This window comes from Streptosporangium becharense, from assembly GCF_014204985.1.
Classification (GTDB): Bacteria; Actinomycetota; Actinomycetes; order Streptosporangiales; family Streptosporangiaceae; genus Streptosporangium; species Streptosporangium becharense.
The window spans coordinates 855,351-1,316,723 of the sequence record NZ_JACHMP010000001.1 but is presented as its reverse complement, the minus strand read 5'-3'; the positions used below and the strand labels follow the sequence as shown (position 1 = coordinate 1,316,723).

The window sequence follows — 461,373 nt, the reverse complement described above, 5'->3', positions numbered from 1 at the left end:
CCTCGGCCCTCCAGGTCGCGCAGGATCGTGTCCACCGTGCCCGCGTCGCCGGCGATGACGGTCGAGGTGGGGGCGTTGCTCACCGCCACGACGACCTTCCCCCCGTACGGGGCGACGAGCGCCTCGGCCTCCCGGGCGGACAGTTCGACGGCGGCCATGGCCCCCCGACCGCCGGTGCCGCGGACGAGGCGGCTACGGCCGCAGATGATCCGGGCCGCGTCGTCGAGGTCGAGGACGCCGGCCACGTGGGCGGCGGCCACCTCACCCATCGAGTGCCCGACGACCGCGTCGGGCTCGAACCCCCACGAACGCCACAGCCGGGCGAGCGCCACCTGCACCGCGAAGATCGTCGGCTGGACGACGTCGATCTCACTGAGCCGCGCCGATCCGGCGTCCGTGCTCAGGACCTCCCGCAGTGACCAGTCCGCGTAGGGCCGCATGGCGCGGTCGCACTCGGCGATCGCCTCGGCGAAGACGGGTTCGGCGGCGAGCAGGTCACGGCCCATGCCCGCCCACTGGGCACCCTGGCCGGGGAACACCCACGCGGTCCGGTGCCGCCCGCCGGCCTCGGCGTCGGTCTCGCCGACGTGCACGCCGTCGCCGTCGCCGTCCGCCACGAACGAGTCGAGCCTGGCGACCGCGTCACGCCGCGTGTCCGCGACCACCGCGAGCCGCAGGTCGTGGTGGCTGCGCCGGACACCCGCCGCCGCTCCCACCCCCGCCAGGGACGTCCCCCCAGAGCCGAGCAGGTCGCGGTACCGCCCCGCCAGCGCCGTCAGCGCCTTCGGCGAGCGCGCCGACAGCGGCAGCAGCACCACCCCGCCCTCGTCATCCTCGTCGTCCCCGGACGGCGGCGGCGCCTCCTCCAGCACGACGTGGACGTTGGTCCCGGCGATGCCGAAGCTGCTCACCCCGGCCCGGCGCGGGCCCTCCTGCCGCGGCCACGCCTGCCCCCGGTCGCAGACCCGCACCCCGATCCGGTCCCAGGGGATGGCGGGGCTGGGGGTGGCGAAGTTGAGGCTCGCCGGGAGCCAGCCGTGCTTGAGGCACAGCACGGTCTTGATCAGGCCCGTCACCCCGGCCGCCCCCTCGGTGTGGCCGAGGTTGGTCTTCACCGACCCCACCAGCAGCGGCCGCCCCTCCGGCCGCCCCCTCCCGAGGATCGCGTCCAGTGCGGCGATCTCGACGGGATCGCCGGCACTCGTCCCGGTTCCGTGCGCCTCCACATAGGCGACGGTGGCCGGATCGACCCCGGCGTTGCGGTAGGCGGCCTCCAGCCCGCCCCGCTGGCCGGGGACCTGCGGGGCCATGAAACTCTCGCCGTGCCCGTCGTTGCTGGCGGCCACGCCGCGGATGAGCGCGTGCACGCGGTCGCCGTCGGCGAGCGCCCGCGTGAGGGTCTTCAGGACCACGACCCCTGCTCCTTCGCTGCGTACATAACCGTCGGCGCGGGCGTCGAACGCCTTGCACTGCCCGTCCGGCGCCATCATCGAACCCTGCGAGAACCCGACGGCGTGGTCGGGGGTGAGGATGGCGTTGACGCCGCCCGCGAAGGCGATGTCGCACGATCCGGCGCGCAGTGACTGCACCGCCAGATCGATGGCGACCAGGGAGGAGGAGCACGCCGCGTCGAGAGCCACGCTGAGACCGGTCAGGTTCAGCGCGTAGGAGATGCGGCCGGCGTTGCCGCCGCGGGTGCTCCCGCCGACGGTGTGAACGTCCAGTTCCCGTACGGCGCCGGACTGCAGGTCCCAGTAGTCACTGGTGATGACCCCCATGAACACCGCGCCGGTCATGCCGGGCATCTGCTCAAGCGTGAGACCGGCGTCCTCGAACGCCTCCCAGGCCACCTCCATCGACAGGCGGTGCTGCGGGTCCATGCGCGCGGCCTCACGCGGTGAGATGCCGAAGAACCCGGCGTCGAACTCGTCGATGCCGGACAGGAATCCCCCGTAACGGGACGACAACTTGCCAGGGGTGCCGGGAACGGGGTGGTAGAACTCGTCCACCGGGAACCGGTCGGCGGGGATCTCCGATATCACGTTGGCGCCGCGGCACAGCAGGTCCCACAGCTCCTCGGGGGAGTCCGCCCCGGGCAGGCGGCAGGCCATGCCGATGACGGCGATCGGTTCCCGCGTTGACGGTTTTTCATGGGGGGAGGTCATGACGGTGCGGCCCCTCTCGGGCGGTTTCCAGTGCGGGGGCTGACGGAGTGGTGTCTGTTGAACACCGCGGGCCGACAGGTGCGGAACCCTCCAGGGCAGCCCTCTTATCCGTCCGGCGCAGAACCGGTGGGGACTCCCCGGGTCGCCGCCGGACAACACGCACACTGCCATCGGCTACTTGTGGATCGCTGTATCGGTCTTGGGTCGCCCGGCCGCCGCACCGCTCCGCCCGGTTCCCGCTCCTCGCGTCGGCCGGTTCCGGCGCTCTTCCCGGAGGACCTCGACGATCTCCGCTTTGGGGGCCGCGGTGGCGACTCGACCTCCTCTCCTCAGGGGGCCAACCGGTAGACCTGGGTTTCGAGATTCATGCTGATCTCGCAGCCGCTGCCGAAACAGTGCTCCCGGGCCTCCTGGAAGAGCGGCTCGATGCCGGGCTGGGAGCGTACGAAGGACAGCAGACTCCACGCCTCCGCCACCCCGAGGCGGATCTCGTCCCGGCCGGGAAGCGGTTCGCGGTCCCCGGTGTTGCGAAGCCTCGTGCGGAAGCGGTCGAGGAGCCGGAAACCGAACTCCCCGGCGCGTCCGGGAAGGTCCTTCATGACGACGCGGTCGCCGATGTAGTCGCGGTCGTAACTCTCGATCATCCGCTGGGCGACTTCCGGGCCGGAGAAGCTCGAGTCGTCCACGTCCACGACGTACAGGAGCCCGCCCGGTTTGAGGACGCGACGCATTTCGAGCAGGGCCAGGTCCGGGCTCCGAAGATGGACGAACAGGAAGTTCGCCGTGATGACGTCGTGCGAGGAGTCCGGCTCACCCGTCAGGTACGCGCTGCCCTGGCGGAATTCGAACTGCGGGAAGTTCGAACGGGCGCGCGCGAGCAGGTGGGGGACGGGTTCGATGCCGTGAACCCGGTATCCGGCGAACCGGTTCTCCCGTGTCACCGCCGCCAGGTATTCGCCCGTCCCGGTCCCGATGTCGAGGAGCGACGCGGGTGCCGTCGGGAACGGTGCCGAAGCCAGGCGCGGCAGCTGCTCCGCGAGGATCATCCGCCCCTGGGCCGTCAGACGGGACGCCTCCGTGTCGAGGGACAGCGGCTGGAGGTAGTTGTTCTCCGCGCCGAGACGCTCCGCCGCCAGAAGATCACTGCGATCGTTGTCCGCCAGGAAACGGACGAGGGAGGGGACCGGTATCGCCCCTTCCCCGGCGGAGGCGTCCCTGGTCAGTTCCCGATGCTTGAGGTAGAACTCATCCAGGGCGTCCTCACCGTCCACCTTCATCACGGCGATGGCGTCGTCGCCCGATCCGATCTCCGTGTGATAGACGAACCGTCTTCTCGCGTACCGGTCGATGAGGTGCCGGAAACGCTTCACCCGGACGATGAGGAAGAACCGGGAGGGCCGCAACGACTCGCAGATCTGCCGCAGCATCGAGGTCCCGATCTGCGCGCTGATGAGGTGGCCGCGGTGTGAGGGGAGTTCGACGCGCTTGCCGATCTCGACCGTCGGTCCGTCGATCTCCGGCAGCTTCACGGAGGCGAGTTCGGGTGCCTCCGGCTCGTAGACGTAAGCCGAGATCGCGGCCACCATCCTCCCGTCGGCGAACGCGCACAGGTGAAGCCCCTCCGCGTCCCTGCCGTGACGGATCCATTCCTCCGGCCAGCCGAGCTCGTCCGTGAAGACGCGCCTGCGGAGATCGAGGATGTCTTCGCCGGCCTCACGCCAGCTCAACCACCGCGCCTGTATTTTGCTTTCGACGAGCATTCTTCAAGACCCTTTGCGAGAACCGGTCGGGCGGGTGACGGTTCATAGGCTGCCCGACCGGTCTTGGCGCGTTCTTGACCGCTCTTGGGTCCTCTGGAGCGGGGACCGCGAAGCGGGGCGGCCGTACCGGGGGCGGTGTCCGAGACCTGCACCCCGTAGCGGACCGTGATCGTGTGTCGACGGTTCGCGCACGCTCTGGTGCCGCTCTGGCCACTCGGCAGGCCCATCGGCCCCGGACGCCGTCAGCGATCTTGATAAGTGGGTCGAAGAACTTCGCAAGCGCGATCGGTGATCCTGCCCACCGGACCGAGGTCCAGCGGGCTTTGCCGGGAGTGTCGCCTCGGGACGGGGCGCCCGACGGCGACTCGTAGGCCCTCGTCCTCCCCTGCGGCACCTTCGACCTGGGAGGTCGTGCCTTGAACCCACTTCTGCGAAGCATCTCCGTCAAATGGGTGGCGATATCGCTGTCGGTCGCGGTGGCGAGCGTGCTTGCACCGCCCGGAGTCGCGCGCGCCGCACCCGAGCCGGAACCGTCACGGAAAGCGGAGACGGCCGCCCCGGTGGGTGAGGTCAAATTCACCGATCTGGGACCCGCGTCCAGAATGAGCATGGTCGGCATCAACGAGATGGGCCAGGTCGCCGGAACCAGACACCAGCGGCCCGTTCTTTTCTCCGAGGGATCCGTCATCGAAATCGGCGAGATGCTCCCCGCCGACACTGTTTGGAGCTGGGCTAGCGACATCAATGACAATGGCGACGTCGTCGGCCATTTCATGAGATTTGAGTTGGGGGATGAATGGTCCTTCTATCGACGGAAGAACGGTGTCTCGGACGTCTTCCCCCGGCCATTTGGCCGTGTCATCAACAACAAGGGGCAGACCGCGGGTGATAACTGGGTGCGTGATCCCGACGGTTCGGAGCTGAATATCTCGGCGTTCAAAAATCAGTCGTTGACCATCAAAGGGCTGAACGACTCCGGTTGGGCCGCGGGAACCGCCGACATGAACCCCGACCCGGACGTGGAAGACGTCCGCGCGTTTCGCGCGCGACCAGGCGAGCGCCTCGACGTCAACCGGGATCGCCTGAACTACCTCTACGGTAAGTCGACCGCCGCCTACGGCATCAACGACAAGGGGCAGGTGGCAGGGTACGGGCTGGACGCCAACGGCGGTTACACCCCGCTGATCTGGGAACCGGATGGCAGGGCCATACCGCTGGACACCCCTTACGGCGGCTGGGTGGAAGAGATCAACAACGCGGGCGTCGGCGTCGGGGACATGTACTGGCGTGATCCGCGCCGTGGCACGTACTGGCTCAAGCCGGCCGTTTTCCTGAATGGTGTCGGATACTACCTGAACGACTTGAAGCCTCCGGGCTACGAGAATCTGGATATCCAGACAGCCTGGGACATCAACGAGTCCGGTCAGATCGTCGGCCTCGCCAAGAAGACCGATGCGCCCTACCCCGAGTCGGTAGAGCACGCCTTCATTCTCGATCTGGGGTCGCCCAAGCCGGTGATCAAATCGATCACCGTCGAGACCCGGAGGTACCCTTCCGAAGACTGGGTCGACGCCGCGCCCGGAATCGGCATCACCGATGGAAGCCCGATGCGTATCACGGTCTCCGTCGAGAATCCGGCGTCCCATCCCATGTCCGTGCAGCTGAAGTTCTTCCAGGCGCCCACCATGGGGGAGAAGGTTCCGGGCACACCGCTGCCGATTGAACCGATCAACCTTGATCTCGATCCGCTCGAGACCGTCGAGGTCCGGGCCACCTGGAAGAACGCGGCGCTCGCCTGGGACGCCGGCGGCAAACCGGTTCAGCACCGTTTCGTGAAGGCTCGACTGTACGTCGGCGCCGCCCAGCAGAGCTACGCGGAGACGACCGGGATCCAGAGCAGGCCGAAGCCCGTGGTTCTGGTGCACGGTTACAAGAGTGACGCGGAAAGCTCATGGGGGAAGGCCTACCGACCACTGAAGGACATGCACCCCAACATGGGCGTGTTCGCGGTGGGCGACGGTCAGTTCGGTGACGACGGCGGCACTCTCAACACGGGAACCGAACTGCATCCGTTCGTGGAGACCAACTCTCTCGACGAGAACGTCGACGAGCTGGCGAAGTACATCGAGAACGTGCGCGAACGGACAGGCGCATGGCAGGTCGACGTCGTCGCCCACTCGATGGGCGGGCTGATCACCCGCCAGTACATCCAGAGCACGATGCCGAGGGTCACGGACGGCAGGCCCGCGGTGAACCGGATGCTGCAGATGGGCACTCCGAACCAGGGGACCCCGTGCGCGAACATGGTCATGGAAACGGCGATGCTGACATGGCCGTACGCCGTCCCCTACTTCCCGGCCACCCTGGAGAACACCACTTTCTTCGTGCGCGACGTCTTCAACGAGAAATACTTGAACCTCAAGGGGGCGAAGGCCTCCAATCTGGTCGGCGTGGGCCAGCTCGTGCCCTGCGTCAGCTTGCGGGGTGAACTGCCCCGCATGGGCGACCTGATCGTTCCGCGATGGAGCGCGCAGTTCATTTACACCGACGTCCCCACGACCGAGACGATGCACACGTCGATGCCCGAGTCGGTGCCGGACCTGCTGTCCTATGTCAAGCCACGGCTGGCAGGCATGACAGCCGGTGGTGCGTCCGCGCTGGCGAAGGCCTCGTCCGCACCGGTCTCGGCCCAGGCCGACGACGGCGCCGCGGGTGACACGGACGGGATGTCGACATTCGCCACGCCTTCGGTTCGTGCGGAGCCGGGCCAGACGGTGAGCGCGCCGTTGGAGGTTCCCCCGGGTGAGGTGCTCGGCGTGACGGGGGCGTTGCCGTCGACGGTGGGGTTGGTGTTGCGTGATCCGTCAGGTAAGGCGGTGGCGCAGTACGCGGCGGGCAGCGAGGCGGCCAAGCAGCCGATTCAGGGGTTGAGCGTGGCTGATCCGCAGGCGGGGGCGTGGAAGCTGGAGGTCACGAACACCGGGGGTGAGCCGGTTACCGCGAATGTGGGTGCCTGGGTCGCGGGTAACCCGGTGAAGGTGTCGGTGACCAGGGCTGAGCAGTCCTCCGATGAGGGCCGGGTGCGTGTGGTCGCTGCTGTGAGCGATGACGGCCGACCGGTCACCGGGGTGCCGGTGCGGGCGATCCTGCTGGCAGCGGACGGCACCCGCCATGAGGTGGCGCTGAAGGACGACGGCGGCAGCGACGACGGTGCCGCCGATGACGGTGTGTACGGCGCCGTGTCCGAGCCCTTGGCCGATGGCGTGCACATGGTCCTGGTGAAGGCGGACACCGCGAAGGGTATGCGGACGGCGCGGGATGTGGTGGAGGTGAAGAAGCCGGACCTGCGGGAGTTCGAGTTGTCGTTGTCGGCGCAGCCGGGAGGTTCGGTGTCGGCGTCGCCGGCGCGGGACACCTACCGTGCGGGGACGACGGTGACCTTGACGGCGACCGCGGATGCGGGGCGTATCCCCGTGGGGTGGACTGTGGACGGCGAGGAGCGGCCGGCCGGCGCGTTGAAGATTGTGATGGACGGTCCGCACACGGTGGTAGCACGGTTCGGCACGTATACGGTGACCGAGCTGGGCGGGGCTGCCGGTAGGGATCCGTCGGCCACCGAGGCGGTGGCGTTGAACGATCGTGGCCAGGTCGCCGCCACGGTGACGTGGCGTGACGGGGGGCAGAGGCTGCAGGAGCGTGCGCTGCGGTGGCAGGGGGGTGTGTTCACCGAGCTGGGTGGCGTGGAGTGCGCGGACACGGATGATCGTGCGTGTGGTTCACGTGCGATGGGAATCAACCAGGCCGGCGATGTGGCGGGGTATGCGGTCGCGTCGGTGGACGGTGGCAACCAGGAGCACGCTGTGGTGTTCCGCGGGGACGGTTCGGTCACCGATCTGCAGCCGGGTTCGCAGGGTTCGCCCGGCCGGGCGTTGGACGTGAACGACCGCGGTCAGGTGTTCGGCCGCAAGGACGGCAGGTGGGTGATGTGGGACCGGGGCATCCCGGGTGCGCTGCCGGACACCCCGCCGTTCCACGCGGGCGCGGGCGGGCTCGGTTCGTCCGGCAGCCTGGCGGCGGCGCGGATCAATACCGGCGGCGCTGTCGCTGGCGCGTATGTGAACGACACGAGCCTGGGCATTCCGGTCAGCTGGGCTCCGGCGGTCCATCGGGACGGGGCGACTGAGGAGCTCCCCGGGTTGGCGGTCGAGGGGCGTGACTGTGCCACGCCGCTGGGCGTCGGTTATGACATCAACACCGCGGGTGCCGTGGTCGGTTCGTGGGCGTGTCACCGGTTGAACTCCGAGCAGCACGCCGTCGTGTGGCGGGACGGCCGGCCGACCGATCTCGGTGTGGGTGTGGCGAGCGCGGTCAACGACGGCGGTCTGGTGGCGGGGCTCGCCCAGGGGGCCTCGAAGCACGATCCGTGGGTGCCGGCGCTGTGGCTGGACGGTGAGACCTACAAGCTGGCGGATCTGCTGCCCCGACCGATGTGTCCGAAGGACCTGACGCAGACGACGGCACCGTGCATGGGGCTACGGTGGGTGTTCGATGTGAATTCCTCCGGTCAGATCCTGGCGCAGGGTTTCGTCCGCGACCGTGACGCCTCCGGACCGACCCGCTTCACGGAGAAGGCGCGGTCGTTCCTGCTGACGCCCACGACGGCACGGGCCGATCTCGAGGTCACGCACAGCGGGCCCGCGGTCGAGCCGGCGCCTGGTGCGAAGGCGACCTGGACGGCCACGGTGACCAACAAGGGTGACGACCCCGCCACCGATGTCCGGCTGGACGTGCTCATCCCCCAGGGCGTCACCGGCGCGACCTGTGACACCTGGCGCGGCGCCTGCGCCGCGATCACCGGCGGGTTCCGCAACACCGTCAAGGTGCTGGAGCCGGGCTGGTCGGCCACGGTGGAGGTGACCGCTGCGGTCGCGTCCGGGACCGTTGTGGGCACGGACCTGAAGACCGAGGCCCACGGCTACAGCCTGGCGGTGCCCGATCCCGAGCGGGGCAACGACATCGCGACGGCGACGGTGACGGTGCGGCCTCTACTGGACAAGGCCGGCATCGCCTGGGCGGAGCCGGTGCGGGTGGGATCGAGCAGTGACCAGGTGCCGGTGAAGCTGACCAACCGGCTCGGCGCGCCGATGCCGCTGCGGGTGATCTCGGCCGATGCGCCGTTCGCGCAGACCAATGACTGCCCGGTGGAGTTGCCCGTGGGGGCCTCGTGCACGGTGCAGGTGACCTTCTCCCCGGCGCAGGCGGGGGCGGCGAACGGAAAGCTGGCCTTCTTCACCGGAGAAGACGCCGAGCCGACCTACTGGCTGCCCTTGACGGGCCAGGGAGCCCCGGCCAACGCCGTGCCGGTCGTCCAGGCACCGTCGGCTCCGCTGCGCGGGACGGCAGGCCGGCCCTTCACCCTGAGCGTGTCGTTCACCGACGCCGACACCGAGGACACCCACACCGCGGTCGTGCTGTGGGGCGGCATCGGGCCCGGCTCGGCGGAGGTCAAGCAGGAAGCCGGCGGCGGCACCGTCGAGGCCACCCACACCTTCACCGAGCCTGCCCAAGGGATCGCGGTGGTGCAGGTCACCGACAGCAAGGGTGACACCGGACGGCAGACGGTACCGTTCCTCATCGAGGAGGCCGCGCCGAACGCGGCTCCGACGGTGACGGCCGGGACCGACGTCGAGCTGAGCGTGGGTGAAAAGCTGCAGCGGACGGTGACCTTCACCGACCCCGACTCCACCTCCTGGACCGCGACGGTGGACTACGGTGACGGGGCGGGCCCGCACGCGGCGACGCTGAACGGACAGGAGTTCGCGCTGGAGCACCAGTGGGACGCGGCGGGTGTCTATCCGGTAACGGTCAAGGTGAAAGACGACGGCGGTCTGGAGGCCACAGCCACCTTCACCGCCACGGTCAAGCCCATCGAAACGCCCAACCAGCCTCCGGCGGTCACGCTGACCGGACCCGGCACGGCCGTCGAGGGGGCCGTCTGGACCACGCAGGCGTCGTTCACCGACGCCGACTCCGCTTCCTGGACGGCGACCGTGGACTACGGCGACGGTAAGGGGCCCGGCAAGCTGGAGGTGGACGGTGGCAAGCTGAGGCTGGACCACACCCCCGCCGACGACGGTGGCCGCACGATCACGGTGGCGGTGACCGACGACAAGGGTGCGACTGGCACCGCGACGCTGGCCGTGAACGTGTACAACGCGGTACCGGCGGTCACGTTGAAGGAACCGGTCGTGGCTGCGGTCGTTCCGGTGGGGACACCCATGTCGCTCAACGCGTCGTTCACCGACACGGGCAGCGCCGACAGTCACACCGCCGTCTGGACGATCGGCGGGCAGCAGGTCGCCGGGGCGGTGTCCGAAACCGGCGGCACCGGCACGGTGAGCGGGTCACACGTGTTCACCAAGGCCGGGCGGTATCCGGTCTCGGTGACGGTCACCGACGACGACGGCGGCGCGACCACCGCCGATTCCATCGACCGGGAGAAGACGTACGTGATCGTCTACGACCCGGCGAAGTCACTGGTCGGCGCCGGATGGACGACCTCGCCCGCCGGGGTGTGCACGTTGAACGCCAAATGCGCCCGGGAGGGCAGGGCGACCTTCCACGTCGCCGCCCGCTACCGCCGCAAGGACGACACCCCCACGGGTGAGCTGCACTACAACGTCCCCGGGTTCGACCTGCGCGACACCTCCTACACCGTGCTCGCGGCGGCCGACCGTACCGCGATCCTGCGCGGAACCGGAACGGTCAACAAGACCACCAAGGTCACCTACGAGGTCACCGCGATCGACACCGGCAAGCCGGTTGACCGCAGCGACCGGCTGATGATCAGAGTCTGGAACATCGATGGTGAGCTGATCTACGACAACAGTGGCAAAGCGGCGCCGGTGATCGGCATCATCCGCGTCAGCGACTGATCGTCCGCCTTCCGGAAGAACTCCGCGCCGGCCGGGCCGTCCCTCGGGACGGCCCGGCCGGCCGTCTTCCCGCGAGTCTCGACGAAGCCGTCTGGAAGCCAGCCCGCCGTGATGCCCCGTGCCGGATCATCGACCACCGCCGGTTCCATCCTGCCGTCCGGGCGTGATCCTCCCATCACACGAGGCCGGCGTCGGGACGCCCTCGATGGGTGCGGGGACAGCCGCGCCGGCCCGCCCCGCCGCGAAGCACGCTAGTACGACACCTGGGTCTGCGCGTTCAGCTCGGTGGTCTTCACCTGCTTGGCCGGGTCGGTCAGCGGGTCGTCGATGCGGAGCACGTCCAGGCCCTTGCTGATGTCGCTGGAGTAGATGTGGCCGTTGTAGTAGTAGGCCGACCAGGAGCCGCCGACCCCCTGGACCGGGCCGCGCTCGAAGAAGCCGATCTCCCTGGGGGCGGTCGCGTCGGTGAAGTCCCAGATCGACACCCCGCCCTGGTACCACGACTGGACCATGATGTCCTTGCCGGGGATCGGCAGCAGCGACCCGTTGTGCGCGACGCAGTTCTCCTCGGGCGTCTGCTCGCGCGGGATCTTGAAGTAACCGAGGCGCCTGAGCCTGCGGTCCGCGCCGAGCTCGTACACGGCGTTGGCACCCTTGGTCTTCGCGATGGTGGAGTCGCAGGTCGCGCTCACCCCGCCGCCCAGCTCGTCACCGAATACGATCTTGGTGGCGTCGTTGTTGAACGTCGCCGAGTGCCAGATCGCGAAGTTCTCCTCGTCCTTGACGTGCTGGAGGACCTTGGGGTTGGCCCGGTCGGTGATGTCCATCAGGATCCCGTCGCCGAAGCAGGCGGCGGCGGCCAGGTTCTTCTCCGGGTAGACCGTGATGTCGTGGCAGCCGCTGAGGAGCTCGGCCTCCTCGCCCACCTGGGCGAGCACCGGCTGGGAGACCACCTTGGCGGTGGCCGGCGCCTTCAGCGGCACCTCCACCACGGAGATCTTGTTGTGCGGCGCCGGGCAGCCCGGTGTCTGCGGCTCCGGGCCGGGGGAGGAGACGTACAGGTAGACCCGCTCCGCGTCGCCGGGGACGAGGGTGTGGGTGTGGGAGCCGCAGTCGGTGCGGACCGCCGACAGGAACCTGGGGTGGGCCTTGTCCGAGATGTCGAAGATCCGGATGCCCTCCCAGCTGCTCGTCTCCACCCCGCCCCGCCCGGCGTCGCACCCCGGGCCGCTCCGCGCGGTGTCGACCGACAGGAACAGCAGGTTCCCGGTCACCGAGACGTCGTTCTGCTCGCCCGGGCAGAGCACCTGGCTCACCACGGACGGCTTGGCCGGGTCGGAGATGTCGAAGACGGTGAAGCCGTCGAAGTTGCCGACGAACGCGTGGTCGCCTTGGAAGGCCAGGTCCGTGCCCCAGGCCTGCGGCCCGTTGAGCGGCGCCCGGGGCGGGACGTTGGCCACGTGCTTGACGTTCGCGCTGACGCGGACGTCACCCGCCGAGACCGGGAAGGTGGTGGAACCGGCCGCGGCCCCGGCCGGGGAGGAGGTCGCGGGCCCGGCGGAGGAGGAGACGGCCCGCGGGGCGGGTGGCGCGGGATCGGCCGCGCACCCGGCAAGCAGAAGCAGACCGGCCAGGCCGAACGCCGCGGTAGATCGCACAGTGCCCCCATCGGATCGGTTGTCCTGCCGCATCATTAAAGCTATGTGGAGGATGCGGCTGCCGGGCCAGGGTATCGCGGTGATCTTTTCGCTATCGCTTCTCGCGGGCTGCACCGCCACCGAGCCCGAGGGGCCCGCCGCGCTCGTCGCCGGCTCCGGCGCCCCGGTGATCGTCCCGGGCGGTCCCGGCGACGCGGGCCGCACCGCCACGCCGGGCGAGCGGCTCGGTGAGTCGGAAGCGGGGGTCACGGCGGCCGACGTCAGGTTCGCCGAGGACATGATCCCGCACCACAGGCAGGCTCTGGAGATGGCGGGGCTGGTGGAGGCGCGGACCTCGTCGCAGCCCGTGCGGAGACTCGCCGAGCGGATCACCGCCGCGCAGCGGCCCGAGATCGGCGCGATGACGGCGTGGCTGCGGGCCCTCGGCCGCACGGCGGGCGGCCACGAGGACCACACGGTGAGCCCGGAGCAGATGAACGAGCTCAGGACGGCCAGGGGAGCGGCCTTCGACCGGCTCTTCCTGACCCTCATGATCGATCACCACGAGGCGGCGCTGACCATGGCCGGCCGGCAGCTGCGCGAGGGCAGCGACCGGGCCATGCTGGCCACGGCCAAGGACGTCCTGTCCGGGCAGAGCACCGAGATCACCCGGATGCGGCGCCTGCTCCGTTCCGGGACCTGAGGAGGCCCGGCGAGGCCGGGCCGGCGGTCACGGGAGAGGGGCGGACGGTCGCCGGGAGGGGTCAGGAACTCCAGAGCATGTTGCTGAGCTCGGCGTCGAGATCCATGAAGTCGGTCTCGCGACCCGCCGGGACCAGTTCGTACGTGCGGTGCAGGAACTCCGTCAGCGGAGCCAGCGGCACCTCGAACAGGGCCTGTCCGAACGGCGACGTGAGACTGATGTGCAGGGTGCGCTCGCCGTCGGCGCGCGCGGGCCAGACCTGCACGTCTCCGTCGCCGACCCGCCGCACGATGCCGACGGTCAGCAACTCGCGGGCGAAGATCCACTCGACCGGTTCGTCGTTCCCCACATGGAAGGCCATTCTGATCGCGTACGGATCACCGGCCGTGTAGCTGAGCCCGGCGAGCAGGGGGACGGTGGTACGGTCGGGGACCACAAGCCGAAGGCCTAGCTCGGCAGAGACGGTGGCGCTGTTCATCGTCAGCCAAACCTTTTTTCCTCGTCGGTCCCCTCTTCGGGGCTTTCACTGCTCAGACGGGCGTCGTCCCGCCGGAGCCACCCACGCGGAACGACGAAACCTGTAGGAAAGATTCCGCCTCCACGCCCTTCTGTAACACACATCACAGCGCGACATTTGGGCATCTACCTGGCTAAACATCACCAACAGGGCCGTATTTGCGAGGGTTTTGCATCTCGTTTTGGTCACCGTCGACTCCCGGGTAGGGCGTCTCGGGTGATTCGGGTCGAGCCCGGGTCGTACGGGCTCTTCTCCGGATCAGGACGATGCTATGTCACCGTAGCCCACCACCGGATGCATCCCCGAAGCTTTGCCTCGTCACCGTGTCGCCTATCAAGATCGTATTGGGTGGTGACATCGCTTCGCGAGCGCTCGCCGATTGCTGTATGGTTTCTCTCGTCGGCACCGAGAGGCGCCGCACAGGGCGGGCGATTAGCTCAGCGGGAGAGCGCTTCGTTCACACCGAAGAGGTCACTGGTTCGATCCCAGTATCGCCCACAGCGTGAAACAGCAGGTCAGAGCCCGGCGGACTGTACAGTCCGCCGGGCTCTTCTGTGTCCAACAGCCCCCGTGGGAGATCTTTGGGATAACAAGATCGTGACGGTGGCCCGTCGGCGTGTCGCCCGCGGCGCCGGCCCCGGTTGCACCGGCAGCCGGCTCACCAGGTGGGGCGCTCCTCCTCCGGCGGCTGATGCCGGTTCGGCAGCCCTCGTCCCCGTGTGGCGGCGCACTGCGTTGAGGGCGGGGAACGGGTGTCGGACGCCGATGATCAACGGTGCGACTCGCGATCGGCCGGTGGGTGACCTGGGCCTCCCGCCGGCGGTTTCGCAGGCGTGCCCCTTCACGGCGTTCACAGGGCCGAGCGCTTCTGGTGGCTTCAAGTGAACCCCAAGTGTGTGGATCTAGCCTTTCAAGTCGCACGGACCTGTATCGATCATGAAATCCCTGGAGTTTCCATATGCGCACCGGCATCCGAGCCCTGCTGGGCCTGACCACGGCGGCGGCCCTCGTCCTCGGCGGTTCCACCACCGCCTCGGCCGCGTCAGACCCTGGCACCTGGAAGTGGGGCTCGATCTACTCCGCCGACCACAAGGCCTACGCCAAGGGCAAGGTGGTCGCCCTCCAGTCGGGCTTCGAGGTCTCCGGAACGCTCAACGACAGCGCTGGCGCCGGCTGCGGGTGGGTGCAGCTGAGCTACCGGGACAGGTTCAGCACGGAATGGAGCGGGGCCAACCTCTTGAACTGCTTCAACAGGCCGACGACGTTCCGCACGAGCGTCGGGGGCATCGATCTCATCAGGGCACGGGTCTGCGAGGGCACGTACCAACGGCCGACGGCGTGCTCCAACTGGCGGGTTGTCTTCTCCAACTGACGGCTCCGCAGACACCGCGCGGGCGGGTGCGGTGCCCGCGGAGCCGCCGGCTTCGGGAAGCGGTGCCCGCAGCGGCGTCGAAAGCTTTCAGCAGGCCCCAGCCTGGATTCCACCGCCGGTTCCGCAGGTCTTTTCGGTGTCGGAGGGAGTTCTGCCGGTTCCGTGTTCATCGTGGGCTCTCGCTCGTGACCGCTCCGGGCGCGGGGGGCTCCGGGCTCCCGGTGTCACGGAGGGGAGAGCAGGTCACGCAAGGCGCGGCATTCGAGGACGGCCCGGTTCGAGCCCTTTCGCCCGGCCATCGCCGTGACCTCGGGGATCTCACCGGTCGCACCGATCCGCCGGGCCGTCTGGCGGGCGAAGGTGAGGAAGCCGACCAGTCTCCTGCCGGACCGCTCGCCCGCGGCGGGCATCAGATGGGGCAGGGCGGCGGTGATCATGGCCCACGCCTCTCGGTGGGCACCCTCGTGGACGAAGTCCTCCATGATCTTCCGGAATGCGGCGAGCGGGAGCCAGGAGTGGCGCATCCGCCGCCCGAACTCCGCGCCCATGGCCGCGGCGGGCAGGTCTCCGGTGGCCGAGAGGTATTGCACGGCCCGGCGCCGGTACACCGACATGCCGAGGGCCAGCCGTTCCACCAGCAGCAGGGCGGTCGCCTGCCCGGCCGGTCCCTGCGCGCAGGCGAGGTCGGTGAGCCGCGGCCCGTCGGTGAGGTCGCCGGTCCAGTCGCTGTGGAACCGGAGCGGGATCATGTGGGCGGCGATCACCTCGCGGTGGGACGGCATGACGCCCGGCCACCAGCCGATGAGCTTGCCGTGACGACCCTGTCCCTCCTGCAGGAACGGAGGCGGCGCGACCAGGAGGGCGGCGATCAGCGATCTGGCCGCGCGCACCACCGGCTCACCGGCCGGCGCTCCTGCCCCGGCCCAGTGTTCGTCCGGGATGATGGAGACCACCACGGCGGTCTGCCACCACTTGAGCCTTCCCTCCGGTTCACGCTCGTCGAGCCAGTGCCCAGCCGGATTCTCCGCCGTCCAGCGGGCGATCTCGCGTTCGACCGCGGAGACCGCAGGTAGTCACCGGCGCGCGAGGCCACCTCGGCCGGGGACGGTTCGAGCAGTTCGTGGAGGCGGGCGAAGAACCGCAGGTCGGTCACACTTCCCCCGCGCAGGAAGCGGCCCACGCAGCCCCGTAGCAGCAGCTCCCGGTCCACCCGCCCCTCGGCGGCCAGGGTGTGCAGCGCGCTCAGCCACGACGCGGCGGCGGGCGGGTCGGCCCGCTCCTCCCGCAGAACCGAGCCCACCCCCTGGGCCTGGAAGAGCCTGGGCAACAGCGTGTCGAGCAGCGGGTCGTCGCGCAGCCGCTCCGCGGTCGGCGGCGTGCTGGCCCAGACGACCACGAGCGGGTCGTGCTCGGGCGGCGTCACACCGGTGCGGCCCAGCAGCGCGAAGGTGAGCGGCAGGTTCCGGTCGCGCGGATCATCCTCCCACCGGTCGCGCCGGACGCGCACCCGCAGCGCGAGCCGCGTGGCGAGATCGGCCTGCCATTCGGCGGGGCGGGCGGCGACCGCCTGGAGCACCGGTTCGACGAGGTCGGCGAACCCCCGGCGGCGTTCCATGTCGCGCCGGTTGAGCCAGGCGACCACGGCCGCCGCTCCGGAGATCGTGCCCGCACCCGCGACCCGCATCGGGTCGATCCAGGCGTCGTACTCGGCCCGGGACGGATATTTCCTCTCCGCCTCCGGCAGGCTCAGCCGGGGATCCTCCCAGGTGCCCTCCATGTCGCCGCCCCAGCCGAGGGTCTCCGCCCACCGGTGGTGGATCTCGCGCAGCGGCACCCCGCGTTCGCGGGCGAACCGCTTGTAGGCCTCCCCCCGTTCCAGCCGGATCCGGCCGAGCCTTTCCGAGCGCTCACCCAGCCGCCTCTCCACCTCCCACCGGGCCACCTCGATGTGGCCCGGCAGTTCCCGGGCCACCTCCCTCCGCCCGGCGTCGTCGAGGCCGGCGACCCCGGCCGCGACCTTGAACGCGTCACCGGTGCCGATGAGGTCGCGGATCTCCTCCCACACGGTCATGACGGCATCTCCTGAAAGTCGGTCCGGATCACCCGGACGAAAGCGCGCGGCGCGCCGGTCAGGAGGGACGCTAGGGGAGGCCCCGGACAGGAACGGGCCCCCGGAGCCCCGGCGGAGAAAAGATCACCCTGTGGGCGGACCCCGCCTTCCCGGAGGGCGGACGTCCGCCCCGGGCGTTCCGGGGTGGCCGCGGTCGGCACGCCCTACCGGGGTGTCAGCCGGCCGCGGCCGGTCCCCCGCCGGCCGGGGCGCCGAGGAGTGCGGAGATCTCGGCGGCCGTCTCGCGGATCAGCGGGCCGTACCGCTCGGCGCTCTCGGGGGAGACCCGGGACTCCGGGCCGGCGATGCTGACGGCTCCGCAGACCTTGTTCTCGGCATCGAACACGGGGGCCGCGAAACCGCGGATGCCCTCGCGGTTCTCGGCGTCGTCGATCGAGTAGCCGCGCTGCCGGGTGCGCTCGAAGTCCGCGAGCAGGTCGGGGATCGTCACGATCGTGTTGGGGGTCCGGGCGGCCAGCGTCCCGGGCAGGTGCTCCCGGAGGTCGGCGGGCGGGAGGAAGGCGAGGATCGCCTTCCCCACGGCGGTGGCGTACGCGGGGACCGCGTCACCGACCCGGCTGAAGATCCGCACCGGTTGCGGGCTGTCGGCGACGTCGATGTAGACGACGTTCGAGCCGGACAGGATGCCGAGGTGAGCCGTTTCCCGGGTCTCGACGACCAGGCGGCGCATGGCCGCGAGCGCGGCCTGCCGGAGGGTGACCCGGTTCAGGTAGGTCGACCCCAGTCTGGCGTTCGCCACCCCGAGGGAGTAGACGCCGAGGTCCTCGTCGTAGTGGAGGAACTCGCGGCGGGTCAGGGTGCGCAACAGGCGCTGCGTCGTGGGCTTGCTGTAGCCGAGGATGCTGCTGCACTCGGCCAGGCTCAGGCCCGGGGGAGGACTGGCCGCGATCTGGAGCAGGACGGACAGAGCGCGGTCGAGCCCCTGGGTTCCCGACACGGAGTCGCCGCCGGAAGCGCCCGGAATGCTCTTCTTGCCGTCCTTGGCCGTGCTCACTGCCATCTGTGCCCTCTTCTCCAAAGGTCATCGGTGTCGGATGTCGCCGGACGGGCTGTGCCGCCGGTGTGCCGCCGGTGTGCCGCCGGTGTGCCGCCGGTGCGCCGGAGCGCCACCGGCAGTGTGCCGGTGATGCTCCGGCGGCACACCGGTCTTCCGCCGGGTCATAAATGATCATCCCGGCAGGATGGGATCCGCGCGGCGTCGGAGCCCTCGGCGGGTCCCGTCCTGCCGCGGATGGTCCCGGCCGGCCCCGGATGGTGCCGGATGGTCCTGGCCGGTGTCCGCGCCGTCGGCGGCGGACGGTCCCGTTCCGATGCCCGCGCGGTCGCCGGGCATCCGGCGACCGGCCGTGTGTTTCCCGCCCATGAGATTCCTTCCGCCACCGTGACCGGGAGGTGGCGATCCGTCAAACATCTGTTGACGTGCGGAGCGATTTTGAAATAGCGTACCAAAATCTGCAGCGGTTCCGTACAGCCGCAGGTCACAGCGCATGGAGGTGTCCCATGGGGACCGTCGACCACATCGTCTTCCCCGCCGAGGCGCGGGAGGAGGTGCCGGGCGTCCGGCTGCGGACCGTCCCGGCCCCCGACGGGACGGTCTGGAACGTCGTCGAGTACCAGGCCGGCGCCGTAAGGGACGACGTGTGGTGCACCAAAGGCCACCGCGGATATGTCCTGACCGGCACGATGAGCTACGAGTTCCGGGACGGCGGCTCGTTCAGCGTCGGGCACGGCGCCGGGTTCATCCTCGGCCCGGGACGCGCTCACCGGGGCCGCAACCTCTCGGACGCGGCCACCCAGTTCCTGATCATCGACGATGCGTCCTGACCGGGAACCCGGCGTGCTGCGGGGCCGTACGGCGCTGGTCACCGGCGCCAGCCGCGGGATCGGCGCGGCGATCGCCGTCGCGCTGGCCGGGGCCGGAGCCGACGTCGTCGGGGTCAGCTCGGCTCTCGCCACCCAGGAGGCGGTGGCGGAGTCGGTCCGCTCGGCCGGCGGGCGGTACGCGGCGCGGGAGTGCGACCTGGCGGACCGGGGTTCGCTCTACCGCCTCCTGGACCGGCTCGAGGAGGCGGGCGAGGCGGCACCGGACATCCTGGTGCACGCCGCGGGGATCAACCGGCGGGCGCCCGCGGTCGCCCACGGCGACGAGCTGTGGGACGAGGTGCTCGCCGTCAACCTCACCGCCCCCTTCATCCTGACCCGCCGGATCGGGGCGGAGATGGTCGCGCGCGGTTCGGGAAAGGTGATCTTCCTGGCGTCGGTCATGACGTTCCAGGGTGGGATCACCATTCCCGGGTACGCGGCGAGCAAGGGAGGCGTCGGCCAGCTCGTCAAATCCCTCGCCAACGAGTGGGCGTCATGCGGAGTTAACGTGAACGCAATAGCGCCGGGATATGTGAATACCAATATGAACGAGGCATTGCTGCTCGACGCGGACCGACACGCGAAGATCAGCGAGCGGATCCCGGCGGGACGGTGGGCCGAGCCCTCTGACATCGGCGGCGCGGCGGTGTTCCTGGCCTCGTCCGCCGCCGACTACATCCACGGGGTGACACTGCCCGTCGACGGCGGCTGGCTGGGCCGCTGACCTCGCAGGCGCCAGCCGCCCGTCCTGTGGCATCCGGTTCCCGGCCGGCCCGCCGGGCGGGTGCCGCTCCGGGGGCCGCCGCGGCTCCGGCGGCGCCGGAGCGTTCCACCATCCTTCTCCGAGGCGGCCGGAATGTCGTTCCTCTGATACCTGGAATCGTTTCAACAAATTCACCGGAAAGGCGGACGGGATGAAATTCAGGGTCCAGCCGGGCACGGCGGCGGACGGCCGCGCGATAACGTCATGAGCGGGCTCGTCGTGCTCGACACCTCCTACGGGGACATCCTCGTCGAGCAACGGGCCGCGGCGCCGCTGTCGGTCGGCGTCACGGACGCGCGCCGGGGCGGTGACCTCGGCACCGCCGAGGGCGTCCTCGTCCAGTACGCCACCATCGGCGCCGAGCAGATGGACGCGCACCCCACCTGGCGGGTGATCGGACGCTACGGGGTCGGGGTCGACACCATCGACCTCGCGGCGGCCGGCGAGCGGGGGATCGCGGTGGTCAACGTCCCGGACTACTGTCAGGAGGAGGTCGCCACCCACGCGGTCGCCCTCATCCTGGCCGCCAACCGCCGTCTGACGGGCGGCGACCGGCTCGTCCGCGACGGGCACTGGCCGCAGTGGTCCCGGCTGCGGCCCGTGGTCCCGCTCTCGGAGCAGACACTGGGGCTGATCGGGATCGGCCGCATCGGCGCCGAGGTGATCCGCCTGGCCGGGCCCTTCTTCCGTGAGGTCGTCGCCCACGACCCGGCGGTCACCGCCGCGGCCGGGGCACGCATGGTGGATCTGCCCGAGCTCCTCGCGCGGGCGGACGTGGTCAGCCTGCACTGCCCGCTGCGGGCCGAGACCCGGCACATCCTCGACGAGCGGGCCTTCCGGTTGATGAAGGACGGTGTCACGGTCGTCAACGTCTCCCGCGGCGGGCTGATCGACTCCGCGGCCCTGGCGGCCGCCCTCGGCAGCGGGAAGGTGACGGCGGCCGGCCTGGACGTCCTGGAGGACGAGCCGCCCGGTCCGGACGACCCCCTGCTCCGCGCACCGAACACCGTTGTCACCCCCCACTTCGCCTGGTACTCGGAGACGGCGGAGGTGCGGCTGCGCGGACTCCTCGCCGAGCGGTGCGCCGCCTACCTGCGGGGCCGCGAGGTGCCCTCGATCGTGAACGCGACCACGCTGAAGGCCACGACATGACCGCCCCCATCGAGAACGCCGTCCCCGCACCGGTCGGTATCGACGACCACGACGCGCGCGACCTCCCCCTCACCCCCACCGGCAGCCCCCAGGTCGTCGTCTCGGGCGATCCGCGGACGGCCGAGCACGTGCTCCACGAGTCGCCGGAGGTCGAGGTCGGCGTCTGGGAGGTCACCCCCGGCGTGTTCGACTCCCGCAAGGCCGGCTGCTCGGAGATCATGCACTTCCTCTCCGGGGAGGGACGCCTCGACCACGCCGACGGCACGCACTCCGACATCCGCCCGGGCGTGACGGTCATCCTGCCGGAGGGGTGGACGGGCCGGTGGACCGTGACCTCGACCGTCCGCAAGATCTACACGATCTGCCGCGTGACGGCGGCCACCCCGGAGGACGCATGAGCGTCGACGCCCCGCCGCGTGCCCCCGGGACGCCGGCGGCCCCCGCCGGCGGACCCGGGACCCGGCCGGGGTACCGGCGCGTGCGGGACGGGGTGTCCTACGGCCTCATCGCGGTGCCCTTCGCGATCCTGTTCACCCTCCTGTACGCCTGGCCGCTGGCGAACGTCGTGCTGCGCAGCCTCAGCGAGACCGGCTCCCTGGACTACGGGAACCTCGGGTTCTCACTGGCCAACTACGCCAGCCTGTTCCAGGACGACTTCCTGCTCCTCATCGAGTGGCGCACGGTCCTGCTCGCCGTCGGCTCGACCCTGCTGACCGTGCTGGTGGCCCTGCCGGTGGCGTACTTCCTGTCCCGGCTGCCCCGCCGGGTGGCCGGAGTGCTGCTGCTGCTCGTGCTGATCCCGTTCTGGGTGTCGATCGTCGTCCGCCTGTTCGCCCTGACCGCGTTGCTCAGCCCCAACGGGGTGGTGAACGAGACGAGCCAGGCGCTGGGGCTGGGGGAGCTCTCCCTGCTGCACAGCTTCGGCGGGACGCTGGTCGGCACGACCTGCTACCTGCTGCCGTACATGATCCTGATCCTGTACTCCGGGATGTCGGCGGTCGACGGCAACCTCATGCTGGCGGCCAAGACGATGGGCGCCTCACACGGCCACGCGCTGCGGCGCGTCTACCTCCCGCAGATCCGGCCCTCGCTGGTCAGCGGCACGCTGCTGGTCTTCATCCTGGGCCTGAGCTTCTTCATCGTGCCCGCCATCTTGGGCGGGCCGCGCCAGTCGACGATCTCGACGTACATCCAGCAGCAGATCGACATCTTCCAGTGGGGCGTCGCCAGCGCCATGGGCGTGCTGCTGCTCGCGGTGACCCTGGTGCTCTACGCCGGGATCGTGCGGATCACCGGGCGGATGGATCCGGGTGCCGCCATGGCGACCCAGGCCAAGGGGGTCAGCGCCGCGGAGCCGTTCCGGTGGAGCGCGGGCATGATCGCGGCCGCCGCGGTGACCGCGGTGACGCTGCTGGTGCTGATGGCCCCGGTCCTCCTCGTCTTCCCGATGTCCGTCGGCGAGACCTCGACCGTCGTGTTCCCGCCCCGCGGGTTCACCCTCGACTGGTACGGCAAGGCGTTCGAGGGCAGGACCTGGACCGTTCCACTGCTGCGGAGCCTGGTCGTCGGGATCGGCACGGCGCTCCTGTCGCTGGTCATCGCGCTGTCGCTGTCACGGCTGACGCAGCGCACCCGGTCGGCGGCCGGCCGGGCCCTGATCCAGGCGCTGGCGTTCGCCCCGATCATCACCCCCGCGATCCTGCTGGCGATCGGGATCTACGACGTCGAGCTCCGGCTCGGACTGGCCGGGACCACGGTGGGGCTCGTCCTCGCCCACACGGTCATCGCCTTCCCCCTCTCCTTCGCCGTCGTCAACACCGCGCTGTCGGCGGCGGACCGGTCACTGGAGCAGGCGGCCTGGACCCTCGGCGCCTCCCGCACCAGGACCTACTGGACGATCGTGGTGCGCCGGGCGCTGCCCGCGGTCGTCGGGGCGGCCGCCGTCGCCTTCGTGACCTCCTGGGACGAGGTCGTCCTCGCCCTGTTCCTGCAGACGGGGCCGGACAAGACCCTCCCGGTCACCATCTACCAGTACCTGGAGAGCGGGATCGTCCCCACCGTCCCGGCGGTCGCCTCGATGCTGATCGTGGCCGTCGTCGTGGTGGTCCTGATTACTCGTGTCCGTCGTCGCCGTCAGGCCCAGGGTGGAGGTACCTCATGAGATCCGCAGTGCGAACGCGTCCGGGCGACGTGACCACGCCGGTACGGCGGGGGGAGGTCCGGGCGGAGGCGATCAGGCTCGCCTACGGCGGGGTCACCGCCCTGGACGAAGTCGACCTGCACGTCGAGGCGGGGGAGTTCTTCACCCTGCTGGGACCGAGCGGATCGGGAAAGACCACGCTGCTGCGCCTGATCGGCGGCCTGCTCGAACCCGGCTCCGGGCGGATCCACCTCGACGGCCAGGACGTGACCGGCCTGCCGCCGCAGAAACGCGACATCGGCTTCGTGTTCCAGAACTACGCGCTCTTCCCGCACCTCACCGTGGCGGAGAACATCGAGTTCGGGCTCCGGGTGCGGAAGATCGACCCGGCCGCCCGGCGGCGGCGGGTCACCGAGATCCTCGAACTCGTGGCGCTCGGGGGCTTCGGCGACCGGCACCCCGGCGAGCTGAGCGGCGGCCAGCAACAGCGGGTCGCCCTCGGCCGGGCGCTCGCCCAGCGTCCCCGGGTGCTGCTGCTGGACGAACCGCTGGGTGCCCTCGACCGGCGCCTGCGGCAGGAGCTCGGCGCGGAGGTGCGGAGAATCCAGCAGGAGGCCGAGACCACCGCGATCTACGTGACCCACGACCAGGACGAGGCGTTCCTGCTCTCGGACCGGATGGCGGTCATGGACGCGGGGGCGATCCGGCAGACCGGGACGCCGGAGGCCCTGTACCGGCGGCCGGCCGACCGGTTCGTCGCCCGGTTCCTCGGCGAGACGAACCTCTTCGACGGCCACCTCGTCGACGGGGGCCCGGACACCGTCGTCGCCGTCGGGGGCGGGACGGTGGTCTGCCTGCCTCCCGACAGCGCGATCACCTCCGGCGCCGTGCACTGCGCGGTGCGGCCGGAGCAGATGGTCATCGTCGAAGCCGGAACCGTACCGCCGCCCGGGCTCGGCGTGCTCGGCCCGGCCGAGGTGACCGCCTCCCGGTTCCTCGGGCAGCGACACGCCATCACCCTCCGGGCGGGGGAGCGCGTCTACCACGCCGCCGTCGACCCCGCCGGGGAGCATCCGCTCGTCGGCGACCGGGTCCAGATGTGCGTCCGCGACGGCCAGGCCGCCGTGGTCCCGCACGGTGACCGGAGCACGGGCCGCACCGACCGGGACGCGAGCCACGCCGACTGACACGTGAGCCGCGCCGACCGGGACGCGAGCCGTCCCCTCTCCTCTTTCCCGCACCTCCTCTTCCAGTTCTCCCTCCGAGTTCTCCCTTCCCCCAGGTCCTCCTCTTCTCCAGAGCGACAGGAGACATCACCATGAGCACATCCCGCATGAGACTGACGCTGACCGCGGCCGTGGCGTCCGTGCTGGCCCTCACCGCGTGTTCGGGCGAGAGCGGCGGCGCGGACGGATCGACGTCCGCGGGCACCGGCGCGATCGGCGGCGACATCATGTTCTACGACACGAGCGGCGGCGAGGTGTGGACCGAGTTGTCGGCCACGCTGTTCGCCAACTTCACCAAGAAGACGGGCGTCACCGTCTCGGACGACTACAACGAGGCCTCGACCAAGTTCATCGCCGCCGCCGAGGCCAAGCAGGTGCCGTGGAGCCTGGTGTTCCTGCCGACCGTCGGCGACGCGGCCGCGGCGGCCGAGAAGGGATACCTCGCCGAGCTCGACACGTCCGTGGTGCCCGTCGACAAGCTGGAGTCCGGGTCGTACGACAAGTACGGGGTCCAGGTCGGCACGTTCGGCATGGTGCTGGCGTGGGACGAGAAGGCCTATCCGGCGGACGCGCAGCCGTCGTCGGTCGCCGACCTGTTCGACGTCGCCAAGTTCCCGGGCAAGCGCTGCTTCTTCAACAACCCCCAGTACGGCTGGACCCTGGAGGCGGCGCTGCTCGCCGACGGGGTCACCGCGGACAAGCTGTACCCGCTGGACGTCGAGCGGGCGCTGAAGAAGCTGGACGGGATCAAGAACGACATCACCTGGTGGTCGAGCGGTGCCGACTCCATCGCCAACTTCGAGAACGGTTCGTGCGACATCGGGATCCTCTGGGCCAACCGTGCGCTGGTCGCCAAGCGCGCCGGGTTCCCGATGGCGATCAGCTGGAAGGACGGCGGCTACTCGAACAGCGTGTGGGCCGTCCCGGCCGGCGCGCCGAACGCCGCCGCGGCCCAGCAGCTGATCGCCGACGTCATCAACGACGAGGCCGGCCAGATCGCCTTCGCCTCCAAGATCCCGACGCCGATCCCCGCCGCGGTCAAGGGAGCGGACCCGAGCGCCTACCCCCAGGACATCCAGCCCTACCTGCCGCTCGGGGACAACGTCAGGTCCGCGGTCAAGCAGGACGGCGTCTACTACCAGAAGAACCTGACCCAGATCGTCGACCGGTTCAACCGCTGGGTCGGAAAGTGATCCCGCACCACACGCCCACATCCCGCCCGACAGCCGAGGTCTCAGCATGAGGATTGTCTGCATCGACGGCGAAGCGCAGTACCGCGACATCGTGGACAGGGACGTGGCCCGTCCCCTCGCCGCCGCCGGCCACACGTTCGACTGGTTCGAGGAGAGGTTCGACGACGTCCCGGCCGCGATCTCCCGGGCCGCCGGGTACGACGCGCTGTACGTCGTCGGCGACCAGGGCCCGGTCCCGGACGGACTGCTCCGCGCGAACCCGGGCCTGCGGCTGGTGAGCTTCGTGGGGACTGGCGCACGCCGGTTCGTCAACATGGCCGAGGCCGCGGAGACGGGAGCCGCCGTCACCAACGTCCCGGACTTCGCCTCCGCCAGCGTCGCCGAGCACACGATCGCGCTGACCCTCGCCGTCGCCAGGCGCGTGGTGGAGGGCGACGGCATCGTGCGCTCGGGGCGGTGGGCCAAGCACCAGGGCCTGAAGCTCGCCGGCCGCCGGTTCGGGGTCGTCGGCGCCGGCGCCATCGGCTCGCGGGTCATCGGGCTCGCCCGCGGGCTGGGCATGACCCCGGTGTACTGGTCCAGGTCCCGTTCGCCCGAACGGGACCTGGAGCTCGGCGCCCGGTACGCCGACCTGGATGAGCTGTTCCGGTCCTGCTCCGTGGTGTCACTGCACCTGGCCCACACCCCCGACACCGACCGTCTCGTCGGCAGGGCCCTGCTCGACCTGCTGCCGTCCGACGCGATCCTCGTCAACACCGCACGCGCGGAGATCCTCGACACCGCGTACGCGGTCGAACTCGCCGGGAACGGGAGGATCTTCGGCCTCGGTCTCGACGTCTTCGACCGGGAACCGCCCGAGCCGGAGACGATCCCCGGGGCGGGGAACATCGTGCTGACCCCCCACGTCGGGTTCCACACCGACGAGGCCGACGACGTCTTCCGGCTGGCCGGCGAGAACATCGTCAACTTCGCCGCGGGCACCCCGACCAACGTCGTCTCCTGACGGCGTGGGCCGCCCCGCTCGGCGTTCCACGCCGCCGGGCTCCGGCTCAGACCGCCCGCACCTCCGAGAGTCGGTCCAGGTCGTCCCACTCCCCGAGCACCGGCTCGGGCCGTTCGCACCCCTGAGCTCCGGCTCAGGTCGCCCATATCCCTGAGCGTCGGCTCAGGTCGTCCACACCGCCGGGCGTCGGCCAGACCGCCCACGCCGCCGGGTACCGCTGAGAAAGGCAACCGCCGCCATGAAGGTCCGTCACGCCACCCACCCGTCAGAGCTGGAAGGGCTGGACAGCGACCGGCTCCGCGACCGTTTCGTGGTCGACGACCTGTTCGTCGAGGGTGAGGTATCCCTGCTCTACTCCCACGAGGACCGGATGGTCGTCGGCGGCGCCGTCCCCGTGGCCGGCCGGCCGCTGCGGCTGGAGTCCGCCGGCCCGCTCCGGGCCGAGCACTTCTGCGAACGGCGTGAACTCGCCGTGGTGTGCGTCGGCCGGGCGGGGCACGTCGAGGTCGACGGGCACCGGTACGACCTGGCCCACATGGACGTCCTCTACGTGGGCCGGGGTGCGCGCGACGTCGTGTTCGGCGCGGAGACGACCGGGGACGCGGTGTTCTACCTCGTGTCGGCGCTCTCGCACGCCGCCCACCCGACCACGCTCGTCCCCCTGGACCAGGCGCACCGCACCGAGGCCGGAGCGCAGGAGACCGCGAACCGGAGGGTCATCTACAAGCACGTCCACGCCGACGGCGTGCCGAGCTCCCAGCTGGTCCTGGGGATCACGGTGCTCGAACCGGGCAGCGTGTGGAACAGCATGCCGCCCCACGTCCACGACCGGCGCACCGAGGTCTACCTGTACTTCGACCTCCCCAGCGAGGACCGCATCGTCCACATGATGGGGCAGCCCGACAGCACGCGCAGCATGGTGCTGCGGGACCGGCAGGCGGTGATCTCGCCGAGCTGGTCGGTGCACTTCGGGGTGGGGACCCGCAACTACGCGTTCGTCTGGGCGATGGCCGGGGAGAACCAGTCGTTCGCCGACATGGACCAGGTCCCGGTCAGCGCGCTCTCCTGACCCCGTCCCGGCCGGGAACCGGCCCGGCGCGGCCCCATACCGGAGTGGGAACCGCGCCGGGGCGGTGGCAGACTGCCCATGTGACCCACGATGAGGCCCGCCCGCTGCTGCCCAACATGCGCCTGGACGAACTCCTCGCCGAGCTCCAGCTCCGCCTGGAAGCGGTGCTGGCGACCCGGGACCGCGTGCACGCCCTGCTCGACGCGGTGGTCTCGGTGGGCAGCGACCTGGACCTGGAGACCGTCCTGCGGCGGATCGTGCAGACCGCCACCACGCTCGTGGACGCCGGCTACGGAGCCCTGGGCGTGGTGGGGCAGGGGAACACCCTGGTGCAGTTCATCCCGGTCGGTCTCACGGAGGAGGAGATCGCCCGGATCGAGCACTGGCCGCACGGGCTGGGAGTGCTCGGCCTCCTCATCAAGGAGCCGGTGCCGCTGCGGCTGACGCGCATCTCCGACCATCCCGAGTCCTACGGCTTCCCGCCCGGCCACCCCCCGATGGGGTCGTTCCTGGGCGTCCCGCTGCGGGTGCGGGACGAGGTGTTCGGCAACCTCTACCTGACCGAGAAGCGGGGCGGCGGGGAGTTCGACGAGGACGACCAGGCGATCGTCATGGCGCTGGCCACCGCGGCCGGTGTCGCGATCGAGAACGCCCGGCTGTATGAGGAGACGCGGCGCAGGGAGACGTGGCTGCGGGCCTCCTCGGAGATCACCACGAGCCTGCTGTCCGGGGCGGAGCCCGGCGAGGTGCTCACGCTCATGGCGCGCCGGGCCCGCGAGATGGCCGACGCCGACGTGGCGGCCGTCCTGTTGCCCGACCGCACCCGCGAGCACCTGATCACGGTGAACGTGGACGGCGCGGACGGGGTGGACACCGGCCCGTTCGAGCGCGCGGAGACGGTCGTCGAGGACACCCTGGCCGGCCGTGCCCTCACCGGGGGCGAGCCCGTCATGGTCGCCGGCCCAGCGGGGGGTGGCGGCTCGCAGGCGGAGAACGGGGGCGTCCGGGGCGGACCTGCGGCGGCCGTGCCGCTGGGCGCGGCCGGGACCGTCCGCGGCGTGCTGACGCTGAACAAGCGTTCCGGCCGGCTCCCGTTCAGCGAGGCCGAGCTGCGCATGCTGCACGCCTTCGCGGGGCAGGCCGCCATCACCCTGGAGCTGGCCGAGAGGCGCAAGGACGCCGAGCGGCTCGGCCTGCTGGAAGACCGCGACCGCATCGCCAAGGACCTGCACGACGTGGTCATCCAGCGCCTGTTCGCGGTGGCCATGACGCTGATGAGCACCGTCCGGCTGGTGGACCGCCCGGAGGCGTCCTCCCGGCTGCAGACCGCGATCGACGAGCTGGACGAGACCATCCGGCAGATCCGCTCCACCATCTTCGCCCTGCAGGCGCCGCGCGACACCGAGACCCCCAGCTTGCGAGCGCAGATCGTCGAACTGGTCGAGGCGGGCCGCGGCCATCTCGGCTTCATGCCGGGCCTGAAGCTGGAGGGGCAGCTGGACAACCAGGTGCCGCCACGGCTGGCCGAGCACCTGCTCGCGGTGCTGCGCGAGGCGCTGTCCAACGCCGTCCGGCACGCCCGCGCCTCCCGGGTGGACGTGACCGTGCAGGCCCAGGGCGGTGAGCTGGTCCTCGTCGTGGAGGACAACGGGGTCGGCCCCCGCCCCGGCGGGCGCCGCAGCGGGTTGCGCAACCTCCAGGAGCGGGCCGAGAGCCTCGGTGGCGTCTTCGCGTTCGAACCCCGGCCCGAAGGAGGGTCGTCGCTGTGCTGGCGTGTGCCGCTCGGTGAGACGCCGTCCGGGTGAACCGGGCCGGCGCAGGATTCCGGGGCCCGAGGATTCCGGATGCCGGCCCCGAGGCACCGGTCCCGAGGCGTCGGTTCTTAAGGCACCGGTCTCGAGGCGTCGGCCCTTAAGGCACCGGGCCACCGGGGCCACCGGGGTCGTCGGGGGCCGCCGTACGCGGCCGGGGCGGCGCCGTGCTCAGACGCTGGTCACACCGTACGCCTGGAACTGGGCGTGGACCCGCGCGAGGAGCGCCCGGTCCGGGGGTTCGACGTCGGCCAGGGGGAAACGGAGGCCGAGCCGCCGGTACTTCCCGGTGGCCATGCGGTGGAAGGGCAGGACGTCGACCCGCTCGACGTTGCCCAGCTCCGCGGCGAACCGGGCCAGGCCGTCCACGTTGCCCGGATCGTCGGTGAGGCCGGGGACGAGGACGAAGCGCACCCAGGCCGGGCGGCCGAGTTCGGCGAGGCGGCGGGCGAAGCGCAGGGTCGGTTCCAGGCAGACGCCCGTCAGCCGCCGGTAGCCGTCCGGATCCGACGACTTGATGTCCAGCAGGACCAGGTCGGTGTCGGCGAGCATCGCGTCGGTGGCGCGGTCGCCGAGGAACCCCGAGGTGTCCAGGGCGGTGTGCAGGCCGCCGTCGTGGCAGCGGCGGAGCAACTCGGCGGTGAAACCGGGCTGCAGCAGTGGTTCGCCGCCGCTGACGGTGACCCCGCCGCCCGCCACGGAGATGAACCGCCGGTATCCCTCCAGTTCCGCCATCACCTCGTCGACGGTGACCCGCCGCCCGTCACGCATCCGCCAGGTCTCGGGGTTGTGGCAGTACAGGCACCTGAGCGGGCAGCCGCAGGTGAACACCACGAACCTGGTGCCGGGGCCGTCCACGCCGACGGAGACGTCCCAGGACTCGATGACGCCGGCGCCGGCCGCGGCCGGCGGCCGGCGCAGCTCGGCGGCGGCCTGCAGGAGCACCTCCTCACGGGGGTTCACAGCGATCCGTGGAAGGTGCGGTTGACGACGTCCTGCTGCTGCTCGCGGGTCAGCCGGACGAAGTTGACGGCGTACCCGGAGACCCGGACGGTCAGCTGCGGGTACCTGTCGGGGTGCTCCATGGCGTCCAGCAGCACGGCGCGGGTGAGCACGTTGACGTTCATGTGGAACCCGCCGGCGTCGAAGTAGCCGTCCAGCACCCCGACCAGGTTGCCCACGCGCTCGGCGTCGGTACGGCCCAGCCCCTCGGGCGTTACCGTGTTCGTCAGGGAGACGCCGTCGAGAGCCTGCCCGTAGGGGATCTTGGAGACCGACAGCGCCGAGGCGACCAGGCCGCGCCGGTCGCGGCCGTTCATCGGGTTGGCGCCGGGCGCGAACGGTTCGCCCGCGCGCCGGCCGTCGGGCGTGTTGCCGGTGTGCTTGCCGTACACGACGTTGGAGGTGATGGTGAGCACCGACTGGGTGTGCTCGGCGTCCCGGTAGGCCGGGTGCCGCCGGATCTTGTCCATGAAGGAGCGGACCAGGTCGACGGCGATGGCGTCGGCGCGGTCGTCGTTGTTGCCGTAGGCCGGGTAGTCGCCCTCGACGACGTAGTCCACCGCCAGGCCGGTCTCGTCGCGGACGACCCGGACCCGCGCGTGCCGGATGGCCGACAGGCTGTCGGCGGCCACCGACAGGCCGGCGATGCCGCAGGCGAGCGTGCGCTTGACGGGATGGTCGTGCAGCGCCATCTCGATGCGTTCGTAGGCGTACTTGTCGTGCATGTAGTGGATGATGTTCAGCGCGTTCACGTACGTGGCGGCCAGCCAGTCCAGCATCCGGTCGAACGCCGCACGGACCTCCTCCTCGTCGAGATACTCCCCGGTCAGCGGCGGGCAGACGGGGCCGACCTGCTCGCCGGTCATCTCGTCGCGGCCGCCGTTGATCGCGTACAGCAGCGTCTTGGCGAGGTTGACGCGGGCGCCGAAGAACTGCATCTGCCGGCCGACCGGGGCGGCCGAGACGCAGCAGGCGATGGCGGCGTCGTCGCCGAGACGCGGCCGCATCAGCTCGTCGCTCTCGTACTGGATGGAACTGGTCTCGATCGACAGCCGGGCACAGAACCGCTTGAAAGCCTCCGGCAGCCGGGGCGACCAGAAGACGGTCAGGTTCGGCTCGGGTGCGGGGCCGAGGTTGCGCAGCGTCTGCAGGTAGCGGTAGCTGGTGCGGGTCACCAGTGTCCTGCCGTCCGTTCCGATGCCGCCGATCGACTCGGTGACCCAGGTGGGGTCGCCGGAGAACAGCTGGTCGTACTCGGGGGTGCGCAGGAATCGGACGATGCGCAGCTTGATGACGAAGTCGTCGATCAGTTCCTGTGCCCGCTCCTCGGTGATCAGCCCTTCGGCGAGGTCCCGTTCCAGATAGACGTCCAGGAAGGTGGAGGTGCGGCCCAGCGACATGGCCGCGCCGTTCTGTTCCTTCACCGCGGCCAGATAGCCGAGGTACAGCCACTGGACGGCCTCGTGCGCGGTGGTGGCGGGCCGGGAGACGTCGTGGCCGTAGGAGGCGGCCATCTGCTTCAGCTCGTCCAGCGCGCGCAGCTGCTCGGCCAGTTCCTCCCGGTCGCGGATCACCGCGTCGGAGGCGGCGGCGCCGTCGAGGGAGCGCAGCTCACCCCGCTTGGCCTCGATCAGCCGGTCCACGCCGTACAGGGCGACCCGCCGGTAGTCGCCGATGATCCGGCCGCGGCCGTAGGAGTCGGGCAGCCCGGTGATGATCCCGGAGCGGCGGGCGTTGCGGATCTCCGGGGTGTAGGCGTCGAACACGGCGTCGTTGTGGGTCTTGCGGTACTTGGTGAAGATCTCCCGTACCCGCGGGTCGAGCGTGCGACCGTAGGCGGCCAGGCCGTTCTCCACCATCCGCAGCCCCCCGGCGGGCATGATGGCCCGCTTCAGCGGGGCGTCGGTCTGCAACCCGACGATCAGCTCACGCTCGGGGTCGATGTGGCCGGGCCGGTGGGCGGTGATCGACGACGGGGTGGTGACGTCCACGTCGTGGATCCCGCGCCGCCGCTCCTCGGGGAACAGCGCGGAGACCTTCGCCCACACCGCCAGGGTGCGCTCCGTGGGCCCGGCCAGGAATCCCTCGTCGCCTTCGTACGGCGTGTAGTTGGCCTGGACGAAGTCGCGCACGTCGATCGCCGCGCGCCACGTCGTCCCGCGGAACCCGCGCCACGCGGCCGGCCCCGCCGGTGCCGCCAGATCCGTCAGTTCCGCCGGTTCCCCGGTGACCGGTGTGGCCGTCATCGAATCCCCCTCGTGTCGAGCCCGTGTCGAAGTTCTGATCCCACTGTCGTCCCGCCCGGGCCGCCGATCACGGAGCGGAGGTCACCGATGGGCGGGACCTAGGTCCTCACGGGCGCCGCGGGGCCGCGGCGCCCGTACCCTCCTCGCGGCCGTCAGACGTAGCTGGTCTCCAGCTCCGCCGCCGGGCGGCGGGGAGCGCGGGGCACGGGCGGGCCGTACCCGAACCTCATGATCATCTGGGGGTGTCCGAGGGCATGGCGCGGATCGGTGTGGCGCAGGATGTCGCGCAGGTCCAGCGGCTGGTTGAGGAACGACGCGGACACGTCGTGCAGCGTCGCGGTGAGCAGCACCCGCTGCAGGGCCTGGCCGGCGCGCAGCCAGTCACGCGGGCCGTCACCCGCTGTGGTGAGCACCGCGATCTGCGGATGCGGCTCGAAGCGCGCGGTGTGCTCGTGGCGGCCGAAGTCACGGGTCGGGGACGGGTCCTTGGCGCCGCGCGGCCCCTGCACGTAGCCGGGAACGCCGTCGTGCCGGGCCTTCGGCATCGTCCACGCGGCCAGCTCGGCCCGGTAGTCGCGGTCGCGGGCCAGCCCCTCCTCGGCGATCGCCACGTGGTCGAGCAGGTCCGCGGGGTCGGTCATGAACAGCGAGGCCCCCTCGGCCGCCGCGGCGGCGCGCATGTCGTCGACGACCTCGGCCGGCACGCTCCGGTCCTCGTAGGGGTATCGGTTGGTGCGGCGCAGGGCGATGGACGCGTACAGGTCGCGCTCGGCGGGGGAGGGCGGGCTGACCCGGGGCACGCGCACCGTGGCGAGCAGATCCGGGTAGTCGTCGGGAGCGGGCAGCAGCCGGGTGATCGGCAGCCACCCGGCCACCCGCACGGCCAGACGGAGGTTGAACAGGGCCGCTCCGCAGCTCACGTGGAGGGAACGTCCGCGCGGGTCGCTCACCCGCAGCCACCGGTCCCGGTCGGCCAGCAGCTCGACCGCCTCCCTGCCGACCACCCTGAACCTCCACGGCTGGGTGTTGTGCACCGACGGAGCCTGTCCTGCGGCGGTCAGCAGCCGGCGGACTCCGAGATCGGTGGCGAGGGGTGAGGACACGGCACACCTCCATGGTCGGGGTTTTCGCCGTCCACGCTCGTCCGGGCGGAGGGCCCGCGGCAGGGCCGGAGGACCCGCCCGCGAGGGACTTTCGCCGGGTGCGGGACACGGGACCAACGTCCCGCCCGGACACGGCGAACGACCCTGGAACGACCGCTCCCGGCACGGTGATCCTTGGCCGAGGACCCAGGAGGTGGTTTCGATGCGAGGCGTGGCCTCGACGTGGGCACGGTACGTCCGCCTGCTCCGGTTCGACGGCAACCCGCTGCGCCGGCGCTCGGACCGGGTCGAGGCACTGGTCCTGTGGGGGGTGCTCGCGCTGCTCGTCACCGGCGTCGCGGCGGCGGCCGTGCTCGGGGTGAACACCTACCGGGACGGGGTGGCGGCCGAACGGTCGGGCCGGTGGGTGACCGTGACCCTGCTGGCCGACGCCCCCGAGATGACGTGGACCTCTCCCGGCGGCCGGGCCGCCGTGGTCCGGGTCCGGGTGCGGTGGACGGACGAGCGGGGGGCAACCGTCACCGCCCTGGCCCCCGTGCTCCAGGGGTCCAGGACGGGCGGCACGGCACGGGTGTGGCTGGATCCTTCCGGCAGGCCGGTTCTAGGACCGCCCGCCCGGCTCGACACCGTCGCGAAGGCGATCCTCGCCGCGGTGGGCCTGACCGCCGTGGCCGCCGGGACCGGCGGGCTGCTCTACTCCCTGGCGCGTGCCCGGCTCGACCGCCGCCGGTACGCCCGCTGGGAACGCGCGTGGCTGGCGGCCGACCAGCGCTGGCGCAGGCCCAAGGAGGCGTGAGCGCGGGCCCGCGGGGCCGGCGGAGGCGCTCATGCCGGTCCCGGCCGGGTTTGCGAGCGCGGGCCCGCGGGGCCGGGCCGGCCCTCAGGTGGCTCGCACCGCGGTGGCAGGCGCATCGGCACGCGGCCCGGCGTCTCCGGTCGCGGGGTGGCCGGTTCCCCCGTCTTCACCGCCCGTGAGGAGGGCATCCGGTTGCACGATGCCCCGATGGTCTGACGATTACCTTAGCGATGACCGGAAGAAGACGACGGACATCTGCCGTGTCCCGGGCATGCCTTTTCATCGGCTCGTCCACACGTCCGGAGCCGACGCCGGGAGCCGATGCGTGTCGCCGGGTTGTGCCGGACTGTGCCGGGCTGTGCCGGATCGCCGGACGGGCCGGTGGGACGGTTGGTGCGATCGCAGATCAGAGGAGCCTGTCTCCCCGACAAGCCGCACTTACCGGACCGTTGACGCGGTCGTAGCACCTATGTAACATCTGGTCATCTCGATGTAATATTTTTACAAAAAATCCATCGTCTTCTTTCTTCTCTCTGCAAAACACGCATGCATCTGCCATGTCTTGCGTTCCCGTTCACAGAGAGGCCCCAGATGATGCCGGTCCCGGTGTCACGCGGCAGGTCGCCGCCCGCCACCCCCGCCCTCGCCTCGGCCCCTGCCGCAGCACCCACGCAGCTTCCGTCTCGGCGCTCCGGTCGTGGCGCCTGCGCCGCGGTGCCCCCGCTTCCGCGCGTCGGCGCAGGCTCGCGCGTCGTCCTCCGGACCCGCCGTGGGCCCGACGTCCACGCACTCCGCAGCCCGCCGGTCATCCCTCCTCCGGGACCGGCGGCCCGGCCACCGACACCCCCCGGTCGTCCCGGACGACAGATAGAGGAACCAATGCGCAGCAAGCATCTGCTCTTACGGTTGGTCGCGGCGATGGCCGCGACCTGCCTTCTCGTCACCGCGGGGCCGCCCTCCCCGGCCTCGGCGGCGGACGGACCCAACCTGGCGGCGGGCAGGACGGCCTCGGCCGGCGGCTCCCACGACGTCTACGTGCCCCGCAACCTCAACGACGGCGACCAGGCCAGCTACTGGGAGAGCGCCAACAATGCCTTCCCGCAGTGGGCCCAGGTCGATCTCGGCGCCCCGACCGGTGTGAACAGGCTCGTACTGAAGCTGCCGGCGGGCTGGGAGAGCCGCACCCAGACCCTCACCGTGCAGGGCAGCGCCGACGGCTCCGGCTTCACCACCCTGGTGGCGTCGGCGGGCCACACCTTCAACCCCGCCACCGGCAACACGGTGACGATCGGTCTTACCACGGCCGTCACCCGCTACGTGCGGCTGCACATCACGGCCAACACCGGCTGGCCGGCCGGGCAGCTGTCCGAGCTGGAGATCTACGGACCCGCCACCGGTGACACGCAGCCGCCGACCGCTCCGGGCGGCCTGGCCTTCACCGAGCCCGCGGCCGGGCAGATCAAACTGACCTGGGCCGCGTCGGCCGACAACGTGGGCGTGACCGGGTACGACCTCTACGCCAACGGCACACTGCGCAAGAGCGTGCCGGGCGACGTGCTGACCCACACCGACGTCCAGCCGGTCGGCGCGACCGTGTCGTACCACGTCAAGGCCAGGGACGCCGCGGGCAACCGGTCCGCCGCCAGCAACACCGTCACCCGCCACGGCACCGGCGGCGACACGAACCTGGCCGTCGGCAAGCCGATCACCGCCTCGTCCACGATCCACACCTATGTCGCCGAGAACGCCAACGACGGAAGCGTGACGACCTACTGGGAGGGCGGCGCGGGCGGCTACCCCCACACGCTGACCGTCAAGCTGGGGGCGAACGCCGACGTCGGCTCGGTCGTGCTGAAGCTCAACCCCGCCGCCGAGTGGGCGACGCGCACCCAGACCGTCCAGGTGCTCGGCCGCGAGCAGAGCGCCTCGGCCTTCACCAGCCTGTCGGCGGCGGCGGTACACACCTTCGACCCCGCCACCGGCAACACCGTGACCATCCCGGTCACCGCCACGGTCGCCGACGTGCAGCTCCGCATCACCGCCAACTCCGGCGCCACGGGCGGGCAGGTCGCCGAGTTCCAGGTGATCGGCACCTCCGCGTCCAACCCCGACCTGACGATCACCGGCATGTCGTCGTCCCCGGCCGCTCCGACGGAGACCGACGCCGTCACACTGAAGGCGACCGTCAAGAACATCGGCACGGCGCGCTCCGGCGCCACGAACGTCACCTTCTACCTGGACGGCGCACTCGCCGGCACCGCTCCCGTCGGTGCCCTGGCCGCCGGGGCGAGCGCCACGGTCACGGCCGACGCCGGTCGCCGGGACGCCGGGACCTACCCGCTGAGCGCCAAGGTGGACGAGGCCGGCATCGTCATCGAGCAGAACGACGCCAACAACACCCACGTCCACCCCTCGCCGCTCGTCGTCAAGCCCGTCGACAGCTCCGACCTGGTCGCCTCCTCCGTCACCTGGACACCGGGCAACCCGCGCGGCGGCGACACGGTCGCCTTCTCCGTGGTGATCAAGAACCAGGGCGCCGTGGCCTCCGCCTCCGGCGCCCACGACGTGACCCTGACGGTCATCGACGGCGCGGGCGCCGTCGTCCGCACACTGACCGGCTCGCACACCGGCGTGATCGCCGCCGGAGCCGTCACGGCCCCGGTCGACCTGGGCACCTGGAAGGCCGCCGACGGCAAGTACACCGTCAAGGTCGTGCTCGCCGACGACGCCAACGAGCTTCCGGTCAAGCGCGCCAACAACACCGGCACCCACCGCCTGTTCACCGGTCGCGGCGCGGACATGCCCTACGACCACTACGAGGCGGAGGACGCCGTCACCGGCGGCGGCGCGGCCGTGGTCGGCCCGAACCGGACCATCGGCGACCCGGCGGGCGAGGCGTCCGGCCGCAGGGCGGTGACGCTCGACACGACGGGCAGCTACGTCGAGTTCACCACCAGGGCCAGCACCAATACGCTCGTCACCCGCTTCTCCATCCCGGACGCCCCCGGCGGCGGCGGCATCTCCTCGACGCTCAACGTCTACGTCGACGGCACCTTCCTCAAGGCCATCGACCTGACCTCGAAGTACGCCTGGCTGTACGGACCTGAGGCGAGCCCCGGAAACTCCCCGAGCGCCGGCGGGCCGCGCCACATCTACGACGAGGCCAACATCATGCTGGGCCGGACCGTCCAGGCCGGCAGCAAGATCAGGCTGCAGAAGGACCCGGCCAACACGACGACGTACGCGATCGACTTCATCGACACCGAGCAGGTCTCGCCCCTGCCGAACCCCGACCCCGCCAGATACGCGGTTCCCGCGGGCTTCACCCACCAGGACGTGCAGAACGCACTCGACCGGGTCCGCATGGACGACACGGGCACCCTGGTCGGCGTCTACCTGCCGCCGGGCACGTACCAGACGGCGGAGAAGTTCCAGGTGCACGGCAAGGCGGTGAAGGTGGCCGGCGCCGGACCGTGGTACACCCGGTTCCACGCGCCGGCGACGCAGGACAACACCGACGTGGGCTTCCGCGCGGACGCCACCGCCAAGGGCTCCTCGTTCACCGGCTTCGCCTACTTCGGCAACTACACCTCGCGCGTCGACGGCCCGGGCAAGGTGTTCGACTTCTCGAACATCACCGACATCGTGATCGACGACATTTGGAACGAGCACATGGTCTGCCTGTACTGGGGCGCCAACACCGACCGTGTGACGATCAAGAACTCCCGGATCCGCAACATGTTCGCCGACGGCGTCAACATGACGAACGGCAGCACCGACAACCTCGTCAGCAACAACGAGGCCCGCGCCACCGGCGACGACAGCTTCGCGCTGTTCTCCGCCATCGACGCCGGCGGGGCCGACATGAAGGGCAACGTCTACGAGAACCTGACGGCCATCCTGCCCTGGCGCGCCGCGGGCATCGCCGTCTACGGCGGCTACGACAACGTCTTCCGGAACATCCACATCGCGGACACGCTGGTCTACTCCGGGATCACGATCAGCTCGCTCGACTTCGGCTACCCGATGAACGGCTTCGGCGCCGATCCGCCGACGAGGTTCGAGAACATCTCGATCGTCCGCGCCGGCGGCCACTTCTGGGGTGCGCAGACCTTCCCCGGCATCTGGGTCTTCTCCGCCTCGAAGGTCTTCCAGGGCATCCGGGTCAGCGACGTGGACATCGTCGACCCGACCTACCACGGCATCATGTTCCAGACGAAGTACAGCGGAGGACGGCCGGAGAACCCCATCAAGGACACGGTCTTCACGAACATCACGATCACGGGCGCCCGCAGGAGCGGGGACGCCTACGACGCCAAGTCGGGCTTCGCCATCTGGGCCAACGAGCTGCCCGAGCCGGACCAGGGGCCGGCGGTCGGTTCGGTGACGTTCAACAACCTGCGGATGAGCGGCAACTTCCAGGACATCAGGAACACCACCTCGACCTTCACCATCAAGGTCAACCCGTAGGGCCCGGCGGACACCACCCGCCACGACGGGCGCCCGTCCCCCGCCCGGGGGACGGGCGGTGTCGCAGGCCGGCCTTCACGAGCGCATCGGCGCCCGTCCCCCGCACAGGGGGCGGGCGCTCCCCGCGTCCGCCCCCGGGCGGAACATGATCCTCGTAGAATGACCCGATGGTCACCCCCGAGAACGGTCCCGAGATGAGTGACGCGACGCGCGTGCTGCGCCGCGTCTTCGGCTACGACTCGTTCCGGGACGGTCAGCAGGAGATCATCGAACACGTGGTGGCCGGCGGCGACGCGCTGGTGCTCATGCCGACCGGCGGCGGAAAGTCGCTGTGCTACCAGATCCCGGCGCTGGTCCGCAAAGGCGTCGGGGTGGTCGTCTCACCGCTCATCGCGCTCATGCAGGACCAGGTCGACGCGCTGACCGCGCTGGGCGTGCGAGCCGGCTTCCTCAACTCCACGCAGGAGTTCGAGGAGCGCCGGCAGGTCGAGTCGGCCTTCCTCTCCGGCGAGCTCGACCTGCTCTATCTGGCGCCCGAGCGCCTGCGGCTCGACGCGACGCTCCGGCTGCTCGACAGCGGGGTCGTCTCGCTGTTCGCCATCGACGAGGCGCACTGCGTGGCCCAGTGGGGGCACGACTTCCGCCCCGACTACCTCGCGCTGTCCGCGCTGCACGAACGCTGGCCGGACGTCCCCCGGGTCGCGCTGACCGCGACGGCGACCCCGGCCACCCACGCCGAGATCGCCGCCCGGCTGAACCTCCAGGACGCCCGCCACTTCGTGGCCGGCTTCGACCGTCCCAACATCCAGTACCGCATCGCGCCGAAGAACGAGCCCAGGCGGCAGCTGCTGGAGCTCATCCGCACCGAACACCCCGGTGACGCGGGCATCGTCTACTGCCTGTCGCGCTCCTCGGTCGAGAAGATCGCCGAGTTCCTGACCGGGAACGGCGTCCGGGCCCTGCCCTACCACGCGGGGCTCGACGCGCGCACCCGGGCGGAGAACCAGGCGCGCTTCCTGCGTGAGGACGGCCTCGTCATGGTCGCCACCATCGCCTTCGGCATGGGCATCGACAAGCCCGATGTCCGTTTCGTCGCTCACCTGGACCTGCCGAAGTCCGTCGAGGGCTACTACCAGGAGACCGGCCGGGCCGGCCGTGACGGGCTGCCCTCCACCGCGTGGCTCGCCTACGGGCTGCAGGACGTCGTGCAGCAGCGCAAGATGATCGACACCTCCGAGGGAGACGAGACCCACCGGCGCCGCCTGGCCGGTCACCTCGACGCGATGCTGGAGCTGTGCGAGACGGTCGAGTGCCGCCGGGTGCGGCTGCTCGCCTACTTCGGCCAGCGGGGCGAGCCGTGCGGCAACTGTGACACCTGCCTGTCGCCCGCGCAGTCGTGGGACGCCACCGTGCCCGCGCAGAAGGTCCTGTCGACGGTGTTCCGTCTCATGCGGGAACGCCGTCAGAAGTTCGGCGCGGGCCAGATCGTCGACATCCTCCTCGGCAGGAAGACCGCCAAGGTCATCCAGTTCGACCACGACGCGCTGACGGTGTTCGGCGTCGGCACCGAGCTGGGCGAGGCCGAATGGCGCGGAGTGGTGCGCCAGCTGCTGGTCCAGGGGCTGCTCGCGGTGGAGGGCGACTACGGCACGCTGGTGCTGACCGACGCGAGCGCCGAGGTCCTGGGGCGGCGGCGCCAGGTGCTGATGCGGCGCGAGCCCGAGCGGCCGGCGCGGGCCGCCAAGGCCGCCAGGCAGGCCTCCTCCGGGTCCCGCCGGGCCGAGCCGGTCGAGATGCCGCAGGAGGCGGCGCCGGTCTTCGAGCGGCTCCGCGCCTGGCGTGCCGTCACCGCCAGGGAACAGGGCGTCCCGGCGTACGTGATCTTCCACGACGCCACCCTGCGTGAGATCGCCACCCGCTCCCCGTCGTCCCTGGAGGAGCTGGCCACGGTCGGTGGCGTCGGCGAGAACAAGCTGGCCAAGTACGGCCGGCAGATCCTCGACACCCTCGCCGAGAGCACCGGCGCAGCCGCGGACGACCCGGGCGTGGCCGGGGACGGTGACGGGGGCGACAGGGCCGCGGACGACCCGGGCGGGGCCGGGACCGGAGGTGAGTGAGGCCGCGGGCGGTCCGGGCTCTCTCGCCTGACCGCTGAGATAGGATCGGGCACTCCGGGCCAGGTGGCCCGAGACGGCGGGACGCGACAAGAGGCCGGAGTGCCCTCCGCTTCCGGGTTGCGCGCCTTCGCACATCCTCCCGCGGCTGCGGATCCCCGGAAAAGGACGATCGTTGGCTGACAGAAGAAACGACCCGGTGGTGGTCGTCGGTCTGGGCCGGTTCGGCAGCTCCCTCGCCCTGGAGCTCTTCCGCCGCGGGACCGAGGTGCTGGCCATCGACAGCCGCCCCAAGCTGGTGCAGAGCCTGGCCGGCAAGCTCACCCACGTCGTCGTCGCCGACTCCACCGACATCGAGGCGCTGCGCCAGATCGGCGTCCCCGACTTCTACCGGGCCGTGGTCGCCATCGGCACCGACCTGGAGTCCAGCATCCTCACCACGTCGCTGCTCGTCGAGCTGGGGATCGAGGACATCTGGGCCAAGGCCGTCAGCCGCGAGCACGGGCGAATCCTGGAGCGCGTCGGCGCCCACCACGTGATCCTGCCCGAGCACGACATGGGCGAGCGGCTGGCCCACATGCTCAACGGACGCATGCTCGACTACATGGAGATCGGCGAGAACTACGCGCTGGCCAAGACCCGCCCGCCGCGCGAGTACGTCGGCGTCCCTCTCGGGGAGTCCAACCTCCGGCGCAAGTACGGCGTGACCGTGGTCTGCGTCAAGGGCCCGTACGACGAGTTCACCTACGCCGACGCCGGCACCGTCCTGGGCTACGGCGACGTGATCGTCATCGCCGGCACGATCGAGCAGGTGGAGCGGTTCACCGAGCTGCCGTGAGCCGGCCGCGCGGGCCCGCGCCGGTTCCCGGCGTGAGAGGCTCGCGGCCGTGCGACGTTCGTCTCACCGGACTCCCGAGGGCCGTCAGACCCCGAAAGCCGCCAGGATCGGCCAGGCCGAACCGGCGCCGGCGACGACCCCGGCGGCGACCTGGGCGGCGGTGTGGTGACGGAGCCGCACCCGCGCCCAGCACACCGCCGCCACGAGCGCCGTGCCCACGACGAGCGTGGGCACGGCGGGCAGCACGTGGGCGAGCACCACCACGGTGCCGGCCGACACGGCGGCGTGGAAGGAGATCTTCCACCTGAGGGTGATCGGGACCGTCACCGCGAGCGCGGCCAGCATCGCGGTCACCGTGGCCACCAGCAGCAGGGGGGCCTTCAGAGCGACCATCAGTGTCAGCGCGGCGATCACCGCCGCGACCGCCACCAGCAGCGGGCCCGTCCGGCTCGCCCGGTCGACCAGGTGGTGGGAGTCGAGCCGTCCGGAACGGACCCCGGCCAGGATCACTCCGGCGGGGATCCCACCGCACAGCGCCGACGCGATCAGGCCCCACAACGCCCCCCGGGAACCGTCGGCCACCAGCCCGATGAGCGGGGGCAGCCCGATGACCAGCACCTGCGGCGCGAACAGGCCCGTCACCCACCGGGCGACCGCGGCACCCCCACCGCCAGCCGTCTCCCGACCGGTCATCCGGCGTCCCTCCGTGCGAAGTCCGTGGGACAACCCTGCCAGGTGAGCGGCCCGGGAACGAGTTTCCGCGGGCCGTGGCGCCCGGCGCGCCGGATCAGTCGTTGGCGTGCAGGACGCTGTTGAGTTCCACACCCGTGCCCCGGCGGGCGACGGCCTCCACCGCGCCGGAGGTGGAGTTGCGGCGGAACAGCAGCCCGGAGCTTCCGGAGAGCTCGGCGGCCTTGACCACCTCGCCGCCGGGCAGGGCCACCTTCGTCCCCGCGGTGACGTACAGGCCCGCCTCCACGACGCAGTCGTCGCCCAGGGAGATGCCGATGCCGCTGTTGGCGCCGAGCAGGCAGCGCCGCCCCACCGAGATGACCTGCTTGCCGCCACCGGACAGGGTTCCCATGATCGAGGCTCCGCCGCCGACGTCGGAGCCGTCGTCCACGACGACGCCCGCCGAGATCCGGCCCTCGACCATGGAGGCGCCGAGCGTGCCGGCGTTGAAGTTGACGAACCCCTCGTGCATCACCGTCGTGCCGCTCGCCAGGTGCGCGCCGAGACGCACCCGGTCGGCCTCGGCGATGCGGACGCCGGAGGGCACCACGTAGTCGACCATCCGCGGGAACTTGTCCACGCCGTACACGGTCACCGGGCCGCGGGCGCGCAGCCGCAGGCGCACCTGCTCGAAGCCCTCCACCGCGCACGGGCCGTGGTTGGTCCACACGACATTGCTGAGCAGGCCGAACAGTCCGTCCAGGTTCTGGCCGTGCGGCCGGACGAGCCGGGCCGACAGCAGGTGCAGGCGCAGGTAGGCGTCGTGCGCGTCGGCCGGGGCCTCGGACAGCTTGGCGATCCCGGTGCGCACCGCGACCACCTCCACCCCGCGGTCGTCATCCGGGCCCAGCAGCGCGGCGACCCCGGCGCCGAGCTCCTCGACGGCTTCCTGCGCGGTCAGCCGGGTGGTGCCCGGCGAGGAGGGATCGCCCAGCCGGGGCGAGGGGAACCAGGTGTCGAGCACGGTCCCGCCGGACGTGATGGTCGCGATGCCGGCGGCGTACGCGCCGGAGGTCTGGGCTGCTGCGTTCACGCCGACCAAGCCTAGCCAAAGTGGCTGCAACGACAGTACGCCGAGGGAGCGTCGGGCGTGTGCCGGGCGTGCCCGGCGGTTAGCGTGGCCGCCATGTTGCACGGCATCGACGTGTCGAACTGGCAGGGCGCCGTCGACTGGGACGCCCACGCCAGGGCGGGCGTGTCCTTCGCCTTCGCCAAGGCGAGCGAGGGGAGCACCTTCACCGACCGCTGGTTCGGCGCCAACTGGAACGGTATGCGGGAGAACTGGATCGTCTGCGGCGCCTACCACTTCGCCCGGCCCGCGGGCGACCCCGACGAGCAGGCGGCGCACTTCCTGCGGACCGTGCAGCAGGCGGGCGGGCTGCGCCGGGGCGACCTGCTCGCGCTCGACCTGGAGACCGGCGACCGCATGCCCGCCTTCCAGGTGGCCCGCTTCGCCCGCCGCTGGTGCCAGGTGGTCGCGGCCCGGACCGGACTGAGGCCCGTGGTCTACACGTACCTGTCGTTCGCGCAGAAGGGCAACTGCGCGGGCCTGGAGGACCATCCGCTGTGGATCGCCGCGCCGGACGCCCCCCGGGGCAGGCCCGAGGTTCCGGGGCCGTGGCGCGGATGGGTCATCCACCAGCACTGCGACGACCCGCTCGACCGCAACGTCTTTCGCGGCACCAGGGCCGAGCTGACCTTCCTCGGCTACCGCGGACGCCGCAGCGCCTGATAAAACGCGTCGCGGACACCGGTAGCATCGGTTCCCAGACCACCAGACGACACATCCCAGGGAGCAACCGTGTCCGCCGTGCCAGAACTTCGCATCACCCTCGCCGGAGCCGAGCGTGTGGTGGCGGGAGGCACGACGTACGGCGACGCGCTGGAGGCCGACGGCCGCTCCGTGGTCGCCGCCCGGGCCAACGGCGAGCTGAAGGACCTGGCGGCGGCGGTCGCCGACGGCGACGTGATCGAGCCCGTCGAGGCGGGCAGCGCCGACGGGCGGGCGATCATCCGCCACTCCACCGCGCACGTCATGGCCCAGGCGGTCCAGGAGATCTTCCCCGAGGCCAGGCTGGGCATCGGCCCGCCGGTCGAGAACGGCTTCTACTACGACTTCGACGTCAAGAACCCGTTCACCCCCGACGACCTCAAGCGCATCGAGAAGCGCATGCGCGAGATCGTCAAGCAGGGGCAGCTGTTCTCCCGCCGGCCCGTCTCCGACGAGCAGGCCACCGAGGAACTCGCCGCCGAGCCGTACAAGCTGGAGCTGATCGGCCTCAAGGGCGGGGCCGCCGACGAGGAGAACGTCGAGGTGGGCGGCGCGGAGCTGACCATCTACGACAACCTCGACGCCAAGACCGGCGAACTGTGCTGGAAGGACCTGTGCCGCGGCCCGCACGTGCCGACCACCCGGTCCATCCCGGCGTTCAAGCTGATGCGCTCCGGCGGCGCCTACTGGCGCGGCAGCGAGAAGAACCCCCAGCTGCAGCGGATCTACGGCACCGCGTGGGAGTCGCGCGAGCGGCAGGACGAATACCTGCACCTGCTGGAGGAGGCCGAGAAGCGCGACCACCGCAAGCTGGGCGCCGAGCTCGACCTGTTCAGCTTCCCGCCGGAGCTGGGCAGCGGCCTGCCGGTCTTCCATCCCAAGGGCGGGCTCATCCGCAAGGAGATGGAAGACTACATGCGCCGCCGGCAGGGCGAGGCGGGCTACGAGTTCGTCAACACCCCGCACCTGACCAAGTCGCAGCTGTTCGAGACCTCGGGCCACCTGCCGTGGTACGCCGAGGACATGTTCCCGCCCTTCGAGCTGGACGGCACCGAGTACCGCGTCAAGCCGATGAACTGCCCGATGCACAACCTCATCTTCCGGGCACGCGGGCGGTCCTACCGCGAGCTGCCGCTGCGGCTGTGCGAGTTCGGCAGCGTCTACCGCTACGAGAAGTCCGGCGTGGTGCACGGCCTGACCCGGGTGCGCGGCATGACGCAGGACGACTCGCACATCTACTGCACCAAGGAGCAGATGGGCGGCGAGATCAAGAGCCTGCTCGCCTTCGTGCTGAGCGTGCTGCGCGACTTCGGCCTGTCGGAGTTCTACCTGGAGCTGTCCACCCGTGACGACTCCGACAAGTTCATCGGCGACCAGGCCGACTGGGACGAGGCCACCGAGGCGCTGCGCCAGGCGGCCGAGGAGTCGGGGCTGCAGCTGGTCGACGACCCGGGTGGTGCCGCCTTCTACGGCCCCAAGATCTCGGTGCAGGCCAAGGACGCCATCGGACGCACCTGGCAGCTGTCGACCATCCAGCTCGACTTCAACCAGCCCAAGCGCTTCGCGCTGGAGTACCAGGCCGCCGACGGAAGCCGCCAGACGCCCGTCATGATCCACCGGGCGCTGTTCGGCTCCATCGAGCGCTTCCTCGGTGTGCTGGTCGAGCACTACGCCGGTGCGTTCCCCCCCTGGCTCGCCCCGGTTCAGGCCGTCGGCATCCCCATCGCCGAGGCCCACGTGCCCTACCTGCGGGATCTGGCCGAGAAGGCTCGTGCGCGCGGCGTCCGGATCGAGGTCGACGCCTCCGACGACCGGATGCAGAAGAAGATCCGCAACGCGCAGAAGGGCAAGGTGCCCTTCATGCTGCTGGCCGGCGACGAGGACATCGCGAACGGCGCGGTCTCCTTCCGCTTCCGCAACGGCGAGCAGAAGAACGGTGTCCCGGTCGATGAGGCGATCAACGAGATCGTCGACGTGATCGCGCGCCGCGTCCAGGTCTGACCCCGAGCGCCGCGTCCAGGGCCGTCCGTGGGCGGGCCGTTCGGGTGGAACCCCGGACCGCCCGTTCCCGCCGGCCCCGGGAGGCGGGCTCCGGCGGAACCACGAGAAGGCGGGAGGTCCGCACGGGCCTCCCGCCTTCTCGCGTGCCCGTTCCCGCCGGCCCCGCCTTCTCACGCGCCGCGGCTCAGGCGTCCGGCCCCGCCTTCTCCGGCTCCTCCGTCTGCCCGGGAAGGACCTCCCCGGGCAGACGGACGTCGTCGACGTTGACGTTGACCTCGACGACCCGCATCCCCAGCATCCGGCTGAGCGTCCGGGCCACGTTGGTCTTGACCTCGTTGGCGACGTCCATCACCACGTGCCCGTACTCGGCGACGATCGCGACGTCGACCGCGACCGTGCGGTCCTGTACGTGCGCGCCGACGCCCCGGCCACGGCGCCGGGCGCCACCGCGTCCACGGGACGGTGCGACCGGCCGGGACGACTCCTCACCGGGGCCGGTGACGCCCTCGCCCAGGGCGGCGACACCCGTGACCTCCAGCGTGGCGAGGGCCGCGACCTTCTCCACGACCTCGTCGGCCACTCTGATCCGGCCCTTCACCACGGCCGAGGACACCGCCTCGACCACGGCGGGGGACGCCTTGTCCGCCGGGGTCATCACCGGCCTGCCCGCCGGCTTCCCGCCCCGCTCGGCCACGGGGGAGGCGGCCTCCCCGGCGACGGCCGCGGGCGCCTGCCCGGCGGCCGGGAAATCCGGCTGGGCCGTCGTCTCGGACTCCGGGGACGCCGGATCCGCCGCCTCCTCGGGGGCCGGGGACACCGAGCCCGTCGTTCCCCCGCTCGCCGGCTCCGGAGCCTCCTCGGGGGACCGGAGCGCGGTCCCGGCCGTCTCGGCGGCGTCCGAACGCGCCGGGCCGGTCCCGGCACCGGTCTCGGGCTCGTCCGACGGGCCGTCCGGGACGGCGGGCTCCGCTCCGACCGCGTCCAGGACCGCGGTCTCGTCCGCGGCCGGAACCTCCGGCCTGCTCGCGAAGGCGCCCGACGGCCTGCTCGACGGCCCGCCCGCCGGCTCCGAGAAAGCGGACAGGCCCAGGGAGAACGGGCGGTGCGGCCTGGCGTCCTCGACGGGGGACGCGAGGGAACCGGTCCCCTCGGTGAGATCCTCGACGGAGACGTCGGTCATGGGGTGCTCCTCGGCAGTCGATGGTCACGCTGGGGGGATTCTGCCGGAAATCCGCCTTATTTGTCCGCCGATGTCGCGTAGTGCGGGTGGTCACCCTCGCACAAGGCGGTGCCCGACCTTGCGCGGCGCGGGTGATCGGCCACACGTGGGGCGGGTGATCGGCTACGCGCGGCGCGGATCATCGGCCCCACGTGACGCGGGTGGCCGGCCCCGCGTGACGCGGGTGCCGGGCCCCGGACGGTGCGCCGGGTGGGGAGGTGCCAGACCGGGCCGGGCGCCCGGGCAATATGCTGATCGCCATGACCAACGACCCGGAGGCGCAGCACGGGGCAGGCACACCGGACGCCTTCCAGAGACTCTGGACCCCGCACCGGATGGCCTACATCAAGGGAGCCAGCAAGCCGACCGGCTCCGGCCCGGAGGACGGCTGCCCGTTCTGCGAGATCCCCCGCATGAACGACGAGGACGGCCTGATCATCGCCCGGGGCGAGTCGGTCTTCGCGCTGCTCAACCTCTACCCGTACAACTCCGGTCACCTCATGGTCTGCCCCTATCGGCACGTGGCCGACTACGCGGACCTGGAGGAGGCGGAGACCGCCGAGCTCGCCGACTTCACCAAGCGGTCGCTGACGGCCCTGCGCAAGGCCAGCGGCGCGCAGGGCTTCAACGTGGGCATGAACCTCGGTTCGGTGGCGGGCGCGGGCATCGCCGCCCACCTGCACCAGCACGTGGTGCCCCGGTGGGGCGGCGACACCAACTTCATGCCCGTGGTCGGCCAGACCAAGGTGCTGCCTCAGCTGCTGCGTGACACCAGGGAACTGCTCGCCGGGTCCTGGCCCGCCGCCTCGTAGCGCGGGCCGAGCTGGAGTGCCCGGACGCCCGCCGACAGGGTCAGCGGCACGGCCAGGGCGAGCGCCATGGACAGCACGGCCGCACCGGAATCGTTGACCAGCATGCCCACCACCCCGCTGATCAGCGTGCCGATCAGACCCGCCCGGAGGGCGGGGGAGTGGGCGAACGCGGCGGGAAGCACCCCCGCGGTCGCCTGCTCCGGCCGCAGCAGCGTGTAGACCAGGAACGCCGCCGCGGCGATCACGATCGGCATCAGGTTGGGGCTGAGCAGCGTGCCGAGCATGGCGTCGAACTTGCGGCCGATCACCTCCAGCGCCTCGCCGCTGAACACCTGCCCGACGAAGCGGCCCAGATGTGACTGCGAGCTCAGCGGGCGCAGGTAGTCGAGGTAGGCGATGGTCATCACGGTGACGCCGCCCGCCACGCAGAACGCTCCCAGCTTGACGACGGACACCCGGCTGCCGGCGATCAGCAGCGCGGTCACCGCGATGCCCGGCACGAACGCGATGACGCCGCCGAAGTCGCTGCCCACGCCCGGCCAGCCGCCCAGGAGCATCGCCAGGACGCCCAGCGTCGCCACCACCGCCACGGCGGGACGGGTGCGTCCCTCGCGGAGCAGCCGGTGCGCGATCACGGCGGAGAGCAACAGCACCGAGGTGGCGAAGAGCGCGAACGGGATGTTGCCCAGGCCGTGGTAGCGGGCGCCGACCACCGCGGTGTATCCCATCACGCTGTTGAGCTGCAGGGGCGTTCCGCTCAGCAGGTCGCCGCCGAGTACCGCCGCCGTCACCGCCGTCACCACCGCCAGCGGCCCGAGCGGCCGCCGCCGCCAGGGGCCTCCCAGCGCCAGCGCGATGACCAGCAGCGCGCATCCGGCGATCCCGCCGGCCAGCACCGCCAGCGGGGCCTCCGCGCGGTGCCAGGGAGCGAGGTTCACCAGGTACGTGGAGACCGGTACCGAGGCCAGCGCCACCGCGGCCACCCGGATCCCGCTCAGTCCGCGTCCGCGGCGCAGCAGCAGGAAGGCGGCCAGGTAGAACACCACCTGAAGCACGGCGACCGTGGTGAAGAAGACCCCGCCGATCCGCCTGACCGTCTGCCCGGCCACGTCCGCGTCGGCCAGCGCGTCCCGGGCCGCCTCGACGCCGCCGGTGCGGGTCTCGCTCACCCGCCAGGGCGCCCCGACCACGTGCGGCGGCATGGGGATCCCGGTCAGGGAGAGCATCGTCGCGGTGATGTCCGGCAGGATCGTGACGTCCTCGCGGTGCGTGGTGTCCGCGCCGAGGAATCGGTCCGAGACGTTCCCGTGGCGCATCATGGCCACGCGCAGGTGCGGGGTGCCTCCGTGGTCGGACAGGCCGGCCAGCAACACGGAGGCGTCCGCCGGCAGCACGCTCAGCACCGCCCCCGCCTTGGCGTCCGCCAGGCGCAGCGCCGCGGCCCGCTGCTGCGGAGTCAGCGGCTCCTCCGCGGAGGGCAGTCGCCCGCCGGTCACGTAGGGCCTGATCAGGTCGTCGACGTCCACGGCGATCACCCTGCACCGGCTGAGCACGTCGGCGCGGATCTGCGCGGGGGAGGGTGCGTACACGTCGACCCTGCCCGAGCGGTCGGCCAGTGCCAGCGCCGCCCCCGGGCCGATCGCCAGCGTGCACTGCCCGGCGGCGTGCACGGCCTCGCCGAGCGCGCCGGCGTTCCGCTGTCCGGCGGTCCGGTGCAGGTAGTCGTAACCGGGGATGACCGCGCCGTCCCCGCCCGGCTCGGGCTGCGGAGGCAGGCCGCAGCCGTAGCCGACCGCGGATCTGACCCCGGCCGACACCGTCAGCCACCCGTCGTAGGGGCACGTCACCCGGCCGACCGCCCGCACCGAGAGCGAGCCCACGGCGCTGTCGCGGGCGAGCTGCCACAGGTTCGGAGTGCCGGTGGGGGTGATGTCGCTCCACTGCAGGCCCGGGACGCCGATGAGCACCACACGCCCGTCCGCCCGTCCGGTGGACGCCTGCGCGGTGGACACCTGGGTGGCGGCTTGCGTGGCCCCCGGCCACAGCACACCCAGGATCAGCGCAAACGCGACAAGCGTCCGCTTCACGAACGACCCCCCTAGAGCTTCGGCCAAGTGCTGGCACCGTAGGGGAAGATCGTGCCACGGGTCCAGCGCATCCGCGGATCCGCCCGGGGCGGGGCGGATCCCGTGCTCGCCTTCAGCCTACGGCGGCCCCCACGGGCGGCCGCGCATGACCGGTCGCGCACGGCCGACCGACCGCGCGGCCCCACGGGCGGGGAGCCGGTCCGCCGCCGGGGGAGCCGGCCCCGCCGCCCGGGGCGGGGTTCAGGCCCCGGTGACGGTGGTGGCGTCGCTCTCGTTGTGCAGGCGGTCCAGCGCGGTCACCAGGTAGGTGCCGCCGTCCTGCACGGTGAAGGACTGGCGCTCGCCGTCCGTGGCCGCAACGACCGCGACGAGGTTGCGGGCGTCGGCGGTGGCACACGGGCCGGACTTGCCGGAGGCGACCCGGTAGACCGCGTAGGAACGGGCGCCCTCGGAGGGCTTCCAGCTGAGCGAGGTGCCCTGCAGCCGCGCGTCGGCGGGCTTCGCCGGGGCCTGGCCGCCGCGTTCCTTCATCAGGGGCAGCAGCGCCGGCCGCGAGTAGTGGTCCTTGGCGATGCGGTCCATCACGCCCAGCGGGTTGGTGAGGATCTGCTTGGCACTGAAGTAGACGTCGCCGTCGACCTGCTTGTGCTTGCGGTTCGCGGTGAGGTGCGAGGGCAGCTCGCCCGGCTTGGTCCAGGCCGGGGTGTCGGTGGTGCCCACCCGGTAGAGGCCCTGGCCGATGTACAGATGGACGTCGGTGCCCTTGACGAGGTCGGCCCACCACGGCATCAGCACGTCGTAGTCGGCGGCCTTGAACCCGCGCGGCCAGTAGAGCTGCGGCATGACGTAGTCGACGGTGCCCTTGCGGATCCACTGGCGGGCGTCGGCGTAGATGGCGTCGTAGGCGGACATGCCGCCGGTGGCCGAGCCGGCGGGGTCGTTGCTCTTGTTGCGCCAGATGCCGAAGGGGCTGATGCCGAACTTCACGTGGCTCTTGGTCTCGTGCACGACCTCGTCGACCTGGGCGACCAGCTTGTTGACGTTGGCGCGGCGCCAGTCGGCCAGTGCGGCCCCCTTGCCGTACTTGGCGAAGGCGGCGTCGTCGGCGAACTTCGCGCCGCTGCTGCCCGGGTAGGGGTAGAAGTAGTCGTCGAAGTGGATCCCGTCCACGTCGTAACGGCTCACCACGTCCTTGATGACGCCGGTGACGTGCTCGCGCACGGCGGGCAGGCCCGGGTTGTAGTAGGCGCGGCCCTCGTACTTGACGATCCACTCGGGGTGTCTGCGCGCCGGGTGGTTCGCCGGGAGGCCGCCCACGTCGCCTTCGGAGGCGCGGTAGGGGTTGAACCAGGCGTGGAACTCCAGGCCGCGCCGGTGGGCCTCGGCGATGAGGAAGGGCAGCGGGTCCCAGCCGGGGTTCTTGCCCGCCGTGCCGGTCAGATACTGCGACCACGGCTCCAGCTCCGACTTGTACAGGGCGTCGGAGGCCGGGCGGACCTGCACGAACACCGCGTTGAGCCGGCGCTTGACCGCGTTGTCGAGGATCTTGACGTACTCGGCCTGCTGCTGGGCGGGCGTGAGGCCGGTGCGGGAGGGCCAGTCGATGTTCTTGACCGTGGCGATCCAGACGCCCCGCAGCTGCCGCTTGGGGAACTTCACGCTGGTCGCGCACTGCTGCGCCCCCGGGGCGGCGGGGCCGGCCGCGGGGTCGGCGGCGGTGGCCGGCCGGTCGGCCGCCTTGGGCCGCGCCGGCTTGGCGTCGGGGCCGAAGGCGTAGGCGGCACCGGTGGTCAGGACGGCGAGAGCGGCGGCGGCAAGCAGAGGGCGTGCGTTTCGCATGGTTCCACAGTCTGACATCGGCGCCGCTGTGCTTCGGCCCGAAGAAAGAAATCGTTTCGTGACTCTTCTGTTATCGGATGGCATTCCCGGGAGACGTGCGCCGGACGGGGTGTCTTCTGCGGGCCGCCGCCCGGCGTCCGCCGCACGTCTCCGGGCCCGTGTCAGCCGGTGACTTTGCCCACCAGGTGCGCCGGGAGCGGCTCATAGCGCAGGAAGGTCCGCTGGAAGGTCCCCGTTCCGTGTGACATCGATCTCAGATCGATGGAGTAGCGGGTCATCTCCAGCTCGGGCACCTCGGCCTTGACCAGCGTGCGTCCGTTGCCGACCGTCTCGGTGCCCAGCACCCGGCCCCGGCGGGAGGACAGGTCCGACATCACCGCACCCACGTGGTCGTCCGCCACCAGCACGGACACCTCGTCGACCGGTTCGAGCAGCAACGTGGGCACCTTGGCCGCGGCCTCCTTCAGCGCGAGCGCCCCGGCTATCTGGAAGGCCATGTCGGATGAGTCGACCGAGTGGGCCTTGCCGTCGTACAGCGTCACCCGCAGGTCCACCATGGGATACCCGGCGACGACGCCGCGCTGCATCTGGGTGCGCACGCCCTTCTCCACCGAGGGGATGAACTGGCGCGGCACCACCCCGCCGACGATCTTGTCGACGAACTCGAAACCGCCGCCCGAGGGCAGGGGTTCGACCTCCAGGTGGCAGATGGCGAACTGCCCGTGGCCGCCGGTCTGCTTGACGTTGCGTCCCATGGCCTGGCACTTGCCGCCGAGGGTCTCCCGGAGCGCCACCCGGAGCTCGGTCCGCTCCACCCCCACCCCGTGCCGTCTGCCCAGCCGGTCGAGCAGCACGTCGGCGTGGGCCTCGCCCATGCACCACAGCACGAGCTGGTGGGTCTCGGGGTTGTTCTCCAGGCGGAGCGTCGGGTCCTCGGCGACCAGCCGGGAGAGCGCCTGGCCGAGCTTGTCGTCGTCGGCCTTCGACCTGGCCTGGATCGCCACCGGCAGCAGCGGGTCGGGCATCGTCCAGGCGGTCATCAGCAGCGGGTTGTCCTTGTCGGAGAGCGTGTCGCCGGTCTCCGCCCGCGACAGCTTGGCCACCGCGGCGATGTCCCCGGCCACGCACTTGGCGGCCGTCCGCTGGTGTTTGCCGAGCGGCGAGGAGAGCGCGCCGATGCGCTCGTCCACGTCGTGGTCCTCGTGCCCGCGGTCGGCCAGGCCGTGCCCGGAGACGTGCACGGTCATGTCGGGCCGCAGGGTGCCGGAGAAGACCCGCACCAGGCTGATCCGGCCCACGTAGGGGTCGCTGGTGGTCTTGACGACCTCGGCCACCAACGGTCCGTCGGGGTCGCAGGTGATTCCGTCGACCGGCCTGCCGTCGATCGAGGTGATCTCCGGCATCGGGTGTTCGAGCGGCGACGGGAACCCCTGGGTGACGAGTTCCAGGACCTCCGGCGCACCCACCCCGGTCCCGGCGGCGAGCACCGGATAGAAGCCGCCGCGCGCGACCGCCTTCTCCAGGTCGTCGATGAGGACCTTGGTGTCGATCTCCTCTCCGGAGAGGTAACGGTCCATCAGGGACTCGTCCTCGCTCTCCTGGATGATCCCCTCGATCAGCTCGCCCCGGTAGGCCGCCATCTGCTCCTCGTAGGCGGGGCCGGGGGCGTGCTCGGTCCGGCTTCCCGTCGCGTAGTTGTAGAACTTCCGGGTCAGCAGCCCGATCAGGCCGTTGACCTGGCCGTTGGTCACCACCGGCAGGTAGAGGGGCGCCACGCCGTCGCCGAAGGCGTCCTGGCAGGCGGTGAGGGTCTCCACGAAGTCGGCCCGATGGTGGTCGATCTTGGTGATCACGACCGCCCTGGGCATGTCGACGGACGCGCACTCCTCCCACAGCATCCTGGTCAGGCCGTCGATGCCCTCGACGGCCGAGACGACGAACAGCGCGGCGTCGGCCGCGCGCAGCCCGGCCCGCAGGTCGCCGACGAAGTCGGCGTAGCCGGGCGTGTCCAGGAAATTGATCTTGATGTTGTTGTGGACCACCGGGGCCACGGTGAGGTTCACCGAGCGTTGCTGCCGCACCTCGACCTCGTCGAAGTCGCTGACGGTCGTGCCGTCCTCCACCCGTCCGGGCCGCTGGACGGTCCGCGTCGCGGCCAGCAGCGCCTCGACCAGCGTCGTCTTCCCCGCGCCGGAATGGCCGACCAGCACCACATTGCGAATCATGTCCGGCCGGTCGGCCTCGGGTGCCCTACCCGCGGCTCCCGTTGTCCCTCCGGTTGCTCTCTCCGCCACATCGCCTCCCGCGTCGTCGCCGAAGGAGCGCGGCCAGGTGGGGCCACGCCCCCGGATCTCCGCCGCCGTGCCCGCGCGGCGCACGGACACGGTGTGTTCACCAAATACCCATGTGGCGGACATCACAAGAGGGGCATGGCAATCCTCTTGCGAGAAGGAGGTGCAGTCGCTATCCGTCCGCGGCGTTCCGGCTGACCCGCCCGCGGCCCGTGACCCGCTCGCGGGCACGGGCGGATCCGCGGGAGGGCCCCGCGGCGCGGGCGCGCGCTCGCAGACCAAGTGGCCTACGATCGGACCGCGATGCTGAAACTTCTGCGCCCCGCCGTCACCCGAGTACTGACCCCGCTGGGCAGGGCACTCGCCCGCCACGGGATCAGTCCTAACGCGGTCACCGCGGCCGGCACGCTCGGAACCGTCGCCGCGGCGTTGTTCTTCTACCCGCGGGGCCAGCTGTTCGCGGGCACAGTGGTGATCACCTTCTTCGTGCTGGCCGACCTCCTCGACGGGGTCATGGCCAGGATGTCGGGGACGGGGAGCACCTGGGGCGCCTTCCTCGACTCCACCCTCGACCGCCTGGGCGACGCCGGGATCTTCTCCGGGCTGGCGATCTGGCTCGTCGTGAGCGGTCAGCGGACGCTGGCCGGGATCGCGCTGTTCTGCCTGGTCGCCGGGGCTCTGGTCTCCTACGTCAAGGCCAGGGCCGAGGGGCTGGGCATGACGTGCGACGTCGGTCTCGCCGAGCGTCCCGAGCGTCTGGTCGTGGGCCTGGTCTCCGCCGGGCTCGCCGGTCTCGGCGTCCCGTACATCCTGGCCGTGGGGCTCTGGCTGCTCGCCGCGGCCAGCGCGATCACGGTCGGCCAGCGCCTGCTGCACGTGTACCGGCAGGCCGTCTCCGCCCCGTCCCGGCCCCTCCGCTCATCGGGAGAGCGATGACCGACAAGCCGTCCCCCCAGGATCGCCTGGTCGCCGCCGCCTTCGGCGCCGGCTGGACGATCGTCCCCCTGCTGCCGGAACGCCTCACCGCGTGGGCCTTCCGGGCGGCGGCCGACCGGCTCTGGAAGCGCCGCGGTAAGTCGGTGCTCCGGCTGGAGGCCAATCTGGCCCGGGTCAAGGGCACCTCGCCGGCCGACCCCGCGGTCCGCCGGCTCAGCCGCGCGGGCATGCGCTCCTACTTCCGTTACTTCCACGAGGTGTTCCGGCTCCCGCACCTGTCCGTCGACGAGCTCGTCTCCCGGATGCACGTCACGGGGGGCGAGCCGGTCTACGAGCACCTCGCCCAGGGGCGCGGGGTGGTGCTCGCCCTGCCGCACATGGGCAACTGGGACCAGGCGGGCGCCTGGTTCGCCGGGACGGGCCACCGGTTCACCACGGTCGCCGAGCGGCTCCGGCCCGAGTCGCTGTTCCACCGCTACACGGCCTTCCGCGAGGGGCTGGGCATGGAGGTGCTGCCGCTCACCGGCGGCGAGGGCCACACCTTCGGCACGCTCGCGCAGCGCCTGCGCGCGGGCCGGCCGGTGGCGCTGCCCGCCGAACGGGACCTGACCGCCAAGGGCGTCGAGGTGCAGTTCTTCGGTGCGGCCACGCGGATGCCCGTCGGTCCCGCCCTGCTGGCCGTGCACACCGGGGCGCCGCTGATCCCGGCGATCCCCTACTTCGCGGGGCCCGACTGGGGTCTCGACTTCCACGAGGAGATCCCGGTCCCGGCCGAGGGCAGCCGGAGGGAGAAGGTGGCCGTCGTGGCCCAGGGCCTGGCCACCGTCTTCGAGAAGGGCATCGCGGCGCACCCGGAAGACTGGCACATGCTCCAGCGCCTGTGGCTCGAGGACCTGGAGTCCCGGCCGTGAGGCGCCGGGCGCGCACCCACGGGGCGCCGGGCCGGCCGGCCGCTCCGCGACACCCGCGGGCGACGGCGAGGCGGCGATGAGAGTCGGCATCGTCTGCCCCTACACCTGGGACGTCCCCGGCGGTGTCCAGGTCCACATCCGCGACCTCGCCGAGGCCCTCATCGAGGACGGCCACCACGTCTCGGTGATCGCCCCGGCCGCGGAAGGCGCCCCACTGCCCCCGTACGTGGTCTCGGCGGGCCGTGCGGTGCCGGTGCCCTTCAACGGGTCGGTGGCGAGGCTCTCGTTCGGCTTCCTGTCGGCGAACCGGGTGCGCCGCTGGGTGCGCGAGGGCCGCTTCGACGTGCTGCACGTGCACGAGCCGGCCATCCCGTCGCTGGGCCTGCTCGCGTGCTGGGTGGCCAGGGGGCCGATCGTGGCCACCTTCCACGCCTCCTACGCGGGCTCCCGCTCCTTCTCGGCCACCGCGTCGGTCATCATGAGCGCGCTGGAGAAGGTGACGGGCCGGATCGCCGTGTCCGACGCCGCGCGCAAGACCCTGGTCGAGTTCCTGGGCGGCGACGCGGTGCTCATCCCCAACGGGGTGACGGTCTCCCGCTACGCCGCGGGTGAGCCGCTGCCCGGCTGGGACGACGGCGAGGTGATCGGCTTCCTCGGGCGGATGGACGAACCGCGCAAGGGCCTGCCGGTGCTGCTGGAGGCGTTCGTCCTGCTCGCCGCGGAGCGGCCGTCGCTGCGCCTGCTCCTGGCCGGTCCCGGTGACGCCGAGGAGGTGCTGGGGCGGGTGCCGGCCGCCCTGCACGACCGGATCGGTCTGCTCGGCATGGTCAGCGAGGAGGACAAGGTGCGTGCGTACCACACGGTCGACGTGTTCTGCGCGCCGAACCTGGGCGGGGAGAGTTTCGGCATCGTGCTGACCGAGGCGATGTCGGCCGGCGCGGCGATCCTGGCCAGCGACATCCCGGCCTTCCGTAAGGTGCTGGACGACGGGCAGGCGGGTGCGCTGTTCGCGACCGGCGACCCGGCATCCCTCGCCCGTGAGGCGGCCGCGCTGCTCGACGATCCCCGGCGGCGGGCGAAGCTGTCGGAGGAGGCCCGCACCGCCGTGCGCAAGTACGACTGGTCCACGGTCGCCCGCGACGTGCTGCGGGTCTACGAGACGGTGGCCAGCACGGCCGGGGTCGAGGAGGACGACAGCCGGTGACGACCTCGCTTGTCCTGGTGGTGGGAGCGGTCGTCGTGCTCACCGCCGTCTACATCTCCTGGCGGGCCGGCCGGCTGGACCGGCTGCACATCCGGCTGGAGCTGGCCCGCGAGTCGCTGGACGCCGCCCTGGTGCGCCGGGCCGCCGTCTGCCTGGAGCTGGCCGGCTCGCGGCTGCTCGACCCGGCGACGAGCCTGGTGCTGGCCGCCGCGGCCCACGAGGCCCGCACGGCGGGCCCCGAGGAGCGCGAGCACGCCGAGAGCGACCTGTCACGCACCCTGCGGGCGGTGATCGACCAGGATCGCCTCCGCGACCGGCTGGCCGAGACCCCGGCGGGGCCGGATCTGCTGGAGGAGCTCGACGGCTCGGTGGCCAAGGTCGTCTACGCGCGCCGCTTCTACAACAACGCGGTGGAGGTCACCCGGACGGCGCAGCGCCGCTGGCTCGCGCGCACGTTGCGCCTGGCCGGGCACACCGAGTATCCCGACTTCTTCGAGATCGACGACGCCCCTCCGAAGGCACTGGCCACCGAATGAGACGTACATAAACCGGGGTATCCGGCAAGTCGGACACCTGTAAGCTCTTGGCGTTTCGTGGCCGACTTGAGGAGATGAGCCGTGCGGGTGCCCCGGATGATCGCCGTCGCGTTGGCCGGAGCCGCCGTACTCGCCCCCACCGCGGCGTGTTCCTCCGACGACCCGCCGCCCGCGGGCAAGCCGCAGGCGGGGGCCGCTGAGCCGAGCGCGGCCCCGACCCCGACGCCCGAGCCCACCCACCCGTTCACCGGGCTCCCCGGCGCCGCCCGCAGACCGGTACTGGCGGTGAAGATCGAGAACACCTCGGCGGGCAAGCCGCAGCTCGGTCTCCGAAGCGCCGACATCGTCTACGTCGAGCAGGTCGAGGCGGGCCTGACCCGGCTGATGGCGATCTTCTCCTCGAAGATCCCCGCCAAGATCGGCCCGGTCCGCAGCGCCCGCATCTCCGACCTGCACATCGTGCCGCAGTTCGGCAAGCCCGCCTTCGCCTACTCGGGTGCGCAGACCAAGATGCTGCCCATCATCGCGCAGGCGTCGCTCTTCGACGTCTCCGACAGCCGGGCGCCGGGTGCGTACTTCCGCCAGCCGGGCCGGGTCGCCCCGTACAACCTGTTCGCCAACACCCGGCAGCTGCTGGCCAAGGCGCCGAGCGCGAGCAAGGCCAAGGACGTCGGCTTCACCTTCGGCGACGCCCCCGAGGGCGGGGTGCCGAGGAAGGCGTACACCGTCAAGTACCCCGCCGCCCGCTTCACCTTCGCCTGGTCGCAGGCGGCCGGGAAGTGGCTCATCTGGCAGGACGGCGAGAAGGACATGGCCGCCGAGGGCGGCCAGCTCGGCGCCCCCACCATCGTGGTGCAGTACACCAAGACCGAGCGCTCGCAGTTCCACGACAAGAACCAGAGCTACACCCCGCTGGTGCACACCACGGGGGAGGGGAACGCGATCGTGCTCCGCGACGGGCAGGCTTTCAAGGCCAGGTGGTCGCGCGAGAAGGAGGAGGACGGCACCGTCTTCACCACCCCCGGCGGGGAGCCGATGAACTTCGCCCCCGGCCAGGTCTGGGTGGTCCTGGCCTCCCGCAAACCGGTCATCCCCTGACACGCGAGCCGTACATCATGTCCAACAAGAAGGTCCAAGAGCGACAAGGTGGCGTGTGAGGGCACGGGCCGCCCAGCACCTACCATGGGAGGCGTGGTGGCCGTCCCTCCGTGGCGGCCCGTGATCCGCAACCAGCCGTCGTGAGGTAGAGACCCGTGTCCAGCAGCACGCCCGAAGTCACCGAGACCGCCGTCACCGGAACCGCCCGGGTGAAGCGCGGCATGGCAGAGATGCTCAAGGGCGGCGTCATCATGGACGTCGTCACCCCCGAGCAGGCCAAGATCGCCGAAGACGCCGGCGCCGTCGCCGTCATGGCGCTGGAGCGCGTCCCGGCCGACATCCGCGCTCAGGGCGGGGTCTCCCGGATGAGCGACCCCGACATGATCGACGGCATCATCGAGGCCGTGTCCATCCCGGTGATGGCCAAGGCCCGCATCGGCCACTTCGTCGAGGCCCAGGTCCTGCAGGCGCTGGGCGTCGACTACATCGACGAGTCCGAGGTGCTCACCCCGGCCGACTACGCCAACCACATCGACAAGTGGCGCTTCACGGTGCCCTTCGTCTGCGGCGCGACCAACCTGGGCGAGGCGCTGCGCCGCATCACCGAGGGTGCGGCCATGATCCGTTCCAAGGGTGAGGCCGGCACCGGCGACGTCTCCAACGCCACCACGCACATGCGCAAGATCTGGGGTGAGATCAAGCGCCTGACCTCGCTGCCCGAGGACGAGCTGTACGTCGCGGCCAAGGAGCTCCAGGCCCCGTACGAGCTGGTCGCCGAGGTCGCCAAGACCGGCAAGCTGCCGGTCGTGCTGTTCACCGCCGGCGGCATCGCCACCCCGGCCGACGCCGCGATGATGATGCAGCTCGGCGCCGAGGGCGTCTTCGTCGGCTCGGGCATCTTCAAGTCCGGCAACCCGGCCCAGCGCGCCGCGGCGATCGTCAAGGCCACCACCTTCTACGACGACCCCGACGTGATCGCCAAGGTCTCCCGCGGCCTGGGCGAGGCCATGGTGGGCATCAACGTCGACGACATCCCGGTCCCGCACCGCCTGGCCGAGCGCGGCTGGTAGCGGGTCCCGCCGCCGGCCGGGGGTCTCGCGCACCCGGCCCGGCGGCCCCGCGGGCCCGGCGGAGGCGATCCGCCCGCCCGCTTCCCGGCCCGCCCGGTCCACCCGGCCGGCCCGCCTGGCCCGCCCGTCTGCGGTCGCCCGGCCGACCCGCGGTCGCCCGCCCGTCCGCCCGGAGCGGCCCGAAGCTCGACCGCTGCTTGAGCTGGTTTGGGGCGATCTGTGAAGTGGCCATACGCTGAAGGGGCATTCCGAGTTCGTCGAGAGGACCACCGGTGACCGTCGCCCCCACGATCGGCGTTTTCGCCCTGCAAGGAGACGTGCGGGAGCACGTGCGCTCTCTGGAGGCGGTGGGCGCCGTAGCGGTGCCCGTGCGGCGTCCCGCCGAGCTGGAGGCCGTCGACGGGCTGGTCATCCCGGGGGGCGAGTCGACCACGATGTGGAAGCTCGCCGAGACGTTCGAGCTGCTGGAGCCGCTCCGGATGCGGATCAAGGCCGGCATGCCCGCCTACGGCTCCTGCGCCGGCATGATCATGCTGGCCGACCGCATCGAGGGCGGCATCGAGGGCCAGCGGACGGTCGGCGGCATCGACATGGTCGTCCGCCGCAACGCGTTCGGCCGCCAGGTCGACTCGTTCGAGGCCGACATCGACTTCGCGGGCCGCGGGGACATGCGCGCGGTGTTCATCCGCGCCCCGTGGGTGGAATCGGTGGGTCCGGAGGTCGAAGTGCTGGCCCGGGCCGAACCTGGGGATAGGATCGTCGCGGTCCGTCAGGGACCGCTGCTCGCCACGTCCTTCCACCCGGAGCTTACCGGGGATGTCGGTGTGCATTCATATTTTGCTGAGATGGTGAGGGAGCTCTAGGCGATGTCCGGCCACTCCAAATGGGCGACGACGAAGCACAAGAAGGCGGCGCTCGACTCCAAGCGCGGCAAGCTGTTCGCCAAGCTCATCAAGAACATCGAGGTCGCGGCCAGGACGGGCGGCCCCGATCCGGACGGGAACCCGACGCTGTACGACGCCATCACCAAGGCGCGTAAGAGTTCCGTCCCGCTCGACAACATCGAGCGCGCCCGCAAGCGCGGCGGCGGCCTGGAGGCCGGCGGCGCCGACTGGCAGACCATCATGTACGAGGGGTACGCCCCCGGCGGCGTCGCGGTGCTGATCGAGTGTCTCACCGACAACCGCAACCGCGCGGCCTCCGAGGTCCGCGTCGCGCTGACCCGCAACGGCGGCTCGCTGGCAGACCCGGGCTCGGTCTCCTACATGTTCAACCGCAAGGGCGTGGTGATCGTCCCCAAGGGGACCCTGTCCGAGGACGACGTGCTGACCGCGGTCCTCGACGCGGGTGCCGAGGAGGTCAACGACCTGGGTGACCAGTTCGAGGTCGTCTCCGAGGCGTCCGACCTCGTCCCGGTCCGCAAGGCCCTGCAGGACGCCGGGATCGACTACGACTCGGCCGAGTCCAGCTTCCTGCCGACGCTGAACGTCCCCCTCGACGAGGACGGCGCCCGTAAGGTCTTCAAGCTGATCGACGCCCTGGAGGACAGCGACGACGTGCAGAACGTCTGGGCCAACTTCGACGTCTCCGACGACGTCATGGAGAAGCTCGACGCCTGATCGTCCGGGTGATGCCCGCCCCCTCGCCGGGGCGGGTGTCACGCGTTGGGGGACCGTTCACTGTTCTGTCGGGCTTCGGCATACTCTGCGAGGTTTGTCCATCGGGTCAGGGGCATATCACGCGGACGATGGGTAACCCTGATCTGATCTTCGTAGTCGCGGGCTGTGCCGCCCTGCTCGCCGCCGTGCTGCCCAGGCTGCTCAACCGGCGGCCCTTCTCACTGCCGCTCGCCTGCCTGCTCGGCGGGCTGCTGATCTACTTCCTGCCCCTGGACCTGCCCACCCCCGATCCGGTGGCCCACCGGGGCCTGGTCGAGCACGTCACCGAGATCTGCGTGCTGATCTCGCTCATGGGTGCGGGGCTCGCCATCAACCGGCCCTTCGGCCGGCGCGACTGGTCCTCCACCTGGCGCCTGCTGGGCCTGACGCTCCCGTTGACCGTCGCCGCCGTGGCCGCCGTGGCGTACGGGCTGCTCGGCTGGCCGCTGGCGGCCGCGCTCCTGCTGGGCGCTGTGCTCGCCCCCACCGACCCGGTGCTCGCCTCCGACGTGCAGGTCGGCGAGCCCGTCGACTCCGAGGAGGACGACGACGAGGTGCGCTTCACGCTCACCTCCGAGGCCGGCCTCAACGACGGCCTGGCCTTCCCGCTGGTGTACGGCGCCATCGCGCTGGCCCTGAGCGGGGGTGCCGGTTGGATCGGCGAGTGGGCGCTGGTCGACCTGCTCTACCGGTGCGCGGCCGGAGTGGTGTGCGGGCTGCTGATGGGCCGGCTGCTGGGCAGGATGTTCTTCCACGCCCGGCCCGCCAACCTGCGCCTGGCCGAGCACCGCGACGGCTTCGTGGCGCTGGCGGCGACGTTCCTGGCCTACGGCGTCACCGAGCTGGTGCACGGGTACGGGTTCATCGCGGTGTTCGTCACGGCGTGCAGCATCAGGGCCGCCGAGCGGACCCACGGTTACAACAACGTGCTCCACGGCTTCATCGAGCAGATCGAGCGGTTGTTCACCGCCTGGCTGATCGTCCTGCTCGGCGGGTTCATCGCGCTGGGCGGCCTGTCCGCCCTCACCTGGCGGGGGGTGGCGGCGGCCTTCCTGCTGCTCCTCGTCATCCGTCCGCTGACCGCGTGGTTGGCCGCACTGGGCGGCCCGGCCGGCCCCCGCGAGCGCATCGCCACGGCGTTCTTCGGCATCCGCGGCATCGGGTCGCTGTTCTACCTCGCCTACGCCCTCGGCCAGGCCGACTTCGGGGTGCCCGCCGAGGAGCTCTGGGCGGTGGTCGCCTTCACGGTCCTGGCCTCCCTCGTGGTGCACGGCATCTCGGCCTCGCCGGTGATGAACCGCCTGGACCGTCTGCGCGTCCGCGTCGGACGGGAACGGGACGAGGAGCCCGCGGCCCAGCATCTCTGACCGGGTGCGGCGGGCGGGCACCGGATAAGGATTCGCCCCGGCCGCGCGTCATCCCTATGTTGGGCGACTGTGCAGATACGTGAACTGACCGTGGACGACATCGACGCGGTGTACGACAATCGCCGGCGCGCCTTCGGGCCTCTGTCCGAGGGGGACGCCGAGACCTGGCGGGAACTGGTCCTCCCCGCCCTCGCCGCGGGGAGGTACCTCGGTGTCGTCGACGGTTCCCGGCTGGTCGCGACGAGCAGGATCAACGACCTCACCCAGTGGTGGCACGGCAGGCCGATCTCCATGGGCGGGGTCGCCTCGGTGACGGTCGCGCCCGAGGACCGCGGGCGCGGCGTCGGCCGGATGATCATGAGTGCCGTTCTCGACCGCTGCGCCGAGCTCGGCCACCCCGTCTCGGCGCTCTACCCGGCCACCACCCACCTCTACCGCTCCCTCGGCTGGGAGCACGCCGGCGCCATGCACCGGATCACCCTGCGGGCCGAGGCGCTGCGCACGATCAGGTCCACCGAGCGGGTCGAGGTCCGCAGGATGGGCCCCGGCGACGCGGCCGAGGTGATCGCCATCATCGGCCGGATCCACGGCGCCTCCCGGGCCTCCGGGCCCGTCTGCTGGGACGAGGAGGCCTGGCGCCTGTGGCTGGCCGACGAGAAGGACTTCCTCTACCTCGCCGACGACGGGTTCGTCGTCTACCGCTGGGACGACGGCGACATCGAGGTCGAAACGCTCATGGCCGGCTCCGAGGCCACCGCCCGGGCCCTGTGGTCGATGGTCGGATCCTCCTCCTCCATCGCCGAGTCGGTCCACGCCATCGTGGCCCCCGACGACCCGGTCCTCTGGCTGATCGGCGAACGCTCCAAGGAGCAGGTCAAGCAGACCCGCTGGATGCTCCGCGTCGTCGACCTGCCGGCCGCCGTCGCCGGGCGCGGCTTCCCCGCGGGCGTCGCCCTCGACGCCGTCGTCCGGGTCGACGACCCTCAGCGTCCCGGCAACTCCGGTCTCTGGCACCTGTCGGCCGCCGACGGCACCGGTGCCGCCAAGCCCGCCGAAGGGTACCCGGGGGACGTCCCCGTCCTCACCGCCGGCGGCCTGTCGGCCCTGTACGCCGGAGTCCCGGTGGCCACGCTGCGCCTGACCGGGCTCCTGTCCGGCCCGGCGGACGCCGACGAGGCCCTCGGCGCGGCCTTCCACGCCAGGCCGTACATGCTGGACTACTTCTGACCCGCCACGGGCGGGCCGATGCCGTGCGCCGCGTGCGCGCACGCGGTAGAGTCGGGCACCGAACAGATGTTCGGCGAGTGGAGGCGTGTCGGTGCGGGTGCCCGAGCTGCGGGTGATGGGGGTGGACCCCGGGCTGACCAGGTGCGGGCTCGGCGCCGTCGAAGGGCGGCCCGGGGCCCCCTTGCGGCTGGTCAAGGTCGGGGTGGTGCGCACTCCCGCCGACGACGCGATCGGGGCCAGGCTGGTGGCGATCGAGGCCGGCATCGAGCGCTGGCTCGACGAGGTCGAGCCCGACGCGGTGGCCGTGGAGCGGGTCTTCGCCCAGCACAACCTCCGGACGGTCATGGGCACCGCGCAGGCCTCGGCCGTGGCGATCCTGTGCGCCTCCCGCCGGGGCCTGCCGGTCGCGCTGCACACGCCGTCGGAGGTCAAGGCCGCGATCACCGGCAGTGGCACGGCCGACAAGCAGCAGGTCGGCACGATGGTGACCCGCCTGCTCCGGCTGGACGCCATGCCCAAGCCCGCCGACGCGGCCGACGCGCTCGCCCTGGCGATCTGCCACGTGTGGCGGGGCGGTGCCCAGAACCGGCTGGCCGAGGCCGCCGCCGAGGCCGCGGCCAGGGCGGGGGGCGGCACCGGCACGACCGCGGCGGCCTACTTCCGCGGGCGGGGCAGGGCCGCCGGATATTCGAGAGGAACCACGAATTGATCGCCTCGGTGCGAGGACAGGTGACCGCGGTCGCACCCGACGGCGCGGTCGTCGAGGTGGGCGGGGTGGGTGTGCTCGTGCACTGCACGCCGGGCACGCTGGCCACGCTCAGGGTGGGGGAGGAGGCCAGGCTGGCCACCTCCCTCGTGGTCCGCGAGGAGTCACTGACGCTGTACGGCTTCGCCACCGACGACGAGCGCGCGATCTTCGAGATGCTCCAGACGGCCAGCGGGGTCGGCCCCAAGGTCGCCCTGGCGATGCTCGCGGTGCACACGCCCAACGCCCTCCGGGTGGCCGTGGCCGCCGCCGACGTCAAGGCCCTGACCAGGGTGCCCGGGGTCGGGCCGAAGGGCGCCCAGCGCATCATCGTCGATCTCAAGGACAAGCTCGGCACACCCGAGGAGGCCGTCAGCGCCGCGCTCAACGGCCGTCCGGCCGTCCCCGCCTGGCGTGACCAGGTCCACTCCGGGCTGGTCGGCCTGGGCTACTCGGCGAAGGACGCCGACGAGGCGGTCGCCGCCGTCGCCCCGCAGGCCGACGCCGCGGTGGCCGAAGGCCGTGTCCCGCAGGTGGCCACGCTGCTCAAGGCGGCCCTGCGCGTGTTGAGCGTCCGTTGACCGGCTCCGTCGCGCGGGTGCGCGAAGACGCCGCGCCGCCCCGCCGTACGGTGTACCGGAAGGCGTGCGGGGAGACCCGCCGGGTGCGGTCCCTGCGCACGAGGGGAGGTGGACGGGTGTGAGCGAGCGCGATCTGGTGTCGCCGGACGCCGACGGCGACGAGAAGTCGATCGAGGCCGCGCTGCGGCCCCGGCGGCTGGAGGAGTTCATCGGCCAGGCCCGGGTGCGCGAGCAGCTCTCGCTGGTGCTGCAGAGCGCGCTGCGGCGTAACCGCCCGCCCGACCACGTGCTGATGAGCGGCGGCCCCGGGCTGGGCAAGACCACCCTCTCCATGATCATCGCAACCGAGCTGTCCGCGCCGATCCGGATCACCTCGGGTCCCGCGCTGGAGCGGGCGGGCGACCTGGCGGCGATCCTGTCGACGCTGTCGGAGGGCGAGGTCCTGTTCATCGACGAGATCCACCGGATGTCCAGACCCGCCGAGGAGATGCTCTACCTCGCGATGGAGGACTTCCGCGTCGACATCGTGGTGGGCAAGGGGCCGGGGGCGACCGCGATCCCGCTGGAGATCGCGCCGTTCACCCTCGTCGGGGCCACCACCCGGGCGGGCATGCTCCCCGCGCCGCTGCGTGACCGGTTCGGCTTCGTCGCGCACATGGACTTCTACACGGTCGGCGAGCTGGAGCAGGTGCTCCAGCGCTCCGCGCGCCTGCTGGGCGTCGCGCTCCCCGACGACGCCGCCCGCGAGATCGCCGGTCGCTCACGTGGCACGCCCCGCATCGCCAACCGGCTGCTGCGCCGGGTCCGCGACTTCGCCGAGGTGCGCGCGGACGGGATCGTCACCCGCGACATCGCCTCGGCCGCGCTCAACCTCTACGAGGTGGACGCCGAAGGGCTCGACCGGCTCGACCGCGCGGTCCTCGGGGCCCTGCTGCGCAAGTTCGGCGGCGGTCCCGTCGGGCTGTCGACGCTGGCGGTCGCCGTGGGCGAGGAACCGGAGACGGTCGAGGTGGTCGCCGAGCCGTTCCTGGTGCGGCAGGGCCTGCTGGCCCGCACCCCGCGCGGCCGGGTCGCCACCGCCGCGGCCTGGACGCACCTCGGCCTGACCCCGCCGCCGGACGCCTTCGGCGCCTCGTTCATGATCGATCTTGAGGATGACGGCGGGCAGGTCTAACGTTGGGATTCAGTGGGGAAGCCGTACAGAGTTGATCACAGATGAGTGACAACGGTATCGAAACGGGAACTTCCCCGTGCGCCGAATCGTGACCTCGTTGCCGCGCTTCTAACAGCTCGCCTAAACTCCGTGGCTTGGCTGGCTGTGTAGGCTGACGTGCTGAGCGGCGTGGCCCGTATACGACGTCCGGCGACGGCCGGTCATTCTCAAGAGAGGGAGCGGTCCAGTGGGCGGCAACTATTCGAGCCTCATCATGATCGCCCTTATGGTCGTGGTGTTCTATTTCCTGCTCATCCGGCCGCAGCGCAAGCGGCAGCAGGAGCAGATCCAGATGCAGAACAGCATCACGCCGGGCACCCGCGTCATGACCACGACGGGTCTCTTCGCGACGGTCGTGGCCATCGACGCCGACGACGTGATCCTGGAGGTCGCACCCGGCGTGGAGACCCGCTGGGTCAAGGCGGCCATCGGCCGCGTCGTGACCCCCGTCCCCGACGCGGAGGACGCTCCCGAGGCGTCCGACGACGTGGTGAAGACCGTCGAGCAGGGCGACGACCACGACTCGACGACCAGAAAGCCGTGATCAGGTTCACCACCGATCCCCTATAACCGAAAGAATCGACGACCAGTGGCCCGACCGACCAGCGGCCAGAGCAAACCGGGGCGCATGCTCCTGGTGCTTCTGGCGATCATTCTCGCCATGGGCGGGGCGATGTTCCTGAACAGGGCACTCACCCCCGAATATGGCCTCGACCTCGCCGGCGGCACGACCGTGACGCTGCAGCCCATCACGCCGAACGGGAGCGCTCCCTCGGAGGAGAGCCTCGACCTGGCGGTGAACATCATCCGCGACCGGGTGAACGGCAGCGGCATCTCCGACGCCGAGGTCGCCAAGGCCGGCGACAACATCGTCATCTCCGTCCCCGGGGTGGGCCAGGAGGAAGTCGTCAAGCTGGTCGGCACCACCGCGGAGCTGCGTTTCCGCCAGGTGCTGGCGATCGGGCCCGGGACCCCCACGCCCCCGGGCGAGCTGTCCACCCAGGCGCCGACCCCGACCCCCGCCGCGTCTCCCACCGCCTCCCCCACCTCGTCCGGCCGCCAGAAGGCCAAGGCGACCCCCACGCCGACCCGGCCCGCCCAGACCGCGGCGCCCGGCCCGAGCGGCTCGCCCGCCGGCCGGGCCCTGTCGTCGGCGCTCACCAACCCCAGCCCGGCCCCCTCGGCGACGCGGGGCGCCGACGCCTCTCCCTCTGCGAAGCCGCGCCGCAACACCCCCACGCCGACCGCGACGCCGAAGGCGACCGCCACCCCGGACGCCGGGGCCACCCCGGCGCCCGACCAGGCGGCCGAGAACGACCCGCTGGCCGGCGTCGACACCACCGGCATCGATCCGGCGGCCCTCGAGCGCTTCAAGACGCTCGACTGCGCCAAGGAGAACGGCCAGGGCGCCCAGGACGACCCGAACAAGCAGTACGTCGGGTGCGGTTTCGACGACCTGAACGACAACGACCCCAAGAACGACGTCTATGTCAAGTACATCCTGGACAAGGCGGCCCTGACCGGCACCACCATCGACAGTGCGAGCTCCGGCGTCGAGCCGAACACCGGCGCGTGGGTCGTGCAGCTCTCCTTCAAGGGCCAGGGCCCCGACCAGTGGTCGAAGCTCACCACCACCGCCTTCAACTCGCAGGCCCCGCGCAACCAGGTCGCCGTGGTCCTCGACGGCGTGGTCATCTCCGCGCCGGCCATCCAGGAGCCCATCACCGGCGGCCGTGCGCAGATCACCGGCGGCTTCACCCAGCCGGAGGCCGACGAGCTGGCCAACCAGCTGAAGTACGGCGCGCTGCCGCTGAAGTTCGAGAAGAGCTCCATCGACGAGGTCTCCTCCACCCTCGGCGCCGACCAGCTCCGCGGCGGCCTCATCGCCGGCGGGATCGGCCTGCTGCTGGTGCTCGTCTACTCGATGCTCTACTACCGGGGTCTGGGCGTGGTGTCGGTGCTGAGCCTCGTGGTGGCCACGGTCCTGACCTACCAGTCCGTGGTGCTGCTCGGCGAGTTCGCGAACTTCCGCCTGTCGCTGCCGCACATCATCGGTCTGATCGTCTCGATCGGCATCACCGCCGACTCGTTCATCGTCTACTTCGAACGCATCCGTGACGAGATGAAGGAGGGCCGCCGCTCGCTGCGCGCGGCCGTCGAGGTCGCCTGGGTCCGTGCCCGGCGCACCATCCTCATCGCCGACGCGGTCATGTTCATCGCCGCCGTGGTGCTGTACTTCCTGGCGGTCGGCGGCGTGGCCGGGTTCGCGTTCGCGATGGGCCTGACGACCCTCATCGACATCGTGGTGGTGTTCATGTTCACCAAGCCGTTCGTCGCGCTGCTGGCCAGGCTGAGGTTCTTCGCCAAGGGCCACAAGCTCTCCGGTCTCGACGCCGAGCGCATGAGCGAGACCACCGTCGCCCCCAAGACCGCTCCGCAGGAGGCCTGATGTCCGGCATCGCGAGCCGGCTGTACCGGGGCGAGGTCAACGTCGACTTCGTCGGCCGCAGGAAGCTCTGGTACGGCCTCTCCGCCTTCCTGTTGCTCATCTCCATCGCGGGTCTGGTCGTGAACGGCCTCAACCTGGGCGTGGAGTTCAAGGGCGGTTCGGTCTTCTCCTTCAAGCCCGCCCAGACCGTGAGCATCGAGAAGGTGCGCGGCACCTTCGTCGACGCCGGCGTGCACCAGGTGATCGTGCAGGAGACCAACAACGGCTGGCGGGTCACCACCGAGAGCCTTCCCGCCGAGAAGGTCACCGAGGTGCAGAACGCGGCCGCCAAGGGCTTCGGCCTGCGGCAGAACGACGTCACCCTCCAGGTGATCGGAGCCTCGTGGGGCGGCCAGGTCGCCGACAAGGCCATCCAGGGCCTGATCGTCTTCATGCTGGCGATCATCCTGTACCTGACGATGGCCTTCGAGTGGAAGATGGCGCTGGCCGCGGTCGTGGCCCTCGTCCACGACCTGGTCATCACCGCCGGCGTCTACGCCTGGTCCGGCTTCGAGGTCACCCCGGCCACGCTGCTGGGCTTCCTGACGATCCTCGGCTACTCGCTGTACGACGCCGTCGTCGTCTTCGACATGATCAAGGAGGTCACCGCCAAGCTCGGCACGACCTCCAAGGTGACCTACACCCAGGCCGCCAACGACGCCCTGAACCACACGCTGATCCGGTCGCTGAACACCACCCTGGTGGCGATCCTGCCGGTCGCGGCGATCCTGTTCATCGGCACCACGCTGTTCGGCGCCGGAACGCTGAAGGACCTGTCGCTGTCGCTGTTCGTCGGAATGATCGTCGGCACCTACTCCTCGCTGTGCGTCGCGACGCCGCTGCTGGTCACGCTGAAGGAGCGCGAGCCGCGCTACCAGGCGATCGCCCGCAGGCTCGCCGCCACCGGCGGAGCGGGCTCCGGGGTCAAGGCCGCGCGTCAACCGGTGGGAGCGACCGCCGGCGGCACCCCGGCCGGTGACGAGAAGCGCAAGAAGAAGTAGGCAAGTCTGACCCGCCTCCGCTCCCGCCGGGAGCGGAGGCTTTTTCGTAAAGGGGAGTGACCATGACCGACCTGACCAGCCTGATCCTCGACCGGATCCGCGACGTGCCCGACTACCCCCAGCCGGGAGTGCTCTTCAAGGACATCACCCCGCTGCTCGCCGACCCGGTGGCGTTCGCCGCGGTGGTCGACGCCCTCGCCGGGACGTACCGGGTCGACAAGATCGTCGGCATCGAGGCCCGGGGGTTCATCCTGGCCGCTCCGGTCGCCCACCGGGCGGGCGCGGGCTTCGTCCCGGTGCGGAAGAAAGGCAAACTGCCCTCCGAGACGCTTGAGGCGTCCTACGATCTGGAGTACGGCTCCGCCACCATCGAGGTTCACCGGGACGCCTTCCACCCCGGTGAGCGTGTCCTCATCGTCGACGACGTGCTCGCCACCGGAGGCACGGCGCAGGCGGCGGTGGAGCTGGTCCGCAGGGCGGGGGCCGATGTCGTCGCCATCGCCGTGCTCATGGAACTCGGCTTCCTCAAGGGCCGCGACCGCCTGGTCGACGTCGAGGTGCACTCCCTCGTCGTCGTCTGATCGGCCCTGCGGACGAATACACCCAAGCCGGTCTGGATACACTGAGGGATCTGGACTCGAACATGAGGAGTCTGCGTGCCCCGTGATGTGGTCGTCCCCGACGTGACCGCCGGCGGTGGCGGCCCCGAGACGGCCGCGCCGGCAGGCGATGCCGGTTCCGCCGTGTCCGGAGCCACCGAAGAGAAGCCGGCGGTCAGGCGCAGGCTCGCACGCTTTGGGGGGCAATGGAGTGGCACCATGAATCCCGTGCTGGAGCCGCTCTTCCGTACGGTCCGTGCGACCCACCCGAAGGCGGACCTGCGGCTCATCGAGCGCGCCTACGACGTGGCGGCCTACCACCACCGCGACCAGAAGCGCAAGAGCGGTGATCCGTACATCACCCACCCGCTGGCGGTGGCGACCATCCTGGCCGAGCTCGGCACCGACGACGAGACCCTCTGCGCCGCGCTGCTGCACGACACCGTCGAGGACACCGCGTACGGGCTGGACGAGCTGCGCGCCGACTTCGGCGACAACATCGCCCTGCTGGTCGACGGCGTCACCAAGCTCGACAAGGTCAAGTTCGGCGCCGCGGCCGAGGCCGAGACCGTGCGCAAGATGGTCGTGGCCATGTCCCGCGACATCCGGGTGCTGGTGATCAAGCTCGCCGACCGGCTGCACAACATGCGCACCATGCGCTACCTGCCCGAGCACAAGCGGCACCAGAAGTCCCGTGAGACGCTGGAGATCTTCGCGCCGCTCGCGCACCGGCTGGGCATGAACACCATCAAGTGGGAGCTGGAGGACCTCGCGTTCGCCATGCTCTACCCCAAGCGGTACGACGAGATCGCCCGGATGGTCTCCGAGCGGGCCCCGCGCCGGGACCTGTTCCTGCAGGAGGTCATCGAGAAGGTCTCCGGCGACCTGCGTGAGGCCAAGATCCGCGCGGCCGTCAAGGGCCGCCCCAAGCACTACTACTCCGTCTACCAGAAGATGATCGCCAGGGACGTCGCCTTCGACGACATCTACGACCTGGTCGGCATCCGGGTCCTGGTCGACACGGTCCGCGACTGCTACGCGGCCCTCGGAACGATACACGCGCGATGGAACCCGGTTCCCGGCCGGTTCAAGGACTACATCGCGATGCCCAAGTTCAACATGTACCAGTCGCTGCACACCACGGTCATCGGCCCCGAGGGCAAGCCCGTGGAACTGCAGATCCGCACCCACGCCATGCACCACCGGGCCGAGTACGGGGTGGCGGCGCACTGGAAGTACAAGGAGGAGATGGCCGGCGCGGGCTCACCGGGGTCGAAGCTGAAGCCCGCCGGTGACATGGCGTGGCTGCGGCAGCTCCTCGACTGGCAGAAGGAGACCGCCGACCCGGGCGAGTTCCTGGAGTCGCTCCGGTTCGACCTGTCGGTCTCGGAGGTCTACGTCTTCACGCCCAGGGGGCAGGTCATCGCGTTGCCGGAGGGTGCCACGCCCGTCGACTTCGCCTACGCCGTGCACACCGAGGTGGGCCACCGGTGCATCGGCGCCCGGGTCAACAGCCGCCTGGTGCCGCTGGAGTCGCGGCTGAGCAACGGCGACACCGTGGAGATCTTCACCTCCAAGTCGCCCGACGCGGGGCCGTCACGTGACTGGCTGAAGTTCGTCAAGTCCGGCCGGGCCCGCAACAAGATCCGCCAGTGGTTCTCCAAGGAACGCCGGGAGACCGCGATCGAGGCCGGCAAGGAGGCGATCGGCCGGGCCATGCGCAAGCAGGGCCTGCCGCTGCAACGCCTGATGTCCGGCGAGTCCCTCCTGGTCCTGGCCAGGGACCTGCGCTACGCCGACGTCTCGGCTCTCTACGCGGCCGTCGGCGAGGGCCATATCGCCGCGCAGGCGGTGGTGCAGAAGCTGCTCACCTCCATCGGAGGGGTGGAGGGCGCCGAGGAGGACATCGCCGAGACCTCCGTGCCGACCAAGCTGCGCGGGCGCCCGCGCGGCAGCGGCGGTGCCGGCGTGGTGGTCGCGGGAGACTCCGACGTCTGGGTGCGTCTGTCGCGCTGCTGCACGCCCGTCCCCGGTGACGAGATCATCGGCTTCGTGACCCGAGGACACGGGGTGTCGGTGCACCGCACCAACTGCCCCAACATCGAGCAGCTCAGGTCCGAGCCCGACCGCCTGGTCGAGGTCTCCTGGTCGGCCGCCGACGACTCGGTGTTCCTGGTCGCCCTGCAGGTCGAGGCCCTCGACCGGCCACGCCTGCTGTCCGACGTCACCCGGACCCTGTCGGACCAGCACGTGAACATCCTGTCGGCGTCGGTGACGACGTCCAGGGACCGGGTGGCCATCAGCAGGTTCACCTTCGAGATGGGCGACCCGAAGCACCTGGGCCACGTGCTGAAGGCCGTCCGCAACATCCAGGGCGTCTACGACGTCTACCGGGTCAGCGGCGCCGGTTCCTGAGGCCCGGCCCGCGCGTCGCCGCGTGGCGTCCCGTTCCTCCGGGATCACCCGGTCGCCGCGTCGTGACGCACGGGGCCGCGGGAGGCGCTCCGAGCGGAAGCGCCCCCCGCGGCCGCCGGGGTTCTCCGGGCGGGGCCGCCCGGTGGGTCAGGAGAACTCGGCGAGCGTGCGCTCCGCCTCCTCCAGCCAGGAACGCCGGGCGGTCAGGGCCTCCTCGGTGTCCTTGACCTCCTTGTCCTTGCCGGCCGCCTGCGCCTTGGCCAGGCGGTCCTCCAGCTGCCCGATCGACTTGCGGAGCTGGTCGACCGTGTTCTGGGCACGGGCGCGGGCCTCGGGGTTGGAGCGCTTCCACTCCGCCTCCTCGGCCTTGCGGACCGCGTCGTCGATCTTGCGCAGCCCGCCCTCCAGGCGGTCGCGCTGCTCCCGGGGAACCGGCCCGGCGGCCTCCCAGCGCTCCAGGATGCCCCGCAGGGTGTTCCTGGCGCTGCGGGCGTCGGAGACCGGCAGGATCTTCTCCGCCTCGGCCAGCAGCTCCTCCTTGACCTCGGCGTTGGCCGCCAGCGAGGCGTCACGCTCGGCGAAGACGGCCGAACGGGCCTGGAAGAACTGGTCCTGGGCGCCCTTGAACCGAGCCCAGAGCTCGTCCTCCACCTCACGGGAGGCCCGGCCGGCGGCCTTCCACTGCTGCATCAGCTCGCGGTAGGCCGAGGCGGTGGCGCCCCAGTCGGTGGACGAGGCGAGCGCCTCGGCCTCGGCGACGATCCGCTCCTTGGTGGCGCGGATGCTCTCGCGCTGCTCGTCCAGCCCGGCGAAGTAGGCCTTGCGCCGCTTGGCGAAGGCCGTACGGGCCGTCGACAGCCGCTTCCACAGGGCCGCCTCGGTCACCCGGTCGATGCGGTCGGCGGCCTTCCACTCCTCGATCAGCTCGCGCAGCCGCTCACCGGCGCTCTTCCAGTGGGTGGTCTCGTCGGCGATGCGCTCGGCCTCGGCGACGATCCGCTCCTTGACGGCCCTGGCCTGCGCGCGAGCCACGTCACGGGCCGCCTTGACCTCCTCGCGGCGCTGGGCGACCAGCTCCGTGAGGGCGTTCAGCCGGCCCAGCAGCGAGTCGAGGTCGCCGACGGCGTGCGCGCCGGTGATCGCGTCGCGCAGCTTGACGATGGTCGCCTCCGCCTGCGCGGGCGGCAGATCGGTGCCGCGGACGCGCTGCTCCAGCAGCGTCACCTGCCCGGCCAGCTCGTCGAACTTGCGACGGAAGTAGGCAAGGGCCTCCTCGGGTTCCCCGGCCTGCCAGGACCCGACGGCCCGCTCTCCCTCAGCCGTACGTACGTAGACGGTGCCGTCGTCGTCTACCCGGCCCCACGGGTCGGTGCTCACCGTGTCCTCCCGCACTTTCATCAGCCTTTCGGGACTGGTTTGTCCCTTGGATGTATTACGTCAGCTCTCGCTGGACATTGTCACGTCTTTGATTTCAACGGTTTCCTTCGGAGCCCCGGTGTCGTCCGGCCCCGGGGTGATGACACCGGCCTTGTTCACCTTGTCGATGATTTCCAGCCCTTTGGTGACCGTACCGAACGGGGTGTAGTCGGGGCTCAGCGGGGCGTCCCCGTACACGATGAAGAACTGGCTGCCGTTGGTGTCGGGTGCGCCGCTGTTGGCCATGGCGACCACGCCGCGGGTGTACTTGGCGCCTTCGAGGTTCTCGCTGAGGAAACGGTAGCCCGGTCCGCCCTGACCGTCGGTCGGGTTCTTGCCGTCGGCCTTGGCCAGCGGGTCGCCGCACTGCAGCACCGGGAACCGCTTGGATCCCATGCGGTGACACTTCGAACCGTCGAAGTAGTCCTTCTCCGCCAGGAAGGCGAAGGAGTTGACCGTGCACGGCGCCTTGTCGGGTGACAGCTTGATCACGATGTCGCCCCGGTTGGTCGCCAGGGTCATCGTCGTGGGCTTGCCGGTGACCTTCGCGGGGGGCATGCCCACGTTCTTGGCCGGGCTGCCGTCGGTGTCGGCGCCGTACCCGCAGGTGCCGCTGGCCGGATCGAACGCCCTGGGCGCCGCGGCCGCCTGCGGCGTGGTCCCGGTGTCGGCCCCCCCGGTCTTGGTGTCGGACCCTCCGAACAGGACGGTCGCGGCGATCACACCGCCCACGACCACCACGCCGGCCACGCTGGTGCCGATGAGCGCGTTGCGCCTGACACGGGCGTCGTGCGCGGCGCGTTCGGCGCGTCGCTGCATCTGCCGCTCGTAGTGCTCGCGCGCCAGCTGCTTCTGGCGCTCCTTGCCGCTCACCGCTTCGTCCTCCCGAGTGCTGGAGTATCACTTAATGAGGTGGGCGAATCGTATCGGCCAACGGGCAATGGTTCGCAGCCCGCCGACCCGCACCGGTACCCTTCGGTTACATTCCCATCCGCATTCTTGACGAGATCAGCTGAGGCAGATGCTCATCGCCGGCTTTCCCGCAGGGTCCTTCCAGACCAACTGTTACGTCGTGGCTCCCGCCGCGGGCGAGGAGTGCGTGGTCGTCGATCCAGGCCAGAACGCCGTCGGCGACCTCGACGACGTGCTGCGCGAGCACCGGCTCAAGCCGGTCGCGGTGCTGGTCACCCACGGTCACATCGACCACATGTGGTCGGTCGCGCCGGTCTGCGGCGCGCGTGACGTCCCCGCGTGGATCCATCCCGAAGACCGCGAGCTGCTGTCCGATCCCGGCAAGGGGCTGTCGCTGTCCACCCGGCAGCAACTGTTCGGCGGCCTGACCTTCGCCGAGCCGGACGACGTGCGCGAGCTCGCCGACGGCGAGGTGCTGCGGCTGGCGGGCATGGAGATCACCGTCGACCACACCCCGGGCCATACCAGGGGGTCGGTGACGTTCAGGCTGCCCGGCGCCGAGGAGATTCCCGACGTGCTGTTCTCGGGCGACCTGCTCTTCGCCGGCTCCATCGGCCGCACCGACCTTCCGGGCGGCGACTACCCGACCATCCTGCGCAGCCTGGCGACCAAGTGCCTGCCGCTGCCGGAGGAGACGGTGGTCCTGCCCGGTCACGGACCACAGACCACGATCGGCCACGAGCGTGCCACGAACCCGTATCTCGCCGAGGCGAGGGCGGTCGCGGGTGCCGGCTTCGCGGGCCCCGGGCACGACCGTGGTCCCGGCAGGGGACTTTAAAAATGAATTTGCAGGCGCCCAAGGGCACCTTTGACTGGCTTCCACCCAGATCCGAGCGGGCGCTCGCCGTGCGCGAGACGCTGACCGCCCCCGTCCGCAGGGCGGGCTACGGCTACATCGAGACCCCGGTCTTCGAGGACACCACGCTGTTCGTACGCGGGGTGGGGGAGTCGACCGACATCGTCTCCAAGGAGATGTACACCTTCGAGGACAAGGGTGGGCGTTCCATCACGCTCCGCCCCGAGGGCACCGCCCCGGTGGTGCGCGCGGTCCTCCAGCACAGCCTGCACACCGGGCGGCTGCCGGTGAAGCTGTGGTACTCGGGCAGCCAGTTCCGCTACGAGCGGGCACAGAAGGGCCGCTACCGCCACTTCTGGCAGGTCGGCGCCGAGGCGCTCGGCGCGGAGGACCCGGCGCTCGACGCCGAGCTGATCCTGCTGGCCGTCGACGGCTACACCGGGCTGGGGCTCACCGGGGTGCGCCTGCTGCTCAACACGCTGGGCGACCGGGAGTGCCGTCCGGTCTACCGGTCCGCCCTCCAGGAGTTCCTGCGCGGCCTCGACCTCGACGAGCCCACCCGGCAGCGCATCGAGATCAACCCGCTGCGGGTGCTCGACGACAAGCGGCCCGAGGTGCGGGCCCAGTTGACCGGGGCGCCGCTGATCGTCGACCACCTGTGCGAGGCGTGCAAGGCCTACCACGAGGAGGTCCGCTCGCTGCTGACCGCCTCGGGCGTGGCCTTCGTCGACGACCCGCGCCTGGTCCGCGGTCTCGACTACTACACGCGCACCACGTTCGAGTTCGTCCACGACGGCCTGGGCTCCCAGTCGGCGGTCGGCGGCGGAGGCCGATACGACGGGCTGAGCGAGATGCTGGGCGGTCCCGCGCTGCCCAGCGTCGGCTGGGCGCTGGGCGTCGACCGCATGATCCTCGCCATGGAGTCCGAGGGGCTGCTCGGGGACGACGTCGGGACGGGCGTGCAGGTGTACGGTGTGCCGCTGGGCGAGGAGGCACGCCGCCGGATGTTCCTCCTCGTCACCGAGCTGCGACGGGCCGGACTGACCGCCGACATGTCGTTCGGCGGCAAGGGCGTGAAAGGCGCGATGAAATCCGCCGATCGCTCGGGGGCGGGCTACGCCGTGATCCTCGGCGACCGCGACCTCGCCGCCGGGACCGCCCAGGTCAAGGACCTGGCCGGTGGCGACCAGACCGCCGTACCGCTCGCTGAGATCGTCATGACGCTGAAGGAGAGACTGGACAAATGATCCGCACGCACGAAGCGGGATCACTGCGCGGAGAGCACGCCGGGCAGCGCGTGACGCTGGCCGGGTGGGTGGCGCGCCGCCGGGACCACGGCGGCGTGGTCTTCATCGACCTGCGTGACGCCTCGGGCTCCGCCCAGGTGGTCTTCCGCGAGGAGGACGACGCGCACGGTCTGCGCGCCGAGTATTGCGTCAAGGTCGTCGGAGAGGTGCGGGTCCGTCCCGAGGGCAACGAGAACCCCGACCTGCCCACGGGCGCGATCGAGGTCGTCGCCTCCGAGGTGGAGATCCTCAGCGAGTCCGCGCCGCTGCCGTTCCCCGTCGAGGGCGGCGTGGGCGTCTCCGAGGAGGCCCGGCTGAAGTACCGCTACCTCGACATCCGCCGCCAGCAGGTCGCCCAGGCCATGCGCATCCGCTCCAGGGCCACCTACCTGGCCCACGAGGTGATGAACGAGCACGGGTTCACCTACGTCGAGACCCCGACGCTCACCCGTTCCACCCCCGAGGGCGCCCGCGACTTCCTGGTCCCCGTCCGGCTCCAGCCCGGCAGCTGGTATGCCCTGCCGCAGTCGCCCCAGCTGTTCAAGCAGCTCCTCCAGGTCGCCGGCCTGGAGCGCTACTACCAGCTGGCCAAGTGCTACCGCGACGAGGACCTGCGCGCCGACCGTCAGCCGGAGTTCACCCAGATCGACGTCGAGATGTCCTTCGTGGAGCAGGACGACGTCATCGCGCTGGGTGAGGCGCTGATCGGGCGGATCTGGAAGGAGATCCTCGGCTACGAGCTGCCGGCGCCGCTGCCCCGGATGACCTACGCCGAGGCCATGTCCCGGTACGGCTCCGACAAGCCCGACCTGCGTTTCGGCCAGGAGCTCGTCGAGATGACCGAGTTCTTCGCCGACACCTCCTTCCGCGTGTTCCAGGCGCCGTACGTGGGCGCCGTGGTCATGCCCGGCGGCGCCTCGCAGACCCGCAAGGAGCTCGACGGCTGGCAGGAGTGGGCCAAGTCGCGCGGCGCCAGGGGCCTGGCGTACGTGCTCGTCGGCGAGGACGGCTCGCTCGGCGGGCCGGTGGCGAAGAACCTCTCGGAGACCGAGACCGCTGGTCTCGCCGCGAAGGTGGGGGCCGCACCCGGCGACGCGATCTTCTTCGCGGCCGGTCCCGCCGCGTCCTCCCGCGACCTGCTCGGCGCGGCCCGGCTGGAGATCGGCCGCCGCTGCGGCCTGATCGACGAGTCGGCGTGGAGCTTCCTGTGGGTCGTCGACGCGCCGATGTTCGAGCCCGTGCACGACGAGGTCGGCCGGCAGACCGGGTGGACCGCGGTCCACCACCCGTTCACCGGCCCCAAGCCCGAGTGGGCGGACACCTTCCAGGACAACCCCGGCGAGGCCCTGGCGTACGCCTACGACATGGTCTGCAACGGCATGGAGATCGGCGGCGGCTCGATCCGTATCCACCGGGCCGAGATGCAGCAGCGGGTCTTCGACGTGCTCGGCATCTCCAAGGAGGAGGCGGAGTCCAAGTTCGGCTTCCTGCTGGAGGCGTTCAAGTACGGCCCCCCGCCGCACGGCGGCATCGCCTACGGCTGGGACCGGGTCTGCATGCTGCTGGCGGGCGGCGACTCGATCCGCGACGTCATCGCCTTCCCCAAGACGGCCTCCGGCTTCGACCCGCTGACCGCCGCGCCGACTCCGATCACGGCCGAACAGCGCAAGGAGGCGGGCGTGGACGCCAAGCCCAAGGCCGAGGCCTGATTCGTCCCGTTCCCGGGCCCTCGGCGGGGTCCGGGCTGAGGCGGACGGCCGGGTCATGACGAGGGGCCCCGGGGGAGTCATCCCCCGGGGCCCCTCGTCGTCTGCGGCCTCGCGTCCTCCCGTGGCGGCCCGGCGTCCTGCGGCGCGGCCTCGCGTCCTGCGGCCCGGTCTCCTCCCGCGCGGCCCGGCGCCCCTCAGAGCGGCCCTGTGCGGCCGGGAGGGGCGGCCGCCTCCGAGGAGGCGTGAGGCGGGCTGCGATCCACGCTCGGTCTTCCTGGGCCCGCTCGGGACCCGGCCCGCCCCGTGCTCCGGCCCTCGCGAGGCTCGACAGCGTTCCGTGCCCGGACGGGGCCCACAGCGCGTCCCCCTCGGCGCCCGAAGCCCCGACGCCCCGGCGGTCCGATGACCGCCGGGGCGTCGGGGGCGTCCGCAGCCGGGGCCGCTGGAGGAACTCGTCCTAGGAGATCCGCACGTCCTTGATGATCAACGGGATCTTGGGGGCGGTGGAGCCGCCGTCACCGGTGATGTCGTCGGGGTTGGTGATCCATCCACCGTTGTAGATCTTCTCCAGGACGTCCATGCCCTTGGAGACGACACCGAAGGGCGTGTACGCCTTGTCGATCTGGTTGGTCTCGTCCGCCATCGAGATCCAGAACTGGCTGCCGTTCTGGTTGCTCGCGTCGACGGGCTGAGCCAGGGCGACGACTCCCTTGGTGTACTGCGCGGTCTCGAGGCTCTCATCGTCGAAGACGTAGCCCGAGCTGCCCTGGCCGTCGGTCGGGTTCTTGCCGTCGGCCTTGGCCTGCGGGTCGCCGCACTGGATCAGGCCGACCCCGGAGTTCTCCGGGGTGGCCAGGCGGTGGCACCTGGTGTCGTCGTAGAAGTTCTTCTTGGCCAGGAAGGCCATGGAGTTGACCGAGCACGGCGCCAGCTCGGTCAGCAGGTCGATCACCACCACACCATGGTTGGTGGTGATCGTCATGGTCTTCGCCTTCAGGTCGGGCTTGGCCGGCGGCATGCCCACCTTCTTGGCCGGGCTGCCGCTGGTGTCCTTGCGATACTCGCAGGTCTTCTTGGCCAGCTCGGCGGGGGAGGGCGGAGTCAACGCCGGGACACTCGCGCTTGCCGTGGGGGTGGGGGAGCCGGAGGCCGCGGTCTTGCCGGTGTCACCGTCGTCACCCCTCGTGACCAGGGTCATCGCCACGACCAGCCCGGCGACGACGACGACCACCGCGGCGACCGCTCCAAGCGTGGCGTTGCGCTTCGACTTCGCCGCCTGTTCGGCACGCTTCGCCTGCCGCTCCTTGTGTTCCCGAGCCAGCTGGCTCTGGCGGTCCTCGGCGCTCACCGCTACGTCCTCCAGGATTGCTGTTACTTGACTACGGACAGGCCGAAAGCGTACCGGCCTCAGCGTGTGCTGTACGTAAGTGACGCAATTCGCCACATGTGCCGATAGGGAGTGACGGGATTTTCTTCACACTCTCCATAACCTGCCCATGGTGGGATCCATACCTGCTGACAACGGAACCCCCCACACCGGAGCCACTCATGTTCGACGAGATCCTCGGCCTCCCCGCCCACCCCCTGATCATCCACGCCGCCGTGGTTCTCACCCCGCTCCTGGCGATCCTCGCCTGCGTCTACGCGCTGGCGCCGCGCACGCGTCCCGTGCTCGCCTGGGCGGTGGTGGGACTGGCCCCGATCGTCCCGGTGAGCGTCTTCGCCGCCAGGGCGAGCGGCGCGGCGCTCGTCGAGAGCCGTTTCTCCTCCGCGAGCGGCGAGTTCGGTGCTCGCATCGCCGAGCACGCGAGCTTCAGCCTTCCGCTGTTGCTGGCCGCGGTCGGCCTGGGGGTGTCCTCGCTGGCGCTGGTCCACATCTCGCGCGCCGACCGGTTCGGCCGCCCGGTCGAGCTGGCCGTCTCCGGGCTGACCGTGGTCCTGGCCCTCGCCGCGCTCTACTACGTGGTGCAGGCCGGGCACACCGGCGCCACCGCGGTCTGGGGGAGCTGAGGTACGCCCCGTTCCGGGACCGGTACCGTCGTCGGCGGCGGTACTGTCTCAGACGTGGACAGCCTGTTCGATTCGGCGGCGGAGGAGGCCCATCGGGGCCAGGAGCCCCTGGCGGTGCGGATGCGCCCCCGGAGCCTGGACGAGGTGATCGGCCAGCGGCACCTGCTGGGCCCCGGCACGCCCCTTCGCCGCCTCGTCGAGGCGGAGGCGCCCATGTCGCTGTTCCTGTGGGGCCCGCCCGGCACCGGAAAGACCACCCTCGCCTACGTCGTGGCGGGCGTCACCGAACGCCGCTTCGTGGAGGTCTCCGCGGTGTCGGCCGGTGTCAAGGAGGTCCGCGCCGCCATCGACCAGGCCAGGCGTGAGCTCGGCATGTCCGGCCGCCAGACCGTCCTGTTCGTCGACGAGGTGCACCGTTTCAACAAGGCCCAGCAGGACGCGCTGCTGCCCGCCGTGGAGAACCGGTGGGTCACCTTCATCGGCGCCACCACCGAGAACCCCTTCTTCTCCGTCATCTCGCCGTTGCTGTCGCGCTCGCTGCTGCTGACCCTGGAGTCGCTGTCGGAGGACGACGTGCGGGCCGTCGTCGAGCGTGCCGTCGCCGACCCGCGCGGCCTGGGGGGGAAGGTCGCACTGACGCCCGAGGCCGCCGAGCACCTGGTCCGGCTGGCCGGCGGAGACGCCCGCAGGTCGCTCACCTACCTGGAGGCGGCCGCGCTGATCGCCGACGGTGAGATCACCGTCGAGGTGGTGGAGCGCGCGGTGGACAAGGCGGCCGTCCGCTACGACCGCCAGGGCGACCAGCACTACGACGTGATCAGCGGCTTCATCAAGAGCATGCGCGGCTCCGACGCCGACGCCGCCCTGCACTACCTCGCCCGCATGATCGAGGCGGGGGAGGACCCGCGGTTCATCGCCCGCAGGATCGTCATCTTCGCCTCCGAGGACGTCGGCATGGCCGACCCCACCTGCCTGCAGGTCGCCGTGGCCGCGGCCCAGGCGGTGGAGTTCATCGGCCTGCCCGAGGGACGGCTCAACCTGGCCCAGGCCGTCATCCACTGTGCCCTGGCCCCCAAGTCCAACGCGGTGATCAAGGCGATAGGCGCCGCCGTCGAGGACGTCCGGCGCGGTGCCATCGGCCACGTCCCCGAGCACCTGCGCGACGCCCACTACGCCGGGGCCCGCAAACTCGGCCACGGCAAGGGCTACCGGTATCCCCACGACTTCGAGCACGGCCTGGTCCGCCAGGAGTACATCCCCGGGGAACTGCGGGAGCGGCGCTACTACCAGCCGACCCGCCACGGCGCCGAGGCCGGCTTCGCCGAGCGCTGGTCCAAGATCCGCTCCTTCGTCCGCGGGGAGCGGGGCGAGACGCGATAGGGTCTTGCCCATTCCGGCCGGGTGAACTAAGGAGATCGGCGCATGCTTACCGCAGGAGAGGTCGCTGGACTGATCGTCGCGATGGCCTGGGCGATCCTCGTCTGCTTCCTGATCGTGGTCCTCGTCAGGCTGGCGCGGCTGCTCACCGAGACCACCAAGATGGTCTCCGAGCTGAGCGAGCGCGTCGTGCCGCTGCTCGAGGACGTCACGGCGGCCGTCGGCGAGACCAACCGCCAGCTGGTCGCGGTCGAGGCCATCACGCGCGACGTGAAGCAGGTCAGCGGACACGTGGCCAAGGTCAGCGACGTGACGCAGAACCTGGTCACCGGTCCTCTGATCAAGCTCGCGGCCCTCACCCACGGTGTCCGTCACGCCCTGGGCGCCCGCAGGCGCGGCAGGCCCGGCCCCCGCGTTCTGGAGAGGCGGCGTCGATGATCCGCAGACTTTTCTACATGGCTCTGGGCGCGTTCGGCGCGGTGTGGGTCATGCGTAAGCTTCAGACACTGCATCCGAACCACCTGGCGCGCCGCGCCGTGCGCAACGCCACCGGGATCCTGGAGCAGGCGCGAGACTTCGCCGGCGACGCCCTGGACGGCGCGGCGGAGCGGGAAACCGTGTTGCGGTCCAGGTTCGGGCTCGACACTGTGGAAAATCCCTATAACTACGACGTAAAGGATGGCCGCTGACATGGAGTCGGCAGAGATCGCCCGCCGCTTCCTGCGCTTCTTCGAGGAGCGTGGGCACACCGTCGTGCCCTCGGCCAGCCTCATCGCCGAGGACCCGACCCTGCTTCTGGTCAACGCGGGCATGGTGCCGTTCAAGCCCTACTTCCTGGGCCAGCAGAAGCCCCCCTACAAGCGGGCCACCAGCGCGCAGAAGTGCGTGCGGACCCTCGACATCGACGAGGTCGGCAAGACCACCCGGCACGCCAGTTTCTTCCAGATGCTCGGCAACTTCTCCTTCGGCGACTACTTCAAGGAGCAGGCGATCCCGTTCGCCTGGGAGCTGCTCACCCGGTCCGAGGCCGAGGGGGGCTTCGGCTTCCCCGAAGATCGGCTCTGGGTCACGGTCTACCTCGACGACGACGAGGCCGCCGACATCTGGCAGAAGAAGGCCGGCGTGCCGGTGGAGCGCATCCAGCGCCGCGACCTCGCCGACAACTACTGGCACATGGGCGTGCCGGGCCCCGGCGGGCCGTGCAGCGAGATCTACTACGACCGCGGTCCCGAGTACGGCCGCGAAGGTGGTCCGGTCGCCGACGAGAACCGCTATCTGGAGGTCTGGAACAACGTCTTCATGCAGTTCCAGCTCAGCGCGGTCCGCACCAAGGTGGACTTCGACGTGGCGGGCGAACTGCCGGCCAAGAGCGTCGACACCGGCATGGGCCTGGAGCGCATGGCGGCGATCCTGCAGGGCGTCGACAACATCTACGAGATCGACACCACCTACAAGATCCTCGACCGGGCCGCCGAGCTCACCAAGTCGCGCTACGGCCGTGACCCGCGGGCCGACGTCTCATTGCGTGTCATCGCCGACCACGTCCGGACCGGCGTGATGCTCGTCGCGGACGGCGTCCTGCCCTCCAACGAGGGCCGGGGCTACGTGCTCCGGCGCATCCTGCGCCGCGCCATCCGCAACCTGCGCCTGCTCGGCGCGGGCGAGGAGCGCTACATGCACGAGCTCACCGCGGTGACCGTCGACGTCATGGGCGAGCAGTACGCCGAGCTCAAGGCCGACGCGCCGCAGATCCACGGCGTGATCGACGCCGAGGAGGCGTCCTTCCTGGGCACCCTGCGCACCGGCACCGCCATCTTCGACGTGGCCGTGGAGGAGAGCAAGCGCAAGGGACGGGGCACGCTCGCCGGCGAGCAGGCGTTCCAGCTCCACGACACCTACGGCTTCCCGATCGACCTGACCCTGGAGATGGCCGCCGAGCAGGGCCTCAAGGTAGACGAGGAGGGCTTCCGCCGGCTGATGAAGGAGCAGCGCGACCGGGCCAAGGCCGACGCCGCCGCGAAGAAGACCGGCAACGCCGACATCTCGGTGTTCGGCGAGATCCTCGAGAAGACCGGCAGGATCGAGTTCCTGGGCTACGACCAGGTGACGGCCGAGTCCGAGGTCGTCGGCATCCTCGTCGACGGGCTCCCGGCCCCCGCGGCGGGTGCGGGCTCCTTCGTCGAGGTCGTGCTGAGCCGCACCCCGTTCTACGCCGAGGGCGGCGGTCAGCTCGCCGACCAGGGCGTCATCCGCACCGGTGGGGCCGAGCTGGAGGTCACGGACGTGCAGTCGCCGGTCTCCGGCGTCATCGTGCACCGGGGCAAGGTCCGCGTCGGGGAGATCCGGGTGGGTGACCAGGCACAGGCCGAAATCGACGTCGAGCGGCGCCGGGCCATCTCCCGCAGCCACACCGCCACCCACCTGGTGCACCGCGGTTTCCGCAACGCGCTGGGCGAGACCGCGGCGCAGGCCGGTTCGGAGAACTCGCCCGGCCGCTTCCGCTTCGACTTCACCGCGGCCGGGGCCGTCTCGCCCAGCGTGCTGCGCGACGTCGAGGACGAGGTCAACGCGGTTCTGATCAACGACCTGAGGGTCAACGCCTTCCACACCTCCCAGGCCGAGGCCCGCGCGATGGGCGCGCTGGCCCTGTTCGGTGAGAAGTACGGCGACACCGTCCGCATCGTCGAGGTCGGCGACTACTCCCGTGAGCTCTGCGGCGGCACGCACGTCGCCAGCTCTGGGCAACTGGGCCTGGTGAAGGTGCTGGGCGAGGCGTCGATCGGCGCGGGCGTGCGCCGGGTGGAGGCCCTGGTCGGTCTGGACGCCTTCCGCTTCCTGGCCAAGGAGAGCGTGCTCGTCGCCCAGCTGTCGGAGCAGCTCAAGGCCCGCCGCGAGGAGCTGCCCGAGCGGATCGAGGGCATCGTCACCCGGCTGCGCGCCGCGGAGAAGGAACTGGCCGGCCTCCGCTCGGCCCAGGTGCTGGCCGCGGCGGGAGAACTCGCCGCGAACGCCCGTGACCTGCAGGGCGTCTCCGTCGTGACGCACCGCGCGCCTGATGGCACCTCCCCCGACGACCTGCGTAAGCTCGCGCTTGACGTGCGCGGCCGTTTCCCGGGCGACCGCGCCGCGGTGATCGTCGTCGCCGGTGTCCCCGGTGACCGGCCGGTCGTCGTCGCCGCGGTCAACGAGGCGGGACGCGAGCGCGGCCTGAAGGCGGGCAGGCTGGTCGGTGTCGCCGCGAAGGCGCTCGGTGGCGGCGGTGGCGGCAAGGACGACGTCGCCCAGGGCGGTGGTGTGCGTCCCGAGGCGATCGACGAGGCGCTCGGCGCCGTCGGGCAGGCGATCGCCCAGACGCTCGGCTGACGATCGACGACGCCCTCGTACCGTCCGGCAGGAGGGTGGAGCAGAGATGATGAGAGACGGCGTTCGACTGGGTGTCGACGTCGGCTCGGTCCGCATCGGCGTGGCCCGCAGCGACCCCTCGGGGCTGCTGGCCACGCCGGTGGAGACCGTCCGGCGCGGCAAGGGGGATCTGGACCGGCTCGCGGAGCTCGCCGCGGAGTACGAGGTCGTGGAGGTCGTGGTCGGGCTTCCCACCTCGCTCTCCGGTCGTGAGGGAGCGGCGGCGGAGGCCGCCCGTGACTTCGCCGACCGGATCTCGCGCAGGCTCGCGCCCGTTCCGGTACGCCTGTTCGACGAGCGGCTGACCACGGTCACCGCTCAGCAGGGCCTGCGGGCCAGCGGGGTGAAGGCGAAGCGGCAGCGCGGCGTGGTGGACCAGGCGGCGGCCATCGTGCTGCTCCAGGCGGCGCTGGACGCCGAGCGGGCGACCGGCCGTCCTCCGGGCAGGCCGGTCGGGCCTTCGCCCCAGGCCGGCCCCGGTGAGGACCCGGGGCGTGAGGTCCCGGGTCCGCGCGGCGGCGCCGGGCCGGAGCCGAGCGGCGGGAACGCCCGGTGAGTCGCCGGTGTCCCGTGCGGCCGCCGGCGGCCGGTGTCCCCTGTGCGGAGGGCGGGCATGCCGCGGACCGTTCGAAGATCGCTAGAGTGAGCTGCGACCGGACCGAGGACCGGCCGGCGCTCCGGCCCGGTACGACGGCGTCGCGCGTCAGGGATCGCGGGGTTCCACCGCCGCCCGGAGCCGCCGCGACGCGCCTTCCACGCGATATCCGCCTCAGGATCGGCTCCCTGTCCGCACCCGTTGCCAGGCCAGGGAGAAGGCGTTGATCGAGGTGTTTGAGGCGGACCGAGGTGATAAGTCCTGGTTTGTCGTGACCACTCCGGCGCATAGAATCACGAAATTCACTGACAAAGAGAGTGGGTTTGTGAGATACCGGGAACAGCTGAACAGATACCTCGGGAGGCGTTGATGCCCGGCGGAACACCCCCCGTTCCGTCGCATATGGCGACCCGCACCGACGGGCCGGACGATCCTTCGGGATACGAGACCTCCGGCCGGGTGTCTTCCTTCGGTTTGGCACACCCGCTTGACGCCAGGCCGCCCCAACCGGGAGATTGGCCGACGTATCTATGAACGATCTGGATATGGACTTCCTGGTCGGCTCCGACGACGACGGCGATCGGTCGGGCCGCAAGTCTCGCGCATCCTCGGGGCGGCGTGGCCGCCGCAGGAGGCGCCGCCGCAACCGGGGAGGGTTCCTCGCCCCCATGCTCGCGGTCATCGTCCTGCTGGGTGGCATCGGCGCGGCGGGTTTCTATGGCTACCGCTGGGTCAACGACGCGATAACCCCCGACGACTACACGGGCCGGGGGACCGGCGAGGTCGTCGTGGAGATCAAGGACGGCCAGAGCGCCACCGAGATCGCGCAGACCCTCGAGGAGAAGGGTGTGGTGAAGAGCGCGAGGGCCTTCACCGACGCCGTGGCCCAGGCGGGCAAGAGCTCCTCCCTGCAGCCGGGTGAGTACACCATGCGCAAGCAGATGGCCGCCGCCGAGGCGGTCAAGCTCCTCGACCCGGAGAAGCGACTGCTGGAGCGGGTCACCCTCAAGGAGGGGCTGCGCCTGAACGACACCCTCAAGAGGCTCGCCGAGGCGACCGGCAAGCCGCTGCGGGAGTTCCAGCAGGCGGCGAAGAAGACCCGTGACCTCGACCTGCCCTCCTACGCCGGGGGCAAGCTGGAGGGGTACGCCTTCCCCGCGACCTATGACATCACCCCAAAGATGACGGCCACCGACATCCTGAGCCTGATGGTCGACCGCTTCCAGCAGACCGCCAGCAAGGACGACCTGCAGGCCAAGGCCAAGCGGCTCGGACGCACCCCGCACGAGATCATGACGATCGCCAGCATCGTCCAGGCGGAGTCGGGCAGCATCGACGACATGGGCAAGGTCGCCCGCGTCATCTACAACCGGCTCGAGAACAAGCCGGCGCTCGACGGCGCCACGCCGCGCCTGCTCCAGATGGACAGCACAGTGATGTACGGGCTGAACAAGTACGGCATCTCCGCCACCCACAAGGACCTGGAGAGCACCTCGCCCTACAACACCTACAAGTACGAGGGCCTGCCCCCGGGCCCGATCGCCAACCCGGGCGACCACGCCATCCAGGCGGCGCTCAACCCCACCAAGGGCGGCTGGATCTGGTTCGTGACCACCGACCCGAAGCGGGGCATCACCAAGTTCACCGCCTCGGAGTCGGAGTTCTTCAAGCTCAAGGCGGAGTTCGAGCGGAACCGGGCGGCGGGCGGATGAGGGCGGCGGTCCTGGGGTCGCCGATCGTCCACTCGCTCTCCCCGTACCTGCACCGCGCCGCCTATGAAGCGCTCGGTCTGCGCGACTGGCACTACGAGGCGATCGAGTGCGACGAGGCCGCCCTGCCCGGTCTCCTCGACGGGCTGGGCGGCGGGTGGGCCGGGCTCTCGCTGACCATGCCGCTCAAGCGGGCCGTGCTGCCGCTGCTCGACTCCGTCTCGGAGCTGGCGGTCCGGGTGGGCGGGGCCAACACCGTGGTCTTCTCGGACGGTGCCCGGCACGGCGACAACACCGACGTGTACGGCATCGTCCGGGCGCTCGCCGAGGCGGGTGTGGCCCCGCCCGGGACGGCGACGGTCCTGGGCGGGGGGGCCACGGCGTCCTCCGCGCTGGCGGCCCTGCGCGAGCTGGGCCTGGGCGAGGCGACCCTGGTGGTGCGCACCCCGGCCAGGGCCAGGGAGACCCTGGAGGCCGCCGAGCGGCTGGGCGTGGCCCTTCGGGTGCTGACCTTCGACAGGTTCGACACCGCGCCGGAGACCGACCTGGTCGTCTCGACCCTGCCCGCCGGGGCGGCCGACGGCCTCACCGGTCTGCTGGCGGGCGTGCCCGCCCTCTTCGACGTGGTCTACGCCCCCTGGCCGACCCGCCTGGCCGCGGCCGTGGCGGAGCGGGGCGGCATCGTCGTCGGTGGCTTCCCCATGCTCCTGCACCAGGCGGTGCGTCAGGTGGAGATGATGACCGGCCGCGCCGACGTGCCGGTGGAGGCCATGCGCGCCGCGGGCAAGGCCGAGATCGTCAGGCGCGCCGCCCCGGCGGGCTAGCACCCCCGCCGGGGAATGATTCCGGGTGAGCGGGTAGTTGTGGTAGTGTAACGACTCGATCGGTCCGGCATGCCTGCTGGACGCGCAAGCGGAGGTCGTTCTCCCACCTCGTCGGCCGCAAGGCTGACAGGTCAGGATCACACCGGGTGAAACCGGTAAGAGCTTACGGCGTAAGCCTTCGAGTTCGGTGGCCCCGCATGCGCGACGTGTGGGGCATTTCGCGTTGAAGGGCCCAGGCAGGGCGCGCATCGCGCGATCTCCCGGCACGATCGAGCATGTTGCGGACGTTCGAAGGAACGGCCGCGGATCGCAACCTAGGAGGCCCCATCAGCGCCGAGCCCCGCATCAATGACCGTATTCGCGTGCCCGAGGTCCGCCTCGTCGGCCCGAACGGCGAACAGGTGGGTATCGTCTCCATCGGAGACGCCCTGAAGCTGGCTCAGGAAGCCGACCTCGACCTGGTCGAGGTGGCGGCCACGGCTCGCCCGCCGGTGTGCAAGCTCATGGACTACGGCAAGTTCAAGTACGAGTCCGCGATGAAGGCACGCGAGGCGCGCCGTAACCAGGCGTACACGATCATCAAGGAGATCAAGCTCCGGCCGAAGATCGACCCGCACGACTACGAGACCAAGAAGGGTCACGTGGTGCGGTTCCTCAAGGCCGGTGACAAGGTCAAGGTCACGATCATGTTCCGCGGGCGGGAGCAGTCCCGGCCCGAGCTGGGTTTCCGGCTCTTGCAGAGGCTGGCGGAGGACGTGACGGAGCTGGGCTTCGTCGAGTCCCAGCCCAAGCAGGACGGCCGAAACATGATCATGGTGATCGGCCCGCACAAGAAGAAGGCCGAGGCCAAGGCTGAGAAGGCCGCGGCCAAGGTGCGACAGGACGAGAGCTCCTCGGGTGACGAGGCGTCCGTCGAAGAGACGGTGTCCGCTCCGCAGGAGTGACTCGCATAGCCTGAACACTCAGGCAGTCGCGAGACGAAGCCGAGACCGGGTCCGGTCTCGCAGTCAGGCATGCCCTTGACTCGGGTGACCGGCCCGGGACATCGGCGCGATCGAGGGAGAGACGGCTGAGATGCCGAAGATGAAGACGCACAGCGGTGCGAAGAAGCGGTTCCGGCTCACGGGGTCCGGCAAGCTCGTGCGCCGTCGCGCCAACCGCGCGCACTACAACGAGTGGAAGTCGTCGAAGTTGACGCGTCGTCTCAAGCCCGAGGTCGTGCTCTCCGACGCCGACTCGAAGAAGATCAAGAAGCTGCTCGCGAAGTAACGGCCCCCGGGGAGATAGATACACATGGCACGCGTGAAGCGGGCGATCAACGCCAAGAAGAAGCGCAAGGTCGTTCTCGAGCGGGCGAAGGGGTACCGGGGGCAGCGCTCCAGGCTGTACCGCAAGGCCAAGGAGCAGATGCTCCACTCGATGACCTACGCCTACCGCGACCGCAAGGACCGCAAGGGCACCTTCCGCCGTCTCTGGATCCAGCGGATCAACGCCGCCGCCCGCCAGAACGGCATCACCTACAACCGGCTCATCCAGGGTCTGCGGCTGGCCTCCATCGAGGTCGACCGTAAGATCCTCGCCGACCTCGCGGTGAACGACGCCGCGACGTTCGCGACGCTGGTCGAGGCAGCCAAGAAGGCGCTCCCGGCCGACGTGAACGCGCCGGTCGCCGGCTGAGCCGGAAACTGACGAGCCGTGCGGCCCGCAGCGATCACGCTGTGGGCCGCATCGCATTTCCTGGGGGAGTGGCATGGCCGGGTCCGAGCTGACCAACATCAAGTCGCCGCGTGTCAAGGCGGCCAGGCGGCTGACCAAGCGGGCGTTCCGCGATCGCGACCGCTCCTTCCTCGCCGAGGGACCGCAGGCGGTCCGCGAGGCGCTGACGCTGGACGGTGTGGTGGTGGAGCTGTTCGCCACCGCCGAGGCCGAACTGCGGCACGCCGACATCGTCGCCGCGGCCACCGCCGCGGGGGCGCCCGTGTTCCGCGCCAGCGGTGAGGTCATGGCGGAGCTGGCGCAGACCGTCACCCCGCAGGGGCTGCTGGCCGTGTGCCGTTTCGTGCACGTGCCGCTGGAGACCGCCGTGACCGCCGACGCCAGGCTGGTGGCGGTGCTCGCCCACGTCCGCGACCCCGGCAACGCCGGCACCGTGCTGCGCACGGCGGACGCCGCCGGCGCCGACTCGGTGGTCTTCACCGACGCCTCGGTCGACCCCTACAACGGCAAGTGCGTGCGGGCCAGCGCGGGCAGCCTGTTCCATCTCCCGGTCTCCACGGGCGTGCCGGTCTCCCGGGCGGTCGAGCGGCTGAAGGAGTCGGGCCTGCGGGTGCTGGCGGCCGACGGCGCGGGTGACCGGACCCTCGACGACGTCGACCTGTCGGCTCCGACCGCCTGGGTGTTCGGCAACGAGGCGTGGGGGCTGCCAGAGGAGATCCTCCGGCTGACCGACGAGGTCGTCCGGGTGCCGATCTACGGCCGGGCCGAGAGTCTGAACCTCGCGACCGCGGCGGCGGTCTGTCTGTACGCATCTGCCCGATCTCAGCGCATCGGTTCCGTCCTCGGGTGAAGCCGCCCGGCGCCGAGGCTGCCGTACGACACGGGAAACCCGCTATTGTCGGCCTTGTAGCGTCGAGGAGGCGGGGTCGTGCACGGCGAACACACCGGCGAGCGGAGGGCTCGTCCCGCGTCTGTGATCGACGTTGACGATCTTCCTGACGGTCTCGTGGTGACCGACCGGGACGGTCACGTGCTGACCGTCAACCGGGCCGCCACGCGCCTGACCGGTGTCACCCGGGAGCAGGCCGTCGGCGGCCACGTGCGCGACGTGTTCTCCTTCCGTGACCACGACGGGCGCGACTGGTGGAAGTGGCTCGATCCTTACGGAGGGCTGTCCAGCCGCACCCGCCAGCCCGAGCTGCCGTTACGCACTCCCGCGGGGCAGGAGATGCTCGTGGCCGCCCGCCTGGTGCGCGAGCCCGAACGGGGCGGCCGGGTCGTCCGGGTGGTCATCACGCTGCGCGACGCCGGCGCCCGCGCCCGCCTGGAGCGCAGCCGCGCCGACCTGGTCTCCACGGTCGCCCACGAGCTGCGCTCCCCGCTGACCAGCGTCAAGGGGTTCACCGCCACGCTGCTGGCCAAGTGGACCCGTTTCACCGACGACCAGAAACTGGTCATGCTCGAGACGGTCAACGCCGACGCCGACCGGGTGACCCGGCTGATCACCGAGCTGCTCGACGTCTCCCGCATCGAGTCCGGGCGGTTGGAGATCCACCGCCAGGTCGTCGACATCCCGGCCAGAATCCACAAGATCATCACTGGGCGGGTCGCCGCCGGCGAGCCGGAGGACCGCTTCCGGCTCGAGGTGCGCGGCGAGCTCCCCGAGACCTGGCTCGACCAGGACAAAATAGATCAGGTGCTGTCCAACCTGATGGAAAACGCGGTGCGGCACGGGCGCGGTACGGTGACAATAGTCGTCGAGCCGAACGAGCTGGGAGTGACCGTGTCCGTCCGAGACCAGGGAGAGGGCATCCCGCCCGAGCTGGTCACGCGCGTCTTCCGGCAGTTCTGGCGGGGAAACGCCCGCCGCCGCGGCGGCACCGGGCTCGGCCTGTTCATCGTCAAGGGGCTGATCGAGGCCCACGGCGGCACCATCTCCGTGCGGCGCGGGCCCGAAGGCGGGGCCGAGTTTCGATTTATGGTGCCCACCGGCACCCCTGACTTCGCCTGAGCGCGAATGCAGGCCGGTGGGCTCACCCGACTAGACTCATGCCCGCCCAAGCCCTGGATTCGGAGCCCTCTCTTGTCAAACTACGACCCGGTCGAGGTGACCCCGCTGCACGCCGACGAGGTGGCGCGCATGCAGGCCGACGCGCTCGACGCCATCAAGGCGGCGCGGGATCTCGACGAACTCAAGCAGGTGCGTCTCGCGCACGCCGGTGACCGGTCACCGATAGCCCTGGCCAACCGTGAGATCGGCGTGCTGCCGCCGGCCGCCCGCGCCGAGGCGGGCAAGCGCGTCGGCGGCGCCCGCAAAGCCATCGCCGACGCTCTCGGCGAGCGTCAGGCGCAGCTGGAGGCCGAGCGCGACGAGCGGGTCCTCGTCGAGGAGACCGTCGACGTCACGCTGCCGTCCGGCCGCGTTCCCCGTGGGGCCAGGCACCCGCTGACCACGCTCCAGGAGCGCATCGCCGACGCCTTCGTCGCCATGGGCTACGAGGTCGCGGAGGGGCCCGAGCTGGAGGGGGAGTGGTTCAACTTCGACGCGCTGAACATCTCCACCGACCACCCGGCGCGTTCCGAGCACGACACGTTCTTCGTGGAGTCGGTCGACTCGGGCAAGGTGCTGCGCACCCAGACCTCCCCGGTGCAGATCCGCGCGCTGCTCAGCCGGAGCCTCCCGGTCTATGTGATCTCCCCGGGCAAGGTGTTCCGCACCGACGAGCTGGACGCCACGCACACCCCCGTCTTCCACCAGGTCGAGGGGCTGGCGGTCGACGAGGGCCTCACCATGGCCCACCTGAAGGGCACCCTCGACCGGTTCGCCGAGGTCATGTTCGGCGAGGGCATCACCACCAGGTTCCGTCCCAACTACTTCCCGTTCACCGAGCCCTCGGCGGAGATGGACCTGCGGTGCTTCGTCTGCCGGGGCGCCTCCGCGCTGCCCGGCAACCCGCCCTGCCGCACCTGTAAGTCGGAGGGCTGGATCGAGTGGGGCGGCTGCGGGATGGTCAACCCGCGGGTGCTCGTCGCCTGCGGGGTCGACCCCTCACGCTACAGCGGGTTCGCCTTCGGCATGGGCGTCGAGCGCACCCTGATGTTCCGGCACAACGCCGAGGACATGCGCGACATGGTCGAGGGTGACGTCCGCTTCACCCTTCCGTTCGGAATGGAGGTCTGATGAAGGTCCCGCTTTCATGGCTGCGGGAGTACGTCGATCTCCCCGCCGTCACCCCGCACGAGATCGCCGACAGGCTCACCGCGGCCGGGCTCAAGCTCGAGTCCGTCACCTCCTACGGCCACGACATCAAGAACGTGGTGGTGGGCGAGGTGCTCGCCATCGAGGAGCTGCAGGGCTTCAAGAAGCCGATCCGGCACTGCCGGGTCGAGGTGGGGGAGGCCGCGCCGCGCGAGATCGTGTGCGGCGCCGTCAACTTCGAGGCCGGCGACCGCGTCCCGGTCGCGCTGCCCGGCGCCGTGCTGCCGGGTGGTTTCGAGATCGCCTCCCGAAAGACCTACGGCAGGCTGTCCGACGGCATGATCTGCTCGGAGGCCGAACTCGGCGTCACCGACTCCTCGCCCGGCATCCTCGTGCTGCCCGCGGACACCCCGATCGGCGCCGACGTGGTCGAGCTGCTCGGCCTGCGCGACGACGTGCTGGAGCTGGAGATCACCCCGGACATCGGCTACGCGCTGTCCATCCGGGGTGTGGCCCGCGAGGCCGCCGTCGCCTTCGGGACGGCCTTCGTCGACCCGGCCGACGTCTCCCCGCCCGCGGGTACCGGCCCGGCCTATCCGGCCTCGATCGCCGACCCGTCGGCGTGCGACCGTTTCGTGCTGCGCGAGATCCGCGGTTTCGACCCGTCGGCGCAGAGCCCGCTGTGGATGCGCGTCCGGCTCCAGCGCGCCGGGATGCGTCCGGTCTCGCTGGCCGTGGACGTCACCAACTACGTCATGCTGGAGCTCGGTCAGCCGCTGCACGCCTTCGACGCCGCCAGGTTGAGCGGAGACATCGTCGTGCGCCGGGCCGAGCCGGGAGAGAAGCTGGAGACGCTCGACCATGTGGTGCGCGCTCTCCACCCCGAGGACGTCCTGATCGCCGACGCGTCGGGGGCGATCTCGCTGGCCGGCACGATGGGCGGCCTGCACACCGAGATCTCCGGCGCATCGACGGACATCGTGATCGAGGCCGCCCACTTCTCGCCCAGCGGCGTCGCGCGCATGTCGCGCCGCCACAACCTGGTCAGCGAGGCGTCCAAGCGTTTCGAACGTGGCGTCGACCGCGAGCTGCCGCTGTACGCGTCCTGGCGCGCGGCCCGGCTCCTGGCCGAACTGGGCGGCGGCGAGATCCAGCCGGGTGTCACGCACGCCGAGGTGGCGGTCGAGCCGGTCCGCATCGCCATCCCGAGCGACTACCCCGGCAGGGTCGCCGGCACGGTCTACGACCGCGAGACGGTCGTCCGCCGCCTGGAGCAGGTCGGCTGCACGGTCGAGAGCGGCACGCCGGCGCCCGGTACCGCCGGGGCGGGCGAGCGCACCCCCGCCGAGGAGATCGCCGCCCGGCTCGTGGTCGCCGGCGACGACGTGCTGACGGTCACCGTGCCTTCGTGGCGGCCCGATCTCACCGACCCGAACGACCTCGCCGAGGAGGTCATCAGGCTTGAGGGCTACGAGAATCTGCCCTCGGTCCTGCCCGCCGCCCCGGCGGGCGCCGGCCTCACCGAGAGCCAGCGCCTGCGCCGCCGGGTGGGCCGTGCCCTGGCCGCCGCGGGTTACGTGGAGATCCTCGCCTACCCGTTCAACGGCGAACGCGACTTCGACAACCTGCAACTGCCGGCCGACGATCCGCGCCGGGTGGCCGTACGGCTGGCCAACCCGCTCAGCGAGGACGAGCCGCTGATGCGGACCACTCTGCTGCCCGGCCTGCTCAAGACGCTGGTCCGCAACGTGGGCCGCGGTTTCGCCGACGTGGCGCTGTTCGAGACGGGCCTGGTCTACCGGCCCTCGCCGGACGCTCCCGCGGTCGCCCCGGTGCTCGGTGTGCACCGCAGGCCCGAGGAGGAGGAGCTCGCCTCGATCGAGTCCGCGCTGCCCGCGCAGCCGGTCCGGGTCGGGGCGGTGCTGGCCGGGGAGTTCCAGCCCTCCGGCTGGTGGGGCCGGGGCCGCAGGGCCGACTGGGCCGACGCGGTGGAGGCGGCCCGTACGGTGGCCCGTGAGGCGGGCGTCGACGTCGAGGTCCGCGCCGACCGCCACGAGCCCTGGCATCCGGGGCGCTGCGCCGCGCTCTACGCCGGGGACGTGCTCGTCGGTCACGCCGGTGAGCTGCACCCGCGCGTCGTCGAGGCGTACGGCCTGCCGCCGCGTACCTGCGCGATGGAGCTGGAGCTGACCCGGCTGCTGCCGCTGCTGCCCGGCCCGGTGGAGACACCGGTGATCTCCGCCTACCCCGTCGCGACCCAGGACGTGGCGCTGGTCGTCGACGCGGCGACCCCGGTCGCCCCGGTGGAGGCCGCACTGCGCGAGGGGGCGGGCGAGCTGCTGGAGTCGATCCGGCTGTTCGACGTCTACACCGGTGCCCAGGTCGGCGAGGGCAGGAAGTCGCTGGCGTACTCGCTGCGGTTCCGGGCGCCCGACCGCACGCTCACCGTCGAGGAGACCACCGCGGCCCGTGATGCGGCCGTGGCCCTGGCGGGCGAGCGTACCGGCGCCCAGCTCCGCGGCGTCTGATCCATCCAGGCCCGAGAGCCCCGGCGGCACCGCCGCCGGGGCTCTCGGGCGAGCACGATCTCCACTGCGGGAGGGGAGATGAGACACCTGCTGGTGTTCGGCGGCCGTGACGACGCCGAGGAGGTCGCGGAGACCGTGGCCGAGGAGTTCCCGGACATCGAGCCGTCCGTGGTCAGGGAGGCCCTCGCCGGTGAGGACGACGCCGAGGACGCCCAGTGGCTCGTCGTCGTCGAGGACCCGGACGACGAGCTTCCCCGCGAGGTCGTGGCCCGTCTCGAGGCTCTCGCCGACGACTACGACGGCTGGCGCGAGGTCGACTGACGCCCGGCTCTTGCCGGGAGAAGGCGACGGCCCTGCCAGGGGGAGGGCCGGCCGTCCGGAGAAGGGGCGGCGTCAGGCGCCGGCGACTTCCTCCCTGCGAGCCCGTTCCCTGATCGCGTGCTCGTCGGTGCGGGCGTCGTAGCGGCGGAAGGCCGGCAGCAGCCCCGCCATCGCGGCCACCGCCCCCACGCAGAGCACGCCGCCCGCCCCCAGGGAGAAACGGGTCCCGCCGAGGTGGGCCATCAGACCGGCCCTGGCGTTGCCGAGCATCGGGCCGCTGGTGTAGGAGAGCAACTCGATACCGGCCAGGCGGCCCCGCAGCTCGTCGGGGATGGTCTGGTTCCAGATGGTCGCCCGGAAGACACCGCTGATCATGTCGGCGGCCCCGGCGACGGCGAGGAAGGCCAGAACCCCCCAGACGGTGGGCATGAGGGCGGCCAGCGCCACCGCCGCGCCCCACACGACCGCCGCGACGATCACTCCCAGGCCGTGCCGGTGGACGCGGCCGGTCCATCCGGAGGTGACCGAGGCGATCAGGGAGCCCACGGCCGAGGCGGAGAAGAACAGGCCCAGCGACTCGGGGGAGCGCATCTCGTCGGCGAGGAACGGGTACAGCGCGGTGGAGAAGGCGAAGACCATCGCGGCGATGTCGACCAGGTAGGTGCCCATGAGATCGGGGCGGCCCACCGCGTACCGGACGCCCTCGACGAGCGACCTGAGCGAGGCCGGGGGAGCGTCCTCGGACTGCGGCGGCGACGTGACCAGCCAGAGCAGCGCCAGCGAGACCAGGAACGTCACCACGTTGACCCCGTAGGCGACGCCCACCCCGTACCAGGCGGCGATGAGGCCGCTCAGGCCCGGGGCGACGATGGCGCCCACGTTCCACCGGAAGGCGTTCAGCGCGGTGGCGGCGGCGAGCTGGTCGTGCCGGACCACGCGGGGCATCAGCGCCTCCAGGCTGGGCCGTTGCAGGCTGCCCAGCGCAGCGGAGAGCGCGCCGACCACGTACAGCACCCAGACCTGCGGCCGGGGAAGCAACGCGTTGACCATCAGGGCGGCGACGGTCAGGCAGAGCCCGACCTCGGTGTAAAGGATGATCTTCCGCCGGTCGAGGGCGTCGGCGATCGCCCCGCCCCAGAGCCCGCACACCACCATGGGCACGAACTCGGCCGCGCTGACCAGGCCGACGGCCAGTTCCGAGCCGGTGAGCTGTTTCATCTGCAGCGGGACCGCGACCAGGGTGAGGAAGGTGCCGAACATCGTGACCAGTCCGGAGGCGAACAGCAGCCGGAAGTCGCGGGAGTCGCGCAGCGGGCTGAGGTCCATCGCCAGATGGCGGGCCAGGGTCTTGAGTGAGCGATCGGTCTTCTCGGGCACGAACAGCCAGTTTCGGCGATGACCCGCACGGGAGCAAACGGTTTTCCCGGCGGGTCGCCACCGGAGCGTCAGGCGCCGAGGACCTCCCTGCGCAGGCGAGTCTTGAGGATCTTGCCGCCGGGATTGCGGGGGAGTTCCTCCTCGCGGATCCAGAACCGGACCGGGATCTTGAACGCCGCGATCCGCTCCCGCAGGAACGCCTGCAGTTCCTCCGGTCCGGCCGGGGACGACAGCCGCACCACCGCGCCGACCTCCTCGCCCAGCTCGTCGTGCGGGATGCCGATCACCGCCGCGTCCTCGACCGCCGGGTGCTCGAACAGCGCGGCCTCCACCTCGGCGCAGTAGACGTTCTCGCCGCCGCGGATGACCATGTCCTTGGCGCGGTCCACGATGAACACGAACCCCTCCTCGTCGACCCTGGCCAGGTCGCCGGTGTGCAGCCAGCCGTCGACGAAGGTCTCGGCGGTGGCCTCGGGGCGGTTCCAGTAGCCGAGGATGACGTTGGGCCCGCGCAGGCACAGCTCGCCGACCTCGCCGGCCGGAAGCTCCCGCCCGGACGGGTCGGTGATCCTCACGTCGACGACGGCCATCGGCAGGCCGACGCTGTCGGGTTTGGCGTAGTAGTCGGTGCCGCTGTTGCCGATGGCCAGGGCGGTGGTCTCGGTCATGCCGTACCCGTTGGAGGGGGCCCGCCCGGCCAGCTGCTCGGTGATGCGCTCCAGCAGTTTCGGCGGGGCGGGCGCTCCACCGTAGCCGAGGGCACTCAGGCTGGAGATGTCGTACTTGTCCAGGTCGGGGTGGGATAACAGCTGCCAGACGTTGGTGGGCACGCCGCTGATTCCGGTGATCTTCTCGCGTTCGATCAGCTCCAGCGCGCGGCCCGGGTCCCACTTGTACATCAGCACCAGGCCGCCCCCGGTGAACATGGTGGTGGTCATCACCGCGAAGCAGCCGGTGACGTGGAAGAGCGGCACGGTCAGCAGGGTGACGCGCCGCTGTCCCGCCGTCGCCGCGGGGTCCCTGCCCTCCCGTGCGACGCTGCGCAGGATGCTGTAGGAGACGGTCATGGGGGACTGCCCGAGGTTGCGGTGGCTGCCGAGCGCGCCTTTGGGCCGGCCGGTCGTGCCCGAGGTGTAGAAGATCGTGGCCGGGTCCTCCGGGGAGAGGTCGACCGGCGGCAGGGTCACGTCCGCCGTCACCTCGCCGAGTACGTCGGCGAAGGAACGGGCTCCCCCGGGTGTCTCGCCGCGCGTCACGATCAGGGCGGGACCGGTTCCGGCGAGCGCGGGCGCCCGCTCGCCGTCGGCGATCACCACCTTCGCCCCGGAGTCCGACAACCCGTACTCCAGCTCCTGCGCGGTCCACCAGGCGTTGAGGGGCACGGCGACGGCCCCGGCGGCCAGCGCCGCGGAGAAGGCGATCACCCATTCGGGGTAGTTGCGCATCGCGATGGCCACCCGGTCGCCCTTGGCCACCCCGTAGTCGTCCACCAGCCGGTGCGCGAGCGTGGCCGCCCGGCGGAAGTGTTCCTCGTAGGTGAGGTGCTCGTCGTCGTAGGTCAGGAAGACCTTGTCACCGTGGAGGCGGCTCACCTCCAGCAGGGCCCGGAAGTCGCGGGGGGCGTGCTTCCAGGTCCTGACGGTGGTGCCGCGGCTGGTGACCTCTTCCATCTCGAAAAGCTGTCCGGGACCGGTGAGCCGGGCCTGGACCTCGTCATTGCCGACAGTCATTCGTTCGTACTCCCGGGGCGAAGAGGGCCGGAAAGGTCACGATACCGACCGGTAGGTACGTGCAACAGGGGCGCTGCGGAACCGGAGGACTTCTTCCGTCTCCCGGTTTCCGGGTGAACCGCTCCCGCGCGGCCCGTCCCGCCCGCTGCGTCCCGGGCGCCGAGTCCGCCGGGGGAGAGTCCGCCTGCCGAGTCCCGGGCGCCGGGTCCCGCGCGCCGAGGCGGCGGGTCGTGTCCTGCATGCCGACCCGTGCGCGCTGAATCGTGCGTGGCGAGCGGCGAAGAGCCGGCTTGCATGAAAATCCCAGGCAATGCATAATCTCTCCAGTAAGTCCATGAGCAAGATTGCATGACTATGCAGAAACCGGGGGGCGGATGAAAGCGGCGATCGCGGGTGCCAGCGGCTACGCCGGAGGTGAGCTCCTGCGCCTGCTGCTCTCCCACCCCGGCATCGAGATCGGCGCGCTGACCGCGGGCTCGAACGCCGGCAGCGTGCTCGGCGCCCACCAGCCCCACCTGGCCCCGCTGGCCGACCGGCCCCTGCTGGCGACCACCCCGGACAACCTGCGCGGTCACGACCTCGTCTTCCTCGCCCTCCCGCACGGCCAGTCCGCCGCCGTCGCCGAGGAACTCGGCGACGACACCCTGGTCGTCGACTGCGGCGCCGACTTCCGGCTCGCCGACCCCGCGGCCTGGGAGCACTTCTACGGCGGCGCCCACGCCGGGACCTGGCCCTACGGCCTGCCGGAGCTGCCCGGCCAGCGCGAGAGACTGCGCGCCGCCCGCAGGATCGCCGTCCCCGGCTGCTATCCGACCTCCGTCACCCTGGCGATGTTCCCCGCCTTCGCCGCGGGCCTTGTCGAGCCCGACGTCGTCGTGGTCGCCGCCAGCGGCACCAGCGGCGCGGGCCGGGCGCCCAAGCCCAACCTGCTCGGCAGCGAGGTGATGGGCTCCGTCAGCGCGTACGGCGTGGGCGGCGTGCACCGGCACACCCCCGAGATGGAGCAGAACCTGTCCCCGCTGGCGGGTGAACCGGTCACCGTCTCTTTCACGCCCGTGCTCGCGCCGATGAGCCGCGGCATCCTCGCCACCTGCACCGCCCCCGCCAAGCCGGGCGTCACCTCCGGGGCCCTGCGCGAGGCGTACGAGCTCGCCACCAAGGACGAGCCGTTCCTGCGGCTGCTGCCCGAGGGCCACTGGCCCGCCACCTCGATGACCCTCGGCGCCAACACCGCCGCCCTCCAGATCACCCTGGACGAGCGCGCCGGACGCGTCGTCGCCGTCATCGCCATCGACAACCTGACCAAGGGCACGGCGGGAGGCGCGATCCAGAGCGCCAACCTCGCCCTCGGCCTGCCAGAAGAGCTCGGTCTTCCTCTCAACGGAGTCGCCCCATGAGCGTGACCGCCCCCCTCGGCTTCCGGGCCGCGGGCGTCGCAGCCGGGATCAAGTCCGGCGGCGCCCGTGACCTGGCCCTGATCGTCAACGACGGCCCCTCCCGCGCCGCCGCCGGTGTCTTCACCGCCAACCGTGTCAAGGCCGCGCCGGTCCTGTGGTCGGCGCAGGTGCTCTCCGGCGGGCGGGTCCACGCGGTCGTCCTCAACTCCGGCGGCGCCAACGCCTGCACCGGCCCGCTCGGCTTCCAGGACACCCACGCCACCGCGGAGAAGGTCGCCGAGGCGCTGGACGACTCGGCCGGGGAGATCGCGGTCTGCTCCACCGGCCTGATCGGCGAGCGGTTGCCGATGGACGCGCTCCTCGACGGGGTCGACCTCGCGCTCTCCCAGCTCGCCAGGGACGGCGGTCTGGCCGCCGCCGACGCCATTCGCACCACCGACACCGTCTCCAAGATCTCCTTCAGGAAGGGCGACGGCGGCTACATGGTCGGCGGCATGGCCAAGGGGGCGGGCATGCTCGCCCCCGGCCTCGCCACCATGCTCTGCGTGATCACCACCGACGCCGACCTGCCCGCCGAAGCGCTCGACGCGGCGCTTCGCAAGGCGACGAGGGCCACCTTCGACCGGCTCGACACCGACGGGTGCATGTCCACCAACGACACGGTGCTGCTGCTGGCCAGCGGCGCCTCCGGCGTCGTCCCCGGCCTCGCCGAGTTCGAGCAGGTCGTCCACGCCGTCTGCGCCGACCTCGCCCGCCAGCTGCTGCTCGACGCCGAAGGCGCCTCCAAGGCGATCGCCATCGAGGTCGTCGGCGCGGCCTCCGAGGACGACGCCGTCACCGTCGGCCGCGCCGTCTCCCGTTCGAACCTCCTCAAGTGCGCCATCCACGGCGAGGACGCCAACTGGGGCCGGGTGCTGTCGGCCGTCGGCACCACCGACGCCGTCTTCGAGCCCGACCGGCTCAACGTGGCCATCAACGGCATCTGGATCTGCCGGGGCGGCGCCGCGGGCGACGACCGCTCCAAGGTCGACCTCGCCCCGCGCGACGTGACGATCACCATCGACCTGTCGGCCGGCCCGCACTCCGCGACGATCCACACCACCGACCTCACCGCCGAGTACGTCCACGAGAACTCGGCGTACTCGTCATGAGGCGTGCCGAGGCCCTGAAGAAGGCCGCGACCCTGATCGAGGCGCTGCCCTGGCTCGCCGGGTTCCACGGCGCGACCGTCGTCATCAAGTACGGCGGCAACGCGATGACCGAGGAGCACCTGCGCGAGAAGTTCGCCGAGGACGTCGTCTTCCTGCGCTACGCGGGCCTGCGGCCCGTCGTCGTGCACGGCGGCGGCCCGCAGATCAACACCCAGCTCGACCGGCTCGGCATCGAGTCCACCTTCACCGCCGGCCTCCGGGTCACCACCCCCGAGGCCATGCAGGTCGTCAGGATGGTCCTCGTCGGCCAGGTCAACCGCGACGTGGTGGGCCTGATCAACCGGCACGGGCCGTTCGCGATCGGCATGTCCGGCGAGGACGCCCACCTGTTCACCGCGGTCCGCAAGCACGCGGTCGTCGACGGCGTCAGCGTGGACATCGGCCAGGTCGGCGAGATCGTCAACGTCGAGGCGGGCGCGGTCAGGGCACTGCTGGACGACGGACGCATCCCGGTGATCTCCTCGGTCGCCCGCAGCGACGACGGCACCGTCTACAACGTCAACGCCGACACCGCCGCCGCCGCGCTCGCCGTGGCGCTCCAGGCGTCCAAGCTGATCGTCCTGACCGACGTCGAGGGCCTGTACCGCGACTGGCGTCCCGGCGCCGGGGACGGCGAGAACGAGGTCGTCGACCGGCTCTCCGCCACCGAGCTGGAGAAACTGCTGCCGACCCTGTCCAGCGGCATGGTGCCCAAGATGGAGGCCTGCCTGACCGCCGTCCGCGGCGGCGTGCCCCAGGCGCACGTGCTCGACGGCAGGGTGCCCCACTCGGTGCTGCTGGAGATCTTCACCGACGAGGGCGTCGGGACGATGGTGCTGCCGGACGCCCCCCGGGCGGTGGCGGTGCCGAAACCGGTCACGCGGCGGCTGACCGCCACCGCGCAACTGAAGGGGAACGACGAGTGAGCCCGCACGACAGTCCCAACGGAGAGGCGCTCGCCAGGCGCTTCGAGACCGCCCTCATGCCGAACTACGGGGTGCCCCCGGTGGCGCTGGCCCGCGGCGAGGGCTCACGGGTCTGGGACGCCGACGGCCGCCGCTACCTCGACATGATCGGCGGCATCGCGGTCAGCTCGCTCGGCCACGGCCACCCCGCCCTGGTCGGCGCCGTCTCCCGGCAGGTCGCCACCCTCGCGCACACCAGCAACCTGTTCCTGCACGAGCCCGAGGTGCTGCTCGCCGAGCGGCTGCTCGGCCTGCTCCGTGCCCCGGCCAAGGTGCTCTTCACCAACTCCGGCACAGAGGCGAACGAGGCGGCGCTCAAACTCGCCATCAAGTACGGCAAGGAACGCGGCCGCACCTACTTCGTGGCGGCGGAGAACTCCTTCCACGGCCGCACCCTCGGCGCGCTCGCCCTGACCGGCAAGCGCTCCATCCGCGACCCGTTCGGCCCGTTCCCGGTCGATGTCCGGTTCGTCCCGTACGGCGACGCCGACGCGCTGAAGAACGCGGTCACCGAGGAGTGCGCCGCGGTCTTCCTGGAGCCCACCCAGGGCGAGGCCGGGGTCGTGCCCCCGCCGGACGGCTACTTCACCGCCGCCAGGGAGATCTGCGACGCCGCGGGCGCGCTGCTGGTGGCCGACGAGATCCAGTCGGCGATCGGCCGCACCGGCCACTGGTTCGCCCACCAGTACGAGGGCGTCGTGCCCGACGTGCTCACCCTGGCCAAGGGCCTGGGCGGCGGCCTGCCGATCGGCGCCTGCATCGGCTTCGGCGCCGCGGCCACCGTCTTCGCCAAGGGTGACCACGGCTCCACCTTCGGCGGCAACCCCGTCTCGGCCGCCGCCGCGCTCGCCGTGCTGGACACGATCGACGGCGACGGCCTGCTGGAGCACGTCCGCACCGTCGGCGCCGAGCTCGCCGCCGGAATCACCGCGATCGACCACCCGCTCCTCGCCGGCGTCCGCGGACGCGGCCTGTGGCTGGCCCTGGTGCTGACCGCCGAGCGCGCCGCACAGGTCCAGGCCGCCGCGCAGCGGGCCGGGTTCCTGGTCAACGCCCTGCAGCCCGACGCGGTACGGCTCGCACCCCCGCTGGTGATCACCTCATCGGAGATCGCGTCCTTCGTGGCCGCGCTCCCCGCGATCCTCGACGAGGCCGCCGATGTCCGGTGACCACACCCCCCGGGTGCCCGTCAGGCACTTCCTCAAGGACGACGACCTGTCGCCCGCCGAGCAGGCCCGGGTGCTCGACCTGGCCGAGGCCATGAAGAAGGACCGCTTCGGCTACCGTCCCTTCGCCGGTCCGCAGACCGTCGCCGTGCTCTTCGACAAGCCGTCCACCCGGACCCGCGTCTCGTTCGCCGCCGGCATCGGCGAGCTGGGCGGTCTGCCGCTGATCCTCGACGCCGGGGCGTCCCAGATGGGCCGGGGCGAGTCGATCGAGGACACCGCCCGGGTCCTGGAGCGCCAGGTGAGCGCCATCGTGTGGCGGACCGCCGGACAGGAGAGGATCGAGGCCATGGCCTCCGTCTCCTCGGTGCCCGTGGTCAACGCGCTGACCGACGAGTTCCACCCCTGCCAGATCCTCGCCGACCTGCAGACAGTCCGGGAGCACTTCGGCCGGACCGCCGGGCTCACCCTGGCCTACTTCGGCGACGGCGCCAACAACATGGCCCACTCCTACCTGCTCGGCGGCGCCGTCGCCGGCATGCACGTCCGGGTCGCCGCCCCGGCCGGTTACCACCCCGACCCGGCGATCCTCCGGCGCGCGGCCGAGGTCGCCGCGGGCACCGGCGGGTCGGTCACCGTGCTGTCCGACGCGGCCGAGGCCGCAGCCGGAGCCGACGTGATCGCCACCGACACCTGGGTCTCGATGGGCCAGGACGGCAAGGAGCAGCGGATCGCCGACCTGACGCCCTTCCAGGTCAACGCCGAGCTGATGAGCCTGGCCGCCCCCGGAGCGGTCGTCCTGCACTGCCTGCCCGCCTACCGCGACCTGGAGATCTCCGCCGAGGTCCTCGACGGCCCGCGGAGCCTGGTCTGGGACCAGGCGGAGAACCGGCTGCACGCCCAGAAGGCGCTGCTGCACTGGCTGGTCTCGGCCTCCGGGGCCGCGGGGGAGTCGGCATGAAGATCCCGATGACCAAGGTCGCCCGCCAGGCCCGGATCGCCGACCTGCTGCAACGCCAGCCCGTGCGGTCCCAGCCGGAGCTCGCCAAGCTCCTGCTGGAGAGCGGCGTCGAGGTCACCCAGGCGACCCTCTCCCGCGACCTGGACGAACTGGGTGCGCTCAAGCTCCGCGCCGAGGACGGCTCGCTCGTCTACGCCCTGCCGGGCGAGGGCGGCGGCCGGATCCCGCTGACCCGCCTGGGCTCCGGGGAGTCCCCCGACGCCAGGCTCAGGCGCATCGCCGAGGAACTGCTCGTCGCCGCCGAGGCGTCCGCCAACCTCGTCATCGTCCGCACACCGCCGGGAGCCGCGCAGTTCCTCGCCTCGGCCATCGACCACGCCGACTGGGAGTCGATCCTCGGCACGGTCGCCGGAGACGACACCATCCTCGTCATCAGCCGCGACCCGATGGGCGGCGCCTCGGTCGCCGAGGCGCTGCTCCGCCACGCCGACCGACGTATTCAGCCCGCTCCGGCGGGCGACCCTGGCACCATCTGACACCTGTGACGAACGAAGACTCTGGAGATACCAATCATGACTGACCGGGTCGTACTCGCCTTCTCCGGCGGCCTCGACACCTCCGTTGCCATTCCCTTCCTCGCCGAGAAGACCGGCGCCGAGGTCATCGCGGTGGCCATCGACGTCGGCCAGGGCGGTGAGGACATGGAGGTCATCCGCAAGCGGGCCATCGACTGCGGCGCCGTGGAGTCCGTCGTCGTGGACGCCCGCGAGGAGTTCGCCGCCGACTTCTGCGTGCCCGCCCTGCAGGCCAACGCCCTCTACATGGACCGCTACCCGCTGGTCTCCGCCCTCTCCCGGCCGCTCATCGTCAAGCACCTGGCCGCCGCGGCCAAGGAGTTCGGCGGCACCCACGTCGCGCACGGCTGCACCGGCAAGGGCAACGACCAGGTCCGCTTCGAGGCCGGCCTGGCCGCGCTCTTCCCCGAGCTCAAGGTCATCGCCCCCGCCCGCGACTACGCGTGGACGCGGGACAAGGCGATCGCCTACGCCGAGGAGAAGCACCTGCCGATCGAGACCAACAAGAAGAACCCCTACTCGATCGACCAGAACATCTGGGGCCGGGCCGTCGAGACCGGCTTCCTGGAGGACATCTGGAACGGCCCCATCGAGGACGTCTACGCCTACACCGCCGACCCGGCCCAGCCGCGGGAGGCCGACGAGGTCATCATCAGCTTCGTCAAGGGCGTCCCGGTGGCGCTGGACGGGCGGCACCTCACCCCGTTCCAGATCATCGAGGAGCTCAACCGGCGTGCCGGCGCCCAGGGCGTCGGCCGGCTCGACATGGTCGAGGACCGGCTCGTCGGCATCAAGTCCCGCGAGGTCTACGAGGCCCCCGGCGCCATCACCCTGATCACCGCGCACATGGAGCTGGAGAACGTCACCGTCGAGCGCGACCTCGCCCGCTTCAAGCGGTCGGTGGACCAGCGCTGGGGTGAGCTGGTCTACGACGGCCTGTGGTTCTCCCCGCTCAAGCGGGCCCTCGACACCTTCATCGCCGAGGCGCAGGAGCAGGTCACCGGCGAGATCCGGATGACCCTGCACGGCGGCCGGGCCACGGTCACCGGCCGGCGCTCCGAGGCGTCCCTGTACGACTTCAACCTCGCCACCTACGACACCGGCGACACCTTCGACCAGTCCCTGGCCAAGGGTTTCGTCGAGCTGTGGAGCCTCCCCTCCAAGATCGCCGCTGCTCGGGACGCCCGACTGGCCTGATTGGGCTAGGGTCGCGGATTGAACGAGGAGGAGACAACGGTGACTGATGGTGGTAAGCCGATGCGGCTGTGGGGCGGCCGGTTCGAGGGAGGTCCGGCCGACGCTCTGACCCGGCTCTCGGTGAGTGTGCACTTCGACTGGCGGCTCGTGCCGTACGACCTGCTGGCCTCGCGCGCGCACGCCCGGGTGCTGAACCGCGCGAACCTGCTGACCGACGACGAGCTGACCCGGATGCTCGAGGCCCTGGACGACCTGGAACGGGCCTGCAAGGCGGGCGAGTTCCGGCCGACCGTCGCCGACGAGGACGTCCACACCGCGCTGGAGCGCGGCCTGCTGGAGCGCCTCGGCACACTCGGCGGCAAGCTCAGGGCGGGTCGCAGCCGCAACGACCAGATCGCCACCGACCTCCGGCTCTACCTCCGCGACCACGTCAGGCACATCGTGTCCCGGCTGGTCGAGCTGGAGACCGCGCTGATGAGCCAGGCCGAGGAGCACGCCGAGACGGCCGCCCCCGGCATGACCCACCTGCAGCACGCCCAGCCGGTCTCCTTCGGCCACCAGCTCCTGGCCCACGTGCACGCCTTCGCACGCGACATCGACCGGCTGCGTGACTGGGACCGGCGGGCGGCCGTCTCCCCGCTCGGCTCGGGCGCCCTGGCCGGGTCCTCGCTGCCGCTCGACCCACAGGCGGTCGCCCGGGAACTCGGCTTCGACTCGGCCGCACCCAACTCGATGGACGCGGTCGCCGACCGTGACTTCGCCGCCGAGTTCCTGTTCGACGCGGCGATGATCGGCACCCACCTGTCGCGGCTGGGCGAGGAGATCGTCCTGTGGGCCTCGCAGGAGTTCCGCTGGATCGAGATGGACGACGCCTACTCCACCGGTTCGTCGATCATGCCGCAGAAGAAGAACCCGGACGTGGCCGAGCTCGCCCGCGGCAAGAGCGGCCGTCTCATCGGCAACCTCATGTCGCTGCTGACGACGCTCAAGGGCCTGCCGCTGACCTACAACCGCGACCTCCAGGAGGACAAGGAGCCGGTGTTCGACTCCGTCGACACCCTGCTGCTGGTCCTGCCGGCCGTGGCCGGTCTGGTCGCGACCATGCGCGTCAACACCACCAAGCTGGAGGCTTCGGCCCCCGACGGTTTCGCGCTGGCCACCGACCTCGCCGAGTTGCTGGTCCGCCGCGGCGTCCCCTTCCGCGAGGCGCACGAGGCGGTCGGGCACCTGGTGGTCTGGTGCCAGGTCAACGAGAAGGAGTTCGACGAGCTCACCGACGAGGAGCTGGCGAAGGTCTCCCCGCACTTCACGCCCGACTCCCGTGAGGTCCTCTCGGTGCCCGGAGCCCTGGCCGCCCGCAAGGCGCACGGCGGCACGGCGCCCGACCGGGTCCGCGACCAGCTCGTCGCGCTGCGCGAGATCGTCGACACCCAGGCCGCCTGGGCCAGCGGGAACTGATGCCCGCTGACGGAGCCGGCGCGCGCGGACCGATGCCCCGGCTTGCCGGAGGAGAGCAGGCCGGGCGGGAGCCCTCGCCCGGCGGAGAGAGCGACGGGCACCGGCTCTCCGGGTCCGCCGCGCTGCCGCGTGACTTCTTCGACCGGCCCTCGCACGAGGTGGCCCCCGACCTGCTGGGGCGGGTGCTCGTGCACGGGCCGGTCGCCGTGCGCCTCACCGAGGTCGAGGCGTACGGCCTGCCGGGGCAGGACGCGGCCTCGCACACCTACCGCGGCCCGACACCCCGCAACGCGGTGATGTTCGGGCCACCGGGTCACCTGTACGTCTACTTCACCTACGGCATGCACTTCTGCGCGAACCTGACGTGCATGCCGGAACAGATCGGATCCGGGGTGCTGCTGCGCGCCGGAGAGGTGATCGCCGGGAGCAGCGTCGCCCTGGCCCGCCGGACCGCCGGTGCCGCCCGCACCGTCTCGGAGCGGGATCTCGCCCGCGGCCCCGCGCGCCTGGCGGTGGCGCTGGGCTTCACCCGTGAGCACAACGGGCTCGACGCCTGCGTGCCGGGACGGCTCTCGGTGCTGGAGGGCGAGCCCGCCGAGACCTCGTCGATCCTCTCGGGGCCGCGCACCGGGGTCTCCTCGGCGCAGGAGACGCCGTGGCGCTTCTGGATCGACGGCGACCCGACCGTCTCGCCCCACCGCCGTCACGTCCCGCGCCGCCGTCAGGCACCGTGACGGTCCTGCCGGGGGGCGCCCCAGGAGGGAGAAGGCGGCGCCCGGGTTTCGAGTGGCGCGGTGGCGCCGCCATCAGGCAGTGTGTACACGAACGGATATGTCCCTTCGAACATTGGAAAGTCAAGAGCCGTGACCGACATCCTCGATGAGCTCGAATGGCGCGACGTCATCGCGCAGACCACCGATGCCGACGCGCTGCGCCGTGCACTCGCCGAGGGACCGATCACGGTTTATGGAGGCTTCGACCCGACCGCGCCTTCGCTGCACGCCGGCAACCTGGCCACGCTGCTGATCCTCACCCGGTTCCAGCGGGCGGGTCACCGGCCGATCGGCCTTGTCGGCGGTGCCACCGGCCTCATCGGAGACCCGAGCGGCCGCAGCACGGAGCGGTCCCTCAACTCCTCGGATCTCGTCGCCGAGTGGGTCGCGCGCATCCGCGTCCAGGTGGAGAAGTTCCTCTCCTTCGACGGCGGTCCGACCGGCGCGACACTCGTCAGCAACCTCGACTGGACCGCGCAGATGTCCGCCATCGACTTCCTGCGTGACGTCGGCAAGCACTTCCCGGTCAACCGCATGCTGGCCCGGGAGTCGGTGTCCGCCCGCCTGGGCGGTGACGGGCTGAGCTACACCGAGTTCAGCTACCAGATCCTTCAGGCCAACGACTACCTGGAGCTCTACCGCCGCCACGGCTGCACGCTCCAGCTCGGCGGCAGCGACCAGTGGGGCAACATCACCGCGGGTGTCGACCTGATCCGCCGGGTGGAGGGTGCGCACGTCCACGCTCTGACGGGCAAGCTCATCACCAAGTCGGACGGCACCAAGTTCGGCAAGACCGCGGGCGGCGCCATCTGGCTCGACCCGGCGCTCACCTCGCCGTACGCGTTCTACCAGTACTGGCTCAACGCCGACGACCGTGATGTGATCCGCTTCCTGAAGGTGTTCACCTTCCGCACGCGGGACGAGATCGCCGAGCTGGAGAAGGCCGTCGCCGACCGGCCGGCGGCCCGGGAGGCGCAGCGGACTCTCGCGGAGGACGTCACCACGCTCGTCCACGGTGCCGAGGAGCTGGAGCGCGTCGTCGCCGCCTCGCGAGCCCTGTTCGGCCAGGGCTCGCTGCAGGATCTCGACGCCCGCACCCTCGGATCGGCGCTCGCGGAGGTTCCGTGCGCGAAGGTTCCCGCCCTCGGCGCGTCTTTCGTGGACCTGCTCGCCGACAGCGGTCTGGTCAAGTCGAAGTCCGAGGCCAGGCGCACGGTCAAGGAAGGCGGCGCCTACCTCAACAATGTCAAGGTGAGCGACGAGGCCTACGTGCCGTCGGCCGAGGATCTGATCCACGGTCGGTTCATGGTGCTGCGGCGGGGCAAGCGTTCCATCGGTGGCGTCGAGGTCACCGGGGCCTGACACCCTTCTTCGCGAGGATGGTGTCACCCCGATGGTGCGACCTTCTTCGTGAGGGCGGTGCGGCCTCCATGGCGCGACCCTCTTCGTGCGGGCGGTGCGACCCGTCATGGCTGCTCAACCCCATGATCGTGCGTGTCTGACGCCCCGGCTCCGGTCGGGGCGTCAGACATGCGGCCGGGTAACGTTCCGGTAGAGAACATCCCAGGTGCTGTCAAGAGTTGCCGCTGACCTGCGGTTTCGTCCGGCCGCGCTGATTTGACGATGCCGCGGAGGCGGCTTAATCTTCTGAATGCCCCGGAGCGAGCCGGACGCCTGATCGGCGGACGGGCCCAGGGAGCCCCCTGCTGGACGAACCTCAGAGTTCAGGTCCCATGTAGATCACCGAAAAACCGGTTGATTCGCCATGAACCAGATGACGCGGTAAGTTCAACGGGTTGCTCCGAATCCGGAGCGGAAAAGCCCTTCAAGCCTTTCCGGTTTGACCGAACAGCCGAAATTCGGCGGTTTGACACAAACTAGAAAAGCTCGTAGGGTTGAAATACGAAATGGAACGCCCCGGGCGTTCGACCCCGTGAAAAAGGGGTCGGTCATCCGGTGAACGCGTCCGTTTCTTGAGAACTCAACAGTGTGTTAAAAGCCAGTGCATGAAGCACAACCCCGTCCGACTCGCCGGTCTGTGGCCGGTGGGGGGATGGGATTCCTTTGGTTGATGTTCCCTCGTGTCCGCCGGGCCGTTTCGGTCCCGGGGGGTGACGGGGGGCTTTCAGCCGGGAGAACTCGAAGACATTGTTTGGAGAGTTTGATCCTGGCTCAGGACGAACGCTGGCGGCGTGCTTAACACATGCAAGTCGAGCGGAAAGGCCCTTCGGGGTACTCGAGCGGCGAACGGGTGAGTAACACGTGAGTAACCTGCCCCTGACTCTGGGATAAGCCCGGGAAACTGGGTCTAATACCGGATATGACACGTTCCTGCATGGGATGCGTGTGGAAAGTTGTTTCGGTTGGGGATGGACTCGCGGCCTATCAGCTTGTTGGTGGGGTAACGGCCTACCAAGGCGACGACGGGTAGCCGGCCTGAGAGGGCGACCGGCCACACTGGGACTGAGACACGGCCCAGACTCCTACGGGAGGCAGCAGTGGGGAATATTGCGCAATGGGCGGAAGCCTGACGCAGCGACGCCGCGTGGGGGATGACGGCCTTCGGGTTGTAAACCTCTTTCAGCAGGGACGAAGGTGACGTGTACCTGCAGAAGAAGCGCCGGCTAACTACGTGCCAGCAGCCGCGGTAATACGTAGGGCGCAAGCGTTGTCCGGAATTATTGGGCGTAAAGAGCTCGTAGGTGGCTTGTCGCGTCGGGTGTGAAAGCTTGGGGCTTAACTCCAGGTCTGCATTCGATACGGGCTGGCTAGAGGTAGGCAGGGGAGAACGGAATTCCTGGTGTAGCGGTGAAATGCGCAGATATCAGGAGGAACACCGGTGGCGAAGGCGGTTCTCTGGGCCTTACCTGACGCTGAGGAGCGAAAGCGTGGGGAGCGAACAGGATTAGATACCCTGGTAGTCCACGCCGTAAACGTTGGGCGCTAGGTGTGGGGGCCTTCCACGGTTTCCGCGCCGTAGCTAACGCATTAAGCGCCCCGCCTGGGGAGTACGGCCGCAAGGCTAAAACTCAAAGGAATTGACGGGGGCCCGCACAAGCGGCGGAGCATGTTGCTTAATTCGACGCAACGCGAAGAACCTTACCAAGGCTTGACATCGCCCGGAAAGCTCTGGAGACAGAGCCCTCTTCGGACTGGGTGACAGGTGGTGCATGGCTGTCGTCAGCTCGTGTCGTGAGATGTTGGGTTAAGTCCCGCAACGAGCGCAACCCTTGTTCCATGTTGCCAGCACGCTCCTTCGGGGGTGGTGGGGACTCATGGGAGACTGCCGGGGTCAACTCGGAGGAAGGTGGGGATGACGTCAAGTCATCATGCCCCTTATGTCTTGGGCTGCAAACATGCTACAATGGCCGGTACAGAGGGTTGCGATGCCGTGAGGCGGAGCGAATCCCTAAAAGCCGGTCTCAGTTCGGATTGGGGTCTGCAACTCGACCCCATGAAGTCGGAGTCGCTAGTAATCGCAGATCAGCAACGCTGCGGTGAATACGTTCCCGGGCCTTGTACACACCGCCCGTCACGTCACGAAAGTCGGCAACACCCGAAGCCCGTGGCCCAACCAGCTTGCTGGGGGGAGCGGTCGAAGGTGGGGCTGGCGATTGGGACGAAGTCGTAACAAGGTAGCCGTACCGGAAGGTGCGGCTGGATCACCTCCTTTCTAAGGAGCAGTCGGCTCGCGTGGTTCCACCTCTTGGGGTGGGGGCGCGGGTTCATGTCGTGTCTGCAGGCGCGTGTCCTGCACACGGCGCGCTCATTAGTGGAGCACTGGCTATTCAACCAGGCCGGGGTCACCGGGCCGTTAGTACCGCTTCCGGGGTTCGTCTCCGGGGGAGAGGGAACGCTGGTCTGCCGGAGGGCCGGGCTGGTTGGACACACTGTTGGGTCCTGAGGGAACGGACACTCTCGGGGCGTGCCGGCCGGTCGTCGTGATGGCGATGCGGTGGGTGGGTCCTGGTTCGTTTGGCCTCGTGTACAGGGCCGGATCGCTTGTCTCGGGTTGTCGGGGTGGGTGGGTGCGGTGGCTGTTTGTTGTTTGAGATTTGCATAGTGGACGCGAGCATCTTTGTGGCCAAGTTTTTTAGGGCACACGGTGGATGCCTTGGCATCAGGAGCCGATGAAGGACGTGGGAGGCTGCGTTAAGCCCCGGGGAGTCGCCAACCAGACGGTGATCCGGGGATGTCCGAATGGGGAAACCCAGCACCAGTCATGTGGTGTTGCCTCCGCCTGAATGTATAGGGCGGTTGGTGGTAACGCGGGGAAGTGAAACATCTCAGTACCCGTAGGAAGAGAAAACAAATAGTGATTCCGTGAGTAGTGGTGAGCGAAAGCGGAAGAGGCTAAACCGTGCACGTGTGAGAGCCGGCGGGCGTTGCGTGTGCGGGGTTGTGGGACTCTCCGACGGTCTCTGCCGGGACTGTGAGAAGTGATAAACCTCTGTGATAGTCGAAAGCTCTGGGAAGGGCTGCCGTAGACCGTGAGAGCCGGGTAGGCGAAATCGTGGGGGCTTCTGGAGGGGATCCCAAGTAGCACGGGGCCCGAGAAATCCTGTGTGAATCTGCCAGGACCACCTGGTAAGCCTAAATACTCCCTGATGACCGATAGTGCACGAGTACCGTGAGGGAAAGGTGAAAAGTGCCCCGGTGAGGGGTCGTGAAAGAGTACCTGAAACCGTGTGCCTACAAGCCGTAGGAGCGTAGTCCTCTTCGGAGGGCTGTGATGTGACTGCGTGCCTTTTGAAGAATGAGCCTGCGAGTTATGGTGTGTGGCGAGGTTAACCCGTGTGGGGGAGCCGTAGCGAAAGCGAGTCTGAAGAGGGCGTTTGAGTCGCATGCTGTAGACCCGAAGCGGAGTGATCTAGGCATGGGCAGGTTGAAGCGCGGGTAAGACCGCGTGGAGGACCGAACCCACCAGGGTTGAAAACCTGGGGGATGACCTGTGTTTAGGGGTGAAAGGCCAATCAAACTCCGTGATAGCTGGTTCTCCCCGAAATGCATTTAGGTGCAGCGTCGCGTGTTTCTTGCCGGAGGTAGAGCACTGGATGGCCGATGGGCCCGACAAGGTTACTGACGTCAGCCAAACTCCGAATGCCGGTAAGTGAGAGCGTGGCAGTGAGACTGCGGGGGATAAGCTCCGTAGTCGAGAGGGAAACAGCCCAGATCACCGACTAAGGCCCCTAAGCGTGTGCTAAGTGGGAAAGGATGTGGAGTCGCAGTGACAACCAGGAGGTTGGCTTAGAAGCAGCCACCCTTGAAAGAGTGCGTAATAGCTCACTGGTCAAGTGATTCTGCGCCGACAATGTAGCGGGGCTCAAGTACACCGCCGAAGTCGTGGCATTCACGCGTGTAGCCTGGCAGCTTTCGGGTTGTCTGGGTGCGTGGATGGGTAGGGGAGCGTCGTGCGGCCGGCGAAGCAGCGGGGTGACCCAGTTGTGGAGGCCGTGCGAGTGAGAATGCAGGCATGAGTAGCGAATCAGAAGTGAGAAACTTCTGCGCCGGATGACCAAGGGTTCCTGGGGCAGGCTAATCCGCCCAGGGTAAGTCGGGACCTAAGGCGAGGCCGACAGGCGTAGTCGATGGACAACGGGTTGATATTCCCGTACCCGCTGTGATGCGCCCATACTGAATCCAGTGATACTAAGGGTCCTTAAGCCCTTCGGACCTTCGGGTCTGGGGTGAGGCTGAACGCCTGGCCTGATCTGGTAGTAGGTAAACGATGGGGTGACGCAGGAAGGTAGCCCAGCCCAGGCGATGGTTGTTCCTGGGGTAAGCATGTAGGGAGGACCGTAGGCAAATCCGCGGTCCGCGTATCCTGAGATGTGATGCCGAGCCGATTGTGGCGAAGTGGGTGATCCTATGCTGCCTAGAAAAGCCTCTAGTGAGTGTCGCGGCGGCCCGTACCCGAAACCGACTCAGGTGGTCAGGTAGAGAATACTAAGGCGATCGGGTGAACTGTGGTTAAGGAACTCGGCAAATTGCCCCCGTAACTTCGGGAGAAGGGGGGCCTTCGCTGGTGATGGACCGTGCGTCCGGAGCTGGTGGGGGTCGCAGAGGCCAGGGGGAAGCGACTGTTTACTAAAAACACAGGTCCGTGCGAAGTCGTAAGACGATGTATACGGACTGACGCCTGCCCGGTGCTGGAACGTTAAGGGGACCGCTTAGCCAGGCTTGCCTGGCGACGGTGAGAACTTAAGCGCCAGTAAACGGCGGTGGTAACTATAACCATCCTAAGGTAGCGAAATTCCTTGTCGGGTAAGTTCCGACCTGCACGAATGGCGTAACGACTTCCCCGCTGTCTCAACCGCAGACCCGGTGAAATTGCACTACGAGTAAAGATGCTCGTTACGCGCAGCAGGACGGAAAGACCCCGGGACCTTCACTACAGCTTGACATTGGCGTTTGGAGCGTCTTGTGTAGGATAGGTGGGAGACGGTGAAGCTCGGACGCTAGTTCGGGTGGAGTCATTGGTGAAATACCACTCTGGTCGTTTTGAACGTCTAACCTCGGTCCGTGATCCGGATCAGGGACAGTGTCTGGTGGGTAGTTTAACTGGGGCGGTTGCCTCCTAAAGGGTAACGGAGGCGCCCAAAGGTTCCCTCAGCCTGGTTGGCAATCAGGTGTCGAGTGTAAGTGCACAAGGGAGCTTGACTGTGAGACCGACGGGTCGAGCAGGAGCGAAAGCTGGGACTAGTGATCCGGCGGTGGCATGTGGAAGCGCCGTCGCTCAACGGCTAAAAGGTACCCCGGGGATAACAGGCTGATCTTCCCCAAGAGTCCATATCGACGGGATGGTTTGGCACCTCGATGTCGGCTCGTCGCATCCTGGGGCTGGAGTAGGTCCCAAGGGTTGGGCTGTTCGCCCATTAAAGCGGTACGCGAGCTGGGTTTAGAACGTCGCGAGACAGTTCGGTCCCTATCCGCTGCGCGCGCAGGAGACTTGAAAGGAGCTGTCCCTAGTACGAGAGGACCGGGACGGACGAACCTCTGGTGTGCCAGTTGTTCCGCCAGGAGCACGGCTGGTTGGCTACGTTCGGAAGGGATAACCGCTGAAAGCATCTAAGCGGGAAGCTCGCCTTGAGATGAGGTCTCCCACCCTGTGAGGGGGTAAGGCTCCCGGGAGATGACCGGGTTGATAGGCCGGAGGTGGAAGCGCAGTAATGTGTGGAGCTGACCGGTACTAATAGGCCGAGGACTTGACCATGAAGCAGTCTTTTTTGTTGCTCGCGTCCACTAGGCAATTCTGAGGCAGCAACCGGTGGGTTGTGTGTTTCATAGGGTTACGGCGGTTATGGCGAAGGGGAAACACCCGGTTACATTCCGAACCCGGAAGTTAAGCTCTTCAGCGCCGATGGTACTGCACCGGGGACGGTGTGGGAGAGTAGGTCGCCGCCGGACAATCGTTATGTGAGGGGGAGGGGTCCGTCCCGTGAGGGGACGGGCCCCTCCCCCTCTTTTTTATTTCTGTGGAAATACCTCCAGGTGAGGCCCTTTTCTGCCTTCAGCGCTCTTCCCCCGGTATGTGCAGGACTCCACAAGGCGCTCACGGTGGCCTGTCCAGCCCATGTGATCACTTGACGGCCGAGGTGCTGAAGTAGAGGGCCGGAGGAGAGCAGGTCTGCGGACTTTCCCGGGCTTGCTAGGCTGGAGGGGCCGGGCCACCCCACCAGAGGGTGGCCTTCTTCGCGCCAGACTACGGTGGGTGCGGAGCAGCGACAGCGAACAGGGCGCATCCCGCGGCCGGAGACCGCCCGTACAACGAATCGTCCCATCCGTTCGAGACGACGGGACGCGCTCGCAGAGTGAGCAGACGAATGGACCAGAAGTGAACAGTGATAACGGGCGTGACGGCGCGGGCCGCCGCGAAGAGAGCGAGAACCGCGGATCCGGCGGTCAGGGAGGATATCGCAACGATCGCGGTACTGAGAGGGGCCGTCCCGGAGACGGGCCCCGCTACGGTGAGCGCCGAGAGGGGCGTCCGGGCGGGTCATACGGTTCCAGGGACCGGGGTGACCGTCCGGGGTTCGACCGCGATCGTGGCGCCGGCCGTCCCCCGTCCGACCGTGATGATCGTCCGCGTGGTGGTCAGCGGTATGGCGATCGTGATCAGGCTCGTGGCGGCTCCTATGGTTCGCGTGACCGGGGCGACCGTCCGTCGTTCAACCGGGACGACCGTCCGGGCGGTGGTTACCGGGGTGACCGTCCGTCGTACAACCGGGACGACCGTCCGGGTGGTGGTTACCGGGGTGACCGTCCGTCGTACAACCGGGACGACCGTCCGGGTGGTGGTTACCGGGGTGACCGTCCGTCGTACAACCGCGACGACCGTCCGGGTGGTGGTTACCGGGGTGACCGTCCGGGGTTCGATCGCGATCGTGGCGCGGGCCGTCCCCCGTCCGATCGTGATGATCGTCCGCGTGGTGGTCAGCGGTATGGCGATCGTGATCAGGCTCGTGGCGGCTCCTATGGTTCGCGTGACCGGGGCGACCGTCCGTCGTTCAACCGGGACGACCGTCCGGGCGGTGGTTACCGGGGTGACCGTCCGGGGTTCGATCGCGATCGTGGCGCGGGCCGTCCCCCGTCCGATCGTGATGATCGTCCGCGTGGTGGTCAGCGGTATGGCGATCGTGATCAGGCTCGTGGCGGCTCCTATGGTTCGCGTGACCGGGGCGACCGTCCGTCGTTCAACCGGGACGACCGTCCGGGTGGTGGTTACCGGGGTGACCGTCCGGGGTTCGATCGCGATCGTGGCGCGGGCCGTCCCCCGTCCGATCGTGATGATCGTCCGCGTGGTGGTCAGCGGTATGGCGATCGTGATCAGGCTCGTGGCGGCTCCTATGGTTCGCGTGACCGGGGCGACCGTCCGTCGTACAACCGGGACGACCGTCCGGGCGGTGGTTACCGGGGTGACCGTCCGTCGTACAACCGGGACGATCGTCCGGGTGGTGGTTACCGGGGTGACCGTCCGGGGTTCAACCGGGACGACCGTCCGGGTGGTGGTTACCGGGGTGACCGTCCGGGGTTCGATCGCGATCGTGGCGCCGGCCGTCCCCCGTCCGATCGTGATGACCGTCCCGCGGCGACCGACCGTGGCGATCGCGGTGAGCGTCGGACGTACGGTGATCAGGTTCGGGGCCGGTACGGCCCCCGGCCTGGCGGCGGTGAGCGCAGGTCGTTCGGCCGTGACGACCGTCCCTCCTTCAACCGGGATGATCGCCCGGGTGGCGGCTACCGGGGTGACCGTCCCCGGTTCGAGCGGGACGACCGTGGCGGTCGTCCCTTCGGGGACCGTGACGGTGCCCCCCGTGGGGAAGGACCGGGCTCCCGTACCCGCTATGGCCGCGACGACCGTGACGGTGGTCGGCAGGAGGGCCCGAGCGTCCAGCGGGAGGAACTCCCCGCACTCGCTCCGGACATCACCGCGGAAGAACTGGACAAGGAGATCCGGGAGGAACTGCGTTCCCTCCCGCTCGACCTCGCTGACCTGATCTCCCGTCACCTTGTGGCGGCCGAGCGGGCTCTGGCCGAGGACGACGCCGAACGGGCGTACGAGCACACCAAGGTCGCTCGCCGGTTCGCCGCCAGGATCGGTGTGGTCCGTGAGGCCGTCGGCATCGCCGCGTACCGGGCCGGGAACTTCGCGGAGGCGCTCAGTGACCTGCGCGCGGCCCGTCGCATGACGGGCTCGGATGCCTTCCTGCCCGTCATGGCGGACTGCGAGCGCGGACTCGGCCGTCCTGAGCGCGCGCTCGACCTGGCCCGATCCAAGGAGGCCGAGCGGCTTGACCGCGCCGGCAGGATCGAACTCGCCATCGTGGAGTCGGGGGCCCGCCGGGATCTCGGTCAGAAGGACGCCGCGGTCATCACCCTGCAGCGCCTTCCCGAGCTGCGCGACACCCACCCGCACCCCTGGTCGGCGCGTCTCGCCTTCGCCTACGCCGACGCACTGGCCGACGCGGGTCACGAGGCGGCCGCCACCGACTGGTTCGGCCGGGCGGTGGCCTTCGACGAGGACGGCGAGACGGACGCGGCCGAGCGCTATGCCGAGCTGACCGGTGCCGTCATCGAGGATCTCGAAGAGGACTACGAGGACGAGGACTACACGGACGAGACGGACGAGGACGGGGAGGAGATCCCCGCCGAGGCGCTTTCCGGCGAAGGTGTCCGAGACGGCGTCGGCTCGGAGACGTACGACGTCGACGACCTCGATGACGAGGCGGATGAGGATGACTCCGACGACGAGGATGACTCGGACGAGGAGATCGACGATGTCGCGACCCTCGACGCCCGGATCGAGGACGAGGACGAGTTCGACGACGAGGAGGAGCGTCCGATCGGTGGCGACGAGAACGGCGCCCAGGGTGGTCCTGAGGACAGCGCGGGGGCCGAGCGCGTCGAGGAAGTCGAGGAAGACGCCGTGACGGAAGCGTCGAAGGAGTCTGACAGGTCCGGCCGAGTCGACGTCGGTGTCGCTCCGGCCTTCATCGAGCCCGATTTCGGTGACGCCCTCGACGACGCCACGGACGAGGGCGACTCCGGCGGCCAGGAGAAGAACGACAGGAAGTAGTCTCGCGCCCGTCCGGGGAACGGGATGTCCCATCCGGAACCGTTCACCCGAGGCGGGGGCGTGAGACAGCTGTGGTGCGGATGCCTACGGCTGGACCCGGTCCAGCCAGTGCAGGATTCCAGCCACGTTGGACGGGGCGCCGCTCAGCAGTTCGAACTGCTCGGCGGTCGCCTCGTCCGCTTTCAGCGCCGCGTAACGTTCGCGGGTGCGGTCCCTGACCATGGCGACCGCATGGTCGAGGTCCATGCCCTCGGAGCGGGCCTGCCGGGTCAGGTCGACCCAGACACGGAGTTCCTCGGCGGAGCGTCCCAGTGTCTCTCCGACGTCCGTGACAGGGCCGTAGTGGCTGAAGAGCAGCCGTTGCGGCCCCAGCGCCTCAAACAGCGCGATCGAGTTCAGCGCGGTCTGCAGGTCGAAGTCCGGTGGCGGGGTGGCGGGGCGCAGGTCACCTGTCTGCGGCAGGTATACCCCTGCCGCGTCTCCGACGTAGAGGTCGCCGGTCCCGGAGTCGATCAGCCCCACGTGGTGCTTGGCGTGCCCGGGGGAGTAGTGGCTGCTCAGTGTGCGGCCGTTGCCGAGGTCGACGGTGCCGGTGTCGCCGAGCGCACGGATGCGTGAGGCGTCGGTGGGAGAGAGTTCACCGAACAAGGTATCCAGTTTGTCGCCCCAGACCATCCGCGCGCTGGCCATCAACCGTGAGGGGTCGGCGAGGTGCCGGGCGCCCTTCTCGTGCACCACGATCTCCGCCTGGGGGTAGAAACCGGCGATGTCGCCGACGCCTCCGGCGTGATCGAGGTGAATGTGCGTGACGACGACCGTGGCGAGATCGCCGGGACCGACGCCCAGGGAGGTCAGGGCGTCACGGACCACCGGTGCGGAGGTGGACGTGCCGGTCTCCACCAGGCAGGGGCGGTCGCCGAGGATCAGGTATCCCGCGGTGATGCCGGAGTATCCGGCCATTCTCGTGTCGATCTCATAGACGCCTCCGCCGAGGTCGGTGATGTTGTCCACAGGCCACCTCCGAGCTGGAACCGGTATCCCCAGAACGCCGTTCGGCCGTTCGGGCACAGCTCACATCGTAGAGAGTCGTCCTCGGTCAGCAGAGATCGAAGGAGGATCCGATGGATCGCAACGAGGTCATTTTGGTAGGTCGTCTGCCCGAGACGGCCAACATCAGGTCGTTGCAGAGTGGGAACACCCTCGGCACCTGGCGTTTGATCGTCCGCAGACGGCATCGCGGTCGCGGGGCGCGGGTCGACACCATCCCGTGCGTGTCGTTCGACCCCGAGGTCACCGGGATCGTGGCCGACTGGCTGCCCGATGACATCGTCGAGGTGGCGGGGGCATTGCGCCGCCGGTGGTGGGGGAGCGAGGGTGCCAAGTCGTCGGGGTACGAGGTCGAGGTGTGCTCGGCGAGGCGGCTCGAACGCCGGGTCACCACGGTCCTGCGCGACAACGAGGCCACGGCTCCCGCATCCGTCGCACCACGGCCGATACGGTCGCTCATCCGTCCGGCGGGCGCCATACCTCGGACCGACGGTGATCAGACCATCGGGCGACCAGGAAGCCGAGGCGCGGATCAGGGCGATCGTCGACCGGCGCAGGCCGGTCGTGTCCTGGCGTGAGGTAAGCGTCCTGGCGGGGAGGGTGACGGTCCTGCGTGGCGGGGTGATCGTCCTGGCGAGGGGCGGCGGTCCTGCGGGTGGCTGACGGTCGGTCCTGTGTGGTGGGGTGGCGTCCCGGTCCCGGTCCCGGTCCCGGTGCCGGAATCTGGTGTCTGTTTCCGTCGCCACCCCCCGGGCAGCCGTCCCCGCCCCGGGGGCAGGGAGTCCGCCCGAAGCAGGCACGGCTATCCGAGGCGGCAGGCATGTCCGGGGCAGAAGGGCGATCGACGCGTTCCGAGGGAGAAAGGCGATCGACACCCGTCTGGAGATCCGCTCACGCGCCCGCAGTCCGCTGTGGGGGCCTGCTGTTCAGGGCCGGATGTCGTGCTCCCACGTGAGGACGCGCAGGACCATCCCGGTCAACGGCTTGGGGCCGAAGGAGGTGGACTTGCGGGGCACCCGCTCCCCCTGCGCGGCGACCGCGAGCACGTCATCGACCGCTAGCGGACGCAGCAGCACCGCGATGCCGTCGGTCTGCCGGGCAAGCCGAACGGCGGCTTCCGGATCGTGGTGCACGATGCGCACCATCCGCTCGTCGTCGGCCATCCCCCAGACCTTGGGCAGGAGGAACTCCGCGAGTACGGAGGTGTTCAACGCCCGCCATCCGGCCGAACGGCCGGATGGCATGGCCTGCTCCAGCCGAACCGGATCGGGATCCGTGAGCAGGTAGGTGCGGCCTCCGGCCGACAGCAGGTAGGCCGGTCCGTCGGTTCCCTCCAGCGCGGTCAGTCCGGCGGTGAGATCCGCGTGCTCGTGCACCCGCCATGAGTCCTTGGCCCTGTCCAGGGCCTCGTCGAGCGAAAGATCGGGAATGACCCGGTGGATCGCCTTGAGGTCGGGGGGATAGCTGCGGGAGTCGACCAGGAGGGCGAGGCCGAAGTCCCACGGCCCCGGCTCGGAGGGGGTCCTTCTGGCGCTCTGGGCACTCCCGTCCCCGGCCTTGGCTGCGCCTCCTGCCTCGCTCCCGTCCTCAACCCTGGCTGCGCCTCCTGCTCCATCCCCGTCCCTGTCCCCGGCCCTGCTTCCGGCACCGTCCCTGCCCCCGGCTCCGGCATGGTGCTCCCTCTGCAACGCGAGGTAGGTGGCGTAGCGGTGGTGTCCGTCGGCGATGAGGGCCTGCCGGGGGCGAAGATCGGTGGCGATGGCATCGAGCTCGCCGACGTCGACGATGGCCCACAGGCGGTGCCTCAACCCGTCGCGGGTCGTTGCCTCCGCCAGCGGAGGCCGGGAGCTGGCCACCTCGTCGACCAGGCGGGTGGCGGTGCCGTCCGCTCCGTCGTAGAGCAGGAAAATGGGCTCCAGGTTGGCCTCGGTGGTGCGCATCAGGGCCAGCCGGTCGGCGACCGGACCGGGCATCACGTCCTCGTGCGGCAGGATGATGCCGAGCTCCGGGGCGGCCAGGCCGACGTCGCCGATGAGGCCGCGCTGCAGCACCCCCGGTCCCGACTGTTCGTATACGTAGACCGCGGGTGTCCCGTCGGCGGACAGCATCCCGTCGGAGAGCCACCGCCGGAGTGTTTCCCGTGCCTCGGCGTATCGGTGGCGGTCGGCGCCGGGAAGGATCAGGCGCACCACGTTGTTGGGATGAGCGTCCAGCAGACGCCGCACTCCGGCTTCGTCGATGAGGTCGTACGGCGGGGAGGTGACCGCGGCCAGATCGTCGATCGTGAACCGCACACCGCGAAACGGGCGTAGCACCAGCCCGTCCGGTACCGGCAGTTCAGGATCTGTGGCAAAGGGCATATCCCGATAAAGGCCTGAAACGTCCGGGAGTCGCTTCGAGGCTGCAGCTGCCCCCGGTTTGTCAGGGAATCGGTCAGATCTGTCGTCTGTCGATGAAGGAGGCCTCACATAATGATCCAAGGACGTGGCGGCCCGTCTGATTCCCCCGGCCCTGAGGCGGGCGGTCCGGTCGGGGATGTCTATGAGTGGTTTCAACGAGGGATGAAACTGCTGTCGGAGGGCAGTCCGGCGGCTGCTGCCGCGTTGCTGGAGCGTGCGGCCGACGCGGAGCCGGAGTCGCGCAGCGTCCGCGAGGCGCTCGCTCGAGCCCAGTTCAACTCCCGCCAGTACGCCGACGCCGCCGACAGCTTTCGCTGGATCATCGACGTCAATCCGGCCGAAGACTACGCCTACTTCGGTCTCGGCCTCGCCCTGTGGCGGACCGGTGACATGGAGGGAGCCCAGGAACCCCTGGCCATCGCGGTCGCGATGCGTCCCGACCAGCGGCACTACGTGTCGGCTCTGAAAAGTGTGCGGGCCACCTTACGCGCACGCCGGATGTGACACGTGCGGGTGATGGAATGGGGCGGTGGACATACAGCCGCTGATCGCTCCATACGACACTCTTCTTCTTGACCTTGACGGGGTGGTGTATCTAGGGCACAACGCAGTGCCGAAGGCTCCTGAGGCGCTGCGCCGGGCGGCCGAGCACGGCGTGCGCCTCGCCTACGTCACCAACAACGCTTCGCGCACCCCCGGAGCCATCGCCCAGCATCTGAATGCGCTGGGCGCTCCGGCGACCCCTGACGACGTGGTCACCTCGGCCCAGGCCGCGGCGCGGCTCGTGGCCGAGCGGGTCGAGCCGGGAGCGCCGGTGCTCGTGGTCGGGGGGATGGGAGTGCGCACCGCGCTGCGCGCCCACGGCCTGCGGCCGGTCAGCACCGCCCTGGACGCGCCGGTCGCGGTGGTTCAGGGCATCGCGCCGAACCTTTCCTACGCTCTGCTGAGCGAAGGCGCGCTCGCCGTTCGGCAGGGTGCGCTCTTCGTGGCGGCCAACGCCGACACGACCATGCCGACAGGCAGAGGAGAGCTTCCCGGCAACGGGGCGATGGCCCGGGTCATCGCCACGGCGACCGGCGTCGAGCCGATCGTCGCGGGCAAGCCCGAGCCGCCGCTGCACCGTGAGTCGATGCTGCGGACCGGGTCACGGCGGCCCCTGGTGGTCGGTGACCGGCTCGACACCGACGTCGAGGGGGCGGTCAACGCGGGGGTCGACAGCCTGCTGGTCCTGACCGGGGTGGCGACCCCGCTCGACCTGCTGACCGCCGCTCCGCGCCATCGGCCCACCTATGTCGCCGCAGACCTGTCCGCACTGCACCTGCCCTACCCCGAGGTGCGCCGGGATGAGGACAGTTGGACCTGCGAGGGGTGGACCGCTCGCTGGGACGGTGACCGGCTCACCCTCGACGGCCGCGGGGAACCGCTCGACGGTCTCCGGGCGGCCTGTGCCGCGACCTGGGAGGCCGTGGGCGACGACCGCGCCGACGAGGACGCGGTCAAGGCCGCGCTCGGTCCCCCCCTCTTCGCTCGGGGGTGACCCCGCCCTCTCCAGGGCCGTGCCCCGTGCCCGCCCTCTCCAGGGCCGTGTCTCGTGGCGGGGAGGCCGATGGCTGTGCCGAGCGACCGGCCCTCCGGTTCGCGGGCCGGAGGGCCGATCGCGGTGCCCGGAGGAGGTGAGTCGCGGTGCCCGGAGGCGGCGGGACGCGGCGCCTCCGCCGGGCGTCCTCTCAGAGGAGCTTGCGCAGGCGCAGCAGGTCTCCGAAGCTGGCATCGACCTTGACCCGGCCGCTGAACACGGCCCTTCCCATGTCGAGTTCTCCGTTCACCAGGGAGACGAGGTCGTCACTGCTGAGGGTCAGCTTCACGTCGGCCGGTTTGCCGTCGGCGGGAGGCGTGTCGTCGAACGGTCCGAGCCCGCCGTGGTGGATCCGGCCGTAGAAGGTGACGCCGAGGTCTTTGAGGTGGCAGCTGATGCTGCGCTCGACCACGTGCCTGGCGCGGCTCTCCGAGTCGACCTCGTTGAACTGCTCGCCGAGTTTGCTCAGTGCCACCCGGCACTCGTCGACGGTCGCCATCGCGTGGCGCTCCTTTCTCTCCTGCATCTGCCGGACCCGCTGCGGGTACGGACGGTAGCGTTTCACGGTCCGGCGCCTTTCGACGCTGCGGCAGGGGACGACATGTTCACCCAATGGATGCCGGCTCGCCCTGTTCCTGTCCTGCCACACATCCTGCATCGGTTGAAGATCTAGTAACGCGCGGCGTACCACGTCGGTGACTCGCCGAACATGTCCTTGAAGTCCCGGACGAAGTGCGCCTGGTCGGCGTACCCGAGTTCGGCGGCCAGCCCGGCCCAGTCGATCGGTGTGCCCCGCGCCAGCCGCTCGGTCACCTCGTGCAGCCGGTAGCGGCGGATCACCCACTTCGGGCCGATTCCGACGTGCTCAGCGAACAGTCGTTGCAGTTCCCGGACGCCGGAGCCGAGGCGGCGAGCCAGCGTGCCGACCCTCGTCACCTCCGGGGCGGCGGCGATCGTCGCCACCGCTTCCATCGCTCGCTCCGCCCCGGTGTCGGCCCCGGGAAACCGCGCTCGCAGGAAGTCCTCCACGGTGGCGACCTCCGGCGGATCGGGCAGGTCGCCGGGGAACACCTGACCCGCGTCGACCGACCGATCGGTGATCGTCGAGACGGACGCACGGAGGAAGGGCCGGAAGCCCCCGGGACGAAACGTCACCCCGAACACGCCGTTCGTGCCCTCCAACACCCTGATCTGGTGCCCGCTGCGCACACCCTGCACCTTCGCGCCGCCGTCCTGGAAGATCAGGTGCACGTTCGGGTACGGCACGATCAGCTGGCGGTAGGGCTCGTCGTAGTCCCAGGAGGCCGCCCAGTAGTGATCGACGTACGGCGCCAGGTCCGGTGACGGGCTCCGGAAGGAGTGGCGCTGGAACCGCGTCCACGCGCCGGCGAGCTCACGGGTGTCCCTGGGCATGCGGTCGAGCCTATGTCGTGTTTGTTCAAGACACCCGGTGGCCGTTGTGCTTTCTTGGGCGTCATGTCTGATGCGAGATGGGTGGCCCGCGTGGCCACGCCTCTGATGGAGATCATCCTTGGCATAGAGCCGGGGCAACTGGATGCCCCGACCCCCTGTGAGGAGTACGACGTGCGCGGGCTGGTCAACCACCTGCTGTTCTGGGGGCCGTCGCTCGAGGGCGCCGCCCGCAAGGAGGCCGTGCCGCCGCCCGCCGCGACCGAGACCGACGTGAACCTGACCGGGGGCGATTGGGCGACCGAACTGCGGGTGCAGGTCGGGCGAATCCTCACGGCCTGGAGCGAACCCGCCGCCTGGGAGGGAACGACGCACATGGGCGGTCCGGCGGAACTGCCGGCGTCGCTGGTCGGCGGGATGGTCGTGGGCGAGTTGGTCGTGCACGGCTGGGACCTCGCGAGGGCGACCGGCCAGAACCCGGTGTGGGACGACGACCTCGTCGCGTACGTGCATGAGGAGGTCGCCAAGACCGCGGAGCAGGGCCGGGAGATGGGCATCTACGGGCCGGAGGTCCCCGTCCAGGTCTCGGCGCCGATGCTGGACCGGGTGCTCGGCCTCACCGGCCGTGACCCCGCCTGGAGCCGCTGAGGCGCCGGCCGCTCCCGCTCTGCCGGGGCCTCTCTACCGCTCCCGCTCTGCTGGGACCTCTCTGCCGGGGCCGCTGAGGCGTCGGCCGCACCCCCCGCCGGGCCCGCGAAGGGACCGGCCGGGGCGACGGAGGTCCCGGCTTCCGATACGGTCGGGGAGTCCGCGGGCGAGGCGGCCCGCGAGCCGCGCCGCCCGAGTGCGGCGGTGAGGACGACCGGCGCGGCCGGATGGTCGATGCCGCCCGGGGCGGCCGGGCCGCCGAGACGGACAGGGCGACCAGGACGGCCGAGGTGGCCGGGAGCGGTTCCGGAGGGGGCTGATGACGGATCTGCTGGAGGAGACGGGTGACGAGCGGGCGGACGCCGCGTTGAGCGGGCTCGCCCATCTCGGCGCGCTGCCCGTGTCGGCGCACGTGAACGTCTTCGAGGAGGTGCTCGCCGGCCTGGAGCAGGCGCTCGCCGCGGTGGACGACACTCCGGACCGGTCCCGGTGACCCGCCGCGCGCGTCTCGACAGCGAGCTCGTCCGGCGCAGGCTGGCCCGCTCCAGGGAGCACGCGGCCCAGCTCATCGAGGCCGGCCGGGTCAGCGTCGGCGGCCGGGTGGCCGCCAAGCCCGCCACCCAGGTCGACACCGCTTCGGCGATCGTCGTCGCGGAGACCGCCGCCGGGCCCGACTACGTGTCCCGGGGAGCGCACAAGCTCCTGGGCGCCCTGGAGGTCTTCGGGCCCCGGGGGCTCACCGTCGCGGGACGCCGCTGCCTCGACGCGGGGGCGTCGACCGGCGGTTTCACCGACGTGCTGCTGCGCAACGGCGCCGCGCACGTGCTGGCCGTCGACGTCGGCTACGGCCAGCTCGCGTGGTCGTTGCGGACCGACGACAGGGTGACCGTCATGGAGCGGGTCAACGTCAGGGACCTGACCCCCGACGTGGTCGGCGAGGCGCCCACGCTGGTCGTCGGTGACCTCTCCTTCATCTCCCTGCGTCTGGTGCTGCCCGCTCTGGCCGGGTGCGCCGCCGAACGCGCCGACTTCGCCATGCTGGTCAAGCCCCAGTTCGAGGTCGGCAAGGAGCGGGTCGGCGCGGGCGGCGTCGTCCGCGACCCCGCGCTGCGGGCTCAGGCCGTGCATGATGTGGCCGGGGCCGCGGGAACGCTCGGCCTGACCGTGCGAGGCGTCACCGCGAGCCCCCTGCCGGGGCCGTCGGGAAACGTCGAGTACGTCATCTGGCTGGGCAAGGGCGAGGGGGTCCCGCCGGTGGCGGACCTCGGCGCCGAGATCGAGCGAGCGGTGGCGGAAGGTCCCCGGTAGTTGGCCGAGCGAGAGAGTGATGCATGACTGCCAAGCGCACCGTGCTGGTCACCGCCCACACCGGGCGGAAGGCGGCTGTCGACAGCGCTCGCCTGGTGATCCGGAGGCTGCTGGACGCCGGTCTGACCGTGCGTGTCCTGAACGCTGAGGCCGAGGAGATCGCGTGCGCGGGTACGGACGTGGTGCCCGCCGGCCCGGCGGCGGTCGAGGCCGCCGAGATGATGATCGTTCTCGGTGGTGACGGCAGTCTCCTGCGGGCCGCGGAACTCGCCCGCCCGGCCGGCGTGCCGTTGCTGGGTGTGAACCTCGGCCACGTCGGCTTCCTGGCGGAGGCCGAGGTGGAGGATCTGGCGGGCGCGGTCGACTGCGTGGTGCTGGGACGCTACGACGTCGAGGAGCGGATGACCATCGAGGTCACCGCCCGTCTCAACGGCACCCTGCTGGCCGACACCTGGGCGCTCAACGAGGCCACTGTGGAGAAGAGCGAGCGCATGCTGGAGGTGGTCGCCGAGGTCGACGGCAGGCCGCTGTCCCGTTGGGGCTGTGATGGGGTGATCTGCGCGACCCCGACCGGCTCCACCGCCTACGCCTTCTCGGCCGGCGGACCGGTCGTCTGGCCGGAGGTGGAGGCGCTGCTGCTCGTCCCCATCAGCGCCCACGCGCTGTTCGCCCGGCCGCTGGTGGTCTCGCCCCGTTCCCGGCTGGCGCTGGAGGTCCAGCCCCAGACGGCGGGGGCGGTGCTCTGGTGCGACGGGCGCCGCAGGTTCGACGTGCCGGCCGGGACCAGGGTGGAGCTGCGCCGGGGCGGGCAGCCGGTGCGCCTCGCACGGCTGCACGGCCTGGAGGACACCGGCGCGCCGTTCACCGACCGGCTGGTCGCCAAGTTCGGCCTGCCGGTGCAGGGATGGCGCGGCCGGGCAAGGCCGTAGTTCGTTCGGGCGATCGGTGTCCCGAGCGCGTAGGATCGTGCCCGCGCACCGCACTGATGTTCGGTGAATTCGATGTGACGGGAGGGACCAGTGCGACCTAGAGTCGAGGAGGTCCGCATCCGGGGGCTCGGTGTGATCGACGAGGCCGTCCTGGTGCTATCGCCTGGATTCACCGTGGTCACGGGCGAGACGGGTGCGGGCAAGACCATGGTGGTGACCGGTCTGGGGCTGTTGTTCGGTGGCCGGGCCGACCCTGCCCGGGTCCGTCCGGGCTCCGACAAGGCGTCCATCGAGGGCACCCTCGTCATCGATCCGGCGGGCCGGGTCGCCCAGCAGGTGCGGGACGTCGGCGGCGAGGTCGAGGACGGCGAGTTGATCATCGCGCGCACGGTCTCCGCCGAGGGACGCAGCCGGGCCTGGCTGGGCGGACGCAGCGTGCCGGTGGGCACGCTCACCTACCTGGCCGACGACCTGGTGGCCGTGCACGGGCAGATGGACCAGCAGCGGCTGCTGCAGCCGGGCCGGCAGCGCGCCGCCCTCGACCGTTACGCCGGTGAGGAACTCGTCAAGCCGTTGCGCGCCTACGAGCAGGCGTACAGACGTCACCGGCGGATCGCCGAGGAGCTCGCAGAGATCACCACTCGGGCCCGGGAGCGCGCACAGGAGGCCGATCGGCTCAGGTTCGGCCTCGACGAGGTGGAGCGGGCCGATCCCAGAGCGGGCGAGGAGATCGAGCTCCGCGAGGAGGAGGAGCGGCTCTCCCACGCGGACGCCCTCAGGAACGCGGCCGAGACGGCGCACCGGGCGCTGCTCGGCGATCCGATGTCCGGTGAGCAGAACCTGCCGGACGCCATCGCGCTGGTCGGCGAGGCCCGCGCGGCGGTCGAGTCGGTGCGCGACTTCGATCCGGCGCTGGCCGGTGTCGCCGACCGGCTGGCCGAGGCGGGCTACCTGATCGCCGACGTCGCCACCGAGCTGGCCGCGTACGCCGAGTCGGTCGAGGCCGACCCGGGCAGGCTCGCGGCCGTGCAGGAGCGGCGCGCCGTGCTCACCCACCTGCTGCGCAGGTACGGTGCCGACACCGCCGAGGTGCTCGACTGGGCCGCGCAGGCGGCGGCGCGCGTCGCCGAGCTGGAGGGCGACGACGACCGCATCGCCGAGCTGACCCGCGAGCACGAGGAGCTGACCGGGCGCCTGACCGAGCTGGCCGCCGAGCTGACCCGCATCAGGACCGCCGCCGCCGAGCGGTTCGGCCGGGCCGTCACGGAGGAGCTCGCCGCGCTGGCGATGCCGCACGCCCGGGTGGTGGTCTCCCTGTCGCCCGCCGCCGAGTTCGGCCCGTACGGGGCCGACGAGGTCGAGCTGCGCATGTCGCCGCACCCGGCCTCGCCGCCGTTGCCGCTGAACAAGGGCGCCTCGGGCGGTGAGCTCAGCCGGGTGATGCTCGCCATCGAAGTGGTCTTCGCCGGCGCCGACCCGGTCCCGACGTTCGTGTTCGACGAGGTCGACGCGGGCGTGGGCGGGAAGGCCGCGGTGGAGATCGGCCGCAGGCTGGCGCGGCTGGCCCGGACCTCCCAGGTGATCGTGGTCACCCACCTGCCGCAGGTCGCCGCCTTCGCCGACCAGCACCTGGTCGTGGAGAAGTCCGACGACGGCAGCGTGGTGCGCAGCGGCGTGATAGCGCTCGACAAGGACGGCCGGGCACGGGAGCTTTCCCGCATGCTCGCCGGCCTTGAGGATTCGGAGCTGGGCCGCGCGCACGCGGAGGAGCTTCTCGCGATCGCGGCGGCGGACAAGGCGTGACCCGTCCCCGCCGGTGAGATAGATCACCCTCGCCGGCGGGGCGCCGTCACGGGGTCCGGCGGCCGCACCCGGCGCCGGCGTCGGAAGCGACCGCCGCCGCAGGTCGGGCCGCCTCTCCGGCCGCACTACCGGGCGGGCGCGGTGGGGCAGCCCGTGACCGCCCGGTGGGACACGGTCGTCCGTCCCCGTCGTGACTTGGCAGGATTGATTCCACAGCCCCGGGGGAGGTGGGGCCCGGGGACCTTCGATGACGAATCTGACACGCCGTCGTCCGTGTGGCTCGCCCGGTCGTTCGCTCTGGCAGGATGGTCGTGATGAAGGTGCCGATTGACGGGCTTCAGAACAAGCTCACCGGTTACCTCCGCCGCAGGAAGGTCACAGACCTTCCCGGGGTGACGGCAGTGGCGAGAATCGATCGGCGGACCAAAAGGCTGACCAAGCGCCTGCGGCCCGGAGAGATCGCGATTATCGATCACGTTGACGTTGACCGGGTGAGCGCGGAGGCGCTTGTCGCGTGCGGCGCGGCAGGCGTGGTCAACGTTGCCGCGGGCGTCAGCGGTCGCTACCCCAACCTGGGCCCGCAGATCATCGTGGACGCCGGGGTGCCGTTCATCGACAACGCCACCCCCGAGCTGTTCGAGCGGGTCAAGGACGGTGACCTGATCCGCCTCCACGAGGGTGTCCTCTATCTCGATGACGAGGTGGTCGGCAAGGGCGACGTGCAGACCGCCGAGTCCGTCGAGGCCGCGATGACCGAGGCGCGGGCCGGGCTGACCGTGCAGATCGAGGCGTTCGCGGCCAACACCATGGAGTACGTCCGCCGCGAGCGCGACCTGCTCATCGACGGGGTCGGCGTGCCCGACGTCCGGACCGACATGGAGGGCAGGCATGTTCTCATCGTGGTCCGCGGCTACCACTACAAGGAGGACATCGCCGCCCTCCGTCCCTACATCCGTGAGTACCGGCCGGTCATGATCGGGGTGGACGGCGGCGCGGACGCGCTGCTGGAGGCCGGATACACGCCCGACATCATCGTGGGCGACTTCGACTCGGTCTCCACCAAGGCGCTCACCTCGGGCGCCGAGCTGGTCGTGCACGCCTACCGCGACGGCAGGGCGCCGGGGCTTGAGCGGGTGCAGCAACTCGGCCGCACCGCCGTGCTCTTCCCCGCGATCGGCACCAGCGAGGACATCGCGATGCTGCTCGCCGACGACAAGGGCGCCGACCTGATCGTCGCCGTCGGCACGCACGCGACCCTGGTGGAGTTCCTCGACAAGGGCAGGTCGGGCATGGCCAGCACCTTCCTCACCCGCCTGCGGGTGGGCAGCAAGCTCATCGACGCCAAGGGCGTCAGCCGGCTCTACCGCAGCCGGATCTCCACTCCGTCCCTGCTCCTGCTCGTCGCCACCGCGCTGATCACCATGGGGGTGGCGATCGTCGTCTCCCCGGTGGGCAAGATCTGGCTGGACAGCGTCCGCGACGTCTGGAACGGCTTCATCTTCTGGCTGGTCGGACTCTTCTCGTGATCGATTTCCGCTATCACCTCGTCTCCATCGTCGCGATCTTCCTCGCGCTGTCGGTCGGCATCGTGCTGGGCACCACCCTGCTCGAGGACCCCGTCATCAAGGCGAGCGAGACCCTCGCCAACCAGCTGCGCGAGGGCAACGACGAGCTGCGCACCCAGGTGGACGCCCTGCAGAAGCGTCAGGCGGGCAGCGACGCCTTCGTCGCCGCCGACACCGCCCGGCTCGTCAAGGACATGCTCGCGGGCAAGACCGTCGTGATGGTCGAGGCCCCGGGCACCACGGCGAACACGCGTGACGCGATACAGGAGGTGATCGCCGAGGCGGGGGCGACCGTGACGGGGCGGGTCACCCTGACCGAGCGGTACACCGACCCCACCCAGGCGGTCTTCGTCGACAAGCTCGCCACCGGGGCCAAGGCCGCGGAGACGGTCTTCCCCGACGGGGCCTCGGCTCACGACAAGGCCGCCGACGTGCTCGCCGGGGCGATCGTGACCAACGACCCCGCCCAGGTCGGCAAGGAGCACGCGGCCGGGCCCGCGATCCTCGACGCCTTCCAGCGCGGCGGCCTGATCACCGTCGCCGACGAGCCGGCCAAACGCGCCGAACTGGCCGTGCTGACCGCTCCAGCGGAGGCGTACACGGGGGAGACCGCCGACGAGCAGGCCGCCGCCGTCGTGGCGACGGCGCTCGGCCTCGACGAGGCCGGTCTGGGGACCGTTCTCGCCGGGCCGCAGACCTCCGCCGCCGCCGGCGGGGTCGTCGCCGCGCTCCGGGAGGACACCGCCTCCATGGAGAAGGTCTCCACCGTCGACACCGTCGATATGCCCATGGGGCGGGTCGTGGTGGTCTACGCTCTCCGGGAGCAGTTGTCCGGGCTCACCGGGCAGTACGGCATAGGCCCCGGCGTCACGGGCATCGCGCCCACCCCCACGCCGACCCCCTCGGCCACAACGGCCACCACGGCCACCTCCGGAGGTTGATCCGATGGCTCGTCGCGCTTGTCTCGGCGCCCTCGCCGGCGCGGTTCTCGGTGCGGTCGCCGCGCGCGCCGCGTACGCCGCCTTCACCCGCCGGCCGCCGGTCGGCGACGCGGAGACGTGGGCCCGTACGAACCACCGCGGTGAGCCCATCACCCTCCTGGAGGGTCCGGCGTTCGTCGCGGGGGCGGGTGTCGCCGCGGCCGCGGTCCCCGGCCTGCCCGGCAGGGTGCGCGTGGCCGCGCTGCTGGCGGTCGCGGGCGGCGGCGGTCTCGGCGCCTACGACGACCTGTACGGCGCGACGTCGTCCAAGGGGTTCAAGGGACACCTGAGCGCTCTGGCCAAGGGCGAGATCACCAGCGGGGCCGTGAAGCTCCTCGGCATCGGCGCGACCGGGCTGGCCGCCGCCGCGGTGACCTCGCGCTCGGTCCTCGACGTCCCGGTCGACGCCGCGCTGATCGCCGGTTCCGCCAACCTGGCCAACCTCTTCGACCTGCGTCCCGGTCGCGCCGTCAAGGTCGGCCTGATCGCCGGTGCGCCACTGCTCGCCGCCGGTCTGCGCCGCGATGACTCCGTCTCGGCGGCGCTGGCGGCGGTGCCCATGGGTGCCGCGGCGGCGTTGCTGCCCGAAGACCTCGGCGAGCGTGCCATGCTGGGCGACGCCGGCGCCAACGCGCTGGGTGCGCTCCTGGGCCTGGCCGCCTCGGTCACTCTCGGCCGTCCCGGTCGCCTGGCCGTGCTCGGCGCCGTCGTCGCGCTGACCGCCGCCTCGGAGAAGATCAGCTTCACCAAGGTGATCGCGGGCAACCCCGTCCTCAACCGCATCGACATGCTCGGCCGCCGTCCCGTGGAGCAGCCCCCAGCCGGCCGATGATCAGAAAGATCGGCCAGGGGATCGCGGGAGCGGCGATCCTCATCGGGGCCGTGACCGTCATGGCCCGCGCCGTGGGGTTCGGTCGTTACCTCTTCCAGTCGCAGAGCGTCGGCAACCTCTGTCTCAGCACCGCGTACAACACCGCCAACTACGTGCCGAACATCGTCTTCGAGCTGGTGGCGGGCGGCGCGCTGGCCGGGACGGTGGTCCCGGTGCTGGCTGCGGCCGTCTCCCGGGCGGAGGCGGAGCCCGGTGCCAGGGAGGAGACCGGCTGGATCACCTCGGCGCTGCTCACCTGGGTCACGCTGGTCATGGTGCCCCTGGCGCTGCTGATCGCCGCGTTCGCCGGGCCGATCGTGGCCCTGCTGGCGGGTGACTCCCCCCAGTGCGACGTGGCCCGGGTCGTCGAGGTCGGTGCGGACATGCTCGTCCTGTTCGCCCCCCGAATGATCTTCTTCGGGCTCGCCGTGGTCCTGTACGGCGTTCTCCAGGCCCACCGGCGGTTCATGGGCCCGGCCCTGGCGCCGCTGGTCTCCAGCCTGCTCATCGTCGCCTCCTACCTCGCGTTCGAGTGGGTCGGCGACGGAGGCGCCGAGGACCTGGCGGATCTGTCCGGGGCCGGGGAGCTGACCCTCTCGCTGGGGGCGACCGTCGCCGCCGCCGCGATGGTGGTCACCGTGATCGGGCCGGTGGCCAGGCTCCGGCTCCGGCTGCGGCCCACGCTGTCCTTCCCGCCGGGCATCGCGGCCCAGGCGCGCAGGCTCGCCACCGCGGGTCTCGCCGTGCTGGTCGCGCAGCAGATCGCGCTCGTCGTCGCGATCGTCCTGGCCAACGACCTGGACGGTCAGGGGGCCGTCGGCGTCTACACCTACTCCTGGGCCCTCTACCAGCTGCCCTACGCCGTGCTGGTGGTGCCGGTCGCCACCAGTTCGTTCCCGGTGCTGTCCACCCGGGCGGCCGAGGGGGACCTGACCGGCTTCGCCACGCTGACGTCGTCCACCACCCGGGTGATCCTGCTGATGACGGGGCTCGCCGCCGGAGTGATGGCGGCGGTCGCCGGGCCGGCGGCCCGGGTGTTCCTGGAGGGGAGCGAGGGCGGGGCCGCCGCGGAGCCCAAGATGGCCGCGGCGGTGGCGCTGTTCGCCCCCGGCCTGGTGGGGTACGCCCTGATGCTGCACCTCGCCCGGGTGCTGTACGCCTGCGGGCGGGGGCGGGCGGCGGCGACCGCCTCGGTGGCCGGGTGGGCGGTGGCGCTGGTCGCCCAGATCCTGCTCGCCCACGCCGCCGACGACCCCGCCGACGTGGTCGGGCGGCTGGCGCTCGGCAGCACGGTCGGCATGACCGTGGGCGGGGCGCTGCTGGCGCTCGCCGTGTTCCGCGCCGGGGGTGCGGCAGCGCTGGACGGCGTGTGGCGGGCTCTGCTCGCCGCCCTGGCCGGCGGCGGTGCGGCCTGGGGCGCCGGGGCGGCGTGCGTGGCCGCCTTCGGCGACGTCTCCCGATGGGTGTCGGTGCCGGTCGGGGGGGTCGCCGCGCTGGCGGGCACCGCCGCGTTCGCGCTCGTGGCGGTGGTGGTCGACCGGCCGGACACCCGGGCGATGCTCGCCAGGCTCCGCCGGGAGCCCGCGCGAGGATGACCTCGGCCGGACGCTGTGAGCATGGATTTCCTGCGTGAAGGGGGCTGTTTCGGTGGTCGACGGGAAGACACGGGTGGCGCTGGTGCTCGGGACGAGCACCGGCGGGGTCGGGCGGCACGTGGCCATGCTGGCCGCGGGCCTGGTGCGCGACGGCCGACGGGTCGTCGTGGCCGGGCCGCCCGGCACCGCGGAGTCGTTCGGGTTCGCCGCGCTCGGCGCCCGGTTCGTCCCGGTGCCGATCGCCGATCGGCCCCATCCGCGCAACGACCTGCGGGCGATCCGGACGATCCGGGCCCTGCGGGGGGCGGACGTGGTGCACGCCCACGGGCTGCGGGCCGGGGCGCTGGCCGCGCTCGCCCTGACCGGCAGTGGGACCGCCCTGGTGGTGACCCTGCACAACGCCGCCACCGCGGGCGGCGCGGTCGGGGCGGTCTACGGTCTCCTCGAACGGATCGTGGCCCGCCGCGCCGACCGGGTCCTGGCGGTCTCCCCGGATCTGGGGGAGCGGATGCGCCGCCTGGGCGCCCGGCGTGTCGGGGCGGCCGTCGTCCCCGCGCCCGTACCGGTCGTGTCGGGGCGGCGGCCGGAGGAGATCCGGGAGGAACTGGGCACGGGTGACGCGGCGGTCATCCTGACGGTGGCCAGGCTCGCCCAGCAGAAGGGCCTGGAGACCCTCCTCGACGTGGCCGGGAGTTTCGCTCCCGGGGCGGGGGAAGTGGAGGGCGGGACGGACGCGCGGACGGCGGTGTTCCTGGTCGCGGGGGAAGGGCCGCTGCGGGGGGAGCTGCAGGGGCGGATCGACCGGGAGCGGCTGCCCGTGCGATTGCTCGGCAACCGGGGCGACGTGGGAGATCTGCTCCGGGTGGCCCGGGTGCTGCTGACGCCGAGCCGCTGGGAGGGCCAGCCGCTCACCGTGCAGGAGGCGCTGCGGGTGGGCACGCCGGTCGTCGCCACCGCGGTGGGGGGTGTCCCGGCGATGGTGGGGGAGGCTGGTCTGCTCGTGCCGTACGGCGACGTCGCCGCGATGCGCGACGCGGTCGCGAGGGTGCTGACCGACGACGACCTCGTGGCCCGGCTGGCGGAGGCCGCCGCGGCGCGGGGCCGTGAGCTGCCCGGCGAGCGGGAGGCGCTGGAGGCGGTCCTGGAGACCTACGCCGCCCTCGCGCCGGGAGCGCCGGGAACGGGGTGAGCGGGCCCCCTTCCCGGAACGCGGGATCCTGGGAGGAGCGGGAAGGGTGAGGTGGGCGGGTCGCCGGAGGCGGTCACGCGGGAGCCCCGGAACGGGCGGACGCGGGGGTGCGGGAGCGTCGGGAGACGCCGGGAACAACGGGCCGCCCCGCTCTGTTGGATTAGGCGAGACCAGGCCGTACACCTATACTGGCGTGGTTAGGGGGGGAGTATCCCTTCGCGACAGTCTCGTCATCACGGTGTTGCCTCACCCCACGAGGCCCCCGGGGCTGTCGGTCCGTGCCGTTGATCGTGTTTCATCCGGGCGGGAGAGACCTCTGGCAGTCTGTCGCGCGCGCCGCCGGAGGTTTATCAGCTGTGACTGTTCCCGCGTGGGCTTGGTTCGCCGTCATCGGGGGGTTGCTCGTCGTCCTCGCCTTCGACCTGTGGGTGGTCGACCGTGGTGAGCCGCGTGAGTTCTCCTTCAAGCAGGCGGGGTTCTGGGTCGGCTTCTACGTCACCCTGGCGGTGATCTTCGGGGTCGGGATGTTGCTGATCGCCGGCCCGGTTCCCGCGGGGCAGTTCTTCGCCGGCTACCTCACCGAGTACAGCCTGAGCGTCGACAACCTCTTCGTCTTCTACATCATCATGAGCCGCTTCGCGGTGCCGAAGGCGTACCAGCACAAGGTGCTGCTGGTCGGCATCCTGATGGCGCTGGTCATGCGCGGCATCTTCATCGCGATCGGCGCCGCCGCGCTGCACAGCTTCAGCTGGCTGTTCTACGTCTTCGGCCTGTTCCTGATCTACACCGCGGTCCAGCTCGTCCGCCAGCACGGCGAGGACGAGGAAGAGGTCTCCGAGAACGCGGTCCTGCGCTGGGCCCGCCGCGTGCTGCCGCACACCGACGACTACGTGGGCTCCAAGGTCACCGTCAAGGTCGACGGCAGGCGCATGGTCACCCCGCTGCTGATCGTCATGATCGCCATCGGCACCACCGACCTGCTGTTCGCCCTCGACTCGATCCCGGCCATCTTCGGCCTGACCACCGACGCCTTCATCGTCTTCACCGCGAACGCCTTCGCCCTGATGGGCCTGCGCCAGCTGTACTTCCTGCTGGGCGGCCTGCTGCAGAAGCTGGTCTACCTGAGCTACGGTCTCGCGTTCATCCTCGGATTCATCGGGGTCAAGCTGATCCTCGAGGCGCTGCACGGCAGCGGTTTCGCCTGGGCGCCCGCGGTTCCGATCTGGCTGTCGCTGTCGGTCATCGTCGTCACCATGGTGATCACCACCGTGGCCAGCCTGCTGAAAATCCGGCGGGACGTTCCCGAGAACAAGGAGGACACCACCCCGGCGAGCGCCAACCAGGGCTAGCCAATCGGCGTGTGAGGAGCTTTGCTTGTCTCGTTGCGACCCTATAAGGGTGGAGAGATAGGTAGCATCCTGCCTCAGGGCGGGTAGACATACCGGTCTAATGCCGCATGACATTACAAAAGGTTCCCTGTGTCCCACGATTCAGCAAGCCACCAGCCAGGCCCCCGAATGAGCCTGGCACGTGGCGTCTCCCCGTGGTTGCTCCCGACCGCGGCGGCCGCCGCCGTGACGTCCCTGCTCAGCGGCCGTGACCGCCGCTGGGCTCTGGCAGCGGTGCCGTTGACCGCGCTCACCGGCGGGATGCTCTGGTTCTTCCGCGACCCCGAGCGCGCGCCGGGCGCCGGGCGGATCCTGTCACCGGCCGACGGCGTGGTGCAGAGCATCGACCCGTGGCCGGACGGCCGCACCAGGGTCGCGATCTTCATGAGCCCGCTCGACGTGCACGTCAACCGGGCGCCGCTGGCGGGAACGGTCACCTCGATGGAGCACGTGGCCGGCGGGTACCTCCCCGCGTTCAACAAGGACAGCGACACCAACGAGCGTGTCGTGTGGCACCTGGAGACCGCTCTCGGCGACATCGAGTTCGTCCAGATCGCGGGCGCCGTCGCGCGCCGCATCGTGCCCTACGTGGCCGAGGGGGCGAAGGTGGCCAAGGGGGAGAGGGTCGGGCTGATCAGGTTCGGCTCGCGGGTCGACGTCTACCTCCCCGAGGGGATCGAGCCCGCCGTCTCCGTGGGGCATCGGACCGTCGCGGGGGTGACGAGTCTTGACCACGGCTGATGCGAGCTGGCCGATGGACGAGACGGACGACGAGCCGCAGGGTCCCGTCGGGAAGGCGTTCCGTCTGTCCGCCGCCGACTCTCTCTCGCTCGGCAACGCCCTGTGCGGTTTCCTCTCCGTCTGTGTGCTCGCCTGGTCGGCCATCAGCTCGCTGCAGGAGAACAAGCCCTTCGCGGCCGACCCCCGGTTCTTCGGCACCGCCGTGGTGCTCCTGCTGATCGGCGCCACCTGTGACCTGTTCGACGGTCTGGTGGCCCGCAAGTTCCGTGCCTCGGCCATGGGCGCCGAGCTCGACAACCTCGCCGACGTCATCAGTTTCGGCTTCGCGCCCGCCTTCATGGTGGTCATCTGGGCTGGATTCAACCATCGGATCCCCTTCATGCTGGCGATGGTCGCGGCGGCGTCCGTGCTGCTGGCGGGGGTGATCCGCCTCGCGCGTTTCGCCTGTGTGAAGACCAAGAGCGGCGACTTCATGGGTCTGCCGATCCCCATGGGGGCCATGACCGTGGTCTCGGTCGTGCTGCTGTTCCCCCCGTCGATCTGGACGATCCTCCCCATCTTCGGCGTCGCCTACCTCATGGTGAGCCGGATCGAGTACCCCAAGCCCAAGGGCAACCTGGCGGCCGTCGTGCTCGCCTGGATGATGATCAACGTCGCCTGCCTCACCATCTGGGCCGCGGGCCTGGCCGGGGGAGACACCCTCATCAAGGTCGGTGCCGTCATGCAGATGACCATCGTGGCGGCCATCCCGCTGCGGGTTCTGATGTTCAAGCGGGAGAAGCGCAAGGCCGCCGCGGGCGTCCGCTGACCACCCGTGACCGGGCCGGTCGCGCGCGCCGGTGAACCGGAGACGGCGACCCGGTCAGCGTCCGAGCTGAAGTCCGACCGAGGTCAGGGTGTGTGCCAGGGCTGTCCGCCGGTCCACAGATCGATCGTCGACATCGCCGCGGTCAGCGGACGGCTCCGCTCTGGACCTGTGAAACCGATCCCGGTGGTGCTTCGCCGGGTCAACCTGGCGAAGCACCACCGGGATCGGTAGCTACAAAAAAGATCAAATTAGATAAAAGTGCTTCAAGTGGGGTCCAAGAGCCACTGGAGAGCATGGGGTTCCGCTACCGGAAACGGAGGGACCCCATGATGAGAAAAACCGCGACGCTGTTGAGCGCACTGCTGCTCGGCGGTCTGCTGACCGCTCCCCCCGCGCGGGCGGGCACGGCCACCGCGTCGCCCGAGGGCACGCCGCGGCCACAGACCGTCAGCGGCACCCCCGGTGACGCGACACCGGCCAACCTGACCATCCGCTACATGCTGACGAAGCTCTTCCGCGGTTCCTGTGACGGCTCCTTCCCGCTGACGGCCGAGGCGATGATCACGTCGGACCGCGACACGGACGTCGATTACCGGGTCGTCGTCGACGGCAAGCCGGGCCCGACCAGGACGCAGCGGGTCAGAGCCGGGGTCAGGAACTACCTCAGCGACTTCTGGTACAACACGTCGCCGGGCCCCGGAAGCGGTCGGGTGCGCATCGAGGTGCTGAACCACAACAAGCCCTCCAAGGAGGAGCCCTACAGCTGGAAGTGCCTGCTGCCCTCGCCGAATCCCGTGCGCATCAGCGAGATCTCGCCGATGGCCTACTACGGCGACTGCGCCGAGGCGCCGTACATGACCGCGTACGGCGCATTCGAGGCGCGGCCCGGTGTGGAGATCACCTATCGCTGGACCATCGACGGGGTGCAGACGGCCGCCAACACGCTCGTCGTGCCGCCGAGCGGGGTCCTCGAAGTGCAGGCCGGCCACTGGTGGCGGGAGCCGAAGCAGCTCGGGATCATCGGGCTGGAGGTGCTGAACCACCAGGTGAACAAGCTCTGGGCGGACTACCCCGTCACGTGCCAGAGCTAGCGGCGCTCCGCCGGACGGCCGGGGCGGCCGTCGTCGGCGGACGGGCGGGGACAACCGCCGGTTCAGCGCGGGGCCCGGTCCGCTGAGCGTCCGCCGCCGGATCCGCCCGCACCATCCGCGCGATCCGCCCGCACGAACGGCGTCGCGCGGGCGGATCGCGCGACGCCGTTCGTGCGGGTGCCGTGCGCGGTCCTCTACGCGGCGCCGTCCGCGTCCAGCGCGGTGAGCACGCGGTTGGCGGTGTCGACGCTGGACTGCGGGTTCTGGCCGCTGATGAGGTTGCCGTCGACGACCACCTTGCTCGCCCAGGCCGGTCCGGCCTCGACGACGGCGCCCAGCTCGCGCAGCCTCGTCTCGACGAAGTACGGAGACCTGTCGCCGAGGCCGCCCTGGTGCTCCTCGTCGTCGGTGAAGACGGTCAGCCTCCGGCCCGCGAAGGTGAAACCGCCGTCCGGCCGGGCCGTGCTGAGCAGCGCCGCCGGGCCGTGGCACAGCGCCGCGATGACCTGCCCGCGCCGGTCGGCCTCGTCGAGCAGCCTGCCGAGGTCGGGGTCGCGCGCGAGGTCGGTCATGGGACCGTGCCCGCCGGGGATGTATACGCCGTCGTAGTCGGACACCGAGACCTCGGCGACGGACAGCGGCCGGGCGAGGTCGTCGGCGATGGAGTCGAGGTAGTCGCGGAACTCCTTCGCGTCGGCCTCGGCCACGCCGCCGCGCTCGTCCAGGCTGACGGGGTCGACCGTGGGGCTCGCGCCGCCGGGGGTGGCGATGTCCACCTCGACGCCGGCCTCGCGGAGCACCCGGTGCGACGCGGCGACCTCCTCCGCCCAGTAACCGGTCGGGTGGGCCGTGCCGTCGGCGAGCGTCAGGCTGTCGGCCGCAGAAATGATCATGAGAATCTTCGCCATGGTGCGTGTTCCTCCTCTTCCCGGTCCCTTCCGGGACCCGTTTCCCGATACCCCGCGGGACGCCGGTGCGAGGTGACCGTTCGTCCCGCAGATGCCCCGGACAACGGCGGATCCATCACGAGCCATCCACTAATCTGAGCCGATCGATCAGATTTCTTATGGCTGGAGCGTTGCGTGCCCGACCTCGACCTGCTCCTGACCTTCCTGGAGATCTACCGTGCCGGGTCGCTCACCGAGGCGGCGACCCGGCGGGGGCTCACCCAGCCCGCGGTCAGCGGGCAGCTCACGCGCCTGGAGCGGCAGGTGGGCGAAGCGCTGTTCGTCCGCTCACGCCGGGGGGTGAGTCCCACCGGCCGGGCCGACGACCTCGCCCGGCGCATCGGCACGCACCTCGACCAGTTGCGCTCCGCCCTCGACGTCCTCGGCGACGGCGGAACGGCGTACGGGGGCACGGTGCGCATCGCCGGCCCCGCGGAGCTGATGACCGCGCGCATCCTGCCCGCCCTGGCCCCGCTGACCGGCCGGGGACTGCGGTTGAGGATCACCCTCGGCCTGGCGGGCGACCTGCTGGCGGCGCTGGCCGACGCGCGCCTGGACCTCGTGGTCTCCGCGGTCCGCCCGACCCTCAGGAACCTCGTGGCCACCCCGTTCGCCGATGAGGAGTTCGTGCTCGTGGGGCCCCCGATCCTGGCGCGTACCGTCGATGCCGGCCTGCTGGCCGGTGACCCGGTCAAGGCACTGGCGCACCTGCCGCTCGTCGCCTACGCCGAGGAGCTGCCCATCGTCCGCCGTTACTGGCGCACCGAGTTCGGCCGCCGTCCGCCCAACGGCGTCGCGGTCGTCGTCCCCGACCTGCGCGCGGTGCTGGCCGCGGTGGTGGCCGGGGCGGGCGTGTCCGTGCTGCCGCGCTACCTGGCCGAGCCGGCGCTCGCCTCCGGGTCGGTGGAGGTGCTCCACCGACCGCAGGTGCAGCCGTTGAACACCCTGTTCCTCGTCACCCGCGCCGGTGGGCCGGCCGCCCCGTCCGTGGCTCTCGTCCACGGTCACCTGATGGAGCGCTCGCGCGCCTGGAGTTCTCTGTGACCGCGCGATCTACACGGTGGCGGTGTGGCAGCGGTGCGAGGGGCCGCCCGCGCCGGGCGGGCAGCGGTGCGGCGGAGCGGCGGGCCACCCGCGCCGGGCGGGCGGCCCGACCGGTTGCCCCGGGTTCACCAGCCGCGCTCACGCCACTCGGGCAGTGAGGGGCGTTCGGCACCCAGCGTGGTGTCCTTGCCGTGGCCGGGGTAGACCCAGGTGTCGTCGGGCAACCGGTCGAATATCCGCTCCGACACGTCGGTGAACAGCTGCGTGAACCGCTCGGGATCCTTGTTGGTGTTGCCGACCCCGCCGGGGAAGAGCGAGTCGCCGGTGAACAGGTGGCCCGGGTAGTGCAGGGCGATCGACCCCGGGGTGTGCCCGCGCAGGTGGATCACCTCCAGGCTAACCACCCCGACGGTGACCCGGTCGCCGTGCTCCACCTCCAGGTCGACCGGGACGGGCAGCGCGGGCGCGTCGAGCGGGTGGGCGACCACCGAGGCGCCGGTCGCCCGCACGACCTCCTCCAGGGCCTGCCAGTGGTCGCCGTGCTGGTGGGTGGTCACGATCTTGCTGATCGGCATGTCGCCGATCAGCTCCAGCAGCCGCTCGGGCTCGGCGGCGGCGTCGATGAGCACACCGTCCCCGGTCTCGGTGCACCGCACCAGGTAGGCGTTGTTGTCGTAGGGCCCGACGGCCAGTTTGGAGATCGTCAGGGCGGGCAGCTCGCGCACGTCGGCGGGGCCGCCGACGTGCACGTCACCGGTGTATGTCACGGATTCTCCTCAGACGGGGTCGCGGGAAGGCGCGGAGCGGGTGCGGCCCGCCCCGCCTCCCATCATCCCGTTCCGGCGCCGCCGCCGGGCATAACGGGGGGTGCCCGCGCAGTTGAAAGAGCTGAGAGCGCAGTAGGACGCGGGGGAAGGCCGTAACCTGGGAAGGGCGGGACCCCGAGCCCCCCGGATGCCGGTCCGCGAAATTGTCGGACCCGCTCGCTACTCTTCCCGCGACCGCTCTTGACCCTTCAACACCGACGTCGGGACTGCTGTGGCTGACCGCCTCATCGTGCGTGGCGCACGTGAACACAACCTCAAGGACGTCTCGCTGGACCTCCCGCGAGACTCTCTGATCGTCTTCACTGGACTCTCCGGATCGGGAAAGTCCAGTCTCGCCTTCGACACGATCTTCGCCGAGGGCCAGCGTCGCTATGTCGAGTCGCTGTCGGCGTACGCGCGGCAGTTCCTCGGGCAGATGGACAAGCCCGACGTCGACTTCATCGAGGGGCTCTCGCCCGCGGTGTCGATCGACCAGAAGTCGACCAGCCGCAACCCCCGCTCGACCGTCGGCACGATCACCGAGGTCTACGACTACCTGCGCCTGCTGTGGGCGCGCATCGGCAAGCCGCACTGCCCGCAGTGCGGGCGCCCGATCGCCAAGCAGAGCCCGGAGCAGATCGTCGACCGGGTGATGGAGCTTCCCGAGGGCACCCGCTTCCAGGTGCTCGCCCCGGTGATCCGCGGCCGCAAGGGGGAGTACGCCGAGCTGTTCAGCCAGCTGCAGGCCAAGGGCTTCGCCCGCGCCCGCGTCGACGGCACGGTGGTCCGGCTGGACCAGCCGCCGACGCTGAAGAAGCAGGAGAAGCACGACATCGAGGTGATCGTCGACCGTCTCGCGGTGAAGGAGGGGGCGGGCAGCCGGCTGACCGGGTCGGTGGAGACCGCCCTGCAGCTGTCGGGCGGCACGATCACGCTGGAGTTCGTCGACCTCCCTGAGGACGACCCCAACCGTGAGCGCTTCTACTCCGAGCATCTCCACTGCCCCTACGACGATCTGTCGTTCGAGGAGCTGGAGCCCCGCTCGTTCTCCTTCAACTCGCCCTTCGGCGCCTGCCCGGAGTGCACCGGCCTGGGGGTCCGGATGGAGGTCGACCCCGAGCTGATCGTGTCCGACCCGGAGAAGACCCTGCGCGAGGGTGCGATCTTCCCGTGGGCCGGGGGGCACACCAGCGACTACTTCATCCGCCTGGTCGAGGCGCTCGGCCTGGCCATGGGGTTCAATCTCGACACCCCCTGGGAGCGGCTGCCCAAGAAGGCGCAGAAGGCCCTCCTGCACGGCTACGACGAGCAGGTCCACGTCCGCTACAGCAACCGCTACGGCCGCCAGCGCTCCTACTACACCACCTTCGAGGGGGCGATCCCCTGGCTGCAGCGCCGTCACGCCGAGTCCGACAGCGACGGCATGCGGGAGAAGTACGAAGGCTACATGCGGGAGGTCCCGTGCCCGGCGTGCAAGGGCGCGAGACTCAAGCCCGTCTCCCTGGCGGTCACGGTCGACGGCCGTTCGATCGCCGAGGTCTCCGCCATGTCGATCGGCGACTGCGCGCGGTTCCTGGCCGGGCTGCGGCTCTCCGAGCGTGACATGCACATCGCCGAGCGGGTGGTCAAGGAGATCAACGCCCGGATGGGTTTCCTGCTCGACGTCGGCCTCGACTACCTGACGATGGACCGCGCCTCCGGCACCCTCGCGGGCGGCGAGGCGCAGCGGATCCGGCTGGCCACCCAGATCGGCTCCGGCCTGGTCGGTGTGCTGTACGTGCTCGACGAGCCGTCCATCGGCCTGCACCAGCGCGACAACCAGCGTCTGCTGGAGACCCTCATCAGGCTCCGCGACATGGGCAACACGCTGATCGTGGTCGAGCACGACGAAGACACCATCGCCGCCGCCGACTGGGTGGTCGACATCGGTCCCGGCGCCGGTGAGCACGGTGGTCAGGTCGTCGTCTCCGGCACGGTGCCCGAGCTTCTGGCCTGCGAGGACTCGATGACCGGCGCCTACCTGTCGGGTCGCAGGAGCATCGCCGTCCCCGCCGCCCGGCGCAAGCGCGACCGGAAACGGCAGATCACGGTGAAGGGTGCCCGGGAACACAACCTCAAGGGCGTCGACGTCGAGTTCCCCCTCGGCGTGTTCACCGCGGTCACCGGTGTCTCGGGGTCCGGCAAGTCGACGCTGGTCAACGACATCCTCTACAGCGCGCTGGCCAAGGAGCTCAACGGCGCGCGCACCGTTCCGGGGCGGCACTCGCGCATCACCGGGATGGACCTGGTCGACAAGGTCGTGCACGTCGACCAGTCACCCATCGGCCGCACCCCCCGCTCCAACCCGGCGACCTACACGGGTGTCTTCGACAAGGTCCGCGACCTGTTCGCGCAGACCACCGAGGCGAAGGTCCGGGGCTACCAGAAGGGCCGTTTCAGCTTCAACGTCAAGGGCGGCCGGTGCGAGGCGTGTTCCGGAGACGGCACCCTGAAGATCGAGATGAACTTCCTGCCGGACGTCTACGTCCCGTGTGAGGTCTGCCACGGTGCCCGCTACAACCGGGAGACCCTGGAGGTCCACTACAAGGGCAAGACGATCGCCGAGGTGCTCGACATGCCGATCGAGGAGGCCCTGGGCTTCTTCGACTCCATCCCGTCGATCAAGCGCTACCTGCAGACGCTCAACGACGTCGGCCTGGGGTACGTCCGGCTCGGCCAGCCCGCCACGACCCTGTCCGGCGGCGAGGCCCAGCGTGTCAAGCTCGCCGCCGAACTGCAGCGCCGCTCCACCGGCCGGACGATCTACGTGCTGGACGAGCCCACCACCGGCCTGCACTTCGAGGACATCCGGCGGCTGCTCGGCGTGCTCGGCAAGCTCGTCGACGGCGGCAACACGGTCATCGTGATCGAGCACAACCTCGACGTGATCAAGACTGCCGACTGGCTGATCGACATGGGTCCCGAGGGCGGCTCCAAGGGCGGAACGGTGATCGCCACGGGCACGCCCGAGGAGGTCGCCCTGGTCGAGGAGAGCCACACCGGCCGCTTCCTGCGCAAGATCCTGGGCGTCTGAGGCCGGGGACGAGGCCGGGCTCCCGCGCGGACGTTCCGCAGCGGGGCCCGGCGGCGGTGGCACGGGTCCGGTACGGCGTGGGATGCCGTGTGGGCGGACGGCGATCGGCGGTGACGGAATGGGCTCGATACGGCGTGGACGTCATGGAGGCGAACGATGACCGACGGACGGAACAGGTGCGATTCGACACGGACGTCGTGCGGGCGGCCGTGACCGGCGGTGACGGCGGTCCCGCCGTACGGACGGGTGACCGGATGCCTCAGAGCTGAGGTGTGCCGGATGGTTCCGGCCGGAGGTCGTGGCGGGCACTACCGGCGGTGACCAGGGTTTTTCTCCCGGTCAGCGAATCCGGGTGCTCCGGAACATGTGGGATGGGCGTATTTCTTCACAGTTTTCTGACACGGCCTACGGCATGCTGAACCGTCATCGGGCTTCGGACCGCACCTGAAGATGATGACCCCCTGGGAGGGCGACCATGACAGAGACCACACGCCGCGCGGTGATGTTGAGCGCCGGAGGCGCCGGCGTGGCCGCGCTCCTGACCGCGTGCTCAGGGTACGGCGAGCCGGCCGCGGGCGGCGGTGACACCTCTGCCACCACGTCGTCCGCTCCCGAGACCGGCGCCGCGGCCCAGCCGGGCGACTCCGGGGCGCAGGCCCTGGCCAAGACCGCCGACATCCCGGAGGGCGGCGGCAAGGTCTTCAAGGAACAGAAGATCGTCATCACCCAGCCCACGGCCGGGCAGTTCAAGGCATTCACCTCCGTCTGCCCCCACCAGGGGTGCGACGTGGGCAGCGTCGAGGACGGCGTGATCGTGTGCCCGTGCCACAACAGCAGGTTCAAGATCAACGATGGTTCCGTGACGGAGGGGCCGGCGAAGAAGCCGCTGGAGGAGAAGCAGATCAAGGTCGACGGCGACTCCATCACCCTCGCCTGAGCACCGGTGCGGCCCGGCCGCCGGGAACCGTCCCGGCCGCCGGGCCGCCCGCGTTCCGGCCGAGGTTCCCGTGGGAGCCCGTCCGTGTTCCATCCGGGCTCCCGTGCGAGTCCGCCAAGGGCTCGTGCGAGGTTCCTGTGTGAGTCTCCGCCGGGGGCTCGTGCGAGGCTCCCGTGTGAGTCCGCCGGGGGCTCGTGCGCGGTTGCCGCAGCAGTTCGCCGAAGGTTCTCCCGAGGGCCCGGAAGGGCCGCGTGGGCAGGGATCCTGTCGGTGGGGGCCGATAGGCTTTTCACGTGGCGAGATCTGTGAACGGTCCGGTGGGTTTCCGGCCGAAGCCGGGGTCGATCCCCGAATCCCCCGGTGTCTACCGGTTCAAAGACGCCGAAGGCCGGGTCATCTACGTGGGCAAGGCCAAGAGCCTCCGCCAGCGCCTCAACTCCTACTTCGCCGACTTCGCGGGCCTCCATCCGCGCACCCAGACCATGCTCACGACCGCCGTCGGCGTCGACTGGACGGTCGTCGGCACCGAGGTCGAGGCCCTCCAGCTCGAATACTCCTGGATCAAGGAGTACGACCCGCGGTTCAACGTCAAATACCGCGACGACAAGTCCTATCCCTACCTCGCGGTCACCATGGGGGAGGAGTTCCCCCGGGTCCAGGTGCTGCGCGGGGCCAAGCGCAAGGGCACCCGTTACTTCGGTCCCTACTCCCACGCCTGGGCGATCCGGGAGACCGTCGACCTGCTGCTCCGGGTCTTCCCGATCAGGAGCTGCTCGACGGGCGTGTTCCGCCGGGCGGGGCAGATCGGCCGCCCGTGCCTGCTGGGCTACATCGACAAGTGCTCCGCCCCCTGCGTCAGCCGGGTCACCGCCGAGGAGCACCGCGGGCTGGCCGAGGATTTCTGCGACTTCATGGCGGGCAACACCGGCCGGTTCATCAAGCGGCTGGAGCGTGAGATGCGCGAGGCCGCCGCAGAGCAGGAGTACGAGCGGGCCGCCCGGCTGCGCGACGACGTCCAGGCGCTCCAGCGGGCGATGGAGAAGCAGGCCGTGGTGCTCGGCGACAACACCGACTGCGACGTGATCGCCCTGGCGGAGGATCCGCTGGAGGCGGCGGTCCACGTCTTCTACGTCCGCGGCGGGCGGATCAGGGGGCAGCGCGGCTGGGTGGTCGACAAGGTCGAGGAGACCGGTCCAGGGGAGCTGGTCGAGCAGTTCCTGCTGCAGATGTACGGCGACGCCGCCGCGGAGTCGCTGCCCAGGGAGGTGCTGGTCCCCGCGCCGCCGCCGGACGCCGAGGCGGTCGCCGAGCTGCTGAGCGAGCACCGCGGGGCCCGGGTGGAGATCAGGGTTCCGCAGCGCGGAGACAAGAGGTCGCTGCTGGAGACCGTCGAGCGCAACGCCAAGGAGGCGCTCAACCAGCACAAGCTCAAGCGGGCCAGCGACCTGACCTCGCGCAGCAGGGCGCTGCAGGAGGTCGCCGACGCCCTCGGTCTCGACCAGGTGCCGTTGCGCATCGAGTGTTACGACGTCTCCCACATCCAGGGCACCAACGTGGTGGCCTCGATGGTGGTGTTCGAGGACGGCCTGGCCCGCAAGAGCGAGTACCGCAGGTTCGCCGTGCGCTCCGCCGAGGGCGACGTGGCCTCCATCCACGAGGTGATCTCACGCCGGTTCAAGCGCTATCTGGAGGAGCGTTCCGCCACCGGTGACCTCGACGCCGACGCCGGGGCGGAGCCGGGTGGGGAGCAGCCCTCCGGCATCGACCCGGAGACCGGCAGGCCGCGCAAGTTCGCCTACCCGCCGCACCTGGTCGTCGTCGACGGCGGCCCGGCCCAGGCGGCCGCCGCCCGCAGGGCCCTCGACGAGCTGGGCGTGGACGACGTGGCGGTCTGCGGCCTGGCCAAGCGGCTGGAGGAGGTCTGGCTCCCCGGAGATGACCTGCCGGTGATCCTGCCCCGCTCCAGCGAGGCCCTTTACCTGCTTCAGCGGGTACGCGACGAAGCTCACCGCTTCGCCATCGCCTACCATCGGTCCAAGCGGTCGAAGAGTGTTCAGCAGAGTGCTCTGGACGAGGTCCCCGGTCTCGGCCCGGCCCGCAGGCAGGCGCTGATCAAACATTTCGGATCGGTCAAACGGCTGCGGGAGGCGACCGCGGCGCAGATCTGCGAGGTCCCCGGGATCGGCCCCTCGACGGCCGAGACGATCGTGTCGGCCTTGAAGGGGCAGAACCCATGAGCGAGAGAGACACAGCCTTCGTCGTCGTCACCGGCATGTCCGGGGCGGGGCGGAGCACCGCCGCGAAGGCCCTGGAAGACCTGGGCTGGTTCGTCATCGACAACCTGCCGCCGGGCCTGTTGTTCGCCATGGCCGAGGAGGCCGGGCGGGTCAAGCTCGCCGCCGACAAGGTGGCCGCGGTCGTCGACGTGCGGAGCCTGGCTTTCACCACCGACCTCAACACCGCGATCGAGGAGCTGGAGGGGCGCGGCGTCGGCGTGCGCGTGGTGTTCCTGGAGGCCAGCGACGAGGAACTGGTCCGCAGGTTCGAGAACGTCCGCCGCCCCCACCCGCTCCAGGGCGACGGCCGCCTGGTCGACGGCATCGCGCGGGAACGGGGCATCCTGCGTGAGGTCCGGGCCAACGCCGACCTGGTGATCGACACCTCCAACCTCAACGTCCACGAGCTGCGCGGCAAGATCGTTGCCTTCTTCGGCGGCGAGAACCGGCCCGGGCTCCGTGTCAACGTGGTCTCCTTCGGTTACAAGTACGGCCTGCCGGTCGACGCCGACCTGGTCGTCGACTGCCGGTTCCTGCCCAATCCCCACTGGGTGCCCGAGCTTCGTCCGATGAACGGCCTCGACACTCCCGTACGGGAGTACGTTCTCAACCAAGCGGGTGCGAAGGAGCTCCTCGACGCCTACGAGGAGGTGCTGGGCATCATCGCCTCCGGCTACACCCGCGAGGGCAAGAGCTACGCCACGCTCGCCGTCGGCTGCACCGGCGGCAAGCACCGCAGCGTCGCCATGGCCGAGCAGATCGCCGTGCGGTTGCGGGACCGGGGTGGCATGGACGTGCAGGTGAGTCATCGGGATGTGGGCCGGGAGTGAATGAGGGTCTCGAGCACGGGCCGGGAGCGGCCGAAGGTTTCGAATACGGGCCGGGAGCGGACGGGGGCTCCGAGTACGGGACGGCAACAGCCCGGGGCCCCGGGTACGGCCCGCGGGCGGACGGGGGGCCCGAGTACGGGACGGCGACAGCCCGGGGTCCCGAATACGGGCCGCAGGCGGACGGGGGCCCCAAGGTCGTCGCGCTGGGCGGCGGACACGGGCTCTACGCCTCGCTGTCGGCGTTACGCAGGGTCGCCTCGCAGCTGACGGCGGTGGTCACGGTCGCCGATGACGGGGGGTCGAGCGGTCGGCTCCGCCGTGAGCTCGGTGTGCTGCCCCCGGGAGACCTGAGGATGGCCCTGGCCGCGCTGTGCGGTGACGACGACTGGGGCCGCACCTGGAGCGAGGTCGTCCAGCACCGTTTCCGCAGCGAGGGCGATCTGCACGGTCACGCGGTCGGCAATCTGCTGATCGTGGCCCTGTGGGAGCGCCTGGGCGACACGGTCGCCGGGCTCGACTGGGTCGGGCGGTTGCTGGGCGCGCACGGCCGGGTGCTGCCGATGTCGTCGGTGCCGCTCGACATCGTCGCCGAGGTGGAGCTGGACGGGCTGGTGAGCACGGTGCGCGGCCAGGTGGCCTGCGCGCTGACCCCCGGCAGGGTCCGGGCCATCTCACTGGTGCCGGCCGACCCGCCCGCGTGCGCCGAGGCCGTCGAGGCGGTCCGTTCCGCCGACTGGGTGATCTTCGGGCCCGGTTCCTGGTTCACCAGCGTGCTGCCCCACCTGATGGTGCCGGAGCTGGCCGAGGCGCTGCACGACACGCGCGCCCGCAGGCTGGTGGCGCTGAACCTGGCACCTCAGCCCGGCGAGACCGACGGGTTCTCCCCGCAGAAACACCTGGAGGTGCTGCGGGAGCACGCGCCTTCCCTGGAGGTCGACGTGGTCCTCGCCGACACCGGGGTGGCCGACGACCGGGAGGAACTGGAGAAGGCCGCGGCCGGATTCGGCGGGAGGCTGGTGCTGGCCCCCGTCGCCGAGCGGGACGGCTCCCCGCGACACGATGCGCAACGTCTTGCCTCCGTCCTGGACGAGATTTTCCGTGAGAAGCGTTGATCCTGGTCAGCGGTGCTTGGGAGTGCGAGAAACTTCTGTGAGCCTGACGTATCTCGGGCCGCATGGGGTCTGTATGGGGGAGGACGAACGCACATGGCGATGACAGGTGTGGTGAAGGACGAGCTGAGCAGGCTGCCGGTCCTGAAGCCTTGCTGCCGTAAGGCCGAGGTGTCGACGCTCCTTCGCTTCGCGAGCGGGTTGCACCTGGTGAGCGGACGGATCGTGATCGAGGCCGAGCTCGACACCAATGTCACCGCCCGGCGGCTCATCAAGGACATCGGCGAGGTCTTCGGGCACAAGGCGGAGGTGCTCGTGCTGGCCCCCGCCGGGTTGCGCAAGGGCTCGCGTTATCTCGTCCGGGTCTACCGCGACGGTGAGGCGCTCGCCCGGCAGACCGGCCTGATCGACAACCACGGCCGGCCGGTCCGCGGTCTGCCGCGCCAGGTCGTCGCCGGGGCGACCTGTGACGCCGAGGCCGCCTGGAGGGGGGCGTTCCTGGCGCACGGCTCGCTGACCGAGCCGGGGCGCTCCATGTCGCTGGAGGTCACCTGTCCCGGTCCGGAGGCCGCGCTGGCGCTGGTCGGATCGGCCCGGAGGCTGAAGATCCACGCCAAGGCCCGCGAGGTCCGCGGCGTCGACCGGGTCGTGGTCCGCGACGGCGACGCCATCGGCGCCCTGCTGACCCGGCTGGGGGCCCACGACAGCGTGCTGGCCTGGGAGGAGCGGCGGATGCGCCGCGAGGTCCGGGCGACGGCCAACCGGCTGGCCAACTTCGACGACGCCAACCTGCGCCGCTCCGCCCGCGCCGCGGTCGCCGCGGGCGCCAGGGTCCAGCGCGCTCTGGAGATCCTCGGTGAGGACGCCCCCGAGCACCTGGTGGTCGCCGGCCGCCTGCGGGTGGAGCACAAGCAGGCGTCCCTGGAGGAGCTCGGGCAGCTCGCCGACCCGCCGTTGACCAAGGACGCCATCGCGGGCCGTATCCGCCGGCTGCTGGCCATGGCCGACAAGCGTGCCCAGGACATCGGCATCCCCAACACCGAGGCCAACCTCACCGTCGACATGCTGGCCCCGTAGGGCCTCTTCGCCCGCCCGGCGCGCCGGGCGCCTCCCGGGACGCCGCGGGTACGCCATCGGGGGAGCCGTGCCCCCGGGGGACGTTTGGGCACGCCAGCCGGGGACGCCCCGAAACGCGTGGGTCACGCCGGGAGGCCGTGGGCCTGATCCCGGGAGCCGCACTCCCGGAAGACGCCTGGGCACGCCAGCCGGGGACGCCCGCCGAGACGCGCGAGCGCTACGGCCCCGGGACGCCCGGACACGCCCCTTCGAGACGCGCGAGCACGCCCCGGGGAGCCGCCCCCGAAACGCCCTCCGAGACGCGCGAGCATGCCCGCGAGAGGTGCTCGGGTACGCCCCGGGAGCCGGGCGGCCGGAGACGGATCGTCGTCCGTGACAGCGGATTTTCCAGGGGATGGACGCGTTTGAAGGGGCGATTCGGGCACTTCGCTTGAACGGTGCGATACACGTTCATGGGGTGGGGAATGCCGAAGGCCACCCCACCAGTGGTCTACACCAATTTGGGTCCGATAGGGTGCGTGGTTGAGGTTCCAGCCCGCCCCAAGCCGCCGGGTTCCACCGGCCGGCGCACCGACGTACGAGGAGATCTGCACAGTGAGCATCCGCGTAGGGGTCAACGGATTCGGCCGCATCGGCCGCAACTTCTGGCGTGCGGTCGCTGCCAGCGGCAAGGACATCGAGATCGTTGCGGTCAACGACCTGACCGACAACGCTACGCTCGCCCACCTGCTCAAGTACGACAGCATCCTCGGCCGCCTGCCTTACGAGGTGAAGAGCACCGCCGACGAGATCATCGTGGACGGCAAGGCGATCAAGGTGTTCGCCGAGCGCGACCCGGCCAAGCTGCCCTGGGGCGACCTGGGCGTGGACGTCGTGGTCGAGTCCACCGGCCTGTTCACCGACGCCACCAAGGCCCGGGTGCACGCCGACAACGGTGCCAAGAAGGTCATCATCTCGGCCCCGGCCAAGAACGAGGACGTCACCATCGTGATGGGCGTCAACCACGACAAGTACGACCCGGCCCAGCACACGATCATCTCCAACGCGTCCTGCACCACCAACTGCCTGGCCCCTATGGCCAAGGTCATCAACGACACCTTCGGCATCGAGAAGGGTCTGATGACCACCATCCACGCCTACACGCAGGACCAGAACCTGCAGGACGGCCCGCACAAGGACCTGCGCCGTGCACGCGCCGCCGCGTTGAACATCGTGCCGACCTCGACCGGCGCGGCCAAGGCCATCGGCCTGGTGCTGCCCGAGCTCAAGGGCAGGCTCGACGGCTACGCGCTGCGCGTGCCGATCCCCACCGGCTCGGCCACGGACCTCACCGTCGAGGTCGGCCGCGAGACCACCGTCGAGGAGGTCAACGCCGCGCTCAAGGCGGCGGCCGAGGGTGAGCTCAAGGGGTACCTCACCTACACCGAGGACCCGATCGTCTCCAGCGACATCGTCACCGACCCGTCGTCCTGCATCTTCGACGCAGGCCTCACCAAGGTGACCGGCAACCAGGTCAAGGTCGTCGGCTGGTACGACAACGAGTGGGGCTACTCCAACCGTCTCGTGGACCTCATCGAGCTGGTCGGTCGCGGCGTCTGATGAAGGACCTGTCCGAGTTCGACGTGGCGGGTCGGCGCGTCCTCGTCCGTGCCGACCTCAACGTCCCCCTCGACGGGGACGTCATCACCGACGACGGCCGCATCCGCGCCTCGGTGCCGACGATCAGGGAGCTCGCCGGCAAGGGAGCGCGTGTGATCGTCACGGCTCACCTGGGCCGTCCCAAGGGCCGGCCCAACCCCGAGTACTCACTGGCCCCGGTCGCCGAACGCCTGGGTGAGCTCCTGGGCGCCGACGTCGCCTTCGCCACGGACGTGGTCGGGGAGTCGGCGCGGGCCACCGTGGAGGCGCTCCAGGACGGGCAGGTGGCGCTGCTGGAGAACCTGCGCTTCGAGCCCGGCGAGGAGTCCAAGGACGACGCCGAGCGCGCGGCGTTCGCCGAGAAGCTGGCCGCCCTCGCCGACCTGTACGTGGGCGACGGCTTCGGCGCGGTGCACCGCAAGCACGCCAGCGTCTACGACGTGCCCGGCCTGCTGCCGCACGCGGCCGGTCAGCTGGTGCTGGCCGAGGTCCGGGTGCTGGAGAAGCTGACCGAGGCTCCCGAGCGGCCGTACGCCGTGGTGCTGGGCGGAGCCAAGGTCTCCGACAAGCTCGGCGTCATCGGCAACCTGCTCACCAAGGTCGATCGGCTGCTGATCGGCGGCGGGATGGCCTACACCTTCCTGAAGGCGCAGGGCTACGAGGTCGGCCGGTCGCTGCTCCAGGAGGACCAGCTCGACCAGGTGCGCGGTTTCCTCGACGAGGCGGCCAAGCGCGGCGTGGAGCTCGTCCTCCCGGTCGACGTGCTGGCGGCCGTGGAGTTCGCCGAGGACACCGAGTACGAAGTGGTGGACGTCACCGCGATCCCGGCCGACCGGCAGGGTCTCGACATCGGCCCGCGCACCCGCGAGCTGTTCGCGGGCAAGCTGGCCGACGCCCGCACCGTGTTCTGGAACGGCCCGATGGGCGTCTTCGAGTTCGAGGCGTTCTCCGGCGGGACCCGCGCGGTCGCCGAGGCGCTGATCGGGTCGGAGGCCTTCACGGTCGTCGGCGGCGGCGACTCCGCGGCCGCGGTGCGCCGGCTCGGCCTGCCCGAGGACGGCTTCTCGCACATCTCCACCGGCGGCGGCGCCAGCCTGGAGTACCTGGAGGGCAAGACCCTGCCCGGCCTCGTCGCCCTGGAGGACAAGTGAACCGGTTCGGTGACCGATGAGCGCCACCACGCGTAAGCCGCTCATCGCCGGCAACTGGAAGATGAACCTCAACCACCTTGAGGCCATCGCGCACACCCAGAAGCTGGCGTTCGCGCTCAACGACAAGGACTTCGACAAGGTCGACGTGGCGGTGCTGCCCCCGTTCACCGACCTGCGCAGCGTGCAGACCCTCGTGGACGGCGACAAGCTGCGCATCGTCTACGGCGCGCAGGACCTGTCGGCGCACGACGGCGGCGCCTACACCGGGGAGATCTCCGGAGCCATGCTCGCCAAGCTCGGGTGCTCCTTCGTCACCGTCGGCCACTCCGAGCGGCGCCAGTACCACGGCGAGGACGACGACGTCGTCAACGCCAAGGTGCTGGCGGCCTACCGGCACGGGCTCACCCCCATCGTGTGCGTGGGGGAGGGCCTGCCCGTCCGCCAGGCGGGCGGGCAGGTGTCCTTCAGCGTCTCGCAGCTCGACGGGGCGTTGCGCAAGGTCACCGCGGAGCAGGCCGCGTCGGTGGTGCTCGCCTACGAGCCGGTGTGGGCGATCGGCACCGGTGAGGTGGCGACGCCCGACGACGCCCAGGAGGTCTGCGGAGCGCTTCGGGCCCGACTCGCCGAGCTGTATGACGCCGAAGTGGCCGCCGGGGTACGTATCCTTTACGGTGGGTCGGTCAAGTCTGACAACATCACCGGCATCATGGCCCAGCCCGATGTCGACGGTGCCCTGGTCGGCGGCGCGAGCCTCGATCCCGGGGAGTTCGTCAAGCTATGCCGTTTCGGTGAAATGTCCGGCTGACTGAGCCATTCGGGGGGTGTGACTTGACAGCAGGTCATACCCTCTTAGAGCAGGTTTGAATCGTCACGCCTCAGGCGTCACACAAGGGTCGTGCCCGGACGCGGGTCACGCGCACATAGGGAACAGGTCAACGGTGACAATCGGAATCTCCATCGCCCTCATCCTGTCGAGCTCGCTGATGGTGCTGCTCGTCCTGCTCCACAAGGGCAAGGGCGGCGGCCTTTCGGATCTGTTCGGTGGCGGTTTCTCGTCGTCGTTCGGAGGGTCCTCGGTGGTCGAGCGCAACCTCGACAGGCTCACCATTATCACCGGTGTGGTCTGGTTCGTGTGCATCATCGCGCTTGGCCTGCTCCTGAAGCCCTGACCTGGGCTCAGACAGGCGTGACAGTGGTTCAGTGCCCCGCATCTCAAGCGGCGGGGCCATCGAGCGAGGAGTTCATCCGTGGGTAGTGGCAACGCGATCCGTGGCAGCCGTGTCGGTGCCGGCCCGATGGGGGAGGCGGAGCGCGGCGAGGCGGCTCCCCGCGTGCGGGTCCCCTTCTGGTGCGCCAACATGCATGTGACGCGTCCCAGCTTCGCCAGCGACGCGGCCGTTCCCGAGTTCTGGGACTGCCCCCGGTGCGGCCTCCCGGCCGGTCAGGATGAGGCCAACCCGCCCGCGCCGCCGCGCAACGAGCCTTACAAGACGCACCTCGCGTACGTCAAGGAGCGGCGCAGCGACAAGGACGGCGCCCAGATCCTGGCCGAGGCGCTGGAGCGGCTGCGCTCCTCCTCTCGCCCGATCTACTAGCACCGCCCGCCGTCCGGGCACGCACCGCCTCGCCGGTCGCGCCTGTACGGCACCGCGGACACCGTCACACCGGTGGCCGCACGCTTCATGAGACCCCCGCGGGATGCCGCGGGGGTCTTTCGCATGCGGCGGTCGTGCCGCGTGTGCCCGCCGCCGCTCGGTTCACCGTCGGGGCCCGCGGTCAGGTGCCCCGTCGGGGCCGGCGCGGAGCCGGCCGCGGGTGCGCATCAGGATCCGGCCGAGCATGTTCTTCCCGGTCCCCGTTCTGCCGCGGCCCCAATAGTGGTCGGACGTCGTGTCCTCGACGATCTCCTCGTCCCCGGTGGACAGCAGGATCTCGCGGATGTCGGCGTGCGCGCGGAACTTGGCCGCCACGGCACGGCGCATCACATCGTCTTTCACCCGCTCCCAGTCACGCCGCAACGGGCGGGACCGGTCACGGCCCAGTTCCGCGGCGCGCAGCGGGGTGCGGGCCTGACGGATGAGGACGGCATGTCGGGTACCGGGGAACTTCTGTGCCTGGAAGTAGTGCTCCGTGGTCGGCCACCAGTGCCCGTCGAGGTTCACACCGTGGGCGGAGAAATTGGAGAAGCAGCCATAGGGGGCTTCGTCGGCACCATAAAAGTAGATCGTCATCTGGACCCTCGCGGCAGTCGTGGGAATCGCACGCTGCCAGGCGCCGTCGTGCGATCGCAAATGATTTCCCGGTCCGGGTTCAGCCCGCACTCCGCCGACGGCCCGGCGAACCTTCCCGGTCACGGGCGGAGGCGGGGCCGGTGGTCGGGGTCCGGTCGGGGTGGGCCGGTCAGCCGGGTGCCCGAGCGGGTGGGGAGGGCGAAAGCGACGGCCTTGGCCGGTGCCCCGGTGGAGGCCGTCGTGAGGTAGGCGCGGCAGTGGCCCAGGGAGAGCTCGCGCACCAGGACCAGGCCCCGGCCGCTCTCGGCGAGCGGGTCCGGGGCGGCCGGTGGCCGGGAGCGGCCGAGGAGGGCGGGAATCCAGCCCAGGTCGGGATCGCCGTCGAGGAGTTCGCACCACACGGGAACCCCGGCGAGGCGCAGCAGGCGGAGCTCGTACGGTGGGTGGGCGTGCCGCTCGCAGTTGGCGGCGAGCTCGGCCGCGGCCGTCTCGGCGTCGGCGACGTCGTCGGGGGAGACACCCGCCGCCCGGAGCACCTCGCGTACGACGGCGCGGGCCCGGCGCGACGCCGAGCCGGGGTGCAGGGCCGTCACCGACACGCCGGCGGCGCCGGGACGGGCCTCCGCCGGAGTCCCGGGGGCGGCCTTCCCGCCGGGAAGGAGTGGGCGTGCGGGGCGGGCACCGGACGGGTGCCCGGCGTGGGTGCCGCCCGGGTGCCCGGTGCGCGCATCGGTCGGGTGTTCGGCGTGGGGGCCGGGTGGGTTCGCCGGGGCGTCGGGGGCCGGTCGCATGTGGGCACTTCCCTTGCTCGTGGCGGTGCGGGTGGCCGCCGGGGCGTTCGTGATGGCTGCGACCAGCAGGAGACGCCATCGGGCGGGCAGGAGGGCAGGGCCGGGTGTGGGCGTAGGGGATCGTCCCGCGAGCCGGCGTGGGGGAGGGCCGTCGCCGTTCGCCTCGTGGGCCGTCGCGACCGGTGGTCGTTTTCCGGTCGTTCCCGCCGCCGGTCGACGCGCGGGGGCGGATGTGATGACAATAGGTAGCTGATATGTGACCTAAAGTGATCGAGGTGGGTGTGGGCGGGACGGGACGGGACGAAGGGCGTCCGGAGCTGGCGCGGGCCCGCAGGCGACTGGGCCTGAGCCAGGACGCCATGGCGGAGGCGCTGTGGGTGTCGCCGACGACGTGGAGCCGCTGGGAGCGGGGGCGGCAGGAGATCCGGCCGGTGTACCGGGCACGGATGGCCCAGGTGTTCGGGGTGGACCCGGCCGAGGTCGAACGGTGGATCGAGGGCGGGCAGCCGGTCGATACGGAAGCCTGGCTGGTGCCGGACTTCAGCGACCTGTCGCTCGCGGCTACGGTCGAGGCGGCCGGGCGACTGTGGAGGTGCGATGTGGATCCGGATCGGCGCCGGGTGCTGGCCGCGCTGCCGTTCGTCCCGGCGGCGCTGGGCGGGTGGCTGGCGGAGTGGAGCTACGGTGCGCCGGTCACGTCGAGGGCGTATCAGGGATCCGGGCCTGCGGTCGGGCTCTCCGACGTCCGGCGGATCATCGAGGCACGAGAGGCTTTCGGGCAGATGGACCACCGGTTCGGAGCGGGAATGATCCGCCCCGCCGTGGTGGACTACCTGCACAGCACGGTGGCTCCGATGCTGCGCGGCCGTTACGACGACGAGGTCGGGGCCGCGCTGATGACGGCGGCGGCCGGGATGACCCTTCAGGCGGGCTGGACCGCCTTCGACCTGGGACGCCACGGCCAGGCCCAGCACTACTTCGGGCAGGCGCTCACACTGGCGAAGGCCGGTGACGACCCGTTGACCGGCGCCTGGGTCCTGACGACGATGACGGTCCAGTCGATCTACCTGGAGCAGCCCGCCTGGGCGGTGCGGCTGGCCCGAGCCGCCGTCGATTCGGCCCGCCGGGCCCAGGCGCCGCCGCGCGTCATGGCCGAGCTGCTGAGCAGGGAAGCCTGGGCGACGGCCCTTCAGGTGAGCATGAGCGACACCGCTGACCGTCACGGTGCCAGACGAGTCGAGCGGTTGCTCGCCGAGGTCGAGCGGTTGCACACCCAGGGCACCACCGATCGGGATCCGACCTGGGTTGCCTGGTTCGAGTCGACGGAGCCCGTCGCGGAGGCGGGTATCTGCTGGTCGCTCATCGGCGAGCACTCACGAGGTGTCGCCTGTGCGGAGGCTGTGCTGCGTGAGTACGACGAGCGTCGCACCCGGTCGGCTCAGCTCAGCCGGGTGAGCGCCGCCGAGGCGTACCTGGGTCTCGGAGAGCTGGAGCGGGCCGTCGACTCGGCGCGGGCCGCGGTCCCGATGGCCAGGTCGCTGACCTCGCCCCGCCTGGTCGGACGCATCCGGAGGTTCGCCGGCCGCCTCGACCCGTACGGCACGACCGTCCAGGTCAGGGAGTTCCGCTCCTTCCTGGACGCCGAGCTCGCCCGCTGAGCGCAGGGTCCCCGGACCCCGCCGGTCAGGTGCCGTCCGTCCCGGGAGCCGGTGCCTTCACTTCTCGGCGTCGTCCAGGGCGAAGCGCAGGTAGCGGTCGGCGGAGCGGCGGACGGCCTCGGCGCCGTCGGTGTGCACGACCCGCCCCCACCAGGCGCCGTAGACGCGCTCGAAGGCGTACGGCTCCAGCAGCGACAGGGCACGGCGGATCGTCCCGGGACGCTCGGGGATGAGGTTGGGGTAGCTGTACATGAAGCTCACCCAGCGCCGGTCGCCCACCACGTGGACGATGTCGCCGGAGAACAGCGCGCCGCGTCCCTCCTCGCCGTCACGCCAGTGCAGCACCTGGCCGCCGTCGAAGTGCACGCCCGCGTTGACCAGGGTCAGCCCCTCACGGATCTCCAGTGTGTCGCCCTCCCAGAAGACCACCGACTCGTCGGGGCGGGCCACCCACGCGCGGTCGGCCGCGTGGACGTACACCGGCGCGTCGAACGCGTGGGCCCACTCGACCATGGAGCCGTAGAAGTGCGGGTGGCTGATCGCGATGGCGTCGATGCCGCCGAGCTCCTCCACCTGCCTGATCGTGTCGTCGTCCAGGTGGGTCACCATGTCCCAGAGCACGTTCCCGGCGGGGGTGCGCACCAGCAGTGCCCGCTGCCCGATGGCCGTGGCGGGGTCGGCGCCGATCCCGACCACCCCGTCGCCCTCCTCGGCGACCTTCGGCCGGTGCCCGGAGCGGCGCAGTTCGTTCAGGGAGGTCCACCGCTGGCCCTCCCAGCCCACGTACTGCCGTTCGTCCTCGCAGATCGGGCAGTTCTCCCGCGGCCCGCCGTACTGGACCCCGCAGGTCACGCAGATGGGCAGATCGTTCACGGTGTCCTCCCCGGAGACGGCCCCCGCCCCGTGCGGGGCGGGGGTTTCGGCAGGCCTTTCCCGCACGGTAGCGGGTCCCTCCGGGGGACGGGACGCGGCCCGGCCCCCCGGAGGGCCGGCGGGAGGAGACGCCGGGTCAGCGCCGGTAGACCTGCTCGCCGCCGACGAAGGTCATGGCCACTTCCGTCCGCCAGATGTCGGCCTGGGGCTCGGTGAACGGGTCGCGGTCCAGGACGACCAGGTCGGCGCGGTTGCCGGGGGTGATGCTCCCGGCCTCGTCGTCGTGGTTGATCCAGGCCGAGCCCGCGGTGTAGGCGGTCAGCGCGGTGGCCAGGTCGAGCCGCTGGCCGGGCAGGAACGGGGTCTGCGCCGTCGGGTAGCCGGCGTGCACCGAGCCGCCGGGTTCGGTGCGGTTGACCGCCACGTGCATGCCCTGGATCGGGTCGGCGTTGGAGACCGGCCAGTCGCTGCCGGCGCAGAAGCGGGCTCCGGCGCGCTGCAGGTCGGCGAACGGGTACTGCCACGACGACCGCTCCTCGCCCAGGAACGGGATGGTCAGCTCGTCCATCTGGGCGTGGTGGGTGGCCCACAGCGGTTGCAGGTTCGCGGTCACGCCGAGCCGGGCGAAGCGCGGCACGTCGGACGGCTCGATGATCTGCAGGTGCGCGATGTGGTGGCGGTTGGCCGGGTCGCTGCCCTCGAAGCTGTCCAGCGCCTCGCGGACGGCCCGCTCGCCGATCGCGTGGAAGTGCACCTGGAAGCCGTGCCGGTCCAGCTCGGCGACGTAGCCCTTGAGCAGCTCCGGGTCCACGTACGACAGGCCGGTGCCGCCGCAGCGGCAGTAGGGCTCGATCACGGCGGCGGTGAAGTTCTCCGCGATGCCGTCCTGCATGATCTTGATGGAGGTGGCGCGGAACCTCTCCAGGCCCGCGGCCGACGCGCGCCGCTCCACCAGTTCGGGGATCTGCTCGGCGCCGCGCGTGCGGTCCCACCACAGCGCTCCCACCACCCGGGCCTTGAGCGCGCCGGACGCCGCGGCCGAGACGTAGGTGGGCAGCTGGTCGTCGGAGCCCGCGTAGGAGCCGACGATGGCGTCCTGCCAGCCGGTGATGCCCTTGGAGAACAGGTAGCTCTGCGCTTCGAGCAGCGCGTCGTGCATGTCCCGCGCGGTGGGACGTGGGGTGAGCAGCCCCACCAGGTCCATCGCGCCTTCGTGCAGCACGCCGCTCGGTGTGCCGTCGGGGTCGCGCTCGATCCGCCCGTCGGCCGGGTCGGGCGTGTCGCGGGTGATCCCGGCCAGTTCCAGTGCCCGGGTGTTGACCCAGGCGGCGTGGTGGTCGCGCTGGATGAGGTAGACCGGGCGGTCGAGGAAGTCGAGCTGTGAGCGGTGCGGCAGGCCGCCGGGGAAGGCCGCCATGTCCCAGCCGCCGCCGTCGATCCACTCGTGGCCGGGGTTGGCCTCCGCGTAGGCGGCGATCCGTGCGACGTATTCGTCGAGCCCGTACTCCTCGGCCAGGTCGCACTTGGCCCGCTCCAGGCCCGCCTGGACCGGGTGGATGTGCGCGTCGGTGAAGCCGGGGGTCAGCAGGCCGCCGCCGAGGTCGACGGTCTCGTGGCCGGCGGAGGCCAGCCGGGAGACGTCGGCCTCGGAGCCGACCGCGGCGATCCGGCCGCCGCGGACCAGCACCGCCTCGGCGAAGGCGCCGGCGGCGAGGAAGACGCGGCCGCCGCGGAAGACAAGGTCACTCACTGCTGCATCATCCTCTGGTGCCGATGGGTCATGTCTCTCCTCAACGTCCGGTGATGGTGTCGGCGACGCGGGCCAATACGGAGGTCCGGCCGAGTCCGGCCTTCTCCCGGGCGTCGGCCCGGCGGTACAGGTCGTACATGGTGTGCACACCGATCCAGCGCAGCGGCTCCACCTCCCAGCCCCGCACCCGGCGGCCCACCCAGGGCAGTGACACCAGCTCGGTGTCGTGGCGCAGGATCAGGTCGCGCAGCGTACGGCCGGCGAGGTTGGTCGTGGTCACCCCGTGCCCGGTGTAGCCGCCCGCCCAGCCGATCCCGGTCGCGTGGTCCAGGTGGACGGTGGAGCACCAGTCGCGCGGCACGCCGAGCACACCGGACCACGCGTGCGCCACCTTCGACGCCCGTACCGCGGGGAACATCCCGGTCAGCAGCTCCCAGAGCGCCTCGATGGTCCAGGAGTGGGTGTGCCCACGGTCGTCGACGCGCGAGCCGTACAGGTAGGGTTTGCCGCGCCCGCCGAACGCGATGCGGCCGTCGGCGGTGCGCTGGGCGTACATGTAGTAGTGGGCCATGTCGCCGAGGAGTTCGCAGTTCTCCCAGCCGATCTCGTCCCACAGGTCGCCCAGCGGCTCGGTGACGATCATCGAACTGTTCATCGGCAGCCACGCCCGGTGGTACTGCTTCAGCTCGGCGGTGAAGCCCTCGGTCGCGCGGATGACGTAGTCGGCGCGGACCGTCCCGTGCGGGGTGCGGGCCTCGTGCGGGACGATCTCGGTGACCGGGGTCCGCTCGAAGATCTCCACTCCCAGGTCGCGCACGACCTTCGCCAGGCCGACGGCCAGCTTGGCGGGCTGGATCCTGGCGCAGTGCGGGCTCCAGATCGCGCTGACCGCGCCGGCGACCCGCAGCCGGCTCTCCCGTTCGGCCGGTTCGAGCAGCCGCACGTCCTCCTCGGTCCAGCCCCAGTGGCGTTCGTGCGCCAGGAGCTCGCGCAGCCGGCGGTCCTGGGCGGCGTTGGTGGCGACCGTGGTGACCCCGCCCTTGACGATGTCGGCGTCGACGCCCTCGGCCTCGGCGACGGTGATGACCTCGTCGATCGACTCGAACATCACCCGCTGGAGCCGCTTGGCGGCCGGTACGCCGTGCGTCTTCGCGTAGCGCTCTGCGGTGCCGGCGAGCTCGCCGACCAGCCAGCCGCCGTTGCGGCCCGACGCGCCGTAGCCTGCGAACTCCTTCTCCAGGACGACGACCCGCAGACCGGGGTCGGCCTTCTTGAGGTAGTAGGCGGTCCACAGGCCGGTGTAGCCGGCGCCGACGATGACGACGTCGGCGTCGCGGTCGCCGGGGAGAGGGGTGCCGGGGGAAGGGATGCCGAGGGAGCGGTACCAGAAGGAGACGTCTCCGTTGACGAAATCCCCAGCCAGGGGAACACGCTTACTCATGGCCTCATATCCTGCTATATCCGTGCATGGAAGCGCACTAACCAACGGAAACCGTTGTATAACCGCTGTCTTGCCGCGTAATGGGTGATCTTCCCCAAGTGTAACGACAGGCTCACTCGTGTGTAGCAGTCCCGTAACAGCGCCAGGCAAGGCTATGCCCTGACAAAGGGAGCATTCTGATGGGGTTTCTGAGGATCCGCACGACCGTCGACGAACGACCGGGGCGTCTGGCCTCGCTGGCCGCCGCTCTCGCGGCCAAGGGCGGCAATATCCTGGGGCTGAGCGTGCAGACCGACGCCGACGGCACCGTGGACGAGTTCGTCGCCGACATCCCCGCGGGGGCGGACGCGGTGCGCGAGGCGCTGGAGGAGGCGGGCGGCCGGCGGGTCCAGGTGGTCACCGCCACCGCCCACGAGCTCACCGACGAGCCCACCCGGGTGCTCCTGCTGGCCTCGCGGCTGCGGACGGCACCCTGGCGCCTGCCCGAGCTCCTGGCGGAGCTGTTGCGCGCAGACGACGCCCGCTGGGTCTACGGTTCCGAGATGAGCGACCTGCCAGACCCGACGCTGCTGACCGTGCCCGTGGCCCCGCGCCGCTCGATCAGGCTCCGCCGCGCCGAACTCCCCTTCACCCTGACCGAGGCCGCCCGCGCCGCCGCCTTCGTCCGGCTGGCGCAGCCGCCCGCCGACCAGCCCGGCACCGACCGCGACGTCACGCTCGCCGACGGCGCCGAGGTCCAGATCCGGCCGCTCACCCCGCTCTACCGCGAGGCCGTCCGCGACCTGCACGACCGCTGCTCGCCCGAGGCCCGCAGGTTCCGCTACTTCACCTCGATGCCGGTGCTCCCGCCCAAGGTCTTCGACCGGCTCTGCGACCGAGCCCGCGGCCACTCCGTCGTCGCCGGGCACGACGGCCAGGTGGTGGCCCTGGCCAACCTGATGTTCACCCCGGACCCCGGCATCGCCGAGATCGCCTTCCTGGTCGAAGACCGCTGGCAGGGCAGGGGACTGGGGACCGCGCTGGCCCGCCTCCTCGTGCACGAGGCCCGCGACCTGGGATTCGCCGAGGTCAGAGCCACCCTGCTCTCCGACAACGTGCGTATGCGCAGGCTCCTGGTGTCGCTCGGCGCGACCCTGAGCTACACCGAGGACCCCGGCGTGGTGGAAGCCAGGCTGGCCGTGGGCGTGATGGCGACGGCATCCCCGAGCTGAACCATCACGTGGCCTTCCCGCTCCGGTGCGGCTCAGGGGCACCGGAGCGGGAAGGCCGCATCTCCGCGTCTTCCTTTTCGGGGGCAGGCGCGGCAGGTCAGGGGGAGGAGATCCGCCCCAGCGAGGAAGGGATCTTCGAGGCGGCGGCCCGGTCGAGGAGGAAGAACGTCCGCCGGCGGCCCCGGGCCCCGGCGGCGGGAACCTGCATGGGCCCGGAGTCGGACAGGGCCAGGCGGACCGCGCCGGCCTTCTCCTCCCCGGCGGCGACCACCCACACCTCGTTGGCACCCTGGATGACCGGGAACGACAGCGAGATCCGGGTGGGCGGGGGCTTGGGAGAGCCGTGCACCGCCATCGCCGGGCGGGTGTCGTACAGGGCCGGGTGCTCGGGGAAGAGCGAGGCGACGTGCCCGTCCGGGCCCATGCCGAGCATCAGCAGGTCGAACGCGGGGGCGGGCCCGTGGTCCTCCGGGCGGGCGGCGCGGCGCAGCTCCTCGGCGTACGCCTCCGCCGACTCCTCGGCGGTCATGCCCGAGTCGGGGCCGCGCATCACGTGGACCCGCGCGGGGTCGACGTCGACGTGGTCCAGCAGCGCCTTGCGGGCCCCGGTCTCGTTGCGCTCGGAGTCGCCGGCCGGCAGGAAACGCTCATCGCCCCACCAGATGTCCAGGTTGCGCCAGTCGATGGCGTCCCGCGCCGGGGACGCGGCGATCTCCGCCAGGGTGGCGATGCCGACGCTGCCGCCGGTCAGCACCAGATGGGCCGAGCCCTTGGCGGACTGGGCGTCGACGATGCGGACGATCACCCGCGCGGCGACGGCCTTGGCGAGCATGTCGGCGTCGCGATGAATGATCACAGTGGGAACGCTCACGGAACTTCTCTTTCACCAGAAAGGGAGCGCCCCGCGGCGTGCCGCGGGGCGCTCGCAGATCACGACCCTTGGGTCCGGGCGAGCCGCCGGATCGCGGACTCATAGGTCTCGTCCGGATCCAGCCGCCGCAGCTCCTCGGCGAGCAGCTCCGAGGTCGGGCGCCGGACCAGTGCGACGTGGCGGTCCGGCTGGCCGGGACGCGACAGCGTCGCCAGGCGGCCGTCACCCCGGGTGATGGTGATGTCGCCCCTGTCCGTCGTCAGCCTGACCGCGGTCAGGCCCGGCCCGGCGGACTCGGTCACCTTCGTCGGGGCGCCCAGGCGCTCACCCAGCCAGGCCGCCAGCAGCATGGCGCTGGCGTGGCCGGGAGCGGCCTCGACCGTGCCGCTCTCGACCCTGCCCACCGGCTGGTCGAACGCAGCGGCCAGCAGGCTCCGCCACGTCGTCAGCCGGGTCCAGGCCAGATCGGTGTCACCGGGCACGTAACCACCGGCCCGGCCCACGATCGCGGTGACCGAGTCGGTCTCGGCGCGCGCGTCGACGATGCGCCGCTGGGCGAGCACGCCGATCGGGTCCTTCGCCGGGACCTCCGGGCACTCGCCCGGCCACCAGACCACCACCGGGGTGTCGGTGAGCAGCAGCGGGCTGACCACCGAGTCGGCGTGCCTGGTCAGCTCCCCGTACAGGCGCAGCAGTATCACCTCGCCCGGGGTGGACTCGCCGAGCCGCATCTCGGCGTCGAGCCGGTTGGGCTCCGCCGGGTCGCGGGCGATGACCACCAGGATCCGGGAGGGGTGCTCCCGGGCCGCCTCGGTGGCGGCCCGCACCGCGTCGTACTGGTTGCTCTCGTTGCAGATCACCACGAGGGTCAGCACCATGCCGACCGCCGGGGTGCCCATCTGGTGCCGCAGCTGGGTGAGCTGGGAAGAGATCTTCGAGGCGGTCGTGCCGCTGAGCATGAAGCTCGTCATCTACAACCTCCTCCACGCGCGCCCGTCGCGGGCCATCAGCTCGTCGGCGGACCTGGGACCCCACGTGCCCGCCGGATACTCCTCCGGCGGACCCTGGGAGGCCCAGAACTCCTCGATCGGGTCGAGGATCTTCCAGGACAGCTCGACCTCCCGCTGGTGCGGGAAGAGCGGCGGGTCGCCGATCAGCACGTCCAGCAGCAGCCGCTCGTAGGCCTCGGGGGAGGACTCCATGAACGACTCGCCGTAGGCGAAGTCCATCGAGACGTCCCGGACCTCCATGGCGGTACCGGGCACCTTGGAACCGAACCGCACCGTGATGCCCTCATCCGGCTGAACCCGGATGACCAGGGCGTTCTGCCCCAGGATCTCGGTGTCGTCCTTGCTGAACGGCAGGTGCGGCGCCCGCTGGAACATCACCGCGACCTCGGTCACCCGGCGGCCGAGCCGCTTGCCGGTGCGCAGGTAGAACGGCACCCCCGCCCAGCGGCGGTTGGCGATCTCCAGCTTGATGGCCGCGTACGTCTCGGTGATGGAGTCGGGCGGGATGCCCTCCTCGTCGGTGTAGCCCACCACCGGAACGCCGCCCTGCCAGCCCGGCCCGTACCGCCCGCGGGCGGTGATCAGCGACAGGTCGGACGGCAGCCGGACCGCCTTGAGGACCTTCTCCTTCTCCCTGCGCAGCGAGTCGGCCTCGAAGGACGTCGGGTCCTCCATGCCGACCAGCGCGAGCAGCTGCAGCAGGTGGTTCTGGATCACGTCGCGGGCCGCGCCGATGCCGTCGTAGTAACCCGCCCGGCCGCCGATGCCGATGTCCTCGGCCATGGTGATCTGGACGTGGTCGACGTAACCCCGGTTCCAGATCGGCTCGAACAGGTTGTTGGCGAACCGCAGCGCCAGGATGTTCTGGACGGTCTCCTTGCCCAGGTAGTGGTCGATGCGGAACACCGAGCTCTCCGGGAAGACCGCGCTGGTGATCGCGTTCAGCTCGCGGGCGCTCTGCAGGTCGTGCCCGAACGGCTTCTCGATCACCACCCGGCGCCACGAGCCGGCCGGACCGTGCGCCAGGTCGGTCCGCTTCAGCTGCTCCACCACGACCGGGAAGAACTTCGGCGGCACCGACAGGTAGAACCCGTAGTTGCCGCCGGTGCCCCGGGTCTCGTCGATCTCCTTGAGCATCATGGCCAGCGCGTCGAACGCGCCGTCGTCGGTGAACTCACCCGGGCAGAAGAAGATGCCCTCCGACAGCTGCTTCCAGACCTCCTCGCGGAACGGCGTCCGCGCGTGCTCCTTGACGGCGTCATGGGTGAGCTGCGCGAAGTCCTGGTCCTGCCAGTCGCGGCGGGCGAAGCCGACCAGGGAGAAACCCGGGGGCAGCAGCCCCCGGTTCGCCAGGTCGTAGATCGCCGGCAGCAGTTTCTTGCGCGCCAGGTCACCGGTCACGCCGAACAGCACCAGCACGCACGGCCCCGCCACACGCGGCAGGCGCTTGTCGCGCGGGTCGCGCAGCGGGTTGGCCGCCACCACCTCGTCGGTGATGCCGGCGATCGCGGCCGAGGTGGCGGTGGTGGCCGTGCTCGGGGTCTCCTCCGCCGCGGCACCCGCGGAACCCGTGGCCTCCTCGTGCTCGGTCACCGCGGCCGTCGTCTCCTCGACCGCGGCGTCCGCGGCCCGCTCGGCCTCGGTCACCGCGGCCGTCGTCTCCTCGGCCCGCGCCTTGGAGCGCTGCTTGCTCATTCTTCAGACCTCCCGCGGCCCATTCAGACCTCCCGTGCGGCCTCGAGGAGCCGCGCGACACCGGCCGCCCGGTCGGTCAGGTGGAGCCGCACGATGGGACGCCCGCGGCCGGCCAGCGCGCCCTGGTCGCCCAGAGCCTGGGCGAGTTGCAGACGGCCCAGGGTGTACGGCTTTCCGGGGACCTCGATGTCCGTCTCGACGGCCCCGGTGATCTGCAGGAACACCCCGTCCTGCGGGCCGCCCTTGTGGTACTGGCCGGTGGAGTGCAGGAAGCGCGGCCCCCAGCCGAAGGTCACCGGCCGGTCGGTGCGGATCGCGAGCAGCCCCCGCAGGGTGGCCGGGTCGGCCGCGCTCCACGCCTCGGTCATCTCGTCGAACGAGGCGCCCTCGGCGGTGGGGACGTCGAACGCCCCCTCCCGGTCGAGGTAGGCCATCACCGCGAGGTAACCGCGCTCCGGGATCGCCTCCAGCAGCTGGGTCAGCACACCGGACAGGTCCTTGGGCGTCTGCCCGCCGGGCAGCTCGCCGTAGACCTCGACCGGGCCGTCGACCAGGATCGGCGTGCCGACCGGCAGCTCCGGCCGGTCGAGCAGGGCTCCGGTGTTCTCCTTGGACTCGGCCACGTTCGGCTGGTTGAACGGGTCGATGCCGAGGACGCGGCCGGCGATGGCGGTGGCGTACTCCCAAAGGAGGAACTGCGCGCCGAGCGGGCCGTGGACCGCCACCGCGCCGTCGGTGTCGATCCCGGCGATCAGCTCGTCGTCGGTGTCGTTCGGGTCGGCGCCGACGATGGGCAGGATGCCCTTGCCTGACTTGCCGGTGGACTCGGCGATCAGCTGCTCGATCCAGTCGGGCAGGCCGTTGATCTCCGAGAGGCCGTCCTCCAGCACCAGCTTGTCACGCCCGGCCAGCGCGGCGGCGCCCAGGGCGGCGCCGAGGTCGAGACCGGGGTTGCCCTCCGCCCGCGCCAGCAGGGGGAGCACCTCGGCCGCGTCGTCGAGCAACCGTGCCACGTCGGCACCGGCCAGCGCGCTGGGCACCAGGCCGAAGGCCGACAGAGCGCTGTAGCGGCCGCCCACGTCGGGGTCGGCCAGGAACACCTGGTAGCCCGCCTCCCTGGCGGCCTGCTCCAGCGGGGAACCCGGGTCGGTGACGACGACGATCCGGCTCGCCGGGTCGATCCCGGCGGCGCGGAACGCCTGCTCGTAGATCCGGCGGTGGCTGTCGGTCTCGACCGTGCCGCCGCTCTTGCTGGCGACCACCACGATCGTGCTCTCCAGCCGGTCTTCCAGCGCGCGGCCCACCTGGACCGGGTCGGTGGTGTCGAGGACGGTCAACGGCACGTCGGCGGTGGTCGTGATGACCTCGGGGGCGAGGGAGGAGCCGCCCATGCCGGCCAGGACCACGTGGTCCAGGCCCTCGGCGCGGGCCCGCGCGACCAACTCGCCGATCTCACCGAGCAGTGCCCTGCTGGTGGTCGGCAGGGTCAGCCAGCCCAGCCGGACGGCGGCCTCCTGCTGGGCCTGCGGGCCCCACAGCGTCGGGTCGCCGCCCGCCAGGGCCTGCGGGACCCCCTCGGCGGCGAGCCGCCGGGCGGTCTCCGCCGCCTGCTCGGCCAGTCTCTCGTCGCCGAACGTCACGGACACTGACATGTGCGCCTCACGCCTTCTTCAGCTCGGCGGTGACGGTGGACAGCAGCTCGGACCAGGAGGCCTCGAACTTCTCCACACCGTCCTCCTCCAGGGACGTCACGACGTCGTCGTAGTCGATGCCGGCCTCCTTGAGCGCGGCCATGGTGTTCCACGCCTGCTCGTAGAAGGGACGGATCGTGTCGCCGTCGATCCTGCCGTGGTCGGCCGCCGCGCCGAGGGTCTTCTCGGGCATCGTGTTGACCGTGCCCGAGGTGACCAGGTCGTCGACGTAGAGGGTGTCGGGGTAGTCGGGGTTCTTGGTGCCGGTGGAGGCCCACAGCGGACGCTGCGGACGGGCACCCGCCCCGGCCAGCGCCTGCCAGCGCGGGGAGGCGACGACCTCCTCGAAGGCGGCGAAGGCCAGGCGCGCGTTGGCGACCGCGGCCTTGCCCTTGAGCGCCAGCGCCTCGGGGGTGCCGATCTTGTCCAGGCGCTTGTCGATCTCGGTGTCGACCCGGCTGACGAAGAACGAGGCCACCGACTCGATGCCGGACAGGTCCAGCCCCTTCTCCCTGGCCTGCTCCAGGCCGGTCAGCCAGGCGTCCATGACGGCCCGGTACCGCTCCAGGGAGAAGATCAACGTGACGTTGACGCTGATCCCCTCGGAGATCGCCTGGGTGATCGCCGGCAGGCCCTCGACCGTGGCCGGGATCTTGATGAACAGGTTCGGCCGGTCGACCAGCCACCACAGCGCGCGCGCCTCGGCGACGGTCTTCTCGGTCTCCCGCGCCAGGCGCGGGTCGACCTCGATCGAGACCCTGCCGTCCACGCCGCCGGTGGCGTCGTAGACCGGCCTCAGCACGTCGGCGGCCCAACGGATGTCGTAGGTGGTGATGGCGCGCACCGCCTCCTCGACGTCGACGCCGCGGACCTTCAGGTCGTGGAGCTGGGTCTGGTAGGCGTCGCCCTTGCTCAGCGCGGAGGCGAAGATCGTCGGGTTGGAGGTGACGCCGACCACCTGCTTGTCGCGGATCAGCGACTCCAGGTTGCCGGTGCGCAGGCGCTCGCGGCTGATGTCGTCCAGCCAGATGGAGACGCCCTGTCCGGAGAGCTTCTTCAGAATCTCACTCATGATCAGTTTCCCGTCGTCTCGCCCTTGTCGGCCCCGGTCCGGGCGAGGCTCGCCTTGGCGGCGGCGGCCACACGCTCGGCGGTCAGCCCGAACTGCTCGTAGAGGGTCTTGTAGGGGGCGGAGGCACCGAAGTGCTCCAGGCTCACCACTTCCCCTTCATCTCCCACGAACTCCCGCCAGCCCAGGGCGATTCCCGCCTCCACCGCCACGCGCGCCCGCACCGCGGACGGCAGCACGGTCTGCTTGTACGCGGAGTCCTGGGCCCGGAACCACTCCACGCACGGCATCGACACCACCCGCGCCGGGATGCCCTCGGCCTCCAGGATCTCCCGGGCCCCGACGGCGAGCTCGACCTCGGAGCCGGTGCCGATCAGGACCACCGCCGGCTGGCCGGTGGAGGCATCCTGGAGGACGTAGCCGCCCTTGGCGACCTTCTCGGCGTCGCCGGTGCCCTCGTAGACGGGCAGGTTCTGCCGGGTCAGGGCCAGCCCGGCCGGGCGGTCGCCGTGCTCCAGCACGACCTGCCAGGCGGCGGCGGTCTCGTTGGCGTCGGCCGGGCGAACGATGTCCAGGCCCGGGATGGCGCGCAGTGCCCACAGGTGCTCGACGGGCTGGTGCGTCGGGCCGTCCTCGCCCAGGCCGATCGAGTCGTGCGTCCACACGTAGATGACCGGCAGCTTCATCAGCGCGGCGAGCCGCACCGACGGGCGCATGTAGTCGCTGAAGACCAGGAACGTGCCGCCGTAGGGGCGGGTGCCGCCGTGCAGCGCGATGCCGTTGAGGATCGCCCCCATGCCGTGCTCGCGGATGCCGAAGTGCAGCGTACGGCCGTAGGGGCCGCCCGGGAACGCCTTGGTCTGGTACTCCTCGGGGATGAAGGACGGCTCGCCCTTCATCGTGGTGTTGTTGGACTCGGCCAGGTCGGCCGAGCCGCCCCACAACTCCGGAAGGACCGGCGCCAGGCCGTTGAGCACCTCGCCGGAGGCCTTGCGGGTGGCCACGGAGGTGCCGACCTCGAAGGTCGGCAGCGCCTCGGTCCAGCCCGCCGGCAGGCGCCGCGCGGAGATGCGGTCGAACTCCGCGGCACGCTCGGGGTTGGCCTCGCGCCAGTTCGCGAAAAGCTTGTCCCAGTCGGCGCGGGCGGCCCGGCCGCGCTCGACGACCTCGCGGGCGTGCTCCAGGACCTTGGCCGGGACGTCGAAGCTCTTGTCCGGGTCCATGCCCAGGATCCGCTTGGTCGCGGCGACCTCGTCGGCGCCCAGCGCCGAGCCGTGGATCTTGCCGGTGTTCTGCTTGTTGGGGGCGGGCCAGCCGATGATGGTGCGCAGCCGGATGAACGACGGCCTGCCGGTCTCGGCGCGGGCCGCCTCCAGAGCGCGGTGCAGCGCCTCGACGTCCTCGACGTAGTCGCCCGTCTGCGTCCAGTCGACGGTCTGGGTGTGCCAGCCGTACGCCTCGTAGCGCGCGACGACGTCCTCGCTCAGCGCGATCTGGGTGTCGTCCTCGATCGAGATGTGGTTGCTGTCGAAGATGACGACGAGGTTGCCCAGCTTCTGGTGGCCGGCGATGGCGCTGACCTCGTGGCTGATACCCTCCTCGATGTCGCCCTCGGAGGCGATGCACCAGATGGTGTGGTCGAACGGGCTGTTCCCCGGGGCGGCGTCCGGGTCGAACAGGCCGCGCTCACGGCGGGCGGCGATGGCCATGCCGACCGCGTTGCCGATGCCCTGGCCGAGCGGGCCGGTCGTGGTCTCCACGCCGACGGTGTGGCCGTGCTCGGGGTGGCCGGGGGTGAGACTGTCCCACTGGCGCAGAGACTTCAGGTCGTCCAGGCTCAGCCCGTAGCCCGACAGGTAGAGCTGGATGTAAAGGGTCAGGCTGGAGTGACCGGCCGACAGGACGAACCGGTCACGGCCCGCCCAGGAGGGGTCTGCCGGGTCGTGCCGCATCACCTGCTGGAACAGCAGGTACGCGGCCGGCGCCAGGCTCATCGCGGTGCCGGGGTGGCCCGAACCCGCCTTCTCTACCGCGTCCATGGCCAGGGCCCGTACGACGTCGACCGCCTGGCGGTCCAGGTCGTTCCATTCAAGGGCTGGCACGAGTTCACTGCTCAAGTGCTCGATCTCCGGATCTCTGTCGTGTGCTGGTGGCGCCGGTCTGGTATTTCCCGCCCACACCGGACCCTAACGGTTCAGCCTCGTCACCGTGGCGCGGACCGGACCGGGGCGAGCCCGCGAGAGCCGTGAGCAGCGCCGACACCCCCCTCGCGGGGGTCGCGTGGCGCGGCTCCCGCACCCCATGCCGGGACCGGCCACCTCAGCAACTACAGTGAGTCCTCAAGGCTGGCTGGTGCCCGCATTCACGGATCCGCTCTAATCAGAGGTTACGCGTTGACCCCGCACGTGCTGGAAGCGCCTTAGATGGTGCTCATCGACAAGCAATCGACGGCCCCGGTCGAGGCCGGCGTGGCGCCCGACGCCGCGCCGCGCTCCCTCGGCGACGTCGTGAAGGCATACGTCGCCCTCACCAAGCCGCGGATCATCGAGCTGCTGCTGATCACGACGCTGCCGGTGATGTTCCTCGCGGCCAAGGGCCTGCCGCCGCTGTGGCTCGCGGTCAGCACCCTGGTGTTCGGCACCCTGTCGGCCGGCAGCGCCAACGCGCTGAACTGCTACATCGACCGCGACATCGACGCCGCGATGCGCCGCACCCGGCGACGCCCGCTGGCCAGGCACCTGGTCCCGCCGCGCAACGCGCTGATCTTCGGGATCGTGCTCGGGATCCTGTCGACTCTTGGCCTGGGCTTGACGGTTAATTGGCTCGCGGCGGGCCTGTCGCTGGCCGCGAACCTGTTCTACGTGCTCGTCTACTCGATGATCCTCAAGCGGCGCACCCCGCAGAACGTGGTCTGGGGCGGCATCGCGGGCTGCATGCCGGTGCTCATCGGCTGGGCGGGTGTCACCGGCGACCTCGCCTGGGCCCCCGTGGTGCTCTTCGGCGTGGTGTTCTTCTGGACCCCGCCGCATACCTGGACCCTCGCCATGCGCTACCGGGAGGACTACGCCGCGGCGAAGGTCCCCATGCTCCCGGTCGTGGCCACCGAGCGCCGGGTGGTGCTGGAGAGCATCGTCTACACCTGGGCCACGGTGCTCTGCTCCCTGCTGCTGTGGCCGATCGCCGGGACCACCCTGCTCTACCCGGTGGTCGCCGCGGTCCTCGGCGCCGCCTGCCTGTGGGAGGTCCACCGCCTCCTCGGGCGGGTCAACGCCGGCAAGACCGGTGTGGACCTGCGCCCGATGCGCTTCTTCCACTGGTCCAACGCCTACCTGGCGCTGCTGTTCCTGGCCGTGGCCATCGACTCGATGCTGGTCTGAGCGGGCCGCGTCCCATTGTGCGAGGGAGGGCCCGAGAGCCCTCCTGCGGGCACCACCGGAGCCCCCGCGACTCAGGTCGCGGGGGCTCCGCCGTGCGTGGCCCCCTCCGCCACCCGGACCGGGAACACAGCCGGGACGCGACCGGGAACACAGCCGGTGCACGGCTCCCGGCGGGTCTTCGCCGGGCGCCTCCCGGCCGGTCGCGGCCCGACCCGGGGGCGGGGAGGACAGGTCGTGGTTGATCGGTTACGGTTGCCACATGGCGAGCCGCGACCCCCGATGGGTGTTCAAGGACCGCCCGTCGGTCGGGTTGATCGTGGGGCTGGTCGTGACCGGGGTGTGTGCCCTGGTGTCGTTCTCCTTCGACGTGCTGAACGGCGACCCGGTCTACTTCTTCATCGCCCTGGCCCTGGCGCTGGCCCCGGTCCCGGTGCTCATGGCGGCCGTGCTGGCGCTCGACCGGATGGAACCCGAGCCGCGCAGCAACCTGATCTTCGCGTTCGCCTGGGGTGCGGGCGTGGCGGTCCTGGTGGCCGGGGTGATCAACTCCTTCAACCTGCTCTACATCGAGAACGCCGCCGGGCTCGCCTACGACAACGCGCGCAACCTCACCGCCACGTTCGGCGCCCCGGTGGTCGAGGAGACGATGAAGGGCCTGGTCCTGCTGGGCCTGCTCAGGTTCAAGCGGGCCGAGCTCGACGGGCCGACCGACGGCGTCATCTACGCCAGCATGGTCGGCCTGGGCTTCGGCATGAGCGAGAACGTCAGTTACTACGTCGCCGCCCTCGACGACATGGGTGCGCAGGGCCTGGCGGTCACCGTCGTGCTGCGGGGGATCCTCTCGCCGTTCGCGCACCCGCTGTTCACCTCCATGATCGGTGTCGCGGTGGCCTACGCGGCGCAGCGCCACGGATCGGGCCGGGTCGCCGTGATCGCCGCCGGATGGGTCGGCGCGATGCTGCTGCACGGGATCTGGAACGGCTTCGCCTCCTACGTCGGCTTCGCGGGCCTGGCCGTCGCGTACCTGCTGCTGATGGTCGTGTTGTTCGTGCTGGTCTGGATCGTCTTCCGCGACCGCAAGCGCATCGTCGGGTTGATCCAGAACTACCTGCCCGCCTACGAGCAGACCGGGCTGGTCGGCCCGCAGGACGTCGTGATGCTCTCCTCGCTGCCCGGCCGGCGGGCGGCCCGGCAGTGGGCCAGGACACACGGGGGCGGCGCGGGGCTGCGGGCGATGACCGACTACCAGCTGGCCGCGACCGAGCTGGGCCTGCTCCACGAGCGGGCCAGGGGCCGGGTGATCGACGAGCGCACGTTCGACGAGGAGCAGCGGGCCCTGCTGGAGTGCATGGCCGGAGCCCGCGCGCACTTCCCCGTGCCGCCGCCTCCGGCCGGGAGCGCCTACCCGCGGTGACGAGCCTCCCCGGCGTCGTCGGACGACACCGTCCGGGCGCCGCCGGGGAGGCGCCGCCAGGGAGGCGCCTCGGACGGCACCCCGGGCGAGGTCGTCCGGCGGCCGTCTCCAGGGCGGTTCGTCCGGCGGCGTTCACTCCGGTCGCAGCGCGTCCTCCAGCGCGGTCTCGCGCGGCCCGGGGAAGACGGGCGCCGAACTGAGCACCACGGAGTCCAGGAGCCCCTTGGCCGAGGCGAAGAACTCGCGGGCGGCCAGGGCGTAGGTGGTCGCCCACCGCTTGGCGGAGTCGTCGCCCACGCCGAAGGCGTCGATCCCCGCCGTGCGGCACAGGGTGACCGCCCTGGGCAGGTGGAAGACCTGGGTGACCACGGTGGCCCTGGTGGCGCCGAACACGGTGCGGGCCCGCACGCACGAGTCCCAGGTGTCGAAACCCGCGTAGTCGAGGACGAGCGCTTTGGCCGGTATGCCCCGCGCCACCAGGTAGTCGCGCATCACGGTCGGCTCGTCATAGTCCTTGCGGCTGTTGTCGCCGGACAGCAGGATCGCCCTGACCTTGCCCGCCCGGTAGAGCCTGGCGGACAGGTCCAGCCGGCTGGCCAGCATGGGGGAGGGCGTGCCCCCGGGGGCGCCCGCGCCGAGCACCAGCGCCACCGGGGCCTCGGGGACGTCCTCCAGCCAGCCGGGGGAGGAGTCGGCGACCGCCCGGTGCCCGGAGCTGGTCAGCCAGGCCCAGGTCATCGGGCTGAGGCCCAGGACGCTCAGCAGCACGGCGGCCAGGTAGGAGCGCCTGAGAACGGTGCGTGACAGCGGCATACGATCATTGTCCCGTCCGGCGGGACCGGGGCCGTGTGGAGCCCCGGTGCTCCGGCCGGGTGCGGGCGGCGGGTGCGGACACCGGGTGCGGGCGGTGCCGGGCCTGCACCGCGGTGCTTCGGGCGGGTGCGGGCGGTGTCGGGCGGGACCGCGATGCTCCGGTGGCGCGGACGTCAGCCGCGGGCGTCAGCCGCGGACGGCGTCGAGCGGGCCGGTGGTCTCGGCGGGGGCGTCGCGCGGGTCACGGGCGCGCAGCGCGAACACCACGTGGAGCGTGCCGATCCAGACCAGCGCCGAGCCGAGGACGTGCAGGTTGACCAGGGTCGCGGGCACGCCCAGGAAGTACTGGACGTATCCGATGCCGCCCTGGGCCAGCTCCACGCCCAGCAGGGCCAGCGCCGCCCACCTGGCCCGCACCGGACCGTCCGTCACGTACAGCGCGAACAGGAGCGCGAAGGTGAGCCCGACCACCACGTAGGCGATGTCGACGTGGATCCTCGTCACCGCCTCGATGTCGAAGGGGAAACGCGAGGCCAGTTCGTCGCCGGAGTGCGGCCCGGTGCCGGTGACCACCACGCCCGCGACGAGCAGGACGGACACCGCCACGACCAGCGCGGTGCCGAGCGCGCGGATGCCCCGGTGGACCAGCGGGCGAACCGGCCCGTCCTCCTCGCGGGCGTGGATGTACAGCACATACGCGGCGGCCGTCATGGCGACGGAGAACAGGAAGTGCATGCTCACGGTGAACGGGTTGAGCAGGGTGTGCACCACCAGTCCGCCCCACAGGCCCTGCACCGCCACTCCGATCGGCTGCAACCAGGCCAGGCGGACCAGGTCGGGGCGGCGGGACGGCAGCCGCGTCGCGGCGACCACGCAGGCCACGGCGACCAGGAGCACCAGGAAGGTCAGCAGCCGGTTGCCGAACTCGATCGCCATGTTGACCGGCGAGATCTCGTCGTGGGGCACCGGGACGAAGCTGTCCGCGGTGCACTGCGGCCAGGTGGGGCAGCCCAGGCCGGACCCGGTGACCCGCACCGCGGCGCCCGTCACCGTGATCAGGACGTTGACGATCACCGCCGTCAGCGCCCACCCGCGCGCCGAGCGCGACGTGGGCGACCAGATCGAACTGATGAGGGCGGCGGGGAAGCCGCGGGCGCGGTCGGTGGAAGGATTCACGCGTTCATGCTATGAGGCCACCTGGCCGGTGCCGCCACCAGGGAACCGTCGTCGCCGGGGGCTCCGGGCGGGGAGCGGCTGAACTGCCGGAACGGAGATGGGTGTCTGGATTCAGGGCATTGATCCCAGTAAAAGTATGTGACATATTACCGAAGGATCGAGCTGCTGGAGCGAGGTGAACCATGCCGGACGTCGTGGTCGTCGGCGCCGGAGTCGTCGGCGCCGCGTGCGCCTACTACGCGGCCCGTGCCGGGCTGGACGTGGTGGTCGTCGACCGCGGACCGGTGGCCGGCGGCACGACCGGCGCGGGCGAGGGCAACCTGCTGGTCTCCGACAAGGAACCGGGCCCCGAGCTGGACCTCGCCGTGCTCTCCAACCGCCTCTGGCGTGACCTGGCGACGGAGGGTGAGGACGGCGCCGCAGGCGACGGCGGGTTCGAGTTCGAGGCCAAGGGCGGCCTGGTCGTCGCCGAGACCGCCGAGGTGCTCCGGGCCCTCACCGGCCTGGCCGGAAAGCAGGGCGTCGAGTACGCCGTCGTCGCCCCGGACGGGCTCCGCGACTACGAGCCGCACCTGGCCGAGGGGTTCGCCGGAGGCGTGTTCTACCCGCAGGACGCCCAGGTCCAGCCCATGCGGGCCGCGGCCACCCTCATCCGGCGAGGCGCGGAGCGCTTCGGCCGCGGCGCCCTGATGCTACGGACCGGTGTCACGGTGACCGGCCTCGTCCGCGACGGTGACCGGGTCACCGGTGTGGCGACCGACCACGGCGACATCCTCGCCGGAGCCGTCGTCAACGCCGCGGGCACCTGGGGCGGCGAGATCGCCGCGCTGGCCGGGGTGCACGTCCCCGTCCTGCCCAGGCGCGGCTTCATCCTGGTCACCGAGCCGCTCGCCCGGCCGCTCATCCGGCACAAGGTCTACACCGCCGCCTACGTGACCAACGTGGCCAGCGACTCGGCGGGACTGGAGACGTCCGCCGTCGTCGAGGGCACCCCTGCGGGACCCGTCCTGATCGGCGCCAGCCGCGAACGGGTGGGCTTCGACCGCACGGTCTCGATGCCGGTGCTGGAACGCCTCGCCCGGCAGGCGGTCGAGCTGTTCCCCGCGCTGGCCGGCTACCGGGCGATCCGCGCCTACTGCGGCTTCCGCCCCTACTGCCCCGACCACCTGCCGGTGATCGGCGAGGACCCCCGGGCCCCCGGCCTCTACCACGCCTGCGGGCACGAGGGGGCGGGCATCGGCCTCGCCCCGGCCACCGGCCACCTGATCGCCCAGGCCCTGTCCGGCGTCCGACCGGACCTGGACCTGTCCCCCTTCCGCCCGGACCGCTTCACGAAGGAGACGCCATGAGGCGGCAATACCGCCTGGTGCGGGCGCGGCCCGAGCCGGAGTTCGAGATCAGCGTGGACGGCTCGCCGATCCCGGTGGTCCCCGGCCAGACCGTCGGCGCCGCCATGCACGGCGCCGGCATCCGCTCCTGGCGGACCACCAGGTTCGGCGGGCGCCCCCGCGGGCTGTTCTGCGGCATCGGCGTCTGCTTCGACTGCCTGGTCACGGTGAACGGCATCCCGTCCCTGCGCGCCTGCCTGACCGAGGCACGCCCCGGCGACCGGATCGACACCGGCGGCGCGGCCCACCGCGCGGCGGACGCCGCACCCGGTACCGCACCGGACACCGCACCCGGCACCGCACCGGACACCGTGCCGGACGCCGCGGACAGCCACCGCGCGGACGCCTCCTGTAGCCCGGCCACCCGGCACGCGGGCGCCCGTGACGAGACCGCCTCCTGCGGCCCGGATGTCCCGGGCGGCCCGGGTGCCGCCGAGGGGCCGGTGAGCGGGCGATGACGCGGGTCTACGACCTCGCCGTCGTCGGCGCGGGCCCCGCCGGGGTCGCCGGTGCCCTGACCGCCTCCCTGGCCGGTCTCGGCGTCGTGCTGGTCGACGGCGCGGCCCGGCCCGGCGGGCAGTACTTCCGGCGTCCCGCCGACGGGTTCCGCGCCGAGCGGGCCGGCGTGCTCCACCACGGCCTGGACCGGTTCACCCGCCAGTGGGAGGCGCTGCGCGAGCGCGCCGACGTGCTGCTGCGCCACCGCGTCTGGGCGGTCGAACGCGCCGGTGAGACGTTCGTCGTACGGTGCCTGGGAGACCGCGAGGAGCGGCCCCGCACCGTCACCGCGCGAAGGCTGCTGGTCGCCACCGGCGCGCACGACCGGCCGGTGCCCTTCCCCGGCTGGGACCTGCCCGGCGTGCTCACCGCGGGCGGCGCGCAGGCGCTGCTCAAGGGCGAGCTGGTGCTCGCCGGGCGCCGGGTCGTGGTCGCCGGGACGGGCCCGTTCCTGCTCCCGGTCGCCGCGGGGCTCGCCGCGGCCGGTGCCGAGGTGGCCGGGGTGCACGAGGCCAACGGCCGCTTCGGGCTCGCCGCCCACCCGCTTCTCGCCGCGGGAAAGGCCGCGGAGGCCCTCGGCTACGCCGCGACCTTGGCCCGCCACCGGATCCCCTACCGGGGCCGTGAGGCGGTCGTCGCCGCCCACGGCACGACCGCGCTGACCCACGTCACCGTGGCCCGGCTCGACCGGAACTGGCGGCCGGTCTCCACCCGGACCGTCGCGTGCGACACCCTCGCCTACGGTTACGGCTTCGTCCCCCAGCTCGACCTGCCCGTCCAGCTGGGCTGCGCCATCCGGCACGACGCCGACGGCAGCCCGGTCGTCACCGTGGACGCCGGCATGCGCACCAGCGTGCCCGGCGTCTACGCGGCCGGGGAGACCACCGGTGTGGGCGGCGCCGTCCTCGCCGAGGTCGAGGGGCGTGTCGCGGGCCGGGCCGCCGCCGCGGACCTGGGCCGCCGCGTGCCGCCCGACCCCGCCCTGTCCCGCCGCCGCGACGTACTGGCCGCCTTCGCCCGGGCGCTGCACGGCGCCTACCCGGTGCGGCCCGGCTGGCAGGACTGGCTCCGCGACGACACGCTCGTCTGCCGCTGCGAGGAGGTGCCCCTGTCGGCCGTGCGCGAGGCGCAGGCCATGGGCGCCACCGACGCGCGCTCGGTGAAACTGCTGGCACGCCCCGGTATGGGGTGGTGCCAGGGCAGGATGTGCGGCTACGCGGTCGCATGTCTCACCGGCGAGACCCCCGGGGCGCCACGGCGTCCGATCGCCCAGCCCATCCGGCTCGGCGACCTCGCCACGTCGGCCCGACCCCCTTCGGGACGATCCGAAACCCCTTTGGAAGGATGAACCGATGACATCCCGCGCGAAGCCCTGGCACGGCGTGATGGTCGCCACCGCGCTGCCTTTCCACGACGACCTCTCCGTCGACCTGGACGGCTACGCCGAGCACTGCCGCCGGCTGGTCGACTCCGGGTGCGAGGGCGTGGTCCCCAACGGGTCGCTGGGCGAGTACCAGACGCTGACCCCGCAGGAGCGGGCCTCGGTCCTGGAGACCGCCGTCGCGGCCGTGGGCGGCGACCGGGTGATGCCGGGCGTGGCCGCCTACGGCGCTCTGGAGGCGCGCCGCTGGGCCGAGCAGGCCGGCGAGGCCGGCTGCCGGGTCGTGATGCTCCTGCCGCCCAACGCCTACCGTGCCGACGACCACGCCGTGGTGGAGCACTACCGGGAGGTCGCCAGGGCCGGTCTGCCGATCGTCGCCTACAACAACCCCTTCGACACCCGGGTGGACCTCACCCCGCGCCTGCTGGCGACCCTGCACGCCGAGGGCCTGATCGTGGGGGTCAAGGAGTTCACCGGCGACGTCCGCCGGATCTACGAGATCGCCGAGCTCGCCCCCGGCCTGGAGGTGCTGGTCGGCGCCGACGACGTGCTGCTGGAGCTGGGCATCGCCGGCGCGGTCGGCTGGGTGGCGGGCTTCCCCAACGCGCTGCCCGCCTCGACCGTGGCGCTGTACCGGGCGGCGGTCGCCGGTGACCTGGCGACCGCGCTGCCGCTCTACCGCACGCTCCACCCGCTGCTGCGCTGGGACTCCAAGCCGGTGTTCGTCCAGGCCATCAAGCTCTCCATGGACGTGGCCGGACGCAAGGGCGGCCGGTGCCGTCCGCCCAGGTTCGCGCTCGCCCCCGAGCAGGAGGCCGCCGTGCGCGCCGCCACCGAGAAGGCCCTCGCCGAGGGCCTGAGCTGACCCCGTCCGTCTCCGTCCACGGCCGGACGCGGCGTCCCCGCGGCCGGCCGTCTCCGCGGATTCCCCCGACGACCCCGCCGGCTCCGGCACACCGACCCCTCCCGGGAGGAGATCAATGAGGACCAAGAGAGTCTTCCACGCGGTGGACTCCCACACCGAGGGCATGCCCACCAGGGTGATCACCGGGGGAGTGGGGACGCTCCCCGGCTCGACCATGGCCGAGCGGCGCGAGCGCTTCCTGGCGGAGTCGGACCACATCCGCACCCTCCTGATGTACGAGCCGCGCGGCCACTCGGCGATGAGCGGGGCCATCCTGCAGCCGCCCACCCGGCCCGACGCCGACTACGGGGTGCTCTACATCGAGGTCTCCGGCTGCCTGCCCATGTGCGGGCACGGCACCATCGGCGTCGCCACCGTCCTCGTCGAGACCGGCATGGTGGAGGTCACGGAGCCGTACACCACCATCCGGCTGGACACCCCGGCGGGCCTGGTCGTCGCCGAGGTCCGGGTCGAGGACGGCTCCGCCACCGCGGTCACCATCACCAACGTGCCCTCCTTCAGCGTGGGCCTGGACCGCGTGATCGAGGTGCCCGGCTTCGGGGAGGTCTCCTACGACCTGGCCTACGGGGGCAACTTCTACGCCATCCTGCCGGTCGAGTCGGTCGGCCTGCCCTTCGACCGCGCGTACAAGCAGCAGATCCTCGACGCCGGCCTGGCGATCATGCGGGCGATCAACGAACGGGACGAGCCGGTGCACCCGCTGGACCCGGGCATCCGCGGGTGCCACCACGTGCAGTTCACCGCCCCCGGGTCCGGAGCCCGGCACTCCCGGCACGCGATGGCGATCCATCCCGGCTGGTTCGACCGCTCGCCGTGCGGCACCGGCACCAGCGCCCGGATGGCGCAGCTGCACGCCAGGGGAGAGCTCGGCCTCGGCGCCGACTTCGTCAACGAGTCGTTCATCGGCACGAGGTTCGTCGGACGCCTCGTCGAGGAGACGGCGGTGGCGAATCTGCCCGCGGTGGTTCCGACGATCACGGGGCGGGCATGGGTCACGGGTACCGCGCAGTACTTCCTCGACCCCCGTGACCCGTTCCCCGAAGGTTTCCTGCTGTGAACTCCGTGATCAAACTGATCGAGAGCCGTTCCCCGCACGCCCCCTCCGACGTGGTGGCCTCCTTCCCGGCCGCAGGTGAGGCGGGCGTCCACGCCGCCGTCCGGCTGGCGCAGGCCGTGCAGCACGACTGGGCCGGCCGGAACGCGGCGGCGCGGGCCGCCGCGCTGGCCGCCGCCGCGGACGCGGTCGAGGGGGCCGCGGACGAACTCGCCGCCCTGGTCGTCCGCGAGGTCGGCAAACCTGTCACCGAGGCGCGCGCCGAGGTCGCCCGCTCGGTGTCGATCCTGCGTTACCACGCCCAGCAGGTCTTCGACCCGGCGGGTGCGGTGCACGAGCCCTCGGGGTCCGGGCTGCTGTTCACCCGGCGCCGCCCGCTCGGGGTGGCCGGCCTCATCACGCCGTGGAACTTCCCGCTGGCCATCCCGCTGTGGAAGGCCGCCCCGGCGCTGGCCTTCGGCAACACCGTCGTGCTCAAGCCCGCCCCGCAGGCGCTGGCGTGCGCGCTGCGCCTGGCCGAGCTGCTGAACCTCAACGAGTTCCAGGTCGTGCCGGGCGACGCCGAGGAGGGTGCCGTACTGGTCGAGACGGCCGACGTCGTCTCCTTCAGCGGGTCCGCGCGGGCGGGTGCGCCGGTCCGCTCCGCCGCCGCGCGGCGCGGGGTGCCGGTGCAGGCCGAGATGGGCGGGCAGAACGCGGCCCTGGTGCTGCCCGACGCCAACCTGGAGGCCGCGGCGGCCCAGATCGCCGCGGCCGCGATGGGTTTCGCCGGACAGAAGTGCACGGCCACCAAGCGGGTCATCGCGGTCGGCAACGGTGACGAGGTCCGCGAGGCCGTCCTCGCGGCCGTCGGAAAGCTCGCGTGCGGCGACCCCTCGGACCCGGGCACCGTGGTCGGCCCTCTGATCGACGAGGCGGCCCGCGACCGGGTGGTGGCCGCGGCCGGGAGCGCCGCGCGCGCCGGTGGCCGGATCCTGGCCGGCGGCCGGGCCGTGCGGGGCCCCGGGGCGGACGGCGGAGGCTGGTACGTCGAGCCGACGGTCGTCGACGGCCTGCCCGCGGGCCACCCGCTCCTCTGCGAGGAGGTGTTCGGCCCGATCTGCGCGATCCAGGACGCCGGTTCGGTCGACGAGGCGGTGGCGCTGGCCAACGGCGTCCGCTACGGCCTGGCCTCGGCCGTCTACACCACGGACCTCGACCGGGCCCTGGACGTCAGCGACCGCCTGGAGACGGGCCTGGTCAAGGTCAACGCCCCGACCAGCGGGGTGGACTTCCACCTGCCCTTCGGCGGGGAGAAGGACTCCGGCTACGGGGCCAAGGAGCAAGGCAAGGCGGCGCAGGAGTTCTACACCTCCCTGCGTACGGTCACCATCGCCCCGGCGGGCTAGTCAGACCCTTTCTCCTAGGGAAATATGAAATTTCAGCATGTGTGGAGAAAGAGGTTCTTAACGCTAACGGTCTTGTTTCGGCACTTGACGTGATCATGCATTGCTAGTGGTATGTCACACATCATCTGATGTGAGGAGCCGCACATGCGTGCCACCCCCCTTAAGTCCTTCACGTCACTCGCCCTCCTCGGTCTCCTGGTCACCGGATGCGGTCAGGGACTGCTCGGCGGAGGCGGCGCAGGCGAGAGCGCCCCGCAGGCCGGCAAGGACGAGCCGATCACCCTGGGCATGCTGATCCCCCAGTCGGGCAGCGAGGCCGCCATCGGCCCCTACATGAGCAACGCGGCACAGCTCGCGATCGACGAGATCAACGCCAAGGGCGGCGTGCTCGGACGCAAACTGGAGCTGAAGACCGCCGACGACGCCTGCGACGCCCAGTCCGCGGCCTCCGCCGCCAACAAGCTGGTCACCGAGGGCGTCGACATCTCGGTGGGCGGCTACTGCTCCGGGGCGACGCTGCCCACCCTGCCGATCTTCGGCAGGGCGGACATCCCTATGATCATTCCGGCCGCCAACTCCCAGGAACTGGTGGACCAGAAGCTCAAGCACGTCTTCCTGATCAACGGCACCGGCTCCCAGCAGGCCGGCGCCGCGGAGAAGTGGATCGCCAAGCAGGGCGCCGAGAAGGTCGCCCTCATGCACGACAACACCAGCTACTCCAAGGACATCGCGCTGCGCACCGAGGAGCTGCTCGACGCCCCGGGCGGCGCCGAGGCGGTGATCACCGAGGCGGTCACCCCGAAGGAGAGCGACTACAGCCCCAACATCACCAACGTGCTGGCCAAGAAGCCCGACTTCGTCTACTGGACCGGCTACTTCCAGGAGGGCGGCCTGATCGCCCGCCAGCTCCGCCAGGCCGGCTACAAGGGCTCGATCATGGTCGCCGACGGCTCGGTCTCCCCCAAGCTGATCGAGATCGCCGGGGCCGAGGCGGCCGAGGGCGTCTACGCCACGATGACCCAGACCCCCGACACGCTCCAGGGCGCCGAGGGCTGGCTCGACGCCTACCGGAAGAAGTTCGGCGCCGAGCCGGGCCCCTACTCCAACCAGGCGTACGACGCCGTGCGGCTGGCCGCCGAGGCGGTCACCAAGGCGGGCGGCACCGACGGCACCAAGGTGGTCGCCGCGCTCGAGGCGATCGACGGCTTCACGATGTTCTCCGGGCCGCTGAAGTTCACCCCCGAGCACACCCTGGCCAACGGCGGCTTCCAGATCCTCGTCGTCAAGGGTGACGGGTTCGCCCTGCAGGACGCGCTCCGGTGACCGGGCGCCTCACGGGTCCGCGCGCGGCCGGAGGGGACGCCGCCCGGCGCGGCGTCCCGGCCGTCCCGCGGGGGAGACGAGCACCGGGCGGGCAGGCCACCCGGGCCACCCCGGCCGTGCGGGCCGCCTCGGCCACCTGGGCCACCCCGGCCGTGCGGGCCGCCTCGGCCACCTGGGCCACCCCGGCCGTGCGGGCCGCCTCGGCCACCTGGGCCACCCCGGCCGTGCGGGCCGCCTCGGCCACCCCGGCCGTGCGGCGGGGGACGGGGGCCGCCCGATGACCCAGCTCGTCTGGAACGGGCTGTTCGTCGGCTCGTTCTACGCCCTGGTCGCCCTCGGCTACAGCATGGTCTACGGGATCATCAAGCTGCTGAACTTCGCCCACGGCGACCTGTACATGCTCGGCGCGTTCACCGGCTTCGCCGTCCTCGGTGCGGTCGGCGGCGTGCCGGGAGGCATGGCCCTGCCCCTGCTGCTGGCGGTGCTCCTGGTGACCATGGCCGTCACCGGCCTGGCCGGGGTGGCGCTGGAGCGGATCGCCTACCGGCCGCTGCGCCGTGCTCCCCGGCTGTCCCTGCTGATCACCGCGGTGGGCACCTCGTTCGCCCTGGAGTACGGCATGCGCGCCGCGGCCGGCGCCGACCCCCGGGTCTACCCGGTCCGCCTGGGCGGCACCTCGCTGGAGATCCTGGGCGCCCGGCTCACCCTCCAGCAGCTCGTGCTGGTGGGGGTGGCCGTGGTGCTCATGGCCGGGCTCAACCTACTGGTCACCCGCACCCGTGAGGGGCGGGCGATGCGGGCCATCGCACTCGACCCGCGGACCAGCGCGCTGATGGGCATCGACGTCGACGCGGTCATCTCACGCACCTTCTTCATCGGCTCGGCCCTCGCGGGCGCCGCCGGCGTGATGGCCGGCGCCTACTACGGCAAGATCGACTTCCTGATGGGCTTCCTGATCGGTCTCAAGGCGTTCACCGCGGCGGTCATCGGCGGCATCGGCAACATCCCCGGGACGATGCTCGGCGGGCTGCTGCTCGGGCTGCTGGAGTCGTTCGGCACGTTCTGGCTGGGCGGCGAGTGGCGCGACGTGTTCGCCTTCGGGGTGCTGATCCTCTTCCTGACCGTGCGGCCCACGGGCCTGCTCGGCGAGCGCGTGACGGAGCGGGTATGACCACGGCCAAGGTACGCCGCCTGGGCACCGACCGGCCGCCCAGCCTGGCCTCGCGGCTGATGGGCAACCGGTGGGCCGGGCTGGCCGGCCTGCTGGTCGCGATCCTCGCCCCCTTCGTCGACGCCACGCCGTACGCGCTGTCGGTCATGACCAGCGCCGCCATCGCCGTGATGCTCGCCGCCGGGCTGAACATCGTGGTCGGCTACTGCGGCCTGCTGGACCTGGGCTACGTCGCCTTCTTCGCGGTCGGCGCCTACACCAGCGGTGTGCTGGCCACCCGCTTCCAGCTGCCCCTGCTCGCCACCGTGCCCGCCGTCATCGTGGTCACGGTCGTCGCCGGGATCGTGATCGGAGCTCCCACCCTGCGGCTGCGCAGCGACTACCTCGCCATCGTCACCCTGGGCTTCGGCGAGATCATCCGGATCACCGCCAACAACCTGGAGGTCACCGGCGGCCCCTCCGGCATCTACGGCATCCCGCCCCTGGTCGAGCACCCGGCGGCCTTCTACTACGTCACCGTGGCCGTCGTGTCGCTGGCCGTGCTCGGTTCGGCCCGGCTGGGCCGCTCCCGGCTCGGCCGGGCCTGGCGCTTCGTCCGCGAGGACGAGGACGCCGCCGAGGCGATGGGCGTGCACACCTACCGCGTCAAGCTCGCCGCCTACATCGCCGGGGCGGTCTGGGGCGGGCTGGCCGGGGTGCTGTTCGCCGCCCAGCTGTCGGCCGTCTCACCGGGCAGCTTCACCTTCCTCGCGTCCGCGCTGGTGCTGATGGCCGTGGTCCTCGGCGGCATGGGCTCGGTCTCCGGCGTCGTCGTCGGCGCCGTCGTGATCAGCATCCTGCCGGAGATCCTGCGCGACCTCGCCGACTACCGGTTCCTGCTGTTCGGCGTCCTTCTCATCGCCGTGATGCTCCTGCGTCCGCAGGGGCTCTGGCCGGCCCGTTCCAGGGAGGTCCCGTGAGCCTGCTGGACGTCACGGATCTGCGTCTGTCCTTCGGCGGTCTGACGGCCATCGACGGGTTGTCGTTCTCGGTGGACGAGGCGGAGATCGTCTCCGTCATCGGCCCCAACGGGGCGGGCAAGACGTCGGCCTTCAACTGCGTCACCGGCTTCTACCGGCCGGCCTCGGGCCGGATCACCCTGCGGGGCGGCGACCTGACGGGCCTGCGGCCCTCCGCCGTCGCGGCCCGGGGCGTCGCGCGGACCTTCCAGAACCTGCGGCTGTTCGGCGAGCTGTCGGTCCTGGACAACGTGCGGGCCGGATCGCACCTGTGGCTGCGGCAGAGCGTCTTCGACGCCCTGCTGCACACCCCCCGCTACCGGCGCTCCGAGCGCGAGTGCACCGAGCAGGCCCACCACTGGCTGGACTTCGTGGGCCTGCGCGGCGACCGGTACGGCGCGGCCCGCCACCTGCCCTACGGCGAACAACGGCGCACCGAGATCGCCAGGGCCCTGGCCCGCCGCCCGGACCTGCTGCTGCTGGACGAGCCGGCGGCCGGGCTCAACCACGGGGAGAAGGCCGAGATGCTCGACCTGATCCGGCGGATCCAGGCGCTGGGCATCGCCATCGTGCTGATCGAGCACGACATGGGCCTGGTCATGGAGGTCTCCGAGCGGGTGGTCGTGCTCAACTTCGGCAGGGAGATCGCCGACGGCCGCCCCGAGGACGTCAGACGGGACCCGGCCGTCATCGAGGCCTATCTCGGGAGCGACGCCAATGCTTGACATCGACGGGCTCGACGTCCACTACGGCGGGGTGCACGCCCTGCGCGGTCTGTCCCTCACCGTCTCCGAGGGGGAGATCGTCGCGCTGCTCGGCAACAACGGGGCGGGCAAGACCACCACGCTCGCGGCGGTCTCCGGCCTGGTGCGGCCCAGCGGCGGCCGGGTCGTCTTCGACGGGCGGGAGGTGACCCGGGAGAAACCACACCGGATCACCGCGCGCGGGCTGGTGCACGTCCCCGAGGGACGCAGGATCTTCAGCACCCTCACCGTGCACGAGAACCTCCAGGTGGGCGGCTACCTGCTGCGCGAGCAGGCCGAGACACGCAGGCGCATCGACCGCGTCTACGAGCTGCTGCCCCGGCTGGCCGAGCGCCGCGGCCAGCAGGGCGGCACGCTCTCCGGCGGTGAGCAGCAGATGCTCGCCATCGGCCGGGCGCTGGTCACCGGGCCGCGGCTGCTGCTGCTCGACGAGCCCTCCATGGGCCTGGCGCCGCTGGTGGTCGCCTCCATCATGGAGCTCATCGCGGGTATCAACGCCGAAGGCACCTCGGTGCTGCTCGTCGAGCAGAACGCGACCGCCGCCCTCCGGATCGCCCACCGCGGTTATGTCGTCGAGAACGGCGCGTGCGTCCTCGACGGCCCCGCCGCCGAACTGCGTGAGGACCCCCGGGTGGTCGAGGCGTACCTCGGCGGACTCCGGCGGGACGGAGGAAGGTGACCCGGACGGACGGAACGACGGCCGGGGCCCGCCGTGCGGCGGGCCCCGGCGGCGTCGGCGGCGCCGTCGAGGCGGGAGACCCGCCGCTCCCCCCGGCGAACGGTACGATCACCACTGGTCATCTCGCGGGGAACCTCCGGGAACCGGTCACCGGCGCCGTGTCCTCCGGCGTCCCCCGGCCCCGGTCCCCGGGTGTTCGAGAGCGTGGGCATGGCATGGGAGGCCTGGTGGTGGCGGGCGCCGCCTACGAGGCGTGGACGCGAGCGATACGAACATGAGAGGCGCTGGTATGGCTCCTACGGCGGACGACCGGCTCGACCTGCCGGCCGTGGGCGAGAGGCAGAGCCTGCGGGAGCAGGTGGCCCACGCGCTGCGGGCGGCCCTGATCACCGGCGAGATGCGGCCCGGCATGGTGTACTCCGCCCCGGTGCTCGCCGCCCAGTTCGGCGTGTCGGCCACGCCCGTGCGCGAGGCGATGCTCGACCTGGCCAAGGAAGGGCTCGTCGAGGCGGTGCGCAACAAGGGCTTCCGGGTCACCGAGCTGTCCGAACGCGACCTGGACGAGCTGACCGAGATCCGCAGGCTCATCGAGGTGCCCACGGTCGCGCAACTCGCCGACCCCGCCCGCGCCTCCAGCTTCGAGGAGCTCCGCCCGCTGGCCCAGCAGATCGTCGACGCGGCCGAGCACGGCGACCTGCTCGCCTACGTGGACGCCGACATCCGTTTCCACCTGGAGCTCCTGTCGCTGGGCGGCAACGCGCACCTGGTGGAGGTGGTGCGCGACCTGCGCAACCGGGCCCGGCTGTACGGCCTGTCGGCCCTGCACCGCAGCGGCGGTCTCACCGACTCCGCCCGTGAGCACCTCACCCTGCTCACCCTGCTCTCGGCGGGCGACTCCGGCGGCGCCGAGCGGCTGATGCGCGAGCACATCCGGCACGTCAGGGGCATCTGGGCCAGCAAGCCGGAAGACTGACGTCCGACCGGCCGCGGACGACCGGCGCCTCCGGTTCCCGGTTGCCCGGCGGCGCCTCTGGGAGGACTGCCGGTTGCCCGGCGGCGCCTCCGGTTCCCGGTTCCCCGGCGGCCCCTGCGGGGGAAGGACCGTGACCTGCGGGCCCGGGTTCAGCCGCCGCCGCGGGTGGCGCCGACGCTGGCGGCCACCACGCAGCCGATGGCCGCCCACTCGCGCACGCCGAGCACCTCGCCCAGCACCAGCAGGCCGACCATCGCGGCCACCGCGGGCTCCAGGCTCATCAGGATGCCGAAGACCCGCTTGGGCATCCTGCGCAGCGCCTCCAGCTCGATCGAGTAGGGGATGACCGACGACAGCAGGCCCACCCCGAGCCCGATGAGCAGCAGCTCCGGCTGGAGCAGGTCGGCGCCGCCCGTGCCGATGCCCACCGGGGCGACCAGCAGCATCGAGACGATCATTGCGAAGGACAGGCCCGTCGTGCCGGGGAAGCGCCGGCCCACGGCGGCCGACAGCACGATGTAGCCCGCCCAGCAGGCAGCCGCGACCAGTGCGAACCCGATCCCGGCCCAGCTGATCCCCGAGGCCGTCGTGCCCCACGGGGCGAGCAGCACCACGCCGGAGGCGGCCAGCACGACCCAGAGCAGGTCCAGCCGGCGTCGCGATGCGGCCACCGCGACCCCCAGCGGGCCGAGGAACTCGATCGCCACCGCGACGCCCATGGGCAGCCGGGCCAGGGCCTCGTAGAACGACAGGTTCATCAGGCCCAGCGTCGCGCCGAACGCCAGGCCCGCCCCGAGGTCGGCCCGGGTCAGCCCCCTCAGCCGGGGCCGGGCGATCGCACCCATGATCAGTGCACCCATCGCGATCCGCAGGAACACCACCGCGCTCGGCGGCAGCTGGGCGAACAGGTCCTTGGCGAACCCGGCGCCCACCTGGACCGACAGGATGGCCAGCAGGACCAGCCCGGACGGCGGGATCGCGTCGGAGGCCGCCCGCAGCAGCGCCCCGGGGCGGGGCAGCCCGGGCTTGTACGGCTCGGCCGGACCGTGCAGGGCCTCGGCGGTCACGATTCTCCTTGTGCCAGGTGTAACCGAATAGTTGGCACCTTACCGGCCCGGGCCGTCGTTTCCGGACGGCGTCCGCCATGCGAGACGGCGCCGGCGGCGGACGGGTCCCCGAGGTCGGGACGGACGGAACAGGTGGGCCTACCGGGTGTAGAGCGCCACGGTCATCCCGGGCACCCGGCCCACCCGCCACCCCTTGACGCGGGTGAACCCCTCCCCGGTCAGCTCGCCGACCCGCTCGACCCGCGAGGCCGCCTCCGGGCCGCCGCGCCAGATCACCCAGACCCGCTCGCGGTCGGCCAGGGCGGCGGCGATGTCGTCCCGCTCCGGGTACCCGAAGGAGTCCGGCAGGGGAGCGGTGCCCGTGCGCAGCACGTCGTCCGGCAGCCCGCCGCCCCCGTAGTAGAGGAAGCCCTCGCGCAGCGAGGACCGCCCGTAGACGATCGCGTCGCCGGGCTCGGCTCCGTCCGTGATGATCCGCACCGCCCGGGGGAAGTTCTCGTGGTGCCCGTCCTCCCGCCGGACGTCCAGCTGCCCGGGGATCCCCGCGGCCAGCACGCCGGCCAGGGCGAGCCCGGTGACCACGCGGGGCACCGCGGTGAGCGTGAGCCCGGCCAGCAGCGCGTACGCGGGCACCGTCGCGAACAGGTAGCGGTCGACGTACACCGGGGAGACCAGGTGGGAGAGGGTGAACAGCAGCAGCGGCGGCAGGAGGGCCCAGCCGGTCAGCAGCGCGATCCAGAGCCGGTCGATGTCGTGCCGCCTGCGCAGGAACGGGCCGGCGGCGGCGAGGGCCGCCACGACGCACCCCGCCAGGGCGGTGCCCCCGACCATCTTGGGCAGCGACAGGAAGACGTCCGGTCCGGGCAGCTGGATCCAGCTGATCGCGTGCCGCTCGGCGAAGCCGACCACGGCCCACACCGCGCCGGGGACGCATCCCACCGCCATGCCCGCCATCATCCGCAGCAGCACGCCCCGGCCGTACAGCGCCACCGCGAACAGGTGGGCGGCCAGTACGAGCAAGGCGAACACCTGCGTGCAGCCGAGCACGGCGACGGCCGCCGCGTACCCCCACCAGCCCGCGCGCCGCCCCGGCTCCTCGATCGCCCGGTACAGCGCCCAGGTGGCCAGCACCGCCGCGGCGGCGGCGAACGCGTAGGGGCGGGCGTTCTGCCCGTGGTAGGAGACCGACGGCAGCAGGGTGTAGACGGCGGAGGCGACCAGCCCCGCCGGAAGCGAGCCCAGGCGTCGCCCCAGGTCGGCGACCAGCGCCGCGGCGGCACCGGTGGCGAGCACCGAGGGCAGCCGCATCCACCATTCGGCCTGTCCGAATTCCAGCCATATGTGGATAAACCCGTAGTAGGGCAGGAAGTGTCCATCGATGTGCTGGGCCAGCTCCCAGAGCCCGCCCAGGCCGCGGCGGGCCGCACTGAGGGTGGCCAACTCGTCGGATGAGTGGGAGACCGCCGACGAACCGGTGACGGCGACGAGCGCAGCGGTGATACCCATGGCCAGAATCGGCCAGATTCGCCCCGATTGTCGTGTCGCCGGACGATAGGAAGATCGAGTTCCGGTAATGATCACCCGGGGGATGCTAGATCTTGCCGACCGTTATCGGTAATTGTTCCTAGCAGAAATCCGGCCCTGCGGTGTCCCGGTCACTCCCAGCGGAAGGTGCGGGAGGTCAGCAAGAGCGACACCGCCGCCCAGAACGCCAGGACCGCCGCGGCGGCCACCGGCAGCCCGGCCCCGTCGGACAGCACCGAACGCAGCCCGCCGGCGAGCGCCGAGATCGGCAGCAGCTCCAGCGCCGGCTGCACGGAATCGGGGAACTTCGACAGCGGGAAGATCACCCCGCCGCAGCCGAGCAGGACCAGGTAGACCAGGTTGGCCGCGGCCAGCGTGGCCTCGGCGCGCAGGGTGCCCGCCATCAGCAGGCCCAGCCCGCTGAACGCGGCGGTGCCGAGCACGATCAGGAGCAGCGCGGCGAGCGGCGAACCCTGCGGACGCCAGCCCAGGGCGACCGCCACCGCGGAGATCACCGCCACCTGGACGACCTCGACGGCGACCACCGCCAGCGTCTTGGCCAGCATCAGCCCGGTCCGGGACAGCGGGCTCGCGCCCAGGCGCTTGAGCACGCCGTAGCGGCGTTCGAAGCCGGTCGCGATGGCCTGCCCGGTGAAGGCCGTGGACATCACCGCCAGCGCGAGCACGCCCGGGGTGGTGAAGCCGACCCGGGAGGCCGTGCCGACGTCGACCAGCGGAGCGGCCGAGAAACCGACGAGCAGCAGCACCGGAATGATCATCGTGAGCAGGAGCTGCTCGCCGTTGCGGAGGATCGCCTGGATCTCCGCGCCCGTCTGGGCCGCGACCATCCGGCCCAGCGGCGCGGCTCCCGGGGCCGGGGTGAGGTCCAGCGTGGTCAACTCGCGCTCCTGCGGTCTGGCTCTGGCCCCGCCCGGCGGGCGGCGGGCCGTGACGGGGTGGCGGGCGGCCGGCGAAGGGACGGCCGGGCGGGGGGCGGCGCGGAAACCGGGGACGTCATCGCAGCTCACGTCCGGTCAGCTCCAGGAAGACGTCCTCCAGGGTGCGCCGCTCGATGCTGAGATCGTCGGCCGTGACGCCCTCGGCCGCGCACCAGGCCGTCACCGTGGCCAGCAGGGCGGGCCCGACCTGGCCCTCGATGATGTAGTGCCCCGCCGGCGACTCCTTGGCGGTGCTGCCGGTGGGCAACGCGGCCAGCAGCTCGTCCAGGGACAACCCCGGCCGGGCCCGGAAGCGCAGCTGCCGCTCGGCCCCGGTGAGCGAGGCCGGGGTGCCCTGCGCCACCACCCGGCCGTGATCGATGATCACGATGTGGTCGGAGAGCTTCTCCGCCTCGTCCATGTGGTGGGTGGTGAGCACCACCGACACGCCGCTCGCGCGCAGGTCGCCCACCAGCTCCCAGCAGGCGTGCCTGGCCTGCGGGTCGAGGCCCGCGGTCGGCTCGTCGAGGAAGACCAGCTCGGGGCGGCCGACGACGGCCGCGGCCAGTGACACGCGCTGCTGCTGGCCGCCCGACAGCCTCCGGTACGGCGTGCGGGCGTGCTCGGTCAGCCCCAGCCGCTCCAGGAGCGCCACCGGGTCGAGCGGGTGGGCATGGAAGCGGGCCATCAGGCGCAGCCACTGGCCGCAGCGGGTGGCCGGGGGCACGCCGCCCGCCTGGAGCATCACCCCGACCCTGGCCCGCAGCTCCGGCCGGGACGGGTCGAGCCCGAGCACCTTCACCGTGCCGGCGTCGGCCCGCCGGAACCCCTCGCAGATCTCCACGGTGGAGGTCTTGCCCGCGCCGTTGGGACCGAGGATCGCGGTCACCGCGCCGTGGGCGGCGCTGAGGGTCAGGCCGTCGACCGCGGTCGTTCTGCCGTACCTCTTGACCAGATCGACGATCTCGACGGCTGGGGATTCCATGGCCACGAGTCTAGGGACTGCGCATGCCGGTCACGTTCGCGGACCGGGCGCCCGCGGCGCCGGGCGGCCGTCCCGGACCGGCGTCCCGGGGGCCGCCGCACCTCCCGCCTGTCCGGCCAGGTCATCGTCCTACCAGCTTTTTAAGGAATTTTCCTATATCGAGGAATCGGGGTGACCCAATGGTGGTTGGAACCCTCTGGCCCGTCCGGGCCCACTGTGGCCTGCGAGGGAAAAGAGGACAGGGAAATGACCGCCGCCGTCGTCGAAACGGAGACGGTGCCGGCCGTCCGGCGCACGAGACTGCTACTGATCATCCTGGGTTCCCTGTCGGCGATCGGTCCCCTCTCGATCGACATGTATCTGCCCGCGCTCCCGGCCATCGCCGCGGAGATGGGCGCCGGGGCGGCCCAGGTGCAGCTCAGCCTCACCGCCTGCCTCATCGGGATCTCGGCCGGGCAGATCGTCGCGGGCCCGCTCAGCGACGTGCGCGGCCGGCGGGGGCCGCTGCTGATCGGCATCGCCGCCTACGCCGCCGCCTCGCTGCTGTGCGCCTTCTCGCCCTCGGTGTACGGGCTGGTCGGCTTCCGCCTGCTCCAAGGCGTCGCGGGCGGCGCCGCGCTGGTGATCGTCCGCGCGGTCGTCCGCGACCTGTACGAGGGGGCCGAGATCGCCCGGATCTTCGCCACCCTCATGCTCGTCACCGGCCTGGCCCCGATCCTGGCCCCGATCATGGGTGCGCAACTGCTCAACCACACCTCCTGGCGGGGCGTCTTCGTCGCGCTGAGCGTCGCCGGGCTCCTGCTGCTGGCCGCCGCGCTGTTCGGGGTGCGCGAGACCCTCCCGGCCGGCCGGCGCAAGAGCGGCGGGCTCGGGCACACCCTCGTCACCTTCTGGCACCTGATGCGCGACCGGTCGTTCATGGCGAGCGCGCTGGCCGGCGGATTCGGCTTCGCGGCCATGTTCGCCTACATCTCCGGTTCGCCGTTCGTGCTCCAGGAGGTCTACGGGGTGTCGCCGCAGACGTTCTCCCTGGTCTTCGCGCTCAACGCGCTGGGGTTGACCGCCACCGCGCAGGTCGGCGGGCGGATGGCGGGCCGGTGGGCCGATCCCGGGCGGTTGATCCTCGCCGGCCTGTTCGTCCAGCTGGCCGGGGCCGCCGCGCTGCTGGTCACCGCGGCCCTTCACCTCCACCTGGCCGTGCTGGTCGCCGGGCTGTTCGTGATGATGTGCGGGGCGGGGTTCGTCCTGCCCGGCGCCGGCGCGCTCGCCCTGGCCGGCCAGCCCCAGCAGATCGCCGGGAGCGCCTCGGCGTTGAGCGGCGTGCTGCAGTTCGCGCTCGGCGCGTTCGCCGCCCCGCTGGTCGGCCTCGGAAGCGGGGAGTCGGCGCTGCCGATGGCCGTCGTCCTGGCCGCGTTCACCCTCGTCTCGCTCGCCGCCTTCACCGGTCTGCGGAGATCACAGAAGGACGTCGTCCCAGCTTAGGTAAGCCTTGCCTGCGTGACGCATCCCATTGCCGGGGGCCGAACCCAGGTTTGTCAGCGGGGAAGTAATTACGGCACACTGATGTTGTGAAAAACGTGACCGGGATGAGAGAAGTCGAGGAGACCGCCACCGTGCGGCCCGCCGGCGTCTCCGCCGAGCGCAGCACGCGCGCGCGTGTCGCCCGGCTCATCCTGGAGCACGGGCCCGTCACCGCGGCGGCCCTCGGCGAGCGCCTCGGCCTCACCCCGGCCGCCGTCCGCCGCCATCTCGACGCGCTGCTCGCCGACGGGATGGCCGAGACGCGCACGGCCAGGCCGCGCGGCCAGCGGGGACGCGGGCGGCCGGCCAAGCTGTTCGCGATCACCGACGCCGGTCGCAGCGCCTTCGAGCACGCCTACGACGACCTCGCGGGCAGCGCGTTGCGCTTCCTGGCCGACCGCGTGGGCGAGCAGGCCGTGGCGGAGTTCGCCCGGTCCCAGGTGGCCGGCCTCGTCGCCCGCCTGCAGCCACGGATGAGCGAGGTCCCCCCCGACCAGCGAGTGCGCGTCCTCGCCGAGGCCCTGTCCGCCGACGGCTACGCCGCCTCGTCGAGCAAGGCCAGCCTCGGGGGCGAGCAGCTGTGCCAGCATCACTGCCCGGTGGCGCACGTCGCCGCGGAGTTCCCGCAGCTGTGCGAGGCCGAGACGGAGGCGTTCGCGCGCATCCTCGGCACCCCCGTGCAGCGGCTCGCGACCATCGCGCACGGAGACGGCGTGTGCACCACCCACGTAAGCCCCCACCGGTCGGCCGGACCCGGCGCGGCGGAACGTCCCGCGGACGCCCCGCCCTCTCGGCCGGCGCGAACCTCCACAAGCCACGAAACGATCGACACATCGAGCAAGGAGCCCGGAAGGTGACTGTCACCGACCGCCCGGAGCTGGAAGGCCTCGGGAATTACAAGTTCGGCTGGGCCGACTCGGACACCGCCGGGGCGACGGCCCGCCGCGGCCTGTCCGAGGAGGTCGTCCGCAATATCTCCGCGCTGAAGAACGAGCCGGAGTGGATGCTGGACCTACGCCTGAAGGGCCTGCGGCTGTTCGACAAGAAGCCCCTGCCCACCTGGGGCTCCGACCTCAGCGGCATCGACTTCGACAACATCAAGTACTTCGTGCGCTCGACCGAGAAGCAGGCCGCGTCCTGGGACGAACTGCCCGAGGACATCAAGAACACCTACGACAAGCTCGGCATCCCCGAGGCGGAGAAGCAGCGCCTGATCGCCGGTGTCGCCGCCCAGTACGAGTCCGAGGTGGTCTACCACAAGATCCGTGAGGACCTCGAGGAGAAGGGTGTCATCTTCGTCGACACCGACACCGCCCTCAAGGAGCACGAGGAGATCTTCAAGGAGTACTTCGGGACCGTGATCCCGGTCGGCGACAACAAGTTCGCCGCCCTGAACACGGCCGTGTGGAGCGGCGGCAGCTTCATCTACGTGCCGCCGAACGTCTCCGTGGAGATCCCGCTGCAGGCCTACTTCCGGATCAACACCGAGAACATGGGCCAGTTCGAGCGGACCCTCATCGTCGTCGACGAGAACTCCTACGTGCACTACGTCGAGGGCTGCACCGCGCCGATCTACTCCTCCGACTCGCTGCACAGCGCGGTCGTGGAGATCGTCGTGAAGAAGGGCGCCCGCTGTCGTTACACGACCATCCAGAACTGGTCGAACAACGTCTACAACCTGGTCACCAAGCGCGCCGTCGCCTACGAGGGCGCCACCATGGAGTGGATCGACGGCAACATCGGTTCCAAGGTCACCATGAAGTACCCGGCCGTCTACCTCATGGGTGAGCACGCCAAGGGCGAGACCCTGAGCGTCGCCTTCGCCGGTGAGGGCCAGCACCAGGACGCCGGCTCCAAGATGGTGCACCTCGCGCCGCACACCAGCTCCTCCGTCATCTCCAAGTCCGTCGCCCGCGGCGGCGGCCGCACCTCCTACCGCGGCCTGGTGCAGATCGAGGAAGGCGCGCACGGCAGCGCCAGCACGGTCAAGTGCGACGCGCTGCTCGTCGACCAGATCAGCCGCTCCGACACCTACCCCTACGTCGACGTCCGCGAGGACGACGTCTCCATGGGGCACGAGGCGACGGTCTCGAAGGTCTCCGAGGACCAGCTCTTCTACCTGATGAGCCGCGGCCTGGGCGAGGACGAGGCGATGGCGATGATCGTGCGCGGCTTCGTCGAGCCGATCGCCCGCGAGCTCCCGATGGAGTACGCGCTTGAGCTGAACCGCCTGATCGAGCTGCAGATGGAAGGAGCCGTCGGCTGATGGGCCTCGACACGAAGTCCCCGGTGTCCCCGGTGCCCCTGTCGACCCTCCACGAGAGGTCGTCGTACGACGTGGCGGACTTCGCGGTCCCGACCGGCCGCGAGGAGGAGTGGCGCTTCACGCCGCTGTCACGTCTGAAGGGCCTGCACGACGCGGCCCCGGCCGCGGCGAACGTCGTCGTCCAGGTCGACGCCGGCCCCGGCGTCACCGTGGAGACCGCCGGCCGCGAGGACGAGCGGGTCGGCGGGGCCTACGTGCCCGCCGACCGGGTCAGCGCCCGGGCGTACGCCTCCTTCGAGAAGGCCACCGTCGTCACGGTCGCCCGCGAGGCGGTCGTCACGGAGCCGATCACCATCACCGTCACCGGCTCCGGCCAGGGCGCCGCCTACGGCCACACGGTCGTGCGGATGGAGCCGATGGCCGAGGCCGTGGTCGTCCTCGACCACCGGGGCAGCGCGGTCTACGCCGACAACGTCGAGTTCGTCGTCGGCGAGGGCGCCAGGCTCCGGGTCGTCAGCCTGCAAGACTGGGCCGACGACGCCGTGCACGTCTCCCACCACCACGCGCTGCTCGGCAAGGACGCGGTCTTCCGCAGCTTCGTCGTCACCCTCGGCGGCGACCTGGTGCGCCTGTCGCCGTCGGTCTCCTACACCGGCCCCGGCGGCGACGCCGACCTGACCGGCCTGTACTTCGTCGACGCCGGCCAGCACCTGGAGCACCGCATCCTGGTCGACCACTCGCAGCCCGACTGCAAGAGCAACGTCGTCTACAAGGGTGCGTTGCAGGGCCAGGACGCCCACGCGGTCTGGATCGGCGACGTGATCATCCGGGTCGAGGCCGAGGGCACCGACACCTACGAGCTCAACCGCAACCTCCTGCTCACCGACGGCGCCCGCGCCGACTCGGTGCCCAACCTGGAGATCCTCACCGGCGAGGTCGCCGGCGCCGGTCACGCCAGCGCCTCCGGCCGCCTCGACGACGAGCACATCTTCTACCTCCAGGCCCGCGGGATCCCCTTCGACGACGCGCGCCGCCTGGTCATCCACGGCTTCTTCGCCCAGTTGCTGGAGAAGATCGAGATCCCCGAGCTCCGCGAGCGCGTGCTCGCCAAGGTCGAGGCGGAGCTGGAGAAGTGACGTTCGAGAAGGTCTGCAAGGTCGCCGACATCCCCGACGAGGGTGTGATCGGCCTTGAGGTGGGTGAGACCCCCGTCGCCCTGGTCCGCCGGGGCGAGGAGGTCTACGCGCTGCACGACGTGTGCTCCCACGCGGAGGTGAAGCTCAGCGAGGGCGAGGTCTACGACGGCGCCCTGGAGTGCTGGCTGCACGGCTCGTGCTTCGACCTGCGCTCGGGCAAGCCCACCGGTCCGCCCGCCACCAAGCCCGTCCCCGTCTACCGTGTCAAGATCGACGGCGATGACGTCCTCGTCTCGCTCTCGAAGGAGTCATAACAGTGTCTGATTCGAGCCGAGTCCCCTCGGGCTCCACCCTTGAGATCCGCGACCTGCACGTCGCCGTCGGGGACAAGGAAATCCTGCGCGGCGTCGACCTGACCGTCCGGTCGGGCGAGACCCACGCCATCATGGGCCCCAACGGCTCGGGCAAGTCCACGCTCGCGTACGCCGTCGCCGGCCACCCCAAGTACACGATCACCGGCGGCCAGGTGCTGCTGGACGGGGTCGACCTGCTGGAGCTCTCGGTCGACGAGCGCGCCCGGGCCGGCCTGTTCCTGGCCATGCAGTACCCGGTCGAGGTCCCCGGCGTCAGCGTCTCCAACTTCCTGCGCACCGCCGTCACCGCCGTGCGCGGCGAGGCCCCGAAGCTGCGCGAGTTCGCCAAGGACCTCAAGAGCGGCATGGACGCCCTGTCCATCGACCCCGCCTTCGCCCAGCGCAACGTGAACGAGGGCTTCTCCGGTGGTGAGAAGAAGCGCCACGAGATCCTCCAGCTGGAGCTCCTCAAGCCCAAGATCGCCGTCCTCGACGAGACCGACTCCGGCCTCGACGTCGACGCGCTGCGCGTGGTCTCGGAGGGCATCAACCGCTTCCGCGCCACCGGTGAGACCGGCGTGCTGCTCATCACCCACTACACCCGCATCCTGCGCTACGTGAAGCCCGACTTCGTCCACGTCTTCGCGGGCGGCCGGATCGTCACCGAAGGTGGCCCCGAGCTGGCCGAGAAGCTGGAGGCGGAGGGCTACGAGGCCTACACGAAGGCATCGGCCTGATGACGAACGGCTTTGACGTGGAGAGGATCAGGAAGGACTTCCCGGTCCTCTCCCGCGAGCTGCCCGGCGGCAGGCCGCTGATCTACCTCGACTCGGGGAACTCCGCGCAGAAGCCCACCCAGGTCGTCGAGGCCATGCGCGAGCACCTGGCGATGCACTACGCCAACGTCGGCCGCGCCATGCACGCGCTGGGCGCCGAGTCGACGGAGGCGTACGAGACCGCCCGGGAGAAGATCGCCGCCTTCGTCGGCGCTCCCTCCCCGGGCGAGGTGGTGTTCACCAAGAACGCCTCCGAGGCGCTCAACCTGGTGGCGTACTCCTTCGGTAACCGCGCCTGCGACGACCCCCGCTTCCGGATGGGCCCCGGCGACGAGATCGTCATCTCGGAGATGGAGCACCACTCCAACATCGTGCCGTGGCAGATGCTCGCGCAGCGCACGGGCGCCACGCTGCGGTGGTTCTCCGTCACCGACGAGGGCCGCCTCGACCTGTCGAACCTCGACGAGCTCGTCACCGAGCGCACCAGGATCGTCTCCATCGCCCACCAGTCGAACGTGCTGGGCACGGTCAACCCGGTCGCCCCAGTGCTGGCCAGGGTCCGCGAGGTCGGCGCGCTGATGATGCTCGACGCCTCCCAGTCGGTGCCCCACCAGCAGGTCGACGTGGCCGCGCTGGGCGTCGACTTCCTGGCCTTCACCGGCCACAAGGTCGTCGGCCCCTCCGGGATCGGCGTGCTGTGGGGCCGCGCCGAGCTGCTGGAGGCGATGCCCCCGTTCATGGGCGGCGGCGAGATGATCGAGGCGGTCTGGATGGACCGTTCGACCTACGCGCCCGCGCCGCACAAGTTCGAGGCCGGCACCCCGCCGATCGTCGAGGCCGTCGGCCTCGGCGCCGCCGTCGACTACCTGGGCGACATCGGGATGGCCGAGATCGTCCGCCACGAGCGGGAGCTGACCGCGCACGCGCTCGGCGCCCTGGCGGAGGTGCCCGGCCTGAAGGTGATCGGCCCCCTGGACCTGGCCGACCGTGGGGGAACGGTCTCCTTCACCCTCGACGGGATTCACCCGCACGACGTGGGGCAGATCCTCGACGACAGCTTCGGAGTGGCCGTGCGGGTGGGACACCACTGCGCTCGCCCGCTCCACCTCAGGTTCGGGATTCCCGCCACCACGCGGGCGTCCTTCTACCTGTACAACACACCGGCCGAGATCGACGCCCTGGTCCGCGGCCTCCACCACGTGCGGAAGGTGTTCGCCTAGCCGTGGCCGGGCGGCCGGGCCGGTGGGCGGGCAGCGGGCCGGCGGGACGCCCCCCGGCACGGCGGCCGGTGACGCACGGGCGTACGGTGCAGTGAACGAGAAGGTGAGCGCGACCATATGATCGCCGAGTCCATGTACCAGGAGCTGATCCTGGAACACTACAAGCATCCCCAGGGACGGGGGCTGCGCGACCCGTACGACGCCGAGGTCCACCATGTGAACCCGACGTGCGGCGACGAGATCACCATGCGGGTGAAACTCGGCGACGGCGGCAAGGTCGAAGACGTCTCCTACGACGGGCAGGGCTGTTCGATCAGCCAGGCCGCCGCCTCTGTGCTGTACGAGCTCGCCACCGGTTCGACCGTGACGGACACGCTCGGCGTCGTGGACGAGTTCACCCGGCTCATGCAGGGCAGGGGCAAGATCGAGCCGGACGAGGACGTGCTCGGGGACGCCGTGGCGTTCGCCGGGGTCGCCAAGTTCCCCGCCCGGGTGAAGTGCGCGCTGCTCGCCTGGATGGCCTACAAGGACGCGGTCGTGAGGAGTACGACATGAGCAAGGCTGTGGAGACGCCGACGACGGCGTACGACGGTGAGACGACCCATGACGAGGTCATGGAGGCCCTCAGGGACGTCGTCGACCCCGAGCTCGGCATCAACGTGGTGGACCTGGGCCTGATCTACGGGCTCAACCTCGACCCGGCCGGGGAGGGCGTCGCGCCGATCGCCACCATCGACATGACGCTGACCAGCGCGGCCTGCCCGCTGACCGACGTCATCGAGGACCAGGCCAACTCCGCCCTGGAGGGCATGGTGTCCGAGGTGAGGATCAACTGGGTCTGGCTGCCGCCGTGGGGCCCGGACAAGATCACTGACGACGGGCGGGAGCAGCTCCGCATGCTCGGTTTCAACGTCTGAGAGCTCTTTCCCGGTACGGTTCGCACCCCCGGAGGTGCGAGCCGTACCGGATTGTGTGAGAAGATTTCCAGAGCCGGGAAGAAAAGCCCGGCCGGGAGTGTTGGCTCCCATTGACGGACAAGCGGCCGGCCCGGTCGGCCGCCCCGACTCACCTGGCACTGCGAACGCCGGGTATGCTTGATCGTGGTTTGACTGCGTGCGGGTAAGATCCTCCCGCCCCGTGCGGTGCGCCTCGACTTGCACCGCACCACCGCCCCATATGGGCGTCGATCGAGCACGGCCTCCAGGCCGTGCGTTCCAGGCTCGTCCTTTCGCAGGAGTGACGTGCCGCTCTTCTATCGAAAGGCACGACTCTTCGTGACCATGCTTGACGCTGTCCTGCCCGAAATCACCGAGATCTCCGACGCCCGTGACGGCCTCTCCCCGGCCTCCGAGAGCCTGTCGGAGTTCACCCTCCTCGGCCTGCCCAAGCCGCTCGTGACCGGCCTCTCCCGGCAGGGCATCGACAGCCCCTTCCCCATCCAGCGGGCCACCATCCCCGACATCCTCTCCGGGCACGACGTCCTCGGCCGCGGCCAGACGGGCTCCGGCAAGACGCTCGCCTTCGGCCTGCCGATGATGGCCCGCGTCGCCGGGGTCAAGGCCCGGCCGGGCCGTCCACTGGCCGTCGTGCTGGTGCCGACCCGCGAGCTCGCCATGCAGGTGACCGACGCCCTCGAGCCGCTCGGCAGGGGCCTGTCGCTGCGGATGAAGACCGTCGTCGGCGGCATGTCCATGGGCCGTCAGATCGAGGCGCTGCGCCGCGGTGTCGAGGTCGTCGTGGCCACGCCCGGCCGGCTGACCGACCTCATCCAGCAGGGTGAGTGCACCCTGGACGAGGTCCGGGTGACCGTCCTGGACGAGGCCGACCACATGTGCGACCTCGGCTTCTTCCCGGTGGTCAGCGCCATCCTGCAGCAGACCCCGGCAGACAGCCAGCGTCTGCTGTTCTCCGCCACCCTCGACGGCGACGTCGACAAGCTCGTCCGCCGCTTCCTCACCGACCCGGTGACCCACTCCATGGCCCCGGCCGCCTCCGCGGTGGACACCATGGAGCACCACCTCCTCGAGGTGCACCGCGACGACAAGTTCCCGGTGACCGCCGAGATCGCCAACCGCGAGGGCCGGACGATCATCTTCGTGCGGACCCAGCACGGCGTCGACCGGCTCTGCAAGCAGCTCGCCCAGGTCGGCATCAAGGCCGGCGGCCTGCACGGCGGCAAGCGCCAGAACCAGCGCACCCGCATCCTGGCCGAGTTCAAGGAAGGCGAGATCAACGTCCTGGTCTGCACGGACGTCGCGGCCCGCGGCATCCACGTCGACAACATCAGCCTCGTGCTGCACGTCGACCCGCCCCAGGACCACAAGAGCTACCTGCACCGCGGTGGCCGCACCGCCCGCGCCGGGGAGAAGGGCACCGTCATGACGCTGGTGCTCCCCAACGAGCGCCGCTCCACCGACGCGATGACCCGCCGCGCGGGCATCAAGCCCTTCCGCCTGAAGGCCACCCCGGGCCACCCGCGCCTGGAGGAGACCGCCGGCGCCCGCCAGCCCAGCGGTGAGCCCATCCCGGTCTGGGAGCCCGCGGCCCCGGTCGCCAAGCAGCGCCGGCGTCGTGACGGCCGCGAGGGCTTCGGCGGCGGCGGTGGCGGCCGCGGCCCGCGCCGGTTCCGCGAGCGTCCCGAGCACGGCGGCGAGGCCCGCGAGCCGCGTGAGCGCGCCTTCGGCGACGACACCCGCGGCGACCGCCCCTCCGGCGGCTACCGCTCCGACCGTCCGGCCGGCGGCTACCGCGGCGACCGCCAGGGCGGCTTCCGCGGCGACCGCCCCTCCGGCGGCTACCGCTCCGACCGTCCGGCGGGCGACCGCGGCAACGGTGCCTTCCGGGCCGACCAGCGCGAGGGCGGCTACCGCGGCGACCGTGAGGGCGGTTACCGTTCCGACCGTCCGGCCGGCGGCTACCGCGGCGACCGCCAGGGCGGCTTCCGCGGCGGCGAGTTCCGCGCCGAGGGCCGCCCCGACGGCCGCGGCCAGCGTGGCGGCGGCTACCGCGGCCACTCCGGTGGTCACCACTACGGCCGCTGAGCACACCGGACGGCGCCCCGCTCACCGCGGGGCGCCGTCCGTCTTTTTCCGAGCGTTTCGGAGCCTTCTCCGGGCCGCTCAGAGTAGGGTGCCGCGCACCGTGAGCACGTCCGGCAGGTGCCGGGCGACGGGGAACCAGCTGTCGCCGTCGTCCCGGGAGCCGTACACCTCGCCGTCGCGGGTGCCGAAGAAGATCCCGGCCGCCGAGGCGTGCATCGCGTCGCGCAGGACGGTGGCGTACACCGGCTCCTCGGGCAGCCCCGCGCTCAGGGGCTCCCAGGACCCGCCGGCGTCGTCGCTGCGGTAGACCCGGCAGCGGTGGCCGACGGGTGTGCGGTCCTGGTCGGCGCCGAGCGGGAAGACGTACAGCGTGTCGGGGCGTTCGGGGTGCACGGTCACCGGGAAGCCGAAGTCGGAGGGGAGCCCGGCGCCGATGGACGTCCAGGACCCGCCGGCGTCGTCGCTGCGGTAGACGCCGAAGTGATGCTGGAGGAAGAGCCGCTCGGGCCGGGAGGGGTGCATGGCGACCTTGTGCACGCACTGCCCGAACTCCGGATACTGCGATCCCTCGGGGAAGAACGGGGCACGTATCCCGCGGTTCGCGGCCTCCCAGGAGAGGCCGCCGTCGGTGCTGCGGTAGAAACCGCCGGTGGAGACGGCGACCGAGATGCTCTTCGGGTCGTCCGGGTGGGGCAGCACGGTGTGCAGGCACAGGCCGCCGCCGCCGGGCTGCCACCGGGACCGGTGCGGATGGCTCCACAGCCCGTCCACGAGGGAGAAGGTGACACCCCCGTCCTCGGAGCGGAACAGCGCTCCCGGCTCGACCCCGGCCCAGACCACGCCCGGCTCGGTGGGGGAGGGGTGGAGCTGCCAGACGCGGGTGAGCGACGCGCCGGTCTCCTCCGGGAAGGCGATGGGCGCCCGGGGAGCCTCCTGCCAGGTCGTGCCGAGGTCGTCCGACCAGGTGACGGACGGGCCGAAGTGGCCGTACTCGATCCCGGCGAGGACGCGGGGCACGGGGCCGCGGGTGTCGACCGCGACGGCGGGCACCCCCACGGTGGAGAAACGCACCGGTTCCACCTCGAACGGGCCGCCCCTCACGGAGCGGGCCAGGAACAAGCCCTTGCGGGTGCCGATCGCGAGCAGGGCGTCGCGCATGACGGTCTCCCTTCCGGTTCGCCGTGGGAGCGCACGCCCGGAACAGCGGGGTCACGCGGCCGGACCGCCGGATGACGGGTGAACTCCCTCGCTTTATTCGCACAGGCTATCGAAAATCGGCTCGGGAGGGGCAACCTTCGCCACGCCAAGTCTGGGTCAGATCACGGCCGCGGCCGAGCCGCCCGCCTCGCCCGGGGGCGACGACGCCGGCCCCCTGTTCCGGATCCGTTCGCGCCGGGCCGGCCCCGACCCGCGGGCCCGCACGCGCGCACGCCGCACGGCCCGTTAGGCTTGACGGGCACATCCGACGACGCCGAGAGAGATCATGAAGACCTTCGAAGAGCTGTACGCCGAGCTGTCCGAAAAGGCACGCACCCGGCCCGCGGGCTCGGGCACCGTGGCCGCGCTGGACGCCGGGGTCCATGCCATCGGCAAGAAGGTCGTGGAAGAGGCCGCCGAGAGCTGGATGGCGGCCGAGCACGAGTCGAACGAACGCGCCGCCGAGGAGATCTCCCAGCTCCTCTACCACGTGCAGGTTCTCATGATCGCCAAGGGGATCGGGCTGGACGAGGTCTACAAGCATCTGTGAGCCGGTGCGCCCGGCGATCGGCCCCAGTGGATCCCGTCCCCATGTAAGGAAACCCAGTCATGCTGCGTCTCGCCGTACCCAACAAGGGCGCCCTCACCGAGGCGGCCCAGACGATTCTCAAGGAAGCCGGTTACCGCGCCCGCAAGGACAGCAAGGAGCTCGTGGTCGTCGACCCGGAGAACTCCTGCGAGCTGTTCTTCCTGCGTCCCAAGGACATCGCCGTCTACGTCGGCGAGGGCACCCTGGACGCCGGGATCACCGGCCGCGACATGCTCCACGACTCCGGCGCGGAGGTAGAGGAGATCATCCCGCTCGGTTTCGGCAGGTCCACCTTCCGCTTCGCCGCCAACCCCGGTGAGTTCACCTCCGTGTCCGACCTCAAGGGCAGGCGCGTCGCCACCTCATACGCCGGCCTGCTGGAGTCCTACCTGGCCGAGCAGGGCGTGGACGCCCGGGTGATCAAGCTCGACGGCGCGGTCGAGACCGCCATCCGGCTGGGCGTGGCCGACGCGGTGGCCGACGTCGTGGAGACCGGCACCACCCTGCGCAACATCGGGCTTGAGGTCTTCGGCGAGCCCATCACCCACTCCGAGGCCGTGCTGATCAAAGGGGCCGGGGCCGAGGAGACCCAGGGCCTGCGCCAGCTCGTCCGCCGGCTGCAGGGCGTGCTGACGGCCCGCGACTACGTGATGATGGACTACGACATCCGCGCCGAGCGGATCGAGGAGGCCATCGCCCTGACCCCCGGCATGGAGGGGCCGACGGTCTCCCCGCTGCACCGGGAGGGCTGGGTCGCGGTGCGCGCCATGGTCCGGCGCAAGGGCCACCAGCAGGTCATGGACCAGCTCTGGGAGCTCGGCGCCAGGGCCATCCTGGTGACCGAGATCTTCGCCTGCCGCATCTGATCCCGCCGGGTCCCGGGCGCGCCGGCCTCAGCGGGCGCGCCCGGCCAGGGCGGCGGCCTCTTCCTCCTCGATCCGCCGGTTCCACTCCTGCTTGCCGGCGCGCCAGGACTCGTCGTCGCGGCCCAGACGCCAGTAGCCCGAGATGGACAGCCGCTCCAGCGGGATGCCCAGCTCGGTGCGGAGATAGCGACGCAGGTCGCGGACGAACCCGGCCTCGCCGTGGACGAAGGCGTGCACGTCGCCGGAGGGGAAGTCGAGCTCTCGGACCGCCCTGACCAGCCGTTCGCCGACGGGGGCGCTCCCGCGGTGGAGCCACACGACCTTCACGTCGCCGGGTGAGTCGAGCCGCTGCTCCTCCTCGGGCCCGGCGACCTCGACGAACACCCAGGCCGGCGCGCCGGCGGGCAGGCGCTCCAGGGAGGCCGCCATCGCGGGCAGCGCGCTCTCGTCGCCCGCCAGGAGGTGCCAGTCGGCGTGCGGATCGGGGGCATAGGCGCCGCCCGGGCCGAAGAAGGAGATCTCCTCACCCGGCCGGACCCGGCCGGCCCACGGCCCGGCCAGGCCGCTGTCGCCGTGGTGGACGACGTCGAGCGTCAGCTCGCGAGCCTCGGCGTCCCAGCGCCGGACGGTGTAGGTGCGGGTGGTCGGCCACTGTTCCCGGGGCAGGTCGCGCTGGATCGCCTCCAGGTCGAACGGCTGCGGGTAGCTCACGCCGGGAGGCGCGAACAGCAGCTTGACGTAGTGGTCGGTGTACTCGCCCGCGTGGAAGCCGGCGAGGCCCTCGCCGCCGAGCACGATTCGGATCATGTGGGGTGTGAGTCGCTCGACCCGCTCGACCCGGCCGCGTGTCACCGTGCGCGCACGGCGCGCGGGCTTGTCGTCTGTCATGTGTCGCACTCCCGGACTCGCTAGTTAGGTAACCCTAACTCGTACCATACGTCACGGAAGTGAGACGGCAAATGCCCAGTCTGTCCCATTGGCCCCGATCGGCCATGCGCGTCCGGGGAGAAGGCGGCGACCGGGGGTCCCAGCGTCCGGCCGGATCCCCGAAGGCTTCCGCGTCCCCGCCGGGTCCTCGACGGCAGCCGGTCTCCACCGGCCTCAGCGTTGCACGGCCGCGAACTGGCGAATCAGGTCGGCGACGCGGACGACGCCCATGCAACGTCCGACCTCGTCGGTGACCACCAGGTCGTCGTAGACGCGTTCGGCATCGCGGCCGGCGACCTGCATGGCGGCGATGGCCGGGGTGGTCTTGGGGACCGTGCGGGCGGGGTCGGCCAGCCGCCCCGCCGGCTTCTTGCCGTGCAGCGCGTGGCCGAAGCGGCCGGCGATCATCAGCAGGAAGCGGCTGCGATCGAGGCTGCCCAGCGGGCGTTGGTACTCGTCGACCAGGATCACGCTGGTGATCGACGGTTCGCTGCCGAAGGCGTCGATCGCCTCCTCGGCGGTCGCTTCGTAGGGGAGGGTCACCGCGGGCAGCAGGAACTCCTGGACGCGGGGGCCCAGCAGGAGCCGGGTGGGCTCGGACTCGACGACCGGCAGCGGCACGTGGACCCGCCCCCCGGGGCCCGGGACGAGCAGCGGTCCCTGGGCCAGCCGCACCCCCCAGCCGCGGATCATGGCCAGCTGCCCCTCGTCGGTCACCCCGGGGGTCAGCACGTGCGCGCCGGTCCCCCTGGCGAGCCGTGCCAGGCCCTCACCGAGGGCGGCGCGGCGCGGATCGCGGTGCACCCGGGCGACGAGGTCGGGGGACATCACCGCCAGGTACGGCGCCGCGTCGGCCAGCAGGTCCAGCGGGATGTGCCCGGTGCCCAGATCGCCGACCGCGATCAGGTAGCCGATGGCGCGCAGGCCGTCCAGCCCGCTGAGCAGTGAGCGGCGCTCGATCTGCGCGAAGTCGCCCCGCACCAGGAGGATCACCTCGCGGGGGCGGCGCCCGGACACGCGCAGCGCCTCGTGGAGCGGCGCCATCGCGGCCGAGCCGCCGATCACCGCCGCCGTGGGCAGGGGGAGCACCAGGGGAAGCAGGGCCTCGCTCCTGGTGGCGTGCAGGAGGGTCTCGACGGTGGCGGAGATGTTGCCGTGGCCCTCGGCGGCAGCCTGGAGGGCGATGACGCCTCCGGTGTCGAGGTCGACGATCGGCGTGGTGCCCGCGGTGGCCGCCGCGGATGCCTGCGTGAGGACGTGCGCTCTACTCGACACCTTCAGAGGATGAACCAGGACTCCGCCCAGGCAGAAGTCAGGTGCGGTGATGTTCACCGATATTTCGCTGTTCGTTGAAGTCGGCCGGTCCGTGGCTCGGGGCCGCCACCGGGTAGGGTCGCCTTCCATGACGTCACGACCGGCCAGGGGAGGGGGCCGCTGGGTCTCGGTGGGGCACGAACGCCTGGGACGCTGGATCGACGGCTTCGTCGACCGGCACGGCCCACCGGACGTGACGGTCTCCGCAGGCGCCGACGTGGTGCGGCTGGTGGCCGCGGACGGCGCCACGGCCGAGTGCCAGGTGCCGTTCCCGCCGCTGACCTCCGCCGGGGGAGGCCCGCTGGGGCGTCTGATCACCCATGTGCGGACCGAACGCAGGGTCGGGGTGCTCCTGGTGCGGCTGGGCGGTCACGCGGCCGGGATCTTCCACGGTGACGAGCTGCTCTCCTCTAAGGTCGGCTCGCGGCCGGTCCACGGTCGCAGCGCGGCGGGCGGCTGGTCCCAGCGGCGCTTCGCCCGGCGCAGGGAGAAGCAGGTGGGGCAGGCGCACGAGGTGGCGGCGGAGGTGGCGCTGCGGGTGCTCGGCCCGCACGTGGGGGAGCTGGAGGCGGTCGTGCTGGGCGGAGACCGGCGCGCGGTCGACGCGCTGCGGTCCGATCGGAGGCTCGCCCCGGTCTTCGCGCTGGAGACCGGTCCCTTCCTGACCGTCCCCGATCCGCGCCTGGTGGTGCTCAAGGATGCCCCCGCGCAGTTCCGCGCGGTCCGGATCAAGGTCGACGACCCCGGCTGACCGGCGGGAAGACGCCTGGGCCCGGTCGGCGGGAAACGGGGAGAGTCGGGTCGGTAGCGCCCCGTACACTGATCGGTATGCGCACTCCCGACTGACCGGCGTCCCGGCACGAACGAGACGGCCGAGCCGAGAGCCGGGAGACACAGGCGCGCGGCGGGTTCGGTCACAGTGATGTGAGCCTGTGTGTTTCCTCCCCTGGGAGTCTTCTCCAATCATGATCGTAGCTTCTGACATCGAACTGCGCGCCGGCGCCCGACTGCTCGTCGAGGGCGCCTCGTTCCGGGTCAACCCCGGTGACAAGATCGGGCTCGTGGGCCGCAACGGCGCCGGCAAGACCACTCTCACCCGGGTGCTCGCGGGCGAGGGGCTGCCCGCGGGCGGCACCGTCTCCATCGCCGGAGAGGTGGGTTACCTGCCGCAGGACCCCCGTGACGGCGACCTGCAGGTGATCGCCCGTGATCGCATCCTGTCGGCCCGCGGGCTCGACCAGGTCCTGCGTGAGCTGCGCGAGGCCGAGGTCGGCATGTCGTCGGCCGACGACCGCACCAGGGACCGCGCGGTGCGTGCCTACGGCCGGCTGGAAGACCGCCTGCACGTGCTGGGCGGGTACGCCGCGGAGTCGGAGGCCGCCTCCATCGCCTCCAGCCTGGGCCTGCCCGACCGGGTGCTCGGCCAGCCGCTGGAAACGCTGTCCGGAGGACAGCGCAGGCGCGTGGAACTGGCCCGGATCCTCTTCAGCGGAGCGGAGACTCTCCTGCTGGACGAGCCGACAAACCACCTTGATGCTGACTCAATCGGGTGGCTTCGGGATTTTTTACGATCCCACCAGGGCGGCTTGATCATTATCAGCCACGACGTCGGCCTTCTTGAAGCGACGGTAAACCGGGTCCTGCACCTGGACGCCAACCGCGCGGTCATCGACACCTACAACGTCGGCTGGAAGGCCTACCTGGCCCAGCGGGAGACCGACGAGAAGCGCAGGCGGCGTGAGCGCGCCAACGCCGAGAAGCAGGCCGCGGCGCTGATGTCGCAGGCCGACAAGATGCGCGCCAAGGCCACCAAGGCCAAGGCCGCCCAGGACATGCAGCGCCGCGCCGAGCGCCTGCTCGCCGGCCTGGAGGTGGAGCGGCGCAGCGACAAGGTCGCCAAGCTGCGCTTCCCGCAGCCGGCTCCCTGCGGGCGGACCCCCATCTCGGCGGAGGGCCTGTCGAAGTCCTACGGCTCGCTGGAGGTCTTCACGGGCGTCGACGCCGCCGTCGACCGCGGGAGCAGGGTCGTCATCCTGGGGCTGAACGGCGCGGGGAAGACCACCCTGCTGCGCATCCTGGGGGGCCTGGAGGAGCCCGACACCGGCGAGGTCAAGCCCGGTCACGGTCTCAAGCTGGGGTACTACGCCCAGGAGCACGAGACGATCGACCCCGGTCGCACCGTGCTGGAGAACATGCGCTCGGCCGGGGGCGAGCTGCCCGACGTGGAGCTGCGCAAGGTCCTCGGCTCCTTCCTGTTCACGGGCGACGACGTCGACAAGCCGGCCGGGGTGCTCTCCGGCGGGGAGAAGACGCGGCTGGCGCTGGCCACCCTCGTGCTCTCCGCGGCCAACGTGCTGCTCCTGGACGAACCCACCAACAACCTCGACCCCGCCAGCCGCGAGCAGGTACTTTCGGCACTAAGATCCTATTCTGGGGCGATTGTGCTTGTCACGCACGATGAGGGTGCTGTGGAGGCACTACAACCCGATAGGGTGATCTTGCTCCCTGACGGAGTTGAAGACGCATGGAGCGAGGAATTTTCCGATCTTGTGGCACTTGCCTGATCTTAATTTGAGCGGGTACGGATCTTTTCCCATGGAGTAGGTAGCCGATCTCGTTGAAATGACTGATCATGGCGTGTGTAACGCTGCGGAAGTCTGGCACTACAGGAGGTACTCGTGGCCGAGACTCTGAAGAAGGGCACCCGGGTGACCGGGGCCGACCGCGAAAAGCTGGCCGCCGATCTCAAGAAGCGCTACAGCGCGGGTGAGAGCATCCGCGCCCTCGCTGCTTCGACCGGTCGCTCATACGGGTTCATCCACCGCATCCTGAGCGAGTCCGGAGTGACTCTGCGCGGGCGCGGTGGTGCCACCCGAGGCAAGTCCAAGCGCTGACTCCGCCTCGGAACGCGCGACCGCAGCGGCTCGTCCTCCCTCCACGCCGGCATCTGTCCCGCCCGGACCTATAGAACCTCATTCTGGAGAATCGATAGGCTCGGGCGAGGTGGAACGAGAGGCGGGAGAACAGGTCATGACGGAAGCGGCGTTCGGGGGGAGTGCGGAGCAGACCTCTGAGGAGGAGGTCGGTCTGCGCTACGAGGTGGACGGCGAGATCGCGACGATCACGCTGGACCGTCCGGAGAAGCGGAACGCACAGACGTTCGCCACCTGGTCGGCTCTGGCGCATATCGGTGACAACCTGCCGCAGCAGGTGAGGGTCGTCGTGGTCAGAGGTGAGGGGCCGTCCTTCTCGGCGGGGATCGACCTGCGGATGTTCACGCCCGAGGGGGTTCCCGGGCAGGGATCGTTCGCCTCCTCCGCGACGCTCGACGGCTCGGCGTTCGAGAAGCGAGTGGCGCAGGCACAGCGGGGCTTCCTCTGGCTGCGCCGCCCCGACATCGTCTCCGTGGCCGCGGTCCAGGGGCACGCCATCGGTGCCGGGTTCCAGCTCGCCCTCGCCTGCGATCTGAGGATCCTGGCCGACGACGCCCAGTTGTGCATGAAGGAACCGGCCCTGGGCCTGGTCCCCGATCTGACCGGCACCAAGCCGCTGGTCGACCTGGTGGGCCTGTCAAGGGCCATCGAGATCTGCCTCACGGCCCGCACCGTGAAGGCCGAGGAGGCGGCCAGGATCGGCCTGGCCGAGCTGGTCGTGGCCCGCGCGGAACTGCCCGGCGCGGTGCGCGACCTGACCGGTGCCCTGCTGGCGACCAACCGCGACGCGGCGGTGGCGACCAAACGGCTGCTCCAGGGCGCTTCGGGGCGTTCCCTGGAGGAGCAGTGCGCGGCGGAGGCCCGTGAGCAGGCCGCCCGCGTCAAGGCTCTCTTCTCGTAGTCTTTCCCGTAGTCGCAGCGCTTCTGCGGAGGTCCCGCGTCCTCGCGGTCGCCGCGCGGCCACCGGCGCCTCCCCGCGCTTCCCGCGGCGCACGTCGTCCCGCCCGCCCTCCGTGGCCCGCCGCGGGGGCCGGTGGTGTTCGCCGCGAGCTGAGGGGGGAATGGGCAGGCCTCTTTCGGCGCTCGCACCGGGAGAGGAGGCCAGATGGCGATGATGGGCGGGGGCTTCGGTCCCCAGGTGATGCGTTCGATGCGACGCGACAGCTCGGTGACCGAGGCGCGCCTGGCACCGGGCACCGTCCGGCGCATCGCCCGCTACGCCCGGCCCTTCTCCCGGCACATCGCCGCCTTCCTCGCGCTGGTCGTGGCCGGCTCGGTCATCGTGATCGCCAACCCGCTCCTGATGAAGGCGATCATCGACGACGGGATCGAGGCCGGGCGGACGGACATCGTGGTCGGCCTGGCGCTCGCCATCGCCGGCCTGGCGCTCGCCGACGCGGTGCTCACGCTCGTCCAGCGCTGGTTCTCCGCGCGGGTCGGCGAGGGCCTGATCTACAACCTGCGCACCGAGGTCTTCGACCACGTGCAGCGCATGCCCGTGGCCTTCTTCACCCGCACCCAGACCGGCGCCCTGGTCTCCCGGCTGAACACCGACGTCATCGGCGCGCAGCGGGCACTGACCAGCACCCTGTCGTCGGTCGTCTCCAACGTGGTCATGCTGGTGCTCGTGCTCGGGGCCATGCTGGTCCTGTCGTGGCAGATCACCCTCGTCGCGCTCGTGCTGCTGCCCGTCTTCATCCTTCCCGCGAAGTGGGTCGGCAGGAAGATGTCCGGGCTCACCCGCGAGCAGATGGAGCTCGACGCCGAGATGAGCTCCATGATGACCGAGCGGTTCAACGTGGCGGGTGCGATGGTGGCCAAGCTGTACGGGCGGCCCGAGGAGGAGGCCGCCGCCTTCGGCGGCCGGGCGGGGCGGGTGCGCGACGTCGGCGTCACCGTGGCCATGTACGGGACCGTCTTCCGGGTCGCGCTCGGCCTGGTCGCGGCCCTGGCCACCGCCCTGGTATACGGCGTGGGCGGCGTGCTGGCCGTCTCCGACGTCTTCGAGCTCGGCACCCTGGTCGCGCTGGCCGCCCTGCTGATGCGCCTGTACGGCCCGCTGACGAGCCTGTCGAACGTGCACGTCGACGTGATGACCGCCCTGGTGAGCTTCGACCGGGTCTTCGAGGTCCTCGACCTGGAGCCCATGGTCGCCGAGCGGCCCGGCGCCCGGCCGGTTCCCGGCGGGCCCGTCTCCATCGAGTTCGACGACGTGCGGTTCACCTACCCGGCGGCCTCGGAGATCTCGCTGGCCTCGCTGGAGGCGGTGGCCCGCCCCGACGCCGGGCCCGGCCACGAGGTGCTGCGCGGCGTCTGTTTCACCGCCCGGCCCGGGGAGATGGTCGCGCTGGTGGGCCACTCCGGCGCGGGCAAGACCACCGTCACCGGCCTCGTCTCCCGGCTCTACGACGTCAGCGAGGGTGCGGTCCGCGTCAACGGCCTCGACGTACGCGACGCCACCCTGGCCTCGTTGCGCGACACCGTGGGCGTCGTGATGCAGGACGCCCACCTGTTCCACGACACCATCGAGGCCAACCTCCGCTACGCCAGGCCCGAGGCCACCGAGGAGGAGATCTGGGACGCCCTGCGCGCCGCCCAGATCGCCGATCTCGTCGAGGAGCTTCCCGACGGGCTCCGCACCGTGGTGGGCGATCGGGGGCACCGGCTGTCCGGTGGTGAGAAGCAGCGGCTGGCCCTGGCCAGGCTGCTGCTCAAGGCGCCCCGCGTGGTCGTCCTCGACGAGGCCACCGCGCACCTCGACTCCGAGTCCGAGGCCGCCGTCCAGCAGGCCCTGAAGGTGGCCCTGGCCGGACGGACCTCGCTGGTCATCGCCCACCGGCTGTCCACGGTCCGCGAGGCCGACCAGATCCTGGTGATCCAGGACGGCCGCGTCGTCGAGCGCGGCCGTCACGAGGAACTGCTCGCCGCGGGCGCCGTCTACGCCGAGCTCTACCGGACCCAGTTCAGCCAGGCTGGTTAGCGCGGTCCGGACCCGGCGGGGCCGAGCGCGGGGCGGTCCCCGGCCGCGCGATGGGCCGAGTGTGAGCTCGGGACGGGTCAGGAGGGCTCCCGGCCGCGCGGGCGGGATCGGGCGGTCTGCGGCCGGGTGGGCTCCCCGCGGGCGGGTTCAGGCGTAACCCAGGCGGGTGAGCTCCTCGCGGGCGACCTTCGCCACCAGTTCGGCGTCCGCGCCGCGCAGACGGCTCCGCCAGACGCCGACCCGCGGAGCGTTCCCGCCGTACAGGGCGATCCTGGAGACGCGCGTGCCGAGGAAGGCCGTGAGCTGTTCGGCGGTGTCGGCGAAGGAGGCGGCCACGTCCTCGTACCGCAGGGTCAGCAGCTGCTCGCGGGGCAGTTCGCGACGCAGCGACGCCGACAGCCGGACGGCGCTGCGCCAGCGCAGCGCGCACTTGCCGGCGGTCGGCATCGCCTTCCAGCGTTCCCGATGCTCGCCGGAGTTGACGCCCAGGAACGGGTTGGGGAACTCCGTCTCGTCGGTCAGCATGGCCGGCCTGAACCACGCCAGGGCCTCGGGGTCGGCCATCATGTCGGCGGCCACGTCACGCCCGTCCCTGATGAGCTGGACGAACCGGGCGTCGGGGAACGCCTGCAACAGCACCGTGGCGCTGTAGAGCAGGTCGGGGCTGGCGTCGCCGAACCTGGTCACCGAGCCCGCGCTCGCGCAGGGGCCCGCCCCCGTCACACCGCCTGCCTCCCGGCACGGCGCCGGGCACCGGCGGCAGGCGTCCGGAAGGATCCGCCACGACTCGGCCATGGCGTCGCGCAGCACCCGGGTGGCGCCCATGCCCCGTCCGGCGATCGAGGGACGCCGGGCGAAGGCGCGGGCGACGTGTGAGACCGTCGCCTTCCCCATGGTGACGTGGAATCCGGGGGAGCGTTTCAGGGCACGGGCCACCAGCCCCGCGCCGGAGTGCGGAGCGGCGAGCACGAACACCGGCTGGTGGACCTTGATGCCGTTGACCACCAGGATGTGGGGCGGAGGTCGCATATGTCAGCCCAGTGTGGCACCGTTTGCGGAGTGAGCGAACCGGCCATGCCCGCGGCGGCGCCGCCCCCGATCCGCCCCGGTGACACGGTGGCCGTGGTCACCCCGTGCGGCCCGCCCGACCCGGCCCGGCTGGCCCGCGGCATCCGGGTCCTGGAGGGGCTCGGCCTGAAGGTCGTCACCGGTGCCCACGTGCTCGACCGTCACCGCTACCTGGCCGGCGCCGACGCCGCGCGGGCCGCGGACCTGCAGGAGGCGTGGTGCGACCCCGCGGTGTCCGCGGTGTTCTGTGCCCGGGGCGGCTACGGGGCCACCCGGGTCCTCGGCCTCCTCGACTGGGACGCCCTGCGGGCCGCCGGCCCCAAGGCGCTCGTCGGCTCCAGCGACGTCACCGCGCTGCACAGCGCGTTCGCCGCGGAGCTGGGCCTGGCCTCCTGGTTCGGCCCGATGCCCGCCTGCACCACGATCAGCGACCCCGGCGGCCCCGAGCCGCGCACCTTCGGCCACCTGGAGGCCGCGCTCGCCGGCGACCCGGCGCCCGTCGCGGGCGACCGCATGATCGTCCCCGGTGACGTCACCGCCCCGGTGACCGGCGGCAACCTGACCCTGCTGGCCGCGCTCTGCGGCACCCCGTATGCCCTGTCGGCGCGGGGGCGGATCGTCCTGCTGGAGGACGTCGGCGAGGCGCCGTACCGGATCGACCGGATGCTTACCCAGTTGCTCCAGTCGGGGGCGCTGGACGGCGCGGCCGGGTTCGCGCTGGGCTCCTGGGTCGGCTGCGGCGATCCCTACCCGGTGCTGGAGGAGTTGCTCGCCCCGCTGGGGGTGCCCGTTCTCGCAGGGTTACCGGTAGGACACGGATCGCCGCAGTTCTCCGTACTACTGGGGGCACTTGGTGCTATTGATGCTAAATCGTGCTCTCTGACCTACTCAACGGGGGATGTCGGCAAGGCACGCTGAGTGCGAACGTAGGGGGAGACCGGCAGGGGGGACGCGCGCGTGAGGCTGTTCCGGCGGAGCCGTGACCGGCGGGCCAAGACACCGCCGCGTCCGATCGAGGAGGTCGACCTCGACTCCCTGCTCGCGCTGGTCGCCGACACCCTCGGATACACCTGTTCCTTCGATCCCGGCGGGGAGTCGCTCACCCTCACCGGCCCGCGGAACATCGTGGTCCGGCTGACCGGGCTGCGCGCCGAGGCCCGCCGGCGCTCGCGCGAGGACTGGCCGATGCTCGTCTCCGAGCACCTCGCGCACACCCTGGCCACCGTCGACGAGCCCCTCGACGCGTGCGACCTGGACCAGATCCGCCCGCTGCTGCGCACTCGCATCCAGCTCGACGACGACCTGGAGTCGGCCCGCGTGGTCGGCCGGCACCTCACCGCCGACCTGGTCGAGGTGCTGACCATCGGACATGACGTCACCAGCCGCCCGGTCCGGCCCGAGGAGGTCGGCTGCTGGCCGATCACCGCCGCCCAGGCGCTCGACCTGGCCCTGGACAACGTCCGGCAGGACGAACGGCTGTCGATGACCGAGGACGACCTCGGTGGCGTGGCGGTCCGCAGGCTCACCGGCACCACCGCCGGGGCCGCCGCCCACCTGCGGCGGCTCGGCGACTACCTGCCCGTTCCGCCGGAGGGTGTGCTGGTGGCGCTCCCCGACGCGGCGACGCTCATCGTCCACCCGGTCGAGGGCATCGGCGTGGTCCGGGCGATCGAGCGGCTGAGGCTGCTCGCCCAGCGGGAGTTCGACCTGCGTGCCGGAGCGCTCAGCCCGCAGGTCTACTGGTGGCACGACGACCGGCTCACCCTCATCCGGGCGGACCTGGTCAGCCAGGACGGGCAGACGCGCCTGGTCGTCGCACCCCCGCCGGACTTCGCCCGGGTCCTCGCCGACCTGGCCGTCCGCCCCGATCCCGGGACCGGCGGGAACTGACCGCCGATCGCGAGCGCGTCCCCGGTGCGGTGGGCGGTGGGAACTCCTGCCGTCCGGCACATGTACGGTGGGCGACGGGGACGGCCTCGGTGCGCCGCGGGCGGGCCCGGGACGGTCCTCACTCCGCGTTCACCCCGACGGCCCTCGCTCCGCTTTCTGGATTGTTCCCGGCATGTCCGCCCGCGCCCGGGATGTGGTCGCCGGATGCGGGATGATGGGGTCTGGATTTCGAGGAGTGTGAGATGGCGCAGTGGTGCCTCGGTGTCGATCTGGGGACGAGTTTCTCCGCCGGGGTGATAGCGGCCGAAGGGCGTTTCGACGTGCTGGAGGTCGAGGGGGAGCGGCGGGTTCCCTCCGCCGTGATGCTCGACGAGCGGGGGACGCTCGTGGCCGGACGGATCGCCCAGCGGGGGATCGGCATCAGTCCCGAACGGGTTGAGCGCAACCCCAAACGGTACGTCGGCCGCGGGCGGATGCTGCTGGGCGGCGTGCCGGTGGACGTGGTCGACGCCATGGCCGCCCTGCTCGAACTGTTCGTGAGCGAGGGGCGGCGGCGGTTCGACGGGGCCGACCCCGACTGCATCGCGTTGACCCACCCGGTGGCCTGGGGCGCCGACCGCAAGGCGGTGCTGCTGGCGGCGGCCAAGAAGGTCGTGCGGGGGGTGCGGATCGTGCTGGTCGACGAGCCCGTCGCCTCGGCGCGTTACTTCGCCTCCGCGGGCCGGGCCGCGGGCGGCGGGTCGCACCTGGCCGTCTACGACCTCGGCGGCGGCACGTTCGACGCCGCCGTGCTCACCGTCGACGGGAGCGACTTCGCGGTCGTCGGCGAGCCGGGCGGCAGCGACGAGATCGGCGGCGAGGGCTTCGACGAGCAGGTGTTCGCCTTCCTCGGGACGCAGATCGAGCGCATCGACGCCGAGTGGTGGCAGCAGGTCACCACCAACCCCGAGCGCCGCTACGTCAGCTACGCCGCGGACCTGCTGAAGATGGCCAGGGAGGCCAAGGAGACGCTGTCGAAGTTCGACACCTCCTCGCACTACGTGGTCGGCATCAACGAGGACGTGCACATCACCAGGGCCGACCTGGAGGATCTCATCGGCGAGGAGATCATCCGGACGGTCAACATCCTGGACGAGACGATCCGCGGCGCGGGCGTCCAGGTCGACGAGCTGGCCGCGGTGTTCATGACCGGCGGCCCCAGCCGGATGCCGCTGGTGCAGAAGGTCGTGCGCGAACGCTTCGGCGACCGGGTCCGGACCTACGACGACCCGAAGATCGTCGTCGCCTACGGCGCCGCCCAGCTCGCCTGGAAGCTGAAGGTCGAGTCCCGCGATCCCGTCCACTCCTCCGGTCCGGTGCGGGCCGCCGACCACGCCGTCCTGGACGGCTCGCTGAGCGCCTCCCATGCTCTGCCGGTCGCACCCGGGACCGGCCCGGCCGAAGCGTCCAGGGGACGGCACGCCTTCCCCGTCGCGGGGCCGCACGCCCTCGCCGGGCCCGCCGCGGGCCCGGTCGTGACGCCGGCCGGAGGGCACGGCGCCTTCACCGGTCCGGCGGACGGCGCCACCGGCGGGCACCAGATCCCCCCCGGTCCGGCGGGCGCCCCGCACACCGGCCCGCAGGGATTCGCGGGTCCCGTGGCCGCTCCGGCTCCGGCGGGCGGGGTGCCCGCGGGCGCCGGAGCGGGCGGGCCCACCGTTCCGGGCATCGAGAAGGTCATGGACGGCGTGCTGGACGCGCGGGTCGAAGGGGGACGGATCTTCGTCCACCAGGCGTTCGAGAGCGGCCACTTTCTGCGCAGGCTCGACGGTCTCGACGGCCGCCACGACCGCGAGCTCGGGTTCGGCAGGCTGGTGGAGTGGGCGCTCTCGCACGAGGGCCTGGTCACGGTGGAGCAGGTCGGTCCGGCGCAGGTGCTGGTCCGCACGCTCACCCCGGATCTGGCGATCCGCGGCACCTACCCGATGCAGATGTGGGGCAACCCCACCGCGATCGCCCACGGCCGCACGGCGTGGGTCTTCTTCCAGTCACGGCAGCCCACCCCGGTCGACACCACGGTGGGCCTGCCGTGGGGGGAGATCGGGCAGCTGGCGATGATCGAGTTCGATCTGGCCGGGAATTTCGCGTTCCAGCCTCCCCCGCCGCGGGATCTCGGCGTGCAGGCCCAGTGGTTTTTGAACGAGGACAACCGGCTGCGCCGCCTGCTCGACCAGGAGGCGCCCAGCGGCGCCGAACCGTCGCCCTCCGTCGGGGCACTCGGCTGCACCGTGGTGCTCGGGCAGTTCAGCAGCAACAAGCCGATGTTCCAGAACCGGCACCAGGACTTCAGGCCGTGGCAGGTGCTGTGCCTGGTCGACCCCGGCGGGGTGGTGCGTCCGACGGTGCGCGAGCCCGGCCGCCCCTGGCTCCACCAGGTGGTCCTGCACCGGGGACGCTGGTTCACCTCCAGCTCGGCGGGGCTGGAGACCGATGTCGCGGGCGGCCAGACCAAGCTGGTCATGCCGCGTCCCCGGGCGGGGGCCCTGCGCTGGTTCCCGGCCGGGAACCAGATCTACGCGGTCGGCACCGACCAGCTCAGCCCCGCCCGCGGCTGGTCGGTCGGGATCTTCGACCAGCGGACCCAGACGCTGGAGTTCCTGATGGGCAAGCAGTCGGCCACCCTCGCCGGCCACCTCACCTCCCGCTACCGCTGGGAGCGTCCGCGCCTGGTGGCCGACGGCGACTCGATGTGGATGACCATGCTGGACGCCGGCCGCAGCCGGCTGCTGCACGTCACCCCGGGAGGGGCCCGGGAGGTGCACCGCACGCCGGGCATGTTCGAGCCGGTCGCCCGGGTCGCCACCGGCCTGCTCTGCCTGCACCGTCCCACCGACGTCAGCGGGATCGCCCGGGACCAGCCCACCACCCTGGTGCACCTGCCCCTGTGAACGCCACGGCCCCCGCGGACCGGACGGGTCCGCGGGGGCCGGGTGGTGGAGTCCGTCAGGCTCCGGCGGGAACCGGGGGGACGGCCCCCTGCGTCCCGGCGGGGGCCGGCGGGGCGGCGCCGAGGGCGGCCACGGCGGTGGCGAGCTCCTTGCGGAGCGCGTGGCCGCGGGTGGTGAGTTCGGCGATCTTGGAGATGCGCTCCTGGCCCGACTCACGCGCCTTGCGCCGCTCGGCGGCCGAACGCGCCGAGGCGGACTTCAGCTCGGCGCGCCGGGTCTCCAGCTCCTTGCGGCGCCGGGACAGGCTGTCGTCGGCGGCCTGTTCGACGTTCACCCGCCAGGTGGTGACCATCCGCTCCACGTCGAGCGTCATCTCCCGGGTGACCAGGGCGAACTGGTCGCGGAGCGCGTTCCTGATCGCCGCCTGGCTGCGCTGGACCTGCTCCATCTTGCGCCGCCCGAAGTAGATGGCCGCCCCCAGGGCGGGGGCGACCAGGAGGAAGCCCACCGGGCCGAGCGCGGCGGCGGCGAGGCCGCCGAACGACAGGCCCATCGACGCCGACGGCAGCACGTCGCGCACCAGGTCCACGTTGACCGGCTCGTCGGCGGCCGTGTCACCCCTGACCTGGATCTGCGACAGGTTGGGCGCCGTTCGCCGGTCGGCGGCCAGGTTCACCGGGTCGAGGCCGAGATCGCGGGCGAAGGCGTCCAGGGTGGTCCGCGCCAGGGCCTCCACGTCGTAGACGATCTGCGACCAGGCGGCCTCCAGCGAGCGCTGAGCGCTCTCCGGCATCTCCGCCATGTACTTGTCGATCTGCGCCTGGCTCTTCAGGGTGGCGATCGTGTTCTCGTACGGCTGACGGATCTCGGTCAACCGGGCGGCCACGATGCCGCCGACCTCGCGGGCGAGGAAGGTGTTGGCCACCGCGCCGGCCCGGCGCTTGGCGGTCAGCTCGGCGAGGCTCTCCAGATCGGCCTCCACCTCGGCGAGGCGGGCGGCCAGGTCGCCTTCGTCGTCGGAGCCGACGGCGACGTCGTCCTTGGCCCCGGCCGTCAGGGAGCCCAGCGCCGACAGCGCGGCGGCGACCACGGTGGCCCCCCGCGCCGAGTCCCGGCCCTCGGCGAAGGCACGCAGGTGCCGCTCCAGGACGTCCATGCCGCTGCGCGCCCGCAGTGCGGCCGCGCGCTCGTGGCGTCCCTCGCGGCGCTTGGCCTCGGCGGCCTCGGCGAGCTTGGCGCTCACCGGGATCCACGGCGCGGACAGGAGCGGGCTCAGCGTCGCCGTCCTGCCCGGGTCGGCCGCGACCGCCTCGGTGACGAACGTCCGCAGCCGGGCCTTGTTCTCCTCCATGAGGCTCTTCCAGTTGGCCGAGTCCTCCACCTTGGTCAGCACGAACGCGATCGCCTGGACCCGTTCGGCCGCCTCGGCGAGGAACTCCAGCTCGTGCCGGAGCACCGGCTGGTCCTGCGCGCTGAGGGTGAACAGCAGCGCGTCGGCCCGCTGGAGCATCGCCACGGTCACCTGGCGGTGCCCCACGGTGAGACTGTCCACGCCGGGCGTGTCCAGCAGCCGCAGGCCGTCCAGCAGCGGGGTGTCGAGGGTGATGTCCACGCTGACGACGTCGCGGCGCTTGCCGATGTCACCACGCATCGAGGCGTAGTCGGGGATCGACTCGACCGTGATCGGCGTCTGCACGAGCCCCTTGTCGGTGTTGCGGTGGACCACCGCGGCCAGCTGCGGGCCGCGTCGCAGCGACAGGAAGCAGTTGGTGGCCACGTCGGCGTCGACCGGCACCAGGTCGGGCCGGCCGACCAGGGTGTTGATCAGGCGGCTCTTGCCGCGCTTCTGCGCCCCGGCCACCACGATGTCGGTGCACTCGTCCTTCCAGCGGCTCGCGCACGTGGCCAGCATCTCCGCCAGGTCCTGCCTGCCGGACTGCTTGGCCAGGGCGTGGACCTCGTTGGCGTAACGCAGCAGCCGCGCCACGGGGCCGTTCGGGTCGGGGGTCGTCAATGTCGTCGTCTCCTGTCGGGGGAATCGTGCGGCGCCGCCGTCCCTTGCCGGCGACGCCGTCCGCGGGGCGCCCTGGGCCCCTAGGGCTGTTCCTGGTGGTAGCGCGACCAGACGGTCTCGTACGCCTCGCAGAGGGTCTCCGCCGCCCGGCGCTGCCGCAGGGACAGCGGGCGGTGGGTGAGGGTCCGGAAGCGGGCCCCCAGGGCGGCGGCGTAGCCCGCCACCTCGGCGCGCGGGCTGCCGGGCGGTGCGCCGAGCTGGGTGGCGAGCTCGGTGCCGGACAGCAGCAGCTCCAGCGCCCGCCGGTCGTCGGCCGGGACCATGGGGGAGGCGCGCAGGGCCTCGACCGCGGCCGGGTCGACGCGGAGCGGGGGCAGTGCCTCGCCGCCCGCGGCCTGCGGGGTGTCCGGTTCGTCCAGCGCCGCCGTGACGATGTCCTCCAGGACGGTCAGCACGTCCCTGGCCCGGTGCCCGGCGCTGCGGCCCTCACTCATCATGGCGAGCGTGCGCCAGCGCATCGACGCGGTCACGGCCGCCGCGGCGATCTCCTGCCGCGGCGCCCCGGCGGGCAGGCCGAGTTGCTCGGCGGGGTCGTCGTGGCGGGACAGGCGCAGCAGTTCCTCGGTCATCTCCTCGTTCAGGACCAGGGTGCCGCGGCCGAGCGCCTCGGCCGCGGCGAAGATCCGCAGGCCGCCCAGCGCGGTCGCGATCGGCTTGTTCTCGTCGAGCTGCGCCGCGAGCGCGTCCAGGGTGGCGCGGTCCGCGCCCAGCGCGGGCGTGCGGGCGAGCTTGCGCAGCCGGGTCAGCGCGTCGAGCGCCTTGAGCTGGTCGGCGCGGCGGGCGAAGTGGGCGATGCCCGCGGCCACCGAGCCGGTCGCGGCCCGTCCCGCCGAGGCGTATCCCGACCGTTCCAGCAGGTGGGCGGTGAGCGCGCCGGCGTCGCGGACCCCGTTGCGCACCGCCTCCACCGCGGTGGCGATGCCGTAGCGGTGCAGCCGCTCGACCAGGCGGCGCCGTACCTCGGCCGGCACGGGCAGGTCGGACGCCGTGCGGAAGTCCTCCAGGTCGAGGAGGTAGTCCTCCAGGTCGTCCTCGTCGAGCCCGGCCAGCACCGACAGCGCCTCGATCTCCTCGGCGTCCAGCGGGCACGCGCGCGCGGTCTCGGCCAGCAGGCCGATCACCGGGACCACGTCGTAGACCGAGGTGCGCAGGTCCTGGTAGCCCTTGGCGGCCAGCCGCCTGGCGGTGGGCCACGGGTCGTCCTCGTCGCCGCGCCGGTCGACCTGGCCGAGCACGGCGAGGGTGTTGACGCAGCTCATGCCGCAGGCGTCGGTCAGGCCGCGGAACTCCGACAGGGTGGTGTCGTCGAACTTCTGGACGTAGCGCAGCACGTAGATCATCGCCTGCGCGCGGTCGTCCTCGTCACCGGAGCCGAACAGCATGCTCCGGGCCGCCCGCTCGTTGGTGGCGGTCACCGTGTTCATGCCCGGCGTGTCGATGATGGTGACCGTCCGCAGCGACGGCAGGTTCAGCGAGACCCGCAGGCGCCGGATCACGGCCACGTCGACGCCCAGCTCGGAGGGGAGCCGGTGACCCGGCAGCAGCCGGGAGTGGACCACGCCGCCGTCCTTGAGCTCGATCCTGATCAGGCCGTCGTCCTCACCGTACTCGTACTGGGTGACGACGAAGGTGCACTCACCGGCGTCGACCGGGGCGACGGGCAGCCCGAGCAGCGCGTTGACCAGGGTCGACTTACCGCTGCTGACCGCGCCCGCGACCGCGACGCGCAGCGGCGCGTCGAGGTCGGCACGCACCTGCGCCACCCGTTCGCGCAGCTCGGCGCCGGCCAGCTTGGCCGCCGTGGCGTCGCACAGGCCGCGCAGCAGTTCGGCGGGTCCGGCGGTCATGCCCGCCCCCCCGCCGCGTGGTCGGTGCCGTCGGCGTCGTCCGGGCCGCCCGCGCGGTCCGCGGATCGCCGGGCACAGGGCACGAGCGGCCTTGCCGCGCTCTGCGGAGGTGGGGGACCGAACCCATCAGGGCCGGGCAACAGGGACAGGTCGGGGGTGCTCGACGAGAGCGTCTGGGCGAGCATCGCCAGGTTCTCCTCCTCGGTGGGGTACGGGATCGCCGTGAAAAGGAGCCGACGCAGCTCAGTCAGGTCGTCTGACTCCTCCAACGGTGGCCCCAACCAGAGATTGTTACGGTCCAATATCAGGATTTGCCGCTTCTTACCGGACATTCATCCGGCATGGTGTCATTGGCTGACTTTCCACCCGTGGAGGATGGGCGACCGATGACGACCGGGACGCTGGACGCGGAACTCGACGACGAGGCGCTTCTCCTCGCCGGGGCACGCGCCGGTGACGAGACCGCCTTCCGCGCGCTGTGGGCCCCGGTGCAACGTCCGGCCTTCGGCCTCTGCTACCACCTGACGGGGCACCGCGCCGACGCGCTCGACGCCCTCCAGGAGACGCAGCTCGCCGCCTGGCGCGGCCTGCACGCCTTCCGGGGCGGCTCGTCCTTCCGGGCGTGGGTTCTCGTCATCGCGCGCAACGCCGCGTACACGGTGGTGCGGCGCCGCTCCCAGGGGGTGCTCCACGCCGAGATGGCCGAGGACTCGGTGATCGCCGAGCCTTTCGAGGACCTGGTGGCGGGCCTGGCCGACCTGCGCCGGGCGCTGGCCGAGCTGCCGCCACCGCAGCGCGAGGTGCTGCTGCTGCGGGCGGGCGGGCTGGCCTACGAGGAGGTGGCGGCCTCGACCGGGGTGCCGCTCAACACGGTGCGGGTCTGGATCCACCGGGGCCGGCGGCGACTGCGGGCCGCCCTCGCCGAGGGCGTCGCCGAGAACTGAGCCGGACCCGCCGGGCCGAGCCGGCCTCCGGGGCGGGCCCGGTCCACGGGGCGGCGCGGGCACCGGGAGCGCGGCGTTCACGGTGTCGGCCCCGCACCGGAGGGATCGTGCCGGTACACGGCGACCTGCGGCACGCGGATGATCCGCTCGCCGTCGGCGTACCCCCGCTTGACGGTCTCCGCCACGACGTCGTGCAGCTCGGGACGATCGGTCGGCTCGACGCCGAAGGCCTCGTGCGCACGCGGGTCGAACCGCTGCCCGTCCGCGACGAGCTCCCGGACGCCGGCGCGGTCGAGCCCCTCCAGCAGCGTCGCGGCCAGCTGGGGGTGTCGTTCGGCGATCTGGTCCCGGTAGGCGATGCAGGCGGCGACGAGTGCCTCGCGTCCCGGATGCCCGTCGGCGAAGAGCCGCTCCACCTGCTGCGCGAGCGCGGGGCTGATCCCGCTCTCCGTGATCCCGGCCAGGGCCTGCGCCAGCGGGTCGCCCCCGCCGGGCGCCGCCGGTCCCCGCCGGTCGTCCTCCGCCGTCTCCGGCGGGGTGTCCGCCCCCGGCCCGTGCGTTCCCTGGGGAGTGCCCTCCACCTCCTCCACCTGGGGGAAGGGCATGCCGGGGTCGCCGGACGGCGTCGGGCCCGACGCCGACGCTGGCTCCGGTGTCGTCTCGGCCGGTACCCCGGCCGGGGCTTGGGACGTTCCGGGTTCCGCCACCGCCGGCTCGGTTACGGCGGGCGGCGGGCGGTGTTCGGCGTCCGGTGTCCCGGTGGCCGCGTGCTCCGCGGGCATCGCCGGGTTCGGGGGCGTCACCGCGTCCGGGGGCACGGCGGGGGCGGCGGGCCATGTCCCGGGTGCGGCGGGCGGGACGGCTCCCCCCTGGGCCTGGACGGCACCGGGCGGGACGGCGCCGGGCTGAGCGGCGCCGGGTTGCCAGGTTCCCGGAGCCGGGGTGCGGTTGCGGTGCCAGACGTAGAAGGCGGCGGCGATCAGCACCAGACCGCCCGCGGCCAGCAGCAGCATCAGGGGCAGCGGGGCGAACCCGCCCAGCAGCCCCGCATCCTCTTCGGCGGGCCGCAGAGGCCCTCCGCTGGGACGCAGGGGTGCCGGAGGCCCGCCGGGCCCCTTTCCGCGGGAATCCGCCGCCGCCACGCCGCCGGCGGCCAGCACCGGTGGAGCGATGAGCAGCAGGGAAAGGAGCACGCGTCGATGCCTCATCGGTCGCCTTCCTGGTCGGCCGCCCGTGTGACCCGGGTACGGGTTCCCCCCTCGGTGGGATCACACGGGATTATGCCGGGTGATCTGATCAGGCGGAGAAGGGACCCGTCTCGGTGTAGTCGGTCACACCGTCGCCGTTGAGATCGACGCGGACCTCGTCGGTGATGCCGTCGCCGTTGAAGTCGGTGTACTGCACGTCGGTCTTGCCGTCGAAGTTGGTGTCGTAGAGCTCGGTGTCGGCCACACCGTCGAAGTTGGTGTCCTCCAGCACCACGTCGTACGCGCCGTCGCCGTTGGTGTCGTAGGAGTCGGTGACGCTGAAGTCGCTCATGTTCGTTTCCTTTCGGGGTGCTCGTTCACAGGATGAGAGTCGTGAACGCGTCCGATAGTTGCAGAGAAGTTCAAGATTTTTTGGTCTTTTTTCGCCTCTTGTGCCGACGTGCCGCTGAAAACGGTAAAAAGATGGCAAAGTACCCTAAAGGGGGTGGGTCTCAGCTGAGCGCGCGGGCCACGTGGATCAGCGGGACGTGGCTGAACGCCTGCGGGAAGTTGCCGACCATGCGGCCGTAGCGCGGGTCGTACTCCTCGGCGAGCAGCCCGACGTCGTTGCGGAGCGACAGCAGCCGCTCGAACAGCTCGACGGCCTCGTCCTTGCGGCCGATCATCGCCAGTGCCTCGGCCAGCCAGAAGCTGCACGCCAGGAAGGCGCCCTCGCCGCCCGGCAGGCCGTCCACGTCGTTGTCGGCGCAGACCGGGTAGCGCAGTACGAAACCGTCGACCATCAGCTCGCGCTGGACCGCCTCGACCGTCCCGATCACACGCGGGTCCTCCGGCGGCAGGAAGCCGACGATGGGGATCAGCAGCAGGGCGGCGTCCAGCTCCCGCGAGCCGTACGACTGGGTGAAGGTGCCGCGCACCGGGTCGAACGCCTTGTCGCAGATCTCGGCGTGGATGCGGTCGCGCGCCTCCTTCCAGCGCGCCACCGGGCCGGCCTTGCCGAAGGACTCCACCTGCTTGACGGCCCGGTCGAGGGCCACCCAGCACATCACCTTGGAGTGGGTGAAGTGGCGGCGCGGTCCCCGGACCTCCCACAGGCCCTCGTCGGGCTCGTCCCAGTGCTCCTCGACGTAGGCGATGAGCTCACGCTGGATGGTCCAGGCCCGGTGGTCCGGCTCGATGCCCGAGACGCGCGACAGGTGCAGGGAGTTCATCACCTCGCCGTAGACGTCCAGCTGGAGCTGGTCGACCGCGCCGTTGCCGATCCGGACCGGCCGGGAGTCCTCGTAACCGGGCAGCCAGTCGAGTTCGAGCTCGGTCAGGCGGCGCTCCCCGGCGACGCCGTACATGATCTGCAGGTCCTGGGCACGGCCGGCGATGGCGCGCAGCAGCCAGGCCCGCCAGGCGCGGGCCTCGTCCAGGTACCCGGCGCCGATGAGGGCGTCCAGGGTCATGGTGGCGTCGCGCAGCCAGCAGTAGCGGTAGTCCCAGTTGCGGACCCCGCCGAGGTCCTCGGGCAGCGAGGTGGTGGGGGCGGCCACGATCCCGCCGGTGGGGGCGTAGGTGAGCGCCTTGAGCGTGATGAGGGAGCGCACCACGGCCTCGCGCCACGGGCCCCGGTAGGTGCACTGGGCCACCCACTCGTCCCACAGTTCCTCGGTCGCGGTCAGCTGCTCGTACGGGTCGATCTCGACCGGCTTGGGCTCGTGGGAGGGGTGCCAGGTGAAGATGAACGCCAGCCGCTCCCCCTCGGAGACCCGGAAGCCCGCGCGGTGCGCGTAGTCGCCGCCCTGCAGCGGGACGGGGGAGTGCAGCCAGACCGAGTCGGGCCCGCCGACGGCCTGGAGCAGGCCGTCGGTGCGGCGCACCCACGGCACGATGCGGCCGTAGTCGAAACGGATGCGGATCTCGGTGGCCATGTCCACCGTCCCGGACACGCCCTCGACGATCCTGACCAGGTCGGGGTTGGCGTGCCGGGTGGGCATGAAGTCGATCACCCGGACGGTGCCGGTGGGGGTGTCCCACTCGCTTTCGAGGATGAGCGTCTCGCCCCGGTAGCGACGCCGGTCGGCGCGGGGCCGTTCGGCGTGTGAGGGACCGATCCACCACTGGCCGTTCTTCCTGTCGCCGAGCAGCGCCCCGAAGCAGGAGGGCGAGTCGAAGCGCGGCAGGCAGAGCCAGTCGATGGAGCCGTTCCGGCCGACCAGGGCGGCCGACTGCATGTCACCGATGAGCGCGTAGTCCTCGATCCACATGGCTCGACGCTAACCCCACAGCGAGGTCTCTAACCTCTCCGGAAAGTCTCCGCCGGGCCGGCCTCACGCCCCGGGACGCATCCTGGGCATGAAGAACTGGGTCAGCGGTCCGATCGCCAGGGCGAAGACCAGGGTTCCCACCCCCACGGTCCCGCCCAGCAGCCAGCCCACGGCCAGCACGGTGACCTCGATGGCGGTGCGTGCCGCGCGGATGGAGAGCCCGAGCCGGTTCAGGCCGGTCATCAGGCCGTCGCGGGGCCCCGGGCCGAGGCCGGCGCCGATGTACAGGCCGGTCGCGGCGGCGGTGACGACGACGCCGGCCACCAGGTAGGCCCAGCTCACCACGGGCGCGCCCGGGGCCGGGAGCAGCCACATGGCCGCGTCGGCGAACAACCCCACGAACACGACGTTGCTGACGGTCCCCACGCCCGGCCGCTGCCGCAGCGGGATCCACAGCAGCATGACCGCGGCCCCGACCAGGATGATCCAGGCGCCGACCGACAGGCCCAGGTGCACCGAGAGGCCCTGGTGGAAGACGTCCCAGGGACTGCCGCCCAGGTACGAGCGGATCTGCAGGGCGATGCCGACGCCGTAGAGCGCCAGACCCGCGTAGAGACGGAGGAGCCGGTTGGGGAGGGAGCCGAAGGTCGGTAGGGAGAGTTCACTCATAATGCCGTCAATCGTGCAGGCCAATGAATCCCCTTCAAAGGGCCAATCATGAAAAGTGGCCTTATGCTGGGCGAGGTGGACAGGTATCTCAGCGGACCGCAGCTCGCCCGGCTCACGGCGGTCGACCCGGGCGCCAGGCCCTACTACCGGGCGCTGGCCCGGTCCGTGCGGTCGCTGATCCTCGACGGGCGCCTGCCCGTGCGGGTGCGCGTGCCGGCCGAGCGCCACCTCGCCGACGCCCTGGGCGTCAGCCGGACCACCGTCACCGCGGCCTACGACCGGCTCCGTGAACAGGGCTACCTGGAGAGCAGGCAGGGTGCCGGAAGCTGGACCGCGCTGCCCGACGCCGGCTCCCTGGGCACCGCCAACCCCTGGATCGCCGCAGCGGACGACGGCCTGCTCCCGCTGCACACCGCCGCGCCGAGCGCCATCTCCACGCTGCCCGCGGCGATCGCCTTCGCGGGCGAGCACTACCCCCGCTACGCCCTGGGCATGGGTTACGACCCGGTCGGCATCGCCCCGCTGCGTGAGGCGATCGCGGCCCGCTACACGGAGCGGGGACTCGCCACCCGGCCCGAGCAGATCCTCGTCACCACCGGCGCGCAGCAGGCCATCCACCTGGTGACCACCCTGCTGCTCTCCCGCGGCGACCCGGTGCTGCTGGAGTCGCCCACCTACCCGCACGCCATCGACCTGGCCCGGATGCGCGGCGCCAGGATCGTCCCGGTCGGCATCCCCGACGGCGGCTGGCACCTGGACCTGCTGACCTGCGCGATACGCCAGTCCGCCGCCCGGCTGGCGTACGTGATACCCGACTTCCACAACCCCACCGGGCACCTGATGGACGAGGCCACCCGGGCGGGCCTGACGGAGGCGGCCAGGCGGTACGGCACCACCCTGGTGGCCGACGAGAGCTGGGCCGAGCTGGCCCTCGACGGGGACGACGGGCGGTCCCGGGTCGCGCCGCTGGCCGCCTTCGACACCGACGGACGGGTGATCACCATCGGGTCGGCGTCCAAGCTGTGGTGGGGCGGGCTGCGCATCGGCTGGATCCGCACCACCGCCGCCACGGTCCGCCGCCTGGCCGTGCTCCGCGCGGCCGTCGACATCGCCAGCCCGCTCTTCGAACAGCTCGTGACGGTCAGGCTGTTCGAGGACATCGAGGAGTCGCGCGCCGAGCGGGCCCGCACCCTGGGCGCCTCCCGCGAGGTCCTGACGACCGCGCTGGCCGGGCACATGCCCGACTGGGACTTCACCGTGCCCTCCGGCGGCGGCTCGCTCTGGGTGCGGCTGTCCAGCCCGGAGGCGACCGCGCTGGTCGACGCGGCGGCCTGCCACGGGGTGCGGCTCGCACCCGGCCGCTGGTTCGGTGTGGACGGCACCCTGGAGAGCCGGCTGCGTCTTCCCTTCACCCAGCCGCCGCAGGTGCTGACCGAGGCGGTGCGGCGGATCGCCGAGGCCAGGGTCGAAGGCGCGTCCGGGAACCGCCCGCCGGAGTCGCTCACCCCCACCCTTTAGCCACGCGGTGGCCGCGTCCCGCCTACTCGGCCGTCAGGCCCCTGGCCAGGGGTGCGCGCAGGCGCAGCCGGACGGCCGCCACGCGCAGCCCGAAGGCGAGGACCGCGGCGGCGAGGGTGGCTGGCCAGCCGTGCAGGTCGAGTGTGTAGAGCGCCGCCATGGCCGCCGACCCCAGCAGGGCGGGCACCGCGTACAGCTGGCGGTCGTACAGCAGGTTCGGGATCTGCCCGGAGAGGATGTCGCGCAGCATGCCGCCGCCGACCCCCGTGATGACCCCGAGCAGGGCCGCGTGCAGCGGGCTGAGCCCGAAGTCCAGCGCCTTCTCGGTGCCGACCGCGCAGAACAGCCCCAGCCCGGCCGCGTCGAGCACGTTCACCGCGGGCATCACCCGTTCCACGTGCGGGTGCCAGAAGAACACGATCACCGTCGCCGCGACCGGGACGACCACGTAGCCGACGCTGGAGAAGGCGGCGGGCCGCACGTTCAGGATCAGGTCCCGCAGGATGCCGCCGCCCAGCGCGGTCATCTCGGCCAGCACGGCCATGCCCACCACGTCGAGCCGTCTGCGCACGCCCACCAGCGCGCCGGAGAGGGCGAAGACGAAGATTCCGGCGAGGTCGAGCACATGGTCCACGGACCAACCCTCCCACGGCCCGCCCCGGACGCGCCCGGCCGGGTCGCACCGCCCGGGAACCGGCCCGCGCGGGATCACCCCGGCGGGCCCGCACGCGCAGCCGCCGACGACCGCCCGCGGCGCGGCCCGGTGGGCTCCCGCGCACCCGCCGCGGCCCGGTGGGCTCCCGCGCGCACCCGCCGCGGCCCGCAGGCCCGGCCGGGCCTGCGGGCCGTCACCCGCCGGGGTGCGCCGCGTGCTCCCGCATCAGGACGCGCAGCCTGCCCGCCGACGCCAGCAGCGCCGCACCCGCCGCGAGGGCGATCGCCGCGAGGGTCAGGAAGTACGCGGGCTCCGACATGTGCTCGCGCAGCCGGCCGGTCTGCCCGCCCACCGCGTCCCCCACCGAGACGGCGATGAACCACACGCCGAGCATCTGGCCCTTGAACGCCTCGGGGGCCAGCTTGGTGGTGACCGAGAGCCCGACCGGGCTCAGCGCCAGCTCGCCGAAGACCTGGACGAGGTAGACCAGCACCAGCCACCACACGCTGACCCGCCCACTTGCGGCCAGCCGCGCCGCCAGAGCCATGACCACGAAGCTGAGCCCCACCATGAACAGCGCGAAGGCGAACTTCTGCGGGGCGGTCACCCGCTCGCCCAGCTTCACCCAGAGCGCGGCGAAGACCGGGACGAAGACCATGATGAACAGCGGGTTGAACGACTGCGTCGTCGCCGGTGTGACGCGCAGGCCCAGCAGGTTCAGGTCGGTCCGGTGCTCGGCGAAGAACAACAGCACGGTCGGGGCGAGATCGTAGATCATCCAGAAGACGGCGGCGGCGGCGAACAACCAGACGTAGGCCCGCATCCGGGCGTGCTCCTCCTCGGTCAGGCCGTGCGCGCCGAGGAGGATGTAGCCGAAGTAGAGCACCGGGACCGCGACGATGACCAGGGTCATCACGAGCGCGAACCCGTCGAGGCTGAACGTTCCCGAGGCCACCCACACGGCCATGGCCACGGCCACCAGGACGACCGCGGAGACGAGGGCGATGGTGAAGTGCCTGCGCTCGGCCGCCGTCAGCCGGTGGCCGGGCCGGTCGCCCACGCCCCGCAGGTGACGCCGCCCCCGCACGTACTGGGTCAGGCCCAGCGCCATGCCGACCGCCGCGGCGCCGAACCCCAGGTGCCAGCGACCGTCGCGGGCCAGCCAGCCCACCACGATCGGAGCGATGAAGGCGCCGAGGTTGATGCCCAGGTAGAAGAGCGAGAACCCGGCGTCGCGGCGCGCGTCGTCGTCCTCGGGATACAACTTGCCGACCATCGCGGAGATGTTGGGCTTGAGCAGGCCGGTCCCGATCACGATGAGGAACAGCCCCAGCCAGACGAAGGCCGGCGTGGTGACCGGGATCGCCATGCTGATGTGACCCAGCATGATGACGAAGCCGCCCCAGAGCACCGCCCTGCGGGCGCCCAGGACACGGTCGGCGACCCAGCCGCCCGGTAGGGCGACGAGGTAGATGAGCGCGCCGTACACCCCGATGACCGCCTGGGCGGTCTGCTCCGACATGCCGAGGCCGCCCGTGACGGGGGAGGCGGCCATGAAGGTGGCCAGGATGGCCCGCAGGCCGTACCAGCTGAACCGCTCCCACATCTCGGTGCCGAACAGCGTGGCGAGACCGCGTGGATGCCCGAAGAAGGTCCTCTCCCGAGCGGGTGCCCCCGATGTCATTGCCGCCCCCCGAGGTCGTTTGTGTGATTGGGTCACCACTGTAGGTAAACGCGTCGTCCGGCCGTGCGCGGAGGGTGGGAAACGTGGTGTTTCTTCTGTCTTTCAAGGTCTTGTCGAGGGGGAAGCCGGTGTGGTGCGATGCATGCCACTCGTGCAAGTGAGCACTTTCAGGAGGCGCGACATGACCGGTGTCCTTGAGGAGCGTGCGGAGATCGAGCGGGAGATCGCGGGACGGACGGTCTGCGACCGGCTGAAGGAGGCGGCCGAGGGGGATCCCGACGCTCCGGCCTACTCCGACCCGGTCGAGGAGGGGTGGTCCACCCTGACCTACGCCGAGGCCCGGCAGCGGATCCTGGAGATCGCGGCGGGGTTCGTCGCCCTCGGGCTGGAGCCGGGCGAGGCCGTCGCCCTCATGATGGTCAACCGCAGTGAGCACGTGCTCGCCGACCTCGGCGCGGTGCACGCCGGGGGCGTCCCCTGCTCGGTCTACTCCACCTTCGCGCCCGAGCAGGTCGCCTTCGTCGCCGGCGACGTCGGAGCCGGGATCGCCGTCCTCGGCGGCCCGGCCGACCTGGCCCGGTGGGAGCCGGTGCTGGACGACCTCCCCGGCCTGCGCAGGATCATCATGCTCGAGGACGCCCCGTCCGGTGACCGGTTCCTGTCCTGGGACGACTTCCTGGCCCTGGGCCGGGAGCGGCTCGCCGCCGACCCCGCCGCCGTCGAGGCCCGCTGGCGGGCGGTCACCGCCGAAGACACCATCACCGTGCTCTACACCTCCGGCACCACCGGCAACCCCAAGGGCGTGCCGCTCACCCACGCCAACGTGTTCTTCGAGGTCGCGGCCACCAACCGGATGGCCAACCTGCCCACCAAGGGCACCCAGGTCTCCTATCTGACCTACGCCCACATCGCCGAGCGGGTGCTCAGCCTCTACCTGCCGCTCTTCAAGCTCTCCCACGTCTACTTCTGCACCGACCTCGCCCAGCTCGGCACGGTCCTCGGACAGGTCAAGCCGGTGCTGTTCTTCGGCGTCCCGCGCGTGTGGGAGAAGATGATGGCCCGGCTGCAGGCGTTGCTGGCCACCCAGCCGGAGGAGCAGCAGGAGAACGTGCGCGCCGCGATGGCCGCGGGTCTGGCCTACATCGAGGCGTGCCAGTACGGCCGCACGCCCTCGCCCGAGGTACGGGCGGCCTACGAGCAGGCCGACGCCTCCCTGCTGTCGATCATCCGGTCGCTGATCGGTTTCGACAACGCCGGTTGGCTGGCCACCGCGGCCGCACCCATGCCGCTGGAGGTCCAGCGCTTCTTCGCCGGTCTCGGCCTGAAGGTGCTCGACGTCTACGGCATGACGGAGACGACGGGCGCGTTCACCGCCAACGCCCCCGACCGCTTCAAGCTCGGCACGGTCGGCCCGGCGGGTCCGGGGGTCGAGGTCCGCATCGCCGAGGACGGCGAGATCCTCACCCGCAGCCCGGCCAACACCCGCGGCTACCTGAACCGGCCGGAGGCCACCGCCGAGCTGCTGGACGAGGACGGCTGGCTGCACACCGGCGACGTGGGCTCCATCGACGAGGACGGCTTCATCAGCATCGTCGACCGCAAGAAGGAGCTCATCATCACCTCGGGCGGTGAGAACATCTCCCCGGCCAACATCGAGAACCACCTCAAGGAGCACCCGCTCATCGGCCAGGCCCTCGCCTACGGCGACGGCAGGCCGTACCCGGTGGCGATCCTCACCCTCGACGGGGAGGTGGCCCCCGGCTGGGCACAGAGCCACGGCATCGCGTTCACCACCCTCGCCGACCTCGCCGAGCACCCCGACGTCCTCAAGGCGGTGGAGACCGCGGTCGCCGCCGCCAACGAGAGGCTCGCCCGGGTCCAGCAGGTCAAGCGGTGGCGGTTGCTTCCGGTGGAGTGGACGGCCGAGACCACGGAGCTCACCCCGAGCCTGAAGCTCAAGCGCCGCGTCATCCACGCCAAGTACGCCGAGATCATCGACGGCATGTACGCCGGCTGACGCGGCCGCCGCCCTCCGCGGGGCCGCCGGGCCCCGGCCCCCGTCCGCCGGGCCCCGGTTCCGGCTCGGCCTCCGGTTCAGGGCCCGGCCTCCGGTCCGGGGCTCGATCCCCGGTCCGGGGGCCGGGCCTCCGGGTGCCCCCCGGACCGCGGAAGGCACCTGGCGTTCTCCTGCGAAAGCGGAGATACCGGGCGCCGAGCCGTACCGTTTTGCCAACCGGGCGTGTGTCGGCTACCCGCTCCTTACCGGCGCCTGCCTAGCGTCCGGAAACATGACCACGAGAGTTCTTCTGGCGTCCCTGGTCGCGGGAGCCGCGTCCCTGCCGGTGCCCGCCGGCGCTCCGGTCGTCGCGGCGGAGGATCCGGTGATCCGCTCGGTCACGATCCATCCCGCCGCCCCGGTGGTCGGGCCGGCCGACACGGTACGCCTGGTGATCGAGGTGGTCGCCCGTGGCGTGGCCGGGCCCGCCGGGGTGACCGTCCAGGTCGAGCCCGGGGCGGCGGGGCCGGGGGAGACGGTCTTCCCGGTCGGCGTGTCCCGCCCGGCCGCGCAGGCTCCACGCCCCCGTCCGGGAACGGGTCCCGAGCCGCGGCCGGGTCCCGGAGCGTCCCTCGCGCCGCGCCCGGACCCGAGGCCGGGGGGTTCTCCGCCCCTCACCCCGGCCCCCTCTCCGCTTCCCGGTGTGCTCCCCGGCCCGCTTCCCACCGAGGTTCCCTCCCTGCTTCCAGGCCCGGTCTCCGGTCCGTCCCGTACGCCCGCCCCGGCGACGGGGCCGGGACGGGCCGTCCCGGGGCACGCGGCGGCCCGCGCGGGCCTCGTCGTCCGGCGCGCGGCGGACGGCTGGGAGACCTGGCGCTTCAACCCGGAGCAGACTCTCAGCCGCTGGTACCCGGCCGGCCGCTGGACCGTCACGGTGACCGCCAAGGGCACCGGCGGCAGGACGGTCGTCGGGCGCCGGGGCTTCCAGCTGAGACGCCAGACCAGGTTCAGCGCGGTCCGGGCGGTGGCCGGGGGCGAGGGCACGCGGGTGCGCGGCGTCCTCAACCGGGTCGACCCGCAAGGTTATCTCGACTACGCCCCCTTCCCCGAGCGGCCCGTCGAGATCCTGCACCGAACCGGGGAGGAGGACTGGGCGGAGGTGGGCACCGCCACCACCGACGCCCACGGGCGCTTCGGCCGCACCCTGCCGATCCGCCCCGGCGGCCGGTGGCGGATCCGCTTCGCCGGGACGAGCCACTACGCCCCCGGCCTGAGCGCCGTTCACCGGGCGGAGTGAAACCGGGGCTACCGCCGGCCCGGGACGTGCACCGCCGCGCCGTCCACCGGACGGGGTCGCGGCGGCGTCAGGCCAGGGCGTGCACCGCCGCACCGAACACGGCGGGCATCCGCCGTGCCGCCGGAACGATCAGCCGGGCCGCCGGTCCGAAACGGCGCGTGCCCACCAGCGCCGTCGTGAGCAGCCGGTGCCGCCGCGACAGCCGCCGCCAGGCGGTCTCGTACGACTCGGCGGCGCCGGCGCGCAGGCAGCCCACGAGCACCCGGGCGGAGGACAGCGCCAGCGAGACGCCCTCACCGGTGAGCGCGTCGACGTACCCTGCGGCGTCGCCCACCAGCAGCACCCGTCCGGCGACCCGGGTGCGCACCCGCTGGCGCAACGGCCCGGCGCCGCGCACCGGGGTCACCGCGGGGGCTCGCAGCCGCTCCGCCAGATCCGGGAAGTCCGCCAGGTGCTCGGGGTAGCCGCGCCGCCGTGAGCTCAGCACCGCCACCCCCACCAGGCCGTCGCCCACCGGCGTCACGTACGCCTCCCCGTCGGCCGCCCAGTGGACCTCGACGAAGTCCGTCCACGGCGGCACGGGGTAGTGCCGGCGCAGGCCGTACCGGCGGGGCCCGCGGCCGGGCAGCTCCAGCCCGAGCCGGGCGCGCAGCGGGGAGTGCAGGCCGTCCGCGGCCACCAGCCAGCGGGCCCGCAGCCCCGCGGCCTCGACGCCGCCGTCGTCCTGCCGGACCTCGGTCACCTTGCCGGGGACGATCTCCACCCCCAGCTCCTTCGCCCGCAGGGCCAGCGCGGCGTGCAACGCGGTCCGGCGCACCCCCAGGCCCGGCCCGTCGCGGAACGGCGCCTCGGCCGCGCACCGCCCGTCGAGGTAGCGGATACCGCGCAGGGGCCGGCCCTCCACCCGCACGCCGAGCGCGTGCAACGCGGCGGCCCCGGTGGGCATCAGCCCCTCGCCGCACGCCTTGTCGACCGGTACGGGCCGTGGCTCGACCACCACCGCCTCCATCCCGGCCAGCGCCGCGTTGACGGCGGTGGCCAGCCCCGCCGGTCCGCCGCCCGCGATCAGGACGTCGATCACGCGGTGGCCCGGCCGGGGGCGAGCGAGGCCAGCGCGGCCTCCTCACAGCGGATCCGGACCACCATCAGCGCCGCGTTGAGCACGGTGAACACCAGCGCGGTGACCCACGCCCCGTACACCAGCGGCAGCGCCGCCCCCTCGACGGCCACGGCCACGTAGTTCGGATGGCGCAACCAGGGCAGCCGGTACGGGCCGCGCTCGACCACCGACAGGCCGGGCACGACGATCACCTCGGTGTTCCACTGTGGGCCGAGCGCGGTGATGCACCACCAGCGCAGCCCCTGCGCGGCGACCACCAGGGTGAGCATCGGCCAGCCGAGCGCCGGAACGAACGGCCGGCCGGCCAGGCCCGCCTCCAGCAGGCATCCGGCCAGCAGGCCGGTGTGCAGGGCGACCATCCAGGGGTAGTGGCCCCGGCCGTGCACCACCCCGCCGCGGGCCATGCTCCAACGCGCGTTGCGGCGGGCCACGACCAGCTCGGCGAGGCGCTCCAGGCCGACGAGCAGCACCAGGAGCAGGTACCAGGACGACAGCTGCCAGGACATCGGACCTCCGCTACCAGCGCAGCAACACGAGCTCGGAGCAGAACCCCGGCCCCATCGCCAGCAGGAGCCCCGGCGTGCCCGCGGGCGGCGGACGCAGGGCCAGGGTGTCCCGCAGGACGTGCAGCACCGAGGAGGACGACAGGTTGCCGACCTCGGCCAGCGAGCGCCAGGTGAGGTCCAGAGCCCCCTCGGGCAGCCCGAGCGTCTCGGCCACCGCCTCAAGCACCCTCGGCCCGCCGGGATGGCACACCCACGCCGTCACGTCCGCACCGGTCAGGCCGTGGTCGGCGAGGAAACCGCCGACGTCCCGGGCCAGGTGGGTGCGCACCACGTCCGGGACGCTGGCGTCGAGCACCACCCGGAAACCGGTGTCGCCCACCTCCCAGCCCATCACCCCCTCGGAGCCGGGGTAGAGGCGGCTGCGCGAGGCCACCACCTCCGGCCCGGCCGGGAGAGCCGGGAGAGCCGGGGGAGCCGAGGCCGAGGCCGGGGCCGGGGGAGCCGGGACCGGGGAAACCGGAGCCGGGGCCGGGCGAGCCGGGGCCGGGGAAGCACCTCGCGCCCGGGGCCGCCATGCGTCGCCGCAGGCGACCACGGCCGCGGCCCCGTCGCCGAACAGCGCGCTTGCGACCAGGTTGGCGATGGAGGCGTCCCCGCGTTGCAGGGTCAGCGAGCACAGCTCGACCGAGAGCAGCACGGCCACGTGCTCCGGCCAGCCGCGCAGGTAGTCGTGGAGGCGGGCGATCCCGGCCGCCCCCGCGACGCAGCCCAGGCCGAACACCGGCACCCGCTTGACGTCGGGACGCAACCCGAGCCGCCCGGCCAGCCTGGCGTCCACGGACGGCGCGGCGAGGCCGGTCACCGAGGTGAACAGGATCATGTCCACCTCCTCCGGCGCGATCCCGGCGGCCTCCAGCGCGTCGCCGACCGCCGCGGCACCCAGCTCGACGGCCGCCTCGATGAAGGCGTCGTTGGCGGCGCCGAACCCGTCCAGCTTGGCGTACTGGTCGAGGGGGAGCGCCAGGTGGCGGGAGCCCACCTTCGCGGAGGAGTGCAGCCGGTCGAGCAGCCGGCGGTCCGCCCCCTCGGGCAGGCACGCCCGCGCGAACGCGTCGGTGATCTCTGCCTGGAGGTAGCGGTTGGGCGGAAGCGCGCCGCGGACCGCGGCGATTCGCGTCATCTCGTGACTACCCCCTGGCTAGGGAACGGCGGATATCCCCCTCTTGCCCAGCCGCCTGTGCGACATGCGCGATCACCGTTCACCGATCCGTCCCGCGCCGGCCCCGGGGCGGGCCTCCGCCTGCCGGTGGCCGGCGGGACCGTCGCCTACCATCGGTCCGGTGACGAGGAGTGGGCATCCGTCCCCGGCCACCGGGACCGCGCTGCGGGCCGCCCGGGGCCTGCTGCTGGCCTGCCACCCCGGTCCGACCGCCGCGGTCACCGCGCTGGTGACCGCCCTGGCCGTGGCGAGCGGCCGCGGCGCGGCGGGGGCCGCCCTGGTGGGCGTGGCGGTGCTGGCCGGGCAGTTGTCGATCGGCTGGTGCAACGACGCGGTCGACGCCGCCCGGGACGCCGCTGCGGGCCGCACCGGCAAACCCGTCGTGGACGGGACGGTGAGCGCCCGGACGGTCCGGGTCGCCGCGGTCTCGGCCCTGGCGCTGTGCGTCCCGCTCTCCCTGGCCTCCGGCCCGGCGGCCGGCGCCGTCCACCTGGCCGGCGTCGCCGCGGCCTGGGCCTACGACCTCGGGGTGAAGGCGACCGTGCTGTCGTGGCTGCCGTACGCGGTGGGATTCGGCTCGCTGCCGGCCTTCGTGACCCTGGGGCTGCCGGGAGGGCCCTGGCCCGCCTGGTGGGCGATCCCGGCGGCGGCGCTGCTCGGCTGCGGGGCCCACCTGGCCAACGTGCTCCCCGACATCCCCGCCGACCTGGTCACCGGGGTCCGGGGCTGGCCGCAGCGGCTCGGCGCCGCCCGGGTCCGGTTGCTGGTCCCGCTGCCGCTGCTGGCCGCGACGGCGCTGCTCGTCCTCGGCCCGGGGGGGTCTCCAGGGGCGGGGGGCTGGGCCGCCCTCGCGGCGGCCGGTGGTCTCACCGCCGCCGGGCTCGTGCTCGGCGGGCGTTCGCCCCGGGTCCCCTTCGCCGCGGCCGTCGCCGTGGCGGCGGTCGACGTCGTCCTGCTCCTCGCCCAGGGCACCGCCCTCACCGCTTCCTGACGTACCCTCCGCTTGCGGGGGGCGGTGAACCGCGGGGTGTCCGCGTGCCCCGCTTCCGGGATGGGGAGCCGGGCGGCCGGTGACGGGCGACCGGTGACGGGCCGGGTGCGGCCGGGCCGTCATCCCGGCCGCACCCGGCCCGTCACCGCTACGGCAGGCCCGTCACCGCTACGGCAGGCCCGTCACGTGTCCGCGTCCACCAGCTTGAGGGCCTCCTCGATCAGGGTCTCCACGATCTTCGACTCGGGGACGGTCTTGATGACCTCGCCCTTGACGAAGATCTGCCCCTTGCCGTTGCCGGAGGCGACCCCGAGGTCGGCCTCGCGGGCCTCGCCCGGCCCGTTGACCACGCAGCCCATCACGGCGACGCGCAGCGGGATCGGGAAGCCGTCGAAGGCCGCGGTGACCTGCTCGGCCAGGGTGTAGACGTCGACCTGGGCCCGCCCGCAGGACGGGCAGGAGACGATCTCCAGACCGCGCTCGCGCAGGTTGAGCGACTCCAGGATCTGGTTGCCGACCTTGACCTCCTCCACCGGCGGCGCCGACAGCGACACCCGGATGGTGTCGCCGATGCCCTCGGCCAGCAACGCGCCGAAGGCGACGGCCGACTTGACCGTGCCCTGGAAGGCCGGCCCCGCCTCGGTCACCCCCAGATGCAGCGGATAGTCGCACCGCGCGGCCAGCAACCGGTAGGCCTGGATCATCACGACCGGGTCGTTGTGCTTGACCGAGATCTTGATGTCGCGGAAACCGTGCTCCTCGAACAGCGAGCACTCCCACAGCGCCGACTCCACCAGCGCCTCCGGGGTGGCCTTGCCGTACTTGGCCAGCAGCCGCGGATCCAGCGAGCCGGCGTTGACCCCGATGCGGATCGGCACCCCGTGCTCGGTGGCGGCCTTGGCGATCTCACCGACCCGGTCGTCGAACTTCTTGATGTTGCCCGGGTTGACCCGGACCGCCGCGCAGCCCGCCGCGATCGCGGCGAAGACGTACTTGGGCTGGAAGTGGATGTCGGCGATCACCGGGATCTTCGACTTGCGGGCGATGATCGGCAGCGCGTCGGCGTCGTCCTGCGACGGCACCGCGACCCGGACGATCTGGCAGCCCGCGGCGGTCAGCTCGGCGATCTGCTGCAGTGTGGCGTTGACGTCGGCGGTGACCGTGGTGGTCATCGACTGCACCGAGACCGGCGCGTCACCGCCCACCGGAACCGAACCGACCATGATCTGACGGGAGGTGCGCCGCTCGGCGATCGGCCTGGTCCTGACGGACGGGATTCCGAGAGCAACAGAAGTCAAGGTGTCACCTGTCTGATGGGAGCGGCCCGGCCGGTGCGACGGCCCGGCCGGCGGACGGGACGGTCAGAGCCCGGCGTCCCCGGTGCGGGGCCGGCGGATGTCGGCGCGGAGTTCCTGGGGCAGGGCGAAGACGGTCGTCTCGCGTGCGCCGGTCACCTCCGTGACGTCGGCGAAGCCGCGTTCGGCCAGATGGGCGAGCACCTCCTCGACCAGCTCGTTCGGGACCGAGGCACCCGCCGTCAGGCCCACCGTCGTGGCGTCACGGAGCCACTCGTCGTCGATCTCGCGCGCGAAGTCGACGAGGTGCGCGGCGCCGGCGCCCGCCTCGAGGGCCACCTCGCACAGCCGGACGGAGTTAGAGGAGTTGCGCGAGCCCACGACGACGACCACGTCGCAGGACGGGGCGATCTGTTTGACCGCCTGCTGCCGGTTCTGCGTGGCGTAGCAGATGTCGTCGCTCGGCGGAGACTGCAACAGCGGGAAGCGTTTCCTGAGGTGTTCCACCGTCGACATCGTCTCGTCCACCGACAGCGTGGTCTGCGACAGCCAGGCCACCTTCGCCGGATCGCGGACCGTGACCGCGGCCACGTCGTCGGGGCCGTCGACGACGTGCACGCTGCCGGGCGCCTCCCCGGCGGTGCCGACGACCTCCTCGTGCCCCTGGTGCCCGATGAGCAGGATGTCGTAGCCGGCGGCGGCGAACCGGCGCGCCTCGTGGTGGACCTTGGTCACCAGAGGGCAGGTCGCGTCGATGGTCTTCAGCGAGCGGGCCGCGGCCGAGGCGTGCACCTGCGGAGCCACGCCGTGCGCCGAGAACACGACGGTCGCACCTTCGGGCACCTCGTCGTTCTCCTCGACGAACACCGCGCCGCGGGCCTTCAGGGTCTCGACCACGTGCCGGTTGTGCACGATCTCCTTGCGCACGTACACCGGCGGCCCGTACACCTCCAGCGCCTTCTCGACCGTCTGGACCGCGCGGTCCACGCCGGCGCAGTAGCCGCGCGGGCTAGCCAGCAGGACGCGCTTGCCGGCACCTTCCATGCCCCTACCTCTCTTTCCGGGTTCCGGCCGTTCGCGCCGGCGGCCCTGGGGGAATCGGATTCACGAAACGACCGGACAGCCACCGGCCGGCGGCGGGGACCGCCCGCCCGGCGCCCGTCCGGCGGGCGAGCAGGCGCAGGATCTCCCGTTCCAGCGCCCCGGTGCTCAGGCCGATCTCCTCCATCAGCTCGGAGCGACCGGCGACCGGGAGGAACTCCGCGGGGACCCCGAGGTTGTGACAGGGGACCGTGACGCCGGCGTCGTGCAGAGTCTGGGCGAGCGCGGCACCCACGCCGCCGACGCGCGCGCCGTCCTCGACGGTCACCACCAGGGCGTGTTCGGCGGCCAGGGCGGGCAGCGCCTCGTCGATCGGCTTGACCCAGCGCGGGTCGACCACGGTGACCCCGACCCCGTGGGCGGTGAGCCGGTCGGCCACCTGCACGCACCGTCCGGCCATCGCCCCCACCGACACCAGCAGCAGGTCACGGCGGACCTCGGCCGGCGCGCTCCGGGCGAGCACGTCCAGGCCGCCGATCCGGTCCACCGCCGTCACGTCCGCCTCGGCGGGGCCCTTGGGGAACCGTAGTACGGTCGGCGCGTCCCGCACCGCGACGGCCTCCCACAACTGCTCCCTGAGCCGGGTGGCGTCGCGGGGAGCGGCCAGCCGCAACCCCGGCACCACCTGCAGGATCGACATGTCCCACATGCCGTTGTGACTGGGCCCGTCGTCACCGGTCACCCCGGCCCGGTCCAGGACGAACGTCACCCCGGCGCGGTGCAGCGCGACGTCCATCAGCACCTGGTCGAAGGCCCGGTTGAGGAACGTGGCGTAGATCGCCACGACGGGGTGCAGGCCGCCCGCCGCCAGGCCGGCCGCGCTGGTGGCGGCGTGCTGTTCGGCGATGCCCACGTCGATGACCCGGTCGGGGTAGGCGTCCGCGAAGCGGTCCAGCCCGGCGGGGTGGAGCATGGCGGCGGTCAGCGCGACCACGTCGGGACGTCCGGCGCCCACCTGGACCATCTCCTCGGCGAACACCGACGTCCAGGTGCGCGGTGAGGCCGTCGCCACCGGCCGGCCGGTCTCCGCGTCGATCACGCCGATCCCATGGAAGCGGTCGCGGGGGTCCTCTTCCGCGTGCCGGTAGCCGCGTCCCTTCCGGGTGACGCAGTGGACGACGACGGGGCGGCCGAGCTCGCGCGCCGCACGCAGCGCCGCCTCGGTCGCGGCGATGTCGTGGCCGTCGACCGGGCCGATGTAGGCCAGGCCCAGATCCCCGAACCACCCACGGGGCGTGACCGTGTCCGCGGAGGACCCGGAGGACCCGGAGGACCCGGAGGTGCCGTACTGCGTCCCGCACCCGGGCGCGCCGGTCGCGGGCACCCGCCCGGCCGGTTCCCCCTCCCCGGGCGGGGCGTCCGCGTAGCCGCCGCCCGCGCGCAGCGCGGCCAGGTGACCGGCGAGCCCCCCGACGGTCGGTGTGTACGAGCGCCCGTTGTCGTTGAGCACAATGATCACCGGCAGGTCGGGTGCCGCGGCGAGGTTGTTCAGCGCCTCCCAGGCCATGCCCCCGGTCAGCGCGCCGTCCCCCACGACGGCGACCACGACCCGGTCCGTCACCCCCCGCAGGCGCACGGCCCGGGCCAGCCCGTCGGCGTAGGAGAGGGCCGTGGAGGCGTGTGAGTTCTCGATGACGTCGTGCTCGGACTCCGCGCGGCTGGGGTATCCCGACAGGCCGCCCCGCTTCCGCAGGAGGGAGAAGTCCTGCCGCCCGGTGAGCAGCTTGTGGACGTACGCCTGGTGGCCGGTGTCCCACAGGATGCGGTCGTGCGGGGAGTCGAAGACGCGGTGCAGCGCCAGGGTGAGCTCGACCACGCCGAGGTTGGGCCCCAGATGGCCGCCGGTGCGCGACACCGACTCCACCAGGAACGACCGGATCTCCATGCCCAGCAGGACCAGTTGCGCCGGCGTCAGGTCCTTCAGGTCACGGGGCGAGCGAATATCGGCTAACACGATCGTCTTTTCCTTTCGGCTCACTTCTCATCGCCGGGACCGCCCGGGGATGGGGCTCCCGCCCGGCCTGTGAAGGCGAGCGATTCGGGCCCGTCCACGCTCGCTCCCGGGGCTTGTGATTCCCTTGACGTGACTTGTCGCTTTCACACGGTGAACAAGACGGGTCAAGGTCGTGTCGACGGTGGGAGAGGGAGCCGGATGTGCCGCCGGAATTCGCCCCGCCGGAGCGGCGGCACCTGGCGTGACGACCTGGTCCGCGCCTGCGGCCCGTCGCTCAGGGCCGGCGCGGAGACCGACACCTGATCATCAGTAGGCGCTTCGAGCGGATCACAAGGTCGGGAAGGCAGCGTGGTCGGGTCTGACCCACCCGGTTCCGCTCGAGACGGGGCCGCTCCTGAAGGAGACCGTCCGATGTCACCTCAGCCAGGCAGAACCCTGTCCCCAGACGTGCCCGACGTATCGAATGTCCCGGATGCCACGGATGTACTGGACGGGCCGCAGGAGCGGCTCCCGCAGTCCGGTGCCCGGCCCTCCCCCCTCACCACCGCGCGTGAGGTGGACGAGCTGGTGCGCCCGGCCCTCCGCCGGGCGGTGGCCGAACTCCCCGCCGTGGTGCGCCAGGTGGCGGAGTACCACTTCGGCTGGTCGGACGACCGCGGCCCCACCGGCGGAGGCAAGTCACTGCGGTCGGGGCTGGTGCTCGCCGCGGCCCGCGCGGTCGGCGGACAAGCGCGTCAGGCGGTTCCCGGCGCCGTGGCCGTGGAACTGGTGCACGACTTCTCGCTGCTGCACGACGACGTGATCGACGGAGACCGGCTGCGGCGGCACCGGCCCGCCGCCTGGGTGCGGTTCGGGACCGGCGCGGCCGTGCTGGCCGGGGACGCGCTGTGGACGCTGGCGTTGCAGATCCTGGTCCGGGCGGGCGACCCCGCCGCCCTGGACACCCTGATCCGCACCATGGCGGACCTGATGCGCGGGCAGAGCGAGGACGTGGCGTTCGAGAGCCGTGACGACGTCACCGCCGAGGAGTACCTGTCGATGGCCGAGGGCAAGACCGGTGCGCTGCTCGGGGGTGCCTGCGCGATCGGGGCGCTGCTGGGCGGCTCGTCCCCGGACCAGGCGGCGCAGCTGGAGCTGTTCGGCCGGCACCTGGGGGTCGCCTTCCAGTGCGCCGACGACGTGTTGGGGATCTGGGGTCACCCGGAGCGCACCGGCAAACCGGTGGGAAGCGATGTGACGGCGCGGAAGAAGACGTTCCCGGTGCTCGCGGCCCTGACCGATCGGGGGAGCGCGGGCCGGCGCCTGGCCGAGATGTACCGCTCGCCGGACCGTCCCGGCGAGCGGGAATGCGCGGTGATGACCGGCCTGATCGAGCAGGCCGGCGGCAGGGCCGCGGTCGAGGCCGAGGCCGAGCGCCAGGTCGCCATGGCCCTGGCCTGCCTGGACCGCGTCGAGCTGACGCCCGCCGGGCGTGAGGAACTCGACCTGTTCGCGTCGCGGGTGGTGCGCCGTGACCACTGACGGGACGCCGGTGGGTGTGCTGCCGGCGCGGGGGGCGGACGGGGGAACGGCGGCCTCCGCCGCCGACCCGGTGGACGCGCGATGGTTCGGCCTGGACGTCGCCCGCCCCGGCCCCGCGCAGGCGCACCGGGCGCTGGAGATCGTGGCGGCGGCGGACACCGGGGTCGTGGCCGTCCAGCTGACCGGCCGGATGCAGGGGTGGATGCGACGGCTGGGACCTCCCTTCGTGCCCGGTACGGCGACGCTGTGCTGCCTGACCGCCGCCAACGGCACCCCTTGGCTGCCGGCGTCCGCCTGCTACCCGGTCGCCCAGACGGCGGCCTGGCTGCTCGCCCTCGACGCCTGGTCGGACGGGCCCGGCGGTGACGCGGCGACCGTGGAGGACGGCGTGGCGCGCTGTCTGGCGGTCGTCCGGGGTGGGGAGCCCGGGGACGGCGACCCGCTGGCGCTCTCACTCGCCGAGATCCGGGATCACGTCCGGGGCGGGCCGTCGGCCGCCACCGTGTACCCGTGGTGGCAGCGGGCCGCCGCCGCCTCGCTGGTGGGCACCCGCTTCGAACGGCGGGCGGCCGACGCCGTCGCGGCGGGAGGCGCGCCACCGCGGCTGGAGGAGTACCTGCGATACGGCGGCGGCAGCATCGGCCTGGGCATGATCGTCACGGCGGCGTGGTCGGCCATGGCCGAACCGGGCCTGGCCGATCGGCTCCCCGCCCTGCAGGACGCGCTCCAGGACGCCTCAATCGCCCTGCGGCTGGCCAACGACCTGCGCGGGCACGAGCGGGAACAGGCCGAGGGCACCCTCGACGCCCTCGCCCTGGGCCTGTCTCCCCGGGACGTCGCCGGGTTGCTGACCGAGCACCTGGACCGCTGCCGCCGGCGACTCCGCACGCCGGGCGGGGACCTGCCCGGTTCCGTGCTGGCCCTGGAGAGGCACCTGATCTGGGGCGTGCGCATGTACCAGCGGTTCGCCGCGGGCCACACCGGCTGAACGGCGCCCGGCGCCGCCGCGGACCGCGCCGGCCGGGCGGCCCGGCGGCCCGCGCGGCTCCCCGCCGCGACCACCCGTCTTCCGATGACCACTCGTACAGGTTCATACAGCAAGGGACACGCATGACGAACCGGGCAGCCCGCTCTCCTCGGGCCCCGCATACCCCGTCGTCCGCCGCGGACGGCGTGCTGGCCGGGCTCACCGCCCACCCCCTGGGGCAGACGTCGGCCTCGGTGTACGAGACCGGCCGGGTGACCACCCTGGCTCCCTGGCTGCCGGGACTGGACGGAAGGGTCGGCTTCCTGCTCGACGCCCAGCATCCCGACGGCACCTGGGGCGCCCCCGGTGGATACGCGATCGTCCCCACACTGAGCGCGACGGAGGCACTGCTGACCGTCCTGAGCCGTCACCGGTCGCGGTCGCTTCCCGACGCCGCCGGTCTGGACGCCGGGAGGCTGGCGGCCGCCGCCGCTCGTGGTCTGTCCGCCCTGCGGGGGCTGGGGGACCGGAACGATCCGGCGCGCCTGCCGGACACGGTGGCGGCGGAGCTCATCGCGCCGGCGCTGGTGGCGCTGGTGAACGCGCATCTCGACCGGCTCGCGCACGACCCGGTCACCGGTCTCGACGCGTGGGGCCCCGGTGCCCGGCTGGTCCCGCCCCCGGGCGCGGACCCGGAGACGCTGGCCCGGGTCCGGGCACGCCTGGAGGCGGGCGGGGACATCCCGCCCAAGCTGTGGCACTCCCTGGAGATCGTGGGCGACCCGGCAGAGGCCGCCGGGTCGGTGCGGCCCACCGCCGGAGCCGTCTGCTGCTCCCCGGCGGCCACGGCGGCCTGGCTCGGCCCCCGGCCGGACACCGGGCGCCTCGCCTCCTCCGTCGCCTATCTGAACGCCGCGGCGGCCCCCCACGGCGGGGCGGTGCCGAGTGTCCTGCCGATCACCGACTTCGAGCGGATCTGGGCCGTCGGGACGCTGGTCGGAGCGGGCGTCGACGTGCGCGTCCCGCCGTCGCTCCTGGCGGACCTGGAGGAGCGCCTGGCGGCCGGCGCCATAGCAGGGGCACCCGGCCTGCCGCCGGACGCCGACACCACGAGCGCCGGGCTGGCCCTGCTGTCCCGGCTCGGCCGGTCGCACAGCCCCGACCGCTTGTGGGCGTTCGAGCTGGACGACCACTTCTGCTGCTGGCAGGGAGAACGCACCCCGTCGCCGACGGCCAACGCGCACGTCCTGGAGGCCCTCACGGAACACCTCAGGCGGGCGCCGGCCGACGCCGCCCGCCACCGCGCCGCCATGGACGCCGCCATGGACGCCGCCGTTGACGCCGCCATTGACAAGGTCGCCTCGTGGCTGGCCGGGGCACAGCACGGGGACGGCTCCTGGACGGACAAGTGGCACGCCTCCCCCTACTACGCCACCTCCCACTGCACCCTGGCCCTGGACGGGGTGACGGGCGACCGGGCCGGCGACGCGGTGCGCCGGGCGATCGAGTGGACCCTCGCCACCCAGCACAGCGACGGCTCCTGGGGGATGTGGGGCGGTACCGCCGAGGAGACCGCGTACGCCGTGCACATCCTGCTGCGCACCCGGCCCGGACGGGCCGACGCGCGGGCCCGCCGGGCCGCCGCCCGGGGCGGCCGGTTCCTGCGCGGCCGGGACACAGGCCGGCACCCCGCCCTCTGGCAGGACAAGGACCTCTACGCACCCACCGCCATATGCGAGGCGACACGACTGGCCGCGCTGCACCTCGTCGAGGAGCACACCGCGGCCGATGAGGAGACGCGGCCGTAGGGGTGCCCGGGCCGCTCGACGCCCCGGGACGGCCCGCGGACCCGCGCGGACCGCGGTGGTTCACCGGGAGGCCCGCCATGGTTCACCGAGAGGACCATGGAGGTTTACCGAGCACATCGGACTGAGTTGCGGATCACCCGTAAGGGTGATTCCGAATCCCTCTCGTGGCGGACGAACGCGGCGGAGGATGCGCTTAGCGTCTCGGCTGTGGGGGTGGTCTCGGGTAGACTGCCCCCGAAGATCATCCTTCATCGCGTTACTGATGGTGTCCGCACACAGCCGAAGGACGATCCCGCCGGATGGTCCCGCCGGCTGTGCCGAGTTGTAGCAAGTTGTAGGTGGTCCGGTGAGATTCCGGGTTCTCGGCCCTTTGGAAGCGCATGACGACGAGGGAGGCGTCGCAGACCTCGGCGGGCGGCGTCCCCGCACTGTGCTCGCCCGGCTCCTGGTGGCCCAGGGCACGGTGGTCTCCACTGACACACTGATCGACGACCTGTACGGCAGCGCACCCCCGGCGTCAGCCCTCCCCACACTGCAGTCGTACATATCCAACCTCCGCAGGGTCATCGAACCCGGGCGGAACCCCCGGACACCACCCCGGTTGCTCATCGGGCGGCCACCCGGCTACCTACTGGCCACCACCGATGTCGACGAGATCCGCTTCACCGAGCTGGTGAACCGTTCCGAGTTCTGCCCGCCGGGGGAGGTGATCGCCTGCCTGGACAAGGCGCTGGGACTGTGGCGCGGGACGCCCTACGGGGAGTTCGCCGACGAGCCGTGGGCGGTCACCGAGGTCAACCGCCTGCGGGAACTGCGACTGGTCGCGATCGAGCGGCGAGCGCAGGCCCTGCTGACCCTCGGCCGCCCGCAGGCGGTCATCCTCCAGCTGAAGGCCGAGACGGCCGCGAACCCCCTCCGTGAGCGGCTGTGGTGCCTGTTCGCGCTGGCCCTGTACCGCACCGGCCGGCAGGCCGACGCGCTCGCCGCGTTACGCACCGCCGGCGACCTGCTCGCCGAGCAGCTCGGCCTGGACCCCGGCCCCGAGCTCCAGGCGTTGAAGGCCGACATCCTCCGGCAGGTCGAGTCGCTCGAACCCGCCGGCGGCACCATGACCCTGCTGTCCCAGGACGCCTCCGCGCCGCGGCGGGCGCTGCACGGCAGGGAGGGACAGCTCGCGGAGCTGAAGAGGCTGCCGATCCGGGCGGCGGCGGACGGGGTGACCGTCGCCGCGGTGAGCGGCGAGCCGGGCATGGGAAAGACCTGCCTGCTGGAGGCGTTCCGCGAGCACTGCGCGGACCTCGGCTACCTGGTGCTCTGGGGTCGGTGTCACGACACCCAGGGGGTTCCCCCGCTGTGGCCGTGGTTGCAGGTGCTCGGCGCGCTGGCCCAGCGCTACCCGCCGTCCGACCGCAAGGCGCTGGCGGGTCTCCTGGACGATCGGGAACCCTCCGGGGCGACCGAGGAGGCGCTGCTCCGCCGGAACCAGGCCATCGCCCAGTGGCTCGCCACGGCCGCCCGGGAACAGCCCCTGGTCATCGTCGTGGACGACCTGCACTGGGCCGACCCCGCGTCGCTGGAACTGCTCCGGGACGTGATCGTCCTGGTGGGCGGCATGGTGGACGCCCCCCCTCTCACTCTGGTCACGGCCTTCCGCGACACGCCGGCCCAGCACGAGATCACCCACGGGAGCGCGTCCCACGACGGCGCGTCCGGCCTGCCGGCGGACGAGCTCCTGGCCCGCCTGGCCGGGTACGGCCTGGTCCGCCTGGCTCTGACCGGCCTGGAGACGCGCGAGGTGCGGGCCGTCGCCGGTGAACTGGGCGTGGACCTGGACGACGACACGGCGCACGTGCTCACCCTGCGCACCGGCGGGAACCCGTTCTTCGTCCAGGAGAGCGTCCGGCTGCTCGCCCAGGGGCACGCGCTGGACACGGTGCCCGACGCGGTCGCGAAGCTGATCCGCCAGCGGCTCACCGCACTCGGGCCCCGGGTGGAGGAGACCCTCAGGATCGCCGCGGTGGTCGGCCGGGACTGCGACCCCGCGATCATCGCGGCGGTCGGCCACGACGACACGTACGCCCTGCTCGACCAGGCGGTCCAGGCCGGGCTGCTCGTCTCGGACGGCGGACGCGTGACCTTCGTCCACGACCTGGTGCGGGAGACCCTCGTGTCCGGCATCCCGCCGCTCCGCAAGGCGATGATCCACCGCGAGGTGATGACCCGCCTGTCCTCCCGGCCCGGCACCGAGGTGACCGTCATCGCCCACCACGCGGTCGAGGCCGGGCCCACGGCGTACGCCGAGGCGGCGCACTGGGCCCGTGCGGCGGCCGAGCAGGCGGGCCTGCGGCTGGCCTACGAGGAGGCGGCCACCTGGTGGAAGCTGGCGATCAAGGCCCATGACGGCTCCGCGGGCGACCCCGTCGACCACGTGGAGCTGCTGCTGCGGCAGGTCGACGCCCTGCTGAAGGCGGGAGACCCGATCGGCGCGCGCCTGGCCAGATCGGAGGCCATCCGCGCCGCCGACCGGGCCGGAGGAGGGCCCGAGCTGACGCTCCGTGCCCTGACCTCGCTCGACGCCCCGGCCTTCTGGCCGCTCCGCAACCCGTACGACCCGGTGGAACGGCAGCTGGTGCACCGCTTCGAGGCCGCGCTGCGCGAGCTCCCCGAGACCGACAGCCCGGAACGGGTCCGGCTGCTGGGCGGCCTGGCCCAGGAGCTGTACGACGGGATCGACGACCCGCGCTGTCACCCCCTGTCGGCGGAGGCCGTCGCGATGGCCCGCCGCCTGGACGACCCGCACCTGCTGATGTGGGCGCTCAACGCGCGCTACCTGTCGGTGCTTCACTCTCCCCTCGAACGGATGAAGGTCTCCGGCGAGCTGGAGGAGCTGGCAGGGCGTGCCCAGACCCCCGGGTTCGAGCTGCTCGCCCACATGATGCACACCCACAACAGGCTGGAGATGTTCGACCTGCCCGGCGCCGACGCGGCCGCCGCCCGCTGCGACGCCATCCTGGAGAGAGCGCCGCTGCCCTGGCCGCGCTTCCAGCACACCGTATGGCGGGCCAACCGGCTCGTCCTGGACGGCCGGTTCGACGACGCCGAGACGCTGTACCACGAGGCCGACAGGCAGGCCGAGCGGCTCGGTGTGTGGCACGCGCGGCAGGTCGCGGACGTGGCGCGCTTCGCCGCCTGGTACCACCAGGGCCGTCTGGCCGAGTCCGAGCCGCTGGTCGACGCGATCGCCGGCAGCCACCCCTCACTGATGCGTAACACACGGATCCTGCAGCTGTGCGCGCAGGGCCGCGTCGACGAGGCGTGGGAGACGGTTGGGGACAGCTGGTCGCCGCCGCCGCAGGACTGGGCGTGGCCGGCCTCGCTCTGCCTGCAGGGATCGGCCCAGGCCACCCTCGGCTGCGAGCCCGGATGCCGGGAGAGCTATGCCGTGTTGCTGCCTTACAGCGGACGCATCGCGGCGGTTCCCGGAAACTGCTCCTCGGGCCCCGTCGACTGGTACCTGGCCCTGCTCGCCTCGGCCGTGGGCGACCACGACGCCGCGCGCCGGCACCTGGTCCTGCTGGAGCGGCTGGCGGAGCGCAACGGGCTCACCTGGTGGCGCGGCCGGGCACAGGCCGCGCTGGAGGCGCTCCCCACGCCCGCGTCCGGCCCGTCGCGGCGCCGGGCGGCCGGCGAGCCGCCCGGCGGGGAGGACCGGCCGGCCCCGCCGGACGACGAGAACGGAGATCCCGGCCGGTCCGGCGCCGTCCTGCTCCGGCCTCGCTCCGGTCGCGCCGGGATCTTCTCGTAAGCGGTCTCCCGTCCGGCCCGTCCCCTGGAACCGCCTCGCGACTGATCGTCTAAAGGCGCTTCATGTGGTTTCCAAGCGCGAGTCGCCAGCATGGCCGGGGCCGGACCAGCCGACCACCCGGGGAACGGCGAGAGACGACGGGCCTGCTTTCGGAAGAGGACCGATTCGACGGGTGACCGTCCAGGGTGCTTCTCGTTTCGCGGCCATGCGCGGTGGGACGGGAAGTTCGAGCGGCTCGGGTCCCGGAGACCCGAGCCCGTGTCGGGAGGTTCCGGCACCGGGCCGAATCCGGCTCCGTGTCCCCTCGCCGCGTCCTCAGGCGCGGTCTCAGCTTCGGAGACCCTCCCTTGAACCGGTTACCCGTTCACACCTTCCTGCGGCGGGCGGCGCTTCCCCTGCTCGCCGCGCTCGTCGCCACCGCGGCCACTCCCGTGCCGCCGGTGACCGCGTCACCGCCGCGACCACCCGGATCCGGCATGGCGGCGACAGCCGTCGGCCACCCCAGACTCGTCGATCTCGGCCCCCTCGACACCGTCGCAGGGGGGGACATCAGGCCGACCGGGTTCCTCAACAACAAGGGGCAGCTCGCCGCGAGGATCGGTAACAGGACCGACGGGTACTCCCGGGCCGCCCTGCTCGCCGAAGGCACCGTCATCGATGTCCACGCGAGGCTCGGCCTGGGGGAGAACAGCTCCAGTGCGGCCCTGGGGGTCAACGACGACGGCGTGGTGGTCGGCGACTACAGCGAGCGCACACCCGGTAGGCCCCCCGCGGACGGCAACGCGTTCATCCTCGGAGACGGCGCGGCGACCACGTTGCCCCTGCGCGCCGCGAGGGACGTCAACAACGCCGGGCAGGTCGTGGGCGACAACTGGGTGTACGACCGGTCCGACGGCTCGACGCTGAGGATCGACGGATCCCTCAAAGCCGACGCCGTGCACGCCACCGCGGTGAACAACCGCGGCCAGGTGAGCGGGGTCTTCAGGAACTACTCCGACCCGGCGGGCGGCAGGACCACCGCCTTCCGTACCGATCCCGGCCTCCCCGTCGACGTCGACGAGAACCTGCTGACGTATCTCAAGGACCGCAGCAGCGTCGTCTACGACATCAACGACCGCGGGGAGAAGGGGCAGGCCGCCGGTTTCGGGACGGATGAGGGCGGCGGTTTCGTCCCCGTCATCTGGCAGGAGAACGGCACGCCCACCGCGATGAAGACCCGGCACGGCGGCAAGGTGCTGGCGATCAACAACGCGGGCATCGGAGCGGGGTGGTTGTACCACGTCGCCCCCGGTGGCGTGTACGCCGACGAGCACGCCGCCGTCTACCTGGACGGTCAGGGAACCGACCTGAACACCCTGCTGCCGGCCGACACGGCCTTCACCCTCATCCAGGCCACCGGCATCAACGACGTCGGTCAGATCGGCGGTTTCATGCAGGCCAAGGCAGGCGGCAAGATCCACGCCTTCCTGCTCGACCTGGGCGGCAGACCCTCCATTGCGTCGCTCACCCTACAGACGCAGAAGTATCCCTCCGCGGAGTGGATCCCGGTGCCGCCGGACGGGACGTTCGACGGCAACCAGGTCCGGGTCACCGTCTCGATCACCAACCCCGGCAGCACTCCCGCCTCCGCGCAGCTGGTGCTGACCGAGGAGAGATCCGGCAGGTTCCTGCCCGGCGGGATGTTCGAGGAGATCATCCCCCCGTACGGGACCGTCACCAAGCGGGTGGTCTGGGACACCGAGGGTTTCGCCTGGCTGAAGGGCCGGGCCCGCTCGGACCGGGTCGTGGTCGCCAAGCTCCGCGCCGGCGGCGCCGAACTGGACGGCAGGACCGCGCCGCTGCTCATCCGGCCCAAGCCGGTGATCCTGGTGCACGGTTTCAAGACCGACGCGAAGACGGCGTGGGGGGACTACGCCTCCATCCTGGCGTCCGGGCATCCGCTGCTGAGGGGATTCGCGGTCGGCGACGGGCAGGTGCCCGGAAAGCTGTCGCTCGGCGACCCGTCCGACCCGTATCAGCCCACGCTGAACTACGGGCGTAACGGTCATGAGCTGGGCGTCTACATCCGGGGAGTGCTGGAGAAGACGGGTGCCTCGCGCGTCGATCTGCTGACCCACTCCCTGGGCGGTCTGGTCGCCCGGGTCTTCCTGCACAAGTACGACGTACAGAATCCGCTGGACGGCAAGCCGTCGGTGAATCGGCTGCTGCAGATGGGCGTGCCGAACCTGGGAACGCCCTGCGCGGACCTGGTCATGGACCGGATGGCCGGGAGGTCACCGGACGACAGGATGCCCTTCTGGCCGGCGCTGCTGTACATGAGCGAGGCGGCCGCCCGGGAGTTCAACAAGGAGATCACCGACCTGAGCGGGGTGCCGGTCTCGACCCTCACGGGCTGGAACCACAAGGTGAAGTGCCCGTCCCTCGGCGGGGACGGCGGACCCACCGAACTGGATATCGACAGCGACTCCCTGGTGCCGGGGTGGAGCGCGAACTTCTCCTACGACGACAACCCCGAGACCGCCACCGCGCACGCGGAGATGACCAGGTCGCCGGGCGACTTCCTCGCCTACGTGCAGCCCCGGCTGGCGTCGCGGCTGGCCGACGTCGGCAACCCGAGCGGTGAGCTGCCCGAGCCGCAGGATCCCGAGGATCTCAAGAGAGCGAAGGAGCGGGACGCCGCGGAACCGGAGGGTGTGAGGTCCGGCACGAACGGCGTGAAGGCCGGAAAGGACGTCACCGCCGAGGCCGCCGCCGGCGTGGTGTCGACGTTCGCGACGCCGTCGGTGACGGTGAAGGCGGGCGAGACGGCGAGCGTGCCGCTGCAGGTGCCGGCGGGCACCGGGTTCGGTGTCGTCGGGATGCTGCCGCCGACCGTCGGGATGTTGCTGCGCGATCCGTCGGGCAAGGCGGCCGCCTCCTACCCGGCGGGCAGCACGGAGGCCGCTCAGCCCATCCAGGGGCTGAGTGTGGCCGAACCGCAGGCCGGGGCGTGGAAGGTGGAGGTCACCAACACGGGCACCGGGCCGGTCACCGCCTACCTGAGCGCGTGGGTGGCCGGCAACCCGCTCACGGTGACGGCCGCGGCCGAGCAGGCCGGCGACGACGGCCGGGTGCGGGTGTCCGCGACGGTCACCGAGAACGGCGCGCCGGTCACCGGGATACCGGTGAAGGCGGTGCTGGTGGCCGAGGACGCCACCCGGCGCGAGCTGACGCTGGCCGACGACGGCAAGAGCGGTGACGGCGCCGCCGGTGACGGGAAGTACGCCGCGACCAGCGAGGCGCTGGCCGACGGGGCGTACGGGATCGGGGTGCGCGCCGAGATCGCCCAGGGCGACCGGACCACGCGGGCGGCCGTGCGGGTCGCCAAGCCGGATCTGCGGGAGTTCGCGCTGACCCTGTCGGCGCAGCCGGGCGGGTCGGTGGAGGCATCGCCGAAGCAGGAGAGATACCGTTCCGGCACCAAGGTGACGCTCACCGCGAGGGCCGAGTCCGGACGGATTCCGATCGGGTGGACCGTGGACGGGCGGGACCGTCCGGCCGGGAATCTGACGATCACCATGGACGAGGAGCACACGGTGGTGGCCCGGTTCGGGTCCTACACGGTGACCGAGCTCGGGGCGCCGCCCGGGGCGGACCCGGCCGGGACCTGGGCGACGGCGTTGAACGACCGCGGGCAGGTCGCGGCCACGGTGACCGACAAGGACGGCCGCAAGCACGCGGTGCGCTGGCAGGCCGGTGCGTTCACCGATCTGGGCGGGCTGCCCTGCACCGACGGTGGCCTGGTGTGCCAGGCCGAGGCCACCGGCATCAACGCGGCCGGGGAGGTCTCCGGCGTGGCGGTCGCCTCGACCGGACGCGGCAACGAGCGGCACGCGGTGGTCTTCCGCGCCGATGGGACGGTGCGCGACCTGCAACCGGCCGAGACCGCGGCGGGCACCACCAGCCGGGCCGCCGACCTCAACGACAGCGGGCAGGTGTTCGGCTGGATGGGGGTGCCCTACGCCCGCAACCCCCACGTGGTGTGGGAGGACGGGACCGCGGTGCGGCTGCCCGAGCCGGAGTTCACCGACCGCGACATCTCACACACCCGGTTGCAGGTCGGGCGGATCAACAACCGGGGCCAGGTGGCCGGCGCGTACGTGACCGAGCGGGGCCTGGAGGGCCTGCCCCTGGCCTGGCAGCCGGCCCTCTACCGGGACGGGAAGCCGACCAGGCTGTCGGTGACCGGATGCGCGTCCCCGCGCGGCACCGCCTTCGCCGTCAACGACGCCGGGACGGCGGCCGGATACCTCGACTGCGGCATCAACGGCAGCGAGCCCCCGCGCGCCGCGGTGTGGCAGGACGGCAAGCGGATCGAGCTGGGGCCGGGCCGGGCCAGCGCGATCAACCATTCCGGCCTGGTGGCCGGGATGATCGCGCAGGCGTCGCCGGACCGGTACTGGGCACCCGCGCTGTGGCTGGACGGCACCGCCCATCGGCTGGCCGATCTGCTGCCCCGCCCGTTGTGCCCCGACGATGACGACGCCACGACCGCGCCGTGCATGGGCGTGTACGACGTGGTGGACGTCAACGCCGCCGGGCAGGTACTGGTGCGCGGGTTCGTCCGTGACCACTCGACCACCTCGGCCGGGCTTTCTGAGGCAGCGCGGTCGTTCCTGCTCACCCCCACCACCGCGCGGGCCGATCTGGAGGTCGCCCACACCGTGTCGCCGGCCGAGCCGGGTCCGGGGGCCACGGTGACCTGGACGGCCACGGTGACCAACAAGGGCGGCGACGCCGCCACCGACGTGCGGCTGGACGTGCTGGTGCCGCCGGGGGTGACCGGCGCCGCCTGCGACACCTGGCGGGGTGTCTGCACCCCGGTCAAGGAGGGGTTCCGCAACACGGTCAGGGTGCTGGAGCCGGGCTGGAGCGCCACCGTCAAGGTGACCGCGACCGTGCCGGCCGGCACCGCGGACGGCACGCGGCTGACGGCCCGAGCCGGCGCGGCCAGCCTGGCGGTACCCGACCCCGAGCCGGGCGACAACAGCGTCGCGGCCACCGCGACGGTGCGACCCTGGCTGGACAAGACCGGCATCAAATGGGCCGATGAGGTCAAGGTCGGGCAGGAGAGCTCCGAGAAGGCGGTGACGCTGACCAACCGGCTCAACGCGCCGATCACGCTGAAGGCGATCACGGTCACCGGACCGTTCAAGCAGACCAACGGCTGCGGCACCGAGCTGGCGGTGGGCGGGCGGTGCACCGTGCAGGTGAGATTCGCCCCCACCCAGGCGGGTGACGCGTCCGGGACGCTGACGTTCGCCACCGGCACCGACGGCGGCGGCCCGGTCCACACGGTGACGCTGGAGGGGACCGGGACGACCAACGCCGCCCCGGCCGTCCAGGCGCCGGCGTCGCTGACCGGGGTGGTGGGCAAGGAGGTCACGCTGAAGGTGTCGTTCACCGACGCCGACGCCGCCGACACCCACACCGCCCTGGTGGCCTGGGGAGACGGGCCCCCGGATACGCCCCGGGTGACCCGGACCGAGGGCGGGGGCACGTTCACCGTCACCCACACCTACGCCCAGGCGAGGACCGGCACCGTCATGGTGATGGTCACCGACAGCGCCCGCAGCACCAGCACCGTGTACATCCCGTACGAGATCAAGGAGGCCGGCGCGAACCAGGCGCCCAAGGTGACGCTGTGGGGGCCGGCCACCGTCGCCCAGGGCGCGACCTGGGTCGGCCGCGGCTCCTTCACCGACCCCGGCTCCACCTCCTGGACGGTGAGCGCCGACTACGGCGACGGGGCCGGGCCCCGGCCGCTGACGCAGACCGCCGGGCAGTGGAAGCTGGAGCGAGCCTTCACCGCCGCCGGCACCTACACGGTCACCCTGGCGGTGACCGACAACCAGGGCGCCACCGGTACCGCGACGGCGAAGGTGCAGGTGACCAACACCGTCCGGCGGTGAAACCGACGGCGCCGCCCGCCACGGCGGCGGTGGGCCGGCCGTCGTCTGACGCGTCCTTCACCGATCCGGGCCTGTACCCGATCGCGATGACCGTGACCGATAACCACCGCGGGGCCGTCCGGCTTGGGGGGTGACGCGGCCGGAGGCGGACGGCGAACCCGCGATCCGCGCGGCCGGGATGAATGGACCTGCGGTCTGGAAGTCCACTTGTGAGAGCTTGAACGCCTCATCGGCCGGCGGCGGGGCCCGGAGCGGAGGCCCGCCCGCTCCCGTCGCGGCCCAGCCGGGACCCGGTGGCGCTCCGACGTGGCCGTCACCGGCTGCTCCGGTGAGAAGCGGGCGTCCTCATCCTTCGACAAGCGCCGCCAAGGGCTCCAAGTCGTTCACAACGCCGGTTGGCATCGTGACCTGTGCCCGGAAAATCCCGTCCGGGAGAAGGTCTGCCGTACGCCCCCCTTCGACACACCAGCGGGCCGATCCGCCTGACCCGGCGGCCCACGCCCTCCACGAGGGTGCCGCGATCCGATACGCGGTCGCGCGATCAATGCTTCCTCGCAGAAACAGCAGAGGTATCGCCAAGATGACATCGACCGGCGAAACTCAGTCCACGTCCGAACCGATCGCCGTGGTCGGCATGGCCTGCCGGCTGCCCGGTGCCCGCTCTCCGCAGGAGCTGTGGGAGCTGCTGTGCCGCGGTGACAACGTGATATCCGACATCCCCGACGACCGGTTCCCGGTCGAGGAGTTCTACCACCCCGTCCCCGGCACCCCGGGGAAGCTGTCCTCACGGCGCGGTGGGTTCGTCTCCGGCGTCGACGAGTTCGACGCGGAGTTCTTCGGCATCTCCCCACGGGAGGCGGCCGCCATGGACCCGCAGCACCGCCTGACGATGGAGGTGGCCTGGGAGGCGTTCGAGGACGCCGGCCTCACCCTGGAGCGGATGCCCGGCCTGACCGGTGCGGTGTTCATGGGGGTCATCACCAGTGACTACTGGGACCGCCAGTCGGGCCACGTCGGCGACCTGGACGTGCACACGGTCACCGGGAGCACCCGGGGCGGCAACGCCGGCCGGATCTCCTACGCGCTGAACCTGACCGGCATGAGCGTGGCCCTCGACGCCGCCTGCTCCTCCTCGCTGGTCGCCACCCAGCTCGCGGTGCAGTCGCTGCGCGCCGGGTCGTGCGATCTGGCCTTCGCCGGCGGGGTGAACCTCATCCTCGCCCCCGACCACGCCGTCGGGTTCTCCCAGGGACTGATGATGGCCCCGGACGGCCAGTGCAAGGCGTTCGACGCCCGCGCGAACGGCTACGTGCGCAGCGAGGGTGTGGGCGTCATCGTGCTGAAGACCCTCACCCGGGCGCTGGCCGACGGCGACCGGATCCACGCGCTGATCCGCGGCGCGGCGGCCAGCAACGACGGCCACAGCGACGGTTTCATGGCCCCCCAGGTGGGCGGGCAGCAGGCGGCCCTGCGGGCCGCCTACCGCGACGCGGGGGTGGACCCGGCGAGCGTCGCCTACGTGGAGGCGCACGGCACCGGCACCAGCGTCGGCGACCCGGTGGAGATCACCGCGCTGGACGGGGTCCTCGGCGCCGGGCGGCCGCAGGACCGGCCGTTGCTGGTGGGCTCGGCCAAGACCAACCTGGGCCACACCGAAGGCGCGGCCGGCGTCACCGGCCTGATCAAGTCCGTGCTGTGCGTCAAGCACGGCTGGCTGCCGGCCAGCCTGAACTTCGAGACCCCCAACCCCACGATCCCCTGGGACCAGGTGCGAGTGCGGGTCTGCGACCGGGGGCAGCCCTGGCCGGAGGGAGAGGGCCCCCGCAGGGCCGGGGTGAGCAGCTTCGGCATCACCGGGACCAACGTCCACATCGTCGTCGAGGAACCGCCCCCCGCACCGGAGCGGCCCGTGCCGGACGGGCGGGGACCGGTGCTGTTGCCGATCTCCGCACGCACCCGCGAGGCGCTGACCACGCTCGCGGAGGGGTACCGCGACCTGCTGCGCACCGAGTCCGCGTCGCTGGCGCAGGTCGGCGCCGCGGCGGGTGCGCGGCGCAGCCACCACGACCACCGGCTCGCGGTGGTCGCCGGCTCGGCCGGGGAGGCCGCCGCGGCACTGGACGCCGTCGCGGCGGGCGGACACCCCGACGGGGTGCACAGCGGCGCGGCCGACGACGCCCCGGCCGGCGCGCGGCACAAGACCGCGTGGGTGTTCCCCGGCCAGGGTGCGCAGTGGCTGGGCATGGGCCTCGACCTGCTCACCGGCGAGCCGGTCTTCGCCGAGGCGATCGCCGAGTGCGAGCGGGCCATGCGGCCGTATGTCGACTGGTCGCTGACCGCCGAGCTCACCGCGAGCCCGGAGACGTCCCGCCTCGCCGAGGTCGACGTCGCCCAGCCGGTGATCTTCGCCGTGCAGGTGGCGCTCGCCCGCCTGTGGCGCTCGTGGGGGTTCGTCCCCGACGCGGTGGTCGGGCACTCCATGGGTGAGGTGGCCGCCGCCTGCGTGGCCGGAATCCTCGACCTCGACGACGCCGCCCGCATCATCTGCGGCCGCAGCAAGATCGTCCGGGCCGCCGGGGGCCGCGGCGCGATGGCCGCCGTCGAGCTGTCGTTCGAACGGGCCCGGGCGCTGGTGGCGGACTCCGCAGGCAGGGTGGTGGTGGGGGTGAGCAACAGCCCCACCTCGTCCGTGCTCGCCGGTGACCCGGAGGAGGTCGACGCGCTCCTGCGCGCTCTGGAGGCCGAGGGCGTCTTCGGCCGGCGGGTGCAGGTGGACTTCGCCTCGCACAGCCCGCAGATGGACCCGCTGCGCGAACCGCTGCTGGAGCTCCTGGCGCCCCTGCGTCCTCGGCAGGGCGACGTCCCGCTGTGTTCCACGGTCACCGGCCGCCTGCTGACCGGACCGCGGATGGACGCGGCGTACTGGGTGGACAACCTGCGTGAGCCGGTGTTGTTCGCCGACGCGGTGCAGCACCTGGCCGAGAACGGGTTCGACACCTTCGTCGAGTTCAGCCCCCACCCGCTGCTCGCCCGCGCGGTCCGGCAGAACCTGAGCCACACCGGCGCGGACGGGGTCGTGGTCACCGCGCTCACCCGTGACACCACCGGCCGTACCGCCCTGCTGGAGGCGGCGGCCGAGCTGTACGTCACCGGCCGCGACGTGGACTTCGCCCGGATCCAGCCCTACGGCCCGCACCATGTCACCCTGCCGGCCCACCCCTGGCGGCACGAACGGTACTGGAAGACCCCGCGGCGGGAGAAGGCCGACGGCGGGCGTGCCGGACACGGCGGCACCGGTCACCCGATCATCGGCACGGCGCTGCGGCTGGCACCCGACGACCACCTGGTGTGGGACGTCGACGTCGACCTCGACCGGCTGACCTACCTGAACGACCACCGTGTGCACGGGATGCCGATGCTGTCCGGCACCGGCTACCACGAGCTGGCCCTGGCGGCCGGCCGGGAGGCGTACCGCGACCGGCCCTTCCAGGTGGACGACCTGCTCCTGGAGCGGGCGCTGTTCCTGACCCCCGGAGAGCCCCGGCGTCTGCAGGCCCGGCTGGAGGCGGCCACGGACGACGGAGGCCGCCGCTGGGCGTGCTTCGTCGCCGAGGACGGCTCCGCGGCGGGCGGCCCCGTGGAGTGGGTCCGGCTCGCCACCGCGCTGGTGCGTCCGTGCCCGGCCGGCACGCGGGACGGCGAGGCGGGCGTTCCCGACCTCGCCGCGTACCCCGAGCCGATGGACGCGGAACGGCACTACGCGGCCCAGCATGATCGCGGCATCGAGCAGACCGGCCCCTTCGCGGGGGTGACCGCTCTGCACCGGGGCGAGGGAGCCGTGGCCGCCGAGCTCGTCGTACACGGCGACATCGCCGCGGACATGGAACGCTACATCTTCCACCCGGCGCTGCTGGACTCGGCCGTGCAGCCGGTGATGACCCTGCTCGACGCCGCCGACGCCGCACGGGACACCTACCTGCCGGTGCGCACCGCGAGCTGCCGCGTGCACACCCGGCCGGAGGCGGGCCGCCGTCTGTGGTCCCGGGCCGTGCGGACCTCCCCGCCGTCGGAGAGCGACCTGGTCGAGTTCGACATCCTCATCGGCGACGAGACCGGCCGGCCGGTCGCGACCATCGAGGGCTTCCAGATCAGGAGGCTGATCACCGACCCGCCCGAGGTCACGGAGCAGAAGGCGCGGCGGCTGCTGTTCGGCGTCGAGTGGACGGAACCGGAACCGCTCGCCCGTCCGTCGGCGGAACCGTCGAACCGGCTGGTCGTGACCGGTTCGCCGCTCGGGCCGCGGCTGCGCGCCGCTCTCGCCGGGGACGCGGGCCGGGCGGTTCTCGTCCAGCCGGGTGAGGGCTACCTGCGGGTCGGCCCCGGTCACTACGTCCTGGACCCGGAGTCGGAGGACGACTGGAACAGGCTCGTCAAGGAGCAGACGGCGGACGGGGCGTGGCCTCCCCGGGAGGTGGTGCACCTGGCCACCGCAGGCGACGGCGAGCCGGAGGTCCCGCAGGACTGCCTCACCGTGCTGGGCCTGGTCAAAGCCCTGACCGCCCACGGCGGGGAGCCCGCTCCCCGGCTCTGGCTGGTCACCTCCGGGGCCCAGTCCCCGGACGGAGCCGGCGACGTCGATCCCGCGCAGGCGGCCGTCTGGGGACTGGGCCGCGTGATCCCCTACGAGCATCCCGAGCTGCGTTGCTCGATGGTGGACCTCCCCGCGGACCCGGATCCCGTCACGCTCGACGCGCTGTGCGCCGAGGTCGCGTCCGACGGGGCCGAGACCGAGATCGCCCTCCGGAACGGCCGCAGGTACGCCGCCCGGCTCCGGCGCCGGGCGCTTCCGCCCGCGCGTCCCGTTCCCGTGCGGCCCGACGCGACCTACCTGATCGCCGGCGGTTTCGGCGGGGTGGGGCTGCTCACCGCCGAGTGGCTCGTCCGGCACGGCGCCCGTCACCTCGTCCTCACCGGCCGGACCGGTGCGCCGCCCGAGGCCGCGGACCGGATCGCCGCGATGACGGCCTACGGCGTGGAGGTCCGCCCGGCCACGGTGGACATCACCTCCCGCGAGCAGCTGGCCGACCTCCTCGTGGAGATCGCCGGGTGCATGCCGCCGCTGCGCGGGGTCGTCAACTCGGCGGTCGTCCTCGACGACGGGACGCTGGCGCAGCTTGACCGTGCCCGGTTCCTCGCCCCGATGCCCCCCAAGGTGGACGGGTCCCGGAACCTGCACGAGCTCACCCGCGACCTGCCGCTCGACTTCTTCCTCCTGTACTCCTCGGCGGCCTCACTGATCGGGTCCCCGGGGCAGGGCAACTACTCGGCCGCCAACGCCTATCTCGACGGGCTGGCCCGGCACCGCAGGGCCGGCGGCCTGCCGGCGCTGAGCGTCAACTGGGGGCAGTGGGCCGGCACGGGACAGGTGGCCAAGGCCGGCAAGGACCTCCGGCTGGCCGAGCGCGGCTTCGCCGGGTTCTCCCCGGCGGAGGCCCTGGTGGTCCTCGAACGGCTGCTCGCGGACCCGCCCGCCCAGGCGGGCGTCATGTCCTTCGACCCCGCCATGTGGACGCACTACTTCCCCGCCCTGCGTTCCTCCTCCCTCTTCCACGAGCTCGTGCGGGAGGACTCCGTTCAGGACACCGAATCCCGGCTGACCCGGGGCATGCTCGCCGAGCAGGACGCCGACACCGCGGGACGGCTCGTCACGGCCTACCTGTGTGCCCAGGTCGCCGACATCGTCCAGCTCCCCCGGGAGAAGGTCGATCCGGCCCAGCGCCTGCACCGCCTGGGCATCGACTCCCTGATGGCGGTCCAGCTGCGCAACCGGCTCACGCTCGACCTCGACGTCAGCCTGCCGGCCGCGGTGTTCCTGCAGGGCCGCTCGATCGGTGACCTCGCAGACGCGGTCCTCGACCACATCACGAACTCCTGACCACATCCGGGCCGAGCCGTCCGGTTCACCGCCGGACGGCTCGGCCCGGAACCGACCTCCCGGGACAGTACCGGGGAAAGGGGAAATCACGATGGGCAAGCTCGCTGGCAAGGTCGCGCTGGTGACCGGCGGGTCGCGCGGCATCGGCGCGGCGACGGCCAGAGCGCTCGCCGAGGACGGCGCGGATGTGGCCGTCAGCTACACGACCTCGTCGGGCAAGGCGGAGGCGGTCGCCGGCGAACTCCGGGCCCGGGGCGTGCGCGCGGCGGCGTTCAGGGCCGACCAGGCCGACCCCCGTGACGTCGAGGGCCTGATCGGCGCGGTCGTGGAGCACTTCGGCCGGCTCGACATCCTGGTGAACAACGCCGCGGTCTTCGTCCTCGGCCCGGTCGACGGGCCCGACGGCGACGTCGCCGCGTTCACCCACCAGCAGGCGGTCAACTACAGCGGTGTCGTGGCGACCATCCGTGCCGCGGCCAAGGTCATGGAGGACGGCGGCCGGATCATCACGGTCGGCTCCGTGGTCAGCGCACGCGCCGGATGGCCGGGCGTGGCGGACTACGCCACGACCAAGGGCGCCGCGGCCGGTTACACCAGGGCCGTGGCGCGGGACCTCGCGGCCAGGGGCATCACCGCCAACGTCGTCCAGGTCGGCTGCGCCGACACCGACATGAACCCCGCCGACGGCGTCTACGCGCCGGGGTTCATGCCGGGCATCGCCCTGGGCCGTTACGCCCGGCCGGAGGAGATCGCGGCCCCGATCGCCTTCCTCGCCGGTCCCGGCGCCTCCTACATCACCGGAGCCGTCCTCAACGTCGACGGCGGCTACCAGGCCTAGACCGGGCACGACCCGGGTCCGGCCCATGTCTCGTGCACGCCTGGCCCATGCCCGGCCCATGACAGCGCACAGAGCTCACCGCATCCTTTCATTCGACATAGCATGATCTGTAATGGAATCAACGGCCGGACCGTGATGTTGTGAGCGGATGAGGCCCGTTGTTGGGCCGGCGGGGAGCTGGCCTTAGGCTGGCTCCCTGGCCGGGTAGGCGACGAAACGGGAGGCGACCCCCTGTGTTGCAGGATTCGTTCGGTCGTGTGGCGACCGATCTGCGGGTGTCCCTCACGGACCGCTGCAACCTGCGGTGTTCCTACTGCATGCCGCCCGAGGGCCTGGAATGGCTGCCCAAACCCAACCTGCTGACCGCCGACGAGATCGTCCGTCTGGTGACCATCGCGGTGGAGCGGCTGGGCGTCACCGAGGTCCGCTACACCGGCGGCGAGCCGCTGCTCCGCCGCGAGCTCGTCGACATCGTGGCCCGCACCGCCGCGCTGCGTCCCACCCCGCAGGTCTCGCTGACCACCAACGGCATCGGGCTGAGCCGCCTGGCCGCGTCCCTGGCCGCAGCCGGTCTGCACCGCGTCAACGTCTCCCTCGACACCCTCGACCGCGCGACGTTCGCGAAGCTCGCCCACCGCGACCGGCTGCCCGACGTGCTGGAGGGCCTGTCGGCGGCCGAGACCGCCGGGCTGCGGCCGGTCAAGGTCAACACGGTGCTGATGCGCGGTTTCAACGAGCACGAGGCCGTGCCGCTGCTGCGCTACTGCCTCGACCGCGGCTATGAGCTGCGGTTCATCGAGCAGATGCCGCTGGACGCCCAGCACGGCTGGCGCCGGGAGAACATGATCACGGCTGACGAGATCCTCGCCATGCTGCGCACCGCCTTCGACCTCGTCGAGGACGACCCGGTGGAGCGCGGCAGCGCTCCCGCCGAGCTTTTCCTCGTCGACGGGGGACCGGCCAGGGTCGGCGTCATCGGATCGGTCACCCGTCCCTTCTGCGGGGCCTGCGACCGGGTGCGGATCACCGCGGACGGCCAGGTACGCAACTGCCTGTTCGCCACCGACGAGTCCGACCTGCGGGCCGCGATGCGCTCGGGTGCGAGCGACGACGAACTGGCCGAGCGCTGGCGGGCCGCGGTACGGATCAAGAAGGCCGGGCACGGAATCGACGACCCCGCCTTCCTGCAGCCCTCCCGCCCCATGTCCGCCATCGGCGGATGACCCCGCGACACGACGCCTGCATCCTGGCGGGCGGCCTCGCCCGCAGGCTCGGCGGCCGGGACAAGCCCGGCCTGCGCGTCCTGGACCGTCCCCTGGTCGAGTCGGTGGCCGCGGCCGTGCCCGGCGCGGAACGGCTGATCGTGGTCGGGCCGCCCCGCCCCGGTCTGCCGAGGGCGATCTTCCGGCGGGAGGACCCGCCCGGCGCCGGCCCGGTCCCGGCGCTGCGGGCCGGGCTGGCCGAGGTGACGGCGCCGTGGACGGTCCTGCTCGCCGCCGACCTGCCGTTCCTGAAGCCCGGACATGTGACGGCCCTGCTGGAGGCCGCCGCGGGGGCCCCGCCGGAAACCGGCACCGCGATCGACGCCGGAACCGGTGCCGGAGCGAGGGCCGCGGCGGGAGCGGTGCTCGTCGACGACGACGGCCACCCGCAGTGGCTCACCGGGGTGTGGCGCACGCAGGTCCTGTCCGGGGCGCTCGCCCGCTACCAGGGGCGGTCGCTGCACGGGCTGCTGGCCCCCCTGGCGCCGGTGACGCTTCGTCTCGCCGGGCGGCCGTGGTTCGATTGCGACACCGCCGACGACCTGCGGCGGGCCAGAGACGCGGCGCCGGACGAGAGCCGGCCCCACGACGGGTGCGACCGCGCACCGGAGACGACGTTGGCTTCCCCCACGGCAGAAGCCCGGGGCCCGCATGCTGGAGGTATCCGATGAACGTGCTGACGGAGTGGACCGCGTTGGCCTGCCGCGAGCTGGGCGTCGACCCGTCCCTGGTCGACCGCGACGAGCTGCTCGACCTCACCAAGGAGGTCGCGCACGGGGTGGCCCGCCCGGCCGCCCCGTTGACGGCCTACCTGCTGGGCCTGGCCCAGGGGGCGGGCACGGCGCCCGCGGACGCCGTGGAGCGGCTGACCACGCTGGCGCGCAACTGGGAACGGGCGACCACCGAGACCCTCGGCGACGCGTGAGGAGCCGCGGCCACATGTGACGGGCGGATGGCGGCCCCGCGAGGACGCGGGACCGTGCCGGCGGGATCGGCACGGCGAAGAAAAAACTCCACAAAAAAGGCGGCGCCGGGTGGTTACGGGGGCAAACCACCCGGCGCCGCTTCATCGGCGTTCCGACGGGGGCCCGGAACGCCGGCACCAGTGCCCCGACGGGGGACCAGGGCACTTGGTTAAAGCGTACACCTCTAGCCCTTGGGATGCGTCAAGACTTAGTCACGACCCGATCTCGCGTCGGTGGCGTGGAATCTCGCTCTGCCCGGAATCGTCCATGTCGAAGGCTGAGGGAGTCGCGCGGGAGGGTGCGTTCGCCCCGATCACGGCAACGTATGGCAAAAAGATGGCGCCGGCGAACAGCAGCAGCCGTACGGGCAGCGGGGCGGGCACGGTGAAGGCGAGGATCAGGCAGAGCAGGCGGATCCCCATCTTGATCAGATAGCTCTTCTCGCGCCTGCCGATGTCCTCGGTCAGGGAGGGCTGGGCGTCCGTCACCTGATGGACCACCGGGTGCTTGCGCAATCCCCTCACGATTCCCAATGTATGCCTCGCGGCGGGAGGAGGCGAACTGTCATGTGACCACGTCTTTCCGGGAAGGACGATGAGATGACAGATCGAACGTACCGGGTGACGGAGATAGTCGGCACCTCGGGGGAGAGCGTCGAGGCCGCCGTCCGCAACGGGGTGCGCCGCGCGGCCCAGACCCTGCGTCACCTCGACTGGTTCGAGGTGACCGAGATCAGAGGACACATCGTGGACGGGGAGATCGGCCACTTCCAGGTCGGGATGAAGGTCGGGTTCCGCCTGGAGGACGACTGACCGGCCCCGCGCACCGGGCCCGCCCGCTCACTCCCGTCCGGTGCCGGGCCGTCCACCGGCACCGGACGGTGCGGCCGTGCCCCCGTCCACGCCGATCGGCAAAAGCGGCCGCGCCGCCTTGGTCGCCGCCCCCGCGTCGGGCCCGCACGCCGCCTCCAGCAGGTGGTCCCCGATCGCGAAGTCGATGGCGTGCGCGACCGGACCACCGTTCTCATCGAGCTGCTGGTAATTCCTCAGGTTGATGCCGAAAGCGAACTGGCGGCCGCCGTCGGCATCGGAGAACGCGAAGGTCTGCATGCCGGGGACACTCCCGTCGTGCCCCCAGAACCTGCCGCACGGCAGGTCGAGGGGGAAGATCCCGAGACCATAGTCGGCCACGGCGCCCGAGAACGACCGGATGGGCACGGTCTTCTGCATCTCGGCGAGCAGGGCCGCGTCGAGCAGTTCGCCGCGCAGCAGCAGCCGGAAGAAGCGGTTGAGGTCCTCCATCGTCGAGACGACCGCACCCGAGGTCCAGCCCCAGGACATGTTGTAGACGCTGTAGTCCTTGGGCGGGTCGAAGAACCCGAAGAGCGCCTCGTACGCCTTGGAGTTCGGCCCGGGCAGGTACGGCGTACGCGGGAACGACGTGTGCCGCAGCCCGGCCTTCCGGAAGACGTGGTGGGTGATGTACCGCTCGGCGCTCATGCCCGTCACCTTCTCCAGGAGCAGGCCGGCGATGACGAAGTTCGTGTTCGAGTACACCCCGGGTGTCGCCCCCGGCTGCCCGGTCGCGGGGGCGTCGAGTCCCGCCCGCGCCAGCTCCTCCGGCAGGAAGGTACGGAAGCGGTTGGCGTCCAGGCTCTCGACCGTCGAGAAGATCACCTCGGTGTGGTTGGCGATGTGGCTGGTGTGGTTGAGCAGCATGCGTACGGTGATCTGCTGCCCGCGCTCACCCGGGATCAAATCCGGCAGATAGCGGCCGACGGGGGCATCGAGCTCGATCGTGCCCTTGCCGACCTGCTGTAACACGGCCACCGCAACGAACGACTTGGTGATGCTCCCGGCCCGGTGCGCCATCTCGGGACGCATCGGGCGGCGGGTCTCGACGTCGGCGACGCCTGCGGCACCCTTCCAGCTCCGCCGGCCGTCCACGACGTTCGAATAGATGCCGTACATGCCGGCCTCGTGCACGGCGTCCAGCGTCCGGCGCAGCCGCTGCCGGTCGAGGCCGCCGTCCGCGGTGGCGGTCGCGGGGCTCGCCGCGAGCAGCGCGGCGGCCAGGGTCGCGGCTCCCAGCCGCGAGGCGAACGTACCGAATCGACGAATGGTCATGGCGCCCAGCATGCGTCTTCCGCTTCACGTACCGGCTTGCTCTGCGGCGCGACTGCCGTAGGCACGTGGTAAGGCGGACTTACTCAGCGGTAAGGCGGGCTTACTCACTGCGCGCCACCGGCCGCACGGTACAGGCGATCAACTCGCTCTCGGTCGCCCGTCATCAGGAGCGTCATAGCGTCGCCCGGGCCAAGGCTGACCACGCCGACGCGGCGACGCCGGCGGAGGTTCTGCGTGCCGACGCCGCCCGTCATCGGCCTCGCCGACTGATTCCGAACCCGTTCAGGCGATCGCGGTTCCGGCCCGCGCCAAGCAGGACGTGATGTGGAGACGACCTCGCCGTCGGCGATCGCGTACAGGTGCTCGATGCGGGCCTTCTTGACCGCGTAGTCGGGATCAACGGGACGAACGTTGCCTGATGCGGCCCTAACTGGCCTGGCTGACCGTCGACATGTTGAAGTCGGGCACCCGGAGCGCGGGCATGATCGCGCGGGTGAAGTAGTCGTTCCACTCGCGCGGCAGGGTCTGCTCGCAGGCCCCGACCTCGGTGACCCGGCGCAGCAGGTCGACCGGGCTCTCGTTGAAGCGGAAGTTGTTCACCTCGCCCACCACCTCGCCGTTCTCGACCAGGTAGACGCCGTCACGGGTCAGCCCGGTCAGCAGCAGCGACTGCGGATCGACCTCGCGGATGTACCACAGGCAGGTGAGCAGCAGCCCGCGCTCGGTGGAGGCGACCATCTCCTCCAGCGACCGGCCGTCCCCGGGACCCCGCATGATCAGGTTGTCGATCGTCGGGGTCACCGGCAGGGCGGTCAGCTCCGCCGAGTACCGGGTCTGCAGGAGAGCGGCCAGGCGGCCGTCGGCGATCCAGTCGGTGGACGCCAGCGGCAGGCCGTTGTCGAACACCGACTCCGTCCGGCCGGAGGAGCGCGCCACCACGAACGGGGAGCACTCGATGCCCGGCGCCGCCGGATCGCTGTACAGCCGCACCGGCGACGCCGACAGCGGCTCCCCGACGCGGGTGCCGCCGCCCGGCTTGGAGAAGACCGTACGCCCGTCCATCGCGTCGCGTGCCCCGGCCGTCCAGTACAGGTAGATCATCAGGTCGGCCGCGGCGGACGGCGGCAGCAGCGTCTCGTACCGGCCCGCGGGCAGGTCGATCCGGTTCTTGGCCCACTCCAGCCGCCGGGCCAGCAGGGCGTCCAGGGCCGCCACGTCGACGTCCGCGAAGTCACGGGTGGCCACGCCGGTCCACGCCGAGCGCCGCATGTCCGGTGACTTGGCGTTGAGCTCCAGGCGGCCGGTGGGCTGGGTGTGCCGCAACCGGGTGCCGGTCGAGGCGCCCACGAAGGTCGTGGTGACCAGGTGCTCGGCGAAGCCGTACAGCCTGCGTCCGCCCGCCTCGGCCGCGGCGAAGGCCTCACCGAGACCGGGGGCGAAGGAGCCGAACACCTCGATCGAGGTGGCGTCGGCCGGGGCGTCCCAGTCGCCCGAACGCCCGCCGTCCAGCAGCGGGCGGGCGTCCTCGGACGGCTGGGCGTCCTCCGCGGCGTGGTCGGCCGCGGCGACCACGTCCTCCAGTTGCTCGGGCCGGACCGCCGCCCGCGACACCACGCCCACGCCCCGGCCCGCGACCGAGATCACGGTGATCCGCGAGGAGCGGGACACCCCGTTGGTGGTCAGGGTGTTGCCCGCGAACCGCAGGTTGGCGGTCGTCCCCTCGTCCACGATCACGACGGTGTCGTCGGCCGTGGAGAGGTCGAGCGCCTTCTCGATCATCTCCTGAGGGGTCATCCCGTTTCCTTCCCGCCGGCTCGCCGAGCCGTTCACCGTGCAGTCCTCTTCGCCGCCCCGCCGTCGTACGCGCTCAACCGCCGCTCTCCCGGAGGGTGTTCAGCACGCGCACGTCACGGAAGAGCGCGCTCGGGCAGCCGTGGCTGACCGGGGCGATCTGCCCCGGCTGGCCCTTGCCGCAGTTGAACGCGCCACCCAGCACGTACGTCCCGGGCCCGCCGACCGCCTCCATCGACCGCCAGAAGTCGGTGGTCGTGGCCTGGTAGGCGACGTCACGCACCTGCCCGGCGAGCCTGCCGTTCTCGATGCGGTAGAAGCGCTGGCCGGTGAACTGGAAGTTGTACCGCTGCATGTCGATGGACCAGCTCTTGTCACCCACGACGTAGATGCCGCGGTCGACCCCGGAGATCAGCTGCCCGGTCGTGGGCCCGTCGGGCACCGGCCGCAGTGAGACGTTGGCCATCCGCTGGATCGGCGTGTGGCCGGGGGAGTCGGCGAAGGCGCAGCCGTTGGAGGCGCCCAGGCCCTTCAGCAGCGCCATCCGCCGGTCGAGCTGGTAACCGACCAGCACCCCGCCGGAGACGATGTCGAACTCCCGGGTCGCCACGCCCTCGTCGTCGTAGCCGATCGTGGACAGGCCGTGTTCCGTCGTGCGGTCGCCGACCACGTTCATCGCCGGCGAGCCGTAGACCAGCTCACCGAGCCGGTCGAAGGTGGCGAAGCTCGTGCCGGCGTAGGCCGCCTCGTAGCCCAGGGCCCGGTCCAGCTCGGTGGCGTGTCCGATGGACTCGTGGATCGTCAGCCACAGGTTGGACGGGTCGATCACCAGGTCGTACCGCCCCGCCTCGACGGAGGGGGCCCGGAGCTTCTCCGCCAGCTCCTCGGGGATGCGTTCCAGCTCTCCGGGGAAGTCCCAGCCGGTGCCGGTGAGGTACTCGTACCCCCGGCCGGTCGGCGGGGCGAGCGTCCGCATCGAGTCGAAGCGGCCGTCGAGCACCTTCGTGGCCTCCAGCTGGGGGTGGACCCGCACCCGCTGCTGGGTGGTGACGGTGCCCGCCGTGTCGGCGTAGAACTTCTGCTCCTTGACCTGCCGGAGCGAGGCCCGCACGTGGTCGACCCGGGGGTCCTTCAACAGGCCGCCCGACCAGTCGGCGAGCAGGGCCACTTTGGCGCGCGTAGGCACGTCGAACGGGTCGACCTCGTAGGAGGAGACCCAGGTGACGTCGGCGTGGACCGGTTCGGGCGCCAGCTCCACCGGCTCGCGGTTGATCGCCGCGGCCACGGCCGCCACCCGCACCGCCTGCTCGGCGACCTCGGCGGCCGCCTCGGCGGTCAGCTCGATGCCGGACGCGAAACCCCAGGTGCCGTTCCTGACGACCCGCACCGCGAACCCCAGGTCGTCGGCGTCGACGGACCCCTCCAGCGCGGTGTCGGACAGGCGCAGGGTCTCCGAACGGACCCGCTCCAGCCGGAAGTCGGCGTGCTCGGCACCCAGGTCGCGGGCACGTTGCAGAGCCGCGTCGGCCAGCCGCCGCAGCGGCAGGGCGAGGAAATCGGGGTCGATCTGGCGCATGTCAACGATCCTAACCCTGTGATCTTGTTCTTCCCGGACAAGAGGTTTACCCCCCGGTAGCCGATAGCGTCAGGTCATGGCTCGATCTGTTCTCGTAACCGGCGGCAATCGCGGCATCGGCCTCGCGATCGCCCGCGAACTCGCCAAAGCCGGTGACGCCGTCGCCGTGACCTACCGTTCCGGCGAGCCCCCCGAGGGGCTGTTCGGCGTGCGCTGCGATGTGACCAGCGCGGCCGACGTCGACGCCGCGTTCGGAAAGGTCGAGGCCGAGCACGGCCCGGTCGAGGTGCTCGTGTCCAACGCGGGCATCACCAAGGACACACTGCTGCCGATGATGAAGGAGGAGACCTTCACCGACGTCGTCGACGCCAATCTGACCGGCGCCTACCGGGTCGCCAAACGCGCCACGCGCGGCATGCTACGTCTCAAGCGCGGCCGCATCGTGCTGATCTCCTCCGTGGTGGCCATGCTCGGCTCCGCCGGGCAGACCAACTACGCCGCCTCCAAGGCGGGCCTGATCGGCTTCGCCCGGTCGGCGGCCCGGGAGCTGGGCTCGCGCGGCATCACGGTCAACGTGGTCGCCCCGGGGTTCGTGGAGACCGACATGACGGCGGCCCTGGACGAGGCGTACCAGGAGCAGATCCGCAAGAACATCCCCCTGGGCCGATACGCCAGCCCGGACGAGATCGCACGCGTGGTCAGATTCCTGGCCGGCGAAGACGCCGCCTACATCACGGGGGCCGTCATCCCCGTCGACGGCGGCCTGGGAATGGGGCACTGATGGGAATCCTCGAAGGAAAGCGGCTCCTCGTCACCGGGGTGCTGACCGACGCCTCCATCGCCTTCTCGGTGGCCAGGCTGGCCCAGGAGGAGGGTGCGCAGGTCGTGCTCACCGGCTTCGGCCGGCTCAGCCTCGTCGAGCGCATCGCCAAGCGGCTTCCCGAGCCGCCGCCGGTGCTGGAACTCGACGTCACCGACACCGCGCACCTCGACTCCCTGGCCGAGCGGGTCGGCGAGCACCTGGGCGGTCTCGACGGTGTGGTGCACGCCATCGGCTTCGCGCCGCAGACCGCTCTCGGCGGCAACTTCCTGAACACCTCGTGGGAGGACGTGGCGACCGCCGTCCAGATCTCCACGTACTCGTTCAAGTCGCTCGCGGTGGCCGCGCTCCCGCTGATGAAGGAAGGCGGCTCGATCGTCGGCCTCGACTTCGACGCCACCAGGGCGTGGCCGGTCTACGACTGGATGGGCGTGGCCAAGGCCGGCTTGGAGTCGTGCTCCCGCTACCTGGCTCGTGACCTCGGCAAGCACGGCATCCGGGTCAACCTGGTGGCCGCCGGCCCGATCCGGACGATGGCCGCCAAGAGCATCCCGGGTTTCAGCGAGTTCGAGGAGAGCTGGCCCGCCAAGGCCCCGATCGGCTGGGACATCAACGACCCCGTCCCGGCCGCCAAGGCGTGCGTCGCCCTGCTGTCCGACTGGTTCCCCGCCACGACCGGTGAGATCGTCCACGTCGACGGCGGCGTCCACGCCATCGGCGCCTGACACGACCGGCCCGAAGGCCCCCGCCCCGCCGGAGACCGGCCGGGGCGGGGGCCTTCGGGCTGCCGGGGCCCGGCCTTTCGGCCCGGTGAGGACGCCGCCCTTCCCGTGCCCGGCGCGAGGCCCCGGGGCCGGGGGCCCCACTCCCGGCGGGGGGCTACGCCACCCGGTGGCGGTTGGGGGAGACGGGCTCGAACGGGATCGACCCCTTCTCCCTGCCGTACAGCAGGCGGACCGCGAAGATCGCGACGACGAGCAGTGCCGCGGTCAGGACGGTGCCCGGCCAGTCGGACGGCCGGCTGGGAGTCACCTGCCGCCGCTGGGGCATCTGCCGGTGCAACTTCTCCATCAGCGGGCCCGGCCACAGCAGCTCCACCCGGGGCGCCTCGGCGTCGACCCGGGTGGACGGCCCGGAGGCCGCCGGATCATCCTCGTCTCCGGTGGCCGTGCGGTTCCGCGCCGCCCCGGTCCCGCCGGACGGTTGGAACGGTCCCGTGAACGTCGGCGGTCCGCTGGGCGGCGCCACCGCGTCCTTCCGGGGCAGGCCGGGCCGGCGCGTCCGCGACGGGTCGGGGATCGGCGGGCCGTCCGGCCCGGTGCCCCTGCGGGGTGCGTGAGTCTCCGGCCGGCCGGTGCAGCCGGCGGTGGCCGCGGGCGGCGCGCAGAGCGTGTTCGCGGTCTCGGGCGGCGATCCGCCGTCCGACGCCTCCCCGGCGCCGAACGGAGCGCCGAGTTCCGGCGACGGCTCGGCGGTCGTCCGGTCCCCGGCGTCGTCCGCGTCCGCGCCGCCCGTGGCCTCCGCGGCCTCTGCGGCCTCCGCGCCGCCCGGGCCCGTGGTGCCGGGAGCGCCCGTTCCGGCCGGCCTCGCGCCGTCGGCGCCGCGGGTCGTGAGCCCGTCGACCACGCCGTCCAGGATGTCGCCGAGCGTGCCGCCCACGTCGCCGAGACCGCCCGCGTCGGCGGGGTCGTCCGCACGACCGGGGTCGTCGGTGCCCTCGACGTCGTCCGGATCTGCGGAACCGCTCACGGTGGAGTGCGTGTCCGCGGTGCGGTGCGTGTCCGTGGCGGCGTGGGTGTCCGCGGTGGAGCGGGTGCTCGCGGCGGTGTGCGTCTCCACGGCGCGGTGCGCGTTCGCGGTGTCGGGAGCGTTCGCGGTGCCGAGGGCGTTCCCGGCGTCGTCCGCGGCCGCGCAGAGCACGCCGGTGACGGCGGCGAGAGGTCCGGCGCTCCGGCAGTCGTCGTGTGCGGTGCCCGGCCGGCCGCGGGTCGTCGCCGCCCCGGGTGAGCGCTCGTCCCCCACCGGAGACGCCGGGCCGGCGCCCGGTAACGCACCTGTCCCCTTGCCCGGACCTGAGCCCGAACCCGGGCCTGGGTCTGTCGCCGTCCCGGTGTGCGTGACCTCGTGCGTCACCTCGTGCGTGACCCCCGCCCGCGTGACGGCGACCCCCCAAGGGGTGGCGATCGCCCGCGGTGCGGCGAGCGCGGGGACCACCGCGAACGCGCTCACGCCTCCGCCCAGCGTCAGTGCCAGCACTCCGGCGGACATCGCAGTTCGCACGCCGCTTCCTCCCCCCGTCCAGACTCCGGTCATGGCTTCCGACCGGCGTCCGGGCGCCCCCTCCGGCACCCGTTTGACAGTTTTGTGGGGAGGCCCGGTTTTTCCACGGAAAGTTGCGATTCGGTATCGAGTAGTGATACGCGAGACCTAATCTCGTTCTGATCTACGGCGGAGGCACGGCCTTTCCACGCCCGGATCCCGTGGTGGAGGCAGCCGGCGGTGTGACCGTCGGCGGCCCGGGGCCGGGCCCGGACAGGACCGATCGACGGCGGCCTGACACAGCGTCGCTCATTCGGCCGAGACGTCGTCGAGGGCCTCCCGGATCTCCATCGGCAGCGTCAGTTCCTCGGCCTGGAGCACCCCGGTCAGCTGCGCGTGGGTGCGAGCCCCGACGACGGCGGCGGACACCCCGGGCTGGTCGCGCACCCACGACAGGGCGACCGCCAGGGGGGAGACGCCGAGCCCGTCCGCCGCGGTCGTCACCGACTCCACGACCCGGCGGCACCGCTCGTCCAGGTAGGGCCGGACGTAGTCGGCGAAGTGCGGGGTCGCGGCGCGGGAGTCGGCGGGGACGCCGGTGCGGTACTTGCCGGTGAGGACCCCGCGTCCGAGCGGCGACCAGGCCAGCACTCCCGCGCCGACGTACTCGGCGGCGGCGATCAGCTCGCGTTCGGCGTCCCTGGCCAGCAGCGAGTACTCGACCTGGGCGGCGACGATCGGCGCCCGGCCGGGCACCGCCCGCTGCCCGACGGCCGCCGCGGCGAGCTGCCAGCCCGTGTAGTCGCAGACCCCCGCGTACGCGGCCCGTCCCGAGGACACGATGGCGTCCACCGCGGCCAGGGTCTCCTCCAGCGGGACGTCCGCGTCGAAGGCGTGCAACTGCCACAGGTCGACCTCGTCGACCCCCAGGCGGTTCAGTGAGGCGTCGATGGCGGCGATCAGGTGCCTGCGGGAGGCGTCGCGGGGCCTGCGGCCCGCCGGGGTGAGCACGGCCTTGGTGGACAGCACCAGCTCCGAGCGCGGCACCGCCTCACGCAGCAGCCGGCCGAGCAGCCGCTCGGCGTCGCCGCCCGAGTAGACGTCGGCGGTGTCGATGAGCGTGCCGCCGGCCTCGGCGAAGGTACGAAGCTGCGCCGCGGCCTCCTCCGCGCCGGTGTCACGCCCCCACGTCATCGTCCCCAGCCCGAGGCGGGACACCGACAAGCCGCTCCGGCCCACATAGCGCTGCTCCATGATCCGGCCAGATTACCGCCCGGTCCCCTGAAAGGAGTGGAGCCAGGGCTGCAAGACTTGCCCGCGTGACGACCCTGTTGCTGGCCAGACACGGCCTCACCCACCTCACCGGTCCGGTCCTCGCGGGCTGGACCCCGGACGTCCACCTCAACGACGCGGGACGGGCCCAGGCCGAGGCGCTCGGCGCGCGGCTGGCGTCCCTGGAGCTCGACGCGATCGTCTCCAGCCCCCTGGAGCGCTGCCGGGAGACCGCCCAGGCCGTCGCCGCGGGCCGCGTGACGGAGGTGACGACCGACGAGCGCTTCGGCGAGTGCCGCTACGGCGACTGGACCGGCCGGCCGATCGCCGAGCTCGCCAAGGACCCCCTGTGGCCCGTCGTGCAGGCTCATCCCAGCGCCGCGCGGTTCCCCGGGGGAGAATCCCTGCCCGAGGTCCAGCACCGTGCCGTGGCGGCGGTCAGGGAGTGGAACGAGCGTCTGGGCCCCAAGGCCGTCTACCTCGTCTGCAGCCACGGAGACGTGATCAAGGCCATCGTGGCCGACGCCCTCGGGCTGCATCTGGACCAGTTCCAGCGGGTGACGGCCGATCCCGCCTCGCTCACCGCCATCCGTTACACCCCGCTGCGGCCCTTCGTCCTGCGGCTCAACGACGTGGGCGGAGATGTGACCGGATTGCGTCCGGCGGAAGGTTCGGCGGACGCGGACGGGGGAGAAAACCTCACCGTGAGCGACGCCGCGGTCGGCGGCGGATCCGGGACCACGTAAGGTCAGGCTATGCCGGTCTTCGACTACGACCCACCCGAGAGGTTCGTGGCCGGTGCCGTGGGGCAACCGGGATCACGAGCATTCTTCCTGCAGGCCCGCGGTCAGGGCAGGCTGACGACCGTAGGGCTGGAGAAGTTCCAGGTGGCCGCGCTCGCCGACCGCCTCGACGAACTGCTCGACGAGGTGCTGCGGCGCAGCGGCGGGACGGCCCAGGTGCCCGCCGTCGCTCCGGCGGCCCTGACCGACAACGCCCCGCTCGACCTGCCGATCAGCGAAGACTTCCGCGTCGGCACGATGGCCCTGGCCTGGGACGCCGAGGCGGCCCAGGTCGTCATCGAGGCCCAGGAGGCCGTCGTCGAGGACGAGGAGGCGCAGGAGCAGCCGGAGGAGGAGCCCACGGTGCTGCGGGTGCACATCAGCCCCGCCGCGGCCAGGGCCTTCACCCGGCGGGCCCTGGCGCTCGTCGCGGCCGGCCGCCCGCCCTGCCCGCTCTGCGCTCAGCCCCTCGACCCCGAGGGGCACGTCTGCGTACGGCTCAACGGTTACCGAGGCGGCGTCACGTCCGCTGGAGGAGGCGAATGAGTGCCGAGAGCGAGCCGACGCTGAGCGCCGCCCCCGCCGCGGGGCTGGACGACGTGACCGCCCTGCGCCTGCTCCGCGACGGCCGGATCGAGGTGGCCGGTCGTCTCGTCGAGGCGACCAACATGACGCTCTACTGCTCGGTCAGCCTCGGCTCCCTCTCGACCGCCTGCGTGTACAAGCCCGTACGCGGTGAGCGGCCGCTCTGGGACTTCCCCGACGGCACCCTCGCCGCCCGCGAGGTCGCCGCGTACGAGGTCTCCGCCGCGACCGGGTGGCGGATCGTGCCGCCCACCGTCTACCGGGACGGGCCGTTCGGCCCCGGCATGTGCCAGCTGTGGGTCGACACCGACCCCGAGGCCGACCTGATGGCGCTGATCCGCAGCCGTCATCCCGCGCTGCGCAGGATGACGATCTTCGACGCGGTCGTGAACAACGCCGACCGGAAGGGCGGTCACCTGCTGCCGCTCGCCGACGGCCACGTCCATGGCGTCGACCACGGGGTCTCCTTCTCGGTCGACGACAAGCTCCGCACCGTCCTGTGGCAGTGGCGCGGCAAGCCCCTGCCCCGCGAGGCCATGAACGTCCTCGCCCGCCTCGAACGCGACCTCGACCGGGGCACCCTCGGCCGTCGCCTGCGCGAGTTGCTGACCCTGCCCGAGGTGGAGGCGACGTGGGCACGGGTCCGCAGGCTCCTCGACACCGGCCTGCACCCTCTCCCGTCCAAGGAATGGCCCGCCATCCCCTGGCCCCCCATCTGACCGGCCCTCTCCCGCCCGATCGTCCCTCCCATTCGACCGCTCCCGCCTGATCGCCCCGTCCGATCGTCTCTCCCGTCCGACCGCTCCCGCCTGATCGCCCCCCGGCCCGGAGCCGCGGCCGGTCGGCGTTGTAGCCTCCCGGCATGTGCACGGTTGCCGTCAGCATCGACCCGAGCGCCGAGATCCCCATGATCGTGATCGGTGTCCGTGACGAGTTCACCCACCGGCCGTGGGCTCCCCCCGCCGAGCACTGGCCCGGTCTCGTCGGCGGGCGCGACCTGGAGGCGGGTGGCACCTGGCTGGCCGTCGACCCCGCGGCCAGGCGGATCGGCGCGCTGCTCAACGGGCACGGCGTCCTGGCCGACCCACAGGCCCGCCGGTCCCGCGGCGACCTGCCGCTTCTCGCCGCGTCCGGGGGAGAGCCCGTCGCCGGCGGTGTGGCCGGCTACGACCCCTTCCACCTGCTCCGCGCCGACGCCGGCGGCGCCCGCCTCTGGCACTGGGACGGGATCACCCTGGAGTACGACGACCTCCCGCCCGGAACCCACATGATCGTCAACAGCGGCTGGGAACGTGGCGAGGAGAACGACCGGGTCGCCTTCTTCCGCCCCCTGTTCGCCGGGGCCCGGCGTCCCTCCGGGATCGGCGGCCCCTGGACGGAGTGGTACGGGCTCGCCACCGGTGCGGGGGTGCCCGCCGGGGACCCGCGCGCCATGATCGTCCACCACGAGCTGCCCGACGGCCGGGCCTACGGCTCCCTCTCGGTGACCCTGGTGGCCCTGACCTCGACGGAAGTGCGTTACGACTTCACCGCCGACCCGCGTGACCCGGCGGCTTTCCGAACGGTCATCCCGGAATGATCCGGCGAGCTCCGGAGGTTAAGACGAGTGGAAGCGCCGCCGGGGCCGTCCGTCGACTCCGCGGGCCTGTCGCCTCTCCGCCGGTCCGGCGGCGGGGGCGACGCCCGTTGTGAAGGCGGTGACCTGGTCGTCACCGCAGAGCATGTCACCGACCCGCGCGGCGCCGTGCCGTGCCTCCCCCGCGCCGGGGGCCCATGTTGGAAGGATTCAGATGAGATCGTGGTCTGCGCCGAAGGTTCCCCGGCTTCCCGGTACCGGTGCCCCGCCGCGGCTGTACGACACCGCCGCACGAGAGGTGGCTCCCACCCGGCCGGGCCCGACGGCACGGATGTACGTCTGCGGCATCACTCCGTACGACGCCACCCACCTGGGCCACGCCAACACCTACCTGGCCTTCGACCTGGTCAACCGGGCGTGGCGGGACGCCGGCCACGAGGTGCATTTCACGCAGAACGCCACCGACGTGGACGACCCCCTGCTCAAGCGCGCCGAGGAGACCGGTGTCGACTGGCAGGAGCTGGCCGAGCGTGAGATCGAACTGTTCCGGACCGACATGGAGGCGTTGCGGATCATCCCGCCCCGCGAGTACGTCGGGGTGACCGAGGCGATCGACCAGGTGGCCGCGCTCGTCGTGCTGCTGCGCGACAAGGGGGCCACCTACGACCTCGACGGCGACGTCTACTTCGACGTCGCCGCGGCACCCAAGTTCGGCGCGGTCTCCGGGTACTCCGAGGAGCAGATGATCGCGCTGTCCGGCGAGCGCGGCGGCGATCCGGACCGGCCGGGCAAGAAGCACCCGCTCGACTGGCTGCTGTGGCGCGCGGAGCGCCCGGGGGAGCCGTCCTGGGCCTCGCCGCTGGGCCGGGGCAGGCCCGGCTGGCACATCGAGTGCACCGCCATCGCCCTGGCCAACCTGTCCAGCGGCTTCGACGTCGCGGGCGGCGGCTCTGACCTGATCTTCCCGCACCACGAGTGCGGCGCGCACGAGGGCCACGTGGCGTGCGGGGAGTGGCCCTTCGCCAAGGCGTACGTGCACGCCGGCATGGTGGCCCTCGACGGGGAGAAGATGTCCAAGTCGAAGGGGAACCTGGTCTTCGTCTCCCGGCTGCGCCGCCAGAGTGACCCGATGGCCATCAGGCTGGCCCTGCTGGCGCACCACTACCGCTCCGACTGGGAGTGGACACCCGACCAGCTCGCCTCGGCGGAGGTGCGGCTCGCGCGCTGGCGCTCGGCCGTCGGGCTGGGGATCGGCCCCGACGCCGCGGGTGTGCTGGAGCGGGTCCGCGACCGGATCGCCGCCGACCTGGACACCCCCGCCGCGCTCGCGGCCGTCGACGAGTGGGCCGAGCGGGCCCTGTCCGAGGGCGGCAGCGACCCCGGCGCCCCCACCCTGGTCAAGGACGTCGTCGACGCCCTCCTGGGGGTCGCCCTGTAAGGGGGACCCGATCGCGTGTCACGGGCCCCGGGCGGATGCTCCGGGGCCGTGACGGGGCGGATCAGCCGATCGAGGCGAGGAAACGCTCCCGCTCGTCGTCGGGGAGGTGGTCGGCGAACAGGATGCCGTCGAGGTGGTCGACCTCGTGCTGGAGCACCCGGGCGAGCATGCCCAGGGCCCGCACGGTGACCGGCTTGCCGAACATGTCGCGTCCGCGGGCGGTGACCATGTAGGCCCGTTCCAGCGGCCACCAGACACCCGGCGCCGACAGGCAGGCCTCGTCGGCCACGATCCTCCGCTCCGACAGCTCCAGCCGGGGGTTGACCAGGTGACCGGACTTGCCGTCCAGTTCATAGACGAGCACCCGCGCCGGGACGCCGATCTGCGGCGCCGCCAGGCCGGCACGCCCGGTCCCGGCGCGCATGGTCGCCTGGAGGGATTTGACCAGGCCGCGCAGCTCGCGGTCGAACGCGGTCACCGGCTCCGCTACTGTGCGTAGCACCGGGTCGCTGAACAGTCGGATCGGCTGGACGGCCACACGCGCTCCCTGAGGATGTCTGACGGGCACCGAGACGATTCCCCTCGCCGGGCCGGACCAACCGTGACCGCGGAATCCACGGCGTTCACCCGGGAGAGATCTAACTGATCACCATGTTTCCACGCTGTTGCGTATGTGCGACGTGTTGGTTGCATATTTCCGCGGTTAGTTACGTGTAACCGGTGCACCATCACAGAACGTGAATGTGCGTAACGCCGTCCTCCTACATTGCGGTGACGATGCCACCCCCGAACACCGCAGGAGGAACGATGGCGAAGCCATGGATCAGCGACTGGCGTCCCGACGACCCCGCCTTCTGGGAGGCCGGCGGCAAGAACGTGGCCCGCCGCAACCTGATCTTCTCCATCTTCGCCGAGCACCTCGGATTCACGATCTGGACGGTGTGGAGCATCGTCGCGGTCCAGCTCGGCTCCTACCGGTTCTCCACCGACCAGCTCTTCTGGATGGTGTCGCTGCCCAACCTGATCGGTTCGGCGTTGCGCATCCCCTACACCTTCGGCCCGGCGAAGTTCGGCGGGCGTAACTTCACCGTGGTGAGCGCCGCGCTGCTGCTCATCCCCGCGGTCCTGCTGGCCTTCGCGGTCAGCGACCCCGCGACCCCCTACTGGGTGTTCCTGGTCATCGCGGCCACCGCGGGGCTGGGCGGCGGCAACTTCGCCTCCAGCATGGCCAACATCACCTACTTCTACCCCCAGCACAAGCAGGGGTCGGCGCTCGGGCTCAACGCGGCCGGCGGCAACATCGGGGTCAGCTCGGTGCAGCTCGTCATGCCGCTGGTGATCGGCGCGTTCGGGCTGGCCGCCGCCGGGCTGTTCTGGATTCCGTTCATCCTGGCCGCCGCGATCGGCGCCTACTTCTTCATGGACAACCTGAGCACCGCCAAGGCCAGTCCCCGGGAGCAGCTGAGGATCGCCGGACGGGCCCAGACCTGGATCATGTCGGTCCTGTACATCGGCACCTTCGGCTCCTTCATCGGCTACTCCACCGCGTTCCCGCTGCTCATCAAGAGCCAGTTCCCCGAGTACGCCTCCCTGGTCTGGCTGGCCTTCCTGGGGCCGCTGCTCGGCTCGCTGGTCCGCCCGGCCGGCGGCTGGCTGTCGGACCGCCTCGGCGGCGCACGGGTGACCCTGCTCAACTTCGGCGCCATGGCGGGTGCGGCGGCTCTGGTCTGGCAGGGCCTGGCCCAGCACTCCTTCGTCCTGTTCTTCGGCGCCTACATGCTCCTGGTCGGCACCACCGGCGTCGGCAACGGCTCCACGTACCGGATGATCCCCGCGATCTTCCGGGCCAAGGCCACCGCGGGCCTCGCCCCCGGCACGCCCGCCCACGAGGCCGCCGTGGCGGTCGGCAAACGGGACGCCTCCGCCGCGATCGGCATCATCTCCGCGGTCGGTGCCTTCGGTGGATTCTTCATCAACCGGGGTTTCGGCAGCTCCCTGGCCGCGACCGGGGGAGCGGGCGCCGCACTGGCCGCCTTCGCCGCCTTCTACGCCCTGTGCGCGCTCGTCACCTGGGCCTGCTACCTGCGCACCACGGGGCCCGTGCCGAGCCTGGCCGCCGCCCGGGTGTGACGCCCGGCGGCGCCGGCGGGGCCCGCCCGGGTCCCGGCACCGGCACCGGCACCCGTCCCGGCACCGGCACCGGCACCCGTCCCGGCACCGGCACCGTTATCCGTCCCGGTCCCGGCGCCCGCACCGGCACCCGTCCCGGTCCCGGCGCCCGCACCGGCATCCGGCTCACCTCCGGCGCCGGCCCCGCCGACGGACACCTCACTTCCGCCTCGTCTCGCGTGTGAACGCGGTTAGTGGCTTGTAGCACACCGGTAACAGGGGGGACCCCGCGGTGAAACCGCCTGAAAGCACCATCGAACCCATGCCGATCTCACTTCCCGCCCCGGCGCCTGTGAAGGCCGGGACGGCGACACACTGCCCTTACTGCGCTCTGCAGTGCGGCATGAACGTCGCCGCGGGGGAGACGGTCGCCATCACCCCGCGAGACGACATACCCGCCAACGCGGGCGGCCTGTGCCAGAAGGGCTGGACCGCCGGCGAGCTGCTGACCGGTGGTGAGCGGCTCACCACCCCGCTCCTGCACGGGCGGGAGGTCGGCTGGGACGAGGCGCTCGACTTCGTCGCCGACCGCATCCGCGCCGTCCAGGCGGAACACGGCCCCGACGGCGTGGCCGTGTTCGGCGGAGGCGGCCTCACCAACGAGAAGGCGTACCAGCTCGGCAAGTTCGCCCGGGTGGTGCTGCGGACCAGCCAGATCGACTACAACGGGCGCTTCTGCATGTCCTCGGCCGCCGCGGCCACCAACCGGGCCTTCGGCATGGACCGCGGCCTGCCCTTCCCGATCACCGACCTCGCCCGCGCCGACGCCGTCCTGCTCGCCGGCGGGAACGTGGCCGAGACCATGCCACCGTTCGTCCGCCACCTGGCCACGATGCGGGAACGGGGCGGCAGGCTGGTCGTCATCGACCCGCGCGTCACCGCGACCGCCCGCCAGGCCGACCTGCACCTGCAACCGACCCCCGGCACCGACCTCGCGCTGGCGCTGGCCCTGCTGCACATCGTGATCGCCGAGGGACACGTCGACGAGGACTACGTGGCCGCCAGGACGAACGGGTTCGACGCCGTCCGCACCTCGGTCGCGGCCTGGTGGCCCGAGCGGGTGGAGCGCGTCACCGGCGTGCCGGTCGCGCTGATGCGCGCCGCCGTGGAGATCCTCGCGGGCGCGGACCGGGCGGCGATCCTCACCGGACGCGGCACCGAACAGCACGCCAAGGGCACCGACACGGTGAGCGCCTTCATCAACCTGGCCCTCGCCCTCGGGCTGCCCGGCCGCGAGGGCTCCGGCTACGGCTGCGTCACCGGACAGGGCAACGGGCAGGGCGGTCGTGAGCACGGCCAGAAGGCGGACCAGCTTCCCGGCTACCGGAAGATCGACGACCCCGCCGCCCGCGCTCACGTGGCCGCGGTGTGGGGCGTCGACCCCGACACCCTGCCGGGGCCCGGCCGTTCCGCGTACGAGTTGCTGGACGCGCTCGGCACCGAGGCAGGGCCCAGGGCACTGCTGCTGTTCGGTTCCAACCCGCTGGTCTCGGCGCCGCGCGCCGGCCGCGTCGCCGAGCGGCTCGCCCGGCTGGACCTGCTGGTGGTCTCCGACCTCGTCATGTCGGAGACCGCCGCGACGGCCGACGTCGTCCTGCCCACCACCCAGTGGGCCGAGGAGAGCGGCACCATGACCAACCTGGAGGGCAGGGTGCTGCTGCGCCGCCGGGCGGTCGCCCCGCCGCCGGGGGTGCGCAGCGACCTGGAGATCCTCCGGGGGCTCGCCGAGCGGCTGGGCGGGGCCGAGGGCTTCCCCGCCGACCCCCGCGAGGTCTTCGACGAGCTCCGCCGAGCGTCGGCCGGCGGGATCGCCGACTACGCCGGGATCACCTACGAGCGGATCGCCGCCGAGACCGGGGTGTTCTGGCCCTGCCCGGCCGAGGACCACCCCGGCACCCCCCGCCCCTTCCTGGACCGCTTCGCCACCCCCGACGGCCGCGCACGGTTCACGCCGGTGGAGCACCGCGGGCCGCAGGAGGACGTCGACGGTGAGTACCCGCTGTACCTGACGACCGGGCGGGTGCTCGCGCACTACCAGAGCGGCGCGCAGACGCGGCGGATCGCCGCGCTCAACGCGGCGGCCGCCGACACCTTCGTGGAACTCCACCCCGACCTCGCCGAGCGCCTGGCGGTGACGTCCGGCGACAGGCTGCGGGTGGTCAGCAGGCGAGGTGAGACCGAGGGTGCGGCCCGCGTCAACCCGGGCATCCGGCCGGACACGGTGTTCATGCCGTTCCACTGGCCCGGCGCCAACCTGCTCACCAACCCCGCCCTCGATCCGGCGTCGCGGATGCCGGAGTTCAAAGTCTGCGCCGTCAGAGTGGAGCGTGCCGGATGACCAGGATCGTCGTCGTGGGCAACGGTATGGCGGGCGCCCGCCTCGTCAGCGAGGTCCGCGCCCGGGACGAGCACGCCAGGCTGACCGTCTTCGGGGCCGAGACCTGGCAGCCCTACAACCGGGTGCTGCTGTCGAACGTGGTGGCCGGCACCATGCAGCCGGACCAGGTCCGGCTGCTCGACCCGTCCTGGTACGCCGACCACGGGGTCACCGCGATGCTCGGCGTCGAGGTGACCGCCGTCGACCGGGAGACCCAGGCGGTGATCACCGCCACCGGCCGGCGTGAGCCGTACGACGTGCTCGTGCTCGCCACCGGCAGCCGGGCCGTGGTGCCGCCGGTGCCCGGGGCGGAGCGGGCGGTCGCCTTCCGCACCCTCGACGACTGCCGGGCCATCCTGCGGGCGGCCGGCGCCGCGCGCGGCGCCGTGGTGGTCGGCGGCGGGCTGCTCGGCATCGAGGCCGCCCGCGGCCTGGCCGGCCGCGGCCTGCCGGTGACGCTGCTGCACCTGGCCGGGCACCTGATGGAACGCCAGCTGGACGCCGAGGCCGGGCTGGTGCTCGGCCAGACGCTGGACACGCTGGGCGTGCGGACCAGGACCGGCGTCGTGGTGGAGGAGATCCTCGACGACGGCGTGCGGCTCGCGGGTGGCGAGACGGTCGAGGCCGACCTGGTCGTCCTCGCGTGCGGGGTCCGCCCGGTGACGGACCTGGCCCGCGACGCCGGGCTGCACGTGGAACGCGGGATCGTCGTCGACGACGAGATGCGCACCGACGACCCGTCGGTCTTCGCGATCGGCGAGTGCGCCGAGCACCGGGGCACGGTGTACGGGCTGGTCGCCCCCGCCTGGGAGCAGGCGGCCGTGGTCGCCGACCTCGTCACCGGGACCGACAAGACCGCCCGGTACCGGGGGTCGCGCCTGGTCACCCGGCTGAAGGCGAAAAGCGTGGAGCTGGCGGCGATGGGCGAGACCCACCTGACCGAGGACGAGGCCGAGGTCGTCCGGTTCAGCCACCGGGCCGCCGGCACCTACCGCAAGCTCGTCATCCGCGACGGCCGCCTGGTCGGTGCGATCCTCCTCGGCGAGACGGCCGCGGTGGGCACCCTCACCCAGCTGTTCGACCGGGGGGCTCCGCTGCCGGGCGACCGCGCCGGGCTGCTGTTCCCCGGCCTGCCCGCAAGTGCCGCCGTCGCCGACAGCCCGGTCAGGATGCCGGACGCGGCGAAGGTCTGCCAGTGCAACAACGTGACGAAGGGACAGATCCGGGCCTGCTGGGAGTCGGGCGCCCGTGACGTGGCGGCCGTGGCCGCCGCCACGCGCGCCACGACCGGCTGCGGCGGCTGCCGCGACGCCGTCGAGGGCATCGTCGGCTGGCTCTGCGAGCAGGAAGGGGTCCCGGTGTGACCGGCCCGATGAACGAAGCGGACGAGAAGGAGGACACGCCCATGTCACGGCTTGTCGTTGTGGGGCACGGGCCGACGTCGAACCGCCTGGTCGAGGCCCTGCTCGCGGGGGGTTTCGCCGGCCGGGTCACGGTGCTGGGGGAGGAGCCGCGGCCCGCGTACGACCGGGTGGCGCTGACCTCCTACCTGGCGGGCAGGAGCGTCGAGGACCTCACCTACCCGGTGCCCGAGGGGGTCGTGCTCCGGCTGTCGTCCCGGGTCACCGCCATCGACCGGGACAGGCGCACGGTCACCGTCGCCGACGGCCACGTCGAGCCGTACGACGTGCTGGTGCTGGCCACCGGGTCGAGCCCGTTCGTGCCGCCGGTGCCGGGCCGGGACCTGCCGGGCTGCTTCGTCTACCGGACGATCGACGACCTCGACGCGATCAGGGAGGCCGCCGCGGGCGCCACCGGCGGGGTCGTCATCGGCGGCGGGCTGCTGGGCCTGGAGGCCGCCGACGCGTTGCGCGGGCTGGGCCTCGCGACCCACGTGGTGGAGATGGGCGGCTGGCTCATGCCCCGCCAGCTCGACGAGGGCGGCGGCGCCGTGCTGCGCGGCCACATCGAGGCCCTGGGCCTGACCGTGCACACCGAGGCCGGCGCGAAGGAGGTCGCCGCCGGGCCGGACGGGCGGGTCTCGGGGCTGGTCAAGCCGGACGGGGAGATCATCGACGCTCAGGTGGTGGTCTTCTCCGCGGGGGTGCGGCCCCGCGACGAGCTGGCCAGGCAGGCGGGCCTGGAGGTCGGCCCGCGCGGCGGCGTCGCGGTGGACGACGGGATGCGCACCAGCGACCCGGCGATCTACGCGGTCGGCGAGTGCGCTCTGCACGACGGCATGGTCTACGGGCTGGTCGGACCGTGCTTCACCATGGCCGAGGTCGCCGCGGACCGGATCCTGGGCGGCGAGGCGGTCTTCACCCGCGCCGACCTGTCCACCAAGCTGAAGCTGCTCGGCGTGGAGGTCGCCCAGTTCGGCGCCATGGACGGCGCGCTGGACGTGACCTTCATGGACCCGGTGGGCGGCGTCTACCAGAAGCTGTTCGTCAGCGACGACGCCCGCACCCTGCTGGGCGGCATCTGCGTCGGCGACGCCACCCCGTACAACACGCTCAAGCCGTTCGTCGGCCGCGACCTGCCCGGCGCGCCGAGCGAGCTGCTGTTCACCGGCGGCCCGGCGAACATGGAGTTGCCCGACGACGCCCAGGTCTGCTCCTGCAACAACGTCACCAAGGGCCAGGTGTGCGCCGCGATCACCGGGAACGGCCTGACCGACGTGGCCGGGATCAAAGCGTGCACCCGGGCGGGCACCACCTGCGGCAGCTGCGTGCCGATGCTGAAGCGGATCCTGGTCTCCTCGGGCGTCGAGGTCTCCAAGGCGCTGTGCGAGCACTTCACCTACAGCAGGGCCGAGCTGTTCGACATCGTCCGGGTACGCGGCATCACGACGTTCTCCCAGCTCATCACCGAGCACGGAACCGGCCGCGGCTGCGACGTGTGCAAGCCCGTCGTCGCCTCGATCCTGGCCTCGCTCGGCAACGGCCACATCCTCGACGGGGAGCAGGCCGCCCTTCAGGACACCAACGACCACTTCCTGGCCAACATCCAGCGCAACGGCACCTACTCGGTGGTGCCCCGCATCCCGGGCGGGGAGATCACCCCCGACAAGCTGATCGTGATCGGTGAGGTGGCCCGTGACTTCGGCCTCTACACCAAGATCACTGGTGGGCAGCGGATCGACCTGTTCGGAGCGCGGGTGGAGCAGCTGCCGCGGATCTGGAAGCGCCTGGTCGACGCCGGGTTCGAGTCCGGGCACGCCTACGGCAAGGCGTTGCGCACGATCAAGTCGTGCGTGGGCTCCACCTGGTGCCGTTACGGCGTGCAGGACTCGGTGGGCCTGGCCATCGCGCTGGAGCTGCGCTACCGGGGCCTGCGCTCGCCGCACAAGCTCAAGTCGGCCGTCTCCGGCTGTGCCCGCGAGTGCGCCGAGGCCCGGAGCAAGGACTTCGGCATCATCGCCACCGAGAAGGGCTGGAACCTCTACGTCGGCGGCAACGGGGGCTTCACCCCGCGCCACGCCGACCTGTTCGCCTCCGACCTGGGCACCGAGGAGCTGATCCGGGTCATCGACCGGTTCCTGATGTTCTACATCCGCACCGCCGACCGCCTCCAGCGGACCTCGGCCTGGGTGGAGGACCAGGGCCTCGACTACGTCAGGCAGGTCGTCCTGGACGACTCCCTGGGGATCTGCGCGGACCTGGAGGCCCAGATGGAGCGGCACGTGGCCGGCTACGCCGACGAGTGGCGCACCACGATCGAGGACCCCGACAAGCTGCGCAGGTTCGTCTCCTTCGTCAACGCCCCCGGCACCCCCGACCCCTCGATCAGGTTCGAGACCGAACGCGACCAGGTCAAGCCGGTGCTGATCCCGCTGGAGGCGGTCCGCTCCTGACCGCCCTGACCGCCCATCCCGCCCAGGCCGCCCCGGCCGTCCGCTCCGCGAGGCCGGGAGAGCCTCCCGGCCGCCGGTCCACCGTCCGCGACACCCGCGACACCCGCGACACCCGCGACACCCACGACACCCACGACACCCTACGGAGAGGGGGCCTTCACCGATGACCGCCCTGCGCGAAGACCTGGAGACGACCTGCTGGACCCCGGTCTGCTCCTACACCGACCTGCTGCCCGAGCGAGGCGCGTGTGCCCTGGTGGACGGCCGGCAGGTCGCGCTGTTCCGCACCTTCGACGGCGTCCTGTACGCGATCGGCAACCACGACCCGTTCAGCGGCGCCCAGGTCCTGTCCCGCGGGATCGTGGGCACCAGGACGGGGGAGCCCTGCGTCGCCTCGCCCATGCACAAGCAGGTGTTCTCCCTGGTCACCGGCGTGTGCCTGGACGACCCCGCGGTGTCCGTGCCGACCTACCCGGTCCGCGTCGCCGCGGACGGGGCGGTGGAGGTGGGCGCTGGGTGAACCCGGCCGCCCGGTCCGGGGCGGGGCACCGGTCGTGACGGCCGGCGAGGGACGGGCCGTCCGCAGAGCGAGCGAGGAATGGTGAGCGAGAGATGAGCATGGCGGTACTGGACAACCCGGCGGTCTCCCCGGAGACCGCACCCGACGCGCTGGCCGGGTTCACGATCGGGGTCACCGCCACCCGGCGGCGCGAGGAGTTCTGTGCGCTGCTGGAGCGGCGTGGCGCGAGGGTGGTGCGGGCCCCGGCGATCCGGCTGGTGCCGCTGGCCGAGGACGCCGACCTGCTGGCCGCCACCCGCGAGGCGCTCACGGCGCCGATCGACGACGTGGTGGTCACCACCGGCGTCGGGTTCCGGGGCTGGATGGCCGCGGCCGAGGGGTGGGGGCTCTCCACCGACCTCGCCGACCACCTGGGTGCGGCCCGGCTGCTGACCCGCGGGCCCAAGGCGCGCGGCGCGGTCAGGGCCGCCGGCCTGAACGACCACTGGACACCGGCCACCGAGTCGTGCGACGAGGTCAAGGAGTACCTGCTCGCCCAGGACCTGCGCGGCCGGCGCATCGCCGTCCAGCTGCACGGGGAACCGCTGACCGGCTTCACAGCGGCGCTGCGCGAGGCCGGCGCGGAGGTCATCGAGGTGCCGGTCTACCGCTGGCTGCCCTACCGGGACGCCTCGCCGCTGCGCCGCCTGGTCAGCCAGGCGATCTCCGGCGGGGTCGACGCGGTCGCCTTCACCAGTGCCCCGGCCGTGCTGGCCATGCTCAACGCGGCCCGCGCCGACGGCCTGGAGGACGCGCTGGTCGCCGCCTTCACCGGGCCGGTCGTCGCGACATGCGTGGGCCCGGTCACCGCGGCCCCGCTGGTCGCGCGCGGGGTGCCCGTCGTGCAGCCGGAGCGCTCCCGGCTGGGTGCGCTGGCCCGCACGCTCGCCCGGCACCTGCCCGAGCACAGCGTCACCCGGCTGACCGCGGGCGGCCACCGGCTGGAGATCCGCGGTCACGCCGTGGTGGTGGACGGGGAGCTGAAGCCGCTGCCTCCCGCGCCGATGGCGGTGCTCAAGCGCCTGGCCGACAAGCCGGGGCACGTGGTGGCCCGTTCCGAGCTGCGGACCGTGCTGCCCGGCGGCCCGTCCCGCGACTCGGCCGAGCACGCGGTGGAGATGGCCGTCACCCGCCTGCGCCGTGCCCTGGGCCCCGCCGGGATCGTCGAGACGGTCGTCAAGCGCGGTTACCGGCTCGCCTTCGACCGGACCGAGGCCCCGTGACGACGCTCGTCCTGGCCGGTCACGGCACGCGCAGCGCCAGGGGGGAGGAGACGATCGCCGATCTGACGGACCTGGTGCGCCGCGTTCGCCCCGGCGTCCGTGTGGAGCGGGCGTTCCTGGAGATCAGCTCGCCCCCGCTGGCCGGTGTGCTCCCCACCCTGCCCGGCCCCGTCGTGGTGGTCCCGCTGCTGCTGGCCGGCGGCTACCACGTCCACATCGACCTGCCCTCGGTGGTGGCGCAGGCCCGGCCCGGGGCGGTCGTGGCGGCCCCACTGGGCCCGCACCCGCTGCTGGCCGCGGTCCTCGCCCGCCGGCTGGCCGCCGCCGGGCTGCGGGCCGCCGACTCGGTGATCCTGGCCGCCGCGGGGTCGTCCGACCCGGCGGCGTTGGCCGACGTGCGCGCCGCGGCGCGGCTGCTGGCGGTGCGGCTCTCCCGCCCGGTCACGGCGGCCTTCGCCGCCACCGGCCACCCCCCGGTCGCCGAGGCCCTGGAGCGGCTGCGCTCCGGGCCCGCGCCGCGTGTCGCGGTGGCCTCCTACCTGCTGGCCCCGGGGTTCTTCCACGACCGTCTGCGAGAGTGCGGGGCGGACCTGGTCACCGCGCCGCTGGGCGTGGACGCCGACCTGGCCGCGCTGGTGTGGGCCAGGTTCGACCAGGCCCGCCGGAGCGCCGCCGGTCAGGCCCGCCGGGGCTCCAGTCTCAGCTCGCGGATGATCTCCTCGGCGCTGTCGTCACGCGACGGCAGATGATCGGCGCCGACGAACATCTCGTGGTAGGCGTGGTGGAAGCACCCCGCCAGCAGTAGCCGGGCGCTGGCGACCGGGTCGACCTCCGGGGCGACTCGGCCCGCCCGCTGCTCGGCCGCCAGATACTCGCTGAGCGGGATCACCTCGGCCATCGGCCCGAGCTCGCTGTCGCGCATCGCCTCCCGGAACCGCACGGTGACCGTGGGCGAGGTGAAGGCGGGCAGCGCCGCGGACTGGATCTCCGAGTAGTAGTCGATGCCCGCCCGCGCGATGGGGAACAGGTTGTCGGCCACCCGGCCCCTGCCGACCAGGTACATCAGGCCGTCGAGGACGCGCAGCCACACCGGCAGCCGGTCCTGGAGGAGGGCGAGGTACATGTCGACCGCGTATCCCGGCGCGGCGGCCCGCCCGGACGCGGGGGAGGCGCTCTCCGCCTCGTCGCGCTTCATCAGCACGGCCATCTCGAGAACGCGGCGTCGCGTCTCCTGAGCCTTCTGGTACGGGTCGAGGTGTGGAGTCGCCATGGTTGCCCTAACGTGCGCGGTCACGCGGAAGACGCGCGGCGTCGTGGCGCGCGGTCCGCCGATGTCTGCGGGAGCCCGCTCTTCCCGGTGGGGAGGCGTGGCCGGTTGCTCCGGAGGTCCGGTACGGCCCGGGCACCGTGAAAGGCCCGGTCAGCTGTGAACTTAGGCGGAAAATAGGACAAAGTGGTAACCGTTCGCCGGCGGTCGTCAGCCGTCGGAGTCACGGTCACGGCGGCGCAGGTAACGCTCGAACTCGGCCGCGATGGCGTCACCGCTCGCCTCCGGCAGCTCGGCCGCGTCCTTGCGCTCCTCCAGCTCCTTGACGTACTCGGCGACCTCGCTGTCCTGCGAGGCCAGCTCGTCCACGCCGTGCTCCCAGGCCCGCGACTCCTCGGCCAGCGACCCGAGCGGCATCGGGATGTCGAGCAGGTCCTCCATCCGGCGCAGCAGCGCCATGGTCGCCTTGGGGTTGGGCGGCTGGGCCACGTAGTGCGGCACCGAGGCCCACAGCGACACGGCGTGCAGCCCCGCCACGCCCAGCGCGTGCTGGAGCACGCCGACGATGCCCGTCGGGCCCTCGTAGCGGCTCAGCTCCAGGTTGATCGCCCTGGCCAGCCCCTCGTCGGTGGCCGAGCCCACGATCGGCACCGGGCGGGTGTGCGGGGAGTCGTTGAGCAGCGCGCCGAGCAGGACGGCCAGCTCCACCCCCAGCTCACGGCAGACCGAGATGATCTCCTCGCAGAAGGCGCGCCAGCGCATGTTGGGCTCGATGCCGCGCAGCAGCACCACGTCGCGGTCCAGGCCGGGCGGCCTGGCCACCGACAGCTTGGTGGTGGGCCAGGTGATGGACCGGGTCAGCCCCTCGCCCATCTCGACGATGGGCCGGGTCACCTGGAAGTCGTAGTATTCCTCGGGATCGAGGGAGAGCAGCGGGCTGGCCTTCCACTCCTCCTCCAGGTGCGCGATCACTCCGCTCGAGGCCTCGCCCGCGTCGTTCCAGCCCTCGAACGCGGCGATCAGCACCGGGTCGACGAGCTCGGGCAGACCTTCGAACTCGATCACGGGCCCCCTCCTTCTTGCCTCGCCGTCCTATCCGGCTAAGCCTATGCGGTAAGGGGCCCTTCACGGCACCAGGCACCTCCCGGCCCGGTATGTCTTCCCCAGCCGGGAGGCCGTCACGCCCCCGGCGCGACGGCAATGATCGACGCGTCGCGGCGGCCCGCCGGGCGACCGGCGGAAGATCCGATCGATGCGCATGAACGATGACGCCCGAGCGGTTCCCAGTACTCTTGTCCCCATGACAAGCACTCCGTCTTTCCGTGAAGTCCTGGCCGAGCGCGTCATGGTCGCCGACGGGGCCATGGGGACGATGCTTCAGGCTCACGACGTGACCATCGACGACTTCGAAGGTCACGAGGGCTGCAACGAGGTTCTCAACGTCACCCGCCCCGACATCGTCCGCGCGGTGCACGACGCCTACTTCGAGGTGGGCGTCGACTGCGTCGAGACCAACACCTTCGGCGCCAATCTTTCAGCTCTCGGCGAATACGACATCGCCGAGCGTGTCTTCGAGTACTCGGAGGCGGGCGCGCGAGTCGCCCGCCAGGCGGCCGACCGCTGGTCCACCCCCGACCGGCCGCGCTTCGTGCTCGGCTCTCTCGGTCCCGGCACGAAGCTGCCGACCCTGGGCCACAAGCCGTACACCGAGCTGCGCGACGCCTACTACGACAACGCGGCCGGCCTGATCTCCGGCGGGGCCGACGCGCTGATCGTCGAGACCTCCCAGGACCTGCTCCAGGTCAAGGCGGCCGTCATCGGCTCGCGCCGGGCCGTCGCCGACGCCGGACGCGACGTGCCGATCATCGCCCAGGTGACCATCGAGACCAACGGCGCGATGCTGCTCGGCTCGGAGATCGGCGCGGCGCTGACCGCGATCGAGCCGCTCGGCGTCGACGTGATCGGCCTCAACTGCGCCACCGGCCCCGCCGAGATGAGCGAGCACCTGCGCTACCTGTCGCGCCACGCCCGCCTGCCTCTGTCGTGCATGCCCAACGCCGGGCTGCCGGTGCTGACCGCCGACGGCGCCTACTACCCGCTCAGCCCGGACGAGCTGGCCGCCGCCCACGACGCCTTCACCACCGACTACGGCCTGTCGCTCGTCGGCGGCTGCTGCGGCACCACGCCCGAGCACCTGCGCCGGGTGGTCGAGCGGGTCCGCGGCCGGGAGGTGGCCGCGCGCCGCCCGCGTCCCGAGCACGGGGCCGCCTCGCTCTACCAGAGCGTCCCCTTCCGCCAGGACATCTCCTACCTGGCCATCGGCGAGCGCACCAACGCCGTGGGCTCCAAGGCGTTCCGCGAGGCCATGCTGGCGGAGAACTGGGAGGAGTGCGTGGAGATCGCGCGGGCGCAGGCCCGTGACGGCGCGCACATGCTCGACCTCTGCGTCGACTACGTCGGCCGCGACGGCGTGGGCGACATGAGGGAGCTGGCGTTCCGCTTCGCCACCGCCTCCACGCTGCCGATCGTCCTCGACTCCACCGAGCCCGCCGTGCTGGAGGCCGGCCTGCAGGCCCTCGGCGGACGCGCGGTCGTCAACTCGGTCAACTATGAGGAGGGCGACGGCCCCGAGTCGCGCTTCCACCGCATCGCGACCCTCGTCCGCGAGTACGGCGCGGCCGTGGTGGGCCTGACGATCGACGAGGAGGGCCAGGCCCGCACCGCCGACGCGAAGGTCCGGATCGCGGTCCGCCTCATCGAGGACCTGACCAGGAACTGGGGCATGCGCGTGGAGGACATCTTCATCGACGTGCTCACCTTCCCCATCGCCACCGGCCAGGAGGAGACCCGGCGCGACGCCCTGGAGTCGATCGAGGCCATCCGCGAGGTCAAGCGCCGCTACCCCAACGTGCAGACGGTCCTGGGCCTGTCGAACGTGTCGTTCGGTCTCAACCCGGCCGCCCGCATCGTGCTCAACTCGGTCTTCCTCAGCGAGTGCGTCAACGCCGGCCTCGACGCGGCGATCGCGCACGCCTCCAAGATCCTGCCGATGGCGCGCATCCCCGATGAGCAGCGCCAGGTCGCCCTCGACATGGTCTACGACCGCCGCCGTGAGGGCTACGACCCGCTGCAGCGGTTCATGGAGCTGTTCGAGGGCGTCGACGCCGCCGCGGTCAAGGCGGGCAAGGCCGAGGAGCTGGCCGCGCTGCCGCTGTGGGAGCGGCTCAAGCGCCGCATCGTCGACGGCGAGCGCAAGGGGCTGGAGGCCGACCTCGACGAGGCCCTGGCCCTGCGTCCCGCGCTGGAGATCGTCAACGACGTGCTGCTCGACGGGATGAAGACCGTCGGGGAGCTGTTCGGCTCCGGCCAGATGCAGCTGCCGTTCGTGCTCCAGTCGGCCGAGGTGATGAAGACCTCGGTGGCCTACCTCGAACCGCACATGGACCGGGTCGAGGGCGAGGTGAAGGGCCGCATCGTGCTCGCCACCGTCAAGGGCGACGTGCACGACATCGGCAAGAACCTGGTCGACATCATCCTGTCCAACAACGGCTACGAGGTCGTCAACCTCGGCATCAAGCAGCCGGTGTCGGTCATCCTGGAGGCCGCCGAGGAGAAGAAGGCCGACGTCATCGGCATGTCCGGGCTGCTGGTGAAGTCCACGGTGATCATGAAGGAGAACCTGGAGGAGATGAACTCCCGCGGCATCGCCGGCAAGTATCCCGTGCTGCTGGGCGGTGCCGCGCTGACCCGCGCCTACGTCGAGCAGGACCTCGCCGACCTCTTCCAGGGCGAGGTCCGCTACGCCCGCGACGCCTTCGAGGGGCTGCGCCTGATGGACGCCATCATGGCGGTCAAGCGCGGCGAGGACGGCGCTACCCTGCCCCCGCTGCGCGAGCGCCGGGTCAAGAGCGGCGCCACCCTGGTCCGGACCCCGGTGGAGGAGCTGCCGGCCCGTTCCGACGTGGCCGCCGACAACCCCGTCCCCAAGGCGCCCTTCTTCGGTGAGCGCGTCGTCAAGGGCATCTCGCTGGCCGAGTACTCCGCCTTCCTCGACGAGCGTGCGACGTTCATGGGGCAGTGGGGCCTCAAGGCCGCCCGCGGCGGTGAGGGGCCCTCCTACGAGGAGCTCGTCGAGACCGAGGGCCGGCCGCGCCTGCGCATGTGGCTGGAGCGGATGCAGACCGAGGGCCTGCTGGAGGCGGCGGTCGTCTACGGCTACTTCCCGTGTGTCAGCGACGGCGACTCGCTGATCATCCTGGACGACGCGGGCAACGAGCGGACCCGGTTCACCTTCCCCCGCCAGCGCCGCGACCGGCACCTGTGCCTGTCCGACTTCTTCCGCTCCAAGGACTCCGGGGAGGTCGACGTGGTCGCCTTCCAGGTCGCCACCATGGGCAACCGCGTCTCCGAGGCCGCCGCCGAGCTGTTCGCCAAGGACTCCTACCGCGACTACCTGGAGCTGCACGGCCTGTCGGTCCAGTTGACCGAGGCGCTGGCCGAGTACTGGCACGCGCGGGTCCGCGCCGAGCTGGGCATCGGCGGCGACGAGTCGCTGGAGGACATGCTCAAGGTCAACATCACCGGCTGCCGTTACTCCTTCGGCTACCCCGCCTGCCCCAACCTGGAGGACCAGGTGCAGCTCATGGAGCTGCTCGACCCGGCGCGGATCGGCGTGGAGCTGTCGGAGGAGTTCCAGCTCCACCCGGAGCAGTCGACGTCCGCCCTGGTCGTCCACCACCCCGAGGCCAAGTACTTCAACGTCTGATCGAGATCATGACCGCGCGGCTCCGTCCACCGGGGCGGGGCCGTGCCGGCCGCAGGGGGTTTTCCGAGGTATGCAAGCGGTTCTCTTCGACATGGACGGTCTTCTCGTGGACAGCGAGAAGATCTGGTTCGAGGTCGAGAGCGAGGTGATGGAGCGGCTCGGCGGCCGGTGGGGCCACGGCGACCAGGAGCACCTGGTGGGCGGCTCCATGCCGAGCACGGTGGCCTACATGCTCCAGGTCGCGGGCGGCGGGGTGAGCCCCGAGGAGGTGACGGCCTGGATGCTGGACGGCATGATCACCAGGCTCTCCGGCGGGGTGGAGATGATGCCCGGCGCGGCGGAGCTGCTGGCCGCCGTACGCCGGGCCGGACTGCCCACCGCCCTGGTGACCTCCTCGCTCCGGCCGATCGCCGAGGCGTGCCTGGAGAGCATCGGCAGGCACAACTTCGACCACGTGGTGACCGGCGACCAGGTCGCCAGGCCCAAGCCCGACCCCGAGCCCTACCTGACGGCCACCCGCCTGCTGGGTGCCGAACCGGCCCGCTGCGTCGTGCTGGAGGACTCCCCGAACGGGGTCACCGCGGCCACCGCGGCGGGCTGCCGGGTGGTGGCGGTGCCGAGCGTGGTCCCCGTTCCCGAGGCCCCTGGCCGGCTGGTGGTCGGCTCGCTGCTGGAGGTCGACGTCGAGACGCTGCGCGAACTGTCCGCCCGCGAGATCTGACGCCGCCCGGCCTTCGGGCGGGCGGACACGCGCGCCGCCCGCCGCGGGGTCTACCGCCGTCTGCTCTCCGGCCGGGGCGGACACGTGTGCCGCCGCCCGCCGCGGGATCTGCCGCCCGGCCCCTCGCCGGGCCGGACGTGGGCACCGCCGTCCGCCTCGGATGTCCACGGATATCAGGGCTCACCCCGATCATCCCCTAGGGGATGATCCCTCCTTCCGGAGGAGCTTCCGCCGCGGTCGCGCGTGCCAGGATGGGAAGCGGGTAAGCCGATACGAGGGGGCGGTCCGCTATGACGTTCGACCAGATCGCGTGGTTGCCGCTCTGCGCCGGGGTCACCGGTGCGGGGCTGGTGCTGAGCTTCCTGCTGCTGCGCCGCAGGGGGGCCGCGGCGGGGCTGCGCGCGGCGGCCTGGTCGCTGCTGCCGATGGCCGCCTACCTGACCGGCGCCCTGCCGACCCTGTGGCAGATCGGGACCGCGATCGTGGGTTTCCTGACCGGCCTGGTGTTCAACCCCTTCGTGTGGGCGGGAGTGGCGCTGACGGGGCTGTCGGCCGTGCTCTTCGTCGTCTCCGGGGTGCTGCGCGGGCGGCGCGGGAGCGCGGCCGGTTCCACCGGGCCCTCAGCTCCAGCGGTGGCGGACAGGAAGCGGGGCGAGGCCGTCACCCCGGGTACGACCGCCACGCAGCCGCTGCCGCGACCCTCCGCCCCGGCGGCCCCGGCCGCCGGCAGGCCCCCGGCGAAGCCCACCGCGAAGCCCGCCGCCGACGACGACTTCTCCGACATCGAGGAGATCCTCAAGCGTCGCGGGATCGGCTGATCTCGGGTGTCACGTCCACTTCGTGTCACAGATTCGAGACACAAGCAGGACGCTCTCTGGACATTGTCCGGCAGATCAAAACAAATGAATTTCGCATAAATCACAGTTAAGCCACATAGCCTCTCAGGGGACTGGTCGGCGCAGCTCAGACCATAGATTCTGCGCACGGGCCAACGGATATCGGCCCGTAGACTGACGGCGCGACACCCCGACCCGGGGGACGCGTTAACGGACAACGTCGTCTGGGATCCAGGGGGCCAACTGTATGACCGCACCGCTCGATGTCTCCGGCACGGCCATGGAGGCCCAGCCGGAGGCCGTTATCGAAGGGGTGGGCGCGAAGGCCATCGAAGGGCGTTCGCTCGGCCAGATCGCGTGGATGCGTCTCAAGCGCGACAAGGTCGCGATCGGCGGCGCGATCGTCGTCTTCCTGCTCATCCTCATCGCCGTTCTCGCGCCGCTCATCGTTGGTCTCTTCGGGCACCCGATCGACAAGTGGAACAACGACCTGGTCGACCCGGGGACCGGTGCCCCGCTCGGCAGCTTCGGCGGCATCAGCTCCGAGCACCTGCTCGGAGTCGAGCCGACCACGGGTCGCGACATCTTCAGCCGGATCGTCTACGGCGCCCAGGTCTCGTTGCTCATCGGTGTCCTCTCCGCGCTGGTCGCGGTGCTGATCGGCACGATCATGGGCGGCATGGCGGGGTTCTTCGGCGGCTGGCTCGACCAGATGATCAGCCGTCTGATGGACCTGCTGCTCGCCTTCCCTCAGCTGCTGTTCGCGATCGCCCTGGTCTCGGTGGTGCCGGACAAGCTGTGGGGGCTTGAGGGCAGCGGCGTCCGGATGGGCGTGCTCATCGTGGTGATCGGACTGTTCGGCTGGCCCTACATCGGCCGGATCGTGCGCGGTCAGGTGATCACGTTGCGTGAACGCGAGTTCGTGGACGCCGCCCGCAGCCTCGGCGCGACCCGGATGCACATCCTCCGTTCGGAGATCCTGCCCAACCTGGTGGCGCCGATCCTCGTCTACACGACGCTGATCATCCCCACCAACATCCTCACCGAGGCGTCGCTGAGCTTCCTCGGCGTCGGGGTGAAGGCTCCCACCCCCTCGTGGGGCCAGATGCTGTCGGACGCGATCTCCACGTACCAGACGGCACCGCTCTTCATGATCATTCCCGGTACGGCGATCTTCGTCACCGTCCTCGCCTTCAACCTCTTCGGAGACGGCCTGCGCGACGCCCTGGACCCACGGGTGCGCTGACCCCGACAGACCGAATGTGTTCCTGGTAGCTAGAGACAAGGGGTGTAACTCCCGAATGAGCAAGTCACGGAAACTGGCCGCCGTCGCGGTCGGCGCGTTCCTCAGCGTGGCTGTCGCGGCCTGCGGCGGGAGCGCCGGAACGAAGCCGGCCGGCGGGAACTCGGCGGCGCCGGGCGGCGTCGAGGCCGCGGGCTACAACAAGATCCTCGACAGTGTGGTGAACCCGTCCGACAAGAAGGGCGGCACGCTGAACCTGTGGGCCTCCCAGGACGCCGACTTCTGGGACCCGGCGCGCGGTTACTACGCGTTCTTCTGGAACATGTCGCGCTACTTCACGCGCAACCTCGTCACCTACGACACCAAGCCGGGCCCCGACGGCCTGAAGCTGGTTCCGGACGCCGCGGCCGAGCTGCCGGAGATCTCCGAGGACAAGCTCACCTACACCTTCAAGCTGCGCGACGGCCTGACCTTCGAGGACGGCACCCCCGTCACCTCCAAGGACTTCAAGTACGGCATCGAGCGCGTCTTCGCCCAGGACGTCCTGCCCGGCGGTCCGGTCTACCTGAAGGACCAGCTGGACCAGGGACAGAACTACCCCGGTCCGTACAAGGACAAGGACAAGGACAAGCTGGGCCTGAAGTCCGTCGAGACGCCGGACGACAAGACCATCATCTTCAAGCTGAAGAAGCCGTTCGCGGACTTCATGTACCTGCTGGCGATGCCCGGCGCCACCCCGGTGCCCCAGGCCAAGGACACCGGCGCCAAGTACACCCTCCGCCCGTTCTCCTCCGGTCCGTACAAGTTCGAGTCGTACGAGCCCGGCAAGAAGCTCGTGCTGGTCCGCAACGACCAGTGGAAGCAGGAGAGCGACCCGATCCGCAAGGCCCTGCCGGACAAGGTCGAGCTCAACATCACCACCAACGCCGACGACCTCGACGCCCGGCTGCTGGCCGGCACCGCCGACCTCGACGTCGGCCAGTCCGGTGTCCAGCAGGCCGCCCGCGCCAAGATCCTGCAGGACCCGAAGCTCAAGGGCAACGCCGACCTGCCGACCACGGGCTTCCTGCGCTACGTGGCCATCGCGCAGAAGGTGCCGCCGTTCGACAACATCGACTGCCGCAAGGCCGTGATCTACGCGGCCGACCCGACCGCGATGCTGAACGCGCGCGGCGGCCCCTACGCCGGCAGCATCGGCGGCAACATGCTGCCTTCGACGGTGCTCGGCTCGGACGAGTCCTACGACCCGTACGGCCGCCTGCAGGGCAAGCCGCAGCCGGACAAGGCCAAGGAGGCCCTCAAGGCGTGCGGCAAGCCGGAAGGCTTCGAGACGAAGATCGCCGTCCGTAACAACCGCCCGGCCGAGGTCAAGGCCGCCGAGGCGCTCCAGCAGTCGCTGGCCGCGGTGGGCATCAAGGCCACCCTCGACCAGTACGACGGCAAGCTCTCCTCCTCGGTGGTCGGCTCGCCCGACAACGTGCACTCCAAGGGCTACGGCCTGATCGTGCACGCCTGGGGCCCGGACTGGCCGGGTGGCTACGGCTACCTCCAGCCGCTGGTCGACGGCCGGGTCATCCTGCCGAACGGCAACAACAACTACAGCGAGGTCAACGACCCGCAGATCAACGAGGCGTTCGACAAGGGCTCGGCGGAGACCGACCCGGTCAAGGCCGCGGAGTACTACAAGCAGGCCAACCAGCGTGTCATGGACCTGGCGCTCTACGTTCCGTACGCCCTCGACAAGGCCCTCAACTACCGTAACCCCCGCCTGACCAACGTCTACTTCGCCTCCGCGTGGGGCATGGTCGACTTCCAGGCTCTGGGCGTCAGCGACGGTAAGTAAGTAATCTCGTACCTGTTGCACATGCTGAAGGGCAGGTGAAGGCCAGCGGTGGCCGGTGAGGTGACCCCTCACCGGCCACTGTGAGGCCGGGCGTATTGCTGGGATACATCATCCGACGGCTAGTCAACGCAGTGATCACAGTCATCGTGATCTCGGCGGTGGCATTCGGCATCTTCTTCGTGGTGCCCGTCGTCACAGGAACAGATCCGGCGCTGATGTACGTCGGCAAGACCGCCGACGCGGCGGCGATCGAAGGCGCCCGCCAGAAGATGGGCATGGACAAGCCCATCCCCGTCCAGTACGCCGAGTTCCTCAAGGGGATCGTCGTGGGGCGTGACTACTCCGACGGCACGGAGGTCACCCACTGCTCCGCGCCGTGCCTGGGGTACTCCTTCAAGACCGAACAGGAAGTGTGGCCGCTGCTGCTCGACCGGATCCCGGTCACGGCCCAGCTGGCCGTCGGAGCCGCGGTTCTCTGGCTTCTCATAGGGGTCTCGACGGGAATCATCTCCGCCCTGCGGAAGGGAAGTGCGGTCGACCGCACCGCGATGACGGTCGCCCTGGCCGGAGTCTCGCTGCCGATCAACTTCACCGGCCTGCTCGCCAGTGCGATCTTCGTCTACGCCCTGGGCTGGTTCCCGGCCACGGGCGACGTCGGGATGCTGGAGGACCCGGTCACCTGGTTCCAAAGCATGCTGCTGCCCTGGATCACCCTGGCCTTCCTCTTCGCCGCGCTGTACGCCCGCCTGACGCGGGCGAGCATGCTGGAGGTCATGGGCGAGGACTACATCCGCACGGCCCGCGCCAAGGGCCTGAAGGAGAAGACCGTCGTCACCAAGCACGCGCTGCGCTCGACGCTGGTGCCGATCCTCACCGTGTTCGGCCTCGACCTCGGCCAGCTCATGGGTGGGGCCGTGCTCACCGAGCGGGTCTTCAACCTGCGCGGCATGGGCTACGAGGCCGTCGGTGCCATCAACCAGGGCGACCTGCCGATCATCCTGGGCGTCACCATGTTCGCCGCGATCTTCGTGGTGCTCGCCAACCTGCTCGTCGACCTGCTGTACGCGGTTCTGGACCCGAGAGTGAAACTGGCGTGAAGAGCGACTCTCCCGAGGCATTCCTCGAACTCCGCGACCTGCGAATCCACTTCCCCACCGACGACGGCCTGGTCAGGTCGGTCGACGGGCTCTCGTTCAAGCTGGAGCGGGGCAAGACCCTCGGCATCGTGGGCGAGTCGGGTTCCGGCAAGAGCGTGACCAGCCTCGGCATCCTGGGCCTGCACAAGGGAGGCCGCGCCAGGATCTCCGGTGAGATCTGGCTGGACGGCGAGGAGCTCGTGAGCGCCCCCCTCGACCAGGTGCGCAAGCTGCGCGGCAAGAAGATGGCGATGATCTTCCAGGATCCGCTGTCGTCGATGCACCCGTTCTACACGATCGGCGCGCAGATCATCGAGGCGTATCAGATCCACCACGACGTCAGCAAGGCGGTGGCGCGCAAGCACGCGATCGACATGCTCGGCCGGGTGGGCATCCCGCAGCCCGACAGGCGGGTCGACAGCTACCCGCACGAGTTCTCCGGCGGCATGCGCCAGCGTGCCATGATCGCCATGGCGCTCTCCTGCGACCCCGAGCTGCTGATCGCCGACGAGCCGACCACCGCCCTCGACGTGACGGTCCAGGCGCAGATCCTGGACCTCATGCTCGACCTGCAGCGCGAGTTCAACTCCGCGCTGATCGTCATCACCCACGACCTGGGCGTGGTCGCCGAGCTCTCCGACGACATCCTGGTGATGTACGGCGGCAGGTGCGTCGAGTACGGTACGGCCGAAGACATCTTCTATCGTCCCGAGCACCCCTACACCTGGGGTTTGCTGGGTTCGATGCCCCGGCTGGACCGGGAGCCCACCGACCGGCTGCTACCGATCAAGGGCTCCCCGCCCTCGCTGATCAACCTCCCGTCCGGCTGCGCCTTCAACCCCCGCTGCTCCTATGCCGACCGCACCGGCGGCAAGGCGACCGCGGAGGTGCCCGAGCTCGCCGAGACCGGCGGCGGCCACCTGGTCCGCTGTCACCTTCCCCGTGAGGAACGGCGGTCCATCTGGGAGAACGAGATCAAGCCGACGATGGAGAGCACGTGAGCGAGCGCGGCGAGCGAGCCACTGAGCGCAGCACCCCTGAGATCACGCAGCCGCGGGAGGGAGTCAGATGAGCCCGGCTGAGAAGGACGGCGCGACCGCGGCCACCCCCGAGGCGCTGCTGTCCGTCCGGGGCCTGGAGAAGCACTTCCCGGTGACGAAGGGCCTCCTGAAGAAGCAGGTCGCCGCGGTCAGGGCCGTGGACGGCGTCTCCTTCGACGTGTTCAAGGGGGAGACACTCGGCGTGGTGGGCGAGTCCGGCTGCGGCAAGACCACGATGGGCCGTCTGATCACCCGGCTGCTCGAACCCACCGGCGGTGAGATCGTCTTCGAGGGTCACGACATCACCCACATGCCGCAGACCAGGTTGCGTCCGCTCCGCCGGGACATCCAGATGATCTTCCAGGACCCGTACTCGTCGCTGAACCCCCGGCACACGGTCGGTGCCATCGTCGGGGCGCCCTACCGCATCCAGGGCATCAAGACCGAGCAGAGCATCAAGAAGGAAGTCCAGGACATCCTCGCCCTGGTCGGCCTCAACCCCGAGCACTACAACCGCTACCCGCACGAGTTCTCCGGCGGGCAGCGCCAGCGCATCGGCATCGCCAGGACGCTCACCCTCAAGCCCAAGCTGATCGTCGCCGACGAACCGGTCTCGGCGCTGGACGTGTCGATCCAGGCCCAGGTGGTCAACCTCCTGGAAGACCTGCAGAACGAGCTCGACCTGACCTACGTCATCATCGCGCACGATCTGTCGGTGGTCCGGCACATCAGCGACCGGGTCGCGGTCATGTATCTCGGCAAGATCGTCGAGCTGGCCGACCGCAAGAGCCTGTACGAGTCGCCCATGCACCCGTACACCAACGCGCTCATGTCCGCGGTTCCGATCCCGGACCCGGCGCGGCGCAAGGACCGCAAGCGCATCCGCCTGCAGGGCGACGTGCCCAGCCCGCTCAACCCGCCGCCGGCCTGCCGCTTCCACACCCGGTGCTGGAAGGCCCAGGAGATCTGCAAGAAGGTGGAGCCGCCCCTGGTCGAGCTGGCCGTCGGTCACCAGGTGGCCTGCCACTTCCCGGAGAACGCGCCCGAGGGCTTCACCCCCGGAGACGTCACGGCCGCGGACCCGGGCCCGCTGAAGACCACCGTCCGCTGACCGCCGGTCGCCGACCACCGTCCGCCGGTCTTCGGCCGCCGGACGGACGCCCGGCGGCCGTGGCCTCCGAGCCGCGGCCTTCAGGCGTCTCGTCGTCTCAGTCTCACGGCCGCGCCGGGGCGGGGGCCCGGCTCCCCTCCCGGACGGACGCGAGCGGGACCGGGGCGGCCACGACCGGGGTCAGGGCAGCGCGCCCGGGGTGGTCAGGCCGGTCTCGTAGGCGAGGATCACCGCCTGCACCCGGTCGCGCAACCCCAGCTTGGTCAGCACGTTGCCGACATGGGTCTTGACCGTCGTCTCGCTCACCACCAGCTCGGCGGCGATCTCCGCGTTGGACATGCCCCGGGCGATCAGCCGCAGCACCTCCAGCTCGCGCTCGGTCAGCCGGTCGAGCCGGGCGGGGGTGGACTGCCGCTGGACCGAGGGCAGGTGCCGGCCGAACCTGTCGAGCAGACGGCGCGTGACGCTCGGCGCGACGATGGCGTCCCCGGCCGCGACCACCCGGATGGCCTGCACCAGTTCGTCCGGGGGGACGTCCTTGAGCAGGAAACCGCTGGCCCCGGCGCGCAGCGCCTCCACGATGTACTCGTCCAGGTCGAAGGTGGTCAGCACCAGCACCCGGGGCACGTGCGCGCCGCCGGCGGCCTCGCGCACGATCCGGCGGGTCGCCTCGATGCCGTCCACGCCGGGCATCCGGATGTCCATCAGCACCACGTCGGGCAGCAGTGCACGCGACTGGTCCTGGGCGGCCTTGCCGTCACCGGCCTCGCCGACCACCGTGAGGTCGGGCTCGGCCTCCAGGATGAGGCGGAAACCGGTGCGCAACAGCGGCTGGTCGTCCACCAGCAGCACCCTGATCGTCATCGTCTGTCCTTGAGGGGGAACCGGGCATTGACCTCGAATCCGCCCCCGGGCCGCGGGCCGATCCTCAGGATCCCACCATAGAGGGCGACACGCTCGCGGATACCCGTCAGACCGTGGCCGCCCGGCTCGGCGTCGGGATCGATGTCCGGGCCGGCGCCCGGGTCGCGGGTCGCGGGCCCCCGTCCGTCGTCCTCCACCCGGACCGTCAGCTCGCCCGGCCCGTGCCGCAGGGTCACCCACGCCCGCGCCCGGGGGCCGGCGTGCCGCAGGCTGTTGGTCAGGGCCTCCTGAACCAGCCGGTAGGCGGCCAGGTCCACCCCGGGCGACAGCGTCCCCGGTTCGCCCTCGACGCACAATCGCGTGCGCAGCCCCGCCTCGGACATCTGGTCGACCAGGGCGGGAATCTCCGCCACCCCCGGCTGCGGGGTACGCTCGGCGGGCGCCGCGTCGGTCCTGAGCACGCCCACCATGCTGCGCATCTCCGTCATGGCGGTCCGCCCCAGCTCCTCGATGGCCGACAACGCCTCGCCGGCCCTGCCCGGGTCGGCGGCCAGCACCCGCCGCGCCGCGGAGGCCTGTACGGTCATCACGCTCACGTGGTGGGCGACCACGTCGTGCAGCTCCCGGGCGATACGGGAGCGCTCCTCGGCCCTGGCCGCCCTCCGGTCGGCCTCCCGAGCGCGCTCCATGCGCCGGGCACGGTCACCCAGCTCCGCCTGGTAGGCCCGGCGCAGGCGCACGTTGCGGCCGACGATCCACGCGGCCGCGATCAGCACGGCGACCGGCAGGTGGGCCCGCACGTCGCCGAGCCGGCCGCCCAGCGCGGCGGAGGCCAGGTGGGCGGCGAGGCCGAGGGCCGGGGCGCCCAGGCTGACCGCCAGACCCCGGTGCGCGGCGATCGAGTAGACCAGCACCAGCGTGACGAGCCAGAGCAGCGAGGTGCTCCGCCCTGTCATGGCCGGCGCGATCTGCGCCAGGCAGACCAGCGTGAGCGCCAGGAACGGCCTGCCGCCCCGCAGCGCCGCCGACAGGCAGCCGGCCACGATGAGGGTCAGGCTCAGGGCGTCGGGCTCGCGCGGCGGCGCCGCGCCGAACAGGGGCGTGACGTAGGCGCAGGGAACCGCGGCGACCGCCAGCGCCACGGCGAGGGCCGCGTCACAGGCCCGCGGATGCTCGCGGAACCGCGCCCGCAGGCTGCCGGTGGTGTTGCGCACACAGTCAATGTAGGTGTCGCCACCATGCCACCACGCCCCCTGTACGGGGGATATCGCCCTCCTCCCCACGGAGGAGCCGACGGGAGGAGGCGGGACGGGCGGCCGGGCGGACGGCCGCGGGTCTCGCGGCGCTCAGAGCTCGTCGGTGGCCGCCCTGGCGGTCTTGGCCGGGCGGGTGCTGCGGACGGTGTCGCCCGGTTGCCGCCCGGGGACCGGAGGAGGGGTGCCGCCGAACTCCGGGCACAGCTCCTTGTAGTTGCACCAGCCGCACAGCCGGCTGGGCCTGGAGCGCCACTCGCCCGTCTCCAGGGCCCGCTCGATCGCCCCCCAGAGCGCCTCGACCTTGCGCTCGGTGGCCAGCAGGTCGGCCTCGTCGGGGCTGTAGCGCAGGACCTCGCCGTCACCCCCCAGATACATCAGCTGGAGCAGGCGCGGCACCGAGCCGCGCAGCCGCCACAGCACCAGCGCGTAGAACTTCATCTGGAACAACGCCTTGGCCTCGAAGGCGGGCCCGGGAGCGCTGCCGGTCTTGTAGTCGACCACGCGGACCTCCCCGGTGGGCGCCACGTCCAGCCGGTCGATGTAACCCCGCAGCATCAGGCCGCTGCCCAGGACGGCCTCCACGTACAGTTCCCGCTCGGCGGGCTCCAGGCGGGTGGGGTCCTCCAGGGCGAAGTAGCGCTCCAGCATGCCCCGGGCCTCGGCCAGCCACCGGACGCGGTCGTCGTCACCGGTGAACATCGTCGCGTAGGCCGGCTCCTCCGCCAGGAGCCGGCGCCACTCCGGCTCCAGCAGATCCCGCGCCTCCTCGACGGTGCGCGCGGGGGCGGGCAGGTCGTACAGGCGCTCCAGCACCGAGTGGACCATCGTGCCGCGCACCGCGGCGGGCGACGGCGGCTCGGGAAGCCGGTCGATCACCCGGAAGCGGTAGAGCAGCGGACAGGTCATGAAGTCGCCCGCGCGGGACGGCGAGAGGGCTCCGATGATCACAGGCTCGGTCGGCGACATGACCGCACTGTAGGTCACGCCGGCGACAGTTCGCGCCCGCGGGACCTCTGCGGACTGCGCCGGGCCCCGCGGCGCGTACCATCGAGGCCTGAGGGCGGAGAGAAGGAGTGGTGAGTCAGCGGTGAGCAGCCAGGGCCCGCGCCGGAGCAATCCCGGACTGCCGATGGGACGCCCGTTCGGCATCCCGGTCTACGTCTCGCCGACCTGGTTCATCGTGGCGGCGTTCATCACCTACACCTTCCAGCAGCCCTTCGCCCTCTACCTGCCCGAGCTGAGCGTCCCGGTCACGTATCTCATCGCCTTCGCCTTCGCCGTGCTGCTGTACGTGTCGGTGCTGCTGCACGAGCTCGCGCACTGCGTGGTCGCCCGGATGTACGGGCTGCCGGTCCGCCGCGTCACGCTCTACCTGCTCGGCGGCGTGTCGGAGATCGAGCGTGAGCCGGAGACCCCGGTCAGGGAGTTCATGGTGGCCTTCGCCGGGCCGCTGCTCTCGCTCGGGCTGGCCGGGATCGGTTTCCTCGCGGGGGAGTTCGTCGACGGCGCCTCGGTGGCCGGGGTGTTGATCCTCCAGCTCTGGGTGGCCAACCTGATCGTCGGGATCTTCAACCTGCTGCCGGGCCTGCCGCTCGACGGCGGGCGGATGCTGCGGGCGGGGGTCTGGAAGCTCACCCGCGACCCCGGCTCCGGCACGGTCGCCGCGGCCTGGGCGGGCCGGGTGCTGGCCGTCGCGCTGGTCGCCGTCCCCGTCGGGCTGGCGCTGGTGAGCGGCCAGGCACCGGGAACCATGATCATCTGGTCGGTGCTGCTGTCGTCCTTCATCTGGATCGGCGCCACGCAGGCTCTGCGCGGGGCCCGGGTGCGGGCCCGCATCCCGCAGGTCAGCGCCCGTGCCCTGGCCAGGCGGGCCATCGCGGTGACCGGTGACGTGCCGCTGGCCGAGGCGCTGCGCCGGGCGGCCGAGGCTCACGCGGGAGCCGTCGTCGTGGTCGACCACGAGGGCCGCCCCACCGGCATCCTCAACGAGGTCGCGGTGGAGGCGACCCCGGAGAACCGGCGTCCCTGGGTGACGGCGGGCTCACTGGCGCGCAGCCTCGAACCGTCGCTGGTGCTGGCCGCCGACCTCGCCGGCGAGCCGCTGATCGACGCCATGCGCGAGTCGCCCGCGGGGGAGTACCTCCTGGTGGAACGGGGCGGCGAGATCTTCGGTGTGCTGGCGACGTCCGACGTGAACCGGGTATTCAGTGGTGTTTAAGCGAACCACATGTGGTTTACATGCGTCTGACTCGATACTCGGCCGAAGGAGCCGGTAGGGCAGGGCTGCCGGAACCCTCCGGCCTGCTCGTCCTCGGCTCGTATAGGGACTAGTGTTTGGCCGACCGAACGCGTTGGCCATGGAGTTTAAGGGACGCATCAATTGGCACCCCCCCAGACGCCGGCTTCCGCCGGTGACCTCACCCCGGAACTGCTGAACACGCCGGAATGGACCGATCAGCTGGTCGCGGCGGCCGGCATCCCGATGTACGACATCCCCTTCCTGACGGTGGGCGGCGGCATCGGGTCCTTCGTGACCGTCGACTACCTGCGCATCTACGGGGTCCCCACCTCGCAGATGCGCGTGGTCTCCAACATCGACCGCCCGTGGCAGACCTACGAGTTCCTCACCCGGTGCTCGCAGATCCCCCGCGGTGAACGGATCCGCTCCGACTCCTCCTCGCGGCCCGACAACCTGTGGGGCTTCCCCTCCTACGCGCTGGAGGAGGCCTGGAAGGACAAGAACCCGGCCTACCTGTGGCAGATCTTCAGCGAGCCCATCATCAACGACTACTGGACCCCGCGGGCCGGCACGGTCTTCGAGAACCTCGAACGCGAGGCCAAGCGCATCAACTACTGGGACATGCTCGTCAAGGGCCAGGTGCGCATGGTCCGCAAGCGGATCGGCGGCGGCTACTTCACGGTGGTCACCCCGCCCGAGGGTGCGGCGCCGACCAAGCGCATCATCTTCCGCTCGCGTTTCGTCCACCTCGCGGTCGGCTACCCGGGCCTGAAGTTCCTGCCCGACCTGCAGGAGTTCCGCACCAAGTACGGTGACTACCAGCACGTCGTCAACGCCTACGAACCGCACGAGCAGGTCTACGAGTTCCTCAAGACCCGACCCGGCGCGGTGGTCATCCGCGGCGGCGGCATCGTCGCCTCCCGGGTGCTCCAGAGGCTGTTCGACGACCGCGAGAAGTTCAACCTGCAGACGCAGATCATCCACATCTTCCGCACGTTCATCAGCGGCGCGCACGGCCCGCACATCTGGTCGCGCCGTAAGGGCGGCAACGGCTGGGCCTACCAGGGCTTCAACTACCCCAAGTCGGTCTGGGGCGGCCAGCTCAAGGCGGAGATGCGCAAGCTCGAGGGCGAGGCCCGGGCGAAGAAGTACAAGCAGATGGGCGGCACCAACACGCCCTACCGCAGGCACTGGCAGAAGCAGATGCGCGAGGGCCGCAGCGGCGGTTACTACCACGCCGTGCAGGGCACCGTCGACCGCGTGGAGCGCACCCCGCAGGGGCGGCTGATCAGCTACGTGCGCAGCAAGGACGGCATCGCCCGCGAGATCGAGTCCGACTACATCATCGACTGCACCGGCCTTGAGGCCGACATCGCCGAACACCGGATCTTCGACGACCTGCTCAAGTACAGCGGGGCGGGCCGCAACCCGGTCGGCAGGCTGGACGTGGAGCGGCACTTCGAGGTGAAGGGCACCGCCAGCGGTGACGGCGCACTGTACGCCTCGGGGTCGGCGACGCTCGGCGGCTACTTCCCGGGCGTCGACACCTTCCTGGGGCTGCAGATCGCGGCCCAGGAGATCGCCGACGACCTGGCGAGACGCGGGTTCGTCCGCAAGATGGGGCCGCTGCGGTCGACCACGCAGTGGTTCAAGTGGGCCTTCAACTCGTCGGTGTAAGGGGCGATCTTCCGTGGTTCCGACTTTGATAGGGCGTATCCAGACGCGCCTGTTCCTCCTCGCCACCGTCGGGGTGATCATCACCCTGTTGCTCATGCCGATCCTCCCGGGCCTGTCCGGGTCGCTCGGCGACCTCTACGTCAACGGCCTGCTGATCCTGGTGGCGGTCGGCGTGCTGGGCATCGGCTGGGAGCTGATCTACCACTTCCTCATGCAGTTCCGCTGGGAGAAGGACTGGCCGACCTCCTTCGGGCTGCTGACGTTCATCCCCGAGGGCCTTCTGCTGTACTTTTTGCTACGGTCCGGTGCGGTTGATTTCATCGATCCGGTCCCACTGGCCGCCTTCTGGACGCACTTCACCGTGGTCTGGGTATGCATGTGGTTGGTGGCGAACGGCCCGATGCGGGTGCCGTTCATCCGGTGGCGATTCCGGGGAGGGAGAGTTCTGTGACCGACCAGGGCTTCGGAGTGGTGCGTCCGCTTCCGGGCAACGGGCTGGTGGCCCACGAGGGCGGCCTGCTGCTGGTGTGCGACGCGGCCGAGGCCGTTGTGGGGGACCTGCTGGGGGCGTTGCGGGAGACCGCCGCCTCCGGCGGCGACGGCAGGGCGTTGGCCCGCCGCGTCGCGCGGGTCCTCGCCGTGGGGATCGGCGAGCCGGTGGCGTGCGCCGTCGCGGGCCCCGCGAACGGGGGGGTGGCGGTCCTGGTCAGCGGCTCGGCGTCCGCGGCGGTGACCGGCTCGGCCGGTGAGGTGCACCTGGCCGGGCGTGACGCGCTGACCTGGTCCGACCGGCTGGTTCCCGGTCCGGTGACCCAGGTCGTGCTGCGTCTGCCCGACGCCGGGGAGGCGCACCCGCTGACCCGGCTGGACACCGGTGTGATCGTCGCGGGTGGTGTCTCCTCCGACCTGTCGGAGACCGGGGGCGCCCCGCCGGCCATGGCGCGGATGGAGCCGGCCCAGCCGGCCATGCAGCAGATGCCCCCCTTCCCGCAGATGGAGTCCGCGGCACCGATGGAGTCGGCGGCGCCGATGGAGCCCGCGCAGCGGATGGAGCCGGCCCAGCCGGTCTTCCGCCAGCCGGCGCCGCAGGTGGAGCCCGTGGTGCCGGCCCCGGCACCCGAGCGGCCCGCGCCGGAGGCTCCGGCCCCGCCGCCCGCGCCTTACCCGCTGGGCGCCTCCGAGCCGTACCCGCCGGCCTCGCCGTCCGCGGTGCCCGCGCCGGGCCCGTCCACGGCCCCCGCTCCGGCGGTCATGGGCCACGACGACATCGAGGCCGCGATGTCGGGCGGCAGAGGCGGCGAGCCCGTCGACGTGCGCGACCAGCCGTTCGAGTACGAGCTGCTGACCCCGGGTGCCGCGGAGCCCGCGCCTTCGATGCCCCAGGCGCCCGCGGAACCGGCCTCCTCGGACGACGAGCCCGAGGCGCGACCGCTGGTCTACGGGGTCGACTGCAAGAACGACCACTTCAACGACCCGCGCGTGCCCTACTGCGCGGTCTGCGGCATCGCGCTGGTCCAGCGCACGCTCGTGCCCTACAAGGGCCCGCGCCCGCCGCTGGGCGTGCTGCTCCTGGACGACGGCACGACGCTGCGCCTCGACACCGACTACCTGGTGGGCCGTGACCCCGAGCGGGCCCCGGAGGTGGCCGACGGATCCGCCCGTCCGGCCAAGGTCACCAGCCCCGACGGCTCGGTCTCCCGGCGTCACCTGCGGGTGGCCCTGGACGGCTGGGACGTCAACCTGGTCGATCTCGGATCGGTCAACGGCACCCAGATCCAGCCTCCGGGCGACTCCAACTTCTACGACATCCCCCCGAACGAGCCGGTCGCGATCATGCCCGGCACGACCGTGCGGATCGGCGTTTCGCGCACCATGCGCTACGAGTCGCACCGCAACCGCTGACGAACCCCGCGTCTCCGGGCGGCACGGCTTCGGCCGCGCCGCCCGGAGACGTTTCGGCGCCGGTGTGCCGTCAGCGCGGACACGACCGCGGTCCGGGCGCGGACTCGGGTGAGGGGTGTCCCGAGGCGGGGCGGTCAGGCCTGGGAGACGGGGGAGCGAAGAGCGGAGACGGCCGCGGCCCAGTCGACCGGGTCGGCGTCCTGCTCGGCGCGGACCAGCAGGTGCGCTCCTTCGACGGCCTGCCCGGTGTCGGCGGCCACGACCAGCGCACCCTCCGGGACCGGTCCCGAGGTCGCCGTCACCCCCAGCTTGGCCAGCCGCTGCGCCAGGGCCGGAGCCCGGCCCCCGCCGGTGACGACCAGCGGACGGCCGTCCAGAGCGGCGAGGATGAGCGCCACGTGGACGGCGATGTCGCCGCCCGTGCCGTAGTGCACCGCGACCGGCGCGGGCACGGAGTCGTGCTCGGCCGGGACGGCGGCGGCCACGGTCACCACACGGCAGGTGGCGGCGCCGAGGAGAGCGGTGTGGCCGGGAGTGGCGGCGGGCAGCACCAGCAGGTCGGGCTGGGCCCCCGAGATCAGCTCGGGCAGCTCGCCGGCCACGTCCGCGCTGAAGCGGCTGACCACTCTGGCGTCCGTGCCGCGTTCGCGGGCCGCGCCGGCCAGCTCCTCCAGGTCGTGCAGGGTCTCGGCGAGTTCGGCGAGTTCCGAGGACAGGCCGTTACCGACCTCCAGCCGCCCCTCCGGGTAGGGCCGCAGATGGCCCAGGACCACCTCGGAGGGGGTCTTGGCGGTGGCCAGCGCGGCGGCCAGGCCGATCAGCGGGCCCTGCTCGGCGCAGGGCTCGGGCACGATCACCAGCACCCGGTGGGCGGCGGTGACGCCGAGCGCGGCGCGTTCGGCGTCGGCGATGTCGCGGGCCACCCGCCGGTCGGGGTAGATCCTGCGCAACAGCGGGCCGGTCATCCCGGTGGTGACCAGGGCCATGACCACCATCAGCGAGTACAGCTCGTTGCTCAGCACACCCTTCTGCAGGCCGACACTGAGGATGACGATCTCGGTCAGCCCGCGGGTGTTGAGCAGGGCGGCCATCGCCCACGACTGCCGGTTCGGCAGCCGCTGCGCGCGGGCCGCCGCGTAGGAGCCGAGCATCTTGCCGCCGATCGCCACGGCCAGGATCCCGGCGAGCGTGCCGAGGCTGGACAGGTCGAGCGTGCGCAGGTTGACGTTGAGCCCCGCGACGACGAAGAACATCGGCAGCAGCAGCAACACGGCCAACTGCTCCAGTCGCTCCAGGATCTCGTGGGTGAGCCGCTCGGCTCCCTCACGCGGCATCACCGTGCCGAACACGAAGGCCCCGAAGATGTAGTGGACGTGCATCCACTCGGTGGCCCAGGCCGACGCGATCAGGCCGATGAGCACCAGCGACAGCAGGCCGGGCGTCAGCCGCCCGGCTTTCTCGTAGGCGGGCACCAGCCGGGCCAGCAGCGGTTTGACGACCAGGAACATCACCAGCGCGTACGGCAGCGCGAGCAGGACCTTCCACTGCCCCTCCGCCTCGCCGGCCCCGGCGATGCCGACCACCACCGCGAGAACGGTCCAGGCCAGGACGTCGATGACGGCCGCCGCGGCCAGGGACAGTCCGCCGAGGGCGATGCGCTGCATCCCGCGGTCGGTGAGGATGCGGGCCAGCACCGGGAACGCGGTGGCCGACATCGCCGCACCCATGAACAGCACGAAGGGGAGGGTCTTGTCGCCGCCCACGTGCTCGCCGGCGATCGACAGCGCGAGCAGGCAGCCCAGCACGAACGGCAGCACCGTCGATCCCAGCGCCACGGTCACCGCGATCCGGCCCTTGCCTCTGACCAGTTTCTGGTCGAGTTCGAGGCCGACGACGAACATGAACAGCACCAGGCCGACGTTCGCCAGCGCCTGCAACGGGGGCAGCATCTCCGGGCCGAACAGCGTGTCGCCGATCAGCGGACCCAGCAGCGTCGGACCGAGCAGGATGCCCGCGACGATCTCCCCGATCACCGGCGGCTGACCGAGCCATTTGGCCGCGGCACCGAACAACCGCGCCGCGGCGAGGACGATCACCAGGTCAAGCAGGAGCAGGTCCATGTGGAGCACTTGTGCGCACGCTTCCCGTAAGCAAAGAAAAGCCCCGACAATGTCGAAGGCGACGTTACCTTGTGTTGGGTCGTCGCCGCGAACGTTGTACGGACGTTGTGCAGGCACGGAGGGAGACCGTTGGTGGAAGGCATCGCCGATTACGAGTTCGTCCGGTCGCTGGGGGCGGGCAACCACGGCGAGTTCTACTTGGCGAAGAGGCCCGAGCGGTTGCCCGTCGAGGCGGACCTGGTCGCGGTGAAGGTGGTGGGGGGCACGGGGAGCGACGCGTTCCGCCGCGCGACCCGGGAGCTGAAGGCGTTCGCCGCGGTGAGCTCGCCGTATCTGGTGCGCCTCTACGACGCCGGGCAGCAGGGAGGGATGTTCTACTACTCGATGGAGTACCTGCCCGGCGGTTCACTGGCCCGTCCGGCCGAGCGGCCGTCGCGGGAGCGGGTGCTGCGCGCCGTCGCCTGCGTCGCGCACGCCGCCCAGGCGCTGCACGAGGAGGGCATCGTGCACCGCGACATCCGCCCGGGCAACGTGCTGCTCACCGAGACGGGGGGCAAGCTGTCGGACCTGGGCCTGTCGCAGGTGCTGACGCCGGGCGCCACGGTGACGGGGATGGGCGACATCGGGTCGGTGGAGTTCACCGACCCCGCGCTGCTGCAGGGCGACAAGCCCGCCCCGCAGGGCGACGTGTGGTCGCTGGGCGCGACCCTGCACTGGGCGATGAGCGGTCAGGGCCTCTACGGCGAGCTGCCCACCCACGACCCGCTGCTGACCCTGCGCAAGGTCTACAGCACGGCGCCGGAGATCAGCCCGGACCTCGAGCCCGAGATCTCGGATCTCGTCCAGGCGTGTCTCGGCGACGCGGCCAAGCGTCCCACCGCCCGGGGGGTGGCCGACCGCCTGCAGGCCCTGCTGGGCTGAGGGCGGCACATCCGCGGAGGGCCGGCGGCCGTGCGGGAGCGGCCGGCTCGCCGCTCCCGCGCGAACCGGCCGCTCCCGGGCCTCGCGCCGGCCCGTTCCGTTGACACCGCTGCGGCTCCTCCGTCTATCATCCGCGAAAGACATGAGGAGGGCTCATCATGACCGTCGTCACACTCGGTGTGCACATCGTGGACGTCCTCGCCAGGCCGGTGGAGTCGATCCCCGCAGGGCAGGACACCCACGTGCTGGAGCAGATCCGCGTCACCGCCGCGGGTACGGCGGCCGGAACCGCGGTCGGTCTGGCCGCGCTCGGCGTCCCGGTCGCCTCGATGGGCGCGGTGGGCGACGACGAGCTCGGCGACCTCCTCTTCATGATCATGGAACGACGCGGGGTGGACGTCTCCGGGCTCGTCCGCAAGGCCGGGGAGCAGACCGCGGCCTCGATCCTGCCCATCCGGCCCGACGGCGGGCGCCCCTCCTTCCACGTCCCCGGTGCCAACCTGACCCTGTCGGTGGCCGACGTCGCCCGCGAGCGGGTCGTGGGCGCCAAGGTCGTACACCTGGGCGGCATGGACGTGACCTGGGGGCTGCACGACCCCGCGTTCTTCGCCCTGCTCCAGGAGGCGCGGGCGGCGGGCACCATCGTCACGATGGACCTGCTGTCCAACCTGCCGGATCTCGTACGGGGAGCCCGCAGCTTCCTGCCGTACGTCGACTACCTGCTGCCCAACGAGGAACAGGCGCTGGCGATGAGCGGCGCCGGGGACGTGGAGAAGGCGGCGCGCACGCTCCTGGCGGAGGGGCCCGCGGCCGTGCTCGTCACGCTCGGCGCGCAGGGCAGCCTGGTCGCCGACGCGTCCGGGACGGCCCGCGTCCCGGCCCTCGACGTCCCGGTGGTCGACACCACCGGATGCGGCGACGCCTACTGCGCCGGGTTCGTCGCCGGGCTGGTCGACGGCCTCGACGTCGCGGGGTCGGCGCGGCTCGGCACCGCGCTGGCCGCCAGGGTGGCCGGCGGCCTCGGCTCCGACGCCGGTCTGGGCGGGGCACGCGAGCTCCGCGACGGGAGATGAGCCGCGGCTCCACCGCGGGAGCGGGGCGTTCGGCCCCGTGGGCGGGGTGCGCGGCCCCGGCGAGCGGGCTCTGCCAGGCCCGCGCAGGACTCTGAAAGGTCTCCGAGAGGTCTCTGAAAGGACCGACGCATGTCCATCGACGCCAACCTCAGGGAGCGGGCCGCCAGGGTCGTCCCCGGGGGCATGTACGGCCACCTCAACGCCGCCCTGCACGGCCCGTCCTACCCGCAGTTCTTCGTCGGCGGCCAGGGCTGCCGCCAGCGTGACGCCGACGGCCGCGAGTACGTCGACCTGATGTGCTCCTGGGGTCCCGTCGTGCTCGGTCACCGCCACCCGGCCGTGGAGTCCGCGGTGACCGCCCAGCTCGCCGCGGGCGACTGCCTCAACGGCCCCGGCCCGGTCTACGTGGAGCTCGCCGAGCTGCTGGTGGAGACCGTCCCACAGGCCGACTGGGTGATGTTCTCCAAGAACGGCACCGACGCCACCACCCAGGCGCTGATGGTGGCCCGCGCCGCCACCGGCAGGACCAAGGTGCTCATGGCGCACGGCGCCTACCACGGGGCCGACCCCTGGTGCACGCCCGGTCCGGCGGGCACCACCCCGAACGAGCGCGCCGACCTGGCCGAGTTCGTCTACAACGACCTGGCCAGCGTCGAGGCCGCCGCGGCCGGAGCCGAGGGCGACGTCGCCGCGATCATCGTGACGCCGTTCAAGCACGACTCGTTCGAGGACCAGGAACTTCCCACCCCCGAGTTCGCCCGGGGGGTGCGGGCCCTGGCCGACCGGATCGGCGCCGCACTGGTGATCGACGACGTGCGCGGCGGCTGGCGGATCGACCTCGGCGGCTCCTGGGAGCCCCTGGGGGTCCGTCCCGACCTCTACGCCTTCAGCAAGGCCCTGGGCAACGGTCATCCCATCGCCGCGGTGACCGGTGCCGACTCCCTGCGGGGCCCGGCGCAGTCGCTCTACTCGACCGGCTCGTTCTGGTTCAACGCGGCCCCGATGGCCGCGGCCAAGGCGACCGTCGAGACCCTGCGCGACATCGACGGGATCGCGCTGATGGAGCGGGCCGGCACCCGCCTGCGTGCGGGCCTGGCCGCGCAGGCGGCCTCGCACGGCTTCACGGTCAGGCAGACCGGGCCGGTGCAGATCCCATGGCTGTCCTTCGAGGGCGACGCGACCCTGGAGAAGGGCATGTTCTGGGCCGGGGCCTGCCTGGAGGAGGGGGTCTACCTGCATCCCTGGCACAACTGGTTCCTGTCGGCCGCACACACCGACGACGACATCGACCGCGCGCTCCAGGGCACCGACGCCGCCTTCGCCAAGCTGAGGGCCCGTTTCGGCGGCGACTGACCACGAGCCCGCCGGCCGACCACGAGCCCATCGGCCGTCCGGGTACCGCCGGCCGTCCGGAGAACCGGGAGCCGTCCGGAGAACCGGGGCCCTCGGGCCGGACGGCCGAGGGTCCCGCGGGTCTCGTTCTCTCAGTGCGCTTGCGGAGTCCTTCCGGCGCTCCCTGAGTGCCCCCTCACTGTCCTCTCAGGGCCTTTCGGCACCCTCTCCGTGCCCGCCGAACCGCAGGCCCTCGCGCAGGCGGTACCAGCGCAGGTCGTCCAGGCGTGTGCCGTCCGGGCCCGGAAGCAGTCCGCGCAGGAGCGCCTCCTGGCTGAATCCCGCGCGTTCCAGCACGCGGTGCGAGGCGGTGTTCTCCGGCGCGGTCCCCGCGATGATCCGCACCAGGGGGGTGTGCTCGAACGCCCAGGCGACCAGGAGGTTCACCGCCCGGGCGGCGAAGCGCCTGCCGCGGAACGCCGGCAGCACGCTGTAGCCGGTCATGGCCTCGCCCAGCGGGGGGATCACCCCGGTGAGCTGGATGTCCCCGGCGAACGCGCCGGTGGCGGCGTCGAGGATCGCCACCTCGGCCCGCTCACCGGCCAGCCAGCGCGTGCCCGCCATGCGGCACGTCTCCTCGACCTCGGCGGGGTCGGGAGCCTCCGGCGGGACGCTGTACTTGATCGCGTCCGGCACGTTCCGCAGCGCCAGGTAGTCGGCGGTGTCGGCCGCGGTGATCGGCCGGAGCCGCACCACCCCGTCGGTCAGCGACCCGCCGGGGAAGGGGGGCAGGAACGGGCGTACCGGCTCGCCGGAGTCGCCGCGCAGCCGGGCGAAGGCCACCAGGTCGCCGCGGGTGCCGTCGCGCCGCGGCTCGGCCGCGCGCCGCACGCCCTCGCGGCGGAACCCCGCGGCGAGGGCGACGCGCTGGCTGGCCAGGTTCTCCGGGTCGGTCAGCAGTTCGATGCGCTCGGTTCCGCGTTCCAGGGCCCACGCCGCCAGCGCCCGGGTGGCGGCGGTGGCCACCCCGCGGCCCCGGGCCCACGGCGCGACCAGGTAACCGATCTCGGCGTTGCCCGGCAGGCGCGCGGCCCGCAGGCCGATGTTGCCCAGCCACTCACCGCTCTGCGCGTCCGCGATCGCGAAGGCGGCACCCCCCTCCTTCCACTCCTGCTCGGTCTGCTCCAGGTATCGGAGCGCGTCGTCGTGCGTGTACGGCACGGGTACGGGAGGGATGAACCGGATGATCTCCGGGTCGGAGCAGGCGCGGGCGATCGCCTCGGCGTCGGAAGGCGCGAGCGCGCGCAAGACCACGGGGCCTGCGGGGATTACGTCAGGAGACAGCACACGCAAGAGCTACCAGGTGCCTTTCGATCATTCCAATGATTTTGCCCATTTTCTCACCCGGTCCGGACGGGTCCGGGCTGTGGCCAGTTCCGGCGCGCGGCGGACGGGACGGGCCGCCGCCGGGCGCCGTTAACCTTGCGGTCATGGGTTTTCGCAGGCATGGGCCGTTTCAGGCCGGGGATCAGGTTCAGCTCACCGATCCCAAGAACAAGCGTCACACGGTGACGCTGAAGGAAGACGGCGTGTTCCACACGCACAAGGGCGGAATCCCGCACAGTGAGCTGATCGGCCGGCCCGAGGGCTCGGTGGTGCGCTCGTCCGGAGGCACCCAGTATCTGGCGTTCCGGCACCTGCTGTCCGACTACACGCTCTCCATGCCGCGCGGCGCGGCGGTCATCTATCCGAAGGACGCCGCGCAGATCGTCGCCATGGCCGACGTCTTCCCGGGGGCCCGGGTGGTGGAGGCCGGCGTCGGGTCGGGAGCGCTCAGCTGCTTCCTGCTGCGCGCGGTCGGCACCGAGGGCAGGCTCATCTCCTACGAGCGCCGCCAGGACTTCGCCGACATCGCCGCCAAGAACGTCGAGAAGTTCTACGGCGGCCCGGTGGACCAGTGGCGTCTGGTGGTCGGCGACTTCGTCGAGGCCCTCGACGAGAGCGACGTCGACCGGATCATCCTCGACATGCTCGCCCCGTGGGAATGTGTGGACGCCGCGGCCAAGGCGCTCACGCCCGGGGGTGTGATCTGCTGTTATGTGGCGACCACAACACAGTTGTCGCGTACGGTCGAAACTCTACGGGAGCACGGGAGTTTCACCGAGCCCCATGCGTGGGAGACCCTGGTTCGCGACTGGCATGTGGAAGGTCTGGCCGTCCGGCCCGACCACAGGATGGTCGGCCACACCGGCTTCCTGGTCACGGCCCGCCGCATGGCCGACGGGGTGACACCGCCGCCCCGGCGCAGACGCCCGGCGAAGGGGGCATATGGCGAGGAGTCCACGTCTTCCACCGCATGATGACGATTCAGCTACGACGGTGCTCAAGGGGCTGACGCGGGAACAGATCATTGTGTTCTTATGCTTCAACCACTAAACACACTAAAAGGGATTAATCGCCACGCACTTAATGTAGTCACACGAACACTGCTCGGCCAGGTAAGGGACAGCCCCCAGATGGGTAGGGTTTTGAGTAGTCGGTCTCGACTGGGAAGGAGGTGACGCCGTGGCAGCTCGCGACGACGCTGAAGCTCGAGCCGCGCAGCGCGAACGGGAGGTCGCTGACCTCACAACACAGGTCTCCTTCCTGCAGGAGGAGATCACCACGTTGCGTCGGAAGCTGACGGAGTCTCCCCGGCAGGCCAGGATCCTCGAAGAGCGTCTTCACGACTTGCAGGCGAACCTCGCGGCCGTAACCGGCCAGAACGAGCGTCTGGTGGCCACCCTCAAGGAGGCCAGGGACCAGATCGTCGCCTTGAAGGAGGAGGTCGACCGGTTGGCCCAGCCGCCATCCGGGTTCGGCGTGTTCCTTGAAGCCAGGGAGGACGGCACGGTGGAGGTCTTCACCGGTGGCCGTAAACTCCGGGTGAACGTCAGTCCGGCGGTGGACGTCGAGTCGCTGAAGCGTGGCCAGGAGGTCATGCTCAACGAGGCGCTCAACGTGGTCGAGGCCCTCGGCTTCGAGGAGATCGGCGAGATCGTCATGCTCAAGGAGCTCCTTGAGGACGGCCGGCGCGCGCTGGTGATCTCGCACGCCGACGAGGAGAGGGTGGTCAAGCTCGCCGAGTCGCTGGTCGGCCAGCCGATCCGGGCCGGTGACTCCCTGCTGCTCGAATCGCGGTCGGGCTATGTCTACGAGCGCATCCCCAAGTCCGAGGTCGAGGAACTCGTGCTGGAGGAGGTGCCCGACATCTCCTACGAGGAGATCGGCGGCCTCATGCGGCAGATCGAGCAGATCCGGGACGCCGTCGAGCTCCCGTACCTGCACGCCGACCTCTTCCGCGAGCACAAGCTCCGTCCGCCCAAGGGCGTGCTGCTGTACGGGCCGCCCGGATGCGGCAAGACGCTCATCGCCAAGGCCGTCGCCAACTCCCTGGCCAAGCAGGTCGCGGAGAAGACCGGCCAGTCCGGCAAGAGCTTCTTCCTCAACATCAAGGGCCCGGAGCTCCTCAACAAGTACGTCGGCGAGACCGAGCGGCACATCCGCCTGGTCTTCCAGCGGGCCCGTGAGAAGGCCTCCGAGGGCACCCCGGTGATCGTGTTCTTCGACGAGATGGACTCGATCTTCCGCACCCGCGGCTCCGGTGTCTCCTCCGACGTCGAGAACACCATCGTTCCCCAGCTCCTGTCGGAGATCGACGGTGTCGAGGGCCTGGAGAACGTCATCGTCATCGGCGCCTCCAACCGCGAGGACATGATCGACCCGGCGATCCTGCGGCCCGGCCGCCTGGACGTCAAGATCAAGATCGAGCGGCCGGACGCCGAGGCGGCCAAGGACATCTTCTCGAAGTACCTCATCGAAGACCTGCCGCTCCATCCCGACGACCTGGCCGAGCACGGCGGCAACCGCCAGGAGACGGTCAGCGGGATGATCCAGCGGGTCGTCGAGCGGATGTACACCGAGAGCGAGGAGAACCGCTTCCTTGAGGTGACCTACGCCAACGGCGACAAGGAGGTCCTGTACTTCAAGGACTTCAACTCGGGCGCGATGATCCAGAACATCGTCGACCGGGGCAAGAAGATGGCGATCAAGCAGTTCCTCGAGACCGGCCAGAAGGGTCTGCGCATCCAGCACCTGCTGGCGGCCTGCGTGGACGAGTTCTCCGAGAACGAGGACCTGCCCAACACCACCAACCCCGACGACTGGGCCCGCATCTCCGGCAAGAAGGGCGAGCGGATCGTCTACATCCGCACCCTCGTGACGGGCAAGCAGGGCACCGAGGCCGGCCGGTCCATCGACACGGTGGCCAACACCGGCCAGTACCTGTAGCGGCCGTCCACGTGCGCCGGTGGCGCGGCTCCTTTGCCGGGGGCCGCGCCACCGGCGTCCGCGGCCCTCCTCCCGGCCGCGGACGGTACGGAATCGGCGCAGGGCGGCACAGGGTGGCACCGAGGCAGCGCCGGGGCGGCGCCGGGGCGGCACAGAAGCGGCACAGGGTGGCACCGAGGCAGCGCCGGGGCGGCGCCGGGGCGGCACAGAAGCGGCACAGGGTGGCACCGGGGCGGCGCGGGGGTGAGGCGGGATGACGTGAGGCCCGGCCCGGCAAGGGCTTTCACTTCCGTCACACCGGTCTCGGCGGTCCCGGAACCCAAATGATCGCGGCGCCGTCCAACTGCCGTGCGTGAACATTCCGGCGCGGTCACCCGGTGACCGGCACGGGGTCGCGCGAGGCGGTCCGGGGAAGCGGACGCCTCGCCGAACTCGACCTCCTGCGTTTCGTCGCCGCCCTGGCGGTCCTCGCCTTCCACTACTTCATCGCCTTCGCCTCGGTGTGGGGCGACCGGCCCGCCGAGCTGTTCCCGGCGATCTCCACCCTGTCCGGGCTCGGCATCCTGGGCGTCGAGCTGTTCTTCATGATCAGCGGGTTCGTGATCCTGATGAGCGTCTGGGGGCGGGGCCTGGGCTCGTTCGCCCTGTCCCGGCTGGTGCGGCTGTTCCCCGCCTACTGGGTCAGCGTGATCGCCACCGCCGCCGTCTACGGACTGACCGCCGCCACAGCGCTGGACCCCAAGCTCAGCCTGGGGGAGTACGGCGTCAACCTGACGATGCTCCAGCGGGCCTTCGGCGTCTACGACGCCAACGGCGTCTACTGGTCGCTCTGGGTCGAGCTCCGCTTCTATGTGCTCATCTCCGTCCTGGTGGTCGCCGGGGTCACGCTCGGCCGCTGCCTGGCCTTCATGGGCGTCTGGCTGCTCGCGGCCGGGTTCTTCGCGGGCAGCGAGAACTACTGGGTCGACCTGGTGGTCATGCCCAAGTACGCCGCGTACTTCGTCGGCGGCATGGCGTTCTTCCTGATGACCCGGTTCGGGCCCAGGCTCGTCCTGTGGTGCCTGGCCGGGGTCAGCGGCGGCATGGCCGTCAGCGCGGCGCTCGACCGGGTGGCGGGGCGTATCGACAGGGTGGGGTACGCGGCGATGCCCGTGCCCGAGTGGGCGGTCGTCGCCACCGTGGCCGGTTTCTACGTGCTCATGGCGATGGTCGCGCTCGGCTGGCTGCGGTGGCTGCGCTGGCGCGGCCTGGTCGTGCTGGGGGCGCTCACCTATCCGCTCTACCTGTTCCACACCACGGCCGCGGTCCTGATCGTCCCCGCACTGCGGGACGTGCTTCCCCCCGCGCTGACCGCGCTGGTCACCGTGGTCGCCGCGATGGCGTTCTCGTACCTGGTGTACCGGGTGGCCGAGCGCCCGGTGCAGGAGTTCGTCAAGGCCGCCAGGCGCCGCCGGAAGGGGCGGCCGGGTCAGGCGCCGCCTCCCGGCGCGCCGCTCTCCTCCCCTCTCGCGACGGACGAAAAGGCTTCGGTGCCATAACTGTCCGGCCACCGGGCATAGTGAAGGGTCTAGGGTCGGGAATAGACAACGCGGAGAGAACAGTCCCTGATGAACAGAGGGTGCGCATGACGGTACGGCGGGTGATGGGCATCGAGACCGAATACGGCATCTCCGTGCCCGGACAGCCGGGGGCCAACGCGATGGTGACCTCCTCTCAGGTCGTGAACGCCTACCTGGCCGCCTCGGCGGCCAGGGCACGGCGCGCGCGGTGGGACTTCGAGGAGGAGAATCCGCTGCGCGACGCGCGCGGGTTCGACCTCGCGCGGGAGGCGGCCGACCAGAGCCAGCTCACCGACGAGGACCTCGGGCTGGCCAACGTGATCCTCACCAACGGCGCTCGGCTCTACGTGGACCACGCCCACCCCGAGTACTCCACGCCCGAGTGCACCAACCCCCGGGCCGCGGTGCTCTGGGACAAGGCGGGCGAGCGGGTGATGCACGACGCCGCGGTCCGCGCGTCGGCGGTCCCCTCCAACGCCCCGATCCAGCTCTACAAGAACAACACCGACAACAAGGGCGCCTCCTACGGCTGCCATGAGAACTACCTCATGCGCCGGGCCACGTCGTTCGCCGACATCGTCAGGCACCTGACCCCCTTCTTCGTCTCCCGGCAGGTGGTCGCCGGGGCGGGGCGGGTCGGCATCGGCCAGGACTCCCGCGGTGAGGGCTTCCAGATCAGCCAGCGCGCCGACTTCTTCGAGGTCGAGGTGGGCCTGGAGACCACGCTCAAGCGGCCGATCATCAACACCCGTGACGAGCCGCACGCCGACCCGGAGAAGTACCGTCGCCTGCACGTCATCATCGGCGACGCCAACATGTCGGAGATCTCGACCTACCTGAAGGTCGGCTCCACGGCGCTCGTCCTCGCGATGATCGAGGACGGCTACTTCACCCGTGACCTGGCCGTGGAGAACCCGGTGCAGGCCCTGCGGGCCGTCTCGCACGACCCGACCCTCAAGTACGAGATCGCGATGCGCGACGGCCGCAAGCTGACGGCCGTGCAACTGCAGATGGAGTACCTGGAGCTGGCGCGCAAGTACGCCGAGGAGCGCAGCGCCAACAGCCTGGACGAGCCGACCAAGGACGTCCTGGAGCGCTGGGAGTCGGTTCTCACCCGCCTGGCCGACGACCCGATGCAGTTGTCCGGCGAGCTCGACTGGGTGGCGAAGCTGGAACTGCTGGAGGGGTACCGCACCCGCGACGGCCTGCCCTGGTCGCACCCGCGTCTGCAACTCGTCGACCTGCAGTACTCCGACATCCGCCCCGACCGCGGCCTGTACAACCGGCTGGTCGCCCGGGGCAGGATGAAGCGCCTGGTGACCGAGGACGAGGTGCAGCGGGCCATCGAGGCGCCGCCCAGCGACACCCGTGCCTACTTCCGCGGCCGCTGCCTGAGCCAGTACAGCGACTCGGTCGCCGCGGCCTCATGGGACTCGGTCATCTTCGACATCCCCGGTCGCGAGTCGCTGCAGCGCGTCCCCACCCTGGAGCCCCTGCGGGGGACCAAGGCCCACGTGGGCGAGCTGTTCGACCGCTGCCGCACCGCCGCGGAGCTCGTGGCGGCGCTGACCGGAGAGTGACGTCGCCCCCGGACGGGGGCGGCGCTTCGGGCGGTTCTGGTGATGTTTTCACCCATTGTCGGGATTGACGGGACATGGGAAATCGAGATACGTTCCGGATGTTTTGTGGCGGTGCGAGGGAAATCCGGTGAGATACCGGTGCGGTCGCGCCACTGTGACCGGCCCGAAAGGCCGGGAGCCAGGTCACTCGGCCGCCACCGACCTACGACAAGGGACGCGTCAATCCCACAGGAGGCCCGGTGAGCCAGATCTCGGCTCCGCACACCCAGCCCGTTCCATGGACGTCGATCGCCCGGTGGCTGCTCGCCGTACCGGTGCTCCTGCTCCTGGCCTACCTGGTCACCTTCGACCAGGGTGCGATCTCGCAGGCCGGTGACTACCTGCACGAGCTCATGCACGACGGACGCCACCTGCTCGGCGTCCCGTGTCACTGAGCCGCGTGTGACCGGCAAACTCGTCGTCCGCGGCATCGTCGTCGGACTGCTCGCGGGGCTGCTCGCCGCCGTCTTCGCCTACGTCGTGGGCGAGCCGCGCATCGATCAGGCCATCGCGCTGGAGGAGGCCGCCGCCTCCCTGCCCGCCGCGGAGCCCCACTCGCACGAGGCGGCCGGCTCCGTGTCCCACTCGCACGGGGCCGCCGAGGCCGGAGCCCACTCCCACGGGGAGGAGGGCCTGGTCAGCAGGGGCGGGCAGCGGTTCGGCCTCTTCCTCGCCCTGGGCCTGTACGGCGTGGCGGTGGGCGGGCTGTTCGCCCTCGTCTACGCGGCCCTGCGCGGCCGGGCCGGGCCCCGCTCGGAGCCGGTGCTGGCCGTCGCCCTGGCGGGCGCCGCCTTCGCCGCGATCGTCCTCGTCCCCTTCGTGAAATATCCCGCCAACCCGCCCGCCGTGGGCGATCCGGCGACCATCAACCAGCGCACCGTGCTCTACCTGGTCGCGGTGGCCGTCGGGATTCTCTCCGTGGCCGCCGGCGCCGCCACCCACCGGTACGCCTCGGCCGCCGAACCATGGCTGCGCTGGCTGGCGGCGGGCGCCGCGGTGCTGGTCCCCGTCGCGGCGGCCTGGATTCTCCTGCCGGAGATCGCCGAGGTGCCCGAGGGCTTCCCCGCGGACCTGCTGTGGGACTTCCGGGTCGCCTCGCTCGGCACCCAGGCGGTCTTCTGGACCGGTGTCGGCGCGCTGTTCGCCTTCGCCGCCCGCAGGCGCAGCCCGGTGTGACGGATCGGCCCTCCTCGGGGGTGGCCCGCCTGCTGCTGGTCTGCCACGCCTCCACCGCGGCCACGGCGCGGGCCGTGTTCCCGGGCGACGAACCGCTCGACGAGAACGGCCTGCGCCGGGCCGCCGCGGCGGCGCCGCTCGGCGCCCGGCCCGCGGTCCGCGGCCCCGAGCTGCGCTGCGCGCGGACCGCTGAGGCGCTCGGGCTGCGGGCCGAGCCCGACCCGCTGCTCGCCGACTGCGACTACGGACGCTGGCGCGGCAGGACCCTCGACGAGGTCGGCGCGGCCGAGCCGGAGGCCCTCGCCACCTGGCTCGACGACCCGGCCGCGGCACCGCACGGCGGTGAGCCGGTCACCGCGCTCCTCGGCCGGGTCTCCGGCTGGCTCGCCGGGCTGCCCCCCGGAAGGGTCGTCGCGGTCACCCACCCCGCCGTCATCCGCGCCGCGGTCGTCCACGCCGCCGGCGCCCCGGCCCGTGCCTTCTGGCGCGTCGACGTGGCCCCGCTGGCCCGCGTGACGCTCACCGGCCGCGGCGGACGCTGGCGGCTGAGCTACACCCCGTGAACAACAGGCAAGGAGACCTCGACGGTGCGTGACCACCGCTATCCCTTCACCGCGATCGTGGGGCTGGAGGACCTGAAACTCGCGCTGATTCTCAACGCCGTCTCCCCGCGCGTCGGAGGCGTGCTGGTCAGGGGGGAGAAGGGCACCGCCAAGTCCACGATCGTGCGTGCGCTCGCCGCGCTGCTGCCTCCGGTGGAGGTGGTCGCCGGCTGCCGTTTCTCCTGCGACCCCGCCGCCCCCGACCCCGGCTGTCCCGACGGGCCGCACCCGGCCGAGGGGGAGCCCGCCGCCCCGCGGGCCTCCGCCGCGCCGGTCCCCGGCGTCTCCCCGGCCCCGGGCCCGTCCGGTTCCGCCGTCCGTACGGACGCCGCTCCGGGCCGGGCCGTACGGCCCGCCCGCCTGGTCGAGCTGCCGGTCGGCGCGTCCGAGGACCGGCTGGTCGGCTCGCTCGACATCGAACGTGCCCTCACCGAAGGGGTCAAGTCCTTCGAACCCGGCCTGCTCGCCGCCGCCCACCGGGGCGTCCTCTACGTCGACGAGGTCAACCTCCTCCACGATCACCTGGTGGACCTGCTGCTCGACGCCGCCGCCCTGGGCACCTGCTACGTCGAGCGGGAGGGCGTCTCGGTACGGCACGCCGCCCGGTTCCTGCTGGTGGGCACGATGAATCCGGAGGAGGGCGAGCTCCGTCCGCAGCTGCTCGACCGGTTCGGGCTGACCGTGGAGGTCAGGGCCTCGCGGGAGCCGTCCGAACGGGCCGAGGTGGTGCGCAGACGCCTGGCCTTCGAGGCCGACCCCGCGGGGTTCGCCGCCGTCTGGTCCGCGCGGGAGCGGGCCCTGGCGGACCGCATCGCCGCCGCGCGGGCCCGGGTCGCGCACGTCGCGCTGCCGGACACCGCGCTGCACCGGATCGCCACGGTCTGCGCCGGGTTCGAGGTCGACGGCCTCCGCGCCGACCTGGTCACGGCGAGCGCGGCGATCGCGCACGCCGCCTGGCAGGGCCGCTCCTCCGTCACCGCCGAGGACGTCCGCGAGGCCGCCAGGCTCGCCCTGCCGCACCGCCGCCGCCGCGACCCCTTCGACGCCCCCGGCCTGGACGAGGCCAAGCTGCGTGACCTGCTCGACCAGGTCCCCGACGACCCCGAGGACGACCCTGACGGCGGTCCCGACGGTCCCGGTGGCCCCGACGGGCAGACAGACGCCTCCCAGGACGGCCCGGAGAGCGGTGACCCCGGTGAGCCGGACACCGGCCGGGAGACCGAGGCCCCCGGCGGGCCGGGCACCCGCGACACCCCCGAGGACGGGGCCGCCCCGGACTCCCCGGGGGCCGGCGTCCCCGGACCCGGTGCTCAGGACGGCCGGGCGCCCGCACGCCCCTGCGAAGCGGAGCCGGAGAACGGAACCGCACCCCGGGAGCGGGCGGGGGAGCAGACCGTCGACGCCGATCCGGCCACCCGGACCCGGCTGTTCACCGTCCCGGGCGTCGGCGCCGGCGCTCCAGGCCGGCGCTCCCGTGCCAGGACTCCGCTCGGCCGCACCACCGGGGCCCGCGTCCCCGAGGGGACCCCCGGCTCCCTGCACCTGCGGGCGACGGTCGGCGCCGCCGCCCCGTACCAGGTCGCGCGCGGCAGGAGCGGCCCCGGCCTGCTGCTGCGGCGCGTCGACCTCAGGGAGGCGGTCCGCGAGGGCCGCGAGGGCAACCTGGTGCTGTTCGTCGTGGACGCCAGTGGTTCCATGGCCGCCCGGCAGCGCATGCGCGCGGTCAAGACCGCGGTGCTGGGCCTGCTGCTCGACGCCTACCAGCGCCGTGACAAGGTGGGACTGGTGACTTTCCGCGGCGCCCGCGCCGAGCTGGTGCTGCCTCCCACCTCCTCGGTCGAGGCCGGTGCGGCCCGGCTGCGTGAGCTGCCCACCGGCGGGCGCACCCCACTGGCGGCCGGGCTGCTGCGGGCGGCCGAGGTGCTGCGGGTGGAGCGCCTGCGCGATCCGGCGCGGCGCCCGCTGGTGGTCGTGGTCACCGATGGGCGGGCCACCTCGGGAACGGTCGAGGACGCGCACCGCGCGGCGGGCCTGCTGACCGGGGCGGCGGGAGTGGTGGTCGACTGCGAGAGCGGCCACGTCCGCCTCGGCCTCGCCGGTGCCCTGGCGGCGCGGATGAGGGCCGAAACCGTACGTCTCGACGACCTGACCGACCTGGCAGGGATGATCCGTGAGCGGCGGAGCGCCGCGTGAGAGCAAGGGGTTGACGACGATGCCGCAGGGCAGACCGGCCAGCGTGCCCGAGGACGGCCTGACGACCAGGCAGCGCCGCAACCGGCCGTTGCTGATCGTGCACACCGGCCCGGGTAAGGGCAAGTCCACCGCGGCCTTCGGCCTGGCGATGCGCGCCTGGAACCAGGGCTGGCCGATCGGGGTCTTCCAGTTCGTCAAGTCCGCCAAGTGGCGGGTCGGCGAGGAGCGAGCCCTGCGGGTGCTGGGCGACTCGGGGGAGGGCGGGACGGTCTCCTGGCACAAGATGGGCGAGGGCTGGTCCTGGATCCAGCGGCCGGGCCGGGAGGAGGACCACGCCGCCGACGCCCGGGAGGGCTGGGAGCAGATCAAGCGCGACCTGGCCGCCGAGACGTTCCAGCTGTACGTGCTCGACGAGTTCACCTACCCGATGAAGTGGGGCTGGGTCGACGTCGAGGACGTGGTGGAGACCCTGCGGGCGAGGCCGGGCACCCAGCACGTCGTCGTCACCGGCCGGGACGCCGATCCGCGGCTGCTCGACGCCGCGGACCTGGTGACCGAGATGGGAAAGGTCAAGCACCCCATGGACACCGGCCAGAAGGGCCAGAAGGGCATCGAATGGTAGCCCGCCTGGTCATCGCCGCGCCCGCCTCGGGCGCCGGGAAGACGACCGTGGCGACCGGGCTGATGGCCGCCCTCACCCGCCGGGGCACGGCGGTCTCCCCGCACAAGGTGGGGCCCGACTACATCGACCCCGGCTACCACGCGCTGGCCACCGGCCGGGTGGGCCGCAACCTCGACCCGTGGCTGGTGGGGGAGGACCTCCTCGCCCCGTTGTTCCTGCACGGCGCCGCCGGGGCCGACGTCGCGGTGGTCGAGGGCGTGATGGGCCTGTACGACGGCGCGGGGGCCGGTGACTTCGCCTCCACCGCGCACGTCGCCAGGCTGCTGGATGCCCCGGTCGTGCTGGTCGTGGACGCGGCCAAGCAGAGCAGGTCGGTGGCGGCGCTGGTGCACGGGTTCGCCTCCTTCGACACCCGGATCCGGCTCGGCGGGGTGATCCTCAACCGGGTCGGCTCGGAGCGGCACGAGGTCATCTGCCGTGAGGCCCTGGCGGAGAGCGGTGTCCCGGTGCTGGGTGCGATCCGCCGCAGCGACGCCGTCGCCACCCCCTCCCGTCATCTGGGGCTGGTGCCCGCCGCGGAACGCGGGGCACAGGCGGCCCGGATGATGGACGCCGCCGCGGAACTCGTCGCCGCCTCCTGCGATCTGCCCGCCCTGGTGCGGCTGGCCCGTACGGCCCCGCCGCTGCCCGGCACCCCGTGGACGCCGGGCCCGCCCGCCCCCGTCACCACGCGGGTCGCGGTCGCCGCGGGGCAGGCGTTCACCTTCGGCTACGCCGAGCAGGCCGAGCTGCTGGCGGCGGCGGGGGCCGAGGTCGTGCCCTTCGACCCGCTCGCCGACGAGAACCTCCCCGAGGGAACCGGCGGGGTCGTCCTCGGCGGCGGCTTCCCCGAGGTCTACGCCGCCGAGTTGTCGGCCAACGAGCCGTTGCGCAAGGAGGTCGCCGCGTTCGACGGGCCGATCGCGGCCGAGTGCGCGGGCCTGCTGTACCTCGCCAGGGAACTGGACGGCATGCCGATGTGCGGGATCCTGGATGTCACGGCCAGGATGACCGGCACCCTCACCCTGGGCTACCGGGACGCGGTCGCCGTCCGCGACTCGGTGCTGACCAGGGACGGTGAACGCTACCGAGGCCATGAGTTCCACCGTACGGCGGTCGAGCCCGCACCCGGACGACCGCTGTTCCGCTGGCGAGGAGGCGCGGACGGCTTCGCGGACGGCCGGGTGGCGGCCTCCTACCTGCATCTGCACTGGGCCGGCAGTCCGCACCTGGCCGCCAGGTTCGTCGGCGCCTGCCGCTCCCCGGTTTCTTGATCTACGTTGTAAAGGAGTCGGGAGGCAACCGCGCCGCGGGCAGCAGAGGCGGTGCCACCGCCACCCCCTCGGTGCGGAGGATCTCCGACAGCATGCGGGCCGCCTGCCCACCGCTCATCCGGGCCGCCGGGTCGTGCCGGAGCAGTCCCTCCAGGACCGGCCGGAGCGGTCCGGCCTTCACCGGCGGGGTCACCCGCACCGCCGCCGGCGGACCCGCGGCGGGGTGGGGCGGGCGACCCTCCACGGCGAAGTACAGGCACGCCCCGAACGACCACAGATCGCCCGCCGGCGTCGCCCGGCCGCCCCGCAGCCGCTCCGGTGCGATGAAGGCGGGGGCGTAGCTGAGCGGCATGGTCGTCGACTGACTCGAACCGCCGTGCAGCGCCGCGATCCCGAAGTCCGACAGCACCACCCGGTTGCCCGTCAGCAGGATGTTGCCGGGGTTGATGTCCCGGTGCAGGACACCCGTTCCGTGGGCGTGGCGCAACCCGCCCAGCAACTGGAACCCGATCCACGCCGTCCAGTGGACGGGCAGGTGGCCCAGGTGCCGGACGGTGTCCTTCAGGGTGAGCGCCTCCAGCAGCTCCATGACGATCCAGAGCCGCCCGTCCACCTCCAGGAGGTCGTGCACCGAGATCACGGCCGGGTGGTTCAGCCGCCCGGCCGACCGCGCCTCGCGCAGTGCCCGGTGGCGGGTTTCATGGAGATCGGCGCCGTGCTCGTGGAACTGCGGGCGAATCTCCTTGATCGCCACGTTGCGCCTGAGCAGGGAATCGTGTGCCCGCCACACCGGGCCCGCCACATCCCGGCTCATCGGGGATATCAGCTGATAGCGATTTCCTAGTGAACGTGTCTTTCCGGCCTCTGTTCCCATGAGTCACCCATTGCGCATAGACACCGATTCCCCGCAGCTGTTTTATATTTTCACTGCGGAACGGGGTATATGTGGTTGCCCAGGGTGATTATTAATAACGATTGAGTTGCGTGATGTGCAGTAAATGTCGCGCTATGGGGAATCCGGAAGCGGGGGCAGGGAAACCGGGAGGCGCCGCCGCGGCGTGGCCGCCGGGCGAGCCCGTGTGGCGTCAGGCGGCGCTGAGAGCCGAGCGCACGTCCTCGAGCATCTGCGAGGTGCGTTCCGCGCTCAGCCGGGCCCGGGGGTCCTTGCGCAGCAGGCCGCGCAGCACCGGCTCCAGGGCGCCTGCCCGCTTGGGAGCGCGCGGCGGCTCGCGCAGCGCGGCCACCAGGGCCGCCATCGAGTTCACCGTGCGGAACGGGGTTCTACCCTCCACCGCCATGTAGAGCGTCGCGCCGAACGACCACATGTCCGCCTCGCGGGTGCCGCCCCGGCCCTGGAGCGCCTCCGGTGCGATGAACGCGGGGGTGCCGCGCATCGAGCTCGACGCCACCCCCTCGGGGGCGGCGAAGCCGAAGTCGGCCAGCACCACCCGGTCCCCGGTCAGCATGATGTTGGCCGGCTTGATGTCGCGGTGGATGACCCCGCCGTCGTGGGCGTGTCGCAGCGCGTCGAGCAGGTGGCAGCCCATCGCGGCCACCAGGTGGACCGGGAGGGGACCGGCCTGCACGATCGTGTCGTGCAGCGTCAGCGCCTCCAGGAACTCCATGACGATCCAGAGGCGGTCGGCCTCCTCGGTCAGGTTGTGCACCGTCACGATGCCCCGGTGGCTCAGTCGCGCCGCCATCCGGGCCTCGCGCACCACCCGCCGCCGCTGCTCGGCCGCGGCGGGCCCCGGTGGCAGGGGTATCTCCTTGAGTGCCACCTCTCGCTCCAGCAGCAGGTCGTAGGCACGCCAGACGACCCCGGTCGCTCCCTGGCCGACACGTGAGACGAGCTTGTATCTGCGGGCGATGATGGTGCTCACCCCCCAATGATCGCAGTTTTCGGCCGCTCAGTCCTACTTGGAGCGGTCCCGAACCGCCCGGAAGCCCGCAAATCCACCCGGAACCGCCGGATGTAGTCCTCAGATGAGGCCGACGCCGAGCAGCAGCGTGCCGGTCGCGAGCGACACCCCGCCCAGCGGGACCAGCCAGATCAGCTTGTTCGGCCTGGTGTCGGAGGGGCGTACCACCGACAGGAAGAAGCCGATCGGCATCAGGATCGGCGCCGCCACGATCAGGGTGCGGGTGAGACTGCGCATCCCGCCGGACAGGTCGGCCCGGTCGACGTACAGCAGGGCGACGAGTGCGAAGAGCACCAGGATGCCCGCGTGCGCGTGCCCGGCCCGCCACAGGCCCCGGCGCACCGGGTTGTCCAGGTAGCCGGGCAGGTCGCGCATGATGTGCGCCAGCAGGGAGGCCCCGCCGAAGGCGACGGCGGGCACGGTGACGAGGAGCAGGCCGGCGGTGCTCAGCGATGACGGTGACATGGGACGCCCTTCCATTGGATAGTTCTGCTAGCCAATCTTTGGATAGTTCAACTATCTAGTCAAGTGCGAAGAAGGCCCGTCCCGCTGCCCGCGGCGGGTTCTCCAGCGGGGGAGGGGCTCGGGGCGGCCGTGCTGCGCTCCCCGAAAGATCACAGGCCGATCCACGCGCATTGTGGGCCGGTTCGGGGAAGATATGGGTCAGATACATCCCCCAGGCGGAGGTGCCACAGATGGTGAGCAAGGACACCGGCGGCCAGAAGCAGACGGGCCGGACCGACAAGGAGGTGGAGGAGACCGCCGCGGCGGAAACCTCCGATGTCCAGGAGCGCCACGAGAAGCTCTCGGACGATGTCGACGCGATCCTCGACGAGATCGACGAGGTCCTCGAGGAGAACGCCGAGGAGTTCGTGCGGAGCTACGTGCAGAAGGGCGGCCAGTAAGGTCGCGCGTCCGAACGGTGATGCGGGGGTGGAGGCCGGTGCGGCGGCGCGGCCGGGGAATGCCGCGGAACGCGGTACGGTGCGCGCGCCCGCACCCGGAAATCACGCCGCGCCGCCACTGAGAACGATTCCTATGAGCCAATAACCGGGTATTTCGGGCACGAAATACCGTTCCAGTCGGAAAGACATCGCCGGGCAGGGGGTCTCCGCTCCCCGTCCGGGTGGACGGTCCCGATCGGGTGCGGCGGCGGCCGCACCGCGCCGGCGGTGATCTCCAGCCGTTCGCCCGCCGCGCCGAGCACCTCGGCGCGGCGGGCGGCTCTGTTCGGGGCCCGGGCCACCCCGCGCCGCTCCGGGCCACCCGTGCCGCCCCAGGCCACCCCGGGCCACCCCGCGCCGGCCGGACGTCACCGCCGCAGGTGGTTCGCGCTGAGCTGATCCAGGGAAGTGCATGCAACACGGCAAGATGAGTAAGGTCGGGCCTTAAGGACCGCACCTTTGGAGGGAGTGGCGTGGGATCATTCAGGGACCTGCCCGCCGGCATGGTGAATCACATCTTTACCGACACCGGAAGCTCGTCGTTCACCGAGTTCGTCAGGTCCCATGCGCCAGACCTGCTTCCTGGCCGCAACGAGACCCTGGCGAGCCCGGTGGGTGACCAGATCCCCCATGCCACCACGATCGTCGCGGCCACGTGCGCCGGCGGCGTGGTGATCGCCGGAGACCGCCGGGCGACCTCCGGCAACATCATCTCCCAGCGTGACATGGAGAAGGTGTTCCGCACCGACGACCACTCGGGCATGGGCATCGCCGGAGCCGCGAGCACCGGCATCGAACTGGCCAGGCTCTACCAGGTCGAGCTGGAGCACTACGAGAAGAGGGAGGGCCGCACCCTCTCGGTCAAGGGCAAGGCCAACCGGCTCGCCACGATGATCCGCGGCAATCTCCCGATGGCGATGCAGGGCCTGGTGGTCGTGCCGCTGTTCGTCGCCTACGACCCCGACGCCGAGGGCGGCCGGATCTTCAGCTACGACGTCGGCGGCGGCCCCTACGAGCAGCGGCACCACCACGCGATCGGGTCCGGTTCGATCTTCGCCCGGGGTGCGCTGAAGAAGCTCTACCGGGAGGGCGCCTCGCCCGAGGACACCGTGCTCACCGCCGTCCACGCCCTCTACGACGCGGCCGACGACGACTCGGCGACCGGTGGCCCGGACCTCATCCGCAGGATCTGGCCCGTGGTCGCGGTGATCACCGCGGACGGCTTCCACCGGCTGTCCGACGAGGAGGTCGCCGGATACGTCCAGACGGTGGTCGACACCCGGACGAACCTCCCCGACGGCCCCACCGCCCCGCTGCGCTAACACGAGAGGATCACCCCAGGTGTCCATGCCTTTTGGATATGTCTCGCCCGAGCAGCAGATGCGGGACAAGGCGGACTACGCGCGTAAGGGGATCGCGCGGGGCCGTAGCGTCGTCGTCCTGCAGTACGAGGACGGCATCCTGTTCGTCGCCCCCAACCCGTCCCGGGCCCTGCACAAGATCAGCGAGATCTACGACAAGATCGGATTCGCCGCGGTCGGCCGTTACAACGAGTTCGAGGCGCTGCGTCTCGGCGGCATCCGCTACGCCGACATCAACGGCTACACCTACGCCCGTGACGACGTGACCGCCCGCGGCCTGGCCAACCTCTACGCCCAGAACCTCGGCCAGATCTTCACCGAGTCGCTGAAGCCGTTCGAGGTGGAGATCGTGGTCGCCGAGGTCGGCGACACCGCCGACGAGGATCACATCTACCGGCTGACCTTCGACGGCTCGGTTTTCGACGAGGCCGGCCTGGTGGCGATGGGCGGTCAGGCCGACGCGGTGGCCGGCCGTCTCAAGGAGCGCTACCGTGACGGACTGCCGCTGGCGGAGGCGCTGGACGCCGCGCTGTTCGCGCTGACCGAGCCGGGCGGCGAACGCCCCCCGGCCGGCCAGCTCGAGGTCGCGGTGCTCGACCGCAACCGGCCGCACCGCAAGTTCCTGCGGCTCAACGGCCCGAGGCTGGAGCGCCTGCTGGCTGAGACCCCCTCGGCCGCCCCCGCGCCGGAGACCCCCGAGACCGGAGCCTCCCAGGAGGCGCGGACAGCCCCCGAGGGTGACATCGACACCGGTTCCGGCGGCTGACCGGACGACCACGCGGCGCCGCCCTCCCCGGCCGGGGAGGGCGGCGCCGCACGTTGTGATCAAGGTCATCCCCCATCGTGCCAACCGGGCGTCCCGGGCCGCCGTCGTAGGACACATGAGGCACTTCTCCGTCCTACCGGCCGTCGCCGCCGCGCTCTGCGCCGTCCTCGTCGGCGCCGCCCCTGCACAGGCGGCCGCGATCCCCGGCTTCCCCGCCCCGAAGATCTTCGGGACGACGTTCCAGTCCGATCCCGGTCACGACTTCAGCAAGGGCATCAGCTCCCGCAGGGACGGCATCCTGCGCGGCTGGATCACCCACGTGAGCGCCGGCGAGGCGGAGTACGAACCCATCAGGTGGGTGAAGGGCGGCAAGACCGAGGGCCGCTTCACGGGCCCGCCGGAGGGCGACGTCACCGCCTACCGCTCGCCCGTCGCGAAGAACGTCGTCTTCCTGAGCGTCACCGGCTGCTCGCGCGGGGCGGCGGCCCCGACGGTGAACGGCAAGGGCCTGGGGACCGAGCGCTGCTCCCGTAAGGAGCTGCTGTCCAGGGCCGCGAAGTCCGAACGGCCTTCGCTGATCACGGTGTACCGCGGGAAGATCGTCAAGGTTCAGGAGATCTACACCCCCTGAGCCCCCCGCCTGCGCGGCTCCTGCGTGACCCCGCACGCGGATGTCCCGCCGCTCTCACCGCGGGGGTGCGCCGCCTGTCCGCGCGGTCCGTTCCGCCCTCCGGGGGCGGGCCGTGCTTAGCCGTCCGTCGCCCGGGGCATAAGCCGTAGGACCGAAAACCCCATGATCCCTCCCGCGAGAGGGGTTCGGCGAATAGTGTGAGGCAATGGACCGTCGCATCTTCGGGCTTGAGAACGAGTACGGTGTGACCTGCACTTTCAGGGGGCAGCGGCGGCTGTCGCCCGACGAGGTCGCGCGATATCTGTTCCGCCGGGTCGTCTCTTGGGGCCGGTCGAGCAACGTCTTCCTCCGCAACGGTGCCCGCCTGTATCTCGACGTGGGCAGCCACCCCGAGTACGCCACCCCCGAGTGCGACAACGTCGTGGAGCTCGTCACCCACGACAAGGCGGGCGAGCGCATCCTGGAGGGGCTGCTGGTCGACGCGGAGAAGCGGCTGCGGGAGGAGGGCATCGCCGGAGACATCTACCTGTTCAAGAACAACACCGACTCCGCGGGCAACTCCTACGGCTGCCACGAGAACTACCTGGTCGGCCGGCACGGGGAGTTCGGCCGCCTGGCCGACGTGCTGATCCCCTTCCTGGTCACCCGCCAGATCATCTGCGGGGCGGGCAAGGTGCTGCAGACCCCGCGTGGCGCGGTCTACTGCGTCTCCCAGCGGGCCGAGCACATCTGGGAGGGCGTCTCCAGCGCCACCACCCGCTCGCGTCCGATCATCAACACCCGTGACGAGCCGCACGCCGACGCCGAGCGGTTCCGCCGCCTGCACGTCATCGTCGGCGACTCCAACATGAGCGAGACGACCACGCTGCTCAAGGTGGGTGCGACCGACCTGGTGCTGCGCATGATCGAGGCCGGCACGGTGATGCGCGACCTGTCGCTGGAGAACCCGATCCGGGCCATCCGCGAGGTCTCCCACGACATGACCGGGCGGCGGCGGGTGCGGCTGGCCAACGGCCGGGAGGCGTCCTCGCTGGAGATCCAGCAGGAGTATCTCGCCAAGGCCCGCGACTTCGTCGACCGTCGCGGCGGCGACGACACCAGCCACCGGGTGCTGGAGCTGTGGGAGCGCACGCTCAACGCGGTCGACACCGGCAACCTCGACCTGGTCGCCCGTGAGATCGACTGGGTGACCAAATACCAGCTCATCGAGCGGTACCGCAAGAAGTACGACCTGCCGCTGTCGAGCCCCCGGGTCGCCCAGCTCGACCTCGCCTACCACGACGTGCACCGCCGCCGCGGCCTGTTCTACCTGCTGCAGAAGCGCGGCGCCGTGGAGCGGGTGGCGTCCGACCTGAAGATCTTCGAGGCCAAGTCGGTGCCGCCGCAGACGACCCGGGCCCGGTTGCGCGGGGAGTTCATCCGCAGGGCTCAGGAGAAGCGGCGCGACTTCACCGTCGACTGGGTCCACCTGAAGCTCAACGACCAGGCCCAGCGCACCGTGCTCTGCAAGGACCCCTTCCGCAGCGTCGACGAGAGGGTGGACAAGCTGATCGCCGGAATGTGATGGTCACGCTTCGGCAAGACCGTTCCCGGCTTACCCCTTCCGTATGCGGGGGCGGGTAATGTTGCGCGAACCTGACGTCTGCTTGAGGGATATCTATGCGCCGCCGCAGCATGGCCGTACTTGCCGCAGTTCCCCTGTTGTTCGCCGCAGCCTGCGGCTCGGGGAGCGGTGAGACCACCGGTGCCTCCAACTCCGCCTCGGGCGGGGCCGCGGAGATCAAGGTGACGGGGGAGGCGAACGCGAAGCCGACCGTGACCTTCCCGTCCAAGGTCGCGGAGACCTCCTCGATGAAGGTTCTCACCGCCGGCACCGTCGGCCCGGCCGCCACGGTCGGGACCAACGTGGTCGCCAACTTCACCGTCTTCACCTGGGACGGCAAGGAGAACAAGATCAGCGGGTCGACCTACGACGAGGGCGGGCCGCAGGTCATCCCGGTCAACGAGCAGATCCCGGAGGTCCTGCGCAAGGGCTTCGCCCAGACCAAGGGCGGCGGGCGCTTCGTCTCCGTCGTCGGCAAGGACGCGCTGCCGGCCGAGCAGCAGGCGCAGGTCCCCGCGGGCCAGTCGCAGGTCTTCGTGGTCGACGTGGTCGGTGTTCCCGACGCCAAGGCGGCGAAGGGCGAGGCCACCGACCCCGGCGTCGAGGGGGTCAAGGTCGAGAACCCCGGCGGCGACGCCGCGCCTACGCTGACCACCAAGACCAAGGTCAAGGCACCCAAGAAGCTGGTCGCCAAGACCGTGATCAAGGGTGCGGGCCCCGAGGTCAAGTCCGGCCAGTCGATCCTGGTCCAGTACGCCGGCAAGATCTGGGGCACCGACGTCGAGTTCGACAGCAGCTGGTCCCGGGGCGCCCAGCCGATCATCTTCCAGATCGGCACCGGCAAGGTCATCAAGGGCTGGGACCAGGGTCTGGTCGGCGTCCCGGTGGGCAGCCGGGTGCTGCTGAGCATTCCGCCGGACCTCGGCTACGGCAAGGCGGGCTCCGGCGACAAGATCAAGGGCACCGACACCCTGGTCTTCCTGGTGGACGTCCTGGCCGCCTACTGACGCTTCCGTCCCGTGATCCCGGGCCCGGCCGTGCGCGTTCACGGCCGGGCCCGTGCGCGTTCAGGCCGGGGACGCGGCCGTGCCCCGGCCGGCGTCCCCGTCGGCAGTCGCGTCGCCCCGATCGTCTGGCCGAGGTTCGGCCCCGGGGCGGCCCGCCCCCGGCGACCCGCCCCGGCGGCACTGTCGCCCACGCCGTCGACGTGCCGGCCGCTTACCGACCCTGACCGCAGCCGTCCCGTCACCCGGCTGCTCCGAGGGGGCGGGACGGCCGGCGGGCCGGACCTAGAATCCCCGCTGTGAACAGCGACGACCTTGACACGGTGGCGATCCTCCATGATCCGGTGCGCCGGGCGGTCTACGAGTACGTGGTCTCACAGGGGCGTGACGTGGGACGCAACGAGGCCGCCGAGGCGGTGGGGGTCCAGCGGACCCTGGCGGCCTTCCACCTCGACAAGCTCGTTGAGGCCGGGCTGCTGGAGGCGGGTTTCCGGCGGCTGACGGACCGGAGGGGGCCGGGCAGCGGGCGGCCGGCGAAGGTCTATCACCGGGCGCGGGGCGAGTGGCAGGTCAGCGTGCCCGCAAGGGACTACCGCACCCTCGCCCGGGTGCTCGCCGAGGCGGTGGACCTGCTCGGCGGGGATGAGCAGGCCGAGCAGGCCGCGCGGCGGGCCGGGCGCGCTCTCGCCGGGGTGGGCGAGGACCTGGGCGGGGTGCTACGGCGACGCGGCTACGAGCCGTACGAGGAGGACGGTCCGGACGGGCACGGCCTGGTGCGGCTGCGCAACTGCCCGTTCCATGTACTGGCCGAGGAGCATCCGCTGCTGGTCTGCTCGATGAACCTCGAGCTCTGCCGCGGCATGCTCGAAGGGCTCGGCGCGGACGCCGAGGCGGCCCGCCTCGATCCACGGCGGGGGGAGTGCTGCGTCGTCTTTTCTAAAGATAACGTAGATTGACATAGAAGAGGCGGGGTGGTGTGCTGTGGTCATGCACCTCGCCCAGTTGAACATCGCCCACATGCGAGCCCCCAAGCACTCTCCCGAACTGGCCGGCTTCGTGGCCGCCCTGGACCCGATCAACCGGTTGGCCGAGGCGGCTCCCGGCTTCGTGTGGCGGCTCAAGGGCGGCGACGGCCCCCAGGGCACCGTCGAGCACGGCTACGGCGACCACCTGCTGATCAACTTCTCGGTCTGGGAGTCGCGTGACACGCTGTGGGACTTCATCTACCGCAGCGGCCATCTGGCGGTGTTGCAGCGGCGCAGGGAGTGGTTCCTGCGCATGGCGGAGCCGTACACCGTGATGTGGTGGATCCCCGAGGGCCACGTGCCGACGCTGGCCGAGGGGATGGAACGGCTGGGACGGCTCAGGACGCAGGGTCCCACGCCGGAGGCGTTCACCTTCAAGGACTTCCACGGTGCGCCGGGCGCCCCCGGAACCGGCGACGCCGAGGAGACGGAGGGCGTTCGCGGAGCCGGAGCGCCTTCGATGTAGGGAGGGTGCCCGCGGCGCCGAGGGCGTCCGCGGCTCCCGCGGCGCCGTGGACGCCGGTGGGTCCGGGCGGGGGAAACCGGCACGCCGGTGGGTCCGGGCGGGTGGGAACCGGTGTGCCGGTGGTGTCCCGATGTCCCGGTGTCCGCGGAACCGGGATGCCGGTGGCGCTCCGCGGGCGGCTACGGCGCGGCGGGCGGGCCCGGCAGCAGCGAGGCCGCGTGGCGCCCGGCCGCCGCCGAGGCCAGGAAGTAGACCAGGTCCTCGTCCAGCCCCCGGCCCATCGTCGACAGTCGTACCGGGCACTCCCGCAGCGCCTCGTACAGCCCGTCCACGGGCACCCGGACCAGTTCGTGCCGTTCGCCGAGCGGCCGTGCCTGCTCGGCCACCCGCCTGCCGAAGTCGCCGGTCAGCTCCGGCACCGCGACCGCGGCGGGGGCCAGCGCGACCCGGCCGTAGGCGGTCAGCGAGTGGTGGGAGACCCCGACGTGACGCTCGCGCAGGTCGCCCTCGCTGACCCGCAGCGCCGCGACCGGGCGGCCGCCGAGGACGGCGGCGGCGTTGACCGCCTCCCCGGCCGAGACGCCGGAGAAGCCCCAGCGGGTGCCGCTGCCCAGGTTGCCCGGACCCTGGGTGACGATCGCCACGTCGGCCGCGAGGACGTGGCGGGCCGCCAGCAGGCCGGTGTGCGTCGTCACCGTCTCCACGTCACCGCCGAACGCCTGGCCCACCGTGACCACCCCGCACAGCCAGCCGGCCTCGCGCAGCCGCGCGCACGACATGGAGAACCAGGCGGGCAGGGCCCCGCCGTCGAGCATCACATAGGCGACCCGGGGGACCCGCCGCCCGCCGCCCACGGACGGTCCGCCATGCCCGCCATGCCCGCCATGCCCGGCGGCCCCGGTCGCCGCGGCTCGGGACGCCGCATCCCCGGCCGCCCCGCTTCCGGGGCCTCCCGCCGTGAGCCGCTCCGGATCGCCCGCCCCGGTTCCGGGTGCCCCGCCGGCCGGCGGGTGCGCGCCGTACAGGCCGCAGAGGATCGCCGGCAGGGCCGAGTGCAGGTCGGCGACCACCACTGGCATCCCGTCGAGGGAGTCGGCCTCCCGCAGGACCTCGTGGAAAGGGGAGTCCTGCTCGTCGGCGCCGAGTACGGTGGCCTGCAGAGGGGTGTAACGTGCCTTCACCAGGTGTCCGGGGCCATGTGGATCTTCTGGCAATCGGTCGGGAACCGCCACCACCATGGCGTAGCCTCCCGTACCGAGACCCATCGCGAGCGCGGTCGTGTTGAGCAGCACCACGTCGCCGGGTTCGGGACGTCCCACGAGGGCCGGGTAGGCGAGCGCGCGCACGCCGCCCTCCTCCGTGGTGACGTCGAGTTCCACCGCCCCCGGCCACTCGCGCCGGACTCGCACGACCTCACCCTTGCGCCATCTGATCACGGGGGAAGGGTAGCGTCACTTGAACAGGGAGGAGGCCTGATGTCGCGCCGGAAGACCGAGCGGTTGCTCAATCTCGTGATCTGCCTGCTGGCCACGCGGCGTCCGCTCAGCGCCGAGCACATCCGCCAGGCGGTGCCGGGCTACGACGCGGACAACGACGAGGCCTTCCAGCGGATGTTCGAGCGGGACAAGAACGAGCTGCGGGAGATCGGCATCCCGATCGAGGTCCACAAGGACCCGTGGGAGGAGGACCCCGGATACCGGATCGTCCGTCAGGCGTACGAGCTGCCGGAGATCACCCTGGAGCCGGACGAGGCGGCGGTGGTGGGCCTGGCCGCCCAGGTGTGGCAGCGAGCCAGCCTCGCCGAGGCGGCCGGCGGCGCGCTGCTGAAGCTGCGCGCGGGCGGCGTGGAGACCGACGAGGCCCACGGGGTGCTCGGCGGGGCGCTGGAGTTGCGGGTCGACACCCGCGACCCGTCCTTCCCCTCGCTATGGGAGGCCGTCCGCGACCGCCGGGTGGTCCGCTTCGACTACCGGGGTGCGGCCAGCCAGAACGTGCTGACCCGCACGGTGGAGCCGTGGGGCGTGGTCAGCCGCCGCGGCCGGTGGTACATGGTGGGCCACGACCGCGACCGCGACGCTCCCCGGGTGTTCCGGCTCAGCCGGATCGGCGGCCCGGTGACCACGATCGGCCGTCCCGGCGCCGTGGTGGTGCCCGAGGGCGTCGACCTGAAGTCCATGGTCGGCTACAGCGACGACGCGGTCGCCGAGCGCACCGCCCTCATCCGGGTCAGGGAGGGCACCTGCCAGGGGCTGCGCCAGGTGGCCAGGAGCGTGCGGCCCGCCGGAGACGGCTGGGACGAGCTGGAGGTCGACTTCACCGACCCCGGGCGGCTGGCCGGGTGGGTCGTCGGGTTCGCCGCCGACGCCGAGGTCCTCGGACCGCCCGACGCCCGCGACGCGGTGATCTGCCGCCTGAAGGGAGTACTCACATGAGCACGGCGGACCGCCTGCCCAGGCTGCTGGCGCTGGTGCCCTATCTGATGTCGCATCCCGGAGCGCAGGTCCCCGAGGTGGCGAAGATCTTCGGGCTGAGTGAGAAGCAGCTCATCGACGACCTGCAGCTGGTGTGGATGTGCGGGCTGCCCGGCCACACCCCCGGCGACCTGATCGACGTCTCATGGGACGGCGGTGAGATCGTCATCGACAACGCCGACACCATCGCCCGCCCGCTGAGGCTGGGCGTGGACGAGGCCAGTGCCCTGCTGGTGGCGCTGCGGCTGCTCGCCGAGATGCCGGAGTTCGGGGAGCGCGACGCGCTGGCCCGGGTCATCGCCAAGCTGGAGCAGGCGGCGGGCGAGGGGGCGGCGGCAGTCAGCAGCCAGGTCGCGGTGGAGGTCGACGCCGCCCCCGACGCGCTGCCCAGCGTCAACGAGGCGCTGCGCCGCCACCGGCGGCTGTCGCTGCGCTACTACGTGCCGGGACGCGACGAGGTCACCCCGCGTGAGGTGGACCCGATGCGCCTGGTCGTCGTGGACGGGCGTCCCTACCTGTCCGGCTGGTGCTACCGGGCCGAGGCGGTGCGGCTGTTCAGGCTCGACCGGATGCTCTCCGTCGACGTGCTCGACGTGCCCGCCGACCCGCCCGCCGAAGCGGTGCCCGACGAGGTGACGCCGGGAGTGTTCCGGCCCTCGCCCGACGACGAACTGGTGGAGCTGGAGCTGACCGCCGCGGGGCGCTGGGTGTCGGAGTACTACCCGTGCGAGCGCGTCGAGGAGCTCGGCGAGGGCCGCGTCCGGGTGGCGCTGCGCGCCAGGGAACGGGGCTGGGTGGTCCGCCTGGCGCTGCGCCTGGGCGACACCGGGCGAGTCGTCTCCCCGGAGTCGCTCGCCGAGAGCGTGCGCGCCGCGGCGACCGCGGCGCTGAATCGTTACGAGTCGGTTTCCTGACATGCGGCGTTATGATCTCGCGGTATGACGTGGATCTTCGCCGGGGTCGCGCTGGCCCTCGCCGGGCTGGTCGTCCTGGGTTTCCTGGGCGTCCGGGTGCTGCGGGCCGCCGCCGGGCTCGGCCGCGAGGTGGACGAGGCGCGCAGGAAGCTGGAGCCGGCGCAGCGACTGTTCACCGAGACGACAAGGACAATACGGGCCTCGAGGGGATGAGTCTGTCCCATCGGCAGCGTACGATCGGGACCAGAGACTGCACGTCGCTCGGCATAAGGATGTGTCATGCCCAACCTCGGACCCACTGAGCTGATCATCATCGGCCTGATTCTGGTGCTGCTGTTCGGTGCCAAGAAGCTTCCGGAAGCCGCCCGCGGTCTCGGGCGTTCGCTGCGCATCTTCAAGGCGGAGACCTCCAAGCTCCGTGACGAGGACGACGCGGAGAGCACGACCGCCACGGTCGTCCAGGCGCAGCCCCAGCCCGCGGCTCCGGCCCCGCAGCCGCTCGCCTCCGCCTCCACCCCGGCGCCCGCCGCGGCCCCGGCACCCTCCGCAGAGGAGCAGGCCCGCGTCCTGGAGGAGCAGGCCGCCAGGCTGCGTGCCCAGGCGGGGGCGGCCAAGCAGCAGTGACCGGCGGTGGCCTCGGGCCACCGGCCGACCCGATCCCCGACTCGTCAGACCAGGATGCGTGAATGGCGCTGCTGAAGTGGCCCAAGCCGGGCCGGAACGGGGCGGCACCGCCCGCCGACTCGTCCGACGGCCGGATGCCGCTCATGGAGCATCTCCGCGAGCTGCGCAACCGGCTGGTCATCGCCCTGCTCGGCCTGCTCGTGGGGATCATCGTCGGGTTCGTCTTCTTCAAGCCGCTGTGGGAGTTCGTCTCGGCGCCGTACTGCGGGCTGCCGCAGGCCCAGCAGTTGCGGCCGGGCCAGTGCACGATGCTGATCCTCGGCGTCTTCGACTCCTTCTTCGTGAACCTCAAGGTCGCGGCGATGTTCGGCCTGATCGTCTCCTCGCCGGTCTGGCTGGGGCAGATCTGGGGCTTCGTCACCCCGGGCCTCTACCGCAACGAGAAGCGCTACTCGATCCTGTTCCTCTGCATGGCGGTCCCGCTGTTCCTGGCTGGCGCGGCGCTGGCCTACTTCGTGATGGACACGGGCCTGTCGATCCTCCTCGGGTTCGCCCCGCCCGACACCGTGACGGGCCTGACGATCGACGAGTACCTCAGCTACGCGCTGATCATGGTCATCGTGTTCGGCATCTCCTTCGAGCTGCCGCTGCTGATGGTCTTCCTGAACATCATCGGGGTGCTGCCGCAGGCCACGGTGGCCAAGCACCGCAGGCTCGTCATCTTCCTGATGTTCGTCTTCGGTGCGGTCGCCACCCCGGGCGGCGACCCGTTCACGATGATCGCGCTCGCCCTGCCCATGGTCGTGCTGTTCGCCCTGGCCGAGGGGTTCATGTATCTGCGGGAGAAGAGGCAGCGGAAGAAGAGCGGCGACTTCTCCCACCTGTCCGATGACGAGGCGTCCTCGCTCGACGACGATCCGGAGCCGCTGGACGACGTCGCCCCCGTCGGCGACCCGGCTCCTATCGATTCGAAAACGACCGGCCCCGATTCCAGTGGATAGGGGATAAGTTCCGGTCTGTGCCCGGAGAGATCATCGTCCTCGTCAACCCCGCCGCCCGCGGCGGCCGGTCGAGGAGGCTGCTGCCTCCGGTGCTCGACAGGCTGCGGCGCGGCGGCCGGAAGGTCTCGGTCGTCCTCGGCTCCTGCGCCGCCGACGCCCTGGAACGCGCCCGCGTGGCCGTCGCCCGCCGCCCCGCCGCGCTGGTGGCCTTCGGCGGCGACGGCCTGGTCCACCTCGCCGTCCAGGCGGTCGCCGGGACCGGCGTGCCCCTGGGGATCGTCCCCGCCGGAACCGGCAACGACATCGCCGACGCGCTCGGCATCCCGCCGCGTGACCCGCTGGCCGCCGCCGACACCGTGCTGCGCGGCCGGGTCCGCACGGTCGACGCCGCCACCGTGGGAGCGCCCGGTGCCGCCGCGGGCTCGGGCGAGTGGTTCGCCGGGGTGGTCGCCTGCGGCTTCGACTCCCGCGTCAACGAGCGCGCCAACCGGCTGACCTGGCCGCCCGGCATGGCCAAGTACCTGGTCGCGCTCGCCGGCGAGCTGCGTGCCTTCCGGCCGATCCCGTTCGAGATCGACCTGGACGGCGAGGTCGTCGAGCGGGAGGCGATGCTGGTCGCGGTCGGCAACACCCGCTCCTACGGCGCCGGCATGCGGGTCTGCCCGGACGCGCTCCCCGACGACGGCCTGCTGGACGTGATGATCCTCGGCGCCGTCCCCAAGACCGAGTTCCTGCGTACCTTCCCCCGCGTCTACCGGGGATCCCACGTCGGCCACCCGGCGGTCACCGTGCGCCGCGCACGCCGGGTCGGCATCCGGGCCCCCGACGTGATCGCCTACGCCGACGGCGAGCGGGTCGGGCCCGCCCCGCTGACCTGTGAGATCGTCCCGGGAGCGCTGTCGGTCATCGTGTAGGGGCCCGTGCGGAGCCGCCCCGCCCCGGGAACCCCCGGCCCGGTGCCGCGCCGGCGCCCACGTGAAGCGGCCGGCCGCCCGGGTCCGCCGCCGTCTCCGCAGACGCCGGGCGGGCCGTCCGCTCCAGGCGTACGGGGACGGACCGGAATCCTGATATCGGTAGGCTGGGGGGCATGACGACCCCAGCGGAACGATACGCTGCCTTCCGTCAGAGCCAGGCCGAGAGCGGGCCCGCGCTGACCTCGTTCCGCGGTCTGTACGACTTCGCGCTGGACGACTTCCAGCTCGACGCCTGCCGCGCGCTGGAGGCGGGTGACGGCGTCCTGGTGGCGGCGCCCACCGGGTCGGGCAAGACCGTCGTCGGCGAGTTCGCCGTCCACCTGGCCCTCGCGGAGGGCCGCAAGTGCTTCTACACCACCCCGATCAAGGCCCTGTCCAACCAGAAGTACAACGACCTCGTCAGGCGTTACGGCGCGGCCAAGGTCGGCCTGCTCACCGGTGACAACAGCGTCAACGGCGACGCCCCGGTCGTCGTCATGACGACCGAGGTGCTGCGCAACATGCTCTACGCGGGGTCCGGCACCCTGGCGGGGCTCGGCTTCGTCGTCATGGACGAGGTGCACTACCTCGCCGACCGGTTCCGCGGCGCCGTCTGGGAAGAGGTGATCATCCACCTGCCCGAGTCGGTGCGGCTGGTCGCCCTGTCGGCCACCGTCAGCAACGCCGAGGAGTTCGGCGAGTGGCTGGGCGAGGTCCGCGGCGACACGAGCGTCATCGTCGACGAGCACCGGCCGGTCCCGCTCTGGCAGCACATGCTCGTCGGCAACCGCCTGTACGACCTGTTCGTCAGCGACGAGGAGGGCCACCGCCCCCAGGTCAACCCCAGCCTGATGCGCATCGCCAAGGACGAGGAGCGCCAGGCGTACGGCAGGGGCCGCCGGGGCTACCCCCGGCCCCGCCGCAACGGCCCGCCCGACCGGGCCGCGGCCATCGAACGCCTGGACGCGGGCGGCCTGCTGCCCGCGATCACCTTCATCTTCTCCCGCGCCGGGTGCGACGCCGCGGTCATGCAGTGCCTGTACGCGGGCATCCGGCTCACCACCGACACCGAACGCCAGGAGATCCGCCAGCTCGTCGACGAGCGCACCGCGCACCTGCCCGACGAGGACCTGGCTGTGCTCGGCTACCTGGAGTGGCGCGACGCCCTGGAACGCGGTCTGGCCGCCCACCACGCCGGCATGCTCCCGGCCTTCAAGGAGGTCGTCGAGGAGCTGTTCACCCGCGGCCTGGTCAAGGCCGTCTTCGCCACCGAGACCCTGGCGCTGGGCATCAACATGCCCGCCCGCTCCGTGGTGATCGAGAAGCTCGACAAGTGGAACGGCGAGACCCACGCCGACCTCACCCCCGGTGAGTACACCCAGCTCACCGGCCGGGCCGGGCGGCGCGGCATCGACGTGGAGGGCCACGCGGTGGTCCAGTGGCAGCCGGGCACCGACCCGCTGCACGTCGCCGGCCTCGCCAGCACCCGTACCTACCCGCTGCGTTCCAGCTTCCGCCCCTCCTACAACATGGCGGTCAACCTGGTCGGGCAGGTGGGCAGGGAGCGTGCCCGGACGCTCCTGGAGTCCTCCTTCGCGCAGTTCCAGGCCGACCGGGCCGTGGTCGGCATCGCCAAGCAGCTGCGCCGCGCCGAGGAGGCCCTGCGGGGCTACCAGGAGGCGATGACCTGCCACCTGGGTGACTTCTCCGAGTACGCCGCGCTGCGCAGGACGCTGTCGGACCGGGAGTCGGAGCTGTCGCGGCAGCGCGGAGCCGCCCGCCGCGCACAGGCGCTGCGTTCGCTGGAGGCGCTGCGGCCCGGTGACATCATCCGCGTCCCCGGCGGGCGCCGGGCCGGGCTGGCGGTCGTCCTCGACCCGGGCCTCAACTCCCGGGGGGAGGGCCCCTCGCCGCTGGTGCTCACCATCGGCAAGCAGGTCAAGAAGCTCTCGCCGGCCGACTTCCCCGTCCCGGTGGAGCCGGTCGACCACCTGCGCATCCCGAAGAACTTCAACGCCCGGTCCCCGAAGGAGCGGGCCAACCTGGTCTCGTCCATGCACGCCAAGATCGGCGACCGCGACTTCGGCAAGCCGGTCAGGGCACGCGACCACGCGGCCGAGGACGAGGAGATCCTGCGTCTGCGCCGGGAGATCCGCCAGCACCCCTGCCATGGCTGCGACGAGCGCGAAGACCACGCCCGCTGGGCCGAGCGCTACCACAAGCTGCTGCGCGACACCGACGGCCTGCGCCGCCGGGTCGAGGGCCGCTCCCACGTCATCGCCCGCACCTTCGACAAGGTCTGCGGAGTGCTCGACCAGCTCGGTTATCTCGACGGTGAGAGCGTCACCGCCGAGGGCCGCCGTCTGGCCCAGCTCTACACCGAGCTGGACCTATTGACCTCCGAGTGCCTACGCGCCGGCCTCTGGAACGACCTCGACCCGGCGGAACTGGCCGCCTGCGTCTCGTCGCTGGTCTTCGAGTCCCGGCAGGGCGACGACGCCCGCCAGCCCAGGATTCCCGCGGGCCACGCCCAGAAGGCGCTGGCGGACATGGTGCGTCTCTGGGGTGAGCTGGAGGCGATCGAGAGCGATCACGGCCTGTCGTTCATCAGGGAGCCCGACTTCGGCTTCGCCTGGGCGGCCTTCCGCTGGGCCAAGGGCCACAGCCTGGACGCGGTGCTCGGCGACGGGATCAACGGCGCGGAGCTGGCCGCCGGCGACTTCGTGCGCTGGACCAAGCAGCTGCTGGACCTGCTCGGCCAGATCGCCGACGCCGCCCCCGCCGGGAGCAAGGTCAGGCAGACCGCCGGCAAGGCGATGGACGCCCTGCGGCGCGGGGTGGTGGCCTACTCGTCCCTGGTGTGATCCCCCACCTCCGGGTGCGGACGGGCCGGTGCCGGGACGGCCGCCCGGCGGCTCCTCACCGGCCTCCGTGCGCCTGCGGTCCGGGTGGCGCCGCCTGGCTGACCGCCCGGTCAATACAGTGTGACGGGTGGTGGGCGGAACGTAGCCCCCGGGGCTGTTTCCCCGGGTGAGGCGGCGGAAATCCCTCTGTCGGAAGCAGCTGTCCCCCCAGGGAGGTAAGGATGTTCGCCCTCGCCGCCGCACTGCTCTTCGTCCTGGCTCTGATCTTCCAGATCGCCGGCGTGGCGGTCGGCACCGTCGTCACCGTCACCACGCTCGCCCTCGCCGGCCTGCTGTGCGTCGCGCTGCACCTGATGGGCGTCGGCGCCGGCTGGACCCTGAAGAGGTAACCCCCGCCGGTATCCGCGGACAGGGGGCGGGCGCCCGTCGCCCGCCCCCTGTCCGTGCGGCGCGTCCCCATGCCGGGCCGAAGCGGACCTCAGGCCGGGCTGAAGCGGACCTCGCGGGTGGCCGGGTCGGCGCGCGTCAGCCGCACGCGCAGGGCCTCGCCCAGCGGGAGCCCCTCGCCGTCGCAGCGGGCCACCACCGCGGGCTCGGTGACCTGCACCAGGCCCCACGGCCGCTCCTCGGCCACGTCGACGACCACGGCATCGAACGTCTGGCCCACCCGCTCGCGAAGGACGAACGCCTCCACCAGGTCCACGCACGCCCGCTCGACGCCGCTCGCCCGCCGCCCGGTGGCGTGCATGATCTCCGGCAGTTCCCCCATGGCCTCCTGCACCTCCTGGGGTACCGGCTCACCCGCCGCGACGGCCAGGCAGATCTCCGTGGCGTAGCGGTCGATGAGGCGGCGCAGCGGCGCCGTCACGTGCGCGTACGGCGCGGCCACCGCGGCGTGACCCGCCTGCGCGGGGGGTTCGCCGTTGAAGGCCACGTACCCGGCGCCGCGCAGCAGAACGGTCGACTCCTGCAGGAAGGCCGCCTGCCCGGGGACCCCGGGATCGAGGGCGTGCACGACGTCGCCGTAGTCGGCGCCCTCCGGCCACGGCACGCCGAGCGCGGCGGCCATCCGGCGGACCTGGGCCACCTTCTCGGCCGGTGCGGGCGGCAGCACCCGGAGCAGGCCGATCTCGGCGTCCAGCATCATCGACGCCGCGGCCATGCCGGTCAGCAGGGAGATCTGCGCGTTCCACGCCTCAGCCTCCAGGGGGGCACGGAACCGCACCAGGTAACCGTCTCCGCCGGGAACGACCTCCTGGTCGGGAGTGGGCAGCGTGACGCCGCCCCTGGCCCGCTCCAGGGCGAGCCGCAGCCGGCCCACCTCGGCCAGCAGCCGCAGGGTGCCGTCGGCGGTGCCGGTGTCGACGGCGGTCTGCACATAGCCGTAGTCGAGCCGCTCGCGGCTGCGCACCAGGGCCCGCGTCACGTCGGCGCCCACGATCTCCCCGCCGGAGTCGAGGTCGACGCACCACAGCGCGGCCGGGCGGGTCACCCCCGGCAGCAGGCTGGCGGCTCCCTCCGACAGCACCGGCGGGTGCAGGGGGACGCGGCCGTCGGGCATGTAGACCGTCTCGCCGCGGTCGCGGGCCTCGAGGTCGATCGCGCCGCCGGGCCGGACGAACGCGCCGACGTCGGCGACGGCGTACCAGACGCGATAGCCGCCGGAGTGCTCCTCCAGGTGGAGGGCCTGGTCCAGGTCCATCGCGCCCGGCGGGTCGATGGTGACCAACGGCAGGTCGGTGCGGTCGAGCTGCGGCAGCGAGGGGGACTCGGCGACCCACTCGGCCTCGTCGATCACGGACCGGGGGAACTCGCCGGGCAGCTTCATCTCCCTGCGGATGCGCACGAAGCCGTCACCGAGCCGGGGATGGGACTCGCCGGGCACCCGGATGCTCTTATGGGGCACATCGAGCAACCTACCGCTTCCCGCCACAGGGCCGGGCTCCTCGGGGAGGGGTCGCGGGCCCGGTCGGCGGCGAGGGTTCGTGGACTCAGCGCTCGGCGAGGGCGGAGGAAAGGCGGTCGAGGGGGCCGCCGAGACCGTAGCGCTCGGCGAGGGCGGCCAGTGCCTCGGGGTCACGCGGCTTGGCCGGGAGCGCGAGGTCGGCTTCGGGAACGGGTGCGTCCCGGGCGACCCGGACCACGGCGGGGGCCACGCGCAGGTAGTCGCGTGCGGCCGACAGTCTGGCGCGCTGGCCCGCCGTCAGGTCAGCCCCCTCGTCGACGGCCCGCAGCAGCGCCTCCAGCGAGCCGAACCTGCTGATCAGGGCCGCCGCGGTCTTCTCACCGACCCCGGGCACGCCGGGCAGCCCGTCGCTGGGGTCGCCGCGCAGCACGGCGAAGTCCGCGTAGGCGCGGCCGGGGATGCCGTACTTCTCGGCGACGACGGCCTCGTCGACCGGCTGGAGGTTCTTGACGCCCCGCGCGGTGTACAGGACGCGGACGGGCCGTGCGTCGTCAACCAGCTGGAACAGGTCGCGGTCGCCGGTGACGACGTCGACCGGGCCCCGGGCCCGCGCGGTGAACGTGCCCATCACGTCGTCGGCCTCGTAGCCGGGCACCCCGACGCCGGCGATGCCCACCGCGTCGAGCACCTGCTCGATCACCGGCACCTGCGGGGCGAGCGCAGCCGGGGTCTCCTCGGCGCCGCCGGCGGCGACCCGGTGCGCCTTGTACGAGGGGATCGCCGCGACGCGGAAGGCCGGACGCCAGTCGGCGTCCATGCAGGAGACCAGCTCCGCGGGGGAGTGGGCCCGGACCAGCATGGCGATCATGTCGATGACGCCGCGCACCGCGTTGACGGGCATCCCGTCGGGTGCGGTCAGCGACTCGGGGACCCCGTAGAAGGCGCGGTAGTACAGGGACGGGGTGTCGAGGAGCATCAGGCCGGGCATGGTGACCATTCAACCAGTCAGCCGAGCACGTCGATCGCCAGGACGCAGGTGTCGTCCTCCGGGTTGGGGCCGCCGAGTGTCCGGATCAGCCGGTCGAGACCGTCGTCCAGATCGTCTCTCAGCAGTGCCGCCGCCTCCAGGGCCAGCGAGAAACCCTCGTCGATGTCGCGGGTGCGCCGCTCCACCAGGCCGTCGGTGAACAGCAGCAGCAGATCGCCCCGCCGCACCCCGACCGCCTTCAGGGCGTACGGCTCGTCACAGGTGGCGCCGAGCAGCACCCCGACGGGCGGGTCGAGCTGGACGGCCCTGCCGTCGCGGACCAGGATCGGCGCCGGGTGCCCGGCCTGCCCCCAGGTGAACGTCCCCGAGACCGGGTCGAGGTGACCGACCACCGCGGTCGCCGTGCTCTCCGGCATCCGGTGCAGGACGAGGTCGTTGAGCCAGGCCAGCAACCGGTCGGGAGCGTGGCCGGTCATCGCCAGGCCGATCAGCGCGTGCCGGAGCTGCGCCATCTGGGAGATCGCCGGCATGCCGTGCCCGGAGACGTCGCCGATGGCCAGCAGTGCCCGGCCGTCGGGCAGGGGCAGGGCGTCGTACCAGTCGCCGCCGAGGCCGGCCCTGACGCCGGCCGCCACGTAGCGGACCGCGACCCGCGCGTGCGGCAGTTCGATGGGCTCACCCAGCCCCGGCATGATCGCGTCACGCAGCGCCACGCTCATGTGCCGCTCCTGGGCGGCCCGCTCACGGATCTGCAGCAACCTGTCACGCGACTCCGACATGATGCGCTCGGCCCGGCGCCGGTCGGTGATGTCCTGGACCACGGCGTGCACGGCCGCCCGGCCGCCGGCCGTGACGGAGTCGAGCACGGCGCGCAGGTGACGGACCTCGCCCCGGCGGCGGATGCGGAACTCCACCTCTCCGGAGACGGACCGGTGCACCACGGCCCACAGCAGCCGGTCGAGCCCCGGCCGGTCGGCCGCCTCGGCATGGCCCGGCAGGTCGCGGAGCGGGACCGCCCCCTCGCCGGGATCGCGGCCGAAGATGAGGTGCATCTGTTCGGACCAGGTGGCCTCTCCGGTCTGGAGGTTCCACTCGGCCCAGCCCATGTCACCCAGGCGCTCGGCGTGGGCCAGACGTGCGCTGAGGAGCTGGCGCTCCACGGCCATGTGCTCGTCCGGCTCTCCGCGCAGGCGCTGCACCATCTCGGCAGCGGCGGACGGAGCCGAACCGGTCACGTGGTCGTTTCGTGGGTGGAGGGGTGGCTGGTGGCCGCCCACTACGCCGACCATGTAGCTCGCTCTCGAAATTTATGGCCTTACGGACATTTCGCCAACAAAATGTGATCGTACTTAAACGGATTGTAGTGGTGACCGTGTCGGCCCGGCTGCTTTTCCTGGACTTTCGTTCCCGGCCCGGTCCCCCGCCCGGTTTCCGGCACCGCCGCCGGTCCGGTGCCGGATGTGCCCGGTGTCCGTTCCGGTAGATTGATCCGTGTGACAACGGTGTCCTCTGATCTCTATCCCGTAACCCGTCTGGCCGCCGCCCGCGAGGCGACCGGTGCCGCCGGCCTCGACGCGCTGCTGCTCACGCCGGGCCCCGACCTGCGCTACGTGACCGGTTACGACGCGCTGCCGCTGGAGCGGCTCACCTGCCTGGTGCTTCCGGCCGAGGGTGAGGCGTTCATGATGGTGCCCCGCCTGGAGCTCCCCGCGGCCGAGCACTCCCCGGCGTCGCGGCTGGGGGTCGAGTTCGTCCCCTGGGACGAGACCGACGACCCCTACGCGCTCGTCGCCGCGCGCCTGGGGGCGACGCGCCGGGTCGGCCTGGCCGACCGCATGTGGGCGATGCAGTCGCTGCGTTTGCGTGACGCGCTCCCCGGCGCCGAGCAGATGCTGGCCGGCACGGTCCTGCGGGGGCTGCGGATGCGCAAGAGCCCGGCCGAGGTCGCCGCGCTGCGCGGGGCGGGTGCCGCCATCGACGCGGTTCACGCCCAGGTCCCGGAGTTCCTGCGGGCCGGCCGGACCGAGCGGGAGATCGGCAAGGACATCGCGGATGCGATCATCGCCGCCGGTCACGCGACCGTCGACTTCGTCATCGTCGGTTCCGGTCCCAACGGCGCCAGCCCGCACCACGACCTGTCGGACCGGGTGGTGCGCGAGGGCGAGCCGGTCGTGGTCGACATCGGCGGGCAGATGCCCGACGGCTACTGCTCCGACTCCACCCGGGTGTACGTCGTCGGCGAGCCGCCGGCCGAGTTCGTCAAGTACTACGACGTGCTCCAGCGTGCCCAGCAGGCCGCCTGCGACGCGGTGCGTCCCGGGGTGCCGTGCGAGGACATCGACGCCGCGGCGCGCGAGGTGATCGCCGCCGAGGGTTACGGCGAGTATTTCATCCACCGCACCGGCCACGGCATCGGCCTGGAGGTTCACGAGGAGCCCTACATCATCGAGGGCAACACCGAGCCGCTGGCGCCGGGCTTCGCCTTCTCCGTCGAGCCGGGCATCTACCTGCCCGGCACGCACGGCGCCCGCATCGAGGACATCGTGGTCTGCACCGAGGAGGGTGGCGAGCGCCTCAACCACCGTCCCCGCGAGCTCGTCGTCGTCTGAGGCGTCCGAGGCGCCTGAGGCGCGCTCGGGGCCGCCGTACCCGCGCGAGGTGTCCCCGCGACCGGGCCCGGAACGCCTCCGCGGTCCGGTGGCCCCCGTGCCTCACCCCATCGGCGGCAGCAGCAGGAAGGCCGTGGCGAGAGCCGCGCTGATCAGGGTGATCAGCGCGGTACGCGCGCGGGCCGGGCGGCTCGGGCGTAGCAGCAGCGGGAAGGCCACGCCCAGGACGAGGAGGGCGAGGAGGATCCACGGTCCGTCCGGGGATGGGGCCGGGGACGGGCCGGAGAGGTGCTGGAGGTGCTGGACGACGCGGCCGAACAGCAGGCCGCTGAGCAGCCCCACCGCCAGGTCGCCCCTGGTGCCCGGGCGGCGGCTCAGGTGGCCGGCCAGTCCGAAGGCGATGACCGTGACGCTGAGGGCGGTCCTCCAGCTCTCGCCGGCCTGGCCGAACAGGGCCTCGTCGTAGTCGACCGCCTGAGCGCTCAGGTGGCCCGCGGCCAGCCCGGCGGAGGTCGCCACGCCGATGAGCGACGCCCACCCGGCCTGTCTCTGGCCGCGTGTCATGACCAGCACCAGCAGGCCGTACGCGTAGGGGTCGTAGGCGGCGACGACGTGGGCGGGCAGCACGTCGCTCAGCGACTCACCGGTCAGGCCGAGGACCAGGCCCAGGGCCAGCCCCGCGGACAGCCGGCCGATGAGGAGGCGTTCCTGTCTCTCCCTGGCCCGGAAGTCGATCTGCCAGGGCGTCTCGTGCCGGCCGGTGTGCATGCCCGGATCGATGACCGTCATGTCGCCCCCTTACCGTTGCGGGAGTCCGCCCTGCCTGAAACGTGGTTCTCACATTGCTTTCCTGTTATGTGTAGATCACTATTAATTGAGAAGATAATCCGCTTTTTCGATGGGGATCTCCGGCGCATCGGCCGGGCCGATCGCGGCGGGCCCGGGCACGGCGCCACCCGTGGCGGACTCCGGCGGCGGGCGGCGGCCCTCACCGGCGGCATGGGGATAGGTCCGCCCGCCGGACGGGTAGGCAAGCAGGATGAACCGTGCAGCGAACGCCGCGGGGCCGGCGTGACCGGCCCGCCGGGACGCTGAGCGCGGCGGACGAGCGATGCCCCCGCTCTTCCAGCGGGCCGCCGGCCGGCTGAGCGACGCCGCTCCGGGCTGGCTGGTGGAGACGGTACGGCCGGTCCCGGCGCCGCTGCGCCGGTGGCCGATGCTCCGCATGGCCCTGGTGGTGACCGCTCCACTCCTCGTGGGGATGGCCGCCGGGCACCTCGTGCTCGGCCTGCTGCCGGCCATGGCGGCCATGGGCACCGCCCTGGCCGACCGGGGCGGCGCCTACCGGGTGCGGATCATCCGGATGGGGGCGACCGGCCTCGCCGGCACACTGGGATACCTCACCGGTTCCCTGGTCCGCGGGCACGGCTGGTGGGCGGTGCTCGTCGTGGTGGCCGTCTCCGTGCTGTCCGCGCTGATCAGCACGGGCGGGGCGGCGGGCTCGGTGGCCGGGCTCCAGTTGCTCGTGATGACCGTGGTCTCCGCCGGCGTCGCGCTGCCGGGACCGCCCGGTGTGGGTGCGCTGGCCTTCCTGGCGGGCGTGGCGTGGGCGATCGTGCCCGCGGTCGCCGACTGGCCGTTCCGTCCCCGGGCACCGGAGCAGGCCGCGGTGGCCGCGGTCTACCGGGCCCTCGGCCGGCTGTTCGCCGACCACGACGCCGACGCCCGGACCGCGTTCGGCACCGCGTTGCGCGACGGCTACGACACCGTGCTGGGCGCCCGCTCCACGGCGGCGGGTCTCGACCCGGAGCGCACCCGCCTGATCGCCCTGCTGAACCAGGCCTCGCTGATCCGCCACGCCCTGGTCTCGCTGCGCCATGAGGGACGCGAACCGCCCGCGGGACAGGCCGCCGAGGTGGAGGAGATGAGCGAGGCGCTCGCCGCGGGACGTGCCCCGCGGGAGCCCCGGTGCGAGGGCGGCTCACCCGCCGAGCACGCCCTGTGCTCGGCGATGCGGGGGGCCGCCGGGCTGGCGGCCGGTGGCGAGGTCAGGGCCGACCAGCTGCCGTACGAACCGCTCGGATACCGCGGGCGGTTCCGCGACATATGGGAGAAGATGTGGTACGGCCACCTCACCCGCGTCTACACGCTCCGCCTGGCGCTGTGCATGGGCGCCGCCGCCGCGGTCGGCGAGTTCGGCTGGTTCGAGCGGTCCTACTGGACGACCCTGACCGTGGCGCTGGTGATCAAGCCCGACTTCGGGTCGGTGTTCGCGCGGGCCGTGCAGCGCGCGCTCGGGACTCTGGTGGGCACGATCGTCGCCTCCGTGGTGCTGCTCCTGGTGCCCTACGGTCCGGCGCTCCTGGTCCCCGTCGCGGTGTTCGCGGCGCTCCTGCCGTACGGCATGCAGCGCAACTGGGGGCTGCTGGCCACCTTCCAGGCGCCGCTGGTCCTGCTGCTGGTGGACCTGCTGACCCGCGGCGGCCCGGAACTGGCGGTGATCCGCCTGGTCGACACGCTGGCCGGATGCGTGATCGTCCTCCTGCTGGGATACCTGCCGTGGCCGGGAAGCTGGACGGCCCCGGTCGGACCGCGGTTCGCCGACGCGGTCTCGGCGACCGCGGAGTACCTGCGGCACGCGTTCGACCCGGGCCAGACCGCCAGGGCACTGCTGCGCCGCAGGGCCTACGACGCCCTGGCCGACCTGCGGACGGTGTTCCAGCGGGCGATGACCGAGCCGCCCGCCGTCAGCCGGCGCATCACGACGTGGATGCCGGCGATGACCGCGCTGGAGCAGGTGGCCGACGCGACCGCCGCGACCGCCGTGCGGGTCCAGCGCGGCGCGCCGCACCCGTCGCCGGAGGCGATCCGGACGCTGGCGGACTCCCTGGACGGGATCGCCGCGGACGTCCGCGCGGGCAGGACGCCGAGGGAACTCGGGCCCACCGCCGACGAAGCCCTGGAGAAGGTCGACTCCGCGGTCCGGAGCCTGCGCGACACGGTGGCGGAGGACCGCTCCGGGTGAGCGGCCGGGCGGCCCGGGACGGGCGCCACGGGTGCCGGTCCGGGGGCGTGCCCGGGACTCGACCGGCGGTTCCACCGGCGGCCCGGTCCGGGCGGCGCGCGGCTCTACCGGCGGCGCGCCCGCGCCTTCAGCGGGGTCATCGGCAGTTCGGGCGCCGGCAGCGGCGGGTCGTCCGTGCCGGAGACCGTGCCGAACGCCGAACCCTCCATCCACTCCCGCCGGAAACGGACGATCTCCTCGTGGTCGCGGCCGACGAAGTTCCACCACATGACGATCTTCTCCTCGAACGGCTCGCCGCCCAGCAGCAGCAGCCGCCCCTCCCGCCCGGCCAGCAGGGAGAGCTCCGAGCGCCCGCGGCCCAGGTAGAGCAGCGGGCCGGGGCCGAGGTCGGTGCCGCCGACCCGCACGCCTCCGGACAGCACCAGCGCCGCGTACTCGAAGCCGGGCCGGAGCGGGAGCGTCGTCGCGGCGCCGGCGTCGAGGAGCACCTCGGCTCCGACCAGCGGGGTGTAGGTCGTCGCCGGCGAGGTGAGGCCGCCGAGCTCGCCCATGACGACGGTCACCCTGACGCCCGGCGAGACCAGCACGGGCAGCGAAGGGTGGTGCTCGAAGGCCGGGGCGGTCTCGCGGTGGGCGGCCGGCAGCGCCACCCAGAGCTGGACGCCGTGCAACTCGGCCGCCGCGGGGGAGTGCTCGGAGTGGGAGATACCGCGTCCGGCGGTCATCAGGTTGAGCTGCCCGGGCCTGACCAGCTGCTCGCTGCCGACGCTGTCGCGGTGCGTCACCTCCCCGGCCAGCAGCCAGCTGACGGTCTGCAGGCCGGTGTGCGGGTGCGGGGGGACCCGCATCGTCGCCCGTTCGGGGCCGTAGTGGTCGACGAAGCACCACGCGCCGACCATCCGGACGTCACGGTTGGGCAGGGTCCGGGTGACCTTCATCCCGCGGGTGCCGCCCAGGACCACGTCCCGGCCGGCCAGCAGCTCGTTCACCGGTTCCGACGCCGTGTCCGCCGGACCGCCGCACACGGCCTCCCGCGGATCCCTCTCCAGGTTGCTCATTCCGTGACTGTACGGTCCCGCGCCGACCGTCTGTATCGCCAGGCTTCCTGGGCTTTCCGGTATCTTTCGTCAGTCGCCGGATACCGCGGGCCCCAGCCGGACCGACATCGTGATCGACATCGTGTGAGACGAGAGAGCCGATGACCACCGACACCCCCTCAGCCGGGTCCTCACGGAGCCGATGGAGCGCGCAGACGTGGTTCGACGTCGTGCTGCTGGCCATGGCCGTCCTGCTCGGCCTGTCCGCGGTCATCGGCGCCACGGTCCTGCGCAGCGCCGCGGAGGCGTCCAACCGCCTCATCGACCGCATCTCGGTGGGCAGGATCCAGTCCGAGCGGATGCAGACGGCGCTGCTGAACCAGGAGACCGGGGTGCGCGGCTTCGTCCTCACCGGCAACGAGGCGTTCCTGCAGCCGTACACGGAGGGCCTGAGCGCCGAGCGGTCCGGGGCGGCGCAGATCAGGGAGGCGAACCCGCAGGCCGACCCGCTGCGGGAGCTGGCGGCCCTGGAGGGCGTCGCCGCGCAGTGGCGCACCCGGTACGCGGAACCGATGATCGCCTCCGTCCGGGCCTCGGGGGCGGAGTCCGTCGCCGAGACGCAGGTGGAGGAGAGCAAACGGGCCTTCGACGCGGTCAGGAAGGCCCTGGAGGAGCAGAACGCCGCCTGGGCCCGCGTCCGCCATGCGGCCCGCGCCGAGTTGGAGAGCGCGCGCACGGTGCGGGACATGACCTTCTCCGCCATCCTGGTCGCCTTCCTGGTGACCATCGTCACGATCGCGGTGCTGCTGAGGATCGCGGTGTTCCGCCCGCTGGCCCACCTGCGCGCGGCCTCGCGCCGCGTGACGCAGGGCGACTTCGAGCATCACGTCGACACCGGCGGCCCGGCCGACCTCGCCGAGCTGGCCGACGACATGGAGGCGATGCGCAGGCGCATCGTCAGCGAGCTGGAGGAGGCCCGCAGCTCGCGGCGGCAGATCGCCGCCCAGGCCGAGGAGCTCAAGCGCTCCAACGCCGAGCTGGAGCAGTTCGCCTACGTGGCCTCGCACGACCTGCAGGAGCCGCTGCGCAAGGTCGCCTCGTTCTGCCAGATGCTGCAGCAGCGCTACGCCGCCCAGCTCGACGAGCGGGCCAACACCTACATCGACTTCGCGGTCGACGGCGCCAAGCGCATGCAGGTGCTCATCAACGAGTTGCTCACCTTCTCCCGCGTCGGCCGGGTCAACCACGATCCCGTCGAGACGGACCTCAACGAGGCGGTCGGCCGGGCGCTGTCCAACCTCTCCGCGGTGGTGGAGGAGTCGCAGGCCGAGGTGGAGGTCGGTGACCTTCCCGTGGTCGTCGGCGACAGGACCCAGCTCGTGATGCTCTGGCAGAACCTGATCGGCAACTCGCTGAAGTTCCGCGTTCCCGGCCGGGCCCCCAGGGTCCGGGTCGAGGCCGAGCGCGGGGACGGGCAGTGGCGGATGACCGTCACCGACAACGGCATCGGCATCGCCGCCAACTTCGCGGACAAGATCTTCGTGATCTTCCAACGGTTGCACCAGCGTGACGCCTACGAGGGCACCGGGATCGGCCTGGCGCTCTGCCGGAAGATCGTGGAGCAGCACGGCGGCCGGATCTGGCTCGACACCGAGTACACCGAAGGTGCCCGCTTCGTCCTCACACTGCCCGTCGCTCCCTCCGCCGTGGAGGAGACGGAGCAGGCGGCGTCCTGCGGGAGCGGGACCGGGGAGGACCACGGTGCGCAGGGGCGGGCCCCCGCGGCCGCCGGCGCCACGCGGTGACCGGCGGGCGGTATGCGCGGCACGGGTGGTCCCCGGGTGCCGTTACCGTTGATCGGGTGGAGGAGATCGACCGCCGTATCGTCACGTTGCTGGCCCGGGATGGCAGGATGAGCTTCACCGATCTCGCCAGGGAGACCGGGCTGTCGGTGTCGGCGGTGCACCAGCGGGTGCGCAGGCTGGAGAAACGCGGGGTCCTGCGCGGGTACGCCGCGCTGGTCGACTACGACGCCGTCGGGCTGTCGCTCACCGCGTTCGTGTCGATCAAACCGATAGACCCCGCCGCCGCCGACGACGCCCCCGAGCGGCTGGCCCACCTCAGCGCCATCGAGGCGTGCCACAGCGTCGCCGGTGACGAGAGCTACATCCTCAAGGTCCGGGTGGCCTCGCCGCTCGCCCTGGAGGAGTTGCTCGGCCAGATCCGCACCGCGGCCAACGTCTCGACCCGGACCACGGTCGTGCTCAGCACGCCGTACGAGCACCGCCCGCCCGAGCCGGGCGGTCCCGCCGGGGGAGCGTGAGCATGTGACCGCTCACGCTCTGCGGCGACGGGGCCGGGGCTCCGGCAGGCCGACCTCGTAGCCGCAGGCCGCGAAACCGGCGGGGTCACGTCGCGGCGGGGTCCGGGCACGCGCCCGGACACCGCTCGTCCGGCCGTTCCGCGGCGTTCAGGTTCGCGGTCGCGGGCCGGTCACGCCAGGGCCAGGTAGTGGGCCCGCAGCCGTGCCAGGGACTCCTGGGGGGCTCCCAGGGCCTCCAGGCCGAGCAGGGCCGCGCCCATGACGGGCGGGGCGTCGGCGACGACCAGCTTGGCGTGCGGGACCCGCCCGGCGAACCGGCGCTCCAGCAGTCCGTCCAGCAGCGGGTCGCGGGCGGTGAGGACCCCGCCGCCGAGGACCACCTCCATCGGGGTGCCGAGCAGGTTCAGGCGGCGCAGCGCCACCTCCGCGAGCACCACGACCTCGTCGGCCAGCCGCTCCATGATCGCGCGCGCCACCGGGTCGCCTCCGGCGGCGACGGCCATCAGCACCGGCGCCAGCTCGTTCAGCCTGCCGTAGGACAGCTCGCCGAAGTGGATGCCGAGGGACACCTCCTCGACGGTCGCGGTGCCGAAGTGGTCGCGGACGGCGGGCGCCAGCGCGGTGGCCGGGCCGCGCCCGTCCTCGGCGCGGACGGCGTGCCAGAGCGCCTCCTCACCCAGCCCCGCCCCGCCGCCCCAGTCGCCGGTGATCCGGCCCAGGGCGGGGAACCTGGCGACCTCGCCGGTGGGGGAGACCCCCACCGCGTTGATGCCCGCCCCGCACACCACGGCCACCCCCGCGGGCCCGGACGCCCCGGCGCGCAGCAGCGCGAAGGTGTCGTTGCCGACGACCACGTCCGTGCCGTACCCGCGCGAGACGATCTCCGCGCGGATGGCCTCCTCCTCGACCGGCAGGTCCGCGCCGGCCACGTAGGCGGCCACCCGGTCCGCGTAGGGCGGCGCCGCCTGCGGGCCCAGCGCCGAGCGCACGGCCTCGGCGAGCACGTCGACCGCGGCCGTCACCCCCTCGGCCTGCGGCCGGAAGCCGCCGCCGCGCCCGGTGGCCACCACGGCGCCGTCCTCGGCGAGGAGGACGACGTCGGTCTTGCTGTTGCCGCCGTCGACGGCCAGGATCGTCCTCACGCGGTCGCCCAGGGTAGGTGCGTGCGGTTGGCCTCGACGAGCCGGCGGGCCAGGTCGTCGGAGAGCGACGCCTGTCCGACGAGCGGGTGCGCCAGCAGCGCGTCCGCGACGCGCCGCTCCCCGCCGTGCAGCGCCGCGTCCAGCGCCAGCGTCTCATACGCCGTGACGTGCGAGATCAGCCCGGCGAAGAGCGGCTGGACCTCCTCGACCGGCAGGGCCGCCGCGCCCGCCGCGCTGATCCTGGCCGGCACCTCGATGACCGCCTCGTCGGGCAGGAACGGCAGCGTGCCGTCGTTGCGCAGGTTGACCACCTGGGTGTCGCCGCGGTCGCCGAGCAGCGAGGCGATCAGCGCCACCGCGGCCTCGGAGTAGAAGGCTCCGCCGCGCTTGCCCAGCAACTCGGGCTTGGTGTCCACCGCCGGGTCGGCGTACATCTCCAGCAGGGTCGTCTCCATCGCGGCCACCTCGGCGGCCCGCGACGGCTTGGCCCGCTGCTCCTGCACCACGCGGTCGTGCTCGTAGAAGTAGCGCAGGTAGTAGGAGGGCACCACGCCCAGGTGACGGATCAGCTCCACCGGCAGGCCGACGTCGTCGGCGATCTCCTCGCCGTGCTCGGCCAGCAGCCGCGGCAGCACGTCCACGCCGTCCAGGCGGACCGCCCGCTCCCAGGTCAGGTGGTTGAGGCCCACATGGCCCAGGGAGATCCGCTCCGGGGTGACGCCCAGCGTGGCCGCGAAGCGGCGCTGGAAGCCGATGGCCACGTTGCACAGGCCGATGGCCCGGTGGCCGGCCTCCAGCAACGCCCTGGTGACGATGCCCACCGGGTTGGTGAAGTCGACGATCCAGGCGTCCGGCGCCTGGGCCCGGATCCGCTCGGCGATGTCGAGCACCACCGGGACCGTGCGCAGCGCCTTGGCGAGCCCGCCCGCGCCGGTCGTCTCCTGGCCGACGCAACCGCACTCCAGCGGTAGCGTCTCGTCCACGTCGCGGGCCGCCTGCCCGCCGACGCGCAGTTGCAGCAGCACCGCGGCGGCGCCCGCGGCGCCCTCCTCCACGGACGCGGTGGCCGTCACCCTGGCCGGGTGGCCGGCGCGGGCCAGCATCCGGCGTGCCATGCCGGCGATCAGCTCCAGCCGGCGGGCGTCCGGGTCGACCAGCGAGATCTCGGTCAGGGACAGCTCGTCGCGCAGCCGTGCGAATCCGTCGATCAGTTCCGGCGTGTACGTCGAGCCGCCCCCGATTACGGCGAGTTTCACCCTTTTACTCCTGTCAGCGTGACGCCCTCGATGAAGACCCTCTGGGCGAAGAAGAACACAATGATCACCGGGGCCATGACGAGGAGGGTCGCCGCCATGGTGAGGTTCCACTGCACGCTGTGCAGCGCCCGGAAGGACGCGATCCCGAGGGAGAGCGTCCAGTTGTTCTGCTCGGTCTGGGTGTACAGCAGCGGGCCGTAGTAGTCGTTCCAGCAGTAGAAGAACTGGAACAGGGCCACGGCCGCGATCGCCGGCCGGGCCATCGGCAGGATCACCTTGATCAGGGTCCAGAAGTCCGAGCAGCCGTCCACCCGCGCGGCCTCGGTGTACTCCCGGGGGATCGTGACCAGGAACTGCCGGAGCAGGAAGATCGAGAAGGCGTCGCCGAGCAGCATCGGCAGGATCAGCGGCCACAGCGAGTCGGTGAGCCCGAGCCGTGCCCAGATGAGGTAGACGGGGACGGCGACGACCTGCGGCGGCAGCATCATCATCGTGATGACCGCGAGGAAGGCCAGCCGGCGGCCGCGGAAGCGGAAGCGGGCCAGCGCGTAGGCCACCGGGATCGACGACAGCAGCATGAACGCGGTGCCGAGCCCGGCGTACATGAAGGTGTTGGCGAGCCAGGTCAGCAACGGCGACCGGGTGAACACCTCGACGAAGTTGCCCCAGTTCCAGGTGTCGGGCCACAGGTCGCCGGTGAGCGCCTGGTCGTCGGTCATGAGCGCGGTCAGCGCCACGAACACCAGCGGGCCCAGGAACATCACCGACAGCGCCACGGCGACGGCGTGGGTGGCGATCCAGTACAGGGTCCGGCGCACGCGCGGGCCGCGCGCTCCTGCGCGGGGCGGGGGCGCCGCGGTCGCGGCCGGCCGGGTTGCCAGGGTGGTCACCGGTCTCCTCCTTCGTCGTCGGTGAACGCGCGGAACCGGCGCAGCAGGATGAGCGTGAAGACCATGGACGCGGCGAACAGCAGCAGGGCCAGCACGCACGCGTAGCCCATGGTGTAGTCGCGGAAGCCCACATGGAACAGCCACTGGGGCAGCGTCAGCGTCGACAGCTCGGGGTAGCCGGGCACGAAGGTGCTGCCGGCCGAGTCGGTGGTCCCGGAGGCGACCCTGGAGGCGATCATCGCCTGGGTGAAGTACTGCAGGGCGTAGATGACGCCGGTGACGGCGGAGAACATCAGCACCGGCGCGATGGTCGGCAGTGTGATGCTGCGGAACTGCCGCCAGGCCCCCGCCCCGTCGATCGAGGCGGCCTCGTACAGGTGCTTGGGCACGTCCAGCAGCGCGGCCAGGAAGATCATCATGGTGTTGCCGATGCCCCACAGGCCCAGCAGGACCAGGCTCGGCTTGGACCAGTCGGCGTCGCCGAACCAGTCGGGCCCGGCGATCCCGAAGAACGCCAGGGTCTGGTTGACCGGCCCGGAGGGGTTCATCAGGAAGACGAAGGCGACCGTGCCGGCCGTCAGCGGGATCAGCGACGGCAGGTACAGGACGGTGCGGAAGAAGCCCGCGCCCGCCTTGACCCGGGTGAGCAGCTGCGCGATGCCCAGCGCGAAGATCACCTGGGCGGGGACCATGAAGACCACCATCCACAGCGTGTTCCTGATGGAGACCCAGGCCCGGTCGTCGGCGAAGAAGTAGCGGTAGTTGTCCAGGCCGACGAACTCCAGCGTGAACAGGTCGTAGCGGTGGAAGGAGAAGTAGACCGTGGCCACCAGCGGGTAGGCGAAGAAGACCGCGAACCCGACCAGCCAGGGCGACATCCAGAGGAGGGCTCGAAGGCCCTCGCGGCGCCGCCACCGGGACGGCGCCGCGTGGACGATGCTCATCGCGGATCAGCCCCCGGCGAGCTTCAGCTTGTCGTTGATGCGCCTGTCGACGTCGGCCAGCCCGGCGTCGAGGTCCGTGACGGAGCCCTTCTCCCACTTGACGAGGAACTCCTGCAGCGAGTCCTGGTTGAAGGCGCTGTTGACGGACGCCGGGACGGTGCTCGTCTTCGGGTGGGCGAAGATGTCGAGGAAGGTCTGGAAGTTGGCGTCCTTCTTCAGGTCCGGCGACTCCAGCGCGGCCTTGGTGGTGGGCACGTTGCGCAGCGCGTTGGAGAGCGTGACCAGCGCGGAGGTGTCGGTGGTGAGATACTTCACCAGCTCCCAGGCGGCCTGCGGGTTCTTGGCGCCCTTGGGCACGCCGATCACGGTGCCCGCGGTGAAGCCGCTGCCGTACAGCTCCGGCTTGGCGTCGGCGACCGGGAGCGGCGCGGTGCCGTAGTCGAGGTCCTTCGCCTCGTTGGCGATCATGGCGTTGCGCCATTCGCCGTCGAGGATCATCGCGACCTTGCCCTTGTAGAACGGGTGGTCGGCCGACCACTCCTGCCCCAGGCTCTTGCGGAACTTGTTGAGCTTGTCGTAGCCGTACCAGTCGACGAGCTCCTTCTGCCAGCGCAGCAGTTCCTTCCACGCCGGGTCGGTGCCGATGGCGGAGGTGCCGTCCGGCTTGTACCAGGTGGCGCCGGTCATCGGGGCGAAGTGCGAGGCGGAGTTCTCGTAGTACTCGAAGCTGGGGATGAACCCGGCGACCTCGATGTCGCCGTCGGCGTCGCGCACGGTGAGCTTCTTGGCCAGCTCGGTCAGTTCGCTCAGCGTCTTGGGCGGCGTGGTGCCCTTCATCAGCTTCTTGTTGTAGTAGAGCCCGTAGGCGTCGGCGAGCAGCGGCATCGCGCACCGCTTGCCCTGGAACTCGGTGTAGGAGCGGGCGACCTCCGGCAGTACCGACAGGTCGATGCCGTCCTGCTTGATGACCGCGGTGAGGTCCTGGAACGTTCCGCTGTTGCACCACTGGGCGACGTTGTCGGTGGTGAAGGAGGAGGCGACGTCCGGGGCCTTGCCGCCGCGCACGGCCTGGGTGATCTGCTCGTCCTGGACACCCTTGACCAGCTTGACGGTTATCTGGGGAAATTTCGTACGGAATCCAGCGACGGCATCCTCGAACGCCTTGACCTCGGCGGGGGAGGAGAACCCGTGCCACAGCTCGATGGTGCCGGCCGGGAGGGCGGCGGGCCCCGAACCGGAGGGCTTGGGCTGGGAGCCGAGCGCGGGGGCGCCCTGTGTGCCCGCAGTGCAGGCGGTCAGGGCCGTGGCCGTGGCGACGGCCAGGGCCATGCTGATGAAGCGTCGGTGCACGACGATGCCTCCTCGGAAGTGGGGGGACAGGAGGGGACGGGGGAATGACGCCGCCGGCGCGGACGCCGGGGCGGAGGGCGACGGGGTACGCCGCATGGACGTCGCGGAGACGTCAGGGGACGCCGGAGGCTCGCCCGGGCCGCAGGCGATCGGTGACGGGAGGGGGCGGCCCGGTCGCCGGGCGGTCGGCGGGGCCGGAACGCCGGCGAGGATCGGGGAGGCGGGACCGGCACCGGGGCGGGCCGGAGCCGGCGAGGGTTCAGGAGAGAACCGTGGAGCCGAAGACCTCCTCACGGGTGGTCGCGAGGGCCAGGTCGAGCGCCCCGGCGAGGACGGGGTTGCCCTCGACGGTCGACAGCAGCACCGGCGGACGGGGGATGGTCAGCGCGTGCAGCTCGTGCTCGACGAGCTCGCGCAGGGTGTCGCCGCCGGCCAGGAGCGTCCCCCCGGTCAGCACGATGATCCCGGGATCGACGACGGAGGTGATCGCGGCCAGCCCGACGGCCAGCCGGCCGGCCACGTCGCGCAGTCCGGCCCGCGCGTCGTCGGCGCGCCGTCCGGTGCCGGCCGCGGTCTCCACCGCGTTGCACACCGCCTGGACGGGAGTGGTGGCGCGCACCCCGTACGACCTGAGGATCTTCACGACCGCCGTGCCGCCGGTGAGCGCCTGGTAGCCGTGGTGCCCGTAGCGCCCGGCCTCCCTGGCCGTCGGCGCCCCCGGGGTGGGCATGTAACCGACCTCGCCGGCGCCTCCGGTGGCACCCCGGTGCAGCCGGCCGCCCAGCACCAGCGCCGAGCCGAGACCCTCGTCGGCCCAGAGCAGCACGAAGTCCCGGTGACCGCGGCCGACGCCGTGCGCCTGTTCCGCCTGGGCGACGAGGTTGACGTTGTTCTCGATCGCGATCCGCACGCCCAGGCCGTCGGCGAGCGTGCGGACCAGGTCCGGGATGTGCCAGCCGGGCATGTCCTTGGCGGTGGCGTAGCCCAGCCTGCCGGTGCGGGGGTCGAGCGCGGCCTGCACGCCGATGACCGCGTGCCGCAGCCCTGGAGGTGCCCCCGCGCCGTCCAGGGCCGCGCGCACCCTGCCCACCACGTCGCCGCTGGAGCGGCCTGGGGTGGGCAGCCGGTGTTCGCCGACCACCGCGCCGGTGATGTCGGCGACCCTGGCGTCGATGTGGGTGGGGGTGACGTCCAGCGCGGCCACGTACGCGGCGGCCGGGTTGAGCCGGTAGACCTCCGCGGTGCGGCCGGGCAGGCCCTCGCGGATGCCGTCCAGCACGACCAGCCCCGCTTCCTGCAGGCGGGCGAGCAGCTGGGAGGCCGTGGGCTTGGACAGGCCGGTCAGGGTGCCTATCTCCGGCCGGGTCAGCGGGCCGCGCTCCAGCAGCGCCTGCAGCGCGGCGCGATCGTTGATCGCGCGCAGCAGGCTCGGCGTGCCTGGTACGGGCTGGTTCAACAGGTCCTCCGCATACTTCTGACATCCGGCGATTCCAGCGAGTTAGGAAACTTTCCTAACTCACGATGAATGTAGGGAACCGGCTGGATGTACGTCAAGGGAGGAGTGCGGTGCCGCAATCAAGCTGTGATGGCCGGAGGCGCGAGAATCGTCTCGACGGACCTGCTAGGATGATGGCTTATTGTCACAACTAGCACAATGGTCCGGAGTGTCCCATTACTATCAACGATAATGGAGCGACGGCTACCCGTCAAATCGAGCTGGCCAGGGAACAGGAGTACGTCTCCGGTCTCTACGCCCGGCTCGACGTGCTGCGCGAACGCACCCAGCGCCAGCTGGACGGGGTGCTCGCGCAGGGCGGTAGCGGCGGCACGCACCAGAACCGCTCCGAGCGCGACACCTTCGCCGGGATGTACGCCGAGCGCCTGGGCCGCCTGTGGTCGGTGGAGAACGGCCTGTGCTTCGGCCGGCTTGACAACGCCGACGACACCTCTCTCTACATCGGCCGCATCGGCCTGGCCGATGACGACCAGCGGCGGTTGCTGATCGACTGGCGGGCCCCGGTGGCCCAGCCGTTCTACGGCGCCACCCCGGCCGCGCCGATGGGCGTCACCCGCCGCCGTCATCTGCAGACCAAGGGCCGCACGGTCATCGGCATCGACGACGACCTGCTCGACCTCGACGGCCTCTCCGAGGAGGACGTGGCCACCCTCAACGGCGAGGCCGCGCTGCTGGCCTCGCTCGCCGCCCGGCGGACCGGACGCATGCGCGACATCGTCGCCACCATCCAGGCCGAGCAGGACCGCATCATCCGCTCCGACCTGACCGGCATCCTGGTCGTGCAGGGCGGCCCCGGCACCGGCAAGACCGTGGTGGCGCTGCACCGGGCGGCCTACCTCCTCTACACCCACCGCGAGAAGCTGGCCCGCAGGGGGGTGCTCATCCTGGGGCCCAACCTGACCTTCCTGCGCTACATCGAGCAGGTGCTGCCCTCCCTGGGGGAGACCGACGTCCTGCTGTCGACGGTCGGGGAGCTGTACCCGGGGGTCGTCCCCCGGCGCCGGGAGCGTCCCGAGGTCGCCGCGGTCAAGGGAGACGCCCGGATGGCCCAGGTGGTGGCGCGGGCGGTGCAGGAGCACCAGAGGGTGCCGCGCGAACCGCTGGAGATCCGCCTCGACCGCTACACGCTCAAGCTGGAGGCGAGTGTCCTGGAGGCCGCGCGCAGCCGCGCGTCCCGCTCCCGCAGGACGCACAACGAGGCCCGCGCGGTCTTCGTCCGGCACCTGCTCAACGCGCTCGCCCGTCAGGCGGCCCGGCGCCTCGGCCGGGGCATGATCAGTGACGAGGAGCTGGCCGACCTCCGCGAGGAACTGCGTACCGAGCGGCCGGTCAAGGCCGCGCTGAACCGGCTGTGGCCCTACCTCACGCCGCAGCGGCTGCTGATCGGGCTGTTCACCTCCCCCGAGCGCCTCGCTCACGCCGCCGCGGCCTTCACCGAGGCCGAACGCGAGCTGATGCTGCGCGAGCCGCCCCGGCAGGGGGAGAACTGGTGGGCCGAGTCGGATGTGCCGCTGCTGGACGAGGCCGCCGAACTGCTCGGCGACATCGACCCGGCGGTGCTGCGGGCCGGGGCCTGGCTGATGGAGGAGGAGCAGGCGGCCGCGCGGGCCGCCGCGCTCGACGAACGGCACCACCAGCTCCAGTACGCCAAGGAGGTGCTGGAGCTGACCGGCCTGTCGGAGGTCATGGACGCCGAGAAGTTCGCCGCCCGCCACCTCACCGACGACGTCTACCTCACCACCGCCGAGCGGGCCGCCGCCGACCGCACCTGGGCCTTCGGCCACATCATCGTCGACGAGGCCCAGGAACTGTCGCCGATGGCCTGGCGGATGGTGATGCGCCGCTGCCCCACCCGGTCGATGACGATCGTCGGCGACCTCGCCCAGACCGGCTCGGCGGCCGGGGCCCGTTCCTGGGGGCGGGTGCTCGACCCGTACGCGGCCGGCCGCTGGCGGGAGGAGCACCTGAGCGTCAACTACCGCACCCCCGCCGAGCTGATGGCCGTGGCCGCCGACGTGCTCGCCCTGGTCGACCCCGGGATGAAGGCCCCCGCCTCGGTCCGGGAGACGGGCGTCCGCCCCTGGGCGGTCTCGCCCGTCTCCTCGCTCGGCGACGTCGTCAAGCGCGAGATCGTCGAGGACGGCCGGCTCGTGGTGATAGTCCCGGAGTCACGACGGGAGGAACTCGGCGAGATCGTGGTCCGCGCGGTCGACGGCGCGGTCGTCGGCCCGGGCGCCGCCGCCCTGGAGGCGCCGGCGGCGGTGCTGACCGTCGCGGAGGCCAAGGGGCTGGAGTTCGACGCGGTCGTCGTGGCCGAACCAGAGCTGATCATGGGCGAGTCGCCACGCGGAGCCAGCGATCTTTACGTGGCGCTGACCCGCGCGACCCAGCGTCTTGGCGTCGTGCACGACGGCCCACTGCCCGACGCTCTCTCTCGACTTGAGAGACATCCGATCACATGAGACCATTGACGGCTCTCGTCGATCATGTCCCAGCTGCGGAAACTTGGTGTCTCCGCTGCTGGTGACACGGTTGACATCTGCGCTGGGCTCGGTAGTTTGCTGCCCAGTCCAGCACGGGACTGGCCGGTAGGCCGCCTTCCGACAGCTCCGGTTCCTGCGCCGTGACGGGGGTCACCCCGTCCGTACAGCCAGGCGCAGGGCCGGCGATCCGTCGGGGCGGGGCACTCCTTCCGGGCGGGGGGTTGGACCCAGGAGGGGTCCGGGCACCCAGTAGACAACGGCAATCCGCGCTCGCCGCCGACGGGACGGAACCGGTCCGAAGGGTCGTCCGGGCCCTCTTCCCGCTCCCGTGCGAGCGCCGCAAGCGTCGGGGCGGCCGGAGGTCTCCGCGAGAACCTCCGGCCGCCCCGTTGCCGTCCGAGGCGGGTCCGCTCCGGCCTTCGCCATGGTTCCCCCGGGTTTTCGCGTCGTTTCCCCGGGCGGCGGGCCGGGCGGCTTTGGGCGGCGTGCCTGGCGAGCGGTACCGTTCGGGCTAGAAGACCGGCTCTCACCCGCCCGAGATCACAAGGAGCCCCGCCCGTGCTGCAGGACAAGACGGCCGTTCCGGCGCCGGAGGCGTCCGCGACGGGCGTGCCCGCCGGTGCCACGGGCCCGGCGCCATGGGTCCGGGCCGGCGGCGCGGTCGCGGGCGGCGTACTCATGTATCTCGCCTTCCCGCCGGTCGGACTGTGGTTCCTCGCCCCGCCCGGCGTGGCGCTCGCCCTGCTCGCGGTGGCCGGCACGCGACCGCGCAGGGCGGCGTGGCTGGGCCTGCTGACCGGGCTCGGCCTGCTCCTGCCCGGCCTGCACTGGGTGAGCCCGATCGGCACCGACGCCTGGCTGGGCCTGGTCGTCATCGAGAGTGCCTTCTACGCCGCCTGGGGAGCGGGAGTGGCCCTGGCGGCCCGGCTGCGTCTGTGGCCGTTGTGGGGCGCCGCGCTCTGGGTCGCGGCGGAGTGGGCACGCGGCCAGTTCCCCTTCGGCGGGTTCCCGTGGGTCCGGCTGGCCTTCAGCCAGGGCGAGTCGGCCTTCACCTCGTACGCGGCACTGGGCGGGGCGCCGCTGGTGAGCTTCGCGGTGGCCCTGTGCGGCGGCCTGCTCGCGCTGGTGGCGTCCCGGACGGTGCCGGGTCCCGGGCCGGGCCCCGGGCCGCACGCGGCCGTGCCCGTGCGCTCCGTGCGCTGGGGGAGGGCCGCCCTGCTGCCGCTGGCCGGGGCGCTGGCCGTGCCGGCCGCCGCCGTCGCGGTCCCCCGGTACGGCGACGAGGGCAGGAACGTGACCGTGGGGGTCATCCAGGGCAACGTTCCCGGGCGGGGCATGCACCCGCTGGGCGACGAGCCCGCGGTCGTCCTGCGCAACCACACCCGGATGCTCCACGAGATGGCGCGGGCCGTGCGGGCGGGCACGACGCCCCGTCCCGACATCGTCGTGCTGCCGGAGAACTCCACCGACATCGACCCGATGCGCGACGCCTTCGCCCGCTCCGAGATCGACGCGGCGGTCAAGGACATCGGGGTGCCCGTCCTGGTCGGCGCCGTGGTCGGCGTGGGGGAGAACAACCGCGCGACCCGCAGCCTGGTCTGGGACCCGGTCACCGGCCCCGGCGCGTACTACGACAAGCAGCAGCTCGTCCCCTTCGGGGAGTACACCCCGATGAAGGACGTCGTCCTGGCCCTGTTCGACCGGGCGGGCCTGGTGGGCAAGCAGTCGGTGCCGGGCACCCGCGACGGCGACCTGAGGCTGGGCCCGGTGACCGTCGGCGCGATCAACTGCTACGAGGTCGCCTTCGACGGCATCGTGGGCGCCACCGCCGCGACCGGGGCCAGCCCGCTGGTGGTGCAGACCAACAACGCCACCTACGCGCGGACGAACCTGCCGCCGCAGCAGCTCGCCATGTCGCAGTTGCGGGCGGTCGAGCACAACCGCGCGGTGGTTACCTCCGCGATCACGGGTATATCGGCATATGTAACTCCGGAAGGCTCGATAGCCTGGCGGACCGGCGAGCTCGTGCCCGCCATGAACGTCCTGACCGTTCCGGTCAGGACACAGCAGACCGTCGCCACGCGGGTGGGCGCCCTGCCCGAGTGGGCCCTGATACTTGTGGGGGCGGGCGCGGTGGCCGCCGCCCTGCGGCGCCGGACGGCCGGTATGGCGCGCACCGCGGAACGGGAGGGTGATCAGCAGGTGGGAGACGCGTGATGGAGCAGATGCTTGGTCGGGTGCTTGTCATCGTCCCGACGTACAACGAGCGCGAGAACCTCCCCGTGATCACCAGGCGGCTGCGCGAGGCGGTTCCTGAGGCCCACCTTCTCATCGCCGACGACGACAGCCCCGACGGCACCGGCAAGATCGCTGACGAGTTGGCGGCCGGCGACGACCACGTCCACGTGCTGCACCGGCCGGGGGGCAAGCAGGGCCTGGGCGCCGCCTACATAGCGGGCTTCCGCTGGGGCCTCGCGGAGGGGTACGGGGTCCTCGTCGAGATGGACGCCGACGGCTCCCACCCGCCCGAGACGCTGCCCAGGCTGCTGGACGCCCTGGCCCGCGGCGCCGACCTGGCGATCGGCTCCCGCTACGTCCCCGGTGGCGAGGTCGTCAACTGGCCCGCGTCACGGGAGTTCCTGTCGCGCGGCGCCAACGTCTTCACCCGGTTCATGCTCGGCCTGCCGGTCCGTGACGCCACGGCGGGCTTCCGCGCCTACCGCGCCGCCACCCTGGAGAAGGTCGGTCTGGACAACGTCCAGTCGCAGGGTTACTGCTTCCAGGTCGACCTGACCCTGCGCACGGTCCGCAGCGGGCTGCGCGTCAGGGAGGTGCCCATCACGTTCGTGGAACGCGCCGCAGGGGTCAGCAAGATGAGCCGCGGCGTCATGGTCGAGGCGTTCTGGCGGATCACCGCGTGGGGGGTCACCGGCCTGCCCGCGCGCCTGCGCCGGCGCCGCCTGCACCGCCGGATGAACCGTCGCCGCTGACCCGCGCGGGCGGCGGGCGGGCACGCCGTCCACGCTGAGCGAACACGGAACGCGTCGCCGCCCCGGCGCGTTGTCCCTGTCATACGGCTTTCGCGTGAGTTGAGGACGATATGCGCTTTGTGCTGTTCCTGACCTTCCTCGTGGTGCCGATCCTGGAGATATGGGTGCTCATCCAGGTCGGCGAGGTCATCGGCGGCTGGCCCACGGTCGCCCTGCTGCTCGCCGACAGTCTCCTGGGTGCCTGGATCGTGCGCCGCGAGGGCCGCAGGGCGTGGCGCAACCTGCAGGCCGCGCTGAGCGGCGGGCGGATGCCCGAGCGCGAGCTCGCCGACGCCGCCCTCATCGTCGCGGGCGGCACGCTGCTGCTCACCCCCGGGTTCCTCACCGATCTCCTCGGCTTCCTGTGCATCCTGCCGTTCACCCGCCCGGTGGCCCGCAGGCTCGGCGCCTGGTTCTTCGCCCAGCGGATGCGCACCCTCGCCCGCACCGCCGCGGGCCCCGGCGTCGGCTCACCGTTCGGCCCTCTCGGGTCCCCGTTCGGCCCGGCCGGGTCCCCCTTCGACGCGGCCGGCTCGCCCTTCGACGCGGCCGGCTCGCCCTTCGGCGCGGCAGGCGGGGGCGGGACTCCGGGATCCGGGCCGGTCATCCACGGCGAGGTCATCCGCGACGACCCGGCCACCCCGGACGCCCCCGATGACCGGGGCGGCTCCGCGCGGAGTCTCGGCGGACGCTGAGGCCCGGCTCGGTGGCCGCCTGAGTCAGTGGCCGCTGAGATCGCCCAGGCGGCGCAGCGAGAGCCGGAGCAGCGCCGCGGCGAGCGGTGCGAGCAGCCGCCATCCGAGCAGCCCCACCGGCCCGAGCGGTATCCGCAGGTCCTCCTCCCAGACGATCGTGCTGCCGCCGCCCTCGCGGGGCAGCACGCGGAAGGTCCCGGTGCCGCGTACCAGCCGCCCGGTGTGCCGCACCCCCACCCTCCGGGGCGGATCCCATTCGGTGATCTCCATGGTGTCCAGGAACCCGACCGGGCCCACTCCGGTGAACGCCGCCAGGCGGCTGCCGACGCCGCGGCCGTCCCCGGCGGTGACCCGCGCCCGGGTCAGGATCATCCACTCGTCGTGCCGGGGCCAGTCGGTCAGGACGGAGAACACCTGCTCGGGGCGGGCGTGGGCGTCCGCTGAGACGCTGATACGGGAGTGAGTCACGATCCGATCCTTCCCCCTGGCCCCGGGCCGACGCCTGGGGCGGGGAACGCTCCCGGGTGTGGAGGAGGGACGCGGCGGGGCGGGGAGCGGCGCCGACCCGGGAACGGCCGCAGGCCCGGCCGAGAGGATCGGCCGGGCCTGCGGGGCTTCCGCGGTTTTCTAGGACGCCGCCAGAGCCGGGACGTCGACGTAGGTCTCACCGAAGTCGATCGCCGGGGCGAACCCGGCGAAGTTCCTTTCGACCTCGGCCTTCTCCGCCGCGCTCGGGTAGGCGTTGGTGCAGCTCACCGGCGCGCTCGAACCGGACATCAGGTCCGTGCACCGGCCGGTGCGCCGGTCGGGCAGGCCCAGGATGTGACCGATCTCGTGGGTGGCGATCCGCAGGGGGTTGTACCCCTGCGAGGTGGCCTGCCGTCCCATCCATATGGTGCCGCGGCCCAGGCCGGTCGGCTGGGCACGAGGCCAGCCGTTGTCGGCGCGGACCACCATGTCGGCGGGGCTGCCGGCCACCAGACGGACGTTGGTGACGCTGGAGTTCCACAGCTGGGCCGCCTGGTCGACGACCGACCGGAACTCCGCCGCCCCGCTCGCGTTGTATCTGATCACTCGCACGGCCGCCGTCTGCTCGGCCTGCCCGCCGGTGGGCGCCGCCTGGGCGGGAGCGGCCGTCGCGAGGAAAGCCAGTCCCGCGACGAGGGCGACACCCAGGCGCATGGTCTTCATCATCTCTGTCGGCCTCCTCGGCCTGTCGGGGGGTGCCCCGGAAGGGGGGCGGGGTTCGACTGAGGAGGTGGGATCAGCCGGTGACGAGCGTGAGCCCGTACGTCGAGAGGATCTCGTTGACCGGCTGGTGATAGGTCGTTCCACCGACGCTGCAGTTGCCGGAGCCGCCCGAGGTCACACCCTGGGCCTGGCTGCCGGAGATGAACGACCCGCCGGAGTCACCCGGCTGAGCGCACGCGCTGGTGCGGGTGAGGCCGCTCACCGTGCCCTGCGGGTAGGTGACGCTGGCGTTGTGCTGCTGGATGGTGCCGCAGCGCCAGCCGGTGGTGGAGCCGGAGCGGCAGATGGAGGCGCCGACCGTGGCCTGGGTGGAGCCGCGGACGGTCACGTTGGCGCCGCCGGAGCCGCGCACGTAGGGAGTCGGGGTGTGGCCGGGGGTGGCGACCCAGGCGTAGTCGTTACCGGGGAACGACGAGCCCTGGAAGGTGCCGGACGGGCTGCTGGTGGTGGCGCCGGCCCTGCCGCAGTGCCCCGCGGTGACGAACCCGGGCGTGGTGCCCTTGCGCACCGAGAAGCCGATGCTGCAGCGGCTGGAGCCGATGTAGAAGGCGTTGCCGCCCACGATGTTGATGAAGGCGCGGGGCTCCTCGGCGGAGACGGCCACCCGCACCGCGTTCTTGTCGACGCCGGCCGCGGCGACGAGGGCCTCGCCCGCGGCCTGGTTCTTGGTGAGGACCGTGACGCTGTTGGTGGTGACGTCCACGTACCAGACGGACGCGCCGGCCTTGGCCTGCGCGGGAGCCTGGTCGAGGCGGTCCTTGAGGGCGTTGAGCTCGCCGAGGGTCCGGCCGACGACCACGGGCTGGGCGCCCTTGGCCCTGATGGCGTCCGCCGCGGCGGCGTCGGTGGTGGCGACGGAGAGCTGGGAGGCGTCGCCGTTGAGCCAGGCGCCCGCGAACTTCTCGCCGAGCGTCGTGGTCAGGGCCGACTCGGCCGAGGCGGCGCGCGCCTCGTTGGCCAGTCGCTGGATGGCCTGCTCGGCGGTGAGGCCGAGGTCGCGCTGGAGGGCCTCCAGCATCGCGGGTGAGGGCTGGGGATTGGCGGGAGCGGACTCGGCGCCGGCGGGGGCCACCATGGCGGCCAGGTAGAGAGCCACGGTGGTGGCGCCGGCCAGGAAGGTACCTCGACGTAACATACACACTCCTTGTGAGGGGTGCTGTCAAGGTATTGGCCGAACGGCAGCGAAGGGATCTCTCAAAAAATCCCTATCGCGATGTTATGGGGTCACGGCGGCCGGGCCCGGCGGCCGCCCCCGTACCGGCCGGTTCAGTGCGGGCCGGCGGTCGCGGCCAGGGCGGCGCGGACGGCGTGGGCCGGATCGCCCTCGTGGTAGCGACGCTCGTCGGCCTCGATGTTGTCCAGGAACTCCTGGTAGCGGATCGCGGAGGCCAGGTGCCGCAGCGGCTCGGCGAGGGTCAGCGCGCGCGCCGGGTCGCACCCCGGAACCCGGGTGCTCCAGCTCTCGCACCAGACGGCGGCGGCCCGCTCCCAGCGGTCGGCGGGGAGGTAGTCGCGCGGTCGCAGCCCGTCGACGGCGGGATGGCCGTAATGGGCGTCGGCGAGGTCCAGCACGACGGTGCGGCGCCCGTCGGAGCGCCAGTTGCCGGGGTGGAAGTCGCCGTGCGTCAGTGTGTACGGCAGGCCGCACTCCTCCAGTGAGGCGACGAGCGACGGGAGCCGGTCGGCCATCCCGCGGGCCAGGGACAGCTCCTCGGCCGAGAGGTCCCGGCCCGTCTCGCCGTCGAGCAGTTCGTGCGCCAGGGCGGCCAGGACGGGCGGGGTGCGGTCGGGCAGCCCATCCGGCTTCCCGCCCGCCCAGCGCCGGGCGACGGCGGCCTGGGCCGCCGTGAGGCGGCTCACCGCCTCGCGCACGACCTCGTCCGGGGCGTCCCAGCAGTCGTCGCCGGGCACGTGCTCCAGCAGGACCCGCCGGTTCCGCGGGTCGGCCGCGACGACCGCGGGAACCAGGTCCGGGTCCTCCGCGGCCAGAATCCCGGCCACATGCGCCTCGTCGACGGCGAACTCCGGGGTGATCTTCATCCAGACCGGGCCCGGACCCGTCGGGACACGGAACAGAGCCGCGAGGTTCCAGGTCTTCACCTGGCGCACCGGCCCCGTGGCGGGCCGCCCGGCCGCCCGCAGTGCGTCGTCGGCCCACGCCAGGGCCTCCCGGACGCCTTCGGCCGTGGCCCACGCGGCCCGGTGCGCCGCAGGCTCCCGCAGCGCGGCCACCACGCTCCCCGCAGTCCCTCCGTCCCCGTCCAGGCTCCCGTCCCCGGCGGGCCGGAGGGCACCGGGGAGCGGCTCCGGGCGGCGTAGGGCCTCGACGTGGTAGGTGGTGTGGCCCCCGCGGGGCCCGCCGTGCCCGCCGCCCCGGACGTCCACCAGGCGGAGCACCGCCACCGGCACGCGCAGCACCTCCTCCAGGTGCGCCACGACGGGTCCGGCCTCGGGCCACCACGGGACGTCCACCGGGAACGGGCCGACCGTCCCCAGAAATTCGGTCCCCATGGTCACCAGGGCGCTCACCGTGCGATCCGCCGTCTCGTTCATCCGGTCAGTGTGCCGGGCTCGGGGCCGCCGCTGCCACGGGTTTACCGGCCCCCGCGCCGGCCTCGGGAGCCCGTCCGCCCGGTCCGTGCCGGGCCTCGCGACGGGGCGGGCCCCTCTCCTCGCCGGGTGGCGGACCGGCCAGAAGAAGCACCTGGTGTACGGTTTTGTCACTCCTAATGCCCATAATGGCTGATTAAGAATGCCGTAAATGGCGACATGCAGCCTGTTCTGATCATTTAAAGTGAACACGCGAAGAGAGGAGGCGGGCCGATGACCATGCTCGCCGGTCAGGGACGAAACACGGCGTTGCCTCCCATATGGCCCGACGACCGCTACGAGGTCGTCTGCGAGCGGGACGACCCGCACGGCACCACCCGCGACCGCTACCACTTCCCGCAGTACGCCGTGCACTCGGCCCGCAGCCTGGAGACGGCCGGCCTGGCCCGCAGGGTGCGCGTGTTCCGGCTGGCCGACGACGTGGTGATCTACGACCGTGTCAACGGCATCGACCTGTCGCCCGACGAGTGGTGACCCCGGCACGCCGCCGGAGGCGGCCGGAAACCCGGTCGCGTCCGGCGGCGTGCCGGACCGCCCCGCCCGGGTAGGGATCCACGGAGATGTCAGGTTCCCCGTAGGCGCCTGCCAGGTGGCGGGCCGCGGCTCCCGTCGGAGAGTGGAGCGTACGGGGCGTCGCAGGCGGGTGGGAACGGGACGATGGACTCCTTCGAAGGACGCGCTCGCATGCTCTCGGGGCTGCTGGACGCCAGTCACCTGACCAGCCTCCAGCAGCTGCCGGCCATGGTCCGTGAGCACGCCGCCCACGCCGGCCTGGACGACGTGCTGATCTACCTGTCCGACATCCAGGAGAAGATGCTCCGCCTGCTGACCGGCCGGGGCCCCGACGCCGGGCGGGAGGCGGACCCGGAACCGGCCGAGCTGCGCATCGACGGCACCCTGGCCGGCCGCGCCTTCCAGGAGTTGCGGGTGCTGCACCGCGGCTCGGGCGAGGGCGGGAACCAGTGCTGGGTGCCGCTGCTGGACGGTACCGAGCGGCTGGGGGTGCTGCGCGTCACCGTCCAGCCCGATGACGAGGACGCGCAGGAGAACATGCGGCACCTGGCCTCGATCACGGCGCTGCTGGTGGCGAGCAAGCGCGTCCACAGCGACTCCTACGCCCGCCTGGTGCGGACCCGATCCATGAACGTCGCCGCGGAGATGCAGTGGAACCTGCTGCCGCCGCTCACCTTCGCCAACGACGACGTGGTGATCAGCGCCGCGCTGGAACCCGCGTACACGGTCGGCGGTGACGCCTTCGACTACGCGCTGGCCGGTGACGTCGTCCAGCTGGCCGTCTTCGACGCGATGGGTCACGACGTGTCCGCCGGGCTGACCGCGAACCTCGCGGTCGCCGCCTCGCGGAACCTCAGGCGTGAGGGGCTCGACCTCGCCGCGGTCAGCGAGGGAGCCGAGAAGGTGCTCGTCAAGGAGTTCGGCCGGGGCACCCGGTTCGTCACGGCGGTCCTGGCCGAGCTGAACGTCCACACCGGTGTGTTCCGCTGGGTCAACCGCGGCCACCATCCGCCGGTGGTGATCAGGGGCGGGCGCTGGGTCGCCGCCCTGCGGTGCCCGCCCGCCCATCCCCTGGGCCTCGACCTCGGCCTGCCGGTGACCGTCTGCCAGGAGCAGCTCGAACCCGGAGACCGGGTGCTGCTGTACACCGACGGCGTCACCGAGGCCCGCAACCGGGAGGGCCGGGAGTTCGGACTGGAGCGTTTCGTCGACTTCGTCATCCGGCGGCACGCCGACGGCCTGCCCGTGCCCGAAACCCTGCGCCGCCTGGTCCACAGCGTGCTGGACTACCACGACGGCCGGTTGCAGGACGACGCGACCGTCCTGTTCGTGGAGTGGCGCGGGTCCGCCCAGCGGAAACTGTCCCTGTGAACAGCAGCCGGCGGACCTCCGCGGAGGGACGCTTCCGGAGTGACAGCCCTTCGTTATACGTTCTCCGGGAGCGGGGCCGCCTCAGGAAGCGGCGACCGGCTCGAAGGGGTCACGGCCGTCCCGGATCGCCGAGAGCAGCAGCCCCGTGTGCGCCAGCGCGGCCCGGTGCAGACCGGGGCCGAAACTGACGCGGGCCACCCCGAGCTCCGCCAGCTCCTCCAGCGAGGGCATACCGGGGCGGAACAGGACGTTGACGGGGCCGCCGATCCCCTCGGCCAGCGCGCTGATCGTCTCCGGTTCGGTCGCCATGATCGGGTAGACGCAGTCGGCCCCCGCCTCCAGGTAACGGCGCCCGCGCCGCACCGACTCGGTGAGCCGTTCCCCGGAGTCTCCCGAGCCGTTCATGTAGGTGTCGACGCGAGCGTTGATCACCAGGTCGAGGCCCGCGTCGTCGGCGGCGGCGCGGACCGCTCCCAGAAACGCGGCCTGCTCGGCCACGTCGATCATCTCACCCGTCCGCGGGTCGGAGTCCTCCAGGTTGCAGCCGGCCGCGCCCGCCTCGGCGAGCCGCGCGACCAGTTCGGCGGGCTCCAGCCCGTAGCCGCGCTCGACGTCGGCGGTGACGGGGAGCGCGACCGCGCGGGAGATCCTGGCGATCGCGGCCAGCATCTCCCCGGCCGGCGTCCACTCGCCGTCGTCGTAGCCGAGCGCCGCGGCCACCGCGTCGCTGCCGGTGGCGACCACCGGGAAACCGGCCGCCTCGACCGCGCGGGCCGAGGCCGCGTCCCACACGTTGGGCAGCACGAGAGGACGGCCCGGCACGTGCAACGCCCGCAGCGCCGCCGCTCCCCGCCCGTCCGCCGTGTCCGCAGTCTTCCCGGTGGTGGTACGCGTCGTCATGGCAGCGACCCTAGGAGGGACGCGGACCGGCGGGGAAGAGCCAGTTCCGGGCGGAATCCATGAACCACTTCGGCCGGGCCGTATCGCCCCGCCCCGCGAACACGGAGACCTCCGGCATCCCGAGGATGCCGGAGGTCTCCGTCGCGTCGAGTTTCTCCGACCCGGTCAGGCGCTCTTGCGCCGTTGGGCGCGGAGAATCGCCAGGCGCTCGTTGAGCACCTCCTCCAGGTCCTCGATGGTGCGGCGCTCCAGCAGCATGTCCCAGTGTGTCCGCGGGGGCTTGGCCTTCTTGGCCTCCGGCACCTCTCCGTCGACCCGCAGGGCGGTCGCACCGCACATCCGGCACTCCCAGGTCGCCGGGATCTCGGCTTCGGCGGCAAGCGGAACGTCGAATCGATGGCCCTTCGGGCAGGTGTAGGACACCTCCTGGCGCGGGGCCAGATCGGTGTTGCGGTCGTTCTCGTAGCTGGTCGCCCCGAGCCGGGTACCGCGTAGCGCACGCTCGCCCATGTCTGAATGCCTCCTGAGGGCCCCGTCGTGAGGGGTTCGTCTCCCACGGCGTACAACGCTTGATACCGTGTGTGGATTCCCACAGACGGCGTGATCCAACCGCGTCTTCTCGACCGGGTCCGCGGGGCGGCGTTCCGCGGGAGGCGTCCGTCAGAGGCGCTCCGGCACCCGGTTCCCGGCGGCCCTGATGGCCTTGGGCAGGTCGATCAGCGCGAGCAGCGCCAGGCCCAGCACGAAGAAGATCACCAGGGAGACGATGCCCAGCCGGTAGCTGTCGGTCAGCTGGAGCGCGAGGCCGAGGGTGAACGAGCCGAGGAACGTCGAACCCTTGTCGCTGATCTCGTAGAGGCTGTAGTACTCCGCCTCCTTACCGGCCGGGATCACGTGGGAGAACAGCGACCGCGACAGGGCCTGGGTGCCGCCCATGACGATCGCGATGGCGAACCCCAGCGCGAAGAACGCCGGCGCCGAGCCCCTGGGCAGGAAGTACGCCACGGCCACCACCGCGATCCAGGCGACCAGCGCGATCATCACGATCCGCTTCGCCCCGTAGGCGGCGGCGGCCCTGCCGAGCAGCACGGCGCCGAAGAAGGCGACGAACTGCACCATCAGGATCGCCCCGATCTGGACGGTCTGGTCCAGTCCCAGCTCCTTGTCGGCGTAGGTGGCCGAGAAGGAGATGACGGTCTGCACGCCGTCGTTGTAGATGAGGTACGCGATCAGGAAGGCAAGCGTCAGCGGGTACCGCCGCAGCTCCCTGACCGTGCGGCCGAGCTGGCGGAAGGTGCCCGTCACGGCCTGGACGGCGTTCTCCGCCCCGGAGGGGAGCGCCCGGCGGTTGCGCAGCCGCAGCAGCGGGATGACCGTGAACCCGCCCCACCACAGGCCGGCCGACGCCAGGGCGAGGCGCACCGCCTCCGCCTCGGTGATGCCGAACGACTCGTGGCGCAGGAAGAGCGCCAGGTGAACGGCGAGCAGCAGACCGCCGCCGAGGTAGCCGAAGCCCCACCCCATGGAGGAGACCCGGTCGCGCTCGTCCGCCGTGGAGATCTCGGGCAGGAACGAGTTGTAGATCACGAACGCGGCGGCGAAGGCCGTGTTGGCCACCACGAACAGGGCGCCGCCCAGCAGGTAACGCCCGTCGGCGACGAACCAGAAGCACAGGGTCGCCCCGGCGCCGAGGTAGGCGAACAGGCCCAGCAGCTCCTTCTTGCGGCCGGTGTGGTCGGCCAGGGCCCCCGCCACGGGCATCAGGACGATCTGCAGGACGGCCGCGAAGCCCACCACGAACGAGTAGTAGGCGCTGGGCCGCACGTCGAACCCGAGCACGTCCACGTACGGGCGGCCCCGGGCGGCGCTCTCCGCGATCGTCGTCAGGTACGGGCCCAGGAAGACCGTCAGGACCGTGGTGGGGAAGGCGGAGTTGGCCCAGTCGTAGAAGTACCAGCCGCGCTGCTCGCGGCGGCGGGCCCGGACGGTTTCCTCGGCGACCTGTCGGGAGGTCATGGGCGGTCCTCGGTTCGCTGGGGGTGGTGGGGGACGGTGCTCGCACGCGGCGGGCGCGCGTTCACGCGGCGAGGCTGCCGGGGTGCCACTGGCCGCGGGACTCCAGCACGGCGCGGAGGCCGGAGATGTTGTCGGTCATCACACCGTCCACACCGAGGTCGAGCAGGCGCTCCATGACCCGGGTGTCGTTGACGGTCCATACGTGGATCTGCATGCCGAGGGCGTGCGCGGTGCGGATCAGGGCGGGGGTGGTGATCCGCAGGCCGCGGAAGCCCACCGGCACCTGCGCGCACGGCACACCGGCGCCGGCCAGGCGGGCGAGCAGCCGGCCGTACCCGGAGGTGCTGGCGGCGGCGCGCAGGGTCGCCACGCCGCGCGGCCCGAGCGAGGAGCACACGTCGCGGCCCAGCGCGGCACGGGCGCGGGCCAGCCGCTCCTCGGAGAAGGAGGTGAGGCAGATCCGGTCGTAGGCGGCCGTCCGCCTGATCACCTCGGCGAGCGGCGCGATGGCCGACGCCTCCTTGACGTCGATGTTGAAGCGCGCCTGCGGCCAGGAGCCCAGCAGGTCCTCCATCAGCGGGATCTCGTCCACCCCGCCGATGCGGGCCTGGCGCACCAGGCGGTACGGCAGCTCGGAGACGCGGCCCCGCCGGTCGGTCACCCGGTCGAGGGTGTGGTCGTGGAAGGCCAGCAGGACGCCGTCGGACGTGGCGTGCGCGTCGGTCTCCAGGTAGGTGTAGCCGAGCTCCACGGCCCGCGTGAAGGCGGGAACGGTGTTCTCCCTGCCCTCGGCGGCTCCGCCCCGGTGTGCGAAGGCCAGCGGGGCGGGATGGTCGAGAAAGGCGTAACGACGCTGCACGTGCAGGAGTATGCCTCCTCGGAGGCGGACTCGTCATCGCGGCGGGGTGAACGTTTGGATCACGGGCGCCGACGGACGGTCTTCCCCGGGCTCCGCCCCCTCCCGCGCCGCCGGGTGGTCTCCCGCGATCCGCCCCCTCCCGCGCCGCCAGCCGCGGAACCCGCCCGCCGCGGGAGGGGGCGGGGACCCGCCGCCCTCCCGGAGAACGACGGCCCGCGCCGCCGGAGGGCCGGGGGCTCACCCGTCGGCGGGAAGCTCCTTGCCCGCCCACTCCCGGCGCCGGACCTCGGCCACCGCGATCGCCGCCGCGGTCGCGACGTTGAACGACCCCACCCGGCCGACCTGCGGGATGTAGCAGACGCCGTCGGCGGCCTCCAGCAGCGCGGGGGAGCAGCCGTGGTCCTCGCTGCCCACCACCAGGCACACGTCGCCGCCCAGCTCGGCCTCGTGCAGGGGGAGCGCGTCACCGGTCAGCTCCACGGCGACCACCGTGAACCCCTCCCGCTTGGCGGCGCGTACGGCCTCCGGCGCGGGGACCGGCTCCTCCCAGGCCACCAGGCGGTCGGTGCCCAGCGCGGTCTTCTGCGCCTTGGGATTGGTCGGGGGAGTGGCGTTGCCCGCCAGCCAGATCCGGTCCACCCCGAAGGCGGCGGCCGTGCGGAAGATGGAACCGATGTTGAACGGGCCGGTCACCGACTCCACGATCAGGGCGAGCCGTCCCTCGGTGTTCCTCCGCCAGGTGCGGTTGAGCCGCTTCACGTCGGTCGGACGCAGCTGCCTGCGCGGGTTTGCCGTCATCGGTCGTTCACCGTTCCTCGCCGTTCCTCGTCCGTCGCGCGGGGCCGTTCCCCGGCCGTCGCGCGCTCCGCCGCGCGGGTGCCCCGCGCGGCGCCTGCCCCTGTCCGCGCCGCCGCGTCACCCGTCGCCGGGGGCGTCCGCCCGCGCACCCACCCGGAGGATCCGGTAGGACGACCGGGAGGCCGCGCGCTCGGCGGGCCAGCCCCGCTCGTTCAGCCAGCGCTGCAGGGAGTCGGAGCCCAGGTGCTTCTGCACGACCAGATGGGCCACGCCGTCCGGGGTGAGCCGGGACAGCCAGCGGGTCAGCATCTCGTGCAGCGCCGCCTTGCCGATGCGGATGGCGGGGTTGGACCAGATCGCCGAGAAGCGCACCTCGGGCGGAACCTCGTCGACATGCAGTGCCCTGACCCCGCCGAGGCTGGCGGCCCTGGCGTTCCTGGCGCACAGCTCCACCGAGCGGCGGTTGACGTCCACCGCCCAGACGTTCGCCTCCGGGGCACGGGAGGCCATGGTCAGCGCGATCGGCCCGTAGCCGCACCCCAGATCCAGCAGGTCACCGCGGGACGGCGGCGCGGGCACGCTCTCCAGCAGGATCCGGGTGCCCTGGTCGACGCGCTCGGGCGAGAAGACCCCGCTGTCGGTCTCCAGCCTCAGATGCAGGTCGGGCAGGACGAGCGTGACCGAGCCGGGACGGCCGGCGACCTCCGGACGCTCCTCGAAGTAATGTGCCACACCGTAGAACGTTACCAACGGTCATGACCGGCTCAGGGCAGCCGCGTCCCCAGCAGCAGCGCCGCCCCCGCCGTCACCAGCCCGACCAGGACCGCCGCCACCACGAACCACTGAGTGACCTCCTGCTCGACCGTCCGGTAGCCCAGCGAGCTGCCGATCTGCTCGTACACCTCACGCAGCTGGCTGCCCGACTCCGCCTCGTAGGCCCGGCCGCCGGTGCCCTCCGACAGGGTCTGCAGGGTCTCCTTGTTCACCGGGACGTTCACCTCGCGGCCCTCGATCGAGACGGTGCCCTCCTGGGTGCCGTACGCGATCGTGGAGACCGGGACCCGCCCGGCCGTCGCCGCCTCGATCGCCTCGGACACCGAGCGGCCCGAGGTGTTGTCACCGTCGGACAGCAGCACGATCGCCGCGGGGGGCGGGTCGGTGACCGCCTGCTGGTCGAAGGAGCGCACCGAGTCGAGGGAGCTGAAGACCGCCTCGCCGATGGCGGTGCCCGCCCGGGTGTTCAGGTTGCCCAGCGAGGTCGCCACCGCCTGGTGGTCGGTGGTGGGGGAGACCACGACCGAGGCGGAGCGGGCGAAGGCGACCAGCCCGACGTTGAACCGCTCCGGCAGGTCCGCGACGAACTTCTGGGCCGCCTCCTTGGCCGCGGCGAGCCGGTTGGGCGGGACGTCGTCGGCCTCCATCGACAGTGAGACGTCCAGCGCGATGATGATCGTCGCCCGGTCGCGGGGGACGCGCACAGAGTCGGCCGGACGGGCCGCGCCGACGATCAGCAGGCTCATCATCAGCAGGAACAGGGCGGGTGCGACGTGCCGGCGCCAGTCGGGCCCCGGCGGGGCCACCAGCGTCAGCAGCGGCAGGTTGGTGAAGCGCAGCGCGTGACGGCGCCGGGCGAACTGCGCGGCCACGTAGCCCGCCACGAGCAGGACCAGTGCGGTGAACAGCCACAGCCAGGCCGGAGAGAGGAAGGTCAACGTGTCGCTCCTGCCCTTGAAGGCCGATGCACCAGGTGCGCCGTCCGCCGCTGCCGCAGCACGAACTGGGCGATGTCGAAGACCCAGTCGCGGTCGGTGCGCAGCACCAGGTGGGCCACCCCGCAGCGGCGCAGCGCCAGCCGGGTCGCCGCCCGTTGCGCGGCGGCGGCCTCCGCGTACGCGCCGCGGAGCTTCGGGGTGAGCCGGACCTCCCGGCCCCGCCCCGTCTCCGGGTCGGTCAGGCTGACCAGTCCCACCGGCGGCAGCTCCAGCTCGCGTGGGTCGATCACCTCGACGGCCAGCACCTGGTGGCGGGCGGCCAGGCGGCGGATCGGCCGCTCCCAGGGTGGCTCCACGTCCGCGTCGAGGGTCGGCGCGGGGTCGAGGAAGTCGGAGACGATCACGCGCAGGCCGTGCCTGCGCCGCGCCGAGGCCAGCAGCTCGATCCCCTCCGCCAGGCCGGGGGCGTCGGCGACCGCGCGGCTCCGGGGGGCCGCCATCAGCGAGTGCAGCAGGCCGTGCAGGGCCGGGCGGCCTCCCCTGGCGGGCATCCGGTGGACGTACTCGTCATGCAGGACGTAGGCGCCGAAGCGGTTGCCGATCCGGGCCGCGAGGAAGCCGACCGCGCCGATCGCGGCCACCACCAGGTCGCGTTTCTCCAGCCGGGCGGTGCCGAAGTCCATGCTGGGCGACAGGTCGGCCAGCGCCCAGGTCTCCAGCTCCCGGTCGGCGATCAGGTCACGCACGTGCGGCACGGTGGTGCGGGCCGTCACCGCCCAGTCCATCCGCCGGATGTCGTCCTCACCGGGCACGTAGACCCGGCTGTCGCCGAACTCCGTCCCGGGGCCGGGCAGGAACCCCTGGTAGGCGCCGTGCAGCAACCCGTCGAGGCGGCGCACGATGGTCAGCTCCAGGCGGCGCAGCGCCTGTTCGGCGGTGCCCAGGGGGATGCCCGGGGGGATGCCCGGCGTCATCGGGGGCCCTGGTTCCAGACGACCAGCGGAGGCGGGACGGCGGCGAGGATCTGCCGGACGATGTCCTCCGGGTCGACGCCGTCGGCCAGGGCGTCGAAGGTGAGCATCAACCGGTGGGACATCACGTCCACCGCCACGTCGCGCACGTCGTCGGGCAGCAGGTAGTCGCGGCCCCGGAGCAGGGCCAGACCTCGCCCCGCGGCGACCAGGCCGAGGGTGGCGCGGGGGCTGACCCCGATCTCGATGTTCTCCTCCAGCTCGGTCAGGCCGTACTCGGCGGGGGAGCGGGTGGCCATCACCAGCCTGACCACGTAGTCGGCGACGAGCTGGTGCACCGAGACCTGGTCGGCCATGGCCTGCAACGCCGCCAGCCGGGCGGGGTCGAGCACCGCCCTCGGGGTCGGCGGGGCCACGCTCATCCGGTGCAGGATCTCCAGCTCCTCGTGGGCACTGGGGTGGCCGACGCGGACCTTGAACAGGAACCGGTCGCGCTGCACCTCCGGGAGCTGGTAGACGCCCTCGGACTCGATCGGGTTCTGGGTGGCGAGCACGATGAAGGGCCTGGGCAGCGGGTGGGTCTGCCCGGCGAGGGTCACCTGGCGTTCGGCCATGACCTCCAGCAGCGCCGACTGCACCTTGGCCGGAGCCCGGTTGATCTCGTCGGCGAGCAGGAAGTTGACGAACACCGGGCCCAGCTCGACGTCGAACGCCTCCCGGGAGGGGTGGTAGACCCGGGTGCCCACGATGTCGCTGGGGACCAGGTCGGGGGTGAACTGGATGCGGGCGAACTCGCCGCCGACCACGGTGGCCAGGGTGGAGGCGGCGAGGGTCTTGGCGACGCCCGGCACCCCCTCCAGCAGGCAGTGCCCCCGGGCGAGGAGCGCCACGAGGAGCCGCTCCACCATGTGCTCCTGCCCCACGATGACCCGCCGGACCTCGTTCAGCGCGTCGCGCAGCAGTCCGGTGTCGATTTCGCTCGGCAGTTCTTCCGCGACGGTCATGTTGATATTCCACCAAATGAAATGCCGGGTCGCACGGCGGGTCGGCTCCGTATTCCCTGACAGTACCCCCAGCACCCCCGGGACCCCCGGGCCCCGGCCACCCGGTCCCGGCCTGCCCGCCGTACGGCGCCCGGGTCCGCGGCCTCCCGGAGCCCGGCCCGGCGGGTGACGCCGCCCGACCACCGGGGTGTGCTTTCATGACAGACGTGGCCACTCCGCTCCAGTTCGGTGATCCGCCCCAGCTCGGGCCTTTCCTGCTGCAGGCCCGCCTGCGCGTGGGGCCCGCGGGGCTGGTGTACCTCGGGCGGGCCCCCGACGGCCGGGCGGTCTCGGTCGCGGTGCTGACCAAGGGAGCCGCCCTCGACCCGGCGGCCCGCGACCGGTTCGTCACCGGGGTGCGCGAGGCCACGGCCGGCCGCTCCGGTGTGCGCGGCTGGGTGGCGAGGGCCACCCGCGGACGCACCGCGGTGGTCGACGCGACCCCGCAGGTGCTGGCCATGGACGGCGGCAGCGCCCCGTGGGTGGTCACCCCGTACGAGCCGGGCCGGGCCGGCGCCGAGCGGTTCCTCGAACCCGTGCTGGTCAGCGGCACGCTGATCGGTGAGCGGCACGGTCCCGACTTCGCGCCGCACTGGGTGGGCGACCGGTCGCCCGCGCTGCCCGCGCCGCCCGCGCCCGCACCACCGCCGACCGAGACCCGGCGGGCGGTGGCCGCCGCCGGCGCGGTGCTGACCGTGCTGACCGTGCTGCTGGTGCTGATGGTCTGGTTCCTGCTGCGCGGGGACGACGAGACCGAGCCGCTGCCGAGGCCGCTGCTGCCGACGGTGTTCGTGCCGACCCCGCCTCCGGTGCCGGGTACGCCGGAGCCCGGCCGGCCGACCCCGGCGCCGTCCCCCAGCCGGAGCGGGACCGGCACCCCGGGGCCCGATCAGGGCGACGAGAACGAGGGAGAACCGATCTGACGCCGCCCGGCTCCGACGGCGGTCCGGCGCGCGACCGCGGCGTCCGCATCATGTGAGCCGCTCACCTGGGTAGGGGCGGCCTGTGAGCGAACTACGGCAGAGCAACCCGGCCGAGCCCGGCATCGTACGACGGCGCAGGGGGAGGGGGTTCAGCTACCACCGTCCCGGCGGCGCGCAGGTCCGCGACAGCCGCACCCTCGCCCGGATCAGGGCACTGGCCATACCGCCCGCGTGGACCGACGTGTGGATCTGCCGGTCACCGGACGGGCACATCCAGGCCGTCGGCACCGACACGGCGGGGCGGCGGCAGTACCGCTACCACGACGTGTGGCGGCGCGAGCAGGACCGCGCCAAGTTCGACCGGGTGCTGGAGATGGCCGAGCGGTTGCCGAAGTTCCGCGAGCGGGTGGCCGAGCACCTGGAGCAGCGGGGGCTGACCCGGGAGCGGGTCCTGGCCGCGGCGGCGCGGATGCTCGACATCGGGTTCTTCCGGGTGGGCGGCGAGTCGTACGAGTCCTTCGGCCTCGCCACGCTCCGGATGGAGCACGTCACCTGCTCGGGCGGCCGGGTCAGCTGCGCCTACCCGGCCAAGGGCGGCAAGTTCCGGGAGCTGGAGATCGTCGACGCGGACGTGTGCAAGGTGGTGACCGCGCTGCGCCGGTCGGCCGACGAGGGCGAACTGCTGCGCTACCGGGACGGCGACCGGTGGACGGACGTGCGCAGCGACGACATCAACGCCTACCTGCGCGAGACCCTGGAGATGGAGGCGTCGGCCAAGGACTTCCGGACCTGGCACGCCACGGTGCTGGCCGCCGTCGGGCTGGCGGTCTCCCTCCGGGCGCGGTCGAGGAGCGGCAGGAAACGGGCGGTCAACCGGGTGATCAAGGAGGTGGCCGGCTACCTGGGCAACACCCCGGCCGTGGCGCGCGCCTCCTACGTGGACCCGCGGGTCGTGGAGGCGTTCGAGCGGGGCCGGACCGTCGCGGGAGCGCTCGGCGCGCTGGGAGCCGACGCCGGGTACGGGCAGCTGGCCACGCACGGCGGTGTGGAGCGGGCGGTCATCTCGCTGCTGCGCCGCGCCCGCGGATGACCACCGCCCGCCGGGCCGGTGCCCGGCATGATCGGTGATCGGGCGGGCATGGCCCCGGGAGAGGTTCCGACACGTGAGGAGAGGTGATCACGACATGCCGGCACGCGAAGAGCTGCCGTCCACCCTGCGGCGCTCGCCGAAGAAGGCCCAGGAGACCTGGATCAAGGCCCACGACTCCGCGGTGGAGACCTACGGGGAGGGTGAGCGCGCGCACCGCACCGCGTTCGCCGCGTTGAAGCACTCCTTCGAGAAGGTCGGCGACCACTGGGAGCCCAAGGGCCGCAAGGGCCCGTCCGACGCCCGCGCGGCCCAGGGCGGGCCGGGGCGGCGGGGCGGGGCCGAAACCGCCGAGGGGGTGGACGCCAACGCCTCCAAGCAGCACCTGTACGACGTGGCCAGGCGCCTGGACGTCCCCGGGCGTTCCACGATGACCAAGCAGCAGCTGGTCGACGCGATCAAGAAGGCCAACCGCAGGGCGACGGCGAAGGCCCGCTGACCGCCCGCCCCGGGCCGGCCCGCCGGACGCCCGGCGCGGCGGCTTCCGGAGCCGCCCGCCCGCCGGGTGTACGCGGACCCGGCGCTCCCGGCGCTCCGGTGTTCCCGGGGTGCCCCCGCCCGGGGCAGGCCCGTCCGTCCGGCGAGGCGGAGCGGAGAACAGCGCGCGCTCAGATTCCACCCCTTTTTATGGAGATTCTTCGCTGAATTCGCTATAAGGCGGTCTTTGTCGGAAAAGGAGGCTCGTGTGCCGGGAAGAAACCCGGCACACCGGAAGCGACCGCCGCAGGGAAGGAACGTCATCATGACGGACGTGTCGAGCATGGGGCCCCGGCCGGGCGATGACCGCCCGGTGCTGACCAACCGGCAGGGGCACCCGGTCTACGACAACCAGAACCAGCGCACGGTGGGCGCCCGGGGCCCGGCCACGCTGGAGAACTACCAGTTCCTCGAGAAGATCAGCCACTTCGACCGCGAGCGCATCCCCGAGCGGGTGGTCCACGCCCGCGGCGTCACCGCCTACGGCTTCTTCGAGGCGTACGGCAAGCTCGGCGACGAGCCGATCAGCCGCTACACCCGGGCCAAGCTCTTCCAGGAGGCCGGCAAGCGCACCGACGTCGCCCTCCGCTTCTCCACCGTCATCGGCGGCAGGGACTCCTCCGAGGCCGCGCGCGACCCCCGAGGGTTCGCGGTGAAGTTCTACACCGAGGACGGCAACTGGGACCTGGTCGGCAACAACCTGGCCGTCTTCTTCATCCGGGACGCCATCAAGTTCCCCGACGTCATCCACGCCCTCAAGCCGGACCCGGTGACCTTCCGGCAGGAGCCCAACCGGATCTTCGACTTCATGTCGCAGACGCCGGAGGCCATGCACATGCTGGTGAACCTCTTCAGCCCGCGCGGCATCCCCGCCGACTACCGGCACATGCAGGGCTTCGGGGTCAACACCTACAAGTGGGTGAACGACCGGGGGGAGACGCACCTGGTCAAGTACCACTGGATGCCCAAGCAGGGCGTGCGGAGCATGACCGCCGAGGACGCGGCGGCCGTGCAGGCGCACGAGCTCGGGCACGCCACCAAGGACCTGCACGAGGCGATCGAGCGCGGCGACCACCCCGAGTGGGAGCTGCTGGTGCAGATCATGAGTGACGACGAGCACCCGGAGCTGGACTTCGACCCGCTCGACGACACCAAGGTGTGGCCGGAGAACGAGTTCCCGGCCCTGCCGGTCGGCCGGATGGTGCTGGACCGCAACGTCGCCAACAACTTCGCCGAGAACGAGCAGATCTCCTTCGGCACCGGCGTCCTGGTCGACGGCCTCGACTTCTCCGACGACAAGATGCTCGTGGGCCGGACGTTCTCCTACAGCGACACCCAGCGCTACCGGGTGGGTCCCAACTACCTGCAGCTCCCGGTCAACCAGGCGAAGAACGCCCAGGTGCGCACCAACCAGCGCGACGGCCTGATGACCTACCACGTCGACTGGGCGGGGGAGAACCCGCACGTCAACTACGAGCCGTCCATCACCGGCGGGCTCCGCGAGGGGCAGTACCCGACCCACGACGAGCAGGGCCCGGTCGTCTCCGGGCGGCTGACCCGCAAGCGCATCCCCCGGACCAACGACTACAAGCAGGCCGGTCAGCGCTACCTGCTGATGGAGCAGTGGGAGCGGGACGACCTGGTGCACAACTTCGTCACCCTGCTGTCCGGGTGCGACCGTCCCATCCAGGAGCGCATGGTCTGGCACTTCCTGTTGGTCGAGGACGAGCTCGGCCTGCGCGTCGGCGAGGGTCTCGGGATCGGTCCCGAGGACGTGGCCCACCTGGAGCCGCTGGCCAGCCAGGACCTGACCGACGAGGACCGGGAACGGCTGTCGAAGCTGGGCAAGAACGGCCCGCGCGACGTGGCCGGGCTGAAGATGACCCACTGCGTTCCCAACGAGCGCGCGGAGGGCGGCCGGTAACGCCCCCCGATGACGTCTCCCCACGCCGGGGCGGCTCGCGGAGCCGCCCCGGCGTCGCGTGGGGAAGCCCCGGCGTCGCGTGGGGAAGCCCCGGCGTCGCGTGGGGAAGAGGGAAGGGAAAGAACATGGGGAAGACCGCGGTGATCGTCATCGACATGCTGAACCCGTACGACCACGAGGACGCCGACCTCCTGGAGCGCAACGTCGCGAAGATCGTGGATCCGCTGGGCGGTCTGATCGGGCGGGCACACGAACGCGAGGACGTCGAGCTGGTCTTCGTCAACGACAACCACGGCGACTTCTCGGCCACCCGGGACGACATCGAGGCGCTCGCGCGCAAGGGGAGACGCCCCGACCTGGTGAATCCCCTGCTGCCGCCGCCCGGTTGCGCCTTCCTGACGAAGGTGCGGCACAGCGCCTTCTTCGGCACCTCGCTGGAGTACCTGCTGCACCGCCGGGAGATCGAGACGGTGGTGCTGACCGGCCAGGTGACCGAGCAGTGCGTGCTGTACAGCGCGCTGGACGCCTACGTCCGCCACTTCGCGATCCGGATACCGCGCGACTGCGTCGCCCACATCCACGACGACCTGGGGGAGGCGGCGCTGCGGATGATGGAGCGGAACATGGGGGCGGAGATCACCACCGCGGAGCGGTGCCTGCCCGGTGGCTGACGGCCGGCGGACCCGTTCACGGCACAGGTTCCGCCTGGTCAGAAACCCAGGGTCAAGGCCGCCCGATTTTTCCGCCTAAAAGGTATGAATGACATTGCAGCGGGCACGCGACCCACAAGCCGATCCGCACGTGTCCAGCCGCCTCCATTCCCATTGGATCGCCATGTCTGCTCAGAACAACGTCATACCGATCATCCACTGGTCCCGCCGCTCCTCCTGTCTCACGGAGGACCCGGAGCTCTTCTTCCCCGTATCCTCCGAAGGGCCCGGCCGGGAGCAGTACGAGCGGGCCAAGGCGGTCTGCCGCCGGTGCCCGGTCGTCGGACGCTGCCTGGAGTACGCGCTGAGCACCCAGCAGGTGTACGGCGTCTGGGGAGGCACCACCCCCGACGAGCGCAGAGCGGCCCTGGCGCGGCAGCGCCGCCGGGTCAGGTGACCGCCCCGACGCCCTTGCCGACCTCGACGAGGTCGCCCGCCTCGTCGAGAAGGACGCGCAGCCGCGCCGCGTTCCGCTGGGAGTTGTCCGCGCAGCAGTTGTTGAACAGCACGTGGGTGACCTCGGCGTGCTCGGCGAGCCCGGCTGTCCTGGCCGCCCACTCCCGCAGTTCGTCCTCCCGGTAGAGGTAGCCGAAGCGCTCCTCGATCTTCTTGCTGGTCCACCGGTCGGAGTGCCCGTGCAGACGCACCACGGCGAGGTCGGAGGTCGCCACCGGCACCGGGGGGACCGACGACGGATGCCCCTGCGGCATGTCGACGCACACGTAGGCCAGGTCGTGCTCGGCGAGGAAGGCCAGCGTCGCCTCACGGTTCTGCTCGTTCATCCAGGTGTGGTTGCGGAACTCCACACTGACCCGCATCGGCCGGCAGCGCCGGGCGCACTCCACGATGCGGCGCCGGTTGCCCGCCCCGGACGGGAACCACGGCGGGAACTGCAGCAGGACCGCCCCCAGCTTCCCCGCCTCGTGCAGCGGCACGAGCGCGTCGACGAACCGGTCCCACACCTCGTCGAGGATCTCCCCGGGCACGTCCTTGGGATAGAGACTGCGCTTCGGCGGGGCGCCGAGCCGCTCCCGCAGGTCCTTGTAGAGGGCTTCGGGCCGGGTCGGATGCCCGGTCAGCAGTGAGAACGCCTTGACGTCGAAGGTGAAACCGGGCGGGGTGCGGTCGCGCCACGCCTCCGCCGTGCGCCGCGCGGGCGGATGGTAGTAGGTGGCGTCCACCTCGACCAGCGGGAACCGCGACGCGTAGAAGGCCAGTCGCGCCGCCGGGGTGGACGCCTGAGGTGGGTACCAGCCCGACTCCAGCAGCGACCGGTCCGTCCACGAGGCCGTGCCCACGAGGATTCTGCCCATGCTCGTGCCCTCCCTGGCGAGTTCGACGGGGTTCGACTGATTCCGGTGATCCGCGCGACGGAGGCGCCGGCCGCGGCCGACGCCTCCGCGGGTGTCTCCGCCTCCGCTACGGCCGCTTCCCGACGCCGGTGACCAGTTCACCGAGGCGGCCGGGCCCGCCGGTACGGGGTGCGAGCGGCGGGGTGTCCATGCCGTCCACGTTGCGCAGACCCTCGAACAGCTCCCGCATCGCCTCGACCGCCGTGTGGCGCGGCTCCCAGCCCAGCTCGGCGCGGGCACGGCCGGTGTCCATCACCGGCATCCTGAGCACCAGATCGACCAGGTAGGGCGAGGCCGGGACCAGCCGCATGCGCCAGGCGGCGGCGACGGTGCTCCTGAGCGTCCACGCCGAGACGGGCAGCAGCCGGGCACCGAGCAGGTCGGCCAGCACGGCAGGCGTGATCACGGGATCCGCGGCGATGTTGAAGGCCCCCGACACCGGCCGGGTGACCGCCAGGCGGTACGCCTCGGCCGCGTCCGCGCTGTGCACCGCCTGGAACGTCAACCCCGGCGTGTCGGGGACGAAGGGGATGAGGCCCGGCCGCATGAGCCGCTGCGGGAGGAACGGCCCGCCGAACAACCGCCGCTGCTCGCTCGCCGCCTCCCGCTTGAAGATGAAGCCCGGCCGCATCCGCACCACCCTGACGCCGGGGTGGTCGCGCTCGAACACGTCGAGCAGCCGCTCGACGTAGGCCTTCTCCCGGCCGTAGGAGGCACCCGGCCACCCGTGGGTGGGCCAGTCCTCGGCGACCGCGGGATCCTTGGGCCCGGAGGAGTAGGCGCCCACCGACGAGGCGTGCACGAGCGCGCCGGCCCCCGCCCGGGCCGCGGCCTCGAAGACCCGGCTGCTGCCGATGACGTTGGTCCGCCAGGTCGTGATCGAGTCGCGGGTGGGCTGGAACAGCCACGCCAGGTGGACGACCGCGTCGGCCCCGGCGAAATACGGCTCCAGGTCGCCGGTGACGACGTCCGCGGTGCGCCAGGTGGTCTTGGGTGGGTGCCAGTCCGGCAGCCTGCGGGCCAGCCCCAGGATGGATGTGACGTTCTGATCGGCCGCGAGGGCGGACACCACACTGGTGCCCACATTGCCGGTCGCGCCGACGACTACTACGCGCATGCCTATCGCCTGCCCCGGCGAGGACCGGTGAACCACCCGGCGCCGTGGTTTTGCCGGACGGTGAAGCACGGCGGCCGGATGGTTTTGCCGGACGGTGAAGCACGGCGGCCGGATGGTTTTGCCGGACGGTGAAGCACGGCGGCCGGATGGTTCTGCCGGACGGTGAAGCACGGCGGCCGGATGGTTCTGCCGGACGGTGAAGCACGGCGGCCGGAAACCCGGTGGCCGGGCGGCGGCGGGTCGTGCCACCGTAGGACCGTGTCCGATCTCAGCGATATGCCCGCTCTCAGTGCGGTGTCCGGAACCGGTGGCGCCGGCGCCCGGGGCGGTGGCTCCGGTGCCGCCCGGCTGCCCCGCTCCGTCGAGGAGGCCGTGGCCGCCGAGCGGGGGGACCGGCCGCCGCGCTACGTGTTCTTCTGGGGGAACCGGCCGCCGCGCGGCGGCGGTGCCGGGACGGGGTGCCTCAGCCAGTGGTGGGAGGCCGGCTTCGCCGCCGACGGCCACGTCTTCGCCACGGCCGAGCACTACATGATGGCGCACAAGGCGTGGCTGTTCGGCGACGGCGAGACCGCGGGCAGGATCCTCGCCGCCGGTCATCCCGGCGAGGCCAAGAAGCTGGGCCGGGAGGTCCGGGGCTTCGACGAGGCCGTGTGGCGGGAACACCGCTACGACATCGTGGTGCGCGGGAACGTCGCCAAGTTCGGTGCCCACCCGGACCTACGGGAGTTCCTGCTCGGCACCCGCGACCGCGTCCTCGTCGAGGCCAGCCCCTACGACCGGATCTGGGGCATCGGCCTGGCCGCCGGCGACGAGCGGGTGGCCTCCGCCGCCACCTGGCGGGGCCTCAACCTGCTCGGCTTCGCCCTCATGGACGCCCGCGACGTTCTCGCCGCCCGAGCCGGCGGTGAGAAGGGGTAGTCCTCCCCGGTCCCGGAGGCCGGCTCCGGCCCGCCCCGGGACGGTTCGCGCTCTGATCCACTTCCCGGTGGTTCGGTCTCTCCGCCCGTCCGGCGGCGAGGACGATCCGGGAAGCGTCGCGGGCAAGACCTTTCACGCACAGGCCCTCGACGCACACCGCCCTACCGGGAGGCGTTCCTGCGGGCGGTGTCGTCGCGGGCGGGGGCGCCCGCGCGGGGGAAGGGCCAGGGGTTGGGGCGGCAGCCGTACAGGGACTTGGTCTGCTGCAGCATCACCGGCGCCCGTCTGCCCGGACCGGGGCAGGAGACGTGCCCATGGCCGAGCCCGTGGCCGACCTCGTGGTTGATGACGTACTCCCGGTAGGAGGCCACGTCCCGGCCGTACCCCTCCGTACCCGAGTTCCAGCGCATCGCGTTGATGACCGCGCGCCCGCCGTTCCAGCACGACAGCACGCCGACCGTCTGCATGGGCAGGCAGCGCCGGTCGGTCATCGCGGGGCTCGACAGCGAGACCCGGATCTTCACCGGGCCGCGGGAGACCCGCTTGAAGCGGAACCCCCACCCGCGGGGGTCGTTGAGGATGCGGTGCACCTCGTCGGCGAACTCCGCCACGTCGAACGGCAGCCCGCGCTCGACCTCGACGATGTACCGGATCACCTTGCCCTTCTTCCGGCTGCGCGGAGGCTGGGCCACGCCCGGCGCGACGGCGTAACGGCCCCGGGCGGCCGGGGGCACCTTCACCCTCAGCGGCTGCCGGCGTCCGTTGGCCATCAGGAGCGGCCGGTCGGGGGCGGCCGTGTCCGCGGGGTTCTCCGGCCCCGGGGTCGCCGTCGGAACCGGCGGTGGGGTGGGCGTCACCGCGACGTCGGGCAGCGCGGCCGGCGGGGATGCCGGCATACCCGGGGACGGGTCGAGAGCACCGCTCAGCAGGGTGGCGAGACCGACCGTGAAGGTGGCTGCGACACTGAAGGCAAGGAACCACAAAAGGGGCTTACGGTCATGTCCGTTGTTGGTGCTGAGCATAGGCCGTAAACCTTATTACCCCGTCGCCGTTTTTGATCAGACTGGGAATACCTGATCATACGCCAGCACGGTACTGGGGTATTGACAGCATTGCCGCGGATCGTGTCGCGATCCGCCGGGATCCGGGGAGATGGCCGTATCCGCCGCCTCGTGACCGGTGTCCGGGCCGTGCCCCCGCAACGTGGCCCGGCCCCGGCGCGGGTCCGCTCCGCTCCGGCCGCTCCGGCCGGATCACCCGGATCACCCGGACCGGACCGGACGGGCCGGCCGTTCCGTGCCGACCGGCCGTTCCGCTCCGACCGGCCGGAATGTTCGCTCACCCAGGTCACCCGGACCGCCGGCGGCCCGCGCGACCGGCTTCGGAAGGAGACCACATGACCACGGACGAGTTCGCGGACCGTGTGTTCCGCTCCGCGCTGGGCACCCTGGAGGTGCTCTCGATACACCTGGGCGACCGGCTGGGCTGGTACCGGGCGCTCGCCCGGCACGGACCCGCCGATGCCGCCGAGCTGACCGCCCGCGCCGGCGGCCACGAACGCTACGCCCGCGAGTGGCTGGAGCAGCAGGCCGTCTGCGGCATCCTCACGGTCGGCGAGGACGGCCGCTTCGCCCTGCCCGAGGCGGCGGCCGAGGTGCTGACCGACGAGTCCAGCCTCTCCTACCTCGCGCCGCTGGCCCGCATGCTCACCGGTGCCGCGACGCAGATGCCCGCCCTGGTGCAGGCGTACCGGACGGGCGGCGGCGTCGCCTGGCCCGCGTTCGGCCCGGACCTGCGCGAGTCGCAGGCCGAGATGAACCGGCCCTGGTACGAGCACGCCCTGCCCGGAGCCCTGGCCGGGGTCGCCGACCTCGACGCCGTGCTGGCGCGGCCCGGTGCCCGCGTCGTCGACGTCGGCTGCGGCGGGGGCTGGTCCACCGTGGCGCTGGCCAGGGCCTACCCGCAGGCGTCCGTCGAGGGGGTGGACATCGACCGGCCCTCGATCGAGCTGGCCGAGCGCAACGCCAAGGAGGCGGGAGTGCGGGTGGGCTTCCGCCACGGCGACGCCGACTCGCTCGAGGAGGACGCCTACGACGTCGTCTTCGCCTTCGAGTGCCTCCACGACATGCCCCGGCCGGTCGACACGCTGGCCGCGGCCCGGCGGGCGATCAGGCCGGGTGGGACGGTCGTCGTCATGGACGAGGCCGCCGCCGAGACCTTCGAGGCCCCGGGTGACGACACCGAGCGGCTGCTGTACGGCTTCAGCCTGCTGATCTGCCTCCCCGACGGCCTGGCCCACCGGCCCTCGGCCGGCACCGGCACCGTGATGCGTCCCGCGACCCTGCGCCGCTACGCCGTCGAGGCCGGGTTCCGCGACATCGAGGTCCTGCCGATCGAGGACTTCGGCTTCTGGCGCTTCTACCGGCTGCTGCCCTGACGCGCTCCCGGCGGCCCGGAGCACCCGGACGATTCCGGTGGCCGTCCGCGGCCGGGAGCGACGGCCGCCGGGGGGACGACGGCACGCCGGCGGTGGTCTCACCCGGTGCCGCCGTCCGGCCCGCCGTCCCCTGCGACGGCGTGCCGGCGACGGCCGCGCGGCGGCCGTCGCCGGTGCGTGTGCCGGGTCTACGAGTGGGGGCAGGTGTCCCGGTACTCGGAGATGGCCCGGTCACCCTGCGGGGCGGGGCAGAGGAACTGCTCGTAGCGGGTGTCGTCGTCGATGAACCGCTTGAGCCAGGAGAGGCTGTACTTGGCGATCGTCGTGTTCGAGGTGTTGGGGGCGAAGTGGCTGGCGCCGTCGAGCTCCAGGTACGCCTTCTCCGACGAGGCCGGGAGGCTGTTGTAGAACGGCTTGGAGTGCGTGGTCACCGAGGCGACCGAGTCGTTCTCGGCACCGATGATCATCGTGGGCACCCGCACGCCGGACCAGGTCTTGGTCAGGTTCCACGGGGTCAGCGGGATCGCGGCCTGGAGCTGCGGCCGGTCGTCGGCGGCCTCCAGGCTGCCGCCGCCGCCCATCGAGTGACCCATGACGCCGAGCCTGCCGCCGTCGACGCGGCTCGCGACCGAGCTGTCCTCCACCAGGTAGTCGAGCGCGGCCAGCAGTTGACGTCCGCGGCTCGCGGGCTGGTCGGAACGGGTGATGGTGTCGATGTTGAAGACCACGAAGCCGTGGGAGGCCAGCCGCTCGGCCAGCCAGGCCATGCTCGACTTGCTCGCGGTGTAGCCGGGTGCGATGGCGACCCCGCCGAACGTGCCCGCGCTCGTGGTCGTCGGGTAGTAGATCGTCCCGCCGCCGAAGCCGGTCACGCGGAGCGAGGAGACGTCGGTCTGGGAGGTCGCGAACGGACCCCTGACCGCCTCGATGAGGGCGTTGGTCGGGTTGGGGCCGCGCTCGTACGGGTTGGCGGCGGCCTGCGCCGCGGGGGTGAACGCCCCGCCGGTGCCGGTCAGGGTGAGGGCCAGGGTCAGCGTGGCGACCGCCGTCGCCCGGCGGGAACGCCTGGACGCGGGAGCCTGGGGGGTGGTCCGGTACGGCTGCACGGTGCTGTACTCCGTTCCTGGGGGGAGGAACCACGGGAACCCGCCGGGATCACGGTGCCACGGCGCCGGGAACGACGACCGAGCGGCGCACGCGCCCGCCGCTCACGGCCGTCGGGCGCCGACGCCGTTCCGCGGTGCCCGGGAGGTTCTGACAGCGACAACTTTCTCGTTGTCAGGCGCGGTGCGCATCGGTGAAATCACCGGTCCTGTCCGGGTGTGTCCGGTGCCCCGGGTCTCCAGCCTTCGCCGCCGCCGTCGTCCGTCTGGCCCGGTGTGGCGGGTCAGGACATCAGGCGTGCCAGCTCCACCCGGGAACGGACGCCGAGCCTGGTGAAGATGTTCCTCAGGTGGTGTTCCACGGTGCGCGGGCTCAGGAAGAGCCGGGCCGCGACCTCCCGGTTGGTGGCGCCGGCGGCGACGATCCGTGCGATCTCGTACTGCTGGGCGGTCAGCTTCTCGGCGACCTTGGGGCGGGGTGAGCGGACGGACTCCCCGGCGGCGCGCAGTTCGGCGCGGGCCCGGGCGGCCCAGAGCCGCGCGCCGGACCGCTCGAACGTCTCCAGGGCACCGTGCAGGTGCTCCCTGGCCGCGCCGGGACGGCGGTTCCTGCGCAGCGCGCCGCCGAACAGCAGCTGGGTGCGGGCCGTCTCGAACTCGCAGCAGCCCCCGCGGTGCAGGTCGAGCGCGGCGGCGAAACGCTCCTCGGCCTCACCGGGACCGGCCAGCAGGGCGTGGCAGCGTTCGGCCAGCGCGCGCCGGTCGGGACTGCGGGTGCTGCTCACCCAGCCGTCGAGAACCCGCAGCGCCGCTCGTGCCCGCTCCCGGTCGCCGGTGCGCACCGCCGCCTCGACGAAGTGGGGGGTCGCCATCACCCGCACGACCAGGTGTCCGTTGGCGCCGTCGGGCCTGGCCGTGGCCCGCAGCCGTTCGGCCGCGTCGGCGTGGCGTCCCGCGGCCAGGTCGAGCTGGGCCAGGGCCCAGTGGCCGACCGCCCCGGCGAGGCCCAGGCCGTGGGCGCCGGCCAGTGCGATGGCGCTCGCCGCCCTGATCCGGCACGTCTCCTCGTCACCTTCGACCGCCGTGGTGAGGGCCAGCCACGCCAGATGCTGGCCGGCGCTGTTGAGCCGTCCCGACTCCCGGGCCAGCCGGAGCCCCTCGACGGCGTTGGCGGCGGCTGAGGCGTACCGGCCCATCCAGATCTCCGCCTGGATCATCAGCTCCAGCACCTGCGGCACCGTGGCGGGCATCGCCCGTGCCCGCGCGGTCTCCACCGCCCGCGTCGCCAGCCGCAGCGCGCGCACGTCGTCGCCCAGCAGCAGGCTGGCCACCCCCGCCCACACCAGCACCGAGGGGTCGCGCACCAGGGGGGCGAGCTCCAGCACCCGCAGGAGCGGGCCGGTCGCCTCCCGGTGCCGGCCGCGGAAGGTCGCCGCCGTCCCGGCCAGGTACTCGAACATCAACCGGACGGCCGCCGGGTCGTCCGGGCGGCGCAGCGCGGCGGCCCGCCGGGCGATGGCCAGGAACCGGCGGTCGTCGCCGGCCAGGTAGCTGGCCTCGCCGGCGCGGATGAGCACGCGCACGGCCCGGTCCCGGTCGCGGGGGAGCAGCGCCTCGGCCGCCGCGAGCAGGCCCTCTCCGGCGCTGGTGGTCCTCCCGCTGCGCAGTTCCAGGTTGCCGCGCACCAGCTCCGCCTGGTCGCGCACCTCCTCGGGGACCGTCACCGAGCGCAGCCGGGCGAGCAGCGACCTGGCCCGCCACGGCAGCCCGGCGTGCCAGGCCCGGTCGGCCGCCGCGGCCAGCCGGGCGGCCCGCACGTCGTCGTGCGCGGTCAGCTCGGCGGCCCGCTCCAGGGCGAGGTACGGTGCCGGGTGGCCGTCGCGCGGGCCGGCCGCCGCGGCGGCGCCGGCCAGTTCGCCGGCCAGTTCCTCGACCGGGCCGTCCAGCGCGGCGGCCCGGTGCCAGGCCCGCCTCAGCCGCCGGTGCTCACAGTCCAGCAGACCGGCGAGCAGCCGGTGCGCCGCGCGCCTCCGGGCCGGGGAGGCGGCCGAGTAGGCCACCGCGCGCATCAGCGGGTCCCGGAAGTCGTACCGGTCGCCGGCCAGGCGGACGATCACGCCGGCCCGCTCGGCCGGTTCGAGCGCGGTGAGCGCGCAGCCCGGCCGGACGGCCCGCAGCAGGGTGGCCGTGTCCAGGTCGGGGTCGGCCGCCAGCAGCAGGAGCACGTCGGCGGTGGCGCCGGGCAGGGCCGCCAGCCGGGCGGTGTGGGCCCGCCAGAGCCGTCCGTCCCGCGGCGGGGTCTCCGGCGGGGCGGCGGCGCCGGACATCTGCTCGGGGGTCAGCGACCCGACCAGTTCCACGATCGCCAGCGGGTTGCCGCGGGCGACCTCGAGCAGCGACGCCCGCACGTCCTCGGCCAGCTCCGGCGCCAGGTCTCCGGCCAGCCGCCGGGCCGCCGCCGCGTCGAGGGGCCCCAGCTCCAGCACCGGCACGTCGTCGGGGACGGCGGGGCCGTCACCGGCACCGGAAGGGGTGTCGCCGGCCCCGATCAGCAGCGCGATCGGCTCTCCGGCCAGCCGCCGGGCCACGAAGAAGATCACCTCACGGCTGGGCGGGTCGAGGTGGTGGACGTCGTCGACGCAGGCCAGCACCGGGCGGCCGGCGGACGCGAGCAGGTTGAGCACCGCCGCGGGCAGCGCCAGCCCGCCGTCCGCCGTGCCCAGCTCCAGTGCCGCGGCCAGCGCCGCGGCCTGCGCCGCAGGGAGCACGGCCAGCCGGTCGGCGAACGGGCGGAGCAGCCCGTGCAGTCCCGCGTACGGCAGCCGCGACTCCGCCACCGTGCCGCGCGTCGTGAGCACGGCGAAGCCGTCCGCGAGACCGGCCGCCGCGCCGAGCAGCGCGCTCCGGCCCGTTCCCCGTGCCCCTCGCAGGACCATCGTGCCCCCCGATCCGCCGCGGGCGGCGTCGAGGAGTCGCAGCAGCGCGGTCAGCTCCGCGTCACGGCCGTGCAGCGCCGGTGACGGGACGGCGGTGGGGGAGGCCATGCCTCAGTGTTACGCCGAGATGTCGCCTCTGGAAAGAACGGATGACGGCCCCGGCACCTGGCCCTCGCTTCTCCCGGGCGTCCGGGGACGGTGCCCGGGCCGGTCGCGGGGGCCGGTCGCAGGAGAGCGGGAGGCCGGGGCGGTCACCGGCCGGAGACGACCCTGAACTCCTACAACTACGCCGAGCCGCGAAGCGGCGGCGGGCTTCCTCGGATCCGCTGCTCACGCCTTGATCCGGGCGAGCGCGCTCCAGCCGTGTTCCAGAAGGTCGAAGGCCCGGGTGATGGCTTCGCGGGGGTTGTCGTGGGCGTAGGCCGCGCGGGGGGCTTCGAGGGCGAAGTGGGCCAGGGCGGCGCAGCCGGGGTCGCCCGCGGCGAGGCCGCTCTCCTCGGCGATGGCCTGGGCGAGTGCGGCGGTGTGGCGCAGCCACATGTTCTGGGCATAGTCGCGCAGCGCGGGAGTACTGGCCACCAGGTTGGTGAAGGCGGTGAAGCCGGCGTCGCTGTCGGCGGCCAGCCGGGTGGTCAGGGCGTGTTCGCGCAGCGCGGCGGGGATGGACTGGCCCTTGGGCCGCTCTCGGACGGCGGCGAGCAGGCGGGTCTCCTGTTCGGAGTCCTCGTCGAAGACGAGGGCTTCCTTGACCGGGAAGTGCTTGAACAGCGTGGTGGTGGACACGTCGGCGGCGTCCGCGATCTCGCGAATGCCGACCTCGTCGTATCCGCGCTCCAGGAACAGGCGCAGCGCGGCGTCGGCGATGGCCTGGCGGGTGGCGGCCTTCTTGCGCTCGCGGCGTCCCACCGGCGCGGGAGAGGGTCCTGTCGCAGTGTCGGTCGTGGTGCTGGGCATACCGGTACCCTACCTCCTCAGTTAATCGACTTCAAAAGTTGTCTTGTTGCACTTATTGAATCGGTGTGTTTTTCTGGGGCGGCGGTTCCGGGCGCCGCCCGGCTCGCCCTTCCTCCTCGGCGAGGCCCCTCCATCCCCCGACCCAGGCATCCCTTCAGCACGGCAGTCAGGCACTGCCGCGTGGAACGAACGGAGCACCACCATGAACATCACTCAGACACCCCGCATCGCCATCATCGGAGCCGGCCCGGGCGGCCTGATCTGCGCTCGCATCCTCCAGCAGCACGGCATCACCGCCGCCGTCTACGACCGCGACGCCGGCCCCGCCGCCCGCGACCAGGGCGGCACCCTCGACCTGCACGCCGACAACGGCCAGATCGCCCTACGTGAAGCCGGCCTCCTGGAGGAGTTCTTCCAACTGGCCCGGCTCGAGGGCCAAGAGATGCGCCAGATGGACCCGGCCGGCACGATCCTCTTCCACCACGTCCCCGAGCAAGATGAGCGGTTCAAACCGGAAATCGACCGCGGCCGGCTGCGCGACCTGCTGCTCAACTCGCTCCAGCCCGGCACCGTGCGCTGGGGCCACGCCCTGCAGACCGTCAGCGGCCCCGCTGAAGGCCCCCGGAAACTGCACTTCACGGGCGGCACCACCATCGAAGCCGACCTCGTCGTCGGCGCCGACGGCGCCTGGTCCAAGGTCCGCCGCGCCGTCTCCTCCGCCACCCCCCGCTACAGCGGCGTAAGCTTCCTGGAAGCCTGGTTCCACGACGTCACGACCCAGCACCCCGACATCGCCGAGCTCGTCGGCCAAGGCGGCGCCGCCGCAGCCGACGGTGACCGCGGCCTGTTCGCCCAGCGCAACAGCGGCGACCACATCCGCGTCTACATCATCCAGCGCGTCCCGGCCGACTGGATCACCGCCGGCGGTCTCACCCCCCAGGCCACCGACGGCATCCGCGACCTCCTCCTGGAGCGCTACCGCGACTGGTCGCCCCGCCTGCGCCAGCTGATCACCGACAACGACGGCCCCTACGTCGACCGCCCGATCTTCGCCCTGCCCGTCCCACACGCCTGGAAGCACAACCCCACGGTGACCCTGCTCGGGGACGCCGCCCACCTCATGCCCCCGCTCGGCGTCGGCGTCAACCTCGCCATGCTGGACGCGTGCGAACTCGCCCTCGCCATCGCCCACCACGACACCCTCGACGAAGCCGTCCACGCCTACGAGAAGACCATGCTTCCCCGCTCCACGGAGATGGCCCGGCTCCTCGACGGGGCCGCCGACGAGCTGCTGTCCACCGAGCTACCCGACTTCGCCACCGCCGGTGACCGCTGACCGTCCCTCACAGTCAGTCGGATGGCCGGCACACTCCACCGCGAGCCCTCCCGGCGAACCGGGCGAGCTCGGGCTTATGCGGGCCACCCCGTGCCGCCTCGAAGGGGGCGGGATCAGGTGTCCGCGATCATCGTTATTCGGGTGCGGTCTGCCGTTCTGGGGCGGCACCGGCCGTTCACGCCCCTGTGCGGCACCGAACAGGATGCCGAGCGCTGCGACCAGTCGATCCCCCGGTCGCACCGCCGGCGTGACGCACGGGATCGTGACCCCTACAGACCCGCCCGCCACGCTCAGCCGCCTCGCGGCTCGTCGTAGCTGCAAGAGCCCGCGGCCGAGCCGGGGATGACCATGTCCCTGGCCTGGGCCGGGCCGTCGGCGTCCAGCGCGAGCCGGGCGTTGTCGCGGCACCGTTCCAGGGAGAGGGCGGCGAGGCTCTCCCGGACCGGGGCGACGCTCGGGGCCGACATGGACAGGCTGGTGACCCCCAGGCCGACCAGCACGCCCGCCAGCAGCGGGTCGGCGGCGGCCTCCCCGCACACGCCGACGGGTTTGCCCGCCGCCCGCCCGGCCGCCGCGCAGTCGGCGACGAGCCGGAGCAGCGCGGGCTGCCAGGGGTCGAGCAGGTCGGCGAGGTCACCGTGCTGCCGGTCGGCGGCGAAGGCGTACTGGCTGAGGTCGTTGGTGCCGATGCTGAGGAAGTCGAGTTCGTCCAGCAGTCGCGCGGCGCGCAGCGCGGCGGCGGGGACCTCCACCATCGCGCCGACCCGTGTGATGCCCCGGGCACGGGCCCGCCGGGCGAAGTCGGCGGCCTCCTCCACCGTGGTCACCATGGGTGCCATCACCCACGGCTCGGTCCCGCTCGCCCGCGCGGCCTCGGCGACGGCGTCGAGCTGGGTGTCGAGCACCCGCGGCCTGACCCGGGAGACCCGCAGGCCGCGAACGCCCAGGGCCGGGTTGGCCTCGCCGGGCAGATCGAGGAACGGCAGCGGCTTGTCCGTCCCCGCGTCGAGGGTGCGGACCACGACGTGCCCGCCGGGGGCGGCCCGGAAGACCGCCTCGTACGCGGCGACCTGCTCCTCGTACCCCGGTTCCTCACGCCGGTCCAGGAACAGGAACTCGGTGCGGAACAGCCCCACCCCCTCGGCGTCGACCGCCGGCAGACCCCGCGGCGGTCGCAGGTCCGCGGCGGAGCCGACGTTCAGCAGGAGTTTGACCGGGTGGCCGTCGGAGGTACGGCCGGGGCCGCGGACGCCGGCCGTCCGGCGGCGCTCGGCGGCGGCCCGCCGCCGGATACCGGCGGCCTCCTCCTCACCGATGCCGGTCTCCACCTCCCCCCGGCCGCCGTCGACCGACACCCACGTCCCCTCCTCGATCCCGGCCGCGCCGCGGCAGGCGACCACGGCGGGCAGGCCGCGAGCGCGGGCGAGGATCGCGGTGTGGCTGGTCGGGCCGCCCCGCTCGGTGACGAGGGCGACGACCGAGGCGGGGGCGAGGCCGGCCGTGTCGGCGGGGGAGAGGTCGCCGGCCACCAGGACGAACGGGTACCCGGGGTCGGGCACTCCGGGCACAGGCAGCCCCAGCACGGCGGCGACGGCCCGGTTGCGGATGTCGTCGAGGTCGGCGGCCCGCTCGGCGATGTAACCGCCCACGGCCTCCAGCGCCCGCCGGTGGTGTGCGCAGGCGGCGTCGACGGCGTGCGCGGCGTCCGCGCCGGACTTGACGTTCGCCTCGACGGACTCGCGCAGGACCGGGTCGCCGGCGATGAGGGACTGCGCCTCCAGGATCGCCCCGGCCTCGGCGTCGGACGTCTTCGCCGCCCGCGCCGCGAGGTCCGTCGCGGTGGCCTCCAGCGCGCGCAGCGCCCGGTCGAGCTCCCGGCCGGGGTCGGAGACCGGGACGGGGGCGGGCAGCGCCGGCGGGTCCGCCATCCGGTGGGCCCGCCCCGCGGCGCGACCCGGGCTGACCCCCAGGCCCCGCAGCCGCTCAGGCATCGGCCGCGTCTCGGGCCGCGTCTTGGGTCGCGTCTCGGGCCGTGTCCTGGGTCGTGTCTCGGGCCGCGTCTTCGGCGTCGAGGTCGCGCGAGAGCAACCCGGCGAGGAGGTCGAGGGCCTCGTCGGCGCCCGGCCCCTCCGCGTCGAGCGTGACCTCGGTGCCCCGCGTCGCACCCAGTGCCAGCACGGCGAGCATGCTGGAGGCCGGTACGGGCCTGCCGTCCCCGACCCGGATGCGGACGGGCGTCCCCTGCCTGGCCGCGGCCTGCACGAAGATCTTCGCGGGCCGGGCGTGCAGGCCCGTACTGGAGGCGATGACCACTGTCCTCTCCGGCATCTCCGGTTCTCCTTCCACGCGTTCTGGGGATCGTGCGGGGGTCAGGGTTCGACGGTCACCTTGATGGCCTCGCCCCTGCTGACGATGCCGATCCCCGCGAGGACCTCGGGGAGCGGCAGCCGGTGGGTGATCAGGTCGGAGACGGGCACCGAGCCGTCGGCGATGAGCCGCAGCGCCCGGGCGTTGTGCGCGGGGCTGGATCCGTTGGCCCCGACCACGGTCAACTCCCGGTAATGCACCAGGTTGGAGTCGCAGCGGATGACCGGGTCGTCCTTGGGCAGGCCGCCGAAGAAGCTGATCCGCCCCCGGCGGGCCGCCATCCGCAGCGCCTGTTCCTGGGCGGCGCCGGAGGCCGCCGCGGTGATGACCACGTCGGCGCCCCGGCCCTCGGTCAGCTTGAGCACCTGCTCGACGACGTCCTCGCCGTGCACGGCCGCGTCCGGGCGGACCAGCCCGGCGGCCATCTCCAGCCGCCCTGCGTTGACGTCGACGAGGAAGACCCGGGCGGCACCCCGCGAGCGCGCCAGCCGAACGTGCAGGCAGCCGATCGGGCCCGACCCCATGACCACCACGTCGTCCCCGTCGCCGACGCGCGCCAGCTCCTGGCCGTTGAGCACACAGGCCAGCGGCTCGGCCACCGACGCCTCGGCGAAGCCCACCCCGTCCGGGACGCGGTTGAGGCCGCCCACCGCCAGGACCTTGGCGGGGACCGTCATGTACTCGGCGAAGCCGCCGTCGTAGTGGTAGCCCATCGACTCCTGGTCCGGGCAGACGGTCATCCTGCCCCGGCGGCACTCACCGCACGTCCCGCAGGGGATGGCCGCGATCACCTGCACCCGGTCGCCCGGAGCCCATCCCGCGACGCCGGCCGCCTCGACCACCTCTCCGGCGATCTCGTGGCCCATCACGCGGGGCGGCCTGATGTGGTGGTGGCCGTGCCTGAGGATCTTCGCGTCGGTGCCGCAGGTCGAGCAGTTGCGTACACGGATCTTGACCTCGCCCGGTCCGGCGACGGGCTCCGGGGCCTCCTCGATCCGGATGTCGCCGGGGGCGTGGAAACGGGCGACCTTCACAGTCTTCTGTCCTCCTCGTCGGGTTGCAGCAGCCGGATCACCTCGGCGACGTCCGTCGCCTCACGCAGGAGCCGTGCCCGGTCGGGGTCCATCAGGACCTGGGCGAGTTCGGCGAGCAGCCGCACATGGCCGTCCCCGCGGGCCGCGATGCCGATGCCCACGGTCACCCGCTCGCCGTCCCAGTCGACGCCGTCGGGGAAGCGCACCACACTGACGGCGTCGTGCCGGACGGAGTCCTTGGCGGCGAGGGTCCCGTGCGGGATGGCGACGCCCTCTCCGACATAGGTGGAGATCGAACGCTCCCGCTCCAGCATGGTGTCGATGTACGGGCTGTCCACGGCGCCGACGGCGACCAGGGCCTGCCCGCACTGGCGGATCGCGTCCTCCCGGTCCCTCGCCGCGGCGGACAGGCGCACGGCGCGCGGGTCGAGCGGCAGTGGCGCGGTCTCAGGCATCGACGGTCCCGCCGTTCTTGATCGTGCTGACCAGGCGGATCACCGCCGGGTCGCCGATGAAGACCTGGAAGGGGATCAGCACGGTGCCCGGGGCGGTCGCCCTCGCCCGGCCCGCCAGGCCGGCGTGGCAGACGACCACGTCGGCGTCCGCCGGGATGGAGTTGACCGGCGTGTGCTCCACCTCGATGCTCTGGTCCTTCAGTTGCCTGCGGAGCTGGGTGGCGAGCATGACGCTGCTGCCCATGCCGGCGTCGCAGGCCACGACGATCTTGCGGATGTCCTTGCTCTCGATGCTGGCCATCGGATCACGCCTCCTTGGCGGCGGGTGCGGTGTCGGATTCCACGCGGTCGCCCGCGGGGATCTCCTCGGCGGTCTCTTCCGGGTTCCCCTCGCCGTCACCCGCGTCCTCGTCCCTGCCGCGGCCGAAACCCAGCAGCGCGGAGGCGACGGCGAAGGAGACGGCCGTGGCGGCGAGGACGCCGGCGAGCACGCCGGCCCACCCGCCCCTGGGGGTCACGGCGAGGTAGGCGAAGATGCTGCCGGGCGACGGCGTGGCCACCAGGCCGGCGCCGGTCACGATGAAGACGAGGATGCCCGCCGCGCCGCCGGCGATCACCGCGACGATCATGCGGGGCTTCATCAGCACGTAGGGGAAGTAGATCTCGTGGATGCCGCCGAGGAAATGGATGATGATCGTGGCGGGGGTGCTGGACCGCAGCGGCCTGGGGCCGAAGAACAGGTAGGCCAGCAGCAGCCCGAGGCCGGGGCCGGGGTTCGACTCCAGCATGAACAGGACGGACTTGCCCTCCTGGACGGCCTGGGCGATGCCCAGCGGGCTGAGCACCCCGTGGTTGACGGCGTTGTTGAGGAACAGCACCTTGGCGGGCTCGATCAGGACCGAGGCCAGCGGCAGCAGGTTGTTGCCGACCAGCCAGCCGACCGCCCTGCCCGCGACGGCGGTGACCTCGCCGACCACGGGACCGATGGCCTTCATCCCGGCCAGGGCCATCGCGCCTGCGACGATGCCGGCGGTGAAGTTGTCCACCAGCATCTCGAAGCCGGCCCCGGTCCGCTCGGAGGTGAAGGCGTCGACGAGCTTCAGCAGGTACGCCGCCAGCGGTCCTATGATCATCGCGCCGAGGAACATCGGGATGTCCGCGCCGACCACGACGCCCATGGTGGCGACGGCGCCGACCACCGCGCCGCGCTGGCCGTGGACCATCCGCCCGCCGGTGTAACCGATCAGGACGGGCAGCAGCATCTTGATGACCGGGTCGACCAGGGCTGCGAAGTCCTCGTTCGGCAGCCAGCCGGTCGGGATGAACAGCGCGGTGATCAGTCCCCACGCGATGAACGCGCCGATGTTCGGCATGATCATTCCGGCGAGGTATCCGCCGAATCGCTGGATGCTCGCCCGTACACCTGTTCCGGTGACGGCCGGAGTGTAGTCGGTGGACATGTGGTGCTGCTCCTTCCGGGGTGGCCGGCGGCCCAGCCGGCCTGGGGGGTGGATCCGCGCCGCCGTCAGCCCCCGGACCTCAGCGGCAGGGCGGGGTCGGCTCCGGTGACGCGGACGTCATCGCGCCGTATGTCACCGGGGGAGGGCATCCGGCTGCCCGGAAGCCCCACCGCGGCGGTCGCCCAGGCCAGCGCCTCGACGAACGCGGCCTCGCCGCGGGCCCCGGCGGCGAGGAATCCGGCGAGCATGGCGTCGCCCGCGCCGACGGTGCTGCGCGGCTCGGCCACCGGGCACTCGCCGTACCAGACCCGGTCGTCCTGGAGGAGGACCGCGCCGTCCGGGCCCAGGCTGGCCAGGACGGTGCGGGCGCCGCGGTCCCGCAGCCTCCGCGCGGCCTCGATCGCGTCGCCCAGCGACATGATGGCCATCCCCGTCACCTCGCCCAGCTCCTCCCGGTTCGGCTTGACGAGCGCGGGGGACGCGGCGACGGCCGCGGCGAGCGCGGGCCCGCTGGTGTCCACCGCGACGTTGATCCCGGCGCCGCCGAAGCGGCGGCACAGCCGGGCGTAGACGTCGGAGGGCACCTCGGGCGGGAGACTGCCGGAGGCGACCACCCAGTCCGCCGAGCCGGCGGCGCTGAGCACGACCTCGGCGACGGTGTCGAGCTCGGCGGGCGACAGGGCCGTCCCCGGCTCGTTGATCTTGGTGACGGTGCCGTCCGGTTCGGCCAGGGCGACGTTGGAGCGGGTCGGCCCGGAGACCGGGACGGTGACCATGTCGATGCCCTCCGCCGAGAGCAGGCTCACCAGCTGCCGTCCCTCGTCGCCGCCGAAGGGGACGACCGCGCGGGAACGGATCCGGTTGGCGAGCAGCGCCCGGGAGACGTTCACCCCCTTGCCGCCGGGATCGAGGCGGGTGGCGGCGGCCCGGATGACGGCGCCGCGGCTCAGCGAGCCGATCTCGATCGTGCGGTCCAGGCTGGGGTTGAGGGTCAATGTGACGATCACGCCCGTACCACCTCGGGTCCGGCGGCGGCCAGCTCCGTCGCGATCTCCGCGTCGAGCCCGGCGTCGCTGATCACGACGTCGATCTCCTGGATCGTGGCGAAACGCGACAGGTAGGTGCTGGTGAACTTGGTGTGGTCGGCGAGCAGCACGCTGCGCTGCGCCGCGCCGATCATCGCCCGCTTGATGGCGGCCTCGGCCGGGTCCGGAGTCGTCAGCCCCTTGGCGGCCGAGCACCCGTTGGCGGCCATGAACGCCACGTCCACGTGCAGGTCCGCCAGGGGCCGCAGGGCCCAGTCGTCGACGGTGGCCAGCGTCCGCCCGCGCACCCGGCCGCCCAGCATCAGCACCGTCAGGTTGGCGCGGGTGGCCAGCAGCGCGGCGTGCGGCGGGGAGTTCACGACCACGGTGAGCTCCCGGTCCAGCGGCAGCGCCTGCACCAGTCTCGCGGTCGTCGACCCGGCGTCGACGATGATCGCGCCGTCTTCGGGGAGTTCGGCGAGCGCGGCCTTGGCGATCCGCTCCTTCTCCGCGGTCAGCACCGCGTCACGGGCGGCCAGCTCGGGTTCGAACCCCAGCCGCTCGACCGGGATCGCCCCTCCGTGTACGCGCCGCAGCACCCCCGAGCGCTCCAGCGCGGTCAGGTCGCGGCGGATGGTCTCGGTGGTGACGGCGAACTCCTCCGCCAGGGTCACCACGTCCACCCGGCCGACGGACCTCGCCCGGCGCAGGATCTCCTGCTGCCGCTCCTCCGCGTACATGCTGTTGGTTCACCGCCGTTTCCATGTTGTTTCGTATTTATTTAAACCCGAATGTGTGGGAAGTCAATGGCCGCCGTCCGGCCGCCCCGCCGGGAGTGGGCACGAAAAACCCCAGGTCGCGGCCTGGGGTGGAGAGGGGCGGATCCGGCCGCCGGGTCACCTCTCCCGGTCGGTCGCGGCCCGCGGCCCTCAGCGGTGACGACTCCCATCCGGCGACGTTCCCCCTGGTTACCGCACCTCCCCGGGGGTAGGGCATGCGGGACGCGGAGGGCTCACTCCCGCAGTGGGCCCGGTACCGGACGGCGCGCAGAGGAGAAGGGGGCCGCGGTGCGGCACTACGACGCTGTGATCATCGGCGGCGGACCGGCCGGGCTGACGGCGGCCCTGGTGCTCAGCCGGTCCCTGCGCCACGTGCTGGTCGTGGAGGACCCCCGGCCCCCGCGCAACGCCGCCTCCGCGGGCGTCCACGGCATCGTCGGCCTCGACGGCGTCAGCCCCGGGGAGTACCGCCGCCGCGCCTGGGCGGACCTGGCGAGGTACGGCATGGCCGAGCGCCGCGAGGCCGTCGCCACCGACGTGGTCGCCACCGGAGAAGGCGGCTTCACCGTCACCGCCGACGACGGCGGCGAGCCGGTCCGGGCCCGGCAGGTCCTGCTGGCCACGGGGGTGGTCGACGTCCACCCCGATGTCGAGGGGTTCGCCGAGTGCTGGGGGAAGACGGTCGTCCATTGCCCCCTCTGCGCCGGCTGGGAGAACCGCGACCGCACCTGGGGTGTGGTGACCTGCGATCCGGAGTTCGCGCGGGAGGCGGCCACGGGGTTCTCGGCCTGGAGCCGCGACGTCGTCGTGCTGTTCGACGGCACCGCCCCGGAGAAGTGCGGTGAGGCGGAGATGTTCGCGAGCAGGGTGCGGAGGCTGCGGCACACCGACGGTCACCTGTACGCGGTGGAACTGGCCGACGGCACGGTCATCGACCGGCAGACCCTGTTCTGGCAGCCCGACCAGCGGCCCGTTCCGCTGGTCTCCCGTCTCGCCGAGCGTCTTGGCCTGGCCGTCGGCGAGGACGGCTACGTCAAGGCCGACGCCTCGGGCAGGACCAGCGTGCCGGGTCTCTACGCGGCCGGGGACCTCACCACCCAGGAACAGGGGGCGATCGAGTCGGCCGCCGCCGGGTCCGCCGCGGCCTTCCAGATGATCTCGGAGATGCCCGCCGTCTGACGGCCCCCGGTCCGCCCGGTCCGCCCCGGCTGGCCCCGGTCCGCCCGGTCTGCGGTGGCTGTCCGCCCCGGTCCGCTCCGGTTCGCCCCGGTCTGCCTGCGCTCGTCCTGGTCCGCCTTCGCCCGACCCGGTCCGCCCGGTCCGCCTCGGTGTGCCGTGGCCGGTGCGCCTACCGCCCGCCGTACAGGGAGACCCGGTCGTCGACCTCGGCGTCGAAGCCGCCGGAACAGAAGAGATCCGGCGACGGCCCGGTGTGGCCGATGCTGATCGTCCACTGTTCGAAGTGCCAGGCCGCGGCGCACTGGCAGCCGGTGAAGCGGAAATTGGCCCGGTAACGGGCCCGCTGCCCGGGATCGAGCAGGAAGAGCCGGCCGATGCGGCCGTGGCGCGGATAGGAGGCGCCGACGGGCATCCGCTCGACTCGGATCCGAAGGTTCCCGTCGTCCGGCGGGCCGGGGGAGAAACGCAGCCCGATCGCCCGGTGCGGCAGCGGGTGCGCGCCGACGGCGGTGACCGGGGTGTATCCATCGGCCTCGTCGAGGGTCACGTCGTGCAGGACCAGCGGCCCCCCGGGCAGCGCGGGGGGCAGCGGGAACGCCTCGGGAAGCGACCGGCGCCGCGTCGCCTCGGCGGCGCCACGCCCCTGCTTGCCCCAGCGGACGACAACCCTCTGCACGATCACCACGGCCGTGAGCACCTCCGCCCCCATTGTGCGGGTCGGCGGGCGGCCGGGCGGCGCCACGGGCATCCCGGCCCGGGGCCGCCCGCACCCGGTCGGACCGGGCTCAGCCGCTCTTGCGGCGGAAGGAGCGCCTGGCCGCGGCCGGGCCGTGGGCGCCGTGGATCTTCGAGGAGTTCTTCCCCTTGCCTCCCGCGACCGCGTCCGCCTGGGCCTGCTTCTTGCGGTCCAGGGCCTCGCGGAACTTGCGCTTCAGCTCGTCGTCGGAATTCTCGGGCTCCTGGGCGACGTCGGAAACGTCAGACATGCGGACCTCCTGATCTGGGCGGCCGTCCGGCCCCCACCAACCGGATCATCATCTTCTCATGCCGGGAACGGCGATCCGGTTGACGGAGGGCGGGCAAGGGCACCACCCGGGCGGGGTCCTAGTGCAGGTCCAGAGCCATCAGCAGGAGCAGGCCCGCCAGGTGGCCGATGACCACGAAGACGATGACGAAGATGAAGATGAACTTCGCGGGCCCGTGCTCGAAGTGCTTGCCCTCCTTGAGGTCGGGGCGGTTGGCCTGACGCTCGGCGATTCGCTCCTCGATCGGCTTGCTGTGAAACATGTGGCTCCTTCGCGTGCCGATACTTGGGGCGGCAACGTTTTGCGTACCAACTATCATACTATGTCAGGGTGGAGGTCTGTATGAGTGATATGACGGATGCCCTGCGCCTGGAGCGTCAGGTGTGCTTCGCCCTGGCGGTCGCCTCGCGTAACGTCATCGGGCTCTACCGGCCGCTGCTGGAGCCGATGAGGCTGACCCACCCGCAGTATCTGGTGATGCTCGCCCTGTGGGAGCACGCGCCGCTGTCCGTCAAGGAGCTGAGCAAGCTACTGAGACTCGACCCCGGTACGCTGTCCCCGCTGCTGAAGCGTCTCGAGGTGATCGGCTACATCCGGCGGCAGCGTGACGGCCAGGACGGGCGTGTCCTGGCCGTATCGCTCACGCCGGAGGGCCGCGCGCTGCGGGACGAGGCCGAGGCGATCCCGCCGATGATCGTCAAGCGCCTGGGTATGGAATTGGAGGAGCTGGAAGAGCTCCACCGCTCGCTGACCCGGGTGATCGCCGCGGCGAACGGCACGCATCACTGATCCGTACGGGAGAGGAAAGGCTCATGGCTGGAAGCCACGGAGGAAGTCCCAAGTCTTGGCTCGCGGTGATCGTCATCCTGGTGGGGTTCACCGTCGGGGGTGTGGCCCTGTGCCTCGGCCCCAACTGGACGCTGTTCTGGGCGGGCGCCGGGATCATCGCGGTCGGCGGTGTGATCGCCCTGGCCGTCGACATCTTCTCCGACGTCATCGTGGACGCGCCTCGCGTGCCGATCGACCAGGGCGGCAGAAGCTGATCAGGCGCCCTGCACGGCCTCCTCGGCGGAGTCGAACACCTCGAACGCGGAGCGCAGGCCGGTGATGGCGAGAATCCGCTCCAGCGTGCCGTGCACGCCGGCGAGCACCAGACGCGTGCCCAGCGCGCGGCTGCGCTGGAGCCCCAGGATCAGCTCCGCCATGCCCGTGGAGTCGCAGAAGGTGAGTCCGGCGAGGTCGATGACGACCGTGGGAGGCGTCGTGGCCTCCCACGCCCTGGTCAGCTCGCTGCGGAACACCGGGGCGTTCCGGTAGTCGAGCTCCCCGCACGCCCGTACGACGAGTGTCGTGCCGAGCATGTTCGCTGAGACCGTGAAAAGGGTCATGCTTCGCTCCTTCGCCCGCGGGTGGCAGGGCGGGCTGCCTTTTTCCTACCAGTTCCACGGGCCTCGTGACGCCACAGCCGTCAGGTGATGCGGTAGAGCAACTCGGGGCGCCCGACCCCGCCGTACTGGGGGATCCTGCTGGTGATCCCGATCTCGGTCAGGTGCTCCAGGTAACGGCGGGCCGTCACCCGGGAGACCCCTATCGCCGCCCCGGCGGTCTGCGCCGACAGGCCGCCGGGGGCCCTGCGCAGCTCCGTGAGCACCGCGTCCAGGGTCGCCTGTGTCATCCCCTTCGGCAGGGGGGTCCGCGCCGGGCCGCGCAGGGCCGCCAGCGCCCGGTCCACCTCGCCCTGCCCGCTGGCCTCCCCGGAGCCCGCGACCGACGACCTGAACTCCGCGTAGCGGGTCAGCTTCTCGCTCAGCGTGGCGAACGTGAACGGTTTGAGCAGGTACTGGGCCACCCCGACCGAGACCGCCGATCTCACCACCGACAGGTCACGCGCCGAGGTGACCGCGATGACGTCCGACATCACCCCCGCGGCCCGCAGCGCCCGGCACACGTCCAGCCCGTGCATGTCGGGCAGGTAGAGGTCGAGCAGGACCAGGTCGGCGGGTTCCCGCCGGAGGAACCGCAACGCCTCCCCGCCCGACCGGGCCACCCCCACCACCCGGAAGCCCGGCACCCGCTCCACGAAGAGCCGGTTCGCCTCGGCCGTGATCTCCTCGTCCTCCACGACCAGTACCGAGATCATGACCCCTCCTTCCCGCGCAGCGGCAGTCGTACGGTGAACACCGCACCCGTCCCGGTCTCCCCGATGCCCGGACCGGCGGTCCCGGCCGGCGGGCCGACGTCGATCGTCCCGCCCAGGCGGCGGACCGCCTGGCCGACCATGGCCAGACCGAGGCCGCGGCCGTCGCCCTTGGTGGTCCAGCCGCGCCGGAACGCCTCACCCGCCGTGGCGGGGTCCAGCCCCGGGCCGCTGTCGGCCACACTGATCAGGAAGGCCGTCTCGTCGACCCGCAGCCGCACCTCCACCCGTGCGGGCGGCGCGCCCGTCATGGCCGCGTCCACCGCGTTGTCTATCAGGTTGCCGAGGATCGTCACCAGATCCCGTGAGTCCAGGCCGATGTCGTCGAGCCCGCTGTCCGGGGTGATCACCAGTTCCACCCCCCGTTCCCCGGCCTCGGCGCTCTTGCCCAGCAGCAGCGCGGCGAGCACCGGTTCGCGCACGGCGTCCACCACCCGGTCGGTCAGCCGCTGCGCCGCCCTGATCTCCTCGGTCGCGAAGGCCACGGCCTGCTCGGTGCGGCCCAGCTCGACGAGGGCGATGACGGTGTGCAGCCGGTTGGCCGCCTCGTGCGCGGCGGCGCGCAGCGAGTCGGCGAAGCCGCGCTCGGCGTCGAGCTGCCCGGCCAGCGACTGCAGTTCGGTGTGGTCGCGCAGGGTGACCACCGTGCCGAGCGAGCGGGAGCCCGAGCGCACCACCGCGGCGTTCACCACGAGCGTCCGCTCCCCGGTCATGTGGATCTCGTCGGTACGGTTCTCGCCGGTCGACAGCCGCTCCGCGAGGGAGGCGGGCAGCCCCAGCGCGGTGATGCGCCGTCCGGCCACCTCCCCGTCCAGGCCCAGCAGCTCGCGGGCGCCGTCGTTGCAGAGCGTGACCGTGCCCGAGGGGTCGACGAGCAGCAGCCCTTCCCGCACGGCGTGCAGGATCGCGTCGTGGTACTCGTACATCCGGCTGAGCTCGGCCGGGCCCATCCCGTGGGTCTGGCGGCGCAGCCGGCTGCCGACGAGGTAGGTGCCGGCTCCGCCGACGGACAGGCCGAGCACCCCGATCAGCGCCGCGCCGGCGATCTGCTCGCGGAGCCTGGCGCTGATCCTGTCGATCGTGATGCCCGCGCTGACCAGGCCCGTCACCCGGCCCCGCGCGTCGCGCACCGGGGCGACGGCGCGCACCGACGGGCCGAGCGTGCCGGTGTAGGTCTCGGTGAAGGTCCGACCGGCCAGCGCGGGTGCGATGGTGCCGAGGAAACGGTGACCGATCTGCGCCGGGTTGGGGTGGGTGTAGCGCACGCCGTCAACGCCCATGATCGTGACGAAGTCGACGCCCGTCTCCCGCCGGACCCGTTCCGCGTACGGCTGCAGGACGGCCGAGTCGCCCATGGCGGCGAGGACCGACGGGGAGTCGGCCACGCTGACGGCGACCGCCCTGGCGGTGCCGGCGGCCTCGTCGCGGAGCAGGTCTCCCGCCTGAAGGAAGGCCAGGGTCGCGCCGCCCGCCACGGTGACCCCCACCACGACGATCTGCAACGCCAGCATCTGCCTGGCCAGGCTCCAGCCGCGTATGTGACTGGACAGTTTCTTCAAGTTCACGAACGAAATGTACGCAATGGTGACGTGGGTCACAGAAGAGGCCCATAGTCGCCTGACCGGAGTTCCCATCCAGGACGGGGAGAGCGCATGTCCGTGAGGCGAGATCGAACACACTACCTCTACATAGCCGTCATCGCCGCCGTGGTCGTCGGCGTCGTGATCGGCCTGGCGGCACCCGATCTCGGCCAGGCGCTGAAGCCGCTGGGCACGGCCTTCGTCGCGCTCATCAAGATGATGATCAGCCCCATCATCTTCTGCACCATCGTGCTCGGGGTCGGGTCGGTCACCAAGGCGGCCAAGGTCGGCCGGGTCGGCGGCCTCGCGCTCGGCTACTTCCTGGCCATGTCGACCGTCGCGCTGGGCATCGGCCTGGTGGTGGGCAACCTGATCGACCCCGGCCAGGGTCTCCAGCTCACCGACGAGCTGCGCCAGGCCGCCGCGGCGGAGGCCGCCAAGGGCGGCGAGAGCGACACGGTGACGTTCGTGCTCGGGATCATCCCCACCACGCTGGTGTCGGCGTTCACCGAGGGGCAGGTGCTGCAGACCCTCCTCGTCGCGCTGCTCGCCGGGTTCGCCCTGCAGGCGATGGGGGAACGGGCCACGCCCATCCTGAACGGCATCGGGCACATCCAGCGGCTCGTCTTCCGGATCCTCTCCATGATCATGTGGGCGGCCCCGGTCGGTGCCCTCGGCGCGATCGCCGCGGTGGTCGGCGCCACCGGCGTGGACGCGCTCAAGAGCCTCGGCGTGATCATGCTCGCCTTCTACGTGACCTGCCTGATCTTCGTGCTGGCGGTCCTCGGGCCGATGCTCTGGCTGGTGGCGCGGGTCAGCCTGTTCTCGCTGCTCCGCTACCTCGGCCGGGAGTTCCTGCTGATCCTGTCGACCTCCTCCTCGGAGTCGGCCCTGCCCCGCCTGATCGCCAAGATGGAGCACCTGGGCGTGAGCCGGCCCGTCGTCGGCATCACCGTGCCGACCGGCTACTCCTTCAACCTGGACGGCACCGCCATCTACCTCACCATGGCCACCCTGTTCATCGCGAGCGCCACGGGCGCCCCGCTCGCCATGGGCGAGCAGCTCTCCCTGCTGGTCTTCATGATGATCGCCTCCAAGGGCGCCGCCGGGGTCACCGGCGCGGGCCTGGCCACGCTCGCCGGCGGCCTGCAGTCGCACCGTCCCGACCTCGTCGACGGCGTCGGCCTGATCGTCGGCATCGACCGCTTCATGTCCGAGGCGCGGGCACTGACCAACTTCGCCGGCAACGCGGTCGCCACCGTGCTGATCGGCACCTGGACCGGCGAGTTCGACCGGACACGCGCCACCGAGGTGCTGTCGGGGCGGGCGCCGTTCGACGAGACCACCCTCCTCGACGAGCACGACGACTCGCCGCCCGCGTCCCCGCCGTCCGCCGAGCAGGACGGCAGGGGGGCGGACCGGGACAGGGAGGTCATGTCACCGGCGTAGTACGGAGCCGACCGGCTCCGCGGCGGGCGTCCGGCTCGGGGGAGCGGACGCCCGCCGCGGAGTCGTCCTCATTCGGCGGCGACATTCGACGGCGACATTCGACGGCGACGCGAAGGCGCCGGGCCTGCCTCGCGTGGCGACGTGAGGAAGGCGGGCCGTCCCACCCGGCGGCGGGGGAGGAGGGCGGGTCCGGTCCGGGCGGGACGGATCACTCCGTCCCGCCCGGACCCGTTCCGTCGGATGCCGGTGTCCGAGCCGTCGCCGGTCTCACGCCGGCGGGGCGAACTTCAGCCGCACGATCACGTTGTCGAGCACCGACGGCGTGCCGCCGTTCTTGTCATTGTTGGTGGAGGTCAGCCAGAGCCCGCCGTCGGGCGTCCTGACGACCGTGCGCAGGCGGCCCCACCGGCCGCTGAAGAACGCCCTGGGCGTGTCGGTCGTGCTGCCGTCGATCCTCATGACCCAGAGCCGCTGGCCGCGGACCGCCGCCATGTAGATCCAGTCGTTCACGATCTCGATGCCGCTCGGCGAGGCGGAAGCCACATCCCACTGCCGGACCGGGTTGACGTAGGCCGTGTTGTCGCACCTGCCCTCGCAGTTGGGCCAACCGTAGTTCTTGCCCGGCTGGATCAGGTTGAGCTCGTCCCAGGTGCTGTTGCCGAACTCGGACTCCCACAGCTGTCCCCTGGAGTCCCAGGCGATGCCCTGCGGATTGCGGTGCCCCAGGGAGTAGACGCGCGGCGCGTTCGGGAACGGGTTGCCCGGGGCGCCGGCGCCCGTCGGCGTCACGCGCAGGATCTTGCCGTTGAGCGAGCCGAGGTTCTGTGCCCGGTTGCCGTCCTGGCCGTCACCGGTGGTGATGTACAGGTAGCCGTCGGGGCCGAACTTGATCTGCCCACCGTTGTGGAACCGGTTCTTGGCTATGCCGGTGACGATCGGCTCGCGAGCGCCGATCCGCCCGTTCTCGTACTTGAACCGGACGACCCGGTTGTCGGACGAGGCCGTGTGGAAGGCATAGACGTAGCGGTCGGCGGCGAAGTTCGGGGAGGCGGCCAGGCCGAGGAGGCCGCCCTCGCCGCCGGTGGTCGTCGCCTCGGTGATCTTGCCGACCACCGTCTTCTGCCCGTTCGGGGTGACCCGTACGATTTCGAACCGGTCGCGCTCGGCGACCAGCGCGCTGTCGTCCGGCAGGAACGTGACGCCCCACGCCAGGTCGAGCTTGGTGACGTCCCGGTCGTAGACGGGGTCGCCGCCGCCCGCGGTACCGGTCGTCCTCACCGGCAGCGGTGCGGTGCGGGGCGAGACGTTGTCGTCGGCGTCGAACGCCTCGACCTCGAAGGAGTAGGCCGTGTCGGGCGTCAGCCCGTCCACGGTCGCGGTGAGGTCCGGCACCGTGGCGATCCTCGTGCCGTCGCGGTAGACGTTGTAGCCGGTCACGCCGACGTCGTCGGTCGAGGCGTTCCAGCCCAGCGTGACGGTGTTCGCCGTGACGCCGGTGGCGTGCAGGCCGGCGGGCGTGCTCGGCGGCGTGGTGTCGCCGCCCGGCGGTGTGGTGAGGTCGACGCTGTTGCTGCCCTGGGAGGGGTTGCCCGCGGCGTCGTAGGCCAGCACGCTGAACACGTACCGCGTGTTGGGTGTCAGACCGGGCACCGTGAGGCTCGTGATGTTGCCGCCCACGGTGACGAGCACGTTCCCGCCGTTGTAGATCCTGTACTGGGAGACGCCGACGTCGTCGGTGGACGCGTTCCAGGCCAGGCCCACGGAGGTGGGCCTGATCTCGCCGACGACGCGCAGGCCGGCCGGGGCGGTCGGCGGTTGGGTGTCGGCGGGGGCGGACGCGCTCAGCCGGTCGAGGTTGGGGCCGCCGTTCGCGGTGGTGGCGGTGGCGCGGACCTTGTTGGCGCCCGCGATGAGACCCGCGGTGACCGACTTCTCCACCCAGGTGGTCCACGCACCGGTGCCGGGGAAGGACAGTCCGGCCGAGACCGTCGTGCCGTTGACGGAGATGTCCATCGGCCGGTCCGTGGTGGTGCCGTTGGCGAAACGGAACGCCAGACGGTAGTTGCCGGCGGTCGCCGCGTTGACGGTGAACTCGACGTGGGAGCCGGCGACGTTGGCGTAGTCGACGAAGCCCGTCCCGGTGAACCCGGCGTGCCTGGTGTCCACGGTGCCCTGGGAGATGGTGGCGTTCTCCGCCTCGTACCGGGTCGGTGCCGCGGCGGCGGGTGACGTCACCGGAAGGCTGAGCAGTAACCCGGCCACGAGCGCACCGGCCAGCGAGCGCGCTCGGATGGAAGGTCTCATCGGTTCTCCTGCTGTTGTCTCGGGGGGAAGAGGGCGAGGAGATCTAGTTAGGAAGGGTTCCTAACTATGAGAGATGGGACCATCGAGACGTTCCCCGGTCAAGTACCGGGATCGCGCCGCCGGGCCGGCGCGATCCCGTGACGTGGATCCGGCGGCCGTTTCCCCGGCCGCGCTCCGCCGCGGAGCCGTCAGGCCCCGTCGGGGCGGAGCCGGGGCTCCTCGTGCGGGGGGCCCTTGAGCTCATGGAAGCCCGGGGTGCCGGCCACCAGCAGTGTCCCGTCCCACAGGCGGCCCGCCCGCTCCCCGGTGGGGATCCTGGAGAGGACGGGGCCGAAGAACACGACACGCTCGTCATCGGCGCCGGTGACGGCGACCACCGGGGTGCCGACGTGTCCGCCGGTGTCCCCGCCGATCAGGCGCATGCCCTCGGCGTGCGAGGCGCGCACCGCCTCGTCGTAGGCCGTCGACGTCCCGGCCTCGGCCAGTTCCCGCGGGAGCCCCGCGGCGGCCAGCGCGTCGTGCAGGGAACCGATCCAGTCCTGCTCGTCGCGGTCGTCCCCGCGGGTCCACAGGGCGGTGTAGAACCTGCCGAGCGCCTGCTGACCGTGCTCCCGGAGCACGGCGGCGCAGACGCGCACGGGCACCCACAGGTAACCCTCGGGGTCGCCTTCGGGATCGTCGTCCCGGCCCTCGTTGAGCACCGACAGGCTCATCACGTGCCAGCGCACCTCGACCGGCCGGACCTTCTCCACCTCCAGCAGCCAACGGGAGGTGATCCAGGTGTAGGGGCAGGACGGGTCGAACCAGAAGTCCGCGATCATCCTGTCCGCCGCCCCGCTCGTCGCTCTGCCCACTGTCTCGATGCTCCTTCGATCGCCGTGCCCGCGCCGGGCCCGGCCCCGGACTCGAAGCCCGGCCCGGAGCCGGACTCAACCCCGGCGCCGGACTCAACCCCGGAGCCTGATCCGGCCCCGAAGCCCCGCCCGGCCCGGACCTGTGCCCTGTCCGTCGTGCCCGGACTCCGGCCGTCGTACCCGCGCCCGGTTCCCCGTCACCGTACGGCGTGCGCGTCCTTTGCCGTCACCAGCGCTCGTGACGGACCACCGCGTCCAGCGGGACGCGCCGGCGCCACCCGTGCCGCTCCAGATCGGGCACCGCCTCCACATGGGTGACCGGCCCCAGGCACAGCCAGGCCACCGGGCGGATGCCGGAGGGGATGCCGAGCAGGCTCCGGACGAACGGCTCGCGGTAGAACGAGACCCAGCCGACTCCCAGGTTCTCCGCGGTGGCCGCCAGCCACAGGTTCTGGACGGCCAGGCAGACCGAGTACAGGCCGGCGTCGGCGATGGCGTGCCGGCCCAGCACCGCGGGACCTCCCCGGGCGGCGTCGTAGGTGACGACCACCGAGAGGCTGGACTCCAGCACGCCGTCGACCTTGATCCGGGCGAACCGCTCCGCCGCGCTCCCGGTGAGGGACGCCGCGAAACGGGTCCGCTCCTCCTGGACGTGGCGGTGGAACGCGCGGCGGGTGCCGAGGTCCCGGACGAGGATGAAGTCCCAGGGCTGGGACAGTCCGACACTGGGTGCCGCGTGCGCGGCCTCCAGCACGCGTTCGAGGACGTCGCCGGGGACGGGCTCACCGGTGAACTGCGACCGCACGTCACGGCGGCGGTGGATGACCTGGTAGATGTCGGGCTGGATGTCGGTGCTCACAGGGCAGGCTCCCGCTGCGTCATGCCACCCGGGCGGTGGCAGATGGAGCGAGGCCGGTCTTCGGACTCTCGGATCAACGCCTGCACCGTCCGCCTTCCCAGCCCGAAAGGCCAGTGGCCGCACGTGAGTGCATGGACGGCGGCTCCCCGATCACCGCGGCGGGCCCGTGCCGGAATCGCACCGGCTTCCCGATTCTCCTCCCCACGGGGAGGCACCTCGCGTCAGTTCGTGCCGGACGCGACTCTAGCGCAGCCGGGTGCGGGTCTCACCGGCCGGGACCGGCGTTCCGGCGTCCCGGCGTCCCGGCGTCCCGGCGTCCACCCGGGGACGCCCCGGGGTGACCCGGGGATGACCGCCCGGTGTCGCCTCCCCGCCCGGCGGCCGGACGTCCGGCCAGGTCGGAGTGGCCCTGCTCCGCCCTCACGCGGTCCCCGGTGCGCGGCGCGGGGCGTGTTAACGGAAGAAGAACTTCGTAATAAAAACGATTGACCGACCTCTTGTCCGCTTTGTGAGCACGCTGCTACATTCCCAGTCAATCGTTTGACCTACCGAGGGGGAACACCGGGGATGGCTGTCACGATCGACCTGGCGGGGCGTACGGCGCTCGTCACCGGGGCCGCGGGAGGGCTCGGGCTCGCATGTGCCCGCGCGCTGGCCGACGCCGGTGCCGATCTCGTCGTCTCCGACCTGGAGGGACCGCGGCTGACCGAGGCCGCGACCGCCCTGGGGGCACGCGACCGGGCCGCCGACCTCACCGACCCCGAGCAGGCGGTGGCCCTGGCCGAGGAGATCGGCCGCATCGACATCCTGGTGAACTGCGCCGGCGTCATGCGCACCACGCCCCTGCTGGAGGTGACCCCGCAGGAGTGGCGCCGGATCATCGACGTCAACCTCAACGGCTCCTTCTGGATCACCCAGGCGGTCGGCCGCCGCATGGTCGAGCAGGGCGGCGGATCGATCGTGACCCTCGCCTCCGTCGCGGCCAGGTCCGGGCGGCCCAACGCCGCGCACTACTCGGCGACCAAGACCGCGCTGCTGTCGCTGACGAAGTCGGCCGCCGAGGCGCTCGCCCCGGTACGGGTCAACGCGGTCTGCCCGGGGATCTTCCTCACCCCCATGTGGGAGGAGATCATCGCCGACCGCGACGCCCGCTTCGGCCCGGACGCCGGGGCGAACTACCTCCAGGAGGTCAGCGGACGCTCCCCGCTCCGGCGTCCCGGCCGCGCCGAGGAACTCGCCGCCGCCGTCCTCTTCCTCGCCAGCGACCTCGCCTCGTTCATCACCGGCCAGGCGCTGAACGTCGACGGCGGACTGGAGATGAACTGACCGTGCAGACCTTCAAGCTGCTCCCCGCCCTCTTCGGCGACGCCGGGATGGCCGGGATCTTCTCCGCCGAGAGCACCGTGCTCTCCTGGCTGCGGGTCGAGGCCGCCCTCGCCCTGGCCCAGGCCGAGGCCGGAGTGATCGACGAGAGCGACGCCGAGGCCATCGCCGCCGCGTGCGTGCCCGCCACCATCGACCTCGACCGCCTGTGGCGGGAGGCCGTGAACGTGGGCTACCCCATCCTCCCGCTGGTGCGGATGATCGCCGCCGCGTTGCCCGAGGGGCCCAACGGCCGCGTCCACTACGGCGCGACCACGCAGGACATCATGGACAGCGGCCTGTCCCTGCAGATGAGGGAGGCGCTGGAGCGCCTGGTCGTCCTGCTGGAGTCCTTCGGCGACGCCCTCGCCCGCCTGGTCGAGGAGCACGCGGGCACCGTGGTGGCCGCGCGCACCCACGCCCAGCAGGCCGTCCCCACCACGTTCGGCGCGAAGCTGGCCGTGCTGCTGGCCGAGGTCACCCGCCAGCGGCGGCGGCTGCGCGACGCGCTGCGGCACGTCCCGGCCGTCTCCCTCTTCGGCGCCGGAGGAACCTCCGCCGCCATGGGCGAGCAGGCCGCGGTGGTCAGGAAGGGCGTCGCCACCCGGCTCGGGCTCGTCCAGACGGACGTGCCCTGGCACGTGGCCAGGGACGGGATCGCCGAGTTCGGCGTCGCCTGCGCGAGCGTCGCGGCGACCGCCGCCAGGTTCGCCCGGGAGGTCGTCGACCTGTCCAGGACCGAGGTCGGCGAGGTCCGCGAGGCCGGCGGCCACCACCGCGGGGCGTCCTCCACGATGCCGCAGAAGGCCAACCCGATCGGCTGCGAGGCGATCATCGGCATGTCCGGCACGGCGGGCGCCCTCAGCTCGGCGGTGTTCCGGGCGATGGAGGCCGGCCACGAGCGGGCCGCGGGCGAGTGGCAGGTGGAGTGGTACGTGGTGCCGCAGCTCGCCGAACTCGCCGCCGGTGCCCTGGTCACCGCCGCCGAGGTCGCCGTGGGACTCCAGGTCTTCCCCGAGGCGATGCGCGGCAACCTCGACGCCGAGGGCGGGCTGATCATGGCGGAGGCGTACATGATGCGCCTGGCCCCCGCGCTGGGCCGCGAGCAGGCGCACGACCTCGTCTACCAGGCCGCCCACCGGGCGCGGGCGGACCGCCGCGCGCTCGCCGACACCCTGCGGGAGGTGGCCGGGCCCGACGACCTCGCGAGCCTCGGGCCGCTCCCGCTTCCCCCCGAGTCCTACATCGGCGACGCCGAGACGATCTGTGCCGTCGCGCTCGCGGCGTGGCGGACGGAGGAGAACGACAATGAGTGAGCGACGGCTCGCGGACCTGCTGGCCATGTGGCGCATCCGCGCCTTCGAGGAGAAGGTGCGCCAGCTGCGCCTTGAGGGGCCGATCGTCGGCTCGGTCCACCTGTGCATCGGGCAGGAGGCCATCCCGGTCGGCGCCTGCGACGCCCTGGAGCCCGAGGACGCGCTGTTCGCGACCTACCGGGGCCACGGCTGGGCGCTCGCCCGCGGCGTGCCCGCCGAGCCGCTCTTCGCCGAACTGCTGGGCCGCGCCACCGGCGTCAACGGCGGCCGGGGCGGCTCGGCCTACTTCACCGCCGCCGAGTACGGCTTCCACGGCGAGAACTCCATCGTGGGCGCCGGTGCCCCGATCGCGTGCGGCGCGGCGCTCGCCGGTCGCCACGACGGCTCCAACCGGGTGGCGGTGACCGTCTTCGGTGACGGCGCGATGAACCAGGGTGCGGTCCACGAGGCGATGAACTTCGCCGCGGCCTTCGACCTGCCGGTGGTCTTCGTCTGCGAGAACAACCGCTACTCGGAGCTGACCCCGATCGCCGACATGGTCCGGGGCGGGCGGCTGGCCGACCGGGCCGCCGCCTACGGCATGCCCGGCTACCGCATCGACGGCAACGACGCCGAGTCGGTCCGCTTCCACGTGCGCGACGCGGTGGAGGTCGCCCGCGAGGGCGGCGGCCCGACCCTGCTGGAGTGCATGACGGAACGCATCGTCGGCCACTACATCGGCGACGCCGAGGCCTACCGGCAGCCCGGCGAGATGGAGCGGATCCTGCGCCGGGAGCCGATCGCGCGGCTGCGCGAGGGGCTGCTCGCCGACGGCGTCCCGGCCGCCGAGATCGACGCGGTGGAGACCCGGGCCAGGACCGAGACCGAGGCCGCCGCCGCGGCCGCGCTGGCCGCCCCGCTCGCCGACCCCGCGACCGTCATGGAGCACCTGTATGCCTGAGACCACCCGCAAGCTGTCGTACGGTGAGGCCGTCAACGCGGCGCTGCACCGGCTGATGGAGGAACTGCCGGAGACCCTGGTCTACGGCGAGGACGTGGGCGTGCCCGGCGGCGTCTTCGGCGTCACCCGGGGCCTGCGCAAGCAGTACGGCGAGCGCGTGTTCGACACCCCGATCAGCGAGTCGGCGATCCTCGGCAGCGCCGTGGGTGCCGCCATGATGGGCCGCCGCCCGATCGTCGAGATCATGTGGGCCGACTTCTCACTCGTCGCGCTCGACCAGATCGTGAACCAGGCGGCCAACGTCCGCTACGTCTCCGGCGGCCGGCTCACCGCGCCGCTGACGATCCGCACCCAGCAGGGCAACGGGCCGGGTGCGTGCGCGCAGCACTCCCAGTGCCTGGAGGCGCTCTTCCTGCACGTCCCCGGGCTGCGGGTGTGCATGCCGTCCACCCCGCAGGACGCCCACGACCTGCTGGTCGCGGCGGTGCACAGCGACGACCCGGTCCTGGTGGTCGAGAACAGGACGCTCTACTTCGGGGCCAAACAGGAGGTGACCGTCGGCGGCCCGGTGCCGCCGGCGGGCGGCTCGCGGCTCCGTCACGAGGGCTCCGACGCCACCGTGGTCACCTGGGGTGCGATGACCTGGCGGGCGGTGGAGGCCGCCCGGACCCTGGCCGGGGAGGGCATCGGGGTCGAGGTGATCGAGACGCCCTGGCTCAACCCGTTCGACACCGGCGCGGTCGTCGGGAGCGTCCGCCGCACCGGCAGGCTGGCGGTGGTCCACGAGGCCAACGTCACCGGCGGCTTCGGCGCCGAGGTCGTCGCCCGGGTGGCCGGGGCGGGGGTGCCGTTGCAGGCGCCGCCGATCCGGATCGGCACGCCGGACGTCCGGATGCCCGCCGCGCCGATCCTGGCGCAGGCGCTCGTCCCGGACGCCCATCGCATCGCGGGGGAGGTGCGAACGCTCGTCCGCGGCGGCGCGCGCTAGCGGTCCCGCGGACGGGCAGCGTATGGATCACCATTTTTTAGTCAATCGTTTGATCATGTGTGACCAGGAGAAACAATGAAGAAGGCAATCTTCGCGATGGCTGCCCTCGCAGTCGGCGCGACCGCCTGCGCGAGCTCCACCGGCTCCGCCGGCACCGACGGCGCCGCGCAGGAGAGCGGGAAGAAGCAGTACACGATCGGTGTCTCCAACCTCGGGCTGAGCTTCCCCTTCCCCGCCGCCATCGGCAAGGGCATCAAGGACGAGGCCGCCAAGCTCGGCGTCACGATCGTCGAGCTGGACGCGCAGGGCAAGGCCGACAAGCAGAGCAACGACGTCCAGGACCTGATGGCCCAGCAGCCGGACGGCGTGCTGATCCTGCCGGTCGACTCCGGCGTCGCGCAGGGCCTGGCCGACAAGCTCAAGGCCGCGGGCATCCCCACCGTCGCGGTGGCCTCCCAGGTCGGAGACCCCAAGACCCGCCAGCTCAAGGACGTCTACCCCGGGCTGGTCGCCCTGGTCACCCAGGACGAGTACGCCGCCGGCGGCAAGGCCGGCGAGATCGCCGCCCAGGTCCTGCCCGGCGGCGGCAAGATCGCCATCGTGGAGGGTGCGGCCGGCTTCGCCGAGGTCGTCAACCGCTGGCAGGAGTTCCCCAAGTCGGCCGAGGCCAAGGGGGCGAAGTTCGAGGTCGTGGCCAGGCAGCCCGGCGACTGGGTGCAGGACAAGGCCCAGTCGGCCTGCCAGAACATGCTGGCGTCCAACCCCGGAGTGGAGCTGTTCTACGCCCAGTCCGACGACATGTCGGTCGGCTGCGCCAAGGCCGTCAAGGCCGCCGGCTCCAAGGCCAAGGTCATCGGCATCGGGGGCAGCAAGCTCGGCATCGACGCGATCAACGCGGGCGACGTGGCCGGCACGGTCTGCTTCAAGCCCGAGGACCTCGGCAAGCTCGCCCTCACCACCCTCTACAAGCACCTGACCGGCGAGCAGAAGCAGGACGCCGCCTTTGTGACCTACGACACCCCGTCGATCACGAAGGAGAACGTCACCGAGTGCACCCCGCAATGGTGACCACCCCGCTGCTCTCCCTGGAAGGCGTCGGCAAGTCGTTCCCCAACGGCACCGTCGCCCTCCGGGGTGCGCGGTTGAACGTGCTGCCCGGCAGCGTGCACGGCCTGGTGGGCGCCAACGGCGCCGGGAAGTCCACGATGATCAAGGTCATCGCCGGAGCGCACGCGCCGACGACCGGCACCGTGCGGTGGAAGGGCGAGGAGGTCGTCTGGCGGACCCCCGGGGCCGCCCGCGACGCGGGCGTGGCGACGATCATGCAGCACGTGCCGCTCGCGCCGACCCTCACCGTGCTGGAGAACGTCTTCCTCGGCTCCCGGGGCCCGTGGCGGCTGCCGCGCGCACGCCGCGCCGAGTTCGCCCGGCTGCTGGAGCGCGTCAACTACGACATCGACCCCGACGCCGAGGTGATGGACCTGGCCATCGGCGAACGGCAGATGGTCGCCATCCTCCAGGCCCTGGCCACCGGCGCCGAACTCGTCGTGATGGACGAGCCGACCGCCTCCCTCGCCGAGGGCGAGCGCCGGGTCGTCTTCGACGTGGTCAGGCGGCTCAGCGCGCAGGGCACCGCGTTCCTGTACGTCTCGCACTTCCTCGACGAGGTGCTCTCCCTCACCGACCGGGTGACCGTCCTGCGCGACGGCACGGTCGTCGAGGAGGGGGAGACGGCCTCCTACGACGAGGACCGCCTGGTGCAGGCGATCGTCGGCCGGGACCTGCTCGCCGTGGAGCGCCGCACGGCCCCGCCGGTCGACGCCGCCGCCCCCGTGCTGCTCACCGTGCGGGACCTGCGCTCCCCGGCGGGCGTGCGGGACGTCTCCTTCGAGGTGCGCGCCGGCGAGGTCGTCGGCTTCGCCGGCCTGCTCGGCTCCGGCCGTTCGGAGATCCTGCACGCGGTCTACGGCGCCGACGCCCGCGCCCGGGGCGAGGTGCTGGTCGACGGCGAGGCGGTACGGCGCACCCCCCGCGCCGCGGTCGCCGCCGGGATGGCCCTGGTCCCCGAGGACCGCAACGCCCAGGGCCTGATCGGCACCTTCCCCATCTGGAAGAACATCTCCCTGCCCGACCTGCCGTCCCTGGCGTCGGGCCGGGCCCTGCCGAGGGAACGCGCCGAGGCCGAGCGCGCCGAACGGGTCATCGCCGACCTCGGCATCGTCTGCCCCGGCCCCGAGGCCATGGTCACCGAACTGTCCGGCGGCAACGCGCAGAAGGTCGTCTTCGGCAAGTGGCTGCACGGCGGGACCCGGGTCTTCATGCTCGACGAGCCCACGGCCGGGGTCGACGTCGGCGCCAAGGCCGACATCCTCGAACTCGTCCGCCGGTTCGCCGCCCAGGGCGGCGCCGTGCTCGTGGCGAGCAGCGAGTTCGAGGAGATCCTCGCGGTGGCGACCCGAGTGTTCGTCGTCCGCGAGGGCCGGATCGTCGCCGAACGACCGGCGCACGAGACATCCGAGGAGGAACTGCTGATGCTGGCCAACGGATTCGGCGAGGGAGGTGCGCAGGGTGCCGCCTGAGAACCCCGCCACCGGCGCCCCGGCCGCCCGGACACCCGCCGGTGCCGGCGCCGCGGCCGCGCGGCGCTCGCGGCTGACCGCCGCGCTGCGGCCCGGCAACGCGGGCGTGGTCTACGCCCTCATACTGATCGTCACCGTGCTGACGCTGCTCTCGGCCCAGCTGGGCAGGCCGAACTACCTGTCCGCGACCAACATCACCAACATCCTCGACCAGTCGTCGCTGGTGGCCATCCTCGCGGTGTTCACCACGGTGGTGCTGATCAGCGGGAACTTCGACCTGTCGGTCGCCTCGGTCTCCGCCTTCTCCGCGGCCACCGTGCTCAGCCTGGTCAGCTCGCTCGGGCTGCCGCTGGCCATGGCGATCGCGCTGGGCGCCGGCCTGGTGTGCGGCGCGGTCAACGGCGTGATCGTCCAGCGGGTCGGCATCAACGCCTTCATCGTCACCTTGGGCACCATGACGGCCGTGCGCGGCCTGGTGCTCATCGTCACCGACGGCCGCACGATCACCGCCAAGGACCCCGAGGCCCAGCAGGCGCTGATCGCGCTGCAGGCCGGCTACTGGACGATCCCGCACATCCTGGCGGTCGCCGGGGTGGCCGCCCTGGTCACCGGGGCCGTGCTCGCCCTGCTGGCCCGCCGGTCCGGCGGCAGCCCGCTGCGCGGCGCCGTCGTCGCGGCGGCCGGCGTGGTCCTCCTCGCGCTCAGCCCCGTGCTCGGCTTCGAGCTGCGGCTGAGCAAGCCCACCTACTACCTGCTGGTGATCGTCGCGATCACCTGGGCCGTGCTGCGCTACACCGTGATCGGCCGCCGCCTGTACGCGGTCGGCAGCAACGCGGAGGCCGCCCGCCTGGCCGGCATCAACGTCGACCGCTACAAGATCGGCGCGTTCGTGCTCAACGGCCTCGGCTCCGGCTTCGTCGGCGTGCTGTTCGCCGCCAAGCTGCTCGCCATCAACCCGACCGGCCTGCAGGGCACCGAGCTGACCGTGCTCGCCGCCGCCATCCTCGGCGGCACATCCCTGTTCGGCGGTCTCGGCAGCGTGCTGAAGTCCGTCGTCGGCGCGCTCATCCTGTTCACCCTGGACAACGGGTTCAACGTGCTCAACCTTGGCGCCAACTACCAGGGCCTGATCGTCGGCACCGTGGTCATCGTGGCCGCCGCCATCTACACCATCGCCGGCCGGCAACGGCAGGTCCGCCGGGTGCGCGAGTCACAGACACCCCAGCCGCCGCAGGCGGCGCCGGAACCGGAGCAGGCGGGAAAGCAGGAGGCACTGCGATGAGAGGCGTCTGGCACTTCTCCTTCACCGTCGCCGACCTCGACCGGTCCGTGGCCTTCTACCGGGACCTGCTCGGCTTCACGCTCGTGCACCGGCAGGACCAGGACAACGACTACACCCGCAGGCTCGTCGGCTACCCCGACGCCGTCCTGCGCATCGCGCAGCTCGCCGTACCCGGCCAGCCGCGCGGGGTCTCCACCCACGACCTGGAGCTCGTCGAGTACGTCGTCCCGCGCGGCGAGGCCCGCGACCCCTCCCGGCACCTGCCGGGCGCCGCCCACCTGGCGCTCACCGTCGAGGACGCGCGCGCCGAGCACGCGAGGCTGACGGCGGCCGGGGTGCGCTTCGTCTCGCCGCCCAACGAGATCACCGCCGGGATCAACGCGGGCGGCTTCGCCTGCTACTTCCTCGACCCCGACGAGATCACCCTGGAGCTGGTCCAGCCGCCGTCACGCTGACCCGGCCGGTCGCGCTCCACCAGGGCCGGAGCGGGCCGCCGGCGGCGTTGACACCCCCGCGGGGTCGTCCTAGTTTGTGCAGGCTCAAACGATTGATCGAAGAAGGAGGCGCGGATGGCCGTGATCGACGCCCACCAGCATTTCTGGAACCTCCAGACGGGTTCCTACCCCTGGCTGACGCCCGAGGCCGGGCCCATCCACCGCACCTTCGAGCCCGAGGAGCTCCTCCCGCAGCTCGCCGCGGCCGGCGTCGAGCGGACCGTGCTGGTCCAGGCCGCCGACACCTACGCCGACACCGACGCGATGCTGGCGCAGGCCGACACCTACGACGTCGTCGCCGCCGTGGTCGGCTGGGTGCCGCTGAACCGCCCGGCCGAGGCCGCCGAGGCCCTGGAACGCTACCGGCGGCACCCCGCCTTCGCCGGGGTCAGGCACCTCATCCACGACGACCCCGACCCCGACTGGGTGGTCCAGGACTCGGTGATCGAGGGCCTCGGCCTGCTCGCCGAGGCGGGGCTGCCCTTCGACGTGGTCGCGGTGCTGCCCCGGCACCTGGAGCACGTGCCCGTCCTCGCCGAGCGCGTGCCCGGCCTGCGACTGGTGATCGACCACCTGGCCAAGCCGCCGATCAGGGAGAGGGGGTGGGAGCCGTGGGCGTCGCTGATCGCCCGCGCCGCCGAGCACCCCAACGTCCACGCCAAGCTCTCCGGCCTCAACACCGCCGCCGACCCCGGCACCTGGACCGCCGAGGACCTGCGGCCGTACGTCGAGCACGCGCTGGAGGTCTTCGGTCCCGACCGGCTGATGTTCGGCAGCGACTGGCCGGTGGCGATCCTCGCGGGCGACTACGCCAAGGTGTGGAAGGAGACCGGGGTGCTGCTGGCGGGCCTCGGCGAGGCCGACCGGGCCGCGATCCTCGGCGGCACCGCCGCCCGCTTCTACGGGATCGAGGTCTGACCCGTGCTCGACCTGCTCGCTCCGATCGCCGCCGCCGCCGACCTGACCATCCCCGCGGAGCACCGGCTCCCGATCGCGGTGGTCGGGGCGGGCGCCATCGTCGACGTCGCCCACCTGCCCGCCTACCGCGCGGCCGGGCTCCACGTCGCCGGGCTGTACGACCTGGACGAAGGGCGGGCACGTGAGGTGGCCGCCCGGCACGGCGTCGGGAGGGTGTACGGCTCCCTCGCGGAGCTGCTCGCCGACGACCGGGTCGCCGTGGTCGACATCGCCGTCGCGCCGCAGGCCCAGCCCGGAATCGCGCGGGAGGTCCTCGCGGCCGGCCGGCACGTGCTGTGCCAGAAGCCCTTCGCCCCCGACGTCGCGACCGGCCGCGAGCTGGTCGAGCTGGCCGCCGCCCACGGGCTGAAGATCGCCGTCAACCAGCAGCTCCGCTTCGACGAGGGCATCGCCGCCGCCCGCGCCATGGTCCGGGCCGGCTGGATCGGTGAGCCGACGACGATGACGTTCACCGTGAACATCGCCACCGACTGGAGCGCCTGGGACTGGCTGGTCTCCACCGACCGCCTGGAGATCGTCTACCACTCGATCCACTACCTGGACGCGATCCGGTCGATCCTCGGCGACCCGGTGACCGTCTTCTGCACCGGCAGCCGCACGCCCGGCCAGCTCCCCAAGGGGGAGACCCGCACCATGAGCACCCTGGTCTACCCGGGCGACGTGCGGGCGCTGGTCCACGTGACGCACGAGAACCGCACCGGCGACTACGAGGCCGCCTTCCGGATCGACGGGACGGAGGGGGCGATCAAGGGCACCCTCGGCCTGCTGTACGACTACCCGCACGGCCGCCCCGACACCCTCCAGGTCAACAGCCGCACCCTGCCGACCGACGGCTGGCTGCCCTACCCGGTGACCACCCGCTGGCTGCCCGACGCGGTCGCCGGCCCCATGGGGTCCCTGCTCGCGGCGGTCGCCGAGGGTGGAGAGCCGGAGACGTCGGGCGCCGACAACCTCGGCACCCTCGCCCTGCTCCACGCTCTCTACCGTTCCATGGAGACCGGGGAGAGTTCACGGCTGGGGGAGGGATGACCCGGCAGGCGACCGGGGGCAGGCCGGTCCGCGTCACCCTGGCCCACGTCGCGGCGGCGGCCAAGGTCGACCGGGCCGTGGTGTCGCGCGTCGTCAACAACGACCCCTCGCTGAACATCCGGCCCGAGACCAGGCAGCGGGTCCTCGCCGCGGTCGCCGAACTCGGGTACCGGCCCAACGTGGCGGCGCGGAGCCTGCGCACGGCCCGCGCTCACATGTTCGGCCTGTTCATCCCCGACTTCGCCAACCCCGTCTACGCGGAGATCATCAAGGGTGCCGAGGCCGCCGCCGCGGCGCTCGGCTACGTGCTCGTCACCGGCAGCTCCACCGGGGCGGGTCTCGGCGGCTACATGGACCTGCTCGGGCAGGGCCGCATCGACGGCCTGCTCCTGGCCGGGGCCGAGGACGAGGCCGGGCTGATCGAGCAGCTCGACCGGACCACCGTGCCGTGGGTCATGCTCAACCGCAGGAGCCCCTCGGTCAAGCGTTACGTGATCCTCGACGACGAGCGCGCGGCCAGGCTCGCCGTCGAGCACCTGGTGGGGCTCGGGCACCGGCGCGTCGCCCATCTCGCCGGGCCCGTCGGCGCCGACACCGCGCTGCGCCGCTCGGCGGGGTACTCCGCGGCGATGCGCGACGCGGGCCTGCCCGTCGGCCCGGTCGTCGCGGCCGACTACACCCCCGCGGGCGGCGCCGCCGCGATGGCCGCGCTGCTCGCCGCCCCCGAACCGCCCACCGCGGTCTTCGTCGCCAACGTCGCCTCCGCCATCGGCGCGATGGACACGGTCCGGGCGGCCGGGCTGGAGATCCCCCGCCAGATCTCCATGGTCGCCGTGCACGATCTCGACCTCGCCAGCTACCTGGCCCCGCCCCTCACCAGCGTCCGGATGCCCCTGGAGGAGCTCGGCAGGAGGGGGGTGGCCCTGCTCGGCGGCCTCAGGCCGGACGAGAGCGTCGAGGAGGTCCTGGACGGCCCCATCGAGCTGATCGTCCGCCGGTCGACGGCCCCGCCGTACGACGCCTGAGCGCGTGGCCCTGCGACGGTCGCCGCGGTGTGCCCCGGCGGGAACGGGACGGAACCGCGGCGGGCACCCGCGCATGACCGGAGCGGACCCTGCGCGGGGCCGGAACGGTGGGCGTCTGTACGGGACCGGAGCGGGAACGGGCGGACACCGGCCCGGGGCCGGGCATCGGCGGGGTCACGGGTTCGCGGACCCCGGCCGGGGCTGGAACCGGTACCCCATGCCCGGTTCGGTGAGCAGATGGACCGGGTTGGCGGGGTCGGGCTCCAGCTTCCTGCGCAGCTGGACCATGTACTGGCGCAGGTAGTGGGTCTCCTTGAGATACGCCTCACCCCACACCGTGGTCAGCAGCTGCCGCTGGGTGATGAGCTTGCCGGGGTTGCGCAGCAGGATCTCCAGCAGGTGCCACTCGGTGCGGGTCAGTCTGGTGCCGTCGGAGACGGTCTTGCCGACGAGGTCGACCTCGAGGCCGCCGACGCGGACCAGGGTGGGTTCCGCCTCCTGGGACGCGGTGCGGCGGGTGACGGCGCGGACGCGGGCGAGCAGTTCGTCGACGCCGAAGGGCTTGGTGACGTAGTCGTCCGCCCCGGCGTCCAGCGCGCCGACCTTGTCGGTGCTGTCCGTCCGCCCGGACAGCACGATGATCGGGACGGCGGTCCAGCCGCGCAGGCCGCGGATGACGTCCACCCCGTCGAGGTCGGGCAGGCCCAGGTCGAGGATGACCAGGTCGGGGTGCCAGTCGGCGGCCTGGCGCAGCGCCGACCCCCCGTCGGCGGCGACCGCCACCTCGTAGTCGCGGGCGAGAAGGTTGATCCGCAGCGCGCGGAGGATCTGGGGTTCGTCGTCGACGACGAGAACGCGTGTCACGTGTGCTCCTCGGCAGGGGCGTCCGGTGCGTCCGCGCCGGAGGGAAGGGCGTCCGGGCGGGGGTCGCCGGAGGGACCGGAGGGGAGGGCGTCCGGGTGGGGGTCGCGGGAGGGGAGGGCGTCCGGGGGAGGGGCGCCGTCCGGAGGTGGGACGGCGGGAAGGGTGAGGACCATGGTGAGGCCGCCGCCGGGCGTCTCGTCGGGAACGAGCGTACCCCCCATGGCCTCGGTCAGCCCGCGCGACAGCGCCAGCCCGAGCCCGACGCCGGTGTGGGTGTCGCGGTCGCCCAGCCGCTGGAAGGGCAGGAAGACGCGCTCGTGGTCGGCCGGCGGGATGCCGGGACCGCGGTCGGCGACGCGGATCTCGACGTGCTCGCCGTGGTGGCTCGCGGTGATCAGGACCTTCCTCCCCGGAGGACTGTGGCGTACGGCGTTGGACATCACATTGACCAGGACGCGCTCCAGCAGGGCCGGGTCGGCGACGACCTCGGGCAGTTCGGCGGAGACGCCGCTCTCGACGCGGTCGCGCAACGGGCCCAGGTCGTCCACCGCCCGGGGCACGACCTCCTCCAGCGCCACCGGGTGCGCGCTGAGGCCGAGGACGCCCGCCTGCAGGCGGCTCATGTCCAGCAGGTTGGCGACCAGGCGGTCCAGCTTGACCAGGGACTCCCCGGCCATGGACAGCAGTTCGGCACGGTCCTCCTCGCTCCACCGCACCTCGTCGTTCGCCAGGCTCTCCACGGCGGCCCTGGCCGAGGCCAGCGGGCTGCGCAGGTCGTGACTGACGGCGTTGAGCAGGGCGGTGCGCATGCGGTCGGCCTCGGCCAGCGGCCTGGTCCGCTCGGCCTGCTCGGCCAGCCGCCGCTGCCGGAGCACCACGGCCGTCTCGGCGGCGAACGCCTCCAGCACCCGGCGGCCGGACGCCTCGATCAGGCGCCCGCGCAGGGCGAGCACCAGGTTGTCGTCGACGGTCAGCCCGGTGTCCGCCGCCCCCGGGCAGGTGCAGGGGGCCCCGCCCGCGGTGGCGACGATGCGCCACGACTCCGGGTCGCCGAGGTCCCCCGGCCGCGGCTCGACCCCGGGACGGCGTTCCAGCAGGGTGACCGAGGTCAGGGCGAACGTCTCCCGCAGCCGGGCCAGCAGGGACGGCAGTGCGGCCTGGCCGCGCAGCACGTGACCGGCGAGGGTCGACAGCACCTCGGCGTCCGCGCTCGCGGCGGCGGCCTGCCTGGTGCGGCGGGCCGCCACGTCGACGACCGTGCTGACCGCGACCGCGACCAGGACGAAGACGAGCAGCGCGAGCAGGTTCTGTGAGGGGGCGATGGACCAGGTGTGCAGCGGCGGGGTGAAGAACCAGGTGAGCAGCAGGAATCCGCCCACCGCCGCGGTGATCGCGGGCCACATGCCGCCCACCAGGGCGACGCCGACGACCAGCAGCAGGAACAGCAGGATGTCGCTGGACAACGCCAGCGTCCGCCGCAGCGGGATGAGCGCCACGGTGAGCGCGGGCAGCCCGAGAACGGTCAGCGCCCACCCGGCCAGCCGCCGGGTGCGGGTGAGGGCGGTACGGGGGGCCGGCGGACGCGGCGCGCCTGCGCCAGCCCCCTCGTGAGTGACCATGTGGACGTCGATGGGCCCGGACAGCGCCGTGACGGTGACGCCCACGCCACGGGAGACGACCTGCGCGAACCGGCCCCGCCGGGAGGCGCCCAGCACCAGCTGGGTGGCGTTGACCCCGCGGGCGAAGTCGAGCAGCGCGCGCGGGACGTCGTCACCGACGACCTGGTGGTAGGTGCCGCCCAGGTTCTCCACCAGCGTGCGCTGACGTGTCAGGCTGGCCGGGTCCGCACCGGTTCTCAGGCCGTCGCCGGTGGTCACGTGGACGGCCAGCAGGTCGGCGCCTCTGGAGCGGGCGGCGATCCGCGCGGCCCGCCGCACCAGGGTGTCGCCTTCGAGGCCGCCGGTCAGCGCGACCACCACGCGCTCACGCGCCTCCCAGGTCCCCTCGATGCCGTGGTCGGCCCGGTACCGGCCGAGCTGTTCGTCGACCCGGTCGGCCACCCACAGCAGGGCCAGTTCGCGCAGCGCCGTCAGGTTGCCCGCCCGGAAGTAGTTCGACAGGGCGGCGTCGATCTTCTCCGGCGGGTAGACGTTGCCGTGCGCCAGCCTCCTGCGCAGGGCCTCCGGCGACATGTCGACCAGCTCCACCTGGTCGGCCCGGCGGACCACCTCGTCCGGTACGGTCTCCCGCTCCGGGACGCCGGTGATCCGCCGGACGACGTCGCCGACCGACTCCAGATGCTGGACGTTGACGGTGGAGACGACGTCGATGCCCGCGTCGAGGATCTCCTCGATGTCCTGCCAGCGCTTGGCGTTCCTCGACCCGGGCGCGTTGGTGTGCGCCAGCTCGTCGATCAGCACGACCCCGGGGCGGCGCGCGATGACCGCCTCGACGTCCAGCTCGGTGCCGGCGCCTCCCCGGTGGGCCGGTGTCCTGCGGGGGAGCACCTCCATGCCGTCGAGCAACTCCGCGGTGCGGGTGCGGCCGTGGGGCTCGACGAGACCCGCGACCACGTCCCGGCCGCGTTCCAGGCCCCGGCGGCCCTCGCTGAGCATCGCGAAGGTCTTGCCGACGCCCGGGGCCGCACCCAGGTAGACGCGGAGCTTCCCGCGTGGCATGCAGATCCCCCTTCCCGCCACCGCTGCCGGGACCGCCGGACGCCAGGCCGGGTTCCGGTACGTCGGCACCGACTTCTTACGGCACCCAGGCTACGGCCGGTCACGCGCCGCGTGACGTGCCGAGTTTCTTGACGGGTTTCCTACGCCCTTCCGTATGCCGTTGTCCTGATTCATGCGCAAGGATCGAGAAGCCGGACCGCCCCCGCATGAGGGTCCGAGACCCGGGGCGGCGCGTCTCCACCGGACGCGCGGTCGCCCCGTATCCGTGCCGTGACCGTGCCATGGCCCGTGCCACGGGCGCGTGGCCGGGACGGCACCCGCCGGCCGCCACGGGGAGGTGCCGGTAGGGGGCGGGTAACGACAGCGCGTCGCAGGGGATGGATCGGGTGAGCACATCGGCTCCGCAGCGGAGCGAATCGGGGGTTCGGCGGTGGCTGCTGCACGGCATGCCGCGTTCGGACGCCAAGACCACCGGGCCGCACCACGGGGAGGTGCCGGGACACCAGCACCCCTGGTGGAAGGTGATGTGCCTGACCGGGGTGGACTACTTCTCCACCCTGGGCTACCAGCCGGGCATCGCCGCGCTGGCCGCCGGGACGCTCAGCCCCGTCGCGACGCTGCTGCTGGTGGCGCTGACCCTGTTCGGGGCGTTGCCGACGTACCGGGCGGTCGCCGAGCAGAGCCCCAACGGGCTGGGCTCGCTGTCGATGCTGGAGCGGCTGCTGCCCGGCTGGCGCGGCAAGCTGCTGGTGCTGTTCCTGCTCGGGTTCGTGGCCACCGCGTTCATCGTGACGATCACCCTGTCGGCCGCCGACGCCACCGCCCACCTGCTGCACAATCCGTTCGTGCCGGCGTTCCTCGCCGACTGGCAGGTCCCGGTGACGCTGGTGCTGATCGCGGCCCTGGGCGGGGTGTTCCTGGCCGGGTTCAGTGAGGCGATCTCCATCGCGGTCGTGCTGGTGGCGGTCTACCTGGTGCTGAACGTGGTCGTGGTGGCCACCGCCCTGCAACGCGTCCTGGCCTCGCCCGGCCTGGTCGGCGACTGGCGGGCCGCGCTGACGGCCGAGTACTCCAGCCCGGTCGCGATGATCGCGGTCTCCCTGTACGTGATGCCCAAGCTCGCACTGGGTCTGTCGGGGTTCGAGACCGGGGTGGCGGTCATGCCGCTGGTCAAGGGAGACCTGCCCCGGCGGATCGGCGGGGCGAAGAAGCTGCTGACCACCGCGGCGCTCATCATGAGCGTCTTCCTGATCAGCTCCAGCTTCGCCACCACCGTGCTGATCCCCGCCGAGGAGTTCGCCGAGGGCGGCAAGGCCAACGGGCGAGCCCTGGCCTACCTGGCCCACGCCTACCTGGGCGACTGGTTCGGCACCGCCTACGACCTGTCCACGATCGCGATCCTGTGGTTCGCGGGAGCCTCGGCGCTGGCCGGGCTGCTCAACATCGTGCCGCGCTACCTGCCCCGCTACGGCATGGCCCCGGACTGGTCGCGCGCCACCCGGCCGATGGTGTTGATCTTCACCGCGGTCTCCTTCCTCATCACGCTGGTCTTCGACGCGGACGTGGAGGCCCAGGGCGGGGCGTACGCGACCGGTGTGCTGGCGCTGATCCTGTCGGCCGCGGTCGCCGTCACCCTGTCGGCCTGGAAGGACGGCCGCATCCGGGCCGCCGTCCCGTTCGGGCTGGTCACCGTCGTCTTCGCCTACGCCACCGTGGCCAACATCATCGAACGGCCCGACGGTCTGGTGATCGCCGCCTTCTTCGCCCTGGGCATCGTCGTCACCTCGCTGATCTCCCGCGCCACCCGCTCCACCGAACTGCGCGTCACCAGCGTCTCCCTGGACGACCAGGCCCGCCGCTACCTCAACGAGACCGGCGAGATCCACCTCATCGCCAACAAGCCGAACGCGCGTGACTGCAAGGAGTACGTCGACAAGGCGCGCGAGGCGTGGGAGCTGCACCGGCTGCGCAGCAACGAAGGCCCGCTGTTCCTGGAGGTCACCGTCCCGGACGCCTCCGAGTTCGCCTCGGAGCTGCGCGTCGTCGGCGAGGAACGCCACGGCTTCCGCATCCTGCGCATGGAGAGCTCCACCATCGCCAACGCGATCGCGGCGCTGCTGCTCTACCTGCGCGACGAGACCGGCAGGATGCCGCACGTGTACTTCCACTGGGCCGCCGAGGGCAACCCGATCGGCGCGCTGCTGCGCTACCTGGTCCTGGGGGGCGGCGACATCCCGCCGCTCACCCGCGAGGTGCTGCGCCAGGCCGAGCCCGACGCGGCCCGCCGCCCCCTGGTCCACGTCGGCTGAGCCGCCCCCGCGGGCGCCGACCGAGGGGGCTACTCGACGACCAGGTTGACCGGGATGTTCCCGCGGGTGGCGTTGGAGTAGGGGCAGACCTGGTGGGCCGCCTCCACCAGGGCGGTGCCGCTCTCGCCGTGCAGGTGGTCGGGCAGTTCGACGCGGAGCGTCACCTCCAGGCCGAAGGCCGCGTCCTTGGAGATCAGGCCCACCTCCGCGGTCACCGAGGCGTCCGAGACATCGGTCTCGGCCCGCCGGGCGACCAGCTGGAGCGCGCTGGCGAAGCAGGCGGCGTAACCGGCCGCGAAGAGCTGCTCGGGGTTGGTGCCCTCACCGGAACCGCCGAGCTCCGTCGGCGCGGCGAGCGTCACGTCGAGCCGCTTGTCGGAGCTGACGGCTCGCCCGTCGCGTCCCGAGGCGGTGGCGATGGCGGTGTAGATGGCGCTCATTGATCTTCCTTTCAATTGAATACAATTTGATTGTGCACAACTAAGTTGCCTGAAGTCAAGAACGTATACTGCGGAGCATGGAGATGACGCTGGACCGGCTGGTCTGCTTCGACGTGCACGCCGCGTCGCGGGCCCTGGACGCTGTCTACCGCAGGGTGCTGAACGAGCTGGGCCTGACCTACCCGCAGTACCTGGTGATGATGGTCCTGTGGGAGCGCGGGCCGGTGACCGTCAAAGAACTCGGCGCGGAGCTCAGGCTCGACTCCGGCACCCTGTCGCCGCTGCTGAAGAGGGTGGAGGCGGCCGGTCTGGTGCGCCGCGAGCGCAGCGCCGCCGACGAACGGTCGGTGCTGGTGCACCTGACGCCCCGGGGGGAGGAGATGCGGCAGCGGGCGTGCGACGTCCCGGAGCGGATCTTCATCGCGGCCGGCCTCAGTGTCGAGGAGGCCCTCGACCTGCAACGCGTCCTGCGCCGGATGATCGCCTCCCTCGACGAGACCCTCTGACGCGACCGCGGCCCGCGGGAGACCTCCGGCCGCCGCGCGCGGGGCCCTCATGTGCGCTGAGCCGCCGTACGTGGGGCCGTCACGCGGCGTGGGGCCGTCACGCACGTGGGGCCGCCGTGCGCCGGTGTACGGCGTTCGGCGGCCCCGGTGCGACGGGACTCGCGTGCGCGTCAGGCGCGCTTGGCGATCGCGGTGATGAACGGCTGGACCAGACGGGCCGCCAGCGGCCCGAACGCCGCCAGGATCAGGACGTACGCCGCGGCCAGCGGACCCAGGTCGGGATGGGCGCCGGCGGCCACCGCCAGACCGGCGATCACGATGTTGAACTCACCGCGGGGGATGAGCGCGATGCCCGCCCGCGCCTGACCGGCCCTGGCGATACCCGCCCTGCGCGCCGCGTAGGCGCCGGTGAGCAGCTTGGTCACCATGCTGACCAGCGCGAGCAGCGCGGCCAGCCCGGCGACCGGACCGATCTTGGCGGGGTCGGTCTGCAGGCCGAAGAAGACGAAGAACACCGCCGCGAACAGGTCGCGGATCGGGGCCAGCAACGCCTGGGCATCCTCGGCCAGCTCGCCGGAGAGCGCGATGCCGACCAGGAAGGCACCGACCGCGGCCGAGACCTGGAGCTGCTGGGCCACCCCGGCGACCAGCAGGGCGAGGCCGACGACCTTCAGCAGCAGCACCTCGGAGTTGGGGCTGGAGACGAACGCCTCGATGAACCTGCCGTAGCGCAGCGCCACCAGCAGCACGACGCTGACCGTGGCCAGCGCGATCGCCACGGTGACGGCGCCGCCCGCGAAGCTCACCCCGGCCAGTACCGCGGTCAGGATCGGCAGGTAGATCGCCATGGTCAGGTCCTCGAAGACCAGCAGCGACAGCACCACAGGGGTCTCGCGGTTACCGATCCACCCCAGGTCCGACAACACCTTGGCGGTGATGCCGGAGGAGGTGGCGTAGGTGACGCCGGCCATGGCGATGGCCGCCACCGGCCCCCAGCCCAGCAGCAGCGCCGCGATGGCGCCGGGCGCCGCGTTGAGCACCAGGTCGACGACGCCCGCGACGGCGTTGCCCTTCAGGCTCGTCACGAGCTCGTCGGCGTTGTACTCCAGGCCGAGGGTGAGCAGCAGCAGGATGACGCCCAGCTCGGCGCCGACCGAGATGAACTCCTCACTGGTGGCGAGGGGGAGGATGCCGCCGGTGCCGAAGGCCAGCCCGGCGATGAGGTAGAGGGGGATGGGGGAGATGCCGACCCGCAGGGCCAGAGCGCCGAGGACGCCCAGCCCGAGGAGGACAGCACCGAGTTCCAGGAAGAGAATCGCGGTGTGCACCCGATGCCCTACCCGTGGGCCAGGATGTCGGCGACCGCCGAGGTGCTCTCCGGGCTGCCCACCACGACCACCACGTCACCGGCGGCGAACACGAAGTCCGGGGCCGGGCTGGCGAACACCTGTCCCTCGCGCACCACCGCGACGATGGAGGCGCCGGTACGGGTGCGCACCCGGGCCTCGCTCATCGGGCGACCGGCGTAGGGGGTTCCGGGCGTGATCGGCAGCTGTAGGCTGACCAGGCCCTCGACTTCCCGGTGCAGGGCGTTCAGGCGCTGGACGATGCGCGGCGCGCCGAGGAGCTCGGCGAGCGCGTCGGCCTCCTCGTCGTTCAGCTTGACGGTCTCACAGGCGCGGTCCGGATCGTCCGGATCGTAGATCACCAGGTCGCGCCGCCCCGTCCGGTGGGAGACGATCCCCAGCCGCCTGCCGGACCGCGTGGTGAACTCGTGCCGCAGTCCTATCCCGGGCAGTGCCGTCTGCTCGACCTCCACCGTGCCGATCCTCCATGTGCGCATACTTGTGCTTTCTCCTAAGAACCTACCAACTAATCGTTTTGGGAGGTTCGGGTGCGGAACCGAGACAGGGGGAGGCTCACCTCCGAGGGCTCGCATCCGGATCGGAAGAGGCTTGCGTCCGGAGCCCGGAGAGGGAAGTCTCAGCCCATGCCTCACGTGCCTGACGACCGTCCGTACGACATCGTGCTGTTCGGCGCCACCGGCTTCACCGGCGCGCTCACCGCCGAGTATCTCGCGCGCACCGCCGGACCGGGCCTGCGCTGGGCCCTGGCCGGTCGCAACCGCGCCAAACTGGCGGGCGTCAGGGACCGGATCGGCCTGCCCGGCCTGCCGTTGCTGCACGCCGACGCCGCCGACCCCGCCTCCCTGGCGGAGATCGCCCGGCAGGCCCGGGTCGTGGCGACCACCGTGGGCCCCTTCGTCGCCCACGGCGAGCCGCTCGTGGCCGCCTGCGCCGACGCCGGCACCCACTACGCCGACATCACCGGCGAACCGGAGTTCGTCGACCGCATGTTCGTCAAGTACCACGACCGGGCCCGGCGGAGGGGGGCCAAGCTCGTGCACGCCTGCGGGTTCGACTCCGTCCCGCACGACCTCGGGGCCTACTTCACCGTCAAGCACCTGCCCGAGGGGGTGCCCCTGGAGGTGAGCGGGTTCGTGCGGGTGTCCGGGGCTCCCTCAGGCGGCACCGTGCACTCGGCCGTCTCGGCCGTCTCCCGGTTCCGCCGGACGGCCGAGGCGGCGCGGGTCCGGCACGCCGTCGAGGAACGGCCCAAAGGCAGGAGGGTGCGCGGTCTGCCCGGCCGGGTCCGGTACGTCGGCGGCTGGGCACTGCCGCTGCCCACGCTCGACCCGCAGATCGTGGCCCGCTCGGCCGCCGCCCTGGAACGCTACGGCCCCGACTTCACCTACCGGCACCACGTCGCCGTCCGGCACCTGGCCGGAGCGCTGGGGCTGGTCGCCGGCGCCGGCGCGCTCACCGCGCTCGCGCACGTCCCCGCGGCCCGGTCCCTGCTGCTGAGCCGGTTCGCGCCGGGCGGCGGGCCCGATGCCGAGCGGCGTGCCAGAAGCTGGTTCAAGGTCACCTTCCTCGGCGTCGGCGGCGGCGAGCGCGTCGTCACCGAGGTCACCGGGGGAGACCCCGGCTACGGCGAGACCGCCAAGATGCTCGGCGAGTCAGCGCTCAGCCTGGCCACCGACGACCTGCCCGCCGTCTTTGGCCAGGTCACCACGGCCGTGGCGATGGGTGAGGCGCTCATCGGGCGCCTCCGGCGCGCCGGCATCACCTTCACCGTGCTGGAGGACTCCCGGACGTAGCCGCCTCCTCCGCAGGAGGGACCCGGTGAGAGGCCCGGCGGGCGGCGACCACGTCGGCGAGGGCCACGGCCAGCGCGGCCAGCACGAAGGCGATCGTGACCAGCAGCGCGTGCCGGAACGCCGTCGCGTGGTCGCCGTGGGAGGAGGCGACCCCGGCGAAGAACACCGAGCCGATCGCCGCGATGCCGACGGCGGCGCCGACCCGCTGCCCGGTCTGCAGCACACCGCCCGCGGCACCCGCCATGGCCACCGGCACCTCGGACAGGGTCAGCGTCTGGTTCGGAGAGATCACCAGGCCGCTGCCCAGGCCCGCGAGGAGCAACGGCACCGCGGTCGCCCAGGCCACGTGCTCGCCGGGGACCAGCCAGGTGGCGAGCGCGGTGACGCCGAGTGCGACCCCGACCAGCAGCAGTCCCCCCACCACCAGCGGCCGGCCGAGCCGGGTGACGATCCGGCCGCCCAGCACGGAGGCCGCGGCCGACCCCGCCGCGAACGGGGTGGTCGCCAGGCCCGCCTCCAGAGCCGAGTAGCCCAGGCCGTTCTGCAGGTACAGGGTCAGGATGAAGAAGATCGCGGTGAATCCCGCGAAGTAGAGGGCCGCGAGCAGGGTGCCGAGCGCGTACGAGCGGCGCCGGAACAGTGACAGGTCGACGACCGGCTGGGCGTGCCGCCCGTACCGACGCTCCCAGGCGGTGAAGACGCCGATCACGGTGAGCCCGGCGAGCGCGAGCAGCCACCTGCCGGGACCGTGCCACTGCTGCCCCTCGACGAACGGCAGGAGCACCAGCACGAGCCCCGTGCCGAGCAGCAGCACGCCCACCGGGTCCATGCTCCGGCGCAGGCGGCTTCCCCGGGTGCCCGCGCGCGAGTCCTCACGCGGGTGCTTCTCCCGGGAGCCCTCCGCGGCGTCCTCCCGGGGCTGTGCCCGCGACGCCCGCCCGCCCCCGATGTAGCGGTACGCCAGCACGACGGCCAGGATCCCCACCGGCACGTTGACGTAGAAGACCAGGCGCCAGCCGTCGTGCCCGCCGCCCAGGTGGATGAGCAGCCCGCCGAGCAGCGGGCCGATCGCGGTCGAGACGCCGATGGTGGCACCCAGCAGCCCGAACGCCCGCCCCCGCTCCGCGCCGCGGAACAACTGCTGGATCAGCCCGCTGACCTGCGGATTGATCACCCCGCCCGCCACTCCCTGGACGAGACGCGCGGCGACCAGCCAGGCGGAGTCCGCGGCGATCCCGGCCGCCGCGCTGGCCAGGGTGAAGAGCGCCACACCGAAGACGAACACGGTGCGCCGCCCGTACACGTCGCCGAACCGCCCGGCGGGGACCAGCACCAGCCCGAAGGCGAGCGCGTACCCGGACACCACCCACTGCAGGGTGCTCTGCGGGGCCGCGAGGCCGGTGCGGATCGCGGGCAGCGCCACGTTGACGATGCTCACGTCCAGCAGCGTCATGAAGCCGGCCACCAGGCAGACGCTCAGCGCCTTCCACCGGCGCGGATCGGCTCCCTGTTGCTCCTCGGCCGAGGCGGACGACCGGCTGACGATCATGGCGGCTGCCTTACTCTCCGTATCCGGCGCGCCTCCCGGCGCTCGGGCAGCGCATACCTACCCTTACGGGCATACCACTCACGATCCTGCCCTCTTTGGTAAAAAACCTCATGTCACCCGGCAGTCGATCTCATGTCGCCAGGCAGTCGATGGAGTCCCGGGGCCTACCATGGCGAGGGGAGATCACGCTCTGGGAGGCTGCCGTGGCGACCGAGACCGAACTGCGGCACCTGCGCCGCTGCGTGGAGCTGGCGGCCGAGGCGCTGGAGGCGGGCGACGAGCCGTTCGGCTCCGTGCTGGTCGCCGCGGACGGGACCGTCCTCGCCGAGGACCACAACCGGGTCGCCACCGGCGACTCCACCCGTCACCCGGAGTTCGAGCTGGCCCGCTGGGCCGCGGCGAACCTCACCCCCGCGGAACGCGCTGCGGCGACCGTCTTCACCTCCGGTGAGCACTGCCCGATGTGCGCCGCCGCGCACGGCTGGGTCGGCCTGGGCCGCATCGTCTACGCGAGCTCCTCCGGGCAGCTCGCCACCTGGCTCGCCGAACTGGGGGTCCCCGCGCCTGCGGTGCGGACCCTGCCGATCCGGGAGGTCGTCCCCGGCGCCGAGGTGGAGGGTCCGTTCCCGGAACTCGCCGAGCAGGTGCGCGACCTGCACCGCCGCTTCCACCGCCGGTCCTGAGGGCGGACCGGTCGCGGACGCGGTACCGGACCCCGGAAGGGGACGACGGCCCCGCCGCCGGCGACCTCCCGGCCCGGCGGGCCCGGGGCGTGGCCGGTCAGGAACGGGAACCGTCCGTTCCCTCGCCGTCACACGGCGAACCCGCCCCCCGCCCCCGGCCGCCACGCGGCGAGAAGGAGAAAAGGCTCTCGTAATCGGAAAGGCGGTCGAAACGTCTGGTGTAGAGAGCCGTATCCGAGTCCAGGTCGTCGTACAACGCGTCGCGGACATCCGCGACTCCTAGGAATTCCCAGTTCACGGTCTGACCGTACTGATTCGAATACGAAGTCTCCTCGTCATGCCCCATCGTCTCGGCCCGCGCCTTCGCCCCTTCGATCGAGTGCTCGTGGATGAGGACGACGTCCTCGCTGTGTGTGACATATCCGCTGCCGTCGTCCACGGTCGTCCGGTACAAGAGGATTGCGATGTAGGGACGCCGTCCTGCGGCGTCGCCCGGCCGTTTCTCCGCCACTTCCACCCTCGATTCCCTTCAGACGCCGCACGAAGTGTCGCACCACTCCACTGCCGTCCGCGAGGCCGTTTCCAGCTCCTCCACAGGCGCTTTTGGGGGAACCTTGAGCCCGGCGTGAGGGTGGAGCCGATGCGGGTGCGGTACTGGACGGATAGGCCATGTGACCATATGTCGGCACATGGCTCTGTCATGCAGACGATCGATGGCGGGTCCCGACGAAGGCGAGTGGCGTCCGAGACCAGCCCGAGCCCGGAGGTTGCAGCCATGGACATGCCCGTGATCAGCGAGTGCCGGGTCGAGGCGTGCGCGTACAACACAGAACACACCTGCCACGCACGGGCCATCACGGTCGGCGACACTCACCACGCGGAGTGCGAGACCTTCTTCCAGATCGAGGCGAAAGGCGGCGATCTGGCCGCCACCGGCCGCGTCGGCGCGTGCAAGATGGCCGACTGTCACCACAACGTCCGGTTCGAATGCCAGGCGCCGGGCATCGTCGTCGGTTACGCGCGCGAAGACATCGACTGCCTGACCTACGACCCCGCCTGACCCCCGTCTGCGGTCCCGCCCGGCGGCGGATCTCGCCGCATGCCGGGCGACCGGCGTCCCGGCCGGGCCGTGCCGGGGCGGAGGTCGGGGAGGGGCGGGACGAGCTCCGCGTCGGTGATCGGTGGGCGCTGAAGGTGGAAGGGCCGGGGTTGCGGCGCGGTGCCTTCACGAGCAGGCTCCCGCACCGTGACATCGGCCTGCTCCTGGGGGTCTCCCATCAGGTGGTCGGCAAGCTCCTGACCGGTCAGCCGGATCTCCCTACCAGCTCTGGTGCGCAGGGCGGCGAGGAAGGCTGCGACCTGGCCGGATGACATCGTCGGCAGGCGCTCATCTCCCGCAGCGTCCCCCTTTCGGTTCGCCTGGCCGCTCTGCCTCCTGTTGCGAAGACAGAGCGGCGGACACGGAATGACCTGGGCGTGTGGTGCCACCCAGGCTTGACGACCTTGCGCATCCTACGGGCGGAGGTTTGTGTTAGCGCTAACGCTCCGCAGTGCGGCCCTCCTTCGGCACCCGGCCTCTTCGGTGGTGATGGCGGCGAGTAAATACAGCGGACCAGCTGCCGTCAAGCGGCGGTGGTCCTGTGCGCGACCATGCCAGGTGGGTGTCGCACATCTGTACAGCCAATCTTCGGGTCCGCAAGTTGCGAAGATAAAGTGAAATTTTCATCCTCAGCTACCGGCGGCTTCCTGCATGCGTTGCGCCGCAATGGGCTCCTTGCGGCCTCACGGCATCACAAATGATCATTAATCCTGGAGTGGTCGTTCCGAAAATTTCGCTTAAGTGTTGACATGTTTCGGTTGCGTTTCCACACTGATCTCCGAGGCGGTCGGCTCCGTCCGATGTGGTGATCGGCGAGGGCCGCCGGTCATGACGCCACCGTGGTGTGCGCCTCCGGTTCGGGGTGCGGCGTCGTCCGCCGGGTTCCCGCACATCCCTTTTTCCGCGATTTCAGTATGGAGTCAGGCATGGGTGTGAAGGCTTTACCTTCATCCGCGTACGGACGCTTCGCCGCCCTCTGCGGCGTCGTGAGCGCCGTGGGCGTCCTGGGTGTCGTAGGCGCGGCGCTGGTCGTGCCGGTTCCCGCGGACGCGGCGGCGAGCACGCTGGCCGCCGCCGCGCAGCAGAGCGGCCGGTACTTCGGCACGGCCGTCGCCGGCGGCAAGCTGGGTGACCAGGCGTACACCACGATCGCGAACCGCGAATTCGACATGATCACCGCCGAGAACGAGATGAAGATCGACGCCACGGAACCCAACCGGGGGCAGTTCAACTTCAGCGCCGGCGACCGGATCTACAACTGGGCGGTGCAGAACGGCAAGCGGGTGCGCGGCCACACGCTCGCCTGGCACTCCCAGCAGCCGGACTGGATGAGGTCGCTCTCCGGCAGCAGTCTCCGTCAGGCGATGATCAACCACATCAACGGCGTGGTGGGGCACTACCGAGGCAAGATCTACGCCTGGGACGTCGTCAACGAGGCCTACGCCGACGGCAACTCCGGTGGCCGGCGCGACTCCAACCTCCAGCAGACCGGCAACGACTGGATCGAGGTGGCCTTCCGCACCGCGCGGGCCGCCGACCCGTCCGCCAAGCTGTGCTACAACGACTACAACATCGACAACTGGAACTGGGCCAAGACACAGGGCGTCTACAACATGGTCCGCGACTTCAAGCAGCGCGGCGTGCCGATCGACTGCGTCGGCCTGCAGTCGCACTTCAACGGCAACAGCCCCTACAACAGCAACTACCGCACGACCATCCAGAGCTTCGCGGCGCTGGGGGTCGACGTGCAGATCACCGAACTCGACATCCAGGGCGGCTCGGCCACCACCTATGCCAACGTGGTCAACGACTGCCTGGCGGTGCCGCGTTGCACCGGCATCACCGTATGGGGCGTCCGCGACAGCGATTCGTGGCTGGGCGAGAGCGCCAGCGCACTGCTGTTCGACAGGAACGGCAACAAGAAGGCCGCCTACAACTCCGTCCTGAACGCGCTCAACAACGCGGACCCGGACCCCTCGCCCTCGCCGACCGTCACTCCCACGTCGGACCCGGGCGGTGCCGGGCAGATCCGGGGTGCGGCCTCCGGACGGTGCGTGGACGTGCCGAACTCGTCGACGGCCGACGGCACGCAGCTCCAGCTGTGGGACTGCCACTCCAACCCCAACCAGCAGTGGGCCTACACGTCGGCACAGGAGTTCCGCGTTCTCGGCGGCAAGTGCCTGGACGCCGCCGGCACCGGCAACGGGGCCAAGGTGCAGATCTACTCCTGCTGGGGCGGTGACAACCAGAAGTGGCGCGTCAACTCGGACGACTCGATCGTGAACGTCCAGTCGGGTCTGTGTCTCGACGCCGCCAACAACGGCACCGGTAACGGGACCCAGCTTCAGGTCTACTCCTGCTGGGGCGGCAACAACCAGAAGTGGACCTGGAACCGGGGCTGAGAAGCCGGATCATGAGACGGCACCGGCCGGTGCCGATCGGGGGCCGGGACGGCGATCACCGCAGCGATCACTGCGGTGATCACCGTCCCGGCCGGTTCCGTCGAGTCCGCGGGAGCGAGCCGATCGCCTCCACCGTGCGGCCGGCGGCGCGCAGTGAGTAAGCCCGCCTTACCACGTGCCTACGGCGGTCGCGCCGCAGAGCAAGCCGGTACGTGAAGCGGAAGACGCATGCTGGGCGCCATGACCATTCGTCGATTCGGTACGTTCGCCTCGCGGTTGGGAGCCGCGATCCTGGCCGTCGCGCTGCTCGCGGCGCGCCCCGCGACCGCCACCGCGGACGGCGGCCTCGCTGCTCAACCACACCAGCCACATCGCCGACCACACCGAGGTGCTCTTCTCGACGGTCGAGAGCCTGGACGCCAACCGCTTCCGTCGGGGACCACCTGCTGGAGGCGGCGTGCGGGCCCGACGCGCCGGCTCCCTCCGAGCCGGACCCCGTGTTACGTCGTCAGCGCTGCAGTGTCAGCAGACCCGGCCGGTAGGGCAGGAGGCCGTAGTCGCCGCCGGAGTCGGGGTTGCGTCCCTGGTAGAGCAACTGCAGATTGCAGGGATCAACGGTCATGGTCTGATCGGGACCGGTGCGGATCAGTTCGCCGTGGCTGATGTCGTTGGTCCAGGTGGCGCCGCTGTTGGCCTTGCCGGCGAAGGGATTGCCCTCGGTCGCGGCCTGCGGTGTCCACGAACCGTTCAGGCTGGTGGCCGTGAACGAGCGGAAGTAACGTCCCTGCGAGCCGATCGCCTCGACGATCATGAGGTAGCGGTTCTGGCCCTGGAGCTTGTAGACCTGAACGGCTTCGAACAGGTTGTTCGTCGTGTCGCTCATGACCACCGTCGATGTCGTGCCGAAGCTGCCCGGGAAATTCCCGATAGGCATGCCGGCCCGGTAGATCTTGCCGTTGTCGCCGGCGAAGAACAGATACATGTTCGTGCCGTCACCGATGAGCGTCTGGTCGATGGGGCCTGTTCCGGAGCCGGAGATGCTTCCGGAGAAGAGCACCTGCTGCGATGACCAGCCATTCGGGTTGGTGGGGTCGCTCGACGTCCTGTAGGAGAAAGCGGTCCCGCCCCACTGGTAGGCGAGCACCCAGATGTTCTTCGGGGCGAAGTAGAAGAGCGTGGGCGCCACAGCGGAGGAGGACATCGCGTTCTGGCTGGCCGAGGCCATCTCCGGCCAGTTCGTGAACAGGCCGAAGCTCATCGAACCCCACCTCGTCCCCGTGTCGTGCGTCGTCGCGTGGACCAGGTGCCTGCCGTTGTAGGGGACGACGGTGAAGTCCTTGAGCGAGACCCATCCCGGCTTCGGCTGCGCCAGCGGGCCCGTCGCTGCGCCGGCACGGCCGATACGTCGAGGTGCCGCCCCTGCTCGCCACCCCGACACCGCGCGTGGCGGGCCTACACCGCCGGCGCCGAGCCGCCCGCCGCCGCCCGTACCGTGCGGATCATCGACCTGCTCGACGAGGAGGTCGCGCTCACCCCCGTGCACCGGGTGAGCGGCCAGAGCCAGTCGAGGCCGTCGGCGTTCACCGAAGCGCGCAACCGCGCGGTGGCGGCTCTCGCGGGGCTGGACATCCCCGGGCTGGCACCTCTGGAACGGCGGCGGGACCTGCCGATGACCAGCGTCGGGGAACTGGCCAGGGCCGGAGTGGTGACCGTCCATCAAGGGCCGCTCAGGATGAGCGTCGAGGAGGGGGGCCTTCCCGTCCTGACGGCCAAGGACCTGTTGCTCGGCCGCGCTCCCAGCGGACGCACCGAGGACGAACCCGGGCTGATCGTCACCGAGCGGGGTGATGTCGTCGCCCCGCTCGTTCCCCGCGGCGACACGGTCGTCCGGGTGATGCGGGAGGGCGGGGCCGCGCTCGGACCACAGCTCCTGCTGTTCCGGACGGACCCCGAGCGGCTCGACCCGCACTTCCTCGCCGGCTGCCTTCGGGTCACCGGGGAGACCAGCACGCGCCTGGGCTCCTCCACCCGGATGGACCCTCGTCGTGCCCGGCTGCCGCGCCTGCCCATCGACGAGCAACGCGCGTACGGCGACGCCTTCCGCCGGCTCCTGGCCTTCGAGGACTCCGTCCACGAGATCAGGAGGATCGGCGACGATCTGGTGCGGTCCGGCTTCGACGGTCTCCTCGATGGAACCCTCCACCCCCGAGTGGATTCCCCTTGTCGATCTTCTCTCTGTGACGCCCGGAGGCGCGGTGGCTGAGCGTACGGTCATCCTCGAACGGTACGAACTCGACGAGGTGCACCTCGGCAAGGGAGGCATGGGGGAGGTCTGGGGCAGCTACGACAAGCGGCTGTCCCGGCTCACCCGGACCGGTCAGATGATGGGTACCGCGTCCTACATGCCGCCTGAGCAGATCCGGGGCGGGACGCTCGCGCCGCAGAGCGACCTTTACGCCCTCGGGTGCGTCCTGCACGAACTGCTCACCGGGAGGAGGCTGTTCACGGGACCCACCGAGTACGGCGTGTACGAGCAGCAGATCCACACCGCGCCGCCCCGGGTGCGGCGGTTCCGGCCCGACGTCCCGCCTGAGCTGGACGAGTTCGTTCTGCCGCTGCTGGCCAAGCGGGTCGGGGAAAGGCCGGAGACCACCGCCGCGCCGCCCCCGCCTTCCACCGGCTCGCCGTGGATCTGGCGAAGCGGTACCACGCCGACGATGAGCGGGTCTTCCAGTGCCGCATGCAGGAGGCCACCTGTCATGTGCATCTCGGCGACAGCGGCCTGGCGCTCCGCTTGATGCACGCTCTGCTCGCCGACGAGTTGCGGGCGTATTCGGCGGACGACCCGCGGACCCTGGAACTGCGCAGGCAGATCGGTGAGCTGCAGAAGAGCACGGGTGACGTCGAGTCCGCCCGGAGCACGCTCGCCGGCCTGCTCGACGATCTCGGCCGCCTGTACGGGCCCGACCATCCGGCGACGGTCCGGGTCCGCGACGGCCTGACCCGCCTGGCTCCCTGACCGGTCAGGGCGGTTCCCGGAACTCCATCCGGTAG

General features: G+C 71.9%; 385 protein-coding genes, 1 tRNA gene, 3 rRNA genes, 1 pseudogene and 2 riboswitches (1 of these 392 cut by a window edge). Of the genes and pseudogenes, 253 read left to right on the top strand and 137 right to left on the bottom strand.

The window, feature by feature from the left end; translation table 11 throughout:
- Nucleotides 1-2,165 carry the start of a type I polyketide synthase gene (locus F4562_RS05685; protein WP_184547875.1) on the bottom strand. The gene continues 3,181 nt to the left of window position 1, outside the view, so only the first 2,165 of its 5,346 coding nucleotides appear in the window; its start codon is at nucleotides 2,163-2,165; its stop codon lies off the left edge, out of view.
- A gap of 329 nt (nucleotides 2,166-2,494) precedes the next feature.
- Nucleotides 2,495-3,892 (bottom strand): class I SAM-dependent methyltransferase, encoded by a 1,398-nt coding sequence (locus F4562_RS05680; protein WP_184547873.1) that lies wholly within the window; start codon nucleotides 3,890-3,892, stop codon nucleotides 2,495-2,497.
- 449 nt (nucleotides 3,893-4,341) lie between these two features.
- Between F4562_RS05680 and F4562_RS05675 the strand changes: the two genes are divergently transcribed.
- Nucleotides 4,342-10,860 (top strand): PKD domain-containing protein, encoded by a 6,519-nt coding sequence (locus tag F4562_RS05675; protein WP_184547871.1) that lies wholly within the window; start codon nucleotides 4,342-4,344, stop codon nucleotides 10,858-10,860.
- A 251-nt stretch (nucleotides 10,861-11,111) separates the two neighbouring features.
- On the opposite strand, the gene F4562_RS05670 is transcribed toward F4562_RS05675, so the two are convergent.
- Nucleotides 11,112-12,518 (bottom strand): LVIVD repeat-containing protein, encoded by a 1,407-nt coding sequence (locus F4562_RS05670; protein WP_311734275.1) that lies wholly within the window; start codon nucleotides 12,516-12,518, stop codon nucleotides 11,112-11,114.
- 79 nt (nucleotides 12,519-12,597) lie between these two features.
- Between F4562_RS05670 and F4562_RS35660 the strand changes: the two genes are divergently transcribed.
- Nucleotides 12,598-13,200: a DUF305 domain-containing protein gene (locus tag F4562_RS35660; protein ID WP_311734274.1), complete on the top strand. Its 603-nt coding sequence runs from the start codon at nucleotides 12,598-12,600 to the stop codon at nucleotides 13,198-13,200.
- Nucleotides 13,201-13,261: 61 nt separating this feature from the next.
- Here the strand turns inward: F4562_RS35660 and F4562_RS05660 are convergent, their stop codons facing one another.
- Entirely contained in the window at nucleotides 13,262-13,678 is a 417-nt protein-coding gene (locus tag F4562_RS05660) for an SsgA family sporulation/cell division regulator (RefSeq protein WP_184547867.1), read from the bottom strand.
- Between the two features lie 465 nt (nucleotides 13,679-14,143).
- On the opposite strand from F4562_RS05660, the gene F4562_RS05655 reads away from it, so the two are divergent.
- Together F4562_RS05655 and F4562_RS05650 are read left to right on the top strand one after the other, a co-directional pair.
- A tRNA-Val gene (locus F4562_RS05655) sits at nucleotides 14,144-14,215 on the top strand.
- A gap of 460 nt (nucleotides 14,216-14,675) precedes the next feature.
- Nucleotides 14,676-15,089, top strand: coding sequence for a hypothetical protein (locus F4562_RS05650; RefSeq protein WP_184547865.1), 414 nt, complete (start codon nucleotides 14,676-14,678; stop codon nucleotides 15,087-15,089).
- A gap of 224 nt (nucleotides 15,090-15,313) precedes the next feature.
- Here the strand turns inward: F4562_RS05650 and F4562_RS05645 are convergent, their stop codons facing one another.
- The 3 genes from F4562_RS05645 to F4562_RS05635 all read right to left on the bottom strand — a co-directional run bounded on the left by F4562_RS05645 (nucleotide 15,314) and on the right by F4562_RS05635 (nucleotide 18,220).
- Complete coding sequence (locus F4562_RS05645; protein WP_184547863.1) at nucleotides 15,314-15,979, bottom strand: hypothetical protein; 666 nt, start codon at nucleotides 15,977-15,979, stop codon at nucleotides 15,314-15,316.
- On the bottom strand, nucleotides 15,958-17,160 hold the full coding sequence (locus F4562_RS05640) for a hypothetical protein (protein ID WP_184547861.1): 1,203 nt from the start codon (nucleotides 17,158-17,160) through the stop codon (nucleotides 15,958-15,960). Before F4562_RS05640 ends, F4562_RS05645 begins: the two co-directional genes overlap by 22 nt.
- A gap of 214 nt (nucleotides 17,161-17,374) precedes the next feature.
- Nucleotides 17,375-18,220, bottom strand: coding sequence for an IclR family transcriptional regulator (locus F4562_RS05635; protein ID WP_184547858.1), 846 nt, complete (start codon nucleotides 18,218-18,220; stop codon nucleotides 17,375-17,377).
- A 500-nt stretch (nucleotides 18,221-18,720) separates the two neighbouring features.
- Between F4562_RS05635 and F4562_RS05630 the strand changes: the two genes are divergently transcribed.
- The 10 genes from F4562_RS05630 (at nucleotide 18,721) to F4562_RS05585 (ending at nucleotide 29,434) form a co-directional block, all read left to right on the top strand.
- Nucleotides 18,721-19,044: a hypothetical protein gene (locus F4562_RS05630; protein WP_184547856.1), complete on the top strand. Its 324-nt coding sequence runs from the start codon at nucleotides 18,721-18,723 to the stop codon at nucleotides 19,042-19,044.
- Entirely contained in the window at nucleotides 19,034-19,807 is a 774-nt protein-coding gene (locus F4562_RS05625; protein ID WP_184547855.1) for an SDR family oxidoreductase, read from the top strand. Before F4562_RS05630 ends, F4562_RS05625 begins: the two co-directional genes overlap by 11 nt.
- A gap of 243 nt (nucleotides 19,808-20,050) precedes the next feature.
- A complete protein-coding gene (locus F4562_RS05620) occupies nucleotides 20,051-20,998 on the top strand; it encodes a C-terminal binding protein (RefSeq protein WP_184547853.1) in 948 nt (315 codons plus the stop codon).
- Nucleotides 20,995-21,396, top strand: coding sequence for a cupin domain-containing protein (locus tag F4562_RS05615; protein WP_184547851.1), 402 nt, complete (start codon nucleotides 20,995-20,997; stop codon nucleotides 21,394-21,396). Before F4562_RS05620 ends, F4562_RS05615 begins: the two co-directional genes overlap by 4 nt.
- Nucleotides 21,393-23,159, top strand: coding sequence for an ABC transporter permease subunit (locus tag F4562_RS05610; RefSeq protein WP_184547849.1), 1,767 nt, complete (start codon nucleotides 21,393-21,395; stop codon nucleotides 23,157-23,159). Before F4562_RS05615 ends, F4562_RS05610 begins: the two co-directional genes overlap by 4 nt.
- The gene (locus F4562_RS05605; protein WP_184547847.1) at nucleotides 23,156-24,325 is read left to right on the top strand and encodes an ABC transporter ATP-binding protein; all 1,170 of its coding nucleotides are present in this window, start codon (nucleotides 23,156-23,158) and stop codon (nucleotides 24,323-24,325) included. The genes F4562_RS05610 and F4562_RS05605 overlap by 4 nt, the downstream gene beginning before the upstream one ends.
- A 131-nt stretch (nucleotides 24,326-24,456) precedes the next feature.
- Complete coding sequence (locus F4562_RS05600) at nucleotides 24,457-25,557, top strand: extracellular solute-binding protein (RefSeq protein WP_184547845.1); 1,101 nt, start codon at nucleotides 24,457-24,459, stop codon at nucleotides 25,555-25,557.
- Between the two features lie 46 nt (nucleotides 25,558-25,603).
- Entirely contained in the window at nucleotides 25,604-26,560 is a 957-nt protein-coding gene (locus tag F4562_RS05595; protein WP_184547843.1) for a 2-hydroxyacid dehydrogenase, read from the top strand.
- A 238-nt stretch (nucleotides 26,561-26,798) separates the two neighbouring features.
- Entirely contained in the window at nucleotides 26,799-27,629 is an 831-nt protein-coding gene (gene kduI / locus F4562_RS05590) for a 5-dehydro-4-deoxy-D-glucuronate isomerase (protein WP_184547841.1), read from the top strand.
- Nucleotides 27,630-27,745: 116 nt separating this feature from the next.
- A complete protein-coding gene (locus F4562_RS05585; RefSeq protein ID WP_184547910.1) occupies nucleotides 27,746-29,434 on the top strand; it encodes a sensor histidine kinase in 1,689 nt (562 codons plus the stop codon).
- 177 nt (nucleotides 29,435-29,611) lie between these two features.
- Here F4562_RS05585 and pflA read toward each other — a convergent pair whose 3' ends face one another.
- The 3 genes from pflA to F4562_RS05570 form a co-directional block, all read right to left on the bottom strand.
- Nucleotides 29,612-30,403: a pyruvate formate-lyase-activating protein gene (pflA, locus tag F4562_RS05580; RefSeq protein ID WP_311734273.1), complete on the bottom strand. Its 792-nt coding sequence runs from the start codon at nucleotides 30,401-30,403 to the stop codon at nucleotides 29,612-29,614.
- Nucleotides 30,400-32,688 (bottom strand): formate C-acetyltransferase, encoded by a 2,289-nt coding sequence (pflB, locus tag F4562_RS05575; RefSeq protein ID WP_184547839.1) that lies wholly within the window; start codon nucleotides 32,686-32,688, stop codon nucleotides 30,400-30,402. The genes pflA and pflB overlap by 4 nt, the downstream gene beginning before the upstream one ends.
- 152 nt (nucleotides 32,689-32,840) lie before the next feature.
- Entirely contained in the window at nucleotides 32,841-33,791 is a 951-nt protein-coding gene (locus F4562_RS05570) for an Acg family FMN-binding oxidoreductase (protein ID WP_184547837.1), read from the bottom strand.
- A 202-nt stretch (nucleotides 33,792-33,993) separates the two neighbouring features.
- Here F4562_RS05570 and F4562_RS05565 point away from each other — a divergent pair, with 202 nt between their 5' ends.
- The 4 genes from F4562_RS05565 (at nucleotide 33,994) to F4562_RS05550 (ending at nucleotide 42,009) form a co-directional block, all read left to right on the top strand.
- A complete protein-coding gene (locus F4562_RS05565; RefSeq protein WP_184547835.1) occupies nucleotides 33,994-34,587 on the top strand; it encodes an Rv1733c family protein in 594 nt (197 codons plus the stop codon).
- Nucleotides 34,588-35,466: 879 nt separating this feature from the next.
- The gene (locus tag F4562_RS05560) at nucleotides 35,467-39,057 is read left to right on the top strand and encodes a discoidin domain-containing protein (RefSeq protein WP_184547833.1); all 3,591 of its coding nucleotides are present in this window, start codon (nucleotides 35,467-35,469) and stop codon (nucleotides 39,055-39,057) included.
- A 167-nt stretch (nucleotides 39,058-39,224) separates the two neighbouring features.
- The gene (gene recQ, locus F4562_RS05555; RefSeq protein WP_184547830.1) at nucleotides 39,225-41,174 is read left to right on the top strand and encodes a DNA helicase RecQ; all 1,950 of its coding nucleotides are present in this window, start codon (nucleotides 39,225-39,227) and stop codon (nucleotides 41,172-41,174) included.
- Between the two features lie 172 nt (nucleotides 41,175-41,346).
- The gene (locus F4562_RS05550; RefSeq protein WP_184547828.1) at nucleotides 41,347-42,009 is read left to right on the top strand and encodes a potassium channel family protein; all 663 of its coding nucleotides are present in this window, start codon (nucleotides 41,347-41,349) and stop codon (nucleotides 42,007-42,009) included.
- A gap of 84 nt (nucleotides 42,010-42,093) precedes the next feature.
- Here the strand turns inward: F4562_RS05550 and F4562_RS05545 are convergent, their stop codons facing one another.
- Nucleotides 42,094-42,702: a hypothetical protein gene (locus F4562_RS05545; RefSeq protein WP_184547826.1), complete on the bottom strand. Its 609-nt coding sequence runs from the start codon at nucleotides 42,700-42,702 to the stop codon at nucleotides 42,094-42,096.
- A gap of 94 nt (nucleotides 42,703-42,796) precedes the next feature.
- Nucleotides 42,797-43,774, bottom strand: coding sequence for a 2,3,4,5-tetrahydropyridine-2,6-dicarboxylate N-succinyltransferase (dapD, locus tag F4562_RS05540; RefSeq protein WP_184547823.1), 978 nt, complete (start codon nucleotides 43,772-43,774; stop codon nucleotides 42,797-42,799).
- 93 nt (nucleotides 43,775-43,867) lie between these two features.
- Here dapD and F4562_RS05535 point away from each other — a divergent pair, with 93 nt between their 5' ends.
- Together F4562_RS05535 and thrS are read left to right on the top strand one after the other, a co-directional pair.
- A complete protein-coding gene (locus F4562_RS05535) occupies nucleotides 43,868-44,473 on the top strand; it encodes a glycoside hydrolase family 25 protein (protein WP_184547821.1) in 606 nt (201 codons plus the stop codon).
- A gap of 69 nt (nucleotides 44,474-44,542) precedes the next feature.
- Nucleotides 44,543-46,513, top strand: coding sequence for a threonine--tRNA ligase (gene thrS / locus F4562_RS05530; protein WP_184547819.1), 1,971 nt, complete (start codon nucleotides 44,543-44,545; stop codon nucleotides 46,511-46,513).
- Between the two features lie 184 nt (nucleotides 46,514-46,697).
- Here thrS and F4562_RS05525 read toward each other — a convergent pair whose 3' ends face one another.
- On the bottom strand, nucleotides 46,698-47,693 hold the full coding sequence (locus tag F4562_RS05525; protein ID WP_184547817.1) for an Asp23/Gls24 family envelope stress response protein: 996 nt from the start codon (nucleotides 47,691-47,693) through the stop codon (nucleotides 46,698-46,700).
- Nucleotides 47,694-47,992: 299 nt separating this feature from the next.
- Here F4562_RS05525 and F4562_RS05520 point away from each other — a divergent pair, with 299 nt between their 5' ends.
- The gene (locus tag F4562_RS05520) at nucleotides 47,993-48,544 is read left to right on the top strand and encodes an HIT family protein (RefSeq protein WP_246473356.1); all 552 of its coding nucleotides are present in this window, start codon (nucleotides 47,993-47,995) and stop codon (nucleotides 48,542-48,544) included.
- Here F4562_RS05520 and F4562_RS05515 read toward each other — a convergent pair.
- The 3 genes from F4562_RS05515 to F4562_RS05505 form a co-directional block, all read right to left on the bottom strand.
- Nucleotides 48,487-50,631 (bottom strand): hypothetical protein, encoded by a 2,145-nt coding sequence (locus F4562_RS05515; RefSeq protein WP_184547813.1) that lies wholly within the window; start codon nucleotides 50,629-50,631, stop codon nucleotides 48,487-48,489. The two genes, F4562_RS05520 and F4562_RS05515, sit on opposite strands and share 58 nt — an antisense overlap.
- A 240-nt stretch (nucleotides 50,632-50,871) precedes the next feature.
- On the bottom strand, nucleotides 50,872-52,470 hold the full coding sequence (locus tag F4562_RS05510; RefSeq protein WP_184547811.1) for a glycoside hydrolase family 10-like protein: 1,599 nt from the start codon (nucleotides 52,468-52,470) through the stop codon (nucleotides 50,872-50,874).
- 161 nt (nucleotides 52,471-52,631) lie between these two features.
- Entirely contained in the window at nucleotides 52,632-54,764 is a 2,133-nt protein-coding gene (locus tag F4562_RS05505) for an elongation factor G-like protein EF-G2 (protein WP_184547809.1), read from the bottom strand.
- Between the two features lie 300 nt (nucleotides 54,765-55,064).
- Here F4562_RS05505 and pgsA point away from each other — a divergent pair, with 300 nt between their 5' ends.
- The 18 genes from pgsA (at nucleotide 55,065) to F4562_RS05415 (ending at nucleotide 73,810) form a co-directional block, all read left to right on the top strand.
- On the top strand, nucleotides 55,065-55,697 hold the full coding sequence (gene pgsA, locus F4562_RS05500; protein WP_184547807.1) for a phosphatidylinositol phosphate synthase: 633 nt from the start codon (nucleotides 55,065-55,067) through the stop codon (nucleotides 55,695-55,697).
- Complete coding sequence (locus F4562_RS05495; protein WP_184547805.1) at nucleotides 55,694-56,608, top strand: phosphatidylinositol mannoside acyltransferase; 915 nt, start codon at nucleotides 55,694-55,696, stop codon at nucleotides 56,606-56,608. Before pgsA ends, F4562_RS05495 begins: the two co-directional genes overlap by 4 nt.
- 76 nt (nucleotides 56,609-56,684) lie before the next feature.
- Nucleotides 56,685-57,812, top strand: a complete 1,128-nt coding sequence (locus F4562_RS05490) for a glycosyltransferase family 4 protein (RefSeq protein ID WP_184547803.1) — start codon at nucleotides 56,685-56,687, stop codon at nucleotides 57,810-57,812.
- Nucleotides 57,809-58,348, top strand: coding sequence for a LemA family protein (locus F4562_RS05485; protein WP_184547800.1), 540 nt, complete (start codon nucleotides 57,809-57,811; stop codon nucleotides 58,346-58,348). The genes F4562_RS05490 and F4562_RS05485 overlap by 4 nt, the downstream gene beginning before the upstream one ends.
- A gap of 81 nt (nucleotides 58,349-58,429) precedes the next feature.
- Nucleotides 58,430-59,446: a DUF3048 domain-containing protein gene (locus F4562_RS05480; RefSeq protein ID WP_311734272.1), complete on the top strand. Its 1,017-nt coding sequence runs from the start codon at nucleotides 58,430-58,432 to the stop codon at nucleotides 59,444-59,446.
- Nucleotides 59,447-59,601: 155 nt separating this feature from the next.
- Nucleotides 59,602-60,516 (top strand): pyridoxal 5'-phosphate synthase lyase subunit PdxS, encoded by a 915-nt coding sequence (gene pdxS / locus F4562_RS05475; protein ID WP_184547798.1) that lies wholly within the window; start codon nucleotides 59,602-59,604, stop codon nucleotides 60,514-60,516.
- Nucleotides 60,517-60,788: 272 nt separating this feature from the next.
- Nucleotides 60,789-61,379, top strand: a complete 591-nt coding sequence (gene pdxT / locus F4562_RS05470; protein WP_184547796.1) for a pyridoxal 5'-phosphate synthase glutaminase subunit PdxT — start codon at nucleotides 60,789-60,791, stop codon at nucleotides 61,377-61,379.
- A 3-nt stretch (nucleotides 61,380-61,382) separates the two neighbouring features.
- A complete protein-coding gene (locus F4562_RS05465; RefSeq protein ID WP_184547794.1) occupies nucleotides 61,383-62,135 on the top strand; it encodes a YebC/PmpR family DNA-binding transcriptional regulator in 753 nt (250 codons plus the stop codon).
- A 128-nt stretch (nucleotides 62,136-62,263) separates the two neighbouring features.
- The gene (locus tag F4562_RS05460) at nucleotides 62,264-63,541 is read left to right on the top strand and encodes a cation:proton antiporter (RefSeq protein WP_184547792.1); all 1,278 of its coding nucleotides are present in this window, start codon (nucleotides 62,264-62,266) and stop codon (nucleotides 63,539-63,541) included.
- A gap of 69 nt (nucleotides 63,542-63,610) precedes the next feature.
- Nucleotides 63,611-64,768: a GNAT family N-acetyltransferase gene (locus F4562_RS05455; protein WP_184547790.1), complete on the top strand. Its 1,158-nt coding sequence runs from the start codon at nucleotides 63,611-63,613 to the stop codon at nucleotides 64,766-64,768.
- Nucleotides 64,769-64,874: 106 nt separating this feature from the next.
- A complete protein-coding gene (gene ruvC / locus F4562_RS05450) occupies nucleotides 64,875-65,477 on the top strand; it encodes a crossover junction endodeoxyribonuclease RuvC (protein ID WP_246473786.1) in 603 nt (200 codons plus the stop codon).
- Complete coding sequence (gene ruvA / locus F4562_RS05445; RefSeq protein ID WP_184547786.1) at nucleotides 65,474-66,094, top strand: Holliday junction branch migration protein RuvA; 621 nt, start codon at nucleotides 65,474-65,476, stop codon at nucleotides 66,092-66,094. Before ruvC ends, ruvA begins: the two co-directional genes overlap by 4 nt.
- 118 nt (nucleotides 66,095-66,212) lie before the next feature.
- Nucleotides 66,213-67,268: a Holliday junction branch migration DNA helicase RuvB gene (gene ruvB / locus F4562_RS05440; protein ID WP_184547784.1), complete on the top strand. Its 1,056-nt coding sequence runs from the start codon at nucleotides 66,213-66,215 to the stop codon at nucleotides 67,266-67,268.
- Between the two features lie 226 nt (nucleotides 67,269-67,494).
- Nucleotides 67,495-67,851, top strand: a complete 357-nt coding sequence (gene yajC / locus F4562_RS05435; RefSeq protein ID WP_311734271.1) for a preprotein translocase subunit YajC — start codon at nucleotides 67,495-67,497, stop codon at nucleotides 67,849-67,851.
- 84 nt (nucleotides 67,852-67,935) lie between these two features.
- Entirely contained in the window at nucleotides 67,936-69,756 is a 1,821-nt protein-coding gene (gene secD, locus F4562_RS05430; protein ID WP_184547782.1) for a protein translocase subunit SecD, read from the top strand.
- Nucleotides 69,756-70,796, top strand: a complete 1,041-nt coding sequence (secF, locus tag F4562_RS05425; protein WP_184547780.1) for a protein translocase subunit SecF — start codon at nucleotides 69,756-69,758, stop codon at nucleotides 70,794-70,796. Before secD ends, secF begins: the two co-directional genes overlap by 1 nt.
- Before the next feature lie 62 nt (nucleotides 70,797-70,858).
- Nucleotides 70,859-71,377 (top strand): adenine phosphoribosyltransferase, encoded by a 519-nt coding sequence (locus F4562_RS05420; RefSeq protein WP_184547778.1) that lies wholly within the window; start codon nucleotides 70,859-70,861, stop codon nucleotides 71,375-71,377.
- A gap of 237 nt (nucleotides 71,378-71,614) precedes the next feature.
- On the top strand, nucleotides 71,615-73,810 hold the full coding sequence (locus F4562_RS05415) for a RelA/SpoT family protein (protein ID WP_184547776.1): 2,196 nt from the start codon (nucleotides 71,615-71,617) through the stop codon (nucleotides 73,808-73,810).
- 147 nt (nucleotides 73,811-73,957) lie between these two features.
- On the opposite strand, the gene F4562_RS05410 is transcribed toward F4562_RS05415, so the two are convergent.
- The gene (locus tag F4562_RS05410; protein ID WP_184547774.1) at nucleotides 73,958-75,208 is read right to left on the bottom strand and encodes a DUF349 domain-containing protein; all 1,251 of its coding nucleotides are present in this window, start codon (nucleotides 75,206-75,208) and stop codon (nucleotides 73,958-73,960) included.
- Nucleotides 75,209-75,247: 39 nt separating this feature from the next.
- Nucleotides 75,248-76,099 carry a peptidylprolyl isomerase gene (locus tag F4562_RS05405; protein WP_184547772.1) on the bottom strand — a complete coding sequence of 284 codons (852 nt, stop codon included), beginning with the start codon at nucleotides 76,097-76,099 and terminating at the stop codon, nucleotides 75,248-75,250.
- A 148-nt stretch (nucleotides 76,100-76,247) separates the two neighbouring features.
- Here F4562_RS05405 and F4562_RS05400 point away from each other — a divergent pair, with 148 nt between their 5' ends.
- From F4562_RS05400 to aspS, 3 genes are read left to right on the top strand one after another with little or no spacing between them, the layout of a single operon-like run.
- On the top strand, nucleotides 76,248-76,976 hold the full coding sequence (locus tag F4562_RS05400) for an MBL fold metallo-hydrolase (protein ID WP_184547770.1): 729 nt from the start codon (nucleotides 76,248-76,250) through the stop codon (nucleotides 76,974-76,976).
- Nucleotides 76,977-76,978: 2 nt separating this feature from the next.
- Nucleotides 76,979-78,241: a histidine--tRNA ligase gene (gene hisS / locus F4562_RS05395; RefSeq protein ID WP_184547768.1), complete on the top strand. Its 1,263-nt coding sequence runs from the start codon at nucleotides 76,979-76,981 to the stop codon at nucleotides 78,239-78,241.
- Entirely contained in the window at nucleotides 78,238-79,989 is a 1,752-nt protein-coding gene (gene aspS, locus F4562_RS05390) for an aspartate--tRNA ligase (RefSeq protein ID WP_184547766.1), read from the top strand. The genes hisS and aspS overlap by 4 nt, the downstream gene beginning before the upstream one ends.
- A 457-nt stretch (nucleotides 79,990-80,446) precedes the next feature.
- On the opposite strand, the gene F4562_RS05385 is transcribed toward aspS, so the two are convergent.
- Entirely contained in the window at nucleotides 80,447-81,337 is an 891-nt protein-coding gene (locus F4562_RS05385) for a peptidylprolyl isomerase (protein WP_184547764.1), read from the bottom strand.
- Nucleotides 81,338-81,537: 200 nt separating this feature from the next.
- Between F4562_RS05385 and F4562_RS05380 the strand changes: the two genes are divergently transcribed.
- From F4562_RS05380 to F4562_RS05305, 16 genes and pseudogenes are all read left to right on the top strand, one after another.
- A complete protein-coding gene (locus F4562_RS05380) occupies nucleotides 81,538-81,999 on the top strand; it encodes a hypothetical protein (protein WP_184547762.1) in 462 nt (153 codons plus the stop codon).
- A gap of 54 nt (nucleotides 82,000-82,053) precedes the next feature.
- Nucleotides 82,054-83,379 carry a replication-associated recombination protein A gene (locus F4562_RS05375; RefSeq protein ID WP_184547760.1) on the top strand — a complete coding sequence of 442 codons (1,326 nt, stop codon included), beginning with the start codon at nucleotides 82,054-82,056 and terminating at the stop codon, nucleotides 83,377-83,379.
- Between the two features lie 42 nt (nucleotides 83,380-83,421).
- Nucleotides 83,422-83,814, top strand: coding sequence for a DUF948 domain-containing protein (locus F4562_RS05370; protein WP_184547758.1), 393 nt, complete (start codon nucleotides 83,422-83,424; stop codon nucleotides 83,812-83,814).
- A complete protein-coding gene (locus F4562_RS05365) occupies nucleotides 83,811-84,065 on the top strand; it encodes a hypothetical protein (RefSeq protein WP_184547756.1) in 255 nt (84 codons plus the stop codon). The genes F4562_RS05370 and F4562_RS05365 overlap by 4 nt, the downstream gene beginning before the upstream one ends.
- Nucleotide 84,066: 1 nt before the next feature.
- A complete protein-coding gene (gene alaS, locus F4562_RS05360; RefSeq protein WP_184547754.1) occupies nucleotides 84,067-86,739 on the top strand; it encodes an alanine--tRNA ligase in 2,673 nt (890 codons plus the stop codon).
- A gap of 49 nt (nucleotides 86,740-86,788) precedes the next feature.
- A pseudogene (ruvX, locus tag F4562_RS05355) lies at nucleotides 86,789-87,241 on the top strand (Holliday junction resolvase RuvX); the annotation flags it as partial.
- Nucleotides 87,242-87,903: 662 nt separating this feature from the next.
- A complete protein-coding gene (mltG, locus tag F4562_RS05350) occupies nucleotides 87,904-89,085 on the top strand; it encodes an endolytic transglycosylase MltG (RefSeq protein ID WP_184547752.1) in 1,182 nt (393 codons plus the stop codon).
- Nucleotides 89,082-89,906 carry a shikimate dehydrogenase gene (locus F4562_RS05345; protein ID WP_184547750.1) on the top strand — a complete coding sequence of 275 codons (825 nt, stop codon included), beginning with the start codon at nucleotides 89,082-89,084 and terminating at the stop codon, nucleotides 89,904-89,906. Before mltG ends, F4562_RS05345 begins: the two co-directional genes overlap by 4 nt.
- Nucleotides 89,907-90,181: 275 nt before the next feature.
- Entirely contained in the window at nucleotides 90,182-90,850 is a 669-nt protein-coding gene (infC, locus tag F4562_RS05340) for a translation initiation factor IF-3 (RefSeq protein ID WP_184547748.1), read from the top strand.
- A gap of 130 nt (nucleotides 90,851-90,980) precedes the next feature.
- Complete coding sequence (gene rpmI, locus F4562_RS05335) at nucleotides 90,981-91,175, top strand: 50S ribosomal protein L35 (protein ID WP_184547746.1); 195 nt, start codon at nucleotides 90,981-90,983, stop codon at nucleotides 91,173-91,175.
- 24 nt (nucleotides 91,176-91,199) lie between these two features.
- Nucleotides 91,200-91,583 (top strand): 50S ribosomal protein L20, encoded by a 384-nt coding sequence (gene rplT, locus F4562_RS05330; protein ID WP_012892552.1) that lies wholly within the window; start codon nucleotides 91,200-91,202, stop codon nucleotides 91,581-91,583.
- A gap of 73 nt (nucleotides 91,584-91,656) precedes the next feature.
- On the top strand, nucleotides 91,657-92,472 hold the full coding sequence (locus tag F4562_RS05325) for a TrmH family RNA methyltransferase (RefSeq protein ID WP_184547744.1): 816 nt from the start codon (nucleotides 91,657-91,659) through the stop codon (nucleotides 92,470-92,472).
- A gap of 78 nt (nucleotides 92,473-92,550) precedes the next feature.
- Complete coding sequence (locus F4562_RS05320) at nucleotides 92,551-93,633, top strand: sensor histidine kinase (protein WP_184547742.1); 1,083 nt, start codon at nucleotides 92,551-92,553, stop codon at nucleotides 93,631-93,633.
- A gap of 129 nt (nucleotides 93,634-93,762) precedes the next feature.
- Nucleotides 93,763-94,803: a phenylalanine--tRNA ligase subunit alpha gene (pheS, locus tag F4562_RS05315; RefSeq protein ID WP_246473783.1), complete on the top strand. Its 1,041-nt coding sequence runs from the start codon at nucleotides 93,763-93,765 to the stop codon at nucleotides 94,801-94,803.
- The gene (locus F4562_RS05310; RefSeq protein ID WP_184547738.1) at nucleotides 94,803-97,349 is read left to right on the top strand and encodes a phenylalanine--tRNA ligase subunit beta; all 2,547 of its coding nucleotides are present in this window, start codon (nucleotides 94,803-94,805) and stop codon (nucleotides 97,347-97,349) included. The genes pheS and F4562_RS05310 overlap by 1 nt, the downstream gene beginning before the upstream one ends.
- A 78-nt stretch (nucleotides 97,350-97,427) precedes the next feature.
- Nucleotides 97,428-97,670, top strand: a complete 243-nt coding sequence (locus F4562_RS05305; protein ID WP_184547736.1) for a hypothetical protein — start codon at nucleotides 97,428-97,430, stop codon at nucleotides 97,668-97,670.
- A gap of 72 nt (nucleotides 97,671-97,742) precedes the next feature.
- Here the strand turns inward: F4562_RS05305 and F4562_RS05300 are convergent, their stop codons facing one another.
- Together F4562_RS05300 and F4562_RS05295 are read right to left on the bottom strand one after the other, a co-directional pair.
- Nucleotides 97,743-99,047, bottom strand: coding sequence for an MFS transporter (locus F4562_RS05300; protein WP_311734270.1), 1,305 nt, complete (start codon nucleotides 99,045-99,047; stop codon nucleotides 97,743-97,745).
- A gap of 68 nt (nucleotides 99,048-99,115) precedes the next feature.
- Nucleotides 99,116-100,777 (bottom strand): class I adenylate-forming enzyme family protein, encoded by a 1,662-nt coding sequence (locus F4562_RS05295; protein ID WP_184547734.1) that lies wholly within the window; start codon nucleotides 100,775-100,777, stop codon nucleotides 99,116-99,118.
- A 374-nt stretch (nucleotides 100,778-101,151) separates the two neighbouring features.
- Here F4562_RS05295 and argC point away from each other — a divergent pair, with 374 nt between their 5' ends.
- The 13 genes from argC to rrf all read left to right on the top strand — a co-directional run bounded on the left by argC (nucleotide 101,152) and on the right by rrf (nucleotide 117,866).
- Nucleotides 101,152-102,174, top strand: coding sequence for an N-acetyl-gamma-glutamyl-phosphate reductase (gene argC / locus F4562_RS05290; protein ID WP_184547732.1), 1,023 nt, complete (start codon nucleotides 101,152-101,154; stop codon nucleotides 102,172-102,174).
- A complete protein-coding gene (gene argJ, locus F4562_RS05285; RefSeq protein ID WP_184547730.1) occupies nucleotides 102,171-103,325 on the top strand; it encodes a bifunctional glutamate N-acetyltransferase/amino-acid acetyltransferase ArgJ in 1,155 nt (384 codons plus the stop codon). Before argC ends, argJ begins: the two co-directional genes overlap by 4 nt.
- Nucleotides 103,322-104,290 carry an acetylglutamate kinase gene (argB, locus tag F4562_RS05280; RefSeq protein WP_184547728.1) on the top strand — a complete coding sequence of 323 codons (969 nt, stop codon included), beginning with the start codon at nucleotides 103,322-103,324 and terminating at the stop codon, nucleotides 104,288-104,290. Before argJ ends, argB begins: the two co-directional genes overlap by 4 nt.
- Before the next feature lie 56 nt (nucleotides 104,291-104,346).
- Nucleotides 104,347-105,498 carry an acetylornithine transaminase gene (locus F4562_RS05275; protein WP_184547900.1) on the top strand — a complete coding sequence of 384 codons (1,152 nt, stop codon included), beginning with the start codon at nucleotides 104,347-104,349 and terminating at the stop codon, nucleotides 105,496-105,498.
- Nucleotides 105,488-106,456 (top strand): ornithine carbamoyltransferase, encoded by a 969-nt coding sequence (gene argF / locus F4562_RS05270; protein WP_184547726.1) that lies wholly within the window; start codon nucleotides 105,488-105,490, stop codon nucleotides 106,454-106,456. Before F4562_RS05275 ends, argF begins: the two co-directional genes overlap by 11 nt.
- Entirely contained in the window at nucleotides 106,453-106,992 is a 540-nt protein-coding gene (locus F4562_RS05265; RefSeq protein ID WP_184547724.1) for an arginine repressor, read from the top strand. The genes argF and F4562_RS05265 overlap by 4 nt, the downstream gene beginning before the upstream one ends.
- A gap of 36 nt (nucleotides 106,993-107,028) precedes the next feature.
- Nucleotides 107,029-108,228 carry an argininosuccinate synthase gene (locus F4562_RS05260; protein ID WP_184547722.1) on the top strand — a complete coding sequence of 400 codons (1,200 nt, stop codon included), beginning with the start codon at nucleotides 107,029-107,031 and terminating at the stop codon, nucleotides 108,226-108,228.
- A gap of 39 nt (nucleotides 108,229-108,267) precedes the next feature.
- Nucleotides 108,268-109,686, top strand: coding sequence for an argininosuccinate lyase (argH, locus tag F4562_RS05255; protein ID WP_311734269.1), 1,419 nt, complete (start codon nucleotides 108,268-108,270; stop codon nucleotides 109,684-109,686).
- Nucleotides 109,686-110,420 carry a DNA-3-methyladenine glycosylase gene (locus F4562_RS05250; RefSeq protein WP_246473354.1) on the top strand — a complete coding sequence of 245 codons (735 nt, stop codon included), beginning with the start codon at nucleotides 109,686-109,688 and terminating at the stop codon, nucleotides 110,418-110,420. The genes argH and F4562_RS05250 overlap by 1 nt, the downstream gene beginning before the upstream one ends.
- A gap of 129 nt (nucleotides 110,421-110,549) precedes the next feature.
- Nucleotides 110,550-111,821: a tyrosine--tRNA ligase gene (gene tyrS / locus F4562_RS05245; RefSeq protein WP_184547720.1), complete on the top strand. Its 1,272-nt coding sequence runs from the start codon at nucleotides 110,550-110,552 to the stop codon at nucleotides 111,819-111,821.
- Nucleotides 111,822-112,608: 787 nt separating this feature from the next.
- A 16S ribosomal RNA gene (locus F4562_RS05240) occupies nucleotides 112,609-114,132 on the top strand.
- Nucleotides 114,133-114,541: 409 nt separating this feature from the next.
- A 23S ribosomal RNA gene (locus F4562_RS05235) occupies nucleotides 114,542-117,672 on the top strand.
- Nucleotides 117,673-117,749: 77 nt separating this feature from the next.
- A 5S ribosomal RNA gene (rrf, locus tag F4562_RS05230) occupies nucleotides 117,750-117,866 on the top strand.
- Together the 16S, 23S and 5S rRNA genes form the textbook arrangement of a ribosomal RNA operon.
- Before the next feature lie 589 nt (nucleotides 117,867-118,455).
- On the opposite strand, the gene F4562_RS36215 is transcribed toward rrf, so the two are convergent.
- On the bottom strand, nucleotides 118,456-120,024 hold the full coding sequence (locus F4562_RS36215) for a hypothetical protein (protein WP_312872078.1): 1,569 nt from the start codon (nucleotides 120,022-120,024) through the stop codon (nucleotides 118,456-118,458).
- On the opposite strand from F4562_RS36215, the gene F4562_RS05225 reads away from it, so the two are divergent.
- Entirely contained in the window at nucleotides 119,971-121,035 is a 1,065-nt protein-coding gene (locus F4562_RS05225; protein WP_311734278.1) for a hypothetical protein, read from the top strand. The genes F4562_RS36215 and F4562_RS05225 overlap by 54 nt on opposite strands.
- A gap of 84 nt (nucleotides 121,036-121,119) precedes the next feature.
- Here the strand turns inward: F4562_RS05225 and F4562_RS05220 are convergent, their stop codons facing one another.
- The gene (locus tag F4562_RS05220) at nucleotides 121,120-122,046 is read right to left on the bottom strand and encodes an MBL fold metallo-hydrolase (RefSeq protein ID WP_184548121.1); all 927 of its coding nucleotides are present in this window, start codon (nucleotides 122,044-122,046) and stop codon (nucleotides 121,120-121,122) included.
- A 110-nt stretch (nucleotides 122,047-122,156) separates the two neighbouring features.
- Between F4562_RS05220 and F4562_RS05215 the strand changes: the two genes are divergently transcribed.
- Nucleotides 122,157-122,660 (top strand): single-stranded DNA-binding protein, encoded by a 504-nt coding sequence (locus F4562_RS05215; RefSeq protein WP_184548123.1) that lies wholly within the window; start codon nucleotides 122,157-122,159, stop codon nucleotides 122,658-122,660.
- Between the two features lie 348 nt (nucleotides 122,661-123,008).
- Here F4562_RS05215 and F4562_RS05210 read toward each other — a convergent pair whose 3' ends face one another.
- Nucleotides 123,009-124,397 (bottom strand): DUF1015 family protein, encoded by a 1,389-nt coding sequence (locus tag F4562_RS05210; protein ID WP_311734279.1) that lies wholly within the window; start codon nucleotides 124,395-124,397, stop codon nucleotides 123,009-123,011.
- Nucleotides 124,398-124,643: 246 nt separating this feature from the next.
- On the opposite strand from F4562_RS05210, the gene F4562_RS05205 reads away from it, so the two are divergent.
- Complete coding sequence (locus F4562_RS05205) at nucleotides 124,644-124,985, top strand: tetratricopeptide repeat protein (protein WP_246473353.1); 342 nt, start codon at nucleotides 124,644-124,646, stop codon at nucleotides 124,983-124,985.
- A gap of 25 nt (nucleotides 124,986-125,010) precedes the next feature.
- The gene (locus F4562_RS05200) at nucleotides 125,011-126,018 is read left to right on the top strand and encodes an HAD-IIA family hydrolase (RefSeq protein WP_184548129.1); all 1,008 of its coding nucleotides are present in this window, start codon (nucleotides 125,011-125,013) and stop codon (nucleotides 126,016-126,018) included.
- Nucleotides 126,019-126,208: 190 nt separating this feature from the next.
- Here the strand turns inward: F4562_RS05200 and F4562_RS05195 are convergent, their stop codons facing one another.
- Together F4562_RS05195 and F4562_RS05190 are read right to left on the bottom strand one after the other, a co-directional pair.
- On the bottom strand, nucleotides 126,209-126,622 hold the full coding sequence (locus F4562_RS05195; protein WP_311734280.1) for an SCP2 sterol-binding domain-containing protein: 414 nt from the start codon (nucleotides 126,620-126,622) through the stop codon (nucleotides 126,209-126,211).
- 104 nt (nucleotides 126,623-126,726) lie between these two features.
- Nucleotides 126,727-127,470, bottom strand: a complete 744-nt coding sequence (locus tag F4562_RS05190) for an AraC family transcriptional regulator (RefSeq protein ID WP_184548130.1) — start codon at nucleotides 127,468-127,470, stop codon at nucleotides 126,727-126,729.
- A gap of 63 nt (nucleotides 127,471-127,533) precedes the next feature.
- Between F4562_RS05190 and F4562_RS05185 the strand changes: the two genes are divergently transcribed.
- The 14 genes from F4562_RS05185 (at nucleotide 127,534) to F4562_RS05120 (ending at nucleotide 142,383) form a co-directional block, all read left to right on the top strand.
- Nucleotides 127,534-128,115, top strand: a complete 582-nt coding sequence (locus F4562_RS05185; protein WP_184548132.1) for a TIGR03086 family metal-binding protein — start codon at nucleotides 127,534-127,536, stop codon at nucleotides 128,113-128,115.
- A gap of 319 nt (nucleotides 128,116-128,434) precedes the next feature.
- Nucleotides 128,435-128,608, top strand: a complete 174-nt coding sequence (locus tag F4562_RS05180) for a hypothetical protein (protein WP_184548133.1) — start codon at nucleotides 128,435-128,437, stop codon at nucleotides 128,606-128,608.
- Nucleotides 128,605-129,423 (top strand): TlyA family RNA methyltransferase, encoded by an 819-nt coding sequence (locus F4562_RS05175; protein ID WP_184548135.1) that lies wholly within the window; start codon nucleotides 128,605-128,607, stop codon nucleotides 129,421-129,423. Before F4562_RS05180 ends, F4562_RS05175 begins: the two co-directional genes overlap by 4 nt.
- A 23-nt stretch (nucleotides 129,424-129,446) precedes the next feature.
- Nucleotides 129,447-130,352: an NAD kinase gene (locus F4562_RS05170; RefSeq protein ID WP_184548137.1), complete on the top strand. Its 906-nt coding sequence runs from the start codon at nucleotides 129,447-129,449 to the stop codon at nucleotides 130,350-130,352.
- Nucleotides 130,353-130,442: 90 nt separating this feature from the next.
- A complete protein-coding gene (recN, locus tag F4562_RS05165; protein ID WP_184548139.1) occupies nucleotides 130,443-132,155 on the top strand; it encodes a DNA repair protein RecN in 1,713 nt (570 codons plus the stop codon).
- Between the two features lie 314 nt (nucleotides 132,156-132,469).
- Nucleotides 132,470-133,681, top strand: a complete 1,212-nt coding sequence (gene steA / locus F4562_RS05160; protein WP_184548141.1) for a putative cytokinetic ring protein SteA — start codon at nucleotides 132,470-132,472, stop codon at nucleotides 133,679-133,681.
- A complete protein-coding gene (locus tag F4562_RS05155) occupies nucleotides 133,678-134,661 on the top strand; it encodes a copper transporter (protein ID WP_184548143.1) in 984 nt (327 codons plus the stop codon). The genes steA and F4562_RS05155 overlap by 4 nt, the downstream gene beginning before the upstream one ends.
- 4 nt (nucleotides 134,662-134,665) lie before the next feature.
- Nucleotides 134,666-135,532 carry a hypothetical protein gene (locus F4562_RS05150; RefSeq protein WP_184548145.1) on the top strand — a complete coding sequence of 289 codons (867 nt, stop codon included), beginning with the start codon at nucleotides 134,666-134,668 and terminating at the stop codon, nucleotides 135,530-135,532.
- A complete protein-coding gene (gene murJ / locus F4562_RS05145; protein WP_184548146.1) occupies nucleotides 135,529-137,166 on the top strand; it encodes a murein biosynthesis integral membrane protein MurJ in 1,638 nt (545 codons plus the stop codon). The genes F4562_RS05150 and murJ overlap by 4 nt, the downstream gene beginning before the upstream one ends.
- A gap of 34 nt (nucleotides 137,167-137,200) precedes the next feature.
- Nucleotides 137,201-138,355 (top strand): glycosyltransferase family 4 protein, encoded by a 1,155-nt coding sequence (locus F4562_RS05140; RefSeq protein ID WP_311734281.1) that lies wholly within the window; start codon nucleotides 137,201-137,203, stop codon nucleotides 138,353-138,355.
- 356 nt (nucleotides 138,356-138,711) lie between these two features.
- A complete protein-coding gene (locus F4562_RS05135) occupies nucleotides 138,712-139,704 on the top strand; it encodes a TerC family protein (RefSeq protein WP_184548148.1) in 993 nt (330 codons plus the stop codon).
- Nucleotides 139,705-139,872: 168 nt separating this feature from the next.
- Nucleotides 139,873-140,484 carry a phosphatidylserine decarboxylase gene (locus F4562_RS05130; RefSeq protein WP_184548150.1) on the top strand — a complete coding sequence of 204 codons (612 nt, stop codon included), beginning with the start codon at nucleotides 139,873-139,875 and terminating at the stop codon, nucleotides 140,482-140,484.
- Nucleotides 140,471-141,292 (top strand): CDP-diacylglycerol--serine O-phosphatidyltransferase, encoded by an 822-nt coding sequence (gene pssA, locus F4562_RS05125; RefSeq protein ID WP_184548152.1) that lies wholly within the window; start codon nucleotides 140,471-140,473, stop codon nucleotides 141,290-141,292. The genes F4562_RS05130 and pssA overlap by 14 nt, the downstream gene beginning before the upstream one ends.
- Nucleotides 141,293-141,618: 326 nt before the next feature.
- Complete coding sequence (locus F4562_RS05120) at nucleotides 141,619-142,383, top strand: hypothetical protein (RefSeq protein WP_184548154.1); 765 nt, start codon at nucleotides 141,619-141,621, stop codon at nucleotides 142,381-142,383.
- 194 nt (nucleotides 142,384-142,577) lie between these two features.
- Here F4562_RS05120 and F4562_RS05115 read toward each other — a convergent pair whose 3' ends face one another.
- Nucleotides 142,578-143,291 carry a type 1 glutamine amidotransferase domain-containing protein gene (locus F4562_RS05115; protein WP_184548156.1) on the bottom strand — a complete coding sequence of 238 codons (714 nt, stop codon included), beginning with the start codon at nucleotides 143,289-143,291 and terminating at the stop codon, nucleotides 142,578-142,580.
- Between the two features lie 174 nt (nucleotides 143,292-143,465).
- On the opposite strand from F4562_RS05115, the gene F4562_RS05110 reads away from it, so the two are divergent.
- Complete coding sequence (locus F4562_RS05110) at nucleotides 143,466-144,374, top strand: LysR family transcriptional regulator (RefSeq protein ID WP_184548158.1); 909 nt, start codon at nucleotides 143,466-143,468, stop codon at nucleotides 144,372-144,374.
- A 125-nt stretch (nucleotides 144,375-144,499) separates the two neighbouring features.
- Here F4562_RS05110 and F4562_RS05105 read toward each other — a convergent pair whose 3' ends face one another.
- Nucleotides 144,500-145,141, bottom strand: coding sequence for an MBL fold metallo-hydrolase (locus F4562_RS05105; protein WP_184548160.1), 642 nt, complete (start codon nucleotides 145,139-145,141; stop codon nucleotides 144,500-144,502).
- Between the two features lie 271 nt (nucleotides 145,142-145,412).
- On the opposite strand from F4562_RS05105, the gene uvrA reads away from it, so the two are divergent.
- The 11 genes from uvrA to F4562_RS05050 all read left to right on the top strand — a co-directional run bounded on the left by uvrA (nucleotide 145,413) and on the right by F4562_RS05050 (nucleotide 158,866).
- Entirely contained in the window at nucleotides 145,413-148,253 is a 2,841-nt protein-coding gene (gene uvrA / locus F4562_RS05100) for an excinuclease ABC subunit UvrA (RefSeq protein WP_184548162.1), read from the top strand.
- Between the two features lie 475 nt (nucleotides 148,254-148,728).
- On the top strand, nucleotides 148,729-149,190 hold the full coding sequence (locus tag F4562_RS05095; protein ID WP_184548164.1) for a Rieske (2Fe-2S) protein: 462 nt from the start codon (nucleotides 148,729-148,731) through the stop codon (nucleotides 149,188-149,190).
- Between the two features lie 305 nt (nucleotides 149,191-149,495).
- A complete protein-coding gene (uvrC, locus tag F4562_RS05090) occupies nucleotides 149,496-151,427 on the top strand; it encodes an excinuclease ABC subunit UvrC (RefSeq protein ID WP_184548343.1) in 1,932 nt (643 codons plus the stop codon).
- A complete protein-coding gene (gene rapZ, locus F4562_RS05085) occupies nucleotides 151,424-152,296 on the top strand; it encodes an RNase adapter RapZ (RefSeq protein ID WP_184548166.1) in 873 nt (290 codons plus the stop codon). Before uvrC ends, rapZ begins: the two co-directional genes overlap by 4 nt.
- 203 nt (nucleotides 152,297-152,499) lie before the next feature.
- Entirely contained in the window at nucleotides 152,500-153,408 is a 909-nt protein-coding gene (locus F4562_RS05080; RefSeq protein WP_184548345.1) for a gluconeogenesis factor YvcK family protein, read from the top strand.
- Between the two features lie 93 nt (nucleotides 153,409-153,501).
- Nucleotides 153,502-154,482 (top strand): DNA-binding protein WhiA, encoded by a 981-nt coding sequence (gene whiA, locus F4562_RS05075; RefSeq protein ID WP_184548168.1) that lies wholly within the window; start codon nucleotides 153,502-153,504, stop codon nucleotides 154,480-154,482.
- A 594-nt stretch (nucleotides 154,483-155,076) separates the two neighbouring features.
- On the top strand, nucleotides 155,077-156,081 hold the full coding sequence (gene gap, locus F4562_RS05070; protein WP_184548170.1) for a type I glyceraldehyde-3-phosphate dehydrogenase: 1,005 nt from the start codon (nucleotides 155,077-155,079) through the stop codon (nucleotides 156,079-156,081).
- Nucleotides 156,081-157,271: a phosphoglycerate kinase gene (locus F4562_RS05065; RefSeq protein WP_184548172.1), complete on the top strand. Its 1,191-nt coding sequence runs from the start codon at nucleotides 156,081-156,083 to the stop codon at nucleotides 157,269-157,271. Before gap ends, F4562_RS05065 begins: the two co-directional genes overlap by 1 nt.
- 16 nt (nucleotides 157,272-157,287) lie before the next feature.
- Nucleotides 157,288-158,076 carry a triose-phosphate isomerase gene (gene tpiA, locus F4562_RS05060; protein WP_184548174.1) on the top strand — a complete coding sequence of 263 codons (789 nt, stop codon included), beginning with the start codon at nucleotides 157,288-157,290 and terminating at the stop codon, nucleotides 158,074-158,076.
- Nucleotides 158,077-158,209: 133 nt separating this feature from the next.
- Nucleotides 158,210-158,440: a preprotein translocase subunit SecG gene (secG, locus tag F4562_RS05055; protein ID WP_184548176.1), complete on the top strand. Its 231-nt coding sequence runs from the start codon at nucleotides 158,210-158,212 to the stop codon at nucleotides 158,438-158,440.
- Nucleotides 158,441-158,518: 78 nt separating this feature from the next.
- Nucleotides 158,519-158,866, top strand: coding sequence for an RNA polymerase-binding protein RbpA (locus tag F4562_RS05050; protein ID WP_184548179.1), 348 nt, complete (start codon nucleotides 158,519-158,521; stop codon nucleotides 158,864-158,866).
- A gap of 162 nt (nucleotides 158,867-159,028) precedes the next feature.
- Here the strand turns inward: F4562_RS05050 and ybiA (F4562_RS05045) are convergent, their stop codons facing one another.
- Nucleotides 159,029-159,502: a riboflavin biosynthesis intermediates N-glycosidase gene (ybiA, locus tag F4562_RS05045; protein WP_184548181.1), complete on the bottom strand. Its 474-nt coding sequence runs from the start codon at nucleotides 159,500-159,502 to the stop codon at nucleotides 159,029-159,031.
- Nucleotides 159,503-159,621: 119 nt separating this feature from the next.
- Entirely contained in the window at nucleotides 159,622-160,293 is a 672-nt protein-coding gene (locus tag F4562_RS05040; RefSeq protein WP_184548183.1) for an ATP-binding protein, read from the bottom strand.
- Nucleotides 160,294-160,559: 266 nt separating this feature from the next.
- Between F4562_RS05040 and F4562_RS05035 the strand changes: the two genes are divergently transcribed.
- A complete protein-coding gene (locus tag F4562_RS05035; RefSeq protein WP_184548185.1) occupies nucleotides 160,560-161,951 on the top strand; it encodes a helix-turn-helix domain-containing protein in 1,392 nt (463 codons plus the stop codon).
- 57 nt (nucleotides 161,952-162,008) lie between these two features.
- Here F4562_RS05035 and F4562_RS05030 read toward each other — a convergent pair whose 3' ends face one another.
- From F4562_RS05030 to F4562_RS05020, 3 genes are all read right to left on the bottom strand, one after another.
- Complete coding sequence (locus tag F4562_RS05030; protein WP_184548187.1) at nucleotides 162,009-162,824, bottom strand: MBL fold metallo-hydrolase; 816 nt, start codon at nucleotides 162,822-162,824, stop codon at nucleotides 162,009-162,011.
- Between the two features lie 136 nt (nucleotides 162,825-162,960).
- A complete protein-coding gene (locus F4562_RS05025) occupies nucleotides 162,961-164,574 on the bottom strand; it encodes an amidohydrolase (protein WP_184548189.1) in 1,614 nt (537 codons plus the stop codon).
- Nucleotides 164,575-164,614: 40 nt separating this feature from the next.
- Nucleotides 164,615-166,015 carry an NAD(P)/FAD-dependent oxidoreductase gene (locus tag F4562_RS05020; protein ID WP_184548191.1) on the bottom strand — a complete coding sequence of 467 codons (1,401 nt, stop codon included), beginning with the start codon at nucleotides 166,013-166,015 and terminating at the stop codon, nucleotides 164,615-164,617.
- 179 nt (nucleotides 166,016-166,194) lie between these two features.
- Between F4562_RS05020 and F4562_RS05015 the strand changes: the two genes are divergently transcribed.
- The gene (locus tag F4562_RS05015; protein ID WP_184548192.1) at nucleotides 166,195-167,226 is read left to right on the top strand and encodes a GNAT family N-acetyltransferase; all 1,032 of its coding nucleotides are present in this window, start codon (nucleotides 166,195-166,197) and stop codon (nucleotides 167,224-167,226) included.
- Between the two features lie 97 nt (nucleotides 167,227-167,323).
- Here the strand turns inward: F4562_RS05015 and pgl are convergent, their stop codons facing one another.
- From pgl to tkt, 6 genes are read right to left on the bottom strand one after another with little or no spacing between them, the layout of a single operon-like run.
- Nucleotides 167,324-168,097 carry a 6-phosphogluconolactonase gene (pgl, locus tag F4562_RS05010; protein WP_184548194.1) on the bottom strand — a complete coding sequence of 258 codons (774 nt, stop codon included), beginning with the start codon at nucleotides 168,095-168,097 and terminating at the stop codon, nucleotides 167,324-167,326.
- A gap of 59 nt (nucleotides 168,098-168,156) precedes the next feature.
- Nucleotides 168,157-169,068 (bottom strand): glucose-6-phosphate dehydrogenase assembly protein OpcA, encoded by a 912-nt coding sequence (locus F4562_RS05005; protein WP_184548196.1) that lies wholly within the window; start codon nucleotides 169,066-169,068, stop codon nucleotides 168,157-168,159.
- Nucleotides 169,069-170,802: a glucose-6-phosphate dehydrogenase gene (gene zwf, locus F4562_RS05000; protein WP_246473352.1), complete on the bottom strand. Its 1,734-nt coding sequence runs from the start codon at nucleotides 170,800-170,802 to the stop codon at nucleotides 169,069-169,071.
- A gap of 23 nt (nucleotides 170,803-170,825) precedes the next feature.
- A complete protein-coding gene (locus F4562_RS04995; RefSeq protein ID WP_184548198.1) occupies nucleotides 170,826-172,454 on the bottom strand; it encodes a phosphoglucose isomerase-related protein in 1,629 nt (542 codons plus the stop codon).
- Nucleotides 172,455-172,461: 7 nt separating this feature from the next.
- On the bottom strand, nucleotides 172,462-173,565 hold the full coding sequence (gene tal / locus F4562_RS04990) for a transaldolase (RefSeq protein ID WP_184548200.1): 1,104 nt from the start codon (nucleotides 173,563-173,565) through the stop codon (nucleotides 172,462-172,464).
- A gap of 2 nt (nucleotides 173,566-173,567) precedes the next feature.
- Nucleotides 173,568-175,601 carry a transketolase gene (gene tkt / locus F4562_RS04985; RefSeq protein WP_246473775.1) on the bottom strand — a complete coding sequence of 678 codons (2,034 nt, stop codon included), beginning with the start codon at nucleotides 175,599-175,601 and terminating at the stop codon, nucleotides 173,568-173,570.
- A gap of 384 nt (nucleotides 175,602-175,985) precedes the next feature.
- Here tkt and F4562_RS04980 point away from each other — a divergent pair, with 384 nt between their 5' ends.
- Together F4562_RS04980 and F4562_RS04975 are read left to right on the top strand one after the other, a co-directional pair.
- Nucleotides 175,986-176,939, top strand: coding sequence for a heme o synthase (locus F4562_RS04980; protein ID WP_184548204.1), 954 nt, complete (start codon nucleotides 175,986-175,988; stop codon nucleotides 176,937-176,939).
- Nucleotides 176,940-177,198: 259 nt separating this feature from the next.
- On the top strand, nucleotides 177,199-178,353 hold the full coding sequence (locus F4562_RS04975; RefSeq protein WP_184548206.1) for a PrsW family intramembrane metalloprotease: 1,155 nt from the start codon (nucleotides 177,199-177,201) through the stop codon (nucleotides 178,351-178,353).
- A gap of 132 nt (nucleotides 178,354-178,485) precedes the next feature.
- On the opposite strand, the gene F4562_RS04970 is transcribed toward F4562_RS04975, so the two are convergent.
- Together F4562_RS04970 and F4562_RS04965 are read right to left on the bottom strand one after the other, a co-directional pair.
- On the bottom strand, nucleotides 178,486-179,166 hold the full coding sequence (locus tag F4562_RS04970; RefSeq protein WP_184548208.1) for a SanA/YdcF family protein: 681 nt from the start codon (nucleotides 179,164-179,166) through the stop codon (nucleotides 178,486-178,488).
- A gap of 186 nt (nucleotides 179,167-179,352) precedes the next feature.
- On the bottom strand, nucleotides 179,353-180,342 hold the full coding sequence (locus F4562_RS04965; RefSeq protein WP_184548210.1) for a COX15/CtaA family protein: 990 nt from the start codon (nucleotides 180,340-180,342) through the stop codon (nucleotides 179,353-179,355).
- Between the two features lie 182 nt (nucleotides 180,343-180,524).
- Between F4562_RS04965 and F4562_RS04960 the strand changes: the two genes are divergently transcribed.
- The 13 genes from F4562_RS04960 (at nucleotide 180,525) to F4562_RS04900 (ending at nucleotide 192,884) form a co-directional block, all read left to right on the top strand.
- On the top strand, nucleotides 180,525-181,691 hold the full coding sequence (locus F4562_RS04960; protein ID WP_184548212.1) for an NAD(P)/FAD-dependent oxidoreductase: 1,167 nt from the start codon (nucleotides 180,525-180,527) through the stop codon (nucleotides 181,689-181,691).
- Nucleotides 181,688-182,188, top strand: coding sequence for a (2Fe-2S)-binding protein (locus F4562_RS34610; RefSeq protein ID WP_246473351.1), 501 nt, complete (start codon nucleotides 181,688-181,690; stop codon nucleotides 182,186-182,188). Before F4562_RS04960 ends, F4562_RS34610 begins: the two co-directional genes overlap by 4 nt.
- Nucleotides 182,185-183,576: an FAD/NAD(P)-dependent oxidoreductase gene (locus F4562_RS04950; RefSeq protein WP_184548214.1), complete on the top strand. Its 1,392-nt coding sequence runs from the start codon at nucleotides 182,185-182,187 to the stop codon at nucleotides 183,574-183,576. The genes F4562_RS34610 and F4562_RS04950 overlap by 4 nt, the downstream gene beginning before the upstream one ends.
- A 4-nt stretch (nucleotides 183,577-183,580) precedes the next feature.
- Nucleotides 183,581-184,474 (top strand): dihydrodipicolinate synthase family protein, encoded by an 894-nt coding sequence (locus tag F4562_RS04945; protein ID WP_184548216.1) that lies wholly within the window; start codon nucleotides 183,581-183,583, stop codon nucleotides 184,472-184,474.
- 115 nt (nucleotides 184,475-184,589) lie between these two features.
- Nucleotides 184,590-185,591 (top strand): proline racemase family protein, encoded by a 1,002-nt coding sequence (locus F4562_RS04940; protein ID WP_184548218.1) that lies wholly within the window; start codon nucleotides 184,590-184,592, stop codon nucleotides 185,589-185,591.
- On the top strand, nucleotides 185,588-186,976 hold the full coding sequence (locus F4562_RS04935; RefSeq protein WP_184548239.1) for an aldehyde dehydrogenase family protein: 1,389 nt from the start codon (nucleotides 185,588-185,590) through the stop codon (nucleotides 186,974-186,976). The genes F4562_RS04940 and F4562_RS04935 overlap by 4 nt, the downstream gene beginning before the upstream one ends.
- A 144-nt stretch (nucleotides 186,977-187,120) precedes the next feature.
- Nucleotides 187,121-188,299 (top strand): branched-chain amino acid ABC transporter substrate-binding protein, encoded by a 1,179-nt coding sequence (locus tag F4562_RS04930; protein WP_184548241.1) that lies wholly within the window; start codon nucleotides 187,121-187,123, stop codon nucleotides 188,297-188,299.
- Nucleotides 188,296-188,580 (top strand): hypothetical protein, encoded by a 285-nt coding sequence (locus tag F4562_RS04925; protein WP_184854760.1) that lies wholly within the window; start codon nucleotides 188,296-188,298, stop codon nucleotides 188,578-188,580. Before F4562_RS04930 ends, F4562_RS04925 begins: the two co-directional genes overlap by 4 nt.
- The gene (locus F4562_RS04920; RefSeq protein WP_184548245.1) at nucleotides 188,577-189,470 is read left to right on the top strand and encodes a branched-chain amino acid ABC transporter permease; all 894 of its coding nucleotides are present in this window, start codon (nucleotides 188,577-188,579) and stop codon (nucleotides 189,468-189,470) included. Before F4562_RS04925 ends, F4562_RS04920 begins: the two co-directional genes overlap by 4 nt.
- Nucleotides 189,467-190,429: a branched-chain amino acid ABC transporter permease gene (locus F4562_RS04915; RefSeq protein WP_184548246.1), complete on the top strand. Its 963-nt coding sequence runs from the start codon at nucleotides 189,467-189,469 to the stop codon at nucleotides 190,427-190,429. The genes F4562_RS04920 and F4562_RS04915 overlap by 4 nt, the downstream gene beginning before the upstream one ends.
- Entirely contained in the window at nucleotides 190,426-191,193 is a 768-nt protein-coding gene (locus F4562_RS04910; RefSeq protein ID WP_184548248.1) for an ABC transporter ATP-binding protein, read from the top strand. Before F4562_RS04915 ends, F4562_RS04910 begins: the two co-directional genes overlap by 4 nt.
- Nucleotides 191,186-191,911 (top strand): ABC transporter ATP-binding protein, encoded by a 726-nt coding sequence (locus tag F4562_RS04905; protein ID WP_184548250.1) that lies wholly within the window; start codon nucleotides 191,186-191,188, stop codon nucleotides 191,909-191,911. The genes F4562_RS04910 and F4562_RS04905 overlap by 8 nt, the downstream gene beginning before the upstream one ends.
- 289 nt (nucleotides 191,912-192,200) lie before the next feature.
- The gene (locus tag F4562_RS04900; protein WP_184548252.1) at nucleotides 192,201-192,884 is read left to right on the top strand and encodes a GntR family transcriptional regulator; all 684 of its coding nucleotides are present in this window, start codon (nucleotides 192,201-192,203) and stop codon (nucleotides 192,882-192,884) included.
- Between the two features lie 149 nt (nucleotides 192,885-193,033).
- Here F4562_RS04900 and F4562_RS04895 read toward each other — a convergent pair whose 3' ends face one another.
- The 4 genes from F4562_RS04895 to F4562_RS04880 form a co-directional block, all read right to left on the bottom strand.
- Nucleotides 193,034-193,951 carry an EamA family transporter gene (locus F4562_RS04895; RefSeq protein ID WP_184548254.1) on the bottom strand — a complete coding sequence of 306 codons (918 nt, stop codon included), beginning with the start codon at nucleotides 193,949-193,951 and terminating at the stop codon, nucleotides 193,034-193,036.
- A gap of 138 nt (nucleotides 193,952-194,089) precedes the next feature.
- On the bottom strand, nucleotides 194,090-195,457 hold the full coding sequence (locus F4562_RS04890) for a glycosyltransferase family 39 protein (RefSeq protein WP_184548256.1): 1,368 nt from the start codon (nucleotides 195,455-195,457) through the stop codon (nucleotides 194,090-194,092).
- A 149-nt stretch (nucleotides 195,458-195,606) separates the two neighbouring features.
- A complete protein-coding gene (locus F4562_RS04885) occupies nucleotides 195,607-196,323 on the bottom strand; it encodes an ABC transporter permease (RefSeq protein ID WP_246473772.1) in 717 nt (238 codons plus the stop codon).
- A gap of 166 nt (nucleotides 196,324-196,489) precedes the next feature.
- On the bottom strand, nucleotides 196,490-197,398 hold the full coding sequence (locus F4562_RS04880) for an ABC transporter ATP-binding protein (protein ID WP_184548260.1): 909 nt from the start codon (nucleotides 197,396-197,398) through the stop codon (nucleotides 196,490-196,492).
- Between the two features lie 246 nt (nucleotides 197,399-197,644).
- On the opposite strand from F4562_RS04880, the gene F4562_RS04875 reads away from it, so the two are divergent.
- The 10 genes from F4562_RS04875 (at nucleotide 197,645) to F4562_RS04830 (ending at nucleotide 207,711) form a co-directional block, all read left to right on the top strand.
- Entirely contained in the window at nucleotides 197,645-198,880 is a 1,236-nt protein-coding gene (locus F4562_RS04875; RefSeq protein WP_184548262.1) for a multidrug effflux MFS transporter, read from the top strand.
- A 104-nt stretch (nucleotides 198,881-198,984) separates the two neighbouring features.
- Complete coding sequence (locus F4562_RS04870) at nucleotides 198,985-199,776, top strand: helix-turn-helix transcriptional regulator (protein ID WP_184548264.1); 792 nt, start codon at nucleotides 198,985-198,987, stop codon at nucleotides 199,774-199,776.
- Nucleotides 199,773-201,185: a Fe-S cluster assembly protein SufB gene (gene sufB, locus F4562_RS04865; RefSeq protein WP_184548266.1), complete on the top strand. Its 1,413-nt coding sequence runs from the start codon at nucleotides 199,773-199,775 to the stop codon at nucleotides 201,183-201,185. Before F4562_RS04870 ends, sufB begins: the two co-directional genes overlap by 4 nt.
- The gene (gene sufD, locus F4562_RS04860) at nucleotides 201,185-202,321 is read left to right on the top strand and encodes a Fe-S cluster assembly protein SufD (protein ID WP_184548268.1); all 1,137 of its coding nucleotides are present in this window, start codon (nucleotides 201,185-201,187) and stop codon (nucleotides 202,319-202,321) included. Before sufB ends, sufD begins: the two co-directional genes overlap by 1 nt.
- Nucleotides 202,318-202,635, top strand: a complete 318-nt coding sequence (locus F4562_RS04855; protein WP_184548269.1) for a Rieske (2Fe-2S) protein — start codon at nucleotides 202,318-202,320, stop codon at nucleotides 202,633-202,635. Before sufD ends, F4562_RS04855 begins: the two co-directional genes overlap by 4 nt.
- 2 nt (nucleotides 202,636-202,637) lie before the next feature.
- Nucleotides 202,638-203,411, top strand: coding sequence for a Fe-S cluster assembly ATPase SufC (gene sufC / locus F4562_RS04850; RefSeq protein ID WP_184548271.1), 774 nt, complete (start codon nucleotides 202,638-202,640; stop codon nucleotides 203,409-203,411).
- Nucleotides 203,411-204,670 carry a cysteine desulfurase gene (locus F4562_RS04845; RefSeq protein ID WP_184548273.1) on the top strand — a complete coding sequence of 420 codons (1,260 nt, stop codon included), beginning with the start codon at nucleotides 203,411-203,413 and terminating at the stop codon, nucleotides 204,668-204,670. Before sufC ends, F4562_RS04845 begins: the two co-directional genes overlap by 1 nt.
- Nucleotides 204,671-204,787: 117 nt before the next feature.
- Nucleotides 204,788-205,225, top strand: coding sequence for a Fe-S cluster assembly sulfur transfer protein SufU (sufU, locus tag F4562_RS04840; protein ID WP_184548275.1), 438 nt, complete (start codon nucleotides 204,788-204,790; stop codon nucleotides 205,223-205,225).
- A complete protein-coding gene (locus F4562_RS04835; RefSeq protein WP_184548277.1) occupies nucleotides 205,222-205,587 on the top strand; it encodes a metal-sulfur cluster assembly factor in 366 nt (121 codons plus the stop codon). The genes sufU and F4562_RS04835 overlap by 4 nt, the downstream gene beginning before the upstream one ends.
- Nucleotides 205,588-205,950: 363 nt before the next feature.
- Complete coding sequence (locus F4562_RS04830; protein ID WP_184548279.1) at nucleotides 205,951-207,711, top strand: DEAD/DEAH box helicase; 1,761 nt, start codon at nucleotides 205,951-205,953, stop codon at nucleotides 207,709-207,711.
- Between the two features lie 78 nt (nucleotides 207,712-207,789).
- On the opposite strand, the gene F4562_RS04825 is transcribed toward F4562_RS04830, so the two are convergent.
- Entirely contained in the window at nucleotides 207,790-208,869 is a 1,080-nt protein-coding gene (locus F4562_RS04825) for a WD40/YVTN/BNR-like repeat-containing protein (protein ID WP_184548281.1), read from the bottom strand.
- Nucleotides 208,870-209,194: 325 nt separating this feature from the next.
- Between F4562_RS04825 and F4562_RS04820 the strand changes: the two genes are divergently transcribed.
- On the top strand, nucleotides 209,195-209,458 hold the full coding sequence (locus F4562_RS04820; RefSeq protein ID WP_184548284.1) for a phosphoribosyl-ATP diphosphatase: 264 nt from the start codon (nucleotides 209,195-209,197) through the stop codon (nucleotides 209,456-209,458).
- Nucleotides 209,459-209,517: 59 nt separating this feature from the next.
- Nucleotides 209,518-210,363 (top strand): ATP phosphoribosyltransferase, encoded by an 846-nt coding sequence (hisG, locus tag F4562_RS04815; RefSeq protein WP_184548286.1) that lies wholly within the window; start codon nucleotides 209,518-209,520, stop codon nucleotides 210,361-210,363.
- A 27-nt stretch (nucleotides 210,364-210,390) separates the two neighbouring features.
- Here the strand turns inward: hisG and F4562_RS04810 are convergent, their stop codons facing one another.
- The gene (locus tag F4562_RS04810) at nucleotides 210,391-211,251 is read right to left on the bottom strand and encodes a siderophore-interacting protein (RefSeq protein ID WP_184548288.1); all 861 of its coding nucleotides are present in this window, start codon (nucleotides 211,249-211,251) and stop codon (nucleotides 210,391-210,393) included.
- A 213-nt stretch (nucleotides 211,252-211,464) separates the two neighbouring features.
- Nucleotides 211,465-212,565, bottom strand: coding sequence for an EAL domain-containing protein (locus F4562_RS04805; protein WP_184548290.1), 1,101 nt, complete (start codon nucleotides 212,563-212,565; stop codon nucleotides 211,465-211,467).
- 127 nt (nucleotides 212,566-212,692) lie between these two features.
- Between F4562_RS04805 and F4562_RS04800 the strand changes: the two genes are divergently transcribed.
- From F4562_RS04800 to F4562_RS04780, 5 genes are all read left to right on the top strand, one after another.
- The gene (locus F4562_RS04800; protein ID WP_184548292.1) at nucleotides 212,693-213,355 is read left to right on the top strand and encodes an acVLRF1 family peptidyl-tRNA hydrolase; all 663 of its coding nucleotides are present in this window, start codon (nucleotides 212,693-212,695) and stop codon (nucleotides 213,353-213,355) included.
- Between the two features lie 214 nt (nucleotides 213,356-213,569).
- Nucleotides 213,570-215,168, top strand: a complete 1,599-nt coding sequence (locus tag F4562_RS04795; RefSeq protein ID WP_184548294.1) for an ABC-F family ATP-binding cassette domain-containing protein — start codon at nucleotides 213,570-213,572, stop codon at nucleotides 215,166-215,168.
- 114 nt (nucleotides 215,169-215,282) lie between these two features.
- Nucleotides 215,283-215,498, top strand: a complete 216-nt coding sequence (locus tag F4562_RS04790) for a helix-turn-helix domain-containing protein (protein ID WP_030507271.1) — start codon at nucleotides 215,283-215,285, stop codon at nucleotides 215,496-215,498.
- A gap of 136 nt (nucleotides 215,499-215,634) precedes the next feature.
- A complete protein-coding gene (locus F4562_RS04785) occupies nucleotides 215,635-216,438 on the top strand; it encodes an enoyl-CoA hydratase/isomerase family protein (RefSeq protein WP_184548296.1) in 804 nt (267 codons plus the stop codon).
- A 204-nt stretch (nucleotides 216,439-216,642) separates the two neighbouring features.
- Complete coding sequence (locus tag F4562_RS04780; RefSeq protein WP_184548298.1) at nucleotides 216,643-218,517, top strand: ABC transporter ATP-binding protein; 1,875 nt, start codon at nucleotides 216,643-216,645, stop codon at nucleotides 218,515-218,517.
- Between the two features lie 147 nt (nucleotides 218,518-218,664).
- Here F4562_RS04780 and F4562_RS04775 read toward each other — a convergent pair whose 3' ends face one another.
- On the bottom strand, nucleotides 218,665-219,546 hold the full coding sequence (locus tag F4562_RS04775; protein WP_184548300.1) for a sulfotransferase family protein: 882 nt from the start codon (nucleotides 219,544-219,546) through the stop codon (nucleotides 218,665-218,667).
- A gap of 30 nt (nucleotides 219,547-219,576) precedes the next feature.
- On the opposite strand from F4562_RS04775, the gene F4562_RS04770 reads away from it, so the two are divergent.
- From F4562_RS04770 to F4562_RS04760, 3 genes are all read left to right on the top strand, one after another.
- On the top strand, nucleotides 219,577-220,503 hold the full coding sequence (locus F4562_RS04770; RefSeq protein ID WP_311734283.1) for a S66 peptidase family protein: 927 nt from the start codon (nucleotides 219,577-219,579) through the stop codon (nucleotides 220,501-220,503).
- Nucleotides 220,504-220,542: 39 nt separating this feature from the next.
- The gene (locus tag F4562_RS04765) at nucleotides 220,543-221,475 is read left to right on the top strand and encodes a hypothetical protein (RefSeq protein ID WP_184548302.1); all 933 of its coding nucleotides are present in this window, start codon (nucleotides 220,543-220,545) and stop codon (nucleotides 221,473-221,475) included.
- Nucleotides 221,476-221,717: 242 nt separating this feature from the next.
- Entirely contained in the window at nucleotides 221,718-224,402 is a 2,685-nt protein-coding gene (locus F4562_RS04760) for an Hsp70 family protein (protein WP_184548303.1), read from the top strand.
- 55 nt (nucleotides 224,403-224,457) lie between these two features.
- On the opposite strand, the gene F4562_RS04755 is transcribed toward F4562_RS04760, so the two are convergent.
- The 3 genes from F4562_RS04755 to F4562_RS04745 all read right to left on the bottom strand — a co-directional run bounded on the left by F4562_RS04755 (nucleotide 224,458) and on the right by F4562_RS04745 (nucleotide 228,592).
- The gene (locus tag F4562_RS04755; protein WP_184548305.1) at nucleotides 224,458-226,416 is read right to left on the bottom strand and encodes a dynamin family protein; all 1,959 of its coding nucleotides are present in this window, start codon (nucleotides 226,414-226,416) and stop codon (nucleotides 224,458-224,460) included.
- Nucleotides 226,417-226,496: 80 nt separating this feature from the next.
- A complete protein-coding gene (locus F4562_RS04750; protein WP_184548307.1) occupies nucleotides 226,497-228,323 on the bottom strand; it encodes a dynamin family protein in 1,827 nt (608 codons plus the stop codon).
- On the bottom strand, nucleotides 228,320-228,592 hold the full coding sequence (locus F4562_RS04745) for a hypothetical protein (protein WP_184548309.1): 273 nt from the start codon (nucleotides 228,590-228,592) through the stop codon (nucleotides 228,320-228,322). Before F4562_RS04745 ends, F4562_RS04750 begins: the two co-directional genes overlap by 4 nt.
- 117 nt (nucleotides 228,593-228,709) lie before the next feature.
- Here F4562_RS04745 and F4562_RS04740 point away from each other — a divergent pair, with 117 nt between their 5' ends.
- Nucleotides 228,710-229,267, top strand: a complete 558-nt coding sequence (locus F4562_RS04740) for an RNA polymerase sigma factor (protein ID WP_184548311.1) — start codon at nucleotides 228,710-228,712, stop codon at nucleotides 229,265-229,267.
- Nucleotides 229,268-229,344: 77 nt separating this feature from the next.
- On the opposite strand, the gene F4562_RS35655 is transcribed toward F4562_RS04740, so the two are convergent.
- The 4 genes from F4562_RS35655 to yczE all read right to left on the bottom strand — a co-directional run bounded on the left by F4562_RS35655 (nucleotide 229,345) and on the right by yczE (nucleotide 233,396).
- Entirely contained in the window at nucleotides 229,345-230,475 is a 1,131-nt protein-coding gene (locus F4562_RS35655; protein ID WP_221207884.1) for a nucleotide exchange factor GrpE, read from the bottom strand.
- 88 nt (nucleotides 230,476-230,563) lie between these two features.
- Nucleotides 230,564-230,806, bottom strand: coding sequence for a hypothetical protein (locus F4562_RS04730; protein ID WP_184548313.1), 243 nt, complete (start codon nucleotides 230,804-230,806; stop codon nucleotides 230,564-230,566).
- Between the two features lie 160 nt (nucleotides 230,807-230,966).
- Nucleotides 230,967-232,727, bottom strand: coding sequence for a glycoside hydrolase family 15 protein (locus F4562_RS04725; RefSeq protein WP_184548315.1), 1,761 nt, complete (start codon nucleotides 232,725-232,727; stop codon nucleotides 230,967-230,969).
- 63 nt (nucleotides 232,728-232,790) lie between these two features.
- Nucleotides 232,791-233,396: a membrane protein YczE gene (gene yczE / locus F4562_RS04720; RefSeq protein WP_184548317.1), complete on the bottom strand. Its 606-nt coding sequence runs from the start codon at nucleotides 233,394-233,396 to the stop codon at nucleotides 232,791-232,793.
- A 48-nt stretch (nucleotides 233,397-233,444) separates the two neighbouring features.
- Here yczE and yczR point away from each other — a divergent pair, with 48 nt between their 5' ends.
- Nucleotides 233,445-234,914, top strand: a complete 1,470-nt coding sequence (gene yczR, locus F4562_RS04715) for a MocR-like transcription factor YczR (protein WP_184548319.1) — start codon at nucleotides 233,445-233,447, stop codon at nucleotides 234,912-234,914.
- Nucleotides 234,915-234,936: 22 nt separating this feature from the next.
- Here the strand turns inward: yczR and F4562_RS04710 are convergent, their stop codons facing one another.
- Both F4562_RS04710 and F4562_RS04705 read right to left on the bottom strand, forming a co-directional pair.
- Nucleotides 234,937-235,548, bottom strand: coding sequence for a trimeric intracellular cation channel family protein (locus F4562_RS04710; RefSeq protein WP_184548321.1), 612 nt, complete (start codon nucleotides 235,546-235,548; stop codon nucleotides 234,937-234,939).
- 214 nt (nucleotides 235,549-235,762) lie between these two features.
- A complete protein-coding gene (locus F4562_RS04705; RefSeq protein ID WP_184548322.1) occupies nucleotides 235,763-237,253 on the bottom strand; it encodes a peptide MFS transporter in 1,491 nt (496 codons plus the stop codon).
- A 181-nt stretch (nucleotides 237,254-237,434) separates the two neighbouring features.
- On the opposite strand from F4562_RS04705, the gene F4562_RS04700 reads away from it, so the two are divergent.
- Together F4562_RS04700 and F4562_RS04695 are read left to right on the top strand one after the other, a co-directional pair.
- The gene (locus tag F4562_RS04700; protein WP_184548324.1) at nucleotides 237,435-239,270 is read left to right on the top strand and encodes an AMP-dependent synthetase/ligase; all 1,836 of its coding nucleotides are present in this window, start codon (nucleotides 237,435-237,437) and stop codon (nucleotides 239,268-239,270) included.
- Between the two features lie 271 nt (nucleotides 239,271-239,541).
- Nucleotides 239,542-240,546 (top strand): hypothetical protein, encoded by a 1,005-nt coding sequence (locus tag F4562_RS04695; protein ID WP_184548326.1) that lies wholly within the window; start codon nucleotides 239,542-239,544, stop codon nucleotides 240,544-240,546.
- 67 nt (nucleotides 240,547-240,613) lie between these two features.
- Here the strand turns inward: F4562_RS04695 and F4562_RS04690 are convergent, their stop codons facing one another.
- From F4562_RS04690 to F4562_RS34595, 3 genes are read right to left on the bottom strand one after another with little or no spacing between them, the layout of a single operon-like run.
- Nucleotides 240,614-241,627 carry an NAD(P)/FAD-dependent oxidoreductase gene (locus F4562_RS04690; protein WP_184548328.1) on the bottom strand — a complete coding sequence of 338 codons (1,014 nt, stop codon included), beginning with the start codon at nucleotides 241,625-241,627 and terminating at the stop codon, nucleotides 240,614-240,616.
- Entirely contained in the window at nucleotides 241,624-242,172 is a 549-nt protein-coding gene (locus tag F4562_RS04685) for an isoprenylcysteine carboxyl methyltransferase family protein (RefSeq protein WP_184548330.1), read from the bottom strand. The genes F4562_RS04690 and F4562_RS04685 overlap by 4 nt, the downstream gene beginning before the upstream one ends.
- Nucleotides 242,173-242,182: 10 nt before the next feature.
- Entirely contained in the window at nucleotides 242,183-243,352 is a 1,170-nt protein-coding gene (locus tag F4562_RS34595) for a type III polyketide synthase (protein WP_184548332.1), read from the bottom strand.
- 160 nt (nucleotides 243,353-243,512) lie between these two features.
- Between F4562_RS34595 and F4562_RS04675 the strand changes: the two genes are divergently transcribed.
- Nucleotides 243,513-244,382 carry a UbiA family prenyltransferase gene (locus tag F4562_RS04675; RefSeq protein WP_311734284.1) on the top strand — a complete coding sequence of 290 codons (870 nt, stop codon included), beginning with the start codon at nucleotides 243,513-243,515 and terminating at the stop codon, nucleotides 244,380-244,382.
- A gap of 182 nt (nucleotides 244,383-244,564) precedes the next feature.
- On the opposite strand, the gene ispG is transcribed toward F4562_RS04675, so the two are convergent.
- From ispG to dxs, 3 genes are all read right to left on the bottom strand, one after another.
- A complete protein-coding gene (gene ispG / locus F4562_RS04670; protein ID WP_184854759.1) occupies nucleotides 244,565-245,680 on the bottom strand; it encodes a flavodoxin-dependent (E)-4-hydroxy-3-methylbut-2-enyl-diphosphate synthase in 1,116 nt (371 codons plus the stop codon).
- Between the two features lie 63 nt (nucleotides 245,681-245,743).
- The gene (locus F4562_RS04665; RefSeq protein WP_184545563.1) at nucleotides 245,744-246,721 is read right to left on the bottom strand and encodes a 4-hydroxy-3-methylbut-2-enyl diphosphate reductase; all 978 of its coding nucleotides are present in this window, start codon (nucleotides 246,719-246,721) and stop codon (nucleotides 245,744-245,746) included.
- A 4-nt stretch (nucleotides 246,722-246,725) separates the two neighbouring features.
- Nucleotides 246,726-248,756 (bottom strand): 1-deoxy-D-xylulose-5-phosphate synthase, encoded by a 2,031-nt coding sequence (gene dxs / locus F4562_RS04660; protein WP_446459032.1) that lies wholly within the window; start codon nucleotides 248,754-248,756, stop codon nucleotides 246,726-246,728.
- Between the two features lie 387 nt (nucleotides 248,757-249,143).
- On the opposite strand from dxs, the gene F4562_RS04655 reads away from it, so the two are divergent.
- The 10 genes from F4562_RS04655 to F4562_RS04610 all read left to right on the top strand — a co-directional run bounded on the left by F4562_RS04655 (nucleotide 249,144) and on the right by F4562_RS04610 (nucleotide 271,744).
- Complete coding sequence (locus F4562_RS04655; RefSeq protein WP_184545559.1) at nucleotides 249,144-250,253, top strand: polyprenyl synthetase family protein; 1,110 nt, start codon at nucleotides 249,144-249,146, stop codon at nucleotides 250,251-250,253.
- Nucleotides 250,243-251,241, top strand: coding sequence for a terpene synthase family protein (locus F4562_RS04650; RefSeq protein WP_184545557.1), 999 nt, complete (start codon nucleotides 250,243-250,245; stop codon nucleotides 251,239-251,241). Before F4562_RS04655 ends, F4562_RS04650 begins: the two co-directional genes overlap by 11 nt.
- A 122-nt stretch (nucleotides 251,242-251,363) precedes the next feature.
- Nucleotides 251,364-253,028 (top strand): prenyltransferase/squalene oxidase repeat-containing protein, encoded by a 1,665-nt coding sequence (locus tag F4562_RS04645; protein ID WP_184545555.1) that lies wholly within the window; start codon nucleotides 251,364-251,366, stop codon nucleotides 253,026-253,028.
- A gap of 346 nt (nucleotides 253,029-253,374) precedes the next feature.
- Nucleotides 253,375-256,833, top strand: a complete 3,459-nt coding sequence (locus tag F4562_RS04640; protein ID WP_184545553.1) for an ATP-binding protein — start codon at nucleotides 253,375-253,377, stop codon at nucleotides 256,831-256,833.
- A 347-nt stretch (nucleotides 256,834-257,180) separates the two neighbouring features.
- On the top strand, nucleotides 257,181-262,784 hold the full coding sequence (locus F4562_RS04635; RefSeq protein ID WP_184545551.1) for a choice-of-anchor D domain-containing protein: 5,604 nt from the start codon (nucleotides 257,181-257,183) through the stop codon (nucleotides 262,782-262,784).
- A 580-nt stretch (nucleotides 262,785-263,364) separates the two neighbouring features.
- Nucleotides 263,365-268,719 carry a type I polyketide synthase gene (locus F4562_RS04630; protein WP_184545549.1) on the top strand — a complete coding sequence of 1,785 codons (5,355 nt, stop codon included), beginning with the start codon at nucleotides 263,365-263,367 and terminating at the stop codon, nucleotides 268,717-268,719.
- Between the two features lie 91 nt (nucleotides 268,720-268,810).
- Nucleotides 268,811-269,557: an SDR family NAD(P)-dependent oxidoreductase gene (locus F4562_RS04625; protein WP_184545547.1), complete on the top strand. Its 747-nt coding sequence runs from the start codon at nucleotides 268,811-268,813 to the stop codon at nucleotides 269,555-269,557.
- Between the two features lie 233 nt (nucleotides 269,558-269,790).
- Nucleotides 269,791-270,780, top strand: coding sequence for a GTP 3',8-cyclase MoaA (moaA, locus tag F4562_RS04620; RefSeq protein WP_184545546.1), 990 nt, complete (start codon nucleotides 269,791-269,793; stop codon nucleotides 270,778-270,780).
- A complete protein-coding gene (mobA, locus tag F4562_RS04615) occupies nucleotides 270,777-271,490 on the top strand; it encodes a molybdenum cofactor guanylyltransferase (protein WP_184545544.1) in 714 nt (237 codons plus the stop codon). The genes moaA and mobA overlap by 4 nt, the downstream gene beginning before the upstream one ends.
- Nucleotides 271,487-271,744, top strand: coding sequence for a DUF6457 domain-containing protein (locus F4562_RS04610; RefSeq protein ID WP_184545542.1), 258 nt, complete (start codon nucleotides 271,487-271,489; stop codon nucleotides 271,742-271,744). The genes mobA and F4562_RS04610 overlap by 4 nt, the downstream gene beginning before the upstream one ends.
- A gap of 252 nt (nucleotides 271,745-271,996) precedes the next feature.
- Here the strand turns inward: F4562_RS04610 and F4562_RS04605 are convergent, their stop codons facing one another.
- The gene (locus tag F4562_RS04605; RefSeq protein ID WP_184545540.1) at nucleotides 271,997-272,308 is read right to left on the bottom strand and encodes a DUF3099 domain-containing protein; all 312 of its coding nucleotides are present in this window, start codon (nucleotides 272,306-272,308) and stop codon (nucleotides 271,997-271,999) included.
- A gap of 75 nt (nucleotides 272,309-272,383) precedes the next feature.
- Here F4562_RS04605 and F4562_RS04600 point away from each other — a divergent pair, with 75 nt between their 5' ends.
- Nucleotides 272,384-272,596 (top strand): dodecin, encoded by a 213-nt coding sequence (locus F4562_RS04600; RefSeq protein WP_184545538.1) that lies wholly within the window; start codon nucleotides 272,384-272,386, stop codon nucleotides 272,594-272,596.
- 27 nt (nucleotides 272,597-272,623) lie between these two features.
- Here F4562_RS04600 and F4562_RS04595 read toward each other — a convergent pair whose 3' ends face one another.
- The 3 genes from F4562_RS04595 to F4562_RS04585 form a co-directional block, all read right to left on the bottom strand.
- Nucleotides 272,624-273,910 carry a serine hydrolase domain-containing protein gene (locus F4562_RS04595; RefSeq protein WP_221207588.1) on the bottom strand — a complete coding sequence of 429 codons (1,287 nt, stop codon included), beginning with the start codon at nucleotides 273,908-273,910 and terminating at the stop codon, nucleotides 272,624-272,626.
- Between the two features lie 426 nt (nucleotides 273,911-274,336).
- Nucleotides 274,337-275,704, bottom strand: coding sequence for a metallopeptidase TldD-related protein (locus F4562_RS04590; RefSeq protein ID WP_184545534.1), 1,368 nt, complete (start codon nucleotides 275,702-275,704; stop codon nucleotides 274,337-274,339).
- Between the two features lie 73 nt (nucleotides 275,705-275,777).
- Nucleotides 275,778-277,277 carry a TldD/PmbA family protein gene (locus tag F4562_RS04585; RefSeq protein ID WP_184545532.1) on the bottom strand — a complete coding sequence of 500 codons (1,500 nt, stop codon included), beginning with the start codon at nucleotides 277,275-277,277 and terminating at the stop codon, nucleotides 275,778-275,780.
- 76 nt (nucleotides 277,278-277,353) lie between these two features.
- Between F4562_RS04585 and F4562_RS04580 the strand changes: the two genes are divergently transcribed.
- Both F4562_RS04580 and fabI read left to right on the top strand, forming a co-directional pair.
- The gene (locus F4562_RS04580) at nucleotides 277,354-278,058 is read left to right on the top strand and encodes a beta-ketoacyl-ACP reductase (protein ID WP_184545530.1); all 705 of its coding nucleotides are present in this window, start codon (nucleotides 277,354-277,356) and stop codon (nucleotides 278,056-278,058) included.
- Nucleotides 278,058-278,822 (top strand): enoyl-ACP reductase FabI, encoded by a 765-nt coding sequence (fabI, locus tag F4562_RS04575; protein WP_221207587.1) that lies wholly within the window; start codon nucleotides 278,058-278,060, stop codon nucleotides 278,820-278,822. The genes F4562_RS04580 and fabI overlap by 1 nt, the downstream gene beginning before the upstream one ends.
- Nucleotides 278,823-278,976: 154 nt before the next feature.
- Here the strand turns inward: fabI and F4562_RS04570 are convergent, their stop codons facing one another.
- Complete coding sequence (locus F4562_RS04570) at nucleotides 278,977-280,377, bottom strand: hypothetical protein (RefSeq protein WP_184545529.1); 1,401 nt, start codon at nucleotides 280,375-280,377, stop codon at nucleotides 278,977-278,979.
- Between the two features lie 288 nt (nucleotides 280,378-280,665).
- Complete coding sequence (locus tag F4562_RS04565; RefSeq protein WP_184545527.1) at nucleotides 280,666-281,610, bottom strand: aldo/keto reductase; 945 nt, start codon at nucleotides 281,608-281,610, stop codon at nucleotides 280,666-280,668.
- Nucleotides 281,611-281,675: 65 nt separating this feature from the next.
- On the opposite strand from F4562_RS04565, the gene F4562_RS04560 reads away from it, so the two are divergent.
- The 5 genes from F4562_RS04560 (at nucleotide 281,676) to mshC (ending at nucleotide 286,009) form a co-directional block, all read left to right on the top strand.
- A complete protein-coding gene (locus tag F4562_RS04560; protein ID WP_184545525.1) occupies nucleotides 281,676-282,374 on the top strand; it encodes a histidine phosphatase family protein in 699 nt (232 codons plus the stop codon).
- A 9-nt stretch (nucleotides 282,375-282,383) separates the two neighbouring features.
- Entirely contained in the window at nucleotides 282,384-282,956 is a 573-nt protein-coding gene (locus F4562_RS04555) for an Rv2134c family protein (protein ID WP_184545523.1), read from the top strand.
- On the top strand, nucleotides 282,953-283,714 hold the full coding sequence (locus F4562_RS04550) for an Rv2133c family protein (protein WP_184545521.1): 762 nt from the start codon (nucleotides 282,953-282,955) through the stop codon (nucleotides 283,712-283,714). Before F4562_RS04555 ends, F4562_RS04550 begins: the two co-directional genes overlap by 4 nt.
- Nucleotides 283,715-283,857: 143 nt before the next feature.
- Nucleotides 283,858-284,574 carry an NRDE family protein gene (locus F4562_RS04545; RefSeq protein WP_184545518.1) on the top strand — a complete coding sequence of 239 codons (717 nt, stop codon included), beginning with the start codon at nucleotides 283,858-283,860 and terminating at the stop codon, nucleotides 284,572-284,574.
- 205 nt (nucleotides 284,575-284,779) lie between these two features.
- Nucleotides 284,780-286,009 (top strand): cysteine--1-D-myo-inosityl 2-amino-2-deoxy-alpha-D-glucopyranoside ligase, encoded by a 1,230-nt coding sequence (mshC, locus tag F4562_RS04540; RefSeq protein WP_311734189.1) that lies wholly within the window; start codon nucleotides 284,780-284,782, stop codon nucleotides 286,007-286,009.
- Between the two features lie 61 nt (nucleotides 286,010-286,070).
- Here mshC and def read toward each other — a convergent pair whose 3' ends face one another.
- Nucleotides 286,071-286,547, bottom strand: a complete 477-nt coding sequence (gene def / locus F4562_RS04535) for a peptide deformylase (protein ID WP_184545514.1) — start codon at nucleotides 286,545-286,547, stop codon at nucleotides 286,071-286,073.
- 269 nt (nucleotides 286,548-286,816) lie between these two features.
- On the opposite strand from def, the gene F4562_RS04530 reads away from it, so the two are divergent.
- From F4562_RS04530 to F4562_RS04500, 7 genes are all read left to right on the top strand, one after another.
- On the top strand, nucleotides 286,817-288,139 hold the full coding sequence (locus F4562_RS04530) for an MFS transporter (protein ID WP_184545512.1): 1,323 nt from the start codon (nucleotides 286,817-286,819) through the stop codon (nucleotides 288,137-288,139).
- Nucleotides 288,140-288,440: 301 nt separating this feature from the next.
- Nucleotides 288,441-290,516 carry a molybdopterin oxidoreductase family protein gene (locus tag F4562_RS04525; protein WP_184545510.1) on the top strand — a complete coding sequence of 692 codons (2,076 nt, stop codon included), beginning with the start codon at nucleotides 288,441-288,443 and terminating at the stop codon, nucleotides 290,514-290,516.
- Complete coding sequence (locus tag F4562_RS04520) at nucleotides 290,513-291,919, top strand: FAD-dependent oxidoreductase (RefSeq protein WP_184545508.1); 1,407 nt, start codon at nucleotides 290,513-290,515, stop codon at nucleotides 291,917-291,919. Before F4562_RS04525 ends, F4562_RS04520 begins: the two co-directional genes overlap by 4 nt.
- Before the next feature lie 41 nt (nucleotides 291,920-291,960).
- Complete coding sequence (gene nirB, locus F4562_RS04515; RefSeq protein ID WP_184545505.1) at nucleotides 291,961-294,408, top strand: nitrite reductase large subunit NirB; 2,448 nt, start codon at nucleotides 291,961-291,963, stop codon at nucleotides 294,406-294,408.
- A gap of 163 nt (nucleotides 294,409-294,571) precedes the next feature.
- On the top strand, nucleotides 294,572-294,928 hold the full coding sequence (gene nirD / locus F4562_RS04510) for a nitrite reductase small subunit NirD (protein ID WP_184545503.1): 357 nt from the start codon (nucleotides 294,572-294,574) through the stop codon (nucleotides 294,926-294,928).
- Nucleotides 294,929-295,020: 92 nt separating this feature from the next.
- A complete protein-coding gene (locus F4562_RS04505) occupies nucleotides 295,021-296,190 on the top strand; it encodes a uroporphyrinogen-III synthase (RefSeq protein ID WP_184545501.1) in 1,170 nt (389 codons plus the stop codon).
- Nucleotides 296,187-296,939, top strand: coding sequence for a sirohydrochlorin chelatase (locus tag F4562_RS04500; protein WP_184545499.1), 753 nt, complete (start codon nucleotides 296,187-296,189; stop codon nucleotides 296,937-296,939). Before F4562_RS04505 ends, F4562_RS04500 begins: the two co-directional genes overlap by 4 nt.
- Here the strand turns inward: F4562_RS04500 and F4562_RS04495 are convergent.
- Both F4562_RS04495 and F4562_RS04490 read right to left on the bottom strand, forming a co-directional pair.
- Nucleotides 296,867-297,460, bottom strand: a complete 594-nt coding sequence (locus F4562_RS04495; RefSeq protein ID WP_184545498.1) for a hypothetical protein — start codon at nucleotides 297,458-297,460, stop codon at nucleotides 296,867-296,869. The genes F4562_RS04500 and F4562_RS04495 overlap by 73 nt on opposite strands.
- A 207-nt stretch (nucleotides 297,461-297,667) precedes the next feature.
- A complete protein-coding gene (locus tag F4562_RS04490) occupies nucleotides 297,668-298,522 on the bottom strand; it encodes a PAC2 family protein (RefSeq protein WP_184545496.1) in 855 nt (284 codons plus the stop codon).
- A 235-nt stretch (nucleotides 298,523-298,757) separates the two neighbouring features.
- On the opposite strand from F4562_RS04490, the gene metH reads away from it, so the two are divergent.
- The 8 genes from metH (at nucleotide 298,758) to F4562_RS04450 (ending at nucleotide 310,152) form a co-directional block, all read left to right on the top strand.
- Nucleotides 298,758-302,222, top strand: coding sequence for a methionine synthase (gene metH / locus F4562_RS04485; RefSeq protein ID WP_184545494.1), 3,465 nt, complete (start codon nucleotides 298,758-298,760; stop codon nucleotides 302,220-302,222).
- A 70-nt stretch (nucleotides 302,223-302,292) separates the two neighbouring features.
- Nucleotides 302,293-302,943: an HAD family hydrolase gene (locus F4562_RS04480; protein ID WP_184545492.1), complete on the top strand. Its 651-nt coding sequence runs from the start codon at nucleotides 302,293-302,295 to the stop codon at nucleotides 302,941-302,943.
- A gap of 290 nt (nucleotides 302,944-303,233) precedes the next feature.
- Complete coding sequence (locus F4562_RS04475) at nucleotides 303,234-303,761, top strand: cellulose synthase (protein WP_184545490.1); 528 nt, start codon at nucleotides 303,234-303,236, stop codon at nucleotides 303,759-303,761.
- Nucleotides 303,762-304,026: 265 nt separating this feature from the next.
- Nucleotides 304,027-305,025 (top strand): ABC transporter permease, encoded by a 999-nt coding sequence (locus F4562_RS04470; protein WP_184545488.1) that lies wholly within the window; start codon nucleotides 304,027-304,029, stop codon nucleotides 305,023-305,025.
- Between the two features lie 55 nt (nucleotides 305,026-305,080).
- Entirely contained in the window at nucleotides 305,081-306,865 is a 1,785-nt protein-coding gene (locus F4562_RS04465) for an ABC transporter substrate-binding protein (protein WP_184545486.1), read from the top strand.
- A 95-nt stretch (nucleotides 306,866-306,960) separates the two neighbouring features.
- Nucleotides 306,961-307,962 (top strand): ABC transporter permease, encoded by a 1,002-nt coding sequence (locus F4562_RS04460; protein WP_184545484.1) that lies wholly within the window; start codon nucleotides 306,961-306,963, stop codon nucleotides 307,960-307,962.
- Nucleotides 307,959-309,002: an ABC transporter ATP-binding protein gene (locus tag F4562_RS04455; protein WP_184545482.1), complete on the top strand. Its 1,044-nt coding sequence runs from the start codon at nucleotides 307,959-307,961 to the stop codon at nucleotides 309,000-309,002. Before F4562_RS04460 ends, F4562_RS04455 begins: the two co-directional genes overlap by 4 nt.
- Before the next feature lie 67 nt (nucleotides 309,003-309,069).
- Entirely contained in the window at nucleotides 309,070-310,152 is a 1,083-nt protein-coding gene (locus F4562_RS04450) for an ABC transporter ATP-binding protein (RefSeq protein ID WP_184545480.1), read from the top strand.
- Between the two features lie 180 nt (nucleotides 310,153-310,332).
- On the opposite strand, the gene F4562_RS04445 is transcribed toward F4562_RS04450, so the two are convergent.
- From F4562_RS04445 to F4562_RS04435, 3 genes are all read right to left on the bottom strand, one after another.
- On the bottom strand, nucleotides 310,333-311,016 hold the full coding sequence (locus F4562_RS04445; protein WP_184545478.1) for a response regulator: 684 nt from the start codon (nucleotides 311,014-311,016) through the stop codon (nucleotides 310,333-310,335).
- Nucleotides 311,013-312,230, bottom strand: a complete 1,218-nt coding sequence (locus F4562_RS04440; protein WP_184545476.1) for a sensor histidine kinase — start codon at nucleotides 312,228-312,230, stop codon at nucleotides 311,013-311,015. Before F4562_RS04440 ends, F4562_RS04445 begins: the two co-directional genes overlap by 4 nt.
- A gap of 132 nt (nucleotides 312,231-312,362) precedes the next feature.
- A complete protein-coding gene (locus tag F4562_RS04435; RefSeq protein WP_184545474.1) occupies nucleotides 312,363-313,238 on the bottom strand; it encodes a RecB family exonuclease in 876 nt (291 codons plus the stop codon).
- A gap of 163 nt (nucleotides 313,239-313,401) precedes the next feature.
- Between F4562_RS04435 and F4562_RS04430 the strand changes: the two genes are divergently transcribed.
- The 4 genes from F4562_RS04430 to F4562_RS35650 all read left to right on the top strand — a co-directional run bounded on the left by F4562_RS04430 (nucleotide 313,402) and on the right by F4562_RS35650 (nucleotide 318,090).
- Nucleotides 313,402-314,490 (top strand): site-2 protease family protein, encoded by a 1,089-nt coding sequence (locus F4562_RS04430; RefSeq protein ID WP_184545618.1) that lies wholly within the window; start codon nucleotides 313,402-313,404, stop codon nucleotides 314,488-314,490.
- 162 nt (nucleotides 314,491-314,652) lie between these two features.
- The gene (locus tag F4562_RS04425; RefSeq protein ID WP_184545472.1) at nucleotides 314,653-316,188 is read left to right on the top strand and encodes a hypothetical protein; all 1,536 of its coding nucleotides are present in this window, start codon (nucleotides 314,653-314,655) and stop codon (nucleotides 316,186-316,188) included.
- Between the two features lie 13 nt (nucleotides 316,189-316,201).
- Complete coding sequence (locus F4562_RS04420; protein ID WP_184545470.1) at nucleotides 316,202-316,639, top strand: hypothetical protein; 438 nt, start codon at nucleotides 316,202-316,204, stop codon at nucleotides 316,637-316,639.
- Nucleotides 316,636-318,090: an FHA domain-containing protein gene (locus F4562_RS35650; protein WP_184545468.1), complete on the top strand. Its 1,455-nt coding sequence runs from the start codon at nucleotides 316,636-316,638 to the stop codon at nucleotides 318,088-318,090. Before F4562_RS04420 ends, F4562_RS35650 begins: the two co-directional genes overlap by 4 nt.
- A gap of 134 nt (nucleotides 318,091-318,224) precedes the next feature.
- On the opposite strand, the gene F4562_RS04410 is transcribed toward F4562_RS35650, so the two are convergent.
- Nucleotides 318,225-320,210 (bottom strand): cation:proton antiporter, encoded by a 1,986-nt coding sequence (locus tag F4562_RS04410; RefSeq protein WP_184545466.1) that lies wholly within the window; start codon nucleotides 320,208-320,210, stop codon nucleotides 318,225-318,227.
- A 132-nt stretch (nucleotides 320,211-320,342) separates the two neighbouring features.
- Here F4562_RS04410 and F4562_RS04405 point away from each other — a divergent pair, with 132 nt between their 5' ends.
- The 3 genes from F4562_RS04405 (at nucleotide 320,343) to F4562_RS04395 (ending at nucleotide 323,557) form a co-directional block, all read left to right on the top strand.
- On the top strand, nucleotides 320,343-321,131 hold the full coding sequence (locus F4562_RS04405; protein WP_184545464.1) for a serine/threonine-protein kinase: 789 nt from the start codon (nucleotides 320,343-320,345) through the stop codon (nucleotides 321,129-321,131).
- Between the two features lie 158 nt (nucleotides 321,132-321,289).
- Entirely contained in the window at nucleotides 321,290-322,204 is a 915-nt protein-coding gene (locus F4562_RS04400) for a carbohydrate kinase family protein (RefSeq protein WP_184545462.1), read from the top strand.
- 129 nt (nucleotides 322,205-322,333) lie between these two features.
- Nucleotides 322,334-323,557 carry an aminotransferase class III-fold pyridoxal phosphate-dependent enzyme gene (locus F4562_RS04395; RefSeq protein ID WP_184545460.1) on the top strand — a complete coding sequence of 408 codons (1,224 nt, stop codon included), beginning with the start codon at nucleotides 322,334-322,336 and terminating at the stop codon, nucleotides 323,555-323,557.
- Nucleotides 323,558-323,743: 186 nt separating this feature from the next.
- Here F4562_RS04395 and F4562_RS04390 read toward each other — a convergent pair whose 3' ends face one another.
- Nucleotides 323,744-324,850: a GNAT family N-acetyltransferase gene (locus F4562_RS04390; protein ID WP_311734188.1), complete on the bottom strand. Its 1,107-nt coding sequence runs from the start codon at nucleotides 324,848-324,850 to the stop codon at nucleotides 323,744-323,746.
- 176 nt (nucleotides 324,851-325,026) lie between these two features.
- Here F4562_RS04390 and F4562_RS04385 point away from each other — a divergent pair, with 176 nt between their 5' ends.
- The 10 genes from F4562_RS04385 to F4562_RS04340 all read left to right on the top strand — a co-directional run bounded on the left by F4562_RS04385 (nucleotide 325,027) and on the right by F4562_RS04340 (nucleotide 336,949).
- Nucleotides 325,027-325,896 carry a tRNA (adenine-N1)-methyltransferase gene (locus tag F4562_RS04385; protein WP_184545456.1) on the top strand — a complete coding sequence of 290 codons (870 nt, stop codon included), beginning with the start codon at nucleotides 325,027-325,029 and terminating at the stop codon, nucleotides 325,894-325,896.
- A 205-nt stretch (nucleotides 325,897-326,101) separates the two neighbouring features.
- Nucleotides 326,102-327,865, top strand: a complete 1,764-nt coding sequence (arc, locus tag F4562_RS04380; RefSeq protein ID WP_184545454.1) for a proteasome ATPase — start codon at nucleotides 326,102-326,104, stop codon at nucleotides 327,863-327,865.
- 377 nt (nucleotides 327,866-328,242) lie between these two features.
- On the top strand, nucleotides 328,243-329,403 hold the full coding sequence (locus tag F4562_RS04375) for an acyltransferase family protein (RefSeq protein WP_184545452.1): 1,161 nt from the start codon (nucleotides 328,243-328,245) through the stop codon (nucleotides 329,401-329,403).
- Nucleotides 329,404-329,489: 86 nt separating this feature from the next.
- Nucleotides 329,490-331,004 (top strand): depupylase/deamidase Dop, encoded by a 1,515-nt coding sequence (gene dop / locus F4562_RS04370; protein WP_184545450.1) that lies wholly within the window; start codon nucleotides 329,490-329,492, stop codon nucleotides 331,002-331,004.
- A 92-nt stretch (nucleotides 331,005-331,096) separates the two neighbouring features.
- Nucleotides 331,097-331,214, top strand: a riboswitch (cobalamin riboswitch).
- 29 nt (nucleotides 331,215-331,243) lie between these two features.
- Nucleotides 331,244-331,438 carry a CbtB domain-containing protein gene (locus F4562_RS04365; RefSeq protein WP_184545448.1) on the top strand — a complete coding sequence of 65 codons (195 nt, stop codon included), beginning with the start codon at nucleotides 331,244-331,246 and terminating at the stop codon, nucleotides 331,436-331,438.
- Nucleotides 331,439-331,445: 7 nt separating this feature from the next.
- On the top strand, nucleotides 331,446-332,219 hold the full coding sequence (locus F4562_RS04360; RefSeq protein WP_184545446.1) for a CbtA family protein: 774 nt from the start codon (nucleotides 331,446-331,448) through the stop codon (nucleotides 332,217-332,219).
- Nucleotides 332,216-332,782 (top strand): histidine phosphatase family protein, encoded by a 567-nt coding sequence (locus F4562_RS04355; protein ID WP_184545444.1) that lies wholly within the window; start codon nucleotides 332,216-332,218, stop codon nucleotides 332,780-332,782. Before F4562_RS04360 ends, F4562_RS04355 begins: the two co-directional genes overlap by 4 nt.
- A gap of 24 nt (nucleotides 332,783-332,806) precedes the next feature.
- Nucleotides 332,807-335,014: a VWA domain-containing protein gene (locus F4562_RS04350; RefSeq protein WP_184545442.1), complete on the top strand. Its 2,208-nt coding sequence runs from the start codon at nucleotides 332,807-332,809 to the stop codon at nucleotides 335,012-335,014.
- 19 nt (nucleotides 335,015-335,033) lie between these two features.
- On the top strand, nucleotides 335,034-335,636 hold the full coding sequence (cobO, locus tag F4562_RS04345; RefSeq protein WP_184545616.1) for a cob(I)yrinic acid a,c-diamide adenosyltransferase: 603 nt from the start codon (nucleotides 335,034-335,036) through the stop codon (nucleotides 335,634-335,636).
- On the top strand, nucleotides 335,630-336,949 hold the full coding sequence (locus F4562_RS04340) for a cobyrinic acid a,c-diamide synthase CobB (protein ID WP_184545440.1): 1,320 nt from the start codon (nucleotides 335,630-335,632) through the stop codon (nucleotides 336,947-336,949). The genes cobO and F4562_RS04340 overlap by 7 nt, the downstream gene beginning before the upstream one ends.
- Before the next feature lies 1 nt (nucleotide 336,950).
- Here F4562_RS04340 and F4562_RS04335 read toward each other — a convergent pair whose 3' ends face one another.
- From F4562_RS04335 to F4562_RS04325, 3 genes are all read right to left on the bottom strand, one after another.
- The gene (locus F4562_RS04335) at nucleotides 336,951-337,763 is read right to left on the bottom strand and encodes a serine/threonine-protein kinase (protein ID WP_246473350.1); all 813 of its coding nucleotides are present in this window, start codon (nucleotides 337,761-337,763) and stop codon (nucleotides 336,951-336,953) included.
- Nucleotides 337,764-338,034: 271 nt separating this feature from the next.
- On the bottom strand, nucleotides 338,035-338,832 hold the full coding sequence (locus tag F4562_RS04330) for a serine/threonine-protein kinase (RefSeq protein ID WP_184545436.1): 798 nt from the start codon (nucleotides 338,830-338,832) through the stop codon (nucleotides 338,035-338,037).
- A 99-nt stretch (nucleotides 338,833-338,931) separates the two neighbouring features.
- Nucleotides 338,932-339,336 (bottom strand): hypothetical protein, encoded by a 405-nt coding sequence (locus F4562_RS04325; protein WP_184545434.1) that lies wholly within the window; start codon nucleotides 339,334-339,336, stop codon nucleotides 338,932-338,934.
- Between the two features lie 230 nt (nucleotides 339,337-339,566).
- Between F4562_RS04325 and F4562_RS04320 the strand changes: the two genes are divergently transcribed.
- From F4562_RS04320 to F4562_RS04285, 8 genes are all read left to right on the top strand, one after another.
- Nucleotides 339,567-339,776: a ubiquitin-like protein Pup gene (locus tag F4562_RS04320; protein WP_184545433.1), complete on the top strand. Its 210-nt coding sequence runs from the start codon at nucleotides 339,567-339,569 to the stop codon at nucleotides 339,774-339,776.
- A 542-nt stretch (nucleotides 339,777-340,318) separates the two neighbouring features.
- Nucleotides 340,319-341,137: a proteasome subunit beta gene (prcB, locus tag F4562_RS04315; protein ID WP_184545614.1), complete on the top strand. Its 819-nt coding sequence runs from the start codon at nucleotides 340,319-340,321 to the stop codon at nucleotides 341,135-341,137.
- 25 nt (nucleotides 341,138-341,162) lie between these two features.
- A complete protein-coding gene (gene prcA, locus F4562_RS04310) occupies nucleotides 341,163-341,942 on the top strand; it encodes a proteasome subunit alpha (RefSeq protein WP_184545431.1) in 780 nt (259 codons plus the stop codon).
- A 115-nt stretch (nucleotides 341,943-342,057) separates the two neighbouring features.
- Nucleotides 342,058-342,573: a hypothetical protein gene (locus F4562_RS04305; RefSeq protein WP_184545429.1), complete on the top strand. Its 516-nt coding sequence runs from the start codon at nucleotides 342,058-342,060 to the stop codon at nucleotides 342,571-342,573.
- A 205-nt stretch (nucleotides 342,574-342,778) separates the two neighbouring features.
- A complete protein-coding gene (gene pafA, locus F4562_RS04300) occupies nucleotides 342,779-344,137 on the top strand; it encodes a Pup--protein ligase (RefSeq protein ID WP_184545427.1) in 1,359 nt (452 codons plus the stop codon).
- 95 nt (nucleotides 344,138-344,232) lie between these two features.
- Complete coding sequence (locus F4562_RS04295) at nucleotides 344,233-345,183, top strand: FKBP-type peptidyl-prolyl cis-trans isomerase (protein WP_184545426.1); 951 nt, start codon at nucleotides 344,233-344,235, stop codon at nucleotides 345,181-345,183.
- Between the two features lie 296 nt (nucleotides 345,184-345,479).
- Nucleotides 345,480-346,136 carry a helix-turn-helix transcriptional regulator gene (locus tag F4562_RS04290; RefSeq protein WP_184545424.1) on the top strand — a complete coding sequence of 219 codons (657 nt, stop codon included), beginning with the start codon at nucleotides 345,480-345,482 and terminating at the stop codon, nucleotides 346,134-346,136.
- A gap of 61 nt (nucleotides 346,137-346,197) precedes the next feature.
- A complete protein-coding gene (locus F4562_RS04285) occupies nucleotides 346,198-346,671 on the top strand; it encodes a DUF3291 domain-containing protein (protein ID WP_246473349.1) in 474 nt (157 codons plus the stop codon).
- A 179-nt stretch (nucleotides 346,672-346,850) separates the two neighbouring features.
- Here F4562_RS04285 and F4562_RS34585 read toward each other — a convergent pair whose 3' ends face one another.
- Nucleotides 346,851-348,107: a DUF3866 family protein gene (locus F4562_RS34585; protein WP_311734187.1), complete on the bottom strand. Its 1,257-nt coding sequence runs from the start codon at nucleotides 348,105-348,107 to the stop codon at nucleotides 346,851-346,853.
- A 39-nt stretch (nucleotides 348,108-348,146) separates the two neighbouring features.
- Here F4562_RS34585 and F4562_RS04270 point away from each other — a divergent pair, with 39 nt between their 5' ends.
- From F4562_RS04270 to F4562_RS04235, 8 genes are all read left to right on the top strand, one after another.
- A complete protein-coding gene (locus F4562_RS04270) occupies nucleotides 348,147-349,103 on the top strand; it encodes a helix-turn-helix transcriptional regulator (RefSeq protein WP_184545422.1) in 957 nt (318 codons plus the stop codon).
- On the top strand, nucleotides 349,100-350,056 hold the full coding sequence (locus F4562_RS04265; RefSeq protein WP_184545420.1) for a helix-turn-helix transcriptional regulator: 957 nt from the start codon (nucleotides 349,100-349,102) through the stop codon (nucleotides 350,054-350,056). The genes F4562_RS04270 and F4562_RS04265 overlap by 4 nt, the downstream gene beginning before the upstream one ends.
- Before the next feature lie 24 nt (nucleotides 350,057-350,080).
- Nucleotides 350,081-350,269, top strand: coding sequence for a hypothetical protein (locus F4562_RS04260; protein WP_184545418.1), 189 nt, complete (start codon nucleotides 350,081-350,083; stop codon nucleotides 350,267-350,269).
- A gap of 66 nt (nucleotides 350,270-350,335) precedes the next feature.
- Nucleotides 350,336-350,680, top strand: coding sequence for a Sec-independent protein translocase subunit TatA (gene tatA, locus F4562_RS04255; RefSeq protein WP_184545416.1), 345 nt, complete (start codon nucleotides 350,336-350,338; stop codon nucleotides 350,678-350,680).
- A 62-nt stretch (nucleotides 350,681-350,742) separates the two neighbouring features.
- Nucleotides 350,743-351,681 (top strand): twin-arginine translocase subunit TatC, encoded by a 939-nt coding sequence (tatC, locus tag F4562_RS04250; protein ID WP_184545414.1) that lies wholly within the window; start codon nucleotides 350,743-350,745, stop codon nucleotides 351,679-351,681.
- A 17-nt stretch (nucleotides 351,682-351,698) separates the two neighbouring features.
- Nucleotides 351,699-352,595: a YegS/Rv2252/BmrU family lipid kinase gene (locus F4562_RS04245; protein ID WP_184545412.1), complete on the top strand. Its 897-nt coding sequence runs from the start codon at nucleotides 351,699-351,701 to the stop codon at nucleotides 352,593-352,595.
- Nucleotides 352,596-352,768: 173 nt separating this feature from the next.
- Complete coding sequence (locus F4562_RS04240; protein ID WP_184545410.1) at nucleotides 352,769-355,498, top strand: DEAD/DEAH box helicase; 2,730 nt, start codon at nucleotides 352,769-352,771, stop codon at nucleotides 355,496-355,498.
- 221 nt (nucleotides 355,499-355,719) lie between these two features.
- Nucleotides 355,720-355,887, top strand: a complete 168-nt coding sequence (locus F4562_RS04235; protein ID WP_184545407.1) for a hypothetical protein — start codon at nucleotides 355,720-355,722, stop codon at nucleotides 355,885-355,887.
- Nucleotides 355,888-355,976: 89 nt separating this feature from the next.
- Here the strand turns inward: F4562_RS04235 and F4562_RS04230 are convergent, their stop codons facing one another.
- The 3 genes from F4562_RS04230 to F4562_RS04220 all read right to left on the bottom strand — a co-directional run bounded on the left by F4562_RS04230 (nucleotide 355,977) and on the right by F4562_RS04220 (nucleotide 359,627).
- Nucleotides 355,977-357,404, bottom strand: coding sequence for an RNB domain-containing ribonuclease (locus tag F4562_RS04230; protein ID WP_311734186.1), 1,428 nt, complete (start codon nucleotides 357,402-357,404; stop codon nucleotides 355,977-355,979).
- Nucleotides 357,405-357,489: 85 nt separating this feature from the next.
- Nucleotides 357,490-358,392: a 5'-3' exonuclease gene (locus tag F4562_RS04225; protein WP_184545404.1), complete on the bottom strand. Its 903-nt coding sequence runs from the start codon at nucleotides 358,390-358,392 to the stop codon at nucleotides 357,490-357,492.
- Between the two features lie 17 nt (nucleotides 358,393-358,409).
- Complete coding sequence (locus F4562_RS04220; protein WP_311734185.1) at nucleotides 358,410-359,627, bottom strand: PP2C family protein-serine/threonine phosphatase; 1,218 nt, start codon at nucleotides 359,625-359,627, stop codon at nucleotides 358,410-358,412.
- A 267-nt stretch (nucleotides 359,628-359,894) separates the two neighbouring features.
- On the opposite strand from F4562_RS04220, the gene F4562_RS04215 reads away from it, so the two are divergent.
- Complete coding sequence (locus tag F4562_RS04215; RefSeq protein WP_184545610.1) at nucleotides 359,895-361,001, top strand: M24 family metallopeptidase; 1,107 nt, start codon at nucleotides 359,895-359,897, stop codon at nucleotides 360,999-361,001.
- Between the two features lie 102 nt (nucleotides 361,002-361,103).
- On the opposite strand, the gene F4562_RS04210 is transcribed toward F4562_RS04215, so the two are convergent.
- Nucleotides 361,104-361,790, bottom strand: coding sequence for a hypothetical protein (locus F4562_RS04210; RefSeq protein WP_184545400.1), 687 nt, complete (start codon nucleotides 361,788-361,790; stop codon nucleotides 361,104-361,106).
- Nucleotides 361,791-362,112: 322 nt separating this feature from the next.
- On the opposite strand from F4562_RS04210, the gene F4562_RS04205 reads away from it, so the two are divergent.
- Entirely contained in the window at nucleotides 362,113-364,026 is a 1,914-nt protein-coding gene (locus F4562_RS04205) for an FUSC family protein (RefSeq protein ID WP_184545398.1), read from the top strand.
- Nucleotides 364,027-364,130: 104 nt separating this feature from the next.
- Here F4562_RS04205 and F4562_RS04200 read toward each other — a convergent pair whose 3' ends face one another.
- Nucleotides 364,131-365,084, bottom strand: a complete 954-nt coding sequence (locus tag F4562_RS04200; protein WP_184545396.1) for a pirin family protein — start codon at nucleotides 365,082-365,084, stop codon at nucleotides 364,131-364,133.
- Nucleotides 365,085-365,224: 140 nt separating this feature from the next.
- On the opposite strand from F4562_RS04200, the gene F4562_RS04195 reads away from it, so the two are divergent.
- Nucleotides 365,225-366,868 (top strand): sensor histidine kinase, encoded by a 1,644-nt coding sequence (locus F4562_RS04195; RefSeq protein ID WP_184545394.1) that lies wholly within the window; start codon nucleotides 365,225-365,227, stop codon nucleotides 366,866-366,868.
- Nucleotides 366,869-366,924: 56 nt separating this feature from the next.
- Complete coding sequence (locus tag F4562_RS04190) at nucleotides 366,925-367,386, top strand: Lrp/AsnC family transcriptional regulator (protein ID WP_184545392.1); 462 nt, start codon at nucleotides 366,925-366,927, stop codon at nucleotides 367,384-367,386.
- Nucleotides 367,387-367,556: 170 nt separating this feature from the next.
- On the opposite strand, the gene F4562_RS04185 is transcribed toward F4562_RS04190, so the two are convergent.
- From F4562_RS04185 to F4562_RS04160, 6 genes are all read right to left on the bottom strand, one after another.
- Nucleotides 367,557-368,528 (bottom strand): N-acetylglucosamine kinase, encoded by a 972-nt coding sequence (locus F4562_RS04185; RefSeq protein ID WP_184545390.1) that lies wholly within the window; start codon nucleotides 368,526-368,528, stop codon nucleotides 367,557-367,559.
- Complete coding sequence (locus F4562_RS36210) at nucleotides 368,525-369,784, bottom strand: 6-phospho-beta-glucosidase (RefSeq protein WP_184545388.1); 1,260 nt, start codon at nucleotides 369,782-369,784, stop codon at nucleotides 368,525-368,527. The genes F4562_RS04185 and F4562_RS36210 overlap by 4 nt, the downstream gene beginning before the upstream one ends.
- A complete protein-coding gene (locus F4562_RS04175) occupies nucleotides 369,781-370,674 on the bottom strand; it encodes a carbohydrate ABC transporter permease (RefSeq protein ID WP_311734184.1) in 894 nt (297 codons plus the stop codon). Before F4562_RS04175 ends, F4562_RS36210 begins: the two co-directional genes overlap by 4 nt.
- Entirely contained in the window at nucleotides 370,671-371,618 is a 948-nt protein-coding gene (locus tag F4562_RS04170) for a carbohydrate ABC transporter permease (RefSeq protein WP_184545386.1), read from the bottom strand. The genes F4562_RS04175 and F4562_RS04170 overlap by 4 nt, the downstream gene beginning before the upstream one ends.
- A 6-nt stretch (nucleotides 371,619-371,624) precedes the next feature.
- Complete coding sequence (locus tag F4562_RS04165) at nucleotides 371,625-372,968, bottom strand: ABC transporter substrate-binding protein (protein ID WP_184545384.1); 1,344 nt, start codon at nucleotides 372,966-372,968, stop codon at nucleotides 371,625-371,627.
- A gap of 259 nt (nucleotides 372,969-373,227) precedes the next feature.
- On the bottom strand, nucleotides 373,228-374,424 hold the full coding sequence (locus F4562_RS04160) for an ROK family transcriptional regulator (RefSeq protein WP_184545382.1): 1,197 nt from the start codon (nucleotides 374,422-374,424) through the stop codon (nucleotides 373,228-373,230).
- 221 nt (nucleotides 374,425-374,645) lie between these two features.
- Here F4562_RS04160 and F4562_RS04155 point away from each other — a divergent pair, with 221 nt between their 5' ends.
- The 4 genes from F4562_RS04155 (at nucleotide 374,646) to F4562_RS04140 (ending at nucleotide 380,691) form a co-directional block, all read left to right on the top strand.
- Complete coding sequence (locus F4562_RS04155) at nucleotides 374,646-376,946, top strand: ATP-binding domain-containing protein (RefSeq protein ID WP_184545606.1); 2,301 nt, start codon at nucleotides 374,646-374,648, stop codon at nucleotides 376,944-376,946.
- Nucleotides 376,947-377,525: 579 nt separating this feature from the next.
- Nucleotides 377,526-379,184, top strand: coding sequence for an apolipoprotein N-acyltransferase (gene lnt, locus F4562_RS04150; RefSeq protein WP_184545380.1), 1,659 nt, complete (start codon nucleotides 377,526-377,528; stop codon nucleotides 379,182-379,184).
- Between the two features lie 20 nt (nucleotides 379,185-379,204).
- On the top strand, nucleotides 379,205-379,957 hold the full coding sequence (locus tag F4562_RS04145) for a polyprenol monophosphomannose synthase (RefSeq protein WP_446459031.1): 753 nt from the start codon (nucleotides 379,205-379,207) through the stop codon (nucleotides 379,955-379,957).
- 110 nt (nucleotides 379,958-380,067) lie between these two features.
- Nucleotides 380,068-380,691: an FxsA family protein gene (locus F4562_RS04140; RefSeq protein ID WP_184545376.1), complete on the top strand. Its 624-nt coding sequence runs from the start codon at nucleotides 380,068-380,070 to the stop codon at nucleotides 380,689-380,691.
- Between the two features lie 24 nt (nucleotides 380,692-380,715).
- On the opposite strand, the gene F4562_RS04135 is transcribed toward F4562_RS04140, so the two are convergent.
- The 4 genes from F4562_RS04135 to F4562_RS04120 all read right to left on the bottom strand — a co-directional run bounded on the left by F4562_RS04135 (nucleotide 380,716) and on the right by F4562_RS04120 (nucleotide 384,495).
- Nucleotides 380,716-381,159, bottom strand: a complete 444-nt coding sequence (locus F4562_RS04135) for an SRPBCC family protein (protein ID WP_311734182.1) — start codon at nucleotides 381,157-381,159, stop codon at nucleotides 380,716-380,718.
- Between the two features lie 159 nt (nucleotides 381,160-381,318).
- Nucleotides 381,319-381,885: a snapalysin family zinc-dependent metalloprotease gene (locus F4562_RS04130; protein WP_184545374.1), complete on the bottom strand. Its 567-nt coding sequence runs from the start codon at nucleotides 381,883-381,885 to the stop codon at nucleotides 381,319-381,321.
- A gap of 70 nt (nucleotides 381,886-381,955) precedes the next feature.
- The gene (locus tag F4562_RS04125; protein ID WP_184545372.1) at nucleotides 381,956-383,077 is read right to left on the bottom strand and encodes a S1 family peptidase; all 1,122 of its coding nucleotides are present in this window, start codon (nucleotides 383,075-383,077) and stop codon (nucleotides 381,956-381,958) included.
- A 131-nt stretch (nucleotides 383,078-383,208) separates the two neighbouring features.
- Nucleotides 383,209-384,495 carry an aminoglycoside phosphotransferase family protein gene (locus tag F4562_RS04120; protein ID WP_184545370.1) on the bottom strand — a complete coding sequence of 429 codons (1,287 nt, stop codon included), beginning with the start codon at nucleotides 384,493-384,495 and terminating at the stop codon, nucleotides 383,209-383,211.
- A 270-nt stretch (nucleotides 384,496-384,765) separates the two neighbouring features.
- On the opposite strand from F4562_RS04120, the gene F4562_RS04115 reads away from it, so the two are divergent.
- Together F4562_RS04115 and F4562_RS04110 are read left to right on the top strand one after the other, a co-directional pair.
- The gene (locus F4562_RS04115) at nucleotides 384,766-385,026 is read left to right on the top strand and encodes a hypothetical protein (protein WP_184545368.1); all 261 of its coding nucleotides are present in this window, start codon (nucleotides 384,766-384,768) and stop codon (nucleotides 385,024-385,026) included.
- A 183-nt stretch (nucleotides 385,027-385,209) separates the two neighbouring features.
- On the top strand, nucleotides 385,210-386,436 hold the full coding sequence (locus tag F4562_RS04110) for a PP2C family protein-serine/threonine phosphatase (RefSeq protein ID WP_221207582.1): 1,227 nt from the start codon (nucleotides 385,210-385,212) through the stop codon (nucleotides 386,434-386,436).
- 81 nt (nucleotides 386,437-386,517) lie between these two features.
- Here F4562_RS04110 and F4562_RS04105 read toward each other — a convergent pair whose 3' ends face one another.
- From F4562_RS04105 to F4562_RS04065, 9 genes are all read right to left on the bottom strand, one after another.
- Nucleotides 386,518-387,336, bottom strand: coding sequence for an isocitrate lyase/PEP mutase family protein (locus tag F4562_RS04105; RefSeq protein ID WP_184545366.1), 819 nt, complete (start codon nucleotides 387,334-387,336; stop codon nucleotides 386,518-386,520).
- 165 nt (nucleotides 387,337-387,501) lie between these two features.
- Nucleotides 387,502-387,846, bottom strand: coding sequence for an RNA polymerase-binding protein RbpA (locus F4562_RS04100; RefSeq protein WP_030904469.1), 345 nt, complete (start codon nucleotides 387,844-387,846; stop codon nucleotides 387,502-387,504).
- Nucleotides 387,847-387,996: 150 nt separating this feature from the next.
- Nucleotides 387,997-389,352 carry an MFS transporter gene (locus F4562_RS04095; RefSeq protein ID WP_184545364.1) on the bottom strand — a complete coding sequence of 452 codons (1,356 nt, stop codon included), beginning with the start codon at nucleotides 389,350-389,352 and terminating at the stop codon, nucleotides 387,997-387,999.
- Nucleotides 389,353-389,413: 61 nt separating this feature from the next.
- On the bottom strand, nucleotides 389,414-390,211 hold the full coding sequence (locus tag F4562_RS04090; RefSeq protein ID WP_184545362.1) for a glycerophosphodiester phosphodiesterase family protein: 798 nt from the start codon (nucleotides 390,209-390,211) through the stop codon (nucleotides 389,414-389,416).
- Between the two features lie 237 nt (nucleotides 390,212-390,448).
- The gene (locus F4562_RS04085; RefSeq protein ID WP_184545360.1) at nucleotides 390,449-391,009 is read right to left on the bottom strand and encodes a TrmH family RNA methyltransferase; all 561 of its coding nucleotides are present in this window, start codon (nucleotides 391,007-391,009) and stop codon (nucleotides 390,449-390,451) included.
- A 117-nt stretch (nucleotides 391,010-391,126) separates the two neighbouring features.
- Nucleotides 391,127-391,741, bottom strand: a complete 615-nt coding sequence (locus tag F4562_RS04080; RefSeq protein WP_184545358.1) for a class I SAM-dependent methyltransferase — start codon at nucleotides 391,739-391,741, stop codon at nucleotides 391,127-391,129.
- 32 nt (nucleotides 391,742-391,773) lie between these two features.
- Entirely contained in the window at nucleotides 391,774-392,721 is a 948-nt protein-coding gene (locus F4562_RS04075; RefSeq protein WP_184545356.1) for a VWA domain-containing protein, read from the bottom strand.
- Nucleotides 392,718-393,695 (bottom strand): DUF58 domain-containing protein, encoded by a 978-nt coding sequence (locus F4562_RS04070; protein ID WP_184545354.1) that lies wholly within the window; start codon nucleotides 393,693-393,695, stop codon nucleotides 392,718-392,720. The genes F4562_RS04075 and F4562_RS04070 overlap by 4 nt, the downstream gene beginning before the upstream one ends.
- Nucleotides 393,692-394,696 carry an AAA family ATPase gene (locus F4562_RS04065; RefSeq protein ID WP_184545353.1) on the bottom strand — a complete coding sequence of 335 codons (1,005 nt, stop codon included), beginning with the start codon at nucleotides 394,694-394,696 and terminating at the stop codon, nucleotides 393,692-393,694. The genes F4562_RS04070 and F4562_RS04065 overlap by 4 nt, the downstream gene beginning before the upstream one ends.
- Nucleotides 394,697-394,893: 197 nt before the next feature.
- On the opposite strand from F4562_RS04065, the gene F4562_RS04060 reads away from it, so the two are divergent.
- From F4562_RS04060 to F4562_RS04035, 6 genes are all read left to right on the top strand, one after another.
- Nucleotides 394,894-395,658 carry a hypothetical protein gene (locus tag F4562_RS04060; RefSeq protein WP_184545351.1) on the top strand — a complete coding sequence of 255 codons (765 nt, stop codon included), beginning with the start codon at nucleotides 394,894-394,896 and terminating at the stop codon, nucleotides 395,656-395,658.
- Nucleotides 395,659-395,740: 82 nt separating this feature from the next.
- Complete coding sequence (locus F4562_RS04055) at nucleotides 395,741-396,748, top strand: DNA topoisomerase IB (protein WP_184545349.1); 1,008 nt, start codon at nucleotides 395,741-395,743, stop codon at nucleotides 396,746-396,748.
- 94 nt (nucleotides 396,749-396,842) lie between these two features.
- The gene (locus F4562_RS04050) at nucleotides 396,843-397,244 is read left to right on the top strand and encodes a ChaB family protein (RefSeq protein ID WP_184545347.1); all 402 of its coding nucleotides are present in this window, start codon (nucleotides 396,843-396,845) and stop codon (nucleotides 397,242-397,244) included.
- Nucleotides 397,245-397,547: 303 nt separating this feature from the next.
- Entirely contained in the window at nucleotides 397,548-399,206 is a 1,659-nt protein-coding gene (locus F4562_RS04045) for a catalase (protein WP_184545345.1), read from the top strand.
- Between the two features lie 125 nt (nucleotides 399,207-399,331).
- Nucleotides 399,332-399,877: a cysteine hydrolase family protein gene (locus tag F4562_RS04040; protein WP_184545343.1), complete on the top strand. Its 546-nt coding sequence runs from the start codon at nucleotides 399,332-399,334 to the stop codon at nucleotides 399,875-399,877.
- 163 nt (nucleotides 399,878-400,040) lie between these two features.
- Entirely contained in the window at nucleotides 400,041-400,313 is a 273-nt protein-coding gene (locus F4562_RS04035) for a WhiB family transcriptional regulator (RefSeq protein WP_221207580.1), read from the top strand.
- On the opposite strand, the gene F4562_RS04030 is transcribed toward F4562_RS04035, so the two are convergent.
- Nucleotides 400,306-401,229 (bottom strand): DUF72 domain-containing protein, encoded by a 924-nt coding sequence (locus F4562_RS04030; protein ID WP_184545341.1) that lies wholly within the window; start codon nucleotides 401,227-401,229, stop codon nucleotides 400,306-400,308. The two genes, F4562_RS04035 and F4562_RS04030, sit on opposite strands and share 8 nt — an antisense overlap.
- A 106-nt stretch (nucleotides 401,230-401,335) precedes the next feature.
- Complete coding sequence (locus tag F4562_RS04025) at nucleotides 401,336-402,385, bottom strand: NAD-dependent epimerase/dehydratase family protein (RefSeq protein WP_184545339.1); 1,050 nt, start codon at nucleotides 402,383-402,385, stop codon at nucleotides 401,336-401,338.
- Nucleotides 402,386-402,643: 258 nt separating this feature from the next.
- Between F4562_RS04025 and ybiA (F4562_RS04020) the strand changes: the two genes are divergently transcribed.
- Entirely contained in the window at nucleotides 402,644-403,303 is a 660-nt protein-coding gene (gene ybiA / locus F4562_RS04020; RefSeq protein ID WP_311734181.1) for a riboflavin biosynthesis intermediates N-glycosidase, read from the top strand.
- A 161-nt stretch (nucleotides 403,304-403,464) separates the two neighbouring features.
- On the opposite strand, the gene F4562_RS04015 is transcribed toward ybiA (F4562_RS04020), so the two are convergent.
- A complete protein-coding gene (locus F4562_RS04015; RefSeq protein WP_246473348.1) occupies nucleotides 403,465-404,325 on the bottom strand; it encodes a DUF3152 domain-containing protein in 861 nt (286 codons plus the stop codon).
- A gap of 374 nt (nucleotides 404,326-404,699) precedes the next feature.
- Between F4562_RS04015 and F4562_RS04010 the strand changes: the two genes are divergently transcribed.
- On the top strand, nucleotides 404,700-405,740 hold the full coding sequence (locus F4562_RS04010) for a class I SAM-dependent methyltransferase (RefSeq protein ID WP_184545337.1): 1,041 nt from the start codon (nucleotides 404,700-404,702) through the stop codon (nucleotides 405,738-405,740).
- A gap of 188 nt (nucleotides 405,741-405,928) precedes the next feature.
- Here the strand turns inward: F4562_RS04010 and bdeA are convergent, their stop codons facing one another.
- The 3 genes from bdeA to F4562_RS03995 all read right to left on the bottom strand — a co-directional run bounded on the left by bdeA (nucleotide 405,929) and on the right by F4562_RS03995 (nucleotide 410,733).
- On the bottom strand, nucleotides 405,929-406,846 hold the full coding sequence (bdeA, locus tag F4562_RS04005; protein WP_375782488.1) for a bis(hydroxyethyl) terephthalate hydrolase: 918 nt from the start codon (nucleotides 406,844-406,846) through the stop codon (nucleotides 405,929-405,931).
- 281 nt (nucleotides 406,847-407,127) lie between these two features.
- Complete coding sequence (locus tag F4562_RS04000) at nucleotides 407,128-409,887, bottom strand: helix-turn-helix transcriptional regulator (RefSeq protein WP_184545335.1); 2,760 nt, start codon at nucleotides 409,885-409,887, stop codon at nucleotides 407,128-407,130.
- A 222-nt stretch (nucleotides 409,888-410,109) separates the two neighbouring features.
- The gene (locus tag F4562_RS03995) at nucleotides 410,110-410,733 is read right to left on the bottom strand and encodes a TetR/AcrR family transcriptional regulator (protein ID WP_184545333.1); all 624 of its coding nucleotides are present in this window, start codon (nucleotides 410,731-410,733) and stop codon (nucleotides 410,110-410,112) included.
- A gap of 202 nt (nucleotides 410,734-410,935) precedes the next feature.
- Between F4562_RS03995 and F4562_RS03990 the strand changes: the two genes are divergently transcribed.
- The gene (locus tag F4562_RS03990) at nucleotides 410,936-412,069 is read left to right on the top strand and encodes an FAD-dependent oxidoreductase (protein ID WP_184545332.1); all 1,134 of its coding nucleotides are present in this window, start codon (nucleotides 410,936-410,938) and stop codon (nucleotides 412,067-412,069) included.
- 290 nt (nucleotides 412,070-412,359) lie between these two features.
- On the opposite strand, the gene ptsP is transcribed toward F4562_RS03990, so the two are convergent.
- From ptsP to F4562_RS03950, 8 genes are all read right to left on the bottom strand, one after another.
- Nucleotides 412,360-414,060: a phosphoenolpyruvate--protein phosphotransferase gene (ptsP, locus tag F4562_RS03985; protein WP_184545330.1), complete on the bottom strand. Its 1,701-nt coding sequence runs from the start codon at nucleotides 414,058-414,060 to the stop codon at nucleotides 412,360-412,362.
- On the bottom strand, nucleotides 414,053-414,397 hold the full coding sequence (locus tag F4562_RS03980; RefSeq protein WP_184545328.1) for an HPr family phosphocarrier protein: 345 nt from the start codon (nucleotides 414,395-414,397) through the stop codon (nucleotides 414,053-414,055). The genes ptsP and F4562_RS03980 overlap by 8 nt, the downstream gene beginning before the upstream one ends.
- Nucleotides 414,398-414,438: 41 nt before the next feature.
- Nucleotides 414,439-415,470, bottom strand: a complete 1,032-nt coding sequence (locus F4562_RS36205; protein WP_184545326.1) for a zinc-dependent dehydrogenase — start codon at nucleotides 415,468-415,470, stop codon at nucleotides 414,439-414,441.
- On the bottom strand, nucleotides 415,467-415,925 hold the full coding sequence (locus F4562_RS03970) for a PTS mannitol transporter subunit IIA (RefSeq protein ID WP_184545324.1): 459 nt from the start codon (nucleotides 415,923-415,925) through the stop codon (nucleotides 415,467-415,469). The genes F4562_RS36205 and F4562_RS03970 overlap by 4 nt, the downstream gene beginning before the upstream one ends.
- On the bottom strand, nucleotides 415,918-416,226 hold the full coding sequence (locus F4562_RS03965) for a PTS sugar transporter subunit IIBC family protein (protein WP_184545322.1): 309 nt from the start codon (nucleotides 416,224-416,226) through the stop codon (nucleotides 415,918-415,920). Before F4562_RS03965 ends, F4562_RS03970 begins: the two co-directional genes overlap by 8 nt.
- Before the next feature lie 4 nt (nucleotides 416,227-416,230).
- Nucleotides 416,231-417,385 carry a mannitol-specific PTS transporter subunit IIC gene (gene mtlA / locus F4562_RS03960; RefSeq protein ID WP_184545320.1) on the bottom strand — a complete coding sequence of 385 codons (1,155 nt, stop codon included), beginning with the start codon at nucleotides 417,383-417,385 and terminating at the stop codon, nucleotides 416,231-416,233.
- 65 nt (nucleotides 417,386-417,450) lie between these two features.
- A complete protein-coding gene (pfkB, locus tag F4562_RS03955) occupies nucleotides 417,451-418,392 on the bottom strand; it encodes a 1-phosphofructokinase (protein ID WP_184545318.1) in 942 nt (313 codons plus the stop codon).
- Nucleotides 418,389-419,150, bottom strand: a complete 762-nt coding sequence (locus tag F4562_RS03950) for a DeoR/GlpR family DNA-binding transcription regulator (RefSeq protein WP_184545316.1) — start codon at nucleotides 419,148-419,150, stop codon at nucleotides 418,389-418,391. The genes pfkB and F4562_RS03950 overlap by 4 nt, the downstream gene beginning before the upstream one ends.
- Nucleotides 419,151-419,477: 327 nt before the next feature.
- Between F4562_RS03950 and F4562_RS03945 the strand changes: the two genes are divergently transcribed.
- Nucleotides 419,478-420,368: an NAD(P)/FAD-dependent oxidoreductase gene (locus tag F4562_RS03945; RefSeq protein WP_184545314.1), complete on the top strand. Its 891-nt coding sequence runs from the start codon at nucleotides 419,478-419,480 to the stop codon at nucleotides 420,366-420,368.
- Between the two features lie 169 nt (nucleotides 420,369-420,537).
- On the opposite strand, the gene F4562_RS03940 is transcribed toward F4562_RS03945, so the two are convergent.
- The 3 genes from F4562_RS03940 to F4562_RS03930 form a co-directional block, all read right to left on the bottom strand.
- Nucleotides 420,538-421,053: a hypothetical protein gene (locus F4562_RS03940; RefSeq protein ID WP_184545312.1), complete on the bottom strand. Its 516-nt coding sequence runs from the start codon at nucleotides 421,051-421,053 to the stop codon at nucleotides 420,538-420,540.
- A gap of 100 nt (nucleotides 421,054-421,153) precedes the next feature.
- The gene (locus F4562_RS03935; protein WP_184545310.1) at nucleotides 421,154-421,354 is read right to left on the bottom strand and encodes a DUF5302 domain-containing protein; all 201 of its coding nucleotides are present in this window, start codon (nucleotides 421,352-421,354) and stop codon (nucleotides 421,154-421,156) included.
- 118 nt (nucleotides 421,355-421,472) lie between these two features.
- Nucleotides 421,473-421,655: a hypothetical protein gene (locus F4562_RS03930; protein ID WP_184545308.1), complete on the bottom strand. Its 183-nt coding sequence runs from the start codon at nucleotides 421,653-421,655 to the stop codon at nucleotides 421,473-421,475.
- Nucleotides 421,656-421,735: 80 nt separating this feature from the next.
- Between F4562_RS03930 and F4562_RS03925 the strand changes: the two genes are divergently transcribed.
- Nucleotides 421,736-422,182: a MarR family winged helix-turn-helix transcriptional regulator gene (locus F4562_RS03925; protein ID WP_184545306.1), complete on the top strand. Its 447-nt coding sequence runs from the start codon at nucleotides 421,736-421,738 to the stop codon at nucleotides 422,180-422,182.
- A gap of 23 nt (nucleotides 422,183-422,205) precedes the next feature.
- On the top strand, nucleotides 422,206-422,436 hold the full coding sequence (locus F4562_RS03920) for an HGxxPAAW family protein (RefSeq protein WP_184545304.1): 231 nt from the start codon (nucleotides 422,206-422,208) through the stop codon (nucleotides 422,434-422,436).
- Here F4562_RS03920 and F4562_RS03915 read toward each other — a convergent pair whose 3' ends face one another.
- The 3 genes from F4562_RS03915 to F4562_RS03905 form a co-directional block, all read right to left on the bottom strand.
- A complete protein-coding gene (locus F4562_RS03915) occupies nucleotides 422,437-422,781 on the bottom strand; it encodes an STAS domain-containing protein (RefSeq protein ID WP_184545302.1) in 345 nt (114 codons plus the stop codon).
- Between the two features lie 80 nt (nucleotides 422,782-422,861).
- On the bottom strand, nucleotides 422,862-423,533 hold the full coding sequence (locus F4562_RS03910; protein ID WP_184545300.1) for a response regulator: 672 nt from the start codon (nucleotides 423,531-423,533) through the stop codon (nucleotides 422,862-422,864).
- Nucleotides 423,530-425,155 (bottom strand): ATP-binding protein, encoded by a 1,626-nt coding sequence (locus F4562_RS03905; protein ID WP_311734180.1) that lies wholly within the window; start codon nucleotides 425,153-425,155, stop codon nucleotides 423,530-423,532. The genes F4562_RS03910 and F4562_RS03905 overlap by 4 nt, the downstream gene beginning before the upstream one ends.
- An 87-nt stretch (nucleotides 425,156-425,242) precedes the next feature.
- On the opposite strand from F4562_RS03905, the gene F4562_RS03900 reads away from it, so the two are divergent.
- Nucleotides 425,243-426,619: a cation:dicarboxylate symporter family transporter gene (locus F4562_RS03900; protein WP_184545296.1), complete on the top strand. Its 1,377-nt coding sequence runs from the start codon at nucleotides 425,243-425,245 to the stop codon at nucleotides 426,617-426,619.
- 267 nt (nucleotides 426,620-426,886) lie between these two features.
- Here F4562_RS03900 and F4562_RS03895 read toward each other — a convergent pair whose 3' ends face one another.
- The 3 genes from F4562_RS03895 to bluB all read right to left on the bottom strand — a co-directional run bounded on the left by F4562_RS03895 (nucleotide 426,887) and on the right by bluB (nucleotide 430,636).
- Nucleotides 426,887-428,923 (bottom strand): PQQ-dependent sugar dehydrogenase, encoded by a 2,037-nt coding sequence (locus F4562_RS03895; protein ID WP_246473346.1) that lies wholly within the window; start codon nucleotides 428,921-428,923, stop codon nucleotides 426,887-426,889.
- A gap of 188 nt (nucleotides 428,924-429,111) precedes the next feature.
- The gene (locus tag F4562_RS03890) at nucleotides 429,112-429,744 is read right to left on the bottom strand and encodes a mycothiol-dependent nitroreductase Rv2466c family protein (RefSeq protein WP_184545592.1); all 633 of its coding nucleotides are present in this window, start codon (nucleotides 429,742-429,744) and stop codon (nucleotides 429,112-429,114) included.
- A 259-nt stretch (nucleotides 429,745-430,003) separates the two neighbouring features.
- Nucleotides 430,004-430,636: a 5,6-dimethylbenzimidazole synthase gene (gene bluB / locus F4562_RS03885; protein ID WP_311734179.1), complete on the bottom strand. Its 633-nt coding sequence runs from the start codon at nucleotides 430,634-430,636 to the stop codon at nucleotides 430,004-430,006.
- A 34-nt stretch (nucleotides 430,637-430,670) separates the two neighbouring features.
- Nucleotides 430,671-430,870, bottom strand: a riboswitch (cobalamin riboswitch).
- A gap of 333 nt (nucleotides 430,871-431,203) precedes the next feature.
- On the opposite strand from bluB, the gene F4562_RS03880 reads away from it, so the two are divergent.
- From F4562_RS03880 to F4562_RS03830, 11 genes are all read left to right on the top strand, one after another.
- Nucleotides 431,204-431,962 (top strand): SDR family NAD(P)-dependent oxidoreductase, encoded by a 759-nt coding sequence (locus F4562_RS03880; protein WP_184545294.1) that lies wholly within the window; start codon nucleotides 431,204-431,206, stop codon nucleotides 431,960-431,962.
- 2 nt (nucleotides 431,963-431,964) lie between these two features.
- The gene (locus F4562_RS03875) at nucleotides 431,965-433,314 is read left to right on the top strand and encodes a class-II fumarase/aspartase family protein (protein ID WP_221207579.1); all 1,350 of its coding nucleotides are present in this window, start codon (nucleotides 431,965-431,967) and stop codon (nucleotides 433,312-433,314) included.
- Nucleotides 433,307-434,254, top strand: coding sequence for a thiamine pyrophosphate-dependent dehydrogenase E1 component subunit alpha (locus F4562_RS03870; RefSeq protein WP_184545292.1), 948 nt, complete (start codon nucleotides 433,307-433,309; stop codon nucleotides 434,252-434,254). The genes F4562_RS03875 and F4562_RS03870 overlap by 8 nt, the downstream gene beginning before the upstream one ends.
- Nucleotides 434,247-435,242 carry an alpha-ketoacid dehydrogenase subunit beta gene (locus F4562_RS03865; RefSeq protein WP_184545290.1) on the top strand — a complete coding sequence of 332 codons (996 nt, stop codon included), beginning with the start codon at nucleotides 434,247-434,249 and terminating at the stop codon, nucleotides 435,240-435,242. Before F4562_RS03870 ends, F4562_RS03865 begins: the two co-directional genes overlap by 8 nt.
- 75 nt (nucleotides 435,243-435,317) lie before the next feature.
- A complete protein-coding gene (locus F4562_RS03860; RefSeq protein WP_184545288.1) occupies nucleotides 435,318-436,310 on the top strand; it encodes a sugar ABC transporter substrate-binding protein in 993 nt (330 codons plus the stop codon).
- Nucleotides 436,292-437,821, top strand: a complete 1,530-nt coding sequence (locus F4562_RS03855; protein WP_221207578.1) for a sugar ABC transporter ATP-binding protein — start codon at nucleotides 436,292-436,294, stop codon at nucleotides 437,819-437,821. Before F4562_RS03860 ends, F4562_RS03855 begins: the two co-directional genes overlap by 19 nt.
- Entirely contained in the window at nucleotides 437,811-439,103 is a 1,293-nt protein-coding gene (locus F4562_RS03850) for an ABC transporter permease (RefSeq protein ID WP_221207577.1), read from the top strand. Before F4562_RS03855 ends, F4562_RS03850 begins: the two co-directional genes overlap by 11 nt.
- Nucleotides 439,100-439,558 (top strand): VOC family protein, encoded by a 459-nt coding sequence (locus F4562_RS03845; RefSeq protein ID WP_184545286.1) that lies wholly within the window; start codon nucleotides 439,100-439,102, stop codon nucleotides 439,556-439,558. The genes F4562_RS03850 and F4562_RS03845 overlap by 4 nt, the downstream gene beginning before the upstream one ends.
- 114 nt (nucleotides 439,559-439,672) lie before the next feature.
- Nucleotides 439,673-440,515, top strand: coding sequence for an amidohydrolase family protein (locus tag F4562_RS03840; protein ID WP_184545285.1), 843 nt, complete (start codon nucleotides 439,673-439,675; stop codon nucleotides 440,513-440,515).
- Nucleotides 440,516-440,518: 3 nt separating this feature from the next.
- Nucleotides 440,519-441,604 (top strand): Gfo/Idh/MocA family protein, encoded by a 1,086-nt coding sequence (locus F4562_RS03835; RefSeq protein WP_184545283.1) that lies wholly within the window; start codon nucleotides 440,519-440,521, stop codon nucleotides 441,602-441,604.
- Nucleotides 441,601-442,629, top strand: coding sequence for a LacI family DNA-binding transcriptional regulator (locus F4562_RS03830; protein WP_184545281.1), 1,029 nt, complete (start codon nucleotides 441,601-441,603; stop codon nucleotides 442,627-442,629). The genes F4562_RS03835 and F4562_RS03830 overlap by 4 nt, the downstream gene beginning before the upstream one ends.
- A 174-nt stretch (nucleotides 442,630-442,803) precedes the next feature.
- Here the strand turns inward: F4562_RS03830 and F4562_RS03825 are convergent, their stop codons facing one another.
- Complete coding sequence (locus F4562_RS03825) at nucleotides 442,804-443,493, bottom strand: response regulator (protein ID WP_184545279.1); 690 nt, start codon at nucleotides 443,491-443,493, stop codon at nucleotides 442,804-442,806.
- Complete coding sequence (locus F4562_RS03820; protein WP_184545277.1) at nucleotides 443,490-446,171, bottom strand: sensor histidine kinase; 2,682 nt, start codon at nucleotides 446,169-446,171, stop codon at nucleotides 443,490-443,492. The genes F4562_RS03825 and F4562_RS03820 overlap by 4 nt, the downstream gene beginning before the upstream one ends.
- Before the next feature lie 386 nt (nucleotides 446,172-446,557).
- Between F4562_RS03820 and F4562_RS03815 the strand changes: the two genes are divergently transcribed.
- The gene (locus tag F4562_RS03815) at nucleotides 446,558-448,480 is read left to right on the top strand and encodes an APC family permease (protein ID WP_311734178.1); all 1,923 of its coding nucleotides are present in this window, start codon (nucleotides 446,558-446,560) and stop codon (nucleotides 448,478-448,480) included.
- 29 nt (nucleotides 448,481-448,509) lie between these two features.
- On the opposite strand, the gene F4562_RS03810 is transcribed toward F4562_RS03815, so the two are convergent.
- Nucleotides 448,510-448,920: an organic hydroperoxide resistance protein gene (locus F4562_RS03810; protein WP_184545273.1), complete on the bottom strand. Its 411-nt coding sequence runs from the start codon at nucleotides 448,918-448,920 to the stop codon at nucleotides 448,510-448,512.
- Between the two features lie 77 nt (nucleotides 448,921-448,997).
- On the opposite strand from F4562_RS03810, the gene F4562_RS03805 reads away from it, so the two are divergent.
- Nucleotides 448,998-449,426: a MarR family winged helix-turn-helix transcriptional regulator gene (locus F4562_RS03805; RefSeq protein ID WP_246473345.1), complete on the top strand. Its 429-nt coding sequence runs from the start codon at nucleotides 448,998-449,000 to the stop codon at nucleotides 449,424-449,426.
- Between the two features lie 170 nt (nucleotides 449,427-449,596).
- Here the strand turns inward: F4562_RS03805 and F4562_RS03800 are convergent, their stop codons facing one another.
- Both F4562_RS03800 and F4562_RS03795 read right to left on the bottom strand, forming a co-directional pair.
- Nucleotides 449,597-450,754: a cation:proton antiporter gene (locus F4562_RS03800; protein ID WP_184545271.1), complete on the bottom strand. Its 1,158-nt coding sequence runs from the start codon at nucleotides 450,752-450,754 to the stop codon at nucleotides 449,597-449,599.
- Nucleotides 450,755-450,762: 8 nt separating this feature from the next.
- Nucleotides 450,763-451,269 (bottom strand): cation:proton antiporter regulatory subunit, encoded by a 507-nt coding sequence (locus F4562_RS03795; protein ID WP_221207576.1) that lies wholly within the window; start codon nucleotides 451,267-451,269, stop codon nucleotides 450,763-450,765.
- 156 nt (nucleotides 451,270-451,425) lie between these two features.
- Here F4562_RS03795 and F4562_RS03790 point away from each other — a divergent pair, with 156 nt between their 5' ends.
- A complete protein-coding gene (locus F4562_RS03790; RefSeq protein WP_311734177.1) occupies nucleotides 451,426-452,586 on the top strand; it encodes a saccharopine dehydrogenase family protein in 1,161 nt (386 codons plus the stop codon).
- Here F4562_RS03790 and F4562_RS03785 read toward each other — a convergent pair.
- Nucleotides 452,558-454,135: an MFS transporter gene (locus F4562_RS03785; RefSeq protein WP_184545267.1), complete on the bottom strand. Its 1,578-nt coding sequence runs from the start codon at nucleotides 454,133-454,135 to the stop codon at nucleotides 452,558-452,560. The two genes, F4562_RS03790 and F4562_RS03785, sit on opposite strands and share 29 nt — an antisense overlap.
- A gap of 203 nt (nucleotides 454,136-454,338) precedes the next feature.
- On the opposite strand from F4562_RS03785, the gene F4562_RS03780 reads away from it, so the two are divergent.
- On the top strand, nucleotides 454,339-454,818 hold the full coding sequence (locus tag F4562_RS03780) for a nucleoside deaminase (protein WP_311734176.1): 480 nt from the start codon (nucleotides 454,339-454,341) through the stop codon (nucleotides 454,816-454,818).
- Nucleotides 454,819-454,915: 97 nt separating this feature from the next.
- On the opposite strand, the gene F4562_RS03775 is transcribed toward F4562_RS03780, so the two are convergent.
- Nucleotides 454,916-455,335, bottom strand: coding sequence for a DUF4288 domain-containing protein (locus tag F4562_RS03775; RefSeq protein WP_184545265.1), 420 nt, complete (start codon nucleotides 455,333-455,335; stop codon nucleotides 454,916-454,918).
- A gap of 258 nt (nucleotides 455,336-455,593) precedes the next feature.
- On the opposite strand from F4562_RS03775, the gene F4562_RS03770 reads away from it, so the two are divergent.
- The 3 genes from F4562_RS03770 (at nucleotide 455,594) to F4562_RS03760 (ending at nucleotide 458,319) form a co-directional block, all read left to right on the top strand.
- Nucleotides 455,594-455,878, top strand: coding sequence for a DUF1540 domain-containing protein (locus tag F4562_RS03770; protein WP_184545263.1), 285 nt, complete (start codon nucleotides 455,594-455,596; stop codon nucleotides 455,876-455,878).
- Nucleotides 455,879-456,027: 149 nt separating this feature from the next.
- On the top strand, nucleotides 456,028-456,189 hold the full coding sequence (locus F4562_RS03765) for a hypothetical protein (RefSeq protein ID WP_184545261.1): 162 nt from the start codon (nucleotides 456,028-456,030) through the stop codon (nucleotides 456,187-456,189).
- 654 nt (nucleotides 456,190-456,843) lie between these two features.
- Nucleotides 456,844-458,319, top strand: a complete 1,476-nt coding sequence (locus tag F4562_RS03760; protein ID WP_184545260.1) for an endo-1,4-beta-xylanase — start codon at nucleotides 456,844-456,846, stop codon at nucleotides 458,317-458,319.
- Nucleotides 458,320-458,827: 508 nt separating this feature from the next.
- Here F4562_RS03760 and F4562_RS03755 read toward each other — a convergent pair.
- Entirely contained in the window at nucleotides 458,828-459,757 is a 930-nt protein-coding gene (locus F4562_RS03755; protein ID WP_311734175.1) for a glycoside hydrolase family 62 protein, read from the bottom strand.
- A gap of 54 nt (nucleotides 459,758-459,811) precedes the next feature.
- Between F4562_RS03755 and F4562_RS03750 the strand changes: the two genes are divergently transcribed.
- Genes F4562_RS03750 through F4562_RS03740 form a run of 3 tightly spaced genes read left to right on the top strand, consistent with a single transcriptional unit; the run spans nucleotide 459,812 to nucleotide 461,338 of the window.
- Nucleotides 459,812-460,582, top strand: a complete 771-nt coding sequence (locus F4562_RS03750) for a hypothetical protein (protein WP_184545258.1) — start codon at nucleotides 459,812-459,814, stop codon at nucleotides 460,580-460,582.
- Nucleotides 460,575-461,117, top strand: coding sequence for a protein kinase domain-containing protein (locus F4562_RS03745; protein WP_311734174.1), 543 nt, complete (start codon nucleotides 460,575-460,577; stop codon nucleotides 461,115-461,117). Before F4562_RS03750 ends, F4562_RS03745 begins: the two co-directional genes overlap by 8 nt.
- A complete protein-coding gene (locus F4562_RS03740) occupies nucleotides 461,117-461,338 on the top strand; it encodes a hypothetical protein (RefSeq protein WP_184545254.1) in 222 nt (73 codons plus the stop codon). Before F4562_RS03745 ends, F4562_RS03740 begins: the two co-directional genes overlap by 1 nt.
- Nucleotides 461,339-461,373 lie beyond the last annotated feature (35 nt).

What these genes read in the sequence shown, in the direction of transcription:
- F4562_RS04045 (WP_184545345.1), top strand. Translation starts at nt 397,548, where the DNA reads ATGACGGACGTGTCGAGCATGGGGCCCCGGCCGGGCGATGACCGCCCG.
- F4562_RS04530 (WP_184545512.1), top strand. Translation starts at nt 286,817, where the DNA reads ATGGCGAAGCCATGGATCAGCGACTGGCGTCCCGACGACCCCGCCTTC.
- F4562_RS04610 (WP_184545542.1), top strand. Translation starts at nt 271,487, where the DNA reads ATGAACGTGCTGACGGAGTGGACCGCGTTGGCCTGCCGCGAGCTGGGC.
- F4562_RS04060 (WP_184545351.1), top strand. Translation starts at nt 394,894, where the DNA reads ATGACAGACGTGGCCACTCCGCTCCAGTTCGGTGATCCGCCCCAGCTC.
- F4562_RS04010 (WP_184545337.1), top strand. Translation starts at nt 404,700, where the DNA reads ATGACCACGGACGAGTTCGCGGACCGTGTGTTCCGCTCCGCGCTGGGC.
- F4562_RS04035 (WP_221207580.1), top strand. Translation starts at nt 400,041, where the DNA reads ATGTCTGCTCAGAACAACGTCATACCGATCATCCACTGGTCCCGCCGC.
- F4562_RS04625 (WP_184545547.1), top strand. Translation starts at nt 268,811, where the DNA reads ATGGGCAAGCTCGCTGGCAAGGTCGCGCTGGTGACCGGCGGGTCGCGC.
- F4562_RS04520 (WP_184545508.1), top strand. Translation starts at nt 290,513, where the DNA reads ATGACCAGGATCGTCGTCGTGGGCAACGGTATGGCGGGCGCCCGCCTC.
- F4562_RS05095 (WP_184548164.1), top strand. Translation starts at nt 148,729, where the DNA reads ATGACAGAGACCACACGCCGCGCGGTGATGTTGAGCGCCGGAGGCGCC.
- sufD (WP_184548268.1), top strand. Translation starts at nt 201,185, where the DNA reads ATGGGCCTCGACACGAAGTCCCCGGTGTCCCCGGTGCCCCTGTCGACC.
- F4562_RS03910 (WP_184545300.1), bottom strand. Translation starts at nt 423,533, where the DNA reads ATGATCTCGGTACTGGTCGTGGAGGACGAGGAGATCACGGCCGAGGCG.
- tpiA (WP_184548174.1), top strand. Translation starts at nt 157,288, where the DNA reads ATGAGCGCCACCACGCGTAAGCCGCTCATCGCCGGCAACTGGAAGATG.
- F4562_RS05115 (WP_184548156.1), bottom strand. Translation starts at nt 143,291, where the DNA reads ATGGCGAAGATTCTCATGATCATTTCTGCGGCCGACAGCCTGACGCTC.
- F4562_RS04240 (WP_184545410.1), top strand. Translation starts at nt 352,769, where the DNA reads ATGACGACCCCAGCGGAACGATACGCTGCCTTCCGTCAGAGCCAGGCC.
- F4562_RS05545 (WP_184547826.1), bottom strand. Translation starts at nt 42,702, where the DNA reads ATGACCGGTCGGGAGACGGCTGGCGGTGGGGGTGCCGCGGTCGCCCGG.
- mobA (WP_184545544.1), top strand. Translation starts at nt 270,777, where the DNA reads ATGACCCCGCGACACGACGCCTGCATCCTGGCGGGCGGCCTCGCCCGC.
- F4562_RS04565 (WP_184545527.1), bottom strand. Translation starts at nt 281,610, where the DNA reads ATGGAGCAGCGCTATGTGGGCCGGAGCGGCTTGTCGGTGTCCCGCCTC.
- whiA (WP_184548168.1), top strand. Translation starts at nt 153,502, where the DNA reads ATGGCGATGACAGGTGTGGTGAAGGACGAGCTGAGCAGGCTGCCGGTC.
- F4562_RS04105 (WP_184545366.1), bottom strand. Translation starts at nt 387,336, where the DNA reads ATGACGACGCGTACCACCACCGGGAAGACTGCGGACACGGCGGACGGG.
- F4562_RS03810 (WP_184545273.1), bottom strand. Translation starts at nt 448,920, where the DNA reads ATGAGCGCCATCTACACCGCCATCGCCACCGCCTCGGGACGCGACGGG.
- F4562_RS04110 (WP_221207582.1), top strand. Translation starts at nt 385,210, where the DNA reads ATGGACTCCTTCGAAGGACGCGCTCGCATGCTCTCGGGGCTGCTGGAC.
- F4562_RS04235 (WP_184545407.1), top strand. Translation starts at nt 355,720, where the DNA reads ATGTTCGCCCTCGCCGCCGCACTGCTCTTCGTCCTGGCTCTGATCTTC.
- F4562_RS03840 (WP_184545285.1), top strand. Translation starts at nt 439,673, where the DNA reads ATGGCCGTGATCGACGCCCACCAGCATTTCTGGAACCTCCAGACGGGT.
- F4562_RS04730 (WP_184548313.1), bottom strand. Translation starts at nt 230,806, where the DNA reads ATGAGCGACTTCAGCGTCACCGACTCCTACGACACCAACGGCGACGGC.
- metH (WP_184545494.1), top strand. Translation starts at nt 298,758, where the DNA reads ATGACAAGCACTCCGTCTTTCCGTGAAGTCCTGGCCGAGCGCGTCATG.
- F4562_RS04810 (WP_184548288.1), bottom strand. Translation starts at nt 211,251, where the DNA reads ATGACAGACGACAAGCCCGCGCGCCGTGCGCGCACGGTGACACGCGGC.
- F4562_RS04400 (WP_184545462.1), top strand. Translation starts at nt 321,290, where the DNA reads ATGACCGTCGTCACACTCGGTGTGCACATCGTGGACGTCCTCGCCAGG.
- alaS (WP_184547754.1), top strand. Translation starts at nt 84,067, where the DNA reads ATGGAGTCGGCAGAGATCGCCCGCCGCTTCCTGCGCTTCTTCGAGGAG.
- zwf (WP_246473352.1), bottom strand. Translation starts at nt 170,802, where the DNA reads ATGAGCAAGCAGCGCTCCAAGGCGCGGGCCGAGGAGACGACGGCCGCG.
- F4562_RS04450 (WP_184545480.1), top strand. Translation starts at nt 309,070, where the DNA reads ATGAGCCCGGCTGAGAAGGACGGCGCGACCGCGGCCACCCCCGAGGCG.
- F4562_RS04335 (WP_246473350.1), bottom strand. Translation starts at nt 337,763, where the DNA reads ATGAGCCGGGATGTGGCGGGCCCGGTGTGGCGGGCACACGATTCCCTG.
- F4562_RS05490 (WP_184547803.1), top strand. Translation starts at nt 56,685, where the DNA reads ATGAGAGTCGGCATCGTCTGCCCCTACACCTGGGACGTCCCCGGCGGT.
- F4562_RS04870 (WP_184548264.1), top strand. Translation starts at nt 198,985, where the DNA reads ATGAGAGAAGTCGAGGAGACCGCCACCGTGCGGCCCGCCGGCGTCTCC.
- F4562_RS04505 (WP_184545501.1), top strand. Translation starts at nt 295,021, where the DNA reads ATGAGCATGGCGGTACTGGACAACCCGGCGGTCTCCCCGGAGACCGCA.
- F4562_RS03920 (WP_184545304.1), top strand. Translation starts at nt 422,206, where the DNA reads ATGGCTGGAAGCCACGGAGGAAGTCCCAAGTCTTGGCTCGCGGTGATC.
- F4562_RS04470 (WP_184545488.1), top strand. Translation starts at nt 304,027, where the DNA reads ATGACCGCACCGCTCGATGTCTCCGGCACGGCCATGGAGGCCCAGCCG.
- F4562_RS04495 (WP_184545498.1), bottom strand. Translation starts at nt 297,460, where the DNA reads ATGGCGACTCCACACCTCGACCCGTACCAGAAGGCTCAGGAGACGCGA.
- F4562_RS04590 (WP_184545534.1), bottom strand. Translation starts at nt 275,704, where the DNA reads ATGACCCCTCAGGAGATGATCGAGAAGGCGCTCGACCTCTCCACGGCC.
- F4562_RS04630 (WP_184545549.1), top strand. Translation starts at nt 263,365, where the DNA reads ATGACATCGACCGGCGAAACTCAGTCCACGTCCGAACCGATCGCCGTG.
- kduI (WP_184547841.1), top strand. Translation starts at nt 26,799, where the DNA reads ATGAAGGTCCGTCACGCCACCCACCCGTCAGAGCTGGAAGGGCTGGAC.
- F4562_RS03895 (WP_246473346.1), bottom strand. Translation starts at nt 428,923, where the DNA reads ATGAGACCTTCCATCCGAGCGCGCTCGCTGGCCGGTGCGCTCGTGGCC.
- yczR (WP_184548319.1), top strand. Translation starts at nt 233,445, where the DNA reads ATGAAAAGTGGCCTTATGCTGGGCGAGGTGGACAGGTATCTCAGCGGA.
- hisS (WP_184547768.1), top strand. Translation starts at nt 76,979, where the DNA reads ATGAATTTGCAGGCGCCCAAGGGCACCTTTGACTGGCTTCCACCCAGA.
- F4562_RS04430 (WP_184545618.1), top strand. Translation starts at nt 313,402, where the DNA reads ATGGGACGCCCGTTCGGCATCCCGGTCTACGTCTCGCCGACCTGGTTC.
- pafA (WP_184545427.1), top strand. Translation starts at nt 342,779, where the DNA reads ATGGACCGTCGCATCTTCGGGCTTGAGAACGAGTACGGTGTGACCTGC.
- F4562_RS03965 (WP_184545322.1), bottom strand. Translation starts at nt 416,226, where the DNA reads ATGGCCAGCATCGAGAGCAAGGACATCCGCAAGATCGTCGTGGCCTGC.
- F4562_RS04920 (WP_184548245.1), top strand. Translation starts at nt 188,577, where the DNA reads ATGACCCAGCTCGTCTGGAACGGGCTGTTCGTCGGCTCGTTCTACGCC.
- F4562_RS04395 (WP_184545460.1), top strand. Translation starts at nt 322,334, where the DNA reads ATGTCCATCGACGCCAACCTCAGGGAGCGGGCCGCCAGGGTCGTCCCC.
- F4562_RS04890 (WP_184548256.1), bottom strand. Translation starts at nt 195,457, where the DNA reads ATGGGTATCACCGCTGCGCTCGTCGCCGTCACCGGTTCGTCGGCGGTC.
- F4562_RS03915 (WP_184545302.1), bottom strand. Translation starts at nt 422,781, where the DNA reads ATGACCCTTTTCACGGTCTCAGCGAACATGCTCGGCACGACACTCGTC.
- F4562_RS05170 (WP_184548137.1), top strand. Translation starts at nt 129,447, where the DNA reads ATGACTGCCAAGCGCACCGTGCTGGTCACCGCCCACACCGGGCGGAAG.
- F4562_RS03795 (WP_221207576.1), bottom strand. Translation starts at nt 451,269, where the DNA reads ATGCGCACATGGAGGATCGGCACGGTGGAGGTCGAGCAGACGGCACTG.
- F4562_RS04115 (WP_184545368.1), top strand. Translation starts at nt 384,766, where the DNA reads ATGACCATGCTCGCCGGTCAGGGACGAAACACGGCGTTGCCTCCCATA.
- F4562_RS04050 (WP_184545347.1), top strand. Translation starts at nt 396,843, where the DNA reads ATGCCGGCACGCGAAGAGCTGCCGTCCACCCTGCGGCGCTCGCCGAAG.
- F4562_RS05600 (WP_184547845.1), top strand. Translation starts at nt 24,457, where the DNA reads ATGAGCACATCCCGCATGAGACTGACGCTGACCGCGGCCGTGGCGTCC.
- F4562_RS35655 (WP_221207884.1), bottom strand. Translation starts at nt 230,475, where the DNA reads ATGAGGCATCGACGCGTGCTCCTTTCCCTGCTGCTCATCGCTCCACCG.
- F4562_RS04385 (WP_184545456.1), top strand. Translation starts at nt 325,027, where the DNA reads ATGGGTTTTCGCAGGCATGGGCCGTTTCAGGCCGGGGATCAGGTTCAG.
- F4562_RS05625 (WP_184547855.1), top strand. Translation starts at nt 19,034, where the DNA reads ATGCGTCCTGACCGGGAACCCGGCGTGCTGCGGGGCCGTACGGCGCTG.
- F4562_RS04930 (WP_184548241.1), top strand. Translation starts at nt 187,121, where the DNA reads ATGCGTGCCACCCCCCTTAAGTCCTTCACGTCACTCGCCCTCCTCGGT.
- F4562_RS03740 (WP_184545254.1), top strand. Translation starts at nt 461,117, where the DNA reads ATGCACGCTCTGCTCGCCGACGAGTTGCGGGCGTATTCGGCGGACGAC.
- F4562_RS05595 (WP_184547843.1), top strand. Translation starts at nt 25,604, where the DNA reads ATGAGGATTGTCTGCATCGACGGCGAAGCGCAGTACCGCGACATCGTG.
- F4562_RS04800 (WP_184548292.1), top strand. Translation starts at nt 212,693, where the DNA reads ATGACGTCACGACCGGCCAGGGGAGGGGGCCGCTGGGTCTCGGTGGGG.
- F4562_RS05130 (WP_184548150.1), top strand. Translation starts at nt 139,873, where the DNA reads ATGAGCCTGGCACGTGGCGTCTCCCCGTGGTTGCTCCCGACCGCGGCG.
- F4562_RS04940 (WP_184548218.1), top strand. Translation starts at nt 184,590, where the DNA reads ATGAGGACCAAGAGAGTCTTCCACGCGGTGGACTCCCACACCGAGGGC.
- rpmI (WP_184547746.1), top strand. Translation starts at nt 90,981, where the DNA reads ATGCCGAAGATGAAGACGCACAGCGGTGCGAAGAAGCGGTTCCGGCTC.
- F4562_RS04435 (WP_184545474.1), bottom strand. Translation starts at nt 313,238, where the DNA reads ATGTCGCCGACCGAGCCTGTGATCATCGGAGCCCTCTCGCCGTCCCGC.
- F4562_RS04705 (WP_184548322.1), bottom strand. Translation starts at nt 237,253, where the DNA reads ATGACATCGGGGGCACCCGCTCGGGAGAGGACCTTCTTCGGGCATCCA.
- F4562_RS04095 (WP_184545364.1), bottom strand. Translation starts at nt 389,352, where the DNA reads ATGACCTCCCGACAGGTCGCCGAGGAAACCGTCCGGGCCCGCCGCCGC.
- F4562_RS04760 (WP_184548303.1), top strand. Translation starts at nt 221,718, where the DNA reads ATGGCGCAGTGGTGCCTCGGTGTCGATCTGGGGACGAGTTTCTCCGCC.
- F4562_RS04740 (WP_184548311.1), top strand. Translation starts at nt 228,710, where the DNA reads ATGACGACCGGGACGCTGGACGCGGAACTCGACGACGAGGCGCTTCTC.
- infC (WP_184547748.1), top strand. Translation starts at nt 90,182, where the DNA reads ATGTTGCGGACGTTCGAAGGAACGGCCGCGGATCGCAACCTAGGAGGC.
- F4562_RS04200 (WP_184545396.1), bottom strand. Translation starts at nt 365,084, where the DNA reads ATGAGCAACCTGGAGAGGGATCCGCGGGAGGCCGTGTGCGGCGGTCCG.
- F4562_RS05410 (WP_184547774.1), bottom strand. Translation starts at nt 75,208, where the DNA reads ATGAAAGTGCGGGAGGACACGGTGAGCACCGACCCGTGGGGCCGGGTA.
- F4562_RS03785 (WP_184545267.1), bottom strand. Translation starts at nt 454,135, where the DNA reads ATGATCGTCAGCCGGTCGTCCGCCTCGGCCGAGGAGCAACAGGGAGCC.
- F4562_RS04085 (WP_184545360.1), bottom strand. Translation starts at nt 391,009, where the DNA reads ATGACGGCAAACCCGCGCAGGCAGCTGCGTCCGACCGACGTGAAGCGG.
- F4562_RS05660 (WP_184547867.1), bottom strand. Translation starts at nt 13,678, where the DNA reads ATGAACAGCGCCACCGTCTCTGCCGAGCTAGGCCTTCGGCTTGTGGTC.
- F4562_RS03970 (WP_184545324.1), bottom strand. Translation starts at nt 415,925, where the DNA reads ATGCCTGAGACCGCGCCACTGCCGCTCGACCCGCGCGCCGTGCGCCTG.
- F4562_RS03930 (WP_184545308.1), bottom strand. Translation starts at nt 421,655, where the DNA reads ATGTTTCACAGCAAGCCGATCGAGGAGCGAATCGCCGAGCGTCAGGCC.
- F4562_RS04550 (WP_184545521.1), top strand. Translation starts at nt 282,953, where the DNA reads ATGAGTGCCGAGAGCGAGCCGACGCTGAGCGCCGCCCCCGCCGCGGGG.
- F4562_RS05520 (WP_246473356.1), top strand. Translation starts at nt 47,993, where the DNA reads ATGACCAACGACCCGGAGGCGCAGCACGGGGCAGGCACACCGGACGCC.
- F4562_RS05325 (WP_184547744.1), top strand. Translation starts at nt 91,657, where the DNA reads ATGGCCGGGTCCGAGCTGACCAACATCAAGTCGCCGCGTGTCAAGGCG.
- F4562_RS05265 (WP_184547724.1), top strand. Translation starts at nt 106,453, where the DNA reads ATGAAGATCCCGATGACCAAGGTCGCCCGCCAGGCCCGGATCGCCGAC.
- F4562_RS05565 (WP_184547835.1), top strand. Translation starts at nt 33,994, where the DNA reads ATGCGAGGCGTGGCCTCGACGTGGGCACGGTACGTCCGCCTGCTCCGG.
- F4562_RS04880 (WP_184548260.1), bottom strand. Translation starts at nt 197,398, where the DNA reads ATGGAATCCCCAGCCGTCGAGATCGTCGATCTGGTCAAGAGGTACGGC.
- F4562_RS04970 (WP_184548208.1), bottom strand. Translation starts at nt 179,166, where the DNA reads ATGCCGCTGTCACGCACCGTTCTCAGGCGCTCCTACCTGGCCGCCGTG.
- F4562_RS04285 (WP_246473349.1), top strand. Translation starts at nt 346,198, where the DNA reads ATGCGAGCCCCCAAGCACTCTCCCGAACTGGCCGGCTTCGTGGCCGCC.
- F4562_RS05525 (WP_184547817.1), bottom strand. Translation starts at nt 47,693, where the DNA reads ATGACCGACGTCTCCGTCGAGGATCTCACCGAGGGGACCGGTTCCCTC.
- F4562_RS03865 (WP_184545290.1), top strand. Translation starts at nt 434,247, where the DNA reads ATGCCTGAGACCACCCGCAAGCTGTCGTACGGTGAGGCCGTCAACGCG.
- F4562_RS04825 (WP_184548281.1), bottom strand. Translation starts at nt 208,869, where the DNA reads ATGCGCGACGCCCTGCTCGCGATCGGCACCCGCAAGGGCTTGTTCCTG.
- F4562_RS04100 (WP_030904469.1), bottom strand. Translation starts at nt 387,846, where the DNA reads ATGGGCGAGCGTGCGCTACGCGGTACCCGGCTCGGGGCGACCAGCTAC.
- F4562_RS03935 (WP_184545310.1), bottom strand. Translation starts at nt 421,354, where the DNA reads ATGTCTGACGTTTCCGACGTCGCCCAGGAGCCCGAGAATTCCGACGAC.
- F4562_RS04265 (WP_184545420.1), top strand. Translation starts at nt 349,100, where the DNA reads ATGAGCACGGCGGACCGCCTGCCCAGGCTGCTGGCGCTGGTGCCCTAT.
- pgsA (WP_184547807.1), top strand. Translation starts at nt 55,065, where the DNA reads ATGCTGAAACTTCTGCGCCCCGCCGTCACCCGAGTACTGACCCCGCTG.
- F4562_RS04835 (WP_184548277.1), top strand. Translation starts at nt 205,222, where the DNA reads ATGAGCAAGGCTGTGGAGACGCCGACGACGGCGTACGACGGTGAGACG.
- F4562_RS03845 (WP_184545286.1), top strand. Translation starts at nt 439,100, where the DNA reads ATGAGAGGCGTCTGGCACTTCTCCTTCACCGTCGCCGACCTCGACCGG.
- F4562_RS05295 (WP_184547734.1), bottom strand. Translation starts at nt 100,777, where the DNA reads ATGACTGTCGGCAATGACGAGGTCCAGGCCCGGCTCACCGGTCCCGGA.
- F4562_RS05415 (WP_184547776.1), top strand. Translation starts at nt 71,615, where the DNA reads ATGAATCCCGTGCTGGAGCCGCTCTTCCGTACGGTCCGTGCGACCCAC.
- F4562_RS05560 (WP_184547833.1), top strand. Translation starts at nt 35,467, where the DNA reads ATGCGCAGCAAGCATCTGCTCTTACGGTTGGTCGCGGCGATGGCCGCG.
- murJ (WP_184548146.1), top strand. Translation starts at nt 135,529, where the DNA reads ATGATCAGAAAGATCGGCCAGGGGATCGCGGGAGCGGCGATCCTCATC.
- F4562_RS04325 (WP_184545434.1), bottom strand. Translation starts at nt 339,336, where the DNA reads ATGTCACCGTCATCGCTGAGCACCGCCGGCCTGCTCCTCGTCACCGTG.
- F4562_RS04555 (WP_184545523.1), top strand. Translation starts at nt 282,384, where the DNA reads ATGCCGGTCTTCGACTACGACCCACCCGAGAGGTTCGTGGCCGGTGCC.
- F4562_RS04945 (WP_184548216.1), top strand. Translation starts at nt 183,581, where the DNA reads ATGACATCCCGCGCGAAGCCCTGGCACGGCGTGATGGTCGCCACCGCG.
- F4562_RS05305 (WP_184547736.1), top strand. Translation starts at nt 97,428, where the DNA reads ATGAGACACCTGCTGGTGTTCGGCGGCCGTGACGACGCCGAGGAGGTC.
- F4562_RS05615 (WP_184547851.1), top strand. Translation starts at nt 20,995, where the DNA reads ATGACCGCCCCCATCGAGAACGCCGTCCCCGCACCGGTCGGTATCGAC.
- F4562_RS04480 (WP_184545492.1), top strand. Translation starts at nt 302,293, where the DNA reads ATGCAAGCGGTTCTCTTCGACATGGACGGTCTTCTCGTGGACAGCGAG.
- F4562_RS04585 (WP_184545532.1), bottom strand. Translation starts at nt 277,277, where the DNA reads ATGCGCCAGATCGACCCCGATTTCCTCGCCCTGCCGCTGCGGCGGCTG.
- F4562_RS05605 (WP_184547847.1), top strand. Translation starts at nt 23,156, where the DNA reads ATGAGATCCGCAGTGCGAACGCGTCCGGGCGACGTGACCACGCCGGTA.
- F4562_RS03860 (WP_184545288.1), top strand. Translation starts at nt 435,318, where the DNA reads ATGAAGAAGGCAATCTTCGCGATGGCTGCCCTCGCAGTCGGCGCGACC.
- dop (WP_184545450.1), top strand. Translation starts at nt 329,490, where the DNA reads ATGACGGTACGGCGGGTGATGGGCATCGAGACCGAATACGGCATCTCC.
- F4562_RS04340 (WP_184545440.1), top strand. Translation starts at nt 335,630, where the DNA reads ATGGTAGCCCGCCTGGTCATCGCCGCGCCCGCCTCGGGCGCCGGGAAG.
- F4562_RS05185 (WP_184548132.1), top strand. Translation starts at nt 127,534, where the DNA reads ATGTCTGATGCGAGATGGGTGGCCCGCGTGGCCACGCCTCTGATGGAG.
- fabI (WP_221207587.1), top strand. Translation starts at nt 278,058, where the DNA reads ATGGGAATCCTCGAAGGAAAGCGGCTCCTCGTCACCGGGGTGCTGACC.
- F4562_RS04525 (WP_184545510.1), top strand. Translation starts at nt 288,441, where the DNA reads ATGCCGATCTCACTTCCCGCCCCGGCGCCTGTGAAGGCCGGGACGGCG.
- F4562_RS04960 (WP_184548212.1), top strand. Translation starts at nt 180,525, where the DNA reads ATGCCGGACGTCGTGGTCGTCGGCGCCGGAGTCGTCGGCGCCGCGTGC.
- sufU (WP_184548275.1), top strand. Translation starts at nt 204,788, where the DNA reads ATGATCGCCGAGTCCATGTACCAGGAGCTGATCCTGGAACACTACAAG.
- F4562_RS05180 (WP_184548133.1), top strand. Translation starts at nt 128,435, where the DNA reads ATGACGGATCTGCTGGAGGAGACGGGTGACGAGCGGGCGGACGCCGCG.
- F4562_RS05205 (WP_246473353.1), top strand. Translation starts at nt 124,644, where the DNA reads ATGAAACTGCTGTCGGAGGGCAGTCCGGCGGCTGCTGCCGCGTTGCTG.
- F4562_RS04830 (WP_184548279.1), top strand. Translation starts at nt 205,951, where the DNA reads ATGCTTGACGCTGTCCTGCCCGAAATCACCGAGATCTCCGACGCCCGT.
- F4562_RS05650 (WP_184547865.1), top strand. Translation starts at nt 14,676, where the DNA reads ATGCGCACCGGCATCCGAGCCCTGCTGGGCCTGACCACGGCGGCGGCC.
- F4562_RS04580 (WP_184545530.1), top strand. Translation starts at nt 277,354, where the DNA reads ATGGCTCGATCTGTTCTCGTAACCGGCGGCAATCGCGGCATCGGCCTC.
- F4562_RS05495 (WP_184547805.1), top strand. Translation starts at nt 55,694, where the DNA reads ATGACCGACAAGCCGTCCCCCCAGGATCGCCTGGTCGCCGCCGCCTTC.
- F4562_RS04305 (WP_184545429.1), top strand. Translation starts at nt 342,058, where the DNA reads ATGAGGCACTTCTCCGTCCTACCGGCCGTCGCCGCCGCGCTCTGCGCC.
- F4562_RS03950 (WP_184545316.1), bottom strand. Translation starts at nt 419,150, where the DNA reads ATGTACGCGGAGGAGCGGCAGCAGGAGATCCTGCGCCGGGCGAGGTCC.
- F4562_RS05365 (WP_184547756.1), top strand. Translation starts at nt 83,811, where the DNA reads ATGATCCGCAGACTTTTCTACATGGCTCTGGGCGCGTTCGGCGCGGTG.
- F4562_RS04015 (WP_246473348.1), bottom strand. Translation starts at nt 404,325, where the DNA reads ATGCTCAGCACCAACAACGGACATGACCGTAAGCCCCTTTTGTGGTTC.
- F4562_RS04665 (WP_184545563.1), bottom strand. Translation starts at nt 246,721, where the DNA reads ATGGAAGGTGCCGGCAAGCGCGTCCTGCTGGCTAGCCCGCGCGGCTAC.
- F4562_RS05215 (WP_184548123.1), top strand. Translation starts at nt 122,157, where the DNA reads ATGGATCGCAACGAGGTCATTTTGGTAGGTCGTCTGCCCGAGACGGCC.
- F4562_RS05120 (WP_184548154.1), top strand. Translation starts at nt 141,619, where the DNA reads ATGATGAGAAAAACCGCGACGCTGTTGAGCGCACTGCTGCTCGGCGGT.
- F4562_RS04905 (WP_184548250.1), top strand. Translation starts at nt 191,186, where the DNA reads ATGCTTGACATCGACGGGCTCGACGTCCACTACGGCGGGGTGCACGCC.
- F4562_RS03770 (WP_184545263.1), top strand. Translation starts at nt 455,594, where the DNA reads ATGGACATGCCCGTGATCAGCGAGTGCCGGGTCGAGGCGTGCGCGTAC.
- mtlA (WP_184545320.1), bottom strand. Translation starts at nt 417,385, where the DNA reads ATGTCCACCGACTACACTCCGGCCGTCACCGGAACAGGTGTACGGGCG.
- F4562_RS04040 (WP_184545343.1), top strand. Translation starts at nt 399,332, where the DNA reads ATGGGGAAGACCGCGGTGATCGTCATCGACATGCTGAACCCGTACGAC.
- F4562_RS05310 (WP_184547738.1), top strand. Translation starts at nt 94,803, where the DNA reads ATGAAGGTCCCGCTTTCATGGCTGCGGGAGTACGTCGATCTCCCCGCC.
- F4562_RS34610 (WP_246473351.1), top strand. Translation starts at nt 181,688, where the DNA reads ATGAGGCGGCAATACCGCCTGGTGCGGGCGCGGCCCGAGCCGGAGTTC.
- F4562_RS05635 (WP_184547858.1), bottom strand. Translation starts at nt 18,220, where the DNA reads ATGGCAGTGAGCACGGCCAAGGACGGCAAGAAGAGCATTCCGGGCGCT.
- F4562_RS04210 (WP_184545400.1), bottom strand. Translation starts at nt 361,790, where the DNA reads ATGACGGTCATCGATCCGGGCATGCACACCGGCCGGCACGAGACGCCC.
- F4562_RS05420 (WP_184547778.1), top strand. Translation starts at nt 70,859, where the DNA reads ATGACCGACCTGACCAGCCTGATCCTCGACCGGATCCGCGACGTGCCC.
- F4562_RS34595 (WP_184548332.1), bottom strand. Translation starts at nt 243,352, where the DNA reads ATGACGCGAATCGCCGCGGTCCGCGGCGCGCTTCCGCCCAACCGCTAC.
- F4562_RS04030 (WP_184545341.1), bottom strand. Translation starts at nt 401,229, where the DNA reads ATGGGCAGAATCCTCGTGGGCACGGCCTCGTGGACGGACCGGTCGCTG.
- nirD (WP_184545503.1), top strand. Translation starts at nt 294,572, where the DNA reads ATGACCGCCCTGCGCGAAGACCTGGAGACGACCTGCTGGACCCCGGTC.
- F4562_RS04595 (WP_221207588.1), bottom strand. Translation starts at nt 273,910, where the DNA reads ATGACCATTCGTCGATTCGGTACGTTCGCCTCGCGGCTGGGAGCCGCG.
- F4562_RS04070 (WP_184545354.1), bottom strand. Translation starts at nt 393,695, where the DNA reads ATGACGCCGGGCATCCCCCCGGGCATCCCCCTGGGCACCGCCGAACAG.
- F4562_RS04950 (WP_184548214.1), top strand. Translation starts at nt 182,185, where the DNA reads ATGACGCGGGTCTACGACCTCGCCGTCGTCGGCGCGGGCCCCGCCGGG.
- F4562_RS05370 (WP_184547758.1), top strand. Translation starts at nt 83,422, where the DNA reads ATGCTTACCGCAGGAGAGGTCGCTGGACTGATCGTCGCGATGGCCTGG.
- F4562_RS03820 (WP_184545277.1), bottom strand. Translation starts at nt 446,171, where the DNA reads ATGCCACGCGGGAAGCTCCGCGTCTACCTGGGTGCGGCCCCGGGCGTC.
- F4562_RS05585 (WP_184547910.1), top strand. Translation starts at nt 27,746, where the DNA reads ATGCGCCTGGACGAACTCCTCGCCGAGCTCCAGCTCCGCCTGGAAGCG.
- tatA (WP_184545416.1), top strand. Translation starts at nt 350,336, where the DNA reads ATGCCCAACCTCGGACCCACTGAGCTGATCATCATCGGCCTGATTCTG.
- F4562_RS05005 (WP_184548196.1), bottom strand. Translation starts at nt 169,068, where the DNA reads ATGACGAGCTTCATGCTCAGCGGCACGACCGCCTCGAAGATCTCTTCC.
- F4562_RS04225 (WP_184545404.1), bottom strand. Translation starts at nt 358,392, where the DNA reads ATGCCCGGCCTGATGCTCCTCGACACCCCGTCCCTGTACTACCGCGCC.
- F4562_RS03870 (WP_184545292.1), top strand. Translation starts at nt 433,307, where the DNA reads ATGAGTGAGCGACGGCTCGCGGACCTGCTGGCCATGTGGCGCATCCGC.
- yczE (WP_184548317.1), bottom strand. Translation starts at nt 233,396, where the DNA reads ATGAGTGAACTCTCCCTACCGACCTTCGGCTCCCTCCCCAACCGGCTC.
- F4562_RS03880 (WP_184545294.1), top strand. Translation starts at nt 431,204, where the DNA reads ATGGCTGTCACGATCGACCTGGCGGGGCGTACGGCGCTCGTCACCGGG.
- ptsP (WP_184545330.1), bottom strand. Translation starts at nt 414,060, where the DNA reads ATGCCTGAGCGGCTGCGGGGCCTGGGGGTCAGCCCGGGTCGCGCCGCG.
- argC (WP_184547732.1), top strand. Translation starts at nt 101,152, where the DNA reads ATGAAAGCGGCGATCGCGGGTGCCAGCGGCTACGCCGGAGGTGAGCTC.
- F4562_RS04130 (WP_184545374.1), bottom strand. Translation starts at nt 381,885, where the DNA reads ATGATGAAGACCATGCGCCTGGGTGTCGCCCTCGTCGCGGGACTGGCT.
- F4562_RS04445 (WP_184545478.1), bottom strand. Translation starts at nt 311,016, where the DNA reads ATGACGATCAGGGTGCTGCTGGTGGACGACCAGCCGCTGTTGCGCACC.
- F4562_RS04695 (WP_184548326.1), top strand. Translation starts at nt 239,542, where the DNA reads ATGACCACGAGAGTTCTTCTGGCGTCCCTGGTCGCGGGAGCCGCGTCC.
- F4562_RS05640 (WP_184547861.1), bottom strand. Translation starts at nt 17,160, where the DNA reads ATGACCGTGTGGGAGGAGATCCGCGACCTCATCGGCACCGGTGACGCG.
- F4562_RS04270 (WP_184545422.1), top strand. Translation starts at nt 348,147, where the DNA reads ATGTCGCGCCGGAAGACCGAGCGGTTGCTCAATCTCGTGATCTGCCTG.
- mltG (WP_184547752.1), top strand. Translation starts at nt 87,904, where the DNA reads ATGAACGATCTGGATATGGACTTCCTGGTCGGCTCCGACGACGACGGC.
- F4562_RS03890 (WP_184545592.1), bottom strand. Translation starts at nt 429,744, where the DNA reads ATGATCGCGGACTTCTGGTTCGACCCGTCCTGCCCCTACACCTGGATC.
- F4562_RS03995 (WP_184545333.1), bottom strand. Translation starts at nt 410,733, where the DNA reads ATGCCCAGCACCACGACCGACACTGCGACAGGACCCTCTCCCGCGCCG.
- secD (WP_184547782.1), top strand. Translation starts at nt 67,936, where the DNA reads ATGCTCCTGGTGCTTCTGGCGATCATTCTCGCCATGGGCGGGGCGATG.
- F4562_RS04410 (WP_184545466.1), bottom strand. Translation starts at nt 320,210, where the DNA reads ATGGACCTGCTCCTGCTTGACCTGGTGATCGTCCTCGCCGCGGCGCGG.
- F4562_RS04685 (WP_184548330.1), bottom strand. Translation starts at nt 242,172, where the DNA reads ATGTCCTGGCAGCTGTCGTCCTGGTACCTGCTCCTGGTGCTGCTCGTC.
- nirB (WP_184545505.1), top strand. Translation starts at nt 291,961, where the DNA reads ATGTCACGGCTTGTCGTTGTGGGGCACGGGCCGACGTCGAACCGCCTG.
- F4562_RS05465 (WP_184547794.1), top strand. Translation starts at nt 61,383, where the DNA reads ATGTCCGGCCACTCCAAATGGGCGACGACGAAGCACAAGAAGGCGGCG.
- F4562_RS04700 (WP_184548324.1), top strand. Translation starts at nt 237,435, where the DNA reads ATGACCGGTGTCCTTGAGGAGCGTGCGGAGATCGAGCGGGAGATCGCG.
- F4562_RS03980 (WP_184545328.1), bottom strand. Translation starts at nt 414,397, where the DNA reads ATGCCGGAGAGGACAGTGGTCATCGCCTCCAGTACGGGCCTGCACGCC.
- F4562_RS04885 (WP_246473772.1), bottom strand. Translation starts at nt 196,323, where the DNA reads ATGGTCGCGGCCCAGACGGGCGCGGAGATCCAGGCGATCCTCCGCAAC.
- F4562_RS05150 (WP_184548145.1), top strand. Translation starts at nt 134,666, where the DNA reads ATGGCTCGTCGCGCTTGTCTCGGCGCCCTCGCCGGCGCGGTTCTCGGT.
- F4562_RS05275 (WP_184547900.1), top strand. Translation starts at nt 104,347, where the DNA reads ATGCCGAACTACGGGGTGCCCCCGGTGGCGCTGGCCCGCGGCGAGGGC.
- F4562_RS03925 (WP_184545306.1), top strand. Translation starts at nt 421,736, where the DNA reads ATGAGTGATATGACGGATGCCCTGCGCCTGGAGCGTCAGGTGTGCTTC.
- F4562_RS04875 (WP_184548262.1), top strand. Translation starts at nt 197,645, where the DNA reads ATGACCGCCGCCGTCGTCGAAACGGAGACGGTGCCGGCCGTCCGGCGC.
- F4562_RS05020 (WP_184548191.1), bottom strand. Translation starts at nt 166,015, where the DNA reads ATGAGTAAGCGTGTTCCCCTGGCTGGGGATTTCGTCAACGGAGACGTC.
- steA (WP_184548141.1), top strand. Translation starts at nt 132,470, where the DNA reads ATGAAGGTGCCGATTGACGGGCTTCAGAACAAGCTCACCGGTTACCTC.
- F4562_RS03900 (WP_184545296.1), top strand. Translation starts at nt 425,243, where the DNA reads ATGTCCGTGAGGCGAGATCGAACACACTACCTCTACATAGCCGTCATC.
- F4562_RS05610 (WP_184547849.1), top strand. Translation starts at nt 21,393, where the DNA reads ATGAGCGTCGACGCCCCGCCGCGTGCCCCCGGGACGCCGGCGGCCCCC.
- F4562_RS04795 (WP_184548294.1), top strand. Translation starts at nt 213,570, where the DNA reads ATGATCGTAGCTTCTGACATCGAACTGCGCGCCGGCGCCCGACTGCTC.
- F4562_RS04000 (WP_184545335.1), bottom strand. Translation starts at nt 409,887, where the DNA reads ATGGCCTCCCCCACCGCCGTCCCGTCACCGGCGCTGCACGGCCGTGAC.
- F4562_RS03760 (WP_184545260.1), top strand. Translation starts at nt 456,844, where the DNA reads ATGGGTGTGAAGGCTTTACCTTCATCCGCGTACGGACGCTTCGCCGCC.
- tkt (WP_246473775.1), bottom strand. Translation starts at nt 175,601, where the DNA reads ATGGACGCGGTAGAGAAGGCGGGTTCGGGCCACCCCGGCACCGCGATG.
- F4562_RS04065 (WP_184545353.1), bottom strand. Translation starts at nt 394,696, where the DNA reads ATGACCGTCGCGGAAGAACTGCCGAGCGAAATCGACACCGGACTGCTG.
- F4562_RS05620 (WP_184547853.1), top strand. Translation starts at nt 20,051, where the DNA reads ATGAGCGGGCTCGTCGTGCTCGACACCTCCTACGGGGACATCCTCGTC.
- F4562_RS05510 (WP_184547811.1), bottom strand. Translation starts at nt 52,470, where the DNA reads ATGCGAAACGCACGCCCTCTGCTTGCCGCCGCCGCTCTCGCCGTCCTG.
- F4562_RS03805 (WP_246473345.1), top strand. Translation starts at nt 448,998, where the DNA reads ATGGAGATGACGCTGGACCGGCTGGTCTGCTTCGACGTGCACGCCGCG.
- F4562_RS04545 (WP_184545518.1), top strand. Translation starts at nt 283,858, where the DNA reads ATGTGCACGGTTGCCGTCAGCATCGACCCGAGCGCCGAGATCCCCATG.
- F4562_RS05190 (WP_184548130.1), bottom strand. Translation starts at nt 127,470, where the DNA reads ATGCCCAGGGACACCCGTGAGCTCGCCGGCGCGTGGACGCGGTTCCAG.
- F4562_RS04725 (WP_184548315.1), bottom strand. Translation starts at nt 232,727, where the DNA reads ATGTGGATCGAGGACTACGCGCTCATCGGTGACATGCAGTCGGCCGCC.
- ybiA (WP_184548181.1), bottom strand. Translation starts at nt 159,502, where the DNA reads ATGACGATCTACTTTTATGGTGCCGACGAAGCCCCCTATGGCTGCTTC.
- F4562_RS04195 (WP_184545394.1), top strand. Translation starts at nt 365,225, where the DNA reads ATGACCACCGACACCCCCTCAGCCGGGTCCTCACGGAGCCGATGGAGC.
- F4562_RS04170 (WP_184545386.1), bottom strand. Translation starts at nt 371,618, where the DNA reads ATGAGCATCGTCCACGCGGCGCCGTCCCGGTGGCGGCGCCGCGAGGGC.
- F4562_RS04140 (WP_184545376.1), top strand. Translation starts at nt 380,068, where the DNA reads ATGCGCTTTGTGCTGTTCCTGACCTTCCTCGTGGTGCCGATCCTGGAG.
- F4562_RS04025 (WP_184545339.1), bottom strand. Translation starts at nt 402,385, where the DNA reads ATGCGCGTAGTAGTCGTCGGCGCGACCGGCAATGTGGGCACCAGTGTG.
- F4562_RS04820 (WP_184548284.1), top strand. Translation starts at nt 209,195, where the DNA reads ATGAAGACCTTCGAAGAGCTGTACGCCGAGCTGTCCGAAAAGGCACGC.
- F4562_RS04260 (WP_184545418.1), top strand. Translation starts at nt 350,081, where the DNA reads ATGACGTGGATCTTCGCCGGGGTCGCGCTGGCCCTCGCCGGGCTGGTC.
- F4562_RS04915 (WP_184548246.1), top strand. Translation starts at nt 189,467, where the DNA reads ATGACCACGGCCAAGGTACGCCGCCTGGGCACCGACCGGCCGCCCAGC.
- argF (WP_184547726.1), top strand. Translation starts at nt 105,488, where the DNA reads ATGTCCGGTGACCACACCCCCCGGGTGCCCGTCAGGCACTTCCTCAAG.
- F4562_RS05250 (WP_246473354.1), top strand. Translation starts at nt 109,686, where the DNA reads ATGCCCGCTGACGGAGCCGGCGCGCGCGGACCGATGCCCCGGCTTGCC.
- F4562_RS05040 (WP_184548183.1), bottom strand. Translation starts at nt 160,293, where the DNA reads ATGCGACCGGCCCCCGACGCCCCGGCGAACCCACCCGGCCCCCACGCC.
- prcB (WP_184545614.1), top strand. Translation starts at nt 340,319, where the DNA reads ATGGTGAATCACATCTTTACCGACACCGGAAGCTCGTCGTTCACCGAG.
- F4562_RS05630 (WP_184547856.1), top strand. Translation starts at nt 18,721, where the DNA reads ATGGGGACCGTCGACCACATCGTCTTCCCCGCCGAGGCGCGGGAGGAG.
- F4562_RS04205 (WP_184545398.1), top strand. Translation starts at nt 362,113, where the DNA reads ATGCCCCCGCTCTTCCAGCGGGCCGCCGGCCGGCTGAGCGACGCCGCT.
- pheS (WP_246473783.1), top strand. Translation starts at nt 93,763, where the DNA reads ATGCAGGCCGACGCGCTCGACGCCATCAAGGCGGCGCGGGATCTCGAC.
- F4562_RS04600 (WP_184545538.1), top strand. Translation starts at nt 272,384, where the DNA reads ATGACAGATCGAACGTACCGGGTGACGGAGATAGTCGGCACCTCGGGG.
- recQ (WP_184547830.1), top strand. Translation starts at nt 39,225, where the DNA reads ATGGTCACCCCCGAGAACGGTCCCGAGATGAGTGACGCGACGCGCGTG.
- F4562_RS04295 (WP_184545426.1), top strand. Translation starts at nt 344,233, where the DNA reads ATGCGCCGCCGCAGCATGGCCGTACTTGCCGCAGTTCCCCTGTTGTTC.
- tal (WP_184548200.1), bottom strand. Translation starts at nt 173,565, where the DNA reads ATGAGTGAGATTCTGAAGAAGCTCTCCGGACAGGGCGTCTCCATCTGG.
- F4562_RS04125 (WP_184545372.1), bottom strand. Translation starts at nt 383,077, where the DNA reads ATGTTACGTCGAGGTACCTTCCTGGCCGGCGCCACCACCGTGGCTCTC.
- F4562_RS04900 (WP_184548252.1), top strand. Translation starts at nt 192,201, where the DNA reads ATGGCTCCTACGGCGGACGACCGGCTCGACCTGCCGGCCGTGGGCGAG.
- F4562_RS03830 (WP_184545281.1), top strand. Translation starts at nt 441,601, where the DNA reads ATGACCCGGCAGGCGACCGGGGGCAGGCCGGTCCGCGTCACCCTGGCC.
- F4562_RS04995 (WP_184548198.1), bottom strand. Translation starts at nt 172,454, where the DNA reads ATGTCAGTGTCCGTGACGTTCGGCGACGAGAGACTGGCCGAGCAGGCG.
- rapZ (WP_184548166.1), top strand. Translation starts at nt 151,424, where the DNA reads ATGAGCGAGAGAGACACAGCCTTCGTCGTCGTCACCGGCATGTCCGGG.
- pflB (WP_184547839.1), bottom strand. Translation starts at nt 32,688, where the DNA reads ATGACGGCCACACCGGTCACCGGGGAACCGGCGGAACTGACGGATCTG.
- F4562_RS04120 (WP_184545370.1), bottom strand. Translation starts at nt 384,495, where the DNA reads ATGAACGAGACGGCGGATCGCACGGTGAGCGCCCTGGTGACCATGGGG.
- secF (WP_184547780.1), top strand. Translation starts at nt 69,756, where the DNA reads ATGTCCGGCATCGCGAGCCGGCTGTACCGGGGCGAGGTCAACGTCGAC.
- F4562_RS04975 (WP_184548206.1), top strand. Translation starts at nt 177,199, where the DNA reads ATGGCGAGCCGCGACCCCCGATGGGTGTTCAAGGACCGCCCGTCGGTC.
- F4562_RS05460 (WP_184547792.1), top strand. Translation starts at nt 62,264, where the DNA reads ATGGGTAACCCTGATCTGATCTTCGTAGTCGCGGGCTGTGCCGCCCTG.
- aspS (WP_184547766.1), top strand. Translation starts at nt 78,238, where the DNA reads ATGATCCGCACGCACGAAGCGGGATCACTGCGCGGAGAGCACGCCGGG.
- F4562_RS04465 (WP_184545486.1), top strand. Translation starts at nt 305,081, where the DNA reads ATGAGCAAGTCACGGAAACTGGCCGCCGTCGCGGTCGGCGCGTTCCTC.
- F4562_RS05345 (WP_184547750.1), top strand. Translation starts at nt 89,082, where the DNA reads ATGAGGGCGGCGGTCCTGGGGTCGCCGATCGTCCACTCGCTCTCCCCG.
- F4562_RS05400 (WP_184547770.1), top strand. Translation starts at nt 76,248, where the DNA reads ATGCTCATCGCCGGCTTTCCCGCAGGGTCCTTCCAGACCAACTGTTAC.
- F4562_RS04775 (WP_184548300.1), bottom strand. Translation starts at nt 219,546, where the DNA reads ATGCGACCTCCGCCCCACATCCTGGTGGTCAACGGCATCAAGGTCCAC.
- rplT (WP_012892552.1), top strand. Translation starts at nt 91,200, where the DNA reads ATGGCACGCGTGAAGCGGGCGATCAACGCCAAGAAGAAGCGCAAGGTC.
- tatC (WP_184545414.1), top strand. Translation starts at nt 350,743, where the DNA reads ATGGCGCTGCTGAAGTGGCCCAAGCCGGGCCGGAACGGGGCGGCACCG.
- F4562_RS04980 (WP_184548204.1), top strand. Translation starts at nt 175,986, where the DNA reads ATGGTGCTCATCGACAAGCAATCGACGGCCCCGGTCGAGGCCGGCGTG.
- F4562_RS05380 (WP_184547762.1), top strand. Translation starts at nt 81,538, where the DNA reads ATGTTCGACGAGATCCTCGGCCTCCCCGCCCACCCCCTGATCATCCAC.
- F4562_RS05065 (WP_184548172.1), top strand. Translation starts at nt 156,081, where the DNA reads ATGAAGGACCTGTCCGAGTTCGACGTGGCGGGTCGGCGCGTCCTCGTC.
- F4562_RS04750 (WP_184548307.1), bottom strand. Translation starts at nt 228,323, where the DNA reads ATGACCGCCGGACCCGCCGAACTGCTGCGCGGCCTGTGCGACGCCACG.
- F4562_RS05260 (WP_184547722.1), top strand. Translation starts at nt 107,029, where the DNA reads ATGACTGACCGGGTCGTACTCGCCTTCTCCGGCGGCCTCGACACCTCC.
- F4562_RS04655 (WP_184545559.1), top strand. Translation starts at nt 249,144, where the DNA reads ATGTCACCTCAGCCAGGCAGAACCCTGTCCCCAGACGTGCCCGACGTA.
- argB (WP_184547728.1), top strand. Translation starts at nt 103,322, where the DNA reads ATGAGGCGTGCCGAGGCCCTGAAGAAGGCCGCGACCCTGATCGAGGCG.
- hisG (WP_184548286.1), top strand. Translation starts at nt 209,518, where the DNA reads ATGCTGCGTCTCGCCGTACCCAACAAGGGCGCCCTCACCGAGGCGGCC.
- F4562_RS05535 (WP_184547821.1), top strand. Translation starts at nt 43,868, where the DNA reads ATGTTGCACGGCATCGACGTGTCGAACTGGCAGGGCGCCGTCGACTGG.
- F4562_RS04645 (WP_184545555.1), top strand. Translation starts at nt 251,364, where the DNA reads ATGACGAACCGGGCAGCCCGCTCTCCTCGGGCCCCGCATACCCCGTCG.
- F4562_RS04845 (WP_184548273.1), top strand. Translation starts at nt 203,411, where the DNA reads ATGACGAACGGCTTTGACGTGGAGAGGATCAGGAAGGACTTCCCGGTC.
- F4562_RS03990 (WP_184545332.1), top strand. Translation starts at nt 410,936, where the DNA reads ATGAACATCACTCAGACACCCCGCATCGCCATCATCGGAGCCGGCCCG.
- F4562_RS04475 (WP_184545490.1), top strand. Translation starts at nt 303,234, where the DNA reads ATGACGTTCGACCAGATCGCGTGGTTGCCGCTCTGCGCCGGGGTCACC.
- cobO (WP_184545616.1), top strand. Translation starts at nt 335,034, where the DNA reads ATGCCGCAGGGCAGACCGGCCAGCGTGCCCGAGGACGGCCTGACGACC.
- argJ (WP_184547730.1), top strand. Translation starts at nt 102,171, where the DNA reads ATGAGCGTGACCGCCCCCCTCGGCTTCCGGGCCGCGGGCGTCGCAGCC.
- F4562_RS05015 (WP_184548192.1), top strand. Translation starts at nt 166,195, where the DNA reads ATGGGGTTTCTGAGGATCCGCACGACCGTCGACGAACGACCGGGGCGT.
- prcA (WP_184545431.1), top strand. Translation starts at nt 341,163, where the DNA reads ATGCCTTTTGGATATGTCTCGCCCGAGCAGCAGATGCGGGACAAGGCG.
- F4562_RS04320 (WP_184545433.1), top strand. Translation starts at nt 339,567, where the DNA reads ATGGTGAGCAAGGACACCGGCGGCCAGAAGCAGACGGGCCGGACCGAC.
- F4562_RS04785 (WP_184548296.1), top strand. Translation starts at nt 215,635, where the DNA reads ATGACGGAAGCGGCGTTCGGGGGGAGTGCGGAGCAGACCTCTGAGGAG.
- F4562_RS04780 (WP_184548298.1), top strand. Translation starts at nt 216,643, where the DNA reads ATGGCGATGATGGGCGGGGGCTTCGGTCCCCAGGTGATGCGTTCGATG.